The following is a 450586-nucleotide window of genomic DNA, read 5'->3' as shown; positions in this document are numbered from 1 at the left end:
CAGTGGCAGGAGCCGGCGGCGCTGGTGGTGGTGCACGAGCACGACAACGCGCCGCTGTTGCTGGCTCCGGTGCTGCGCGACCTGTACGGCCTGACGCCGGCGGAAACGCGGCTGGCGACCCGGCTCGCCGGTGGCCAGGGCCTGCCCGAAGCCAGCCAGCAGCTGAACATCCGCCATGAAACGGCGCGCACGCAGCTCAAGGCCGTCTTCAACAAGACCGGCACCAACAGCCAGGCCCAGCTCACCCACCTGCTTTCGCGGCTGGGCGCGGCACTGGAAGGGGCCTGAATTCCACCCTCGCGCGGTACGCCGGCCGGCAACACACCGGCAGCCCTGGCACAGCCGCGCGAAGGAAGTACCAAAAGTACGAAAAAGAAGAAAGAAGAAAAACCATGAGCGACACGCCGATGCATGAAACCATCCGCGCGCTGTACGAGGGGATCTTCGACGCCGATGCCTGGCGCCGCAGCCTGGGTGCGCTTTGCCAGGCCAGCGACAGCTCGCATGCGCTGCTGCTGGTGCGCGATACCGTCCACGAACGCGTGCTGGTGAACCAGGTGGTCAATCCCGTGCCCGAAGCGGTGGCCGCCTACAGCGAATACTACGAAACCATCGATCCGGCCCTGCCCTTCGCCCAGCGCATGTCGGTGGGCAGCTGGTATATCGATTCGCGCGAACTGGGTGCGCAGGCGATGCGACACTCGCCTTTCTATGGCGACTTCCTGCACCAGTTCGAGCAATCGTCGGTGATGGCCTGCCTGATCGAGCGCAAGCCGCACTATGAAGTGTTCCTGTCGCTGCAGCGGCCGCTGGGCGGCAACCAGTATTCGCCCGAGGACGCGCGCGCGCTCGACTGGGCGATTCCGCATGTGCGCCACGCCATGGCGCTGCGCGACCGCACGCACCAGGTGTCGGCGCTGGCGCATGCGTCGAGCCAGTTGCTGGAACGGCTGCCGTTTGGGGTGATCGTGTTGCGGGACGATGGCAAGACGCTGCTTGCCAACAGTACGGGAGAGGCGTGGGTGCGGCGGCTGCTGCCAGCGGTGTCGGCGGCGGTGTCGGCGGCGATTTCGGCGGCAAGCGGCCGGGCTGAAGAATGGCGGCTGTCGCGGCCGTTTGCCGAAGCATTGAAGGCCGCGTGCGATCCGGGCAATCCGCAGCCGGCGCAGGCGCTGCGGGCGGTGGATAACGGCGGGCGGCAGGCGCAGATTATCTTGTTGCCCTTGCCGCCGGCGCATCAGCTGTCGATGGACTGGCAGCGGCCCAGCGTGCTGGTGGCGATCCATGAACCGGGAGTCGCGCCGATGACATTGCCGGCCGTGCTGCGGGACTTGTACGGGCTGACGCCGGCGGAAACGCGCTTGGCGCTGCAGCTGTCGACCGGGATGGGGCTGCCCGAGGCTTGCGAGCAGATCGGGATCCGGCGGGAGACCGGCAGGACGCAGTTGAAGGCGATTTTCAACAAGACTGCCACTGGGACGCAGGCCCAGTTGGCGCATTTGCTGACGAGGTTGGGCGTCAGGGCTTAGGGGTTAGGGGTTAGGCCGCAAACCTGTCACCGGCCGCCTGTTTGCCCCCCTCTCCCGCCTGCGGGAGAGGGGCGGGGGTGAGGGCCGGAGCCTCAACGAAGTGAAGCCCCTTATGCAACCTCAGTCGCAACCTCAGTCGATCGAAGCCCCCACCGTCTTCACCACCCCCGCCCACTTCTGCCGGTCGGCCTTGACGGTTGCCTTGAACTGCTCCACCGACTCGATCCGCGGCGTATTGCCGGCATCGACCAGCTTCTGCCGGATCGACGGGGTTTCCAGCGCAACCTTGACCGCGTCGTTGAGCTTGCGTGCGATCTTCGGATCCAGCCCCTTGGGACCGAAGAAGCCGAACCAGATGGTGCTGTTGTAGCCAGCGACGCCGCTCTCGGCAATGGTCGGCACGTCCGGAATCACCGGCACGCGCTTGCTGGTGGTCACGCCCAGCAGCCGCACCTTGCCGGCGCGGTATTGCGGCAGCACGCTCTGCACCTGGTTGAAGATGCAGCAGACCTCGCCCTTGAGCACGGCCTGCAGCGCATCGGGGCCGCCCTTGTACGGTACGTGGGTCATGTCCAGGCCCGCGCGGGCATTGAATTCGGCGAAAGCCAGGTGCGTGCCGGTGCCGTTGCCGGTCGAGGCATAGTTGTACTTGCCTGGATTGGCCTTCACCTTCTCGATGAATTCCTTCACCGTCTTCACGTCGATCACGGCCGGGTTGACGGTCAGCACGTTGGACACTTCGACCAGCGGCGCCACCGGCGTGAAATCGGCTTCGGCGTCGAATGGCAGGTTCTTGTACAGCGCCGGGTTGATGCCGTGCGTCGCCGCGGTGCCAAGCAGCAGCGTATAGCCGTCCGGCTTGGCGTGCGCCACCACCTCGGAGGCAACGTTGCCGCCGGCGCCCGGCCGGTAGTCATAGATGATCGTGGTCTTGAGCGACTTCTGCAGCGATTCCTGCAGCGCGCGGCCCACCATGTCGACGCCGGAGCCGGCGGTGAAACCCATCAGGATGGTCACCGGCTGCGTCGGCCACTCGCCCTGGGCCTGGGCGGGCGCGCTCACGGCAGCGGCGGCGCACAGGGCGGCCATGCCTGCGGCCAGGCGGAAAGCGGAACGGAAGGACAAGCGCGGCAGGCGGAACGAGATGGGCATGGGGGTGGGCATGGGGGCACCGTCAGTAAAGTCAGCACAAGAGGGCTGCCGGGGTCTGGGCCCCGGGCAGCGCCACAAGATAGCAAGGATCCTGCCAAAACCAAACGAACCAGTTCGCTTGAAGGTATGCCCTGGAAGTATATGGTGGGCGCGGCGTGACGCTCAGCGGCGCAGCAGGCCCACCAGGTCGTCGATATCCGGCAATGGCGCACCGGTTCCCGCAGTGCTTTCGTCATCCGCCTCCAGCAAGCCGTCGGCCAGCGCGCGCTTGTCGCGGTGCAGGTCGACGATGCGCTCCTCGATGGTGCCGGCGTTGATCAGCCGGTACACCGTCACGGGGCGCTGCTGGCCGATGCGGTGCGCGCGGCCCATGGCCTGGTCCTCGGCGGCGGGGTTCCACCATGGGTCGGCGATGATCACGTAGTCGGCCGCGGTCAGGTTCAGGCCGAAGCCGCCTGCCTTCAGGCTGATCAGGAAGACATCGCCCTCGCCCGCCTGGAAGGCGGCCACGCGGCGCGTGCGCTCGGCCGCCGGCGTGGCGCCGTCCAGGTACTGCAGCGCGAGCCCGGCGCGCTCCAGGCCCTGGCGCAGCAGCTGCAGGAAATCGACGAACTGGCTGAACACCAGCGTCTTGTGGCCGCTGGCGGCCAGTTCGCTCGCCAGAGCGACGAAGGCGCGCAGCTTGGCGCCCTCTTCCCCCTCCCGCAGCTGGCTGCCGATTTCCGGCGTGGCCAGGCGCGGGTCGCACGCGGCGCGGCGCAGGCGCATGATCTGCGCCAGCACATGGATGCGCGCTTGCGATTGCTGCTGCGCCTGCGCGAGGGCGCGCGCCTTTGCCCCTGCAGGCGCGCCTTGCGTGGCCTTGCGCACCGCCTCCACGCGCGCCAGCGCGGCTTCGGCCTGGGTCTGCGCTTGCCGGCGCAGCGCTTCGTAGTGCGCGGCTTCGACCGCGTCGGGCTCGACGCGGATCACCAGCTCCGTGCGCGGCGGCAGTTCGTCGAGCACCTGGGCCTTGGTCCGGCGCAGCACGAAGGGCGCGATCATGCGGCGCAGGCGCCGGCGGGCCTCGCGCACGCCGCCGCGCTCGATCGGATTGGCAAAATGTTCGTTGAAACGGGCCAGCGAGCCCAGCAAACCCGGGTTGCAGAAGCGCATCACCGACCACAGCTCGGCCAACCGGTTTTCCACCGGCGTGCCGGTCAATGCCATACGGAAATCCGCCTGCAGCTCGAACATCGACTGCGCGCGCCGCGTGACGGCGTTCTTGAATGCCTGCGCTTCGTCAGCGACCACGGTATGCCAGTCGCGCGCGCAGAAATCCTGGCGCGCCTGCTGCAGCAGCGTGTACGAGACGATCACCAGGTCATGTGGGCCTGCCTGAGCCAGCAGCGTATCGCGCGCATTCTCTGCACTCTCTCCATAGACCTGGACATTCAGGGTCGGCGCGAAGCGTCGCGCTTCGGCGGCCCAGTTGCCGCACACCGAGGTGGGCACGATCACCAGCGCGGCGCCGCCGGCCGCGCGCGCCACCAGCACCGCCAGCGCCTGCACGGTCTTGCCCAGGCCCATGTCGTCGGCCAGGCAGGCGCCCAGCCCCGAGGCGGCCAGCGTCATGGCCCAGCGGTAGCCGGCTTCCTGGTAGGGGCGCAGCTCCGCCGCCAGCGTGGCGGGCACGGTGGTTGGCGTGTCGCGCGCCGCGCGCAGGCGGGCGATGCGCTGGCGGAAGTGGGCGTCGGGATCGATGCCCGCGCCGGCCAGCACGTCGTCCAGCCACGGCGTGGCCATCTGCGGCACGCGGATGCCGTCGGGAATGCGTTCGGCCACCGACGCCAGGTCGTGCAACTGGCCGCGCAGCGCGCGGGTCAGCGCCACGAAGACACCCTGCCCCATCGGCACGAAGCGGCCGGCGTGGCTGCCGGTCCAGTCGATCAGCTTGCCCAGCTCCAGCACCAGCCCCTCGGCCACGCGCAGCTCGCCGGCCAGCCGGTACCAGGCGCCACGGCTTTCGATGTGGACGCCGAGCTGCGGCAGGTCGGCGGGCACGATGCGGATTTCCTTGCCGCGCGGCCATTCCACAGCCTGCACCGCGGGCAGGCCGGGCAGCGCCTCCAGCACGGTCAGCGCGTCTTCGGGATCGTCCAGCGTCCAGGTATATTCACCGCCCGGCGGCGACTGCGTGACCAGCACCGGCAGCGCGGCGAAGACCTCGGCCACGCTGGCCAGTTCGGCATCGAGATCGCGCTGCGTGACCAGCGTCTCGCCGCGCACCGCGGCCATCAGGCGTTCCCTGCCCGCGCCCGGCGCGAGCCGGGGCCCGAGCTGGCCCAGCGGCGTGACCACCAGCCGCATCGTGATACCGCGCCCGGCCACGCCGCCGATCGGCGCAACCTCCGCGCGCAGCCGCGCTTCGGCCTCGACCGTGCGCGAGCCGGCAGCCTGGTCGGCGTGGACCTGGAAATGGCCGGCCAGCGCGCGCAGCGTGCGATCGAGCTGGGCCTGGCCATCCTCCGGGATCGCCAGCCCGTCGCCGATCAGCCGCGCGGCGTCGAACTGCGCCGGGGTGAAGCGCAGCACCTTGAGCCGGTGCGGCCCGTCGCGCAGCACCGTGACCTGGCGCAGCGCCTCCGCCTCCTGGCGCGCCGCGGCGGGCAGCAGGGCCTCCATCGCCGGCGCCTCGCGCAGCGGCGGATAGAGGCGCAGCACGAAGCGACCAGCGCTGTGCACGGCCTCCAGCGCGGGCGCGTCCTCGACCACCTCCAGTGTCTGCGCCGGCGCGTGGGCGAGCACCACGGCCGGGTGGCCGACCAGCGCCATGGCGGCGGCGGCGCGGTCCAGCACATAGCGCCGGTTGTGCGAGGCATCGCGCCGGATCGCGCACGCGACGCGCGCGTCCCACGGCTCGAGCCGGTCGTCCTCGGCCACGCGCGCCAGCGGCACCGGCCTGGGCTTGCCCCAGCCACGCGCGCCGCGCACTTGCTCCAACGGCTCGATGGTGGCCACCGCGCCGTCCGGCTCCAGCGTCAGCGCCCACAGCAGGCGGCGGCCGCTCTCGCCGGCGGCGACGGGTTCGGCGCTGGCGAGGGCGCGCAGCGCTTCCAGCGCCTGCTCCCAGCCAGGCTGGCCGGGTTCGGCATGCGGGTCGGAATGTGTGGTCAAAGGCACGACGAAATGGACTGGCGTCGGAAGCAGGCCCTGACGATGCAACCGTCGAGCCGGCAAACGCACGGAAATGAGGATTCTAGTCCGCCGCGGCGCTGGTTTCGTACGCTCTCCCCCCGCCACTCGCGTTGGCACCCATGCCCCCCGGGCTTACAATGTCGTTTTTGCTACTTTCACGGCGCTGGGAGAACAGACATGTCGATGGCGGATCGCGACGGCAAGATTTGGATGGACGGCAAGCTGATCGAATGGCGCGACGCCAAGATCCACGTGCTGACGCATACGCTGCACTACGGCATGGGCGTGTTCGAGGGCGTGCGTGCCTACAAGACGCCCGAAGGCACCGCCATCTTCCGCCTGAAAGAGCACACCCGCCGCCTGTTCAATTCCGCCAAGATCTTCCAGATGGCCATGCCGTTCGACGAGGCCACCCTGGAAGCCGCCACGCGCGAAGTGGTGCGCGCCAACAACCTGGAATCCTGCTACATCCGCCCGATCGTGTGGATCGGCTCGGAAAAGCTGGGCGTGTCGGCCAAGGGCAACACCATCCACGTGGCGATCGCGGCGTGGCCGTGGGGTGCCTACCTGGGCGAGGAAGGCATGGAGCGCGGCATCCGCGTGAAGACTTCGTCGTTCACCCGCCACCACGTCAACGTGTCGCTGGTGCGCGCCAAGGCCAGCGGCTACTACATCAACTCGATCCTCGCCAACCAGGAAGCGACCGGCCTGGGCTATGACGAAGCGCTGCTGCTCGACACCGAGGGCTACGTCAGCGAAGGCTCGGGCGAGAACGTCTTTATCGTGCGCAACGGCGTGATCTACACCCCGGACCTGGCCTCGTGCCTGGACGGCATCACGCGCGACGCCACGCTCACCATCGCGCGCGACCTGGGCATCGAGGTGCGCGAGAAGCGCATCACCCGCGACGAGATGTACTGCGCCGACGAAGCCTTCTTCACCGGCACCGCCGCCGAAGTCACGCCGATCCGCGAGCTGGACGACCGCATCATCGGCGAAGGCCGCCGCGGCCCGGTCACCAAGCAGATCCAGGACGCGTTCTTTGCCGCCGTGGGCGGCACCAACGAAAAGTACAGGAAGTGGCTGACGCTGGTCTGAGCACCGGCCGCCAGCCCTCGTGCCCCGCACCCGCCGCCGTGCGCGCGGGGCACGCCTTGTTTTGACGAACAGCAAGCCTCAATCCCCGCAACACCATGACGCAAACCGCCACCATCATCGAAATCGGCGCCGAAGACATTCCGCTGCACTGCCCCACCGCCAACACCCCGGCCTGGAACTACCACCCGCGCGTGTTCCTGGACGTGGCCGACACCGGCGAAGCCAAGTGCCCGTACTGCGGTACCGTCTACAAGCTCAGGCCGGGCACCGTGCTGAAGGGCCACCACTGATCCGAGCCGCCGGTTTTCGCACGACCCTGACGCTCCGGGCCCCCAGTTGGTGCTCCGGGGCGTTGCTGTTCCCGGCGATTGCGCCGGCGAACCGGCCCTCCGCGCCCCGCCCATGAAGAAAGCCCTCGTCATCGCCCCCAACTGGATCGGCGACGCCCTGATGGCGCAGCCGCTGTTCGCGCTGCTCAAGGCGCGCCATCCGCGCCTGGTCATCGACGCCCTCGCGCCCAAGTGGGTGGCGCCCGTGCTCGCGCGCATGCCCGAGATCGGCCGCGTGTTCCCGTCCGACCTGGCGCACGGCAAGCTGCAGCTGTCGGCGCGGCTGATGTTCGCGCAGCAGCTCAAGAACGAAGGCTACGACCTCGCCTACGTGCTGCCGAATTCGCTCAAGTCGGCGCTGATTCCGTGGCTGGCCGGCATTCCGCTGCGCATCGGCTACCGTGGCGAAGCGCGCTTCGGCATGCTCAACGTGCGCCATGCCAACCCGCCGCGCGACCACCGTCCGCCGATGGTCGAGCACTATGCCCGGCTCGCGCTCAAGCCCGGCGCGCGCTTGCCCGAGAACCTCTCCGAGCCGCGCCTGCGCATCGACCCGGCGCGCGTGGCGGCCACCGCCGAGCGCTTCGGCATCGCCCCGCACACGCGCGTGATCGCGTTCTGCCCGGGCGCCGAGTACGGCCCCGCCAAGCGCTGGCCGGCCGGCCACTTCGCCAAACTGGCGCAGATGCTGCGGCGCTCCTACCCGTACGCGCAGATGATCACGCTGGGCTCGGCCAAGGACGCCGAGATCGCCGCCGAGATCGTCAAGGACGCACCGTTCGTGCGCAACCTGTGCGGCCAGACCTCGCTGGATGATGCCGTCGACCTGCTGGCGCTGTCCGAGGCCGCGGTCTGCAACGATTCCGGCCTGATGCACGTGACCGCGGCGCTGAACCGGCCGCAGGTGGCGGTCTATGGCTCGAGCGATCCGCGCCACACGCCGCCGCTGTCACAGGCTGCGAGTATCATGTGGCTGCAGCTGGAGTGCAGCCCGTGCTTCAAGCGCGAGTGCCCGCTGGGCCACCTGCGTTGCCTGAAAGAGATCGAACCCGAAATGGTCTTCGTTGAGCTGCGCAAGCTGCTGCACCGGCCCTGATACCCTGACACTGCCACCATGCCTCGTTTTGCCCGCCTGTTCGATTCTGCCGAAGACATCGTCGAAGCTTTCCGCGAGGCGCTCAAGCTGCGCGACGCCGAGGGCGCGCTGCGCCTGTGGCTGGATGAGGATTCGATCACCTGCGTGCTGCCCGACGGCCAGCGCATGATCGGCCACGAGCAGCTGCGCCAGGCGTTCTCGCAGCTGCTGGAAGAACAGCCGGTGCTGGTCGACGCGATCGAAACCAGCAGCCACGCATCGATGGCCGTGTCGATCTTCGACGTGACCGAGGCGCTGCGCTTTGGCAGCGACCGGGTCGAGGCCGACCTGTACGTGCACACCACCTATGTGCTGATGCAGAACCACGAAGGCTGGCGCCTGGCGCATGTCCACTGCAGCCCGGCCAACGCCGTGCAGGTGGCCGCGGTGGCTGCGGCACCCGGCCAGGCGCTGCACTGAGCCTTTGCCTGCCAGGCCGCGCGGCCCGGCTGCAACCGAGCAGGACTGCGAGACGGCAACACCGCAAGACTGTATTACCGAGCTGGCATGACGCAGCGCCCCGATCTCCTGACGCACCGTTTGCCTGTCGCCGCCGCGCCGCACGAGCATGGCCACGGCTACGGCGACGGCATCGACATGCCCTGGTGGCTGCGCGGCGGCCATGCCCAGACCATCATCCCCGCCCGCTTCACGCGCCGCCCGCCGCGCGTGGCGTTCCGGCGCGAGCGCTGGGACACGCCTGACGGCGACTTCATCGACCTGGACTGGACCACCCACCCGGTGCAGCCGGACACGCCGCTGGTGGTGATGTTCCACGGGCTGGAGGGCGATTCCGGCAGCCACTATGCGCAGGCACTGATGCATGCGCTGGGCACGCGCGGCTGGCAGGGCGTGGTCCCGCATTTCCGCGGCTGCTCGGGCGAGCTCAACCTGGCGCCCCGCTTCTACCACTCCGGCGACTCGGCCGAGCTGCGCTGGGTGCTGGAACGCGTGCACCGCCGGCACTGCGCCCAGGGCCGCAAGCTGCTGGTGGTCGGCATCTCGCTGGGCGGCAACGCGCTGCTGCGCCTGCTGGGCGAGGACGGCAGCGGTGCCAGCCATGTGCACGCCGCGGCCGCGATCTCGGCGCCGCTGGACCTGGCCGCGGGCGGCGCGGCGCTGTCGGCCGGCTTCAACATGCTCTATACGCGCATGTTCCTGCAGACGCTCAAGCGCAAGTCGCTGGCCAAGCTGCAGCAATTCCCCGGCCTGTTCGACCGCGAGGCGATGCTGGCCAGCCGCGACCTGTACGCCTTCGACAACGTGGTCACGGCGCCGCTGCACGGCTATGCCGATACCGACGACTACTGGCGCCGCGCCGCCAGCAAGCCGGTGCTCGGCGCGATCGCCGTGCCCACGCTGGTGCTCAATGCGCGCAACGATCCGTTCCTGCCCGGGCGGCACCTGCCCGGCCCGGCCGACGTCAGCCCGCAGGTCTGGCTGGAACAGCCGGAGCACGGCGGCCATGTCGGCTTCATGACCCCGCATGAAGGCTGGCGGCGCCATCTGTGGCTGCCCGACAGCCAGTCGGGGGTGGCGTTCGGCGGCCATATCGAATGGCTGCCGGCGCGGATCCTGCGTTTTTTCGACAGCATGATGTAAAGCCGGCGGCGTGCGTGGCGCCTTGCCGGCAGAGGAGACGGAGATGGACGACATCGTCAGGCAAGCCATGGCGCGCTGGCCCAACGTGCCCAATGCGTATGGCTGGCTCGCGCTGGACCGGCGCGGGCAGTGGCGCCTGCGCAATGAATACGCCCAGCAGCACGGCCTGTCCGGCGAGCCGGTGCGCAACGAAGCGCTGGTCGCCTTCATCGAGCGCAACTACCTGTGCGACGAGCGCGGCGCGTGGTATTTCCAGAACGGGCCGCAGAAGGTGTTCGTGGCGCTGGCGTACGCGCCGTGGATCGTGCGGCTGCACCAGGGCGCGCTTTGCACAACCTCGCACCAGCCCTTTGCGCTGCAATCCTGCTACGCGGACGAGCATGGCAACGTGGTGCTGTCGGGGAAGGTCGACGGCGTGGACGGCACGCAGGTGGCGCTGCTGCACGACCATGACCTGGAAACCTTCAGCGGCAGCAGCACCTGGCACGGCGAGGCCTGCGGCACCGAAGTCGGCCTGTTCCACCACGACGGCCACGACCTGCCGATCGAGCCGATCGCGGAGAGCGAAGTGCCGAAGCGCTTCGGCTTCGTGCGCCAGCCGGCGGCCTGACGCCGCCCGGCCCTGGCCGGGCCTGCCTCAGTTCGGTATGCCCTTGCTGTCCTGCTTGTCCTCGCGATACTGGCGCTCCAGCTGGTGCAGGCGGGCGTCAACCTCGGACAGCGTATAGAAGTCGCCGTCACCGGCCTTGCGCGCGATCTGCAGCTGTTCGATCGCAGCCTGGTAGGCACCGTCCATCGCGTACTTCTCGGCCAGCGCCTGGTGCTGCTGCACCCGCTTGCCCTGGCCGGCGTACGCGCGCGCCAGCATCTCCCACCAATCGCTGCGGCTGGTTTCCTGCCGCGTGCGTTCGCGCAGGAAGCGCACTGCCTCGTCATAGCGGCCCGCGCCAACCAGGGTCTCGGCATAGGCGACCGATACCGCATGAGAGAGCGGGAAGGCTTTCATCGAGGCCGTGGCCTGCGCCAGCGCCTCGGGCACGCGGCCCTGCGTGCGCGCCAGCTGGATCGCCATCACGTCCAGCATGGGGCTGCCCGAGCTTGCGCCCGGGATGGTGCCGTACAGCCGCCGCGCCTCGGCCAATTCCTGTTCGGCGGCGGCAGGGCGGCCGAGCCGCTGTTCGGTGAAAGCCAGCCCATAGTGGAGCGCCGGCGCCCGCAGCGACGAGGCACCCGGCAGCTGCGCGCGCAGTGCATTGCGCAAGGCCTGCAGATCGCTCGGCGACGATTCCTGGATCACGCGCGCGCGCATCCGGGCGAACTCGTACTCGGGCGTATTGGGCACCTTGCGCGCGTTGGCGTGGCTCACGCGGTCCTGCATGTCGGCGAGACGCTCCGAAGTCAGCGGGTGGGTGCGCACATAGGACGGCACCGAGCTTTCCGAGATGCCGGACACGCGCTGCAGCCGCGCGAAGAAATCGGGCATGCCCTGCGGGTCGAAGCCCGCCGCGGTCATGATCTGGAAGCCGACACGGTCGGCCTCGCGCTCCGCGCCGCGCGAGAAGGACAGCTGGTTGGCAACGGCGGCGCCCTGCCCGCCCATCGCCAGCGCCGCCGCGGCATCGGGGCTGCGCGTGGCGGCGAGGCCGGCCAGCACCATCGACGCCAGCGCAATCCACATCGACTGGTCTTGCGACGTGATGCCGCGCGCGATATGGCGCTGCATCACGTGGCCGATTTCATGGCCCAGCACCGAGGCCAGTTCCGACTCGGTATCGGACTGCACCAGCAGCCCGGTATGCACGCCGATATAGCCGCCCGGCAGCGCGAAGGCGTTGATGCTGCGGTCGCGCACCGCGAACAGGTCAAAGCCGGTGGCAAAGGTACCGGCGCCGGTCGAGCCCGAGATGTTCTGCCGCCGCGCCGCCTGCACCAGCCGGTAGCCGAGCGCGTTCAGGTAGTCCGACAGCAGCGGATCCGGCACGTACAGCGGATCGCGGCGGATATCGCGCATGATGCGGTCGCCCAGGCGCTTTTCCATGTCGGGCGACAGCGATGCCGTGGACGGGTCGCCCAGGTCAGGCAGCTGCACCCCGCCACTCTCGACCACCGGATTGTTGGTGCGCAGGCCGAACTCGGACTTCTGGCCCGCCTTGATGCTGCGGTTCAGGTTGTCGTAGACCTGGTCGCTCGCCTCGCCGGACAATGATGGCACCGGCTCCGGCGCCCGCATGGACGCGACCGGCCTGGCCGGCGCGGCCGCGGCAGAGGCCGGGGCAGCGGCCGGTGTTCGCGTCGTCGCCTGCGGCCACGCCGGCGACGCCATGCTCAGCGCCAGCAGCGCAGCCAGCGACCGCCGCCATGGCGACCCGGGGCGACCATGATGTGACGCCGAACCGGCAGGCGCGGCATCCGCAGCGGCACAATGGCCGGGCGCGGCAGACCTGCGAAGCGATGGTTGTTTTGGCATGTTGCTATGATAGCGGCCTCCGGTGGCCGTTCCCATCAGACGGTTCTCCTCCCCGCCAAAGGCCCCCTGCACCAAGCCCTGCCATGACCCAGCTCACCCATTTCGATACCGCCGGCCAGGCCCACATGGTCGACGTCGGCGACAAGGCCAGCACGCACCGCGTAGCCGTGGCCACCGGCACCATCACCATGCTGCCCGACACCTTCGCGCTGGTGCGCGACGGCAGTGCCAAGAAGGGCGACGTGCTCGGCATCGCGCGCGTGGCCGCGATCATGGCCACCAAGCGCACCGCCGACCTGATCCCGCTATGCCATCCGATCGGGCTGACCAAGGTCGCGGTCGACTTTGCGCTCGACGAGGCCAGCGCCACCGTCGCCTGCACCGTCCGCACCGAGACCCGCGGCCAGACCGGCGTCGAGATGGAAGCGCTGACCGGAGTGCAGGTGGCGCTGCTGACGATCTACGACATGTGCAAGGCGGTGGACCGGGGGATGGTGATCGGCAACGTGAAGCTGCTGGAAAAGCATGGCGGGAAGTCGGGCGACTGGGTGGCGGCCGCCGGCCAGTGAGCGGCCTGGCTGCAGCGCCCGTGGATCGGCACGCGCCAAACGGCAATCGCGGCACCTAGACTAGACATTGCTCAGGGCAGCCGGGAAACGCGCTTCGCGCCCGCATGGACCCAGCGTCCCCGGCTGGCTCCCATCACCTTGCCAAAGGAGAGACGCAATGCTGACGCAGAAGACAAAGGACATTGTGAAAGCCACCGCGCCGGTATTGGCGGAACACGGCTACGACATTATCAAGTGCTTCTATAAGCGCATGTTCGAAGCGCACCCCGAACTTAAGAATGTGTTCAACATGGCGCATCAGGAACGGGGCGAGCAGCAGCAGGCATTGGCGCGGGCGGTCTACGCGTATGCGGAGAATATCGAAGACCCGAGCAGCCTGATGGCCGTGCTGAACAACATTGCCAACAAGCACGCGAGCCTGGGCGTCAAGCCGGAGCAGTACCCGATCGTCGGCGAGCATCTGCTGGCGGCCATCAAGGAAGTCCTGGGCAGCGCAGCGACCGAGGAAATCATCTCAGCGTGGGCACAAGCCTATGGCAACCTCGCCGATGTCCTGATGGGCATGGAAAGCGCGCTGTATGAAGGTTCGGCCGAACAGACCGGCGGCTGGACCGGGTGGCGGTCCTTTGTGGTCCGCGAGAAGCGCCCCGAGAGCGGCGTGATTACGTCCTTCATTCTCGAACCGGTCGACGGCAAGCCGGTAGCAAACTTCAAACCCGGTCAATACACCAGCATTGCCGTCGACGTGCCCGCGCTAGGCCTGCAGCAAATCCGCCAGTACAGCTTGTCCGATATGCCGAACGGGCGCAGCTATCGGATCTCGGTCAAACGGGAAGGCGGCGGCACCCAGCCTCCTGGCTATGTTTCAAACCTGCTGCACGATCACGTCAATGTCGGCGACGAGGTAAAGCTGGCTACGCCATATGGGAGTTTCCATATCGACGTCAACGCCAAGACGCCCATTGTGCTGATCAGCGGCGGCGTGGGGCTGACACCGATGATCAGCATGCTCAAGACCGCGCTGCAGGCGCCGCCGCGGAAAGTCGTTTTCACCCATGGCGCGCGCAATAGTGCAGTGCATGCCATGCGAGACAAGCTGCGCGAGGCGGCGAAGACCTATGAGAACTTCGAACTGATCGTTTTCTATGACCAGCCCCTGCCTGAGGACGTGCAAGGGCGCGACTACGATTATGCGGGGCTGGTCGACGTCAAGCTGATCGAAAAGTCGATCCTGCTGCCCGACGCCGACTACTACATCTGCGGCCCGATTCCCTTCATGCGCATGCAGCATGATGCACTGAAGAATCTTGGCGTCCATGAAGCGCGCATTCACTACGAGGTGTTTGGTCCGGACCTGTTTGCCGAATAGGCCGGCACGCATGGGCGCATCCGGGAACGACGGACTTGTCATGCCGCGCCGGTTCACGGCGTCCGGCCAGTCTGTCGTTCCTCGGTAATAAAGGTAACGCCACATTTCCACATGCGCCGCCGCAGCGCCTGCGCACGACAATTTGGTATTCAATACGATTGCGGGCCGGCGCATGTCGCGGCCGGCTGCCACTGCCCGCGGCGAGCCTTTCGGCCACGCGGGGGAAAGGTGAATACCATGAACGGGCGCAAGCTCTGCCAGCTGGTACTGGCACTGGCGGCCACGGCCGCAAGCGGCGCCGCCCTTGCCGGGCGAGCCGATTTCCACAATGCCGGCTGGCATGACGCGGACACACGCGGCGGCATGATCAAGACGCGTGTCGGCGTGGGCTTCTATTTCGGCCCCAGCGTCGTGTTCGGCGGCTACCCGTATTACTACCCTGCCTACCCTGCGCCCTATTACTACCCGGCTCCGGCCGTCGCCGTGCCGGCCGAGCCACCTCAATACGTCGAGCAGGGCCCCAACGGGCCGGTGCCAGCCCCGGGGCCCGAGCGGTCTGTACCGCAGGACCAGGGCTGGTGGTATCACTGCAACGAGCCGGAAGGCTACTACCCCTACGTGCAATCGTGCCCGGGCGGCTGGCAGCGAGTGCCGGCCCAGCCGCCGGCCAATTACTGACAGCGTGGAGCACAGCATGCGAGTCCTGACCCGCGCCACGCTTGCCGTGGCGACCCTGACACTCGGCGCCTGCGTCGTGATGCCTTCCGGCCCCAGCGTGATGGCGTTGCCGGGCACCGGCAAGAGCTTCGACCAGTTCCGCGCCGACGACTACAACTGCCGCCAGTTCGCCTTTGGGCAGGTCGGCGGCGTGACTTCCTCGCAGGCGGCCAACAACGCGGCAGTCGGCAGTGCGGTAGTGGGCACCGCGCTGGGCGCTGCGGCTGGTGCAGCCTTTGACGGCGGATCGGGCGCGGCGGTCGGCGCGGGCCTGGGCCTGCTGACAGGCGCCGCGGTAGGCGCGGGCAACGCGCAGTACGCGGGTTACGGCACGCAGCGGCAATACGACGCCGCCTACGTGCAGTGCATGTACGCGAGCGGCAACCGCGTGCCGGTACCGGGGCGGGTGGCCGCTGCGCCGGCTCCTGCGCCGCGGTACTACTATGCGCCGCCCCCGCCGGCCTACTACGTGCCCTACTACTAGGTCAGTTGCGTCCCCACGCGGAGAACCGGCGCGAGCGATCGGTGACCCAGGCGCAGAACGCCTGCGGGCGCTCGCCCTCGGACAACTCGCGGCATGCCTTGGCGATCTCGGCGTATTGCGTCGCTTCATCGCCCAGGTAGTACCAGCGCAACCGCTCCATCCACAGCCGGCCTTGCGCGGCATCGCCGGTCAGCGCGAGCAGCCACGCCGTGCGCGCGATCATCGTGGGAGTCGGCAGCAAGTGCACCGCGGCGATATGCGCGGGCAGCAGTTGCGCTGCGTTCTGCGGCGTGATGACGGCCAGGCCCGCGGCATCGGCCTGCGCATGCTGGCGGAACCAGAAGCGCGGCATCGGCAAGGTGTTGCGGGTTTCGCTGGCCGCGTATTCGCGTGCTTCGGCGCGGCGGTAGTCATGCCACATGGTTGCCAGGATGGCAGCGGCAATCGCAATGCAAGCCACGCTGAGACCCTTCGCCACACTGACCGGGACGCGCCATGGTCCGGCGGCGGCAGGCTCGAGCCAGCCCAGCAGGAAACAGAACGGCAGGAAGAAGTACAGGTAGTGCAGCGGGTATTCGAGCATCGAATGCGCGCAGAGCATCGCCAGCCACGTCAGCATCAGCACCGCTTCACGGCGCTCGCCGTTTTCTGCCTGCCAGAGCCGCGCCCGCACCACGCGCCATAGCCACGCTGCGAGAATCAGCGCGACGCCGAGCGTGCCCGCGACGCCGGTCTTGGCCAGCAGGTCTAGCACAGCGTTATGCGCATGCAGGGACATCTCCACCTTCACGCCGACCTGCGGCAACTGGGTGAATTGCGCCCAGCCGAATTCGCCCCAGCCGACACCGAGCCATGGATGCGCGCGGAACATCGCCAATGCATGCGACCATAGCGCGCCACGTGCGGACATCTGGTCTTCGGCTTCCAGTTGCGCGATGGTGTCGAACAAGCGCCAGTCGAGCAGCTGGCCGGCGGCGCGGATCGCTGGCTGCAGCACCAGCAGCATCACGATCATGGCGGCCGCGGCCACCAGCAGTCCGGTCGTACGCCGCATCGGATCCGTCTCGCGCAGCGTGCCGCGTGCCAGCCAGGCAGCAACCAGCGCGTAGAGCGCGGCAAGACCAACATGCAGCACGCCGGTGCGCGATCCCGATAGCACGATGCCGCTCTCCAGCAGTGCTACCGCTACCAGCCACATCGGGAAACGCAGCCTGCCGCGCGATGCCAGCCAGACTGACGCAACCAGTGCGAGGCCGTGCACGGTGGCCTGGTGATTGGGCTGGTTCAGGTTGCCCCACAGGCGGCGGTTGTCGTCGTAGAAGTAGGTGGACACGAGGCCGAAGGTGCTGCGCTCGAGATGGAAGAGCTGGACCCACTGTGTGACGGTGCCGAGCAGGCCGGCGATCAGGAAGGCGATGGCCAGGGTGTCGCCGGCGTTGAGCGTCTCGGATGCTTGACTGCGGCGGTATGACCATGCGGCGCATGTCACCGCTGCGCCGAGGAACAGGGTCAGGACAGTGAGGGTCGCGCTGCCGGTGATATCGGCGTGGCCGAGGGCGGTGCGCGTCAGGCCGACAGCGGCGAGCCAGCAGAATAGCAAGGCTACCCATGGCAGCGAAATCGCCGCGTCCGTTGCTGGTGTAGTGGGCTTGCGCAGAGCCAGGAACGCGATTAGAGAGATCGCACAGCACGCGGCAGTCCATTCGCCGTAGAACGTCGCAAGTGGCAGCGTGTGCCGGGAGACTAGCAGCGGGAAGACGATTGCTGCGATTAGAGCAGCCGACGGGATGCTTGGCCGGTACGGCGGCATTTAGGCGCCTGTTTGAGGGAAAGGCGCATGATAGCCTGGGGCGTAGGTAAAGAAAAAGCGCCCGAAGGCGCTCTCTTTCAACTCGACCGGCTCGCTTATACACCGGTCTGAGCGCGCGTGCAGGTGCCGCCAGACGTGATCCCGGTCCAAACGATCGCATTCGCATTGCTGACGCCGCGGAGAGTAACGATGCAACCAACTCCCGAACCCAAGTTGGCAGCAGTGGCAGTCAGCTCAATATCAATTTGAGTAGCGGTAGCCACTGTCGTGGCACCATCACCAAAAGTCAAGGTCACCCCAGCCGGCGCAGGCAATGCCGGATAGCCCGTAGCCGTAGTAAGTTCACCAATGCTGTCACAGGTTGTCAGAACACCACCGGATACTTGCGCACACTGGGCAATTGCCTGCTTCAATGGCGCGACTTGCGAAATCGGGCTCGCCCACCGGCTACGCGTCACATAGTCCTGATACTGCGGAATCGCAATCGCCGCCAAAATACCAATGATCGCCACCACGATCATCAGTTCGATCAGCGTAAAGCCCTTCTGGACACGACGGCCCAGTTTCTTCAGTTGTACCCGTTGCATGATTTGACCCCTCGAAGAGATTTTGGTTAAGCGTTGCACGTCTTCGGTTTCGTGACGCGGGGCCTATTCAGCAGTAAGCGTGCCAGCCATATACCCCGTCCGCAGGGGGCAAAAAGCGACAAATTCCGTCACCCGGGAGTGGAAAGCCCCTGCGCATGCGCCAAATTTTGTCACATGGCGGCGCTACCACCTGCCGAAGCGACAAAATGTGCGATCACTCACATGAGTTAGTTGGATATCGCACCGACAGGGACGTCTGCCAAGAGAGCAACAAAAAAGGGCGGCCACCCGGCCGCCCTTGCGATGCAGTACCCCGTCAGGCCGTCTGCGCGGCCCGGCGGCTCAGCAACTTGCCGATGATCACCACCAGGATCGCACCAGCCGCACCAAACACCAGGTGGGCATGCGGCACATGCACTTCAAACCAGGCCGCATCGACCGGATCGCTGACCAGCATCTCGCCAGCCAGGTAGCCCAGCAGCGCCGCACCCAGCACGATGATGACCGGGAAGCGCTCCATCACCTTGAGCAGCAGCGTGCTGCCGAACACGATCAGCGGGATCGACAGGCCCAGGCCGATGATCAGCAGCATCAGCTGGCTGCCTTCGGGGCCCTTCTGCGCGGCGGCGGCCACGGCGACCACGTTGTCGAGCGACATCACCAGGTCGGCGATCAGGATGGTGCGGATGGCGGCCCAGATATTGTCCTTGCCGTCGTGGCCTTCCTCGTCGTCATCGCCGGTCAGCAGTTGCACGCCGATATAGACCAGCAGCACGGCGCCGACGATCTTCAGGTACGGCAGGCTCAGCAGCTTGACCGCGGCCACGGTCAGCACCACGCGCATGATGATGGCGGCGGCGCTGCCCCAGAAGATGGCCTTCTTCTGCTGGGCGGGCGGCAGGTTGCGCGAGGCGAGCGCGATCACCACCGCGTTGTCGCCGGACAGGACGATGTTGGTCAGGATGATCGATCCCAACGCAATCCAGAAAGTGGTGGAAGACAGCAGTTCCACTGGGAGGCTCCTCGAGTTCTATGTGGTGGCGGTTTTATGTACTGGCGCGCCCCGTCATCCGACGGGTGTTCGGATGTCTGAAAGCGCAGGCATGACTGTTTAACCCACGAACCTTTCGATTACATTTCAATCCTGTAATCTTTCGGGGCTTTCACGGCGCCGGGATCACCCGCCGCAAAAACAATGCCCCCGCCGATGGCGGGGGCATCACTAGTCTGTCATTCCCGCCACAGCGGGAACGGCAAGCAGGACCTTACAGCATCGCCTTCAGCAGGCGGCCCATCTCCGACGGGTTCTTGGTCACCTTGATACCGCAGGCTTCCATGATTTCCAGCTTGGCCTGGGCGGTGTCGGCACCGCCCGAGATCAGCGCGCCGGCGTGGCCCATCCGCTTGCCCGGAGGCGCGGTCACGCCAGCGATGAAGCCAACCACCGGCTTCTTCATGTTGTCCTTGATCCAGTTGGCCGCGTTGGCTTCGTCCGGACCGCCGATCTCACCGATCATGACCACGGCGTCCGTTTCCGGATCGTCGTTGAACATCTTCATCACGTCGATGTGCTTCAGGCCGTTGATGGGGTCGCCACCGATGCCGACAGCCGACGACTGGCCCAGGCCCAGCGCGGTCAGCTGGCCCACGGCTTCGTACGTCAGGGTGCCCGAGCGCGACACCACGCCGATGCGGCCCTTCTTGTGGATGTGGCCCGGCATGATGCCGATCTTGATTTCGTCCGGCGTGATCAGGCCCGGGCAGTTCGGCCCCAGCAGCAGGGTCTTCTTGTTCTCGCGGCGCATGCGGTCCTTGACTTCCATCATGTCGCGCACGGGGATGCCTTCGGTAATGCAGACCACCAGGTCCAGGTCGGCGTCAACGGCTTCCCAGATCGCGGCAGCGGCGCCTGCGGGCGGCACGTAGATGACCGACACGGTTGCGCCGGTCTGGGCCTTGGCGTCCTTGACGCTGGCGTAGATGGGAATGCCTTCGAAGTCTTCGCCGGCCTTCTTGGGGTTCACGCCTGCGACGAAGGCGTTCTTGCCGTTGGCGTAGTCGCGGCAGCCACGGGTGTGGAACTGGCCGGTCTTGCCGGTGATGCCCTGGGTGATGACCTTGGTGTCTTTGTTGATCAGAATCGACATGCTGTAATCCTTTGCTTGGCTACGAGCGGCGCGCGCGGGAGCTCAATAGAGCGCCAGCGCACCGCTCGCGTTCGCGTATGGTTGCGTTCGTGCGACGGCTTACTTGCCAGCGGCAGCGGCCACCACCTTCTGGGCGGCTTCTTCCATCGTGTCGGCCGAGATGATGGGCAGGCCCGACTCGGCCAGCATCTTCTTGCCGAGGTCTTCGTTGGTGCCCTTCATGCGCACGACCAGCGGCACCGTCAGGTGCACGGCCTTGGAAGCGGAGATCACGCCTTCGGCGATCACGTCGCAACGCATGATGCCGCCGAAGATGTTGACCAGGATGGCCTGCACGTTCTTGTTGCTCAGCATCAGCTTGAAGGCTTCGGTCACCTTCTCGGTGGTGGCACCGCCGCCCACGTCGAGGAAGTTGGCCGGCTCGCCGCCGAACAGCTTGATGGTGTCCATGGTGGCCATGGCCAGGCCGGCGCCGTTCACCAGGCAGCCGATGTTGCCGTCCAGCGAGATGTAGGCCAGGTCGAACTTCGAGGCTTCGATTTCGTTGGCGTCTTCTTCATCCAGGTCGCGGTAGGCGACGATTTCCGGGTGACGGAACAGCGCGTTCGAGTCGAAGTTGAACTTGGCGTCCAGCGCGATGACCTTGCCGTCGCCGGTCAGGATCAGCGGGTTGATTTCGGCCAGCGAGGCGTCGGTGTCGTAGAACGCCTTGTACAGGCCTTGCAGGGCCTGGCGGGCTTGCGCCACGCTCGCGTCGGGCACGCCGATCTTGCGGGCGATGTCGTCGGCGTCAGCGTCGGTCAGGCCGGTCGACGGCTCGATGATCAGGGTGTGGATCTTTTCCGGGGTGTGGGCAGCGACTTCTTCGATGTCCATGCCGCCTTCGCTCGACGCCATCAGCGCGATCTTCTGCGAAACGCGGTCCACCACCAGCGAAACGTACAGTTCCTTCTTGATGTCGGCGCCTTCTTCGATCAGCAGGCGGTTGACCTTCTTGCCTTCCGGGCCAGTCTGGTGCGTGACCAGCTGCATGCCCAGGATGTTCGACGCATAGGTCTTGACGTCTTCGATGCTCTTGGCAACCTTGACGCCGCCGCCCTTGCCGCGGCCACCCGCATGAATCTGCGCCTTGACAACCCACACCGGGCCGCCGAGCTGTTCTGCGGCCTTCAGGGCCTCGTCAACCGAGAACGCGGGGATGCCGCGCGGAACCGGCACATTGTATTTGCGCAGGATTTCCTTGCCTTGATACTCATGGATATTCATGCGTGTTTCCTTTCGGGTAGGCGTAAAAGGTAGAAGGGAGAAATCTGAAAAAGGAGACGAACTCTCTCGTCTGGTTGGCTGATCCTGAGAATCAGCCGGAAGTGCCGGTTGGCCTGTCGGCCGGGACAGCGTCGTTGCCGTCGTCGTTGGCTTGACCACCGCGGTCGCCATTGGCCACGGCGGGCGCCCGAGGCGCGGTTGCGACGGCAGGTGCGGCCTCGGCCCTTGCCTTGGGCGTCGGCTGGTGACCATACCAGCGCGGGTAAAACTCACGAACCACCTCGCCGTCGAAACGCAGCGCGTGGCAGCCGTGCAACTGATAGGGCGGCTCCGGATTCGGATCGTCCTCGCCGTTGTCGCGGATACTGATGACTTCGCCGGCAAACGCCTGGATCGCGGTGCTGGGCAGCACGCCGGCGGCTTCGGTCAGGTGGGAACAGCCGTTGATGCCGGCCAGGCGCTCGCGCACGGCCTTGCGGAAGCCCTTGCGCAGGTTCAGCCCGATCAGCTTGCGGTAGGCCGGGCCGATGGTGTCGCACTGCGACGGGTACGGCACCCAGTCGGAGCACGCCTCGGCATCCAGCACCGTCATGTCCTCGTTGATCGTGACGCGCAGCCACAGGTCGTGCAGGGGCTGGCCTACCGGGCGGATACGGTCGCCGGCAAGTGCGATGTCGCGGGGCTTGGTGTCGGTCAGGCGCACCTCGACATCCCACAGGCCGTCCTCTCTCTGGTACGCCTCGGCCGTAATGGCACGGCGATGGCGCAAGGAGCGGTTGACGGGCTGGGACAGAGGCATGGCCAGGCTGGAATACTGGGGGCTTGGGAACGGCGGCGCCGGAGCACCGAATAACCCGGGGAGTTTAACATGCCGCGCTGGTTTGCCCGGGAACATCCTTGTGCGGCGACTGTCGCGCCGCATTGTCGGGCAACGGCGCGCCAATGACACCCTGACTGCAGTGCAGGTAATGAACCGACGAATGCGGATACTACCGCACACAGACGCTCAGTCGTCGTCGCCGTACGCTTCGTCAGCGCCCTGGATGATCTTGCTGACCACCGCCCGGGAGAATCCCCGCGCCACCATGAATCGGATCTGCCTGGCACGTGCCTCCGGCGTATCCGGCGGCACGCCGAAACGCTTGCGCCAGACCTCGCGGGCGCGCTCGGTCTCGGTGGCGCGCAGCCTTTCCTGCAGTTCGCCCAGCTGTTCGCTGTCCAGCTTGTGGGTCTTGGCTTCCTGCATCACCCTGGCCGCGCCATAGCGGGCGCCGCGGCGATGGACCAGGCTGTCGGCAAAGCGCTGGTTGGACAGCCAGTTCTCGCGCTCGAGCGCATCGAGCAACTGCTCGAGCTGTTCCGGCGATTCGGCATGGGGCGCCAGCTTGCGCGCCAGCTCGGCGCGGCTGTGCTCGCGGCGCGACAGGTAGCCGACGGCGCGGGCCTTCAGGGACAGGGGGGGACGCGTGGCCATTGAGGTCGTGAAGTTTCCACCGTGGGCCTAAACAAAAAGGCCGGCGCATCGGCGATGCCCCGGCCCTTCCGGTTGCTCCAGCGGCGGGCTGGCGCTCAGTCTTCCAGCACTTCGGCCGGCACGACGTTGGTCGGCGCCACACCCAGCGCGGCACGCACCTTGTTCTCGATCTCTTCGGCGATGTCCGGGTTCTCGCGCAGGTATTCGCGCGCGTTGTCCTTGCCCTGGCCGATCTTGTCGCCGTTGTAGCTGTACCACGCGCCCGACTTCTCGACGATCTTGGCGTCCACGCCCAGGTCGATGATCTCGCCCTGGCGGGAAATGCCCTGGCCGTACAGGATGTCGAAGAAGGCTTCGCGGAACGGCGGCGAGACCTTGTTCTTGACCACCTTGACCTTGGTCTCGTTGCCGATGACGTCGTCGCCCTTCTTGATCGAGCCGATGCGGCGGATATCCAGGCGCACCGAGGCGTAGAACTTCAGCGCATTGCCGCCGGTGGTGGTTTCCGGCGAGCCGAACATCACGCCGATCTTCATGCGGATCTGGTTGATGAAGATTACCAGGCAGTTGGTGCGCTTGATGGTGCCGGTCAGCTTGCGCAGCGCCTGGCTCATCAGGCGGGCCTGCAGGCCGGGCAGCGAGTCGCCCATTTCGCCTTCGATTTCGGCCTTGGGCACCAGCGCCGCCACCGAGTCGATCACGATCAGGTCGATCGAGCCCGAGCGCACCAGCGCGTCGGTGATTTCCAGCGCCTGCTCGCCGGTGTCCGGCTGCGAGATCAGCAGGTCGCCGACGTTCACGCCCAGCTTGCCGGCGTAGCTGACATCCAGCGCGTGCTCGGCGTCGATAAAGGCGCAGGTGCCGCCCAGCTTCTGCATTTCGGCCACGACCTGCAGCGTCAGCGTGGTCTTGCCCGACGATTCCGGACCATAGATCTCGACCACGCGGCCGCGCGGCAGGCCGCCGACGCCAAGCGCGATGTCCAGGCCGAGCGAACCGGTGGAGACCACCTGGATGTCCTTCTCGACCTCGCCGTCGCCCAGGCGCATGATCGAGCCCTTGCCGAACTGCTTCTCGATCTGGGAGAGCGCGGCGGCAAGCGCCTTCTGCTTCTCGGCGCTCACGCCCGCACCTGCCTTCTTGTCGTCCATGGTCGTCCTTGAATCAAATGGTGTATAAATAGGCCGCATGTGGCGCGGCACCGGCTTTTGCCGGCTCCGGCGCCGGCCCGGCTGTCTGCGCGGCCGCCATTCCGGAAGCATCACTCAGGAAGCATCCCGGGCGGCCCCAGCGGAATGTGCGGGTACTGTATAAAAAAACAGTATGCTTGGCAAGCCCCATCGCGCCCATTCCGCGGGCGTCCGGCTATGCCGGCCAGGTGGAGACAACCATGCGTATTCTGATCGCCGAAGATGACGACACGCTGGCCGATGGCCTGACGCGCTCGTTACGTCACTCTGGCTATGCCGTCGACCATGTTGCCGACGGGCTCGGTGCCGACTCCGCCCTGTCGACCCAGACCTTCGACCTGCTGATCCTGGACCTGGGACTGCCGCGCATGTCCGGCCTGGAGGTGCTCAAGCGCCTGCGCGCCCGCGGCGCGATGCTGCCGGTGCTGATCCTGACCGCGGCCGACAGCGTCGACGAACGCGTCAAGGGCCTGGACCTGGGTGCGGACGACTACATGGCCAAGCCGTTCGCGCTGTCCGAACTGGAAGCGCGCGTGCGCGCACTGGTGCGCCGCGGCGCCGGCGGCGGCGCCACGCTGATGCGGCACGGGCCGCTGGCCTTCGACCAGGTCGGCCGCATCGCCTACCTGAACGAACAGATGCTCGACCTGTCGGCGCGCGAGATCGGCCTGCTGGAGATCCTGCTGACGCGCTGCGGCCGGCTGGTGTCCAAGGAACAGCTGGTCGACCACCTGTGCGAGTGGGGCGAGGAAGTCAGCAACAATGCCATCGAGGTCTACGTGCACCGCCTGCGCAAGAAGATCGAGGTGGGCGGCATCCGCATCGCCACGGTTCGCGGCCTGGGTTATTGCCTGGAAAAATTCCAGCCGGCCGTGGCCGCGCAGCATTGACGCCGCCATTGACGCCACCATTGACGCGGCCCGCCCCTTAGCCCCGCCCTTGCAGGCGAGCACGACCGCACCCGAGCGACCACCGTCGAGATGAGCCTGCTGCAACTGCCCTGGCGGCGCGCGCACCGCGCCGTGCCACCACCCTCCCATACCACACCTGGCACGCCTGGCACGCCCGGCACCGACCAGGAACTGGCCGACGCACTGCCTCACCTGGAGGAAAGCACCGCCACGCCCGCGCCGCGCTCGCTGTTCGGCGAGATCCTCGACTGGATGCTGGCGCCACTGCTGCTGCTGTGGCCGATGAGCATCGCGGTAACCTACCTGGTGGCCAAGTCGATCGCCAACGGCCCGTTCGACCGGGCGCTGGAAGCCAGCGCCATCGTGCTATCGCAGCAGCTGCGCGAGGTCAACGGCCGCGTCACGCTGCAGCTGCCGCTGTCGGCGCGCGAGATCCTGCGCGCCGACGAGACCGACAATATCTATTACCAGGTAGTCGGCAAGCGCGGCGAGTACATCGCCGGCGACCACGACCTGCCGCTGCCGTCGGAAGAAGACCAGGGCCACGCCGGCCTGGTGTCGCTGCGCGACGACCGCATCGCCGGCAACGATGTGCGCGTGGCCTACACCTACGTCGACCTGCGCAACGTCAGCGGCAGCCAGCCGGTGCTGGTGCAGGTGGCCGAGACGCTCGACAAGCGCGCGCGCCTGGCCAACGAGATCATCAAGGGCGTGATCCTGCCCCAGTTCGTGATCCTGCCGCTGGCGGTGGTGCTGGTGTGGTTCGGGCTCTCGCGCGGGCTGGCGCCGCTGACCGCGATCCAGCAGCGCATCCGCGCACGCAACCCCGGCGACACCAGTCCCATCGACGAACGCGCCGCACCGCAGGAGATCACGCCGCTGGTGGGATCGTTCAACGACCTGCTGGCGCAGCTGGACCAGTCGGTGCAGACGCAGAAGCGCTTTATCGCCGATGCCGCGCACCAGATGAAGACACCGCTGGCGGGGCTGCGCATGCAGGCCGAGCTGGCGCAGCGCGAGCAGTCGCCGGAAGAGCTGCGGCGCTCGCTGGCACAGATCGCCGGCAGCTCCGAGCGCACCGCGCACCTGGTCACGCAACTGCTGTCGCTGGCGCGTATGGAAAACCTGGCCGGCACCGGCGGCATGGGCGAGCTGGACCTGTGCGCGCTGGCGCGCGAGGTGGTCAAGGACTGGCTGCCGCAGGCCTGGGCGCGCGACATCGACCTGGGGCTGGACGCCGCCGACCACCCGGTCACGGTGCTGGGCAACGGGCTGATGCTGACGGAGATGCTCAACAACCTGCTCGACAATGCCATCCGCTATACGCCGCGCGGCGGGCATGCGACGGTGCGGGTCAGCGCCGATGCCTTCGAGCCGTTTGCCTACCTCGACGTGGAAGACACCGGCCCGGGCATCGCGCCGGCCGATCGCGAACGCGTGATGGAGCGCTTCTACCGCGTGCTCGGCACCAATACCGAAGGCAGCGGGCTGGGCCTGGCCATCGTGCGCGAGATCGTACAGCAGCACGGCGGCGACGTGCAGATTTCAGACCACGTCTACCAGCAATCGCCGCGCCTGGCCGGTGCGCATTTCCGCGTGACATTGCGCCGCCCAACCGAAACTCCGACGTGATGAACGACGTTCCCGCCGCTGACCTCGCCGAAGCCCGCCAGCGCCAGGCCTGGCACCTCAACCTGCGCTGGATCGTTGGGCTGCTGGCGATCTGGTTCGTGGTGACCTTCGGGGTGGCGTGGTTTGCGCGCGAACTGCGCTTCGACTTTTTCGGCTGGCCGTTCTCGTTCTGGGTGGGGGCCCAGGGAGCACTGGTGGTCTACGTGCTGATGGCCGCGCTGTACGCCTGGCGGATGAACCGCGCCGACGAAGCTTCCGACGAAGCTGTCGCACCCGCCCCCCTGCCTTCGCAGGGTGCCTTGCGCGGGCCGGGCTCCGATGTTGCATAGCGATATGCCGGCGCGCCCGCGCGGCAATGCCAGGTGGTGCCGTGTGGCGCCAGAACTGGCTGCACCGCAGCATGCGCGGCCCTTGAAAACGGCTAGCGTATACCCCGACATTTTTGGCACTTGCGCGCCGGAATCTGTCAGAACTCAGTAAGTTTCGCGAACCACAATCCTCTGCAACTCAGGCTCCCGGCCAGCGGCACGGGCCTTTTCCGCGATGTTGCCGCGCCTTGCCCGAGATCCATTCCAGACGGAGGAGACAAGATGGCAAACGTGCAAAACGTTGCGGTACCCGGAGGGGGTGCGCAAAACGCACCGATGACACGCGAGGAGCGCAAGGTGATCCTTGCCTCGTCGCTGGGCACGGTGTTCGAGTGGTACGACTTTTACCTGTACGGCTCGCTGGCAGCGATCATCGCCAAGCAGTTCTTCGCCGGCCTGGATCCGACCTCGGCCTTCATCTTCGCACTGCTCGCCTTTGCCGCCGGCTTTATCGTGCGGCCGTTCGGCGCACTGGTGTTCGGGCGCCTCGGCGACATGATCGGGCGCAAGTACACCTTCCTGGTGACCATCCTGATCATGGGCCTGTCGACCTTCATCGTCGGCCTGCTGCCGGGCTTTGCCACCATCGGCTGGGCGGCCCCGGTGATCCTGATCGCGCTGCGCATGCTGCAGGGCCTGGCGCTCGGCGGCGAGTACGGCGGTGCCGCCACCTACGTGGCCGAGCACGCGCCGCACGGCAAGCGCGGCGCCTACACCTCGTGGATCCAGACCACCGCCACGCTCGGCCTGTTCCTGTCGCTGATCGTGATCCTGCTGTGCCGCGAGCTGACCGGCCCGAACTTTGAAGTCTGGGGCTGGCGCATCCCGTTCCTGCTGTCGATCCTGCTGCTGGGGATGTCGGTGTACATCCGGCTGTCGATGAATGAATCGCCGGCATTCCAGCGCATGAAGGCCGAGGGCAAGACCTCCAAGGCCCCGCTGACCGAGTCCTTCGCGCAGTGGCGCAACCTGAAGATCGTGATCCTGGCCCTGCTCGGCCTGACCGCCGGCCAGGCCGTGGTCTGGTACACCGGCCAGTTCTACGCGCTGTTCTTCCTGACGCAGGTGCTCAAGGTCGATGCCAAGACGGCCAACCTGCTGATCGCCGGCGCCCTGGTGATCGGCACGCCGTTCTTCATCTTCTTCGGCTCGCTGTCGGACAAGATCGGGCGCAAGTGGATCATCATGGCGGGCTGCGCGCTGGCCGTGCTGACCTATTTCCCGCTGTTCAAGGCGCTGACCCACTACGCCAACCCGGCGCTGGAGCGCGCGCAGCAGACCGCTCAGATCGTGGTGACCGCGGATCCGAAGCAGTGCTCGTTCCAGGGCAGCCCGATCGCCCGCGAGATCGACTTCCGCAGCTCGTGCGATATCGCCAAGCGTACCCTGGCCCAGTCGTCCGCCAGCTATGAGGTGGTGGAAGCCCCGGCCGGCACGATGGCGACGGTCAAGATCGGCGACAAGGAAATCAAGGCCTTCGACGCCAAGCTGGCCAATGGCCACAGCTTCGACGACGCCAGCAAGGCGCAGATCGCGGCGTTCAAGAAGGAGGTGAGCGGCGCGATGTCCGCCGCCGGCTACCCGGCCAAGGCCGACCCGGCGCAGATGAACACGATCATGGTGCTGGTGATCCTGGTCATCCTGGTCATCTACGTGACCATGGTCTACGGCCCGATCGCCGCCATGCTGGTGGAGCTGTTCCCGACGCGCATCCGCTATACCTCGATGTCGCTGCCCTACCATATCGGCAACGGCTGGTTCGGCGGCCTGCTGCCCACCATCTCGTTCGCGCTGGTGGCCCAGAACGGCAATATCTACTACGGCCTGTGGTACCCGATCATCATCGCGGCCATCACCTTCGTGATCGGTGCGCTGTTCGTGCGGGAAACCAAGGACGTGGATATCTACGCCCACGACTGAACGGTCGACGGGACGAAACCGTGACCACGACGGCAGGCCGCCCGGCCTGCCGTTTTTTCATGGGTGCTGGTGTCCCGCAAAAAACTTCGCACGGGGGTGTTGACAGTGCCGAAAGCCCCTGTATAATCTCAGTCTTCGTTGGCGAATTAGCTCAGTCGGTTAGAGCGACGGAATCATAATCCGCAGGTCCGGGGTTCGAGTCCCTGATTCGCCACCATCTATTTGAAAAGCCGCGTTCTCGCAAGAGAACGCGGCTTTTTGCTTTGGATTGCCAGGCGCGCTGCCGGCACCTCTCGATGCCGGAAGCGTCACGCCCTACGGCTGCGTCAACAGGAACTCATGCCGGCTGGTATCGAGCCGCGACACGCGGTACTCGATCCGCTCGTCGTGGTAGGACGAGGCCACGCGCAGGATCTTCAGCAACGGACTGCCCACGGCAACGCCCAGCAGCTGGTGGTCATCTTCGTCCGCCAGCGCGGAGCGCAGCCGCTCTTCGGTGCGGATGATATTGATGCCGAAGCTATCCTGGTAGAAGTTGTAGAGCGTATTGGGCCGCTCGCGCAATTGCTTCTCCGTCAGGCCCTTGAAGCGCTCTTCCGGCACGGTGATGGCATCGATCATCATCGGCGTGCCTTCCAGCGACAGGACGTTGGCGAAGCGGAACACGGGTTCACCGACGGCCAGCCCCAGGGCGGCCGCCTCGTCCTTGTCGGCCTTCGCGCGCCGGAACCTGGCCAGGCGTACGGTCGGATATTCGCGATGGCCATCCTGGCGCACGATACGGAAGAAGCGGAAGAAGTGATCCTCCTGCCGGTGCGTGGCGACGAAGGTGCCGCGTCCCTGGTGCCGGATCATAATGCCTTCGGCCACCAGTTCGTCGATCGCCTTGCGCAGCGTGCCGATCGACACGCCAAAGCGCTCGATCAGCTTGCGCTCGGACGGAATGGCTTCTCCCGGCTTCCACTCGCCCTCCGCCAGCGCGGAGAGAATGGCCTGCTTGACGTCCTTGTACAGGACGCCGCCGATCGCACTGGCGGCATCAAATCTGGCACCCACGTTGAAATCCCTGTTCGCTGGCCCGCGCCGCCTTGACGGCTGTGCACAGGCCGATTCATCTAGATAAGCCAGATCATACCGGAGGCCATCTTGTGCCTATCGGCGCTGTCGCGGCCAGCCGGTGCTATTCGGCGCGGATGTGTTTCTCTTCGATCAGCCTTGCCCATCGCGTCACCTCGCCGTTGAAGTATTCGGCGAAGGGGCCGCTGGTCTGCGGCGCCGGGCTGAAGCCGGCCGCCACAATGCGCTCGCGCATCGCGTCGGACTGCAGCATGCGCGCCACCGACGCGGCAACCTTGTCGACGATCGGCCTGGGCGTCCCCGCCGGCATCATCAGGCCGGTCCAGTTCTCGACGATCAGGTCGGGATAGCCCGCCTCGGCCACGGTCGGCACGTCGGGCAGCAGCGGATGCCGTTCACGCGTGGTCACCGCCAGCGCGCGCAGCTTGCCGCCCTTCACATAGGCCAGCGACTCCGGAAAATTGGAGAACACCACATCGATCTGGCCGCCGATCAGGTCGGTCATCGAAGGCGCCCCGCCCTTGTACGGCACATGGGTCAGGTTGGCGCCGGTCAGGCTTTCGAACAGCGCCAGCGTCAGGTGCGGCGGCGTACCGTTGCCGCTGGAGCCGGCATTGAGCTTGCCCTTCTGCGCCGCGGCGTCCAGGTCCTTCAGCGACTTGACCGGAGAACTGGCCGGCACCACCACCAGCATCGGCGACGAGGCGATGCGCGCTACCGGCACCAGGTCTTTCTGCATGCTGAACGGCAGCTTGGGGAACAGCGTCACATTGGAGGCATGCGTCAGCGTGACCGCGAGCCAGGTATAGCCGTCGGCGGGTGCCTTCGCGACCTGGTCGGCGCCGATGTTCGCGTTGCCGCCGGGCTTGTTGTCGACCACCACGGGCCGCTTCCACTCTTCCGCGAGCTGGTGCCCGACCAGCCGCGCCATGATGTCCGTCAGGCCACCGGCCGCGAACGGCACCACGTAGCGGATCGGCTTGCCGGGATAGTCATGGGCGGGCACCGACGCCTGCGCCGTGCCCTGTGCGGCGGCCGGCGCCGAAGCCAGTCCGGTGAGCGTGGATACTGCGGACAACGCGACAAGCGCGCCGGCCCCATACCTGAGCGCGGTGCGAATCAAACCTCGATACATGGTGTGTCTCCGTTTTGTGGTCGCTGGCCCGTTCTTTGCCGGGTCCGGTTTCGTGGTGGGAATCGAATCGAAAACGCTAGGCCTTGCCCTCCTGCACCTCTTCCGCCAGTTCGCCCGCCAGTTCGCGCAGCTCACTTAGCAGGGCCTCGGGGATGTCTATGCCATGGGCCTGCGCGTCGGCCTGCGCGGCATCGCGCCGCGCGCCTGGCAGGCGCGTGCCCTCGTCATCCAGCATTGCCTGCAACAGGGCTTCGACACGTCCGTCATAGGCGTCGGAGCCCGCGAACGCGCCCGGGTCCAGCGCTATGAAGAGCTGGCCGATGCGCGGCCGGTTGCCGGCGTCCGTGAAAAAGGAATCCGCTTCGGCGCCGAAGCTGGCACCTGCCAGCGAGGTCACCAGCAGCTCGACCATCAACGCCAGCATCGCGCCCTTGACGCCGCCGGCGGGCAGCATCGAGCCGCGCAACGCGGCCTGCGCATCGGTCGTCGGCTGGCCGGCTTCGTCCAAAGCCCAACCCAGGGGAATCGGCTTGCCCTGCTTCGCCGCCACCATGATCTTGCCGCGTGCGACTTCGGACAACGACAGGTCGATCACGATCGGCGCGTGGCCCCGGCGCGGAAACACCGCGGCAATGGGATTGGTGCCGAACAGCGGGCGCCGTCCTCCCCAGGCAGGCATTGCTGCGGGCGAGTTGCCCATGGCGATGCCCACCATGCCCGCGCGCGCCACCGGATCGAGCGGCAGCGCGGCCGCGCCGAAGTGGTAGCTATTGGTGACTGCCGCGACACCGACACCGGTCTCATAGGCCCGGCCCATTGCCTCGGCAATCGCCAGGTCGCATGCCGGGAAGGCGAAGCCGCACCCCGCATCGACCAGCGCCGCGCTGGCGCGTGCGCGCCGCACCGTGGGCGTCGCGCGGCCGTCGACACGATCCGCGCGCAGGTGCGCCACATACATGGGTACCCGCGATACACCGTGCGACGCCAGCCCCGCCGCATCGGCACGCACCAGCGCCGCGGCCGTTGCGTCGGCCTGCAGCTGGCTCGCGCCCGCACGCCGAAGCGCGGCGTTGGCGATCCGCTCCACTTGCGTCATCGGCACCCGGGTCATGTCATGTCCTCCAGCGTCTGCCGCACTTGTTGCGCGATCATCATCGATACCCGTGCATTGGCCTCCTGCGTCACGCCGCCGATATGCGGCGTCAGGATCAGGTTGGGCACGTCGGCGAGCACGCTGCCTGCGGGCAAGGGCTCGTGCTCGAAGACGTCAAGCGCGGCGCCACCGAGATGTCCGTCGCGCAGCGCCTGCGCCAGCGCGGCCTCGTCGACCACGCCGCCGCGGGCAGTGTTGATCAGCACCGCGCCACGCTTCATGCCGGCGATCCGCTGCGCGTCGAGCAGGTGCCGCGTGGCGGCGACGAGCGGCACATGCAGGCTGACCGCGTCGGACTGCGCCAGCAGCGTGTCGAGCGCGACACTGCGCACGCCGGTGCGGGCCCATACCGGGTCGTCCGCGGCCAGCATCGGATCGAATGCCGCCACCTGCATGCCGAACGCCTGCGCCAGCGCGGCGGCCTGCCTGCCGATGTCGCCGAAGCCCACCAGCCCCAGCGTCTTGCCCAGTGCCTCCCTGCCCTCCGACAGGCGTGCGCGCGGCCACTGCCCCGCGGCCACTTGCGCGCTGCTGCCGTAGGCGCCGCGCAGCAGCAGCGCCGCGGTGGTGACCACGTACTCGGCCACCGAGCGCGCGTTAGCCCCGGCCGCGGGGATCACGCGGATGCCGCGCTCGCGGCAGGCCTCGACATCGATATTGTCGAGCCCAACCCCGAGCCGCCCGACCACGCGCAGCGACGGCGCACCGGCCAGCAGCGCCGCGTCGACCTGCGTGCGGTTGCGCACGATCAACGCCTGCGCGCCGGGCAGCGCATCGAGCAGTTCGGCGCGGCGGTCGACCCAGCCCGGCTCGTACCGCAGGTCGAAGCCCGCGCGCAGCGCCTGCACCGCGGCATCGTCCATGAACTCGCTGATGCAGATGCGCTTCATCATGCCGACTCGTGGATGCGGGTCAGCACGAACTCGCGGTGGCCGAGCGCCTCAGCCGCGGTCCAGCGCCCGTTGACCGTGGCCAGCATGCACTCGAGCAGCTTGTCGCCGGCCTGGTCCAGCGTCAGCTCGCGCTGCAGCAGGCCCGAGCAATCGACATCCATATGCTCGCTCATCAGCCGCACCGTGCGCGGGTTGGCACACAGCTTGATCACCGGCACGATCGGGTTGCCGATCACGTTGCCCTGCCCGGTCGGGAAGAAATGCACCACATAGCCGGCGGCGGCGCACAGCGTGACCATCTCCGCCGCGGCCGACGACGAATCCATGAACCACAGGCCCGGGTGAGTCGGCTCCTCGGCCTTGTCGAGCACGCCGTCGACCGTGCACTTCTTGCCGATCTTCTGGATATTGCCCAGCGCCTTCTCCTCGATCGTGGTGAGGCCGCCGGCGATATTGCCCTTGGTCGGCTGCGACTCCGACAGGTCCGAGGTCTTCCAGCGGTCGATCATGCCCTGGTAGCGCTCGAACATGGCCATGAACTGGTGGCGTACTTCGTCGTTGGCGCAGCGCGCCGCCACGATATGTTCGCCGCCGGTCAGCTCGGAGGTCTCGCCGAAGACCAGCGTGGTGCCGAGCGGGTGCAGCTTGTCGAAGGCATTGCCGACGGTCGGGTTGGCGCCGCAGCCGGACGTGGTATCCGACTCGCCGCACTTGGTCGACACCCAAAGCTCGCTGATCGGGCATTCCACCCGGTGCAGCGCGGTGGCGTACTGCACGTACTCCTTCGCCGCCTTCGACGCCCGCATGATGGTGTCGTGGTCGCCATGGCCCTCGATGCCGAAGCCGACCACCGGCTTGCCGGTCTTGGCGATGCCGTCGACCACCTTCTTGGTCCAGCCGTCCTCGATGCCGATCACCACCACGGCGGCGACATTGGGGTTGCTGCCCGCGCCGATCAGCGTGCGGAAGTGCAGGTCCAGGTCCGGCCCGAACTGCAGGCGGCCATACGGGTGGGGAATCGCCATGGTGCCCTTGATGGCGACGGCAACCGCCTCGGCGGCGGCGTTGGACAGGTCGTCCAGCGGCAGGATGATGACGTGGTTGCGCACGCCGACGCGGCCGTTGTCGCGGCGGTAGCCCCAGAAGGTGGTGTTTTGATCGATCACGGACATGGCTTGGGTCTCGGGTATGAGTGGGGAGATGAGTGGCGGACGGGGCGTGGCTTACCAGCGCTTGGTCTTGATGTTGTGGACGTGGGCGTGTTCGCCCGCCTTGATCGGCGCCACCACCTTGCCGATGTCGATGCCGTACTTGTAGACGGTGTCATCGGGATCCATGTCGCACAGCGCTACCTTGTGGCCGATGGGGATCGGCTGCAGCGCGGTCACGGTCACGATCTTGTCCTCATCCATGATCCAGGCGTTCAGCCTGGTGCCAGCCTGGATCCCTTCCACCACGGCCACCGCCACGGTGTCCTTGGCGTCGTGCAGCACTACGTGAATCATCGTTGTCTCCTCTGTGGGTCGGTTGTGCGGGTTGTCTGTGAAACCATCTTAGGCAAGCTAAAGATCCATGTCAACTAACTCATATATATCACTTAGTTGAATGTGAATCGGCGCATGAGGGACGCTGGGGACCGCAGCAGATCATTGGCGACCTGCGGCTCGTCTTGCGGCAGTGCTAAGGGGGAGGAGTTGCTGGCGCTGCGACGGCCTGTTCAAGGCCGCCGCCAGGGGCATCGACGTGCCCGGTCAACTAATCAGTCGCCGGCGGTGACGACCTGCCGGGGGGTTACCAGTAGCGTACCCGGCCCGTATCCAGGTGTACGAATTGCTCGCCCTGGTAAAAACCGACACCCCCGCCCTTCAACGTCTTCGCGGCATCGCGCAGGTCACCGAGCGGCACGCCGGCGACGCGGATGTCGATGGCCTTGCCGTCCATGTGGAGGCTGTGCCTGGCGACCCCGCCGCCACGCGAGGTTCGCAGGCGCGAATTTGTGGCCGGACTGCGATAGCCCGAGATGACCTGGAACGGTTCGTTGGTACCGAGTTCTCGGCGCAGCTGGTACAGCAGGTCGAACAGCTGCGGATCGATCACTCCAACCTGGCCCGAATAATGGTCGCGCAGGAAACCATTGAGCGAAGTAAGTGCCTCGGGCACAAAACTGTCGCCCACGGCATAGACGAGCTTGATGCGCTCACCCGTATGAGTGTGGTCAAAGGCCAGCGTGCGCGCATCGGGCAGGCTGGCAAGCGCCTGGCGCGGCGCCAGGGGCATCAGTCCGGCAGCCAGCGCCAGGCCTCCGGTGGTATGTAGAAAGCGGCGGCGTGCCTTGCGCGTCGCATCATTCATGGTACTTCCTCTGCTTGTGCTGGGCGCGCCTCACTGCCTGGCAGCAGCGCGCGCGATGGCTGGCGGCGAGGGGCGCCCGGTGCGTTGCCGCAGCGCCTTGTCCAGCAGTTTGTCGTGACCGTAGATGTCAGGCAGGAAGGATACACGACCATCGGCCCGGGCGATGACCGTGCCATAGGCCAGCACCACCGGCAGCGGTTGCTGCAGCCGCACCGTGTTCGACTTCCCGCGCGCCATCGCCTCGCGGATACGCGCCTCGTTCCAGTCAGGCATATCCTGCAGCACGAACTGAGCCAGTGCCACTGGGGATTCCACGCGGATGCAGCCGTGGCTGAAGTCGCGCCGGTCGCGCTTGAACAGCTGCGGCGTCGGGGTGTGGTGCAGGTAGATGTTTTCGTTGTTGGGGAACATGAACTTGATGTCGCCCAGCGCGTTCATGGGGCCGGGGCGCTGCCGGATGCGCATGCGGCCATTGAGCACGGCTTCCAGGTTGTCCTCGGACAGCGTGGTCACGGCCTTGCCGTCGCCGGTCACGAACTCGAAGCCCTGCTGGTTGAAATACGCCGGATCGCGTTGCAGCCGGGGCACCGTCTCGCGCTTGGCGATCGACGGCGGCACGTTCCAGTACGGGCTGAACTCGATGTAGCGCATATCTTCCTCGAACAACGGCGTGCGCGTGTCCAGCGCCTTGCCGACGATCACCTTCATCTCCAGCTTGATGTCGAGCTTGCCGTCGCGGATCTCGTAGGCGCGCAGCATGAACTCCGGCACGTTGACCACGATCATGCGCGGGCCATCGAGCGGGGTCCAGCGCATCCGCTCCATGGTCAGTTCGATCTGCCGCACCCGGCTGGCCATGGGCAGATTAAGTTGCGCCAGCGTCCCGGTGCCGATCACGCCGTCGGCCTGGAGCCCGTGCCGCGACTGGAACGCTTTGACGCCATTGACGAGTGCGCCTTCATAGCGCGCCGGCGGCTTCGTGCCGGCCGGCAGGTCGCCCAGTGCCACCAGGCGCGCCGTCAGCGCCGCAGTGCCCGCCCACGGCTGCCCCGGCGTCAGCTTGCCCGCGGGCAGCGCCGGCAGCGGCTGCGCCCAGACCGGCAGCGCGGCGATCTCGCGGTAGCGGGCCAATGCCTCGCGCAGCGTGCCATACAGGGGGAAAGTGGGCGCGGCCTGGCGCACCGCGTCCGGCAGGCGGTGTTGCGCGACCGCCTCGCGCAGCACCGTGGCGGCGTCATACGGGCGTTCTTCCTGTGGCGCGAAATCGGCGCGGACCGCACGGGGATTGATACGGCCGCCGTGCAGGTCGGCCAGCATGCGCTCCATCGCGGCGGTCAGCGCGGCGCCAAGACGGGCGGCGGCATCCGTTGCGAGCACCGGCCCGGTGGCCGCCTGGTGCACTGCCTGACGCAGCGCCTCGGCATCGTAGTCGCCCGGATCGAGTCCATCCGCAGCCGCGTTGGACAGCGCGTCGACCGCCTGCCTGGCTTCCGGTACGGGCCTGCCCTGGGCGAACCATAGTGGTCCCTCAGGTGCCGGAGCGGCTTGTGGCGCCGACGCTGGTGGCGCTGGTGGCGCTGGTGGAGTCTGGGTCGTCTGAGGCGCCTGGGCCAGGACCGGGGCTCCGGCGGCGCCCGCCAGCAACAGTGCGGCGAGCGCTAGCTTCATTTTGCCGGGACGGTGGCCGCTGACGTGACGCGCGGCCAGGCAAAGCGCAAGGAGAGCAGCCTTGCCTGCGGCAAGACTGGCGCCGGTCAGGCGCATGGCGGCTGTCGGGAACGAAGGCATCGTGGGGATGGGCTCGTTTCGTGGCACACGCCCACAGTCTACCCGTGTTGGGGAAGCGGCGTCAGGACCGCACAGCGGGCCGCTTCGCGACCGCCAGACCACATCGAACAACGCAAGTCACGGGTCCGGCAAGGTCACCAGGCAAATTCGGCCGATTCACGCAGCTTGCTCGGAAGTTTCACACGGTGGGCGTATCGCCATATTCCTACACTGGGCCCCGTTCACAAGGCAATTCCGATGTCCGGATGCAGCCGCTGCCTTGGAACACTTGCGTGCCACGGCAATCGTGCGGGCACGTCTTCCACAACCAAGAGACCCAACATGAAATTCGCATTTGCACCGGTGGTAATTGCCGCCGGCATCGTCTTCGCGTCGCAATCCGCGCATGCCGCCGACGGCACCATTACCTTCAACGGCAACATCTCCCCCACCTCGTGCGAGATCAATGGCAACGGCACCGGCTCAAAGTCGTTCACCGTCACGCTGCCGACCGTGTCGGCAAAGACGCTGAACACCGCTGGTGCGCGCGCCGGCCGCACCCCCTTCACCATTGCACTGAGCTGCGATGCGGATACCGGCGCGGTCCATACCTACTTCGAACCGGGACCGACCACCGACGCCAGCACCGGCAACCTGGTGATCAACAGCGGCACCGGCACGGCAAGCAATGTGCAGATCGGGCTGCTCAATGCCGACTTCTCCCAGATCAAGGCCGGCTTTGCGGACAGCGCCCAGAACTCGCTGCCCATGCAGCTGACCGGCGGCACGGCCACCCTGTCCTACTTTGCCGAATACGTTGCCACCGGCCAGGCCACCTCGGGCGCGGCCAATTCCAGCGTGATGTACACCATCGCGTATCCGTGACGCCAGCGCGTTCCTGAGATTTCCCTGAAGGGCAAATCCGATTCCGGACCTGGCGCACATGTGGCGCAGTCCGGTGCGTAGGCACGCGCCATGTTGGCGGCGCGTGCCGCCTCGTTTCCCCCTGCTGTGCTTGCCGGTCCTGCCGACGACTGATTCTTCAAGCTCTGTTTTACGGCCTCAACATGCTGTACATATCCCTGCGAAACTTGCTGGCCGCCCCCATAGCCGCGCTGGCGCTGTCGTGCGCGTTGCCCGCCAACGCCTCCGTCATCGTCGGCGGCACGCGCGTGGTCTACCGCGCCGCGGACAAGGAAGTCACGCTAAAACTGACCAACGAAGGGCAATCGCCCGCGCTCACCCAGGCGTGGGTCGATGCCGGGACGGCGACCCCGACGCCGACCTCGATCGAAGTGCCCTTCACGATCACCCCGCCGATCGCGCGCATCGACCCGGGCAAGGGCCAGACGCTACGCATTCTCTATACCGGCGAGCCGCTGCCGCAAGACAAGGAGTCGCTGTTCTGGCTCAACGTGCTTGAAATCCCGCCGAAGCCGTCCGCCGATGAAGCTGGCGTCAACTCGCTGCAAATGGCACTCCGTTCGCGCTTCAAGCTGTTCTTCCGCCCCGCCGGCCTGCCGGGCAGCGCCACGGAGGCGCCGGCTGCGTTGCGCTGGGAACTTGGCAGCCGCGACGGCAAACCCGTGCTGCTGGCGCATAACCCAACGCCATACCATGTGTCGCCGGTCAGCGTCGAGGTCATTGCCGGCGAGCACCTTGCCAAGGCGACAGACCCGGACATGATTGCGCCTGGCGCCACTGCAACCTTCCACCTGGACAGCGAAGTCCGCAACCCTGCCGGCGCCACGGTGCGTGTGCACTGCATCAACGACTTCGGCGGCAGAGACAAATTCGGCGCGCCGCTGAACGCCTCCGGCTCTCGCTAGCCCTCTTCACTCTTCAACCCACGGTCCGTTACGCCCTTCGGCAGCCGCCGGCTGCCGATGCCTGCGTGCGGCCATCGTCGACACGCCGGTCCCATGCTGACACTCTCTCCCCGTCACGTCCCGTTTCGCCTGCGCCCGCTTTATGCCGTGTTGCTGACCTTGTTCGCCAGCAACGCAGGCGCAGCCGGGCAACCCGACGTCGGCCCGATGCCTGTCCGCTCCGCGCAGGACGTGGAGTTCAGCGATACCTTCCTGCAGGGTACGGCGGGCGGCGTTGCGGACCTGAGCCGCTTCAGCAAGGGCAATCCGGCGCTGCCCGGCCACTACCGTGCCGAGTTGTATGTCAACGAAATCTGGCTGGGTCGCGCCGGCGTGGAGCTGCGCCAGTCCGGCGACCCCGCCGCCCCGGCGGTGCCGTGCTTCGATCGCAGCCTGCTGGAGCGCATCGGCGTCGACCTGGCCAGGCTGACGGCCGCCGCATCGCTGGACGGCGACGGCTGCCAGCCGCTGCCAGCGCTGATCGCCGATGCCACCGCGAGCTTCGACAACGGCGAGCAGCGGCTCGACATCAGCGTGCCGCAGGCCGCGATGGTGCGCCGCGCACGTGGTTACGTCAGCCCCGAGAACTGGGACAACGGTGTTCCGGCGGCGCGCTTGCAGTACAACGCCAACGTCTATCACTCCGACGCATCCAGCCTGTCGACCACGCAGGCCTATGTGGGCTTGAACGCCGGCCTCAACCTGGGACCATGGCGCTTCAGCCACCAGGGCAGCCTGAACCACGATGAACGGCAGGGCACGCGCTACCAGAGCGTACTCACCAACCTGCAGCGCGCCATTGCGCCCTGGAAAAGCCAGTTGGTAATCGGCGATGCGTTTACCGACGGCACGCTGTTCGACAGCATCGGCTTTCGCGGCGTGCGCCTGGCCAGCGACGAGCGGATGTATCCCGAATCGCTGCGCGGCTATGCCCCGATCGTGCGCGGTATCGCGCGCAGCAATGCCCGCGTGCAAGTCCGCCAGCAAGGCAACATCCTCTACGAAACCACGGTGGCACCCGGGCCGTTCGAGATCGATGACCTGTACCCCACCGGCTACGGCGGCGACATCGAAGTCGTGGTTACCGAGGCGGACGGCAGCGTGCACGTATCGACGATGCCCTACGCCGCCGCGGTGAACGCCTTGCGCGCCGGCCAGAGCCGCTACAGCGTCACCGCGGGCCAGTACCGCAACACGGTACTGCAAGGCTCGACGCTGCTGCTGCAGGGCACTTACCTGCACGGTTTCAGCAACACCGTTACCGGCTACGGCGGCTTTGTGGCCGCGCAAGGCTATGGGGCAATCGCCGCGGGTGCCGCGCTGAATACCGACCTGGGTGCCTTTGGCGCCGACATTACGCATGCCAGCACGCGGCTGCAGGGTCAACCGGACCGCAGCGGCCAGAGCGTGCGGCTGAGCTACAGCAAGCTGGTTGCACCAACCAATACCAATTTCTCGGTTGCGGCATACCGCTACTCCAGCCGGGGCTACCTCGGCCTCGCCGATGCCATGTCCTGGCTCGCGCTGGACCAGGCGGGACGGCTGCCAAGCCTGCCCACCGCGCGCGGCAAGCTGCAGCTGAGCATCAACCAGGCCCTGCCGGCCGGCTATGGCAACTTCTACCTGACCGGCTCGGTGCAGAGCTACTGGCAGGGCGGCAGCACCGTCAGCCAGTTCCAGGCCGGCTACAACAATACTTACCGCGCCATCGCCTATGGGGTGTCGGCGTCGCGGCAACTGAATGTCGCCACGAGCAAGTGGGACACGCGCGTGATGCTGACCGTCGGCCTGCCGCTGGGCAAGTCGCCACGGGCACCCTACTCGCTGACCAGCGTCCAGCGCGGCTCCGACGGTTCCTTCACGGCACAGGAGACCGTGACCGGCACGCTCGGCAGCGACAATGCCTTCAGCTATGCCCTCAATGCTGGACATACCGGCGGCGGGTCCGGCAGCGCCAACAGTATCGGTGGCAGCGTCTCCTATATCTCGCCGTTTGCGACGATGACCGCCAACGCGTCCAGGAGTACCGCATATACGCAGGCCGGCGCGGGCATTTCCGGCGGCATCGTGGCCTACGCGGATGGCGTGGCGTTCTCGCCGTCCCTTGGCGATACCGTCGCTGTGGTCGAGGCCAAAGACGCCGCAGGCGCGCGCCTGGCCAACGGCGCCGGGCTGCGTGTCGACCCGTGGGGCCATGCCGTGGTCTCGAACCTGGTGCCGTTCGCGCGGAACGAAATCGAGCTCGATCCGCAGGGCCTGCCGCTGGAAGTCACTCTCAAGTCGACGCAGCAGCGGATCGCGCCCACCGCGGGCGCGGTGGTGCGGGTGCGCTTCGAAACCGAGAATCCCGGCCGCGCGGCAATCCTGCGCACGCGCCTGCCGGATGGCGCGCCAGTGCCGTTCGGCGCCGAAGTGTTCAGTGCAGACGGCAAGCCGGTCGGGACCGTGGCGCAGGCAGGCCGCGTGCTAGTACGCGGGCTGGCAACGGACGCCGGCACGCTGACGGCACGGTGGAGCCAGGCCAGTGGCGATGCCTGCACGCTGCACTATGACCTCGGCAAGCCTGGCAACCAGGCGGCGGCAATGGTGGCCAGCGATGCACCGTGCACGCGCTGATGCAGCCGTTCACCACACCAGCTGGTGGCGACGCGCATAGTCGACCATCTCCACCAGCGAGCCGACATTGAGCTTGGCCATGATGTTGGCCTTGTGCGTGCTGACCGTCTTGCTGCTGATCAGCAGCTCCGCGGCAATCGCCTTGTTGGAATGACCGCGCGCCAGGTACTGCAGGATGGTGATTTCGCGATTGCTGAGCCGCGGGATGCCGGAGTCGAGCGCTTCGCCGAGCTGGCGCGCGGCTTCCAGCGTGTACATGGGGAACACCAGGTAGCCGCTCAGCACGCCGCGCGCGGCCTGCAGCACCTCGGGCACGCCGCGATGCTTGACCACGAAGCCGTGCGCGCCGGCGCGCAGCGCCCGCACCGGGGCGGCGGTGGCGTCGGTGCAGGACAGCACCAGCACATGTACCGTGGGAAAGGTTGCCGACACGCGCCGGACGAAATCGACGCCGGGATTGCCGAAATACTCGACATCGACCAGCACCAGCCCGGGGCGGTGATCGCGCACCAGCCGGAACGCATCGCGCACGCCGTCGGCTTCCAGCACTTCGGCGGCCTCCAAGGCCGCCGCCAGTTGACCGGACAGCGTAGTGCGGAACCGGGAAGGCTCGTCGACGATCAACGCGTGTTGCAATTGGAACTCCTTGACAGCTTGGGGGAACTGCCAAGATTAAGGGCCATGCTGCGTGCTGAAGCGCGGAATACTCGCTGCGCGGGAGCAGCAGAATCTGCGCGGCGGCCGGGCAATTCCGCAGGGGTGCACAGCCAGGCGTAGCCGGGCCGGCCTGCGCGTCAGGACCTGGCGGCGTCCAGCACTTCAGTCAGTTTGCGGCTGGCGTCCAGCGCCGCAGGGAAACCGCAGTAGACGGCGCTGTGCACCATCAGTTCGCGCAGTTCCTCGGGCGTGACGCCGTTGGCCAGCGCGCCGCGCAGGTGGCCGGCCAGTTCCTGCGGCCGGTTCAGCGCGATCAGCATCGATACCGTGGCCAGGCTGCGCTGCTTGCGATCCAGCCCTTCGCGGGTCCACACCGTGCCCCATGCAAACTCGGTGACCAGCTGCTGCAGGCTGGTGTCGCCCTGCTGTGCGGCGGCATCGAGCGCGCGCTGCACGTGCGTCGGGCCAAGGACCTCGGTGCGGACTTCGAGGCCGGTGGCGAACGCGGGGGTGGGCGTGTAGTCGGCATTCTGGCTGGGTTCGGCCATGGCATCTGTCTCCGGTATCAGGTGGTGACAGATCTTAGCCGAACCGGCCGCTCACTCCGTGCCGGCGGGCAGGAAGCGCGGCGCCGGCGCCGAGCGTGGCACCTCGCGCTCGCCCTGCCGGAACATCCGGTAGGTGCCGCGCGCCTGGTTGTGCGGATGGCAGGCGGCCTCTTCCAGAGTCAGCACGCGCGCGAAGCAGACATCGGTGCCGCCCAGCAATGCCTCCCAGTGCTTGCTCGGCTGGGCGGCGATGCACGCGGCGATGCGCGCCTTCAGGGCGGGCCACTGGGCGCGGTCGTATTGCGTGGCGGGATCGACGTCGGTCAGTTCCAGCCGTTCGAGCAGTTCGCGGTAGAACTGCGGCTCGAGTGCGCCCAGCGTGATGGCGCGGCCGTCGGCGCAGCGGTAGACGTCATAGAACGGCGAGTCGTGGAACGGGCTGGGCTGGGGTCCGCCGAGCGTGCCGGCGGCCCGCGATACCTGCACCAGCGAGCCGAGCATGGCAACGATGTCGGTGATCGCCGCATCGACCACGCAGCCCTGGCCGCTGGCACGCGCGCTCAGGATGGCGCTGGTCAGGCCGAAGGCCAGCCCGAGCGCGCCGGTGGCGTCGCCCATCACGGTCGGCGGCACCATCGGCAGCGCATCGTCGCGCGCGGCCATCGACAGCAGGCCGGTCAGCGCGATGTAGTTCAGGTCATGACCGGCGCTCTGCGCCAGCGGGCCGCTCTGCCCCCAGCCGGTCATGCGGCCGTACACCAGGCGCGGATTGCGGGCATGGCAGGCCTTGGGGCCCAGGCCGAGCCGCTCCATCGCGCCGGGGCGCAGCCCTTCGATCAGCGCATCGGCGCCTGCCACGAGGTCGAGCGCCGCGGCGACGCCATCGGGCGCCTTCAGGTTCAGCTGCACCACCTGCTTGCCGTGCTCCAGCTCCATCTCCGGCGGCACGGCCTGGCCGCGCAAGATGCGGCGCGCGTCAGGGGCGACCGGGCGGGTCACCAGCGTTACCTCGGCGCCGAGGCCCGCCAGCATGGCCCCGCACAGCGGGCCGGGGCCGATGCCTTCAAATTCCACCACCTTGATGCCGCGCAGGGGCAGCAGCTTGCCATGCTCACTCATTTGCTTGTCTCCGGTTGCCGTGCGCCGGGGTCCGAGGTCGGGATCCGGGCCAGCCTGGCTGGGATATGTAGTGCGCCGCGTCAGTACGGCCTCCTGCCGGCCTGTCACGGCGCTCGCGAGCCATGCTACGCGCCACGGCGCCTGGGCGGCAATGGCCGAAACAGCCAGCCGGGTTGACGGATTTGCCATGCGGCCGGTTATCGCACGCGAGGCCGTGGTGGCATCGTAGTTTTCCGAACCAACTTGATCTAAATCGGGTCACAGCGGGAAACTTGCTGCGATGATGGTTTCAGATGGCGCCGGCGCCCCGCGGCGGCAGCGTCAGGAGGTGTTCTTCAACCTGGCTCGTCCCGACAATCCCCAACGACAGCCCCCAATCCAGGAGATTCCCGTCATGACCAATATCGTGCTCGCCACCGATGGCTCGGCCTTCAGCGATGCCGCGGCGCGCTTTGTTGCCGAAGGCAAGCTGCTGCAGACCGGCTTTACCGTGCATGTCGTGCATGTGGCCCCGGAAGTGAGCGGCCAGGTGCGCGCCTTTGTCAGCAAGGAAACCATCGACGACTGGCACAAGGAGGCCAGTGACAAGGCGATGGCGGGTGTCAGCGAGATCCTCAAGACGGCCGGCGTGCCGTTCGAGCAGCATGCGCTGCACGGTTTTGCGCCGGAACGCATCGTGGCCTATGCGCGTTCGGTGAATGCCGAAGCCATCGTGATGGGCACGCATGGCCGCGGTTCCTTCTTCGATGCGGTGATCGGTTCGGTGGCCGGACGCGTGCTGGCGCAGGCGGATTGCCCGGTGCTGCTGGTCAAGGCGCCGGAAAAGAAGGGGTAACTGAACAAAAGAGCCGGCAGGCTAACGTTTGAGGTGCTCCCAAGCCACCCCGAGCTAGCCTAAGCAAGGTGTTCTCCCTCTCCCGCAAGCGGCAGAGGGGAGTTGCAGCAGCCGTCAAGCGCCCCACAGGGGCGCTTCGTCCATCAGGGCCACCTGTTCGCGCAGTTCAAGAATGCGATCCTGCCAATAGCGCGCGGTGCCGAACCACGGGAACGCGGCCGGGAAGGCAGGGTCGGCCCAGCGGCTGGCCAGCCAGGCGCTGTAGTGCAGCAGGCGCAGGGTGCGCAGCGCCTCCACCAGCCACAGTTCGCGCGTGCGGAATTCGGCGAAGTCCTCATAGCCGGCCACAATGTCGGCCAGCTGGTCCTGCATTGCCGCGCGGTCGCCCTCCAGCAGCATCCAGATGTCCTGGATCGCCGGCGCCATGCGGCTGTCGTCGAAATCCACAAAGTGCGGGCCGGGCGCTCCGAGGCTGCCGCCGCGCGCATCGTCTTCGTCGATCCACAGCACGTTGCCGCGGTGGCAGTCGCCATGCACGCGCAGCAGCGGCACTTCGCCGGCGCGTTCGTAACAGCGGCGCACGCCGTCCAGCGCGAGCTCGGCGACCGACTGCCACGCCGGCAGCAGGTCGACGGGGATGCAGCCGCTGGCCAGCAGCCAGTCGCGCGGGGCAATGCCGAAGGTGTCGATATCCAGCGCGGGCCGGGCCTGGTAAGGCTGTGCCGCGCCGGTGGCGTGGATACGGCCGATAAAGCGGCCGAGCCAGGTCAGCGTGTCCTTGCGGTCGAGCGCGGGCTCACGGCCGCCGCAGCGCGGGAACACCGCAAAGCGAAAGCCGGCGTGGTAGCGCAGCGTGCCGGCATCCGGCGCACCGGCCGGCAAGAACAGCGCCGGCACGGCCGGGATCTCGGCATCGGCCAGCTGCTGCACGAAGGCGTGTTCTTCCAGGATGGCCGCGTCGGTCCAGCGGCCGGGGCGGTAGAACTTGGCGATGACCGGCGCGGCGTCCTCGATGCCGGCCTGCCACACCCGGTTCTCATAGCTGTTGAGTGCCAGCAGCCGCCCGTCGGGGCGCAGGCCGGCGCTTTCGAGCGCGTCCAGCATCCGCTCAGGCGTCAGGCCGGCATAGGGAATACCGGAATCGGCCGGGGCGGTGAACGCTGTCATGGTGTCAGTCGCGGTTGCGGTTGCCGCCGAGCAGTGCGGCCTGCGGCGCCGGGCGGCGGTTGCGCACGGGGGCCGGGGCCGCATCGTGCTGCTGGCGCGCCGGCTGGGCGGCGCGTTGCTGGCCGCGTGCCGGCTCCTGGCTGCCCTGGCGCGGTGCGCCGCCGCGTGCGCCGCCATTGCTGCCACCATTGCCGCCACCATTGCCGCCGGCGTTGCCATTGCCGTTGCCGCCGCCGCGGCGCTGGCCGCCTTCGGCCTGCCGCTGGCGCGGTTGGCCGCCCTGGCCCTGGCGCGGTGCATCGTGGGCCTGGCGCGGCGCGCGCGCGCGTTGTGCCGGCTCGCCGTCGGCGTTGGCCGGGCGTGCCTGGCTGCGGCCGCGGCCCTGCCCTTGCCCCTGCCCCTGCCCGCCGCCGCGTTGCTGGCGGCCCTTCTGGATCGGCTCGGGTGCGATGCTCGGGTCGACTTCAAACCCCGGCAGCACGGTCTGCTCGATCTTGCGCTTGATCAGGCGTTCGATATCGCGCAGCAGCGCATGCTCGTCCACGCAGACCAGCGAGATCGCCTCGCCCTCGGCGCCGGCGCGGCCGGTACGGCCGATGCGGTGCACATAGTCCTCGGGCACGTTGGGCAGGTCGAAGTTGACCACGTGCGGGAGCTGGTCGATATCGATGCCGCGCGCGGCGATATCGGTCGCCACCAGCAGCCGCAGCGTGCCGGCCTTGAACTCGGAGAGCGCGCGCGTGCGCGCCGACTGGCTCTTGTTGCCGTGGATCGCCAGCGCCGACAGGCCGTCCTTGGTCAACTGCTCGGCCAGGCGGTTGGCGCCGTGCTTGGTGCGGGTGAACACCAGCACCTGGTGCCAGTCGTGCTGGCGCACCAGGTGCGCCAGCAATTCGCGCTTGCGTTCGCGGTCGACCGGGTAGACGCGCTGGTCGACGGTCTCGGCGGTGGTGTTGCGCCGCGCCACCTCGATCGAGGCGGGGTTGTTCAGCAGGCGGTCGGCCAGCGCGCGGATATCGTCCGAGAACGTCGCCGAGAACAGCAGGTTCTGGCGCTTGGCCGGCAGCACGTTGAGGATCTTGCGGATATCGTGGATGAAGCCCATGTCGAGCATGCGGTCGGCTTCATCGAGCACCAGCAGCTCTACCTGCGACAGGTCGACGGTGCGCTGGGCCACGTGGTCGAGCAGGCGGCCCGGCGTGGCCACCACGATATCGACGCCGCGCTTGAGCTGCTCGATCTGCGGGTTGATGCCGACGCCGCCGAACATCACCATGGAGCGCAGGCGCAAATACTTACCGTAGTTGCGCACGCTTTCCTCGACCTGCGCGGCCAGTTCGCGAGTGGGCGTCAGCACCAGCGCGCGTACCGGCGGCTTGCCGGCGCGCGGCGCATTGCCGGCGGCTCGGGCCGCGGCGGACTCGGACAGCAGGTGCAGCATCGGCAGGGTGAAGCCGGCGGTCTTGCCGGTGCCGGTCTGGGCGCCGGCGAGCAGGTCACCGCCCTTGAGGACGGCCGGGATCGCCTGCGCCTGGATGGGAGTCGGTGAGGTGTAGCCCTGTTCGGCCACCGCACGCACAATCTTTTCGGACAAGCCGAGTTCGGAGAAAGACATGAATTGCTGCTTCGGCCATCCCTGCGCACGCGGTGCGCGGATCGCGGGATGGCTCGTGTAATCGATGTTCGGTATCGGTAACAGGAGCGGCCGGAAGGCCGGCCCGGCAGGCCAGTGGCCCGCCCGCGGGAAAGGTCGCTAGTGTACCAGTCCGTCGCGAGCCGGTTCTGCACATGCGGCAGCGCCGCATGCGCGACAGCACACATCGGCGCGGCCAGGTGACGCTGCGCTATCATGAACGGCTCCGCAGGCGGCCCGCCCTCAAGGCGCCGCAGTGGCGCCTGCCCATCCTGACTGCCCCGGCCCCCTGCTGCGCCCCGGAGCCCGCCATGCGCTTGCGTTTCCTCGAAGACCAGGAAGTCACCCTGTTTGCGGCCATCCCGGTCGGCATCGTGGCGGCCATTGCGACCACGCTGTTCAAGGAGGCGCTGGAAGGTGCCGGCGTGGTGCTTTTTTCCAGCCATGCCGACGTGGTGGTCGTCTTTGCCGCACTGGCGCTGGGCTGGCGCGTGGTGGTACCCGCGGTGGGCGGTGCGCTGGCCGGCGCGCTGCTGGTCCTTTCCAACCGGCTGGCCAGCAGCCACAGCGGCGCAACCGACTATATGGAAGCGGTGGCAAATGGCAGCGGCCGGCTGCCGGTGCGGATCACGCTGCTGCGGGCCATGTCCTCGTTCTTCTCCATCGTCAGCGGCAGCTCGGTCGGCAAGGAAGGCGCGATGATCCAGCTGGCGGCGCTGTGCGGCTCGCTGTTTCCGACCACCCGGCTGGAGCGCGGCGGCGGCTCGAACATGCGCCGGATGCTGACCGCCTGCGCCGCCGCGGCGGGCCTGGCGACCGTCTATCACACCCCTTTTTCCGCCGCCGTTTTCGTCGCTGAAGTGGTGTTTGGCGCACTGGCAGTGCAGCGGCTGATGCCCCTGTTCCTTGCGTCGGTAGCCGGCGCCATGGTCAGCCAGTGGCATGGCGGACTGCAGCCGCTGTATCCGGGCCTGGTTATCGCGCCGGACCTCCGCCCGCATATCCTGCTGGCGGCAGCCGGACTCGGCGTGGCGGCCGGCATCGTCGGCGCGCTGTTCCTGCGCGCATCTGGGTTCGCCCGCAGCCGCTTCGCCGCGGTGCCGGGCGGGCCGGTGGCGCGGCTGGCGCTGGGCGGCGCGCTGGTGGGAGTGCTGGCGATGGCAGTGCCCGAGGTCGTGGGCAACGGCTACCACACCATCCAGACCATCCTGCAGGAACAGCCGCTGAGCGTGCCGGTGGCCGGGGTGCTGCTGGCCAAGCTGGTGGCCACGGTGATCAGCATGGGCTCCGGCGCGGTCGGCGGGGTGTTCACCCCGTCGCTGTTCGTCGGCGCGGCGCTGGGGCAACTGCTGGCGCTGGCCATGCATGGCGTCGCCGACGGTGCCACGCCGCTGCTGCCGCTGGTCGGCATGAGCGCGTTCCTGGCGGCGACCAGCCAGGCGCCGCTGATGTCGGTGCTGATGGTGTTCGAAATGACGCTGGCGCCGGCATTGCTGCTGCCGTCGATGATCGGCGCGGTGGCGGCGTACTACACGGCATCGCGCTGCCAGACGCTGTCGCTGTACAGCGTGATCGCCGAGCGCGCACAGGCGTCGGCCGCGGCCGAGCACGCCCGCACCATGACGCTGGCGGGGCTGTGCGACCCGACCGCCACCGTGCTCGACCCCAACGCCAGCCTGGCCGAGGCCGCCGACAAATTCGCCGAGACCGGTACCCGCTATCTCTACCTGGTGCAGTTCGACGGGCGCCTGCTGGGCGCACTGTCGATCCACGCCGTGCAACGCGCCCAGCGCGAAGGCTCGCAGCAAGGCGTGCTGGAGCTGGCCGAGCGCGACTTCCCGTCGCTAACGCCCGATTCGCGCCTGCGCGATGCGCTCGAGGTGTTCGCCGAACACGGCATCAACCGGATCCCGCTGGTGCGGGACAGGGTCGACCGTGAGCTGATCGGTACCGTGTCGAAGCAACGTGTGCTGCAAGAGGCATCCTGCCTGTTCTGAATGCCATCTCGCCGGGCCGCCCCGGGGAGGCGCCAAACGAGTAAAATGCCCGGTTGCGCCCGCTCCGGGCCATCCCACCCACGCTTCGCCTTACTTGACGGAGTTTCCCCATGCCAGCAGGTCGTGATATGCGCCGCGAGGCGCCGGAAGTTGCCAGTTCCTTGCGCGGGCGGTTGCCGTGGCTGGCGGGCGTAACGGTGGCGGTGACGGTAACGGCCCTGCTGCTCGGCGCGGCCGCCGCCTCGGCCCAGCCGGTGCGGGTGATCCCTGAAGACGCGTCGGCAGCCAGGCTGGTGCTCGCCGCTCCGTCGGCCTCCGCGCCGCAGACCGCCACGCTGGACGGCAAGACCGTGGGCGTGGCACCGGGCTTGCGCCTGTTCGGGACCGACAACCAGTTGCTGGCCACGGCCGCGGTGGCAGGCCAGAAGCTGCCGGTGCGGTACAAGCTCGACCTCTACGGCCAGTTGCTGACCGCCTGGGTGCTGAGCGAGCCGGAGCAGAAGGCGCTGAAACAGAAATCGTAGTCCCCCGAAAGAGCGCGGCGTGCCCCACGCGACCGCGCGTTGTTGCAACACCCTGATGCCCCCAGGTCAACCACTGAGATCGGCATATGAAGAAAGTTTTCGTCAAGACGTACGGCTGCCAGATGAACGAGTATGACTCGGACAAGATGGTCGACGTCCTCAACGCCAGCCAGGGGCTGGAACCCACCGACAACGTCGAAGATGCCGACGTGATCCTGTTCAACACCTGCTCGGTGCGCGAGAAAGCGCAGGAGAAGGTGTTTTCCGAGCTGGGCCGGATGAAGGCGCTGAAGGCGGTCAAGCCCGACCTGGTGATCGGTGTGGGCGGCTGCGTGGCCAGCCAGGAAGGGGCCAGCATCGTCTCGCGCGCGCCGTACGTCGACGTGGTGTTCGGCCCGCAGACGCTGCACCGCCTGCCCGACCTGATCTCGCGCCGCCAGCGCACCGGCCAGTCGCAGGTGGACATCTCCTTCCCCGAGATCGAGAAGTTCGACCACCTGCCGCCGGCGCGCGTGGAAGGCCCGAGCGCCTTCGTCTCGATCATGGAGGGCTGCTCCAAGTACTGCAGCTACTGCGTGGTGCCCTACACCCGCGGCGAGGAAGTCTCGCGCCCGTTCGAGGACGTGCTGGCCGAAGTGGCCGGCCTGGCCGAGCAAGGCGTGCGCGAAGTCACGCTGCTGGGCCAGAACGTCAACGCCTACCGCGGCAAGATGGGCGACACCACCGAGATCGCCGACTTTGCGCTGCTGATCGAATACGTGGCCGAGATCCCCGGCATCGAGCGCATCCGCTACACCACCAGCCACCCGAAGGAATTCACCTCGCGGCTGGTCGAGCTCTATGGCCGATGCGACAAGCTGGTCAACCACCTGCACCTGCCCGTGCAGCATGCTTCGGACCGCATCCTGATGGCGATGAAGCGCGGCTACAGCGTGCTGGAATACAAGAGCATCATCCGCAAGCTGCGCGCGCTGCGCCCGCAGATGTCGATGTCGTCGGACTTTATCGTCGGCTTCCCCGGCGAGACCGATGCCGACTTCGAGAAGCTGATGGCGATGATCGAGGAGATCGGCTACGACACGTCGTTCTCGTTCATCTTCAGCCCGCGCCCGGGCACGCCCGCGGCCAACCTGCACGACGACACCCCCCACGAGGTCAAGCTGCGCCGGCTGCAGCGCCTGCAGGCCACCATCGAGGAAAACGTGCAGCGCATCAGCCAGGGCATGGTCGGCACGGTGCAGCGCATCCTGGTGGAAGGCCCCGCGCGCAAGGATCCGACCGAGCTGCATGGCCGCACCGAGAACAACCGCGTGGTCAACTTTGCGCTGCCCGGTGTGCCCCAGGCGGGCCGCGACCGGCTGGTCGGCCAGATGGTCGATGTCAGCATCACGCAGGCGTTCCCGCACTCGCTGCGCGGCGAGATCGTGGTGCGCCAGTAATCCTGCAGGCAACCCCACTACATGAAGATCCCTTCCGCAGAATTCGTCGCTCCCAAGGACGACAACGCCCGGCTGCAGAACCTGTGCGGGCCGCTCGACGAGAACCTGCGCCAGATCGAGCAGGCGCTGGATGTGACCATCCAGCGCCGCGGCCACCGCATGACAGTGCGCGGCGCCAATGCGCAGGACGCCACGGCCGCGCTGGAGCGCTTCTACAACCAGGCGCGCACGGCGCTGTCGATCGACGACGTGCAGCTCGGGCTGGTGGAAACGCGCCAGCTCTCCGCGCATGGTGCCTACCTGCCCGGCAACGACAGCGCCGAGGACGAGCGCGAGTACGAAGACGAATCGCCGGTGCTGCACACCCGCCGTACCGGCCTGCAGGGCCGCACCGTGGCGCAGCGCGAGTACCTGCGCAATATCCTGTCGCACGACCTGACCATGGGCATCGGCCCGGCCGGCACCGGCAAGACCTACCTGGCGGTGGCGTGCGCGGTCGACGCACTGGAGCGCGACGCGGTCAAGCGCATCGTGCTGACGCGCCCGGCGGTGGAAGCCGGCGAGCGCCTGGGCTTCCTGCCCGGCGACCTGGCACAGAAGGTCGATCCTTACCTGCGCCCGCTGTATGACGCGCTGTACGACCTGCTCGGCTTCGACCGCACGCAGAAGATGTTCGAGCGCCAGATGATCGAGATCGCGCCGCTGGCCTATATGCGCGGGCGCACGCTGAACCACGCCTTCATCATCCTGGACGAGGCGCAGAACACCACGCCCGAGCAGATGAAGATGTTCCTGACCCGGATCGGCTTCGGCTCCAAGGCGGTGATCACCGGCGACATCACGCAGATCGACCTGCCCAAGGGCCAGAAGAGCGGGCTGGTGGAGGCGCAGCATGTGCTGCGAGACGTGCGCGGCGTCGCCTTTACCCGCTTTTCCAGCATCGATGTGGTGCGCCACCCGCTGGTGGCGCGCATCGTCGATGCCTATGACGAATACCACGCCCAGCACAAGGACGCGTAATTGAAATCCCCGAAAGACCAGAAATCCAAGGCCCCCGGCGTCAGCCTGACCCTGTTCGATGGCGATGGCCGCGCGCGCAAGAGCGCCGCGCATGCGCTGCGCGTGCAGCTGCCGGATGGCCGCAGCCTGACGCTGGACCTGTCGCAGGCCGCCGACGGCGTGGTCGCGCTGCTGGCCGAGCATACCGACACCAACCAGCAGGCCGGCCTGCTGGTGCGCCCGGACAACCATGACTCGCTGTCCGTGGCCGTGACCGCCACGCCGGTCGTGACCACCACCGGCACCCCGGCCACGCCGCCGGCGCTGGAGCTGGAGATCCAGCAGGGCGACGGCATCGGCAGGCAGGACGGCCTGCCGCCGCGCAGGAAGATCGAAACCTGGGTCAAGTCGGCGCTGTATGCCGATGCCGCGCTGACGATCCGCTTCGTCGGCGAGGAGGAAGGCCGGCTGCTCAACCGCACCTACCGCGGCAAGGACTACGCCACCAATGTGCTGACCTTTGCCTATGCGGAGAACGAGGACGACCCGGTGACCGGCGATATCGTGCTGTGCTGCCCGGTGGTCGAGGCCGAGGCGCGCGAGCAGCGCAAGCCGCTGGAAGCGCACTATGCGCACCTGATCGTGCACGGCGTGCTGCATGCCCAGGGCTACGAGCACGAGGAAGACGCCGAAGCCGAGGAAATGGAGGCGATCGAGACCGAGACGCTGCAGGCGCTGGGCTACGCGGATCCCTATCTCGCCGAGCGCACCGGCACCGCGTGATTGGCGGCGCACCGGCGGCACCGGTCATGGTGCCGCCGGCATCACATCCAGCAGCCGCCAACCGCCGGCTGTCACGGGACCGACAGCCTTTTGGTGTATCCTTCAGTCGATCTCCACCACGCGCTCGCCGCGAAATGAACGACCCCTATCCCAGTTCGAAGCCCGCCTACCTGAAGCAGGTCGATCGCCCCAGATCGCTTCTCGAACGCCTGTCAGACCTGATCTCCCCCGAGCCGGACACCCGCGCAGAACTGCTCGAAGTGCTCCAGGACGCGCATGAGCGCAACCTGATCGACGCCGATTCGCTGTCGATGATCGAGGGCGTGTTCCAGGTCTCCGAACTGACCGCAGGCGACATCATGGTGCCGAGCGCGCAGATGGATATGGTCAATATCGTCGACGCGCCGGAGACCTTCATCCCGTTCATGCAGCAGACCGCGCACTCGCGCTTCCCGGTCTACGAAGGCAGCCGTGACAACATCATCGGCATCCTGCTGGCCAAGGACCTGCTGCGCTACTACACCGATCCCGCCTTCGACCTGCGCGAGACGCTGCGCCCGGCGGTATTCATCCCCGAATCCAAGCGCCTGAACATCCTGCTGCGCGAGTTCCGCATCAACCGCAACCATATCGCCATCGTCGTCGACGAATACGGCGGCGTGGCCGGGCTGGTGACGATCGAGGACGTGCTCGAGCAGATCGTCGGCGATATCGAGGATGAATTCGACCTGGACGAAGACCAGGACAATATCCTGCCGATGCCCGACGGCAGCTGGCGCGTGCATGGGCTGACCGAGATCTCCCAGTTCAACGAGGCCTTCGGCACCGGCTTTTCCGACCACGACGTCGACACCGTGGGCGGACTGCTGTCCAACCACGTGGGCCACGTGCCCCACCGCGGCGAGGTCATCACCCTGCCGCCGATCCGCTTCGAAGTGCTGCGCGCCGACGCGCGGCAGGTGCACCTGCTGCAGGTGCGCCGCGAATCCCTGCCTGACAGCGCGAGCGCTGCCGGCGCATGAAGCATCCCGCCCCGATCCCCAACGGCGCCGCTGCTGCCAACGCCGGTGCTGGCAGTGTGCCCGGCGCGCGGTCGCGCGCCGCCGCGATGGCTCGGCTGCTGCTCGCTGGCGTGCTCGGCATTGCCCACACCCAGGCCTTCGCCCCGCACGACTGGTGGTGGCTGCAGATCCTGTCGCTGGCCGGCCTGGCCGCGCTGATGGCCGACGCGCCGCGCGCGCGCATCGCCGCGGCCACCGGCTATGCCTTCGGCCTGGGCTGGTTCCTGTCCGGCATCTGGTGGCTCTATATCAGCATGCACGTCTACGGCGAGATGCCGGCGTGGATGGCGGCGCTGGCAGTGGTGCTGTTCTCGGGCTACCTGGCGCTGTGGCCGGCGCTGGCGGGCGCACTGTGGCACCGGCTGACGGCACGGCTGCGCGCAGGCACATGGGCCGCGGCGCTGCTCGCGCCGCTGGCGTTTGGTGCCGCGTGGGGCCTGTCGGAGTGGCTGCGCGGCGTCGTGTTCACCGGTTTCCCGTGGCTGTCGGGCGGCTATGCCCATACCGACGGGCCGCTTGCCGGCTTTGCGCCGCTGGTCGGCGTCTATGGCATCGGGGCGCTGGCGGCCGCTGTCGCGGCCTTGCTGGCCGGGGCCGTGCGCGGGCTGGGGCACGGTGCGCGCACGCCTGCCGTCGTGTCACTGGCGCTGGCGCTGCTGCTGCCGGCACTTGGCGCAACGCTGTCGCCGCTGGCCTGGACCACGCCAGCCGGCAAGCCGCTGACGGTGCGGCTGCTGCAGGGCAACGTGCCTCAGGACATCAAGTTCGAGGCCGCCGGCATCCAGCGCTCGATCGCGCTCTACCGCGACATGATCACCGCCGAGCCCGCCGACCTGGTGGTGACGCCCGAAACCGCCTTCCCGGTGATCCTGCAGGATCTGCCGGTCGACGTCGCCGTGGCGGTGCGCGACTACGCGCTGCAGAGCGGCACCACGGTGCTGTTCGGCGCGGCCGGCGCCGATTCGCCGGTCGATTTCACCAACAGCGTGTTCGGGCTGGGGCCGCTGACCGAGCGGCTGTACCGCTACAACAAGCACCACCTGGTGCCGTTCGGCGAGTTCATCCCGCTGGGCTTCCGCTGGTTCGTCGACATGATGAAGATGCCGCTGGGCGATTTCCGCCGTGGCGGGCTCGACCAGCCTTCGCTGCCGGTGCGCGGCGTGCGCGTGGCGCCCAATATCTGCTACGAGGATCTGTTCGGCGAGGAGATCGCGCAGACGCTGCGCCAGCAGCCCGCGCCCGCCAACGTGCTGGCCAACCTGACCAACCTGGCCTGGTTCGGCGACACCATCGCGCTGGACCAGCACCTGCAGATCTCGCGCATGCGCGCGCTGGAAACGCGCCGCCCGATGCTGCGCTCGACCAATACCGGCATGACCGCGGTGGTGCGCCCGGACGGCACCGTGCAGGCGCGCCTGCCCACCTTCACGGTCGGCACGCTGGTGGCCGAGGTGCAGGGCATGCAGGGGCTGACCCCATATATCCGCTGGGGGAACGCGCCGGTGCTGGCGCTGTTTGCGCTGCTGCTGGGCACAGCTGCCTGGCGCTCGCGGCGCGCAGGCTGAAGCCCGGCCTGGCGCTGCTGGCGCGCCGGCCTTCCCGCCGCTGATCGCACTGATCGCACTGATCGCACTGATCGCACTGATCGCGATAATCCGCGGCATCCGTGGCGCGCCAGGCGCGCGCCGGCTGCGCTATTTCAGCAGCCCGGTCGCGACCGACACGACGGCCGCGGCGATCATGACCGCGATTGCGACCAGGTAAGGTTTGCGAGAAAGGAGTGTCATGATCCCAAGTCCCCAACGTTAATTTCCTACCGGCAGGACGGCCAAGCCTGCCAACCGCAACGCTCTCAAGCGGGTTGCTTACTCATACTGTATACAAAAACGTTATCGGCTAGCGTTCCCGCAACTTGAAAACAGGGTCGGTATTTTCCCCATGCGTTGCGAAAGCCCGACATCCGCCGGCACCCCCGCGCGCCAGCCGCCACCCCGCCAATGGGGGCGTGCGGCCAAAAAGCCGATAGAATTCAGGGTTTGGCAAAATCCGTATGCGGCGGCCCCGGCACGCGCTGCGCCGCCAGCCCGCCGGGCGGCGCAAGTTCGCCCCAAGCCGACCGATCAGCCACTACCTAGTCTTCATATGCTGACCTTCCAACAAATGATTCTGACCCTGCAGGCCTACTGGGACCGGCAGGGTTGCGCGCTGTTGCAACCCATCGATCTGGAGGTCGGCGCCGGCACTTCCCACGTGCATACCTTCCTGCGCGCGATCGGCCCCGAGCCGTGGCGCGCCGCCTACGTCCAGCCGTCGCGGCGGCCGAAGGACGGCCGCTATGGCGAGAATCCCAACCGCCTGCAGCACTATTACCAGTATCAGGTCGTGCTCAAGCCCGCGCCGGAGAATATCCTCGAGCTGTACCTGGGCTCGCTGGAAGCGCTGGGCCTGGACCTGAAGCAGAACGACATCCGCTTTGTCGAGGACGACTGGGAGAACCCTACGCTGGGCGCGTGGGGCCTGGGCTGGGAAGTCTGGCTCAACGGCATGGAAGTGACCCAGTTCACCTACTTCCAGCAGGTCGGCGGCATCGACTGCAAGCCGATCACGGGCGAGATCACCTACGGCATCGAACGCCTGGCGATGTACCTGCAGAAGGTCGAGAACGTCTACGACCTCATCTGGACCGAATGGGTCGAGAACGGCGAGACGCGCCGCCTCACCTACGGCGACGTGTACCACCAGAACGAGGTCGAGCAGTCGACCTACAACTTCGAGCACAGCAACACCGAAATCCTGTTCCGCCATTTCGCCGAGCACGAGGGCGAGGCCAAGCGGCTGATGGGCAATGCCGAAGGCGCCGAGGGCACCGACGGCAGCCAGGCCGGCACGCGCCTGGCGCTGCCCGCCTATGAGCAGGTGCTGAAGGCAGCGCACACGTTCAACCTGCTGGACGCCCGCGGCGCCATCTCGGTGACCGAGCGCGCCGCCTATATCGGCCGCATCCGCAACCTGTCGCGCCAGGTGGCGCAGGCCTACTACGATTCGCGCGAGGCCCTCGGCTTCCCGATGTGCGGCAACGGCGGAGCCCGGGCATGACGCAACTGGCGCGCAGCGCGCTGTGCTGCGCCTTGGCCATCGCCACGCTGTCTGCCGCCGGCAATGCCGCCGCCGCGCGCGCCGAGGCCGCCCCGGCGCCGCAGGCGCTACTGCTGCCGGCCGAACTCAGCAATGTGTGCGAGGCCGATCCGCAGGCGCTGCAGCTGGCCATGTCGCGCCACTGGCGCCCGTCGCTGAACGCGCTCGACCAGTGGACGCAGCTGGTGCGCTCGTTCGCCTGCGACCTGTCGGGCCAGCGCGACCTGGGCTGGCACCGCGTGCCGCTGCGCGCCTATGAAAGCGCGATCCGCTACCCGCTGACCTGGGTGGAGGTGGAAACCACCAACGGCCGCACCCGGCGCAAGACCAAGACCTATTACTCGGCGGCCCAGCTGCCGCCGAAGATCGATTTCTGGGTGGGCGGGCGCATCGACGAGATCCGCTACGACAAGCGCCTGCGCCGCATCGACGCGCGCTTCCCCGCCGCGGGCAGCCGCGGCGGCAGCAACGGCGCCGCCAGCGCCGCGGCGGCCGCGCAATGCGCCTTCACCACGCTGCAATTCCGGCAACAGAACGGCCTGTGGCTGCTGTCCGGAGTGGAACCTAATCATTCGCCGCGCTGCTGACAGCGGCGCGCGCCACAACCTGTTGGATACGATTCATGTCGCAACCCATGACCGACTCGCTGCTGATCGAACTGTTCACCGAAGAGCTGCCGCCCAAGGCGCTGGCGCGTCTGGGCGACGCCTTCGCGCAGGGCCTGTTCGCCGGCCTGGGCGAGCGCGACCTGCTTGAGCCGGGCGCCACTGTGACGCCGTTCGCCACGCCGCGCCGGCTCGCCGCGCTGGTGTCGGGCGTGCGCCGCAGCGCGCCCGACCGCGAGCAGCGCGAGAAGGTCCTGCCGCTGTCGGTGGCGCTTGGCGCCAACGGCGAGCCCACCCCGCCGCTGGCCAAGAAGCTGGCCGCGCTGGCCAAGTCGGTCGGCGTCGCCGAGATCGACTGGCAGTCGCTGGAGCGCGCCTCGGACGGCAAGGCCGAGGCCTTCTTCTACCGCTACACCGCACGCGGCGCCGAACTGGCCGCCGGGCTGCAGGCCGCGCTGGAGGACACCATTGCCAAGTTGCCCATCCCCAAGGTGATGAGCTACCAGCGCCCTGACGGCAGCACCGTGCATTTCGTGCGCCCGGCGCACAGCCTGATCGCGCTGTTCGGCAGCGAGATCCTGCCGGTGTCGGTGCTGGGCCTGCAGGCCAGCAACGTGACGCAGGGCCACCGCTTCCTGTCGCACGGCACGATCGAGATCGCGCATGCCAACGACTACGCGAAGCAGCTCGAATCGGCCGGCCGCGTGCTGGCCAGCTATGGCGAACGCCGCGAGCGCATGCGTGCCGCGCTGCTGGCCGAGGCCGGCGCCGACCAGGTGATCATGCCCGAGTCGCTGCTCGATGAAGTCAATTCGCTGGTGGAATGGCCGGTGGTCTACGCCTGCCACTTCGAAGAAGCCTTCCTGGCGGTGCCGCAGGAATGCCTGATCCTGACCATGCAGACCAACCAGAAGTACTTTGCGCTGACGGATGCCGACGGCCATCTGCGCAACCGCTTCCTGATCGTGTCGAACCTGGCCACCGAGACGCCGCAGTCGATCATCACCGGCAACGAGCGCGTGGTGCGTCCGCGCCTGGCCGATGCCAAGTTCTTCTTTGACCAGGATCGCAAGAAGACGCTGGCCTCGCGCGTGCCGCAGCTGGCCGGCGTGGTCTACCACAACAAGATCGGCACGCAGCTGGACCGCGTGCAGCGCCTGCAGCAGATCGCCGGCCATGTCGCCGATGCGCTCAACGCCGCCGGCGTGGCCACCGACAAGGCGGCCGCGATGCGCGGCGCGGAGCTGGCCAAGGCCGATCTGCTGACCGACATGGTCGGCGAGTTCCCCGAGCTGCAGGGCACCATGGGCACGTACTACGCGCGCCACGACGACGAAGCCGAGGACGTGGCGCTGGCCTGCTCCGAACACTACCGCCCGCGCTTCGCCGGCGATGCGCTGCCCGAAGGCTCGGTCAGCACCGCCGTCGCGCTGGCCGACAAGCTGGAAACGCTGGTCGGCATCTGGGGCATCGGCCTGCAGCCGACTGGCGAAAAGGACCCGTTCGCGCTGCGCCGCCATGCGCTCGGCATCCTGCGCATGCTGATCGAGAAGCCGCTGGCGCTGTCGGTCACGTCGCTGCTGGCGCTGACGCAGCAGACATTCGCCGGCATTGCCGCGGTCAAGCCGGCGCCGGACGCCATCGCCGACTTCCTGTACGACCGCGTGCGCGGCTACCTGAAGGAAAAGGGCTACACCACCAACGAGGTCGAGGCCGTGGTCAGCCTGCGCCCGGACCAGCTGCACGACGTGCTGGGCCGCATGGAAGCGGTGCGCACCTTCGCCGCGCTGCCCGAGGCCGAGGCCCTGGCCGCCGCCAACAAGCGCATCACCAACATCCTGCGCAAGAACACCGAGCCGGTCGGCGCGGTGAACCCTGCGCTGTTCCAGGAAGAGGCCGAAGGCGCGCTGCACGCGGCGATCGAGAAGGTGCGCCCGGCCGTCGAAGCCGCCTTCGCCAGCGGCGATTTCACCGCCGCGCTGCGCGACCTGGCCCAGCTGCGCGATGCCGTCGACCGCTTCTTCAACGACGTGATGGTGATGGCCGAGGACGCGCAGCTGCGCGCCAACCGCCTGGCGCTGCTGGCCTCGCTGCATGCGCTGGCCAACCGCGTGGCCGACATCTCCAAGCTGGCCGCCTGAGCGCCGCCAGCACGCGATACCGGAGCCGCACATGCCGCAGACGCCCCCCAAGTTTGTCATCCTGGACCGCGACGGGGTGGTCAACCTCGACAGCGACCAGTTCATCAAGTCGCCCGACGAGTGGATCCCCATCGACGGCAGCCTGGAAGCCATCGCCGCGCTGAACCAGGCCGGCTATCGCGTGGTGATCGCCAGCAACCAGTCCGGCATCGGCCGCGGCCTGTTCGAGATGAGCGCGCTCAACGCCATGCACGAGAAGATGTACGCGGCGCTGGCACGCCTGGGCGGGCGCGTCGAGGCCGTGTTCTTCTGCCCGCATACCGCCGCGGACGGCTGCGACTGCCGCAAGCCCAAGTCCGGCATGCTCGAGCAGATCAGCGAGCGTTTCGGCATCGAGCTGCGCGGCGTGCCGATCGTCGGCGATTCGCTGCGCGACCTGGAGGCCGGTGTCGCGGTCGGCTGCGCGCCGCACCTGGTGCGCAGCGGCAAGGGCATGAAGACGCTGGACAAAGGCGGCCTGCCGCCCGGCACGCAGGTGCATGACGACCTGCGCGCCTTTGCGCGCTGGCTGACCGGCAACGACGGCGGCAACGACAGCGGCAACCACAGCGCCACCCGCGAGTCCGCACAATAAGCCATTGCCGACGCTGGCTCCGACCCTCTTTTTTGCGCCCCCACGCATGACGTTTCTCCGTTCCCTGCTGTTTGCGCTGTACCTGCTGGTGCTGACGCCCCCCTACGCCTGCGCCTGCTTCGTAGTGTTTCCCTTCATGAATGCCGACCAGCGCTTCCGCTTCGTGCGCGGCTGGCCGCGGCTGGTGATCTGGGCCGCCCGCGGCATCTGCGGCATCCAGTACCGCATCGAAGGCCATGAGCATATGGATAGCATGCTCGACAAGCCGGTGGTGCTGCTGTCCAAGCACCAGTCGGCGTGGGAGACGGTGGCTTACGTGGCGCTGATGCCCAGGCCGCTTTGCTTCGTGTTCAAGCGCGAGCTGCTGCTGGTGCCTTTCTTCGGCTGGGCGCTGGGCATGCTGAAGATGGTCCATATCAACCGCAGGGAAGGCACCCGCGCCTTCGCCTCGGCCGTGCGCCAGGGCCGCGAGCGGCTCTCCGAAGGCGCCTGGATCATCATGTTCCCGGAAGGCACGCGCACGCCGTCGGGTCTGGAAAAGCCGCGCTACAAGAGCGGCGGCGCGCGCCTGGCGGTCGAGACCGGTGCCTGGGTGCTGCCGATGGCGGTCAACTCGGGCCGGGTGTGGCCGCGCAACAAGTTCCTCAAGTACCCGGGCATGGTGACGATCTCGGTCGGCCCGCCGATCGCCTCGGCCAACAAGACCGCCGACCAGCTCAACCAGGAAGTGGCCGACTGGATCGAGCGCGACATGCGCCGCATCGACGCGGACAGCTACCGCAGCGAAGCACGGGTAGAGCCGGCCGCATGAAGCTGCTGCGCCCCGCCTCCGAAGCCGACGGCGCGCAGCTGGAACTGCCGCTGGCAGAAGCCGCTCCCATAGTCCATGCACCGGCGGCGCCGCTGGTGCCGGAGCAGCCGGCATGGCCGGTACCGCAGCCCAATGCCCGGCTGCTGCACGTGGGCGAGCGCGCGCTGCACTATACGCTCAAGCGCTCGTCGCGGCGCACCATCGGCTTCACCATCGACGACCGCGGCCTGTCGATCACCGCGCCGCGCTGGGTCACGCTGGCCGACATCGAATCGGCCATCCTGGAGAAGCAGCGCTGGATCTTCAACAAGATGGGCGAATGGCGCCACCGCGAGGCACGCCGCGTGCTGCCCACGGTGCAGTGGCGCGACGGCGCCAGCCTGCCCTTCCTGGGCCAGCCGCTGACGCTGTCGCTGGAGTCGCCGATCGGCGCGCTGCTGTTCGATGCCGACAGCCGCGTGCTGCACCTGGCGCTGCCTGCGCACGCCGACGAGCAGCAGATCAAGGACCGCGTGCAGGGCTGGCTGCAGCAGCAGGCGCGCCGGCTGCTGGCCGAGCGGCTCGACGTCTATGCCGGCAAACTGGGCGTGCGCCATACCGGCTTTGCGCTGACTTCGGCGGCCACGCGCTGGGGCAGCTGCACCGCGGACGGCAAGATCCGGCTGAACTGGCGCCTGATGCATTTCCCGCTGTCGATGATCGACTACGTCGCGGCGCACGAACTCGCCCACCTGAAGGAAATGAACCACGGCCCGCGCTTCTGGCAGACCGTGGAATCGATCTTCCCGGAATTCCGCGACGCCCGCGCGCAGCTGCGCGCGCATCCGCCCGAGCTGCTGCCGAGCTTTTAAGCCACGCTTCCAAGCCACTTCCAAGCGGCCGGTGCGTTTCGGCTAAACGCACTAAAATGGCGCCTTCGAATACCTAAAACAGTTGAAGGCCCTCAAATGCGACTCCTCCACACCATGCTGCGCGTCGGCGACATGCAGCGCTCCATCGATTTCTATACCCGCATTCTCGGCATGCAGCTGCTGCGCGAGAGCGACAACCCCGAGTACAAGTACCGCCTGGCCTTCGTCGGCTACGGCCCCGAAAGCGAGACCGCGGTGCTGGAGCTGACCTACAACTACGGCGTCGACCAGTATGACCTGGGCACCGCCTACGGCCATATCGCGCTGGAGACCGACAACGCCGCGGCGGCATGCGAGCGCATCCGCGCGGCCGGCGGCAAGGTCACCCGAGAAGCCGGCCCGGTCAAGGGCGGCACCACCGTGATCGCCTTCGTCGAAGACCCGGACGGCTACAAGATCGAGCTGATCGAGCGCCATTCCACCCGCGACGCCAGCCGCCCGTAACGCGTCCATCGGCCGCGACCGTGGACGCGCAAACCCTGAGCCGCCGGCCGCTGGACGGCATGGCGGTGGGCCTGATGGTGGTGCTGTGCGCCGCCTGGGGCCTGCAACAGGTGGTGATCAAGGTGACCGCGCCGCTGATGGGCGCGGTGCTGCAGGCCGGCGTGCGCTCGGCGGTGGCGGCGTTGCTGGTGTTCGGCTTTGCCGCCTGGCGCGGCACGCCGATCTGGCGCCGCGACGGCACGCTCAACGCGGGCCTGCTGGCGGGGCTGCTGTTCGGCGCCGAGTTCTTCTGCATCTTCGTCGGGCTGGGCCACACCACGGCCTCGCGCATGGCGGTGTTCCTGTACACCGCGCCGATCTTCACCGCGCTGGGGCTGCATTTCGTGGTCCCGGGCGAACGGCTGCACGCCGGGCAATGGCTCGGCGTGGCGCTGGCGTTCGTGGGCATGGCACTGGCGTTCGCCGATGGCATCGCGGCGCCGTCGCCCCATGGCAGCACGCTGCTGGGCGATGCGCTGGGCATTGTGGCCGGGGCGCTGTGGGCCGCCACCACCGTGGTGGTGCGCGCCAGTCCGCTGGCAACCGCGCCGGCCAGCAAGACGCTGCTGTACCAGCTGGCGGTATCGGCGGTGCTGCTGCTGGCGATGGCCATGGCAGCGGGCCAGACCGCGACCGTGCAGATCGACGGCGTGGTGCTGGCGAGCCTGTTCTACCAGTCGGTGCTGATCGCGTTTGCCAGCTACCTGGCGTGGTTCTGGCTGCTGCGGCGCTACCTGGCGTCACGGCTGTCGGTGTTTTCCTTCCTGACGCCGCTGTTCGGGGTGGCTTTCGGCGTGGTGCTGATGCACGACGTGGTGGGGCCGCGCTTTGCGGTGGCGGCGGTGTTGGTGCTGGCGGGGATTGTGCTGGTGAATCGGCGGGCGTAGGCCTCTGGCGCGGCTCGCTCACCATGGGCGCCGAACGTAGCAGCTATCCCTTGTGAACGTTCCCCTCTCCCGCCGCACGGGAGAGGGGAACAAACCGCCGACGTGCGACGGCATGCTGTTCAATCAGCGGCGCGCCTCGAACGAGAACATCCCCAGCGCGTCGCGCACTTCCTCCAGCGTCTGCTGGGTCAGTTCGCGTGCCTTCTGCGTGCCCTGGCGCAGCACATCGAACACATAGTCCGGGTTCTTGGCCAGCTCTTCGCGGCGGGCGCGGATCGGCGCCAGCATGTCCTGCAGGATGCCTTCGATGCGGCGCTTGAGCACCATGTCGCCCAGGCCGCCCTTGCGATAGTGTTCCTTCAGCGCTTCGACTTCCTCGGTGTTCGGGTCGAACGCATCCAGGTACGTGAACACGACGTTGCCCTCGACCTGGCCCGGATCCGACACCTTCAGGTGGTTCGGGTCGGTGTACATGCTGTGCACCGCGGCCTTGATCTGCTCCGGCGACGCGCCCAGCGCGATTGCGTTGCCCATCGACTTGCTCATCTTGGCCTTGCCGTCGACGCCGGGCAGGCGGCCGAACTTGGGGATCAGCGCCTTGCACTCCGGCAGCACGTCCCGGCCGACCTGGTTGTTGATGCGGCGCACGATCTCGTTGGTCTGCTCGATCAGCGGGGCCTGGTCTTCGCCCACCGGCACCACCTGGGCCTTGAAGGCGGTGATGTCCGCGGCCTGCGCGGCCGGGTAGCACAGGAAGCCGGCCGGGATATCGCGGCCGAAGCCGCGCGCCTGGATCTCTTCCTTGATGGTCGGGTTGCGCTCCAGCCGCGATACCGTGACAAAGTTCAGGTACATCAGCGTCAGCTCGGCCAGCGCCGGCAGGTGCGACTGCACGGTGATGGTGGTCTTGGCCGGGTCGATGCCGACCGCCAGGTAGTCCAGCGCCACTTCCAGCACGTTGCGGCGCACCTTGTCGGGATCGTGCGCGTTGTCGGTCATGGCCTGGGTGTCGGCCAGCAGCAGGTATTGCTCATGCGAATCCTGCAGCGCCACGCGGCTCTGCAGCGAGCCGACGAAGTGGCCGAGGTGCAGCGGGCCGGTGGGACGGTCGCCGGTCAGGATCACGGGACGCCGGTTGGTTTGGCTGGTTTGGGCTGTCATGGAACGGTCTTGCACGAAATAAGTCGCGGAAATTCGGAATTCGTTGATCTGGGGCTTCAGGCGGCCTGCCCCGCAGCGCCGCCGCCGAGGCGGCGGGCCAGCTCGACATACTCGCCAACGGGCACTTCCTCGGCGCGGCGGCCAAGGTCGAAGCCCATCGCGTCGAAGTCGACCTGGTCGCGCAGGAACGACAGCGTATTGCGCAGCACCTTGCGCCGCTGCGAAAACGCCGCGGTGACCACGTCGCCGAGCACGGTGATGTCGCAATCGGCATGCGGCGAGCGCAGGCGGCCGTCGTGATGGCGCGGCCACGGGATCATCCGCACCACGGCCGAATCGACCTTGGGCGGCGGGTTGAAACTGCCCGGCGGCACGTCCAGCACATGCTCCATGTAGTAGCGCACCTGCAGCATGATCGACAGCCGGCCGAAGGCCTTGCTGCCGGGCTCGGCCACCATGCGCTCGACCACTTCCTTCTGCAGCATGAAGTGCTGGTCGCGCACCCGGTCGGCGAACTGCATCAGGTGGAACAGCAGCGGGCTGGAAATGTTGTACGGCAGGTTGCCGACGATGCGCAGCGGCCTGCCCGGCACTTCCAGCTTACCGAAGTCGAAGTCCAGCGCGTCGCCGGCATGGACCTGCAGGCGCTCGCCGTAGCGGCGGCGCAGCCGCTCGACCAGGTCGCGGTCGAGCTCGACCACCTGCATCTGCGGGATGCGTTCGAGCAGCGGGCTGGTCAGCGCGCCGAGTCCCGGCCCGATCTCGACCAGCACGTCTTCGGCTTGCGGACTGATGGCATTGACGATGCCGTGGATGATGGTGTCGTCGACCAGGAAGTTCTGCCCGAATCGCTTGCGGGCCACATGGCCCTGGTGCACGTTGGAACGCATGGTTCGATGTTGCAGCATGAGGTCCGGCTTCAGCAAGGCGGCTGCAAGCCAGGATTGGGATGGCCCGGATGGCTGGCGCCGGCGCCATCGGGATGGCGGCCGTTGGCATGGCCGGCCATGGTGACCGCACTGCGGATGGCCTCGATCATGCTGCCATGCTCTGCCTGGCCGGTGCCAGCCAGGTCCAGCGCGGTGCCGTGGTCCACCGAAGTGCGGATGAAGGGCAGCCCCAGCGTGATGTTCACGCCGTGGCCGAAGGTGCCGTATTTCAGCGGCGCCAGCCCCTGGTCATGGTACATCGCCAGCACGCAGTCGGCATCGCGCAGGTGGCGCGGCTGGAACAGCGTGTCGGCCGGGAAGGGGCCGCGCGCATCGATGCCGGCATCCTTGGCCTGCGCCAGCGCGGGCACGATCACGTCGATCTCTTCGCGGCCCATGTGCCCGCTTTCGCCGGCGTGCGGGTTCAGGCCCGTGACCAGGATGCGCGGGCGCGCGATGCCGAAGTAGCGGCGCAGGTCGGCATCGATGATGGTCAGGGTCTGCAACAGCAGCGGGACGGAAAGCGCGTCGGGCACCGCACGCAGCGGCAGGTGGGTGGTCGCCAGCGCCACGCGCAGCATGGCGTGGTCGTGCGCGGGCTGCGGGCCGGCCAGCATCATCACCACGCGCGGCACGCCGGCACTGTCGGCCAGGTATTCGGTGTGGCCGGTGAACGGCACGCCGGCGTCGTTGATGGTGCTCTTCTGCACCGGTGCCGTGACCATGGCCGCAAAGCGCGGCGCGGCGCGGCCATGCGGGCGGCAGCCGGCGATGGCGGCATCGAGCAGCGCCAGCACGTACCGGCCATTGCGCGCGTCCAGCCGGCCCGGTTCGCACGCGACCGCCAGCGGGATATCCTCGATCACCACGTCGCCGTCGGCGATGCGCCGCTCCCAGGCGTGCGTCACGCCCAGCGCCGCGGCGCGATCGGCCAGCAGGCGGGCATCGCCCAGCACATGGAAGCGGTAGTGCCCGCTGCCGCCGTTGTTGCCATGGTTGGCGCCGGCGAGCTGCAGCAACGCCCCGATGGTGATATCGGGGCCGATGCCGGCGGGTTCGCCGGTGGAAATGGCCAGGGATAGCGGGTCAGGCATGTCGGCGTGGGCGAGTCGGCGGCGCGTGCGCGTATCAGCGCTGCCGGTTGATGCGGTACTCGACGTACGCCTGCGAGCGCAGCTGGCGCACCCAGTCATCATACGCGGCCCGCAGCTTCTGTTCGCGGACCTCGGCTCGGGCAAAGTCGCGCTGCTTCTCGGGCGACAGCTCGGTCTCGCGGCGGTTCAGCACCTGGATCAGGTGCACGCCGAACTGCGTGACCACCGGCTCGGAGATCTCGTTCGTGCGCAGGCGGCTCATGGCCTGCTCGAACTCGGGCACCAGCTCGCCCGGCGAAACCCAGCCTAGGTCGCCGCCGTTCTGTGCCGAGCCGTCCTGCGAGAAGCGCTTGGCCGCGTCGGCAAAGTCGCCGCCGTGGGTGATGCGGTCGCGCAGCGTGCTGAGCTGGCGGCGCGCCTCGGCTTCTGGCATGTTGGGGCCGGTGCGGATCAGGATATGGCGCACCTGCGTCTGCGTGATCTTGCCTGCCGCGGCCGTGCCGGATGCCGGGGCGGCGCGCTTGGCCACCAGCTTGACCACATGGAAGCCCGCGGCGCTTTCCACCACCTGGGGCGCCACGGCGCCAGGCTGGAGGTCGACCACCGAGTTGGCGAACAGCGCCGGCAGGCGGCCGATCTCGCGGAAGCCCATGGCGCCGCCCTGCGCGGCTTCCGGGCCTTCCGAATTGGCTTGCGCCAGCTGCGCAAAATCCGCGCCGCCCTGGGCCTGCTTCAGCAGCCCCTCGGCCTTGGCGCGCTGCGCCTGCTTCTGCGCCTCCGAGGCATTCTCGGGCACGCGCACGAGGATCTGCGCCACGTTGTATTCGGTCGGGCCGGTAGCGCCGGCCTGGCCGCCGCGGGCAGCCAGGAAGTTGTCGATCTCGCCGTCGTAGACCTGAACCTTGGAATCGACCTCGCGCTCGCGCAGGCGAATCACCTGGACCTGCTTGCGCAGTTCGTCGCGGTACTTGGTCCAGGTCATGCCGCTGGCTTCCACGCGGCGGCGCAGCTCGGTGGCGTTCATGCGGTTCTGCTGCGCCACCGATTCGATGGCGCGGTCGATCTCCTGGTCGGTCACGCGGATGCCGGCTTCCTGCGCGGCCTGGGTCTGCACGCGTTCCATCACCAGGCGTTCCAGCACCTCGCCGAGCAGGTCCGCGCGCGGCGGGACCGGACGGCCGGCGGCGCGCAGCTGGCCTTCGATCTCGTCGGCGCGGTCGAGCAGCTCGCGGCGCGTGATCACGCTGTTGTTGACCACGGCAACCACCTCGTCGACCAGCTGCGAGCGCTTCTGGTCACCGGGCTGCGGCACGCCGAGCTTGGGCTGGCTCGCCGGCGCGGTGACGTCGGACGACTGCGGCACGAAGATGCCGGTGGCACGTCCCGCGCCCGGCGCCTTCAGCTGCGCGGCGGCCGGCACGGCGATCGCGGCCAGCACGGCCGGCAGCAGCAGGCGGTGCCACGACGTCATAAGAAAGGAAAACACGGCGAATTCTTGACGTTTCATCTTAATCCGTCATTCATAGTGATCGTACTGGGTCGTCGGCACCGGCTTGGCGGACACAGGCTCGTAGCCCGGCACGTTCAGGCGCAGGATGTTCAGCGGATTGGACCCGATCTTGGAAAGGCCACGGAACTCCACCTGCAGGAAGACCCGCCCGGTATAGCCCTGCGTGGTGTTGCGGAAACGCTGGTAGACCACGCGGCCGACCCAGCAATCCGCGGCGTATTCGACGCCGGCCAGCGTATCGACCATCTGGCTCGCGCTCAGGTCGAAGGCAAAGCGGGCGATGGCGTAGGCGCGCCGCGTGATCGGCCACTGGCCCGACAGCTCGAACTGGTCGATCGCGGTGTTGTCGGTCACGGCGGTCGGACGGCGGTAGCGGTAGCCGGCGTTGAAGACCTTGCGCGGCTCGGGGCGGTATGAAAACGCCACGTTGCCGTAGTTGACCCGGTCGGTATCCAGGTTGTACTGCAAGCCCATGTCCAGGTAATAGCCCCGGAACATCTGGATGGTGGTCGCGGCAAGCAGGTCGGATGCGCCGGGCTTGGGGTCCGCCAGCGTGCCATTGAGCTGCACGCGCTGCCCGGTGAAGTCGTAGCGCTGCGCGATGGTGCCGCGGAAGCGCTCGATGCCGGAGTCGGACTCGATCAGGCGCGTGGTCAGGCCACCGGTGATCTTGTTGTTGTCGGCGATGCGGTCGTAGCCGGTGAACGGGTTCTCGCTGAAGATCTGGCCGTAGCCGAAATCGGACTGGACCGTGTCGAACAGCGGGAACAGGCTCTGGTCGCGGAACGGCGTGTACACGTAGAACAGGCGCGGCTCCAGCGTCTGCAGGTAGTTCACGCCGAACAGCCGGCTCATGGTCGGCGCCTCGCGCTCGAACGTCATGCCCGAATCCAGGCTGACGGTGGGCAGCACGCGCGAGAAATTGGTCTGCGCGTTGGGCGTATTGTCCTGCGACTCCATCTGGTACTGGGTCGCGTTGAACGTGACCTTCGGCGTCACGTACCAGCCGGCGCGCACGATCGGGTAGCTGATGCTGGGCTGGATGAACATGCGCTCGCCCTGCGGCTGCTGGAAGCCCGTGGACGTCAGCGGGATGCGGAAGCGGGTGTAGTCGGCCTCCACCTGCACGTCGAAGCCGCCCAGGTCATAGCGGATGTACTTGCCGTTGAGCTGCGGCACGCGCTCGTACGATGGCTCGCTGGGGCGCAGTGTCTGGAACTTCTGCACCCGCGCCATCAGGAAGAAATCCTGCCAGTTGTAGGTGACGCCGCCTTCCTGCACGTACTGGCGCTGCGCGGACTGCGCCACGCTGCGGTTGAAGTCGTCCGGGTACTGGTCGTCCGAGACCCGGTTGACGTTCAGGTAGGCGTTCAGCCCCTTGGCCAGGTTCTGGTTGTGCTGGATCGAGTAGGCCCAGCGGTTCGAGTTGGTCTTCTGGTCGTCAGGCAGGAACTCGGCGCGGATGCGGCCGGAGTAGCCCTGCCCCAGGTAGCGGTACTCGCCGCCCAGCTGCAGGCCCCGCTCCGTCATCAGGCGCGGGTAGATGGTCAGGTCGCGGTTCGGCGCGATGTTGAAGTAGTACGGCATGGTCAGGTCGAAACCCGAGCGCGAGCCGTAACCCATCAACGGCGCCAGGAAGCCGCTGCGGCGATCATCGTTCAACGGAAAACTGAATGCCGGCGCTGCCGCGATCGGCACCCCGAAGAAATTCAGCACGCCGCCATAGGCAACGCCCACCTGGCGGTCGCTGTCGAGGTCAATCTGGTTGGCGCTGAAATACCAGTCCGCATTGTCCGGCGAGCAGGTGGTGTACGACGCCCGCTTGATGGTGCTGCGGTCCTTGTCCAGGAAGTCGATGCGCTCGGCCTTGCCGGCGCCGCCGGTCTGCTGGAAGTAGTAGTCGGGCGACAGCATGTAGCCTTCGTTGGCCTCGACCTTCAGCTTCGCCTCCGGCCCCACTGCCAGCGTGCCGCTGCGCGACAGCCGCACGTTGCCCTCGGCATGGGCCTCGTCCGTATCCTGGTCGTAGCTCAGCTTGTCGCCCTTGACCACGCCGCCGTCGCGACGCAGTTCGGCATGGCCCTCGAGCTCGACGCCGCGCTCGCTGTAGCCGGTCATGCGGTCGCCCTCGATGAACGTCGGCGCGCCGGAATCAGGCTCGCTGGTCTTGGGAGGCTCGGCCAGCCGCGGCACCAGTTCGCCCGAGACCGCGGGCAGCTCGGGCACCTGCGGTGCGGCTTCGAACACCGGCTCGACCTGGTCCAGGTCCGGAATCGCCGAGCCAGACATCTGCGCGTGGGCGCCGGCCGACAGCCCGGCCATGGCCAGCACCAGCGGGCGCAGCCGGCCCGCGTTCAGGCGGCCGGCGCGCCTGGCGCGGGCGGCGGCGCCAGAGGGGGCAGGCGAAAGCAAGGCCTTGTTATTCGGTGTTCGTCGTTGTTCGGTCATTCGCACGGGTTGTCAGTCTCGGCGTGGGCTGCGGCCGCCTGCAAGCCGCCAACCCCTGCCAGAACAGGCTGCGGGGCAACGAAGGCCCCTCCCGGGGGCCGCCCGGCGCCCGGGTCTGGTCGGGTATTATACGGGGCATCCAAACCTGCCCTTGCGGCCGGCTTGCCCCGCTCCACGATATTTTTCCGCGCCCTTCCTGTATGGCAGCTCTTCCCCACGACCCGCGCCTGGACCAGCTCAAGGCCTGGGTGTCCGGCCTTGGCCCGGCATGGTCCGCCGATCCCGACTCCTGCGTGCCCGCATCGGCCGATGCCAGCTTCCGGCGCTATTTCCGCGTGCGCACCGGCAACCCGGCGCACCCGACCGCCATCGTCATGGACGCGCCGCCGGCGCACGAGGACTGCCGCCCCTTCATCCACGTCTGCCAGCTGTTCGGCGCGGCCGGCGTGACCGTGCCGACCGTGCTGGCGCAGGACCTGGCGCAGGGTTTCCTGCTGCTCGCGGACCTGGGCAGCCAGACTTACCTGTCACGGCTGGACGACTCCACCGCCCATGGCATGTATGCCGACGCCGCCGCGGCGCTGGTCCGCATCCAGGCCGCCACCCGCCCCGGCGAACTGCCCGCCTACGACCGCGCGCTGCTGCAGCGCGAGCTCGACCTGTTCCCGCAGTGGTACGTGGCCAAACACCTTGGCGCCACACTTGGCGACGCCCAGCAGGCCGACCTGCGTGAAGTAATGGATACGCTGCTTGCCAACAACCTGGCGCAGCCGCAGGTCTACGTGCACCGCGACTACCACTCGCGCAACCTGATGGTGCTGGACGGCGGCGCCAATCCTGGCGTGCTGGATTTCCAGGACGCGGTGATCGGCCCGATCACCTATGACGCGGTCTCGCTGTGGCGCGACGCCTATATCGAATGGGATGAGGAACAGCAGCTCGACTGGCTGATCCGCTACTGGGAGCGCGCGCGCAAGGCCGGCCTGCCGGTCAATGCCGATTTTGGCGAGTTCTACCGCGATTTCGAATGGATGGGCCTGCAGCGCCACCTGAAGGTGCTGGGCATCTTCGCCCGCCTGTACCACCGCGACGGCAAGGACGGCTACCTCGCCAACCTGCCGCTGGTGCTGAAGTACACCCGCAACGTTGCCGGCCGCTATACCGAGCTGCGCAAGCTGATCCGCCTGCTGGATGCGCTGGAAGGCGCGGCCAGCCCGGCCGGCTATACCTTCTGACGACGTGCCTGACGCCAACGACCCGGCCCGGCCGCACGCCGCCCACGCCAGCGCCGCCATTACCGCCCTCGGCGAATGGCTGGCCGGCGCGCGCGCGCTCGCGCCGATGCTGCTTGGCGTGGTGCCGTTTGGCCTGATCTACGGCGTGCTGGCCGTCGGCGCCGGCATGCCGGCGTGGCTGGCCTGTGCCATGAGCGCGATCGTATTCGGCGGCGCCTCGCAGATGATCCTGACCCAGTTGTGGACCGCCGGCACGCCCGCGGTGGTGATCACGCTGACGGTGGCCATGGTCAACCTGCGCCACGCCCTGTATTCCGCGACGATCGCGCCCACGCTGGCCCACCTGCCGCGCCGCTGGAAGGCGCTGATCGCCTACCTGCTGACCGACGAGGCCTTCGCCGCGATGACGCACCGGCTGGGCGATACCGGCCCGCGCGCGCAATACCGCCACTGGTACTACTTCGGCGGCGGCTTCGCGCTGTGGGCCAGCTGGCAGGTGTCGACGCTGGCCGGCGTGCTGGTCGGCGCCCAGGTGCCGCGCGACTGGCCGCTCGATTTCTTCCTGCCGCTGACGTTCATCGGCATCATCGTGCCCGGTCTCAAGCACCGCTCGCACGTGGCCGCTGCGGTGGCCGCCAGCATACTGGCGGTGGCCTGCTACGGCCTGCCGCACAAGCTCGGGCTGATGGTGGCGGCGCTGGGCGGCATCGCCGCCGGCATGCTGGTACTGGGCCGCGGCAACCGCCCCGGCGCGCGCCGGGCCGGCGCGGCGGATCGGGCCGGCTCGGTCGGCAAGGAGGCCGCATGAATGCGCTGACCTTGCTATGGGTCTTCCTGGCCGCCGGCCTGGCGACCTTCCTGATCCGCCTGTCATTCATTGCCGTGGAAGGCCGCGTGCGGCTGCCGGCGTGGTTCCGGACCGCGCTGCAGTTCGTCCCGGCCGCCATGCTGTCCGCGCTGATCGCCCCCGACCTGCTGATGCAGGGCGGCGAGCTCGCGCTCACCCCTACCAATGCGCGGCTGGTGGCCGGCGTGGTCGCCATCCTGATCGCCGCGCGTACCCGCAGCGTCGGCTGGACCATCGCCGGCGGCATGGCCGCGCTGCTTGCCCTGGAGGCCCTGTTCTGATGAAGGTCATGATCTTCGCCGCCGGCCGCGGCGACCGAATGCGCCCGCTGACCGATACCTGCCCCAAGCCGCTGCTGGCCGTGGGCGGCAAGCCGCTGATCGTCTGGAAGATCGAAGCGCTGGCGCGCGCCGGCCTGCGCGACATCGTCATCAACCATGCGTGGCTGGGCGAGCAGATCGAAGCCGCGCTCGGCGACGGCAGCCGCTTCGGCGTGCGCATCGCGTACTCGCCCGAAACCGAGGCGCTGGAAACCGCCGGCGGCATCGCCAAGGCCCTGCCGCTGCTGTCGCACGACCCGGCCCGCGGCGAGATCTTCCTGGCCGTGTCGGGCGACATCTTCTGCGACTACGACTTCCGCAAGCTCCTGCCCCGCGCCGTCGCGATAGCCGGCGCCGCCGAGCCGCGCATGCACCTGGTCATGGTGCCCAACCCCGCGTTCCATCCGCGTGGCGACTTCGGAATGGACGCGCAAGGGCGGCTATCGCTGGAGGAGCACCCGATCCACGGCGAGCGCCTCACCTTCGGCAATATCGGCCTGTACGATACGCGCCTGTTCGCCGGCATCGCGACTGGCACGCGGGTCGCCATGACACCCTTCTACCGCGCCGCGATCGCCGCCGGCACCGCCAGCGGAGAACGTTTCGACGGGCGCTGGGAAAACGTTGGGACGCCGGCGCAGCTGGCAGAGCTGGACGCCAGTATTGCGCCTGTGCCGGTCGCCTCCGTGGGGCGTTGAATCAGGGGTATGGAAGCGCGCCATGGCAGTGGCGCGACGCGCCTTTTGCAGCACCGCCGCTGCAACGCGCCCGGCGGCGTTAGAATCGGCCTGATCCTCCTCTTCCCCAGGCCACACCATGTCCGCACCCGACAACGCCCTCCTCGCCGCCTGCCGCGAACGCCGCGCCCGTGTGCTGCAGCACCTGCGCGCCGGCGGCGGTGGCGTGGCGATCCTGCCTACGGCGCCGGAAGCGATGCGCAACCGCGACAGCGACTATCCGTACCGCCACGACAGCTATTTCTATTACCTGACCGGCTTCACCGAGCCCGAGGCCGTGCTGGTGCTGGTGGCCGGCGCGCCGGGCGACCCGGCCGATGCCGACCGCAGCATCCTGTTCTGCCGCCCCAAGCACGAGGAGCGCGAGATCTGGGACGGCTTCCGCTACGGCCCCGAAGGGGCGCGCGCCGCGTTCGGCTTCGACGAGGCGCATTCGTTCGAAGAGATCGATGCGACGCTACCGCCGCTGCTGGCCAATCGCGCGCAGGTCGCTTACCCGCTGGCCGAGTCGACCCGCACCGACGTGCAGATGCGCCGCTGGCTCGACGCCGTGCGCATGCAGGGCCGTGCCGGGGTGTCGGCGCCGTCGGTAGCGATCGATATCCGCACGCTGCTTGACGAGATGCGGCTGTTCAAGGACGCGGGCGAGCTGGCCATCATGCGCCGCGCGGGCGAAATCTCCGCCGGCGCCCATGTGCGCGCGATGCACGCCACGCGCCCGGGCCTGCGCGAATACCACCTCGAAGCCGAGCTGCTCTATGAATTCCGCCGCCACGGCGCGCAGAGCGTGGCCTACAACTCGATCGTCGCCGCCGGCCCCAACGCCTGCGTGCTGCACTACCGCGCCGGCCCGGCCGAACTGAAGGATGGCGACCTGTGCCTGATCGACGCCGGCTGCGAGCTCGACGGCTACGCTTCGGACATCACCCGTACCTTCCCGGTGTCGGGGCGCTTTTCGCCCGCGCAGCGCGAGCTGTATGACCTGGTGGTGGCGGCGCAGGAAGCTGCGATCGCCGAAACCCGCGCCGGCGTGCCCTACAACGTGCCGCACGATGCCGCCGTGCGCGTGCTGGCGCAAGGCATGCTCGATACCGGCCTGCTCGACCGCAACAAGGAAGGCACGCTCGACGACGTGCTGGCCAGCGGCAGCTACCGCCGCTTCTACATGCACCGCACCGGGCACTGGCTCGGCATGGACGTGCACGACGTGGGCGAATACCGCGTCGCCAGCCACACCGGCGAAGGCGAGCGCCCGTGGCGGCCGCTGCAGCCGGGCATGGTGCTGACCATCGAGCCCGGCATCTACGTGCGACCGGCGCAGGACGTGCCGGAGCGCTACTGGCATATCGGCATCCGCATCGAGGATGACGCCGTGGTGACCGATCGCGACTGCGAGCTGATCACCCGCGGCGTGCCGGTGCATGCCGACGAGATCGAGGCGCTGATGCGCGATGCCGGAGGCCGGCGATGATCGGTTGGCTGCGCAGACTCTTTCCCGGCCAGGGCAGCACCCAGGCTGCGGCCGCAAAACCGCGCAACCCGTCGGAACCGTTCATCATCAACCTGTTCGACGACCGCGTCGTGGTGCACCGCCCCGATGGGCAGCGCGAGGAAATCGCATGGGATACGCTGGAACGCGTCGTGGTGCGCGTCTCCAACCGCGAACCCTGGGCGGGCGCTGCCTGGCTGATCCTGGTCGGCGCGCCCGACAGCGGCCAGGGCTGTGTGGTCCCGGCCGATGCCGCCAACTATGCCGCGCTGCTCGAGCAATTGCGCGCGCTGCCCGGCTTCAGCCAGCAGAAGCTCGACAATGCGCTGCGCGACGCTGCGGCCGGCAAGTCGCGCACTGACGCGATCTGCTGGAAGCGCGGGGCCGGCGAGACTGGCATCGGCGGCAGCGATGGCACCGGCGGCAATGCAGGAGGCAGTGACGATGCCGGCCGCGCCAGCTGATATCCAGGACATCGCCATCGTCGGCGGCGGCCCGGTGGGACTGGCGCTGGCCTGCCAGCTGCTGCGCACCACCGACTGGCGCATCGCGCTGATCGATGCGGCCACGCCGGCGCGCGCCGCGCGCGACCCGCGCGCGATCGCGCTGTCGCACGGCAGCCGCCAGCTGCTCGAGCAGATCGGCGCGTGGCCCGTGCCCGGCAGCCCGATCGAGCATATCCACGTGTCGCAGCGCGGCCGCTTCGGCCATGTCCGGCTGCACCATGACGACTACGGCGTGCCGGCATTGGGCTATGTGGTCCGCTATGGCGAGCTGTGCGATGTGCTCGAACGCGCCCTCGCGCGCGCCGCGCAGGCTTGCCCCGCCGACCGGCTGCAGCGCGTATTCGAGACCCGCATCGACCAGATCGAGCAGGCGCCATCCGCCGGCACTGGCGACGATCCCGACGGCGGCACGGTGCGGCTGACTGGCACCGCCCATGACGGGCAGGTCGCGCGCTTTACCGCCAGGGTGGCGATACAGGCCGAGGGCGGCCTGTTTCACGAGCAGGCCCGGCACCAGGGCCGCGGCGCGCGCACGCGCGACTACGGGCAGACCGCCGTGATCGCCCATGTGGCCTGCTCGCGGCCGCAGCCGGGCTGGGCCTGGGAGCGCTTTACCGACGAAGGCCCGCTGGCGCTGCTGCCCCACGACGAACATGGCGTTGCCGGCTACGCGCTGGTGTGGTGCTGCCCGCCCGAACAGGCCGCGCGACGGCTGGCGCTGCCCGACGCGGAGTTCGCGCTGGAGCTTGGCCATGCCTTCGGCGACCGCATGGGCTACTTCACGCTGGCGGGCAAGCGCCATGCCTTCCCGCTGGGGCTGAACGCCGCGCCGGTCACGGTCAGCGGCCGCGTCGCTGCGGTCGGCAATGCGGCGCAGACGCTGCACCCGGTGGCGGGCCAGGGCCTCAACCTGGGCCTGCGCGACGCCTTCGCGCTGGCCGATTCGCTGCGTGCCGCCTGCACGCCGCAGGCGCTGCAGGCCTTTGCCAGCCGGCATCGGCTCGACCGCGCGGTCACCATCGGCGTCACCGACCTGCTGCCGCGCCTGTTCGGCGTGCCCTACCCGCTTGCCGCGCATGCCCGCGGGGCGTCGCTGGCGGCACTGGCCTGCCTGCCGCCGCTGCGGCACGCGCTGGCGCGCCACATGATGTTCGGCATGCGCCGCTGAAAACTGGCATCGGGGATCTGTGGCGCGTGCGCCACGCGCCACAGATCCCGCTACAGATTGCGCCATCGATGCTCAATTCTTGGGCAGTCACTCCCGTTTGGCGGTAGAATCTCGGCCTCGCACATGTCCCGATCCATCGCCGGCAGCAGTTTCGGCAGGGGCATGTTTTTCCGTTTCGTCTCTGTTTCGCCCGATCGCCACAAGTGCTCCCGAGCCAGAGCAGGCCATCCCGATCCCGTCGGCGGCGCGCGCGCCGCCAGGGCGGCAGGGCCCCCAGCAGAACCCGCGCTATCGTCGCTCTATCGTGCAGATCGGACCTCACCAACTCCGCAACAACCTGTTTGTCGCCCCCATGGCGGGCGTGACGGACCGGCCGTTCCGCCAGCTGTGCAAGCAGCTCGGCGCCGGCTATGCGGTGTCGGAAATGGTGGCGTCCAACGCACAGCTGTGGAAAAGCGAAAAGACCATGCGCCGCGCCAACCACGCCGGCGAGGTCGAGCCCATCTCCGTGCAGATCGCCGGTGCCGAGCCGTCGATGATGGCCGAGGCGGCGCGCTACAACGTCGACCGGGGCGCGCAGATCATCGATATCAACATGGGCTGCCCGGCCAAGAAGGTGTGCAACGTGGCCGCCGGCTCTGCGCTCCTGCAGAACGAGCCGCTGGTGGTGCGCATCGTCGAGGCGGTGGTCGCCGCCGTCGGCGAGCGCGTGCCGGTCACGCTGAAGATCCGCACCGGGTGGAACCGCGAGAACCGCAATGCGCTGCGCATCGCGCGCATGGTCGAGGACGCGGGCATCAGCATGCTCACCATCCACGGGCGCACCCGCGCCGACCTGTACCACGGCGACGCCGAGTACGAGACCATTGCCGCGGTCAAGGCAGCGATCTCGATTCCGGTGGTCGCCAACGGCGACATCACCACGCCGCAGAAGGCAAAGCAGGTGCTGGCGCTGACCGGCGCGGACGCGATCATGATCGGCCGCGCGGCGCAGGGCCGGCCGTGGCTGTTCCGTGAAATCGAGCACTTCCTGAAGACCGGCGAAATGCTGCCGTCGCCGGAGGTGGCCGAGATCCGCGCGATCATGAACGCGCACCTGGAAGACCACTACGCCTTCTACGGCGAGTTCACCGGCGTGCGCACCGCGCGCAAGCATATTGCCTGGTACACGCGCGGCCTGCGCGGCGCGAACCTGTTCCGGCACCGGATGAACACGCTGGAATCCACCACCGAGCAACTGGCGGCGGTCAACGCCTTCTTCGACGAGCAGGCGCAGTACTCGGACCGGCTGGTGTACGTGGACGACGAGCAGGGCAAACAAGATAAAGACGAAGCGAACAACAACAATAACGGGGAGTTGCTTGCCGCATGAGCCGCAACGCTATCGACCAGTGCATCCGGGATAGCCTGGACACGTATTTTCGCGACCTGGACGGTGAAGAGCCGTCCAATATGTACAACATGGTGCTCGAGGCCGTCGAACGGCCGCTGCTGGAAGCCGTGATGGTGCGCGCCGAGCGCAACCAGTCGCTGGCGGCCGCCTATCTGGGCATCAATCGCAACACGCTGCGCAAGAAGCTGCAGCAGCACGGTTTACTTTGAATTTGAAGCGTTTCCCACAGCCATGATCAAGCAAGCCCTTCTTTCCGTATCCGACAAGACCGGCATCGTCGAATTCGCGCGCGAACTGAACGCGCTCGGCGTGACGCTGCTTTCCACCGGCGGCACCGCCAAGCTGCTGGCCGACAGCGGCCTGCCCGTGACGGAGGTGGCCGACTACACCGGCTTCCCGGAAATGCTCGACGGCCGCGTCAAGACGCTGCACCCGAAGGTCCACGGCGGCATCCTGGCGCGCCGCGACCTGCCCGAGCACATGGCCGCGCTGGCCGAGCACAACATCCCCACGATCGACCTGCTGGTGGTGAACCTGTACCCGTTCCAGCAGACCGTGGCCAAGGATGACTGCACGCTGCCGGACGCGATCGAGAACATCGACATCGGCGGCCCGACCATGCTGCGCTCGGCGGCCAAGAACCACCGCGACGTGACCGTGATCGTCGATCCGGCCGACTACGCCGTGGTGCTCGACGAAATGCGTGCCAACGGCAATGCGGTTGGCTATGACACCAACTTCCGCCTGGCGACCAAGGTGTTCGCGCACACGGCGCAGTACGACGGTGCCATCACCAACTACCTGACCAGCCTGGGTGCCGACAAGTCGCACCAGGCCCGCAGCGCCTACCCGCAGACGCTGAACCTGGCGTTCGACAAGGTCCAGGAAATGCGCTACGGCGAGAACCCGCATCAATCGGCGGCGTTCTACCGGGACCTGAAGGCGGTGGATGGCGCGCTGGCCAACTACGTGCAGCTGCAGGGCAAGGAGCTGTCGTACAACAACATCGCCGACGCCGATGCGGCGTGGGAATGCGTGAAGTCGTTCGATGCGGCCAATGGGGCTGCCTGCGTCATCATCAAGCACGCCAATCCGTGCGGCGTGGCGCTGGGTGCCAACGCGCTGGAAGCGTATGAGAAGGCGTTCAAGACCGATTCGACCTCGGCCTTCGGCGGCATCATCGCTTTCAACGTGGAGCTGGACGAAGCCGCTGCGCAGGCGGTGGCCAAGCAGTTCGTCGAAGTGCTGATCGCGCCGTCGTTCAGCGCCGCCGCGCGCGCAGTGTTCGCGGCCAAGCAGAACGTGCGGCTGCTGGAGATTCCGCTGGGCAAGGGCATCAACCAGTTCGACTTCAAGCGTGTTGGCGGCGGCCTGCTGGTACAGAGCCCGGATGCCAAGAATGTGCAGCCTTCGGAGTTGCGCGTGGTGACGCGCCGTCATCCGACGCCGAAGGAAATGGATGACCTGATGTTTGCGTGGCGGGTGGCGAAGTTCGTCAAGTCCAATGCCATCGTGTTCTGTGGTGGTGGCATGACGCTGGGTGTTGGTGCCGGGCAGATGAGCCGTGTGGATTCGGCTCGGATTGCCAGCATCAAGGCGCAGAATGCCGGGCTGACGCTGGCTGGTTCCGCGGTGGCGTCGGATGCGTTTTTCCCGTTCCGTGATGGGTTGGATGTTGTTGTGGATGCGGGTGCTACCTGCGTGATTCAGCCGGGTGGGTCGGTGCGGGATGATGAGGTGATTGCTGCGGCGGATGAGCGGGGGATTGCGATGGTGCTGACTGGGACGCGGCATTTCAGGCATTAAGCGGTTTTGTTTTGTTTGACGGCTGGAGCTTGTCGCTGTTGGTGACAGGCTGTCGGCCGTTGAAGCTGCTTTGTCGCTGTTGATGACATGCTGTCGGCCGTTGAACCGCCTGGTTCCGCCCTCCTGGGCGGGTCACTTTTTGTCCGAGCGACAAAAAGTAACCAAAAAACGCGTCGCCTGAGCGGCTGGCTATCAATTCATCGGCGTGGGTGGTTCGGGTGGTGGTGATTTCCGTTCGATGGGGGCTGGTGGTTCGAACCTGCTACGCCAGGTGAGTCTGGGATAGTGGCTGCGTCACCCCACTATTGAACGATCCCCATGCCGGGCGTAGGCCGCCTGCTGCCGGCGTCGACGCAGGAACGCCTTCGGCTGCGCTGCGCGCCGGCAGTATCCGGGATTTAGGGCTCGGGCACGGAGTGCGTCGCTGCGTTCGCACAGCGCCGTCGTGAATGACGCCGGGCCCGAAGCCCGGACCAGAACGTGGGCGGCAGCCCTGCCCTGAGGGCCGGCGCGCAGCGCAGCCATAGGCGTACCTACCATGCCGCCTGCAGCAGGGGCCACCCACAGCTCTGGGCTCGTTCAATCACCGCGTCGATCCCGAGCCACCGTGGCGCACCACGGCGTCAGCCAGTCCTGCTCTGCAACGAAGCAAAGCCCCGTACGAAAACCGCCGCATACTACGATAAGAGTGCCCGCCCGCAGGGCCGTAAACGCGCTTTTTGGTTACTTTTTGTCGCTCGGACAAAAAGTGACCCGCCCAGGAGGGCGGAACCAGGCGGTTCAACGGCCGACAGCATGTCACCAACAGCGACCACAGCGCCAAAACCGAACACCAATTCAACCCAATATGCGAATCCTAGGCATCGACCCCGGCCTCCGCACCACCGGCTTTGGCGTGATCGAGAAACAAGGCAACAAGCTTGCCTACATCGCCTCGGGCACGATCAAGAGCAACGGCAACGAGAGCCTGCCGGAACGGCTGAAGACGCTTTACGACGGCATCAGCGAGATCTCCCGCACTTATGCCCCCGACTGCGCCGCGATCGAAAAGGTCTTCGTCAACGTCAACCCGCAATCCACGCTGCTGCTCGGGCAGGCCCGCGGCGCAGCGATCTGCGGGCTGGTCGGCTACGGCCTGCCGGTATTCGAATACACCGCGCTGCAGCTGAAGGTCGCAGTGGTCGGCTACGGCCGCGCCAACAAGGCGCAGGTCCAGGAGATGGTGACCCGCCTGCTGATGCTGCCAGGCCAGCCCGGCAGCGACGCGGCCGATGCGCTGGGCGTGGCCATTTGCCATGCCAACGGCGGCAATACGCTGGGCACACTGGCCGGCATGGCCCCGGAACTGGCGCGCAAAGGCATGCGTGTGCGACGCGGCCGGCTGGTCGGCTGAGCCAGCATCCCGAGTCTCTTACAATCAGGCATTCGTCTTCCCGCAGGAATACTGAATGCCCACCCAGATTGATGTCCTCGTCCGCCCCGTAATGCTTGCCTTGCGGCGCTGGCGGATCCCGGTCACCGCGGCCGCTGCCGGCGCCATGCTGGTCGCCGGCTGTGTCACCGCGCCCCGGCCGAAACCCCATGCGCCGCCGGCGCCGGCCCCGGCAACAGGCACGCCGCAGCAGCCCTCCGCCGCGGAGAAACCGAAGGCGCTGGTCATCGCCCATCGCGGCGCCAGCGCGCTGCGCCCCGAACACACGCTGGCCGCCTACACCAAGGCGATCGAGGACGGCGCCGATGCGATCGAGCCCGACCTCGTCATGACCCGCGACGGCGTACTGGTGGCCCGCCACGAAAACGACATCACCGGCACCACCAATGTCGCCGACGTGGCGCAATTCGCCGACCGCAAGCGCACCAAGGTCATCGACGGCGAGCGCCTGACCGGCTGGTTCACCGAAGACTTCACGCTGGCCGAACTCAAGACGCTGCGCGCGCGCGAGCGCATCCCGCGCCTGCGCCCGGCCAATGCGCGGCTGAACGACCAGTTCGAGATTCCCACCTTCGATGAGATTGTTCGCCTTGCCGAGCAGGCATCGCTTCGCACCGGCAAACCCATCGGCATCTACGCCGAGCTGAAGCATCCGAGCTATTTCCGCGGCATCGGCCTGCCCATGGAAGACAAGCTCGCCGCCGCGGTGCGCGCCCAGCCTTACCTCCGCCAGGCACCGCTGTTCATCCAGTGCTTCGAAGGCGGCAGCTTGCGCGCGCTGCGCCGCACGTTCGGGCATGCGCAGCCCAACGTCAGGCTGGTGCAACTGGTCGGCAACCCGCGCAAGAGTCCCGCCGACTGGAAGCTCGCCGGCGACAACCGCACCTTCGGCGACATGCTGAATACGACTGGCCTGCGGGAGGTGGCGTCCTACGCCGACGGCATCGGCCCGGAGAAAAGCAGCGTCGTGCCGCGCGACGCCCAGGGCGCGCTCGCCGCGCCGACCGCGTTGGTCCGCCAGGCCCATGCCGCCAGCCTGTTCGTCCATCCCTACACGTTCCGCCCGGAGAACAGCTTCCTGCCCAAGGCGCTGCAGACCGGCGGCGACGAGGCCACGCGCAGCCCGTCGGGCATGGTGCGCGAGCTGGAAGCGTTCATCGCGGCCGGCGTCGATGGCTTCTTCACCGACGACCCGGCGCTGGGGCGCCGCGCGGTCGATGCAAATCGCTGAGGCGGCAAGATGGCAGCAATGCGGCCGCGAGGTACACTTGCGGCCGCTTCATCCCCTACCCAACAAGCCCAGACATGATCGGACGCATCGCCGGCACCCTCATCGAGAAGAATCCCCCGCACCTGCTGGTCGACTGCCATGGCGTCGGCTATGAGGTCGACGTACCGATGAGCACCTTCTATAACCTGCCGGCGTCGGGCCAGCCGGTCACGCTGCTGACCCAGCTGATCGTGCGCGAGGACGCGCACCTGCTGTACGGCTTCGGCACGGCGGCCGAGCGCAATACCTTCCGCGAGCTGATCAAGATCAGCGGCATCGGCGCGCGCATGGCGCTGGCGGTACTGTCGGGCATGTCGGTATCCGAGCTGGCGCAGGCGATCACGCTGCAGGAAGCGGGCCGGCTGACGCGCGTGCCGGGCATCGGCAAGAAGACCGCCGAGCGGCTGCTGCTCGAGCTCAAGGGCAAGCTGGGCGCGGAACTGGGGCATGCGCCCGGCGCCGCGGCGGTGCCCGACAGCGCCGTCGATGTGCTCAACGCGCTGCTTGCGCTGGGCTACTCGGAGAAGGAAGCCGCCTCGGCAATCAAGCAGGTGCCGGCTGGCACCGGCGTGTCCGAGGGCATCAAGCTGGCGCTCAAGGCCTTGTCCAAGGGCTGAGGCGTAGAATGGCGGGGTGTTTTCCGGGGTATCCCCCATCAGCGCCATGATCGAGACCGACAAGCTTTCCGCCCCCGCCCGCGTAATTTCCGCCACCCCCGCCTCGTCGCAGGAGGAGGCGTTCGAGCGCGCGCTGCGGCCCAAGCTGCTGGACGAGTACGTCGGCCAGGAAAAGGTGCGCGGGCAGCTCGATATCTTCATGCACGCCGCGCGCAAGCGGCGCGAGGCGCTCGACCACGTGCTGCTGTTCGGCCCGCCGGGGCTGGGCAAGACCACGCTGGCCCATATCATCGCGCGCGAGATGGGCGTGGGCCTGCGCCAAACGTCTGGGCCGGTGCTGGAGCGCCCGGGCGACCTGGCGGCGCTGCTGACCAACCTGGAAGCCAACGACGTGCTTTTCATCGACGAGATCCACCGGCTGTCTCCGGTCGTCGAGGAGATCCTGTACCCGGCGCTGGAGGACTACCAGATCGACATCATGATCGGCGAAGGCCCGGCGGCCCGTTCGGTCAAGCTCGACCTGCAGCCGTTCACGCTGGTGGGCGCCACCACGCGCGCCGGCATGCTGACCAATCCGCTGCGCGACCGCTTCGGCATCGTGGCGCGGCTGGAGTTCTACAACGCCGAGGAACTGGCGCGCATCGTCACGCGTTCGGCGCAGTTGCTGCACGCCAGCATCGATCCGCTGGGCGCGCTGGAGATCGCGCGGCGCGCGCGCGGCACCCCGCGTATCGCCAACCGGCTGCTGCGCCGCGTGCGCGACTATGCCGAGGTCAAGGGCGACGGCACCATCACGCGCGAGATGGCCGATGCCGCGCTGGCCATGCTCGACGTCGACCGCGTCGGCTTCGACCTGATGGACCGCAAATTGCTGGAAGCGGTGCTGCACAAGTTCGGCGGGGGCCCGGTGGGCGTGGACAACCTGGCCGCGGCCATCGGCGAGGAGCGCGACACCATCGAGGACGTGCTCGAGCCCTACCTGATCCAGCAGGGCTACCTGCAGCGCACGCCACGCGGGCGCGTGGCCACGGCGGCAGCCTACCGGCATTTTGGGCTGGCGTCGCCGCAGCCTGGCGGCGGCGAGTTGTTCGACGGGCAGTAAGGCGCGGCGACGGGGCGTCGGCATCAGCCAATTAAACGTTTTAATCTCGCGCCCCAAATTTTTTCGAAGTGGATTGCTGGCCCATGGCCCATTGTCCACAATGGCTTCATCGGCACCTGCCGGTGCCCGCCGATGACCGTCCAGTAGGCAGCCCAAGGTTGCCCCGCGGTTGCGGCGCCATTGTGAACCGGTTTCCGAACCTGCAAGGAATGCCATGAGCCGTCGCCTGCGCCGCTCCGCCTCGTCCCTTCTCGCCGCCACCCTGGCCAGTGCCGCATTGGCGCTGCTGGCTGCCGGGAACGCCAACGCCCAGCGTGCGCAGGGTCCCGTCGGCGTCGCCGAAGAAGCCGTGATCAGCGGCAAGATCATTGATATCGATCCCAACTCCAAGGCGGTGCTGGTGCAAGGCCCGCGCGGCAATGTGGTCGAACTGGTCGCGGGCGACGAAGCGAAGAACTTCGGCCAGGTGCGCAAGGGCGACATCGTCACCGTGACCCGGGGCGCGGCCCTGGTGGCATCGCTGGAGCCGCTCGACAGCAAGACCACGGCCATGGCCGAGCAGGTTGACCGCACCACGCGCGCCGCCGAAGGCGGCAAGCCCGGCATCGCGCGCGAGATCACCACCACGGTCACCGCCGAGATCACCAAGGTCGATCCGGCCAAGCGCCTGGTCACGTTCCGTGGACCGCGCGAGACGCTGCGCACCGTCAAGGTCGAGGATCCCGCCATCGACCTGAACCAGATCAAGCGCGGACAGATGGCCAAGCTCGTCTATCGTGAAGTGGTGGCCATCACGGTCAAGGCACCGGCGGCGGCCGCAGCCAACTAAACACCGTGCCGGGCGCGGTACTTTTCCCCACCAGGAGGTTACCTATGAATCGTCGCCACTTTGTTACCCGGGTTGCCGGCTCGGGCCTGCTCGTTGCCACCGCAATGGCGGCAGGCTGCACCACCACCGGCACCAGCGCCTCGAAAGACCCGGTCGCCAAGAAGCAGGAAATCGATGCCGGGGTGGACGGGGCGTTGAACCGGCTGTTCGCGGCCAACGCCGGCGCACGCGACCTGGCGCAGCGTGCGCAGGGGGTCCTGGTGTTCCCGCGTGTCATCTCGGCCGGCCTGGTGGTAGGCGGCGAATACGGCGAGGGTGCGCTGCGATCGAAGGGTGCGACGGTCGGCTACTACAGCACCACGCAGGCCTCGGTCGGGCTGACTGCCGGCGGGCAGTCCAAGGCCGTCATCATCATGTTCATGACCCCGGAGGCCTACAACAAGTTTGTTGCCAGCAAGGGCTGGACCGCCGGCGCCGATGCCAACGTGGCGGTGGCCAAGGTCGGGGCGGACGGCAGGCTCGACACCCTGACCAGCCAGCAGCCGGTGATTGCCTTCGTGCAGACCAATGCCGGCCTGATGTTCGACGTCTCGGTGAACGGCTCCAAGATCAGCAAGCTGGAGATCTGACGCGGCCACCCGGCTGCGCCGCTGCATCCGAAATTCCCGGCTTCGGCCGGGAATCTTCATTTCAGGCGGCCGCAGCAACGCTTGGACCGGTCCGCGGCAGGCACGACGGAATCCGCGGCCCGCTGGCATAATCGCGCCCAAAATACCGCGCCAGCGCGTCCGACCGGGAGCCCCCATGTCCGCCGTCCCCGCCAGCACGACCCAACCGGGCCGCGTCTACCGCTACTATGACTTCGTCATGGTGGCGTTCGTCACCGTGCTGCTGTGTTCGAACCTGATCGGCGCGGCCAAGGCGGCGCAGGTGACGCTGCCCGTGATCGGCACGGTGACCTTCGGCGCCGGCGTGCTGTTCTTTCCGATTTCGTACATCTTTGGCGACGTGCTGACCGAGGTCTACGGCTATGGCCGTGACCGGCGCGTGGTCTGGGCCGGCTTTGCCGCGCTGGCGTTCGCCACCTTCATGAGCCTGGTGGTGCTAAACATGCCGGTCGCGCCATTCATGGCGGACTATCAGAAGAGCTTGCAGGATGTGTTTGGCAACACCTGGCGCATCGCGCTTGGGTCGCTGATCGCATTCTGCTGCGGCAGTTTCACCAACAGCTATGTGCTGGCCAAGATGAAGCTGTGGACAGGGGGGCGGTGGCTGTGGACGCGCACGATCGGCTCGACCCTGGCGGGCGAACTGGTGGATTCGTCGCTGTTTTACGTGATCGCCTTCTATGGCATCTGGCCGCTGGAGAAGGTAGTCCAGGTCGCCGTGGCGCAGTATGTGCTGAAGACCGGCTGGGAAGTCGTGATGACGCCGGTGACGTACAAGGTGGTTGGGTTCCTGAAGCGGGCGGAGAACGAGGACTACTTCGACCGGCATACCGACTTCACGCCGTTCCGCGTGAGGGTCTGAAGCCCTCTCCCGCCGGGCGGGAGAAGGAACATCCAAAGCTTCAAGGCACTCGCCGGTCCACCTCGTCCAGCGCCAGGTTTTCCAGGTGGCTCACGTCCCCCCACGCCGCCAGCGTCAGGTGCGAGCTGTCACTGCGCAGCCGGTTGACACTGGCATTGAGCAACTCATGCTGGCGCGGCGCTTCCAGCGTCATGCCGGTGGCCTCGCGGTACAGGCAGTCGAGCACGCCACCGTGCGCGACCAGCGCGATGCGCTCGCCGGGATGGCGGCGCGACAGCGCCAGCACGGCGTCGACGGTGCGCTCGTGGAAACCGAGCAGCGATTCGCCCTGCGGCGGCGCGTAGTCCGGCACGCGCGCCTGCCAGCGGGCAAAGTCTTCGGGCAGGTCCTCGGCCACTTCGGCGTAGGTCTTGCCCTGCAGGGTGCCGTAGCTGCGTTCGCGCAGGCGCGCGTCGGGGCGGATCTGCAGCCCGAGCGCTTCGGCGAGCGGCGCAGCGGTTTCCATGGCCCGCGACAGGTCGCTGGAATACACCGCATCGATCGGCTCGCCGGCCAGCGCGGCAGCCAGCGCGCGCGCCTGGGCGCGGCCGGTCTCGTTCAGCGGAATATCGAGCTGGCCTTGCAGCCGGCGCTCCCGGTTCCAGGCCGTTTCGCCATGGCGGATTACGATCAGGTGGGTAAAGGCCAGCGATTGCAGCCCGGAGCTTAGCGACATGCCGATTCCTTCGGTTTCCTTGAAGCCGCCTACTGCGCCAGCTTGGGATTGAGCGTGTAGGTGCCGGTCAGGCTGGCCTGCGCCAGCACGTGGCCCTGGATCGCGTCGCGCACCTGCGCGCCGGTGAAGGTGCCATCCAGCGGCACGCGGTCGATGTCCAGCGCATACAGCGTGAACACGTAGTGGTGCAGCAGCGTGTCGTTCCACGGCGGGCACGGGCCGTCATAGCCGAAATAGTCGCCCTTCATGTCGGCATCGCCGGCGAACCAGCCGGTGTAGTCGTTGATGCCGTGGCGCAGGCCACCCGCGGTGGCGGTGCCGCCGGTGGCCTCGGGACCCGGCTTGCCGCGCGCGATCACGCCATCGCTGTGCGAGGCGGCCGCGATCGAGCTCAGGCCCGGCGGAATGTCGACCAGCACCCAGTGGAAAAAGTCCACGCGCGGCAGCGAGGCCGGCACTTCGCGGCCTTCCTGGTTGACGTCGTCGCCCTTGCTGGGCACGTCGCGGTCATGGCAGATCAGTACGAACGAGCGCGTCTCGACCGGCGCGTCTTCCCAGTGCAGGTCGGGATTGCGGTTGGCCGACAAGGCCACGTGGCTGGCGGCATCGGGCACGCAGAAAGCAAACTCGCCAGGGATCGGCGCGTTGTCGTTGAAGGACTTGCTCCAGAGTTTCATTTGTCTCTCCTGTCTTGATGACGCGCCGGGGCGCGGCAGCTTGGGATCTGTCTTGCGATCTGCGGTCTGGCGCTCGGCATCAGGCCGGCGGCACCCGCAGCCAGAACGTGACCGGCCCGTCGTTGACCAGGCTGACCTGCATCATCGCGCCGAACTCGCCGGTCTGCACCTGCGGATGCGCCGCGCGCGCCATCGCCACGAAATGTTCGTACAACCGCTTGCCGTCTTCCGGCGAGGCCGCGGGCGTGAAGCTGGGCCGCGTGCCGCTGTTGGTGTCGGCCGCCAGCGTGAACTGCGACACCACCAGCAGGCCGCCGGCATTGCCGTTGCCGTCCATGTCCTGCACCGGCAGGTTCATCTTGCCGGCGGCATCCGAAAACACCCGGTACGACAGCATCTTGGCAAGCAGGCGCTCGGCCTGCGCCTCGGTGTCGCCGCGCTCGGCGCAGACCAGTGCCAGCAGGCCGGCGCCGATCTCGCCGGTGGTGCGGCCCTCGACGGTCACGCGGGCCTGCGCGACACGCTGGATCAGCGCAATCATGCCCGCCGCCTCAGGACAGCGTCACGCGCGCGAAGCGGCGCTTGCCGACCTGCACGACGTAGGTGCCGGCGGCGACCCTGGTGGCCTTATCGCTGACCGTGGCACCGTCGATCTTGACACCGCCCTGCTCGATATTGCGGTTGGCCTCGGACGTGGACGGTACCAGGTTGGCCTGCTTGAGCAGCTGCGCGATGCCCAGCGGGGCACCTTCCAGGCTGACCGCGGGGATATCGTCGGGCACGCCGCCGCGGGCGCGGTGGTTGAAGTCTTCCAGCGCCTTCTCGGCATCGGCCTGGCTGTGGAAGCGCGCCACGATCTCCTGCGCCAACAGCACCTTGCAGTCGCGCGGGTTGCGGCCCGCGGCGATTTCCTGCTTCATCAGGTCGATCTCGGCAAGCGGGCGGAACGACAGCAACGTGTAGTACTGCCACATCAGGTCGTCCGAGATGCTCATCAGCTTGCCGAACATGTCGTTGGGCGCCTCGGTCACGCCGACGTAGTTGCCCTTGGACTTGGACATCTTCTCGACGCCGTCCAGGCCCACCAGCAGCGGCATGGTCAGGATGCACTGCGGCTCCTGGCCGTATTCCTTCTGCAGCTCGCGGCCGACCAGCAGGTTGAACTTCTGGTCGGTGCCGCCAAGCTCCAGGTCGGACTTGAGCGCGACCGAGTCATAGCCCTGCATCAGCGGGTAGAGGAACTCATGCACCGAGATCGGAATCCCGGAGCGGAACCGCTTGGTGAAGTCGTCGCGCTCCATCATCCGGGCCACGGTGTACTTGGCGGCCAGCTGGATCATGCCGCGCGCGCCCAGCGGGTCGCACCACTCGCTGTTGTAGCGGATCTCGGTGCGGGCCGGGTCCAGCACCAGGCTGGCCTGGCGGTAGTAGGTCTGCGCGTTGGCCTCGATCTGCTCGCGCGTCAGCGGCGGGCGCGTGCTGTTGCGGCCCGACGGATCGCCGATGGTCGAGGTGAAATCGCCGATCAGGAAGATCACCTGGTGGCCGAGGTCCTGCAGCTGGCGCAGCTTGTTCAGCACCACGGTGTGGCCGATATGGATGTCGGGCGCGGTCGGATCCAGGCCCAGCTTGATGCGCAGCGGCACGCCGGTGGCCTCGCTGCGCGCCAGCTTCTGCGCCCATTCGGATTCGATCAGAAGTTCGTCGCAGCCACGCTTGGAGACCTCCAGGGCGTGCATCACCGACGGCGTCAAGGGGTATTTGGCCGCGGGGCCCGTGGAAACTTCAGTCATGACGTAAGTCTTTGAAATACATGAAATTTTAGGAAAGATTCCGACAGCCGCGAGCAGCGGTTTTTGGTATAATCCGCCTTTCCCGGCGCCAGCGGGAGCCTCCCCTGTGCGCCAACCGTCACCTGCCGCAGCCCTCGAAATGAATCGATGCCGCGATCCGATGCAGGTGACCCGATAAAGTGAACAGCACGCGCCGCACCTCGGGGGAGGAAGGCAGACGAGACACATCGTTGCAGCAGCGGTGCTCAGACCAAGGTTGAATTTTACGTGATGTGGTCAAGACTCCGCGAAGTTTTCGCGCGCGAGCTGGTGGTTCTTGTTGACCCAACCAACCCCCAGCATGCGCGCCGGCGCAAGCAACTCACTGCCTCGGTGGGTGCAATCTTTACGCTCGGCATGGCCGCGGCGATGGGCGTGGCACCGCGCAGCGCCTTCGACGATCCTCTCGCCCCGCGCACCGAGCAGCCCCTGCGCATGCCCGACGTGCGCGAGCAGCTCGACCTGCTGACCGACAGCCAGGCCGTGTACGTGCGCGAAGAGCGCATGCAGCGCGGCGACACCATCGGCAGCCTGCTGCGCCGTCTCGGCGTGGACGATCCCGATGCGCAAGCCTTTATCGTCAAGAACCCCACCGCGCGCGGGCTGTTCAGCCTGAACCCCGGCCAGGCGGTGCAAGCGGAGATCGACGAAAGCAACATGCTGGTGTCGCTGCAGGCCAACCTCGGCGGCGACGCCGCGGCCTCGCGCGAGCTGGTGATCGAGCGCGTGCGCGCGGCCACCGGCAACGGCACCGCCGCCTACAAGGCCAAGGTCCAGCGCGTCGACAACGACGTGCACTACGAGATGGCGTCGGGCGCGATTTCCGGCGCCGGCTTCTTCAAGGCCATGGACGCGGCCAACGTGCCCGACGAGGTCGTGCAGCAGATGCTGTCGATCTTCTCCGGCGTGATCGACTTCCACCACGATATCGCCAGCGGCGACCGCTTCCGCATCATCTATGAAGCCGGCTTCCGCGACGGCACCTTCGTGCGCAACGGCCGCGTGATCGCGATCGAACTGATCAACCGTAACCAGCTGCACCAGGCGCTGTGGTTCTCGCCCGAAGATGGCAAGGATGGCGCCGGCGCCTATTACACGTTCGACGGGCGCAGCATGAAGCGGCCGTTCCTGCGTTCGCCGGTGGAGTTCTCGCGCGTGTCGTCGGGCTTCGGCGGCCGCGAGCATCCGCTGCACCACGACTGGGCCCAGCACAAGGGCGTGGACTTCGCCGCCCCGACCGGCACCAAGGTGCTGGCCACCGGCGATGGCGTGGTCGAATTCGTCGGCCAGCAGAACGGCTACGGCAATATCGTCATCCTGAGCCATGCCAACGGCTACTCGACCTACTACGCGCACCTGTCCGGCTTTGCCGGCATGCGCCAGGGCCAGCCGGTGCGGCAAGGCCAGCTGATCGGCTATGTCGGCTCGACCGGCTGGGCTACCGGGCCGCACCTGCACTATGAGTTCCGCTTCAACGACGTGCCGCAGAACCCGCTGACCATCACGCTGATGGAATCCCCGCCGCTGAGCGGCAAGTCGCGCCAGGAATTCCAGACCTACACCAGCGGGCTGCTCAGCCGCATCAATGCGCTGCGTGCCTACAACGTGCTGACCGCTTCCAACTGACGCGCCGACCGTGACCCCGCCCGAGCCAGGCAGCGAACGCTATATCGGCATCATGTCCGGCACCAGCATGGACGGTGCCGATGCGGTGCTGGTCGATTTCAGCGGCGCGCGGCCGGAAGTACTGGCCGCCGCCAGCGAACCTTTCCCCGAGGCGCTGCGCGCCGCATACGGCGCCCTGCAGCAGCCGGGCGAGAACGAGATCCACCGCGAGGCACTGGCGGCCAATGCGCTGGCCGAGGTCTACGCCGCCTGCGTGGCCACGCTGCTGCGCGAGGCCGGCGTGCCGGCCGCCGCGGTCGCCGCGATCGGCGCGCATGGCCAGACCATCCGGCACCGGCCCGGCCTGTACGACGGCATCGGCTACACGCGCCAGAGCCAGCATCCGGCCCGGTTGGCCGAACTCACCGGCATCGATGTGGTGGCGGATTTCCGCAGCCGCGACGTCGCCGCCGGCGGCCAGGGCGCACCGCTGGTGCCGGCGCTGCATCATGCGCTGTTCGGCAGCGACGTCGAGACTCGTGTCGCCTGCAATATCGGCGGCATTTCCAATATCAGCATCCTGCCTGCCACCGGCGCCGTCAGCGGTTTCGACTGCGGCCCGGGCAATGCGCTGCTCGACTACTGGATCCATCGCCACCGCGAGCTGCCGTTCGACAGCAATGGCGACTGGGCGGCCAGCGGGCGCGTCGACGATGCGCTGCTGGCGCGGTGCCTGGCGGATCCTTACTTCAGCGCGCCGCCGCCCAAGAGCACCGGCCGCGACCTGTTCCATCCCGGCTGGCTCGATATCCAGCTGCAGGCTTTCGGGCACCTCGCGCCTGATGACGTGCAGGCGACGCTGGCGGCGCTGACCGCCGAAGCCATCGCGCGCGATATCCGTACCCATGCGCGTGACGCAAGGCGCCTCGTGGTCTGCGGCGGCGGCGCCCGTAACGCCTTCGTGATGACGCGGCTGGCGCAGGCGCTGCCTGGCGTGGCCATCGAAACCTCGGAACACTATGGCGTGCCGGTCTCTCAGGTGGAAGCCATCGCCTTTGCCTGGCTGGCGCGCCAGTGCACGCTGCGCCTGCCTGGCAACGTGCCAACCGTGACCGGCGCTGCCGGCCAGCGCGTGCTGGGCGCGATCTATCCGCGCTGAACCGCTTCCGCGCCGGCGCCGCCCTCCTCCACATACGTCATGAATGCCTGCGCCAGCGGCGACGGCCGCATGGCCGGCGAGCGCGCCAGCACCACGCGCTGCGGCGTCACCGGCTCGCGTAGCGGCAGGCAGGCGATCGGCATGCCGTCGTAGCTGTGGTCCCCCGCCGGCCGGGTGCAAGACAGCGCCACGCCGTAGCCGTGCGCGACCAGTCCGCGCTGCATCTCGAAGGTCTGCGTGTACTGGTGCAGTGCCGGGTGCAAACCATGCGCCCAGAACAGCGACAGGAAGTACTCGCGAGTCTGCGGGATGTCCTCCAGGATCAGACGCTCGCGGGCAAGGTCGGCCAGGCTCACATCTGCGCTGTGCGCCAGCGCGTGTCCAGCGGGCAGCAGCGCGTAGGGGGGCAGTTGCGCAAGTGTGCAGCGCTCGGTGCGGGCATCCAGCCCGAGGTCGTAGGTCAGCGCCAGTTCCGCCTTGCCGGCCTGCAGCGCGCGGTGCACGGTGGCGAGGTCAGCCTCGAACAGCGTCACCGAGACCCGGGGGTGCCGCTCGCGGAAGCCGGCCAGCAGGCGCGGCACGAAATACGGCCCCAGGTCCTGGAAACACGTCAGCGACAACTGGCCGCTCAGGCCGCGCTCGCCCGCTTCGTCGGTAGTCAGGCCCGCCGCCAGCGCCAATATGTCGCGCGCACGGCCAAGCAGGCGCTGGCCGGCCGGCGTCAGCGCCAGGCCGCGGCTGACCTGGCGCCGGAACAGCGGCTCTCCCAGCGTGTCTTCCAGCTGTGCGATCGCGGTCGATACAGACGGCTGCGACACATGGCGGGCGCGCGCCGCCGCGCTGATGCTGCCGTGCTCGGCGGCGGCGACGAAGTACTCGAGCTGGCGGAAAGAGAAAGGGATCATATTTTCCTATATCACACCATAGGAAATATATGCTTTTCCTATCCATGACGGATGCCGATACTGCGAGCATCGTCAAACGGAGCCCCCGCCATGGAAATTACCCAGGAACAGATCGATACCTACCAGCGCGACGGCGTGCTGGTGCTGCGCGGCGCGTTCGCGGAGTGGATCGAGACCCTGCGCGAAGGCTTCGCGCAGAACCTGGCCGAGCCTGGCCCTTTCGCCATCGAGAACGTACGGCCCGGCGAAGGCGGGCGCTTTTTCGAGGACTACTGCAATTGGCAGCGCATCGCGCCGTTCGATGCTTTTATCCGCCAGTCCGCGGCGGGGTCCATCGCCGGCCGCATCATGCAATCGCAGGCCGTGCAGGTGTTCCACGAACACATCCTGGTGAAGGAGCCTGGCACGGCCAAGCCCACGCCGTGGCACCAGGACCTGCCCTACTACTGCGTCGACGGCACCCAGACCGCGAGCTACTGGATCCCGCTGGATCCCGTCACGCAGGCCAATACGCTGCGCGTGGTGGCCGGCTCGCATCGCTGGCCGCGGCTGGTACGGCCCAGGCGCTGGGCCAGCAACGAAAGCTTCTATGGCGGCCAGGGCAACGATGACAGTGCATTCATGGACATGCCGGATGTCGAGGACGGCAGCCACACGCTGCTTGCGCCCGAACTGGAACCGGGCGATGCGCTGGTATTCGACTTCCGCACCGTGCACGGCGCCGCGGGCAATACCGGCACCGGCCGCCGGCGCGCGTTCTCGGCGCGTTTCCTTGGGGACGACGTGCGCTTCATGCAACGGCCGGGACGTACCTCGCCCCCGTTTCCCGGCATCGGCCAGCAGACCGGCGAGCGCTTGCGCGAGGACTGGTTTCCGGTGGTCTGGCGCGCCGGCCAGTAGTCACGATCCCGAAACAAAAAAACGCACCCGAAGGTGCGTTTTTTTGGGGGCGGAACCGCTCAGACCGAGAACGACGAGCCGCAACCGCAGGTGGTCGAGGCATTCGGGTTCTTGATCACAAACTGGGCGCCGTTGATGTCTTCCTTGTAGTCGATCTCGGCGCCGACCAGGTACTGGTAGCTCATCGAGTCGATCAGCAGGGTGACGCCGTTCTTGACCATGGTGGTGTCGTCTTCGTTGACTTCCTCGTCGAAGGTAAAGCCGTACTGGAAGCCCGAGCAGCCGCCGCCCTGCACGAACACGCGCAGTTTCAGCTCGGCATTGCCCTCTTCCTCGATCAACTGCTTGACCTTGTCGGCGGCGCTGTCGGTAAAGACGAACGGTGCCGGCACGTCCTCGGTAACGGGTGCCTCTGCGACTGCGTTCATGGGGTGTTCTCCTGTTTAGATACGCCTGTATTCTAAGCGCTACTGGAAGATCGTGCCGAACCCCTTTGTTTTCAAGGGTTTCCGGACGTGCGGCAGGCCGCTCAGGCGGCCTTTTCGGTGGGACTGGCTGCGTCTGGCGGAGTTTCGTCGTCCGCAGCATCTGTTTCAGCCGTCTTTTCCGTCACTTCCGTTACGGCACCGCCATCGATCACGTTGGGCAACGCCTTGACTTCACCGGCCGCGCCCTGTGCCAGCGGCACCAGCCTCCCTTCGACCAGTGCTCCCTGGTGCATCTCCAGCGCCGCATAACGCACGTCTCCCAGCACGCGGGCCTGCGGCTGCAACTCCAGCAGGTCGGTCGCTTGCACCGGCCCCTTCACCGTGCCATTCAGCACCAGGTGGCCGACGCTGATCTCGCCTTCGACCATACCCTTCTCGCTGACCACCAGCATGCTTGCCTTGCCCGGCGCCGCGGTGACGTTGCCGCGCACACGCCCATCCAGCCGCAGGCCTCCGGCAAACACCAGGTCGCCGTCGATGGCGGTGTCTGCGCCGATCAGCGTATCGATCGAAAGGCCCTTCTTCTTCGAAAACAACATCGCTCACTCCTCTCTCGTTCGTACCGGGCCGCCGGGCCCGGGGCGCGTCGCCATGACAGACGGCTTGCCGATAGCGACAGGGCGTGATTGTATCCGCGTGCAGCGCATACCCCACAAAAGTCTGGCTCCACCCGCTATTTCGGCAGCCGGATGTGAATCCGCAGGGAACAGGCGAAAAAAAACCGCACGGCCAGCGTGCGGTTTTTCTGGATTTCGCGGCATCCGGCAGGGACCAGGACCGCGAAAACGCATCAGCGCTTCGAGAACTGCTTGCGACGACGCGCCTTGTGGAAGCCGACCTTCTTACGCTCGACTTCACGTGCATCGCGCGTGACGTAGCCAGCCTTCGACAGGGCCGACTTCAGGGTCGCGTCGTAGTCGATCAGGGCGCGGGTGATGCCGTGGCGCACTGCGCCGGCCTGGCCCGTTTCGCCACCACCGGTCACGTTGACCTTGATGTCGAACGTTTCGCCGTGGGCGGTCAGTTCCAGGGGCTGGCGCACGATCATCAGCGAGGTTTCGCGAGCGAAATACTCTTTGATGGGCTTGCCGTTGACGACGATGTCGCCCTTGCCCGACTTGATGAAGACACGAGCCACAGCGCTCTTGCGGCGGCCAGTACCGTAATTCCAGTTACCGATCATGGATTGGCCTCCTTAGATTTCCAGCGCCTTGGGCTGCTGCGCTTCATGCGGATGCTCGGCTTCGGCGTAAACCTTCAGCTTCTTGATCATCGCGTAGCCCAGCGGACCCTTCGGCAGCATGCCCTTCACAGCCTTTTCCAGGGCACGGCCCGGGAAACGCTGCTGCATCTTGCCGAACGTCGTTTCGTAGATACCGCCCGGGTAACCCGAATGGCGATAGTACTTCTTGTCCGTTTCCTTGGTACCCGTGACACGCAGCTTGGCTGCATTGACGATGATGATGTAATCACCCGTGTCGACGTGCGGAGTGAATTCCGGCTTGTGCTTGCCGCGCAGACGGCGTGCCACTTCGCTGGCGACACGGCCGAGGACTTTGTCCGTCGCGTCAATCACGTACCAGTCGCGCTTTACCTCATGAGGCTTGGCGGAAAAGGTCTTCATGATTTTTCCTGACTATTAGTTCGTGCCCGAAATCCGACTCGCGAAGGCTTGTGCTCGCCCCTGCAAGTCTTGTGGCCCGTCCTGGGGACTGGCCGGATGCTGCTTCTCTTTCCCGCGGGCATGACGGAAAAGCCCACGATTATAATGGCGGGTCCCGGGCTGGCACAAGCAAAGACTGGGGTTTTCGTCAAGATCGTTGCCGCAAATCGACTACCCGAGCAGCGTGGGCCACTTCGATAGCAGGGGCGAAAAAAAACCCAAGCTGGTTTAGCTTGGGTTTGAATCCACCAAAGGAGGAGGGTGGAGGAGACACTTGGAGATCGACGGTGGGACCTGCGGGCGGTGCGGAGGGCTTGGCCGGGAGGCTTCGCTTTCGCACTCTGGCGCGCTGTCAGCGCCGTCGTTCAATGATTGAAATTATACATGGGGTTTTCCCGGATGCAAGGGAAATTTGTAGTGCGAAATGCGATTTCGTATTGTGGTAAGAAAAAGCCTCTCCGCACACCCATAAAATCTTCTTAATATTCAAACACTTAAACCAAAAGTGCCAATGTCGTCGAGTTGTCACATTAGAGGAAACCCTCAGATTTCCTAAGGATATCGGCAGCCGGCGGCCGAACTTGACGATGCCATATACTCAGAAATGCAAGATTCGGGGTCACGCGCTTGTGATCGCAATACCACAACAGAAACGACAGGAACGAACAAAATGGAATGCAAAGTAACTTGGATGGGCGTGGACGGCATGAGCTTCGTCGCCCAGACCGGCAGCGGCCATATCGTCGCGATGGACGGCGCTCCCGAGGGCGGTGGCCATAACCTTGCGCCGCGGCCGATGGAAATGGTGCTGGTCGGCACCGGCGGCTGCACGGCCTATGACGTGGTGCTGATCCTCAAGCGCGGCCGCCAGGAGGTGACCGGCTGCAGCGTGCAGCTTCAGGCCGACCGTGCCAGCGAGGACCCCAAGGTCTTCACCCGCATCAACTTCCATTTTGTGGTGACCGGCAAGAATCTCAACCCCGCCACGGTCGAGCGCGCCATCAAGCTGTCGCACGAGAAGTACTGCTCGGCGTCGATCATGCTGGCCAAGACGGCCGAGATCACGCACACGATGGAAATCGTCGAAGGCTGATGGAAGTTGGCCGGCCCGGTGTGCCGCGAAGGCGCCGGGTCATGCCGAAGACTGAAGCAAAGCAGGCCGATAAGCCGGATTCTGTGCGCACCGCCCGCCTTGCGGCCAGCGGCGCGTGACAACCATTCCTCTAGGCCGGCTGTTACCAGCCGGCTCCAGCTCCCTACCCGCAGACTCAGCGGGCCGCTTCATCGCCTGCCTATTTGGGATTGCTCCAGGTGGAGGTTACCGCGTTTCACCCTTGCCGCCGGGCGAACCCGGCGGCAAGACTCGTCTCTGTGGCCCTATTCCGCACGTTGCCGTGGATGGCTGTTAGCCAACACCCTGCCCTGTGGAGTCCGGACTTTCCTCCCCCTGCACCTTGCGGTACAGGCAGCGGTTGCCTGGCCTGCTTTGCGGGCCGCAGTCTAACACCGATTCAATCGGGTTGCCGGCGTAAATCCCGCATGCGCCCGGGCCGGAACACCGTGGTGTCGGCATAGAAATCAGGCGAGGCGTTGTCGTCACACCACCCCGGGATCCCCATGACAGGCAACGGAGCGAAGCAGCGGCCGCCGCGCAGCGTGCCGGCTGCGGCAGCGTCTTGCAGCGACAACGCCACCGCCTTGTCCAGCGCGCCATCCGCCACCAGCGGCAGCGTCCAGGCATGCGCGGTCACGGCTTTGTACGGCCGCACCAGCTTTTCCAGCAGTGCATGGCCGAACGGCACGACCCTGCAGGCGGCGGCCCACGCGTGCCGTTGGTCGACAAAGAGCTGCTGCCAGGCAAACCCTCGCAGCGCTTCGGCATGTTCGTCGTCTTCGCTCAGGAACAGCACCGCGTTCTCGTCGAACAGCGTGGCCGCGTCGCGTACGCCGCCGCGCGCGGTCCGTACACCTTCGCGCGCGATCACCGTGGCCTGGATCTGATTGAGCACGCGCTTGGCCTGGGGGAAATACAGCCAGACCAGGGCATTGAAGAAATCGTGGAGATTGTCGCGCGTCGGGACCTCGCCGGTGGCGTCGATATGCGCTTCGTAGGCGCTGCCCTCGGGCAAGGCCAGTTGCGGGACAAAGCGCAGCGGCAGGCCGCGCGCGTTCTGCAGGCCCATTGCGCCAGACTCTGCATCGAGCAGTGCCCGCAGGTCGGCCCCGCCCTGCACTGCCGCGGCCAGCGCCGCGCCGCGCGGGGCAAAGGGTTGGAACCATGGCCGGGACCAGTCGATCCCGGCCAGCGCGGCGGCGAAGGATTCGCCCGCCGCAGTTGCTCCGGCTGGCAATGCCGCAGCGGTCAGCGCGCTTTCCAGCGCAGTGTTTCACCACCGCGCAGCGGCACCAGCGTGGTGTCGCCGTACGGCAGTTCTGCCGGCAACTGCCAGTCTTCGCGCTCCAGCGTCAGCGTGCCGGTGTTGCGCGGCAGGCCGTAGAAGGCCGGGCCGTTGAAGCTGGCGAAGGCTTCCAGCTTGTCCAGCGCGCCGGCGGCGTCGAAGGCCTCGGCATACAGCTCCATCGCATGCAGCGCGGTGTAGCAGCCGGCGCAGCCGCAGGCGTGCTCCTTCAGGCCGCGCGCGTGCGGCGCGCTGTCGGTGCCGAGGAAGAAGCGCGGGTTGCCGGAGGTGGCGGCCGCGACCAGCGCCTCGCGATGGGTTTCGCGCTTGAGCACCGGCAGGCAGTAATAGTGCGGGCGGATGCCGCCGGTGAAGATCGCGTTGCGGTTATACAGCAGGTGGTGGGCAGTAATGGTGGCGCCGACCGGGCCGCTGGCTTCCAGCACGTACTGGGCGGCGTCCTTGGTGGTGATGTGCTCGAACACTACTTTCAGTTCGGGCATGTCGCGGCGCAGCGGCGTCATCACCTGGTCGATGAACACGGCCTCGCGGTCGAAGATATCGATGGCCGGGTCGGTGACTTCGCCGTGCACTAGCAGCGGCAGGCCTTCGCGCTGCATCGCTTCCAGCGCGGCGTAGCAGCGGCGGATGTCGGTCACGCCGGCGTCGCTGTTGGTGGTGGCGCCCGCCGGGTACAGCTTGACGCCGTGCACGAAGCCGCTGGCCTTGGCCGCGACGATTTCCTCGGGGCTGGTGTTGTCGGTCAGGTACAGCGTCATCAGCGGCTCGAACTGCATGCCGGCCGGCAGCGCCGCCAGGATGCGGGCGCGGTAGGCCTGCGCCTGTTCCACCGTGGTCACGGGGGGCTTCAGGTTCGGCATGATGATCGCGCGCGCGAACTGGCGGGCGGTGTCGGGCAGTACGGCGGCGAGCGCCGCGCCATCGCGCAGGTGCAGGTGCCAGTCGTCCGGGCGGGTGATGGTGAGCTTCTGGGTCATGGCTTGCGTGGGCTCGCCGCGGGGGACGGCGGCGGGCACTTTTTCAGGATCAGAGAATCAGGATGGCGCGGTAATCGTTCACGTTGGTGCGCGTGGGTCCGGTGACAACCAGGTCGCCGATGGCATCGAACAGGCCCCAGGCGTCGTGCAGGTCGAGCTGGCGCTGGCCCGGCAGGCCGGCGGCTTCGGCACGAGCCAGCGTGGTCGGGTCGGCCAGCGCGCCGGCGTTGTCTTCCGAGCCATCGATGCCGTCGGTGTCGGCCGCGATCGCGTGCACGCCGGGCATGCCTGCCAGTTCGACCGCCAGCGACAGCAGAAACTCCGAGCAGCGCCCGCCGCGCGCCTTGCCCGCGCCGCCGCCGGCCGGCAAAGTGACCGTGCACTCACCTCCGGAAATCAGCGCCACGGGCGTGGCGAACGGCGCATTGTACGCGCGAATCTCGCGCACCAGCGCGGCATAGACCCGCGCCACTTCGCTCGCCTCACCCGTCACCGTGTCGCCCAGTACTACCGGCGTGATGCCCCGTTGGCGGAACAGCGCGGCAGCGGCTTCGAGGCTGCCGTGGGCGGTGGCGATCATGGCGTTGTCGACACGATCGAACAAGGGATCGCCAGGCTTGGGCGTCTCCGCCACTTCGCCACGCGCGCCGCGCTCCAGGTGCGACTGCACGCTGGCCGGCACTCGCGCGCCGTAGCGGCGCAGGATCTCCAGCGCGTCGTTGAAGGTGCTGGGATCGGCCACGGTCGGGCCCGAGGCGATCGCACTGGGATCGTCGCCCGCCACGTCCGAGACGATCAGCGTGGTCACCGGCGCCTGGCTGGCCTGCGCCAGCCGACCGCCCTGGATGCGCGAGATGTGCTTGCGCACGATGTTCATGTCGGTGATCGGCGCGCCACAGCGCAGCAATTCCCTGGTGGTCGCCTTCAGGTCGGCCATCGGGATACCCTCGGCCGGCAGCGACAGCAGGCTCGAGCCACCGCCCGAGACCAGGACCAGCAGCCGGTCCTGCGGCGTCAGCGATTGCACCGCGGCCAGGATCTCCGCCGCGGCCTGCTCGCCCGACTCGTCCGGCACCGGGTGGCCGGCCTCGATCACGCGGATATGGCCGGTCGGCATGCCGTGCGCGTAGCGGGTGACCACCAGCCCTTCCAGCGTGGCCTTGCCGGCATAGGCGCGCTCGACCGCCGCGGCCATCGACGCCGCAGCCTTGCCCGCGCCCACCACCAGCGTGCGGCCACCGGCGTGCGGCGGCGGCAGGTGCTGCGCGACGATCTGCAGCGGATCGGCCGCCGCCACGGCGGCGTGGAAGGTCTCGAGCAGCAGTGCGCGGGCGTCCCCCGCGCACGCGGCGCTCACAGCGCCTCCGCGATGGCGCGGCCCAGGTCGGCCGTACCGGCCTTGCCGCCGATATCGCGCGTCAGCGGCGCGTGCTCCGGCCCGGCGGCCAGCACCTTCTCGATCGCGCCCAGCACGGCGGCGCCGGCCTCGTCATGGCCGAGGTGTTCCAGCATCATGGCGCCGCACCAGATCTGGCCGATCGGGTTGGCCACGCCGCGCCCGGCGATGTCCGGGGCCGAGCCGTGCACCGGCTCGAACAGGCTGGGGAAGGCCCGGTCGGGGTTGATATTGCCCGACGGCGCGATGCCGATGGTGCCGGTGCAGGCCGGTCCCAGGTCGGACAGGATGTCGCCGAACAGGTTGCTGGCGACCACCACGTCGAACCAGTCCGGATGCTGGACGAAATGGGCGGTCAGGATGTCGATGTGGTACTTGTCGACCTTCAGGCCGGGGTAGTTCGCAGCCATTGCCTCGACTCGCTCATCCCAGTACGGCATCGTGATCGAGATGCCGTTGGACTTGGTCGCCGATGTCAGGTGCTTTTTAGGCCGCTTCCGGGCCAGCTCGAAGGCAAACTTCAGGATACGGTCGACGCCGGTGCGGCTCATCACCGTTTCCTGCACCACGATCTCGCGCTCGGTGCCGGGGAACATGCGGCCACCGATGCTGGAGTACTCGCCCTCGGTATTCTCGCGCACCACATAGAAATCGATGTCGCCAGGATTGCGGCCCGCGAGCGGGCTCCTGATGCCGGGCATCAGCCGCACCGGGCGCAGGTTGACGTACTGGTCGAACGAGCGGCGGAACTGCAGCAGCGAACCCCACAGCGAGACGTGGTCGGGCACCGCATCGGGCCAGCCGACCGCGCCGAAATAGATGGCGTCGTACTTGACCAGCGTGTCGAACCAGTCGTCAGGCAGCATCTTGCCGTGGCGGGCGTAGTAGTCGCAGCTGGAAAAATCGAAGTGATCCCACTGGAAGTCGATGCCGAAGCGGCGCGCCGCGGCGTCCATCACGCGTATGCCCTCGGGCATGACTTCCGTGCCGATTCCGTCTCCGGGAATCACGGCGATCTTGTATTGGCTCATCGTTCTCGGGATTGCTGGCAGGTATGGTGGCGCCATGGCTGGCGTCATTGGCACCGTACTGGAGCGCCCGCGGGTTGCTTGGCAGCGGCCCGGGCGCGCGGGATAATGTCTGCATTCTATTGCAAAGCGGCAGCCCGCTGCCGACCGGTGCCCCGATATGTGCCAGTTGCTAGGCATGAACTGCGCCACGCCGACCGACGTGACGTTCTCCTTCACCGGCTTCGCCGCCCGCGGCGGCGTGACCGACCACCACGCCGACGGCTTCGGTGTTGCCTTCTTTGAAGACAAGGCCTGCCGCCTGTTCATCGACAACCAGTCCGCCGGCACCTCGCCGGTGGCCGACCTGATCAAGCGCTACCCGATCAAGTCCAAGAACGTCATCTCGCATATCCGCAAGGCGACGCAGGGCACGGTGCTGCTGGAGAACTGCCACCCGTTCATGCGCGAGCTATGGGGCCGGCACTGGATCTTTGCCCACAACGGCGACCTGCTGAACTTTTCCCCGTTCCTGTCGGGCGTGTACCAGCCGGTGGGCGATACCGACAGCGAACTGGCCTTCTGCACGCTGATGCAGGGCCTGCGCAAGCGCTTCCCGGGCTCGCAACCGCCGCTGAATGAACTGGGCCATGCGCTGGCCGACATCACACGCGATATCACGCTGCATGGCGTGTTCAATTTCCTGCTGAGCAACGGCCAGGCCCTGTTTGCCCACTGCTCTACCCGCCTGTACTACATCGTGCGGGAGTGGCCGTTCTCGACCGCGCACCTGATCGATGCGGACCTGTCGATCGATTTTGCCCAGGTAACCACGCCCGACGACCGCGTTGCCGTGATCGCCACCGCCCCGCTGACCGACAACGAGAACTGGACCCAGTTCGCCCCGGGCGAGCTGATCATGTTCGAGCACGGGCGTCCGGTGATGACACTGACCGTGCCGATCCCGCCCGAAGTCCAGGCCAAGAACGCCGCCAATACAGCCTGTACCTGAGCGGCCTGCACCTGAGCCATCCGGCACACAAATGAAAAAGGGACGCCAAGGCGTCCCTTTTTCATATGGCTGACAGTCCGCTCAGTGATGCAGGATCTTCGACAGGAACTGCCGCGCACGATCCGAACGGGCTTCGATATTGCCGAAGAACTCCTCCTTGTCGGCGTCTTCGACGATCTTGCCCTGGTCCATGAAGATCACGCGGTTGGCCACCTTGCGCGCGAAACCCATTTCGTGGGTCACGCACATCATGGTCATGCCTTCCTGCGCCAGCTGCACCATCACGTCCAGCACTTCGTTGACCATCTCGGGGTCCAGCGCCGAGGTAGGTTCGTCGAACAGCATGCAGATCGGATCCATCGACAGCGCGCGCGCGATCGCCACGCGCTGCTGCTGGCCGCCCGACAGCTGGCCGGGGTACTTCTCAGCCTGGCTCTTCAGGCCCACGCGCTCGAGGTACTTCAGGCCCTTGGCCATCGCCTCGTCCTTCGAACGGCCAAGCACCTTCATCTGCGCGATGGTCAGGTTCTCGGTGATCGACAGGTGCGGGAACAGCTCGAAGTTCTGGAACACCATGCCCACGCGCGAACGCAGCTTGGGCAGGTTGGTCTTGGGATTGCCCACCGAGGTACCGTCGACCAGGATGTCGCCCTTCTGGAATGGCTCCAGCGCGTTGACGGTCTTGATCAGCGTGGACTTGCCCGAGCCCGACGGGCCGCACACCACCACCACTTCACCCTTGGCAACCTTGGTGGTGCAGTCGGTCAGCACCTGGAAGGAGCCGTACCACTTGGAAACATTGTTGATTTCGATCATACAGCCACCTTTTTCTGGTAACGCTTGACCAGCAGCGAAGCGGAGAAACAAATGATGAAGTACACCAGGCCGGCAAACAGCAGCAGCTCGACGATACGCCCGTCGCGCTCGCCGATGCCGTAGGCTTGGCCGAAGAAGTCAGCCAGCGCGCTCACGTACACCAGCGACGTATCCTGGAACAGGATGATGCCCTGGGTCAGCAGCAGCGGCACCATGTTGCGGAACGCCTGCGGCAGGATCACAAGCCGCATCGACTGCCCGTAGGTCATGCCCAGCGCCTGCGCCGCGAACATCTGCCCGCGCGACACGCTCTGGATCCCCGCGCGGATGATCTCTGAGTAGTACGCCGCCTCGAACAGCGCGAACGCCACCAGCGCCGAGGTCATGCGCAGGTCGGTCGCTGGCGACAGGTTGAAGATGCCCTGCAGCACCTGCGGGATGATCAGGAAGAACCACAACAGCACCATCACCAGCGGGATGGAGCGGAAGATGGTCACATACCCCTGTGCGAACCAGTTCAGCAGCCGGAATGACGACAGCCGCATCATCGCCAGGATGGTGCCCCAGATGATGCCCACTACCACCGCGGTGACGGTGATCTTGAGCGAGACCATCATGCCCTCGCCCAGCACGTGCAGCGTGCTCGGGTTGATCGAGGTGAAATCGAAGGAATAAGCCATGGCGCCCCCTTACTTGCCGCCGATGAAGCCGGGCACGCGCGTGCGGGCCTCGACCCAGCGCATCAGCAGCATCACCGTGACGTTGATCAGCGCGTACATCAGCGTGACCGCGATGAACGATTCATACGGGCGCGCGGTGTAGTCCACCAGCTGGCGCCCCTGCGCGGCCAGTTCCAGCAGGCCGATGGTCGATGCCACCGCCGAGTTCTTGAAGATATTCAGGAATTCGGAGGTCAGCGGCGGCACGATCACGCGGAACGCCATCGGCAGCAGCACGTGGCGGTACGTCTGCGGCAGCGTGAAGCCCATCGCCAGGCCCGCGTTCTTCTGCCCGCGCGCCAGCGAGTTGATGCCCGAGCGCACCTGCTCGCACACCCGCGCGGCGGTGAAGGTGCCCAGGCACAGCATCGCGGCCAGGAACTGCTGCGCGAAGGGGTTCATCTGCTTGATCGCCTCGCCGCCGGGCAGCAGCTCGGGCATAACGAAATACCAGATGAACAGCTGCACCAGCAGCGGGATGTTGCGGAAGATCTCGACGTAGGTGGCGGCAAAACCCGACAGCCACTTGTTGGGCGCGGTGCGCAGCACGCCAAGCACCGAGCCGATGGCCAGGGCAATGACCCAGGACGAAAGCCCCAGCGCGAGCGTGACCTTGAGACCCGAGATCATCCAGTCCAGGTAGGTCTCGTTCTGGGCGGCCTGTTCGAGGAAAACTCCCCAATGCCAGTTGTAGTTCATGTTGCGTCCTCAAAAAGAAACGGAAGGACATGCCTTCCGTTTCGCACTGCTGTCCCGATCAGATCAGTCCAGCGCCTTGTCGTTCGGCGCCTTGATCAGGGCCTTCATGTCGTCGGACAGCGGGAAGTCCAGGTTCAGGCCCTTGGGCGGAACCGGTTGCATGAACCACTTGGTGTACAGCGTGTTGACCGAACCGTCCTTCATCATGCCGGAGATCACGGTGTCGGACAGCTTCTTGAACTGCGGGTCGTCCTTGCGGATCATGCAGCCATACGACTCGCGCGACTGCGCCTTGCCCACCACGATCCAGTCGGCCGGGTTCTTGGCCTTGGCGCGCTCGCCATACAGCAGCGCGTCGTCCATCATGAATGCCACCGCGCGGCCCGATTCCAGCGTCAGGAACGACTGGCCGTGGTCCTTGGTGCTGATGATGTTCAGGCCCAGCTTCTGGTCGTCGTTCATCTTGCGCAGCAGGCGCTCCGACGTGGTGCCGGCGGTGGTGACGACGTTCTTGCCCTTCAGGTCGGCCCAGTCCTTGATGCCGGCATCCTTCTTCACCATGATGCGCGTGCCGATGATGAAGATGGAGTTGGTGAAGGCGACCTGCTTCTGGCGTTCCAGGTTATTGGTGGTCGAACCGCACTCCATGTCGATGGTGCCGTTCTGCAGCAGCGGGATGCGGTTCTGCGAGGTGATCGGGATTTCCTTGACCTGCAGGTTCGGCAGCTTCAGCTGGTCCTTGATGGCTTCCACGATCTTCATATTGATATCGTAGGAATAGCCGACCTGGCGCACGCCGCCCAGGTTGTAATTAAACGGAATCGACGACTCGCGCACGCCAAGCGTAATCACGCCGGTATCTTTGATCTTCTTCAGCGTGCCCGTCAGTTGTTCGGCTGCCTGGGCCGTTCCGCACATCACGCCGGCGGCAATCATCAGGGAAGCCAACTTGGCAAAATTCATAACATCTCCTTGACCATAGAAGAGAAAGCGGGATTCTAGAGACCAAACCCCCTCTGGTGAAACAGTATTGCGCAGCATCCGCCGCAATACAACTGGGTTTTCTCCTAGAACCCTTATTCAGGGCAATCGGTGCGCACGTCGTCTGGATACGACAACGCGGTCTCCGGCGCTTGCCGGAGACCGCGTCTGGCGGTCATGAACCTTGGGAACCGGATCGGTTGCTGCATCGCACCATGCCAGTGCCACGCGCCTCGTTCCGGTTCACCGGTGCCCTGCGATCAGGGATACAGGCCGCGCATTTCGCGCGCCTGCAGGATCCGCGAGCAGGCCACGATGAACGCCGCGGTGCGCAGCGTTACCTTGTTGTCCTGCGCCACCTGCCAGATTGCGCGGAACGCCTCTTGCATGATTCGTACCAGGCGCTGGTTGATTTCCTCTTCAGTCCAGAAGAACGAGGAGAAATCCTGCACCCATTCGAAGTAGGAAACGGTCACCCCGCCGGCGTTGGCGATCACGTCCGGCGCCACCAGGATATTGCGCTCGCGCAGGATATCGTCGGCTTCCGGGGTGGTCGGGCCGTTGGCGCCCTCGATCACCAGGCGCGCCTTGATCAGCGGCGCGTTCCTGGCGGTGATCTGGCCTTCCAGCGCGGCCGGGATCAGGATGTCGCAGTCGACTTCCCAGAACTGCTCGGTACGCAGGACTTCGCCGCGGAAGCCCTCGATGGTGCCGCTGTGCGCCGCGTACTCCATCATCGCCGGCACGTCCAGGCCGGCCGGGTCGAACAGCGTGGTGCGGTGGTCCTGCACCGCCACCACCTTGGCGCCGGCCTCATGGAACAGCTTGGCGGCCACGGCGCCCACGTTGCCGAAGCCCTGCACGGCGACGCTCGCGCCCTTGATTTCCAGGCCGATATTGCGCGCGGCCTCCGAGCCCACCACGAACACACCGCGGCCGGTCGCCTCGTGGCGGCCCAGCGAGCCGCCCAGCGAGATCGGCTTGCCGGTCACCACGCCGGTGGAGGTGCTGCCCGAGTTCATCGAGTAGGTGTCCATCATCCATGCCATCACCTGGGCGTTGGTGTTGACGTCCGGCGCCGGGATGTCCTTGCTCGGCCCGATGATGATGTTGATTTCGCTGGTGTAGCGGCGCGTCAGGCGCTCCAGCTCGGCGTGCGACAGCGTGCGCGGGTCGACGCGGATGCCGCCCTTGGCACCGCCGTAGGGCACGTTCACCGCGGCGTTCTTCACCGACATCCATGCCGACAGCGCCATCACTTCCGACAGCGTCACGTCCTGGTGGAAACGCACGCCGCCCTTGCCCGGGCCGCGCGACAGGTTGTGCTGTACGCGATAGCCCTCGAAGTGGGCGATGGTGCCATTGTCCAGCTCGATGGGAACGTCGACGACCAGCGCGCGCTTGGGGCGCTTCAGGGTTTCGACCCAGCGTGCCAGCGAGCCCAGGTAGGGCGTGACACGGTCGACTTGCTGCAGGTAGATGCCCCAGGGGCCGAGGTTGTCGGCGTTGAGGTAGGACGGGAGTGCGTGCTTTTGGCCAGCAATGTTGGTCGGTGCTGCGGAGGACATCGGATGATTCCGGGGTGGAGGATGGCCGCAAGCTTAGGCTTGGCGGCCCGCCGGAATCCAATGCCGTTTGCTCATCCGGTTATGCAAGACTCGCATAACCTTTGAGGATGACTTGTCAACGTTGTGTTCCGGTGCGTGTCAGCCTTCCGACAAGGTCGACCACACCTGGTCCACCAGCTGCCGCTTGCGCCGTGCCCCCGCACCGCGCCGCTCGCCGCCGTTCTCCCCGGGTTTCTCGCGATACAAGCGTATCTCCATGTCGATCGACAACGGCAAGCCGCGCGCCGACTCCGCCCGCACCAGCTTGCCCTGCGCCACCTCCTCGCGCACCGCGCTCTCCGGCAGGAACGCCATGCCGTGGCCGGACAGCGCCATGACCTTGAGCGCCTCGGCCATGTCGGTCTCGTAGCATTTGTCGAGCTTGAGCGCTTCGGCGGTATCCGACAGCAGCAGGTCGACCATGCGCCCGAGGAAGGCATTGGGGGTGTAGCTCAGGAACGGCACCGGTTTCTTGTCGGTCCCGGGCAGCCGGAACTGCGGCTTGCCGGCGGCATCCGGCACGCTGTACGGCGACAGCCGCTCGGTACCGAGCACCAGCATGTCGTACCGCGCCGGATCGAGCTGGATGGCCTGGCGCGCATGGTGGTAGACCATCACCAGGTCGCAGCCGCCCTCGACCAGCATCAGCACCGCATCATGGACGTTGAGCGCGCGCAGCCGGCACGGCAGCGTGCCGATCTTGCGTTCCAGCGCCTTGAGCCATTCCGGGAAGAACGTAAGCGACAGCGTATGCGGCACCGCGAACTCCAGCACCTGCGCGTTGGCCGAGCGCTGCCCGCGCATCAGCGCACGGGTTTCGCTGACCTGCGCCAGCATGGCCAGCGCCTGCTCGTAGAACACCTTGCCGGCAGACGTCAGGCTGGTGGGGTAGCTGGAGCGGTCGATCAGTTCGGTCCCGACCCATGCCTCCAGCGACTGGATGCGCCGGGAGAAAGCGGGCTGCGTCACGTGGCGCAGCTCGGCCGAGCGCGAGAAGCTGTGCGTCTCCGCCAGGCTGACGAAGTCTTCAAGCCATTTGATTTCCATGACGCAGGATTATCCACCAGCGGCACGGGCGCCGTCACGTGGCTTCGCCGGCCTGCCGGCGCTACGCTTGCGTCGTTACGCGTCCTGCGTGGCGTCGCCCACGTCCACCGCAAGGGCGTCCGCGCTGCGCTCCGCCTCGCCACCCTTTGCCGCCGCGCGGGCCTGGATGTCCCACATCTCCGCATAGCGGCCGCGCGCGCGCATCAGTTCGGCATGCGTGCCGCGCTCGACCACGCGGCCGTGGTCCATCACCAGGATCTGGTCGGCATGCACCACGGTGGAAAGGCGGTGCGCGATCAGCAGCGTGGTGCGGTTCTGCGCCAGCCGCATCAGCTCGGCCTGGATCGCCTGCTCGGTGCGTGAATCGAGCGCGGAGGTGGCTTCATCGAAGACCAGTACCGGCGGATTCTTCAGCAGCGTGCGCGCGATCGCCACGCGCTGCTTCTCGCCGCCGGACAGCTTCAGGCCGCGCTCGCCTACCGGCGTGTCGTAGCCCTGCGGCAGCTCGCGGATAAAGGCATCGATCTGCGCTGCCTGCGCCGCGGCGATGACTTCCTCGCGCGTCGCATCCGGACGCCCGTAGGCGATGTTGTAATAGATGCTGTCGTTGAACAGCACCGTGTCCTGCGGCACGATGCCGATGGCGCGGCGCAGGCTGTCCTGTGTGATCGCGCGGATGTCCTGGCCGTCAATCTCGATCGCGCCGCTGTTGGCGTCATAGAAGCGGAACAGCAGCCGCGCCAGCGTCGACTTGCCCGAGCCGCTGTGGCCGACCACCGCGGTGGTGGTGCCTGCCGCGATATTGAAATCGACGCCGTCCAGGATCGTGCGGTCCGGCTCGTAGCCGAAGCGCACGTCGCGGAACCGCACCTGCGCGCCGTTGACCGTGAGCGGTTGCGCGCCGGGCGAATCCGCCACTTCCTGGTGCGTGCCCAGCAGCACGAACATCCGGTCCATGTCGGTGGTGGCCTGCTTGATCTCGCGGTAGATCACGCCGAGGAAGTTCAGCGGGATATAAAGCTGGATCATCAGCGTGTTGACCAGCACCAGGTCGCCCAGCGTCAGCTTGCCGTCGACAACGCCCACGGTGGCGCGCCACAGGATCAGGATCAGCCCAGCGGCGATGATGACCTGCTGGCCGAAGTTCAGGAACGACAGCGAATTCTGCGAGCGGATCGCCGCGGCGCGGTAATTGAGCAGGTTCTCGTCGTAGCGCCGGGCTTCGTATTCCTCATTGCCGAAGTACTTGACGGTCTCGAAGTTCAGCAGCGAATCGATCGCCTTCTGGTTGGCGCGCGAATCCAGCTCGTTCATCTTGCGGCGGAAGTGCGTGCGCCATTCCGTCACGACGATGGTGAAGACGATATAGCTGACCAGCGCGCAGCCGGTGATCGCCGCAAACCAGATGTCGTAGTGCAGGATGAAGAAGCCAATCACCAGCCCCATCTCCACCAGCGTGGGCAGGATGCTGTACAGCGAGTACGAGATCAGCGACTGGATGCCGCGCGTGCCGCGCTCGATGTCGCGGCTCATGCCGCCGGTCTGCCGGTCCAGGTGGAAGCGCAGCGACAGCGCATGCAGGTGGCGAAACACCTGCAGCGCGATCTCGCGCACGGCGCTCTGCGTGACCTTGGAAAAGAGGATCTCCCGCAACTCGGTGAACAGCGTCGCCGACAGCCGCAACATGCCGTAGGCGACGATCAGCCCGACCGGCACCACCAGCAGCGCGCGCGGGTCGCCCGCGGTGATATTCATGCTGTCGATCAGGCGCTTCATCAGCACCGGCACGCCCAGGTTGGCCACCTTGGCCGCCACCAGGCACGCGAGCGCCAGCATCACGCGCCACTTGTAGTGCCAGACATAGGGCAGCAGGTTGCGGACAGTCTGCCAGTCGCTGCGGGGGGCGCGCTGGCCGGGGAAGAGCTTGACCGAGGCAGGGTCGGGGGCCTGCTCGGCGGTCGTGGAATAGCGGCGCATACGTTAGAATCCGGGCCAATGCGCGATTGTCGCAGGAATCGCATTGCGCGGCAGGCGAAGGGTTTTTCGCCGCGGCCCGCGCCCCCCTTCAGAAGTCCACCCGCATACCGTCATGAACGCTCCCCATACCGTCCCCGCCCTGCCCGCCGGCAAGAACCCCGCGCTGCGCGTGGTGCCGATGCCTGCCGACGCCAACGTGCACGGCGACGTATTCGGCGGCTGGATCATGGCGCAGGTGGATATTGCGGGGTCGATCCCGGCGGTCGAACGCGCGCAAGGCCGTGTCGCGACCGTGGCGGTCAATTCCTTCCTGTTCAAGCACCCGGTGTTCGTCGGCGACCTGGTGAGTTTCTACGCCGATATCGTCAAGACCGGGCGTACCTCGATCACCGTTGCGGTGGAGGTCTATGCGCAGCGGATGCGGCATAGCAATGAGATCGTCAAGGTGACGGAGGCGACGTTGACGTATGTGGCGACGGATGAGTCGCGGCAGCCGCGGGTGTTGCCGACGGCTTGAAGGCAACGACCGTCGCGGGTTTTCTCCCCTCTCCCGCAAGCGGGAGGGGAGAAAGAATGGGGTAGAGGAAAGTCCCTCGGCCCCTCACTCGAACTTCGTAAAATCCGGCTTCCGCTTCTCAAAGAACGCGCTGAACGCCTCCTTCGCCTCCGGCGCCACCAGCATGCGCCGGAACACCTCGCCCTCGTCGGCCATCTGTTTTTCCACTTCGGCCACCGCGCCCGACTTCATCAAACGCTTGGTCTCGCGCAGCGACGAAGCCGGCAGCGCCGCCAGCTTGCGCGCCTGCTGCAGCGCGAAGTCGTGCAGTTCCGCCACGGGCAGCACGCGCGTCACCAGGCCGATGTCCAGCGCTTCCTGCGCGCTGAAGGCCTCGCCCAGCATCAGCTTCTCCGCGGCGCGCTGGTAGCCGACCAGGCGCGGCAGCAGCAGGCTCGAGGCCGCCTCGGGGCACAGTCCCAGCTGCACGAACGGCAGCGACAGCCTGGCTGTCTCCGACGCATAGACGAAGTCGCAATGCAGCAGCATGGTGGTGCCCACGCCGACCGCCGCGCCGCTGACCGCCGCAACGACAGGCCTGCTGGCATGGCTGATCTGGTACAGGAACTGGAACACCGGCGCCTGTTCCGCGCCCTCGCCTGCAGTCGGCGGGCGTTGCATGAAATCTTCCAGGTCATTGCCGGCGGTAAAGATCTCGGGCTTGCCGCGCAGCAGGATCACGCGCACATTGCGATCGGTCTCGGCCGCACGCAGTGCGTCGGCCAGCGCCTGGTACATCGCCGCGGTGATGGCGTTTTTCTTGTCGATGCGGTCGAACTCGAGCGTCAGGATGCCCTGCTCGATGCGGGTAAGGATGCTCATGATCTCCTCGTTTTTTGGTGGCTGTGGCAATCAGACGCGCTCGAAGATCCCTGCGGCGCCCATGCCCGTGCCGACGCACATGGTTACCATGCCGTACTTCAGGTTATGGCGGCGCAGCGCATGCACCACCGTGGCGGAGCGGATCGCACCGGTGGCACCCAGCGGGTGGCCCAGCGCGATCGCGCCGCCCATGCGGTTGACCCTGGCGGGATCGAGATCCAGGTCGCGCATCACGGCCAGCGATTGCGCGGCGAACGCTTCGTTCAGCTCGATCCAGTCGATCTGGTCCTGCGTCAGGCCCGCCGCCTTCAGCGCGGCCGGGATCGCTTCCTTCGGGCCGATCCCCATGATCTCGGGCGGCACGCCGCGCACCGCGAACGAGACGAAGCGCGCCAGCGGCACCAGGTTGAACTGCTTGAGGATCTTCTCCGAAACCAGGATCAGCGCGCCGGCGCCGTCCGAGGTCTGCGAGCTGTTGCCGGCGGTGACGCTGCCCTTGTTGGCAAACACGGGGCGCAGCTTGCCGAGGCCTTCCAGCGTGGTGTCAGGACGCGGACCTTCGTCGAGCGAGATGGTCCGCGTCTTCACGCTGACCTGGCCGCTGGCGAGGTCGGGGAAGCGCTCGACGAGCTCGATCGGCGTGATCTCGTCCTTGAACTCGCCGGCCTGCTGCGCCGCGATGGCCTTCTGGTGCGAAGCGAGCGAGAACGCATCCTGGTCCTCGCGGCTGACCTTCCACTGCTGCGCCACCTTCTCGGCGGTCAGGCCCATGCCATAGGCAATGCCCACGTTCTCGTCGCGCGTAAAGATGTCCGGCGACATCGACGGCGAGTTGCCCATCATCGGCACCATGCTCATCGACTCGATGCCGGCGGCGATCATCACGTCGGACTCGCCCACGCGGATGCGGTCGGCCGCCATCGCCACGGCGCTCACACCCGAGGCGCAGAAGCGGTTCACGGTGATGCCGCCCACGGTATTGGGCAGGCCCGACAGCAGCGCGCCGATGCGGGCCACGTTCAGGCCCTGCTGCGCTTCAGGAATGGCGCAGCCGACGATGGCGTCCTCGATCAGCTTCGGGTCCAGGTCCGGCACCTGAGCCACCGCGGCCTTCAGGATGGTGGCCAGCAGGTCGTCCGGGCGCGTGTTCTTGAACGCGCCCTTGGGCGCCTTGCCGATCGGCGAGCGGGTGGCCGCAACGATATATGCGTCTTGCAGTTGTTTCATGATGTCGGTTCCTCGCTTGCCTCTTTAGTTGCGCACCGGCTTGCCGGTCTGCAGCATGCCCATGATGCGCTCCTGCGTCTTGCCGGTTCCCAGCAGGTCGATGAAGGCCTTGCGCTCCAGCGTCAGCAGCCAGTCTTCGCTGACCAGCGAGCCGGCCTCGACGTCGCCGCCGCATACCACTTCGGCGATGCGGGAGGCGATCAGGAAGTCATGCGCGGAGATAAAGCCGCCGTCGCGCATATTGACCAGCGACGCCTTGATGGTGGCGATGCCCGAGCGGCCAGCCACCGGGATCAGCGCCGGCAGCGGCGCACGGTAGCCGGCATCGGCCAGTGCGCGCACTTCGTTCTGCGCCACGTGCAGCAGCTCGTGCACGTTGAAGACGATCCTGTCGGACGGCTGCAGGTAGCCCATCTGGCGCGCTTCCAGCGCCGATGCGGAGACCTTGGCCATTGCCGCGCTCTGGAAGCGGCTGGTCAGGAATTGCAGGTAGTTGGTGCTGCCTGCCGCCTGGGCGGCGCGTGCCGCGGCCAGCGCGGCTTCCTTCAGGCCGCCTCCGGCCGGAACCAGGCCCACGCCCACTTCGACCAAACCGACATACGTCTCCAGCGCAGCCACGCGTGCAGCGGAATGCAGCATCAGCTCGCAACCGCCGCCCAGCGCGATGCCGGACGCCGCCGACACCACCGGCACCGACGCGTACTTCACGCGCATCATGCCGTCCTGGAACTTCTTCACGAACGGCTCGATGCCCTTGGCGCCGCCCATCATGAAGGCCGGCATCGCCGCCTCCAGGTTGGCGCCCGCCGAGAACGGGCCGCCCGGCGCGCCGAGTTGCAGCGAAGTCGGCTGCCACACCACCAGGCCCTTGTACTGCGCTTCGGCGAGGTCGATGGCGCGGGTCAGGCCGTCGATCACGTCCGGGCCGATGGTGTTCATCTTGCTCTTGAACGAGACCACCAGCACGTCGTCCTGGCCTTCGCTGACCCAGATGCGCACGGCGTCGTTCTCCTCGACGGTGCGGCCCGCCTTGCGCGGATCGGCGGCGGCATCGCCCTTCAGCGCGGCACGGAACGCCTGGCGCTGGTACACCGGCAGCGTGCTGCGCGCGACGAACGACTGCGTCGCCGGCGACCACGAACCTTCGGCGGCATGCACGCCCTGGCGCTCGGCGACGGGGCCTTCAAAGACCCATGCCGGCAGCGGCGCGGCCGACAGCGCCTTGCCGCTTTCCACGTCTTCCTTCACCCACTCGGCCACCTGCTTCCAGCCGGCCGACTGCCAGTCCTCGAACGGCCCGGAGTTCCAGCCGAAGCCCCAGCGGATCGCCAGGTCGATATCGGCGGCCGAGCCGGCGATCTGCTCCAGGTACACGGCGATGTAGTGGAACACGTCGCGGAACACCGCCCACAGGAACTGCGCCTGCGGGTTGGTCGACTCGCGCAGCAGCCTGATGCGCTCGGCCGGTTCCTTCTTCAGCATGCGCACCACGATCTCGTCGGCCTTCTTGCCCGACTCGACATACTGGCCGGTCTTGGCGTCCAGCACCTTGATGGCCTTGCCTTCCTTCTTGTAGAAGCCGGCGCCGGTCTTCTGGCCCAGCGCGCCAGCATCGACCAGGCCCTTGAGCACGGCCGGCGTCTTGTACACCGGCGCGAACGGGTCGTCGTGCAAATTGTCCTGCATGGTCTTGATCACGTGCGCCATGGTGTCCAGGCCGACCACGTCCGCGGTACGGAAGGTGGCGGACTTGGCGCGGCCCAGCTTGGAGCCGGTCAGGTCGTCGACCACGTCGAACGGAATGCCGAACTTCTCTGCCTCGGCGAACACCGCCAGGATCGAGAAGATGCCGACGCGGTTGGCGATGAAGTTGGGCGTGTCCTTGGCGCGCACCACGCCCTTGCCGAGCGTGGTGGTCAGGAAGGCTTCCAGCTTGTCGAGGATCTCCGGCTGCGTGGTCGCGGTCGGGATCAGCTCGACCAGGTGCATGTAGCGCGGCGGGTTGAAGAAGTGGACGCCGCAGAAGCGCGACTTCAGGTTGTCCGCATTTTCCCCGCCTAACCCGTCGGACAGCGCGGTGATCGACAGGCCCGAGGTGTTGGTGGCGAAAATCGCATGCGAGGCCAGGTGCGGCGCGACCTTCTTGTACAGGTCGTGCTTCCAGTCCATGCGCTCTGCGATCGCCTCGATCACCAGGTCGCACTCCTTGAGCAGCGCGATGTCGTCTTCGTAGTTGGCCGCCTGGATCAGGCCGGCTTCGTCCTTGAGGCCCAGCGGCGCGGGCGACAGCTTCTTCAGGTTCTCGATGGCGCGCAGGGCGATGCCGTTCTTCGTGACCGGGGAAGCGGACGGGGCCCCTCCCCCGTCCTTGTCCTTCGCGGGAAGGTCGAACAGCACCACGGGCACGCGCGCGTTGATCAGGTGGGCGGCGATCTGCGCCCCCATGACGCCGGCACCCAGCACGGCGACTTTCTTGACGATGAAATTGGACATGCTCGCTCCTGGATTAGTGAGCGTTGAGGTGAGAGTGTGTGGCTCTCCGATTGCCGCCGGTTGGCTCCCCTCTCCCGCTTGCGGGAGAGGGGAGAAACCATCAGCGGGAGTCAGCCATGCAGATCAATCAGAACAAATCCGCGTCCAGCGCCATCAGCGAAGCCGACCCCGCGCGCGCCTTGCGGATCTCGCCGGCGGTTTCAGGCAGCAGCTTGGCAAAGTAGAAGCGCGCCGTAGCCAGCTTGGCGGTGTAGAATTTGTCGCCGCTGGCTTCCTTCTCCAGCGCGATCTTGGCCATCCGCGCCCAGAAGTACGAGAACACCAGGTGGCCCACCACGCGCAGGTATGGCACCGCGGCAGCGCCTACCTCGTCGGCGTTGCCCATCGCCTTCATGCCGATTTCCATGGTCAGCTTCTGCACCTTGTCGCCCAGGTCGGCCAGCGGGTTGACGAACTCCTGCATGGCTTCGTTGGTGCCCTCTGCTTCCACGAACTCTTGCACGATCTTGCCGAAGGCCTTCATCTTGGCGCCCATGTCGCCCAGGATCTTGCGGCCCAGCAGGTCCAGCGACTGGATCGTGTTGGTGCCTTCGTAGATCATGTTGATGCGGGCGTCGCGCACGTATTGCTCCATGCCCCATTCGGAGATGTAGCCGTGGCCACCGAACACCTGCATGCCTTCGTTGGTCGAGGTGAAGGCGTTGTCGGTCAGGAAGGCCTTGATCACCGGCGTCAGCAGCGCGACCAGGTCGCCGGCCTGCTTGCGCACGGCTTCGTCCGGGTGCGACAGTTCGCGGTCGATCTGCAGCGCGGTCCAGTAGCTGAAGGCGCGACCGCCTTCGGCGTAGGCGCGCTGGGTCAGCAGCATGCGGCGCACGTCGGGGTGCACGATGATCGGGTCGGCGGCCTTTTCCGGCGCCTTCGGGCCGGTCAGCGCGCGCATCTGCAGGCGGTCCTTGGCGTAGGCGACCGAGTTCTGGTACGCCACCTCGGTCAGGCCCAGGCCCTGCGCGCCCACGCCCAGGCGCGCGGCGTTCATCATCACGAACATGGCGTTCAGGCCCTTGTTGGCCTCGCCCACCAGCCAGCCGCGCGCGCCGTCCAGGTTCATCACGCAGGTGGCGTTGCCGTGGATGCCCATCTTGTGCTCGATCGAGCCGCACTGGATGCCGTTGCGCTCGCCCGGGTTGCCGCTGGCATCGGGGATGAACTTGGGCACCACGAACAGCGAGATGCCCTTGGTGCCGCCGGGCGCGTCCGGCAGGCGGGCCAGCACCAGGTGGATGATGTTTTCGGCCAGGTCGTGCTCGCCGGCGGAGATGAAGATCTTGGTGCCGGTGATCAGATAGGAGCCGTCGGCCTGCGGCTCGGCCCTGGTGCGCAGGATGCCCAGGTCGGTGCCGCAATGCGGCTCGGTCAGGCACATGGTGCCGGTCCAGACGCCGGACACCAGCTTGGGCAGGTAGGCCTGCTGCAACTCCGGCGTGCCGTGCGCATGCAGCGCCTCATAGGCGCCGTGCGACAGGCCCGGGTACATGGTCCACGCCTGGTTGGCCGAGTTCAGCATCTCGTAGACCACGTTGTTGACCACGATCGGCAGGCCCTGGCCACCGAAGGCCGGGTCGCACGCCAGCGCCGGCCAGCCGGCCTCGACGTACTGCTGGTAGGCCTCCTTGAAGCCGGTGGGGGCCTTGACCACGCCGTCGCCGACATAGGTGCAGCCCTCGCGGTCGCCCACCTGGTTGAGCGGGAACACCACGTCCGAGCAGAACTTGCCGGCTTCCTCGATGACCTGGTTGATGGTGTCCGCGTCGATGTCCGCGTGCGGCGGCATCGCCTTGAGTTCGGCTTCGGCGCCGAGCAGTTCATGGAGCACGAACTGCATGTCGCGCAACGGTGCGGTGTACTGGCCCATCAGAGACTCCTTGGAGTTATACGATGCCGCCACGCCGCCCGCCTCGCTTGTCGCGATCCGGTCCGACCCGACGGCCTCAGGTACGGTAAGACTGAATCAGTTTGTTGAGCGCGACCATGGCAAGCTCGGCACTGTCAGGCAGGCGCAGGAAACGGGCGTCATGATGCAAGCCTAGTTCAAGGCTATACATCTCGAACAGCATCAGGCGCGGATCGCAATCCGCGCGCAAATGGCCCTCTTCCTTGGCCTGGTCGATGGCGCGATTCAGCGCTGCCCGCCAGATGGTGACGCTCTTGACCAGCTCGTCACGCACCAGGCTGCCGGTACGGTCGTCGTACTCCACGGCGCCGCTGATGTAGATACACCCAGTCGTCACTTCCTGGATGCGCTTCTCCATCCAGCGCCGCACCATCGACCACAGCCGGGGCAGTCCGCGCGGCTCCTGCAGCGAAGGGTAGAACACCTCCTGCTCGAACCTGCGGTGATACTCCCGCACCACCTCCACCTGCAGGTCTTCGCGCGAACCGAAGTGCGCGAAGACGCCGCTCTTGCTCATCTGCATCCGTTCCGCGAGCAGGCCGATGGTCAGACCCTCAAGCCCGTCGCGGGACGACAGTTCCAGTGCGGCATCCAGAATTGCCACGCGCGTCATTTCACCCTTGCGCATGGGCGCGGGGGAGGCGGCGGCGGATTCGAGACGGGCTGACTGGTGTCGCATGTTATTTCTCCGTTCTGCAAAGGCCCTGCTGCGGCCTGTGCGTATGACCCTGACGTTGCATTTTGTTTGCGGAAGCTGGCGAATTTGCCGCTGCGTACCGCGAATGCACGCAGTCTAAGCCAAAAAAGAACGGTCGTTCAGATTATTCTGGCGCAGCAGTCGACCTTCAAGCTTTTAATTAGACCCGTGTTTCTAAATGGGCCGCAATGCAGCATGCCCGTCACGCAAGGCGACGCAACGGCTCGCAAGCCGTGCGTTGCCGCATGGCAGCAAACGGACAGTGGCAACCGTTTCAGTAGCGCCCCGTGACGCCGGCGATGATCACGCCGAGCCGCAGCAGCATGTACGCGGTCCAGTTCGCCAGCCGGTGCAGCGGCGAGCGCCGTGCATGGGCTTCCGGCATGACGCGCACGCTGCGGTGCGCAATGGCGCTTTCCAGCGCCGTGCGCAGTTCCGCGGCAAAGGCAGCATCATAAACGGCCACGTTGGCTTCGCGCGCCAGCAGCAGGCTGAACGGGTCCATATTGCTCGAACCCACGGTGGCCCACGCTTCGTCGACCACGCCGACCTTGGCGTGCAGGAAGCTCTCTGCGTACTCGTAGATCTCCACGCCGGCTTCCAGCAGGGAGGCATAGAGCGCGTGCGTGGCGTAGTGCTGCAGCCGGTATTCGACCATGCCCTGCAGCAGCAGCCGCACGCGCACGCCGCGCGCGCGGCAGGCCAGCAGCGCGCGGCGCATCTTGTGGCCGGGCAGGAAGTAGGCGTTGGCCAGGATCACATCATGGCGCGCGGCGCCGAGCGCGCGCAGGTATTCGCGCTCGATGGTGCGGCGGTTGCGCAGGTTGTCGCGCAGCAGCAGCGCGGCCCGCACGCCGCCGGTGGGCTCGGCACGGGGTGGCAGGTCGGTCAGCAGCGGGTAGTCGGCCACCGCTGCGGCGCGGCCGCTGCCGTACGTGTCGCGCAGCGCCAGGCGCCACCAGAGCCGTTCGGCGGTCAGCGCGATGCGGTCCACCAGCGGGCCGCTGACCTGCACCGCGAAGTCGTAGCGCGGTCCCAGGTTGGTGCCTTCGAACGGGCCGTGGTTGAGGTCGTCGATGATGTTGATGCCTCCGACGAAGGCCACCTGCCCGTCGATCACCGCCAGCTTGCGGTGCAGCCGGCGCAGGTGGCGCCGGGCCAGCCGGAAGCCGTGCAGCTTGCGGTAGACGCGCAGCTGTACGCCGCCCCCGCTCAGGCGCTCGGCCATGGCGGCGGGCATGTCGCCGGCGCCGAAGCCGTCGACGGTGACGCGAACCGAGACGCCGCGCGCGGCGGCACGTACCAGCGCTTCGCTGACGGCGCGGCCAATGTCGTCGTCGGCATAGATGTAGGTTTCCAGCACTACCTGGAAAGCGGCCTGGTCGATCGCTTCGATCAGCGCGGGAAAGAAGTCCTGGCCGCCGTGCAGCAGGCGCACGGTGTTGCCGCTGGTCGGCTTGCCGCGGCGCCATGTCCAGCGCAGCATGCGATGGCGTTGCCCGTCGGCAGTGTTTTCGGCAGTGCCAGCGGCGGTCACATGCGGCCGCTCGGAGTGGGATATCCGTGACATGCCGAGATTATCGGACAGAATGCTGTCCGGAAGGCGCCCCGTGCACATGTGGGCGGATCTCTGCTATCGTCGTTGCCATCATCGACGCGCCCCCCACGGATCCTGATCGTGAAGGTATTCGGCATCACCGGCTCGTCCGGCAGCGGCAAGACCACGCTGCTCGACCAGCTGATCCCCCGCTTTGTCGCCGCCGGCGTGCGCGTGGCCGGCGTCAAGCACACCCACCACGGCTTCGATCCCGACACGCCGGGCAAGGACTCCTGGCGCATGCGCGAGGCCGGCTGCGCCAACGTGGTGCTGGTCGGCGCGCGCCACCTGACGTTGATGCGACACTATCCCGAGGCAGTGCCTTCGCCGGAGCTGGACGACGCGCTGGCGGTGCTGCCGGCCGACATCGACCTGGTGCTGGTGGAGGGCTACAAGCGCAGCGATTTTCCAAAGCTGGAGGTGTTCCGGCCCGGGCTGGGGCGTGCGCCGCTGTGGGACGAAGTACCGGGGGTGGTGGCGGTGGCTAGTGAAGATGTCGCGGGCACCGCGGCGATGACGTCGTTGCCGGTGCTGGATTTGAACGATCCGGATGCGGTGTTCGCCTTTATCCGCGACTATTCGAGCCGCTAGCTGTTCCCCGACGCGGCCTGCGCGACTGCCTCAGGCAGCCTTGTCCCGCTGCTCGGCCGCCGCTTCCACAGCCTCCTTGTGCGCACGACCCAGTTCCGCCACCAGCGGCACATGGTCCGACCGCTGCGCCCAGTCCCGCCCGGTCAGCGCGTGCGCGCGCTCGATCTCGAAGCCGCGCACGTAGATCCGGTCCAGCTGCCACCACGGCATATGGCTCGGGAACGTATGCAGCCGCGCGCCGCGCGCGTGCGACGCCTCCACCGCATGCAGCGTATTGCAGATCTGCGCATCGAGCCGGTGGTTCCAGTCGTTGAAGTCGCCGGCGATCACCAGCGGCACCCCCTCGGGCACCACGTTGCGCACGCGCTCGACCAGCGCCTCGGCCTGGCGGGCGCGGCTGCGGGCGAACAGGCCGAAATGCACGCAGATCAGGTGGGTCTCGATGCCGTTGATGTCCGCCACCGCATGCAGCAGTCCGCGCTGTTCGAAGCGGTGGTCGGAAATGTCGAGGTTTTCGGACATCAGGATCGGATGGCGCGACAGGATCGCGTTGCCGTGATGGCCGTAGTCATAGACCGCGTTGCGCCCGTAGACCGAATGCGGATACGCATCGGTCGCCAGGTAGTTGAGCTGGGTATGGTCGGGATCGAACAGCGCCGCCGCCACCAGGCGGTCGTTGCGGTCCTGCACTTCCTGCAGGAAGACGATGTCCGCATCCATCGCATGCAGGCCGGCCCGCACGTTCTGGATGCGCGGGCGCCGCGACAGGCCGGTCACCCCCTTGTGGATGTTGTAGGTGACCACGCGCAGTTTCATGGCTGCGCTCCGCATAGCGCCTGCTGCCCGGCGGCACCGGCCGCGCGCCAGGCCAGCTGGCGGATGGCTTCGGCATTGCTGCTGGAGAAGCATTGGGCGGCGGCCTGCTCCCACGGCAGCCACTTGTATTGCAGGTGCTCGCGTGGCGCCAGCGTCACCGGCAACGCTTCATGCACGCGCAGGCCGAACCAGTGCTCGGTATTGCGCGTGACGCCTTCGGCGTAGCGGTGCCGCCACTGCGGGTAGATCTCGTACTGGATCGAATGGCCCCAGTCGGCCAGCAGGTGCTCGCCGGTAATGATGCCGGTTTCCTCCGCCACCTCGCGTGCGGCGGTCAATGCCAGGGGTTCGTCCAGGGTATCGAGGCTGCCGGTCACGGACTGCCAGAACCCCGGGCGATCGGCGCGTTCCAGCAGCAAGACTTGAAGATCTGGCGTGTAGATCACGACCAGCACGGATTCCGGAATCTTGTAGGGCATGGGACTGGGCGAAAGGACAAACCCAAGGATAGCGCAGCCGCGCGCGCTTGCCACGCGAAAGCGCGGTCCCCGGGACCGATGGCCCTGTCTCAGGCAGCGTTGCGCGCGGAGGCGTGGGGCGCCAGGTACGGCTCGGTGCCCTGCCCGGTGCCTTGATGCTGCCAGGTATCGAACACCTGCGGCGAGTCGCCATGGCCCCAGGCGGCACGCAGCTGGTCCATCAGCGGCGCCAGCGACTCGCGGTAGCGCCGCGAGGCAGAGCGGGCGCGCTCGGCCAGCACGTCGGCGCTCAGCCGCGCCTGGGCCTGCAGGTGTACGCGCTCCTGTGCGATGTCCTTCTCACGCTGGCCAAGGGCGTTGTACTTCTGGATCAGGAAGCGCTGGTAGTCGCCGCCATCGACGCCCTGGGCAGCCTGCGCATTGACCTGCTCGAAGCGCAGCACGATGCTGCCGGTTTCCTGCTCGATATGGGCGGCCTCGGCGTCAAGCGCCTGCAGCGCTTCCTGGTGGCGCTGGGCATCGCGGCGCAGCGCCTGCACCTGCGCGGCCTCGTCCTCGAACACGCGCTGGGCCGCCAGGTAGGCCTGCACCGACGGCTGCGGCGCCACCACCAGCAGCGGGTCAGCGCCGCCGGCACGCTGGCCGTCGAGCAGCGCGTCGTCCGCCAGGCGCAGGTTGCCCAGCTCATCGAGCCAGCGCCCGCGTGTCATGACCGCGCCGACGGTGTCCAGCGCCAGCCGGCGCAGCGCTTCGGCACGCTGCATCTCGACCGGTTCGGCCAGCGGCTGCGGCGACGCCGCCTGCACGGCATGAGCGATATCCGGCACGCAGGCGGCCACCGTGGTAGCCACCGATTCGGACATGGCCACCGCCGCGCGGCGCTGGGCGCGGCGCAGCTCGAAGCGGGCCAGCAGCATCATTACCAGCCCGGCCACCAGCCAGGTCACGATGGTTTCCTGGTGAGCCAGCAGGAACTGGCGGATCAGTTCGGTATCCAGGTTCATGTTCACGAATTTCCTCCCGAGCGCCGGGAACCTTCATCGCGGAGGCCCCTCGGCAAATTACGTGTCAAAGAAAGGAGACACGGCCGTCGCGGGCTTCGTTCCTAGCGGTAACAAATCGAAACCAAAGCGCTGCAGGCGGCACCGCGGGCGCGGTATTGCGCAGAAAGCAAAAAAGCCGCGCATCGGCGCGGCTTTCTTTACCCGGGAGGCACAGCAACTCAGGCGTTCGGCTTCGGTTCCGCAGCGCGCAGGCGGATGTGCAGCTCGCGCAGCTGCTTCTCGTCGACCGAGCTCGGGGCCTGGGTCAGCAGGTCCTGGGCGCGCTGGGTCTTGGGGAAGGCGATCACGTCGCGGATCGAGTCGGCGCCGGCCATCATGGTCACGATACGGTCCAGGCCGAAGGCCAGGCCGCCGTGCGGGGGCGCGCCGTACTGCAGCGCGTCCAGCAGGTAGCCGAACTTGGCGCGGGCTTCCTCGTCGTTGATGTTGAGCGCGCGGAACACCTTGCTCTGGATGTCCGAGCGGAAGATACGGACCGAGCCGCCGCCCATTTCCCAGCCGTTCAGCACCATGTCGTAGGCCTTGGCCAGGCACTTGCCCGGGTCGGTCTCCAGGTATTCCAGGTGCTCGTCCTTGGGGCTGGTGAACGGGTGGTGCATGGCGACCCAGCGGGCGTCTTCCTCGTCGTACTCGAACATCGGGAAGTCCACCACCCACAGCGGCTTCCAGGCGTCCTCGAACAGGCCATTGGCCTTGCCGAAGTCGGAGTGGCCGATCTTCAGGCGCAGCGCGCCGATCGAGTCGTTGACCACCTTGGCCTTGTCGGCGCCGAAGAAAATGATGTCGCCGTCCTGGGCGCCGGTGCGCTTCAGGATCTCGGCAATGGCAGCGTCGTGCAGGTTCTTGACGATCGGCGACTGCAGGCCGTCGCGGCCCTTGGCCACTTCGTTGACCTTGATCCAGGCCAGGCCCTTGGCGCCGTAGATGCCGACAAACTGGGTGTAGGCGTCGATCTCGCCACGCGAGATGGCGCCGCCGCCCGGCACGCGCAGGCCGACCACGCGGCCGTTGTCGCTGTTGGCCGGGCCCGAGAACACCTTGAAATCGACGTCCTTCATCACTTCCGTCAGCTCGGTGAATTCCAGCTTGACGCGCAGGTCAGGCTTGTCCGAGCCGAAGCGGGCCATGGCTTCGCGGAACTCCATCACCGGGAACTTGGCGTCCAGGTCGACATCGATGGCGTTCTTGAACACCGTGCGCATCATGTCCTCGAACAGGTCGCGGATCTCCTGCTCGGTCAGGAACGAGGTCTCGCAGTCGATCTGCGTAAATTCAGGCTGGCGATCCGCGCGCAGGTCTTCGTCGCGGAAGCACTTGGTGATCTGGTAGTAGCGGTCGAAGCCCGAGACCATCAGCATCTGCTTGAAGATCTGCGGCGACTGCGGCAGCGCGAAGAAGTGGCCCGGGTTCACGCGCGACGGCACCAGATAGTCGCGCGCGCCTTCGGGCGTGCTCTTGCCCAGCATCGGGGTCTCGATGTCGATGAAGCCCTGGGCGTCCAGGAACTTGCGCACTTCCATCGCCACCTTGTAGCGCAGGCGCAGGTTGTACTGCATCTGCGGGCGGCGCAGGTCCAGCACGCGGTGCGTCAGGCGGGTGGTTTCCGACAGGTTGTCGTCGTCGAGCTGGAACGGGGGCGTGACCGACGGGTTCAGCACGGTCAGCTCGTGGCACAGCACTTCGATCTTGCCCGAGGTCAGGTTGGCGTTCTCGGTGCCGGCCGGGCGCGGACGCACCTTGCCGGTGACGCGAATGCAGAACTCGTTGCGGATCTCTTCCGCGGCCTTGAACATCTCGGGGCGGTCCGGGTCACACACCACCTGCACCAGGCCTTCGCGGTCGCGCAGGTCGATGAAGATCACGCCGCCATGGTCGCGGCGGCGCTGGACCCAGCCGGTCAGGGCCACTTCCTGGCCCGAGAATTGTTCGGTCACCAGACCGCAGTAGTGAGTACGCATGGAGGACATAAGGAGAGATTCCCGGTAAAACGCTGCCGCCCGAAGCAGATCGGGCGGCTCGTATCTGTTTGAATGCTTAAGGATCGGTCGTCTCGACCGCTTCCCCGCTGCTGGCGCGGCTGGCCGGCGGCCGCTGCGGCGGCGGCGCGCTATCGCTCTTGCGGGGCAGCTCGGCCGGCGCCACCACGCCCATCGAGACGATGTACTTGAGCGCGGCATCGACGGTCATGTCGAGTTCGATGGTGTCGGCCTTGGGCATCATCAGGAAGAAGCCCGAAGTCGGATTCGGCGTGGTCGGCACGTAGACGCTGACGTACTCGCCCTGCAGGTGGTTCTGCACGTCGCCGCCGGGGCGGCCGGTCAGGAAGGCGATGGTCCACGAGCCCTCGCGCGGATACTGCACCAGCAGCGCCTTGCGGAAAGCATTGCCCGACGACGACAGCAGCGTGTCCGACACCTGCTTGACGCTGGTGTAGATCGGGCCGACCACGGGGATATGGCCCAGCAGCGCTTCCCACCAGCGCACCAGGCGCTGACCGATGAAGTTATGCGCCAGCAGGCCGACCAGCAGGATGAACAGCAGCGTCAGGATGGCGCCGAGGCCGGTGACGCGCTTGCCGAACATGAGCCGGTCCGGGCGCCAGGCCTCGGGCAGCAGTGCCAGGCTCTGGTCCATCGTGCCGATGATCAGGCTGAGCACCCACAGCGTGATGCCCAGCGGCACCAGCACCAGCAGACCGGTCAGGAACCAGGTCTTGAGGGCGGAAGTCTTCTTGGCGACCACGTGGCGATCCGGATCAGTGGCAGGCGCAGGCGCTGCCGCAACCGCCGGCGGCAGGCGCGGCGGCGGCGGTGGTGCTGGCCGAAGACGATTCGGCGGCGGCCGGGGCGCTGGCCGCTGCCGCGCCGGCAGCCGCACCGCCCGCGGCCGGCGCGCTGGTGCCGCCGCTGCCGCCGCGGAAGTCGGTCACGTACCAGCCCGAGCCCTTGAGCTGGAAGCCGGCCGCGGTCAGCTGCTTCTTGAACGAACCGGCGGCGCCGCACGACGGGCAGTCCGTCAGCGGGGCGTCGCTCATTTTTTGCAGCACATCGCGCCCGTGGCCGCAGGCGTCGCAACGGTAGGCATAGATCGGCATGGTGTCTTTTGGCGAGAAAACTACGGAAATCGGTACAAAGGCGGGCATCGCCGCCGGTGCCGGAGAGCGCGGAAACCCGCGCGCGCCGCCCCGCATGGCGATGCAAAGCCTTGAATTATAAACCGTTCTGTGGCTGGCTGATGACCGGAAATGGAGGGCTATCGGGGCCCTGCCTTGGGAGTGGCGAGGCGCCGGGTCAGGCGATATGCACTTCCTTGACCGGCGCGTGATCCGCGATCCACTGCGGCAGCAGCGAGCCGACCACCATGCCGCTGATCGAGAACATCAGGCCTACCATTTGCGGCGGGACCACCGCATCGGCGAAGGCGACCTCGCAGGTGAGCCACGAGGTCAGGCCCAGCAGGATCGCGGCCAGGCCGCCCTGGCGGGTGGCGTGCTTCCAGAACATGCCGAAGGCCAGCGGCACGAAGGACGACACCAGCGTGACCTTGTAGGCATTTTCGACCATATGGAAGATCGACAGGTGCGAGTTCAGCGCGAACAGCGTCACCAGCGTGGTGAACACCAGCACCACGCTCTGCATCACGCGCAGGAACTGCTTGTCGTCGAGATGGCGAAAGTACGGGCGCAGGATGTTCTCGGCAAAGGTCACCGACGGCGCCAGCAGCGTCGCCGAGGCGCAGCTCTTGATCGCCGACAGCAGCGCGCCGAAGAACATCACCTGGGCGAACATCGGGGCATGCTGCAGGATCAGCTGCGGCAGGATCAGCTGCGAATCGGTGTCGATGTACTTGGCCACCATGCCCGGATCGATCAGCGTGGCCGAATACGCCAGGAACATCGGGATAAAGGCGAAGCAGAAATACAGCACGCCGCCCAGCACCGAGGCGCGCCCGGCGATCTGCTCGGTGCGCGACGAAGTCACCCGCTGGAACACGTCCTGCTGCGGGATCGAGCCCAGCATCATGGTGAACAGCGCCGCGGCAAAGCCGATGATCTGCACGAAATCCAGCGCCGGCAGGAACTCGAACTTGCCCGCCGCGGCCGCGTGCGACACCACCGCCGTGACGCCGCCGGCCTGGCCGCTGACTTCGTAGCCGATATACACCATGCCGATCACGATGATGATCATCTGGATGAAGTCGGTGATCGCCACCGACCACATGCCGCCGAACAGCGTATAGACCAGCACGCTGGCAGCGCCGATCATCATGCCGGCCTCCTGCGACAGCGCGCCGTCCGAGACCGTATAGAACACCAGCCCCAGCGCCTTGATCTGCGCCGCGACCCAGCCCAGGTACGAGACCACGATGCACAGCGTGGTCAGCACCTCGGCCAGCCGGCCGTAGCGGTTGTGGTAGTAGTCGCCGATGGTCAGCAGGTTCATCCGGTACAGCGGCCGGGCGAAGAACAGGCCCACCAGGATCAGGCACAGCGACGAGCCGAACGGGTCAGACACCACCCCCGACAGCCCCTCCTTGAGGAACACGGCCGGGATGCCCAGCACGGTCTCGGAGCCGAACCAGGTGGCGAAGACGGTGGCGGTGACGATGTGGAACGGCAGGCTGCGCCCGGCGACGGCGAAATCGGTGGTGTTGCGTACGCGCAGCGCCGCCCACAGGCCGATGCCGACCGAGATTACCCAGTAGATGATGACGAACCAGATCAGCATGCCGCTGCCTATGCAGAAAGTGCCCTTGTGGCGAAAAACCGAATGCCGGGGCGGCTTGCGTGATACGTCAGGTGCGCCTGCCCGGAGTCCAATTCATCGGTCGGGGCCGCGTGAGGAGCTTCTTGGCGAGTTCCCGGAGCGGGAGCGCGCGGCAGGGCCTGCGGTCGTAGCCGAATCAAAACGCGGATTATAGCGACGGAGACCGGCGCGGGACAAAAAAATTCCCGGGTGGGGCAAATGCGCCACGCGGGTGCATCCGGAGCGCCACAACGGCTGGGAGCGAACGCTCAGCCGCCCAGCCGCCGCCACACCTGCCAGCGCTCCTGCCCCTGGAACACGGGCAGCGGCGCGGCCGAGGGCCGGTCTTCCAGGCGCTCGAAAGCGGTTCCCAGCAGCGCCGCCAGCTCGGCCTCGGGCATCGCGAAGGGCGGTCCGCCGCGGTTCTCGCCCACGTAGAAGTAGCCAGCCAGCAAGCCGCCCGGCGGCAGCAACTCGGCCACGCGGACGGCATAGGCGCCCCGCATCGCCGGCGGCAGCGCGCACAGGAAGGCACGCTCGTAGACCAGCTGGCATGGCGGCTGGGGCGTGAAGGCGAAGAAATCGGCCTGCTGCACCACCGCCCCGGCCGGACCCAGCGCGCGTTTGGCCGAGACCACCGCCTGCGCCGAAAAATCGATTGCCGTCACCGGCCAGCCCTGCTCGAACAGCCACGCTGCCTCCCAGCCGTTGCCGCAGCCCGGCACCAGCGTCGGGCACGGCGCGCGGCCGGCGATGAACTGGCGGAACTCCTCCGGCACGCCGCCTGCGTCCCAGGGCGTGAAGTGCTGCGCGAAGCGCTCGTCCCAGAATGACGGGTCGGCGGCGTTGCGCGTGCTGAACGCCGGGGCGGGCTTGGGCACGTCGGCCATGGGGACTGTCTCCTCGTTTGCCTGCTTACTCTTACTTATATAGCGGGTCGCTTGTCAGTAGCCGCCCCACGCCAGCACGTGCGTCAGCACGATGCCGGCGACAAAGCCGCCGACCAGCAGCAGCGCCGTGCCCAGCAGCCGGTTGGTGCGGCGCTGCTCGGCCACCAGCTGCGCCAGCAGCTTGTCCTGCTCGCCGTTGCCGGCCAGCGCGCGCCGCTCCAGGAACTGGTGCGCCAGCCGCGGGAAGTCCGGCAGCATCTTGGCCCACTGCGGGGCTTCCACCTTGACCCGCTCCCAGGCGCCCTTCCAGCCTACCTGCTCGTACATCCAGCGCTCCAGGAACGGCTTGGCGGTCTTCCACAGGTCCAGGTCCGGATCGAGCTGGCGGCCCAGTCCTTCGATATTGAGCAGCGTCTTCTGCAGCAGCACCAGCTGCGGCTGGATCTCGACATTGAAGCGGCGCGAGGTCTGGAACAGGCGCATCAGCACCATGCCCAGCGAGATTTCCTTCAGCGGCTTGTCGAAGTACGGCTCGCAGCAGGCGCGCACCGCGCTTTCCAGCTCTTCCACGCGGGTCTCGGGCGGGACCCAGCCGGATTCCACGTGCAGCAGCGCCACGCGGTGGTAGTCGCGGCGGAAAAAGGCGATGAAGTTCTGCGCCAGGTAGTTCTTGTCGAACTCAGACAGCGCGCCGACGATGCCGAAGTCCAGCGCGATGTAGCGGCCGAAGGACTCCGGCTGCACCGACACCAGGATGTTGCCCGGGTGCATGTCGGCATGGAAGAAGCCGTCGCGGAACACCTGGGTGAAGAAGATCTCGACGCCCTCCTCGGCCAGCTGGTGCATGTCGACGCCGGCCGCCTTGAGCGATTCGGTGCGCGAGATCGGGATGCCATGCATGCGCTCCATCACGAACACCGAGCTGCTGCACCAGTCCCAGAACACCTCGGGCACCAGCAGCAGGTTGGTGTCGGCAAAGTTGCGGCGCAGCTGGCTGGCGTTGGCCGCCTCGATCATCAGGTCGAGTTCGTCGTGCAGGTATTTGTCGAACTCGGCCACCACCTCGCGGGGCTTCAGGCGCTTGCCGTCGGCCCAGAAGCGCTCCAGCCAGGTGGCCATGTCGCGCATCAGCGCCAGGTCGCTGTCGATCACCGGCAGCATGCCCGGGCGCAGCACCTTCACCGCGACCTCGCGGCCGTGGTTGGGGCCGCCCTTGAGCGTGGCGAAGTGGACTTGCGCGATCGACGCGCTGGCCACCGGCTGGTGCTCGAAGGTGTCGAACAGCTGGGCGATCGGCCGACCCAGCGAGCGCTCGATGATCCTGACCGCCACCGCCGAGTCGAACGGCGGCACCTGGTCCTGCAGCTTGGCCAGCTCGTCGGCAATATCGGGCGGCATCAGGTCGCGGCGCGTCGACAGGACCTGGCCGAATTTGACGAAGATCGGTCCCAGCGCCGTCAGCGCGCGCCGCAGGCGCTCGCCACGCGGCATGTCGAGCTTGCGGCCGATGGTGATGACGCGCACCAGGAAACGGATCTTGCGGTTGCTGAAGCCGGACAGCACCAGCTCGTCCAGGCCGTAGTAAAGGATGACGAAGAGGATCTTGCCAAGGCGCAGGAGGCGGGTCATTCGGGAGTCTTCTCGGGGCCGGGGCGGGCAGTCAGGTTAGCGGTTGGCATGGGGTGGATGCGGCCGGGGCCGGACTCAGCGGTGCGGCGACGGCAGTTGGCCGGGTGCGGCGGGGTTGGCGCGCTCGAGCTTTTCCAGCCGCTTCTCCAGCCGGGCCAGGCTGTCGCGCAGCTGGCCCACGTCGGCGCCGAAGGCATCCAGCGCGGCGTGGCGCACCAGCGTCGGCTGCTCGTCCAGCAGGTAATCCGTAACGTTGTCGACCAGTGCACGGCCGATGCGCGTGGCCTGTTCGTGGACCTGGCGCGCGCCGCCGACCACGCGCTGCGCCACGCTGTCGCTGAGCGGCCCGCCCAGGATGCCGCGCAGCGCGAGGGACAGGTCTTCCTCGGCATCCCAGCGCAGGTTGCGGGCCAGCGCCGACACGGTATTGGCCAGTTCGGCATCGCCTTCGATGCGCACATGGCGCATGGCCGCGGCCTGGCCGCCCTCGGCGACATCGGCGGCAACCAGCGGCCACTGCTGCACCGGCACGCGCAGCGTCACCGCGGGGGCCTCGGCTTCCGGCGCCAGCTCGGTGCCACCGTGCTCGGTCACCTTCAGCGACAGCACGAAGGCGGCTGCATCGAAGCGGATCACGCGCCCGGCAAACGGCGCGAGCTGGTTGCGGGCCCACGGCTCCTGCTCGAGCAGGTGGTTCAGTGCCGAGACTGCTGGAGTGGCCAGGGCGGAAGGCAGAGTGTTCATGGCAGCGCGGGTTGGCTGGCTGGAAGACATGCGGGCATCCGGCGAGGTTGCACGCCAGGCGCCCAAATACAAAAAGGCCCACGCTTTCACGTGGGCCTCCATTCTAAGCTACTCCCCCGGGCGCATCACTCGCCACGGAGGCGCGGCATCACGACTCCTGCTGGATGCCGGCCAGCAGCCAGCCGCCGGTGCCGGTCGCCGGCTTGGCCAGGTTCCAGACCTCGGCGAACGGCTGCGCCGCCTCGCCCGCCTTCTCGCGGATCATGCCGGAGAAGCGCACGCTGGCGATATGCTGCGACGGCGTCGACTCGATGCCGAGCAGCTGGCCTTCCAGCGTGACCACGTCGGTCTTGTTGACCTCGGCGCCGCGCTCGGACAGGTCCATCTTGATCTCGGCGAACATTTCCGGCGTGGTGAATTCGCGGATGTCGTCGAGATTGCCGGCGTCCCAGGCCGCCTGCAGGCGCACGAAGTGGACCTTGGCGTTGCGCAGGAAGTTGTCGGTATCGAAGTCGGCCGGCACGCCCCACGGCTGCGGGGCCACGGCATCAGCTGCCACCGGCGCGGCCGCCGCGCCCGGCATCACCGGGTTGCTGGCCGGCGTGTTCAGCGGCTGGCGCAGCATCGGCTCGGCGCTGCGGCCCAAACCGCCGGCATTGCCGGCACCCGCCGCACCTGCATAAGCCGGCTGCTGGCTGCGCTGGCTGCCACCGCGGAACTTGCGGATCAGCCAGATCACCGCGAAGGCGACGATCGCGATCAGGATCAGGTTGGACAGGAAGCTCAGTGCCGCGCCGCCCAGGCCGAAGTGCGACAGCAGCCAGCCGATACCCAGGCCGGCGGCAATGCCGCCGAGGATGCCGCCCCAGTTACGCTTGGGCGCCGCGGCCGCTGCCGCGCCGGCCGCCCCGGCCGTGGCCGGTGCTGCCTGCTGTGCAGGTTGCTGCGCTTGCTGCGTGGGCGAGGTGGGTTGCGTCTGCTGACGTTGCGTCACCGATTCAGACTGCTTGCCAATGCTGCGCGAGCCGCCCATGCGCTTGGCCTCGGCGTCGAACGCCATCCCGACGGCTAGCGCCGTGACCAGCGACCCCACCAGGAATTTTCCACGAATTGACGACATATGCTGTTATCCCCTGTCAGATTCACCCATTTTAGGGCGAGCATGGCGATTTCAAGTGTTCTTAATACTTCCGCCCGACGTGGAGCGCCACCACTCCGGCCGTCAGATTGAAGTATTCGACATTCTCCAGGCCCGCATGTTCCATTAAGCGTACAAGTGAAACCTGGTCTGGATGCATTCTGATCGATTCCGCGAGATAGCGATAGCTGGGAGCATCCCCTGCCACGCGCTCGCCCAGCCAGGGCAGTACCTTGAAAGAATAGACGTCGTACGCCTTTTCCAGGGGTTTCCACACCTTGGAGAACTCCAGCACCATGACCTTGCCGCCGGGCTTGACCACGCGGCGCATCTCGGCCAGCGCGGCCTCCTTGTGCGTCATGTTGCGCAGGCCGAAGGCCACCGTGACGAGGTCGAAGTAGTTGTCGGGGAACGGGATCTTCTCGGCGTCGCACAGCGCCACCGGCGTGACGATGCCCTTGTTCAGCAGCCGGTCGCGGCCGACGCGCAGCATCGACTCGTTGATGTCGGTCAGCCAGACCTGGCCGGTCGGGCCGGCCTGCCTGGCGAACGCCTTGGCCAGGTCGCCGGTGCCGCCGGCGATGTCCAGGACCTTGTGGCCGGGGCGCACATTGGCCTGGGCGATGGTGAACATCTTCCAAAGCCGGTGCATGCCGCCCGACATCAGGTCGTTCATCACGTCATACTTGCTCGCCACCGAATGGAACACGCCGGCGACCTTGCCGGCCTTTTCCGTTTCGTCGACTTTCTCAAACCCGAAGTGGGTTTCACTCATTTCTCAGACTCCAGGGTGGTCGGGGGCGGCTCAATGGTGGTGGCCGCAACCGTGGCCGCCGGCAGCGCCGGCACCAGGCATGGGGGTATCGCGATCGACGCCGGCGGTTTCCAGGCGCTTCAGGTAGTCCTGCCACAGCGCGTCCTGCTGGTCGCCCAGCCGGTACAGCAGTTCCCACGAATAGATGCCGGTGTCGTGGCCGTCGGTGAAGCGGATCAGGATGGCGTAGTTGCCCACCGGCTCGACGGCATTGACGCCGACGTCGCGCTTGCCGGTCTGCAGGATTTCCTGCCCGGGACCATGGCCCTGCACTTCGGCCGATGGCGAATACACGCGCAGCAGTTCGAACGGCAGCCGGAAGCTGCGGCCGTTGTCGAAGCCGACTTCCAGCACGCGCGATTGCGTGTGGACGGTCAGTGCGGTGGGATGGGGGGTGTCTTTGTCCAGGCCAGCCATGATGATCGCGGCCCGGTTCACGGGCGCTCTGTAGGGGGGGAATCCGGCGCGGCGGCATGAGCGAGCGGCGCCCCAGGCGCCGCCTCGCGCCGCATCACGCTTCGCTTACAACCCGATAGCTTACCCCAGGCTCGCCGGCTTGCGCAGCCCGCGCCGCCTCCTCGTCCTGCGGCACATAGCGCAGGCGCCGGCCATGGAAGGCCGCGACCGTGCTGCGGTGCGCAATGCTGACGATGGCGGCATCCGGCAACGACTCCACCATCAGCCGGTACATCACGCCTTCGGTATCTTCATCGAGCGCGCTGGTGGCTTCGTCCAGGAACAGGTAGTCGGGCTTCTGCAGCAGCGCCCGCGCGAACGCCAGCCGCTGCTGCTCGCCCGGCGACAGCCGCAGCGACCAGTTGTCGAACACGTCGAGCTGGTCGGCCAGCGCCGCCAGCCGCGCCTGGCGCAGCGCCGCCTGCAGGGCTTCCGAGCTGTGCTCGGTACCGGCATCCGGGTAGGCCAGCGCATCGGCAAGGGTGCCGATCGGCAGGTAGCTGCGCTGCGGCAGGAACAGCATGCGCTTGCCCTCGGGCATGGTCACGGTGCCGCTGCCATAGGGCCAGATGCCGGCGAGCGCGCGGAACAGCACGCTCTTGCCGCAGCCGGACGGGCCGCTGACCAGCCAGCGCTCGCCCGGCGCGACCGACAGCGAGAACGGCGCCACCAGCGGACGCTGGCCGACGGCGCTGCCGCGCGCGGCGCGCACCGGCAGCGCCAGCGCGAGGCCGTCGATCACGATGCCCTCCTGCGGCTTGCCGGCATGCTCGACCTCGATGTCACGCGTGCCGCCGGGGGCCATGTCCTGGCGCTCGGCCACGCGGATCGCTTCCTGGAAATCGATCAGGCGGTTGGCTGCGGCCTTCCAGCCCACCAGCGTGGCATAGCTGTCGACGAACCACGACAGCGCCCCCTGCACCTGCCCGAACGCGGAACTGGTCTGCATCAGTCCGCCCAGCGTCATCTTGCCGGCGAAGTAGCGCGGCGCCGCCACCAGGATCGGGAAGATGATGGCGAACTGCGCATAGCCGGAACTGACAAAGGTCAGCCGCCGCGTATAGCGCATCAGCTGGTTCCAGTTGGCGCGGATGCGGTCGAAGCGCGCACGCAGGCCGGCCTGCTCGGTCGGCTCGCCGCGGTACAGCGCCACCGGCTCGCTGTTCTCGCGCAGGCGCACCAGCGTGAAACGGAAATCCGCTTCGTACTGTTCCTGCTGGAAGTTCAGCCCGATCAGCGGGCGCCCTACCAGATGCGCCACCAGCGAGCCGATCACCGCATAGCCGGCCGCGAACCACACCATGTAGCCGGGGATGGTCCATTCCCTGCCGCCCAGCGCAAAGCTGATCGGCCCCGACACCGCCCACAGGATGCCGACGAAGGACAGCAGCGTCACCACCGAGTTGAGCAGCCCCAGCGACAGCGACAGCGCGCCGTCGGTGAACAGGCGCAGGTCGTCGGCAATCCGCTGGTCGGGGTTGTCGGTGGCGCGGGTCTGTTCGATGCGGTAGTAGGCCTGGTGCCCGAGCCAGTGGCCCATGAAGCGGCCGGTCATCCAGGTACGCCAGCGCATCTGCAGCATCATGGTGTAGTACTGGCGCGAGATCGCCGCCACGATGAAGAACGCCGCGATCCACGAGAAGCGCAGCAGCAGCACCTTGAACGAGGCGTAGTCGCGCTGCTCCAGCGCGTTGTAGAACACGCGGTTCCATTCGTTGAGCAGCACGTTGATATAGACGATGCCCAGGTTGAGCACGACCACCAGCGCGAGCAGGCCGAGGCCGGCGACGCGGTCGTCGGATTTCCAGTAGGGCTTGATCAGCGCCCAGGTCGCGGCCATGCGCAGCCGGCTCTGGATCTTGAGGGCTTTGGCCGGGACGGCCGGGCCCGGTACGGTGACGGAAGTGGGGGTCGAGGACATAGCGGCAGCTTTCTGGCCCGCCAGCGGGTTGCATGGCCGGGCATGTTGTTCTCGTGCCGCGGCGCGCGGGCGCGACCGCGGCGGCAACAGCATTCAGACGGTTGCTGGCCGGCGCGGGTTCCGCGCCCGCCTTCAGGCGTCGTCGGCTTCGATCAGCGAAAGTGCCGTACGCAGCGCCGGCAGCCGGCTGGCCAGCTCCTGCACGCGCACGCTGTCCGCCGCGCGCTGCGGCGCCGCCCAGATCGCCTCGGGGAAATGCGTGTCCCAGCGGTAGCGCGGGACGATGTGCCAGTGCAGGTGCGGCACCATATTGCCGAACGCCGCCAGGTTGACCTTGTCGGGCGCCATCACCTCGCGCACCACCCGCTCCACGCGCGCCACCAGCCGCATCAGCCAGGCCTGGTCGGCCTCGTCCAGGTCGGTCAGCTCGGCCACGTGGTCGTTCCAGACGATGCGGCAGAATCCGGGAAAGCGGTCATGCTCGACCAGGATCAGGCGGGCGCGGTCGCCCATCCAGACCAGTTCGCCGCCGTCGGTTTCGCAGAGGGGGCAGTTGGGGCTCTTGATCATGCGGCGCATTACCTTTCGTGCTGCGTGTTTTCTCCCCTCTCCCGCTCGCGGGAGAGGGGAGAAAACCGGTGGCAAAGTCAACGTCGTCAGGCCTTACACCAGCACCCGCTCAATCCCACCCGCATTGGCCTTGGCCACGTACTCAGGCATCCAGTTCTCGCCCAGCAGGTGCTTGGCCATCTCGATCACGATGTAATCCGCCTGCACCGACGCATCTTCCTTGTAGCGCGACAGGCCCTGCAGGCACGACGGGCAGCTGGTCAGGATCTTGACGTCGCCGGTAAAGCCGTCGGCACGCAGCTTGTCGGCGCCCTTGGTCATTTCCTCTTCCTTGCGGAAGCGGACCTGCGTCGAAATGTCAGGACGCGTCACCGCCAGCGTGCCCGACTCGCCGCAGCAGCGCTCGTTCTTCTCGATCTTGCCCAGCCCCGCGTTGCCGCCCATCAGGTCGTTGACCAGCTTGGTCGGGTCCATGGTCTTGATCGGGGTGTGGCAGGGATCGTGGTACATGTAGCGCGTACCGGTCACGCCCTCCAGCTTGACGCCCTTCTCCAGCAGGTACTCGTGGATGTCGATGATGCGGCAGCCGGGGAAGATCTTCTCGAATTCATACCCGGCGAGCTGGTCGTAGCAGGTGCCGCAGCTGACCACCACGGTCTTGATGTCGAGGTAGTTCAGCGTGTTGGCCACGCGGTGGAACAGCACGCGGTTGTCGGTGACGATCTTCTCGGCCTTGTCGTACTGGCCGGTGCCGCGCTGCGGATAGCCGCAGCACAGGTAGCCCGGCGGCAGCACGGTCTGCACGCCGACGTGCCACAGCATCGCCTGCGTCGCCAGGCCGACCTGCGAGAACAGCCGCTCCGAGCCGCAGCCCGGGAAGTAGAACACCGCTTCCGATTCCGGCGTGGTCGCCTTCGGGTCGCGGATGATCGGCACGATCTCGTTGTCTTCGATGTCGAGCAGCGCGCGCGCGGTCTTCTTGGGCAGGTTGCCCGGCATCTTCTTGTTGATGAAGTGGATCACCTGCTCGCGCACCGGCGGCTTGCCCACGGTGGCGGGCGGATGCGCGGTCTGCTTCTTCGCCAGCTTCTTCAGCACCTCGTTGCCCAGGCGCTGCGCCTTGTAGCCCCAGTCGATCATGACCTTGCGGGTCAGGTTGATGGTCTCGGGGTTGGTGGCGTTGAGGAAGAACATGGACGCCGCGGTGCCGGGGTTGAACTTCTTCTGCCCCATCTTGCGCAGCAGGTTGCGCATGTTCATCGAGACGTCGCCGAAGTCGATCTTGACCGGGCACGGCGTCACGCACTTGTGGCACACCGTGCAGTGGTCGGCCACGTCGGAGAACTCGTCCCAGTGCTTGACCGAGATGCCGCGGCGGGTCTGCTCTTCATACAGGAAGGCCTCGACCAGCAGCGAGGTCGCCAGGATCTTGTTGCGCGGGCTGTACAGCAGGTTGGCGCGCGGCACATGCGTGGCGCACACCGGCTTGCACTTGCCGCAGCGCAGGCAGTCCTTGACGCTTTCGGCAATGGCGCCGATGTCGCTCTGCTGCATGATCAGCGACTCATGCCCCATCAGGCCGAACGACGGCGTATAGGCATTGCGCAGGTCGGCGCCCGGCAGCAGCTTGCCCTTGTTGAAGCGGCCCTGCGGGTCGACCTTCTGCTTGTAGGCGCGGAAGTCGCCGATCTCTTCCTCGGTCAGGAACTCCAGCTTGGTGATGCCGATGCCGTGCTCGCCCGAGATCACGCCGTCCAGCGAACGCGCCAGGTCCATGATGCGGGCCACCGCGCGGTGCGCGTCCTGCAGCATGTCGTAGTCGTCGGAGTTGACCGGGATGTTGGTGTGCACGTTGCCGTCGCCGGCATGCATGTGCAGCGCCACGAAGACGCGGCCGCGCAGCACCTGCTTGTGGATCTTCTGGGCTTCGTCCAGGATCGGCTTGAATTCGCCGCCGTTGAAGATCTTGCGCAGCTCGGCGCGGATCTCGTTTTTCCACGACACGCGGATGGTGCGGTCCTGCAGCAGGTGGAACACGCTGGCGTCCGGCTGCTGGTGCAGCCGTGCCTCGAATTCCTGCCCCAGCAGGCCCAGCCCGTGTCCGATCAGCGAGGCCCTGGCCTGCGCCAGCGGCGTGTCGAGGTGATCTTGCAGATAGCGCCAGCGCGCGCGGATCTCGCGCAGCAGCGTCAGCGCGTGCTGCACGCGGTCTTCCAGCAGCTCGGCGCTGGGGATCTCGTTGGCGTCGTCGCTGCGGCCCAGCGGCAGGTTGCCACGCGCGAAGAACGCTTCCAGCGCGTCGACCAGCTGCAGCTTGCTCTTGATCGACAGCTCGATATTGATGCGCTCGATGCCGTCGGTGTACTCGCCCATGCGGTTGAGGGGGATCACCACGTCTTCGTTGATCTTGAAGGCGTTGGTGTGCCTGGCGATCGCGGCGGTGCGCGAGCGGTCGAGCCAGAACTTCTTGCGCGCCTCGGGGCTGACGGCGATAAAGCCTTCGCCGCTCTTGCCGTTGGCCATGCGGATCACTTCCGAGGTGGCGCGCGCCACGGCGTCTTCATCGTCGCCGACGATGTCGCCGATCAGCACCATCTTCGGGAAGGCGTTGCGCTTGCTCTTGGTGGCGTAGCCCACCGCGCGCAGGTAACGCTCGTCCAGGTGCTCCAGGCCGGCCAGGATGGCGCCGCCGGGCTTGCGCGTCTCGGCATCGAGGAAGTCCTTGATCTCGACGATGCTGGGGATGGCGTCGCGCGCCTGGCCGAAGAACTCCAGGCACACGGTGCGGATGAACTTCGGCATGCGATGCAAAATCCAGCGCGCGCTGGTGATGATGCCGTCGCAGCCTTCCTTCTGCACGCCGGGCAGGCCGGCCAGGAACTTGTCGGTGACGTCCTTGCCCAGGCCTTCCTTGCGGAACTTGCGGCCTTCGATGGCGAGCGTCTCGGTGCGCAGCACCTTCTCGCCCGGGGCGCGATTGCCGTCCGACCACTTCAGCTCGAAGGTGGCCACCGGCACGTCGTGGATCTTGCCCAGGTTGTGGTCGAGCCGGGCGATTTCCAGCCAGTTGCCTTCCGGGTCCACCATGCGCCACCAGGCCAGGTTGTCGAGCGCGGTGCCCCACAGCACGGCCTTCTTGCCGCCGGCGTTCATGGCGACATTGCCGCCGATGCAAGACGCGTCGATCGAGGTCGGGTCGACCGCGAACACCAGGCCCGCCTTGTCTGCGGCATCGGCCACGCGGCGCGTCACCACGCCGGCGCCGGAGAAGATGGTCGCCACCTTGTGCGACACGCCCGGCAGGTCGGTCTGCTCGACCGGCCCCAGCTGCTCCAGCTTCTCGGTATTGATCACCGCGCTCATCGGCGTCAGCGGCACGGCGCCGCCGGTATAGCCGGTGCCGCCCCCGCGCGGGATGATGGTCAGGCCGAGCTCGAAGCAGCCCTTGACCAGGCCGGCGATCTCTTCCTCGGTATCCGGCGTCAGCACCACGAACGGGTATTCCACGCGCCAGTCGGTGGCGTCGGTCACGTGCGACACGCGCGACAGGCCATCGAACTTGATGTTGTCCTTCTGCGTGACGCGGCCCAGCACGCGCTGCGCGCGCTTGCGCAGGTCGTAGGCGGCGGCGAACTCGTTCTTGAAGTCCTCGATCGCCTGCTTGGCGAAGGCGACCAGTTGCTCCACGCGGTGCGAACGGTCTTCGGCGGCGGGCTCGGCGTGCTCGGCACGGTCGGCGGCGCGGCGCTTCTCGATCTCGTTCAGGCGGTGGTGCAGCGCGCTGACCAGCATCTGGCGGCGCTTTGGATTTTCCAGCAGGTCGTCCTGCAGGTAGGGATTGCGGCGAACCACCCAGATATCGCCCAGCACCTCGTACAGCATGCGGGCCGAGCGGCCGGTGCGGCGCTCGCTGCGCAGCTCGTCCAGGATGCGCCAGGCCTCTTCGCCCAGCAGGCGGATGACAATCTCGCGGTCCGAGAAGGACGTGTAGTTATAAGGAATTTCACGCAGGCGCGGCGGGGCGTCCTGCGCGGCGAGCTTGGCGTCGAGCACGAGTGGGGCGTTCATGGAGGGGACCGCTTCCTGCTGCGCACGGGGACAGTGCGCGAATCGTTCATTAAAGGGCGATTGTACTGCAAGGCCCGGTTTCGCCGCACCGCAACAAAGCGGAATCCTTGTGGGAACAAGGGATTAGACGCAACCCGGCGCCGAGAACATCACGCAAAATAAGACTTCTAAGGCGCTTTTATCAGAAGAATGACTTGAAAGTTTGCGCAATGTTCTGCCAAAAACTGTCTGGAATCCATAGCAGGCTGGCAGTCATGAACAGGTAGCGCAGGAACTTGCCGACCGCCATCCAGGCCAGGCTGGGCCAGAACGACAGTCGCAGCCACCCGGCCAATGTGCACAATGGATCACCAATGCCCGGCAGCCAGGAAAACAGCAGCGTCGGCGGCCCCAGCCTGCGCATCCAGCGAAAGTACTTGGCATCGAGCTTCGGCTTGGGCGGCTTGCGCGCATGCTCCCGGTGCTCCTCGTGTTCCAGCTCGTGCTCGCGGGCGCGCCGCCGCTTGTGATAGCGCACCAGCGCCAGCTTGGCGTAGTAACCCAGCCACCAGTCGATCGCGCCGCCCACGGTATTGCCGGCGGTGGCGACAATGACCGCCGGCCAGAACATCTCGGGATTGAGCTTGACGTAGCCGAACACGGCCGGCTCCGAGCCCAGCGGCAGCAGCGTGGCCGACACCAGGCTGACCACAAAGATCGCGGGCAGGCCTACCTTGGGCAAGGCGACGGTTTGAAACAGCCAGTCGAAGAAGGCTTCCATGTCGGGGCAGGCGGGGGGGCCGGGCCATTCTAGCAGCGGCCCAGTGGGGCGCCCCCTCCCCCGGATGGGGCGCGGGCAAACCTCATGGCACCTGCCAGGGATTTGTGTTTAACTGTTAGAGCCTGTCGCGGCCAAACGTTCGCCGGCCGTGCCAATGCGCCGGCCGCAGCGTTCGCTGGCGCACCTGGAGCAGTTGCAGCGGCAGCACCAATATCACGAATTAGCCGTCCTATAGCCGTCTTAAGCGGCAGTACCGCGTCGTGGCCAGTCCCGCGCAGTTGCTTTCGGGATCTGGGAATTGGTCATGCGCGTCCACCCCACATGGAGACAAGCATGGCGATTCCGATCCGCCTGACGGTCAACGGCAAGCCCGTTGACGCGCAGGTAGAACCCAATACCCTTCTGGTCCAGTTCCTGCGCGAACAGCTGCGCCTGACCGGCACCCACGTCGGCTGCGACACCGCGCAGTGCGGCGCCTGCACGGTCCACCTGGACGGCCGGGCGGTCAAGTCGTGCAACATCCTGGCGCTGCAGGCGGACGGCGCCACCGTGACCACCATCGAAGGGCTGGCTGGCGACAGTGCCGGCAACGGCCTGCATCCGATGCAGGAAGCGTTCCGCGAATGCCACGGACTGCAATGCGGCTTCTGCACGCCGGGCATGGTGATGAGCGCGACCGCGCTGGTCCAGCAGCATCCCGACGCCGACGCCGCCACCATCCGCGCCCAACTCGAGGGCAACCTGTGCCGCTGCACGGGCTACCACAACATCGTGCGTGCGGTGCAGCAGGGCCAGGCGGCCATGCAGGGCACGGCGGCCAGCGCCGCCAGCGCCGCCAGCGCCGAATAAGGGGGACCCGCCATGAACGCACCCGATAACCAGCGCCTGGTGGGCGCTTCCGTCAAGCGCAAGGAAGATTACCGCTACCTGACCGGCAACGGCCAGTACACCGACGACATCGTGCTGCCGCAGCAGAGCTACGCGTATTTCCTGCGCTCGCCGTATGCGCACGCGCGCATACGTTCGATCGACAAGACCGGGGCGCTGGCCGCGCCCGGCGTGATCGCCGTGCTGACCGGCGACGACCTCGCCGCCGACAAGGTGGGCGGCCTGCCCTGCGGCTGGCTGATCCACAGCATCGACGGCACGCCGATGAAAGAGCCGCCGCACCCGGTGATCGCACAGGGCAAGGTGCGCCACGTGGGCGACCAGGTGGCGCTCGTGATCGCCGAGACGCTGCAGCAGGCGCGCGACGCCGCCGAGAAGATCGACGTCGACTACGAAGAACTGCCCGCAGTGGTCCGCGCCGCCGATGCCGCGTCGGCGTCGACGCTGGTACACGACGACGTGCCGGCCAACACCTGCTACACGTGGGGCCACGGCGACAAGGCCGCCACCGACGCCGCCTTCGCCAAAGCCGCGCACGTGACCACGCTGGAGATCGTCAACAACCGGCTGATCCCCAACGCGATCGAGCCGCGCGCGGTCAACGCCAGCTATACGCGCCAGGACGACAGCTACACCGTCTACGTCGCCAACCAGAACCCGCACGTCGAACGCCTGCTGATGGGCGCGTTCGTGCTGGGATTGCCGGAATCGCGGCTGCGCATCATCGCGCCCGACGTGGGCGGCGGCTTCGGCTCCAAGATCTTCCTGTATCCGGAAGACGTGGCGCTGACGTGGGCCTCGAAGAAGGTCGGCCGCCCCGTCAAGTGGACCGCGGACCGTTCCGAGTCCTTCCTGACCGACGCGCACGGCCGCGACCACGTGACCAAGGCCGAGCTGGCGCTCGATGCCGACGGCAAGTTCCTGGCGATGCGCGTGCATACGGTCGCCAACATGGGCGCGTACCTGTCGACCTTTGCCAGCAGCGTGCCGACCATCCTGTATGCGACGCTGCTGGCCGGCCAGTACTCCACGCCGGCGATCTATGCGGAGGTCAAGGCGGTGTTCACCAACACCGCGCCAGTCGATGCCTACCGCGGCGCCGGGCGGCCCGAAGCGACCTTCGTGGTCGAGAGGCTGGTCGAGACCGCCGCGCACGAGCTGAAGACCGATCCGGCCGAGCTGCGCCGCAAGAACTTCATCCGGCAGTTTCCGTATGCCACCCCGGTGGGGCTGACCTACGACACCGGCGACTACGAGCCCTGCCTGGCGCGTGCGCAGGAACTGGCCGACGTCAAGGGCTTCCCGGCTCGGCGCGATGAAGCGAAGCAGCGCGGCAAGCTGCGTGGCCTGGGCTATTCCTGCTACATCGAAGCGTGCGGCCTCGCACCTTCCAACATCGCCGGCGCGCTTGGCGCGCGCGCGGGCCTGTTCGAAGTCGGCGAGATCCGCGTGCACCCGACCGGCACGGTGACGGTCTTCACCGGCTCGCACAGCCACGGCCAGGGGCACGAGACCACCTTCGCGCAAGTGGTGGCCGACCGCCTCGGGCTGCAGCTCGACCAGGTCGAGATCGTGCACGGCGATACCGGGCGCGTGCCGTTCGGCATGGGCACCTACGGCTCGCGCTCGCTGGCGGTGGGCGGCTCGGCCATCGTCAAGGCGCTCGACAAGATCGAGGCCAAGGCCAAGAAGATCGCCGCGCACCTGCTGGAGGCGTCGGACAACGACATCGAGTTCAGCAATGGCGTGTTCCGCGTGGCGGGTACAGACCGGACCAAGACCTTCGGCGAGGTCGCGCTGAGCGCCTACGTGCCGCACAACTACCCGCTCGACAAGCTGGAGCCGGGCCTGAACGAAAACGCGTTCTACGACCCGACCAACTTCACCTACCCGTCTGGCGCCTATGTGTGCGAGGTCGAAGTCGATCCCGACACGGGCGAGTCGCAGGTGGTCAAGTTCACCGCGGTGGACGACTTCGGCAACATCATTAACCCGATGATCGTCGAAGGCCAGGTGCATGGCGGCATCGGCCAAGGGCTGGGCCAGGCCATGCTGGAGCAGTGCGTCTACGACGAAGACAGCGGCCAGCTGCTGACCGGCTCGTACATGGACTACGCCATGCCGCGCGCCGGCGACCTGCCCGATTTCACCGTCGAGACCGCCAGCGGCACGCCCTGCACGCACAACCCGCTGGGCGTGAAGGGCTGCGGCGAGGCCGGCGCGATCGGCTCGCCGCCGGCGTTTATCAACGCGCTGGTCGATGCGCTGTCGCCGCTGGGCGTGAAGGATGTGCAGATGCCGGCCACGCCGCATCGCGTATGGCAGGCGATCCAGGCCGCGCGGCCTCAGCCCTGATCCATCCACACCGCAAAGGAAACCGACATGTACGCATTCAACTTTGAACGCGCCGCGGATGCCAAGGCGGCGGTGGCCAAGGTCAAGGCCGATTCCGACGCCAAGTTCCTCGGCGGCGGCCAGAGCCTGCTGGCGGCGATGAAGCTGCGGCTGGCATCGCCTTCCACACTGGTCGACGTAACGCGCATTCCCGGCATGGCCGGGATCCGCGTCGACGGCAACGAGATCGTCATCGGCGCCGCTGCGCGCCATGCCGACGTGGCCGAGAACGCCAAGGTGCGCGAGCGCATCCCGGCGCTGGCGGCGCTGGCCGGCGGCATCGGTGACCGGCAGGTGCGCGCGATGGGAACCATCGGCGGCGCGCTGGCGAACGATGATCCGGCTGCGTGCTATCCCGCGGCAGTGCTGGGGCTGGGCGCCACCGTGGTCACCGACCGGCGCAGCATCGCGGCGGATGACTTTTTCAAGGGGCTGTATGAGACCGCGCTGGAGCCGGACGAACTGATCACCGCGGCGCGCTTCCCGATTCCGGATCAGGCGGCATATGTAAAGTTCCGCAATCCGGCATCGCGCTTTGCGCTGGTGGGGGTGATGGTGGCGCGCTCCGGGAATACGGTGCGCGTGGCGGTCACCGGAGCTGCCGACAGCGTGTTCCGGTGCCAGCCGCTGGAACAGGCATTGTCGGCCAGCTTCACCGCGCAGGCGGCGCGTGGGGTGAAGGTCGATGCGGGGACGCTGAATACTGACCTGCATGCGTCGGCGGAGTACCGGGCGCATCTGATTCCGGTGCTGGCGGCAAGGGCGGTGGAGGCGGCGGTGAAGGCGTAGAGTTTCTCCATTGACCGCATGTTGTCTCCCCTCTCCCGCGCGCGGGAGAGGGGTCGGGGGAGAGAGCCGGCGCTTGAATCAGGCGTTGTCGCGGGCGAACCTCCCGCCCTCACCCCCGCCTCTCTCCCACAAGTTGGAGAGAGGAGCAAACCACCGGCGTGCGAGGCACGTCGGCAATATAGATCGCCCCATGCTCCCCACCTCCATCGACGACACCCTCGCCAGACTCGAACACCAGCAATATTTCGCCGACCGCGAAACCGCCACGGTGCTTTACCTCGCCCTGCGCATGCAGCGCCCGCTGTTCCTCGAAGGCGAGCCCGGCGTCGGCAAGACCGCACTGGCGCAAGCCATGGCGGGCGTCCTCGGCACCCGTCTGCTGCGTCTGCAGTGCTATGAGGGACTCGACGCCGCCAGCGCGCTGTACGAATGGGACTACCCGCGCCAGATCATGGCGCTGCGCCTGGCCGAAGCCCGCGGCGAGCGGCCCGAGGCGCAATCGCTGTACCACGACGACTACCTGCTCAAGCGCCCGCTGCTGGAGTCTCTGCTGCCCGATCCCGCCGCACCGGGCTTGCCGCGCGTGCTGCTGATCGACGAGATCGACCGCGCCGACGAACCGTTCGAGGCCTTCCTGCTCGAGGTGCTGTCCGAATTCCAGGTTTCGATCCCCGAAATCGGCGTGATCCGCGCCGAGCGCCCGCCGCTGATCGTGATCACCTCCAACCGCACGCGCGAGGTCCACGACGCGCTCAAGCGCCGCTGCCTGTACCAATGGGTTGGCTATCCGGACCGCGACCGTGAATTGCAGATCGTCGCCGCGCGCGCGCCCGAGGCCGCCGCCGCGCTGCAGGCGCAGGCGATCGACTTCGTGCACCGGCTGCGCGGCATCGACCTGTTCAAGGCGCCTGGCATCGCCGAGGCCATCGACTGGTGCCGCGCGCTGGCGGCGCTGGGCGTGACCGAGCTCGACCCGCAGTCGGTGCGCGACACGCTGGGCGTGCTGCTCAAGTACCAGGACGACCTGGCGCGCGTCGACGGCCCCACCGTGGCAGAACTGCTGGCGGGCGCCGCGCCCGGAGGCTAAGCCGTGCCCATGCTGCACGCCGCGGCGCGCAGCGGCGGTCCGCATGCAGGACTGCCGGTGCTGGCGCGCAACGTCACCCACTTCATGCGCCTGCTGCGCGACGGCGGCTTTGCCCTGTCGCCGGCGCACGCGGTCGATGCACTGGCCGCGCTGCGCCTGCTCGACATCGGCCGGCGCGACGACGTGCGCGCCGCGCTCGCGGCACTGGTGCTATCCGGCCCCGACCAGCGGCCACTTTTTGACGCCGCCTTCGACCTGTTCTGGCGCGACCCCGACTGGGAAGGCAAGCTGCGCGCGCTGCTGCTGCCGCGTGTCGACGCGGGCGCGCCGCCGCCCAGGCGCAGCAACCGCCTTGCCGATGCGCTGGCCGCGCGCCAGCCGGAAATGCCGTCGCGCCCGGCGCAGACCGAGGCGGAACGCATCCACGTGCCGCTGACCTTCTCCGACCAGGAACGCCTGGCGCAGCGCGACTTCGAAACCCTGACCGCGCAGGAATGGCGTGCCCTGCAGCATCTGGTGCGCACCCGCCGCACCCACCTTGCGCTGCAGCGCACGCGCCGGCTGCGCGCCGCCACCTGCGGCACGCACGCCGACCTGCGCGCCAGCGCGCGCCTGGCGGTGCGCCAGCACGGCGAATGGCTGCGCTGGAAATTCCGCAAGCACGCCGAGCGCAAGCCGCCGTTGGTGCTGCTGCTAGACATCTCGGGCTCGATGAGCCAGTACTCGCGCGCGGTGCTGTACTTCTGCCATGCGCTGATTCAGTCACGCGAGCGGCTGTCGGTGTTCCTGTTCGGCACGCGGCTGACCAACATCACCCGCTCGCTGCGCGAACGCGACCCAGACGAAGCCGTCGCCATGATCACAGGCCAGGTGCGCGACTGGGCCGGCGGCACCCGCATCGGTGCCGCGCTGGCGAGCTTCAACCGCCACTGGGCGCGCCGCACGCTGTCCGGCCGCGCCACGGTGCTGCTGGTCACCGACGGGCTCGACCACGAGCATATCGACCTGCTCGGCGACGAAATGGCTCGCTTGCGCCGCTTTGCGCACCGCATCGTCTGGCTCAACCCGCTGCTGCGCTACCCTGGATTCACGCCGCAGGCGCGCGGCGTGCAGGCGATCCTGCCGCATGTCGACGCGCTGCGCCCCGCGCACAACCTGGATAGCTTGCTGGCGCTCGAATCCCTGCTGTCCGACCAGGGCGGCCCCACGCGGGCCAGCGCCCCCAACCCACCAAGAAAGGAAGCCCCGCCATGGAAATGAACCAGAGCCAGCGCCTGCCGATTCCCCAGCAGGTGGCATGGGAAGCGCTCAACGACACGGAGCTGCTCAAGCAATGCATCCCGGGATGTGAGAGTATCGAGCCCGACGGCGACAATGCCTACCTGGTGGCCATGACGGCCGCGGTGGGCCCGGTCAAGGCGCGCTTCAAGGGCCGCATGGCGCTGGAGGAAATCCAGGCTCCGGACAGCTACACCATCCGCTTCGACGGCCAGGGTGGCGCGGCCGGCTTCGGCAAGGGGACCGCCCGCGTGAAGCTGGAACCTGATGGCGACGAGACCGTGCTGACATACGCCGTCGACGCCCATGTGGGGGGCAAGATCGCACAGATCGGCTCGCGGCTGGTGGACGCCGCGGCACGCAAGCTGGCGGATACCTTCTTTGCGCGCTTCACCGAGGCGGTTACACCGGACACCACACAGGAAACGCCAGCGGCCGAGGGCGCCCCCGCCGCAGCCGCGGGCGAAAATGGACAGACAGAGGAACCGAAGCGGAAACGATCATGGACAGCGTGGATCTCGAAGTCCTGAAGAACAGCGTGCACTGGCAGCAACAGGGCCATCGCGTGCTGCTGGTCACGGTAGTGCGCACCTGGGGCTCGTCGCCCCGCCCCGAGGGCGCGATGCTGGCGGTGCGTGATGATGGCCTGGTGGTCGGCTCGGTCTCGGGCGGCTGCATCGAAGACGACATCATCGACCGCGTGCGCCGGCAAGGCATTACGTCAGACCACCCGGAAGCCATCAAGTACGGCATCAGCGCCGAGGAAGCCCACCGCTTCGGGCTGCCGTGCGGCGGCACCATCGAACTGGTCACCGAGCCGCTCAAGCCGGCCAGCGGCATTGCCGAATTGCTCGACGCCGTGGAAAACGGCCGGCTGGTCGCGCGCACGCTCGACATGGCTACGGGCGCGGCCACGCTGGGACCGGCCAGTGCCACCGACGGGCTGGTCTTCGACGGCAGGACGCTGCTGACCATCCACGGCCCGCGCTACCGCATGCTGGTAATCGGCGCGGGGCAGCTGTCGAAATACTTGTGCCAGATCGCCGTGGGGCTGGGCTTCCAGGTCACCGTGTGCGATCCGCGCGAGGAATACACGGAGACCTGGGATATCCCCGGCGTGACCATGGTCCGCACCATGCCGGACGACACGGTGATGGACATGAAACTGGACGAGCGCTGCGCGGTGATTGCGCTGACGCACGATCCCAAGCTGGATGACCTGGCGCTGATGGAAGCGCTGCGCACCAGGGCCTTCTATGTGGGAGCCCTGGGTTCGCGCCGCAACAACCAGGCGCGGCGCGAGCGGCTCAAGGAATTCGATCTGACCGAATTGCAGCTGGCGCGGCTGCATGGGCCGGTTGGCATCTACATTGGCAGCCGTACGCCGCCGGAAATCGCCATCTCGATCCTGGCGGAAGTGGTTGCAGCCAAGAACCATGTGTCGCTGCCGGACATCCTGCAGGTGGAAGGCGCCAAGGCCGCGCGCGAGATGGCTGCCGGCACCGGCAGCAGCTGCGATGTTTCTCCTGATCCGTCGACCTGACGCGTGATAACGGAGCGCCCGCCATGACTGCCGCCCCCAATGCTCCCTTGCTTCGCACCGACCTGCCTACCGGGATTTTGCTGGCCGCGGGTTTTGGCCGGCGCTTCGATGCTGCCGGCAAACGGAACAAGTTGCTGGAAGTATTGCCTGGTGGACGCACTGTCGCCTGGCGCAGTGCGCGTACGCTGGCCGCGGCGTTGCCGGATTCGATTGCGGTGATCCGGCCGGGTAATCCGGCGCTGGCGGAAGAGCTGAGGCGCGGCGGTTGCCGTGTGCTCGAATCGGCCGAGGCCGAGCAAGGCATGGGCGCAGCGCTGCGCGCGGCGGTGGCGGCTACGCCTGAGGCGCGGGGATGGGTGGTTGCGCTTGCCGATATGCCGTGGCTACCGATGGAACTGGTGCGGGCGGTGGCGTTGACGATTACCGCGCCGGAAATCATTGCTGCGCCGTGGCGGGATGGGAAGCGCGGGCATCCTGTCGGCTTTGGGGCTGCCTGGCGCGATGACTTGCTGAGGCTCGATGGGGATGAAGGGGCGCGGGCCTTTCTCAAGGATAAGCCGGTGACGAGGATATTGACGGAGGATGAGGGGGCGTTTCGGGATATTGATACGCCTGGGGATATGGAATGAGTTTACCCCCTGTTCCGCCCCAAAAGGGCGGAACAGGGCACATCAAATATCCACCAGATGCAGGCCGCAGCGGGCAACGTCAGGGGCTGTCAGCAAGAACCCTATCCCACCAACTCCCCACTCCTCACCGCCATAATAAAATCATTCCGATGCAACCCCTTGATCTTCTTGGTCCGCCAGGAAACCGTAGCATGCCCCCATCCAAAACTGATCTCCGGATGATGCCCCTGCTCTTCCGCCAGCTGCCCGACGCGATCAACAAACGCCAATGCCTCGGCAAAGTTGGCAAATGAAAATCGCCTCTCCAACCGAGTAGCCCCATCCACCAGATCCCATCCAGGCGCCTGCGGCAATAACGCCTCAGCCTCATCAGGCGTCAGCGGCGGGACGCCGCCACGACATGGCGTGCATGTTTGCGATGCCAGATCCTCACTCATAGCCCACTCCTAAACAGGCAGGCAGCTAAAACCTCAACCGCCCTCGGTCTCAGCCAGCGCGCGCAAGAATTCACTACTCCACCAGTGCACATCTTGCGCCCGAATCCGCTCCAGCAGCTTCTGGTGCCGCGACTGGCGCTCGGCCAGCGGCATGTGCAATGCCTGCTGGATCGCCTGCGCAGTCGCGCGGGTATCGTAGGGATTCACCAGCAGCGCCTCCTTCAATTGCTCCGCCGCGCCGGCAAATCGCGACAACACCAGCACCCCCGGATCCTCCGGATCCTGCGCGGCAATGAATTCCTTGGCCACCAGGTTCATCCCGTCCCGCAGCGGCGTCACCAACGCCACGCGACTCGCGCGGCACAGCCCAGGCAGCCGCTTGCGCGCGGTAGTGCGATGGATATACCGCACCGGCATCCAGTCCAGTTCGCCGAACTCGCCATTGATCGCGCCAGTCAACTGCTCCATCGCGCTGCGCAGGTCCACATAGGCATCGACCGACTCGCGCGACGGCGCGGCGATCTGCACCAGTGTGGCGCTCATCCGGTTTTCCGGATATTCCGCCAGCAGCCGGTAGAACGCTTTCAGCCGCTGCGGCAGTCCCTTTGAGTAATCGAGCCGGTCGATGCCGAGCAGCAGCCGCCGGCGCGCGTACTGGGCGCACATCATCTCGTAGGTTTCCTGCGCCTCCTCGCCGCGGCCGAGTGTGATGAACTCATCCACGTCGATCCCGATCGGGAACGCCTGCGCCCGCACCGTGCGATGGAAGGCCCGGTAGCGGTGCTCGCCCATCGGCTCGGCCTGCGCCTCGGCCTGCACGTAGCGCGAGAAGTGCTCCACGTCGGCGTGGCTCTGGAAGCCGAGCAGGTCGTACGCGAACAGCGCGCGCATCAGCCACTCATGCTGCGGGATGGCCGCCAGGATCAGCGGCGGCGGCAGCGGCACGTGCAGGAAGAAGCCGATCTTCTGGCCGCAGCCGATCGCGCGCAACTCGGACGCCAGCGGGATCAGGTGGTAGTCGTGGATCCAGATGACGTCGTCGGGCTTGAGCAGCGGCGCCAGCTTGCGCGCGAACAGCTGGTTCACCCGGCGGTAGCCGTTGAGGAAGTTGGAATCGAAGTCGGCGAGGTCGAGCCGGTAGTGGAACACCGGCCACAGCACGCCATTGCTGTAGCCCAGGTAATACGCGTCGTGGTCTTCGCGGCTCAGGTCCACCGTGGCCAGCGTCACGTTGCCGGCCTGCTGCAGGTGCAGTTCGCCTTCACCGGGGGTGCCGCCCTGCGCTGCTTCCAGCGCCTTGCCGCTCCAGCCAAACCACATCCCGCCAGTCTGGCGCAAGGCTTCGGAAAGCGCCACGGCAAGGCCGCCGGCGGCCACGTTGCGCGGATCTGCGACACGGTTGGATACCGCTACAAGTCTCGGCATATGTTGTTTTCTGGATTCCTTTGTTCTTGCCGTGCGAGATGCCGGGAACGCGGGTGCGAGGTCAGATCACCGTGTCCCACGGCGCCGACAGCCGCATCGCGCCATTGATCAGCCCGACCATCGAGTAGGTCTGCGGGAAATTGCCCCACATCTCGCCGGTCACGGGATGGGTGTCCTCGGAGAGCAGGCCGAGCGGGTTGCGCGCGGCGAGCATCGCCTCGAAGATCTCGCGCGCCTCGTCGCGCCGGCCGATGCGCGCCAGCGCGTCGATGCGCCAGAAGGTGCAGATATTGAACGCGGTCTCGGGCTTGCCGAAATCGTCGGGGGCCTCGTAGCGGCGCATATACGGCCCGTCGCACAGCGAAGTCTCCAGCGCCTTCACCGTGGCGATAAAGCGCGGGTCGCGCGGATCGATGAAGTTGACCTCGGCCATCAGCAGCACGCTGGCGTCGAGCTCGCGCCCGCCGAAGCTTTCGGCAAAGGCCTGGCGCGATTCGCTCCAGGCCTCGGCCAGGATCTGTTCCTTCATGCGGTTGGCATGGTCGTGCCAGTACGCCGCGCGTGTCGTGATCTGCAGCTTTTCCGCGACCTTGGCCAGCCGGTCGCATGCAGCCCAGCTCATCAGCGCCGACGAGGTATGCACGCGGGCACGCGTGCGCAGTTCCCACATGCCGGCGTCGGGGGTGCCAAAGACTTTCACCGCCTGCTCGCCCACCTCTTCCAGCCGGCGGAACTCGGCCGGGCCGCCGCGGTGCAGCAGCCGGTGGTCATGGAAGGCCTGCGCCGCGCCCAGCACCACGTTGCCATAGACGTCATGCTGGAAGTGTTCCTGCGCCTGGTTGCCCACGCGCACCGGCCCCATGCCGCGGTAGCCGGGCAGGTGGTCGAGCATGCTTTCGGGCAGCTCGCGTTCCAGGCCGATGCCGTACAGCGGCTGGATATGTCCGTCCTGCGACTGCATCACCACGTTGGAGAGCCAGCGCAGGTAGTCCTCCATGGTGCCGACCTCGGACAGGCTGTTGAGCGCGCGCACCACGAAAAACGCGTCGCGCAGCCAGCAGAAGCGGTAGTCCCAGTTGCGGCCGCTGCCCGGCGCCTCGGGGATGCTGGTGGTCATTGCCGCGACAATGGCGCCGGTCTCTTCGTACAGCGACATCTTCAGCGTGATGGCGGCACGGATCACCGCGTCCTGCCATTCGCGCGGCACCGCCAGCCGGCGGCTCCACAGGCGCCAGTAGGCGGTGGTTTCCTGCTCGAAGTCGCGCGCGATCTCTTCCACGCCATGCGCCAGGGTCTCGTCGGGGCCCAGGATAAAGTTGTGCCCGCGCGTGACCAGGAACGGCGTGTGCGACAGCACGTAGGCCAGCGGCGCATCGGTAGTCATGCGCAGCGTCATCGATTCGCCGATGTAGCGCACGTGGCTGCTGCCGCGCGAGATCTCCGGCGCCTTGCGGCCCCATTCGAAGCGCGGCGCCACCACCACCCGCACGCGCGGCGCGCCGCGCACGGGACGGATGCGCCGGATCAGCGTGGTCGGCCGGAAATAGCGGCCCAGCCGGAAGAAGCGCGGCGCGAAGTCGGTGATCTCAAGGCAGTTGCCGTGCGTGTCGCTCAGCCGCGTGCGCAGCACCGCGGTGTTGGGTTCGTACCACTGGCTGGCGCTGTGGAAGTCCTCGATCTCGATCGAGAAATGGCCGGCGTTCTCGCTCGGGTCAAGCAGTGCGTTGAAGACGGGATCGCCGTCAAAGCGCGGCAGGCACGACCAGACGATGCGCCCGCGGCAATCCACCAGCGCGGAGATTGCGCAGTTGCCGATCATGCCCAGCGAGAGCGAGCCCTCGGCATGCCGGCAGTTGCCGTCCACGGTCTTGTTCACGCCTTCGCTCGGCGGCTTTCCCAGCTCGCTGGGGCTGCTCGTATTGGTCACAGCAATACCTCCCTCAGGATGCTGTCGGATAGGGGTTGTGGCGCGGTGCGCCTTCGCGGCCTGGCTCGGCCTCGTGCGGCACCGCGGCGGGCTGGCCGGCGGCGCGCGCGGATTGATCCAGCGCCCGCGCCGAGCGGTGCAGCCAGCAGCGCAGCGCAGCGGGCCCTTCCACGCAGACGCCGGCCACGGTCTCGCGCCGGCCCACCAGCACGCCCAGCCCGCCGAGCTTGCGCACGGCGGCAAAGCCGGGCTCGTCGGTCATGTCGTCGCCGGCAAACAGCGGCGTGCGGTCGCAGAACGGCGCCGACTTCATGAAGGCGGCGATGGCATCGCCCTTGTCGACGCCGGCGGGCTTGATCTCGACCACCATCTTGCCGGGCAGCGCTTCCAGCCCGACCGCGTGGCGCAATACGTCAGTGACCGCGGCATCGACGAGGCCGGCCAGCTCGGGTGCCTGGCGGTAGTGGATGGCAACGGCGACGGACTTGCGCTCCAGCCGCAACGCCGGGTAGGCGTGCACGAGCGCTTCAAGGTGTGGGATCAACGGCTCGAGGGCCGGCGCGGGTGTCTGGGACACCATGCCGCCGTCGGTGCGGAATTCCGCCCCGTGGATGCCGGCCGCCGGCAACTGCAATGGCTGCAGGAAATGGTCCAGCTCGACGATGGGCCTGCCGGAGATGACGGCGAGCGCGCCGTCCAGCCGCTGGTAGAGCGTACGCAGCGTGCCGACCAGTTCAGGTTCCACCTGCACCAGTTCGGGCCGCGGCGCGAGGTCGGCCAGCGTGCCGTCGAAGTCGAGAAACAGCGCGGTATTGGGTTCGATAAGCGGTAGCTGAGGCATCGCGTTACACCGTAACACGTCGTTTTGACCGGCGTCCACCGGGCGCAGTCCTACATGGCGGGAGCGCAATCGTCAGCCGATGCAAGTCCGGGGCCAGCCCCGGCGCATCGTTCCGGGCCCCGCCGCCAGTGCCTTCCCCACCACTTCAAGGCACGGCCACATCCGTCCCGCGCTAACTTCCGCGGGCGACGGTTGGGCTGCCCCAGTGGGGTGCGCGGCGCCGCCATCCTTTATCATTGACGGTTTCCGCCAGAATTTCCGGTTTTTTTGCGCCGCCCCCGCGGCCCCTGCCCTGACACCATGACCCGCTCGTCCGCCGCCCGCCCCGACTACCTGAAGAAAATCCTGACCGCCAAGGTCTACGACGTGGCGCAGGAAACCGAACTGACCTATGCGCACCAGCTGTCGGCTCGCACCGGCAACTCGGTCTGGTTCAAGCGAGAAGACACCCAGCCGGTGTTCTCGTTCAAGCTGCGCGGCGCGTACAACAAGATGGCCTCGCTCACGGCGGAGGAACTCAAGCGCGGCGTGGTCGCGGCGTCGGCCGGCAACCACGCCCAGGGCGTGGCGCTGTCCGCGGCCCGGCTGCAGTGCAAGGCCATCATCGCCATGCCGGTGACCACGCCGCAGGTAAAGATCGACGCGGTGCGCGAGCGCGGCGGCCAGTGGGTCCAGGTCGAGCTGCACGGCGAGTCCTACAGCGATGCCTACCACCACGCCGCCGAGCTGGAGAAGAAGCACAAGCTGACCTTCATCCACCCGTTCGACGATCCCGAAGTGATCGCGGGCCAGGGCACCATCGCCATGGAAATCCTGCGCCAGCACCCGGGCCCGATCCATGCGGTGTTCGTCGCCATCGGCGGCGGCGGGCTGATCTCCGGCGTCGCCGCCTACATCAAGGCAGTGCGTCCGGAGATCAAGGTGATCGGCGTGCAAACCGTGGACTCGGATGCGATGAAGCGCTCGGTCGATGCCGGCAAGCGCATCGAGCTGAAGGAAGTGGGCCTGTTCTCGGACGGCACCGCGGTCAAGCTGGTCGGCAAGGAAACCTTCCGCATCACGCGCGAGCTGGTCGACGACATCATCCTGGTCGACACCGATGCCATCTGCGCAGGCGTGAAGGACGTGTTCCAGGACACCCGCAGCATCCTGGAGCCGGCCGGCGCGCTGGCGGTGGCGGGCCTGAAGGCGTATGCCGAGCGCGAGAAGCTCAAGGGCCAGCACCTGGTCGCGATCGCCTGCGGCGCCAACATGAACTTTGACCGCCTGCGCTTTGTCGCCGAGCGCGCCGAGGTGGGCGAGGCGCGCGAAGGCGTGTTCGCCGTGACCATCCCCGAGGAGCGCGGCAGCTTCAAGCGCTTCTGCGAGCTGGTCGGCACGCGCAGCGTGACCGAGTTCAACTACCGCATCGCCGACACCAGCATGGCGCATATCTTCGTCGGCGTGCAGATCGCCAGCCGCGCCGAGAACGACAAGATCGCCGCCAGCTTCCGCAAGCATGGCTTCGACACGCTCGACCTGTCCAACGACGAACTGGCCAAGCAGCACATCCGCTACATGGTCGGCGGCCGCTCGGCGCTGGCGCATGACGAACTGCTGTACCGCTTCGAGTTCCCGGAGCGCCCGGGCGCGCTGATGAAGTTCCTGTCGAGCATGAGCCCGAACTGGAACATCAGCCTGTTCCACTACCGCAACCAGGGGGCGGACACCTCCAACATCCTGGTCGGCATCCAGGTGCCGAAGAACGAAAAGCGCGCCTTCCGCGCCTTCCTTTCGACGCTGGGCTACGTACACTGGGACGAAACCGACAACCCGGTGTACAAGCTGTTCCTGTCCTGATTGCTGTCCCGCTTCCTTCCGAGCGCCCCATGAGCCTCCCCGAACACTCGCCGCTGGGCAAGCCCTCGGCCTACAAGACCGAATACGACGCCTCGCTGCTGTTCCCGATCCCGCGCCAGCCCAAGCGCACCGAGATCGGCCTGCCCGAAGGCAAGCCGGTGCCGTTCTTCGGCGTCGACATCTGGAACGCGTACGAACTGTCGTGGCTGAACCTGAAGGGCAAGCCGCAGGTGGCGCTGGCCACCTTCATCATCCCGTCGGACACGCCCAACATCGTCGAGTCCAAGTCGTTCAAGCTGTACCTGAACTCGTTCAACCAGACCAGGATCGCTTCGCCGGAAGCGCTGCAGCAGCTGTTGCACCACGACCTGTCCGAAGCCACCGGCGGCACGGTGCAGGTGCGGCTGGTGACGGAGGCAGATCTTGGCAAGCAACAAATGGGCGAGCTCGACGGCCTGCTGCTGGACCGGCTCGACATCGAGGTCGACCGCTACGAGCCCGCGCCCGAACTGCTGTTCGCCAACCAGGAGGAAACGCCGGTGGAAGAAACGCTGGTGTCGCACCTGCTCAAGTCCAACTGCCTGGTCACCGGGCAGCCCGACTGGGGCAGCGTGCAGATCCGCTACGTCGGCGCGCCGATCAACCAGGAAGCGCTGCTCAAGTACCTGATCTCGTTCCGCAACCACAACGAGTTCCATGAGCAATGCGTCGAGCGGATCTTCATGGACGTGCTGCGGCAATGCAAGCCGGTGAAGCTGGCGGTGTATGCGCGCTACACGCGGCGCGGGGGGCTGGATATCAATCCGTTCCGGACCAACTTCAATACGGCCTGGCCGGACAACAAGCGCAACGCGCGGCAATAAGGCTGGACGGGGAGTCAGAACTCCCCGTGAAACCTCACCCCATAGAACTTCACCGGCCCGCGGTCCCGGTTGTAGCCGGGATTGCGCACGAACTGGAAGTCCGGGCTGATGCTCAGGTATTTCACCGGCTGGAAACTGTAGTAGATCTCCAGGATCTGCTCGGGGCCATAACGCAGCGCACCGTCACCAAGAAAGGCGCCCTGCCCGCCCGCGGCAAGATAGTTGCGATGCTGGCCGCCCAGCATATTGATCGCGACCGCCACGCCCAGCGCATCGCGGGCACGTCCCCATGCATCCCCCTTCATCACGCCGCCACCTGACACCTGCCTGCCGATCTCGGTAAAGGCATAGGTCTCGGTCTTGTCATCCGACAGGCTGGCGCGCGCAAACACTCCCAGCGAATCCGACACCTCCTGCAGCAGCGTCACGCCGACGCCCGTCTTGGCGTGCTCGCGCCGCACCTCGGCCAGGTCCGGCGTGGTGTTGTTGGCGATGCCGAACTGGATCGCATCGCTGAACGCGCCCATGCGCGCCTTGTTGCGGAACAGCAGCAGCCGCGCGGCGCCGGGCCGGCCCGCGAGCTGGTAGCGCTTCTCCAGCTCGATGATGTCGCCGTAGTGCTCGAACATGCGCGTATCGAGCTCCAGCCCGTTCGATTCCAGCGGCTGCAGGAAGCGCCCGATGCGCGCCGACCAGCCGTCGCCGATGTATTCCAGCGACACGCCCCAGGTATAGCCGCGCGCATCGGCCGGATAGTCGAACGCGCCATGCGTCATGAACGACCAGTTCATGAATTGCGTGCGCGGGTCCGAGCCGAACTCGTTCTGGTCGAACACGTCGAGCACGCCGAAGTTGCCCGCGGTCAGCACCACGCGCTGGCGGTCGACGGTGCGTGCGAACTGGTTGAAGTCGGCCTCCAGCGCCTCGCTGCCGCCGCCCATGCCCCAGGTCTGCCGCACGAAGGCGCGCGCGCGGTAGAAGACGGGGCTGGTGCTGGCCGCCTTGCCCAGTTCGCCGTTGGACAGCCCGCCCAGGCCGTGCAGGCCTGAGAACGGCACGCCTTGCGTGGCTTCCGGATTGAAGTGGAATTCCGCACCGCGCCACAGCTTCAGCCCGAGGTCGAGCGTCGCGCTGAAGGAGTAGCTCTTGGCGCGTTCGGTGCCAATGCTGTTCGGGCCCGAATAGGCGGCGTTGAACGCCGGCTTGCGCTGCCAGACGTAGGTGCTCTGGCCGTGGAAGGCGAACGGGCTATCGGCATCCGCGGCGGCGTCGGCGGCAGTTGCCTGCTGCGCCGTGGCCGCCGGCAGGCATGCGCAGCAGGCCAGCGCGGCAAGCGCGCGGCGGAATCTGCGTCGGGCGCGCGGGTACGCGGCGGCAAGTGGCGAAAACAGCATGAACAAAGAGGAGGCGAATGATGTGCCGGCGGCGGCGCGGCGCGGCGCGGCGCCGCGCACGCAGCATAGCCAAGCGCACATGACATGTCCACCGCGGAGCCAGGTGCGGTAATGCCGACGTTGTAACTGGGCTTGAATTAATTAATTCGAAAATTAATATTGTTTTCGACACGGTTCAACACACGCCCATGCCACGCAAACCAGCTACCCCGAATCCGCCCGATCGTCGCACACCCGGTCGCACACCCGGCCGCCCTGCCGCGGGTCAACCCGGCCAGCGCGAGCGCATTCTCGATGCCGCCACCGAACTGTTCTCGCGGCACGGCGTCGCCGGCACGCCGGTCAAGGCCATCGCCGTGAAGGCAGGCGTCACGCCCGCGCTGGTCCACTACTACTTCAGCGACCGCGAGCTGCTGCTCGATGCCGTGATCGAGGAGAAGGTACAGCCGCTGGTCGCACAGTTCTTCGCCACCGGCCCGGAAGTTTCGGAGCCGCTGGCGATGCTGGTCGGCATCGCCACCCGGCTGGTCCGCGCCGCGGCGGATACGCCCTGGTTTCCCGGACTATGGATTCGCGAGGTCGCCAGCGACGACGGCGCGCTGCGCGAACGCGTGCTGAAACGCTTCGCGCTGGAGCGCGGCAGCGCGCTGATGGCGCCGCTGGCCGCGGCGATCGCCAATGGGCAGCTCAACCGCGGGCTGGAGCCCGCGCTGGTGATGCCCTCGCTGGTGGGCCTGACGCTGCTGCCGCTGGCCACCACCCATATCTGGCGCCGGCTGCCGGGTGCCGAAGCGGTCGATACCGACGCGCTGGTGCGCCATGTCTCGGCGCTGCTCACGCACGGGCTGGCCCCCGCGCCGACTGACCGCGCCGGAACCTCGCCCCCACCCGCATCAAAAAAGAAGGGCCGTGCGCCCAGGCATTCCCCGGAGTCCGCTGCATGAACACCGTTGTTTCCCCCCTTCCCCTTCTGGCGCGCGCGCTCCCCATCGCCGCGCTGCTCGGCGCCGCGCTGCTTGCCGCCGGCTGCGGCAAGTCCGGCACCGACACCTGGCAAGGCTATATCGAAGGCGAGTTCGTCAGCGTCGCCTCGCCCTTCGCCGGCCGCCTCGACACGCTTTCCGTGCAGCGCGGCCAGCAGGTGGCGCAGGGCGCGGCGCTGTTCGCGCTCGAATCCGACGACGAACGCGCCGCGCGCCAGCAGGCCGAAGACCAGTTGCGCGCCGCCGAAGCGCAGCTGCAGGACATGAAGACCGGCAAGCGCCCGGTCGAAGTCGACGTGAGCCGCGCCCAGCTGGCGCAGGCGCAGGCCCAGGCGCAACGCAGCGCCGCCGCGCTGCGGCGCGACGAGCGCCAGTTCGAGATCGGCGGCATTGCGCAGGCGCAGCTCGACGAGTCGCGCGCCCAGGCGCGCAGCGATGCGGCGCGCGTGCGCGAGCTGCAGCGCGATATCGACGTGGCACGCTTGCCCGGACGCGACGCGCAACAGGCCGCACAGGCCGCGCAAGTGGCCGCGGCGCGCGCCGCGCTGGCGCAGGCGGACTGGAAGCTGTCGCGCAAGACCGTGGCCGCCACGCAGGCAGGGCTGGTCTACGATACGCCCTACCGCCTCGGCGAATGGGTGCCCGCCGGCAGCCCGGTGGTGCGCATGCTGCCGCCCGGCAACGTCAAGGTGCGTTTCTACGTACCCGAGGCCGTGGTCGGCGCGCTGCGCAACGGGCAGGCCGTGCAGGTGCGCTGCGATGGCTGCGCCGCGCCGGTGGCGGCCAGCATCACCTATGTCGCCAACGAAGCCGAATTCACGCCGCCGGTGATCTACAGCAACGAGACCCGCAACAAGCTGGTGTTCCTGGTGGAAGCACGCCCGTCCGCCGCCGATGCCATCAAGCTGCGGCCCGGCCAGCCCGTCGAGGTGGTGCGGCAATGAACACGGAAACCAGCCACGCTGACAACGGCCGCGCGCAGGAACTTGCCATCGACGTGCGCGGGCTGAACAAGCACTTCGGCGACAAGCACGTGGTCAACGACCTCAGCATGCAGGTCGCGCGCGGCGAGATCTTCGGCTTCCTCGGCCCCAACGGCAGCGGCAAGACTACCTCGATCCGCATGATGTGCGGCCTGCTGACGCCGGATTCGGGCGAAGGCACCTGCCTGGGTTTCGGCATCCTGACCGAATCCGACGAAATCAAGCGCCGAGTCGGCTACATGACGCAGAAGTTCTCGTACTGGGACGACCTGTCGATCCGCGAGAACCTGGACTTCGTCGCGCGCATGTATGGCATGCCGGACCGGCGTGATGCCGTCGACCGCGCGCTCGAAGACCTGGGCCTGGCGACGCGCTCGGCACAGCTGGCGGGATCCTTGTCGGGCGGCTGGAAGCAGCGGCTGGCGCTGGCGGCCTGTCTGCTGCACGAGCCGGAACTGCTGCTGCTCGACGAACCTACCGCCGGTGTCGACCCCAAGGCGCGGCGGGATTTCTGGGAGCATCTGCACCTGCTTGCCGCGCGCGGCATCTCGGTGCTGGTCAGCACGCACTACATGGACGAGGCCGAGCGCTGCCACAAGCTCGCCTATATCGCCTACGGCAAGCTGCTGGCGCAAGGCACCGCCGACGAAGTCGTGGCCAGCCAGCAACTGTCGACGTGGAGCGTGGAAGGCGACGACCTCGCCACGCTGTCGGAGCAATTGCAGGGCGCGCCGGGCGTGGAACAGACCGTGGCATTCGGCACCGCGCTGCACGTCACCGGGCGCGATGCGCAGGCGTTGGCGGGCACGCTGCAGCGCCTGGCCGGACCGGGACGGCGCGTGATACAGGCCCACACCAGCCTGGAAGACGTGTTCATCCACATGATGAGCCGGGCCGATGACAACATGGACACGCGCAAGGCGAAGGAGCCGACATGAACGCCGCCGCAATCCGGAACCCGCGCCAGCCTCGCGCCAACGGCACGCGCTTCTCGGTCCAGCGCTGGTGGAGCATCGTGCTGAAGGAATTCCTGCAGCTGCGCCGCGACCGCGTCACCTTCGGCATGATCGTCGGCCTGCCGATCATGCAGCTGCTGCTGTTCGGCTTTGCCATCAACACCGACCCGCGCCACCTGCCGACCGCGGTGATCGCTGCCGACCAGAGCGAATTCACCCGCACCTTCATTGCCAGCATGCAGAACTCCACCTATTTCAAGGTGGTGGCCACGCTGCCCGACGAGGCCGCCGGCAGAGAGGCGCTGATGAAGGGTGACGTGCAGTTCGTGCTCAGCATCCCGCCCGATTTCACGCGCAAGCTGCTGCGCGGCGAACGCCCCGCGCTGCTGGTGGAGGCCGACGCCACCGATCCCTCGGCCACCGGCCAGGCGATCGCCGCGCTGCCGCAGCTGCCATTCAGGGTCGGCACCCACGACCTGAAAGGCTCGCTGGCGCCGCTGGCGGGCGGCAAGGCGCCGTTCGACGTGCAGGTGCAGCGCCTGTACAACCCCGAGGGCCTGACCCAGTACAACATCATCCCCGGCCTGATGGGCGTGATCCTGTCGATGACCATGGTGATGATGACCGGGCTGGCGATGACGCGCGAACGCGAGCGCGGCACCATGGAAAACCTGCTGGCCATGCCGGTGCAGCCGCTCGAGGTGATGACCGGCAAGATCGTGCCGTACATTTTCATCGGGCTGATCCAGGTGACCATCGTGCTGCTGGCCGCGCGCTGGGTATTCAGCGTGCCTTTCGTCGGCTCGGTGACGGCGGTCTACCTCGCGGCGCTGCTGTTTATCGCGGCCAACCTGACGGTGGGCATCACCCTGTCGTCGCTGGCGCAGAACCAGCTGCAGGCGATGCAGCTGACCTTCTTCTACTTCCTGCCCAACATCCTGCTATCGGGCTTCATGTTCCCGTTTGCGGGCATGCCCGGCTGGGCGCAGGCGATCGGCAACATCCTGCCGATGACGTATTTCAACCGCATGGTGCGCGGCATCCTGCTCAAGGGCAGCGGCTGGGCCGAGCTATGGCCGCAGGTCTGGCCGATGGCGCTGTTCATCGTGGTGGTGATGACGATCGCGGTGCGCTTCTACCGCCGCACGCTGGACTGAAGGATTGCTGCCATGACCCGATTTCTTCCTTTGATGGCCGCTGCCGCGCTGCTGGCCGGCTGTGCCGTCGGCCCCGATTTCCGCCGCCCCGCGCCGACCGATGATGCCGGCTACGTGCCGGGCCCGCAACCGGTTGCCACCGTCGCGGCCGACAGCGGCGATCGCCATCCGCAATCGCACGCGCAGACACTGGCCGCAGGCGCCGACGTGCCGGCGCAATGGTGGACGCTGTTCCATAGCGCCGAGCTGGACGCCACCATCCGCATGGCGCTCGACGCCAGCCCCACGCTGGCCCAGGCGCGCGCGCGGCTGCGCGAGGCGCAGGAAAACCTTGCCGCGCGCACTGGCGCCACGCGCTGGCCCGCGGTTGACGCGCAGCTCAATACCACGCGGCAGCAGGTCAATTTCCAGTCGATGGGCATTTCGACGATCCCCAGCCCGGGACCATTTACGCTGTATGGCGCTACGGTGCAGGTGTCCTATGTACTCGACCTGTTCGGCGGGCAGCGGCGCGAGCTCGAAGGGCTGCAGGCGGCGGTCGACTACCAGCGCTACGAGCTGGAAGCGGCGCGGCTGGCGCTGGCCGCCAACGTCGCCACCGCGGCGATCCGCGAGGCCGGACTGCGCGCGCAACTGGCCGACACGGTGGCGCTGGCCGAAGCCCAGCGGCGCCAGCTCGGCATCGCCGAGGAACGCCTGCGCGCCGGCGGCGTCGCGCGCGTCGACGTGCAGCGCCAGCGCGCACAACTGGCGCAGACGCAGGCGCTGGTGCCGGGCCTGCAGCGCCAGCTGGAAGCGACACGGCACCAGCTCGCGGTCTACACCGGCCAGACTCCGGCAGCCGCCTCCTTGCCCGCATTCACGCTGGACGCGCTGCATCTGCCCGACACGCTGCCGGTCAGCCTGCCGGCCACGCTGGCGCGGCGCCGCCCCGACATCCGCGCGGCCGAAGCGCTGCTGCACCAGGCCAGCGCCGATATCGGCGTGGCCACCGCCAACCTCTATCCGCAGGTCACGCTGAGCGCCAGCGGCGGCAGCCAGGTCACCGCCGCGCGCGACCTGTTCAGCAGCCTCAATGTGTGGAGCCTCGCAGCCGGGCTGGTGCAGCCGGTGTTCCGCGGCGGCGAACTGCAGGCGCGCAAGCGCGCCGCCGAAGCGGCGTACGAGCAGGCACTGGCCGCCTACCGGCAGGCCGTGCTGCAGGGCTTGCAGGACGTGGCTGATTCGCTGCGCGCGCTCGAGGCCGACGCCGCGACGCTGCGCGAGCGCGCCGACAATGCGCGCCAGGCGCGCGACACGCTGACGGTGGTGTCGGAACAGTACCGGCTCGGCGGCGTCAGCCAGCTGGCCGTGCTCGATGCCGAGCGCGAGGCGCGGCAGGCTTCGCTGGACCTGGCGCAGTCGCGCGCCGACCGGCTGGCGGATTCGGCGGCGCTGCTGCAGGCGTTGGGGGGTGGGTGGTGGCAGGAGGAAGAAACGCCGATGGCGGCGGCGCCCCGGTAAGCGCGCCGCCGCCGCACCCGGTCACTTGCGGTCGGTCTGCGAGTACCAGTAAGTGCGCTTGCGCTTGCCGATCCCCGGCGGCGAGATCTTCTGCGCGCCCAGCGACGAGGTATTGTCGCCGCCGCCGGGACCGGTCTGGTTGCCGCCGCCGATCAGCACCGGCACGTTGCTGGTGTTGCCTGCCGCATCCGTGACGGCAACCACCCCGAACACCGGCGACGGCGGCAAGCCACCGTTGTTGAACACGACATGGCGGTCGTCGTTCAGGCCTTTGCCGGTAAGGAACGAAATTGCATAGCCGCGCGCCTTGCCCAGGTCCGGGTAGCACACGCCCGACTTCGGCACGCTTGGCTGATTGGTGCCGAAGTAGGTGTAGCCGGCCACGGTCAGCGGCGCGTTGACCACCTTCTCGCCGGTGCCCAGCACGAGGTAGAAGCCCTTGCCCGCGCTTGTGTCGGCGTATGCGGTCGAAGTCGCGTTGAACAGGTCGGCCTCGGTCAGCGGCGTCCATGTCGACGGCAGCCCGCCGGTGAGCGTCGTGTCCTTCAGCATGTAGAAGCGGTTGCTGACGTTGTAGGCCAGGCCCGGCGTAGTGCTGGTGGTGTACAGCGGATGCTCGCGGTCGCCGCTGCCGATCATCACCGCATCGTAGTTGCCGGTGGTGATGACATCCGGCGGATACATGAACTTGCGCGCATCGTTGGTGCCCTGCGCGCCGCCCAGGGATGCGAATTTATGCAGCGTCCAGGCATCTGACCCGGTGCCGGCCGCCGTCTCGAAGTCCAGCCGCCAGACATTGCCGCCGACGTCGCCGACATAGCCCTTGTCTACCAGCCCGTCACCGTTGCGGTCCACCACGGCCACGTCGGACGGGATCGCGCGGTTCATGCCGGCAGGCGTCGTGCACACCGTGGCGGAAAGACCGGTGCAGTCGGCCAGCCATGCGCGCACCACATCGCCCGTGAAGGCATCGAACACGATCACGCCACGCCCTTGTCCCGAACTGCCGCCACCCTGGGACGGCTCGGCATCCTCGGCGGGATCGTAGCCGGCGCCCATCACCACGAGCGGGTTTGCATACCCCTTGACGCGGATCACGCGCGGCTGCGACCAGGTCTGTCCCAGTTCCGCGATGCTGGTGCTGTCGGCCTTCCACAGGAATTCCGGCGCCATCGGGTCGGTGACGTCCAGCGCGTAGGTCAGGCGCCCGCCGCGGCGCGCGGTCAGGTAGATCACCACACGAGGCTTGGCCGGGTCGCGCAGGTCCTGGAACACCGTCGTGGTGCCATCGAAGAAATAGTCGCGCGGCTTCGCGCCCGCACCGGTGGGCGATCCGCTCAGCTGCACCTCGGGCGTATTGGTGTAGAGACGGCCGAGCTTGCCATAGAACTCCGGTGCAATGAAGCCCCACAGCTCCCCGCCCGGACGTATGCCGCCGATGCCGGTGGTCTGGTTGCCATTGACCGCATGGAAGACGCCGTCGTTGGCGCCATAGAACACCACCACGCCGGTCGTGCCGCCATAGTTGATCACCACCGGGCGCGAATGCAGTACATCGCCATGCACCGAGCCGCGCATGGTAACGCTGCCCCCCGGGCCTTTCTGCAACTCCGCGCCGGCCACCGAACTTTCGCCCAGTGCCCGCACGTCGCGGCCGCGCACCCAATTGATCAGGTTGTTGACGTCGGCGGCCGTGGTATTGAGCGCGGCCTGCCCGCTGGTGCCGGTCAGCCAGCTGTTGGACGTATCGAACGAAGCCAAATTCTTGCCGCTGCATGCCCCCGACGCGCAGGTGTAGAGCTTGCGCCCGCTCTGGTCGGTGGTGAACTGGGCGCGCAGCATTTCGCCGGCGCCACCTTTCTCGACGATTTCGCCATCGCCGCCGACCACACCCGCCACGCCGTCGGCAGAGTCCAGCGCACCGGCAGCGCCGGACGGACTGTTGACCCAGAACCCCTTGGCAGGCCAGCCGCTTACCTGGCTGCCGGTATAGCTGGAACCACTGAACCCCAGCGGCGGCTCGGCGGTCCAGAAACTCTTGGCGCTGGGCGAGATGAAACCCGTGCCGGCATTGCTGATCGCACTCTGCTGGTTGGGGCCGCTGGGGTTGGCGTCCAGCACCACGATCTGGTTCTTGTTGTCGTAGCCAAGCTTGTACTGCTTCAGGTTGCCCATCCAGCGCGGCGCTGCGGTGGCGTCGGGCCGGAACATGCCGATGTAGATCTGGTTCAGGTACGAACCCTGCCCGTTCACGCTGACCGGCAGGCTCACCGAGGAGAACACGTTGTTGACGGCCTGCATCTCGTTGAAGATCTGCAGCAGCGCCTTCACCAGCGCGTCCACGTCGCCCAGGTCAACCACATAGCGCTTGCCGCCGGCATTGTCGGCCATGCTGCGGGTCGACTCGACATAGTCGGGGTTCCTGCCGTCCGTGATGGCGATCGTATAGGTGATGATGTTCTGGTTATTGTCGAGATTGCCGTTCACGTCGGTTTCGTACATGAACCGCGCCCACTCGTCTCCCCAGTTGCTTTCGTACTTGTTGGCCGCCGTGTCGAGCTTGAGCTGGGTCATCTGCTTGGCGCTGGCCCCCGCCGCGGCAAGCGCGTCCTTGGGCTCGGTGCCGGTGTCCTGCGGCTTGCCGTTGTTGACCGCGTTGGCGATGTAGATAACGAAGTTCTTCTGGCACGGGTTGGTGATCGGCGACGTGTACTGCGTACCTGACAAGCCCTTCCTGCCGCCGAAGAATGCCCAGGCTTCCTGCATGCCCCCACCCACCTGGGAATTGTTTGAGTTGTCGGTCTGGCGGTCGATGCTCTTGATGTACTCAAGGAATTGCGCGCCATTGGTGGCGTCCATCAGCGGCAATGTGTATGGCGCCGCCGACGGATAGCGGAATTTGCCGCCGGGGTTGGTGCCCGTGCCGAACATCATCAAGCCCATGTTGATGTTGCCGGCCAGCTGCGGGTTGGTCGCGAGCGTGTTCACCGCGCGGTACAGTGCGCACTGGATCGCGCCGACGTCGGTGCCGGCGTTGTTGGCGCTGACGACATCGACATCGCAGCCACGGATGGTCGTGGCCGCATTCCACGTGGACGCATTGTCCAGCAGCAACAGCACATTGGGCTTGGTACCGGCATTGCTCTGCAGGCCGGTGAACAGGTCGATGTCTTCGGCATGCGCGCCCTGCCATCCGGCCAGGGCAAGCAGGGCTGCGGCGAAGGCGGCAAGGCGCCGATTCCGGCGGGCTGGGCTCGTCATCCGGGTTCCTGTGCGATCAATGGTGAATAGGTGGCAACGCCGGTGCGGTCAGGGGCAGGCCGAGCCGGTCGGCATGCGCACCGCCACGCCCTGATGGACCGTTGCCACGGCGCCGGTGCCGGCGCTGTCATCGACCGTGGCGGCTACGTCCCACTGGGTGGCGTTGCACAGCGAATTGCCCGCGTTGTTGCCGGCCGTGACGATGCCGGTGTTCTGCACGCCGCTGCCGATCATGCACGACACATCGTCGGGATCCTTCAGGTCGAGCTCGACGTTCTTGATGGGATTGCTTGCCATGCATTCCGGCTTCGCCACCTGGGCCACGTAATCGGCCTTGCCATCTCCACTGACATCCACCGGCACGCTGATGGCCGCCGGCGCCTTGGTGAAGTCGTCGGAGATCACCTGCTCGATCGACTGCTGCGCGACGTCGCGCGCTTCGGCGGTGTGCTGCTGGTTGGCCGCGACCTTGACGTTGACCAGGCCCGAATTGACCAGCGCCACGGCGATCAGCAGGAACAGCACCATGAACACCAGCGTCACGACCAGCGTGACGCCCGTCTGCCTGCGGCGCAGTGGCCGGCCGGATAACTTCGTCATTGCTTGCCCTTCGCGGTATCGCATCATTGCTCGCGCAGTCCGGCCACGTTGACCAGCCGCGCCACCTGGGCGTAGACGTGGCGCTTGTAGCCGTCATTGAACGGACCGCTGGCGGCGGCGCGCCCCAGGTCGTAGGTGCGCGTGTCTACCGTGCCGCCAGAGGTGCGCAGCGTGCGCGCCAGCAGGTTTACGCGCACGGTGGTCACGTTGCTCCAGTTGGTTAGCGCATTGGTCCAGTCGTAGCCCGGCACGATTGGGCAGGCGGCGGCATTGTTGGCGCCGGGATCGTCCACGTAGCAGTCGGCGGAGCCGTTGCTGTCCAGGTCCATGCCGTAGGCCACATGCATGTCCTGGATGCCCTGCGCCAGCGAACGCGTCTGGAACGCGCCGTTGACCAGCTCGGCCATCTTCAGCGTGGGGATGCCGTCGCCGCCGTTGGTGCAGCGGTCGCACGGCGCGAGATAGAACGCGCGCACCACCGCTTCGCGCAGCACTGCCGGTACCGCCGCATCGCAAGCCTTGGTGCGCAACGGGAAAGCGGCCGCCGCGCTGGCATCGAAGACAAAGGCAGTGGTGTCGTTCGGGCAGGCCGATACCTGCAGGTAAGGCACGCCCGGCGTCGGGGCCGCGACCGGCGTGGTCGACACGCGCCGCACCACCAGCACCTCGGAAGTGGCGGCAAGGTCGGCCAGGCAGGGCGCAACCACGCCGGCCGCATAGCCTGCCAGAGGCAGTGGGACGGTGCCTCCTGCCGCGAAGCCGAGCGCGGCCGGGTCTGTCGCGCACAGCGCGGGACCGGCCACCGTGGCGCCCCGCGCAATGCTGCCTGCCCCGTAGAACCCCGCAAGTTCCACCTCGCGCCGGATCTGCTCCAGCGCATAGCGGCCGTTCTCCACCTGCTCGGCCGACTTGACGAACTCGGTGCGCGACAAGCTGTTGGCGTAATAGAGACTGGCCAGCGCAGTCAGCATCAGCAGGCCGATGGTGATGCCGATCATCAGCTCCACCAGCGACACGCCGCGCTGGAGCCGGCGGCCTTGTGCGATACGCGGAGGCAGGCGCTTCATGACACGGTCCCCAGCGAGCCAATGCGGATCTGCGTGCTGACCGCGCGACGGTAGGCTTCGTTGCCGTACTGGTTCTGGCCGCAGCCGAGCGCGGGGGCGCCGGTGGCGGCCAGGCCTTGCCAGGCGACGGTGATGCGGTAGACGTTGGCGGCCGCGTCGACGGTGTCGATGCAGCCGCGCGCGCCGATCATGGCGCCGACCGGCTGCGCCGCCACGCCGCTGGCCGCGGCCGTCATCTCGGCGCTGCCCAGCAGCGCGGTGTTCCATGCCTGCAGGTCGCCGTTGGCGGTGGCGTTCTGCGCGGCCGTTCCCAGCGTGCAGGCCGCCGGCGCGGCTGTGCCGGTGCCCAGCCGCACGCCGTTGGCGCCATTGGCATAGCACTGCGCCACCTGGCGGTTGGCATTGATGCGGGCGGCCATGTCCTGCAGCAGCGCGAGCGCCTGCACGCGCTGGTAGGACTCCATCTCGTTCTGGCCCGAGCGCGCCACCAGTCCCGCCGTGCCCAGCAGCGCGGCGAGCAGGATCACCACCGCCACCAGCACTTCGATCAGCAGCAGGCCACGCTGCGCGGTGCGTCGCGGCAGGCGCGCCGGCCGTTGCCCGTGGCGGCGGCCGGCGTGGGGAAGGATGCGGGTCATGTGCAGGCTCCCGTTTCAGAGGCAACGCGGCCGGTCTCGCTGACCTGCACGCACACGCGCAGCGCGACCGTCGTGTCATTGGCGGGAGCGATCTCGAAGCGCATTGCCGCGCCGGCAAGCCGGCCGTCGTTGCCGACCGACAACGCCCCGGCGGCGCTGGGGGTGATGGTGAGGCTGGCGTAGGGCCCGAAGGTGCGCACTGTCTCCGCGCCGGCGCTGACGGCCCAGCCCGCGGTCCAGGCCGCACCGGTGGGCGCCAGCGTCACGGTGGCGTTGCGCTTGACCGCCTCGCTGCGCGCCAGCAGCAGCGCCGAGCTCAGGTCGAGCGAGGCGCTGCGCACGCGCTGCCCCGCCATCAGCGACGCAAACGACGGCGCGGCGGCGAACGCGAGGATCGCCAGCACGGCCAGCGTGCACATCAGTTCGACCAGGGTGAAGCCGCGCAGCGCCCGCGGCTGCGGGCGGCACAGGCGAAGCCGGTAGGTGGCTGCCATGGTCAGTTCCAGCAATCGGTGCCGCCACCGGACGCCGACCTGGCGCCGGCGCTGGTCAGCGTCAGCGTGCCGCAGCCGGTATCGGCGCTCAGCTGGCTGCCCTTGGGCGTGGCCACGATGCTGTAGCCCGGCGGCAGCGCGGCATTGGGAGTCACGGTGACATCGTAGCGCGTGCTCTGCGCGGACGGCACCGACATGCCTAGCGCGCCGAGATTGGCGGCATAGGCGCGGTTGTCGACGAGAAACCGCTCCTGCGCGCCGGAGACTTCGAGCATGAACGACTCGATCGCGGCGCGGTGCGATCGCACCACATGGCGGCTGTAGTTGGGGATGGCGACGGCGGCCAGGATGGCGATGATCGCGACGGCGATCATCAGCTCGACCAGCGTGAAGCCGCGCGCGCGCGCGCCGCGGCCCGGCATGGCGCCCGCCGCGTCTGTTCCTGCCCCGATTTGACCCTTGACCCGAAACGGCGGCGTGACCATGCCGCCGTGTCGCACTGCAGGGCTTCTATGTCCCATGCTCGCGCTCCGTACCAATTATGTTCCGGTTGACCGATTTCCGGAGGTTATGGCGCGGAGTGTAAGTCACCGCCATTCAAGTGGGTAAGGAAATTCTGATGACAGTGCGCCAGCGTTGCGGCAATCCGACAATCGGGGGGCTTGCCAAAAACCCCGGGTACAGCTTTGGCGGTGTCCGGACGTTAACCAGCTTTCGAAGTAACGATGTGACGGCGTGACGACGTGGCAGCGCGTCGTCTGCAAGCGCCGCCGCCCGGCGCTCCGGTGCGCGGCTGTGCAACAATCGTTACAACCACGAACCCGGAGTGCCCATGCCGTCCGACAGCCCCACCCATCCGCCGCAGCCTTCCCAGGCCGGTCCCACGCCGGCGCCGCCCCACGACCTCGACGCGCTGCTGGCGTTGCTGCGCGCCAGCTTCCCGAGCCTGAGCACGCAGTTCCAGAGCGGCGCGCGCTACCTGCTCGACCACCCGCAGGACGTGCCGGTGCTGTCGATGCGCAAGATCGCCGCCAGCGCCGGCGTGCAGCCCGCCACGCTGGTGCGGCTGTCGCAGCACCTCGGCTTCGAGGGCTGGCAGGGCCTGCGCGAACTCTTTGTCGATGCGCTGCGCGGCGGTAGCCAGCCCTATGCGCGCCGCGCGCGCAAGGTGGTGCGCGAAAGCAGCGCCAGCCGCATGCTGGGCGAGATGCTCGACGCGCAGCACCATAACCTCGACCTGATCGCCGCCAACAACGACAAGACGCTGCAGCAGGCGGCGGAACTGTTGTCGCAAGCGCAGAACGTGCACGTGGCGGGCTTCCGCTCGTGCTTCCCGATCGCGTTCACCTTCCACTATGTCTACCGGCTGTTCCGCAGCTCGGTGCAGCTGATCCGCGCCGATGCCGGCACGCTGGAAATGGAGCTGCGCGGCCTGGCGCCCAAGGACGCCGTGGTGGTGGCCAGCTTCGCCCCGTATTCGCAGGAAAGCATCCGCGTGGCGGCGGCCGCGCGCGAGTGCGGCTGCAAGGTGATCGCGTTGACCGACAGCACCGTGGCGCCGATCGCGCTGGCGGCGGACTGCACGCTGCTGTTCTCGGTCGAGAGCCCGTCGTTCTTCCCCTCGATCACGGCCGGCGTGGCCATGGTCGAGGCGCTGGTCGAGCAGTTGCTGGCGCGCAAGGGCAAGGGCGCGATCCGCGCGCTCGAGCAGGCCGAGGGCGAGCTGCACCGCGCCGGGGCCTACGTGCCCGCCGGCCGCGGCTGAGGACGATTATTCGAAGGCCTCGTCGCTGGGGCTGGCGTAGGCCTTCTTCAAAGGCTCGCTCATCTGCAGCTCGAAATTGACCTGCTTGGGCGGCACCGGCGCGGCAAACCACTTGCTGTAGAGCTTGTTGATCTCGCCGCTGCGGATCAGCCCGCCGATGGCGCCGTCGACCACCTGCTTGAAGCCGGGATCGTCCTTGCGCAGCATGAACGCATAGGCCTCGAACGACTGCGGCGTGCCCACCACGGTCCAGTCGGCGGGGTTGGGCGCCAGCGTGCGCGCTCCCGACAGCAGCACGTCGTCCATCATGAACGCGGCCACGCGCCCTGACTGCAGGATCAGGAACGACTCGCCATAGTCCTTGGCGCTCTGGATGGTGATGTTGGCCTGCTTCTCGTCGTTGAGCCGGCGCAGTATGCGCTCCGAGGTGGTGCCGGCATTGGTCACCACCGCCTTGCCCGAGAGGTCGCCGAAGTCGCGCACCGGGCTGCCTTTCTTCACCAGCAGCCGCGTGCCGGCGACGAAGAACGTGGTCGAGAACGCCACCTGCTGCTGGCGCGACTTCAGGTTGGTGGTGACGCCGCATTCCAGGTCGACGGTGCCGTTCTGCACCAGCGAGATCCGGTTCTGCGAAGTCACCGGCACCATGCGCACCTGCAGCGCCGGCAGGCCGGTCTCGCGCTTCACCGCATCGATCACCCGGTCGCAGATGTCCTGCGAGAAGCCGATGACCTTCTGGTTGGCGTCGTAGTACGAGAACGGGATCGACGAGGTGCGATGGCCGATGGAGATCGTGCCTGACGACTTGATCTTGCCGAGGGTCGGGCTGGCGGCGGAATTGGCGACACCGGCGGCGACACCGGCGGCGACACCGGCGGCGACACCGGCGGCATGCGCCGTGCCGGCCGGGCCGCTGCAGAGCACCAGCGCCGCCGCTGCGGCCGATGCAACCGCGGACCGGCGCGGGGTCGGTGAACCGCCGCACGGACGCGTGACTTCTGCTGCTTTCATACAGGCTCTCCTTGGATGCGTGAATAGCTTGGTTGTCGGGGTAGCGGTCAGCGACGCGCCATCGCATCGCCAATGCTAGGCAATCAGCAACAACTGTTCCATCATGGATAACCATGAAACATATGTATTTTTCACCGGCGCGGTGAAACGACCGTTGGCGCCGCGGGCGGATGGGCGCAAACGTGGGGCATCGACGCCCGACGCTTGTGCAGCCGGCGCAGCATGGGAACGAGCAAGGAGGCAGGGAGTCGGGCGCGGGACCGCGCCGGGAGGTGGGTGGCGACGTGGGGCGGACGCCGCGCCTGGCGCGGCCGTCCGCCGTGGAACCGGCTTACCGGGTGCACTTCTCCTGGTACGCCTGCTGCAGCGACTTGCGCGGGCGCTCGCGTTCCAGCTCGGGCACCTGCCGCCCTTGCGCGGTCTCGATGGTCGAGTCGGTGGTGCGGTACTCGCGCTTGGGCGCGGTGGCGATCTGGGCGGCGAGCTCACGGCATTCCGCCGACTCGATGCTGGCCGGCGTCGCGGCCGGGTCGGGGCGGTAGGGCGTGGTGCCCTGCTGGACTGCCTCGTTGATGGCAGCGGCGGCGGCGCCCTGGACGTCCTGCTTCTGCGCCTGGGCGCTGCAGGCCACGACAAGGGTGGCAAGTGCGGCTAGGCGGATCAGGGGGCGCTGGCGGCTCGGCATGGTGGCTCCTCGGATGTATGGCTCGTTGATTGGCAGAAGCCGCCAGCTTAAACGTTCGCGCCCTGTCTGGCACTAGCGGCATCTGCGGCACTTCCGGCATTTGTTGCCGGCCGCGGCAGCCGTTGCGCTAGCGCCCGCGGTGCCCGCCCTCGTCGTCGAGTTGCCAGTCGCGCCGCATCACCACGTAGGTGAAAGACGCGGACCAGCCGATCAGGATCAGGCCCACCAGCGGCTCGATGGTCGCGATCAGCCGGGTCGCGCCGACCGGGTAGAGGTCGCCCAGGCTCTGCGTGGTGAAGGTCTCCAGCGCAAAGTAGGCATAGACCAGCAGTGAGGGCTCGCCGTGGCGGGTGGGCATGCCGGGCGCGGTCGATCCGGCCAGCCAGCCGAGGCCGAGCACATTGTCGGCAAACCAGAAGCCGAACGCGAACACCATCGCCTCCAGGCAGTGGACGAGGATGATGCAGACGATCAGCACGCCAATGTTGACGCGCCCGCTCCAGCGCCGCGGATGCAGCGACGACAGCACGCGCAGCGCCTCGTAGTGGATCCCCACCACGGCCACGGTCAGCACCGCGGCGCACAGCAGGGCCAGCAAAAAATTCTCGGCAGAGTTTTCCATGCGCAACCGGTCGAGTGGCTGGGGCGTCCGGCTTATGGCGGGCAAAAAAGACGCCCTCCAACATAACATCGGAAGGCTCGCGGGAAAACAGCCGCGGAACGCCGCAAGATGTCATGCAGAACCCGGCAAGCCACAGGATTCGTGGCCATGCGGGCCATGCACTATGCTGGAAATCCCACAATCCCAATGCAAGCGGAGGCCGACATGCGTAAATCCATCCCGATCCTGGCGGCGCTGGTGCTGTGCGGCGCCAGCGGCCTGGCACTCGCCCACAACTGCCCCAACGAGATGAAGGCGATCGACGCCAAGCTCTCGACCAAGCCGGCGCTGTCGCCGGAAGATACCGCCAAGGTGGCCAAGCTGCGTGCCGACGGCGCGGCCTATCACAAGGCCGGCAAGCATGACGAAGCGATGAAGTCGCTGCTCGAGGCCAAGAAGATACTTGGCATCTGAAGCGGGGCGCCGCACTAGAAAAAAAAGAGCCGCCGGGCAATCCCGCGCGGCGGCTTTCTCATTGCTGCATGGCCCAGGGCGAGGGCCCTGGCCCAGTCCGGTCAGGAGCCCGACCCGACCTGCTGGATCACGCCATTGGGCGCCACCAGGTAATACTCGGCGCCAACCCCCACCCAGCGCGTGCCCTTGCGCGGCGCCGGCAGGTTGTATTGCTTGTAGTCGTCGATCACATATTGGCGGTCCCTGAACTCGGTCGGCAGGCGGTCGCCCTTCTTCCATTGCTGCACCTGCACATACGGCGAGCTTTGCGGAGCTGGCGGCGGCGCAGACGCCGCGGGTTCCGTCATCGGCCGGGTAGAAGTCTTGCCACCACCCTGCGCCATGGCAAACGGCGCCGCCAGCACGCTTGCCGCCAGCAACAGGGCCGGCATCGCTTTCTTGGTATTCATCGTGATCTCCTTGCGTACGGAAAACCGAACTGCCGGAGGATCCGGACAGCTTCTACCAGATTAGTCACAAAAGCGGGAAACCGTGGCAACCGTGGCCCGGCAGCCACGTCCGCGGTGTTCACAATTGTTTGCCCGGCCGCGGCGGGCGCCATGCGCCGCGGGCCATGGTGGTGGCTAGAATGAGGCCTGACGGAAACACTCAGCAGGCCGCGGCAAGCGCCGCGCCTGCCCGGGCGCCCATGCCCTCCATAATGTTCCCTGGCCATGCCCTTCGGCCGCGCGATGCCGCGACGCATGCGCACCCTCGCCGGAGCTTGCAACCACCCCTGCCAGAGAACGACAAGAACGGGGGACTCTCGTGTTGCAAGACGCTGGTCGATTCCTGGCACTGGTCAATCCCGCCATCGCCATCGCATTCTCGCTGTGCCTCGTGCTGGCCTGGCGCTATGAGCGCAGCCGGCACTACCTGCTGCTGCCGGCTGCCGCGTATTGCATGTACGCGATCGCCATCACCCTGCAGATCGTCTGGCCGCCGCACCCCGGCGGCGGGCAGGCCACGGTGACCGGCCTGCTGTACCTGGGCAGCGGCGTGCTGCTGCTGCGCGGCATGCTGGCGCGCGTCGGTGCGCGGCTCGATACCTGCGCGCAGGTGGCATTGCCGCTCGCGCTGCTCGGCGCGATCGCGTGGTTCGACCTGGTGCAGCCGCGGCTGGTGGCGCGCATCTACATCCTGAACGTCGGCATCGCCATGATCCTGCTGCTGGGCATGCCGGCACTGGCGCGGCTGCGCAGCGGGCGGCTGGCGGACCGCGTGCTGTTCTGGTTCTACCTGCTGTTCGCGCTGCACTTCCTGCCGCGCACCGTGCTGACCGTGGTGCCGGCCGCATCGCACGATCCGGTGGCCTTTATCCAATCTGCCTACTGGCTGTGGCTGCAGGCCACGCTGGCGCTGCTGCTGATGGCACTGGCCCTGGCGTTGCTGGCCGCGGCGGTGCAGGACATCATCGTCGGCCTGCGGCACGAGCGCGACACCGACCCGCTGACGCTGCTGCATACCCGCCGCGGCCTGGCTGCGCTCGCCATGCAGCAGATCCCGCCGCCGCCGGGGCAGCCGCTCAGCCTGCTGGTGTGCGACCTCGACTTCTTCAAGTTCATCAACGACAACTACGGCCACAGCGCCGGCGACGCGGTGCTGGCGCAGTTCGGCCAGATCATTGCCGGCGGCATCCGCCGGCGCGATATCGCGGCGCGGCTGGGCGGCGAAGAGTTCGTCGTGCTGCTGCCCGATACCGCGCCCGACGCCGCGCTGCAACTGGCCGAGCGCCTGCGCCATACGCTCGAACACACGCCGATGACAGTGCTGCCCGGCGTGCACCGCGTGACCGCCAGCTTCGGCGTGGCGACGCTGCGGCCCGGCGAAGACCTGGATACGCTGCTGATGCGCGCCGACCACGTGCTCTACGCGGCCAAGAACCGCGGCCGCAACTGCGTCGCGTGGGAGCGGGACGAAGCCTTGCAGGCGCCCGGCGCCCTTGCGTGAGGCGGGGCTACAGGTAGATCACCGCGAGCGCACGCAGGATCCCGCGCAGGATCCCGATGACGATGACCGGGCGGTCGTCCGCGATCCGGTCCGGATCATGACGACAAGCGTGAATGGCGGTAGCCGGGCACGCAGGCATCCAGGATCAGGCCGAGTTCGCCGATGCGGTCCTGCGTCGCCTGCACTGCCCACGCGGCGCCGGCCTCCAGTTCGCGGCACAGCTCCGCCGCGTCGCGCGCGGCATCGATCTGCGCGAGCGCACCGCGCATGCGATGCGCGTGCGCCTGTACCGCGCCCAGGTCGCCGCTGGCGGCAGCGGCAAGCAAGGCATCGAAATCGGCCTGCACGCTCCGCGCCAGCAGCGCGGCATCGGCATCGCCGCTAATGCGCGGCGACGCCTGAGCGCGCCCCGGCATCAGCGCTTGCAGGCACGCCGCCAGCTCCTGCAGCAACACCGGCTTGACGAGGCAGCGGTCCATGCCGGCGTCGTGGCAGCGACCGGCTTCGCCAGCGCCGGCGTTGGCGGTCAGCGCGACGATGCGCACCGGGTTGCCCGCCGCGCGCAGCCGGCGGCTGAGCGCGTAGCCATCCATGACCGGCATCTGCACATCGGTCAGCACGACGTCGAAGGCGCCTGCCGTGCACGCCGCCAGCCCCTGCGCGCCGTCGCTCGCCAGTTGCACCGCGCAGCCGAGCCGCTCCAGCTGGCCACGCAGCAGTAGCCGGTTGTGCGGATGATCCTCCACGACCAGCACGCGCAGCCCGAGCTGCGGCAGCGCTGGCGCCGCATCGGCACCGGCGGCGGCGGGCGCCGGCCGTGAGGCGGTGACGGGCAGCTGCAGCGCAACGGTAAAGCGGCTGCCCTGGCCCGGCGAGCTGCCGGCGGTGATGTCGCCGCCCATCAGCCGGGCCAGTTTCCTGCAGACGGTCAGCCCGAGCCCGGCGCCGCCGGGTTCGGCCGCGCGCGTGGCATCGCCCTGCGTGAAGGGCTCGAACAGGTGCGGCAGCAGCGCGCCATCGATGCCGGGGCCGGTGTCGGCCACTTCCAGCATCAGCGTGACCTGGTCCGCGGAGGGCTGCGGTTCCTGCCACATGCGCAGCGTGACGCGCCCTTGCGCGGTGAACTTGATTGCATTGCGCAACAGGTTGGCCAGTACCTGCCGCACGCGCAGCGGATCGCCCAGCAGCCACGGCAGGCCCGGCTGCAGGTCGCAGTCCAGGGCCACGCCCTTGTGCATGGCCAACGGCTCCTGCGCGCGCGCCACGGTTTCGGCCAGCGCCACCGGATCGAACGGCACCGCGTCCAGCCTGATCTGGCCGGCTTCGATGCGCGAGAAGTCGAGCAGGTCGTCGAGCATCTGCAGCAACACCCGCGACGACTCGGTAATGGTCGCCACCTGCTGGCGCTGCCCTGCGTCCAGCTCGCTCATCGACAGCAGTTCCAGCGTGCCGAGCATGCCGTACAGCGGCGTGCGGATCTCGTGGCTCATCGCGGCCAGCAGGCGCGCGCCGGCGGTCCGGGCCGCCTCGGCCGGCGCCGGGCCAGCGCTGTCGTCGTTCGTCGTCATGGCATTTGTCCGGGGCTGCATGCCTGCCCGAAGGTGGCGGAGATATGCCAAGCATAGCCACGCGCGGCCGCGGATGCATGGAATTCGCATCGAGCGCTGTCGATGTCGATGTCGATGTCGAACTCCTCCAGCCTTTGCGGCTGGGCATCGACGGCTAAATGCAACTGCGCGCCAGCAAGGCGGCGCGGCAGCGGAAGGCTCAGGTCGTGCCCAGCCGGTCGCGGGTGCGCCGGGCCACATCCTTCATCCACGGGAACGCATCCCAGTAGCGGCGCGCAAACTGTTCGATCTCGTCGCGCTGCTTCAGCGACAGGCCGATCATGTCGAGCCCCTCCAGGAACATGCGGCGATGCCGCGCCGACAGCTCGAACGGGAAGTCGCCGACCGGCGTGCGCACCTGCATCGCTTCGACGTCGATGCGGATCTCATTGGCGCTGTCGGCATCGACCGCGTCCATCAGCCGCTCGATCACCTCGCGCGGCAGCATCACCAGCAGCAGCCGGTTGTTCATCGCGTTCGAGTAGAAGATCTCGCCGAAGCTGGGTGCGATCACCGCGCGGATGCCGAACTGCTGCAGGCCCCATACGGCATGCTCGCGGCTGGAGCCGCAGCCGAAGTTGGCGCCGCCGGCCAGGATGCTGGTGCCGGCGTACTCGGGCCGGTTCAGCACGAATTCCGGGCGCCGCGCGCCGGTGGCGTCGAACCGGTGGTCATAGAGAATGCCATCGGCCAGGCCCGACTTGTCGATGCCGCGCAGGAACTGCTTGGGAATGATCTGGTCGGTGTCGAGGTTCTCGAAACGGATCGCGGCGGCTTTGCCGGCGAGGCAGGAAAGTTCAGGCATGGGACAGCTCCAGCTTGCGGATGTCGGTGATCGCGCCGGTAATGGCGGCCGCGGCCGCCATTACCGGGCTCATCAGGTGGGTGATGGCACCCCGCCCCTGCCGGCCTTCGAAATTGCGGTTGGTGGTGGAGGCGCAGCGCACGCCGTCGGCGAGCACATCGTCGTTCATGGCCAGGCACATCGAGCAGCCGGGCTGGCGCCATTCGAATCCCGCCGCGATGAGGATGTCGGCCAGCCCTTCGCGCTCGGCCTGTGCCTTCACCGCGCCCGATCCCGGCACGACCATCGCACGCACGCCCGCGGCGACGGTCTTGCCGCGCACCACGCTGGCGACCGCGCGCAGGTCTTCGATGCGGCCGTTGGTGCATGAGCCGATGAAGACGTGCTGGATCGGCGTGCCAGCCAGCGTCGCGCCCGGCTGCAGGTGCGTATAGGCCAGCGCGCGCTGGACCGAGCGCTGCTCCGCTTCGTCGATCTGGTCTTCCGGGAACGGGACCTGGCCCGACACCGGCAGCACCTGGTCGGGGCTGGTGCCCCAGGTCACGTGCGGCTCGACCTGGCTGGCGTCGAACATGTATTCCATGTCGAACCGCGCGCCGGCATCGCTGTGAAGCGTCTGCCAGTGCTCCAGCGCGGCCTCGCGCCGGGCGCCGTCGATGTCAGGGGCGCGGCGCAGCACGTAGTCGATGGCGGCCTCGTCCGGCGCGATCAGCGCGCCGCGCGCGGCGGCCTCGACCGTCATGTTGCACAGCGTGAAGCGGGCTTCGATGCTCAGCTCGCGGATGGCCGAGCCGCAGTATTCCACCACGTAGCCGCGCGCACCCTGTGCGCCGATCGCCCCGATGATGCGCAGGATCAGGTCCTTGGCGGTGGTCCCGACCGGCAGCTTGCCGTCCACGCGGATGCGCATGGTTTTTGCCATCCGGTAGACCAGCGTCTGCGTGGCCAGCACGTGCTCGACCTCGGACGTGCCGATGCCGAAGCCCAGCGCGCCGAGCGCACCGTAGGTGGTGGTGTGGCTGTCGCCGCAGATCACCACCATGCCCGGGCGGATCATGCCGTGCTCGGGCGCCACCACGTGCTCGATGCCCTGCAGCGCGTCGTTGGTGTCGAACAGCGGGATCGCGTGCCGCTCGCAGTTGGCGTGCAGGTTGGTGGCCTGCAGCGCCGACGCCGGATTGGCGATCACGCGGATCGCGCCGGGGTGCGTGGGGATGATATGGCTGACCACCGCCACGTTCTGCCCCGGCACCAGCACGCCACGCCCCTGCTCGTGCAGGCCGGCGAAGGCCTGCGGGCTGGTGTATTCGTTCATCAGGTGCAGGTCGCAATACAACAGCACGTTGTCGTCGTCGATCCTGGCGACGGTATGGGAGTCGACCAGCTTCTGGTACAGGGTGCGGGGTGTCATGGCACAAGCCTTGGTAACGGTTTGACGGTCATTCCGCGGTCATTCCGCGGTGATACCGCGCTGCTTGATCAGGTCGGCCCACACGGGCATTTCTTGCTCAAGCCGCTGCCGGGCGGCCGCGGGCGTGCCCGGCGTCGGCTCGAAGCCTTCCTTGAGCATCCGGTCGCGCGTGGCCGGCGTCGCGAGCGCGGCATTCAGCGCGGTGTTCAGCTTGTCGATGACCGGCTTGGGCGTGCCAGTGGGCGCGAACACCATGAACCAGGTCTCGAAGTTGTAGCCGGGCAAGCCGGCCTCCGCCGCGGTCGGCACGTTCGGCAGCTGGGCCGAGCGCTTCGAACCGGTCACGGCCAGCGCCTTGAGCTTGCCGCCCTGCACATGCTGCTGGGCTGCGGACACCACCGGAAAGCTCATGTCGACCTGGCCGGCAATGGTGTCGACCAGCGCCGGGCCGCCGCCGCGATACGGCACGTGCACGATCGACACGTTGGCCACCGACTTGAACAGCTCCGCCGACATATGGAAGGTGCTGCCATTGCCGGCCGAGCCGTAGGTCAGCTTGCCCGGCTGGGCCTTGGCCGCGGCGATCAGCTCCGGCAGCGTCTTGGCCGGGATGTTGTTGTTGACCACCAGCACGTGCTGCGAGCTGGCGACCATGCCGATCGGCGCGAGGTCCTTCAGCGTGTCATACGGCATGCGCGGGAACAGGCCGGGGTTGATGGCCAGCGACACCGTCTGCAGGCCGACGGTGTAGCCATCGGCGGGCGCCTTGGCGACCGCGTCGACGCCGATGTTGCCGCCGGCGCCGGCACGGTTCTCCACCACGATGGTGCCGCCGAGGCTCCTGGCCCAGGCATCGGCGACCAGGCGCGCGGCGATGTCGGCGCTGCCGCCGGGCGCATACGGCACGATCAGGCGGACCGGGCGCTGGGGGTAGGACTGGGCAGCGGCAGTGCCGGCGGTGGCGGCGAAAACCGCGGCACAGGCCAGCAAGGCGGTCAGGTGGACAAGTTTCACGGGCGTCTCCTGTGGGATGAATTGTTGTGGAAACGATCGTATCATTGCCCCGGAGAAACATAATTCAGACTCCGTTACTTCTTTAGTTCCTGCAATTCAGCAATGGATAACTTCTCCGATCTCGCCTTCTTCCAGTGCATCAACAAGCACGGCAGCCTCGCCGCCGCGGCGCAGGAACTGGGCGTGACGCCGCCCGCGGTCAGCAAGCGGCTGGCCGCGCTAGAAGCGCGGCTGGGCGTGCGGCTGCTGCACCGGACCACGCGGCGCATCGGCCTGACGCCGGAGGGCGAAAGCTACCTGGTCGAAGGGGCGCGCATCCTGGCGGAAATGGAGGCGCTGGAGCGCGCCATCGCCGGCAGCAGCAGCACGCCGCACGGCCTGCTGAAGATCGGGGCGACGCTGGGTTTCGGCCGCCGCCATATCGCGCCGGCGCTGTCGGCATTCGCGCGCGCGTTTCCCAGGATCGAGGTCCAGCTGCACCTGAGCGACCGGCCGCTCAACTTGGTGGAGCAGGGCCTGGACGCGCTGATCCATTTCGGCGAGCTGCCCGACGTGCGGCTCACCGCGCGGCTGCTAGCCAACAACCGGCGCCTGCTGTGCGCGGCGCCGTCCTACCTTCAGGCCGCCGGCGAGCCGGCGAATCCACGCGAGCTGGCACGGCACAACTGCATCTTTATCCGCGAGGCCGACGAGACCTTCGGCACCTGGCACCTGCGCAACGGCGCGCAGCAGGAGACGGTCAAGGTGCGCGGCACCATGAGCACCAACGACGGCGAATCGGCGCTGGCGTGGGCGCTCGACGGGCAAGGGCTGCTGGTGCGCTCCGAATGGGACGTGGCCGAGCACCTGCGCAGCGGCGCACTGCGCCGCGTGCTGCCGCAGTGGCAGCTGGCGCCGGCGGACATCTACCTGGTATTCCCGGCGCGCAACCACCGGCCCGACAAGGTGCGGGCGCTGGTGGATTTCATGCTGGAGCGGTTTGCCGGCCACCGCGCCCGCGGGCCGGGCGGCGCGGACAGCGCGTGGTAGCGTGGTAGCGCGCGGTGGCGGGATGACCGGCTGAGAGAACCGCCTTAGCCGGCAAACCGGTAGCCCAGCCCCACTTCGGTCAGCAGGTGGGCCGGCTGCGCCGGGTCCGCTTCGAGCTTGTGCCGCAGGTGCCCCATGTAGACGCGCAGGTACTGGCTGCTTTCCGATTGCGCGGGCCCCCATACCTCGCGCAGCAGCTCGCGGTGCGTCATGACCTTGCCGCGATGCGCGATCAGCACGGCCAGCAGCCGGTACTCGATCGGCGTCAGGTGCACCGCCTGCCCGGCGCGCGTGACCAGTCGGTTGGCAAGGTCGACCTGGACGTCGCCGAACGTGACCTGGCTGGAACCCTGCGCGCTGGCGCGGGCATGCCGGCGCAGCAGCACCCGCAGCCGCGCCACCAGCTCGGCCACGCCGAAGGGCTTGGTCAGGTAGTCGTCGGCCCCCGCATCCAGCGCGCCGACCTTGTCGGCTTCGCCGCTGCGCGCGGACAGCACCAGGATCGGCACGGCGGTCCAGGTGCGCACCTCGCCGATCAGCTTGAGCCCGTCGCCGTCCGGCAGGCCAAGGTCGAGGATGACCAGGTCGGGCTGCCGCGTGCCGGCCTCGATCAGGCCGCGCTTGAGCGACTCGGCCTCGTGCACCGTGCAGCCCTCGGCCTCCAGCGTCAGGCGCACGAAGCGGCGGATATGCGGTTCGTCCTCGACGAGCAGGATCGTGGGCGAAAAATCGAACGGCATCTATGCCTCTCCTTGCCTGGTTGGCGACGGCTCGGGCAGTTCGGCCGGCTCGGGCTCGATCGCCGGCGGGTTGCCGCGCGGCAATGCGATCGTGAAGCGCGCGCCGGTGCCATCGCCAGGGCGCGACTGACCCTGCCGCTGCGCCGGCTCCACCCAGATGCGGCCGCCATGCGCCTGCATGATGGCCTCGCATACGGCCAGGCCCAGCCCGACGCCGGCGGTCGCGGACTCGCGTTCGCCGCGCGTGAATTTCTCGAAGATCTGCCGCTCCCTGCCGCGGGGCACGCCCGGACCGTCGTCCTCGACCACTACCCGGACCTCGTCGCCCGCAGCCATGGCCGACAACCGGATTTCGGTGCCTGGCGGCGTGTACTTGGCGGCATTCTCCAGCAGGTTGCACAGCACGCGGTCGACCAGCACGGCGTCGCACTCCACCAGCGGCACCTGCGACAGGCTGGCCACGACAACGCGGTGGCGCGCCAGCGCCTCGCGCATCGCGGCCAGGCTCGCGCCCACCAGTTCCTCCACCGATTGCCATTCGCGCCGGATGTGGACGTCGCGGCTTTGCAACCTGGCCATGTCGAGCAGGTTGACCACCATGGTCCGCATGCGGCGCGCCTGCTCCAGCATCGCGGCGACAGTCTCCTCCAGCGGCGGGGCCAGCGGCGGCGTGCCGCGCTGCATGGTTTCTGCCATGCCGATCAGGCTGGTCAGCGGCGTGCGCAGGTCATGCGAGACCGCGGCCAGCAGCGAACTGCGCAGGCGTTCCGACTCCATCGACAACAGCGCCTGCTGTGCCACCTCGACGTAATGCAGCCGTTCTATCGCGATCGCGATCAGCGTGCAGAACACATCAGCCTGGCGTCGTAGCGCCGGCTGCGCGAACGCATGCGGCACCGCGGGCTCCACGGCGAGCACGCCGCGGGTGCGCATCGGCGCCTTCAGCGGCAGGTACAGCACGGTGCTGCCCGGCAGCGTGCCGGTGCCGGTGCCCGCGGGCTGGCCATGGTGGAAGACCCATTCGGCGAGCACGCGGTCGATCGAGTCGCTGTGTCCCGCGCTGTGGCCCGCGCTGTGGCCGGCGCTGTTTCCCATGCCGCGCGCCGGGCCGTCATCCGACACCGGTGGCAGCAGCCGCCCGTCCGCCGAGACCAGGAAGAAGGCCGAACTGGCATCGAAGGCGGCGCGCAGGAAGCGGCTGCCGATCGCGACGATCTGCTCGGACTGCAATGCCGCCGACAGCTCGCGCGCCAGCTCGTACAGCGTGCGCGCGTCCTCTTCGCGCTGCACCGCCAGCCGCGCCTGCTCGCGCAGCCCGGCGGTAAGCTGGCCGATCACCAGCCCGACCGACAGCAGCACCAGGAAGGTCAGCAGGTACTGCACGTCGGAGACGGCGAACGACAGCCGTGGCGGCACGAAGAAGAAATCGAACGACGCCACCGCCAGCACCGACGCCAGCGCCGCCGGCCCGCGGCCGTGGCGCAGCGCCACGCCGACCACCGCCACCAGGAACAGCATGACGATGTTGACCACGTCGAACCATGGCAGCGCCAGCGCCGACAGCAGCGTCGCGCCCGCGCACCAGGCCACGGCCCAGGCGTAGTCCTTGCGCCTGGCGCCGTCAGGGCTTGCCGTGGTTTCCGTGTCGTCGGCGGCATGGCGCGGACGCAGATCCGCGCGCGTCATGTCGGCGGCCACGCGGATGATATCGATCTCGGGGCAGCCGCGCGCCAGCGCATCGGCAAAGCTGGCGCGGCGGCCGGGCAGCCAGCCCGGTCCGCTGAAGAACGGCGACAGTGCCAGCCCGAGCAGCGCACGCGCGCGCTCCACCAGCGAGCCGCCGCGGCGCCAGTCCGCCGGCGCGCGGCCGAGCACGACCTTGGTCAGGTTGTGGCGCCGCACGTAGCCCGCAATCGCCTGCACCATGTCGTTGCCGGCCAGCGTCTCGGTCCGTGCGCCAAGCTCCTCGGCAAGGCGCATCGCGGCCTGCAGGCGCAGCCTGGCGGTATCGGATAGCGGCGCCAGCCGGGGCGTCGCTACCGTGACCACGTGCCAGTCGCAATCGAGCTGCCCGGCGAGCCGGCGCGCGCTGCGCACCACCTGCTCGGCATCATCGCCGCTGCCGATGCAGGCGAGCACCGCCTCGCGCGTGCGCCAGACCGCCTGCACGGCTTCGGACTGGCGCCAGGCGCGCACATCGTCGTCGATACGGTCCGCGGTGCGGCGCAGCGCCAGTTCGCGCAGCGCGATCAGGTTGCCCTTGCGGAAGAAGTTGCGCGCCGCGTGCCGCGCCTGCTCGGGCAGGTAGACCTTGCCCTCTTTCAGCCGGCGCAGCAGTTCGTCGGCCGGCAGGTCGACCAGCACGACCTCGTCGGCGCCGTCGAAGACCGTGTCGGGCACGGTCTCCCACACGCGGATGCCGGTGATGCCGCCGACGGCCTCGTTAAGGCTCTCCAGGTGCTGCACGTTGACCGTGGTCCACACATCGATGCCGGCCGCCTGCAGCTCCTGGATGTCCTGCCAGCGCTTCGGATGGCGGCTGCCCGGCGCATTGGAGTGCGCCAGTTCGTCGACCAGCACCAGCGCAGGATGGCGGGCCAGCGCCGCGTCCAGGTCGAATTCGCTGAGCACGCGCTCGCGGTACGGCACCGCCTTCATCGGCAGGCGCTCGATGCCGCCGACCAGCGCTTCGGTTTCCGCGCGGCCGTGGGTCTCGACCACGCCGCTGACGACGTCGACGCCCTGCGCCGCCGCCGCGCGCGCGGCGGTAAGCATGGCAAAGGTCTTGCCGACGCCCGCCGATGCGCCGAAGTAGACCCTAAGCTTGCCGCGCGCAGCCCGAGCCGTTTCGGCCTGCACCTGCCTGAGCAGGGCATCGGGATCGGGGCGTGTGCCGGCGGCGCGGAGTTCGGTATCAGGCATGGGAAAGTTCGCGCCCCATGCTAGCAGAACCGCCTGCCCGACGCGCCGCCACGGCGCATGGCTGGCGCTGCGCGGCAAAAGGGATCGATACGATCTGGAAGATCCCGGTCACGGCTGACATCCTTGAATGGGTCCGGGCAAGCCTACCGGCGTGTCCGTAAAAACCGGGTAGAAAGAAGGCGGACCGGCATAAAAATCCTATAAAAATCGCAGCGCGCACGTCCCGATGCTGATCCGGATCGACTTCGGCGCCATGGGACAGGTCGCCGGCCACTGGCGCGGCATCGGCGTCACGCTGTTCGTCAACTGGCTGGTCAAGCCGTTCTCGATGGCCTTGCTCGGATGGATCTTCGTGCGCCAGCTGTTTTCCGCATGGCTGCCGGCCGACCAGACCGACAGCTACGTGGCGGGACTTATCCTGCTGGCCGCGGCGCCGTGTACCGCGATGGTCTTCGTCTGGTCGCAGTTGTGCAAGGGCGATCCCTATTTCACGCTGTCGCAGGTGGCGGTGAACGACGCCATCATGGTGGTAGCCTTCGCGCCGATCGTCGGACTGCTGTTGGGACTGTCCTCGATCACCGTCCCGTGGGACACGCTCATCATGTCGGTGGCACTCTACATCGTCATTCCGGTGCTGTTCGCGCAGATCATCCGCAAGGCGCTGCTGGCCAGAGGTGAAGCGGCGTACCGCCGCGTGGTGGATGCGCTGGGCCCCGGCTCCATCACGGCGCTGCTTGCCACGCTTGTGCTCCTGTTCGGCTTCCAGGGCAACGCGATCGTCGAGCAACCCCTGATCATCCTGCTGCTTGCGGTACCGATCCTGATCCAGGTGCTGCTGAACTCCGGCCTGGCTTATCTGCTGAACCGCAAGCTCGGCGTTGCCCATTGCGTGGCGGGACCATCGGCGCTCATCGGGGCAAGCAATTTCTTCGAACTGGCCGAGGCCACGGCCATCAGCCTGTTCGGCTTTCAATCCGGCGCGGCACTGGCCACCGTGGTCGGCGTGCTGATCGAGGTGCCCGTCATGCTGTTCGTCGTGGGCGTGGTCAACCGTTCGCGGCGCTGGTACGAATCGCACTGAGTCTCCACTGGCGCACCATCAGTCAGCTACGGACATAAAAAAACCCCGCGCAGAGGCGGGGCTGATCTTTACAGATTTTGGTTAGACAAGGTCAGAACGGAATATCGTCGTCCATATCCTCGAAACCATTCGACGGTGCCTGCTGCGGGCGACGAGCGCCGCCACCACCTTGGCCGCCGCCCTGGCCGCCGCCCTGGCCGCCACGGCCGCCGCCGTAGCCACCGCCGCCGCCCTGCGATTCACGGCTGTAGCCGCCGCCACCACCGCCGCCGCCGCCGCCGTAGCCGCCTTCATCGGCACCGCCGCCGCCACCCTGGCGCGAGCCCAGCATCTGCATCTGGTCGGCAACGATTTCGGTCGAGTACTTGTCCTGGCCGGACTGGTCCTGCCACTTGCGGGTGCGGATGCGGCCTTCGATATAGACCGACGAGCCCTTGCGCAGGTACTGGCCAGCGATTTCGGCCAGCTTGCCGAACATCGAAACGCGGTGCCACTCGGTGGCTTCCTTCATCTCGCCGGACTGCTTGTCCTTGTAGCGATCGGTGGTCGCCAGGCGAAGGTTGGTGACCGCGTCGCCGCTGGGCATGTAGCGGGTTTCGGGGTCGGCGCCGAGATTGCCGACGAGAATGACTTTGTTGACCGAGGCCATGTGAATGTTCTCCAAAAGCCACGCGCTGTGTTGAAAAGCGTGGCAATACGATAAGGCGACAAGGGTGAAGCTGACTGCAAGTGTGATCCGATACTGCGCCGACGGCTAGCGTGGCCGGTTGCCGGGTTCGGCACTGCGCCGTCACTGCGGCGCCGCCAAGGCGCAGCGACATGCAGCAACTAAAGCAACGTAAACGAACATCGCGCCGCCCGGCCGGTGTCGGGTGGCGCGATCATGCTAGGCCATTTTCGGCCCGGAAAGCGTTACGGATTGATGCGATGCCAAGGCAACTTCATGCAGCCGGCGCAGGTGCGGCTTCCTGCCCGCGGGCCGGAGGTGCCTTCATGCTCCAGGCGATTATAAGCCAGAGCAGCAGCACGGCCGCGCAGCCGACGAACACCGCGCTGCGGCCCTCGTGCTTGAGCAGCCAGCCGCCGACGGCGCCGCCCAGGAACAGGCCCAGCGCCTGCGTGGTGTTGTACACGCCGAGCGCCGCGCCGCGCGCGGATGCGGCATAGCGCGACACCAGCGAGGGCTGCATAGCCTCCAGCACGTTGAACGCGACAAAGAACAGCAGCAGCACACCGACGATGGCCCACAGGCCGTGCACCGCTGCGAACAGCAGCTGCACCGCGGTCATCAGCGCCACCGCGCCCAGCAGCACCGGGCGCACGCGGCCGTAGCGCTCGGCCGCCATCATCGGACCCAGCATCAGCACGAACGACACCAGCACCACCGGCAGGTAGACCTTCCAGTGCTGGTCGAGCGGCATGCCGGCATCGGTCAGCATCGCCGGCACCACCATGAACATGGCCACCTGCGATGCATGGAGCGCCAGCACGCCGACGTTCAGCCGCGCCAGGTCGGCATTGAGCAGCACCTTGCGGAACGGCAGCCGCACCGGGTGCGGCGCGGGCGGCGTCGGGACCAGGAACAGCGTCACGCCGATGGCCACCAGCCCCAGCACCGACATCAGGCTGAAGATGCCCGGCATGCCGATGCTGTGCAGCAGCGGCGAGGCGATCACCAGCGACAGCGCAAAGGTCAGGCCGATGCTGCCGCCAACCATCGCCATCGCCTTGGTGCGATGGCGCTCGCGCGTGAGGTCGGCGATGCAGGCGGTGATGGCCGCCGAGATTGCGCCCATGCCCTGCAGCGCGCGGCCGGCGATGATGCCCGTCAGCGTATCGGAGAACGCCGCCACCAGGCCGCCCGCGATAAACAGCAGCAGCCCGGCCACCATCACCGGCTTGCGCCCGATGCGGTCGGACAGCCAGCCCAGCGGGATATGCAGGAAGGCCTGCATCAGGCCATAGATGCCCATGGCCAGGCCGACGCGCTGGGCGTCATGCCCGTCGGGCAGGTTGCGGGCGTATTCGGCAAATACAGGCAGGATCAGGAACAGCCCCAGCATGCGCAGCGCGAAGATGCTGGCCAGCGACACGCTGGCGCGCAGCTCGGTGCGCGTCATGCGTTCGCGGGCGGGGGCCTGGGACGCGCCGGCAGGGCTCGCGTCCGGGGAAGAAGACTGGATCGGCGGCATTGCGATCGTGAGGATCTCTGGAAAGCGGGTCGGCTGGCGGGGCCGGCCGGGTGGCCGTTTTGTGACGGCGTCGGCCGGTATGGCCTCTGGCCGGTGTCCGCCCGCCTTCCGGGTCGCCCTGGAAATGAGGCCGGCGACGGCTCCGCGCCGGGGTTCCCGGCATGCGCCCGTTCTGGGCCGGCTACCCCGGAAACCGAAGTTGGGTATATTAACAGGTTTGCTCCTTCGCGCTTCCCGGGTCACCTGGCCTTGCCAGCGAGCCCCCGGGCGTGTGCCCGGATGCGCTTTCCGCCGTCGCCAGCGGCAGGAAGTGCGAGCCAGCGCACCTGGACACTGGGTTTTGCCTTTCCTTCAGACAGCCTCGGCCAGCCCGGCCCGGGCGGCCTGGCTGGCGACGACTTTTCGGCATATGGAAGAAATCAAGATCCGTGGGGCGCGTACCCACAACCTGAAGAACATCAATCTCGACCTGCCGCGCAACCGGCTGATCGTGATCACCGGCCTGTCGGGCTCGGGCAAGTCTTCGCTCGCCTTCGACACGCTCTATGCCGAGGGCCAGCGCCGCTACGTGGAGTCGCTCTCCGCCTACGCCCGCCAGTTCCTGCAGCTGATGGAAAAGCCGGACGTCGACCTGATCGAAGGCCTGTCGCCGGCGATCTCGATCGAGCAGAAGGCCACGAGCCACAACCCGCGCTCCACCGTCGGCACAGTCACCGAGATCCACGACTACCTGCGCCTGCTGTACGCGCGCGCCGGCACGCCCTACTGCCCAGACCACAACCTGCCGCTGCAGGCGCAGAGCGTGTCGCAGATGGTGGATGCGGCGCTGGCGCTGCCGGAAGACACCAAGCTGATGATCCTGGCGCCGGTGGTGGTCGACCGCAAGGGCGAGCACTCGGACCTGTTCGACAGCATGCAGGCGCAGGGCTTCGTGCGCTTCCGCATCCGCTCGGGCGGCGGCACCGCACATGAGGCCGAGGCCAGAGTCTATGAGGTCGACCAGCTGCCCAAGCTGAAGAAGACGGAGAAGCACAGCATCGACGTGGTGGTCGACCGCGTGAAGGTCCGCGCCGACATCAAGCAGCGCCTGGCCGAATCGTTCGAGACCGCGCTGCGCCTGGCCGACGGCCGCGCGCTGGCGCTGGAGATGGACAGCAACAAGGAGCACACCTTCAGCTCGCGCTTTGCCTGCCCGATCTGCTCGTACTCGCTGCAGGAGCTGGAGCCGCGGCTGTTCTCGTTCAACAACCCGATGGGCGCGTGCCCGAGCTGCGACGGGCTGGGCCAGATCACCTTCTTCGACCCCAGGCGCGTGGTGGCCTTCCCCAACCTGTCGCTGGCCTCGGGCGCGATCAAGGGCTGGGACCGGCGCAACCAGTTCTACTTCCAGATGCTGCAGAGCCTGGCGGCGTTCTACGACTTCGATACCGAGACAGCGTTCGAAGAGCTGCCGGAGAACGTGCAGCAAGTGGTGCTGCACGGCTCGGGCGAACAGGAGATCCCGTTCACCTACATCAACGAGCGCGGCCGCACCACGGTGCGCGAGCATGTGTTCGAAGGGATCATCCCCAACCTGGAGCGCCGCTACCGCGAGACCGATTCCGTCGCCGTGCGCGAGGAACTGGCCAAGTACCAGAACAACCAGCCCTGCCCCGCCTGCCACGGCACGCGGCTGCGCACCGAGGCGCGCCACGTCAAGCTGGGCGAGAACGAGCAGGCGCGCGCGATCTATGAGATCAACGGCTGGCCGCTGCGCGATGCGCTGACCTATTTCCTGACGCTGGACATGCATGGCGCCAAGCGCGAGATCGCCGACAAGATCGTCAAGGAGATCACCGCGCGGCTGAACTTCCTCAACAACGTGGGCCTGGACTACCTGTCGCTGGAGCGCAGCGCCGATACGCTGTCGGGCGGCGAGGCCCAGCGCATCCGGCTGGCGTCGCAGATCGGCTCGGGGCTGACCGGCGTGATGTACGTGCTGGACGAGCCGTCGATCGGCCTGCACCAGCGCGACAACGACCGCCTGATCGGCACGCTCAAGCACCTGCGCGACATCGGCAACTCGGTGCTGGTGGTCGAGCATGACGAGGACATGATCCGCGCCTGCGACTACGTGGTCGATATCGGCCCGGGCGCGGGCGTGCACGGCGGCATGATCGTGGCCGAGGGCACGCCAGGGCAGATTGAGGCTTCGCCGGCATCGCTGACGGGGCAGTACCTGTCCGGACAGCGCCGCATCGAAGTGCCGAAGAAGCGTGCCGCTCCGGACGAAGAGCGGCTGCTGCGCATCGTCAACGCCAGCGGCAACAATCTGCGCAATGTCACCGCCGAAGTGCCGGTGGGCCTGCTCACCTGCATCACGGGTGTGTCCGGCTCGGGCAAGTCGACGCTGATCAACGACACGCTCTACCACGCGGTGGCGCGCCACCTGTATGGCTCGACGCCGGAGCCGGCGCAGCACGACCGCATCGAAGGGCTGGAGCATTTCGACAAGGTCATCAACGTCGACCAGAGCCCGATCGGCCGCACGCCGCGTTCCAACCCGGCCACCTACACCGGCCTGTTCACGCCGATCCGCGAGCTGTTCGCCGGCGTGCCCGCGGCCAAGGAGCGCGGCTACGATCCGGGCCGCTTCTCGTTCAACGTCAAGGGCGGACGCTGCGAGTCATGCCAGGGCGACGGCGTGCTCAAGGTCGAGATGCACTTCCTGCCCGACGTGTACGTGCCCTGCGACGTCTGCCACGGCAAGCGCTACAACCGCGAGACGCTGGAGGTGCTGTACAAGGGCAGGAACATCTCCGAGGTGCTGGACCTGACCGTCGAGCAGGCGCATGAGTTCTTCAGCGCGGTGCCGGTGGTGCGGCGCAAGCTGCAGACGCTGCTGGACGTGGGCCTGGGCTATATCCGGCTGGGGCAGTCGGCGACCACACTGTCGGGCGGCGAGGCGCAGCGCGTCAAGCTGTCGCTGGAGCTGTCCAAGCGCGACACCGGGCGCACGCTCTATATCCTGGACGAGCCCACCACGGGCCTGCACTTCCACGATATCGAGCTGCTGCTCAAGGTCATCCACAAGCTGCGCGACCAGGGCAATACCGTGGTCATCATCGAGCACAACCTGGACGTCATCAAGACCGCCGACTGGCTGATCGACATGGGCCCGGAAGGTGGCGCCGGCGGCGGCCAGGTGATCGCACGCGGCACGCCGGAGGCCGTGGCGAAGAGCAAGGCCAGCTTCACCGGCAAATACCTGGCGCCGCTGCTCGAGCGCGGCTGACCTGCCGGCCAGCCGATAGGCCGCGGCTCAGTCGAGCCCGGCGGCCGGCAGCACGCGCGTGCGCCGCGCCGTGCCGCCCTGCGGCAACTCGATCGCCACGCCGCCACCGCTGTCGGCGCCGTGGCCGGTCAACGCGGTGATCACCACCTGGTGCGTGACCATCAGGTAGGGCCCGCCGTGCGGGTCGAGCCCGTCGATCAGGCGCGACAGCTGCGCGACCTGCGCGTCGCGGCGCTGCGCATCCGCCCCGAAGAACGAATTGAGCAGCGGCTGCACCTGTACCGGCCCCAGGCCGATCAGCCGCGCCGTGTCCTGGCAGCGGCACCAGGCGCTGCTCCAAACCAGCGTCGGCCTGAAGCCGGCCGCCTTCCAGCTCGTTCCCAGCCGCGCCGCCTGCTCGCGTCCGCGCGCGTCGAGGTTGCGCTGGGTGGCGCAATCGGCCAGCCGGAACCCGGGCGGGTCGCCCACGCCCGGCGCGCTGGCATGGCGCAGCACCACCAGGACATTGGGGCGCTGCAGCTCGCTCACCGCGATCTCGCGCTGTGATGCCGGAGCGACCTGCGCAGCGGCAAACGCCGGGACCATGGCGATTACGGCAAGCAAGGAAATCAAGCGGCCAAGGGCAGGCATCGGCTGCTCCGGTGGAGGGTCAACCCCTCCGGTATAGCAGGCGCCGGCTTGCTTTCACCACCTCGCGCCCTACCATGAACCGGACGGCGACATGCATCGCACAGGAGCCCTGACATGGAACTGACGGTCGTACCGGTCACCAAGCCGGAAGCCACCAACTTCATCTTCGGCCAGTCGCATTTCATCAAGACCGTGGAAGACCTGCACGAGGCGCTGGTTGGCACGGTGCCCGGCATCCGCTTCGGGATCGCGTTCTGCGAGGCCTCGGGCAAGCGGCTGGTGCGCTGGTCGGGCACCGACGAGCACCTGATCGACATGGCCTGCGAGAACGCGCGCGCCATCGGCGCGGGGCACAGCTTCCTGATCTTCCTGGGGGACGGTTTTTTCCCGGTGAACGTGCTGGGCGCGGTGCGCGCGGTGCCGGAGGTTTGCCGGATCTACTGCGCGACCGCGAACCCGACGCAGGTGATCGTCGCGCAGACCGATGCCGGCCGCGGCGTGATGGGCGTGATCGACGGCGCCTCGCCGCTGGGGATCGAGACCGAGGCCGATGTGGCGGAGCGCAAGGCCCTGCTGCGCAAGTTCGGCTACAAGATGTAGCCGTGCCGCTCAGTGCTGCGCCGCCTGTACCCGCGTGACGGGCGGCACATCGTCTTCTTTCATCCGGCTGCGGTTCAGCACGCCCGCTTGCTCCAGCACCGGATAGGCCGTCGCGCAGAACAGCGAATTCAGCCGCTTCAGCTCGCTGATCACATCCAGATGCAGCGAACTGGTCTCGACGCTTTCCGCCGTCTGCACCGCCACGCGCTGCAGATGGGTGCGCGCGTACTTGCGCTCCAGCTCGCGGAAGTTGGCCTTCTCCGCCATCAGCGCCTGCGCGCTCTTCAGGTCGCCGTTGAGGAACACCGACAAACCCAGCCGCAGGTTGGCCACCAGGCGTGCATGCATCTCGGCGATTTCCTGCATGCCGGCCTCGGAGAACATCAGGTTGTGGGCGATCTTCTTGTCCTTGGTATCGAGCAGGATGCGCTCGATGATGTCGCCGGCATGCTCCAGGTTGATGGTCAGCGAGATGATCTCGGTCCAGCGCTGGCCGTCGCGCTCGTCCAGCGCTTCGAGGCTGATGCGGGTCAGGTAGAGCTTGATCGCGGTGTAGAGGTCGTCGACCTCGTTGTCGATGCGGCAGGTGGCGGTGGCCAGCTTGGCGTCGTTGGTGCGCATCACGCGCAGCATGTTGTCGAGCATCTGCTCGACGCGGTCGCCGATGCGCAGCACCTCGCGCGCGGCATTGGACAGCGCCAGCGTGGGCGTCGACAGCGCGGCCGGGTCGAGATGGCGCGGCGTGACCTGGCTGTCGCCGGTATTGCGCCCGGGCAGCACCTTCTCGCACAGGCGTGCCAGCGGCGCCGTGGCGCCGAGCAGCAGCACCGCCAGCGTGACATTGAACAGCAGATGGAAATTGACGATCAGCCGCTGCGGATCATGGTCGATCAACGCCAGCAGTTCTTCGGCCTGGCTTAGCAGCGGCAGCGCCACCAGGCACCCCAGCAGGCGCGACAGCAGGTTTCCCAGCGTCACGCGCTTGCCCGGCTGGTTGTTGCCCGAGGTGGTCAGCAGCGCCGAGATGCCCGAGCCCAGGTTGGCGCCCAGCACCAGCGCCAGCGCCACGTGGATCGACACCACGCCGGCCGAGGCCAGCGCGCCGCAGAACAGCACCACGGCCAGGCTGGAATAGCACAGGACGGTCAGGAAGGCGCCGACCAGCATGTCGAGCCCCGAATCGCCGGTCAGCGAGGCGAACAGCACCTTGACCCCGGCGGCCTGCACCACAGGACGCGTGGCAATGGAGATCAGCTCCAGCGCCAGCGTGATCAGCCCCAGGCCGATCAGCACCCGCCCCACGTGGCCCGCCTTGCTGCCCTTCCAGCTCAGATGGCCGATCACGCCGACGAAGATCAGCAGCGGCGACAGCCATGACAGGTCGAGTGAAAACACCTGCACCATCAGCGCGGTGCCGACGTTGGCGCCCAGCATGATCGCCAGCGCCGGCGCCACGGCGATCAGGCCCTGGCCGACGAAGGAACTGACGATGACCGCGGTGGCGTTGCTGCTCTGGACCAGCCCGGTGACGCCGAGCCCGGCAAGGAAGGCGGTGAAGCGGTTGGAGACGCTGGTCGACAGCACGTGGCGCAGGTTGGCGCCGTAGACGCGCAGGATGCCGACCTTGACGATGTTGGTGCCCCATACAAGCAGGGCAACACCCGAGAGCAGATGAAGAAGTACGCCCATTGTGCGCCTCAGCGTGACCGGTGCCGGATTACTGCCGGAGGCGGCCCTGCCCGGTCATCGTGTAGTTGTCAATGGGGCATTATGCGCCCGTCACCGGGCAGCGGCAACGGCACAAGGCGAGGGGTGCGGGCAACCGGCAACACATGCCGCGGCACGTCCGCGGCCGCGCTCAGGGCAGCGCGACCTTGATTCCCAGCCCGACGAAGATCGCCCCCGCGGCGCGGTCGAGCCAGCGCCCCGTGGCCGGACGGCGCCGCAGCCATGCCCCCAGCCAGCCCGCGCACAGGCCGAACAGGGAGAACACCACCGCGGTCTGCAGCATGAAGACCACGCCCAGCAGCAGGAACTGCAGCCCGGGATGCGCGGCATCGGCGCGCACGAACTGCGGCAGGAACACCAGGAAGAACAGCGTCACCTTGGGGTTCATCATGTTGCCGAGCACGCTCTGGCGGAACACGCGGCCCAGCGGCACCGCGTCGACGTCGCCGCCCTGCGCCAGCCCGCCCCTGGCGCGCAGCGCCTGGATGCCGATCCAGATCAGGTAGGCGGCGCCGGCATACTTGATCAGCTGGAACGCCAGCGGCGAAGAGCGCAACACCGCCGCCAGCCCGACCGCCGCGATCACGGTATGGAACAGGCAGCCGACCGAGAAGCCCAGCGCCGCCACCAGCCCCGCGCGCCGCCCCTGCGCCATGCCGCGCGCGAGCACCTGCAGGTTGTCGGGGCCGGGCGCGACGGTGACCGCGACCGAGGTCAGCAGAAACAGCAGCAGGTCTGGCATACGATCTCCGGTCTTTCCGTCAGTGAGGTCCTGTCAGTGAGCGAGTATCAGTGCCCGTCGAAGCGGCACACCGTGAACAGCGGCAGCCCGCCGCCCTGCAGCAGCTTCGAGCCGCCCAGTTCCGGCAGGTCGACAATGGCGGCACCCTCCACTACCGTGGCGCCCAGCCGCTCCAGCAGCTTGCGCCCCGCCATCATGGTGCCGCCGGTGGCGATCAGGTCGTCGACCAGCAGCACGCGGTCGCCGGCCTTGCAGGCATCGGCATGGATCTCGACGGTCGCGCTGCCGTACTCCAGCTCGTATTCCTCGGCCACCGTCTGGAACGGCAGCTTGCCCTTCTTGCGGATCGGCACGAAGCCCAGGTTCAGCTCGTAGGCGACGATCGCGCCCAGGATAAAGCCGCGCGCGTCGATGCCGGCGACGAGGTCCAGCTCGGCGTCCATGTAGCGGTGCACGAAGACATCGATCAGCACGCGCAGCGTCTTGGGGTCCTGCAACAGCGGCGTGATGTCGCGGAACATCACGCCCGGCATGGGCCAGTCCGGCACGGTCCGGATGCGGTCGCGCAGGTAGCCGGTGACGTCGCCGAGGTCGGGGGACTGGATGATGGAATCTGCCATAGGGTCTGGAAAAAAACAGGAGCACAGGAGCACGCCTGGCGCGCCGGTGAAAGATGCCCGCGCCGGCTGCGGTAACGGGCTACCACCCGCTCCGCCGGGCCGGCCAGCACAATGGCCCTGCCGGCTGCCGCCGGACACCCGTAACCATACAGGAGACCGCGATGGCGAAGAAGATACTGATGCTGGTCGGCGACTACGCCGAAGACTACGAGACCATGGTGCCGTTCCAGGCACTGCAGATGGTCGGCCATACCGTCCACGCCGTCTGTCCCGACAAGAAGGCAGGCGCCGCCTGCGCCACGGCGATCCACGACTTCGAGGGCGACCAGACCTACACCGAAAAGCGCGGCCACAATTTCACGCTGAATGCCAGCTTCGCCGAGATCGACCCGGCCGCGTACGACGCGCTGGTGATCCCCGGCGGCCGCGCCCCCGAATACCTGCGCCTGAACGCCCACGTGCTGGAGATCGTGCGCCACTTCGCCCAGGCGGACAAGCCGATCGCCGCGGTCTGCCACGGCGCCCAGCTGCTGGCCGCCGCCGGCGTGCTGGAAGGCAAGGGCTGCTCGGCCTACCCGGCGTGCGCGCCGGAAGTGAAGCTGGCCGGCGGCACCTATGTCGATATCCCGGTCGACCAGGCGCATACCGACGGCAAGCTGGTCACCGCGCCGGCCTGGCCCGCGCACCCGGCGTGGCTGGCGCAGTTCCTTGCGGTGCTGGGCACGCGGATCGTACATTAGAGCCTTCCGCCACGCGGCGCCGCGCCATCGCGGTGCGGCGCCGCATGCACCCGCGCGCCGCTTGCGGCGCAGCACGGAGAGCTTCGATGTGTGAGATCTTTATCCGCGCCAATCCGGCCTCGTACCAGACCCAGGCCCGGTCGCTGCGGCTGCATGGCGTGGCCACCAGCATCCGCCTGGAGAGCCTGTTCTGGGAAGTGCTGGAAGAACTGGCCACGCGCGACGGCATGACCGTCAACCAGCTGATTACACGCCTGCATGACGAGCTGACCGCCCACCGCGGTAGCGAGGCGGTAGCGGGCAACTTCTCTTCTTTCCTGCGGGTGTGCTGCCTGCGCTACCTGAAGCTGCAGGGCGAAGGACGGATTCCGGCGGACCAGTCGGTGCCGATCCGCTCGCTGGACGCGCGCGCGGTACTGAACGACCTGCCGGAGTCCTGGGTGGAAGCGCGCCCACGGCAGGCGTTCTCCCACTGATGCGCGCCCCGCGCGGCGACTAGCCGTTCAGGATCCGCATCTCGGCGGCTTCCAATGCTTCCGGCTGGCCGCGCAGCACGACGATATCGCCCGGTTCCAGCACGGTCTCGGGCTCCGGGTCGAAGGCGCGGATGCCGCGCCGGCGCACCGCCGTTACCTCCACGCCGATCCGCTCCAGCCCGAGCATGCCCAGGCGCCGCCCGACCGCGGTGGACTGCGGCCCCAGCGACACGGAATGCAGCCGCACCGAATCGCGCTCGACCATGTCTTCTTCGTCGTCACGGCCGTGGAAGTAGCCGCGCAGCAGGCTGTAGCGCGCGTCGCGCGCCTCCTGCACGCCGCGCAGCACATGCCGCATCGGCACGCCCAGCAGCACCAGCGCGTGCGAGGCCAGCATCAGGCTGCCCTCGATGATCTCGGGCACCACCTCGGTGGCGCCGGCCTTTTGCAGGACATCCAGCTCCGAATCGTCGACGGTGCGCACGATCACCGGCAGCGCCGGCTCCAGCTCCTGCACGTGGTGCAGCACCTTGAGCGCCGACGGCGTGTTGGCGTAGGTGACGATCAGTGCCGCAGCGCGGTGGATGCCGGCGGCGATCAGCGCCTCGCGCCGGCCGGCGTCGCCGTAGACCACGGTGTCGCCGGCGGCGGCGGCTTCGCGCACGCGGTCGGGGTCCAGGTCGAGCGCGACATAAGTGATGCCCTCGCGCTCCAGCATGTGCGCCAGGTTCTGCCCGCTGCGGCCGAAGCCACAGATGATGGCGTGCTTTTCCGTCTGCAGGCTCTGCGCGGCGATGCGGGTCATGTTCAGCGACTGCATCAGCCATTCGTTGGCGGCAAAGCGCAGCACGATGGCGTCGCTGTACTGGATCAGGAACGGCGCGGCCAGCATCGACAGCAGCATCGAGGCCAGGATCACCTGGATCAGCACCGGGTCGACCAGGTTCAGGCCGTCGATCTGGTTCAGCAGCACGAAACCGAATTCGCCGGCCTGCGCCAGTCCCAGCCCGGTACGGATCGCCACCCCCTGGCGCGAGCCGAACACCCGCGCCAGCACCGCGATCAGCACCAGCTTGAACAGGATCGGTACCAGCAGCAGCGCCAGTACCAGCCACAAGTGGTCCAGCACCACGCGGATATTGAGCAGCATGCCGATGGTGACGAAGAACAGCCCCAGCAGCACGTCGCGGAACGGCTTGATGTCTTCTTCCACCTGGTGCCGGTACGGCGTCTCGGAGATCAGCATGCCGGCCATGAACGCGCCCAGCGCCATCGACAGCCCCAGCCGCTCGGTCAGCGCCGCCATGCCCAGCGTCACCAGCAGCAGGTTCAGCATGAACAGTTCCTGCGACCGGCGCGCCGCCACGATATGGAACCAGCGGCTCATCAGGCGCTGGCCGAGGAAGAAGATCGCGCCCAGCGCCACCACGATCTTGACCGTGGCCAGCCCCAGAGCCATCACCAGGTCGCCGGGATCGCGCGACAGCGCCGGGATCACGATCAGCAGCGGCACCACCGCCAGGTCCTGGAACAGCAGGATGCTGATGATGTTGCGGCCGTGCTCGCTCTCCAGCTCCATGCGCTCGGACAGCATCTTGGAGACGATCGCCGTGGACGACATTGCCAGCGCCCCGCCCAGCGCCACCGAGGCCTGCCACGACAGCGGGAACAGCCAGTTGAAGGCCCAGCTGGCGGGCACCACCGCCAGCATCGACAGCACCACCTGCGAGCCGCCCAGCCCGAACACCAGGCGCTTCATCGACCGCAGCTTGCTCAGGCTGAACTCCAGCCCGATCGAGAACATCAGGAACACCACGCCGAACTCGGCCAGGTACTTGGTCTGCGCGGTATCGCTGGCCAGCCCCAGCGCATGCGGGCCGATCAGGATGCCGACGGCCAGGTAGCCGAGCATCGGCGGCAGCTGCAGCATGCGGAAAGCGACCACGCCGAAGACGGCAGCGGCCAGCAGCACCAGGGTCAGTTCCAGCGGTGAGTGCATCAGGATGGTCGGGTGACCGGCCGGGCGCGCGCCCGACCCGGCACGGGCACCCTGCCGGGGAAACTTGGCAAGCGCGTCGATGCGGCGGGCACGCGGGGGCACATCGAGGCAGCCCCGGGCGACGTCGCATTCGTTGGTATACTTCGACGCCATGATAGCCAATTTCGATGCGGATCGAGCACTCAGGCTCGCCCGCGACACACTCCAGACCGAAGCCGAAGCGGTTTCCGCACTTTCCGGCCGCCTGACCGACGACTTTGCCCGTGCCGTGCAGATGATCCTGCAATGCAGCGGGCGCGTGGTGGTCTCCGGTATCGGCAAGTCCGGCCATATCGGGCGCAAGGTGGCGGCGACGCTCGCTTCCACCGGCACCCCCGCGTTCTTCGTGCATCCGGCCGAGGCCAGCCACGGCGACCTGGGCATGGTCACGCGCGACGACGTGCTGATCGCCTTCTCCAATTCCGGCGAAACCGGCGAGTTGCTGTCGATCATCCCGATCGTCAAGCGCATCGGCGCGCGGCTGATCTCGGTCACCGGCAACCCGGAGTCGAACCTCGCCAAGCTGGCCGACGCGCACCTCGACGCGGGCGTGGAAAAGGAAGCCTGCCCGCTCAACCTGGCGCCAACGGCAAGCACCACCGCCGCGCTGGCGCTGGGCGATGCGCTGGCGGTGGCGGTGCTGGACGCGCGCGGCTTCGGCGAAGAAGACTTCGCCCGCTCGCACCCGGGCGGCGCGCTCGGCCGCAAGCTGCTGACCCATGTGCTCGACGTCATGCGCACCGGCAACGCGGTGCCCGAAGTCCGCGAAAACACCCCGCTGGCCCAGGCGCTGATGGAAATCACGCGCAAGGGCATGGCCATGACCGCTGTGGTCGATCCCGACGGCCGTGCCATCGGCGTCTTCACCGACGGCGACCTGCGCCGCCTGCTGGAAACCCCGCGCGACTGGAAGACCGTTCCCATCGGCGAGGTCATGCACCGCAACCCGCATGTGGTCAACCAGAGCCAGCTGGCCGTCGAGGCGGTGCAGGTCATGGAAGCCAACCGCATCAACCAGTTGCTGGTGGTCGACGACGACGGGCGCCTGGTCGGTGCGCTGCATATCCACGACCTGACCCGCGCCAAGGTCATCTGAACGGGGCGCGAGAAGCACCGACAAGCACACCAACAAGCACACCATGCAGGCACTCATCGCCTCCCTCAGCGGCATCGTCATGCGCCTGCTGCCGCTGCTGCTGATGGCCTTCGTCGCCGGCAGCACCTTCTGGCTGGTGCAGATCAACTCGCCCAAGGAAAGCCAGGACACGCAGGCGACCAAGAAGCACGAGCCGGACTATTTCATGGACCGTTTTTCGGCCACGGAACTGGCGCAGGACGGCAGCACCAAGATCCGCTTCACCGGCGAACGCATGGTCCACTTCGAGGACGACCAGACCTACGAGGTCACGCGCCCCGCGCTGCGCGCCTATGAACCGGACCGTCCGCCGGTGACGGCACGGGCCGACCTTGGCCGCATGAACGCCGAAGGCTCGGTGATCGACCTGTACGGCAACGGCCATGTGCTGCGCCAGCAGGGCGCCGACGCCTCCAAGGATCCGCAGCTGACCGCCGCGTCGAGCTATTTCCAGCTGCTGGTCAATGACGACATCGTCAAGACCGACAAGCCGGTAAAGCTGACGCGCGGACCCTCGGTGATGACCGCGAACGGGCTGATCTTCAACAACGTCACCCGCGAAGTACAATTGCTCGGCAATGTACGCGGCACCATCGTCACCGGGCCGTCTCCGGGCCGTACGCCGGGACGCTGACCCGGCCCGCGCGGCCGGCCGCCGCGCAACGGCAATAACGCTGCGCGCCCTGCCTGCCCCGCAAGACCCGCAAGACCCGCATAACCCGCATAACCCGGCCTAACCCGCACCACCACGCCCTCTAGCCACCGCTGCCAACATGACTGCATCCCTGACGACTTCGTCCCGTCGACACGCCGCCCCGGCCCTGCTCGCCACGGCCATGGCCATCGGCCTGCTGCTGGCCCAGCCCGCGCTGGCCGAGCGCGCGGACCGCGACAAGCCGATGGTGCTCGAGGCCGACAACGCCAGCTACGACGACGTCAAGCAGATCTATACGCTGACCGGCAACGTGGTGCTGACCAAGGGCACGATGATCCTGAAGTCGGATGCGGCCGAGCTGCGCACCGACCCCGAGGGCTACCAGTTCGCGGTGGCCACCGCCAAGGCTGGCAAGCAGGCCTATATCCGGCAGAAGCGCGAGGGCGTCGACGAATACATCGACGGCTGGGGCGACCGCATCGAATACGACGGCAAGCAGGAGCTGTCCAAGCTGATCGGCAACGCGCGCATGGCGCGCCTGCAGGGCGCCAAGATGCTCGACGAGATCCGCGGCGCGGTGCTGACCTACGACAGCCGCAAGGAGTTTTACACCGCTGCCGGCGGCAGCGACAACACCTCGGCCGCCAATCCGTCGGGCCGCGTGCGCGCGGTGCTGTCGCCGCGGCAGAACCCGAATGCGCAGGGTTCGGGCAGCGGCTCGCCGCTGGACCTGAAGCCGGCGCCCGCGCCCGCCAACAAACCCTGACGCCTCGCGGGGACCTATGCCTTGCAAGGACCGCCTCCCCGCCTGAAACGCTGAACGCCAGACTGCCAATGACCGATACCGCCACCATCGCCGAAAAGCCTTCCGTCCAAGCCACGGCCGTCCTCGAAGGCGGCAGCACGCTGGTCGTGCGCCACCTGAAGAAGCGCTATGGCTCGCGCACGGTGGTCAAGGATGTCTCGCTGGACGTGAAGAGCGGCGAAGTGGTTGGCCTGCTCGGCCCCAACGGCGCGGGCAAGACCACCTCGTTCTACATGATCGTGGGGCTGGTGAACCTGGACGAGGGCGATATCGTGCTCGACGGCGACCACATCAGCGGCCTGCCGATCCACGAACGCGCGCGCATGGGCCTGTCTTACCTGCCGCAGGAAGCATCGGTCTTCCGCAAGCTCAACGTCGAGGAAAACATCCGCGCCGTGCTCGAGCTGCAGGTGGAAAACGGCAAGCCGCTGGCCAGGGCCGAGATCGACCGCAGGCTCGACGCGCTGCTCGACGACCTGCAGATCGCGCACCTGCGCAACAACCCGGCGCTGTCGCTGTCGGGCGGCGAACGCCGCCGCGTGGAAATCGCGCGCGCGCTGGCATCGTCGCCGCGCTTCATCCTGCTGGATGAACCGTTCGCCGGCGTGGACCCGATCGCAGTGGGCGAGATCCAGCGCATCGTCAGCTTCCTGAAGGCGCGCAACATCGGCGTGCTGATCACCGACCACAACGTGCGCGAGACGCTTGGCATCTGCGACCACGCGTACATCATCAGCGAAGGCACCGTGCTTGCCGCCGGGCGGCCCGAAGAGATCATCGCCAACGAATCGGTGCGGCGCGTCTACCTGGGCGAAAACTTCCGCATGTGATGTACTGGCCTGCCCGCGGCGGCAGGCCATTGATTCTGCCTGGTTTCACCCCCATCATCTGCATGTGGGACAGCCCACTGCCGGCGTCGATCAAGCCGCGACATCGATAGCAATTTCCGTTCCAACAACGGAAAGATGCGCATAAAATAGGTCGCATGAAACCGTCGCTACAGCTCCGCCTCTCCCAGCACCTGGCACTGACGCCGCAACTGCAGCAGTCGATCAGGCTGTTGCAGCTTTCGACGCTGGAATTGCAGCAGGAAGTCGAACAGGCGCTCACGGAAAACCCCCTGCTCGAACGCGAGAACGACTGGATCGAAAGCCCGCTGCGCGTGGCCGCCGATGGCTCGGTCAACCTGCAGAGCGCGCCCGCGCCGGCACCGGCCGAACCGCAAGGCAACGGCGAGGCGCGCGCCGAGGGCGCGGGCGATGACGACAGCTACGGCGACAGCAACAGCGGCGACGACTATGGCGGCGACTGGAGCCTCGACGATTTCGCGCGCCGCCCGCAAGGCGACGAAGACGAGAAGACGCCGATGCAGCTGCGTGAGGCCGAGCCCACGCTGCGCGAATACCTGATGGAACAGCTCACGCCGCTGAAGATCTCGGTGCGCGACAAGGGCCTGGCCATCTTCCTGATCGAATCGCTCGACGACGACGGCTACCTGAGCGCGACGCTCGAAGAGATCTGCGCCGAACTGCCCGAAGAACTCGAATTCGAGATCGAGGAAGTACAAGCGATGCTGACGCTGCTGCAGAGCTTCGACCCGCCGGGCGTCGGCGCGCGCAACGCGGCCGAGTGCCTGGGCCTGCAATTGCGCCGGCTGCAGCATCCGCAGCGCGAGTTGGCGCTGAACATCGTGCATAACCACCTCGAGCTGCTGGCCGTGCGCGACTACACGCGCCTGAAAAAAGCGCTGCAGGTAGACGAGCCTGCACTCAAGGCCGCGCATGAACTGATCCGCTCGCTGGCACCCTACCCGGGCCACGCATACAGCCGCCCCGAAGCCGACTTCGTCGTGCCCGATGTGTTCGTGCGCAAGAGCGGCAGCGGCTGGATCGCGCAGCTCAATCCGGATGTGATGCCGCGGCTGCGCATCAATGACATGTACGCGCAGATCCTGCGCGGCGCCAAGGGCGAGTCGGGTACCGCAGGCCTGCAGCAGAAACTGCAGGAAGCGCGCTGGCTGATCAAGAATATCCAGCAAAGGTTCGACACGATCCTGCGTGTCTCGCAGGCCATTGTCGAGCGTCAAAAGAACTTTTTCACGCACGGCGAAATCGCCATGCGCCCCTTGGTTTTGCGGGAGATTGCCGATACACTGGGATTACACGAGTCAACCATCTCCCGGGTGACGACCAATAAATACATGGCAACGCCGATGGGTACTTTCGAACTGAAGTACTTCTTCGGCAGCCACGTGTCCACCGAGACCGGTGGCGCGGCTTCATCAACGGCCATCCGCGCCTTGATCAAGCAACTGATAGGAGCCGAAGACCCGAGGAATCCCCTTTCCGACAGTCGCATCGCCGAACTGCTGGGTGAGCAAGGCTTCGTTGTCGCACGACGCACCGTAGCCAAATATCGCGAAGCCCTGAAGATCCCCGCAGTGAATCTCCGCAAGTCTTTGTAGCCGAGCCCACCGCCTGCCTGGTGAGGCTCTTTCAGAAGGAGAAGCGCTATGAACTTCAAGATCAGTGGACACCACCTTGACATCACGCCGCCGTTGCGTGAGTACGTGGAAACGAAGCTGGAGCGAATCGTCAGGCATTTCGATCAGGTCATTGGCGTTAGCGTGCTGCTCTCTGTCGACAATCACAAGGAAAAGGACAGGCGGCAATATGCGGAAATCAATCTACATCTCAGGGGCAAGGACATCTTCGTTGAAGCGCATCATGAAGACCTGTATGCAGCGATCGACGCACTAGTCGACAAGCTGGACCGTCAGGTACTGCGCTACAAGGACCGCGTGCAAGGCCACGACCGCGAAGCGGTCAAGTACCAGATGGCCGCAGCGCAGATGCAGCAATGAGCGTGCCCGGTGGCCCCGCAGAGGGCCGCTGAATCAAAACTGAACAGGCAAGCCGCGCGTAGCGCGGCTTTTTTGCGCCTGCGGCGCTGTGGCGCCTGCGCAAAGGGCCTGTCACCCGTTTGAGACGGAGTGTTCGCAACGGCCGCGGCAGGGTGTATGCTGCGCCATACATGCAGGGCCGCATCCTGCCCGCGCCCGGTTAAGGTGCGGACGCCAACCGGGCGGCGCTGCGCTGCACAATCACAGGGAGGCTGCTGCTCTATAATGGCCGGACGCCTCGGCGTTGCCGGCGACCGGCAGCCCCTGAGCCACACACTGCCCGGCGGAACGGCGGAACCGCCCGCTAACTGAACTCCTGCGCATCGCCCATGAATCGTTTGGCCAAATTGCTGCCACCCGGCAACATCACCCTCGACGTCAGCGTCACCAGCAAGAAGCGTGTGTTCGAGCAGGCCGGGCTCCTCTTCGAGAACAACCATGGCGTGGCGCGCGCCACCGTGACGGACAACCTGTTTGCGCGCGAGTCACTGGGCTCCACCGGACTTGGCGCCGGCGTGGCGATCCCTCACGGCCGCATCAAGGGGCTCAAGCAGCCGCTGGCCGCCTTCATGCGCCTGGCCGAACCGATTCCGTTCGAATCGCCCGACGGCAAGCCGGTATCGCTGCTGATTTTCCTGCTGGTGCCGGAACAGGCCACGCAGCAGCACCTGGAAATCCTGTCCGAGATCGCGCAGCTGCTGTCGGATCGCGACATGCGCGAAGGACTGGCGACGTTGCCCACTTCCGAAGCCGTGCACCAGTTGCTGACCGAATGGCATCCCTGATTCACCGATTGACCTGAACGGGCCGGCACAGACCGGACAGGCACAGCGCCTGGCACACCGCCCCACACGTCATACCCGCATGGAACTCACCGGCGTCACCTCCCAGTCCATCTTCGACGACAACGCAGCCGACCTCAAACTCTCATGGGTCGCCGGCCTGGAAGGTGCGGACCGCGCCTTCGACGTGGAATTCGCCCGCGAAGCCACCTCGGCCGCGGACCTGGTGGGCCACCTGAACCTGATCCACCCCAACCGCATCCAGGTGCTCGGCAAGCCCGAGATCACCTACTACCAGCGGCTGGACGACGATATCCGCAAGCGCCAGATGGGCGAGCTGATCCTGCTGGAGCCGCCTTTCCTGGTGGTGGCCGACGGCATGGAGCCGCCGCCGGACCTGGAGCTGCGCTGTACGCGCTCTTCCACGCCGCTGTTCACCACGCCGGTGTCGTCGGCCGCGGTGATCGACCACCTGCGGCTGTACCTGTCGCGCATTTCCGCGCCGCGCGTGACCATGCACGGAGTGTTCCTCGACATCCTCGGCATGGGCGTGCTGATCATGGGCGAATCGGGCCTGGGCAAGAGCGAACTGGGCCTGGAACTGATTTCGCGCGGCCACGGCCTGGTGGCTGACGACGCGGTCGACTTCGTGCGGCTGGGGCCGGACTTCATCGAGGGGCGTTGCCCGCCGCTGCTGCAGAACCTGCTCGAAGTGCGCGGCCTTGGCCTGCTCGACATCAAGACCATCTTCGGCGAGACCGCGGTGCGGCGGAAGATGAAGATCAAGCTGGTGGTGCAGCTGGTGCGCCGCAACGACGGCGAGTTCGAGCGCCTGCCGCTCGATTCGCAATACCTCGACGTGCTGGGCCTGCCGATCCACATGGTCAAGATCCAGGTGGCGGCCGGCCGCAACCTCGCCGTGCTGGTCGAGGCCGCCGTGCGCAACACCATACTGCGCCTGCGCGGCATCGACACGCTGCGCGATTTCATGGACCGCCAGCGCGCCGCGATGCAGGCCGATGCGGTCTCGCGCGGCCAGGGCCGCCTGCTCTGAGCGGGCTGATTGCCCGCGCACGCGTTTTCAATTGCTTACAACGGCGGCCTCCCCCGCCGTCAACGCCGACGTCCGGTCTGCCGTTTTGTGCTGTAATGGGCATCGAGCCCATTCCAAGGCCGCCACGAGCCCCTGACACCGTGCGGCCGTGATGTTTTCCACACCAAGGAGAGCGAGCATGAAGAAACTGATCGCGATGTGCGCGCTGGTCACCCCGCTGCTGGCATCCGTGGCCTTCGCCCAGTCGGCGTCGGCACCGGCCGCCCCGGCAAAGGACGCCGCCAAGGCGCCCACCGCGCAGCAGGAAAAGATGAAGACCTGCAATACGCAGGCCGGCGACAAGAAGGGCGACGAGCGCAAGGCGTTTATGAAGCAATGCCTGTCGGCCAAGCCGGACGCCACGCCCAAGACCCAGCAGGAAAAGATGGCTGCCTGCAGCAAGGAAGGCAAGGGCAAGAAGGGCGACGAATACAAGGCGTACATGAAGGAGTGCCTGTCGAAGTCGGCCTGAAGCAGGTCTTCTTCCGAAGCAAACCACGGCAATGGCGGACCGCAAGGTTCGCCATCGTTGTTTCCGGGTCCGCAGTCATCCCCCTGTCATGACGCGGCCATCACGTGATGCTATGCTTCAGTTGCTATGCGCATCATCCTCATCACCGGCATTTCCGGTTCCGGCAAGTCCGTCGCACTGAACGTCCTCGAAGATGCGGGGTACTACTGCGTGGACAACCTGCCGGCGCAGTTCATCCCGGAACTGGCCCGCTACCTTTCCAGCCAGGGCTATACGCACCTGGGCATTGCCACCGACATCCGCAGCCGCGAGTCGCTCGACCAGTTGCCCGATACGGTGCGCACGCTCGCCGGCGAGCACCAGGTCGAGGTGCTGTTCCTGACGGCCAGCACGGACGCGCTGGTGCAACGCTACTCCGAGACGCGCCGGCGCCATCCGCTGTCGATCCGCACCGATGGTGGCGTGGCAAGCCCCGGCGGCGAGCCCGCCTTCAACGACACCGCGCTGATGGAAGCGATCGAGATGGAGCGCGAGCTGCTGAGCCCGCTGGCCGAGGCCGCGCACCGCATCGATACCAGCAATGTGCGCACCAATACGCTGCGCAGCTGGATCAAGGAGCTGATCCGCAACGACAGCGAGCGCCTGACGCTGCTGTTCGAATCCTTCGGCTTCAAGCACGGCGTGCCCAGCGACGCCGACATGGTGTTCGACGTGCGCTCGCTGCCCAACCCCTATTACGACCTGGCGCTGCGCCCGCTGACGGGGCGCGACACGCCGGTGATCGATTTCCTGCAGGCGCAGCCGATGGTGCTGGCGATGGCCGAGGATATCCGCGCCTATGTGGAAAAGTGGCTGCCAAGCTTCATCGCCGACAACCGCAGCTACCTGACCGTCGCCATCGGCTGTACCGGCGGGCAGCATCGCTCGGTCTATATTGCGGAAAGGCTCGCCAACTATTTCCGCGCGCATGGTAATGTGCTGGTGAGACACCGAGAGCTCGCGCCGGCGGGCTGACGCCAAGCGCGCGTGCCTGGGGGCACTGGCGGCGTACGGTCCGGCGGCGCGCCGTTGCTGCATTCTGGCATCCCACTGCATCCCCTTATGCACGCTGGCACCGCATGTCTTCCACCGACCTCTACCGCCCCACCTCGTCCGCCGGGTCCGACCCCGAGCCGCAGACGCTAGACAACCTCCCGCTGTTCCCGCTGCACACCGTGCTCTTTCCCGGTGGCCGGCTGCCGTTGCGCGTGTTCGAGGCGCGCTACGTCGACATGGTGCGCAACTGCCTGCGCGACGGCACGCCGTTCGGCGCCTGCCTGATCGAGAGCGGCGAAGAAGTGGCGCGGCCAGGCAAGGCGACCGTGCCGGAGTCCGTGGGCTGCCTGGCCGAAATCGTCGATTGCAACATGGAGCAGCTGGGCGTGCTGCTGATCCGCGCGCGCGGGCGCGAGCGTTTCCAGATCATCAGCCACGAGACCCGCGACGACGGCCTGCTGGTGGCGCGTGCGCAGGTGCTGCCCGCCGACATCATCGACTGCAAGCTCGAGCTGCTGGGCGAATGCCTGGACGCGCTGCGCCGCATCGTGACGCGGCTGCATGCCGAGCAGCCCGACCGGATGCCGTTCGACGAGCCTTACCTGTGGGACGATCCCAGCTGGGTCGCCAACCGGCTGTGCGAACTGCTGCCGGTGCCGCTGAAGGCCAAGCAGATGCTGATGGCGCTGCCTGACGCGGGCATGCGCATCGAGATCGTGCACCGCTACATGCGGCAGAACCACATCGTCTGAGCGGCGCCGCGGCCGGCTTCAGAACAGGCCGCCGCGGGCCTGGTCTTCCAGCAGCCTGCGCACCGGCGCGGGCGTGCCCAGCGCATCGAGATCGTCGAGCGAGAGCCAGCGCTGTGCCGCTTCCGTGGCGCTGTCCTGCGCCATCAGCTCACCTGACCCCACATCGACGCGAATCGCGCGGATCAACAGGCGGAAGTGCGTGAAGACGTGGGTCAGTTCGCCCGCCATCGCGGCGCGCACGGGTGCGCCATAGGCGCGGGCGTAGTCGAGCGCGGCGGCTTCGGCGGCTTCCGTATCGAAGGGCACGGTGTCGACCGGCATCTCGGGCAGGCTCCACAGGCCGCCCCAGATGCCGCTGCCGGGGCGCAGCCGCAACAGCACTTCACGCTCGCGCCGCACCATCAGCATCACCGTGCTGCGCTCGGGGATCGCGGCGCGCGGCTTTGGCGTGGGCAGCACGCCGGTCAACCCTTCGCGGCGCGCCACGCAGTCGGCGGACAGCGGGCACGCGCCGGCATCGGCCAGGCATGCCGGCTTGCCGCGCGAGCAAACCGTCGCGCCGAGGTCCATCAGCCCTTGCGTATAGGCGACCATGTCTTCGGCCTGGCGCGTGCCCGCTGCGGGCAGCGCGATCTCGGCCAGCTGCCACATGCGCGTTTCCACCGCGCGCTCGCCCGGGTGGCCATGGATGCCGAAGCAGCGCGCAAACACGCGCTTGACGTTGCCGTCGAGAATCGGCGAGCGTACGCCGGCGCTGAAGGCAGCGATCGCCGCCGCGGTCGAGCGGCCGATGCCGGGCAGCGTCGCCAGTACCGCGGGATCGGTCGGGAAAACGCCGCCGTGCTCGCTGACCACCTGCATGGCGCAGCGGTGCAGGTTGCGCGCGCGCGAGTAGTAGCCAAGGCCGGCCCAAAGGGCCATCACCTGGTCCGCGGGCGCGGCGGCCAGTGCCTGCACCGTCGGCAATGTAGCGACAAAGCGCTGGAAATACTCGATCACCGCGCTGACCTGGGTCTGCTGCAGCATGATTTCCGACAGCCAGATGCGGTAGGCGTCGCGCGTGTTCTGCCACGGCAGGTCGTGCCGGCCGTGGCAGCGTTGCCAGTTGACGACCCGTGCGCCGAAATCGGGGGGCACCTGGATGTCGTCGGGGATGGGTGCGGTGGCTCGGGGGGCGGACTTGCGGGGCATGGGGTACGGCTTGTGGTGTGGGGCTGGTGTTGGGCCAGCAGCGTGCGAACGTGTCAAAAAAAGCGCCGCTGTACGCGGCGCTACATGATATACCGGCCCTGAAATACGCCTACCGCCAGCCGCTTCCCGTCACGCCACCGCCAGGCTCGCCTGCTCCGCCACGCCCGCCGGCCGCAGCAGGCGTTGCGCAAACCCCTCGATCTTGCCGCTGCGCTCATCCAGCCCGTTCAGCACCTCCTCGAGCTCCGCGATACGGCTTTCCAGCGTATCGGTCGCTTCGTGGATGCGCTCGATCGAATCGACGCGCCGGCGCAACTGCTTCTGGTGCTCGCGCACCTGCGCCTCGAGCGGCGTCATCACCGATTTGAGCCACACCTCGATATCGCGATTCAGGTCGCGGAAGTTCTCCAGCACGCGGCTGGCCATGGTGCTGAATGCGTTCTGCACCAGTTGCGGCCGCGAGCGCGTCAGCATGCTGACCGTGCCGAAGTGCGCATGCACCAGCCGCAGCGTTTCCTGCAGCTCGGCCACGTAGCGCTCGGCGGTGAACTGCATCGGCGTGGGCAGCGTGAAGCCATGCTCGGCATTGAAGCGCCGGTACATGCTTTCGATCAGCTGGTGCAACTGCCCGATCTTGTTGTCGGCATCGGTCACCAGCGCGGTGAGCTGGGCGAACAGCGCATCCATGTCCTCGCGCAGGCCGCGCGAGAAGAAGCGCTCCTTCATCTGCTCGCGCGCGGTCCGCATGGTCCGGCGCACGTCGCGCAGCTGCAGGCTCTTGATGATGTCGGCGCTGTGGCGGCCGAACACCAGCCGCAGAGCCTGGAACTTGCTGATGCTCTGCTCGAACTCTTCCTTCTCGCCCTGCACGCGCATCAGCATGTGCTTGACCATCGCGTGGTTCTTGCCGCGCAGCCCGCGCAGCTCGAACAGTTGCTCGACGATATCGCGGCGGCGGCTCTGCAGCAGCTGCTGCGCGGCCCGCGCCATGTCCTGCGCCTGGCGGTGGACCTGATCGGAGACGATGTCGCGCCGCCGCGGGATCAGCTGGTCGGACAGCACATGCTCGAACTCCGGCAAGCCGCTGCGCGCCAGCAGCGCGTCGTCGTGCGTGACCTTTGCCACCAGGCCCTTCTGTGCCGACACGGGATAGACACGCGCCTGCTCGATGCCCAGCACCTGCGCCGTGCTCGAGACCTGCCGCCCGATCTCGCCGGCGATCTCGGCCGGCTGGCGCAGCGGGTCCCACAGCCCGTCGATCTTGTTGAGCACGGCCAGGCAGCCGCGCCGGTGGCCGGCGTCCACGTGGGTGCGCCACAGTTCCAGGTCGCTCTTGGTCACGCCGGCATCGGCGGCCAGCACGAACACCACCACGTGCGCGTCAGGGATCAGGCGCAGCGTCAGCTCGGGCTCGGTGCCGATCGCGTTCAGCCCCGGCGTGTCCAGGATGACCAGCCCCTGGCGCAGCAGCGGATGCGGGAAATTGATCACCGCATGGCGCCAGCGGGATATCTCGACCATGCCCTCGGCATCGACCGCGTAGGCGGCGTCGGGGTCGCTCTCATGGTAGAGGCCCAGCGCCTCGGCTTGCTGCGGCGGCACGCGCACGGTCTGGACCACGTGCTGGAAGGCTTCGAGCATGCCCTCGGGCGAGGACGGATCCAGCGGCACCGTATGCCAGTGTGCCGACGGGCCGGCCTCGAGAAAATCCGCGGTCGAAGCGTCCTGGAGCCTGGTCTCGATCGGCAGCAGCCGGATGCAAGGCGGCTCGGCCTCGTCGTAGCGCAGCTCGGTCGGGCACATCGTGGTGCGGCCCGCCGACGACGGCAGGATGCGGCGCCCGTAGTCGGCGAAGAAGATCGCATTGATCAGTTCGCTCTTGCCGCGCGAGAACTCCGCAATGAAGGCGACCTTGAGCCGGTCGCTGCGCAGCACGTTCTGGATGCGCTGCACGCGGTCGTCGGCCTGCGCGTCGTACAGGTCGTGCTGCTGCAGCCACGACTGGAATTCGGCCAGGGACTGGAGGACCCCCGTTCTCCAGGCGCCGTATTGTTCGAATTGGTGGGCGAGCGTTGTCATGGAGCTGTTCGGCTGACTCGGTTTTTGCCTCGGGGCCGCCGCCGGCGGAGGCGTGCCCGTGTTCCCGCACTGCCGGCCCGCCGCGACCCGGGCGAGCCAATCTGTTCCATTTTTGTAACTTTTTATAACTGCGCACACGATACAGGTTTCCACGGCGGTTTTGTGGAATTCGCGTCCCTTGTGAATGGCGTGCGGGCAGAGTGTTGCGCCGAGCCATCGACAATCGCCGCCGGCGCGCATTGTGCGCCACACGGCGCATCGTAATGGCGGCCACCGGTCAGTGCCGGCTCAGTGCTGGTTCAGTGCTGGCAGTTGGGGCAGTAGAAGGTGGAACGCTGGCCCTGCACGATCTGGCGCACGGGCGTGGCGCAGACCCGGCACGGCTGGCCGGCCCGGTCGTAGACAAAGCAATCGAGCTGGAAGTAGCCGCTGGCGCCGTCGCTGCCGACGAAATCGCGCAGCGTGCTGCCGCCGCGCTCGATCGCCTGCGCCAGGGTCTCGCGCACGGCCTGCGCCAGCCGGTCGCAACGCGCACGGCTGAGGCGGCCAGCCGGCGTGGTCGGGCGGATGCCGGCGCGGAACAGGCTTTCCGAAGCGTAGATGTTGCCGACCCCGACGACGATGCCGCCGGCCAGCAACACCGTCTTGATGGCGGCACTGCGGCCGCGCGTGTGGCGGTGCAGCCAGGCGCCGTCGAAGGCAGCATCGAAGGGCTCGATGCCGAGCGTGCGCAGCAGCGGGTGGGATGGCAGTTCGTGCTCGGGCAGCGTGGTCCACAGCACCGCGCCGAAGCGGCGCGGATCGCGAAAGCGCAGCACCAGCCGGCCCCCGGCGCCCTCCGCCGCCACTACACCCTCTGCACCAACGGCCAGCACCATGTCCAGGTGGTCGTGGGCGCCGGGTGGCGGCGCCTGCGGCAACACCCTGAGCGTGCCGGTCATGCCGAGATGCACCAGCAGCCAGCCGGCCGGTTCGGCGGGATCGTCGCTGACACACTCGAGCAGCAGGTATTTGCCGCGGCGTTCGATCCGGCGCACCACGCGCTGCGCCAGGCGGGCTTCGAGGTCCGGCTCGACCGGCCAGCGCAACCCGCGGTGGCGCACCGTCACCGCTTCAATGCGCCGTCCCACCACATGCGGCAGCAAGCCGCGCCGGGTCACTTCGACCTCGGGCAATTCAGGCATCGAACCTCTCCGTTGGTTAGCGCTCCAAACTCCTGCCGGCCTTGCTGGCCATGGGCCGGCGCGCCAAGCAGCGCATTGTAGCGGCAGGCTACAATGCCTTTATCCATTCCTTCGCCAGCGCGCGCCCGGAGCACTCGATACATGTCGGACCTGAAGTTGGACCTGACGCCGGACCTGATGCCGGACGCCACATTGCAAGCCTCCCAGTGCGGCATCCCCGTGCACGAGGGCGCATTTTCGCGCACGGCGGGCGCCGCGGGAGCCTTTGCCAGAACCCGCCGCCACGCACGTGCGCTGGGCGCCGCGGCACTGCTCGCGCTGGCCGGCGCCGCGCATGCGGCACCTCCGGCCGGCGACGTGCCGCTGCCGCAGCTTGCGCAGATGCCGCAGCTTGCGCAGATGCAGATCGCCGCCTCCGATGACGCGCGCCCCGCCAGCAGCACCGCCAAGCCGGCACGCAGCCCGCTGCCGTCGCTGGAACTGACCGACGACATCGTCTATATGGTGCTGGCGGCCGAGATTTCCATGCAGCGCGGCCTGGTCGGGCCGGCCTACCGCACCTACCTCGAACTGGCGCGGCAGACCCGCGACCCGCGCTTCGCGCAGCGCGCCACCGAGATCGCCTTCAACGCGCGCATCCCGCAGCAGGCGTTGGATGCGGCCCGGCTGTGGCGTGAAATCTCGCCCAATTCGCCCGCCGCCGCGCAGGTCCTGTCGACGCTGCTGGTGCTGAACGGACGCTGGGACGATGCCCGCCCGCTGCTGCAGCAGCAGCTCGCCGCCGTACCCGCCAGCCACCGCGGCGACGCCATCCTGCAGATGCAGCAGCAGCTGTCGCGCACCAGCGATCCCGCCGGCGCGGCCACGTTGCTGCAGGAACTGACGCGCAACGATACGAAACTGCCGGAAACCCACCTGGCGCTGGCGCGCGCGCGCGAAATCGCCGGCGACGTGCCGGGCGCGATCGCCGCGCTGGACCAGGCACTGAAGCTGCGCCCGGGCTTTGAGGCCGCCGCGCTGATGGCCGCCGAGCTGCGCGCCGAAAAGGAGCCCGACGAAGCCGTCGCCATCCTGAAGCGCTTCCTTGACAAGTCGCCCGAATCGGTCAACGGCCATATCACGCTGGCGCGCCTGTACCTGCTGCGCAACGACATGCAGGCGGCACGGCAGGAGTTCGAGACCTTGCGCAAGGTGGCGCCCGCCGATCCGCGCGTGCCACTGGCGCTGGGGCTTACGAGCCTGCAGGCCAAGAACTACAGCGAAGCCGAGCAATACCTGCAGGAGTATCTGCAGCTGGTCGAGAAGCAACCCACGGCCAATCCCGACATCGCCTACCAGTACCTGGCGCAGATTGCCGAAGAACGTAAGGACTATGCCGGCGCGATCCAGTGGCTGGACCGCATCGAGGACATCCGCCTGGCGCCCGCGGCCACCGCCAAGCGCGCGCAGCTGCTGGCACGCCTGGGCAAGCTCGACGATGCGCAGGCACTGTTCGGCGAGATGCTTGCCGATGCCGAGGAAATCCCCGACCCGGGCCAGCGCGCGCAGCGCGTCATGGCGATCCGCCAGGCCGAGGTGGCCACGCTGATGGAGACCAAGGCTTACGACCGAGCACGCAAGCTGCTCGACGACCGCGTCGCCGCCGAGCCCGACAACGCCGACTGGATCTACGAGCTGGCCATGCTCGACGAGCGCCAGAAGCGCTACGACAGCATGGAAAAGGGCCTGCGCCGCGTGATCGCGCTGCAGCCGCAGCAGAAGCAGGGCTACAACGCGCTCGGCTACTCGCTCGCCGACCGCAACGAACGCCTGCCCGAAGCGCGCAGCCTGCTGGAACGCGCCTCCGAGCTGGGCCCGGACGATCCCTACATCATGGACAGCCTGGCCTGGGTCAAATTCCGCATGGGCGAGCTGCGCCCCGCAGCGGACCTGCTGCGCAACGCCTACTCCAAGGCGCCCGAGGCCGAGATCGGCGCGCACCTGGGCGAGGTGCTGTGGCAGCTCGGCGAGCACGAGGAAGCGCGCAAGACCTGGACCGAGGCCATGCGCATCGATCCCGAGAACGAAACCCTGGTCGATACGCTGCGCAGGTACAAGTTCGACGTGCAGCTGGCCAAGTAACCAACCTCCTGATCCCGTGCCCCCGCTTGCCGCGCGCTTGCGTTGCCAGGCGCGGCACGGGATTTCCGTCAGTCCGGCGGCCGCCGCCGCGCGCCGCCGCTCCACGACCATGCCCATGAATCGAACCAGACGCCTGGCACTGCTTTGCCTGGGCGCCCCATTGCTGCTGCAGGCGTGCGCCAGCGTGGCACCGTCGCGCGGCTTCGATGCCGGCGAATCCAGCGCAAGCCGGCAATACACCGGCCGCTTCTCGGCCAACTACCAGCGCTACGGCCGCGACGAAGGCGTGACCGGCAGCTTCCGCTGGGAAGAGCAAGGCCGCAACGTGCGGCTCGACCTGGTCTCGCCGCTGGGCCAGACGCTGGCAGTGGTCACCGCCACGCCGTCCGGCGCCACGCTGGACCTGCCCAACCAGCCGCCGCGCAACGCGCCCGAGGTCGACACGCTGATGGAAGACGCGCTCGGCTTCGCGCTGCCGGTGGCCGGCATGCGCGACTGGCTGCATGGCCGCGCCGCGCAGGGATCGCCCGCGCGCGCCACGCGCGACGAGCAGGGGCGCCTGTCGACGCTGGCGCAGAACGGCTGGACCGTGCGCTACGTCGCGTGGCAGGACACGCAGCCCGCAAGCACCGCCGCGGCGCTGCCGCGCCGCATCGACCTCGCGCGCGACTCCGGCAGCAATCCGCTGTCGGTGCGGCTCGTCATCGATCCCCAGACGCCATGACCCCTGACCGGACCCCGGCACTGCCGCCACCCGAACTGCGCGACTGTCCCGCGCCCGCGAAACTCAACCTGTTCCTGCACGTGACCGGGCGCCGCGCCGACGGCTACCACACGCTGCAGACCGTGTTCCAGCTGGTCGACTGGAGCGACACGCTGCATTTCCGCCGGCGCGACGATGGCATCGTGGCGCGCATCACCGACGTGCCCGGCGTGCCCGCCGACAGCGACCTGGTCGTGCGCGCCGCGCGCGCGTTGCAGGCTGCCACGGGCACCCCCTTCGGCGCCGACATCGAGATCGACAAGGTGCTGCCGATGGGCGGCGGCATCGGCGGCGGCTCGTCGGATGCCGCGACCACGCTGCTGGCGCTGAACCACCTCTGGGGCCTGGGCCTGTCGCGCGAGGAGCTGATGCGCATCGGCCTGGCGCTGGGTGCGGACGTGCCGGTGTTTGTGTTCGGCCAGAACGCATTCGCCGAGGGCGTGGGCGAGCAGCTGACCGCGGTGGAGCTGCCCGAAAGCTGGTTCGTGGTCATCCATCCGAAACAGCATGTGCCGACGTCTGAAATTTTTTCGGACCAGCGCTTGACAAGGGATACGCCCATCTCCATAATTGCGGTCTTCGCTGCTCGCACAAACAAATTCGATTTCGGTCGCAACGACCTGGAACCGATAGCAACAGCGAAGTTCGGCGAAGTCGCCCGAGCCCTGGAATGGCTGAAGCAATACAATCAGCATGCCAGGATGACCGGATCCGGAGCCTGCGTGTTTGCGCGTTTTCCTGACGCAAAGACAGCGCAGCAGGTTTTGGAAAGGTTGCCTCCCGAATGGGATGGCAGGTGTGTGAGGAGTCTGGCACATCACCCGCTCGCAGCGCTCGCATAGCAAGTTATCGTTCGGCGCGGTACGGTAGTTTGGTACCACGAAGAACGGCCCGGTTGTGTAGGGGAGTCGCCAAGTTGGTCAAGGCACCGGATTTTGATTCCGGCATTCGAAGGTTCGAATCCTTCTTCCCCTGCCATTACTTCCTATAGTGTCCTAACGGAACACGATATCTTCCAAGTCACCGGCTTCGCCGGTGACACCAAGCTCCCCCAGCAGCAAGACAGGTGCCCCGAATGAGCAGCGACGGCTTGATGGTATTTACCGGCAACGCCAACCCCAAACTCGCGGAGGCTGTCGTACAGCACCTCGGCATTCCGCTAGGCAAGGCCCAGGTTGGCCGTTTCTCCGACGGTGAAGTCCAGGTTGAAATCCAGGAAAACGTTCGCGGCAAGCACGTCATCGTGCTGCAGTCCACCTGCGCGCCGACCAACGACAACCTGATGGAACTGATGGTGATGGTCGACGCGCTCAAGCGCGCCTCGGCACGCAGCATCACCGCCGCCATGCCCTACTTCGGCTATGCCCGCCAGGACCGCCGCCCGCGTTCGGCGCGCGTGGCAATCTCGGCCAAGGTCGTGGCCAACATGCTGGAAGTCGCCGGCGTCGAGCGCGTGCTGACGATGGACCTGCATGCCGACCAGATCCAGGGCTTCTTCGATATCCCCGTGGACAACATCTACGCATCGCCGGTACTGCTGGGCGACCTGCGCGAGAAGAACTATGGCGACCTGCTGGTGGTCTCGCCTGACGTCGGCGGCGTGGTCCGTGCGCGTGCGCTGGCCAAGGAACTGAACTGCGACCTGGCGATCATCGACAAGCGCCGTCCCAAGGCCAACGTGGCCGAGGTGATGAACATCATCGGTGAAGTCGAAGGCCGCAACTGCGTCATCATGGATGACATGATCGACACCGGCGGCACGCTGTGCAAGGCCGCCCAGGTGTTGAAGGAACGTGGCGCGCTGAAGGTGTTTGCGTACTGTACGCACCCGGTGCTGTCCGGCGGCGCCGCTGCCCGCATCGCCGATTCGTCGCTGGACGAAGTGGTGGTGTGCGACACCATCCCGCTGTCGGAAGAAGCGGCCAAGTGCGGCAAGATCCGCCAGCTCTCGACCGCCCCGCTGCTGGCCGAGACCTTTACCCGCATCGTCAAGGGCGACTCGATCATGTCGCTGTTTGCGGGTTCCTGATAGAATTTAATGCTTTGCTGCGTTGGCAGCCGTTTTGCGGCGGCCAGCGTGACTTGATCGGCGCTGATTCTGTTTTTCACGCCGCAACGAGGCTGTCTGGTCGCGGACGGCCTTCTTTACTTTTGGAGTCATCATGAAAGTTGTCGCTTTCGAGCGTAGCGTACAGGGTACGGGTGCGAGCCGCCGCCTGCGCAATTCGGGCAAGACCCCCGGCATCATCTACGGCGGCGCCGCCGAGCCGAAGATGATCGAACTGGATCACAACGCGCTGTGGCACGCCCTGAAGAAGGAAGCGTTCCACTCGTCGATCCTGGACCTGGAAGTCGCTGGCAAGTCGGAAAAGGCCCTGCTGCGCGCATTCCAGATGCACCCGTTCAAGCCGCTGGTGCTGCACGTCGATTTCCAGCGCGTGTCGGCCAACGACAAGATCCACGTCAAGGTGCCCCTGCACTTCATGAACCAGGAAACCGCTCCTGGCGTGAAGCTGGGCCACGGCCTGGTCAACCACATCGTCAACGACCTGGAAGTATCGTGCCTGCCGGCCGACCTGCCCGAGTTCATCGAAGTGGACGTCGGCGCGATGGAACTGGGCCAGACCCTGCACCTGGCCGACCTGAAGCTGCCGAAGGGCGTGACCGTCATCACCCACGGTGACGAGAACCCCGCCATCGCCAGCATCTCGCTGCCGGCTGGCGCCGCTTCGGCCGCCGAAGGCGCTGCCGAGGGCGAAGGCGAAACGCCGGCTGCCTGAGCTGCTGCTGCAGCGGGCGCGGCTTCCGGGCCGCGCCACTGAGAAAACCGCCGCCCTTCGCGGCGGTTTTTTTTCGACCCCGCCGAACCGGCACCTGGCTGGATTTTCGGTATCCTTGGCGCCTGTGGCGCAGTCCTGCGCGCCAACGACTCAGTCAATCGCATGATCAAGCTCATCGTCGGCCTCGGCAATCCCGGTGCGGAATACGAGGCCACCCGGCACAACGCCGGCTTCTGGCTGGTGGACCAGCTTGCCCGCATGGGCGGCGCCACGCTGCGCGTGGAAGGCCGCTTTCACGGGCTGGCCGCGCGCGCGCGGCTGTGGGACCAGGACATCTGGCTGCTCAAGCCCTCGACCTTCATGAACCGCTCGGGGCTGGCCGTGGTCTCGCTGGCACGCTTCTACAAGATCCTGCCCGACGAGATCGTCGTCGCCCATGACGAGATGGACCTGCCGTCCGGCACCGTCAAGCTCAAGCGTGGCGGCGGCGCGGGCGGCCACAATGGCCTCAAGGACATCTCGGCCCACCTGACCACGCAAGACTACTGGCGGCTGCGCATCGGCGTTGGCCATCCGCGCAATGCGCCTGGCGGCGCCGGCGCTGGCCGCGAGGACGTAGTCAACTTCGTGCTCAAGCCGCCGCGCAAAGAGGAGCAGGAGGCGATCGAGGCGGCCATCGACCGCAGCATCGATCCGCTGGGGCTGCTGGCGCGCGGCGATGCCGAACGCGCGATGGCGCAGCTGCACACCACTCGCTGAAGGTGGGCAGCGCAGGCACATTCCTGCGACATCCATGTGACACGGGCCGCACACGCGGCCCGTTTGTCGTTGGCGCGCTGCAACTCTTATGTTGCAGACAAGCTGTCATCAAACTTCCATGGGCAGTCCCTACATTGCGGGGTTTCCACCGCGCCGGCATCATATCGTAGCCGGCGCGCATGACAAACCCGCAAGAGAGGAAAGCCCATGTCGTACCTGACCGATGAAGCGCGCGCCGCCGGCCGTGCTGCCAAGCCTGACGTTGACGTGCCCGGCCAGCGGCTGGAAGACATCGTTGCGGCCAACCCGGCCCGCCGCCGCGTGCTGCGCGGCGGCGTGGGCCTGTCGCTGTTCTCCGCCTTCGGCAGCGGCCTGCTGGCCGCCTGCGGTGGTGGCGACGATCCTGCGCCGGCGCCCGCACCTGCCCCCGCTCCGGCGCCGGCCCCCGGTCCGGCACCTGGCGCGGTCACGCCGAGCTATGAGGTCACCTTCGAGCCGGTCGCCAAGTCGACCGCCGACGCGGTGGTCGTGCCGAACGGCTACAGCGTCGACGTGCTATTTTCCGCCGGCGACCCGGTCGAGGCCGGCGCCACCGGCTATGCCGGCGCGTTCCAGTCGTCGGCCGAAACCGAGCGCCAGGCCGGCGGCAACCACGACGGCATGCACTTCTTCGCGCTGTCGGGTGTCGATCCGCAGAAGGGCGGCCTGCTCGCCATCAACCACGAACTGCCGGACTACAACATCCTGTTCGCCGGCGGCACCTACAGCGCAGGCACCGCCACGCCGGAGCAGAAGCGCATCGCGCTGTCGGCGGTCGGCATCTCGGTGATCGAGGTCGAACTGGCTGCCAGCGGCAAGTGGCAGGTCAAGCGCGACTCGATCTACAACAAGCGCTACACCGGCAACACGCTGTACCGCGTGGGTGGTCCGGCCGCTCCGGTGGTGGGCCCGACCGTGGTTGGCATGCTGAACAACTGCTCAAGCGGGTACACGCCCTGGGGCACCTACCTGACCTGCGAAGAAAGCACGGACAACTACCTGGATCCGATCCAGGACGAGAAGGGCTACGGCTGGGTCGTCGAGATCGACCCGTACGGCACGCTGGGCGCGCCGGCCAAGCGCACCGCGATGGGCCGCTTCGACCATGAGAACGTTGCCTTCATGACCGACACCGGCAACAACGTGGCCTTCTACATGGGCGACGACGGCACGCCGGGCTGCATCTACAAGTTCATCCCGAGCAAGGCGTTCGACCCCAACGATCGCGCCGCCAACGCCAACCTGCTGGACAGCGGCACGCTGTACGTGGCGAAGTTCAACGCCGACGGCAGCGGGCAGTGGATCGAGCTGACGCAAGGCAAGAACGGCCTGACCGTCGGCGCCTCGGATCCGGGCAACTGGACCCAGTTCGCCACCGCACCGGCACCGACCACGGTCGACTTCGCCACGCAGGCCGACGTGCTGGTCAACACCAAGGCGGCCGCGCGCGTGGCCGGCGGCACGCTGATGGACCGCCCGGAATGGATCACGGTCGGCCTGGACAAGACCGTCTACTGCACGCTGACCAACAACAGCGGCCGCCAGCAAACCGACGCCGCCAACCCGCGCGTGCAGAACCTGCACGGCCACATCGTCCAGTGGAAGGAAGCCGGCGACTCGCCGCTGGCCACCACCTTCACCTGGAGCATCCTGCTGCAGGCCGGCGACCCGTCGCTGGCCACGGACAACCTGAAGGGCAACATCAACGGCGATACCTTCTCGAGCCCGGACGGCCTGCGCGTGGACCCGAAGGGCCGCCTGTGGGTGCAGACCGACTCCAGCACCAGCTCGACCTACACCAACACCTTCGGCAACAACAGCATGTACTACATCTCGCCGACGGGGCAGTCGAAGCGCTTCCTGGTGGGACCGAAGGGTTGCGAGATCACCGGCATCGCCTACACGCCGGACCTGACCACCTGCTTCATCAACATCCAGCACCCGACCGGCCAGTGGCCGGACGCCGCCAAGCCGCCGCGCTCGTCGACCATCGTCGTGCGCCGCACGGATGGCAAGCCGATGGGTGCGTGACCGCGTTGTACCGTGTAGTGTCGTAGTACCGTAGTAACTGGGGAAAAGTTAAGCCCCCGCCACCTTGCGGTGACGGGGGCTTTTTTTACCTCTGAGTGCAGTGCGACTTGGTGCGGCGTGGTGCGAAGCGATGCGGGCCGACGGCCAGCCGATCAGGCAGCGTGCTTGGCCGCGGTCAGCAGCCGGTAGCGCTGCATCAGCACCTCTTGCGACTCCACCCGGTTCGGATCCTTGGGGATGCAGGCGACCGGGCAGACCTGCTGGCATTGCGGCTCGTCGAAGTGTCCTACGCACTCGGTGCACTTGTTGGGGTCGATTTCATAGATCTCGGGCCCCATCGAAATGGCTTCGTTCGGGCACTCGGGTTCACAAACGTCGCAGTTGATGCAGTCGTCGGTGATCATCAGCGCCATGGTGTTTCCTTCCTGCGGACACGCCCGCGCCCGACTGGCCGCGGTCTGACGTGTCTGAAGCCGTATTTTATTCCGGTTTGGCGATTTTCTCTTGCAGCCAGCGCTCCACCGACGGGAACACGAACTTGCTGACATCGCCGCCCAGCACCGCGATCTCGCGCACGAAGGTGCCGGAGATGAACTGGTACTGGTCCGACGGGGTCAGGAACATGGTTTCCACGTCGGGCAGCAGGTAGCGGTTCATGCCCGCCATCTGGAATTCGTACTCGAAGTCGGACACCGCGCGCAGGCCGCGCACTATCACGCGCGCATTGTTCTTGCGCACGAAGTCCTTGAGCAGCCCGGCGAATCCTTCCACGCGGACGTTGGGATAGTGCCCGAGCACTTCGCGGGCAATGCCGATGCGCTCGTCGAGCGAAAAGAACGGGCGCTTGTTGGGGCTGTGCGCCACGCCGACCACCAGTTCGTCGAAGATGTTCGACGCACGGCGGACCAGATCCTCGTGTCCCCGGGTCATTGGATCGAAGGTGCCGGGATAGACCGCGATGACCATACTTCCTCCTTGATCTGCCCGCTGCCGGCCGTTGTGGCCGCCTCGTTCGCCGGCCGGACCGGCGCGGGTGCTGCGTCGCGAGCGTTGTGACAGCGGCGTAGTGTAACCCTAAATGCGCCACTTGGAAGGCGGGCGGCACACCGTTTTGCGGCACTGCACCCAAGAATCCGTTCCGCAATCGGGAAGGTGCCCTTAGCGCATGGCGAAACTGGAGCTTCGCGCAATCCCGGAGCAGGCCGTCAACCGGCGCCGTTGCCGTGCTGTGGGTGCTGGCGGTGCTGCAGCAGATGGAAATGCACCGCGCCGGCGCGCGCATGGCGCACGATCTCAAGCGATGCCGGGACCGGGGCGTCGACGCCGGTCAGCACATGGTCGGTTTCGACATAGACGGCGCCACCGGGCCGCAGCAGCCGCGCGGCATGCTCCAGCGACGGGCCGATCCAGTCCTCGGCAAAGGGCGGGTCCAGGAACACCACGTCGAAGCTGCCGTCGGGCAACTGCGCCGCGACCGTAAAGGCATCGCCCTGCACGACGCGCACCTGGCTGGCATCGAGCCGGTACTGGTTGTCGCGCAGCTGCCTGGCTGCGCGCGGGTTGAATTCCACCAGCGTTACTGCAGCCGCGCCGCGGGAGGCGGCTTCGAAGCCGAGCGCGCCGGAGCCGGCGAACAGGTCCAGGCAGGCTAGCCCCGACAGGTCCTGGCCGAGCCAGTTGAACAGGGTTTCGCGCACGCGGTCGGGCGTCGGACGCAAACCCTGAGCGTCCGGCACCGGCAGCAGCGTACGCTTCCAGCGCCCGCCGATGATGCGGACCTGGGACGGCGCCTGGCGCGGCACCGGGCGCGGAGGGGCTGCGGGAGAACGTCCGCCGGCGGCAGCGGCCGGCGCGGAAGAAGGAGTACGCCCGCCGGGAGCGGGCGAAGGCAATCGGGAACGCGAATTCATCCCGTGATTGTAGAGCCTGCGGGACGGTTCGCCGCAGCCACGCGTGAGGCCGCGCGCATAGGCGGACCCGCGCGTTGAGGCGCCTGCATCACTTCCGCGATGCGGTCGGCGCGCTTCCCACCGGGCCGCCGACGATCACCGTGGCCATGCCGTCCGGGCGCACATGGCGCTGGAAGGCCGCCCTGACCTGCTCGCGGGTGACCTTGCCGACCTGCGCGGTCCAGGTGTCAAGATAGTCCAGCGGCAGTCCGTACCAGCCGATATTGGCAACGTTCGTCAGCAGCTTGCGGTTGTTGTCGATGCGCAGCGGGAAGCCGTTGATCAGGTTGTCCTTGGCCGCGCGCAGTTCCTTGTCGGTCGGCCCTTCCGCGACAAAGCGCGCCAGCACCTGGCGCACCAATGCCAGCGCTTCATCGGTCTGCGCCTTCTTGGTCTGCAGGCTGATGCCGAACGGCCCCGGCTGTTTCGACGGCGCGAAATAGCTGTCGACACCGTAGGTCAGTCCGCGCTTCTCGCGCACCTCGTCGGTCAGGCGCGAACTGAAACCGCCGCCGCCAAGCACGTAGTTGCCCACCAGCAGCGCGAAGTAGTCAGGGTCGCCGCGCGCGATCGACGGCTGGCCGATGGCCACGCTCGATTGCTGCGCCGGATGCGGCAGGCGCTGCTCGCTGGCCGGGATGTTGAGCTTGACCTGCGGCAGCGCCGGGGCGGCACTGCCCTGCGGCAGCCCGCTCGTAAGCCGCTCGGCAAGGGCTTCGGCCTGCTTGCGGTCGATGGCGCCGATCAGCGTCACCACCGCGCGCTGCGCGCCGTAGTTGTCGCGCCAGAATCTGGCGATGTCATCGCGCGTGATCGACTGCACGCTCTCCGGCGTAGCCGCGATGCCGTAGGGATGGTCCGGGTACATGGCCCTGGACAGCGCCTTGTCGGCAATCACCCCCGGCTTGGTGTCGGCCTCGCGGATGGCGGTGATCAGGCGCTGCTTCTCGCGCCCGACCACGGCGTCCGGGTAGGTCGGCGCCTTGATCAGCTGCGCGGCCAGCGCCACCGACTGGTCCAGCTCGAGTTGCGCGGTCAGCGTGCGCAGCCCGATGCCGCCGCGGTCGCCGCCCGCCGCGCCGCCGAAAGCCGCTCCGGTATCGGCAAAGGCGTCGGCAATCTGCGCCTCGTCACGGGCCGGCTGGCCGTCCTGCGCGCCCGCGCCCTTGTCCAGCAGCGCCGCCGTCAGCGTCGCCAGGCCGGCCTTGCCGGGCGGGTCATAGCGGCTGCCGGCATCGAAGTCGATATTGACGTCGAGCATCGGGATCGACGGGCTGTGGACAAAGTACACGCGCGCGCCGGTGGATGCGGTCCAGTGCTCGATCGGGATCGCGGCCTGGGCCAGCTGCGCGGCCAGCAGCATGGCGGCGCCGAGCGCCGCGCCGGCCAGCATGCGCAGCGTGCGGGGCCGCGCATTGAATGAAGTGGCGGACTGGGACATGGTCGTTCCTCAGTGGCGCAGGCCCGACGGGGCCTGGGTCTTGGGCTTGTTCGGATCGATCGGCTGCGGCACCAGCGTGGCCACGGTCAGGTTATCGTCGTTGAAATACTTCGAGGCGACTGCCTGCACCTGCGCCGGCGTGACGGCCTTGATCTTGTCGAGCATACGGTCGATCTGGCGCCACGAGAGATCAGAAATCTCGGATACGCCGATCTCCATGCCTTGCCCGAACACCGAATCGCGCTTGTAGATCTGCCCGGCCACCACCTGCGCCTTGACCCGCTTGAGCTCTTCCGGCGAGACCCCTTCCTTGGCAATGCGCTGGATCTCGGCGCGCAGGGCGCGCTCGATCTCGTCGGTGCTGTGGCCGGCCGCGGGCGTGCCGTCGAGGACGAACAGCGACTCGCCGCGGTTGATGCTGTCGTAGCCGACGTTGACGTCGTCGGCCAGGCGCTGCTCGCGCACCAGTTCGCGCGTCAGGCGGGCATTGTCGTAGCCGTTGAGCACGGCCGCCAGGACTTCCAGCGCGTACGGGTCGACGTCCTTCTCGACATCGCGCAGCCGCGGCACCTTGTATGCCATCACCATGTACGGGTTCTCGGCCGGTGCCTTGACCCAGATGCGCTTGATGCCCTTCTGCTCCGGCTCTTCCTGGTCCTTGCGCAGCGGCAGCGTGCGCGGCTTGAGCTTGCCGTAGTAGCGCTGGGCGAGCGCGCGCACTTCCTCGGCCTTGACGTCGCCGGTGACGATCACCATCGCGTTGTTCGGCACGTACCACTGGCGGTACCAGTCCTTGACGTCCTCGACCCGCATATTGACCAGGTCGTCCATCCAGCCGATCACCGGATGGCGATACGCCGCCGCGGTATAGACGGTGGCGAGCAGTTGCTCATAGACGGTGCCGCGCGACGAGTCGTCGGTGCGCAGGCGGCGCTCTTCCATCACCACCTTCATCTCGCGGTCGAACTCGTCCTTTTTGATGATGAGGTTGGCCATGCGGTCGGCCTCCAGCTCCATCATCTTCGGCAGGTACTGCTTGCCGATCTGCTGGTAGTACATGGTGAAGTCGCGGTTGGTCAGGGCGTTCTCGCGCCCGCCCAGTGCCGCCACCTGCTTGGAGAACTCGCCCACGCCGACCTTGGGCGTGCCCTTGAACATCATGTGCTCGAGCATGTGGGCCACGCCCGTGGTGCCGCTGACCTCGTCGATGCCGCCGACGCGGTACCAGATCTGGTGCGCCACCGTGGGCGCCCGGTGGTCTTCCTTGACGATCAGCCGCAGGCCGTTGGAGAGCCGGTATTCGGTGGTGCCATGCGCGGTGGCGCCGGCGGGCGCGGTCTGCGCGGAAGGCATCGGCGATCCGACCACGCCTTGGGCGCCGGCCGGCAATGACCAGGGGAGCAGGCCGAGCAGCAACGCCGGGACGATGCGCCGCGCCAGGCGCGCGGCGCCGGCTGGAAGTGCTGAGGACGTAGGCTGGGAATGCCGTTGGATGCGTGCTTGGGCACCTTCGGCGCCCGCCGCGGTCAGGACAGCGCAATGGTTCATGCGACCCCGTCTGCTAGAATTTTGCCGATCGATCCGCGCGGGCGGCATGCGCGCGCGGATCAGCCATGTAGCGAACTGATGTAGCGAACTATACGCAATCGCCGGCCGGGACCACAACGGGTTCTCCCCGACCTTCGCGATGTCAGCGTAAGCCCTTGATTATTAACCGGTCGCCTGCCGGCAGTGTGCCACCAGGGTAGCGGCCCCGGTATTGACTCCATTCCCCAATGTTTAGTTTCTGGAAGAAGCGCAAGGCCGAGCCCGCGTCCGTCGAAACGCCAGCGCCGGCACCCGCGCCGCTGGAGGCGCCCGCGCCCACCCCCACGCCTGCCCCGGCCCCTACCCCGGCTCCGGTCCCGACGCCGACACCAGTCCCCGCCCAGGTGCCGCCCCCGGCGCCGGCCCCCGTGGCCGTGTCCCAGGCCGCGCCCGAGGCCGCCACCATCGAAACGCTTGAACTGGTCCCCCCGCCCGCCACCAGCGCCGAAGCCCGGCAAGGATGGATGCAGCGGCTGCGTACCGGCCTGTCCAAGACCAGCCGCAACATCGGCACGCTGTTCGTCGGCGTCAAGGTCGACGAGGCGCTGTTCGAGGAGCTGGAGACCGCGCTGCTGATGGCCGACGCGGGCGTGGAAGCCACCGAATATCTGCTCGCCGAGCTGCGCAAGCGGGTCAGGTCCGAGCGCATCGAATCGGCCGAAGGCGTCAAGGCCGCGCTCAAGACGCTTCTGACCGACCTGCTGCGCCCGCTGGAAAAGACCATGGCGCTGGGCCGCGAACAGCCGCTGGTGATGATGATCGCGGGCGTCAACGGCGCCGGCAAGACCACCAGCATCGGCAAGCTGTGCAAGCACTTCCAGCGCTTCGACCAGAAGGTGCTGCTGGCCGCCGGCGATACCTTCCGCGCCGCCGCGCGCGAACAGCTGACGATCTGGGGCGAGCGCAACAACGTCACGGTGGTGGCGCAGGAAAGCGGCGACCCCGCCGCGGTGATCTTCGACGCGGTGAACGCGGCCAAGGCGCGCGGCATCGACATCGTGATGGCCGATACCGCCGGCCGCCTGCCGACGCAGCTGCACCTGATGGAAGAGCTGAAGAAGGTCAAGCGCGTCATCAGCAAGGCCATGCCGACCGCGCCGCATGAGGTGCTGCTGGTGATCGACGCCAATACCGGCCAGAACGCGCTGCAGCAAACCCGCGCCTTCGACGATGCGCTGGGGCTGACCGGCCTGGTCGTGACCAAGCTGGACGGGACAGCCAAGGGCGGCATCCTGGCGGCGATCGCACGCCAGCGCCCGGTGCCGGTGTACTTCATCGGCGTGGGCGAGAAGGTGGAGGATCTGCAGCCGTTCAAGGCGGAGGAATTCGCCGAAGCGCTTCTGGGATAAGCATCCAGAACAACGCCGATGCCAACGGTTTTGGGTGCTCCCAAGCCGCCCGTGCTAGCCTTAGCAAGGTGTTCTCCCTCTCCCCTCATGGGGAGAGGGTTGGGGTGAGGGGTGGTCTAGCAAGGAACCACGTGAAGCGAGGCCAGCGGTTTGAACCCACAGGCGTCAGCCGTTGAGACCCTCCAGTCCTCACCCCTGCCCCTCTCCCGCAAGCGGGAGAGGGGAGCAAACCCTCAGCACATCAAAGCAACACGCTCACTCCGCGTCCGGCTGCGCCTTCGGCTCCGCCTTCTGGAACGCCTCCATCGCCATGCACGCTTCGTAGATCCTCGCGATCGCCGGATAGCGGCTCACGTCGACATTGAAGCGCTGCGCATTGAACACCTGCGGCACCAGGCAGATATCGGCCAGCGTCGGCGTATCGCCAAGGCAGAAGCGCCCCGCCTTGCCGCCGCGCGCCAGGTTGGCCTGCAGCGACTCGAAGCCCAGCTCGATCCAGTGGCGGTACCACGCGTCCTTGACCTCGTCGGTCACACCCACCTTGTGCTTCAGGTACTTGAGCACGCGCAGGTTGTTCAGCGGATGGATCTCGCACGCGATTTCCTGCGCCAGCCCGCGCACATAGGCGCGGTCCAGCGCCGTGCCGGGTAGCAGCTTCGGCTCGGGATGGACTTCGTCCAGGTATTCGACGATGGCCAGCGATTGCTGCAGCACGTTGCCGTCGTCGGCCAGCGCCGGCACCAGGCCGTCAGGGTTCACCGCGCGGAATTCGGGCTTGAGCTGCTGGCCGCCGTCCTTGAGCAGGTGCACCGGCACGTATTCGTACGGCAGCCCCTTCAGTTCCAGCGCGATGCGCACGCGGAACGAGGCTGAGCTGCGGAAGTAGCTGTAGAGCTTGAGCATCGGATCAGACTACCTTGATGGTGAGGTCGCCCACGCCGCCGACGTGGCATTGCATGACATCGTCCTTGACCACCGGGCCCACGCCTTCAGGCGTACCGCTGAAGATCAGGTCGCCCGGCTGCAACTCGAACAGCCTGGACAGGTACGACACCATCTCCGGCACCGACCAGATCAGGTCCGACAGGTCGCCGCGCTGCTTCTCCACGCCGTTGACCGACAGCGTCACTTCGCCCTTCTGCGGATGGCCGATGGCCGAGACCGGCACGATCGGGCCGATCGGCGCCGACTTGTCGAAGGCCTTGCCGGTTTCCCAGGGGCGGCCGGTTTTCTTGGACTCGTTCTGCAGGTCGCGGCGGGTCATGTCCAGGCCCACGGCGTAGCCGAACACGTGCTGCGCGGCGCTTTCCACCGGGATGTCGCGCCCGCCCGTGCCGATCGCCACCACCAGCTCCACTTCATAGTGGCAGTTGCTGGTGCCCGGCGGGTACGGGAACGCCCCTTCGGTGCCGTCGGCGACGTAGCTGACCGCGTCGGCCGGCTTGCAGAAGAAGAACGGCGGTTCGCGGTCGGGGTCCGAGCCCATTTCGCGGGCATGGGCAGCATAGTTGCGGCCGACGCAGTACACGCGGCGGACCGGGAAGCTAGCGTCGCTGCCACGCACCGGCACCCCAACGGGGGCCGGCGGGGCGAACACGAATTCGGTCATGCATCTCTCCAGATTTTTTCTGATCGGTCCCGCAGCCGGGATGCGAGGGTGTGCATCGCGGCGTCGCCAGCAGACGCCCCCGGCGCGGCAGGGCCACAGGATACACCGCGCGCGGTGGGCTGCGTACGACGGCATACAATGAATCCAGGCGGGCCCGCGACCACTCTGCACCACGGCAGTGCGGCGTGGACCGCCGAACCCGGCGCGAATCTTGCATGGCGCACTGCAACAGAATCAAGCCATGACCCGACGCCATCCGCCCCCATCGCCATCGACGCCTGCCCCCGCCGCCGGTCGGGCGCTGCGTATCCTGCTGGTGCGCGATCCCCTTGACGGTAACCCACTCAACGTCGAGACCATCCGCAACGGACTGGTCAGCGCGGGCTTCAGCGAGATCCAGATCGTCGATGCCGACTTGCGGCTGCCGGACGTGATCACCGCGACCCAGCCCGACATGCTGATCATCGCCTCGGAATCGGCCGCGCGCGACACCATCGAGCACGTCTGCGTCTCGACCCAGCATGCGCCGCGCCCCATTGTGCTGTTCACCGACAACGACGACAGCCAGCGCATCAAGGCCGCGCTGTCGGCGGGCATCACCGCCTATATCGTCGACGGCCTGCGCGCCGAGCGCGTCAAGACGGTGCTCGACGTCGCCTATGCCCGCTTCGAGCTGGACCAGCAACTGCGCGCCGAACTCGACGCCACCCGCCTCAAGCTGGCCGAGCGCAAGGTGGTCGAGCGCGCCAAGGGCCTGCTGATGCAGGCGCGCGGCATCACCGAGGACGAGGCCTACAAGCGCCTGCGCAGCATGGCGATGGAGCGCGGCCTGAAGCTGGTCGATGCAGCCCAGCGCGTGATCGACGTCATGGGCTGAACGCCCGCCTGCCGGCCGCGGGGCGCCACAGCCCGCGGCTGGTGCAATGCACGATACTGGCGCTGCCCCAAAGCGAATCCTTCGCGCCCCGCCGTCCTCGGCTCTGCCCCGGGATGCGGCAGCGCAGCCGGCGCACGCACCGCGTTCGCTCATTTCATCCCGAAGCATCACTCCGCCGGCACGGTTCCGCCCCGAAATGTTGCACCGCACAGGCTGGCACACGCCTTGCGATATGCAGGCATCGGCCAACGGCGGCCGATCACAATTTAGGCGGACCCAGCCAACGCAGGCTGCGTCACGCCATGGACAACGGCGTCCCTGCACCGTACCCGTCTTCTGGCGAAGCCGGCACGGACGGGGACGCTTTTTTCTTGGAGTTTCGCAATGCCCTCTCGCCTCAGGATTGCCAAGCCGCTGCACGCGGCGGTGAACGCCTCCGAAGCCGCCTCGGCGGCCGCAGCCGACGCGGTGCCGGCCAGCAGCGGCCGCCGCCGCGCGCTGGCGACCATCGCCGGCGCCAGCGTGATGACGCTGGTCGATCCGCTGGTGCGCGCCGGGGCGTGGGCGGCGGGCTCCGACGCCCCCGAGAAGACCGACGTGCGCATCGGCTTCATCCCGCTGACCGACTGCGCCTCGGTGGTGATGGCGTCCACGCTCGGCCTCGACAAGAAGTACGGGATCAAGATCACGCCGACCAAGGAAGCCTCGTGGGCCGGCGTGCGCGACAAGCTGGTCAACGGCGAGCTCGACGCCGCGCACGTGCTGTACGGCCTGATCTACGGCGTGCAGCTCGGCATCGGCGGCCCCAGGAAAGACATGGCGGTCCTGATGAACCTGAACTACAACGGCCAGGCCATCACGCTGTCGTCCAAGCTGGCCGAGAAAGGCGTGCGCGACGGTGCCAGCCTGAAGGCGCTGATGATGAAGGAAAAGCGCGACTACACCTTCGCGCAGACCTTCCCCACCGGCACGCACGCGATGTGGCTGTACTACTGGCTCGCGGCCAACGGCATCAACCCGATGCAGGACGCCAAGGCCATCACCGTGCCGCCGCCGCAGATGGTGGCCAACATGCGCGTGGGCAACATGGACGGCTTCTGCGTGGGCGAGCCCTGGGGCGCGCGCGCCATCGCCGACAAGATCGGCTTTACCGCCGAGACCACCCAGTCGATCTGGAAGAACCATCCGGAGAAGACGCTCGGCACCACCGCGGAATTCGTGCAGAAGTACCCCAACACCGCGCGCGCGATGGTGGCTGCGGTGCTGGAAGCGTCCAAGTTCATCGACGCTTCGGCCTCGAACCGCCGCAAGACCGCCGAGACCATCGCCGCCAAGTCCTACGTCAACACCGACATGGACATCATCCTGGACCGCATGCTTGGCCGCTACAGCAACGGCCTGGGCAAGACCTGGGACGATCCCGATGCCATGAAGTTCTACCAGGGCAGCGCCAACTACCCGTTCCTGTCCGATGGCATGTGGTTCCTGACCCAGCACAAGCGCTGGGGCCTGCTCAAGGAGCACCCCGACTACCTGGCCGTGGCGAAGCAGGTCAACCGCATCGACATCTTCAGGCAGGCCGCCACCGCGGCGCAGGTGCCGCTGCCCAAGGGCGACTTCCGTACCGCAAAGCTGATCGACGGCGTGGTCTGGGATGCCACCAAGGACCCGAAGGCGTATGCCGACGGCTTCAAGATCAAGGCCGGCGCGCAGAACGCTTGACCACAGGCCGCCACCACCCCACCGATCCGCAGCGCCCCTGGATAAAGGAGCCCGATGTGAATGCCATCGCCCACACCGCGCCTGAAGGCGCCAATGCTGCCAATGTCGCCGCCACCGACACCGACATCAAGGAACGCGCACGGCGGCGCGAGCTGGAAATCGCCGCGCAGGAACGGCGCGCACAACGCCACGCACAACGCCAAGACCTGCTCGGCGCGCTGGTGCTCAAGGCCGTGCCGCCGATCCTGGGCTTTGCCGTGTTCGTGATGGCCTGGCACGGCATCGCCACACTGATCCCGGCGATTCCGACGCCGGGTGCAACGTGGAACGCGGCGGTGCCGCTGTTCTCCGACCCGTTCTACCGCAACGGCCCCAACGATCAGGGCATCGGCTGGAATGTGCTGGCGTCGCTGGCGCGCGTGGCCGCGGGCTTCGGCCTGGCCGCCGTGATCGGCATTCCGGCGGGCTTCCTGATCGGGCGCTTTGCATTCCTGAACGCGATGGCGTCGCCCGTGATCAGCCTGCTGCGGCCGGTCTCGCCGCTGGCGTGGCTGCCGATCGGGCTGCTGCTGTTCAAGGCTGCCAACCCGGCGGCGATCTGGGCCATCTTCATCTGCTCGATCTGGCCGATGGTGATCAACACCGCGGTAGGCGTCACGCGCGTGCCGCAGGACTACCTGAACGTGGCGCGCGTGCTTGACCTGTCGGAATGGAAGGTGTTCACGCGGGTGCTGTTTCCCGCGGTGCTGCCCTACATGCTGACCGGCGTGCGGCTGTCGATCGGCACGGCGTGGCTGGTGATCGTCGCGGCCGAGATGCTGACCGGCGGCACCGGCATCGGCTTCTGGCTGTGGGACGAGTGGAACAACCTGAAGGTCGAGCACATCGTGATCGCGATCTTCGTGATCGGCATCATCGGACTGATGCTCGAGCATGCATTGCTGGCACTGGCACGGCGCTTCAGCTACGGCGCCAACTAAAAGCGAGGGAGAGACGCCATGGACAAGTTCGTCAGCATCGAGAACGTCGGACAGACCTTCAAGACGCGCAAAGGGCCGTTCGTCGCCCTGCGCGACATCAACCTTCAGATCGCCGAGGGCGAGTTCATTACGCTGATCGGCCACTCCGGCTGTGGCAAGTCCACGCTGCTGAACCTGATCGCGGGGCTGGCCACGCCGACCACCGGCGCGCTGATCTGCGCCGGGCGCGAGATCGCCGGACCCGGGCCGGAGCGCGCCGTGGTGTTCCAGAACCATTCGCTGCTGCCGTGGCTGACCTGCTTCGAGAACGTCTACCTGGGCGTGGAGCGTGTGTTCGGTGCCAGCGAAGGCAAGGCTGAACTGAAGACGCGCACGCACGAGACGCTGGCACTCGTGGGCCTGACGCACGCCGAGGGCAAGTATCCGCACGAGATCTCCGGCGGCATGAAGCAGCGCGTCGGCATTGCCCGCGCGCTGGCGATGGCGCCCAAGGTGCTGCTGATGGACGAACCCTTCGGCGCGCTCGATGCCCTGACCCGCGCACACCTGCAGGACGAACTGATCAAGATCGTGGCGCGCACGCGCAGCACGGTGGTGATGGTCACGCACGATGTCGACGAGGCCGTGCTGCTCGCCGACCGCATCGTGATGATGACCAACGGCCCGGCCGCCACCATCGGCGAGATCCTCAGGGTGGACCTGCCGCGCCCGCGCGACCGCGTGGCGCTGGCCGACGACAAGGACTACCACGCCTGCCGTACCGCGGTGCTGGACTTTCTCTACCGCAAGCAGCGCAATCCCGCGCTCCAGGAAGCAGCCTGAGCGTGCTCCCCGCCGTCGCGCTCGTCCGTGGCAACGGGCGGCGATGGGCGCGACGGCGCTGCTCCGCTATCATGAACCCAGAACAGACTCCTCCCCCAAGCCGCCATGACCACGCCAGCCAACCCGTTTTCCGCCGCCCGCTATATCAAGGAAGTCGGCCGTGGCGTCAACGGCGCGCGCGCGCTGCCGCGCGACGACGCCAAGACCCTGTTCGACGCGATGCTGGCTGGGCGCGTGTCCGACCTGGAGCTGGGCGCGATCCTGATGGCCTACCGCATCAAGGGCGAGGCCCCGCACGAACTGGCCGGCATGCTCGAGGCCGCCCATGCGCACTGCCAGCCGCTGCCCGCGCCGCCCGAGCGCCAGGTGGTAGTGATCCCCAGCTACAACGGCGCACGCAAGCAGCCAAACCTGGTGCCGCTGCTGGCGCTGCTGCTGGCTCGCGACGGCATCCCCGTACTGGTGCACGGGACGCGCGTCTTCAATGACCGCATCACCAGCATGACCCTGTTCGAGGCGCTGGGCATTCCCCTGTGCGCCAGCACGGCCGAAGCCTCGGCACGGCTGCGCGAGACCGGCGGCGACGGCCCGCTGGCGGTGCTGCCGGTCGATGTGCTGTCGCCGGGCCTGTCGCAGCTGCTGGAGCGGCGCACCGTGATCGGCTTGCGCAACTCGTCGCATACCGTGGCCAAGATGCTGCAGCCGGTGGGCGAGCACGCGCCGGCTGAAGGCTTGCGGCTGTATAGCTATACCCACCCGGAATACCGCGAGACGCTGACCGACTATTTCTCTCACGAGCCGGCCAACGTGCTGCTGGCACGCGGCACCGAAGGCGAAGTGGTGGCCGATGCGCGCCGCAGCGGCCGCATCGACTGGCTGCATGAAGGGCACCAGCAGACGCTGGTCGATCCCTCCGGCGGATCGCTGGCCGAAGTGCCGGATCTGCCGCCCGGCAATGATGCCGGCCTGACCGCGGCATGGATCCGGCGCGTGCTCGATGGCGCCGTGCCGGTGCCGGCGCCAATCGCCACGCAGGTCGAAGCCATCCGCGAGTGCCTGAAGCTCGGCACCCGCGTCACCTGGGCCAGTCCGGTCTAAACGCGCGGTCTGAGCGCGGTCTGAGCCCGGACCGCCCGGTTCAGGGCTTGCGCGCCGGCAGCGGGATGCGCTCGCGCTCGTCGCCCGGCACGCGCGGAAACTGGTCGTCCTCCCAGCGTCTGGCAGCGGACTCGATGGCTTCCTTGCTGCTGGCCACGAAATTCCAGTAGATGAAGCGGCGGCCGTCGGTCGGGTCGCCTCCCAGCAGCATCACGCGCGAAGGCGCCGTCGCCATCAGCAGCGCCGGCTGCCCGGGCGTCAGCACCACCATGTGCTCGGCCGGCAGCGGCTCGCCGTCCAGCGACACCGCGCCGTCCACCGGGTAGATGCCGCGCTCGGCATGGTCGGCGGGGATCTCCACGCTCGCGCCCGCATCCAGCTCGATCGCCACGTACAGGGTGCGGCTGAAGACCTTGACCGGCGAAGTCTTGCCGAAGGCATCGCCGGCGATCACCACCATGCGCACCCCCGGCCGCTCGATGCGCGGCAGCGTTGCAGCGGGATGGTGGAAGAAGGACGGTTCGTCGGTCTCGTGCGACTGCGGCAATGCCACCCATGTCTGGATGCCGTGCAGGCGCGCGCCGTCGGCGCGCGCGGAATCGGGCGAGCGCTCCGAATGGACGATGCCGTGGCCGGCAGTCATCCAGTTGACGTCGCCCGGCCGGATCGCCTGCTCGCTGCCGAGACTGTCGCGGTGAATGATCTCGCCTTCGAACAGGTATGTGACGGTCGCCAGCCCGATATGCGGATGCGGGCGCACATCGGCACCCTCGCCCGGCGGCATCTGCACCGGCCCCATATGGTCGAAGAAGATAAATGGCCCGACCGTCTGGGTCGCAGCGGCCGGCAGCAGGCGGCGCACGGTGAAATCGCCCAGGTCGCGCACATGCGGTTTCAACAAGTGTTCGATAGCAGACATAGCTCCTCCGGAGTATGAGAGATCGGCAAGCGTGCCAGCTTGCCGCCGCTTGCGTCGAGTGTAGCCGCTGGCGCAACAAATCATTCCACTGGCATGCAGAACCGGCGGGCACACATTCGCTCTAACACGAGTGTACCCAGCCACGAGTATCCCCGAAGCCGCTTCATAGCGTTATTGCTATTCTATGCGGTGAGTCAATCGACGGGAACTATCAAGACCGTTGGGACTCCAATTAGCACTCACCCGGATGGAGTGCTAAGATGTGTTGCAGTGCCGCCGCCGTTCCCACAAGGACGTGCGGGACATGACCCGGCAACCCAACCGCCGGATGCGAAAGGAGCGATTGAGTGAACGCAGTCTTGTCTGCCGAACAAACCCTGACGACTAGCCGTCTGCCGACGGCGCCCCGTAGCGGGAGCAGCTTTGCGCTGACCTTCCCGGCGACCGTGGGCAATCTCGACAGCTATATCCAGGCTGTCCACCGAATTCCGTTGCTGACCGCGGAGGAAGAGCAGCGCCTGGCGCGCGATCTCCGCGATAACGATTCCGTCGATGCCGCCCGCCAGCTGGTGATGTCCCACCTGCGACTGGTGGTGTCGATCGCCCGCCAGTACCTGGGCTATGGCCTGCCGCACGCCGACCTGATCCAGGAAGGCAATATCGGCCTGATGAAGGCCGTGAAGCGCTTCGATCCCGAGCAGGGCGTACGCCTGGTCTCGTATGCGATGCACTGGATCAAGGCCGAGATCCACGAGTACGTGCTGAAGAACTGGCGCATGGTCAAGGTGGCAACCACCAAGGCCCAGCGCAAGCTGTTCTTCAACCTGCGCAGCCACAAGCAGGGTTCGCACACGTTCACGCCGGAGCAGGTCGAGGCCGTGGCGCGCGAGCTGAACGTGAAGCCGGAAGAAGTAATGGAGATGGAAACCCGCCTGTCGGGCGGCGACCTCGCGCTGGAAGGCCAGGTCGACGACGGCGAAGAGGAATTCGCCCCCATCGCCTACCTGGCTGACAACCACAACGAACCCACGCGCGTGCTGGAAGCCAAGCGCCAGGACCGCATGCAGGTCGAAGGCCTGGAAGAAGCGCTGGGCCGGCTGGACGAGCGCAGCCGCCGGATCATCGAGGCGCGCTGGCTGAACGTGGCCGACGACGGCTCGGGCGGCGCCACGCTGCATGAGCTGGCCGCCGAGTTCGGCGTCTCGGCGGAGCGCATCCGCCAGATCGAAGCCGCGGCGATGAAGAAGATGAAAGGGGCGCTGCAGGCATTTGCCTGATGCCGGGCACCCATGCAAAAAGCCGGTCCAAGTGGACCGGCTTTTTTTTGCCTGCGATCGCAGCGGTGCGACGTTATGCCGCACCGTCAGGCGTCAGGAAAGCAGCTGCTTCAGGTCGTGCGCGATCGGCTCCGGCCCCTGGCCGTGGCGGATGAACAGCCGCAGCCGGCCTTCCGGATCGAATACATAGCTGCCCGCCGAGTGATCCACCGTGTAGTTGTTGGGCGAGCTGCCCGGCACCTTGGCGTAGAACACCTTGAAGTCCTTGGCCAGCTTCTGCAGCGCGGCGTCGTCGGCCGGGCGCAGGCCCAGGAAGCGCGGGTCGAATGCTGGGACGTACTGCGCCAGCAGCGCCTGCGTGTCGCGCTCCGGATCGACCGTGACGAACAGCACCTGGACGCGGTCGGCATCGGGGCCCAGCTGCTCCATCACCGCCTTGAGCTCGGCCATGGTGGTCGGGCATACGTCGGGGCAATGGGTATAGCCGAAGAACATCACCACCGCCTTGCCCTTGAAGTCGGCAATGGTGCGGACTTTGCCATTGTGGTCGGGCAGCGAGAAATCCTTGCCGAAATCCGCCGCGCCGCTGATATCGACATTGCGGAACGACGCCTTCTGCTGGCCGCAGGCTGCCAGCGCCAGCGCGAGCGCGGCAACCAGGGAAAAGCGGCGGAAGGCTGAGAACAGGCCGGAAGCGGGTCTGGGCATGCGCGAAAGCTTGTGTGGAACGATCAGCAATGGAAAGGTCGGCGAAAGCACCCAGTATCGCCGATGGCGCCGCCGCGCTGCGCCGGCCGCGACAAGATGACGCAGCCCGCAGCGTGGCAAGGCCGGTCAGACCTGCGGCACGAACTTGAAGTAATGGTCGACCAGCAGCGCCGCGAACAGCAGCGACAGGTACAGGATCGAGAAGCGGAAGGTGCGCTGCGCCAGCTCGTCCGAGTAATTGCGGTACATCTTCCAGGCATAGGCCAGGAAGCCGCCGCCCAGCGCCAGCGCGGCCACCAGGTAGATGTAGCCGCTCATGCCGTAGACGAACGGCAGCAGCGTCGCCGCGATCATGATCAGCGTGTACAGCAGGATATGCAGCAGCGTGTAGCGCTCGCCGTGGGTGACCGGCAGCATCGGCAGGCCCGACTTGGCATAGTCGGCGCGCCGGTACAGCGCCAGCGCCCAGAAGTGCGGCGGCGTCCACGTAAAGATGATCAGCACCAGGAACCAGGCCTCGGCCGGCACTTCGCCGGCGACGGCGGCCCAGCCCAGCGCCGGCGGCATAGCGCCGGACAGCCCGCCGATGACGATGTTCTGCGGCGTGGCCGGCTTGAGCAGGATGGTGTAGACCACCGCATAGCCCAGGAAGGTGGCGAAGGTCAGCCACATCGTCAGGTCGTTGGCGAACTCGTGCAGCATCCACATGCCAGCGCCGCCAAGGATGGCGGAGAACACCAGCGTCTGCGGGGTGGTGATCTCGCCGGTGGCGGACGGGCGCCAGGCGGTGCGGCGCATCAGCGCATCGATCTTCTGCTCGACCAGGCAATTGATGGCAAAGGCGGCGCCGGCAAGCAGCCAGATGCCTGCGGCACCGCCGATCAGCACGCGCCACGGCACCATGCCGGGCGTGGCCAGGAACATGCCGATGATGGCGCAGAAGACTGCCAGCTGCGTCACGCGCGGCTTGGTCAGGGCGGCATATTGCCGGGCCAGGTGCCGTATCCGGCTCAGCTTGCCCAGTGAATGAGGGTGTGTAGCGGTAACCACGGAAGGGGTCTTGTCTTTCATGTGGCGCGGGCGGCGTTCGGCATGGCTTTGGGGGCGCCGGCGGCCCGGGTCGCGAGCCCTATATTGTAGTGGAGGCGGACCAGCAGCAGCAGGAGCACCGCCGCGCCGCCGTTGTGGGCGACCGCCGCCACCAGGGGCCAGTCGAACACGATATTGGACATCCCGGTGGCCAGTTGCAGCACCAGCATGCCGAGCAGCCAGCCTGCCTGCCGGTGCAGCCCGTCGAGCCGGCGCGCACGCAAGCCGAACCACGCCAGGTAGCCCAGCACCACGAATGCAAAGCCCCGGTGCACCCACTGGATCGCAACCAGCGCAGCGTGCGGGATGTAGTCGCCAGCGGCCGTCATGCCAAGCTGGCGCCACAGCGTGAAGCCGTGCCGGAAGTCCATCTCGGGCACCAGCTGGCCGTTGCACAGCGGGAAATCCGTGCAGGCGAGCACCGCGTAGTTGGTGCTGACCCAGCCGCCCAGGAAAATCTGGATCACCAGCAGCAGCAAGCCGATGCGAACCGGCCAGTGCAGCCGCGCCGCCTCGGGTACGACCGGGTGCGGCGGGTCGCTGCGCGAGCCCAGCTGGATCAGCGCGGCCAGCAGTGCCATGCCCAGCATCAGGTGCGTGACCACGATGATCGGCTGCAGCTTCATGGTCACGGTGAACGCGCCGAATGCGCCCTGCACGCACACCAGCACCAGCACGCCGGTGGCGAACCATGGCGATTGCTTCAGCTCGCGGCGCTTGACCCATGCCAGCACCATCAGCGCGATGATCAGCACGCCCACCGCCATGGCGAAGTAGCGATGGATCATCTCGATCCACGCCTTCATCAGCGTCACCGGACCGCTGGGCAGCGCGGTCTCGGCCGCCCGGATCGGCTCCATCGCGGCATGCGGGTTGGAGTGTCCATAGCAGCCCGGCCAGTCCGGGCAGCCCAGGCCGGAGTCGGTCAGCCGCGTGAAGCTGCCGAACATGATCAGGTCCAGCGTCAGGAAGGCGGTGATCCAGACCAGCTTGCGGTATTTGTTGCGATCGCCCTTGACCAGCACGTAGCTGAGCGGCAGCAGTGCGATCAGGACGCCGATGACGGCCAGTTGCAGCAGCATGCCCTTCCCCTTAACCGATGCGCGAGACCTTGAGCAGCTTCTTCAGGTCGCCGCTCAGCTTCTTGGGGTCCGGATCCTGCGGGAAGCGCATCATCAGGTTGCCGAGCGGATCCACCAGGAAGATGGTGTCCTCGGCACGCTTGCCCGGCTCGGCCGGCAGCCATTGCTGCGCCACCTGGTGGTCGATGCGCAGGAAGCGCACGCCGGCGTAGGGCTCGTTGTAGGCGGTGCTCAGGCGCTCGTCGATCTTGCCGTCATCGGTGATCAGCCACACCGGCACGATGCGCTCGCGGTCCTGGCCTTGCCCGGCGCGGATCTGGCGGATGGTGAAGAGCTTCTTTGCGCAGGCCTCGTCGCACGCGGACGGATCCGCCGTCACCAGCAGCCACTTGCCGCGGTACTGCTCCAGCGGCACGGCGTTGCCTTGCTCGTCGGTGACGCGCACCGGCGGCATCGGCCGTTGTGGATCGACCAGCGCGCCGTAGTTGGTGGCGCCGCCCCTGGGCTTGATGACGTAGTAGGTGAAATAGGAGGCGATCACCGGCGAGGCGCACACCAGCAACAGCATCAGCATCTGCAGGCGGCCACGGCGCGTGCGCGCGTCGATGCGGGGATCCTGCGGCGAGGCCGACATCGCGGGAGGCCCGACGGGTGCCGGGGCGGAGTCTTGCTGTGACATGGGAGTACGTCTGTCCTTTTTCATCTGCAGTCAGGCCCGTCCGGGAACCTGCCCCGGTCGTGCTGCCATCCGTTCATGCGTTGTTGCGGGCCGCGGACGATACCGCGCGCCGGCGCGTGCGCCAGCCCAGCACCGCCACCAATACCACCGTCAGCGCAGCCAGGCCGAACCACTGGAAGGCATAGCCATAGTGCCGGTCCGCGCCCGCATCGGCCGGCGCCCAGTCGCGAGCGAGGCCGTCGCCGGTATCGCTGCGCTGCGCGACCACCAGCGGCTGCAGCGCCAGCCCGGTTTCGGCGGCGTAGTCGGCGATTTCCAGGTTCTGGCGGATCTTGCTGCCGGCCTCGGCGCTGGCCGCCTGGCCCAGGCCATAGACCCGCGGCACGGCCGCCAGTGCCGTGCCTTCGATGGTCACCTCGCCGTCGGGCGTCGGAAAGGGCGCGATCCGGGTGCGGTCCTGCGCATCGCGCGGCAGCCAGCCGCGCAGCACCAGCACCGCCCGCGTGGCGCCGGCACCGTCCTGTGCCGGACTAATCACCAGCGGCGTGACCACCAGGAAGCCGGCACGGCTGTCGCCGCTGCGCCCGCCGGCGCCGTGGGGGCGATTATCCAGCAATACGGTGCGGGCCGTGTCGAACCGCCCCGTGACCCGCACCCTTCGATCCGTCACAACTTGTGACAGCGGCGCGGTGCCCAGTTCCACCGGCGGCTGTGCCGCCAGTGCCTGCAGCCGCGCGGCGCGCGCCTCTTTCTCGTGCGCGCGGTTGAGCTGCCAGTTGCCAAGCGCAGCGGTCACGGCAATCACCACCAGCGCGGCGGCCAGCGGCAGCACGCCGAGTAGGCGGCCTGCCTTCATTGCGCCGACATGCCCGGCGGCATGCATGCGGGGCCGGTGCGATAATGTGCCGCACCGTCATCCATCGCGGCCACTACTACGAGACTGCGGCAAGCTCCGCTGCCAACCCGCCCCGCCATGCGCTTCGTCATCATCGTCGCCTTCATCCTGATCATCGCCAGCCTGGCCTCCGCCCTGTTCTTCATGATGCGCGACCGCGGCAAGACGCCCAACATGATGCGCTCGCTGATGCTGCGCGTGGGTTTTTCGGTGGCGCTGTTCCTGTTCATCCTGTTCTCGAGCTGGATGGGCTGGATCCATAGCACGGGCATCCGCATGGCGCCCTGACGGACCGCATGGCTTGAGGCCAATGCAAACGACAAACGCCGCAGGCTGCCGGGCCTCCTGCGGCGTTTCTCCTTTGCGTTGGCGCCGGCACCCCGCTGCGGGGCGGCCGGCGGGTATGGCAGCTTACAGCCAGTACACCACGACGTAGAGCAACAGCCACACCACGTCAACGAAGTGCCAGTACCAGGCGGCGCCTTCGAAGGCAAAGTGGTGATCCGGCGTGAAGTGGCCCTTGAGCACGCGGCCCAGCACCACCGCCAGCATGATCGCGCCCATGGTCACGTGGAAACCGTGGAAGCCGGTCAGCAGGAAGAAGGTCGAACCGTAGATGCCCGAGGTCAGCTTCAGGTTCAGGTCCTGGTAGGCGTGCATGTACTCGTACACCTGCAGGCACATGAAGATCGCGCCCAGCAGGATGGTCAGCACCATGCCCTGGATCAGCTGGTTGCGCTTGCCGGCCAGCAGCGCGTGGTGCGCCCAGGTCAGCGTCACGCCCGACATCAGCAGCAGCGCGGTGTTGATGGTCGGGATCGGCCACGGGCCCATGGTCTGGAACGATTCCACCACGCCGGCCGGCCCCAGGTTGGGCCACACCGCGGCGAAGTCGGGCCACAGGATCTTGTTGTTCAGGTCGCCCAGCCACGGCATGGCGATGGCGCGGGCATAGAACAGCGCGCCGAAGAACGCCGCGAAGAACATCACCTCGGAGAAGATGAACCAGCCCATCGACCAGCGGAACGAGATGTCGATGTTCTTGCCGTACATCCCGCCTTCGGATTCGCTGATGGCGTCGCCGAACCAGCTCTTGAGCACGAACAGGAACCACAGCAGGCCGAAGACGCACAGGTACGGCGCCCAGGATTGCCCGTTCACCCAACCGGCGGCTCCGGCACCTGTCATCAGCAGGCCGAAGCTTGCCGTGATCGGGTGGCGCGACGGGCCCGGTACGAAGTAGTACGGAGCGTTTGCGCGATTCGCACTCATTCTTTTATCTCCAGCTCAGAGTCTTTGATTCAGTATTCGTTATCCGTGCCGGTTTTCCCGGGGCCGCCCGCCTCCTGTGGACGGCCCCGTCGGCGCGGTTGTTTTTCTGCGACTGCCTTGTTGTCTACCCTTCCTGCCTTGCTACCCTGCCGCCTGGCTGACCACCATCCGGACGATGACGACCAGCACCGCGATAAACACTGCCGCGGCGATCAGCCCGGCGATGACCACATGCACCGGGTTCAGCCGCGCCATGTCGCGCTCGTGCTCCGCGCCCTTGCGCAGGCCGATAAACGACCACAGCACCGCGCGCATGGTCTGCGCGAAGGACATCTTCCGTTTGGCGGCGTCCTTGAGTTCGTCCATCGCGCCCCCTTAGCTGCCCTTGCCCGCCGGCGCCGTCGCCGGTGTCGACAATTGGCCTTCGGGAGCCTGCGCCACCGGTGTGCCCACCTCGAAGAAGGTGTACGACAGCGTAATGCTCTTCACATCCCTGGGCAGCGCGGGGTCGATCACGAACACCACCGGCATCTCGCGCGCCTCGTTCGCCTTGAGCGTCTGCTGCTTGAAGCAGAAGCACTCCAGCTTCTTGAAATACTGGGTCGCCTGCTTGGGGGCGTAGCTCGGGATGGCCTGCGCGGAAATATCGCGCGACTGCCCGTTGGCCACCTCGTAGACGATGGTCATCATCTCGCCCGGATGCACTTCCATGCTGTTCTTCACCGGACGGAAGGCAAAGGGCCCGCGCGCGTTGGAGTCGAACTCCACCGTGACCGTGCGGCTCTTGTCGACCTGCGTGTTCTTCACCGAACCGCCATGCAGCTCGCGCGTGGTCACCACGTTGATGCCGGTGATGTCGCAGATCTTCTTGTACAGCGGAACCAGCGCATAGCCGAAGCCGAACATCACGGCGACGATCACCACCAATCGCACCATCATGCCGCGGTTGAAGCGCTTGTCGGCTTCCCGCGCTTCCTGCGCTTCCCTGCCCTGCTGGTCGACGCTCATCTCGCTACCCTGCCACCTCAGCCAAGGAACACCATCTTGGCGAAGAACCCCAAAAAGAAAACCACCACGATCGACAGCAGGATCAGGCCAAGGCGCCGGTTGGCGGCCTTCGGGTCCGGGTGTGATGGGTTTTTGTCTGGAGCCTGCATGTTGTGTGACTGGCTGGCGTGGTGGCGGACATTGCCGCCACCACGCCTGGTTACGCTGGCCGCTTAGCGAACCTGCGGGGGCACTTCAAAGGTGTGGAACGGCGCCGGCGACGGCACGGTCCATTCCAGTCCTTCGGCGCCTTCCCACGGCTTGTCCGCGGCCTTCTCGCCGCCACGGTACGACGGCAGCACCACGAAGAAGAGGAAATACACCTGCATCAGGCCGAAGCCGAGCGCGCCGATCGACGCAATCGCGTTGAAGTCGGTGAACTGGGTCGGGTAGTCGGCATAGCGGCGCGGCATGCCGGCCAGGCCCAGGAAGTGCATCGGGAAGAAGGTCACGTTGAAGAAGATCAGCGAGCCCCAGAAGTGGACCTTGCCGCGGGCTTCGTTGTACATGAACCCGCTCCACTTCGGCCCCCAGTAGTAGAAGCCCGCGAACAGCGCGAACAGCGAGCCGGCCACCAGCACATAGTGGAAGTGCGCCACGATGAAGTAGGTGTCCTGCAGCTGGATGTCGATCGGCGCCACCGCCGGCATCAGGCCGGTAAAGCCGCCGATGGTGAACACGAAGATAAAGCCGATCGAGAACAGCATCGGGGTCTCGAAGGTCATCGAGCCGCGCCACATCGTCGCGATCCAGTTGAAGATCTTCACGGCGGTGGGCACCGCGATCAGCATGGTCGCGTACATGAAGAACAGCTGGCCGGTCACCGGCATGCCGGTCGTGAACATGTGGTGGGCCCACACGATGAACGACAGGATGGCGATCGAGGCGGTGGCGTACACCATCGAGCTGTAGCCGAACAGGCGCTTGCGGGCAAACGCCGGCACCACCTGCGAGATGATCCCGAATGCCGGCAGGATCATGATGTACACCTCGGGGTGGCCGAAGAACCAGAAGATGTGCTGGTACATCACCGGGTCGCCGCCGCCGGCGGCCGAGAAGAAGCTCGTGCCGAAGTGGCGGTCGGTCAGCACCATGGTGATGGCGCCGGCCAGCACGGGCATCACGGCGATCAGCAGGTAGGCGGTAATCAGCCAGGTCCAGCAGAACATCGGCATCTTCATCAGCGTCATGCCGGGGGCACGCATGTTGAGGATGGTCACGATGATATTGATCGAGCCCATGATCGACGACGCGCCCATGATGTGCATCGCGAAGATGGCCATGTCCATGCCCGCGCCCATCTGCACCGACAGCGGCGCGTACAGGGTCCAGCCGGCGGCGGTGGCGCCGCCCGGGGCGAAGAACGAGCCGGCCAGCAGCAGCGCGGCCGGAGGCATCAGCCAGAAGCTGAAGTTGTTCATGCGCGCGAACGCCATGTCGGACGCGCCGATCTGCAGCGGGATCATCCAGTTGGCGAAGCCGACGAAGGCCGGCATGATCGCGCCGAACACCATCACCAGGCCGTGCATGGTGGTGAACTGGTTGAACAGCTCGGGGCGGAAGAACTGCAGGCCCGGCTCGAACAGCTCCAGGCGGATCAGCAGCGCCAGCAGGCCGCCCGACAGCAGCATGATGAACGAGAACAGCAGGTACAGCGTGCCGATGTCCTTGTGGTTGGTGGCGAACAGCCAGCGGCGCCAGCCATGCGGGTGATCGTGCGCGTGGTCGTCATGCGCATGATCGTGCGGATGGGCGAGTGCGTCCGGGGTAGCAGTACTCATCGCAAATGCTCCTCTAATCCTGTTCTGTCTTCAGCGGGTCAGCCTGCAACGCGGTTGCCCGCGAGGCTGGCCTGCTTGGCGCCGGGCTTGGCGTCGGCCTTGGGGGCTTCGCCGCCGGCCGCGCCGCCGCCTTCGGGGAACTTGCCCGCGCGGGCACCCACGAAGTCGCTCGGCTGGATCACTTCACCCGTCTTGTTGCTCCAGGCGTTGCGCGTATAGGTCATGACCGCCGCCAGCTCGGTGTCCGACAGCTGCTTCCACGACGGCATGCCGCCCTTGCCTTCCAGCAGGATGTGCATCTGGCCGGCCTTCGGGCCATTGACCATCTTGGAGCCGTCCAGCGCCGGGAAGGCGCCGCCGCCCTTGCCGTTGGGCTGGTGGCAGACCGCGCAGTTGGCGGCGTAGACCTTCTCGCCACGCACCTTGGATTCGTCCAGCGTCCAGGTCTTGTTGGGATCGTCGGCCTTGGCCATCAGCTCTTTTTTCTTGCCGTCGACCCACTTGGTGTAGTCGGCATCGGAAACCACGCGCACCACGATCGGCATGAAGGCGTGTTCCTTGCCGCACAGCTCGGCGCACTGGCCGCGGTACACGCCGATCTTCTCGGCCTTGAACCAGGTGTCGCGCACGAAGCCGGGGATCGCATCCTGCTTGACGCCGAAGGCCGGGATCATCCAGGCGTGGATCACGTCGTTGGCGGTGGTGACGATGCGGATCTTCTTGTTGACCGGCACGACCAGCTCGTTGTCCACCTCCATCAGGTAGGTGTTGCCCTTGGGCTGCTCGTTGTTGATCTGCTCGCGCGGGGTGGTCAGGGTCGACACGAAGGAGATGCCCTCGCCTTCGCCCTTCAGGTAGTCATAGCCCCACTTCCACTGGTAGCCGGTGGCCTTGATGGTGATGTCGGAGTTGGTGGTGTCCTTCATCGCGACCACGGTCTTGGTGGCCGGCAGCGCCATCGCGATCACGATCAGGAACGGGACGATGGTCCAGACCACCTCGACCGTGATGCTCTCGTGGAAGGAAGCGGGCTTGGAGCCCTTGGCCTTGCGGTGCGTGAAGATGGAATAGAACATCACGGCGAACACCGCGACGAAGATCACCGTGCAGATGATCAGCATCATCCAGTTCAGCCAGTGAATCTGTTCGGCGATCTTGGTAACGGGCTCGGTCAGGTTGAGCTGGCGCACGGCGGGGCCGCCGGGCATGTCGCTGACCGCGAACGCCGCGTGGCTGGCAAGCAGGGACGCACCTGCCAGACAAGCTGCGGATGCCTTCTTCCACATTTTCATTTGTTATCTACCCAATTTACAGATTCAAATCTGTCCCCGCCGCCGCCCCTGCCCCCTCTCAGAGGTGGCGCAAGGCCGCTGCGAGCTCCTGCGCGAACTTGCGCCGCCGGTACGGGTCCACGTAACACCCCACCTGTACCTCACGCCCGCCCGAGCGCAGCGTCACCAGCGCGCGGAGCGATTCACCCAGTTCGACCCGCACCCAGCGCGGGTTGAATTCGTGGCGCGTCACCTGCGTGCCGCTGGCTGTCTCCACGACCAGCATGCCGTCGGTAATGCTGACGCGCTCATAGTCTGTCGCATGGCGCGCATACACAAGCAGGGCGATCCCCAGCCCGGCCAACTCGATGCTGGCAAACGGCAGCACGAGCCAGGACCCTTGCCACGCGAAAAACAGCGCGATGGCAAGCGAGACAGTGAGGATCGAGAGGTAAAACCAGCCGACCTGGCGTGGACTCAGCGAGCAATTCCGCTTCATCAGCCAGTCGTGGGGCGCGGGGAGAGGTCCGTCGTGATTTCCGCCGGAGTCACCACCTGCCGTCTGGAATGCGATACCCAAGTCTTGCATCGCCAACCACTCTGCATCGGATGCACACCCGGGACGATGGCGCCCGGGCTGCACAGTGCAGGTGCAAAACCAGGACGTTCTTGTGCCAGGGGACCACTGCGACAAACTGGCGCATTATAGGGCGCTTCCCATACACGGACAAGGGCGGTCCTTGACCATGGCGCTTGCGCGCCGCTCTATTCTGTGCATGGGAAATAGCCCGGGATGCCGCGCCAGCCCTCGCTCTGCGGCAATCTGTCGCACGCGCAAGTTAACTCTGTTTTAACCTGCCCGACGCGGCTTTGCACGCCCGATCTGGTCCAGCGGCACCACGGCGCGGCCCTGGTCGTCGAGCGCCTGGCCACCGCGCGCCGGCAGCTTCCACGCATGGCCGTAGACGATCTCGAAGGTCAGCGGGATCACCCCGTCGGCGTTGCGGCGCCGCTCCAGCGCCTGCGTCAGGGCCTGGTACCAGCGCCGGCCGCGCAGGCCTTGCGGCAGCGCGCCGGCCGGGCCGCGCAGGCCGCCGAAGGCCTGCACCTCGCGCAGCAGCGTGGCGGGCGACTCGTAGGTCACGGTCAGCGTTTCCATGTCCATCACCGGCGTGGACCAGCCGCCGTGGACCAGCATGTCGCCAATGTCGTGCATGTCGACAAAACGCAACGTATGGGGCGCGCCGTCGACTTCGGCGAAGGCCGCGCGCAGCTCGCCAAGGGTGTCGGGGCCGAACAGCGAGAACAGCACCAGCCCTTCGTCGCGCGTCACACGGTGCCATTCCGGGAACACGCGGTGCGGCTCCGGATGCCAGTGCAGCGCCAGGTTGGACCACAGCAGGTCGAAGCTCGCGGGCGCAAACGGCAGTGTGGCAAGATCGCCCTGGACCAGGTCGAACAGCGGCCGCTTGCCCAGCATGCGGCCGAGCCAGCCCGGGCGGCGCTGCGGGTCGCGCTGGCCGGCTTCGGCCAGCATCGCCCCGGAGATGTCGAGGCCGGCAATCTGCGCATCCGGGAAGCGGGCGCGCAGCGCCGCCAGCCCCTGGCCATGGCCGCAGCCGATGTCCAGCGCACGCCGCGGCGCCAGCCGGATCACCTCCATGCGCTCCTGCATGCGGCGGCCGATCTCGCCCAGCAGGAAGTCCAGCTGGCCGAAATGGCGGCTGCGCCGGTCGAAGGCGAGCCGGGTCAGGCGCGCGGGCGGCAGGAAGGCATCGTTACCAGCGGAGCTATCGGGGAGATCGGCGGCATGCAGGGACACGGACAGGCAGGGCAGCAAGAAAACCAGGAACCGGCGCGCGCGCCGGACGAACGCGGCCGCCGCGCCCGATGGGCCGCGGCCGGACGGCAAGTATACGCGCGCGCCGCGATGGGCGCCGGGAAGGCTCTCGGCGCCGCCTGGCGGGCCGCTGTGCCCGCGCTGCTGCCAAGCGCCTGCGCGCTATGCGGCAGCGTGCAGCGGGATGTGGTGTGCGCACCCTGCGCGGCCGACCTGCTGCGGCCGGTACGGCGCTGCGCCGTTTGCGCGCTGGCGCTGGGCCGCCATAGCGGCTGCGCGGCCTGCGCCGCCATGCCGCCGGCGTTCGACCATGCCTGCACGCTGGGTGACTACGCCAGCCCGCAGGACAGCCTGGTGCTGTCGCTCAAGTTCGGCCACGCGCTACCGCTGGCCGACTGGCTGGCGGGCCGCCTGGCTGCCGCGCTGCCGGCGGCCTGGGCGGCGCAGCGGCTGGCGCCGCCCGACCTGCTCGCCCCCATCCCGCTGGCGCCGCAACGGCTGGCCGTGCGCGGCTTCAACCAGGCCTGGGAAATCGCCCGCCCGCTGGCGCGCCGGCTCGGCCTGCGCGCCGACCCCGTGCTGCTGCGGCGCCGGCGCGATACCGGCAGCCAGCGCGCGCTGGACCTGGCCGCGCGGCAGGTGAACCTGCGCGATGCGTTCCTGCTGACGCGGCCCGCGCGGCTGGATGGGCTGCATGTGGCGCTGGTGGACGACGTGATGACTTCCGGCGCGACGCTGCATGAGGCGGCGCTTGCGCTCAAGGCGCACGGCGCGGCACGCGTCAGCGTGATCGTCGCGCTGCGTACGCCCTAGCCCGGATGACAGCGCCCGGTGCGCGCGTTAAGCTGCGCACCGTTCTCAAGAAGCTCCGCATCATGTTCAACGTCGTCCTGGTCGAACCCGAGATCCCGCCCAATACCGGCAATGTGATCCGCCTGTGCGCCAACACCGGCGCGCAGCTGCACCTGGTGAAACCGCTGGGATTCCCGCTGGAAGACGCGCGCATGCGCCGCGCCGGGCTGGACTACCACGAGTACGCGACCATGCGCGTGCATGAAAGCTGGGACGCGCTGATGGCCAGCGAGCAACCCGATCCCGCGCGCATGTTCGCGCTGACCACGCGCGGCTCGACACCGTTCGGACAGGTGGAATTCAGGCCGGGGGACTGGTTTGTGTTTGGCTCGGAAACGCGCGGGCTGTCGCCGGAGCGGCGCGAGTGGTTCCCACCGGCGCAGCGCATCCGGCTGCCGATGCGGCCGGACAACCGCAGTCTCAATCTGTCGAATACGGTGGCGGTGGTGGTGTTCGAGGCGTGGCGGCAGAACGGGTTCGCGGGCGGTAGCTAGGCGCCCTGTCCTGCTACTCCGGCTGCACGCCCGCAGCGCGGATGACCTTGTCCCAGCGCGCCTTCTCGCTGACCATCGTCTGCCGCAGCGACGCCGGCGCGGTCCCGGCCGGCACGAAATACTGCGCCCGCATCTTGTCGCGCACGTCGGCGCTGCCGATGATCGCCACCAGTTCACGATATAGACGATCGATCACCGCCTGCGGCGTACCGGCGGGCGCCAGCACGGCCTGCCACGAGATCGCCTCGAAGCCCGGATAGCCCGATTCCGCCACCGTCGGCACCGAGGGCAGCACCGCGGTGCGGCCGGTGGTCGTCACCGCCAGCACGCGCAGCTTGGCCGCATTGACCTGCGGCATCGCGATGGCCGGCACCATGAAGCCGGCCTGCACCTGCCCGCCCACCATCGCCGTCGTGACCTGCGGGAAGCCGGGATACGGCACGTGCTGCAGGTCGATCCCGGCCATGGCCTTGAGCTGCTCCATCGCCAGGTGCGACGCGCTGCCGTTGCCGGGCGAGCCATAGTTCAGCGCGCCCGGTTTCGACCTGGCCAGCGCGACAAATTCACGCAGGCTATGCACCGGCAGCCGCGCGTCGACCACCAGCACATTGGGCGAGGTAGCCACCAGCGTCACCGGGGCGAGCTGGCGGAACGGGTCGTAGTTGAGGTTGCGCGACAGCGTGGGCGCGGTGACCAGCGGTCCGTTGATGGTGAACAGCAGGGTATAGCCGTCCGGCGTGGCACGCGCCACCATGCCGGTCCCGATATTGCCGCCGGCGCCGGGCCGGTTGTCGATCACCACCGGCTGGCCCAGCGCGACAGCCAGCTTCTCGGTGACGATGCGGGCGATCAGGTCGGGCGATGAGCCCGGCGGGAACGGCACCACCATGCGGATGGGGTGCGCGGGCCACGGTTGCGCCAGCACGCCGGCAGACGCGCAGGCAGCGCACGCGGCGGCAAGCGCGATCAGCGCGTGTCGGCGGGTAGGCATGCGGAAAATATCTTCAGGAGCATTGGAGCGCGCGCGACGTCATTCATCGCGCGCATCGCGCTGGAGCAACTGCGCGACCGCATCGGCGGCACTCAGGCCATCGAACAGCACGGCGCACACCGCGCGCGCGATCGGCATCTCGACGCCGTGGGCGGCGGCCAGCTCGGCCACGGCCTGCGCGCAGCGCACGCCCTCGGCGACGTGGCCCAGGCCGGCCAGGACCTGGTCCAGGCTCTGCCCGGCGGCCAGTTGCTGCCCGACCTTGCGATTGCGCGACAGGTCGCCGGTCGCGGTCAGGATCAGGTCGCCCACGCCGGCCAGCCCCATGAAGGTCTCGACCCGTCCGCCCAGCGCCAGCCCCAGCCGCGTCATCTCGGCCAGCCCGCGCGTCACCAGCGCGGCCCGCGCGTTCAGGCCGAGGCCAAGCCCGTCGCTGGCCCCGGTGGCGATCGCCAGCACATTCTTGACCGCGCCGCCGACCTCGACGCCGGTCAGGTCGTCGCTGCCGTAGATGCGCATGGCGTGGTGGTGGAAGGCCCGCTGCGCCCGCTCCGCCAGCGATGGCACGCTGCCCGCCACCGTCAGCGCGCACGGCAGGCCCTGCGCGACTTCGCGCGCGAAGCTGGGACCGGTCAGCACGCCATAGTCGAAGCCTTCGGTGCGGCCGGCGGCGTCCAGTTCGGCGCGCACCATCTGGTGCGGCAGCAGGTGCGTGCCGGCCTCGAAACCCTTGCACAGCCACAGCATCGACACCGGCCGCGCGCTGCGCGTGGCCAGCCGGCGCGTCATTTCGCGCAGCCCGGAGACCGGCGTGGCCACCACCACGATGCCGTCCGGGTCGTCCGCGGCATGGGCCACCGCTTGCTCGAAATCGGCTTGCACCGCCAGCCGCCCGGACAGCTTCACGCCAGGCAGGTAGGCCGCGTTTTCACGCGTGGCGGCGATGGCCGCCAGTTGCGCGGCATCGCGTCCCCACAGCACCACGTCATTGGTGGCCGCGGCATGGCTGGCGAGGGCAGTGCCCCAGGCACCGGCACCGAGAAAGGTCAGTTTCATGGCAGCTCGATCGGAGAGATGATCGGAGAGATATCAGGCGCTGGAACATGCGCACAAACAAAACGGGGCCGCAGCCCCGTTCCGTAGCATGGCGCGGCAGGCCGCTCGCTTAGTGGCGAGCCTGGCTGCCGTCGGGCATCACGATGCCGCTGTTGCCGCCTTCGGCCGCCTGGGCTTCCTGCATGGCCGCCTGCAGGCGTTGCTCGTACAGCGCCTGGAAATTGATTTCCGACAGGTGGATGGCCTGGAAGCCGGCGCGGGTGATCACGTCGGCGATATTGCCGCGCAGGTACGGGTACAGGATGGTCGGGCAGGCAATGCCCAGCAGCGGGTCCAGCTGCTCCACCGGCACGTTGCGGATATCGAAAATGCCGGCCTGGTGCGCTTCCACAAGGAATGCCACCTTGTCCTGCACCTTGGTCGTCACGGTGCCGGTCACGACCACCTCGAAGATGCCTTCCTGCAGCTGCGAAGCGCCGACGTTGACCTGCACTTCCACCGACGGGGCTTCCGATTCCAGGAAGATGCCGGGCGAATTGGGCTGCTCCAGCGACATGTCCTTCAGGTAGACGCGCTGGATGTTGAAGAAGGGTTGATCGTCCTGCTGGGTGTTTTGCTGGTCGCTCATGAAAGGCTTCCGGGAGGATGGGCGTTGGGCGCGGCGGCGGCAGCGCCCGCGAGGCGCAAGGACTGGCCGGTGCCCGGTTGGAAAAGTGGAAAGCGCATATGGTACATGACGCGGGTGGCGATTTCACCCGCGCCGGCGCCCGGCCGGCCAGGAATCAGAGAGTTCTGACCGGCAACGCGATCAGGCCGCCAGCAGCGACACCAGGCCGCCCTTGCGGTCCAGCGCCGAAAGGTCGTCGAAGCCGCCCACATGGGTCTCGTCGATGTAGATCTGCGGCACGGTACGGCGCCCGGTGCGCGACATCATCTCTTCGCGCTTGCCCGGTTCGCGGTCGATCAGGATCTTCTCGATCGTCTCGACCCCGCGGGACTTGAGCAGGCGCTCGGCCATGTTGCAATACGGGCACACCATGGTGCTGTACATGACGACGCGGGCCATGCGGGTTCTCCTTCAATACGAATGCGGCGCGCCTGGCGAACCGGGCGCACTGTGATGGATGCGGCGGAATTGCCTGCGGGATCCGGGGCTTGCTTAGCCGGGCTTACTTGACCAGCGGCAGACCTGCCTGCTGCCAGGCGGCGATGCCGCCCTCGAGCGCATAGATCTCACTGTAACCGGCTTCCTTCAGCGCTGCCTGGGCCTTGCCCGAGCGCTGGCCATTCTGGCATACCACGATGATGGGGGCCGTCTTGTCCTTTGCAAGACCCGCTGCGCGCGACGCCAGGTCGGCCAGCGGGGCGCTCTTGGCCTGCGGCAGGTGGCCCTTGGCATACTCGGCGGGCTCGCGGATGTCGACCACGACGGCGCCACGCTTGTTGATCAGCTGCGTGGCGGCGGCCGTATTGACGGACTTGGCGCCGGTGCTGCGCGAGATCGCAGGCCAGGCCAGCAGGCCGCCGGAGACCACGGCCAGGGCGATCAGGGCGAGGTTGTTGTAGTCGGCAAAGAAATTCACGTTGGCTTTCCGGTAGGTTGGGTCGGCGGCATTATAAAATACGCGGTTTGGCGTCCGGGCCCCTGCCGCAGCGGGCCACCCGTCATTGTCGCCTGTCCGAGACATGGGACGCCCATGGAGAACTTCGGCGCACTTCGGACCAGGTGACGGCGCGGACGCACGCAGGTTACCTACTCTCTGGAAGCAGCAGCATGTACAAGCTCGTCCTTATCCGCCACGGCGAATCCACCTGGAACCTTGAAAACCGCTTCACCGGCTGGGTCGACGTCGACCTGACCGAAACCGGCGCCGCCCAGGCCCGCCAGTCCGGCAAGCTGCTCAAGGAAGCCGGCTTCGACTTCGACATCGCTTACACCTCGGTGCTCAAGCGCGCCATCCGCACCCTGTGGCACGTGCAGGACGAAATGGACCTGATGTGGATCCCGGTGCGCAACGAATGGCGCCTGAACGAACGCCACTACGGCGCGCTCGCCGGGCTGAACAAGGCCGAGACCGCCGCCAAGTTCGGCGACGAGCAGGTGCTGGTGTGGCGCCGCAGCTATGACACGCCGCCCCCGGCGCTGGAGCCGGCCGATCCGCGTGCCTCGTTCGACGATCCGCGCTACGCCAATGTGCCGCGCAACGAGATCCCGCTGACCGAGTGCCTGAAGGACACGGTTGCCCGCGTGATGCCGCTGTGGAACGAATCGATCGCTCCCGACATCAAATCCGGCAAGCGTGTGGTCATTGCCGCGCACGGCAACAGCATCCGCGCGCTGGTGAAGTACCTGGACCAGATTTCGGATGACGATATCGTTGGACTCAACATCCCCAACGGCACCCCGCTCGTGTACGAGCTGGACGCCGACCTGCGCCCGATCCGCCACTACTACCTGGGCGACCAGGAAGCCATCGCCGCCTCGCTGGCGGCCGTGGCCAACCAGGGCAAGGCGCGCTGACGCCCGCCCGGGCAGCCGTGCCGGCGCTGGTGCGCCGATGTGCGGCCGCCCACCCTGAACCGGGACGTGGCAGGTCCGTTTCCCCGCACGCCCTTATACTGTCGGACACAGGCGCCCCGCTAACCCGGTCTCCCCGGCGCCGGGCGCCCGCAGCCGGCATAATCCCCATACGTACAATCCGTACACGTTCAGGCAGCCCTCATGCGCAAGACGCTCAAGAACATCAGTCTAGTTTCTGTCGGCCTCGTCGCCGGCGTGCTCGCCACGCTGCAGATCTCGGCGACCGCACAGAACTCATCGGGCCCCCTGCCGCTGGACCAGTTGCGGCTGATGGCCGATATCTTCGGGCAGATCAAGCGCGAATACGTCGAGCCGGTCGATGACAAGAAGCTGCTGACCGAGGCCATCAAGGGCATGGTCGCCAGCCTCGACCCGCATTCGTCCTACCTGGACGAGAAGGATTTCAAGGAACTGCAGGAAGGCACCCGCGGCCGCTTTGCCGGCCTCGGCATCGAGATCTCGCAGGAAGAAGGCCTGGTCAAGGTGATTAACCCGATCGAGGACACGCCCGCGTTCCGCGCCGGCATCCAGCCGGGCGACCTGATCACCCGCATCGACGACAAGCCGGTGCGCGGCCTGCCGCTGGAGCAGGCGGTCAAGCGCATGCGCGGCGAGCCGGGCACCAAGGTCACGCTGACCATCTACCGCAAGAGCGAGGAACGTACCTTCCCGGTCTCGATCACGCGCGCCGAGATCCGCGTGCAGTCGGTCAAGGCCAAGATGCTCGACAACAATATCGGCTGGGTGCGCCTGACCAGTTTCCAGGAACGTACCGTTGCCGACCTGTCGCGCAAGCTGGCCGAACTGGCGCAGAAGAACCCCAACATGAAGGGCCTGGTGCTGGACCTGCGCAACAACGGCGGCGGCGTGCTGCAGGGCGCGGTCGGCGTGGCCGCGGCCTTCCTGCCGGAAGACTCCACCGTGGTCTCGACCAACGGCCAGGTGCCCGATGCCAAGCGTACCTACAAGGCGTCGTACAACAACTACCGCCTGTCGTCGCTGGAAGACGATCCGCTCAAGAGCCTGCCCGCGCTGTACAAGAAGATCCCGATGGTGGTGCTGACCAACGCCTACTCGGCCTCGGCTTCCGAGATCGTCGCGGGCGCGCTGCAGGATCACCACCGCGCCCAGATCATGGGCAAGACCACGTTCGGCAAGGGCTCGGTGCAGACCGTGCGGCCGCTGACCAACGACACCGGCATCAAGCTGACCATCGCGTACTACTACACGCCGAGCGGCAAGTCGATCCAGGCCAAGGGCATCCGCCCGGATATCCCGGTCGACCAGAACCCCGAGGGCGATCCGGACGACGCGCTGATCACGCGCGAGATCGACACCGAACGCCACCTGCACAACAAGCAGGAATCGGAAGAGCCGGAAATGACCGAGCGCGAGCAGCGCCGCGTCGAGGAACTGCGCCGCCTGGAAGAAGAGAACGCGAAGAAGTCGCCGGAAGAGCGCGAGAAGGAACGCCGCAAGAAGCCGGTTGAATTCGGCTCCGCCGACGACTTCATGCTGCAGCAGGCGATCGCGCAGCTCAACGGCCAGCCGGTCAAGCGTTCCAAGTCAAAGCTGGAAACCAACCCGCCGGCTGACAACGGCAAGGCGGCGAAGCCGAAGGGCGGCGCCAAGCCGGCCGCCAAACCCGCTGCTCCGGCCCCGGGCAAGCAGCCACCGGCGAGCGCGCCGATCGGCGAGCCGCTGGGGACGCCGACCGGCAAGGCGCCCTAAGGGGGGTTCCTCCCCTCTCCCGCTGAGGGGGAGAGGGAGAACACCTTGCTTAGGCTAGCTCGGGCGGCTTGGGAGCACCCAACACCGCGCTCCTCTTCTGCCTTGTTCCGGATTTCATCATGAGCGACGACGGCCTCAACGACGAACAGCTGCTGCGCTACTCCCGGCACATCCTGCTGGACGAACTCGGCATCGAAGGCCAGCGGCGCCTGCTGGCCGGCCACGCGCTGGTGATCGGCGCCGGCGGCCTGGGCGCCGCCGCGCTGCCCTTCCTGGCCTCGGCCGGCGTGGGCCGCATCACCATCGTCGACAACGACGAGGTCGACCTGACCAACCTGCAGCGCCAGATCATCCATACCACCGCCAACGTCGGCAGGCCCAAGGTCGACTCGGCGCGCGAAGGCATGCTGCGCATCAACCCGGGGCTGGACATTGTCACGGTGCCGGCGCGCGTGGGCGATGCGGAGCTGGAACAGCTGGTCGCCTCGGCCAGCGTGGTGCTGGACTGCTGCGACAACTTTGCCACGCGCCAGGCGGTCAACCGCGCCTGCGTGCACCACAACGTGCCGCTGGTGTCGGGGGCGGCGCTGCGCTTCGACGGCCAGATCAGCGTGTTCGACCGGCGCCAGCCCGAAGCGCCCTGCTACGCCTGCCTGTTCCCGCCGGCAGAGCCCGCGCCCGAAGTGGCCTGCGCCACCATGGGCGTGTTCGCGCCGCTGGTCGGCATGGTCGGCACGGTGCAGGCGGCCGAGGCACTCAAGCTGCTGGCCGGCGTGGGCGAGAGCCTGGCGGGACGGCTGCTGATGGTCAACGCGCTGACGATGGAATGGACCACAATGCGGCTGGCGCGCACGCCGGATTGCCCGGTGTGCGGCGGGCACTGATCGCGCGAATGGGGCTGCCGCTCAGTCTTGCGGCGCCGCGTGCGCGAGCAGCCAGTCGGTGACCGCGGCGCGGTCGCCGCGGAACACGATGCGCGGCTCGCGCTGCGCGCGCTGGTAGGCATACATGGGATCGTAGTAGTCGCGCAGCAGGATCTCGATCCAGCCGCGGTGCAGCGCCACGTCGCCTGACCCGGCCTGCCGCGCCAGCGCCTGCTCCAGCAACGCCGACAACTTGCCGTAGCGCTCACCCCCGAGCCGCGGCGCGATCGCCTCCATGGCTTCGCGCAGGCGGGCGGAATAGGCGTCGAAACCCATGCCGTCGCCATGCCCGGCGACGAATTCCGCCGCCAGGTCCTGCACGTAGTCGCGCAGCACGCGCTCCACGCGTTCCTCGAAAGACGCCTCCAGCCACACCAGCGGACTGGCCTGCATGCGCTGCGCCAGCGCCTGCGGCACATCGCGGCTGCCGATAAAGCGGCCCTCGTCTTCCACCACCAGCGCGCGGAAGCGGGCCTCGATACGGCGCAGCACATCGATCGCCAGCGCGTTCTCGAAGTCCACCTGCGGCGGCTGCGCCTGCGCGCGCCGGCCAAAGGCCGAGCCGCGGTGCCGCGCATGGCCCTCGAGATCGAGCGCGGCCGGCACGTCGGCCAGCACGTCGGTCTTGCCGCTGCCGGTCATGCCGCCCAGCACCAGCCACTGCTGTCCCGCCGCCGCCTCGTCGAGGGTCGCGATCAGGAAGGCGCGCATCGCCTTGTAGCCGCCCGTCACGCGCGGATAGTTGATGCCCGCGTCATGCAGCCATTGCTGCACCAGCTGCGAGCGCAGCCCGCCGCGGAAGCAATACAGGTAGCCGTCCGGATGCGCACGGGCAAAGTCCGACCAGCCGGCGATGCGCGCCGACTTGAGTTCGCCCGACACCAGCTGGTGCCCGAGCTCGATCGCGGCCTCCTGCCCTTTCTGCGCGTAGCACAGGCCGACGGCGTGCCGCTCGGCATCATCCATCAGCGGCAGGTTGACCGCGCCCGGAAAGGCGCCGCGCGCGAACTCCAGCGGCGCCCGCACGTCCAGCATCGGCACGCCGCTGAGAAACAGGCTGCGGAAGTCCGCGGTATCAGCACGCATGTCAGCCGGCCTCACACGACCTCGACGGCCAGCGCCGCACGCGCCACCATTTCGCCGATCGGCGTCAGCGACAGGCCGAGGCGCTGGCATTCGGCTGCGAACTCCGCTTCGCCGGCCAGCTCGACCGCCACCAGCAGCCCGCCACTGGTCTGCGGATCGCACAGCACCGCGCGCTGCGCCTCCGTCAGCGGCGTGATGCGGTGGCCGTAGCTGTCGAAATTGCGCTGCGTGCCGCCCGGCACGCAGCCCTGGCCGATGTAGTCGACCACGTCGTCGAGCACCGGCACCGCTGCGTAGTCCAGCCGCGCGGTCAGGCCGCTGCCGTCGGCCATCTCGACCAGGTGGCCGAGCAACCCGAAGCCGGTCACGTCGGTCATCGCGCGCACGCCAGGGAGGCGCCCGAAGGCGCTGCCGGGACGGTTCAGCACGCACATCCAGTCGCGCGCGAGATTGCGGTTGTCGGCCCGCAGCAGGCCCTTTTTCTCGGCCGTGGTCAGCACGCCGATGCCCAGCGGCTTGGTCAGGTACAGGCGGCAGCCAGGCGTGGCGGTGTCGTTGCGCTTCATGTGGGCGCGCTCCACGATGCCGGTAACGGCCAGCCCGAAGATCGGCTCCGGCGCATCGATCGAATGCCCGCCGGCAAGGGGAATGCCGGCGTCGTCGCAGGCGCGGCGCCCGCCCGCCACCACCTCGCGCGCTACCTCGGGCGGCAGCACGTTGACCGGCCAGCCGAGGATGGCGATGGCCATCAGCGGGTCGCCGCCCATTGCATAGATGTCGCTGATCGCATTGGTGGCGGCGATGCGCCCGAAGTCGAACGGGTCGTCGACGATGGGCATGAAAAAGTCCGTCGTCGACACGACGCCCCTGCCGCTATCCGTGCCATCGAGCGCATACACCGCTGCATCGTCGCGCGAGGCGTTGCCGACCCACAGCCGCGGATCGAGATGCTGCGCGCCGCTGCCGGCGAGGATCACATCGAGCACTTTCGGGGAGATCTTGCAGCCGCAGCCAGCGCCGTGGCTGTACTGGGTCAGGCGGATGGGACCGGTGGTCATGGTGGGCTCCGTCGCAGCGCGCCGGCCGGGGAGGAGCCACTACCCGGCCAGGCACGCCTGGATGAAGAAAGGAATTGGAATGAGAAGGGTTACTGCCTACAGCCGAACAACGTGGCAGCGCCGGGTGGCGCCGCGCGGTGGGGCTGGCCGCCCTTGCAGCATACTGCAGCGGCGGCCCGGCCTGTGGGACGGACGGCTTACTGCTCGCCCGGCTCCATCTGCGACTGCAGGTAGTTCTGCAGGCCGACCTTGTCGATCAGGTCCAGCTGCGTTTCCAGGTATTCGATGTGTTCCTCGGTGTCGGTGAGGATATCGACCAGGATTTCGCGGCTGACGTAGTCGCCGACCGATTCGCAGTAGGCGATGCCTTCCTTGACGGTCTGGTGCGCGGTATGCTCCAGCTTCAGGTCGCACTTGAGCATTTCGGGCGTGTCTTCGCCCAGCAGCAGCTTGTGCAGGTCCTGCAGGTTGGGCAGGCCGTCCAGCATCAGGATGCGTTCGATCAGGCGGTCGGCATGCTTCATTTCGCCGATCGACTCCTTGTACTCGACGTCACCGAGCTTTTTCAGGCCCCAGTGGCGATACATGCGAGCGTGGAGGAAATACTGGTTGATCGCGGTCAGCTCGTTCTTGAGCTGGGCGTTCAGATGCTGGATGACCTTCTTGTCACCTTTCATTGGCGGCTCCTGTTGCATCGGGCCCGCGCAAAAACACGAAGCGGCGCCATTGGCGCCGCGTGCAGTCGGTGAGAATAGAAATGCGCAAAACGCGCCGTGAACTGACTTTCAGTTCACATGGGCGCGTTCAGGCAACCAGCGCCTTGCGCCGGTCGTTCGCGACTGCCGGGTCCCGAGTGTCCATTATGGTACATGGGCCCGACACGGAACAGGAAGAAATCTCCACAACCTGGATGCTGGCGAGAGAGGCCTTGGTGACGTTGCGCACCGCTGCAACGCCTTCCTGCAACACTTGCTGCGCGCAGTCGCGGCAGCGTCCGCAGCACGTGCCGACGCCAAGCGTCTCGGCCAGTTCGTCGAGGGTCTCGACGCCCAGGTGAGCGGCACCGTGGATCTCACGATCGGTGATCTGGTTGCAGATGCAGACGTACACAAGTCCCTCCGTTGGGGCGCGTGGCACCGGCATGCCACTGCGAATGAACGTCAGAATATCAGAGATCGAAAATGATAACAATTCCCATTAGCGACGTGGGAACGTCTCTTCACATCGGGTGGTAAAACTGCCTTAGGCGCGATAAGAAGGCGGCGAAAGCGGCACTCATTAACAGGCTCAAGTGTCTTTCCTGCCGCCTCGGAGGCTCGGAAAACCCTGACGTTGTCAGGGTCTGGCGATCTGGCTCAGCGCGGCCGCGAGGTCCTCGGGGTCATAGGCATTGAGCACCTCGTCGACCAGCGGCTCCAGGTGCTCGCAATTGGCGTGCAGGATCTCCTGCTTGACCCGCAGCAGCTGCGCCGGGTGCATCGAGAACTCGCGCAGGCCCATGCCCAGCAGCAGCCGCGTCATGGAAGGATCGCCCGCCATTTCACCGCACACTGCCACCGGCACGCCGGCGCGGTTGGCCTCGCGGATGGTGCGCGCCACCAGTTGCAGCACGGCCGGGTGCAGCGGATCGAACAGGTGCGCCACGGCATTGTCGGCGCGGTCGATCGCCAGCGTGTACTGGATCAGGTCGTTAGTGCCGATGGACAGGAAATCCATCTTGCGCAGGAACAGCGGCAGCAGCAGCACCGCCGCCGGGATCTCGATCATGGCGCCGACCTTCATGCCGGGATCGTACGGCTCGCCGCGCTCGTCCAGCTGGCGCTTGGCCTTGGCGATCAGCGCCAGGGTCTGGTCGATCTCGCTGGCGTGCGCCAGCATCGGTACCAGCAGCCGCACCGGACCGAAGGCCGAAGCGCGCAGCAGCGCCCGCAGCTGGGTCAGGAACATGGTCGGCTCCGACAACGACCAGCGGATCGCGCGCAGCCCCAGCGCCGGGTTCAGCGCCGTCTCGAAGTCATCGCCCCGCCCGTCGCCGCGGCCATCGCGTCCGTCGCGGCCGTCTAGCGGCTTGTCCGCGCCGATATCGATGGTGCGGATGGTCACCGGCAGCCCGTGCATGGCATCCACCGCGGCGCGGTAGGCCTGGAACTGCTCGTCCTCGTCCGGCAAATCGCCACGCCGGTTCATGAACAGGAACTCGGACCGGAACAGGCCGACGCCCACCGCACCCGCAGACAGCGCCGCGCCGGCGTCCTCGGCCATCTCGATATTGGCCAGCAGCTCGATCTCGAGCCCGTCCAGCGTCACCGCCGGGGTATGGCGCAGCCGCTGCAGGCGCTTCTTCTCCAGCGCGCGCTCGCTCTGCCGGTGGCGGTATTCCTCCAGGATGATGGCGGTCGGGTCGACGATCACCAGCCCGGCATCGCCATCGATGATGATCCAGTCGTCCTGCCGGATCAGCTCGCTCGCGCACTGCACCCCAACCGCGGCCGGGATATCCAGGCTGCGCGCGACGATGGCGGTGTGCGAGGTGCGCCCGCCCAGGTCGGTGACAAAGCCGTGGAACACGGTGTGGCGGAACTGCAGCATGTCGGCCGGGGCAATGTCGTGGGCCACCACGATCACGCCCGGCGCCGGCTCGCCGTCCGCCGCCAGCGCCGGCACCGGCGCGGGCACCAGCACGGGGGCGCCGGCCAGCGCCTTCAGGATGCGCTCGACCACCTGCTGGATATCGGCCTTGCGCTCGCGCAGGTATTCGTCCTCGATCTCGTCGAACTGGCGCATCAGTTCTTCGAGCCGCGTGGTGAGTGCCCACTCGGCGTTGTAGCGGCGGCCCCGGATCAGCGCCTCGGGCTCGCGCGCCAGCGCCTCGTCGTCGAGGATCATCGCGTGCACGTCGAGGAAGGCGCCCATCTCCTCGGGCGCGTCGCGCGGCAGGTCGCGCTTGAGCGCCGCCAGTTCCGCGCGCACCGCCGCGCGCGCGGCGCGCAGCCGTTCGACTTCGGCATCGAGCTGGTCTTCATCGACCAGGTAGTGCGACACGTCCAGCGCCGCGGGCGCGAGCAGGTGCGCGCGCCCGATGGCGACGCCGCGCGAGACCGGGATGCCGTGCAGGGCGAAAGGCATGTACCGCTCCGTCAGGAACGTTTAAGAATTCGAAGTTGCGGGACCGGGGCCGCCGGCCTCACTCTCCCTCACCAAACCGGTTGGCGATCAGCGCCAGCAACGCGTCCATCGCTTCCTGCTCGTCGGGTCCGTCGGTCTCGAGGGTCACGGTGGAGCCGATGCCGGCCGCCAGCATCATCACGCCCATGATGCTCTTGGCATCGACCTGGCGCCCGTTGCGGGACATCTTGACCTGGCTGACGAAGCTGCCTGCGAGCTGGGTCAGCTTGGCGGACGCGCGTGCATGCAGTCCGAGCTTATTGATGATGGTGGTGTCCCTCTGCAGCATATTTGTCGGGATGGTTGGCGGTTTGGTTCTGTACGGTGGTGGTGCCGACCTGCAGCACGCCCTGCGAGCCGCCCGCCAGCGCCTTGTTGGCAAGCTGGTCGAGCTTTTCGTTGCGGTAGCAGATGGCGCGCACGAGCATGGGCAGGTTGACGCCGGCCAGCACGCGCACGCGGCCCTGCTCGGCCAGGCGCGCGGCGATATTGGCCGGGGTCGCGCCGAAGATATCGGTCAGGACCAGGGCGCCGTTGTCTTCGCAGACGGCAGCCAGGCGGCGCCTGGCCTCGGCCAGCACCGCGGCGGGGTCCGCGTCGGGAAGGACGTCGATGGCTTCCAGCCCTTGCGGCTGGCCGCAATAGACGTGGGCGGCGCAATCGCGCAGGGCCGAAGCCAGCGGGGTGTGCGCGATGATCAGGATGCCTGCCATGATGGTGAATCCGTTGGATTGCCCAGATTGTAGCAGGCGGCCCCCCGCGCTCCCGCTGCCAGCCGGGATGGTTCCGGTCAGCTGCCGGCCGCGCCCACGGCGTGTTCCAGCGCGTCGATGAACATCGCCGCGACGTGGAACCCGGTCTGCTGGGTGATTTCCTGGAAGCAGGTCGGACTCGTCACATTGACTTCCGTCAGGTAGTCGCCGATCACGTCCAGGCCCACCAGCAGCAGGCCCTGCTCCCACAGCCCCGGCGCCAGCGACTCGGCGATCTCGCGGTCGCGCTGGCTCAGCTCCTGGGCGCGGCCGCTGCCGCCGGCGGCCAGGTTGCCGCGCACTTCGCCGGCCATCGGCACGCGCGCCAGCGAATACGGCACCGGCACGCCGCCGATCAGCAGGATGCGCTTGTCGCCGTCCTTGATCGCCGGGATATAGCGCTGCACCATCAGGGTGCGGGCGCCGTCCTGGCCCAGCGTCTCGACGATGGCGGCCAGGTTCATGCCGTCAGAGCCCACCCGGAACACGCCCATGCCGCCCATGCCGTCGAGCGGCTTGACGATGATGTCGCGGTGCTCGGCATGGAAGTCGCGGATGCGCGCCAGGTCGCGCGTGACCAGCGTCGGCGTGATGAATTCCGGATGCTGGGCGATCGCCAGCTTCTCGGAATGGTCGCGGATCGCACGCGGCTTGTTGAACACGCGCGCGCCCTGCTGCTCGGCCAGCTCCAGCAGCCAGGTGCTGGTGACGTATTCCATGTCGAACGGCGGATCCTTGCGCATCAGCACCGCGTCGAAGGCCGACAGCGGTTCCAGCGCGCTGTTGCCTTTGCGGTACCAGGCCTTGTCGTCATCCGTCAGGTGCAGGCGCGTCGCCAGCGTCTCGACGGTGCTGCCAGACAGGCACAGCTGCGGCTGCAGGCACCAGTACAGCTCGTGGCCGCGCGCGGCGGCCTCGGTCATCATGGCGTAGGTGGAGTCCTTGTAGGTCTTGAAGGTCTCCAGCGGATCGGTGATGAAGAGGATGCGCATCAGTCAGGACTCGTCAGGGCTCGTCACAGGATCGGGTTCGGGTCAGTCTTTTCGAGTTCGATCGACGCCGCCAGCAGCGCCAGCCGCGCCACCACGCCGTACATATAGAAGCGGTTCGGCACCGCAGCGCCCGGCTTGGCATGGCTGTCGGGGATGCCGTTGGGGGCAAACGCCAGCGGCACGAAATGCATGCCCGGGGCGTTCAGGTTTTCATCGTTGCCGCGGCCCGTGTGCACGCGGTAGAAGCCGCCGACCACGTAGCGGTCGATCATGTAGACCACCGGTTCGGCCACCGCCTCGTTGACCTTCTCGAAGGTGTGCACGCCTTCCTGGATGATGACGTCGCTGACCTCGAGGCCTTCCTTGACGACGCTCATCTTGTTGCGCTCTTTCCGGTTCAGGCCCTTGACCTCGGACGGGTCGCGCACGGTCATGATGCCCATGCCGTAGGTGCCGGCATCGGCCTTGACCACCACGTACGGCGTTTCCTTGATGCCGTACTCTCGGTACTTCTTGGCGACCTTCTTCAGCACACCCTCGACCGCGTCGGCCAGCTCTTCCTCGCCCACGCGCTCGTGGAAATTCACCCCGGTGCAGCGGGCAAAATACGGGTTGACCATCCACTGGTCGATGTCGATCAGCTTCGCGAATTTCTTGGCCACCTCGTCATAGGCGGCAAAGTGGCTGGTCTTGCGGCGGGTCGACCAGCCGGCATGCAGCGGCGGCAGCAGGTACTGCTCGTTGATGTTTTCCAGGATCGGCGGGATCCCGGCCGACAGGTCATTGTTCAGCAGGATCGAACACGGATCGAAGTCCTTCAGCCCCAGCCGGCGGCCCTTGGTGCCCAGGCGCGCCAGCGGCTCGACCACCAGGGTCTGGCCGTCGGGCAGCTCGATCGGGGTCGGCTCGGTGATTTCCTCGGACAGCGAGCCCAGGCGCACATTCAGCCCCGCCTGGCGCATGATCAGCGACAGCCGCGCCACGTTCTGCAGGTAGAACATGTTGCGCGTGTGACGTTCCGGAATCAGCAGCAGGTTCTTGGCATCGGGGCAGATCTTCTCGATCGCCGCCATCGCCGCCTGCACGGCCAGCGGCAGCATTTCCGGGGCCAGGTTGTTGAAGCCGCCCGGAAACAGGTTGGTGTCGACCGGCGCGAGCTTGAAGCCGGCGTTGCGCAGGTCCACCGAACAATAGAACGGAGGCGTATGTTCCTGCCATTCCAGCCTGAACCAGCGCTCGATCGACGGGGTGGCGTCCAGGATCTTCTTCTCGAGTTCGAGCAGAGGACCGTTCAGCGCGGTGATGAGATGCGGGACCATATCCATCCTATAGATCGTCTTTATCGTTCGCCCCGATTGTAGAGGAACGGCCAAACAGGCGCTGGCACACTCCTGATAAGGATATGCAGGCCATGGCATGAGGGATAACGATATGGGGATGCCGCGCGGGATATAAAGGGCGCTGGCGCAGCGGACAAAAAAAAGCGCGGCATCGCCGCGCCTTTAAATGGCCTGACAGATACGGGGAGCGTTCTGCAGGTGGAGGAAACTGCCTCACTGGCAATGTATGTGCCCCGCACATTAAAGACAATTGAAGCTTTTTAAGATCGGATTTAAGCACTTTGCGAAAAGCCCACGGGCGTGCCGGGGAGATCGGCCGCCAGCCCGCATCAGCATTGGACTGGCGGCTTTTGCGAGTTTTCTCCGGCCAGCCGCCCAGCGAGCCGGTGTGGCGTTGTGTGCGGTGCTAATGCCTGCTTGATAAGACAAATCGGCATAGGGGGCAGCCCATCGGGCTGCATCCCCTGCCACACCACCCGGCATGCGGGTCCGCACCGGGCGGTTCGAGAGGTTGAGGTCAGACGAGACGGGGCAGTCCCAGACTATCGAAGTAGGCAGTGGTCAGCACCCGATGAATCGCCGATAGGCTGTTGTGCCACCAGCGACGGCTTAACGCCGCCACCGACTGCGCCACCGGTAGTGAGGCCCCCAGGCGAAGCAGTTCGCGGTGGATAGTCTTGCCCCTGCGCCACTGTTTGAGCTGCAAGGCCCGAAGCCGCCGCCTTATCCAGCTGTCCAACTCACGCCAGATTCTGGAGGTCTGCGCCAGCCCGAAGTAGGCTTTCCAGCCCAGCAGGTAAGGGCGCAACTGATCGACTACGGCTTGGAGGCTGCGCCCACCATTGCGCCGCGTCAGTACCCTGACACGCTGTTTGAACGCCGCCATTGGCTTAGCAGCCACCACACGTTTGATCACACCGTCCCGGGCTTGCCATAGGCCATACCCAAGGAACTTGCGACCAAATACCGGCGCCACGGCGCTTTTGGCTTCGTTAACTTTCAGCTTGAGGCGGTCATAGAGCCTTCGTAGCAGAGCCATCACCCGCTCGCCAGCGCGACGACTGCCAACGTAGACGTTGCAGTCATCGGCATACCGCGCGAAGCAGTGACCCCGCCACTCTAACTCCTTGTCCACCTCATCTAGCAAGACGTTGGCCAGCAGCGGCGACAGGGGACCACCTTGCGGCGTTCCCTGATGCCGTTCCATGACCACCCCGCCATCCATGATTCCCGCGTTCAGGTAGGCTCGTATCAGCCGGATGATCCCGGCGTCGGCGATGCGTTGCCTTAGGCGGTCGATCAGAATGTCGTGGTTGACCCGGTCGAAGAACTTCTCCAAGTCCACGTCCACCACCACATGACGGCCCGACTGCACGAACGACTGAGCGGCTAACACCGCATCATGTGCCCGCCGTCCAGGCCGAAACCCGTAGCTATGCTTGCTGAAGGTCGGGTCAAGCAGCGGTTGCAGGACTTGCAACAGCGCCTGCTGGATCAGCCGATCCGTCACCGTCGGGATGCCAAGCTCGCGCTCGCCACCTTCCGCCTTCGGGATCGTCACCCGTCGTACCGGACTGGGCCGGTACGTCCCCCGCAGCAGTTCCTCACGGATACGAGGCCACTCGGACGCCAGTTTGCGCGACGTCTGGTCAATGTCCAGCCCGTCCACACCCGCCGACCCCTTGTTCGCCCGCACCCGTTTGAACGCCTGCCGCAAGTTCTCGCGCGTCAGCGCCGCTTCCAGCAGCGCCGACCCTGTGCCGTCCGTTTCATGCCGCGGGATTTCGGCTTCGCCGCGACACACTCCATCCGGGGCTTCACCCCTGGCTTCGGTGTCCCGCCCCGCTCGCGCGGGCTTCTGGCGCCTGGCCTCCAACATCGTCATGGCTTCTGACACTTCCTCTCGTTCGGCCCTTCGCCAATAGCTCCAACCTTGCCGGTCTGTCCTCTGGCTACTACGGCCTCTGCTGACTCCTCACTCCGGCTCGACGCCGTTACCCTTTCGGGATCGAGGTGAGGTCTCCCCAGGTAAGAACGCACTCCTTCATCGCACAGCCGCCACATTTACGCTGCCTCGCCTTGATCACAAGAGCTTCGCGGTTTCTCGCCCGCTCGCCCTGCTCAGCCGCGCCTTCTATGTGGTTCTTGTTCATCGGCTCACGATTTACGCTCCACGCTTCCTCCCCACGCTCGGTCGCCCTCACGCAGTTGCGCTTCGCTTCGTTCGCTGTGATCAGCTTACGGTGGGACTTGCACCCACAAGAGTGCGCCCATGCTGGGCGCACGAAAAAAGCCCGGCACGCGGCCGGGCAAAGCTCCTGAGAGACGATTCCCAATCAGCTCTCCAGCACAACACCTTGGCGATCAGCCTTCATACGCGGTCTCGCCGTGCGAGGTGATATCCAGGCCCTCGCGCTCTTCATCTTCCGGCACCCGCAGGCCGATCAGCATGTCCACCAGCTTGTAGGCCACGAAGGAAACGATGCCCGACCACACCACCGTGGTCAGCACGCCCTCGAACTGGACCCACAGCTGGCCGGCGATCGAATAGTCTTCCGCCACCTTGTTGGCCACGTAGTCGTAGATGCCGGTGCCGCCCAGGCTAGGCGCGGCGAACACGCCGGTCAGCAGCGCGCCCACGATGCCGCCCACGCCGTGCACGCCGAACACGTCCAGCGAGTCATCCATGCCCAGCATGCGCTTCAGGCCGGTCACACCCCACAGGCACAGCAGGCCAGCCACCAGGCCCATCACGATCGAGCCCATCGGGCCGACGAAGCCGGCTGCCGGGGTGATCGCCACCAGGCCGGCCACCGCGCCCGAGGCACCGCCCAGCATCGACGGCTTGCCCTTGCCGATCCACTCGCCGAAGGTCCACGCCAGCACCGCGGCGCAGGTCGCCAGCAGCGTGTTGACGAAAGCCAGCGCGGCACCGGCGCTCGCTTCCAGGCCCGAGCCGGCGTTGAAGCCGAACCAGCCGAACCACAGCAGCGAGGCACCGACCATGGTGAAGGTCAGGCTGTGCGGACGGATCGCCTCGCGGCCGAAGCCGATGCGCTTGCCGAACAGATACGCGCCCACCAGGCCCGCCACGGCGGCGTTGATGTGCACCACGGTGCCGCCCGCGTAGTCGAGCGCGCCCTTCTGGAACAGCCAGCCCGACTTGGCGGTCGCGGCAGCGCCGGCGGCAGCGTCGGTGTAGGCGTCAGGACCCGGCCAGAACCAGACCATGTGCGCCATCGGGATGTAGGAGAAGGTGAACCACAGCACCACGAACACCAGCACGGCCGAGAACTTGGCGCGCTCGGCGAAGGCGCCGATGATCAGGCCGCAGGTGATGCAGGCGAAGGCGCACTGGAAGGCGAAGAAGCCCAGCTCCGGGATCACCACGCCCTTGCTGAAGGTGGCCGCCATGGCTTCCACCGTGAGGCCCTTCATGAAGAGCCGGTCGGTGCCGCCGAAGAAGGCGTTGCCCTCGGTGAAGGCGAAGCTGTAGCCGTAGATCGCCCACAGCAGCGCCACCAGCGAGAAGATCACCAGGCACTGCATCAGCACCGACAGCATGTTCTTGGAACGCACCAGGCCGCCGTAGAACAGCGCCAGGCCCGGCAGCGTCATCAGGATGACGAAGGCGGTGGCCACCAGCAGCCAGGCCACGTCGCCCTTGTTGGGCTGCGGCGCCGCCGGTGCGGCGGCGGCTTCGGCGGCAGCGGCCGGGGCCGCCGCCGCGGGGGCGGCAGCGGGCGCGGGTGCCGCTGCAGCGGCGGCGGGCGCGGGGGCGGCGGCCGAGGCGGCCGGGGCCGAAGCCTCCGCCGCCGGCTTGTCCTGTGCGGCGGCCGGCGCGGACATGCCCACTCCCGCCGTGCCGATGGCCAGCGCCATTGCGCCGGCCGTCAGGAATCGCTTGATCCAGGTCTTCATGTGATTAGCCTCTGTCTCTATGCTGTCTTGGGTCACAGGGCATCGCCGCCGGTCTCGCCGGTGCGAATGCGGATGACCTGCTCGATCGGTGCCACGAAGATCTTGCCGTCGCCGATCTTGCCGGTGCGGGCAGATTTCTCGACCGCCTCGATGGCTCGCTCGACCACGTCGTCGGGCACCGCCACCTCGATCTTCACCTTGGGCAGGAAGTCGACGATGTACTCGGCGCCGCGGTACAGCTCGGTATGGCCCTTCTGGCGGCCGAAGCCTTTCACTTCGGTGACGGTGATGCCGGACACGCCCACGTCCGACAGCGCTTCGCGCACTTCGTCGAGCTTGAACGGCTTGATGACTGCGATGATGAGTTTCATCCGGGTTCTCCTTGGGGCAGGCTCGCTTCAGCCTGCCCGGCCTGCAGCGGTGATTAGAAAGTCTTGGTGAGCGAGGCCCAGGCCGCCGCCTTGCCCAGGTAGCGGCCGCGGTTGGCGCTGGTGTACACCGACTCCTTGGCATTGGTGTCGACGTAGGCCACCGCCAGCGAGAAGCCCTTGCCGAGATCCTTGGTCAGGCCGATTTTCCAGTCGGTGTACGACGCGTCGCTGAAGTGCGCCACGCCCTGGTAGCCCACGTGCGCATTCAGCGTCAGGTCCCAGAAGTTCAGCGGCACGTTGGCCGTCAGGTCGACGTAGTAGCTGTTCTTGCTGTCGTTGAAGCCAAACAGGTTGGTCACCGAATGGGAGTACTTCAGGAATACCGGACCCCAGCCGATGCCGGCGTACAGCTCGGTCGTATAGGGACGCGGGTTGTTGTAGCCGCCCGGGTAGTAGTAGGTCAGCACGCCCAGGTCGTAGTTGAATTCGAGGTCGGACACCTTGAAGGTGTTCTTGAAGCCACCGTAGAAATCCATTTCCACCGGTGCCGACACCGAGGGGTTGGCGTCCTCGAGCCAGCTGATGCTCGAGTTCCAGTTGCCCACGTAGAAGCCGCTCGAATGGGCGTAGTCGAAGCCGCCCTGGATGGCCGGGCGCAGGTTGGTCTGGCTGATGCCGCGATAGCGGTAGTCAGAGACCAGCGACACGTTGGCCGTAAAGGTATGCGGCGATGCCGGCTCGGCAGCGGCGGCGGCGGCGGGCGCTGCTGCCGCGTCGGTGCTTTGGGCATACGCGGTGGCGGCGGCGCCGGACAGGACGACCGCGCTGACTGCAAGGGCCAACTTCTTCATGAATTTCTTCTCCTTTTCCCGGGATGGCTCGGATTTCGTTTGTTGGATTTTGGTGAGGCAGGCGCGATCACTACTGCAACTGCCGTGCCAGCCGCTGCGAAATCGGTGAACCGAAACCCCATCCTGGCCGCGCCGGTGACCCAAGCCGCGCTTCAATCTGCCTTGCGACAAAGCCTGATCGGGTGAAAAGGTGTGAAGGCAGGCACGCCGGAGCTTTCCCCCACGTGCCGCACCGGCGATAATTGAGACCTGACGGTGGCAGCGTGCGCCCGCACCAGGGAATTCCGCCCGCATTCAGGGCGCCCAAAACCAGTGCGAAAGCGCGCGATACGCCAGATGCCTACCGGGATTGGCACCAGTTAGGTGCGCAAAGGAGAAACCATGAAACCGACCGATCTCTTCAACGACCTGCAGAACAAGGTCAGCGAGGCGCTGCGCAATTCGCCGGCAAGGGACATCGAGAAGAATGTGCGCAGCATGATGACGCAGGGCTTCGCCCGGCTCGACCTGGTCACCCGCGAGGAATTCGACGTGCAATCGCAGGTGCTGGCCCGTACCCGCGCCCGGCTGGAAGAGCTGGAAGCCCGCGTGGCCGAACTCGAGCGCCGCGCCGGCATCCCGCCCGGCGCCGGTGCGGTGGACTCCACCGGAGGCGCGTGAGACCGCCAGTCCGCGCTGACCACACCAGCCTGCCTGAAGGCCGCCAATCCTGGCGGCCTTTTTCGTTAACGATTCGATGACATGGAGGGCCTGACATGAGTCTTGCCGTCCTGCGCAGCCGCGCGCTGACCGGCATCGCCGCGCCCCCGGTGCGCGTGGAAACGCACCTGGCCAACGGCCTGCCGGTGTTCACCATCGTCGGCCTGGCCGACACCGGCGTGCGCGAGAGCCGCGAGCGCGTGCGCGCCGCCATCCTCAACAGCGGCTACGAATTTCCCAACCGGCGCATCACCGTCAACCTGGCCCCGGCCGACCTGCCCAAGGAATCGGGGCGCTTCGACCTGGCCATCGCGCTGGGCATCCTCGCCGCCAGTGGCCAGATCCCGTCCGAGGCGCTCGACGCCCACGAATTCGCCGCCGAGCTGTCGTTGTCGGGCGAGCTGCGGCCGGTGCGCGGCGCGCTGGCCATGGCGATGTGCCTGGCGCAGGACAACGCCGCATGCCACGCGGCCGGCGCCGCCCCACGCGCTTTCCTGGTGGCCCGCGACAATGGCCCCGAAGCGGCATTGATCGAAGACCTGGCCGTCCACGCCGCAGCCACGCTGCGCGAGGTATGCGAGCACCTCGGTGGCCAGCCGGACGCGCGCCTGCCGCGCGCCGCCCCCGCCGCGCTGCCGAAGTCGAGCGCCAGCGGACCCGACATGCGCGACGTGCGCGGCCAGGCGCAGGCGCGCCGGGCCATGGAAGTCGCCGCCGCGGGACAGCATTCGGCCTTGCTGGTGGGCCCGCCAGGCACTGGCAAGTCGATGCTGGCGCAACGGCTGCCGGGCCTGCTGCCGCCGATGTCGCTGCAGGAGGCGCTGGAATCCGCGGCGGTCATGAGCCTGACGCCGGGCGGCTTCCGCACCGAACTGTGGGGCCGGCGCCCCTGCCGCGCGCCGCACCACACCGCGTCGGGCCCGGCCATGGTCGGCGGCGGCGGCAACCCGCGGCCGGGCGAGATCTCGCTGGCGCACCACGGGGTCCTGTTCCTGGATGAATTGCCCGAATTCGACCGCCGGGTGCTCGAAGTCCTGCGCGAGCCGCTGGAGTCCGGTCGCATCACCATCGCGCGCGCCAATGGGCACGCCGACTTTCCCGCGTGCTTCCAGTTCGTGGCGGCGATGAACCCGTGCCCGTGCGGCTACCTCGGGCATCCCGACCGGCCATGCCGCTGCACCCCCGACCAGGTGCGCCGCTACCAGTCGCGCATTTCCGGGCCGATGCTCGACCGGATCGACCTGCAGATCGAAGTGCCCGCCCAGGACCAGGGCGAGATGCTCGACGGCCCGCCGGGCGAGCCCAGCGCCGCGGTGCGCGAGCGCGTGCTGGCGGCGCGGGCGCTGCAGCTGTCGCGGCAAGGCAAGCCCAACAGCGAACTGGGCGGCCGCGAGATCGAGCAGCACTGCGTGCTGGAGCCGCAGGCACAGGCGCTGCTGCGCGGCGCGATGACGCGGCTGGCGTGGTCGGCGCGCTCGTACTTCCGCGTGCTGAAGGTGGCGCGCACGGTTGCCGACCTCGATCGCGCCGAGGTGCTGACCGCCAGCCACGTGGGCGAGGCGATCCAGTACCGGCGGGCGCTGCGGATGGCCGGCTAGCGCCAGCCGCGGCGAAGCGGCGGGGACAGCCTCGATCCGGACGACCGGCGCGCCGGTCCGCAGTTGGCGGTGGCGGCGGCGGTCAGGCTTCCTCCGACCACTGCACGCCCTCGCGCGCCATGAACGCCGAAGACGCCGCCGGCCCCCAGGTGCCGGCGGTGTAGGGCCGCGGGCCTTCGTCCTGGTGCCGCCAGGCTTCCAGGATCGGATCGACCCAGGTCCACGCGGCCTGCAGCTCGTCGCGTCGCACGAACAGCGCCAGCCGGCCCCGGATCACGTCGAGCAACAGCCGCTCGTAGGCTTCGGCGCGGCGCGTGGTGAAGGCCGAGTCCAGGTTCAGCGCCAGGCTCAGCGGCTTGAGCTTCATGCCTTCGCCCGGCTGCTTGACCATCAGCATCAGCCGCACCGACTCTTCCGGCTGCAGCCGGATCACCATGCGGTTGGCGCGCAGCGTGCTGCCGGGATCGAAGATCGAGTGCGGCACCCCGGCAAACTGGATCACCACCTCGGTCACCCGTTCCTGCATGCGCTTGCCGGTGCGCAGGTAGAACGGCACCTTGTTCCAGCGCCAGGTACCCAGCTCCGCGCGCATCGCGACGAAGGTCTCGGTGCGGCTGTCCGCCGGGATGCCGTCTTCCTGCAGGTAGCCGGGCACCAGCTCGCCGCCGATGGCGCCCGCGGTGTACTGGCCGCGCACCGTGTTGCGGCGCACGTCCTCGGGCGACATCGGGCGCAATGAGCGCAACACCTTGAGCTTCTCGTCGCGCACGGCGTCCGAGTTCAGCGATGCGGGCGGCTCCATGGCCAGGATGCTGACCAGTTGCAGCAGGTGGTTCTGGATCATGTCGCGCATGGCGCCGGCCTCGTCGTAGAAGCCGCCGCGCGAGCCCACGCCGACCGTCTCGGCCACGGTGATCTGCACGCTGCACACGAACGGCGTGCGCCACAGCGGCTCGAAAATCGAATTGCCGAAGCGCAGCGCCATCAGGTTCTGCACCGTCTCCTTGCCGAGGTAGTGGTCGATCCGGTAGGTGCGGTCTTCGCTGAAGTAGCGCGTCACTACCTCGCTGATGGCAATGGCCGAGGCGAGGTCGACCCCCAGCGGCTTCTCCAGCACCAGCCGGGTGTCGTCGGCAATCAGGCCGTGCCCGGCCAGGTTGTCGCAGGTCTGGGCGAACAGGCCCGGCGGCATCGCCATGTAGTAGATGCGCAGCGCTTCGCTGCGCAGCGCCTTCCCCAGCGTCTCGTAGTGGCCGGGCTGCGAGGCATCGACCCGGACGAAGTCGAGCCGCTGCAGGAACGCGCGCCACTTGTCGGGATCGAGGTAGCGCGCATCGACGAACGGCTGCGCGCGCTCGTCGGCAAAACGCGCGAAGGCTGCGGCATCCCATTCATGGCGGCCCACGCCGATGATGCGCGTGCCCTCGGGCAGGTTGCCGTCGCAATGGCACATGTACAGCGAGGGCAGCAGCTTGCGGGCCGACAGGTCGCCGGTGCCGCCGAAGATCACAAGATCCACCGGCCGTGGATCGGGCGTGCCGAAGGAGGAAGCTGAAAACGCGGAACGGGCGGTAGGCATGGCGGGCTCCTTGCTTGCCGGGAACACCGGCGCGATGTGGGTCGGGCAGCGCGAGCCCGGCCGGCACGCGCGGCAAGCCGCATGAACCATGCCAGTGAGCACGCTGGCCCCCACCCCGGCGCAGGCACAGGCGCGGGTCACAGGCGCGGGTCACAGCGCGCCCGGCACGATGCCGCGGCATGGACCGCCATACTTTGCGCCCCCAGCGTGACAGGCGAACCATGCCGGGCGCCGCGCCGCAGCGACGAAAGGGAGGAAGGCCTAAAGCGGCCCCGGCGGGCCGCGGCGATCCCTACGCGCGTTTTCCGATTGGCGTCGCCACCGGCGGCTCGACCGGCGGCGGCACCGGATCTTCTTCCGGCGGCAATGGCAAGTCGGGAGGCACGCCCGGCGGCGACGGTTCTTCCACCGGAGGCACGGTGTGGCGCGGCAGCATGCGCGCGCCGGCGCGGGGAATCGGCGAGGCTGGCATTTGGGGCTCTCCGTGGCCGGGGGGTTCCCCTCATTGAAGCAAACCCCGAGGGTTGGCGCCAGTGCCGGCGCTCAGGCGTGCTGCCGGCGCACGAAGAACAGCGCCGCGCCAACCGCCATCAGCACGCTGCCGAAGAAGCGGTTCTGCCAGCGCACCGCGCGCGCGTTGCGGAACAGGCCCTGCATGCGCGAGGCCAGCAGCGCGTAGCCGTGCATCACCACCAGGTCGACGCAGCACATGGTCAGCGCCAGGATGGCCAGCTGCGGCGCCAGCGGGTGGTTCGGGTCGATAAACTGCGGTAGCACCGCGACCATGAAGATGATGCCCTTGGGATTGGTCACGTTGGTCAGCAGCCCGGTGGCGAAGCGCCGGCGTGGGCTCATCACGGCCACGCGGGCGGGACCCTCGCTGGCGCCTTCGCTGCTTTGCACCTTCGCGCGCCACTGCTGCAAGCCCAGGTAAATCAGATACAGCGCGCCCACGGTCTTCACCACCATGAAGGCCTGCTCCGAGGCCAGCAGCAGCGCGCCCAGCCCGCCGCCGGCCACCAGCAGCACGATTACCAACCCCGTCTGCAGGCCGAAGATCGTGGTGGTGGTCTTGCGCAGGCCATACGACAGGCCGTGGCTCATCGACAGCACCGCCCCCGATCCCGGCGACACCGCAATCACCCAGCACGCCGCGAAATAAGCCAGCCACACTTCCCAACGCATTTCGATTCTCCTAGACGACAACTGCCCGACAACTGCCGCCGCCGCACTGACGCGGCCCGGCGCAAACCCTGTATTCCTGCGGCGTCCTGCGGGACCTCAGAACGGGTGGAAGCCGCCGAGGAACTGCTCCACCTGCTCGGCCTGGCGCTGGTCGCGCGCGGCGTCGCCGGACTCCAGCACCACCGCCTGGTAGGCGCGCGCGCCCACCGCCACCAGCCGCGCGGTCAGCCGCCGCGGCGACTGGTCCTGCGGCGACACGCCGCTGGCCTGCACTTCCACGCCGGCCAGCGGCCGCCCCGGCTTGTCGGCGGTCGTGATCGTGACCGGGCGCGTACGCGCCGGCTCGCCCGACGACGTGCCCAGGTTGGCCAGCAGGCCCGCCTGCATCGCCGCCAGCGCCTCGCGCCGCAGCGCTTCGTCGTCGGCAGGCAGCGTGACCACGCCCACGGCGAATAGCGTGTCGTCGACGCGCGCCGCCTCCATCGTCATCGGCAGCTTGCGGCCGGCGATGGTGACGTCGCGCGCGGCGCTGCTGGGCTTGCCGGGGTAGAGCGCGGCATAGGCGCCCTCGCCGGACTGGATCGTGCGCCAGTCATAGCGGGGCGAACAGGCGCAGAGGGCCAGCGCCGCGCATACGGCGGCGCGGCGCAGCATGGGACTGCGGGCCAGGGCGGCCAGGCTCGACGACTGGGGCGAAAGAGGACGCATGGGGAAGCGTGTGGCGGACAGCGCGCGCAGGCCATGGAGCGGCTCTGGCGGCCGCCGTCGCCTGCGGGCGGAAACCGGTATTATCGCGGAAGTGGCGCCCCGGTGCATGGTGCGCCGCCTGACAGTGTTTCCCGACCGCATGCCTGTTCCCGCCCTGCCCCGCCTCGCCGTACCAGCCCGGTCCGCGCTGCTCCGACTAGCGCAACTGGCGCGACTGGCCGCCTGCACGCTGCTGGCAACGGCCGCCGGCGCGGCGCTGGCCGCGGGCACGGCGCACCTGCCTGCCGCCACCGACCTGGCCGCGCATGGCGCCGAGGCCGCGCAACGTGGCGAGCCGCTGGTGCTGCTGGTGTCTATGCCAGGATGCGGCTATTGCGACGCGGTGCGCCGCAACTACCTCGGCCTGCAGGCCGCCGCCGGCGAGATCGCGGTGCGCGAGCTCGACCTGACCGCCGCCACGCCGCTGCGCGATGCCGACGGCAGCATGACCACCGCGCGCGACTGGGCGCGGGCGCACCAGGTGCGGGTGGCGCCGACGGTGCTGTTCCTCGATCGCCAGGGCCGCGCCGCCGCCAGTCCGCTGCGCGGCATGCAGCCCGATTTCTACGGCGCCTACCTGGAGCAGGCGCTGGACCAGGCACGCGCCGCCATCGCCACACGGCGCTGAACCGCGCGGTGGCGCCGGCATTGCGACAGATTGACGCAAGCAGACCGCGCGCAACACCGCGGCGCCCGCGGCATTAGAATGTGTCGTTGCCCGAAGAGAATTCGCCTTCCTCCGCCTCCCATGACCACTTCCACTTCCGCCAAGTCCTCCCGCAAGCCCTGGCCCATCGTCGCCGCAGTCGTCGTACTGGCGCTGCTGGGCTGGTTCGGCTACCGCGCGCTGGCGCCCTCCAACGCCGCGCCGGCCGCCACGTTCACGCTGCTGTCGGGCGAGAAGGTCAGCACCGCCGACCTGAAGGGCAAGGTCTACCTGGTCAATTTCTGGGCCACCAGCTGCGCCACCTGCGTCAAGGAAATGCCCGACATGGTCAAGACCTACGAGCAGTTCAAGGGCAAGGGGCTGGAGTTCGTCGCCGTGGCGATGAACTATGACCCGCCGATGTACGTGATGAACTACGCCAAGACGCGCGGGCTGCCGTTCAAGGTCGCGATGGATTCGGACGGGTCCGCCGCCAGGGCCTTCGGCAATGTGCAGCTGACGCCGACCACCTTCGTGGTCGACAAGGACGGACGCATCCTCAAGCGTTATGTCGGCGAGCCCGAGTGGGATGCGCTGCACAAGCTGCTGGACGGCGCGCTGGCAAAGTCTGCGTAACGCTGTCACCCGCCGCCGCCCGCAACATTCAGGAAAAGGTGCTCATCGAGCACCTTTTTTATTGGTTCGTGCCCCATCCCGCGCAAAGCGGCTTGCACTGCCGGGCTGTATGGATATACAGTTAGCGCCAGCTTTTTTTGCCCGCCCCATTCCTCTTTCCTGCCTGTGTCACTCGACCTTGCCCCCGCCGCGGACCTCGAATCCGCCCTTGCCCCCGATGCGGCCGACGCAGGCCCCGCCTACCTGTCCAGGCTCAACCCGGAGCAGCGCGCCGCGGTCGAGCACGGCAGCGACGGGCCGCTGCTGATCATCGCCGGCGCGGGCTCGGGCAAGACCAACACGCTGGCGCACCGGGTCGCGCACCTGGTGCTGGGCGGCGCCGATCCGCGCCGCATCCTGCTGCTGACCTTCTCGCGCCGCGCCGCCGCCGAAATGGGCCGGCGCGTCGAGCGCATCGTCGACCAGGCGCTGGGCACGCAGACCGGCGCGGGCCGCGCGGCGCTGCAGTGGTCGGGCACCTTCCACGCCATCGGCGCGCGCCTGCTGCGCGAGTACGCCGAGACGCTGGGCCTGTCGCCCGCCTTCACCATCAGCGACCGCGGCGATGCGGCCGACCTGATGCACGTGGTGCGCCACGACCTGGGCCTGTCCGAGACCGCGAGCCGCTTTCCCAAAAAAGAGACCTGCCTGTCGATCTACTCGCGCGTGGTCAACACGCAGGCGCCGCTGGCGGACGTGCTCAAGCAGCAGTTCCCGCGCTACGCGATGTGGGCCGATGCGCTGCGCACGCTGTTTGCCGGCTATGTCGAGGCCAAGCAGAAGCAGCACGTGCTCGACTACGACGACCTGCTGCTGTACTGGGCGCAGGCCATGGCAGAGCCGGCCATCGCGCAGGACATCGGCGCGCGCTTCGACCACGTCCTGGTCGACGAATACCAGGACACCAACGCACTGCAGGCGTCGATCCTGCTGGCCATGCGGCCCGATGGCCGCGGCCTGACCGTGGTCGGCGACGATGCGCAGTCGATCTACGCGTTCCGCGGTGCGACCGTGCGCAATATCCTCGATTTCCCGCAGCAGTTCACGCCGCCCGCGCAGCAGGTGACGCTGTCGCAGAACTACCGCTCGACGCAGCCGATCCTGCAGGCCGCCAACGCCGTGATCGGACTGGCGGCCGAGCGCTATACCAAGGATCTCTGGTCCGAGCGGCTGTCGGCCGAGAAGCCCGGCATCATCGTCGTCAACGACGAGGCCGACCAGGCGCGCTACGTGGTCGAGCAGGTGCTGGCGCGGCGCGAGGCCGGCCTGGCGCTGATGGCGCAGGCGGTGCTGTTCCGCGCCGCCGACCACAGCGCGCAGGTGGAGATCGAGCTGGCGCGGCGCAATATCCCGTTCGTGAAGTTCGGCGGGCTCAAGTTCCTGGAATCGACGCACGTGAAAGACGTGCTGGCCGTGGTGCGCTGGCTGGAAAACCCGCGCGACCGCATGGCAGGCTTCCGCACGCTGCAGCTGCTGCCGGGCATCGGCCCCAAGACCGCGGCACGTGTGCTCGACGCGCTGGCGCTGGCCACCGAGCCGCTGTTCTCGCTGCAGGAATTCGAGCCGCCGCCGGCCGCTGCCCCCGCGTGGGCCGACCTGCTGACGCTGGCGCGCGCGCTGATGGCGCCGGCCTCGCCGTGGCCGTCGGAGTTCGAGCAGGTGCTGGCCTGGTACACGCCGCACCTCGAACGCCTGCACGACGACGCCGCCGCGCGCCAGGCCGACCTGCAGCAGCTGGAACGCATCGCCGCCACCTACGGCGCGCGCGAGCGCTTCCTGACCGAGCTGACGCTGGACCCGCCCAGTGCGTCGAGCGATGAATCCGGCGTGCCGTCGCGCGACGAGGACTACCTGATCCTGTCGACCATCCACTCGGCCAAGGGGCAGGAGTGGAAGGCAGTATATGTGCTCAATGCCGTCGATGGCTGCATGCCGAGCGACCTGGCGACGGGAACGACCGAAGAGATCGAGGAAGAACGGCGGCTGCTGTATGTGGCGATGACGCGCGCCAAGGACCATCTGGACGTCGTCGTGCCGCAGCGCTTCTACGTGCACCAGCAGGTGGGCTTTGGCGACCGGCATGTGTATGCGTCGCGCACGCGGTTCATCCCGAATCGCGTGATGCCGAATTTCCACAGCCGGGCATGGCCGCCGCCGCCGATGCCGGGCGAGGGGAAGGCAAAGCCGGCGCTGGCGCCGGTGGACCTGGCCAGCCGGATGCGGAATATGTGGCGGTAGTCTCGTCGCGCCGTTTTTCTCCCCTCTCCCGCGCGCGGGATAGGGGAGAAAACAAGCGGCGCGCTAGGGCTGTCGCCGCTTCCGGATCGCAGCGTTACCCCACCTTCTCCAGCAGCAACCCCTTCAGGTACTCCCCTTCCGGGAACGCCGCCAGCATCGGGTGATCGGTGCCGGCCGACAGCCTGCGCAGGATGCGCGCATCCGCCCGCGCATCGGTCATTGCGCCCGCCACGATCTTCTGGAACAGCTCCATGCTGATCGCGCCCGAGCACGAGTACGTGAACAGCAAACCGCCTGGCCGCAGCAGCTGCGTGCCGACCAGGTTGATCTCCTTGTACGCACGCGCGGCACGGTCGATATGCTGCGCCGACGGCGCGAACTTGGGCGGGTCCAGCACGATCAGGTCGAACTGACGCCCTTCGGCGCGGAACTCGCGCAGCGTCTTGAACACGTCAGCGTCGAGCCAGGTCGCGCGCTCCGGATCGAACCCGTTCAGGGTGACGTTGCCCGCGGCAATCTTCAGCGCCTCGCCCGACGAATCGATCGACGTCACCGACTTGGCCCCGCCGCGCAGCGCGGCCAGCGAGAAACCGCCTGTATAGCAGAAGCAGTTCAGCACCTCGCGCCCTTCGGCCAGGTCGCCCACCAGCTTGCGGTTGTCGCGCTGGTCGACGTAGAAGCCGGTCTTGTGACCGTTGCGCACGTCGACGTAATAGCGCACGCCATGCTCGGTCACCGACAGCGCCGGATCGGGCTCCGCGCCGGCCAGCACGCCGGTCACCAGCTCCAGCCCCTCGCGCTGGCGCACGGCGGCGTCGGAGCGTTCATAGACGTTGGGGCAGCCAGTCTCCTTGACCAGCGCCTGCACGATCGCGGTCTTCCAGTGCTCCACGCCGGCCGCATTGAACTGGCACACCAGCTGGCCCGTTTCCCCACTGCCGTAGTAGTCGACGATCAGCCCCGGCAGCCGGTCCGATTCGCCGAAGATCAGGCGCACCGCATCGCTGTCCTTCACCCACTGGCGCCGGTAGGCGATGGCCGCGGCCACGCGGCGCTTGAACAGCGCGTGGTCGACCGGCTCGTTTTCGTCGAAGGTCCACACGCGCGCACGGATCTGCGATTCGGGGCTATAGGCGGCCTTGGCCAGGAAGCGGCCGTCGGCGGCGCGCACGGTCACGGTCGAGCCCGGCTCGCAGCGGCCTTCGGTGGTGGCGATGCCGGTGGCATAGATCCACGGGTGGCGGCGTAGCAGCGATTTTTCCTTGCCGGGTTTCAGGGTGATGGTGTTCATGTCGGTATGGGGAGGATGCGTGCCGCAGCCGCGGTGTTTGGCTCCCTGCGGTGCGGCTCCCCTCTCCCGCCTGCGGGAGAGGGGTTGGGGGAGAGGGCGGGAGTGTCAACAAAGTGACGGGCGTCGGCATTGCCAGCGCCTGCCCTCTCCCCCGGCCCCTCTCCCGCGCGCGGGAGGGGGGAGCAAACAATCAGGAAAGATACGTCAGCGGTTACAGCACCACCTTCACCATCGGATGCGAAGTCAGCGCCCGGTACAGGTCGTCCAGCTGCTCGCGGCTGGTCACCCACACCGTCACGGTGAGTCCGAGATAGTTGCCCTTGCTCGAGGGCCGCATCTCCATCTTGCCCGCATGGAAGTCCGGATCGAACTCCTGCACCAGCGTGACGATGGCCTCGGCAAAGCCGTCCTGCATCGAGCCCATCACCTTGATCGGGAAATGGCTCGGGTATTCGATCAGCGACTGCTCCGGCGGGATATCGCCGGGCTTGTTGCCGCTGCCCTGGTTGTCGGAAGTCATGTCGTTTTCTCCGGCGCGGCCCGGCAAATCTCCAGGCCGCGCGTGCCAATCACTTGCGCTTGAACCACAGGCGGATGGTGTCCCACAGGCGGCCGAAGAAACCGGCCTCGGGCACTTCTTCCAGCGCCACCACGGGGAACTCGGCCACCTTGTTGGCGCCGTCCATCAGCTTGACCATGCCCACCTGCTGGCCCGCCGCGATCGGCGCGATCATCAGTTCCTGGCGCTCCAGCACCGGCTTCAGGCGACCGCCGGTGCCCTTGGGCACGGTGACGAAGGTCTCGTGCTGCACGCCGATCTTGACCGTGCCGGCCTTGCCCTTGTAGATCTCGGGCGTGGCCAGCACCTGCCCCTTGTCGTACAGGCGCAGCGTGTCGAAGAACTGGAAGCCGTAGTTGAGGATCTTCAGGCTTTCCTGCGTGCGCACCTGTTCGGTGGTGGTGCCGATCACGATCGAGATCAGGCGGCGCTGGCCGTTGGGCACGTTGGCCAGCGGACGCTGGGCCGACGAGATCAGGCAATAGCCGGCGGACTTGGTGTGGCCGGTCTTGACGCCGTCCACGGTCGGGTCGATGTACAGCAGGCGGTTGCGGTTGGGCTGCCTGATCTTGTTATAGGTGAACTCCTTCTGCGAGTACATGGCGTAGTACTCGGGGAAGTCCTTGATCAGGTGCGTGGTCAGCGTCGCCAGGTCCACCGCGGTGGTGTAGTGGTTCGGGTCGGGAATGCCGTCGGTGTTGGTGAAGTGGGTGCTCTTCATGCCCATGCGCTGGGCCTCGCGGTTCATCATCGCGACGAAGCCCTCTTCCGAGCCGCCCACTGCCTCGGCCAGCGCCAGCGCGGCGTCGTTGCCCGACTGCACGATCAGGCCCAGCAGCAGGTCCTGCACGCTGACCGGCTTGTTGGGCTCGATGAACATGCGTGACTCGTCGCTTTTGACCTTGAGCACGAGGTTGGTCGGCACCACGGTCTGTTCCAGCGTCAGGCGCTTTTCCTTGAGTGCCTCGAACGCCAGGTAGGCGGTCATCAGCTTGGTCAGCGAGGCCGGCTCGATGCGCTGGTCGGCATTCTGCGAGGCCAGCGCCTGGCCGCTGGTCACGTCATACAGCATCCACGACTTGGCGGCGACCTGCGGCATCGGCACGCCCTGCGCAAGGACGGCGGCGGGCGCGGCGGCCAGCGTGGCCGTGGCGACGGCAGCGACGATGGCGGCGGGTGCAAAGGCGGAGGAAAGGCGCGTCGTGGCTCTATTCAGCATTGTTTCTGTTTCCGACAAGAAAGGGATCGTGCGGGACGGGATGGCGCGGTGACGAAGCTGCGCCGCTCACCGGTCCCACGCGTTGACGACGAGCTGCTTGATCAGGTGCAGCTTGCGGTGAAAGAAATGGTCGGCGCCGGGGATGACGATCACCGGCAGCTCCTGCGGGCGCGCCCAGTCGAATACGCTGGCGAGCGGCACGGTGTCATCCTGCTCGCCGTGTATGACGATGGTGTCGGCGGGCACCTCGGCCACCTGCCAGCGGCTCGCTGCGGTGCCGACCAGCACCAGGCGCTGCGCCGGCGTGCCGGCCTCGGCCAGGCGCCGGGCCACGTGCGTGCTGACAAAGCTGCCGAAGGAGAAGCCGCCCAGCGCCAGCGGCAGCGTCGCGGCCTGCGCCGACCACGCGGTCTGCTCGCGCATCCAGGCGACGACTGCCAGCAGGTCGTCCTGCTCGCCGACGCCATTGTCATGCTCGCCGGCGGTCGCGCCGACGCCGCGGAAGTTGGGGCGCACGGTGGCATAGCCCAGCTGCACGAAAGCGCGCGCCAGCGTCTGCGCGACCTTGTTGTCCTTGGTGCCGCCGAACAGCGGATGCGGGTGGGCAACCAGCGCCAGGCCCCGTGGCTCGCCTTGCGGCAGGTCCACCGAAACGTCGATCGCGCCGACGGGGCCGGCGATGGAAAGTACCTGGGTATGCGCGTTCATAGGACGGTCAGGGCAATCAGGAGGCAATCAGGAGGCGGTCAGGATGGCGCTTCAGGATGGTGATACGCCGGCTGGCTCTACCCGGAAATCCCGGGGCAAGAAATGAAAAAACCGTCCGGCGTGCGGGCGGCGGGGTCTGGCATCGGCGCTGCGGCATCGGCAGCGCCTTGGGCTTCGTTCCCGTTCAGCGGTCCACCATCAGCCGCTCGACCGGCTTGCCGTTGAGCAGGTGGCTGTCGATGATTTCATCGATGTCGTGCTCGTCCACATACGTGTACCAAATTGCCTCGGGGTAGACCACCAGCACCGGCCCGAGTTCACACCGGTTCAGGCAGCCCGCCTTGTTGATGCGCACGCGGCCTTCGCCGCCGGCGATGCCGAGTTCCTTGCAGCGCCTCTTGGCGTATTCCTGCATGGCCTTGGCGTTGAAATTGGCGCAGCAGTTCTCGCCGGCCTCGCGCTGGTTCAGGCAGAAGAAGACGTGGTGCTGGTAGTAGCTGCTCATGCGATGCGGTGACAAGGAGGGCGGGCCCGCGCGGCGGCACGACCGCGGGACGTTGAACGGAAGCTCGGAATTATACGGCGTCACGGCGGCACGCCCGCGCCTTCCGGCACCCGCGCAACGCCATTGACCGCGCATGCCGGCCGCGCAGGTGGCGCCTCGGCCACCTTTGCCCGCGCCGGCATTCCGAATCCCCGGAAGCCGGGATTCCGGATTTCCGGAATCCCGGAGGCCCCGCGTCTTGGCAAGACCCGCGTTTCCTTGTGAATCAATCACTTAACGATACCGGTTGGACTGGCATGCCGGTTGCAAATTCCCGTCCCTGAACGCGCCGCAACCGTGACGGCGCGCGCCCGCGGCGCCATCGCCCCGGGTACGGTCAACACCGAGGACGACACCATGAAGAAACCCTTCTACAAGATCCTGTATGTGCAGGTGCTGTTCGCCATCCTGGTCGGCATCCTGCTGGGCCACTACTGGCCCGATACGGGCGTGGCCATGAAGCCGCTGGGCGATGGCTTCATCAAGCTGATCAAGATGATCATCGGCCCGATCATCTTCTGTACCGTGGTGACCGGCATGGCCGGCATGAGCGACATGAAGAAGGTCGGCCGCGTCGGCGGCAAGGCGCTGCTCTACTTTGAAGTGGTGTCGACCTTCGCGCTGCTGATCGGCCTGGGCGCCGCGCACCTGCTCAAGCCGGGCGTGGGCTTCAACATCGACCCGTCGACGCTGGACACCAAGGCGATCGCGCAATACGTGTCGAAGGCGCACGGCCAGAGCACGGTCGAGTTCTTCATGCACATCATCCCGGAAACGGTCTTCAGCGCCTTCGCCAACGGCGACATCCTGCAGATCCTGCTGGTGTCGCTGTTCTTCGGCGCCGCGCTGGCCACGCTCGGCGAACGCGCCCGCTTCGTGGTGCAGCTGATCGAGCAGGTCTCCAAGGTGTTCTTCCACATCGTGCACGTGATCACCAAGGTGGCCCCGATCGGCGCCTTCGGCGCGATGGCGTTCACCATCGGCAAGTACGGCCTGGGTTCGCTGGTGCCGCTGCTCAAGCTGATCGGCACCTTCTACTTCACGGCCATCATCTTCGTGCTGGTGGTGCTGGGCACGATCGCGCGCATGACCGGCTTCAGCATCGTGCGCTTTATCTCGTACATCAAGGAAGAGCTGCTGATCGTGCTTGGCACCAGCTCGTCCGAGGCCGCGCTGCCGCACATGATGGAGAAGCTGGAGAAGCTGGGCTGCTCCAAGTCGGTGGTGGGCCTGGTGGTGCCTACCGGCTATTCGTTCAACCTGGACGGCACCAACATCTACATGACGATGGCGGTGATCTTCATCGCGCAGGCGACCGGCATCGAACTGACGTGGATGCAGCAGCTGACCATCCTGGCGGTGGCGATGATCACCTCCAAGGGCGCCAGCGGCGTGACCGGATCGGGCTTCATCACGCTGGCCGCGACGCTGGCGGTGGTGCCGACCATCCCGGTGGCCGGCATGGTGCTGATCCTGGGCATCGACCGCTTCATGAGCGAGTGCCGCGCGCTGACCAACATCATCGGCAACGGCGTGGCCACGGTGGTGGTGTCGGCGTGGGAACGCGAGCTTGACCGCAAGCGCCTGGCGCAGGTGCTGCAGGGCGGCGGCGATGCCGGCGATCTGGCCCAGGCCGGCCAGGGCGCCCGCTAAGTACACCGCTGCGCGGGCGGCTGCATCGGCGTCTGCCCCGGCCGCCCGCCAGCGGGTATCATCGGCACGACAGCCCTTGCGCGCGCCGATGCCCCATTCCGACGATTTCCTAGCCGTGCATGATCCTGCCGCCACCCGCGCGGTGCATGCGCCGGACACCGGCAGCAGCCGGTGGTGGGTCTTCGCCGCCGCACTGGCGGCCGGGCTGCTGCTGTTGTGCGGGCTGACCTGGCTGGTGTCGTTCCAGCGCGGCCTGGCCGCGCTGCAGCAGAGCACCGCGACGCGTGCCGACCGCTACGCCGCCACCCTCGAAAGCACCCTCGACCGCTACGAATTCCTGCCCGCGCTGGTGTCGCTGCACCCCTTCGTGCGCGGGCTGCTCGAATCCCCAAACGACCCGACGCGCGTCGCCGCCGCCAACCAGTACCTGGAAGAGGTCAACCGGCGCGCACATGCTTCGGCCACGTACGTGATCGCGGCCAACGGCATCGCGCTGGCCGCCAGCAACCATGGCCAGCCCGGCAGCTTCGTCGGCACCGACTACCGCTTCCGTCCCTACTTCCAGATCGCCGCGGGCGGCAGGATGGGCCGCTTCTACGCCATCGGCATCACCAGCGACGAACCCGGCTATTACCTCGCGCAACCGGTGGAATCCAATGGCAAGGTCGTCGGCGTCACCGTGGTCAAGCTCAACCTGGAGTGGTTCCAGCGTGCCGGCAGCGGCGCCGAGCCGCTGATGGTCAGCGACGACCACGGCGTGATCTTCCTGTCATCGGTGCCGGCCTGGCAGTACCGCACGCTGCAACCGCTGCCGCCGGCATTGCAGGCCGAGATGGAAAACACGCGCCAGTACCACGGCCGCGCCGTCACGCCGCTGCCGCTGGAGCCGCTCGACTCGCTCGTCACGCGCTGGCTCGCGCAGACCACGCTGGGCGCCAACGCGCGGCTGGTGCGCGTGCGTGACGACTCGCCCGCCGCCCGCACCACTTTTACCCCCGACGCCACCGCGCGCGCCGACCGCTACCTCGAACTGGGCCGCACCGTGGGCCCGGCCGACTGGACCATGCAGGTGATGGCGCCGCTGGAGCCGGTGCTGGCCAACGCGCGCAACGCCACCGTGGCCGCGGCGCTGGCCTATGCCTGCATCTGCCTGCTGCTGGTCAACTGGCGCCAGCGCCGCCAGCGCGCGCGCGACGTGCAGTACAGCCGCCGGCTGCTGGAAGCGGCCTACGACGAACTGGAGCGCCGCGTGGAAGCGCGTACCGCCGACCTGATGGCGATCAACGAGAAGCTCGAGGAACAGGTTGCCGAGCGCACCCGCGCCGAAAGCGAGCTGCGCGCGGCGCAGGACGAACTGGTGCAAGCCAGCAAGCTGGCCGCGCTGGGACAGATGGCGGCCGGCATCACGCACGAGCTGAACCAGCCGCTGGCGGCGCTGCGCACCTTCTCGGACAACACCCGCGTGCTGCTGGAGCGCGGCCAGCTGGCCGCGGCAGAAGGCAACCTGGCTGCCATCGCCGACCTGACCGAGCGCATGGGCAAGATCACCAGCCAGCTCAAGCTGTTCGCCGGCAAGGCGCGCCCGGTGCGGCGGCCGGTGGTGGTGCGCACGGCGCTCGACCACGTGCTGGCGCTGCTGGCGCCGCGGCTGGGTGCGGTGAAGGTCAACGTGGCCGGCCTCGACGAACAGCCCGGCCTGTCCGTGCGTGCCGACGAACTCAAGCTTGAGCAGGTGCTGCTGAACCTGATCGGCAATGCGCTCGACGCCATCGCCTCGGCGGCGCCCGCGCAAGGCCGCATCGACATCGAGGTGCAGACCAATGCCGGCACCAACGGCGGCACCAACAGCGGCACCATCACCCTCGCCGTGCGCGACAACGGCACCGGCATCGCGCCGGAAGCGCTGCCGCGCCTGTTCGAGCCCTTCTTCACCACCAAGGAAACCGGGCAGGGCCTGGGGCTGGGGCTGGCGATCTCGTCATCGATCGTGCGCGAGTTCGGCGGCCAGCTCAGCGTGGCCAACATGCCCGGCGGCGGCGCGCAATTCACGCTGGTGCTGGCAGGCGCGCCGGCCAGCTCCGGCGCGAACGAGGCGCTGCCGGTTTCCACTCCCCAATGAGCATTGCCATGCAAGACGGTCTGCGTGTCCTGTTTGTCGAAGACGAGCCGCTGGTGCGGCAGGCTACCGCGCAAAGCCTGGAGCTTGCGGGCTTTACCGTGCTGGCGCTGCCTTCGGCAGAAGCCGCCATGCCGCATCTGCATGCGGGCTTTCCCGGCGTCGTGGTGACCGACGTGCGCTTGCCCGGCGCCAGCGGGCTTGACCTGCTGCAGCACTGCCGCAATGCGGCGCCAGGCGTGCCGATGGTGCTGGTGACGGGGCATGGCGATATCACGATGGCCGTGCAGGCGATGCGTGAAGGCGCCTATGACTTTATCGAGAAGCCGTTCGGAGCCGACCGGCTGACCGACACCGTCCGTCGCGCACTCGAGCGGCGCGCGCTCGAACTGGAGAACCAGGCGTTGCGGCGCGAGCTGGCTGGTCCCGCGGCCGGTACGCGGATCATCGGGCGTTCGCCGGCGATCGAGCAGGTGCGGGCTCTGGTTGCCAACGTGGCCCCGACCGACGTGCCGGTGATGATCAACGGCGAGACCGGCACCGGCAAGGAGCTGGTGGCACGCAGCCTGCATGCGCTGTCCGGCCGCGCCGAGGGGCCTTTTATCGCGCTGAACTGCGGGGCGGTGCCTGAGGCCATCTTCGAGAGCGAGATGTTCGGACATGAAGCTGGTGCCTTCACCGGCGCAGGCAAGCGACGTATCGGCAAGCTGGAGCATGCTTCGGGCGGCACGCTCTTCCTCGACGAGATCGAGAGCATGCCGCTGGCGCTGCAGGTCAAGCTGTTGCGGGTGCTGCAGGAAGGAACGCTGGAGCGGCTGGGGTCGAATGCGTCGGTGAAGATCGATGTGCGGATCGTGGCGGCGGCCAAGGGGGATATGGATGCGCTGGTGGCGCAAGGTTCGTTTCGTGAGGACCTCTATTACCGGCTGAATGTGGTCACGATTGCACTGCCTCCGCTGCGGGAACGGCGCGAGGATATCGTGGCGTTGTTCGAGCATTTCATGCTGGTGGCGGCGGTACGTTATCAGCGGCCGGCGCCGATTTTGTCGGAGGCGCAGCGGCAGGGGCTGCAGCAGCGGCCTTGGCCTGGGAATGTGCGGGAGTTGCGGAATGCGGCGGACCGGCTGGTGCTGGGGGTGCCTGAGGGCGGGCAAGCGGGTGCGCATGCGGCGACTGCGGACGAGACCGCGCCGCTGCGGGAGAGGATGGAGCGGTATGAGCGGGCGGTGATTGCCGATGCGCTGGCGCGGACGGGGGGTGCTGTCAGTCAGGCTGCTGATTTGCTGCAGGTTGGCAAGGCTACGCTGTATGACAAGATCAAGCGGTATGGGCTTTGATGTTGGCTTGTCATTGGCTGTTCACCTTGTTGCCATGTGGGCGTCACATTGGTTTTCTATGCTTCGTGGGCGGTTGTGGCATTGGCAGGTGCCCTGCCGGCTGTATCAGTCTTCGTGGTAATTGATGGCCCCGCGGTTTATGCGGGGCGTTTTTTTGTGGGCTTATTAGGTGCATGTCGCTGTTGATGACATGCTGTCGGCGGTTGAACCGCCTGGTTCCGCCCTCCTGGGCGGGTCACTTTTTGTCCGAGCGACAAAAAGTAACCAAAAAGCGCGTTTACGGCCCTGCGGGCGGCCACTCTTATTGTAGTATGCGGCGGTTTTCGTACGGGGCTTTGCTTCGTTGCAGGGCAGGACTGCCTGACGCCCTGGTGCGCCACGATGGCTCGGGATAGCAGCGATGTTTGAACGAGCCCAGAGCTGGGCGTGGCCCCTGCTGCGGGCGGCATGGTAGGAACGCCTTCGGCTGCGCTGCGCGCCGGCCCTAAGGGCAAGGCCGCCGCCCCACGTCCTCGCCCGGGCTTCGGGCCCGGCGTCATTCACGACGGCGCTGTGCGAGCGCAGCGACGCACTCCGTGCCCAAGCCCCCGACCTACGATACTGAGCGCGCGCAGCGCAGCCGTAGGCGTCCCCGCGTTGACGCCGGCAGCAGGCGGCCTACGCCCGGCATGGGGATCGTCCAATAGTGGGTCGACGCAGCCACTATCCCAAACTCACCTGGCGTAGCAGGTTTGAGCCACCAGCCACATCGAACGGAAATCACCACCGCCCGACCCACCCACGCCGCCAAATTGATAGCCAGCCGCTCAGGCGACGCGTTTTTTGGTTACTTTTTGTCGCTCGGACAAAAAGTGACCCGCCCAGCAGGGCGGAACCAGGCGGTTCAACGGCCACAGCATGTCATCAACAGCGACAGCGGACGCTTAAACAGCCGCCAGCATGTCACCAACAGCAAGCCACCGCCCCCAATAACGCCAACGACTTCACAACCACCCCACATTCCCCTCACCCAGCAGGACAACACTGGAGAACCCTTCATCCAGAAGCACCTCCAAAGATGCCATCCTTCGACTACGACCTAGTAGTATCCGGCGCCAGCTTCGCCGGCGCAGCCTGCGCCCTGGCGGCCGCCCGCGCCGGCCTGCGCGTCCTGGTCCTCGAACGCAAACCCGACCCCGGCGAAAAACTCCACACCACCGGCATCCTCGTCAAGGAAGCCATCGAACAAACCTGGCTGGGCCGCGCCCCCGCCGACTGCATACACCGCGTTGAACGCGTGCGACTCTATTCTCCACGCTTGCGCAGCCTCGACCTGGCCGCCCCAGGCTACTACTTCCACACCACCGATACCCCCAACCTGATGCGCTGGCTGGCCAACGAGCTGGTGCGCCACGGCGCCACGCTGCGCCTGGGCCAGTCGTTCGTCCGCGCTACGCCACGCCATGGCGGCTGGCACGTGACCGGCGTCGGCACCACCCGCTACCTGGTCGGTGCCGACGGCGCCAAATCGCGCGTGGCGCAATGCGCAGGTCTCGGCCGCACCCACGATTTCCTGTATGGCATCGAATACGAATTCCCGGGAATATCCCTGCCCGATCCCGTCATGCTCCATTGCTTCATCACCCGCCGCTTCGCGCCCGGCTACATAGGCTGGATCGCACAGAATCCCACCGGCGTCCAGGCCGGCCTGGCGCTGCGCTACTTGCCCCGTCACGGCCGCGCTCCCGACCTCGACGGCCTGCTCGCCCATGTACGCGCCCGCGCCGGACTGCCTGAACTGACGCAGCCCGCCGCCACGCGCGCCGGCCTGATCCCGTGCGGCGGTCCCGCCATGCCACTCGCGCGCGACGGCGTGATCCTGACCGGCGACGCGGCCGGCATCGTCTCGCCGCTGACCGCCGGCGGCATCCACTACGCCTTCGCCCATGGCGAATCCGTTGGCAAAGCCATCGCCGAACACCTGCTGCACAACGGCCCGGCGCCGGAAGCCGTCGCCACCGGCAGCGCGCCACGCTTTCGCGGCAAGCGCGCGCTGCGCTGGATGTTCGACCGCTTCCAGTGCGACTGGCCCTTCGACCTGATGCTGTATTCACCGCCGCTGCGCTGGGCCGCCGAGCAGATCTACTTCCACAAGCGCGGCGGCGACCAGGCCGCGCCGCCGCCGCGCACCGTGCCCAGCCTCTGACGTGGACTAGAATGCCGGGCATGGGACAACCGCGCATCCTGGTGGTGGAAGACGAGCAAGCCATCGCCGATACCATCCTCTACGCCCTGCGCACCGATGGCATGCAGGCCGAGCACTGCACGCTGGGCAGCGCCGCGCTGGCGCGGATGCGCGCCGATGCGGCCGACCTGGTGATCCTGGACGTGGGCCTGCCCGATGTGAACGGCTTCGAGGTCTGCCGCACGCTGCGCACGTTCTGCGATGCGCCGGTGATCTTCCTGACCGCGCGCCACGAGGAGATCGACCGCATCGTCGGTCTGGAAATCGGCGCCGACGACTACGTGGTCAAGCCGTTCTCGCCGCGCGAGCTGGCCGCGCGCGTGCGCGCCATCCTGCGCCGCGCGCGCGGCGTGGCCGCACCCGCTGCCGCCGATTCCGGCTTCACCCACGACGCCGACGGCGCACGGCTGGCCTACCGCGGCCGCTGGCTGGACCTGACCCGCTACGAATACCTGCTGCTGGCACTGCTGGTGGCACACCCGGGCCGCATCTACACCCGCGCCCAGCTGATGGAACTGGTCTGGCAAGACGCGCTCGACACGAGCGACCGCACCGTCGACACCCATGTCAAGACGCTGCGCGCCAAGCTGCGCGACGCCACTCCGCAAGGCGAAGGCGCGGAGCGCATCCGCACGCACCGCGGCATGGGCTATTCGCTCGATCCCGTGCAGGCCTGAGCGCGCATGCGGATCGGCCTGCGCATCTTCTTTGGCTTCTTCTTCATCGTCGGCCTGGCGACGGTGCTGACGCTGCGCGTGTTCGTGCAGGAGGTCAAGCCCGGCGTGCGGCAGGCGATGGAAGACACGCTGATCGACACCGCCCACGTGCTGGCCGCGCTGGCCGCTGACGACATGAAGGCCGGCCACATCGCCGACGGCGACTTCGCGCGGCGCATGGCGGCGCTGCGCCAGGCGCCGGTCAATGCCGACGTATGGGGCCTGCACAAGGACAGCATCGGCTACCGCGTCTATGTCACCGACGCCGGCGGCATCGTCCGCTACGACTCCACCGGCACCGACGTGGGCCGCGACTACTCGCGCTGGAACGATGTCTACCTGACGCTGCGCGGCCAGTACGGCGCGCGCAGCACGCGCAGCGATCCGGAGGACGAGGCCAGCACCGTGATGTACGTGGCCGCTCCCATCCGCGACGGGGACCGCATCGTCGGCGCGCTCACCGTGGCCAAGCCCAATGCCGCGATGGCGCCCTTCATCGCGCGCAGCCAGCACCGCATCCTGCTGTACGGCGGGCTGCTGATCGGGACCGCGTGCGTGATCGGCCTGGCCTGCACGCTGTGGCTGGTGCATGGCCTGCGCCGGTTGCGCGGCTATGCGCGCGCGGTGGCCGCCGGCGAGCGCGCCGAGATGCCGCTGCACGGCACCAGCGAGCTGGCCGAACTGGGCCGCGCGGTGCAGGGCATGCGCGAGCGGCTGGAAGACAAGCAGTATGTCGAGCACTACATCCACACGCTGGCGCACGAGATGAAGAGCCCGCTGGCGGCGATCGGCGGCGCCGCCGAGCTGCTGCAGGAAGACATGCCGGCAACGGACCGCGAGCGCTTCGTCGCCAATATCCGCGCGCAGTCGGGCCGGCTGGAAACCATGATCCGCAAGCTGCTGGCGCTGGCGGAGGTGGAACAACGGCAACGGCTGGAAACCCGCGAGCCGGTGCGATTGGGCGAGCTGCTGGCCCAGCTGTGCGCCGAGCTGGAACCGCGCGCGCGGCAGCGCGGCGTGGTGCTGCGGCTGGAGTCGCCGCCGGGTCCCGACGTGGCGGCGGGCGACCCGTTCCTGCTGCGCCAGGCCGTCGCCAACCTGCTGGAAAACGCCATCGACTTCGCCCCCCGGGACAGCGCCATCGCGGTAGCGCTGGAACGGCGCGGCGCGCAGCTGGCGATCACCGTGGCCGATCATGGCCCCGGCATCCCCGAATACGCCCTGCCGCGCGTGTTCGAGCGCTTCTACTCGCTGCCGCGCCCGCAGGGCGCCGACAAGAGCACCGGCCTGGGCCTGTGCTTTGCGCGCGAGGTGGCGGCGCTGCATCATGGCAGCGTGATGCTGGCCAACCGGCCGGGCGGCGGCGCGCTGGCCGAACTGACGCTGCCCGCCGGCTGACCCGCGTGCCATGGCGCGCAGGATCGGCATAGACTTGGGCTTCTAGCGACGCACGCCAGAAACTCCCTATAATCGAACGACCGTTCATTTAGGGCACGACCAGCGTGCCCACCAGTGGTTCAGGAGACACCATGCCCGCCGCCAAGCAACTGCCCCAGGCCCTGCAGAACCTGGCCCTGCCCGTGATTGCCTCGCCCATGTTCATCGTCAGCTATCCCGAGTTGGTGCTGGCGCAGTGCAAGGCCGGCATCGTCGGTTCGTTCCCCGCGCTCAATGCGCGCCCGGCGGAGCTGCTCGACGAGTGGCTGACGCAGATCGAGCAGGAGCTGGCCGCCTTCAGGGCCGCCAACCCCGGCGCGCCGGTGGGACCGGTCGCGGTCAACCAGATCGTGCACGGGTCCAACGCGCGGCTCGAGCATGACATCAAGGTCTGCGTCGAGCACAAGGTGCCGATCTTCATCACCTCGCTGCGCGCGCCCCCCAAGGAGCTGATCGACGCGGTGCATAGCTACGGCGGCATCGTGCTGCACGACGTCATCAGCCTGCGCCATGCCGAAAAGGCGATCGAATCCGGTGTCGACGGCCTGATCCTGGTCGCGGCCGGCGCCGGCGGCCATGCCGGCATGCTGTCGCCGTTCGCGCTGGTGGGCGAGGTGCGCAAGATCTTCGATGGCCCGATCGCGCTGTCGGGCTCGATCGCCACCGGCGAGGCAGTACTCGCGGCGCAGGCCATGGGCGCCGACTTCGCCTACGTGGGCACGCGCTTCATCGCCTCGCAGGAGGCGCACGCGGCCGAGACGTACAAGCGGTCGATCACCAGCTCGGCCGCCGCCGATATCGTCTACACCAACCTGTTCACCGGCGTGCACGGCAACTACATCCGCGAGAGCATCAGCAACGCGGGCCTGGACCCTGACAACCTGCCGGTGGCCGACAAGACCAAGATGGACTTCTCCAGCGGCAGCTCCAAGGCCAAGGCATGGAAGGACATCTGGGGCGCCGGCCAGGGCGTGGGCCAGATCCACGACATCCCCAGCGCCGGCGAAATCGTCGCGCGCATGAAAGCGGAGTACGATGCGGCCAAGGCGCGACTCGGGATTTCGCGCTGACCGATCCATCACCGGGGCCGCTTAGCGGCCCTTTGTTCGACCATTGCCCCCTTCCGCCCCAGACCTTTCGCCCGATCCTGAAGCCGTGCTGAGCCACCGCCAGCGCGTGCTGCGCGCCGTCTGGGTGGCGCTGGGCGGGCTCTTCCTGCTGCTGGGCGTGATCGGGATCTTCCTGCCGGTGCTGCCGACCACGCCGTTCGTGCTGCTGGCCGCGGCGTGCTTCGCGCGCGGTTCGCAGCGCTTCCACGGCTGGCTGATGGGGCATCCGCGCTTCGGGCCGCTGGTCAACGACTGGCAGCGGTATCGGAGCATTCCGTTCAAGGCGAAGTGCCTGGCGCTGTCGATGATGTGGGTGTCGATGGGGACCACCGCATGGCTGCTGCGCGGGCGGCCGGTGGCGTCGGCGGCGTTGCTGGCTTGTGCGGTGGGGGTGAGTGTGTGGATGATCCGGTTGCCGACGCGGCCGGAGGAGGGGGGGGAGTCTTGAGGCTTTCCGGCCCGTCGACGCCCTTCACTTCGTTGAGGCTCCGGCCCTCACCCCCACCCCTCACCCGGCTAGCCCTTCACTCATACCGCCGCGCATCCTCAATCACCTTCCCGTCCTGCGGCAACGACCCCGCCGCCACGAACGCCACCTCCCCGCGCAATCGCATCACCTCGCGCAGCGACTCGGCCACCGCGCGCTGCAGTTCCGCATCCTCGCGCGCTGCCTCGCAGCGCAACGTCATCACGTCCGCGCCGGGATCGCCGGTCACCACCAGCCGCGCGGCGCGGATTTCCGGATGGCGGCGCAATACGTCGGCCACCTGCCCCGGATGCACGAACATGCCCTTGACCTTGGTCGCCTGGTCCGCGCGTCCCAGCCAGCCCTTGAGCCGGATATTGGTGCGCCCGCACGGGCTCGGCCGCTGCGAGGACTCCGCCACCACCGCCGACAGGTCGCCGGTGCCGAAGCGGATCAGCGGATAGTCGCCGTTGCCCAGCACCGTCACCACCACCTCGCCGGTCTCGCCTTCAGGCATGGGCCGCGTGCCGCCCGGCTCGACGATCTCGACCAGCACGCCCTCGTCCACCACCCAGCCGTCGCCGCCCTCGGTCTCGTAGGCGATCAGCCCGAGATCCGCGCTGCCGTACATCTGCTGAACGCGCACCCCGCGTTGCTGGAACCACGCGCGCAATGACGGCGGCAGCGCCTCGCCGGAGACCAGCGCCTTCGTCAGGCTGGTGCAGGGAAGTCCCATCTCGTCGCCCCGTTCCAGCAGCAGCTTCAGGAACGATGGCGTGCCAGCGTAGGCCGCAGGCTGCAGGCTGGCCAGCGCCTGCACCTGCGACTCGGTCTGGCCGACGCCCGCCGGGAACACGCAGCAGCCCAGCTTGTGCGCGCCGGTCTCCATCATCATGCCGGCCGGCGTGAAGTGGTAGGAAAAGGTGTTGTAGACCAGGTCGCCGGCACGGAAGCCCGCGGCGTGCATGGCGCGCGCCGTGCGCCACCAGTCGGCGTCGTGGCCGTCGGGCTCGTGGATCGGGCCCGGTGACTGGAACACATGGCGCAGCCTGCCCAGCGGCGCCGCATTGAGGCCGCCCAGCGGCGGCAGCGCGCGCTGGCGTGCGGTCAGGTCGGACTTGCGCGTCACCGGCAACGCCGCCAGCGCCTCGCGCGAGGTCAGCGAGCGCGGGTCCACGTCGCGCAGCAGTTCGGCGAAATACGGCGCATTGTCGCGCGCGTGGGCCACCTGTCGTGCCAGGGCGGCAAGAAGCGCCTGCTCGCGGACTGCCGGCGCGCGGGTTTCGAGCGAATCGAAGTATTCGGGCATGGTGCTGTTGCGTCAGGGAAGGATGCGGATTGCCGCCGCGCCGGTGGCAGCCCGCCACGGCGCGTCGGCAAAGCCAGGGATAAACCGCGCGGCGCTATGCCAGCCAGCGCTTGCGCCGGCGATAGCTCTTCACGTCGCGGAAGGACTTGCGCGCGCCACCATCCGCGTCGTTGGCGGCCACGCCCAAGTAGAACTCCTTCACGTCCTCGTTGGTGCGCAGCGACTCGGCGTCGCCGTCCATCACCACGCGGCCGTTTTCCAGGATGTAGCCGTAGTCGGCATAGCGCAGCGCCACCATGGTGTTCTGCTCGGCCAGCAGGAAGCTGACCTTCTCGCGCGAATTCAGGTCGCGCACGATCTCGAAGATCTCCTCGACGATCTGCGGCGCCAGGCCCATCGACGGCTCATCGAGCAGGATCATCGCGGGCTTGGCCATCATGGCCCGGCCGATCGCGCACATCTGCTGCTCGCCGCCCGAGGTATAGCCCGCCTGCGACTTGCGGCGCGTCTTCAGGCGCGGGAAGTAGTTGTAGATCTTCTCCAGCTCGTCGCGCGTCTGCGAGCGCGACAGGCCGCGCGTATACGCGCCGGTGAGCAGGTTTTCCTCGATGGTCAGGTGCGCGAAGCAGTGGCGCCCTTCCATCACCTGGATCACGCCGCGGCGCACCAGGTCGTTGGGGGTGAGCTGGTCGACGCGGTCGCCGCGATACTCGATGGTGCCCTTGGTGACGTCGCCGCGCTCGGCGTGCAGCAGGTTGGAGATCGCCTTCAGCGTGGTGGTCTTGCCCGCGCCGTTGGCGCCGAGCAGCGCCACGATCTTGCCTTCCGGCACTTCGAGCGAAACGCCCTTGAGCACCAGGATCACGTGATCGTAGATGACTTCGATGTTGTTGATGGACAGGAGGCTCATGGTGCGGCTCGGGTTGGTGTTGCGGTAGCTCCGGATTTCACATCCGTGTCGGCTTGCTCCCCTCTCCCTTTGGGAGAGGGGAGCATGCCTTCAGGTTAAAGGGACATCAAGACTTCGAGCACCCCGGCGTAATCCCCTTCTCCTTCGCGTACTGCGCCGCCGTGGCCTTGAACAGCGGGTGGATCAGTCCCTTGTTGCCCTCGATCCAGTCCGACACCACCACCCACTTGCTGCCGTCCCATTGCTGGATCTTCACCTTGCCCGAACCCTCGTGGTTTTCGCAGCTGGTCTTGATCTCGGGCAGCAGGCCGGTGGCACCCAGTTGCTGCAGGCGCGCGTTGGTCAGGTTCAGGTTCTCGAACGCCCAGCGCATCTGCTCGCCGGTCATGGGCTTGCCCTTGCCGAACTTGGCCTGCGCCACGCGCACCGCTTCCACCGTCACCACCGCCGCGGAAACGCCGCGGTTGTACAGCACCGAACCGATCTTGCTCTTGTCCTGCATGTTGCCCTTGCCGGCGCCGTACACGACCTTCTCGATATCGCTGATCAGCGGCACGCTCTTGCCCGCGACGTTCCAGGTCGCGCTCATGTAGCCCTTGGAGGCATCGCCCGCCGGCACCGTGTCTTCCTCGGAGCCCGCCCACCACGAGCCGATCATCTTCTCGCGCGAGAAGCCCACCTTCTGCGCGGCCTTCAGCGCGGTCTGGTTCATCACGCCCCAGCCCCAGAAGATCACGTAGTCGGGATTCTCCTGGCGGATCTTCAGCCACTGCGCGCCCTGCTCGTTGCCCGGGTGCGCCACCGGGATCTCGACGAGGTTGAACTTGTTGAGCCTGGCCTCGGCCTGCAGCGCCACGATCGGCTCCTTGCCATAGGCCGAGTCGTGGTACAGGTAGACGATCTTCTTGCCGGCCAGCGAGCCTCCGCTCTTGCTCGCCAGGTACTTGACGATGGCCGAGACCTGCATCTGGTACGTGGTCACCAGCGGGAACGCATACGGGAACACCGAGCCATCCACGGCGTCGGTGCGGCCATAGCCCATCATCACCAGCGGCACCTTGTCGGCGGCGGTCTTGTCGACCAGCGCGTAGGAAATGCCGGTGGACATGGCGTGGTACGCGGTGCCCTTGGTGGTCGCGTTCTTGGCCTTCAGGCGTTCATAGCACTCCACGCCCTTGGCGTTGTTGTACTCGGTCTCGCACTCTTCCCAGCTCAGCTTGACGCCGTTGACGCCGCCGTCCTTCAGGTTGACGTAGTTGAGGTAGTCGATGAAGCCGCCATACCACGACTGACCGTTGGCGCCATATGGCCCCACGCGATAGCTCGGCAGCGCGACGAACTGCTCGTTGCTTTGCGCCAGTGCCGGCACCGCCGGCGCCAGCAGTGCAGCCGCGGCGCTGACCACCAGGGCGGCGCGTTGCACGTTACGGATCAGGTTGGTCATGACAGTCTCCTTCGCCCTCGGTGGGGCGTTTCGTTATGCGTAGGCTTCAGTACTTCACTCAGGACCTGCGTTCAGACAATAAGACCCCGCTCCGTCAGTGCGGGAACGGCCACAGCCTCAGCTTCTCCTTGGCGATCTGCCACAGCCGGGCCAGCCCGTGCGGCTCCACGATCAGGAAGAAGATGATCAGCCCGCCGAATACCATCAGCTGGATGTGCGACACGGTGGCGTTGGTAAAGGGAAGGTGCAGCAGCGACGCCAGCGGCGGCAGCACGTTGTCCAGGAAGATCGGCAGCAGCAGGATGAACGCCGCGCCCAGGAACGAGCCCAGGATGCTGCCCACGCCGCCGATGATGATCATGAACAGCACGCGGAACGACAGGTCCAGCGAGAAGCCGTCCGGCTCGACCGAGCCCAGGTAGCAGAACGCATACAGCGCGCCGGCCACGCCGCAGTAGAACGAGCTGACCGCGAACGCCATCAGCTTGGTGCGCATCAGCGGGATGCCGATCACCTCCGCCGCCACGTCCATGTCGCGCACCGACATCCAGGCGCGGCCCGTCGCCGAGCGCACCAGGTTCTTGGCCACCAGCGCCAGCACGGTGACGATGGCTAGCACGAACAGGTACTTCTTCACCGGCGTATCGATGGCGATGCCGAATAGGTCCAGCCGCTGCGCCGTAATCACGCCCGACGAGCTGTTGTTGGAGAACCAGGGGAACTTGGTCAGCGCCCACACCACGAAGAACTGCGCCGCCAGCGTCGCCACCGCCAGGTAGAACCCCTTGATGCGCAGCGACGGCAGGCCGAACGCCACGCCCACCAGCGCCGCCGACAGCCCGGCCAGCAGGAACGACAGCAGCACCGGAATGCCTTCGATGCGCAACTGGAAGTTGTAGGCCGCGTAGGCCCCCACCGCCATGAAGGCCGCGGTGCCGAGCGACAGCTGCCCGGCATAGCCGGTCAGGATATTGAGCCCCAGCGCCGCCAGCGAAAAGATCAGGAACGGGATCAGGATGGCCGAGAACCAGTATTCCGATCCAACGAACGGGATCGCCACGAAGGCCACGGCCATCAGCACGGCAAAGCCGATGCGGTCCTGGCGGATCGGGAAGATCTGGCTGTCGGCAACGTAGCTGGTCTTGAACTGGCCGGCTTCACGATAAAACATGGCAAGTCTCCTGTGCGAAGTCGGTCAGACGCGGTCGATATGTTTCTCGCCGAACAGCCCTTCGGGCCGCACCAGCAGGAACAACAAGGCAAAGACATACGGGAACCACCCTTCGATGCCGCCGAAATTGCCGCCGAACACCGACTGGAACACCGGCGGGATGTAGATCTCGGCCAGCTTCTCCGACGCGCCGATGATCAGCCCGCCGACGATGGCACCGGGCACCGAGGTGAAGCCACCCAGGATCAGCACCGGCAGCGCCTTCAGCGCGGTCAGCGTCAGCGCGAACTGCACGCCATTGCGCGAGCCCCACAGCATGCCCGCCACCAGCGCGACGAAGCCGGCCACGCCCCACACGATCGCCCAGATGTTCTGCAGCGGGATGCCCAGCGACAGCGCGGCCTGGTGGTCGTCCGCCACCGCGCGCAGCGCGCGGCCGACCTTGGTGTACTGGAAGAACAGCGCCAGCGATCCCACCAGCAGGCCGGCAATGGCGGCTGCCGCGAGGTCGAACTTGGAGATGACGATGTTGAAAGTGGTCAGGATCGATTCGATCGGCTCGTCGACGATGCCCAGGTTGATCGGGCGCACTTCATTGCCGAACAGGAGCGGCCCCAGCCCTTCCAGGAAGAACGACAGCCCGATGGTCGCCATGAACAGCGTGATCGGCGGCTGGTTGACCAGCTTGCGCAGCACGAAGCGCTCGGTGCTCATGCCGACCAGGATCATCACGACAAAGGCGCCGATTACCGCCGCCCACATCGGCATGCCCTTGTCCATCAGCCCCACCACCGCCAGCGCGGCAAAGTAGACCATCGCGCCCTGCGCGAAGTTGAACACGCCCGAGGCCTTGTAGATCAGCACGAAGCCGAGCGCCACCAGCGAGTACATCAGGCCGGACAGCAGGCCGCCAAGCAGGATTTCAAAGAAGAACGTCATGGTGGAAAACCCCTCAGTGCGATGTGCCCAGGTACGCCTTGATCACGTCCGGATTGCCCTTGACCTCCTCGGGCGTGCCGTCGCCGATCTTCTTGCCGTAGTCGAGCACCACCACGCGGTCGGAGATATCCATTACCACGCCCATGTCGTGCTCGATCAGCACGATGGTGGTGCCGAACTGCCGGTTCACATCGAGGATGAAGCGGCACATGTCCTGCTTCTCTTCCACGTTCATGCCGGCCATCGGTTCGTCGAGCAGCAGCATCGACGGCTCGGCGGCCAGCGCGCGCGCCAGCTCCACGCGCTTCTGCAGGCCATACGGCAGGCGTCCCACCGGGGTCTTGCGGATCGACTGGATCTCCAGGAAGTCGATCACCTCCTCCACCTTCTGGCGGTGGCGCATCTCTTCATTGCGTGCCGGCCCCCACCACAGCGCATGCGCGAACAGCCCGGTGCGGAACTGCGTGTTGCGCCCGGTCATGATGTTGTCCAGCACCGTCATGCCCTTGAACAGCGCGATGTTCTGGAACGTGCGCGCGATGCCCTGCCGCGCGGCGGCGGTCGGGTGCATCTGCTTGCGCTCCTCGCCGCGGAACACGATGCGCCCCTGCTGCGGGTGGTACACACCGTTGATCACGTTCAGCATCGAACTCTTGCCGGCGCCGTTGGGGCCGATGATGGCGCGGATCTCGTGCTCGCAGACATCGAACGAGATATCGGTCAGCGCCTTCACGCCGCCGAACGACAGCGAGATATGCTGCAGGTCCAGGATCACCTCGCCGCCGGTGCGGGCGTGCTCGCCGGTGCGCTGCGCGTGCTGCGTGCCGGGTTGCGCGCCGCTGTCGTCCGCCAGTCCCGCCGGGGACAGCGGGCCCGCGGGCGCCATCGCGCCGCTGCCGCCGGCCGCACTTGCGTCGGTACGTGCGGTGCCGGTCCATTCCGGCTTGCCGCCGCCTTGCCAGGCCACTTGCGTCATGTTGATGCCTCCGCCCTATGCTCTTATGCCGCGCGCGCCGCCGTGGGCAGCCGCTTCGCATCGACCAGCTTCAGCGTGGCCGACACGCTGCCCTCGCGCCCGTCTTCGAACTTGACGCGCGTCTCGATGAACTGCTCGGACTTGCCCGCATAGAGCGCATCCACCAGCACGCCGTATTTCTCGGCGATGTAGCCGCGGCGCACCTTGCGCGTGCGCGTCAGCTCGTCGTCGTCGGGGTCCAGTTCCTTGTGCAGGATCAGGAAGCGCGCGACCTGCGAGCCGGCCAGCATGGGATCGTTGGCAAGGTCGGCATTCACCTGGTTCACGCATTCGCCGATCATCTCGATCACGTCCGGCTGCGCGGCCAGGTCGACATAGCCCGCATACGGCAGGTGGCGGCGCTCGGCCCAGTTGCCCACTGCCTCGAAATCGATGTTGATGAAGGCGCAGACCTGGTCGCGGCCATTGCCGAAGGCCACGGCTTCCTTGATGTACGGGAAGAACTTGAGCTTGTTCTCGATGTACTTGGGCGCGAACATCGCGCCGTCGGCCAGCTTGCCCACGTCCTTGGCGCGGTCGATGATCTTCAGGTGGCCGTCGGCGTCGATCACGCCGGCATCGCCGGTCATGAAGTAGCCCTCGTCGTTGATGGCCTCGCGCGTGGCGTCGTCGCGCTTGTAGTAGGACTTGAGCAGGCCCACGCCGCGCACCAGCACCTCGCCGTTATCGGCGATGCGGATCTCCATGCCCGGCGCGGCCGGCCCCACGGAATCGAACTTGACCTGCCCGTCGGGCTGCAGGCAGACGTAGGCGCAGGTTTCGGTCTGGCCGTAGAACTGCTTCAGGTTCACGCCGATGGAGCGGTAGAAGCGGAACAGGTCCGGCCCGATGGCCTCGCCGGCGGTATAGCCCACACGGATGCGGCTCATGCCGAGCACGTTGCGCAGCGGACCGTAGACCAGCGCTTCGCCCAGCGCATAGCGCGCGCGCTCCATGACGGACACCGGGCGCCCGTCGAGGATATCGGCGCCGCAGCGGCGCGCCACGTCCATGGCCCAGTGGAACAGCTTGCGCTTGATCCAGCCCGCATCTTCCATGCGGATCATCACCTGCGTCAGCAGGCCTTCATAGATGCGCGGCGGTGCGAAGTAATAGGTCGGGCCGATCTCGCGCAGGTCGGTCATCACGGTCTCGCGCGATTCCGGGCAATTTACCGTGAAGCCCGCCACCATCGCCTGCGCGTAGGAGAACAGGTTGTCGCCCACCCACGCCATCGGCAGGTACGACAGCACGTCGTCCTTCGCGGTCAGGCCGTCGAACGCGCAGCCGTTGCGCGCCGAGCCGATCAGGCCCGCGTGCGAGTGGCACACGCCCTTGGGCTTGCCGGTGGTGCCGGAGGTGTAGAGGATGATCGCGGTGTCGTCAGGCTGGCCCGCGGCAATCGCTTCGTCATAGAAGCCCGGATGCGCCTGGTCGTATTCGCGGCCCAGCTCCTGCAGCCGCTCGTACGACATCAGCGAGGGATGCTCGTAGTCGCGCAGGCCGCGCGGGTCTTCGTAAATGACATGGCGCACGGTGCGGCCGGACTCGGCCAGCTGCGCCTCGACCTCCAGCAGCTTGTCGACCTGCTCCTGGTCCTCGACGATGGCGAAATCGATCTCCGCATCGTTGAGCACGTACACCATCTCATTGGCGATGGCGTCCTGGTACAGCGGCACCGGCACGCCGCCCAGCGCCTGCGCCGCGGTCATGGCCCAGTACAGGCGGGGGCGGTTGTCGCCCACCACCGCCAGGTTCATGCCGCGCCTGAATCCGAGCGCGGCCAGACCACATGCCAGCGCCCTCACCTGCTGTGCCGCCTGGGCCCAGCTGTATGTCTGCCAGATGCCGAGATCCTTCTCGCGATAGGCCGGATGCTCCGGCCGCTGCTGGGCGTGTGCCAGCAGCCATCGCGGGAAGGTCGTCGCCGACGATTCCTGCATCGCTGTCTCCTGTCCCTCCGGCGTGGGGGTCCACGCCCGGTGTCAAGCGCCGGTCCGGTCGTTATACTTGGCTTGCTTTGCCCGGCGGCATCTGCCGCATCGCATCAAGCCCGTCTGTGCCTGGTCTGGAGGGGCCGGGGGAAGCGCCTTCTGCCTTCCCGGCGTGCCCTCTCTGGCACCCGCGGTTCCGTTGTGATCGTACGATAGCCCATGCCAACCACCCGGGTTGTCACGCCGGTGACAATTCCGGGTTAATCCCTACCGGAGCTTCTGCAGGCCATGCTGAACGATTTTGTCGACCGCTGCGTGTGGGCAGCAGACCTGAGCCCCGAGCAGCGCGAACGCGTGCGCCGCGCGATGTGCGTGCATGAATACAGCCAGGGCGATTACGTCTGCCACAAGGGCGACAGGGCCGAGCACTGGATGGGCGTGCTGGAGGGCATCGTCAAGATCACCACGGTCTCGCCCTCGGGCAAGTCGGTGACCTTTACCGGCGTGCCCACCGGCGGCTGGTTCGGCGAAGGCGCGGTGCTCAAGTCGGAGATCCGCAAGTACGACGTGATGGCGCTGCGCCGCTCGACCATCGCCTTCCTGCCGCTCGAGACTTTTCAGTGGCTGCTGGACACCAGCCTGCCGTTCACGCGCTTCCTGTTGACGCAGCTCAACGAGCGCCTGGGCCAGTTCATCGCCGCGGTGGAATACGAACGCTCGCTCGATATCGATTCACGCGTGGCGCGCGCGGTGTCGTCGCTGTTCAACGAGCACCTGTACCCTGGCATCGGCAAGACGCTGGAAATCTCGCAGGAAGAGATCGGCCTGCTCGCCGGCATCTCGCGCCAGCGCGCCAACCAGGCGCTCAAGGTGCTGGAGCAACAGAAGCTGGTGCGGGTGGACTACGGCGTGATCGAAGTGCTGGACCTGGACGGGTTGCGGCAGTACGGGGAGTAGCAGTGGCCACGGTCATCGACGCGGCCACGCTGCAGGCCTATCGCGAAACGCACTATCGCGTGCTGGGCGGCACGCCGATGACCTTGCGGGTAGACCAGGCCAGTGCGCCGCTGGCAACGCTGCACCAGGCGCTTGGCGTAGCGTGCAGCGGCTTCATTACGGCGGCCAACCCCTTCAGCCAGCGTTGCGACGACAACGCCAACGCGGCGCGCCAGCAGGCGCTGGCGCAGGACTTGGCGCAAATGGGATTGCGTGCGATCGAGGCCGCCGGCGAGCATCCCGCCAACGGCTGGCCGGCCGAGCCCAGCTTCCTGGTGCCGGGCCTGTCGCTTGAGGGGGCGCGCTCGCTGGGCGGGAAATACGGGCAGAACGCGGTGGTGTGGAGCGGCGCCGACGCGGTGCCGCGGCTGGTGCTGCTGCGCTGAGCGGCGGCACCTCACCCCCGCGGGCGCTCAGTGGCGATGGCCGTGATGGCCATGACCGTGGCCGTGGCCGTGGCCGTGGCCGTGCCCATGGCGGTGGCCATGACCGTGGCGATGATGGCGGTGCCCATGCCACTCATGTCGCCCATACCAGCGGCGCCCGTCCCAGTAGCGGTCGCCATGCCAGCCGTGATAGCGCGGCGCATAGACCACCGGCGGCGGCGGCGCCACGTAGACCGGCGCAGGAGCAACATAGACCGGCGCGCCGATCTGCACGCCGACATCGACATGGGCCATGGCGGAACGGGCGGCAAGCAGCGACATCGCGCCCGCCAGCAGGGCGGCAACAAGAACCGGAGGCAGCATTGGATGTTTTGTCGTAATTGGAATGGGTGCACTGTACCCGGCATTCCTGTTACTGGATGCGGCGGAGTGTTTCCATTTATAACGAGGTGTAAGCGGGATTTGGCCAAGAGGTGGCCGATCCGGGCATGACAAGGGGCCGCACGCGGCGGCCCCACGGTGGTACGGCCAGCGTCACGCCAATACGGCGCAACGCGTCAGGTGCAGTAAATGCCGCCTGAATTACTTGCTGTAGACGTAGACACCGCGGCCGGTCTTGCGGCCCAGGTAGCCGGCGGCCACCATCTCGCGCATCAGCATCGCCGGACGGTACTTCGGATCGGCGAATTCGGTGTACAGCACTTCCATCACGGCCAGCATGGTGTCCAGGCCGATCATGTCGGCCAGCGCCAGCGGGCCGATCGGGTGGTTGCAGCCCAGCTTCATGCCTTCGTCGATCTCTTCGGGCGAGGCCAGGCCTTCGCCCAGCACGCAGAAGGCTTCATTGATCATCGGGCACAGGATGCGGTTGACGACGAAGCCCGGGCTGTTCTTGACCGTGATCGGGTACTTGCCCAGTTCCTTCGCCAGCGCTTCCACGGCGGCGTGGGTGGCGTCGCTGGTCTGCAGGCCGCGGATCAGTTCGACCAGCGCCATCACCGGCACCGGGTTGAAGAAGTGCATGCCGATAAAGCGGTCGGCGCGCGAGGTCACCGCGGCCAGCTTGGTGATCGAGATCGACGAGGTGTTGGACGCGATGATCACGTTCTCGCCGACGATGCCGTCGATCTGCCTGAGGATCTTGACCTTCAGGTCGTAGTTCTCGGTGGCGGCCTCGATCACGATGTCGGTGGCCTTGAGGTCGTCATATGACGTGCTGCCCTGGATGCGCGCCAGCGCGTCGGCCTTTTGCGCCTCGGTCAGCTTTTCCTTCTTGATCAGCCGGTCCAGGCTGCCCGCCACGGTGGCCACGCCCTTCTGCACGGCGGCGTCGCTGATGTCGACCATCACCACCTTCAGGCCGACCACTGCGCAGGCCTGGGCGATGCCATTGCCCATGGTGCCGGCACCGACGATACCTACTGTCCTGATTGCCATCTTCTCTTCCTCTGTTTGCTGGTTGCTTATCGATGTTTGCGTCAGTCGGCCTGCCTGGCCAGCGCGGCGATGATGCGCTCGGCATGCGCCTTGAGCACTTCCGGCTCCTGCATGTCGCGCGCATGGCCGCGCAGCGCCTGGTCGTTGTAGCGCGGCACGATATGGAAATGGATATGCGGCACGGTCTGGCCCGCCGCTGCGCCGTTGAACTGGCCGATCGAGATGCCGTCGGGGCTGAAGGCGGCGCGCACCGCGCGCGCCACGCGCTGCGTGGCCACGATGGCCGCCTGCGCGGCCTGCTCGGACAGGTCGAAGAGATTGACCGCCGCCTCCTTGGGCACCACCAGCGTATGGCCGTCGGCCTGCGGCATGATGTCCATGAAAGCGATGCTGTCGTCGTCCTCGTACACCTTGATGCATGGCATCTCGCCGCGCAGGATCTTGGCAAAGATATTGTTCGGGTTGTACTGGCTGTCCATGGTCTCGTATTGCGGTTGTCTCGGGATTTGGTTGCCGCCGGCGCCATGTTGCGGTTAGCTGCGGCGCAGCATTCGAGTGTAACGCAGGGCGGCCCTGCACTGCGGCCGCCCTGCGCGATTACCGGTCACTGAGCCGGGTACTACGTGAATCCGGGTCTACATATTGCGCCGGTATTGCCCGCCGACCTCAAACAGCGCGTGCGTGATCTGCCCCAGCGAGCAGACCCGCACCGCGTCCATCAGCACCGCGAACACGTTCTGGTTGTCGATCACCGCCTGGCGCAGCCGCTGCAGCATCGCCGGCGCCTCGCCGGCATGGCCCTGCTGGAACGCGTGCAGGCGGTCCAGCTGGCTCTGCTTCTCGGCCTCGCTGGAGCGCGCCAGCTCCAGCTTCTGCGGGACCGGGTCGCCATCCGGATTGCGGAAGGTATTCACGCCGATGAGCGGCAGCGTGCCGTCGTGCTTAAGCTGCTCGTAGTAGAGCGATTCTTCCTGGATCTTGCCGCGCTGGTAGCCGGTCTCCATCGCGCCCAGCACGCCGCCGCGCTCGGCGATGCGCTCGAATTCCTGCAGCACCGCTTCTTCCACCAGGTCGGTCAGTTCCTCGATCAGGAAGCTGCCCTGGTTGGGGTTCTCGCACTTGGCCACGCCCCACTCGCGATTGATGATCAGCTGGATCGCCAGCGCGCGGCGCACCGATTCGCCGGTAGGCGTGGTGATGGCCTCGTCGTAGGCGTTGGTGTGCAGCGAATTGCAGTTGTCGTAGATCGCGATCAGCGCCTGCAGCGTGGTGCGGATATCGTTGAAATCGATCTCCTGCGCGTGCAGCGAGCGGCCCGAGGTCTGGATGTGGTACTTGAGCTTCTGGCTGCGCTCGTTGGCGCCGTACTTGTCGCGCATCGTCACCGCCCAGATGCGGCGCGCGACGCGGCCGAGCACGCTGTACTCCGGGTCCATGCCGTTGGAGAAGAAGAACGACAGGTTGGGCGCGAAGTCGTCGATGTGCATGCCGCGCGCCAGGTAGGCTTCCACGTAGGTGAAGCCGTTGGCGAGCGTGAAGGCGAGCTGCGAGATCGGGTTCGCGCCGGCCTCGGCGATGTGGTAGCCGGAGATCGACACCGAGTAGAAGTTGCGCACCTGGTGGTGCACAAAGTACTCCTGGATATCGCCCATTACCTTGAGCGAGAACTCGGTGGAGAAGATGCAGGTGTTCTGGCCCTGGTCTTCCTTGAGGATGTCGGCCTGCACCGTGCCGCGCACGTTCTGCAGCACCCAGGCGCGGATCTTGGCCTCTTCGTCGGCGGTCGGCTCGCGCTGGTTGTCGGCGCGGAACTTGTCGAGCTGCTGGTCGATGGCGGTGTTCATGAACATCGCCAGGATGGTCGGCGCAGGGCCGTTGATGGTCATCGACACCGACGTCGACGGACTGGTCAGGTCGAAGCCGTCGTACAGCACCTTCAAATCGTCGAGCGTGGCGATCGACACGCCCGAGTTGCCGACCTTGCCGTAGATGTCCGGGCGCACGTGCGGGTCTTCGCCGTACAGCGTGACCGAGTCGAACGCGGTCGACAGGCGCTTGGCCTCCATGCCCTCGGACACCAGCTTGAAGCGACGGTTGGTGCGGAAGGCATCGCCCTCGCCGGCGAACATGCGCGTCGGGTCTTCGTTCTCGCGCTTGAAGGCGAACACGCCGGCGGTGTAAGGGAAGCTGCCGGGCACGTTCTCGCGCATCAGCCACTTCAGCACCTCGCCTTCGTCCTCGAAGCGCGGCAGCACCACCTTACGCACCTTGGTGCCTGACAGCGTCGTCGTGACCAGGCCGGTGCGGATTTCCCTGTCGCGGATCTTCACCACGTATTCGTCGCCGCTGTAGGCCTCGCGCATCTGCGGCCACATCGCCAGCAGCTTGCGCTCGACCTGGCCTAGCGCGCTGTCGCGTTGGGCGGCGAGTGCATCGAGTGCAGCGCCATCGCCCTGCGCGGCCTGCAGCATGCGGCTGGATTCGCGCAACTGCTGGCGCTCGCGCGCGATGCGGCTTTGCTCTGCCACGCGGCGGTGGTAGGCGCGCAAGGTATCTGCCAGCTCGGCGAGATAGCGGCTGCGTGCCGGCGGCACGATCACGTTCTGGCCAGTGGAGATGCGCCCCCACAGCTCGGGCAGGGAACCGGGCCGCAACTTCAGGCCGCGCTCGGCCAGTGCCGCGCGCAATCCCTGGTACAGCATGGTCACGCCATCGTCATTGAAGCGCGATGCCTGCGTGCCGTAGACCGGCATGTCCTCGGCCTTGCCATGCCATTGCTCGCGGTTGCGCTGCACCTGCTTGGCCACGTCGCGCCACGCATCCTGCGCGCCCTTGCGGTCGAACTTGTTGATGGCGACGAAGTCGGCAAAGTCCAGCATGTCGATCTTCTCGAGCTGGCTGGCAGCGCCGAACTCGGGCGTCATCACGTACAGCGACAGGTCCACGTGCGGCACGATCGCGGCGTCGCCCTGCCCAATGCCCGAGGTCTCAACGATCACCAGGTCGAAGCCCGCCACCTTGCATGCGGCGATGACGTCCGGCAATGCCTGCGAGATCTCCGAGCCCGCCTCGCGCGTGGCCAGCGAGCGCATGAAGATGTTCGGATGGTTGATCGCATTCATGCGGATCCGGTCGCCCAGCAGCGCGCCGCCGGACTTGCGGCGCGACGGGTCGATCGAGATCACGGCGATCGACAACGCATCCTGCTGGTCGAGGCGAAAGCGGCGGATCAGTTCGTCGGTCAGCGACGACTTGCCGGCGCCGCCAGTGCCGGTGATACCGAGGACGGGAATCGAAGCCTGCTTCGCCTGCGCGTGCATCGCCTGCACCAGCGCGGCATCGGCCTTGCCGTTTTCCAGCGCGGTAATCAGCTGCGCCAGCGCGCGGCGGTCGCCGCCTGCAACCGGATCGAGCGAAGTGGGCGCGTAGCGCGACAGGTCGATGTCGCAGCGCTGCACCATGTCGGCAATCATGCCGGCCAGGCCCATGCGTTGCCCGTCTTCCGGGCTGTAGATGCGCGCCACGCCGTAGGCCTGCAGTTCGCGGATCTCGTCCGGCACGATCACGCCGCCACCGCCGCCGAAAACCTGCACATGCGCGCCGCCCTTTTCGCGCAGCAGGTCGACCATGTACTGGAAGTACTCGACGTGGCCGCCCTGGTAGCTGGAAATGGCAATGCCCTGCGCGTCTTCCTGCAAGGCCGCCGTGACCACCTCCTCGACCGAGCGGTTGTGGCCCAGGTGGATCACCTCGCAGCCGTGCGACTGCAGGATGCGGCGCATGATGTTGATCGAGGCGTCATGGCCGTCGAACAGCGACGCCGCCGTGACAAAGCGCACCTTGTTGGCCGGACCGCGGCCCTGCTCCGCCGGCTTGGGCTGCGGCGCACCGCGGCGCACATCATGCACATCGGAAAGGTCGGTCATTGTCTCCACCGTCTCTGGGTGTTGGCTGCCACCGCGAGGTCCGCCCGGGGTGCTGGTCTGCGCCGGCTTGGCGGGAAGTGCGCGGGCTGGCCCCGGGGTTGGGGCTGGTCGATTATATGACGTTGACGTAAACGTCAATCAATGAGGCGGAACCCCAACGGCGCGGGCAGCGGTGCTTATAGAGTAGGTGGCCGCGGCGCAGAGCAGGCAAACAAAAGGCCACCTCGCGGTGGCCCTCCCTGGGTACTTCGCCAGCAATGCAAGAGATCACCGGCACAACGCCCATATCCGGGGGCATTCCCCGAACGCATCCGTGCTGTGCTCCTCGACCCGATGGCGCAGCGCGTGCAGCCACGCCGCCATCCGCCGCATCGACCACGGTGCCGGCGTCTGGGCCAGCGTGAAGCGTGCTTCCGGGCCATCGCCCGACAGCCATACGCGATAGCCTTCCGGCAGCGCCAGTTCCTGGCCGGGCTCGAGCCAGATATCGTTGGGATTGCCTTCCACCGTCACCCACAGCTTGCCCGCCGCCGCGCAGACGGTCTGCCCGTAACCGGCGCGCCAGCTCACTGGCTGTCCGGGCTCGTCCAGTTCGAAAGTCCGTAGTTCGCGCATGATGCTCTCCTGATCAGCCTGGCGGAACCGATATCTCCGCCACGCTTCCATTATTCGCATCCCTCACTACAATCCCATGTACAGTTGTGAACAGTTTTCGATGAACTGTTCAGTAGTTTTCCCTGACAGTTGCACTGACAGTTGCATATCCCGGTTTCCCCCGGCTGCCTGCCTATGAAACTCATATTAGATGCTTCCACCGGGATTCCACTGACCGATCAGATCGTCAATGGCGTGAAGTCGTGGATCGGCAACCGCGAGGCCCGGCCGGGGGCAAAACTGCCCTCGATCCGCCAGCTGGCGGCGGAAAACGGCATCAGCCGCTTCCCCGTGATCGAGGCCTATGACCGGCTGGTGTCGCAGGGGCTGCTGGATTCGCGGCAGGGGTCGGGCTTCTACGTGGCGGACAGCCCGCTCGCGGGGCGCTCGGAGCGCGGCTGGTCGGACCCCAGCCTGGCGGAGGATCTTTCCGACCACATCCTGGAGCAGTTCAACCACCCCAGCAGCACGCTGAAGCTGGCCGGCGGCTTCGTGCCCGAGACCTGGCGCGACGTGGAAGGGCTGCAGCAGGCGATCCGCGCGATCTCGCGCACCGAGATCGACAGCGTGATCCACTACGCCACGCCGCTGGGCCATCCCGAACTGCGCAGGCAGGTGCTGCTGCGCGTGCGCCAGCTCGGCATCGCGGCGGAACTGCCGCAGGTGCTGATCACCACCGGTGCCAGCCAGGCGCTGGACCTGGTGGTGCGCCACCTGCTCAAGCCGGGCGATACGGTGTTCGTGGAGGACCCCGGCTACTACAACCTGTTCGGCCTGCTGCGGCTGCATGGCGTGCAGCTGGTGGGCGTGCCGCACACGCCCCACGGCCCGGACCCCGACGCGTGCGAGGCGCTGCTGCGCCAGCACAAGCCCAAGCTGTTCTTCACCAACAGCGTGCTGCAGAACCCCACCGGCTCGACGCTGGCGCCGCCGGTCGCGTTCCGGCTGCTGGAGCTGGCGCGCCGGCACGGCTTCCGCTTTGTCGAGGACGACATCTTCTCGGACTTCCAGACGCACTTCACCGACCGGCTGGCCACGCTGGACCAGCTCGAGCACGTGATCTACATCGGCGGGTTTTCCAAGACGGTGTCGGCGTCGCTGCGGATCGGCTACGTGGTGGCCGACAAGGCGCTGGTCAAGGACCTCGTCGACGTCAAGGTGCTGACCAGCGTCGCCGGCTCGCACTTCGCGGAAGCGGTCACGGCGGCGCTGCTGGAGCGCGGCGGCTATCGCAAATACATCGAGCGGCTGCGCCTGCGCGTGCGCGAGGCGTCGGCCAACGCGGTGCGGCAGCTGACCGGCTGCGGCTGGGAAGTGTTCTGCGAACCGAGCGGCGGCAACTTCCTGTGGGCGCGGCCACCTTTCATCGAGGATTCGCGCGACCTGGTGGCGCTGGGCGAGGAATTCGGCGTGACGCTGGCGCCGGGCAATTATTTCCGGCCCGGCGGCGAGGCCTCGGCCTGGATCCGCATCAACGCCGCCTATGCCAACGAGCCGCGCGCGGTGGCCTTCATGAAGGCCGCGGCGGAGCGCCGCCCGCGCTGACGCCTAGCCGCCGTGGTTATGCAGCACGGCGTTGCGCCGCGCGTAGGCGAAGTAGATCACCAGCCCCAGCGCCAGCCACACCAGGAAGGCAATCCAGGTCAGTGCCTGCAGGTGCGCCATCAGGAACAGGCAGAAGCCGACCGACAGCAGCGGCACCACCGGCACGCCCGGGCAGCGGAACGCGCGCGGCAGGTCGGGACGGGTCTTGCGCAGCACCAGCACCGCCACCGAGATCAGCGTAAAGGCCGCCAGCGTGCCGATATTGATCAGCTCGGCCAGCACGTTCAGCGGCACGAAGCCGGCAATCGCGGCAAAGATCAGGCCCACGGTCCAGGTGGCGAAGTAAGGCGTCGCATGCACGGGATGCACCGACGACAGCCGCTCCGGCAACAGCCCGTCGCGCGACATGGCGAAGATCACGCGGGTCTGGCCGTAGGTCATCACCAGGATCACCGTGGTCATGCCCAGGATCGCGCCCAGGTCGACAAAGCCCGCGACCCAGTTTTGCCCCGCGTATTGCAGCGCCAGCGACACCGGGTGGTCGACGCCGGCAAACTTGGCGAACGGCACGATGCCGGTCATGATCGCCGCCACCACGACATACAGCACCGTGCATACGGCCAGCGAGCCGACGATGCCGATCGGCAGGTCGCGGCGCGGGTTGCGCACTTCTTCGGCCGCAGAAGTCACCGCATCGAAGCCGATAAAGGCGAAGAACACCAGCGCCGCCGCATTGAAGATGCCGCTGAAGCCGAACGGCGCAAACGGCTCCCAGTTGGCCGGCTGCACGTGCCAGACGCCGACCGCGATAAACAGCACCACCACGCCGATCTTCACGGCCACCATCAGGTTGTTCACGCGCGTGGATTCGCGCACGCCGTAAGACACGACCCAGGTGATGGCCAGCATGATCAGGCAGGCCGGGAGGTTGATCAGGGTCTCCACGCCCGGCACCGAGCCCGGCGCGGCGGTCAGCGCCGCCGGCAGCTTCAGCCCGAAGCCCGCCATCAGCGACTGGAAATAGCCCGACCAGCCCACCGATACGGCCGAGGTGGCCAGCCCGTATTCCAGCAGCAGGTCCCACCCGATCATCCACGCGACGATCTCGCCAAGCGTGGCATAGCTGTAGGTATAGATCGATCCCGATACCGGGATGGCCGAGGCAAACTCCGCGTAGCACAACGCGGCAAAGCCGCACGCCAGCGCGGCAATGACGAAGGACACGGTCAGCGCCGGCCCCGCGGTCAGCGCGCCGGTGCCGGTCAGCACGAAAATCCCGGTGCCGATGATGGCGCCGATTCCCATCATCACCAGGTCGACCGGACCCAGCACCTTCCTCAAGCCGTCATCGCGCGCGACGGCCAGCATCGCGTCGATGTCCTTGGTGCGGAACAAACTCATTCAGACTCCTGCAGCAGTGGCCGGCGCGCCTGCTTCTGCATTGGCGGCGGCCCGGAAAAAGCGCGCTAGTTTACGCCTGCCGCACTGCGCGGACGTCACTTTCGGCGCCAGCGCCCCAGCGGGCACGACGTCGGAATGATAGAGAACGCGCGATCGCCCGGTGCTGACCGGCCTCAGCCGGCCTGAGCCGGCCTGAGCCGGCATCAGCCGCCGCACCCGGGCGCGGCAAGAATGCCGTCCACGCGAGCCAGCGCGGCGGAGAGCGGGTCCAGCATCAGCATGGCGGTGCCGGCGAGCGCCAGCACCACGAACAGGAGAATCCGGGCCTGCCGCGTGCACGGCATCGTGCAGGCCGCCGCCAGTGGCGCCAGCGTGGCGGACGCCAGCAGAAGTTTCAGCAACATGATGCCGATTCAACGGCTCGGTGCCACAGCCTGCGCCCGGCCAGTCGCCACCACCGGCAACGCCCCCGCCCGGCGCAGCCCGAACCACGAACATGCCGCCGAACACAGCGTGATCCCGACCAGCGCGACGATGGCGTGCCGGTAGCTGCGCGTGGCATCGAACGACCACGCGCCCAGCTGCACCGTCAGGAAGGCGCCCAACTGGTGGCCCAGGAACAGCAGCCCGAATACCTTGCCCTTGATCCGGCTGCCATAGCGCTCGAAGCAGAACATCGAGGTCAGGATCACCGTGCCCAGGTAGCTTGCGCCAAAGCCCATTGCAAAGGGCAGCACGCCAAGGCCCGGCACCAGCAGCAGCACCATCGACAGCGAGCGCAGTGCATAGAACCCCGCCAGCAGGCGATGCTTGTCCCACCGCAACGCCAGCGCGCCGGAGACAATGCCGCTGGCCAGCTCCAGCACGCCCAGCGTGCTCAGCGCGGTGCCCATCGCCAGCCGTGGCACGCCTTGTCCCTGCCAGTGCGCCACCAGGTGCACGTCGATGAAGGCCATGGTCGCTCCACAACCGAAGAAGCCCGCCGCCAGCGCATAGAAGACCGGGTCGCGCCGGACCACCGCCCATGCCGAGACCTCCGCCGCCTGCGGCGCCGGCGCGGCTCGCGGCTCCCGGCGCGAGGCCAGCCACAGCGCGCCAGCCACCGGCAGCGCGAACACCACCCCCGCCGCGCCGAAGGCCGTGGTCCATCCCGCCCGCGGCTGCAGCCAGATCCACAGCGGCGACAGCACGATGAATCCGATCGCGGTACCGTTCGTCACGACCGCATAGGCCAGTCCCTTCCTGCGCTCCTCGAACAGGCGATCGACCAGGATGCCCATCGGCACAAAGGTCATCGCCGCCAGGCCGAACGCGCCCGCCAGCCCGAACGCCAGCACGAAGAATGCGAGCGACTGGTGCCACCACGCCACGCTGCCCAGCGCCAGCCCCGCGGCCAATGCTCCCGTCGCGGCCGTGCGCAGCGGCCCGACCCGATCGCTTAGTGCGCCGACCACCGGCGACATCAGTCCCGTCGCCAGCATGAACACGCTGCCGGACCAGGCGAACTGCGCGCGGCCCTGGCCGAAGTGGGCAGCGAGGTCGACGAAATACACCTGGTACAGGCCCTTCACCGCGGTCGAGACGAACATCGCGGCAAAGCCGATGGCGACCAGCGCGAGGGTGATCGCGGGGATGCGGGTGCGGGTCATGGCGGTTCCTGTGTCGGGCGGGCTTGCCGACATGCTAAGCAACGCCATCCTGCCGCCACGGCAAGGTCGTGGACCAAAAAAGCAAATTTTCAGCCATGGCTGTTGCAGCGCCGCCGGATCGCGCGAGAATGGCGGCATCGGACCGTTCGCCCTTTCCTTGCCGCCATGACCACCGCCTATCTGCTGGTGCTGCCCAATGTCCACATGCTCGACCTCGGCGGCCCGCTCCAGATCTTTTCCTGCGTAGCGGAACTGGGCCTTGCACCGCTGCGGGTGCGCTGCGCGGGACCGCATTCGAGCGTCACGTCGTTCCAGGGACCGGCGTTGGGCAGGTCGAACGGCTGCCTGCGCGACTGGAACCGGGCGATGTGGTGCTGGCGATCGGCAGCAAACTTCTGGACACACTGACCACTTCCGCGGCGTGGCGTGATACGGCGGCCTGGCTCAGGGAAACGTTTGCCGACGGCAGGAACGCGGGCGTGCAGGTCGCCGCCGTCTGCACCGGCGCTTTCCTGCTGGGCGCCGCGGGCCTGCTCGACGGCCGCCTGTGCACCACCCACCATGGACATACCCGCCGCCTGCGCGCGCGGCATCCAGCCGCGTCGGTCATCGACAACCGGGTCTTCGTTCGCGATGGCAATGTATGGACGTCGGCCGGCGTTGCCTCCGGCATCGATCTCGCGCTGCGGCTGGTCGCCGACGCTTACGGCGATGACGCCGCCATCGCCGTCGCGCGCGACAACGTCGTGCCCTTCCGCCGCTTCAGCGGCGATCCGCAGCTGGCGCCGCAGTTCCGCGCGCGTTCGCATGGCAACGCACTGGTGCATGCGGTGCAGGACGCGATCACGCGCGAGCTCCATGCCAATGTCGCCGACCCGCGCTTCGCCGACCGCTTTGCCATCAGCGTGCGGCACCTGTCCCGCATCTTCCATGAGGAAACCGGCCTGACGCCCAAGCAATACCAGCTCACGCTGCGCATGGCACGCGCGCGCAAGCTGCTTGCGTCATCAAGCCTGGCCGTGGAGGAAATCGCGCTGAAGAGCGGCTTCGCCAGCGTGCAGGCCTTTCGTGCCTGCTGGAACAAGACTGAGTCAGCCACGCCGAGGGCGTACAGACAGGCGCGTGCCGGCACGCAATAGCCGACAGACACAAGCCCCGTACGAAAACCCCGGCTCACTACGATAAGAGTGGCCGCCCGCAGGGCCGTAAGTCAAACCAACCCTTACTTAGCCACCGGCATCGTAAATTCAGCCCCCTTGGCAATGGCATCCGGCCACCGCTGCATCACGCTCTTGTAGCGCGTATAGAACCGCACGCCTTCTTCGCCGTAGGCATGATGGTCGCCGAACAGCGAACGTTTCCATCCACCAAATGAATGCCAGGCCATAGGAACAGGGATGGGAACATTAATCCCGACCATACCAATCTGGATTTGCCGCGCAAACGCCCGTGCAATCCCGCCGTCGCTGGTGTAGCACGACACGCCGTTGCCAAACTCATGCGCATTGATCAACGCCACCGCCTCGGCAAAATCATGCACCCGCACTACCGACAAGACCGGTCCAAAAATCTCTTCCTTGTAGATGGTCATGTCGGGCTTCACATGATCGAACAACGTGCCACCGACGTAGAAGCCGTTTTCATGCCCTTCGACCTTGTGCCCCCGCCCATCGGTCACCAGCGTCGCGCCTTCTTCCACGCCCCTGGCGATATACCCCTCGACCTTGGCCTTGTGCGCCCTGGTCACCAGTGGACCCATTTCGGCGTCTGACTCCATCCCGTTACGGATCTTCAGCGCACGCGCCCGCTCCGCCAGCCGCGGCACCAGCTTGTCAGCAACGTCCCCCACCGCCACGGCAACGGAGATCGCCATGCAGCGCTCGCCCGCCGAGCCATAGGCCGCACCAATCAGCGCATCGACCGCCTGGTCCAGGTCCGCATCCGGCATCACCACCAGGTGGTTCTTGGCCCCGCCCAGCGCCTGCACCCGCTTGCCATGCCTGGTCCCTTCCGTATAGATGTACTCGGCAATCGGCGTCGAGCCAACGAACGACAAGGCCTGCACATCCGGATGCGCCAGCAGCGCATCGACTGCTTCCTTGTCCCCCTGCACGACGTTGAACACGCCATCGGGCAACCCGGCCTGCCGCAGCAGGTCGGCAATCAGCAAGCTGGGCGAAGGATCGCGCTCCGACGGCTTCAGCACGAACGTATTGCCGCATGCCAGCGCCACCGGGAACATCCACATCGGCACCATCACCGGGAAGTTGAACGGCGTGATCCCCGCCACCACGCCCAGCGGCTGGCGCAGGTTCCAGTTGTCGATGCCGCCACCGATGTTGTCGGTGAAGTCCGTCTTGAGCAGGTTGGGAATGCCGCAGCCAAACTCCACCACCTCGATGCCGCGCGTGACTTCGCCCCTGGCATCGGAGAACACCTTGCCATGCTCGCGCGTGATCAGCGCGGCCAGGTCGTCATGGTGCTGGTCGAGCAGCTCCTTGAACTTGAACAGGATGCGCGCGCGGCGCAGCGGCGGCGTCTCGGCCCATGCCGGAAACGCGGCCTTGGCGGCAGCCACCGCATCGGCAACGTCCTGTGCGGTGCCAAGTGCCACGCGCGCCGCAACTTCGCCGGTGGCGGGATTGAATACGTCAGCCAGGCGCTGGCCGCCGGCGCGGCGCACGGCACCGCCGATGTAATGATGGATTTCGGCCAGTTGCCGGTTTTCTGCAATGCTCACTTGGGATTCCTTCGATGGCCACGGCGCGCGCCGTGGCTTGCAATCAGGGAGAGAGAGGGAGAGAGCCGGCCCCGAAGGGCCGGCGGCAATGCGAGGCGGCGTGCGCCGCTTATTTGATGTCCTGCAGCGCTTTCTTCACCGTATCGAACAGTTCGCCGATCTGCGCTTCCGAGATGATCAGCGGCGGCGAGAACGCCAGGATGTCGCCGGTGTAGCGCACCAGCACGCCCAGCTCCAGGCACTTGAGGAAGGCCTCGTAGGCCCGCGCGCCGGGCTGGCCCGGACGCGGCTCCAGCTCGATCCCGGCCACCATGCCGAAGTTGCGGATGTCCTTCACGTGTGGCGCGCCGCGCACGCTGTGCACCGCCGCCTCGAACACCGGCGACAGCTCGGCCGCGCGGCCGAACAGGTTCTCGCGCTGGTACAGGTCGAGCGTGGCCACGGCAGCGGCGGCGGCCAGCGGGTGGCCGGAGTAGGTGTAGCCATGCAGCAGCTCGATCGTGCCCGGCGCGGCAGCATTGACTACGGCATCGTGCACTTCGCGGCGCACCGCCACGGCGCCCATCGGCACCGCCGCGTTGTTGATCGCCTTGGCCATGGTGATCAGGTCCGGCGTCACGTTGAAGCGCTCGGCTGCGGTGGCCGCGCCGAGGCGGCCGAAGGCGGTGATCACTTCATCGAAAATCAGCAGGATGCCGTGCTTGCTGGTGATCTCGCGCAGTTTTTCCAGGTAGCCGAGCGGCGGCACCAGCACGCCGGCGGAGCCGGCCAGCGGCTCGACGATCACGGCGGCGACGTTGGCCGGGTCATGCAGCGCAAGGATGCGCTCCAGCTCGTCGGCGAGATGCGCGCCCCATTGCGGCTGGCCCCTGGAGAAGGCGGCCTCGGCGATGTTGAGCGTAGCCGGCAGGTGATCCGTGCCCGGCATCAGGTTGGCCGAGTAGGCCTTGCGGTTCGGGCCGATGCCGCCCACCGCCATGCCGCCAAAGCCAACGCCGTGGTAGCCGCGCTCGCGGCCGATAAAGCGGGTGCGCTGGCCTTCGCCGCGCGCGCGGTGGTACGCCAGCGCGATCTTCAGCGCGGTGTCGACCGACTCCGAACCCGAGTTGGTGAAGAAGATGCGGTCCAGTCCCTGCGGCATGACCGCGGCCACTTTGGTGGCGGCCTCGAACGACAGCGGGTGGCCCATCTGGAACGGCGGCGCATAGTCCAGCGTTGCCGCCTGGCGCGCGACGGCGTCGGCGATTTCCTTGCGGCAGTGGCCCGCGGCCACGCACCAGAGGCCGGCGCAACCATCCAGGATCTGGCGGCCGTCGTGGGTGGTGTAGTACATGCCGCTTGCCGACGCGAGCAGGCGCGGCGCCGCCTTGTACTGGCGGTTGGCGGTGAAGGGCATCCACAGGGCATCGAGATCGGGAATCACGGTCTTGGCGGCGTCCATACGTCCTCCTCGGGGCAATTGGGCGGGTCGGTTGGCTGGTGCCGTTCCGGCCCGCTGAGAGTGGCGGGCACTGAAGCAGGCACGGAAACGGCGGCAATGACGGCCACTCTACCGGCGGCGTCTGGCCGACAAAATATACAGTACGGACAGCACCGCCTTACCGTACAGTTTGATCACGCCAAACCGTACAGGCAAGCAGCCGCGGCGCCCGCCGCGACCGCCACCGTGCCACGCAGCGTTTGCCGGCACCGTGCGGCATCCCACGCTGCACTGCGGCAATTTTCGCTACTTGGAATGGGCCTGCGCGCGTCGCCCCTGTGCGGCCGTTAAACTGTACAGGTTCGCGCCTACCGAGGTGCCTAGTGCAACGCTTCCGATGCTGACCCTGAACCTGACCCGCAGCCGCCGCGGCGGCGAAACCCTGACTGAGCAGATCGTCGCCGGCATCGCCGCGCTGGTGGAGCAGCGCGCGCTGCGCGCCGGTGCCACGCTGCCGTCGGTACGCCGCTTTGCCCAGCACCACCAGGTCAGCACCTTCACCGTGGCCGAGGCCTACGGGCGGCTGACCGCACTGGGCTACCTGGCCGCGCGGCCGGGCTCCGGCTACACCGTGGCGCACCGTCACGCGCCCACCGGCAGCGCCCGTGCGCCGCAATGGGAAGCGCCGGGGCTGAACGCGGCCTGGCTGCTGTCGGATGTGTTCGCCGATCATTCCGTGCCGATCAAGGCCGGCGCCGGCTGGCTCCCGGGGGACTGGCTCAACGAGGAAGGCCTGCACCAGGCTATGCGCGCCTCGGCCCGGGTGCCTGCGGCGCAGTTGTCTGGCTACGGCCATCCGTATGGTTTCGCGCCGCTACGCGAGCATATCGCCACCGGCCTCGGCCAGTACGGCATCCCGCTGCAGGCGCAGCAGGTGGTGCTGACGCAGGGCGCGACCCAGGCGCTGGACCTGGTGGTGCGCACGCTGCTGCGCGGCGGCGACACCGTGCTGGTGGAATCGCCCTGCTACTGCAACCTGCTGCAGATCCTGCGGCTGGCGGGGCTGCGCGTCATCGGCGTGCCGCGTTCGGCGGCCGGGCTCGACACCGATGCGCTCGACGACGCGATCCGCGCCCACGCCCCGCGCGCCCTCTTCGTCAACACCGTGCTGCAGAACCCGACCGGCGCCAGCCTCAGCAGCATGAACGCCTTCCGCGTGCTGCAGCTCGCCGAGCAGCACCGGCTGCTGGTGGTGGAAGACGATATCTACCGCGAGCTGGCGCCGGCTGGCTCGCCGATGCTGGCGGCCATGGACGGGTTGTCGCAGGTGGTCTACGTCAATGGCTTTTCCAAGACCATCACGCCGTCGCTGCGCGTGGGCTACCTTGCCGCCAGCCCGGACCTGGCCAAGGCTTTCGCGCGGACCAAGATGGCGGTCGGGCTGACCTCGTCCGAAGTGACCGAGCGCCTGGTCTACTCGGTGCTGACCAGCGGCCACTACGGTCGCCACGTGGCCGCGCTGGCCGAGCGGCTGCGCGCGCAGCAGGACCTGGTGACGGAAAAGATGGAGGCGCACGGCCTGGAGGTGCTGCTGCGCCCCGAAGGCGGAATGTTCGCCTGGGCGCGGCTGTGCGAAGACACCCAGCAGCGGCTGCAGGCGAGCCGGCGCGGCGAGCCGCTGAGCGGCAACCAGCTGGCCACGCTGGCGCTGGAGCACGGCATCTGGCTGGCGCCGGGCTCGTACTTCGAGCCGGACGAGACCGACTCGCCGTGGATCCGCTTCAACGTGGCCACCGGCGACGCGCCGCAGCTGTGGCAGTTCTTTGACAGCCTGGCACAGGCGCCGCGTGCCGCGGCCGCCTGATACCCTGATACCCGGCTACTTCAGAAGCGGTAATGTGGTTCGTGGCGGGAGCGCGGGCCGGCGCCGTTCCCAGGGCGCTGCCTCAACTCCAGAGGCGTTCGACGACCAGGCCTGCGGTGGCGCAGATGCCCACCCAGGTCACCAGTGCGATAGCGATAAAGCGATATGTCATCTCGGGGGCGACAATAAAGTCGTTGCGGGAATATGAATTCTTCGCAAAATCATACATCCATTCATGAATGTATGTAAGCGGCAATCGTATTTCCCTGAGATGGTCTGGGGGCTTTTCGTAACGTGGGAACACGAAAAAGCGCCTATTGCGGCATGCAACAGGCGCTGATGCGGCAAGATGCCGCGGGTCGGAGGGGTAACCGGGGACCTTCAGCCGCGCAGGAACGGCAGCACTTCCTCCAGCAGGCGCTCCGGCATCTCTTCGGCAATGTAGTGGCCGCACGGCAGCGCATGCCCGCGCACGCGCCGCGCCGCCTTGCGCCATTCGTCCAGCGGCCGGAAACATTGCCCGACGGCGCCCTGCTCGCCCCACAGCGCCAGCATCTCGCACTCGACCATGCGGCCCGCGGCAAGGTCGGCGCGGTCATGCTCGAGGTCGATGGTGGCACTGGCGCGGTAGTCCTCGCACAGCCCGTGGGCGGCGCCGGGCAGGTTCAGGCAGCGCAGGTACTCGGCCATGGCGGCATCGGTGAACGGCGCCAGCCCGGCGCTGCGGGCACCCATGGTCTGGCGCAGGTAGAGCGCGGGATCCGCTTCGATCAGCGTTTCCGGGAATGGCGCCGGCCGGATCAGGAAGAACCAGTGCCAGTAGGCGCGGGCAAAGGCCTCGCTGGTCTGCGCGTACATCGCCAGCGTGGGGGCGATATCCAGCGTCACCAGCCGCGTCACCGCCTGTGGATGATCGAGCACCAGCCGGTGCGCCACGCGCGCGCCGCGGTCGTGCGCCAGCACGCTGAACCGTTCGAAGCCGAGCGCGCGCATCAGCGTGAGCTGGTCGGCGGCCATGGTGCGCTTGCTGTAGTTGGCGTGGTCCGGCAAACCCGCGGGCTTGCCGCTGTCGCCATAGCCGCGCAGGTCTGCGGCCACCACGGTGAAATGCCGCGCCAGTTCGGGCGCCACCTTGTGCCAGATCGCATGGGTCTGCGGGTGGCCATGCAGCAACAGCAAGGCAGGCCCCTGGCCGCCGGCCACCGCGTGGATGGCAACGTCGCCGCAATCGATCCGGTGCGGCGTGAATCCTTCGAACATCGTCTGTCTCCATGGCTGGCGGGCGGCCGTCTGCATCCGTGCGGGCTAGTGTAATCACTAAGCGGTGCGACAGGATTTCCTGCGACGACACTCATTCGGTCGACAAATTCATGAATCTATCGCTGCCGGCCCGCCCCTGCCACCGGCAGGGATGCCGCCGGCCGCACCGCGGCGCTCTGCTACCCTTGCTGCATCCATATTGACTTCCAGCACACAGCAAGATCCGACCATGCATACCCATGACCTGTCCGCATGGACCCACAGCCATACCTTCGACGGTGGCAACCGCAACGCCGAGCGCGGCACGCGCCTGGTGATGATGATCACCGCCGTCGTGATGGTGGTGGAAATCGCCGCCGGCCTCTGGTTCAACTCGATGGCGCTGCTGGCCGACGGCTGGCACATGAGCTCGCACGCGCTGGCCATCGGCCTGTCCGCCTTTGCCTACGCGGCCGCGCGCCGCTACGCCAGCGACTGGCGCTTTGCCTTTGGCGCATGGAAGATCGAAGTGCTGGCCGCCTTTGCCAGTGCCGTGTTCCTGCTCTGCATTGCGGCGCTGATGGCGGCGGGTTCGGTCGAGCGGTTGTTCAGCCCGCAGGAAATTCATTACCGCGAGGCGATGATCGTGACCGCGCTGGGGCTGCTGGTCAACCTCGGCTGCGCGCTGATCCTGGGCGGACATGCTCATGGGCACGGTCATGACCATGGACATGACCACGGGCATCACCATCATGGGCATGACCACGACCATGGCCACGGCCACGGCCACCACCACGACATCAACTTGCGCGCGGCCTACGTCCACGTGCTGGCCGATGCGGCCACCTCGGTGCTGGCCATCGTGGCGCTGGCCGGCGGCTGGTGGCTGGGCTGGGCCTGGCTCGACCCGGTGATGGGCCTGGTGGGCGCGGCGCTGGTCGGCAAGTGGGCGATCGGCCTGCTGCGCCAGAGCGGCACCGTGCTGCTGGACCGCGAGATGGACCACCCGGTGGTCGAAGAAGTGCGCGAGGTGCTGGCCGGGCTAGACCGCGACGGCCGCCCTGGCGACGAAGGCACCGGCGTGACCGACCTGCATGTCTGGCGCGTCGGCCGCCAGCATTTTGCCTGCATCGTCTGCCTGGTCACGCATGACGCCACGCTGACGCCGCTGCGCGTGCGCCAGGCGCTGTCCGTGCATGAGGAGCTGGTGCACGTGACCGTCGAGATCAGCCGCTGCGAGGGCACGCACTGAAGCACCCGCGGAACCAAGCACGCGGAAAGCGCGCGCCACGCTGGGGGCGTGCGGTCAGCCCAGCTCGCACCACATGCACAGCGGCGGCGTATCGGTGTGCCGCTGGAATTCGCCGGACGACAGCACCTCCTGCGGCAGTTTCGATGCCGGCACCAGCGTAAAGCCGTAGCGCGCGAAATAGCTCGGGCAACTCGATGCCAGCAGCACCGCGCGCTGCAGGCCATTCGAGCGCGCGCGCATCAGCGCGGCGCGCACCACATGCGTCGCCACGCCCTGGTCGCGGTGCTCGGGCAATACCGCCACCGAGCGGATCACCACGGTCTGGCCGAACGGCTCGCCGGCGGCGCAGCCGATGATCCTCGATTCGAGGATGGCCACATGGAAGTGCTCCAGCACGCGGAACACATCGTCGGTCGGCAGGCCGCAGCGCTCTAGCAGCGCCCCCACCGCTGGCGCGTCCGAGGGCATCGCCGCCCGGATTCGCAGGTCTTTCATCATCAGGAGCCTCTTTTCTTCACATCACTTGGCGACGGGAACACCATGGAAGCCCGGCATGGTCGCACCGCCATCCTGGCGGCGCTCTGTGCGCACAGGCCGGTCTGGCCTGACCGCCCAACACTAACCGATTCGATCGCTTTGTACTATCAGGGAAGAACAGGGCAAACCGGTGTCGGAAATTGGCCCGCCGCATTACGCACAGGGCAATGGCGGCAACGTGGCGCAGGCGCACCCCATCGCGGGCATAACGCGGCGCAGGTGTGAAGAAGGAATGGCGCTACAGGAGAGGAAAACTGGAGGCGGGGATCCGGAATCGAACCGTCGTACACGGCTTTGCAGGCCGTTGCATCACCACTCTGCCACCCCGCCGTGGATGGCGCGCCATGCCGGCGCGTCGTGCTGCGGGCCGCAGTGTAGCGGGAAATGGAAAAGTCTGCAGGGCGCTGCGCGGACGGCAGCGCCGGCACCGGCGCCAGTCAGTCGCCGATCTCGCCAATGGCCGACTGGACGTAGTTCTGCAGGCCAACCTTGCCGATCAGCTCGATTTGCGACTCGAGCCAGTCGATATGCGATTCGGTGGCTTCCAGGATATCGACCACCACCTCGCGCGAAACATAATCGCCGATCGACTCCAGATACTTGATCGCATCCTTGCAACTGGCCTGTGAAACCTGTTCCAGCTTCAGGTCGCAGCCGAGCATTTCTTCGGTGTTTTCGCCGAGCAGCAATTTGTCGAGGTCCTGCAGGTTGGGCAAGCCATCGAGCAGCAGGATGCGCTCGATCAGCTTGTCGGCATGCTTCATTTCCTCGATCGATTCTTCGTACTCGTGCTTGCCCAAAGCATTGAGACCCCAATGCCGGTACATGCGCGCATGCAGGAAATACTGGTTGATGGCGGTCAGCTCATGCCGGAGCTGGCCGTTGAGCATCTGAATCGCTTTCTTGTCGCTTTTCATGACAGCACCACCGACCCCTCGATTCGGGTGGATCAATTTTCATTATCGTGGCCAGCGCGCCGCTGCAGACAATATTGCGCCGTGCCTTTCATGGTAGCCCGGCAAAGGGGGACATCAAGCAAATTCGGCTGTTATTGGCCGATTATCCGGCGCTATTGCATATGAGAATGGCAATGGTTTCCATTCGGTTTTCGTTAGCGCATGAAAAGCCGCATCCGGCGCATCCGGCATTAATACGCCGGCCTTCCGGACAATACTGGTGAATAAAAAAAACGGGCGCACACGGCATCTTGCCGCGGCGCCCGCCATGGCAGGAACCGGAAGGAAATCAGTCGAGCCGCGCGCCCGAATCCGCGACCAGCGTCTTCAGCACCGGCCAGTCGCGCGCATACAGCGCCTGCGCCTCTGCCGGCGAGCTGCCTACCGTGCGCAGCCCCAGCGCGACCATGCGCGCCTGCATGTCGGGGGTCTGCAGGATCGCCTTCACCTCGCTTTCGAGCCTGGCCAGGATAGGCGCCGGCACGCCGACCGGGGCCACCAGCCCGATCCAGCCTACCGTCTTGAACGCGCTGTCCTGCATGCCCAGCTCGGCAAAGGTCGGCATCGCGGGCAGCGCGCTGCTGCGCTGCGTGCCGGTAACGGCCAGCGCCTTGAGCTTGCCGCTCTCGATATACGGCCTGGCCGTCAGGATGCTGGCAAAGCCGAACTGCACCTGGCCGCCGAGCAGGTCCTGCAGCATCGGTGCCTCGCCCTTGTAGGGCACGTGGGTGGCGTTGCCGCGGGTGAGCTTGCTGAGGTAGGCGCCGCTCAGGTGCGACAGCGAGCCCACGCCCCATGAGGCATAGGTAGCCTTGCCGGCCTGGGCGCGGGCATAGTCGCCCAGCTCGCGCGGCGTGCGTGCCGGCACCGACGGGTGCGCCACCAGCACCAGCTGCGCGTCGGCCAGCACGCTGATCATGGTCAGGTCCTTGCGCGGGTCGTACGGCAGCTTCTCGAACAGGAACTGGTTGGTGAGCACCGACTGCGTCAGCGTCATCAGCAGCGTGTAGCCGTCCGGCGCCGCCTTGGCCACGGCATCAGTGCCGATGATGCCGGACGCGCCGGCCTTGTTCTCCACGACCACCGGCTGGCCCAGCCGCTTGCTGAGCTTCTCGCCCATCGCGCGGGCGATGGTGTCGGTGCCGCCGCCGGCCACGTAGGGCACCACCAGGCGGATCGGCTTGGCCGGATAGGTCTGTGCCACGGCCGGCAGGCCGAGGCTGAGCGAAAGCCCGCTGATTGCGAGCGCGAGCCATGCGCGTCGTTTCATGTCGTCTCCAGATCGTCTTTATGGTTTTGGAGAACAACGGTAGCGGGCTTGAGAAAATACGTCCAATGCAATATTTTTCAGATTTCCATGCATAGAAGGTTAAGTTGATGGGCCTGCGCCAGCTGCATCACTTCGTCACCCTGGTCGAACAAGGCAGCTTCGCGCGCGCGGCCGCGGCGCTGCACCTGTCGCAACCGGCACTGACGCGCAGCATCCAGGCGCTGGAGGCCGACCTCGGCACACTGGTCGACCGCAGCTACGGCAAGGTTCGTCCCACCGCCGCCGGCACGCTGGTGCTGGAACGCGCGCGCCGGATGCTGCGCGAAAGCCGCGAACTGCGCCGCGACCTGCAACTGCTGGACGAAGTGGAGATCGGCGAGGTCCGCGCCGGCTTCGGACCGTTCGCGGCATCGTTCCTGCTCGACCCGGTACTGGAAGCGCTGGTACGGCGCTATCCGCGCCTGCGCATCGACGTGGAGACCGCCGACACCACCACCATGCTGCGCGCGCTGGAAGCCGAGCGCCTCGATGTCTTCGTCGGCGAAAGCCGCAGCCTGGCCCAGTTCGGCCACTTGCAGATCGAGCGCCTGCCCGCGCTGGAGACCGGCTTCTTCGTGCGCGCCGCGCACCCGCTGGCGCATCAAGGCGATATCAGCCTTGCCAGCCTGCGCGACTATCCCGTGGCCGGTCCGCGGCTGCCGGCCCATATCCGGCAGTTCTTCCGAGAGGCGATGCAGGCCGCCGGCAGCGGCGCGGCCGATGACGACAGCACCGGCCTGCTTACCGCCACCTGCAATGACATGCACGCGCTGCGCGCGCTGATGCTGTCCGGCGATGCCGTCGCGCTGGTGCCGGTGGCGATGATGGCCGACGCGTGCGCGCAAGGCACGGCCGTGCCGCTGCAGATGCGCCCGCGCCACGACCTGCGCGCGCAGTACGGGATCGTGTCGCTGGCCGGGCATACGCCGTCGCCGGCAACGCGCGCATTCGTGGCCCAGGTGCACGCGGCACTGGCGGACTACCCGGCGGCAGAGTCTGGCGCCGTACCGGTTCACTAGAAATTCTCAGGGCAGCCGGGAAAAAATCTTCAGATCGCGAGCCGGACCGGCATGCTATGTTGGCCGCGGGTCACACCTTCCACCGAGGTCGCTCCGGAGGCTCACGCATGCCAACCAAGACCGCCAGGCGGCTGCTCGCTACCCTGGCTCCAGCCCTGCCGCTGCTGGGCGCGGCAACCAGTGCCGGCGCTACCGAAGGCGCGCTCGGCCGGCCCGTCACCGGGACCAGCGTCACGCCCAATGCCGGCATCGTCTCGCCCGAACCCATCCTGGCGGTCAACCTCGGCGAGATCTACCTAGACGGATCGGTCGGCGGCAGCCGCAGCGTGCCGATTGGCGGCAAGGCAGCGCTGGATGTCGACGGCAAGGTCGCCTTCACGCTGGCAACCGTGATGAAGGTCTGGGACACCGGGCCCGGCGCGTGGAACTTTGCCTCCAGCTTCACGCTGCCTTACGTGTGGACCAAGGTCACGGCCAATGCCGGCATCGGCGGCGTCAGCGCCAGCACCCAGGACACCGCGTCGAACCTGTTCGACATCTATTTCACGCCGCTGATCGCCGGCTACCACTTCTCCAAGACCGAACACGTGGCGCTGAGCCTGAACATCTGGGCGCCGACCGGCAAGTACGATCCCAACGCACTGGCCAATCCCAGCCTGAACAACTGGACCTTTATCCCGCAGGTGGCCTACACCCGGCTGTTCCCCGAGCACGGGCTCGAATTCGATGCGGTGGCCGGGCTCCAGTTCTACACGCGCAACAACGCCACCGATTACCAGAACGCGCCGCTGTTCACGCTCGACACGATGCTGCTCAAGCGCTTCGCCAACGGCGCCGGCGTGGGCCTGATCGCCGGCACCACGCAGCAGCTGGGCGACGACAGCGGTCCGCTGGCCGACCGCCTCAACGGCTTCCGCGGCCATGACTGGGCGCTCGGGCCGATCGTCACCTACGACACCAAGATCGGCGCGAAAAGCCACCTGTCGATGAGCCTGCGCTGGGTGCCGACCATTGCCAGCAAGAACCGGCTCGACAGCACCAGCACGTTCATGGGGACGGCGGCGATCGTGTTCTGAGCGGACCCAAAAGCAAAGAGGCCCGGAAGGGCCTCTTTGCTTTTTTGATGACATTGCGCTGCGGCTTCCTTACTCCACCGTCACCGACTTCGCCAGGTTGCGCGGCTTGTCCACGTCGGTCCCGCGAGCGCATGCCGTGTGATACGCGAGCAGCTGCAGCGGCACCACGTGCAGGATCGGCGACAGGTCGCCATAGTGCTCGGGCATGCGGATCACCTGGATGCCGTCCGACGACTGGATCTGCGTATCGCTGTCGGCGAACACATAGAGGCGGCCGCCGCGCGCGCGCACTTCCTGGATGTTGGACTTCAGCTTTTCCAGCAGCGCATCGTTGGGCGCGACCGTGACCACCGGCATCGCTTCGGTCACCAGCGCCAGCGGGCCGTGCTTCAGTTCGCCGGCCGGATACGCCTCGGCGTGGATGTACGAGATTTCCTTGAGCTTGAGCGCGCCTTCGAGTGCGATCGGGTAGTGCAGGCCGCGGCCCAGGAACAGCGCGTTCTCGCGGCGCGCAAAGTCTTCGGACCAGGCGATGATCTGCGGCTCCAGCGCCAGCACGCCGTGCAGCGCGGCCGGCAGGTGGCGCAGGTTGGCCAGGTCCCTGGCCTCGGCTTCCTCGGTCAGCAGGCCGCGCACCTTGGCCAGCGCCAGCGTCAGCATGTACAGCGCGGCCAGCTGCGTGGTGAAGGCCTTGGTCGAGGCCACGCCGATCTCGGTGCCGGCACGGGTCAGGAAGCGCAGTTCGGTCTCGCGCACCATGGCGCTGGTGGCAACGTTGCAGATCGACAGCGTATGCACGTGGCCGAGCGCGCGCGCGTGGCGCAGCGCGGCCATGGTGTCGGCGGTTTCGCCGGATTGCGAGATCACCACCACCAGCGCGCGCGGATTGGGCACGGTGTCGCGATAGCGGTATTCGCTGGCGACCTCGACCTGTGTCGGGATCTTGGCGATGCTTTCGAGCCAGTACTTGGCTGTGCAGCCGGAATAGTAGCTGGTGCCGCAGGCCAGGATCAGCACGCTGTCGATGCCGGCGAAGACCTCGGCGGCGTTGTCGCCGAACAGCGCCGGCGTGATGCTTTCCACGCCCTCCAGCGTGTCGCCCAGCGCGCGCGGCTGCTCGAAGATTTCCTTCTGCATGAAGTGGCGGTACGGCCCCAGCTCGACGGATGCGGCATGGGCCTCGACCAGGCGCGCTTCACGCTCGACCGCGTGGTCCTGCGCGTCATGGATGACGACGCCGTCGAGCGAGATCTCGACCACATCGCCCTCTTCGAGGTAGATGATGCGGTTCGCGGTGCCGGCCACGGCGAGCGCGTCGGACGCGAGGAAGGCCTCGTTCTCGCCCAGCGCCACCACCAGCGGCGAGCCGGCGCGGGCGCCGACCACCACGCCGGGCTGGTCCTTGGCGAACACGGCGATGGCATAGGCGCCGTGCAGGCGCTTGGTAACGGCGCGCACCGAGGCAAACAGGTCGCCGCGGGTGGCGCTGCTGGGATAGGTGTAGGCCTGGTGGATCAGGTGCGCGACGACTTCGGTGTCAGTCTGCGACTCGAAGCCGTAGCCGACCGCGCGCAGTTCCTCGCGCAGCGGCTCATAGTTCTCGATGATGCCGTTATGCACCAGCGCGATGGTCTCGCCCGACAGGTGCGGGTGGGCGTTGACGGTATCGGGCTTGCCATGGGTGGCCCAGCGCGTATGCGCCACGCCGGTGAAGCCGGACAGGCCCGAAGCCTGCGTCTGCGCATCCAGGTCGGCCACGCGCGACACGGTGCGCGCGCGCTCGACCGCATCGTCGCGCACGACGGCGACGCCGCACGAGTCATAGCCGCGGTATTCCAGGCGGCGCAGCCCCTCGATCAGGACCGGAACGATATTGCGCGTCGAAACCGCGCCGACGATGCCACACATGCTGAACCCCCGTTGCTGGCGCCCACTGCGGCGCCCTGTCCAATCAATCGCGCCGCCCGTCCCGGGCCGGCGCTTTCCTTGGCCGCTCACGCGGCGGCCTGGCGATTACTTCTTCGGCTGCCTGACCGGACGCTGCCATGCGTCGACGGTCAACTGCTTGGCGCGCGACAGCGTCAGCTTATCCGCAGGCGCTTCCTTGGTCAGCGTGGTGCCTGCACCCAGCGTGGCGCCGCGGCGTACCGTCACCGGCGCGACCAGCTGCGTATCGGAGCCGATAAAGACGTCGTCCTCGATCACCGTGCGGTGCTTGTTGACACCGTCATAGTTGCAGGTGATCGTGCCGGCGCCAATATTGACGCGCGAACCCACTGTGGCGTCTCCAACATAGGCCAGGTGATTGGCCTTGCTGTGCGCTGCCACCTGGGCATTCTTGACCTCGACGAAGTTGCCGATATGGACATCTTCGCCCAGTTCGGTGCCCGGACGCAGCCGCGCGTACGGCCCGATGCGCCCGGCAGGACCGATCCTGGCGCTGTCGACATGGCAGAACGGGTGCAACTGCGCGCCGGCACCCACGGTGCTGTTGCGGATCACGCAATGGGCGCCGATGCTGGCGCCGTCTTCCAGGTGCACGCGGCCTTCGAACACGCAGCCGACATCGATGGTGACATCGCGCCCGCAGGTCAGCTCGCCACGCACATCGATGCGCGCCGGATCCAGCAGCGTCACGCCGGCTTCGAGCAGGCGGCGCGCCTGGTTGCCCTGGTGGATGCGTTCGACTTCAGCGAGCTGCAGCTTGCTGTTGACCCCGAGCGTCTCCCAGATCGCCGCCGGCTGCGCCGAGACGATCTCGACACCTTCCCTGGCGGCGCGCTCGACCGTGTCGGTCAGGTAGTACTCGCCCTGGGCATTGTCGTTGCCGAGTGTTGACAGCCAGCGCCTGAGGTGGCCCGTCGGGCACACGATAATGCCGGTGTTGATTTCGCGGATGGCCTTGACGGCCTCGCTGGCATCCTTTTGCTCGACGATGCGGACGATGCTGCCCGCCGCGTCGCGTACGATACGTCCATAGCCGGTCGGATCGGGCATTTCGACCGTCAGCACGCCGAAGCGCTCCGAGCCTGCCTCGGCCACCAGTGCCTTGAGCGTGGCTGCGGTTGTGAGCGGCACGTCACCGTACAGAACCAATGTCGGCTGGCTGTCGTCCAACAATGGAAGTGCCTGCATCACCGCATGGCCCGTGCCCAGCTGCTGGGCCTGTTCGGCGAAGGCGACATCGTAGGCGGCGACCGCCTCGCGCACATGCGCGGCGCCGTGGCCGACCACTACGACCAGCCGCGACGGCGACAGCGCGCGAGCCGTATCCAGGACGTGCGCCAGCATGGGCCGCCCGGCAACCGGGTGCAGTACCTTGGGCAAATCGGAAACCATTCGCTTGCCCATGCCCGCGGCGAGAATGACGATATTCACAAGGAGACCCCTAAGTGAGTGTGTCCGAAAATATTCTGAAAAGCGCCAACCGGGTGATTCGCGGTCTTCGCCGCCCAGCTTGGCTGCAGGTCCGGGCCCGGTCGGTGCGGAATCCCGCAAACCCTTGCCAGTCTTGGGCTGGCGGCGATCGAAGCGGCCCGGCTGCAATGCGCGCCGATTTTAACATGGCGATTTCTGCGCAACCCGGCGCTGTTTCCGAATTTCACAATCGGTGGGCGCGGCGGATTTTGGTGATTTTCAGCGCCGCGGCGCTGTGCGCATGCAACGCGATGAAACTCGGGTACCAGCAGGGTGACCGGCTGGCCTACTGGTGGATCGACAATTATGTCGATGTGACCTCGGCCCAGGAGCCGCTCACGCGCGAGGCCATCGCGCGCTTCTTCGCCTGGCACCGCAAGTCCCAGCTGCCCGAGATCTCGGGCCTGCTGCAGCAGGCCAAGGCCGAGGTCCGCCAGCCGGTGACGCCGGCCATGGTCGAGCACTTCCAGGACGCCTCGCAGCAGCTGGCGCGCCGCTCGTACGAGCAGGCCATGCCCGACATGGCCGACTTTCTGCTGACGCTGACGCCCGACCAGATCGCCCGCATGGAGAAGAAATTCGCCGAGGGCAACGCCAAATACCGCAAGAAATTCCTGAACCCCAACCCGGCCGAGCGGGTCGACGCCCGTTTCGACAAGGTGATGGACTATGCGCGGCTGGTCTATGGCGATTTCTCCGGCGAGCAGGAAAAGCAGATCCGTGCGGCGGTGCTGCCGGTGGTCGAGAACGCCGAGTCGCGCTACGCCGAGCGGGTGGCGCGCCAGCAGGAATGGCTCAAGATGGTGCGCTACGTGCAGGCCACGCAGCCGTCCAAGCCGCAGGTGACGGACCTGCTGCGGCGCTTCCGCGATTACTGGCAGAACCCGCCGGGCAAGCATGCCGTGAGCCACGATGCCAGTACCAGCGCCGGCATTGCGCTGACCGTGGCGATCGCCAACATGACCACGCCGAAGCAGAAGGCACATGCGCAGGACCGGTTCCAGAGGTGGATCGACGATACCAACGCGCTGATGCGGGAGAAGGCGAACGCCCCGGTGCAGTCGGCGGCGACGAACTGAGCTTTGGCAGCACACATGCAAAATGCCCGCTCGCAGCGGACCGCTCGCGCGGGCATTGTTGCCATGTGGTGGCGGTTGGCGGCGTTACTGCGGCGCGCCGGCCTGCTCCGCCCCGGGCGCGGACACCGGCGGGCGCTCGAAGCGCACGAACTCCATCCGGTTCTCTTCCATGCTGCCCGCGAACACCAGCGGCTGCTGCTGGAATGTGGTCTCACCGAACAGCGAAGCCTCGTCCACCTTGGCCAGCCCGGTAGCCAGCCCCGTGAACGGGAACAGCTCGGTATCGGCCAGGTGAGAGGGCACCACGTTGCGCAGCGCCGAGAAGATATTGTCGATACGGCCCGGGTTCTGCCGCTCCCACTCCTGCAGCATCTCGCTGACCTTCTTGCGCTGCAGGTTCTCCTGCGAGCCGCACAGGTTGCACGGGATGATCGGGAACTCCATCGCGCGTGCGTACGATGCAATGTCCTTCTCCGAGCAGTACGCCAGCGGGCGGATCACGATATGCGCGCCATCGTCGGTGGCCAGCTTGGGCGGCATGGCCTTCATCTTGCCGCCGAAGAACATGTTCAGGAAGAAGGTGTTGACGATGTCGTCGCGGTGGTGGCCCAGCGCGATCTTGTTGGCGCCCAGCTCCTTGGCGGTGCGGTAGATCACGCCGCGGCGCAGGCGCGAGCACAGCGAGCAGGTGGTCTTGCCCTCGGGCACCTTCTCCTTGACGATCGAGTAGGTATCGGCCTCGACGATCAGGTATTCCACCCCCACCGACTTCAGGTATTCGGGCAGCACGTGCTCCGGGAAACCCGGCTGCTTCTGGTCCAGGTTCATCGCGATCAGCCTGAACTTGATGGGCGCGCGCTTCTGCAGCGCCATCAGGACGGACAGCATGGTGTACGAGTCCTTGCCGCCACTCATGCAGACGAGCACGGTGTCGCCGTCCTCGATCATGCCGAAGTCGCCGATGGCCTTGCCGGTTTGCGATTGCAGCCTCGTCTCGAGGCGGTAGAAATTGTTCGAGTGGCTCATGGAGCATCCTGTTGCATGGCGCCTGCCGGATGGAATGGCCGGCAGCGCGCGAAGGGGCAACATTTTACTTCAGGCGCCCGCGCGCCGCAGGCGCCGGGCAGCCGCAGATAACGCAGCTGCCGGCTCAAGCGCCCTGCTTGATGTGGAACACCTCGACGCCGACGGAATCGCAGTCCGGGTACACGTCGGGCTTCTCGGTCGACACGCGCACGGCGCGCACCTTGGGATGCTTCAGCATGGCGCGCGCGACGTCGTCGCACAGCGTTTCCTGCAGGTGGACGTGGCCCTGCGCCATGCGCTCGGCCACGGTGTTGCGCATGAAGTCGTAGTCGACTACTTCGTCGAGCTTGTCGGCGTGCGGGGTGCATTCTTCCAGCGGCACGAACAGGTCGATATTGATCAGCACGCGCTGCTCGCCCTTCTTCTCGAACTCATGCACGCCGATATTGATCTGCACTTCATAGTTGCGCAGGAACATGCGTCGGCAGTCCTGCAGGCTGGGGTGGGAAAGAGCGGCGAGCATGGTCATGGCTGGGAGAAAAGACTAGAAAGGGAACGCCGCGCCGGGGGGCGCGGCACATCAGGGTACGGCTTGCCGGCGTGCCTGGCGTACAGGCGCCAGCTTACTCGGTCAGGAACATCACGTCGCGCGCCAGCGGCATCAGGTGCTGGCCGCCGTCCACGTACAGCGTGGTGCCGGTGACGGCGCGCGCCTGTGCGAGGTAGGCCACCGCCTGGGCGATATCCTCGGGCGTCGACGACTGGCCCAGCGGCGTCACGCGATGCGCGCGGCGGAAGCTCTGCTCCGACTGCTCGCCCGACACCAGCGTGATGCCCGGCGCCACGCCAACCACGCGGATGCGCGGCGCCAGCGCCTGCGCCAGCTGCACCGTGGCGGTCTGCAGCGCGGCCTTGGACAGCGTGTATGACAGGAAATCGGGATTCAGGTTGTCCAGCTTCTGGTCGAGCAGGTTGATCACCACGCCGCGCGGTTCGGCGGCCTTGTCCTTGTCGCCATCCGCGGCGGCGGCCAGCGCCTTGTGCAGCTCGCGCGCCAGCAGCAACGGCGCCGCCACATTGGTGCGCATATGCGTATCGAGCGACGCATAGGAGAAGCTGGTCGCCACGTCGTACTGGAACAGCGAGGCGTTGTTGACGAGGCAGGTCGGCAGGCCCAGCGCGGCAATGCAGTCCGCGATCAGGCGGCCGGTGGCGGCTTCGTCGGCGAGATCGGCACGCAGCACCGCGGCACGGCGGCCGAGCCCGCGGATCCTGGTCGCCAGCGCTTCGGCCTCGTCCACCGAGCGGTGGCAGTGCACGGCCACGTCCCAGCCCTGCGTGGCCAGTTCCAGCGCAATGGCGCGGCCCAGGCGGCGCGCGCCGCCGGTGACGAGGGCGACGCCGCGGGCGGCGGACTGGGCCGTGGCGGCAGCGGCTGCAGGCTGGGCGGCAGCGGGTGCCGAGGTATCGGATGCGGGCATTGCTACAATCGCGGGATGCAGAAAGCCGCTAGTTTACCCCTTCCCCCCGCCGACGCGCAGGCCGCGTCCGATACCCTTACAGCCCGTATTGGCGAATCGATCGATGCGGCCGGCGGCTGGATCGGCTTTGACCGCTATATGGCGCTGGCGCTGTATGCGCCCGGCCTGGGCTACTACAGCGGCGGCTCGGCCAAGTTCGGGCGCGATGCCCGCGACGGCAGCGACTTCATCACCGCGCCGGAACTGAGCCCGTTCTTCGCGCGCACGCTGGCGCGCCAGTTCGCGCCGCTGATCGCGCAGGGCCTGCCACACATGATGGAATTCGGCGCCGGCACCGGCCGCCTGGCCGCTGACCTGCTGCTGGAGCTGGAGCAGGAAGGCCAGTTGCCACAGGAATACGCGATCGTCGAACTGTCCGGTGAGCTGCGCGCGCGCCAGCAGGAAACGCTGGCGCAGCGCGCCCCGCACCTGGCCGCGCGCGTGCGCTGGCTGGATGCGCTGCCCGACAGCTTCGAGGGCGTCATCGTCGGCAACGAAGTGCTCGATGCAATGCCGGTGCAGCTCTACGCACGCACCGGCGGCCGCTGGCACGAGCGCGGCGTGACGCGCAGCGGCGTGGCGGGCACCGAACCCGGCGCGGCCGCCGCGTTCCGCTTCGAGGACCGCGTGCTCGCCGATGCCGACGTGCCGGCGATGCTCCACGACATCCCCGGCGACCACGATGTCGTCACCGAAACCCACGCCGAGGCCGAAGGCTTCATGCGTGCCGTCGGCGCGATGCTGGCGCGCGGCACCGCCTTCTTCATCGACTACGGCTTCCCCGCCGCCGAGTACTACCATCCGCAGCGCGCCGGCGGCACGCTGATGTGCCACTACCGGCATCACGCGCACCCGGACCCGTTCCTCTACCCGGGCCTGCAGGACATCACCACGCACGTCAATTTCAGCGGCATCGCCGCCGCCGCGGTGGAAACCGGGCTGACGGTGTCGGGCTTTGCCTCGCAGGCGCGCTTCCTGATGAACGCCGGCATCACCGAGCTGCTGATGGCGCTTGACCCGTCCGATGCGCGCGCCTTCCTGCCGCAGGCCAACGCCGTGCAGAAGCTGTTGTCCGAAGCGGAAATGGGCGAGCTGTTCAAGGTCATCGCGCTGACGCGGGGCCTGGACGACGGCACGGACCAGAGCGAGCCGCTGGCCGGCTTCGCCCGCGGCGACCGCTGCCATACCTTGTAAGCCATCGCGAACGCCATGCTGCGCTGGACCCTCACTATCTTCCTGAGCGTGATCATCCTGTCCGCGGCGCTGCCGTGGCTGCAGAAGTTCGGGCTGGGACGGCTGCCCGGGGACGTGCGCTTCCGCGTGTTCGGGCGGGAATTCGTGCTGCCGTTTGCATCGACGATCCTGCTGTCGCTGGTGGCGCTGGTGATCGGCAAGCTGCTCTAGTCCCTCTAGTCCACCAGGCTCACTTGATCGCCCCGACGGTAAATCCCGCAACGGTGATGAAGGTCGGGGCGTAGACGAACTCCTGCATCGCCAGCGTCATGCTGAAGATGACCACGGTCAGGATACCGCTCGACGACACCGGCACCACCACCGTCAGGAAGGCGCCGAAGCGGCTCAGCCCGTCCATCATGGCGGCTTCCTCGATATCGCGCCGATCGCCGGCGAGGCCGCCGCGGCAGGCGTGGCCTGCAATACCGCCTGCGCCACCGGCGACCACATCTTCCAGGCGATCATCGACGAGGCGGACGCCCGGCAATGCGACCTGATCGTGATGGCCTCGCACGGGCGGCGGGGGGTGCAGGCGCTGGTGATCGGCAGCGAGACGCAAAAGGTGCTCACGCACACTAAGATCCCGGTGCTCGTCTACCGCTAGCAGAGAGCCGCGTTCAGCCCCCGATGCGCGCTGCCACCGCCGCCACGCGCGCCTCGTGGATGCGGTCGCGGATCTGGTCGACCGCATCGCCGCAGGCGCGGGCGATGGCGCCAGCATCGACTGCCGTTGCCGCCTCCAGCGCCGCTGCCAGCCGCGGCGCCTGCGGGTATGTGCCCGCTTCGAAGCCCTTGCGTCCGCGCATGTCGGCCTCGCACGCCTGCAATACTCCGGCAAATCTCGCCGGCTTGCGCAGCGCATCGCAGCGCTCGAGCAGGCGCATCACCGCGGCGGCGCTGATCTCCAGCGAACGATGGATATTGCCATGCTCGCGCGCCACCACCAGCGCCAGGTCGCGGCAGTCGTTGGGCACGCGCAGCCGCGCGCAGACCTCTTCCAGCAGCTTGACGCTGCGCATCTCGTGGCCGACGTGGCGCGGCAGCACGTCCTCGGGCGTGGTGCCCTTGCCCAGGTCGTGCACCAGCGCGGCAAAACGCACCGGCAACGGCGCGCCCATCGCCGCGGCGGTATCGATCACCATCATCACGTGCACGCCGGTATCGACCTCGGGATGGTAGTCGGCGCGCTGCGGCACGCCCCACAGGCAGTCAAGCTCGGGCAGCAGCCGCGCCAGCGCGCCGCAGTCGCGCAGCACCTCGAACATTCGTGACGGATGCGCTTCCATCAGGCCGCGCGCCAGTTCCTGCCAGACGCGCTCGGGCACCAGCGCATCGACCTCGCCGGCCGCCACCATCTCGCGCATCAGGCGCTGGGTCTCGGCGGCGACGGTGAACTCGTGGAAGCGCGCGGCAAAGCGCGCCAGCCGCAGGATGCGGACCGGGTCCTCGGCGAAGGCATCCGAGACATGGCGGAACAGGCGGGCCTGCAGGTCGCGCTGGCCGCCATGCGGGTCGATCACCGGGCCGACGAGGTTGCCATCGGCATCGACCTCGCGCGCCATCGCATTGATGGTCAGGTCGCGCCGGACCAGGTCGTCTTCCAGCGTGACATCGGGCTCGCAGTAGAAGGCAAAACCCTTGTATCCCATCGCTGTCTTGCGCTCGGTGCGCGCCAGCGCGTATTCCTCGTGGGTGCGCGGATGCAGGAAGACCGGGAAATCCTTGCCGACGGGGCGATAGCCCGCGGCTACCATCTCGTGCGGGGTCGCGCCGACGACTACGTAGTCGCGGTCCTGGCTGGGCTTGCCCAGCAGTTCGTCGCGGATCGCGCCGCCGACGGCATACACCTGCATCGTTGTGGCCTCTTCTCTGGTGCCGGCGCGCCGGCGCCGGCGGTATCGCTCAGTCTCAGTGGTTGACGATGATCGCGTCGGGCCGCTCGGGCGACAGGCGGTAAGGCTCGTCGTCGGCCAGGAAATCGCGCTCCTCGCGCGCGGCGGCGATCCACTCCTGCATGGTCGGCAGCGCCAGCATGAAGTCGGCATAGGCCTTGGCGTCTTCCGGCAGGTGGATGCCGTAAGTGGCGAAGCGGCTCACCACCGGCGCAAAGAAGGCGTCGGCCACGGTGAACTCGCCGAACAGGAACGGGCCGCGCGCGCCATGCTGCTGGCGCAACCCGCTCCAGATCGCGGCGATACGGTCGACGTCGCGCTGCACCGCCACGTTCCAGCCGCGTCCGGGCAGCACCGCGGTCACGTTCATCGGCAACTGGCTGCGCAGGTTGGTGAAGCCGGAATGCATCTCGGCGCAGATTGCGCGCGCCACCGCACGCTCGGCACGGTCGGCGGGCCACAGCGTCTTTTCCGGGAAACGCTCGGCCACGTATTCGGCGATCGCCAGCGAGTCCCACACCGTGACGTCGCCGTCGACCAGCGCCGGTACCTTGCCGGCCGGCGAATAACGCGCGATCTCGGCCGCGAAGCTGCCGGTGAACAGGCGCACCTGTACCTCTTCGAATTCGATGCCGGCCTGGCGCATCAGCAGCCAGGGGCGCAGCGACCAGGAGGAGTAATTCTTGTTGCCGATGACGAGCTTCATCGTAGGTCCTTGGGGGGAGGCGAAGGGAGACGGCGGCGGCGCGCCGGACCGGTCATTTTGCCAGCGCGCCCGCCTGCCTCAAAGTGAATTGCTCTCGCAACCGATCCGAAAATGGGTCACATAGGCCACCCGCGGCCCTGACCCGCCCGCCCTTCAGCGGTGCACGCTGGCGCGCATCGAGGTCAGCGCGGCATCGCGATTGCGCCCCGCCAGCGCGTCGGTCATCACGGATTCCAGGCTGGCCGGATGCAGGTCCAGCTCCGGCGCGACCGGATGCTCGAGCACGTTGTCCAGCTGCATCGAGTCGAGGTTGTCGCGCGACAGCAGCGGATCGCCCGGCATGTGTTCCATGATGGTCGCCTGCACCCGCGCCAGCGCATCCGGCAGCGCGATCACCGGGCGCGGATGGCCGGATGCGCGGCCGGCGAAGCGCACCAGCTCCTCCAGCGTATAGACCTGCGGGCCGCCCAGCTCATAGCCGCGGCCGATGGTGGCAGGGTTGACCATGGCATTGAGGAAGGCCTGCACCACGTCCTGCACGAACACTGGCTGGAAGCGCGCCTGTGCGCACGCCAGCGGCACCACCGGCGCCATCTGTTGCATCTGCGCGAACAGGTTGAGGAAATGGTCGTCGGGGCCGAACACCACCGACGGCCGCAGGATGGTCCAGTCCAGCCCGCTGGCGCGCACGATGCGCTCGCCGTCGCCCTTGCTGCGCAGGTACATCGACGGCCCCTGGCTGTCGGCGCCAAGCGCACTCATATGCAACAGCCGGCGCACGCCGGTGGACAGGCACGAGGCCACGATCTGCCGCACCATTTCCACATGAGCGCTGGCAAAGGCCTCGCCGTAGGGATCGGCACGCTCGCCGTGCAGCACACCCACCAGGTTGACGACGATGCCGTCGACCCCGAGCGAGCCGATGGCGTCGTCGAGCGCGGCATTGTCGGCCAGCCCCAGTTCGACTACCTCGACGCGCGGCAGCAGCAACAGGTGCTGCGCGTGCTCGACGTTGCGGGTGCCGACCACGATGCGGTCGGGGGCGATCGGCGAATCGGGATTGCTGCCGGGTTCCAGCGGCGCACCCGAGGCAGAAGCGGCGCCGGCCAGGCGCGAGACAAGGTGGCTGCCGATAAAGCCGGCGCCACCGATGACGAGGACGTTGCTGGTCTGCATGATGCCTCCGTGCAAAGTGGACTGCACGTCGCGGCGCATTGCGCAAGCCAGGCCGCCGCGACGCGCCCGGCGCGGCACACCAGCGGCCCGTCCCGTCGGGTGCCCGTCAGGGCAGGCTGGTCGTGGTCACCGGCGACGGCGCGACCGTCCCCAGGCGCGATTTCAGCGACTGCGGCCGGCCACTCATCAATGCAGCATAGTACGTAGCGTTGGAAAGCACATTCTTCACATAGCCGCGCGTTTCATTGAACGGGATGGTCTCTGCAAAGATCGCGCCTTCCACGGGCCGCGCCAGCGTGCTGCGCCAGGCCTTGGGCCGGCCCGGACCGGCGTTGTATGCCGCCGACGCCAGCGCCCAGGAACTGTCCAGGTCGGTCAGCACCATGTTCAGGTAATTGGTGCCGAGCAGGATGTTGATGTTGGGATCGCCCATCATCTGCGGCGAGAAGTCGTTCATGCCGATCTTGCGCGCCACGTACTTGGCCGTCGCCGGCATCACCTGCATCAGGCCGTGCGCGCCGGCGGACGAGCGCGCGTTCATCAGGAAGCGCGATTCCTGCCGGATCAGGCCGTAGACCCACGCCATGTCGAGGCCGACATCGTCGGTCGCGCGCTGCATGATGTCGCGGTACGGCATCAGGAAGCGCAGCTCGAAGTCATGCTCGTTGCGGGTGCGGTCAGCGGTATTGACGGTGCGGTCGAGCAGTTCGAGACGGCGCGCGTACTCCGCCGCGCCGAGCAGCTCGCGGTCGTTCATGCCGCGCAATTCCCAGTTCCATTCGCGGTTGCCCTCGAAGCGCATGTTCATCGCGTAGAACTTCTGCGCGCGCTGGAAGCCGGCGCGCGCGCGCATGGCATTGGCTTCGGCATCGCCGACGGCGGTGCGCGCCGGTAGCGTGATGCGGTTGCCCAGTTCTTCGCTGGCGAGCTGGCCATAGAAGTTGAACTGGCCGGCGATCTGCTGGAAGTTCTGCTGCGCCTCGGTGTCGCGGCCTTCGGCCTTGAGCGCGCGGCCGTACCAGTAGAGCCACGCCGGGTCCTTGGCGCGCAGCTCGGGACGCATCAGCTCGACTGCCTGGCGCACCTGCTTCCAGTCGCCCTGGCGCAGCGCGGCGCGCACGCGCCATTCCTGGGAGTCGTCGGACAACCACTGGTTGCCGCCCAGGTCCATCTGGCGGCGGTAGTAGTTGGCCGCTTCCGGCATCAGCTTCTTGCCCGCGAACTGGCCGATCACGCCCCAGGCGGCGCCCTGCTCGTCGCGCGACAGCGTGCCCTGGACGGTACCCAGGTAGGCGACGGCCTGGTTGGGATCGGTGCGCGCCATCTTGACGATGGTGGCGAGCGCGTCGCCGTCGACGCGTGCATCGGGCAGCAGCGCGGCGATCTTGCCGGCCAGCGTGAGGTAGTTCTGCTCCAGCGCCAGCCGCGCGTGGAAGGCCACATCGCTGCGCTGGATCTGCTGGCTTTGCACCAGGTAGCCGATCAGGTCGACGCAACCTTCGCCGAAATAGCGCGGATCGCTCAGCGCCTGGCGCGACTCGGCGGCAACGTTCTGGCCCTTGAGCGCGCGCGACAGCAGCGCATAGCATTCGACCTGGGTGTCGTCCTTGAGTGCGAACTGCGGATACTCGGCATCGAAGCTGGCCCAGTCGCGCTTCTTGCCCAGCACCAGCAGCCAGTCGTTGCGCATGCGGTCGGCGATGGCCTGGCCCTTGTAGCGCTGCAGGAAGGCGCGCACCTGGTCGTCGGGCGCGTCGATGCGCGCCAGGCCGCTGGCGTCGAACATCTGCGGCTTGATGCGGAAGTACTCGACGTACGACGGGATCGGGTAGTCGACCAGCGTGGCCGAGATCGCGTAGGCGCGCTCTACGTCATTCTTGCGCGCCGCTTCGCGCAGCGCGGCGAAGGCCTCGTCCGGATCGCTCGGGATCACCGCCGGCTGCTGCTGGCGCACGGGCGCCTGCGGGCGCTTCTGCGCATGGACCGGCGTGACAAGCAGTGCACATGCCATGGCGATCCAGGCGGCCCGCCCTGCACGCTGCAGATATACTCCCTTCAGCATTCTTTGCTTCCTTGTCGATGACGGCGGCGCCGGTGCCGCCATGCAAGGCAAGGGCCGCAGCAGCTTCCGCCGTCCGTGTTGGTTCGGACGCGGGCATTATCCCACGCCATGTCCTCAAGTTCCGCCACCTCGGCTGCAAGCTCGCCTGCGAATTCTCAAACCGACCCCGCCGAGGACCGCCGCGCGCAGCGCGCGCGCCTGCTGTCCTTGCGTGCCGCCCTGCCCGCGCGCGACGATGCCGATGCGCGCATCGCCGCCGCGTTGTCCGAGCTGCTGGCGGGCCTGGCCGTGCGCTGCCTTGGCTTCTACTGGCCGATCCAGCAGGAGTTCGACGCGCGCGGCGCGGTCGCGCAATGGCTCGCGGCAGTGCCCGCGCGCCAGGCGGCGCTGCCGGCGGTAAGCCGGCCCGGCGCGCCGCTGGACTTCCATCGCTGGGACCCGGACACGCCGATGACCAGGGGCCACTATGGCATCCCGGTCCCCGACGGCACCGAGGCCGTGACGCCCGACGCGCTGGTCATTCCCTGTGTCGGCTTCAGCCCGGACAAGTTCCGCCTGGGCTACGGCGGCGGCTTCTACGACCGCACGCTGGCGGCAATGGCGCAGCGGCCCGTGGCGATCGGCATCGGCTATGAAGCGTGCCGCATTGCACTGCCCGCGCAGCCGCATGACGTGGCGATGGACTGGATCGTTACCGAAGCGGGGGCGTTCTAGCCCGATAGGGTGACAGCAGCGTGCGGGCAACGGCCGGTTTCAGCCGGCCTGCACCAGCTCGTCCACCAGCGCGCGCATGCAGCGCCAGTGCGAGCCTTCCCAGAACACCCGCCGGCACTGGTCGCAGGTGACGAAGCTGCGGTGGCGCTCGAGCACGCCGTCTGGCACCCGCCCGGCCGCGGCGGCCGCTTCCAGCGCGTGCAGCGGCACGTTGCAGTCCAGGCACAGCGAGAACGGCCGCGCGCTGCGCGCCAGGTCGAGCCGCGCGAAGATCTCGCGCACCTGCTGGCGCGGCTTGAGCGCCCGCACATAGCAGCCGTGCGTGATGCCGCGGCGCTTGAGCAGTTCACGGTCGCGCGTCAGCACGATGCGGCCTTCGTCGACCGCAATGCGCTCGATCTCGCTGTCCTCGAAGTGGTTGTCGTAGAGGGTGTCGAAGCCGGTCATGCGCAGCAGGTGCGCCAGTCCGCCCAGATGCGCGTCGGCAACGAAATGCGTCGCGCGCAGCGGATGTTCGCGCACGCGCAGCAGCGGCGTGACGTCGAGGCGTTCGAACTTGGGATAGACCGAGACCCGGTCGCCGTCCCGCAGCTGGCGCTCGAAACCGGAGGATTCGCCGTTGACCAGGATCAGCTCGACTTCGGTGTGCGGCACGCCCAGCGCCTCGATCATGTGCTTGACGGTCGCGGCGCGCGCGCACGCGCAGGGCAGGTCACGCCGGCGCTGGTCCGGCGCGAGGAAGTCGTTCAGTTCCTCGTAGAAGCGGAAGGTGGCGGTGACCATGGGGCGAGTATGGCACCGATTTGCCGTGTTAGTACGCTGGTGGCACCACGGACGCATGCAGCAGGCTCCCCTCTCCCCATGAGGGGAGAGGGAGAACACCTTGCCTGGCAAGATCGAGCCGCTTTGGAGCACCCAAAACCGCTCTCTTCTTCAGCGGGTTCCTTACAGCTTCAGCCGCTGCCAGATCGCCTTGGTCGCGGCGGCCGCGTTGAGCGTGTAGAAATGCAGCCCCGGCACGCCCGCGGCGAGCAGCCGCTCGCACAGCGCGGTGACCACGTCCAGCCCGAAGGCGCGGATCGATTCTCGGTCGTCGCCGAAGCTCTCCAGCCGCTTGGCCACCCAGCGCGGCACTTCGGCGCCGCACATCTCGGAGAATCGCATCAGCTGCGAGTAGTTGGTGATCGGCATGATGCCCGGCACGATCGGCACTTCCACGCCCTGCGCGCGCACGTCGTCGACAAAGCGGAAGTACGCGTCGGCGTTGTAGAAGTACTGCGTGATCGCCGAGTCGGCACCGGCCTTGACCTTGCGCACGAAGTTGTCGAGGTCATGGCGCGGCGACTTCGCCTGCGGGTGGTACTCCGGGTACGCTGCGACTTCGATATTGAACCAGTCGCCGGTCTCGGCACGGATGAACTCCACCAGCTCGTTGGCGTAGCGGAACTCGCCGATCTCGCCCATGCCCGACGGCATGTCCCCGCGCAGCGCGACGATATGGCGGATGCCGCCTTCGCGGTACTGCTGCAGGATTGCGCGGATGCTCTCGCGCGACGAGCCCACGCACGACAGGTGCGGCGCGGCCTCGATGCCTTCGCGCTGGATCTCCAGCACGGCGTCGAGCGTGCCCTGCTGGGTGGTGCCGCCGGCGCCGAACGTCACCGAGATGTACTTGGGCTTGAGCGGAGCCAGCTGCGCGCGCGTGTTGCGCAGCTTTTCCAGGCCCTCCGCCGTCTTGGGCGGGAAGAATTCAAAGCTGAAGTAGCGGTCTTGCATGATGGTGGCGCGTCGCGTTGGCGCGGCGCGCGAAATAAGGTCAGTCGTCGCGGTTGCCCAGCAGCAGGCTGGACAGCAGCCACGAGATCACGCTGTACAGGATGGAGCCCAGCAAGGCCGCCCAGAAGCCGCCGACCGTGAAGCCCGACAGCAGGTTGCCGACAAACAGGAACAGCAGCGCGTTGATGACGAAGATAAACAGCCCCAGCGTCAGCAGCGTGACCGGCAGCGTCAGGATCACCAGGATCGGACGGATCAGCGTGTTGACCAGGCCCAGCACCAGCGCCGCCAGCATCGCCGAGCCGAAGCTCTTGATGTGGATCGACGGGATGATGTACGGCAGCACGAACAGCGCAACGGCGTTGATGATCCAGACGACCAGTAGTCTCATGACGGCTCCTTGGTTGGCTCAATGGCGGGATTGCTCCCTCTCCCGCAAGCGGAAGAGGGGAGTTGCTACCTCACTGCGCGCATCAATAGCGGTAGTGATCCGCCTTGTACGGGCCTTCCTTCCTCACGCCGATATAAGCGGCCTGCTGCTCGGTCAGCTCGGTCAGCTGCGCGTTCAGCTTGCGCAGCTGCAGGCGCGCGACCTTCTCGTCCAGGTGCTTGGGCAGCGTGTAGACGCCGACCGGGTACTTGCCGCTGTCGCGTTCCTGCCAGAGCTCGATCTGGGCGATGGTCTGGTTGGCGAACGAGCTGCTCATCACGTACGACGGGTGGCCGGTGGCGCAGCCCAGGTTCACCAGGCGGCCCTTGGCCAGGATGATCAGCTTCTTCCCGTCCGGGAACTTCACGTGGTCGACCTGCGGCTTGATCTCGTCCCACTCGTACTTCTCGATCGAGGCGATGTCGATCTCGTTGTCGAAGTGGCCGATGTTGCAGACGATGGCCTGGTCCTTCATCTTGGCCATGTGCTCATGCGTAATGACGTGGTAGTTGCCGGTGCAGGTGACGAAGATATCGCCATGCTCGGCGGCGTAGTCCATGGTCACCACGCGATAGCCTTCCATCGCGGCCTGCAGCGCGCAGATCGGGTCGATCTCGGTGACCCACACCTGCGCCGACAGCGCGCGCAGCGCCTGTGCGCTGCCCTTGCCCACGTCGCCGTAGCCGGCCACGATGGCGATCTTGCCGGCGATCATCACGTCCGTGGCGCGCTTGATGCCGTCGACCAGCGATTCGCGGCAGCCGTACAGGTTGTCGAACTTGCTCTTGGTGACGGAGTCGTTGACGTTGATCGCCGGAAAGCGCAGCTCGCCCTTCTGGGCCATCTGGTACAGGCGATGCACGCCGGTGGTGGTTTCCTCGGTCACGCCGCGGATGGCTGCCAGGTTGCGGCTGTACCAGCTCGGGTCCTTCGCCAGCTTTTCCTTGATCGCGGCGAACAGGTAGGTTTCTTCCTCGCTGCCCGGGTTGGCGATCAGCGACTGGTCCTTCTCGGCGCGCGCGCCCAGGTGCAGCAGCAGCGTGGCATCACCGCCGTCGTCGAGGATCATGTTCGGGGTGCCACCGTCGGCCCAGTCGAAGATGCGGTGCGTGAAGTCCCAGTATTCCTTCAGCGATTCGCCCTTGAAGGCGAACACCGGCGTGCCGCCCGCGGCGATGGCGGCGGCGGCGTGGTCCTGCGTCGAGAAGATGTTGCACGAGGCCCAGCGCACGTCGGCGCCCAGCGCCTGGAGCGTCTCGATCAGCACGGCGGTCTGGATCGTCATATGCAGCGAGCCGGCGATGCGCGCGCCCTTGAGCGGCTGCGCGGCGGCGAATTCGTCGCGGATCGCCATCAGGCCGGGCATTTCGGTCTCGGCAATGGCGATTTCCTTGCGGCCCCAGCCGGCCAGGTTGATATCGGCGACGAGGTAGTCTTGCTTCAGGTCGGTCACGGCGTTCATCTTTCACTCCGGTGAAGAGTGGCACGCAGGTGACGAGATCGGGAAATCGGGCGGCGGCATGGCAGCGGGCACATGCGCAGCGGGCGGATAGGTCGACTCGCCTCCGTGCGAAACCACGGATCAGCGAGCGCCGTTGAAGACAGTCCGAGCCTGGCGGATGCATGGGGTAGCACTTTTGCCTACCGCATCCGTTGCAACGCTCCTCGGAGTGGCGGTATTGTAGCGTGCCCGGCCGCCTTGCGCACCGGCCCTCCTTGATTTCCTCACAGATGATCCCAACGCCACCCCGCACCCTGACCATCGCCGGCTCCGACTCCGGCGGCGGCGCCGGCATCCAGGCCGACCTGAAGACTTTCTCCGCGCTGGGCTGCTTCGGCATGAGCGCGATCACTGCGATCACCGCGCAGAACACGCTTGGCGTGACCGGCGTGCATGCGATCCCGGCCGACATGGTGGCGGCGCAGATCGACGCGGTGGCCGGCGATATCGGCGTGGACGCGGCCAAGACCGGCATGCTGGGCACCGCCGCCATCGTCGAGGCCGTGGCCGCGGCGGCGGACCGGCATGGCATCCGCAAGCTGGTGGTGGACCCGGTGATGATCTCGACCTCGGGCGCGACGCTGTCCGACGACGCCACCACGCAGGCCATGGTGCGGCTGCTGTTCCCGCGCGCGCTGCTGGTCACGCCCAACCTGCCCGAGGCCTCCTACCTGCTGGGCCGCAGGATTGCGCGCCGCGCCGACATGGAACAGGCCGCCGCCGACCTGATCGCGATGGGCTGCCCGGCCGTGCTGCTCAAGGGCGGCCACCTGGAAGACGATGGCGCGGCCGGCATTGCCGGCGGGCTGGACGACCTGCTGATGCTCGAGGACGGCACTGTGCGCGTGTTCACGCATCCACGCGTCGATACCCGCAACCTGCACGGCACCGGCTGCACGCTGGCAGCGGCCATCGCATCGCAGCTGGCGCGTGGCGATGCGCTGGAAGATGCCGCGGGCAAGGCGCTGGACTATGTGGCGCAGGCCATCGCGGCCGGCGCGGGACTGCGGCTTGGCAGCGGCAACGGCCCGCTGAACCACGCCTTCGCGCCGCGCGCGCTGGGTTGAGCGCCAGATGCAGAGGCTCACCCATATCGATCTGCGCAGCGATCCCGACGCCGCCTTCTACCTCAAGCATGAAGTCGTCGACGTTGCATTCGCCACCGAGGCTGGCGAGCTGGTCAGCCGCGAAGGCCCCAACCGCTACCAGCCCGGCGATGCGCTGATCACCAGCCGCACCGGCGACCGCTGGTGCGTGTCGCGCGACCGCTTCGACCCCAAGTACGACGCCATCCCGCCGCTGGTGCACGGCCAGGACGGCGCCTATCGCAACAAGCCGATCCCGGTGCTGGCGCGCGAGATGCACGAGGCCTTCAGCATCGAACGCAGCGCCGGCGGCGACGTGCTGCACGGCAAGCCGGGCGACTGGCTGATGCAATACGCGCCCGGCGACTATGGCATCACCGAGCGCGCGAGGTTCGAACAGGTGTACCGGCCGCTGCAGGACTGAGCGGCCGGGTTTTTCGGGCAGGTTCAGGCAGGGATCAGTTGCCGCCGCTGGACAGCGGCACCAACTTGAACGCCGCCCGCGCCACGCACACCACGGTGCCGGCCGCATCCTTCACTTCGCCTTCGCAGAAGGCGATGCGCGCGCCGCGGCGCAGGCAGCGCGCTTCCAGCGTCAGCTCGCCGCGCGCGGCGGCAAGGAAGTGGGTCGACATGTCGATGGTGATCACGCCCGTTTCCGTGGGCGCATGCGAGCGCGCCGCCCCGCTGAGCGTGAAGTCCAGCGTCGCCATCAGCGTGCCGCCGTGCACGTCGCCGCGGCTGTTCACCAGCTGCGGGTGCGCCGGCAGGCGCGTGCGGCAGTAGCCCTCCTCGATCACCTCCGGCTGCAGGCCGAAATAGCGCATCAGCGGGACATCGATGCCGAAATAGGGCTTCTCAGGCGTGCCGGGAGCGGCGGGAATGATCTCGGGGAGCTGGGTCGACATGGTGCGCGATGCGGGATGGCTGGCGGGGAATGCTGCCCGACATCATAGCGGCGGGGTCCGCTTCGGTTCCCGCGGCTGGGCGAATGTCGCACAAATCTTGGCGACGCGATGCCCCTCACCAGGTGCGGTGTGCTCCCCTCTATCAAGGAGAGGGGAGCACACCGCCGGACACACTCTGCACGTGATCGCGCGCTCAGCCGGTCGGGAACAGGCTGACGAGATGCGCCACCGCGGCCGGCACGTCGTCGGCCTCGGTAACGGCGCGCACCACTGCGGCACTGCCGACACCCACGGCGAGCACTTCGCGCATATTCGTGGCATTGACGCCGCCGATGCCGACCAGCGACGGGATCACCGGCTGCATCAGCTTTGCATATGCGCGGAAACGGCCCATGCCTTGCGGCTGGGTCGGCATCACCTTGGTCGTGGTCGGGAAGATCGCGCCCAGCGCCAGGTAGCTCGGACGGATCGCCGCGACGCGCAGCATCTCGGCGTAACCGTGCGTGGATATGCCCAGCCGCAGCCCGGACGCACGGATCGCGTCGAGGTCGGCGTCGTCGAGGTCTTCCTGGCCGAGGTGGATGCCGTAGATGCCGCTCTGCGCGCCATTGGCGGCGTGGTAGTCGATCGCCGCCTGCCAGTGGTCGTTGATGAACAGGCGCGACGACGAGCCCTGCATGGCCCTGGCCGCGCGCGCGATCTCGGCGCGCACCGCGGCGGGATCGTCGGACTTGAAGCGCAACTGCACCGTCGGCACGTTCAGCGGCGCCAGGCGCTCGATCCATTCCGCGCTCGGCACGACCACGTACAGGCCCAGCGCGGGGCACGGCGCGAACGGCTCGACGGCCTGCTCCGGCGCCACCAGCGCGACATGGCGCACGTGCGGGAAACGCGCGAAATCCGTCGGCCAGTCGGCCGAGCCCGGCGCCCAGGCGCGCGCCAGCGCCAGCGCATCATGCGCGGGGAAATGCAGCGACAGGCTCGCCAGCAGTACCGCGACGAACGCTGCCGAATGCGGCTGGTCGCTGTCCGCGGCAACCGAGAACACCCAGGTGCCCATCGGCGAGCGCACCGTGTCGATCCACCGGCCGCCCTCGCGGTCGGTCTCGATCAGCGTGGCGCCGCTGGCGGCGACGCGCGCAATGGCTTCTTCGGTGGCTTCGCCGTCGGACAGCAGCACATCGTGCGCGCCGGGATGCTCAGGCGCGTCTTCCAGGCGCCAGGCCTGCCACGGCTTGTCGTCGATGCCGAAGGTCTCGCCATAATGCTCCAGCACTGCCGCACGCAGCGGACCGTCGCTGGGAACGTGGACGGGGCGGCGGGTCATGCGCGCTGCTCCCGCTGCTCCGCCTCCGCATGCCAGAACGGCATGCCGACCACCGGCGTGCTGGCCTGCGCCACCTCGCGCTCGGGCATCGGGCCGGCCAGGTACGCGGTGCGGCCCGCTTCCACGGCCTGCGCGAACGCGCGCGCCATGTTGACGGGGTAGGCGGCCTGCGCCACCGCGGTGTTGAGCAGCACGCCGTCGTAGCCCCACTCCAGCACCTGCGCCGCGTGCGACGGCAGGCCCAGGCCGGCATCGACGATCAGCGGCGTATCCGGCAGGCGCTCGCGCAGCACGCGCATCGCATGCGGATTCACCGCGCCCCGGCCGGTGCCGATCGGCGCGGCCCACGGCATCAGCGCCTGGCAGCCGACGTCGAGCAGCCGGCGGCACAGCACCAGGTCCTCGGTACAGTAGGGCAGCACCTTGAAGCCTTCCTTGATCAGGGTCTCGGCCACAGCGGGCAGGTTGAGCGTGTCGGGCTGCAGCGTGTAGTCGTCGCCGATCAGTTCGAGCTTGATCCACGGTGTCTCGAATACTTCGCGCGCCATCATCGCGGTGGTGATGACCTCCTGCGCGGTGAAGCAGCCGGCGGTGTTGGGCAGCACCGGCACGTTCAGCGCCTTGAGCATCTGCCAGAACGCCTGGCCGCCCTCGCCGTCGCCCACCGCGCCCTGGCGGCGCAGCGCGACGGTGATCATGGCCGGCGCGCAGGCCTGCACGGCCGCTTCAAGCGTGGCCGGCGACGGATAGCGCGCGGTGCCCAGCAGCAGGCGCGAGCCGAACGACTCGCCATACAGCACGAACGGGTCGCGCAGGGTTTCGGAAGGTTCGAATGTCATGGGGTCAGCCTCCCGTCACGGGTTGCACGAGGTCGATGCGGTCGCCGGCCGCAAGAGGGGTGTTGGCATGCGCGGCGCGCGGCACGAACTGGCCGTTGACCGCCGCGGCAAAAGGGGGCGCGATCTTCGCCACGACCACCGCATCCGCCAGTGTGGCGGATTCGGCAAGGGCGAGAGGTCGGCCGTTGAGCAGGATTTCCATGTCAGTCTTGCGTTAGTGCAGCAGCCCGGTGCGCGCGTGCAGCGTTGCGGCCGGCGCTTCCGTCACTGCCTCGATCATGCCGGGCCAGCGCAGCGCGGCAGGCACTGCATGGGCGGCAGGATCGCCCTTGAGCAACGCGCCCACGACCGCGCACGCGGCCTCGGTCACCGCCGGCGCGATCAGGAAGCCGTGGCGGTACAGGCCGTTGACGCGCACCACGCGCGCCTGCTGGTCGACGCGGATCGCCGGCAGGTGGTCGGGCCGCGTGGGGCGGCGCTGCACGTTCAGTTCCAGCACGCGCGCCTCGCCGAAAGCGGGATGCAGCGAATGCGCCGCCGACAGCAGCTCCAGCGCGGAACGCACGCTCATCGGCGAATCGTCCTCGCTTTCCAGTTCGGTCGCGCCGATCACGTACAGGTCGTTGGGCTTGGGAGCAATATAGATCGGGTAGCGCGGATGCAGCAGCCGCACCGGCCGGTGCAGCTTCACGTCGGGCGCATGCACGCGCACCACTTCGCCGCGCAGCCCGCGCAGTCCGGGCGCGCTGCCGCCGGGCTGCGACGGCCACGCCGCGCGCGCGCCCAGGCCGCGGCAATCCAGCACCACGTCGGCGCGGATGCCCAGCGCCGGCAGCGTGTCGGCTTCTACCTCGCCGGCTTCCCAGACACAATGCACGCCCTCGCTGACCGCGCACGACAGCAGCGCGCGCAGCACGCCGCGGTTGTCGAGCTGGCCCTCGCCGGCCAGCAGCAGCCCCTGCGGGAAGCGGCCCGCCAGCGCCGGCTCGACTTCGCCCACGCCCTTGCCGTCCAGCGCCCGCAGCCGCTGCGACACCAGCTCGGGCGGCGCCACCGCGCGCATGCGGCTGGTGAACAGCGACATCTCGCCGCGGTCGCGCGCATGCCAGACCACCAGCGTGCCGTCCTCCTGGAAGAACACCGGCTCCGGCAACTCGGCCAGCCACGCCCGCCACAGGTCGACGCTGGCGATGCCCAGATCGACGATGCGGCGCTCGGCGATGGCCGATTCCGCCAGCGGCGCCAGCATGGCCGCGGCCACGTAGGCGGCCGAACCCGCGCCGTCCGGCCCGGCGCGCTCCACCAGCGCCACGCGGGCGCCGCTGCGCACCAGTTGCCAGGCAGCCAGGCGGCCGGCAAGTCCGGCCCCAAGGATGGCGACGTCAAACGACTGTACTGCTGTCATGAGGGATGTTGTGCCGGCGCATGGGCATGCGGGCATGCCGCCGCGCCGGCCTCCTTGTTGTCTGTGCCGCCGCGCGGGGCGCTGCGCGGCGGCGGAACATGCGCGGGCATGGTTGCGAGGCCATGCCCGTACTGCCGTTGCCTTACGAGTAGATCTTGCTGCCCTTCTTCAGGAACTCGATCGACTTTTCTTCCATGCCCTGCTGCGCTTCCTTGGGCAGCGATGCCGCGTAGTCGCGCACTTCCTGCGTGATCTTCATCGAGCAGAACTTCGGCCCGCACATCGAGCAGAAGTGGGCGATCTTGGCGCCTTCTGCCGGCAGCGTGGCGTCGTGGTACGAACGCGCGCGTTCCGGGTCCAGGCCGAGGTTGAACTGGTCTTCCCAGCGGAACTCGAAGCGTGCCTTGGACAGCGCGTTGTCGCGCAGCTGTGCGCCCGGCCAGCCCTTGGCAAGATCCGCGGCGTGGGCAGCGATCTTGTAGGTGATGATGCCTTCGCGCACGTCTTCCTTGTCCGGCAGGCCCAGGTGCTCCTTGGGCGTGACGTAGCACAGCATGGCCGTGCCCATCCAGCCGATATTGGCCGCGCCAATGCCGCTGGTGATGTGGTCGTAGCCGGGGGCGATGTCGGTCACCAGCGGTCCAAGGGTGTAGAACGGCGCCTCGTAGCAATGCTTGAGTTCTTCGTCCATATTGGCCTGGATGCGCTGCAGCGGCACGTGGCCCGGGCCTTCGATCATCACCTGCACGTCGTGCTTCCACGCCTTGGCGGTCAGCTCGCCCAGCGTGCGCAGCTCGCCGAACTGGGCATCGTCGTTGGAGTCGGCGATGCAGCCCGGACGCAGGCCGTCGCCGAGGCTGAACGACACGTCGTACGCCTTCATGATCTCGCAGATCTCGTCGAAGTGCGTGTACAGGAAGTTTTCCTTGTGGTGCGCCAGGCACCACTTGGCCATGATCGAACCGCCACGCGAGACGATGCCGGTGACGCGGTCGGCGGTCAGCGGCACGTAGCGCAGCAGCACGCCGGCGTGGATGGTGAAGTAGTCCACGCCCTGCTCGGCCTGCTCGATCAGCGTGTCGCGGAACATCTCCCAGGTCAGGTCCTCGGCGATGCCGCCGGTCTTGTCCAGCGCCTGGTAGATCGGCACCGTGCCGATGGGCACCGGCGAGTTGCGCAGGATCCACTCACGGGTTTCGTGGATGTGCTTGCCGGTCGACAGGTCCATGATGGTGTCTGCGCCCCAGCGGATCGACCACACCATCTTTTCCACTTCCTCGGCCAGCGACGAGGTCACGGCGGAGTTACCCAGGTTGCCGTTGATCTTGACGCGGAAATTGCGCCCGATCGCCATCGGCTCCAGCTCGGTGTGGTTGATGTTGGCGGGAATGATCGCGCGGCCCGAGGCGATCTCCTGGCGCACGAATTCCGGCGTGATGTCTTCCGGACGCAGCGGCAGGCCGGCGCCCAGCGCGTTGCCGGGGTGCTGGCGCAGCAGCGCCTTGTATTCGGGCTTGTCGTACAGCGCCTGCAGGTTCAGCGATTCGCGCAGCGCCACGTACTCCATTTCAGGCGTGATGATGCCCTTGCGCGCATAGTGCATCTGCGACACATTGGCACCGGCCTTGGCGCGGCGCGGGTTGGTCAGCTGGGCAAAGCGCAGGTGCGCGGTGGCCGGGTCGTTGGCGCGGTCGCGGCCGTATTCCGACGACAGGCCGGGAAGCACTTCGGTGTCGCCGCGCTCTTCGATCCACTTGGCGCGCACCGCCGGCAGGCCGGCCTTCAGGTCGATATGCACGTCCGGGTCGCTGTACGGGCCCGAGGTGTCGTACACCGGGATCGGCGGGTTGGGCATCTCGCCCTTCTCGGTGCGCGTGGAGGTCTGCAGGATCGTGCGCAGCGGCACGCGGATATCCGGGCGGCTGCCGGTCAGGTAGGTCTTGCTGGAAGCCGGGTAGGCAAATTTCTGGTCGAGGTCGCTCTCGAGCGATTCGAAGGAAGCAGCGGGGGCAGTACGGGCCATGGGTGTCGTCCTCTCTTGCGGGGTGGACGAAACCAGGAGCCCTGTGAGCGCTGCCGGCGGCGTGGTGGCCTGGGCGGCGAGTCCCGGAGGGACTAGAGGCTTGGTCTTGCTGAAACTTCCCACGCCGGTACTAACCGGATCGGGTTCGAAGGGACTCTCTCAGCCGCACGGCCCATCCGTACGGCACCCCTGTTTCATCCAACGGGGTGAATTTAAGCACAGAGCACCGGTGGGCGCCAGTGCCAGTTCCCCGTCGTTTGTGGTGCCACACCTGTGCGCATAGGTATCGAATCGCGCATGGTGCAGCGCAAAAACAGGCATCAAGCGGCCGAGCATGCACTCAAACGCGTGTCAGGTGCTCTACCATGCAAAGCAAACGGCAAGCATCGAACCGATCCAGGAGACCTCCCAAAATGACCGACGCCGCCACGCATCGTGTCTTCAACCAGGTGCCGGACCTTGCGCACTACAACCTCTTCGGCTGCGATCCCATCGTCCGCGCCGCGCTGGAGCGGCTTGGCGGCGGCTGGCATGCCGAGGCGCTGGGGCAGTTCGGCGCGCGGCTGGGCGAGCCGGAAGTGCAGCAATGGGCCGCCGACGCCAACCGCCATACGCCCGAGCTGCACACGCACAGCCGCACCGGCGAGCGCATCGATTCCGTGGAATTCCACCCAAGCTGGCACGCACTGCTGTCGCTGCTGCGCAGCCAGCAATTGCAGGCCCTGCCCTTCGCGCTGCCGCGCGCGGGCGTGTGGAGCGCGCGCACCGCGGGCTACTTCCTGCAGGCGCAGGTTGAGTCCGGCTCGCTGTGCCCGCCCACCATGACCCTCGCCAGCATTCCGGTGCTGCGCAAGGAAACCGCGCTGTTCGCCGAGCTGGAGCCGCGCCTGTATGCGAGCGAGCATGATGCGCGCGACCTGCCCTGGCGCGAGAAGACCGCGATCATGATCGGCATGGGCATGACGGAGAAACAGGGCGGCTCGGACGTGCGCGCCAACACCACCGTGGCGCGCGCCGTGCGTGGCGAAGGCCGCGGCGCGGAATACGCGCTGACCGGGCACAAGTGGTTCTTCTCGGCGCCGATGTGCGACGCGCACCTGGTGGTGGCGCGCATGGGCGCCGAAGACGGCCCGCTGTCGTGCTTCTTCGTGCCGCGCTTCCGCGACGACGGCAGCAAGAACCCGATCCAGATCCAGCGCCTGAAGGACAAGCTCGGCAACCGCTCCAACTCCAGCAGCGAGGTCGAGTTCCGCGACGCGACCGGCATCCTGATCGGCGAGGAAGGACGCGGCATCCCCACCATCATCGAGATGGCGACCAATACGCGGCTCGACTGCGTGATCGGCAGCTCGGCCATCCTGCGCGCGGCCTTCGTGCAGGCGCTGCACCATACGCGCCACCGCAGCGCCTTCGGCCGCCTGCTGGCCGACCAGCCGCTGATGCGCAATGTGCTGGCGGACCTGGCGCTGGAATCCGAAGCGGCCTCGCTGCTGATGATGGAACTGGGCCACGCCTTCGAGCACGCCGAGGGCGACAACCCCGACCCGCTCGCCGCCGCGTGGAAGCGGGTGGTCACGCCCGCGGCCAAGTTCTGGATCTGCAAGCGCGCCATCGAGGCCACCGGCGAGGCGATGGAAGTCTGGGGCGGCAACGGCTACGTCGAAGAAAGCCCGATGGCGCGGCTGTACCGCGAAGCGCCGGTCAACTCGATCTGGGAAGGCTCGGGCAACATCATGTGCCTGGACGTGCTGCGCGCGATCCAGCGCAACCCCGACGACGGCGCGCGCCTGCTGCAGGACCTGCAGCGCCGCGCCGGCGGCCATCCAGCGGTGCGCGCCGAGCTGGCATCGCTGCAGGCGCTGCTGCGCGAAGCGCCGGAGCACCTGGAGGCCAACGCGCGCCGCTTTGCGCAGGGGCTGGTGCTGACCACGCAGGCGGCGCTGATGCTGGCGCATGCCGATGCGGAGAATGCGGAGCTGTTTGTCGCCAGCCGGCTTGGACGCCAGCATGGACGCGTGTTCGGCACGCTGGATGCGGAGGCCGAATTGCTGAAGCGCGTGGCATCGCGCGGCTTCGAAGGCTAGCCGCGCAGACCCGGCGCTTGCGTCACGCCTCCATCGACTCCAGCACGCGCAGCATCACCCGCGGCGCGTAGCGGATCAGGTCATGCGCGCGTTCGCCGATCATGATCGCGGGCGCGTTGATGTTGCCACCGACCAGCGTCGGCATGACCGAGGCATCGACCACGCGCAGCCCTTCCACGCCGCGCACGCGCAACTGCGGGTCGACCACCGCCAGCGCGTCCATGCCCATGCGGCAGGTGCCCACGGGGTGATAGATGGTGTCGGCACGTGCGCGGATCATCTCGCGCACGTCGGCATCGTCGCTGCCGTCGGCGCGCAGGTGCGCGGAGTACAGCTCGCGCCCGCCGTAGCTGGCCAGCTGCGGCTGCGCGAAGATCCGGCGCACGATGCGCACGCCGGCAACCATGTCGTCGAGGTCGCGCACATCGTTGAGGTAGCGCGGGTCGATCAGCGGCGCCTCGCGGATATCGGCCGATGCCAGCCGCACCTCGCCGCGGCTGCGCGGACGCAGCACGCATACGTGGCAGGAGTAGCCGTGGCCGAAGTTGAGCCGGCGCATGTGGTTGTCGGCCATGCCGACGACGAAATGCAGCTGCAGGTCGGGCTCGGCCAGTTCGGGGCGGCTGCGTATGAAGCCGCCGGCCTCGGCGAAGTTGCTCGACAGCATGCCGGTGCGTTCGCGCCGGTAGCGCAGCATTTCCGACAGCAGGGTCATGAAGCCGCTGAACGACACGCCGAACAACTCGGGCGCCGCCACGCGCTTGTGCAGGATGATGTCGAGATGGTCCTGCAGGTTGGCGCCCACGCCGGGCAGGTCGTGGACCACGTCGATGCCAAGCTCGCGCAGCTGCGCCGCCGGTCCCACGCCGGACACCAGCAGCAATTGCGGCGAGCCGAAGGTGCCGGCGCAAACGATCACGTCGCGCCGTGTGCGCAGAAGTTGCTGGCGGCCGTCGCGCGCGACCAGCACGCCGGCCGCATGGCGGCCCTCGAAGACGATGCGCAGGGCCTGTGTGCCGGTCAGCACCTGCAGCCGCGCGCGCCCGCCGTTGCAGGCCTTGTCGCGCGTGTTGCCGCCGTGCAGGTAGGCGCGCGCCGCGTTCCAGCGCTCGCCCGCATGCTGCGTGACCTGGTACCAGCCCACGCCCTCCTGCTCTTCGCCGTTGAAGTCATCGTTGCGCAGGTAGCCCGCCTGCTGCGCGGCCTCGATAAAGCGCTCGGCGAAGGGATTTGGCGTGCGCAGGTCCGATACATGGAGCGGGCCGCTGCCGCCATGCAGCGGATCGTCGTCGCTGCCGGCCAGGCGCTCATTGCATTCCGCACGGCGGAAATACGGCAGCACGTCGTCCCATGACCAGCCGTCGCAGCCTGCGGCGGCCCAGTCGTCGTAGTCGGCGGGCCGTCCGCGCGTGTAGATCATCGCGTTGATCGACGAGCAGCCGCCCAGGCCGCGTCCGCGCGGCTGGTAGCCCCGCCGGCCATTCAGTCCCGGCTGCGGCACGGTCTCGTAGGCATAGTTGCGTGCGCTGGCGCGCGGCAGCATGGCGGCGCACGCGGCGGGTGTGCGTACCAGCACATGGTGGTCGTGCTGGCCGGCCTCGACCAGGGCAATGGTGTCGTCCCCGCTGTCGGCCAGCCTTCCGGCCAGCGCACAGCCCGCCGATCCCGCGCCGACGATGACGTAGTCGTAGGTGGTTTCCATCTGTCTCCCCGCATGTCCGCAGGCGGCGAGAGTCAGCCGGGCCAGCGGATGGCAAGCCGTGAAATTCAGTGTAGGCGCTAGCCTGAGCGGGGGTGAAGGGTTGCGGCGTGCCGGCGTTGGTGGTCCGGGCGGGCGGTTGTCATGCCGATGGAGGAACAGGCATCAATGGCCCTGGCTGGCCTTCAAGTGATGCGCGCGGCAGCCGGCGCGCCATCCCGATGCCCCGGGGTGTTGCAACCGACTGCGCGTCTGGCCTGCGGGTCAGGACACCAGCATCGGCCGCCCGAGCATGCGCGACAGCACGGCCTCGGGCGAGTGGGTGTGGTCGGAGATCGCCTGCGGCTCAAGATAGATGGTCTGCTCCATCATCGCGCGCCCGCGCATGGCGGCGTGCAGCAACTGGTCGCTGAAGACAATCCAGGTCGAACCGGGCGGGAAATGGAATTCCTGCTGGGGCACGTCGCGCTGGTAGTCCAGGTCGGCCTTGGCCAGGTCGTGGAGCTGCAGCATGCGGTGGTCGTATTCCGAGCGCTTGCGCTTGGTGATATGCAGCAGCTTCATCAGCGCCGCCTGTCCCGGCCACATGCCGTGTGTCTTCGGCACGAACTTCTGCGCGAAATCACCGAATGGCTCGCCCACGCGCCACACGCGCGGCGCGGCCGGGTCGATGTTATGGAACACGCGCAGCAGGCGCTTGCCCAGCATCGGGTTGGAGGGGAAGGAATCGACGTGCAGGCGGGTGTCGTCCTTGCGCCAGCTGACCGGGCGGCCGGCGATCTCGCTGGGACGCAGCGAGGTGCCGGCGCGGGTCATGTGGGGAATGTATTCGGGGAACAGCGTGCGGATCAGCGACTCGCTGTTGTCGGCATAGCGGCGGATCAGCGTGTAGAGGTCGGACAGGTCCTGCTGGGTGCCCTGCGCGCCGCGCACCGCGGTGTCGTTGGCGCGGAGGTTGATGTTCTTGGATTTGCCGTCGGAATAACGGGCGTCGAGGAAGCGTTCCTCGCCGGGTTCGAAGTGGAATCTCAGGTTGGGGAAATACAGCACCGCGCCCTGCTCCAGCTCGCGGCGAAGGGTGGCGCGTTCCTCGGGGGTGACCTGGGGGGCCCAGTTGGTGTAGGGCTGTGGGCGGATCAGGTCGAGGCTGCCTCCCGACGCGGAGCGGTTCGGCGCGGTGGCATTGGAAATGGCTGGTGCTGCGGGCATGGCAGTCCTCTGGGGACGGGACCCCCGTGAAGGAATTTTGTGGTGGTTGGGATTTTACTACCTGGGTGTTTGGGTGGCGATTGGGGCGCAGGGGGCGGGGGCTTTCTGGCCTGGTGACATGCTGTTGGCTGTTTTAGCGTCTGCTGTCGCTGTTGATGACATGCTGTCGGCTGTTGAACCGCCTGCGATGATTGAACGAGCCCAGAGCTGGGCGTGGCCCCTGCTGCTCGCGTCAACGCGGGGACGCCTACGGCTGCGCTGCGCGCCGGCCCTAAGGTGGCAGGGCTGCGCCCACGTCCTGATCCGGGCTTCGGGCCCGGCGTCCTTCACGACCGCGCTGTGCGAGCGCAGCGATGCACTCCGTGCCCAAGCCCCCGACCTACGATACTGAGCGCGCGCAGCGCAGCCGTAGGCGTCCCCGCGTTGACGCCGGCAGCAGGCGGCCTACGCCCGGCATGGGGATCGTCCAATAGTGGGTCGACGCAGCCACTATCCCAAACTCACCTGGCGTAGCAGGTTTGAGCCACCAGCCACATCGAACGGAAATCACCACCGCCCGACCCACCCACGCCGCCAAATTGATAGCCAGCCGCTCAGGCGACGCGTTTTTTGGTTACTTTTTGTCGCTCGGACAAAAAGTGACCCGCCCAGCAGGGCGGAACCAGGCGGTTCAACGGCCGACAGCATGTCATCAACGGCGACCCACCACCAAAAACAAAAAACCCCACCGTCCCTTGCGGGCCAGCGGGGCTTGCCGAAGTCAGAAGTGCAGGAGTCCAGGATCCGGACTCCGAAGACCCACTTACAGTCCAGCAGCAGCGCGCAAGGCAGCCGCCTTATCCGTAGCCTCCCAAGAGAACTCCGGCTCTTCACGCCCAAAGTGGCCGTAAGCCGCAGTCTTCTCATAAATCGGACGCAGCAGATCCAGCATCTGCACAATACCCTTCGGCCGCAGGTCAAAATGCTCCTGCACCAGTTCCGCAATCTTGGCGTCCGGAATCTTGCCGGTACCTTCGGTGTACACCGTCACATTGATCGGCCGCGCCACGCCGATGGCATAGCTCACCTGTACCTGGCACTGGCGCGCCAGCCCCGAGGCCACCACGTTCTTGGCCACATAACGCGCCGCATAGGCAGCCGAGCGATCCACCTTGGACGGGTCCTTGCCCGAAAACGCACCGCCACCGTGCGGCGAAGCGCCACCATAGGTATCGACAATGATCTTGCGCCCGGTCAGGCCGCAGTCGCCCTGCGGGCCGCCGATCACGAAACGCCCGGTCGGGTTCACCAGATACGTGGTTTCTTTCAGCATCTCGGCCGGCAGCACCGGCTTGATGATCTCTTCGATCACGGCTTCTCGGATCTGCGCCTGCGTAATATCCGGCGAATGCTGCGTCGACAGCACTACGGTATCGACGCTGTGCGGCTTGCCGTCGACATAACGCACCGTCACCTGCGACTTGGCGTCCGGACGCAGCCAGGGCAGGCGGCCGTCACGGCGCAGCAGCGACTGGCGCTCGACCAGGCGGTGCGCGTAGTAAATCGGGAACGGCATCAGCTCCGGCGTCTCATCGCAGGCGTAGCCGAACATCAGGCCCTGGTCGCCGGCCCCCTGGTTCAGGTAGTCGTCCGAGGCGCGGTCCACGCCCTGGGCGATGTCCGGCGACTGCTTGTCATAGGCCACCAGCACGGCGCAGCCCTTGTAGTCGATGCCATATTCGGTGTTGTCGTAGCCGATGCGCTTGATCGTGTCGCGCGCGATCTGGATGTAGTCGACGTTGGCGGTCGTGGTGATTTCCCCTGCCAGCACCACCAGGCCGGTGTTGCAAAGCGTCTCGGCGGCCACACGCGCATACTTGTCCTGCGCCAGGATGGCGTCGAGGACGGCGTCGGAAATCTGGTCGGCGACCTTGTCGGGATGGCCTTCGGAAACCGATTCCGAAGTAAAAAGGAAGTCGTTTGCCACGAACTTATTCTCCAGGTTGGCTATTGCGTGCCACCCGGTCGGGTTCATGGCGGCGACGCTTTAGCGGTATTTAAAACAGCCCGGTTTGAGCTGCATCGCCCCGCAAGTTGTCAGTTAACTCGGCGATACACGCTATTATACGCGCCTGCCGGGCTCGTTGCAGCGCGCCAAAGGCGCCGACGCAACACGCTGCCGCCACGGCATGCCGTTTGCCCGGATTTACGGCAAGCCGGCGTGGAACTGAATTCCGCGCCGGGGAAAAAATGCGCCGGATTTGACCTGTTTGCAGCCCGGACTGCAATCCACGCCCGATGACCTTTCTTTTCTGGCTGATCTCCCGTTTCCCACTGCGCTTGCTGCAGGCCGCAGGCGGCGCGCTCGGACTGCTGGCAGCACGGCTGCCCGGCCGCTACGGCCAGCGCCTGAATGAAAATTTCCGCCTGGCGTTTCCCGACGCCACGCAGGCGATGATCGATGAAGCCGCCCGCTCGGCCGGTCGCATGATGATCGAGATGCCCTATTTCTGGAGCCGCAAGAAGATCGGCGCACGGCTGCTTGGCTTCGACGACTACATGTGGCCGGAACTGGAAAAGCTGCAGGCCCGAGGCAAGGGCCTCATCATCCTGACGCCGCATCTGGGTTGCTTTGAAGTGCTGCCGCAGTCCCACGCGCTGGTGCGCCCGGTCACCGCGCTGTTCAAGCCGCCACACCAGCCCTGGCTGCGCGACTGGATCGAAAAGATGCGCACCCGGCCCAATATGCACATGGCGCCCGCCACGCCGCGCGGCGTGCGCATGCTGGTCAAGGCGCTCAAGCGCGGCCAGGCGGTGGGGATCCTGCCGGACCAGGTACCCAGCGGCGGCGAGGGTAACTGGGCGCCGTTCTTCGGCAAGCCGGCCTACACCATGGCGCTGGTGCACCGGCTGCAGCAGCTGACCGGCGCGCCGGTGGTCGCGGTCTTTGCGGAACGGCTGCCGAAAGGCGCGGGCTATCGCGCCCACCTGCATGTGCTCAATGAGGGCGGCATGCTGCCGGACGACCCGGCCGAAGCGGCCGCGGTGATCAACCAGGCCGTCGAGATCCTGGTGAGGCAGTGTCCCACCCAGTACCTGTGGGGATACAGCCGCTACAAGGGGCCCGCCGCCGCCCCCAGCCGCAGCACCGAGCCGACCACTGACCAATCGATTTCATGAGCCGCGTGTTCACCTGGCTCGGCATCGGCCTGCTCACGGTGCTGGGCAAACTTCCATATCCGTTCGTTGCCCGCTTCGGCGAAGCGCTGGGCAGCCTGCTCTACCTGATTCCCAGCGCACGCCGCCGCGTGGTGCAGGCCAACCTGCGCCTGTGCTTCCCGGACAAGACCGAGGCCGAGATCGACGAATTGTCGCGCCAGAGCTTCCGCACCGTGTTCCGCAGCTTTGCCGAGCGCGGCATCTTCTGGACCGGCAGCGAGGCGCAGATGCGCCGCTGGGTGCAGATCGACGACCAGGCCGACCTGGTGTCGCTGGACGGCACGCCGCATATCCTGGTCACGCTGCACCTGTCGGGCGTGGAGGCCGGTGCGATCCGGCTGACCATCCACCTGCGCGAGCATGTGGGGCGTTCCGGCGCATCGCTGTACACCAGGCAGAAGAATGATTTGTTCGATGGCTTCCTCAAGCACGCGCGCGGCCGCTTCGGCGCCAACATGATTTCGCGCAACGACAGCGCACGCGACATCCTGCGCTGCCTGAAGAAGGGCGAAGCGCTGCAGCTGATCGCCGACATGGACTTCGGCGAACGCGATTCGGAATTCGTGCCGTTCTTCGGCGTGCAGGCGCTGACGCTGACATCGGTGTCGCGGCTGGCGCGCCTGACCGGCGCCAAGGTTGTGCCGATCTACACCGAGATGCTGCCCGACTACCAGGGCTACGTGCTGCGCATCCTGCCTGCCTGGGACAACTACCCCGGCGAAAGCGTCACCGACGACACGCGCCGCATGAATGCCTTCTTCGAGGACTGCATCCGCCCGCGCGTGCCTGAGTATTACTGGGTGCACAAGCGCTTCAAGCACCGCCTGCTGGGCGAACCCGAGATCTATTGAGCGTCCGCCGAGGGCGGCAGCAACTTGCGCGAGCCGCGGCTACAATCCCCACCATGAAACTCCAGTTCACCAAGATGCATGGCGCCGGCAACGACTTTGTCGTGCTCGACGGCATCCACCAGCAGATCGACCTGACGCCCGCGCAATGGCGCGCGCTCGCCAGCCGGCATTTCGGCGTGGGCGCCGACCAGATGCTGGTGGTCGAAAAACCGTCGCGCGGCGATGTCGACTTCCGCTATCGCATCTTCAATGCCGACGGCAGCGAGGTCGAGCACTGCGGCAACGGCGCGCGCTGCTTCGTGCGTTTTGTCAGCGACAAGGGCATGACCGACAAGCGCTCGGTGCGCGTGGAGGTGATGAAGGGCGTGATCACGCTGACGCTGCAGGACGACGGCCAGGTCACCGTGGACATGGGCGCGCCCGAGCTGGAACCGGCCCAGGTGCCGTTCCGTGCCGAGGGGCTGCCGACCCGGGCTGAAGGCGTGGATACGGTCTACGGCCTGGAGGTCAACGGCCGCACCGCGTGGATCTCGGCGGTGTCGATGGGCAACCCGCATGCGGTGCAGGTGGTGGACGACGTCGAGGACTTCCCCGTGCTGCAGGACGGGCCGGTGATCGAGCAGCACGCCACCTTCCCCAACCGCGTCAATGCCGGCTTCATGCAGGTGCAGGACCGCAACACCATTCGCCTGCGCGTCTACGAGCGCGGCGCCGGCGAGACGCTGGCCTGCGGCACCGGCGCCTGCGCAGCGGTGGTCGCCGGCATCCGGCGCGGCCTGCTGGACTCGCCGGTCAAGGTGCATACGCATGGCGGCGACCTGACCATTGCCTGGGACGGCGGCACCGAACCGGTGCGCATGACCGGCCCGGCGACCACGGTGTTCGAAGGCACCATTGACCTGGCGGCCCTGCCGGCCTGACCATAGGGGCAGCGCGCCCCACGACACAGCCCGCATTGTTTCCGGCCCAGGCGGGGCGCCCATTCCCTGATCTTGCAGGTCATACCGATGGAGCGCCCATGCCGCTGGACGATTTCCGCATCACGACGGGCAAGCGATTCCGCCTTGCCGATTTCCCTCCCGGCAGCAAGCCGCTGTCGCGCGGCGGCAAGGCCGAGGACCTGGCCCTGATTGCCGAACTGAGCGAGGGCCTGGACGCTAAGCAGGACATCTTCTACGCCGAACACCGCCGCAAGCTGCTGGTCGTGCTGCAGGGCATGGACACCAGCGGCAAGGACGGCACCGTGCGCGGCGTGTTCCGCAGCTTCGATCCTCTGGGCATCCGCGTGGTCGGCTTCAAGGCGCCCACGCCCAATGAACTGGCGCGCGACTACCTGTGGCGCATTCACCTGCAGGTGCCCAGGGCCGGCGAGATCGTGGTGTTCAACCGCAGCCACTATGAAGACGTGCTGGTCACGCGCGTGCACGGCTGGATCGACAATGCCGAAACCGAACGGCGCTTCCGCCAGATCCGGGATTTCGAGGCAATGCTGACCGAGACCGGCACCACCATCGTCAAATGCTTCCTGCATATTTCGCGCGACGAGCAGAAGGCGCGGCTGGAGGCGCGGCTGGCAGACCCGGAAAAACACTGGAAATTCGACACCACCGACCTCGCCGAGCGCAAGCACTGGAAGGCCTACATGGATGCGTACGAGGCCGCGATCATGGCGACCAGCACGCAGGAATGCCCGTGGTACGTGGTGCCGGCCGATTCCAAGACGCACCGCAACCTGATGGTGGCGGAGATCCTGACGCGGGTGTTCGAAGACCTGAAGCCCGCCTACCCGCCGACCAAGCCGGAACTGGCGAACATCAAGGTCGAATAGCGCCCCGGTGCAGACGGCTGGCCGCCCGGCTCAGCCACCTCAGCCGCCTCAGCCACCATTCCCGCGATGCACGTCGTGCGTGACGAACGGGTGCTCGCGGCTGGGCATCGCCAGCCAGTGCGGATGGCGCAGCGTCTGGCGGATATCGTCCAGGCCGCTGGTCCAGTGCTCGTTCATGGTCAGCAGGCCGAACTGGTAGTCCTTGGCCATGTTCTCAAACGATTTGTCGCGGTAGATCAGCTGGATCACGTTACGGCGCGCGTCGCAGGCCTGTTCGGCGGCGCGGCGGTACCACTCGCTGTTGCGCTTGGATTGCGGCACCAGCGCCATCACCTCGTTGAGCATGCGGCGCATGTTCTGCTGCTCGCGCATGTAGTCCGTAATGGCGCGGGTGCGGCTGGAATAGCGGATCTCCTTCTCGCGCTCGGCAACATCGATCAGGTCATGCGGCAGCTTGCCGCGCGCGCTCCACAGGTCGACCTGGAAGATCAGCGCGTCGCGCCGCGGCTGCGCGGTCAGCACCTCGGCCAGCGGGGTGTTGGACACGAGACCGCCGTCCCAGTAGTACTCGCCGTCGATCTCCACCGCCGGGAAACCCGGCGGCAGCGCACCCGAGGCCATGAAATGCTCGGGGCAGAGCTTGTCGCGGGTGTTGTCGAAATAGGCGAAATTGCCCGTGCGCACATTGACCGCGCCCACCGAGACCCGCATCAGCTCGGGGCGATGGTTGATCAGGTCGAAGTCAGCGAAGCGCTCCAGCGTGGCCTTCAGCGGCGAGGTGTCGTAGAAACTGGCGCGGCCGGGTTCGGCATAGCGCATCATCAGCTCCACCCAGCTGCGCGGCTGGAAGAAGCCGCGCTGGCCTTCGACCATGGCGCGCGTGGCATGCAGGCCGTCGAACCAGACGCGCAGCGGCTCGGGCCAGCTCTCGGCGCCGTCGGTCAGCCAGGTGGGCGACAGGCTGGGCAGCCACGGCTGCGCGCAGATGTGTTCCCAGAACGCGCGCAGCTGTTCGATGCGGCGCTCGGGCGGATTGCCGGCAATCACCGCGGCATTGAGCGCGCCGATGGAAATACCGGCGACCCAGTTCGGGTAGATCCCGCCTTCGGCCAGGCCCTGGTACACGCCGGCCTGGTAGGCACCGAGCGCGCCACCGCCCTGCAGCACCAGTGCGCGCACGGCATAGGCTTCATGCGCGGGCCTGTCGGGCGCCTTGGCGTCCTGGCGCACCGGCTTGCGCGGACGCACCTGCGCGCCGCGCTCGGCCAGCGAATCGCCGTTGCCGTTGGTCTTGGCTGTTTCGCTTTCCGCTTCCTTCGCTGCCGCCGCTGCCGGCTGCCGCCCTGCCCGTTCCTGCCGCTCTTTCGCCGCCACGCACGCCCCCTGCCGATTGGATTTTCCGCCTGCCCTGGATCGTTGCAGCGCCCGGCGCATCCGCGCGCGGGCGCAAGGCTTCGTCAGACGCCGTAGCGCTGCCGATACGCCGACACGGCCTCGCGCGAAGCAGCCAGCGACTGGTCCTGCGACGCGTCGAGATAGGCCAGCAGGTCCTTCAGGCTGGCGATCGCGATCACGGGGATGCCGAATTCGCGCTGCACGTCCTGCACGGCCGAATGCGTGCCAACCTGGTCGGCGGTCCCGCTCTTTTCCATGCGGTCCAGCGCGATCAGCACGGCGGCCGGCTCGGCGCCGGCGGCGCGGATCAGGTTGACCGATTCACGCACCGAGGTGCCGGCGGAAATGACGTCGTCGACGATGACGACCTTGCCCTGCAGTTTGGCGCCAACCAGCGTGCCGCCTTCGCCATGGTCCTTGGCTTCCTTGCGGTTGTAGGCGAAGCCGACGTCACGTCCCATGCCGGCCAGCGCCACCGCCGTCGCCGAGGCCAGCGTGATGCCCTTGTAGGCCGGCCCGAACAGCACGTCGAACTGCACGCCCGAGGCCAGCAGGGTTTTCGCATAAAATTGCGCCACCTCGCCGAGCATCGCGCCCTGGTTGAACAGCCCGGCATTGAAGAAGTAGGGCGACTTGCGGCCGGCCTTGGTGACAAATTCACCAAACGACAGGACGCCGGCGTCGAGCGCAAAGCGGATAAAGGTCTGGCTCAGGTCGGTGCCCTGCATGCCCTCGGGCAAGGCGGCCGGCGTGTTCTGCTGCGTCATCATTTCTCTCTGAATTCAAAATTTCCCCGAATGTTACGGATTATCAGCGCCAACCTCAACGGCATCCGCTCCGCGTCCAAGAAGGGCTTTTTCGACTGGATGGGCAAGCAGGACGCGGACATGGTCTGCGTGCAGGAACTGAAGGCACAGGCCGCAGACATGACCGAAGCGTTCCTGGCGCCACACGGTTACCACGGCTACTTCCACTATGCGGAGAAGAAGGGCTACAGCGGCGTGGGCCTGTACACGCGGCACAAGCCTGAGCGGATCATCACCGGTTTCGGCAACGCCGAGTTCGACGGCGAAGGCCGCTATGTGGAAGTGCAGTATCCGCACCTTGCGGTGATCTCGGTGTACGTGCCTTCCGGTTCCAGCGGCGAGGAACGCCAGCTGGCCAAGTTCCGCTTCATGGAGGCTTTCCTGCCCCACCTGCTGCAGCTGAAGGCCAGCGGGCGCGAGATCGTTCTGTGCGGCGACGTCAACATCGCGCACAAGGAAATCGATATCAAGAACTGGAAGGGCAACCTGAAAAACTCGGGCTTCCTGCCGGAAGAACGCGCCTGGATCGGCGAGTTGTTCGACGTCCATGGCTACGTCGATGTGTTCCGCAAGCTCGATCCTCGCCCGGACCAGTACACGTGGTGGAGCAACCGCGGCCAGGCATACGCCAAGAACGTGGGGTGGCGCATCGATTACCACCTGGCAACGCCGAAGATCGCCGACACGGCGCAGCTGTGCTCGATCTACAAGGACGAGAAGTTCAGCGACCACGCGCCGTTGTCGATCGATTACGACTATCCGCTCTGAGCTATGTAGTCAGGCCGCCCGGACTTCTTCTAGAAGTTCCGGGTGGCGGTCAAGGAGTTTCAGCAGCTTGACGAGCGCCAGCGGGGGCAGCATCCGGCCGGTCTCGTAGCGCAAGCCGCGAACTGTGCCAAACCGCAAGAATCCAATCGGTACAAACCCCTGCGACCGGCCCCCATCCCCGCTACAATGCAGGTTCGCCCCTGCGCCCGGCAGGAGATACTTCGCATTCACGCGCGCATTCACGCGTATTTCCCCCGCATTTCATAGAGCGAGTCCGCCATGGTTTTCAAAGTGTTCGTCGATGGTCAGGAAGGCACGACCGGTCTCCGGCTGCTTGACTATCTTTCCGGTCGTTCCGACGTGGAACTGCTGCGCATTGCCGATGACAAGCGCAAGGACCCGGCCGAGCGAGCACGCTTCCTGAACACCGCCGACGTCGCCTTCCTGTGCCTGCCCGACGTGGCCTCGCGCGAGGCGGTGTCGCTGGTGACCAACCCGAATACCTGCGTGATCGACGCCAGCACGGCGTTCCGTACCGCCGACAACTGGGCCTATGGCCTGCCGGAACTGGTGCGCGGCCAGCGCGAGAAGATCCGTGCCAGCAAGCGCATCGCCGTGCCGGGCTGCCACGCCAGCGCCTTCGTGCTGGCGGTGCGGCCGCTGGTCGATGCCGGCGTGCTGCCGCGCGACTACCCGGTGACGGCGTTCTCGCTGACCGGCTACAGCGGCGGCGGCAAGAAGATGATTGCCGACTTTGAAGCCGGCGGTAACCCGAAGCTGCACAGCCCGCGCCCGTACGCGCTGGCGCTGCAGCACAAACACCTGCCCGAGATGCGCGTGCAGGGCGGCCTGTCGTCGGACCCGATCTTCAACCCGATCGTCGGCAACTTCCTGAAGGGCCTGGCGGTGACGGTGCCGGTGTTCGGCGAGCGCCTGGCGCGCAAGGTGAGCCCGGAGCAGATCGTCGACATCTACCGCAAGCACTATGAAGGCGAGCAGTTCGTGCGCGTGATGCCGTACAACAGCGAGGACAACCTCGACGACGGTTTCTTCGACGTGCAGGCCAACAACGACACCAACCGTGTCGACCTGTTCGTGTTCGGCACCCCCGAGCGCCTGAACCTGGTCGCGCGCCTGGACAACCTGGGCAAGGGTGCGGCCGGCGCGGCGGTGCAATGCATGAACGTGCATGTCGGTGCCGACGAGGCCACGGGGCTGCAGGCCTGATACGGCTGCTTCCTGGACACAACAAAAAAGCCGGCACTGCCGGCTTTTTTTACTGGCCGGAAACCGGCGCGGCCTACACGCGCTGCAGCGCCCGCAACGCATCCACCAGCCCGGCCCCCTGGAATGCGCGCTCGCGCCCAAGATCCGTGGCCGCGTCGCACAGGATGGCCTTGACGGTCTCGGGCTGGCCCATCAGCTCATTGTTGCGCGACAGCAGCAGCGCGGCCACGCCGGACACATGCGGCGCGGCCATGCTGGTGCCATCCATCGACGCCAGCGTGCCGCCGGGCACGGTGGAGGTAATCTTCTCCCCGGGTGCCACGAGGTCGGGCTTGATGCGGCCATCGCCGGTGGGACCGTGGCTGGAGAAATAAGAGATGCCGTACCGGTAGGGATCGGTACGATGGGTCGCTCCCACCGTGATCACGGTGCGCGCATTGCCAGGATCGGTAATGGTCTGGCCGCGAAAGCCCGCGCCCATGTGCGCGGCCGCATATTGCTCGTCATAGCCATAGTTGCCGGCCGCCGCCACCACGATCACGCCGTTGGCCACCAGCCGGTCGCATTCGACGCACACCGGCGTGCTGCCGCAGGCGTAGGTGCGCACGTCATGGCGCAGCGCCACGCTGAGGTTGACGCCGTGCACATATTGCCGGTCGCGGCTCTGGTTGAGCCAGCGCACATATTGCAGCGCGCCCAGGATGCCGAACTCATCGCCCCTGCCCTGCGCATCGAAAATGCGCAGGTCGAGCAGCTCGATACGCGGGCAGATGCCGCTGACATCGCCGCTTTCGGCAAGCTCGGGCGGCAGCGGCATGGGCTCCGGCCGCGCCAGGTAGGCCGAAGACGGCCAGCCGGCGCCGATGATGCCGGCCACGTGCGTGCCGTGGCTGCCGCCCGGCGGCACGTATTGCGCCAGGTCTTCCTGGCTGATTTCCAGCAAAGGCTCGATCACGGACCAGTCGATGATGCGGCCGTTGGCGAGGTCGTCGGCGATCGCCGCAATGCGCTCCCTGAGCTCGGCCTCGCCGGGGCCGCGCTTGCCCTTGGGCATGGGCGGCAGGCGGCCGCTGGTGATCGCCGACAGGCGGGTGAAATCCAGCGTCCTGACCACGCGCGACAGACGCGGTGCGATCAGGCCGTCGCTGACCGGCAGCGCTCCCTCCAGCCTGGCGGGATCGAAGAACGCCGGATGGCGCGCATCGATGCCGGAGTCGATCACCGCCCAGCGCACGCCCTGCCCGCCGGTATCGAACACGCGGATCGCCGCATCCGCCTTCACGGTCTTGCGCGACGAAAACACCGCGTGCTCTGCCGGCCGGTTGACCGAGATGCGCCACAGCGGCGCCACTGCGGCCACCTTCGCCGCATCCGCGGCATCGGCATCCGGCGGCGCCGCATGGTCGTCCTGCAGGCAGGCCCATAGCGTTTCAAGCACCTGCCGGCTCGCCTGCCCGATGCGCCGGGTCAGGCCGCCGGGCGGGAAGCTGTCGTCGTCCAGTCCCAGCAAGGTCAGGGCAACATACTGCGCGGCGACATTGACCAGCCGTCCCAGCGCCTGGCCGGCCGGCGCCGGGATGCCGCCGAAGCGCGTCCGGGAAGCGGTGTAGCCGATGTCCTTGAACCTCGCAATGGCTGTCTCGCTGGACACATGGGCCAGCACCGACTCGCCCAGCCAGCGCACGAAGGCGTCGCCGGTGAGGCTGCGCTCGAGCGCGTGGCGCGCGGCGGTTGACCAGCTGGCGCTGGCCATCGGCAGCCGTACCTCCCGGTGCCACCATGCCGTCAGCGGCAGCAGCCTGAGCATGTCGAAGAAATCGATCTGCGCGAGCAGGTGCGATTCATTTGCCGCCAGGAAGCGCTGGCCTGCCGCCGCCGGCTCGGCCAGCGCCGGCAGGCGGCGCAGCACCGCGGTGCGCAGGGCGGCAATGCCCGCGGCGTGGTGCGGGGTCAGCAACAGCCCGCGCGGCACCTCGAACGATTCTCCCGACGCATACAGCAGCCAGACTTCGGAGCTGACCGGCAGGTCGCTGGTGAAGCGGTCGGGCTCGGCCTCGCTGCCCGCGAAGATCAGCATATAGGCGGCCCGTTGCTCCGACGGGCTCATGCGGTTCAGGCTCATGCGGGTTCCCCTGCGGTTGTCGCATTGTCCTTCGATCCGGTGGCCGCCCTGGTTGCCGGCGCCAGGCGCCGCAAGCAGCGGCTAGCGCTTCAGCGGCTTGCTTCTGTCGTCGTCGCCCGCGTCGACCGGCGCATCGCCCAGTCCCGCCATATTGGCGCGGTACGGTGGCAGCCTGTCGACCGGGGTGTTGATCGCGCGTGCGTAGAGTGGCAGCACCTCGGGCATGTGCTTTTCCAGGTCGGCAATGCGGCTGCGCCCGGACGGGTGCGTCGACAAAAAATCAGTGCCCGACTGCGACACTTTGCCCATCTTCTGCCACAGCGACACCGCGGCGCGCGGATCGAAGCCGGCGCGCGCGGCGATATCCATGCCGATCAGGTCGGCCTCGGTCTCGTCGGCTCGCGAGAAGCGCAGTGTCAGCAGGTGCGCCCCGGTGCCGAGCGCCATGTTGCCCAGGTTGCCGAAGCCGAACAGCTGCGAAATGACGTTGGCGCCGAGGTTGGTGATCTCGGACTTGGCGGCGCGCTCGCGCGCATGCTCCTGCAGCGCGTGCGCGATCTCGTGCCCCATCACCATCGCGACCTCGTCGTCGGTCAGCTTGAGCTGGTCAAGCAGGCCGGTGTAGACGGCGATCTTGCCACCCGGCATGCAGAACGCGTTGACCTGCTTCGAGCCGATCAGGTTGATCTCCCACGGCCAGTTGCGCGCGCGCTCGTTCCAGCGCACGGTCTGCGGCAGAAGCCGCTTGCCGATCGCGCGCAGGCGCCTGAGCTGCGGGTTGTCGTCGCCGGCCAGCGCGCGCTTGGCGATGGCTTCCTGCTTGAGCTGCTCGTACTCCTGCGCGGCCTGCTGCTCGATCGCCTCGGCGGGCACGATATTGCGCACCGCCGAGCCGCCGCGCTGGATGCTGATGCCTCCGGATTCGGTTTCCTGCGCCTGGGCGGGCATGCCGGACCAGGCCAGCAACGCCGCCGCCAGCGCGAGCGCGCGGACGAGCCGGACACGAATCGGACGCTGGACACATTGCTGGGGGCGGAGCATTTGCGGTTCCTCGGGCGCAGTGGAGGGATCGTGGCGGCGGACCGGTGCGATCCCTGGCAACGCTGCCGCAGCACAAGTGGCGGGGCGGCGAACAGGTGATGCAATAATACACGGCGCCCGCGCAGCCGCGCGGCGCTCCACCCCCCGCGCATCCATGACTTTCCAGGCCTATCTCGATATCTTCCGCAACCGCCGCATCGGCGCCATGCTGACCCTGGGCTTTGCCTCCGGGCTGCCGCTGGCGCTCACCTCCGGCACGCTGCAGGCCTGGATGACGGTCGAGGGCCTGGATATCAAGACCATCGGCTTCTTCTCGCTGGTGGGCCAGGCCTATATCTTCAAGTTCCTGTGGGCACCGCTGATGGACCGCTACACGCCGCCGCTGCTGGGCCGGCGCCGCGGCTGGCTGCTGCTGACGCAGCTGGGGCTGGTGGCGGGCATCGCCGCAATGGCGTTCTGCCCGCCGCGCGAGGCGCTGTGGACGCTGGCGGCGCTGGCTACGCTGGTGGCCTTCCTGTCGGCCTCGCAGGACATTGTCTTCGATGCCTACAGCACCGACGTGCTGCGTCCGGCCGAGCGCGGGGCCGGCGCGGCGGTGAAGGTGCTGGGCTACCGGCTGGCGATGCTGGTCTCGGGCGGCCTGGCGCTGTGGCTGGCCGACCGCGTGCTCGGCTGGCAGCAGACCTACCTGCTGATGGCGGCGCTGATGGCCGTGGGCATCCTGACCCTGCTGTGGGCGCCCGAGCCCGACGTGCCCGCGCGCGCGCCGCGCTCGCTGGAAGAGGCGGTGCTCGGCCCGCTGCGCGATTTCTTCGCGCGGCCCGGCGCATGGTGGCTGCTGCTGCTGATCGTGCTGTACAAGCTGGGCGACGCCTTTGCCGGCAGCCTGTCGACCACCTTCCTGATCCGCGGCGTGGGTTTCTCGGCCGGCGAGGTTGGCATCGTCAACAAGACACTGGGACTGGCCGCCACCATCATCGGCGCGCTGTTCGGCGGCACGCTGATGGTGCGGCTGGGGCTGTACCGTTCGCTGATGGTGTTCGGTGTGCTGCAGGCGGTATCGAACCTGGGCTACTGGATACTCGCCGTGACGCCGCCGCACCTGTGGACCATGGGCGCGACCATCGCGGTGGAAAACCTGTGCGGCGGCATGGGCACCGCGGCCTTCGTGGCGCTGCTGATGACGCTGTGCAACCGCTCGTTCTCGGCCACGCAGTATGCGCTGCTGTCGGCGCTGGCGTCGGTGGGCCGGGTCTATGTCGGGCCGACCTCCGGCTACATGGTCGAGGCCTGGGGCTGGGCGCCGTTCTACCTCGGCACCGTGGCGGTGGCGCTGCCCGGCGTGATGCTGCTCTGGGCAATGCGCAACACCGTGCACCGCTACGAAACCCAGGCGCGCGAAGCGATCGCCTGAGCCCCTCCCTGCTTGTTCCTTGCTTATTCCTTGTAGTAGACGATCTGGTGCGAGCTGGCCAGCAGCTGGCCAGCCGGGCTCCATAGCTGCGCGCGCTGGTCGAAGTACCCCTGCTGGAAGACCTGCGCCTGCGCGCTGGCCAGCACGTGGCGGTCGCCCAGCGCCGCCAGCGTGGGCGCATCGGCGTGGAAATACGTGGTCATCGACACCGTGCCGGCCGGCACGAAGCCCGCGCGCTTGAGGAAGATGCGCGGGTAGAAGCTGTCCGCCCATGACGCCACCGCGGCGAAGTCCGGCGTGCGCGCCGGCGCGTCGCGCAGCCAGAACTGGGTCAGGCTGTCGGGGTGCTCGGTGCCGGCCTCGGCGGTCGGCTTGGCGCCGCGCACCGGGCGCATGTCATAGGACTTGAGCCAGCGCACCGGCGCAAAGCCGCCCATCGCCGGCAGCGTGTCGGCGTCCGGCACCTCGGGCATCACCGCCTCGCCGCAGGCCCAGGTCTCGCGGCGCACCGCGAACACGGCGGTGGCGGTGGTGGCCACGGCATCGCCCTGGCGCAGCGTCAGGTTCCAGTGCTGGGTCGAGCGGTTGGTCCGCACCGGCAGCGCCTCGATCTCGAACGGGCCTTCGGCGATCGGGCCGGCAAAGTTGACCGACAGCGCGATCGGGTCGCCCAGCCGTTGCGGATGCAGCAGCGCCGCCTGCAGCAGCGTGGCGGCGGTGATGCCGCCAAACGGGCCGATCATGTTCCAGTAGGCCGGCGTGGTGCGGCCCAGGAAACGATTTTCGCCGGCGGCCTCCAGGGCGATGGCGTCGTCGAACGCATGCAGCGCGATGGGGGCGGAGGCGGACAGGGCGGCAGCGGTAGCAGTCATGGCAAGGGCGCAAATAGAACGATCGTTCGATAGCTGCCTACACTAACCGTAGTCAGGAGTTCGGTCAACCGTCCCCGCATGCAAGCGCTCCAGAAGGCGCATCAGCCTTGTGCCCGGCGCCGCCACACCACGCTCCAGCCGAGCTGGTTGGCGATCACACCCAGCAGCACCAGCAGCATGCCCGCGACCTGTAGCGGCCCGAGCACGACGCCGAACACCATCACGTCGATGACGATCGCCACCAGCGGATAGACGAACGACAGCGTGGCGATCGACACCACGCTCAGCCGCTGGAAGGCGCCGTACAGCAGGGTGTACATGACGCCGGTATGGATCAGCCCCAGCGCCAGCAGCGCGGCCCAGGTGCCGGTCTGATAGCTGCCGGCCGCGGGATGCGCCAGCGGTGCCAGCATCACCACGCCCAGCACCATCTGCAGGCCCGCAATCTGCCCGGGCGGAATCGCCTGCAGCCGGCGCGTGGCCATGGTCGTGACCGCATACAGCAGTGCCGCCAGCAGCGCCAGGCCGATCCCGGCCAGCGTCGCGGCGCCGGTGCCGCCGTGCTCCAGCCCGGTGATCAGCATCACGCCGGCAAAGGCCAGCACCAGCCACGGCAGCCTGGCGAACGGGAACGGCTCGCGCTGCATCGCCGAGGTCAGCAACAGCAGGAAGAACGGCTGGGTGTGGTAGACCACGGTCGCAATCGCAATGCCGCTGCAAGCATAGGCCGAGAATAGGGCCAGCCAGTTGAGCACCAGCGTGACGCCGCCCAGCGCCAGCCACCCCAGCTGCGCGCGGCTCATGCGCACCCAGCCGCGCTGCAGCGTCAGTGTGCCCAGCAGCGCGGCGCCGCCGAAGATGCAGCGGAAGAACACCACGTCCAGCGGCGGCTGCCCGCTGGTGACGACGAACCAGCCGATGGTGCCTGACAGCACCATGGCCGCGACCATGCGCCAGGCACCGCCTGGCATGGATTGAGGAGAAGGCATGGGGCACTCCGGGCATGCAATGGCGGCATTGTTGCAGCATGCCATCCACTCAACAATCCCGCTGAAGCTCAATTAGTATTTGAGTTGCGATCAAGGATTGGAGACTGGGCATGTCGGATACACCACTCAATGCGATGGCCGTCTTCGCCCGCGTGGTCGAATGCGGCAGCTTCTCCGCTGCGGCGCAGGATCTCGGCATGACGCCTTCGGGCGTCAGCCGGCACGTGTCGCGGCTGGAAGCGACGCTCGGCGCCAGCCTGCTGCAGCGGACCACGCGCGCCTTCGCGCTGACCGAGCTGGGCCAGTCGGTCTACGCCGCCTGCGCACGCATGACCGCCGCCGCGCGCGAGGTCACCGCGCTGGCCGGCGAGCACGGCGGCACGCCCCATGGCGTGCTGCGCGTCAGCGCGCCGGTCGCGTTCGGGCAGGCCTGGCTGGCGCCGCGCCTGCCGGCGCTGCTGCAGAAATACCCCGCGCTGGACCTGCAGCTGACCCTGGCCGACCGCATGGTCGACCTGGTCGAGGAGGGCCTCGACGTGGCGGTGCGCATCGCGCGCGAACTGGCGCCGGGCCTGGCGGCGCGGCCGCTGCGCGAAGTGCGCTACCGGCTGGTGGCCTCGCCGCGCTACCTGGCGGGGCACGGCACGCCCGCCGCGCCGGCCGAGTTGCCGGCGGCGCGCTGCCTGTACCTGGGCTACGGCAATTTCGGCGAGCGCTGGACGCTGCGCCACCAGGCCGGCGGCGAGGCCGTGGTGGTGCGCATCCCGCCGCGGCTGACGCTGAACAACAGCCTGGCGATCATGACGATGGTGGAAGGCGACGCCGGCATCGGGCTGGTGCCGGATTTCTCGCTGGGCAGCGCGCTGGACGAGGGCCGCGTCGTCGCCGTGCTGCCGGACTGGGACATCCTCGAGCCCTACATCGGCACGGCCTACGCGGTGTACACCCCGACGCGGCACGTGCCGCCCAAGGTGCGCGCCTTTGTCGACCACCTCGCCGCCACCGCGACCGGCCTGCCGGCCTGATCAGTCCTTGCCCAGCGCCCGCCGCAACTATCAGGGACAGTGCGGGAGGGCCAAGCCTGTCAGGCCGCGCAGACCCGGTACACCGCCAGGCTGCCGCGCCAGTTGACGCCCCAGTTAACGGTAATGCCCTCGTGCATCACCACGCGGTCGATGACGCGCAAGCCGACCGTGGGCGCCAGCTCCTCGAAATCGCTGATGGTCAGCACGCGCACGTTGGGCGTGTTGTACCACTGGTAAGGCAGCGATTCCGACACCGGCATGCGCCCGCGGAACACCGACAGCCGGTGCGGCCAGTAGCCGAAGTTCGGGAACGACACGATGCACTCGCGCCCCACCCGCAACGTGTCGCGCAGCACCTGTGCGGTGTTGTGGATGGTCTGCAGCGTCTGCGACAGGATCACCGTGTCGAAGCTCTTGTCCTCGAACAGTGCCAGCCCGCCTTCCAGGTTCTGCTGGATGACATGCACGCCCTTCTGCGCGCACGCCAGCACGCCTTCATCGCGGATCTCGATGCCGTACGCCTGCACGTCGAGCTCGTCCTGCAGCACGCGCAGCAGGCTGCCGTCGCCGCAGCCCAGGTCGAGCACGGTGGAGTTGGGTTCGATCCAGCGCGCGATCGCGCGGAAGTCGGGGCGCAGCGCCAGGATATTGGGATTGGCCAGGGCGTTCATGCGCCGATCTCCTCTGCGATGCGGTCGTAGTAGGCGCGCATCAGGTTGTGGTAGCGCGGGTCGTCGAGCAGGAAGGCATCGTGGCCGTGCGGCGCGTCGATCTCGGCGTACGAGACCGGGCGCTTGTTGTCCAGCAGCGCCTTGACCAGCTCGCGGCTGCGGCTGGGCGCGAAGCGCCAGTCGGTGCTGAAGCTGGCCACCAGGAAGCTCGCCTGCGTCTGCGCGATGGCGCGGGTCAGGTCGCCGCCATAGGCCAGCGCCGGGTCGAAGTAGTCCAGCGCGCGCGTGATCAGCAGGTAGGTGTTGGCGTCGAAGTACTCGGCGAACTTGTCGCCCTGGTAGCGCAGGTAGCTTTCCACCTGGAACTCGACATCGAACGAGAAGCGGATGTCTTCCGCCTTCAGCTCGCGGCCAAACTTCTCCGCCATGTCCTCGTCCGACAGGTAGGTGATATGGCCGATCATGCGCGCCACGCGCAGCCCGCGCTTGGGCTTGACGCCATGCGCGTAGTAGTTGCCGCCGTGGAAGTCCGGATCCGACAGGATGGCGCTGCGCGCCACCTCGTTGAAGGCGATGTTCTGCGCCGACAGCTTGGGCGTGGACGCGACCACGATGCAGTGGCGCAGACGGTCCGGGTACATCAGGCTCCAGGCCAGCGCCTGCATGCCGCCGAGGCTGCCGCCCATGACCGCGGCGAACTGCGTGATGCCGAACGCGTCGGCCACGCGCGCCTGCGCGTTGACCCAGTCCTCCACCGTCACCACCGGGAACGTCGCGCCATAAGGCAGGCCGGTCGCGGGATTCACGCTCATCGGCCCGGTCGAGCCGAAGCACGAGCCCAGGTTGTTGACGCCGATGACGAAGAAGCGGTTGGTGTCGAGCGGCTTGCCCGGGCCCACCATGTTGTCCCACCAGCCCAGGTCGCGCGGGTTGTCGGCGTAGACGCCGGCGACATGGTGCGAGGCATTGAGCGCGTGGCACACCAGCACCGCGTTGGAGCGCGCCGCGTTGAGCGTGCCGTAGGTCTCGACCATCAGGTCGTAGCCGGCGAGGGACGTGCCGTTGCGCAGCTTCAGCGGCTCGGCGAAGTGCATGCGCTGCGGCGTAACCACGCCGACCGAATCGGTCGACAGCGGGGCGAGTGCGCTGGGCGCAGACGGCAAGGCGACATCAGTCATGGAATCCGGGCCCGCGGCGAACGGGCATAAAAAAACCCGACCGGCATTTGCGTGTGAAGCATCGCAGCCAAGTCGGGATTCACTGGATTCCTTGCGGGATTCCGCGTGCCGGCGATCATTGTCGTGGTGACATGGGGCGCCGACCCAACCTCTTTAGCCGCATTTATAGTGGCAGCCCGGACCGGGGTCCCTTGGTCCCTTGGTCCCTTGGTCCCGTAGCTGCCGCGCGCCCGCAAGCCAGTCATCAAATCGGCGCGACCGGGCAATTATAGAGCAATCGGCCCGGCGTGTCGGTTTCAGCCCAGCAGCACCCGCAGATGCGCCTCGGCATGGTCCGACGGCGACTTGCGGAAACCGCTCTTGGCATAGCGGTGCCACTGGCCCTGCACCGTTGCCATGATCAGCGCGGCGCGCGCCGGGATGTCGGCATCCGCGGGGAATTCGGCCTGCGTCACTGCCACCTTCAGGCACTGGCGCAGCGAGGCCTCGATGCGGTCCACCACCTGGTTGATGCGTTCCTGCAGCCGCTCGTGCTCGCCCACCAGCGCCTCGCCGGTCAGCACGCGCGTCATGCCCGGGTTCTTCTCGGCAAACGACAGCAGCATGCGCACGATCGCCTGCGCCTGGCGCAGGCCGTGCTCTTCCTTGTCGGCAATCTGGTTGATCAGGCCGAAGACGGTCTGCTCGATAAAGCCGATCAGGCCCTCGTACATCTGCGCCTTGCTGGCGAAGTGGCGATACAGCGCCGCCTCGGACACGCTCAGGCGCGCGGCCAGCGCGGCGGTGGTGATCTTTTCCCCGCGCGGATGCTCGAGCATGGTCGCCAGCGTCTGCAGGATCTGGATGCGGCGCTCGCCCGGCCGCGGGCGCTTGCGCGCCGGCGCGGCAGGCGCCGCGGGCGTGTCCGCGGGTGTGTCCATCTCGTCGGCTCCGCCTGCAATGACTGCCTCCGGCTGGTCCCCGTTGCTTTGCGTCATGACCCGTTTCTCCGCATTCGTCGTTGGAGTTGATGCATCGATTGTACTTTTATGTCCACATAGGCCGGCCGGTTCGGCACGCGGGCCCGCACGCGAGGCGCGTTGCCGGACTGCGCCTGCGGTGCCTGCGGAACCTGTGATTCCGCGGCCACCAGCGTGACCGAATGCTCCTGCGCGGCGTGGCCGGCGCGGCGGTCTTCTTCCGCCTCGAGCGTCGAGCGGACCGCCGCATCGCGCCGGCTGCCATCGTCTTGCGCCGAATTGGGCGCGCCAGGCACGTCATGCGGGCGCGACGGCGCCATGGTGCGCAGGTAGCCGGTCACCCAGGCGGTGCGGATGCCGGTGCCGGCATAGCGCTTGAGGTGCGACACGGTGTCCTCCACCAGCACCGCGCGATGCGGCGCCACGCGCGCCTGCACCAGCAGGCGCCGCAGCATGCGGCGGTCCGGCTTGGGCCGCAGGTGGCCATGCACCCACATCTGCTCGATCGCCACCACGCGCTCGAAGCAATGGCCGATGCCGGCGATGTCCAGCACAGCGCGCGCATAGTCCTGCGGGGCGTTGGTGACCAGGAGCTTGCGCCCCGGCAGGCGCCGCAGGTGCGCCGCCAGCCCGCGCTGCACGCGCACCATCCCGGCCAGCGCCGGGAATTCATGCGCCGCGCGCAGGAAGTCGGCGGGATCGACGCCATGGTGGCGGATCATGCCGAGCAGCGTCGCGCCGTAGCGCTGCCAGTAGTCCACCCGCACGCGGCTGGCGGTGGCCTCGTCGCAACCGAGCACGCGCGCCACGTAGGCGGTCATCAGCCGGTTGATCGCCGGGAAGATCGCGTGCGAGGCATCGTGCAGCGTGTTGTCGAGGTCGAACAGCCAGACCGTGCGCCCCGAGTTGTCCCCGGCGGGACGGCGGCGCAGGCGAGCGCGGACACGGCGCGGAGGAGGAAGACTGGTAGGCACGCCGGGCGACTCTGGAGATGATGGGATGCCGGGGCAGCCGGTTGTGGCCCGCCCCGGCGGTGCCGCTCAGTGCGAGCGGATCATGGTGCCGAACGCCTGCTCGGTCAGGATTTCCAGCAGCAGCGAATGCTCGATGCGGCCGTCGACAATGTGCACCGAATGCACGCCGCTCTTGGCTGCGTCCAGCGCCGACGAGATCTTCGGCAGCATGCCGCCCGAGATGGTGCCGTCGGCGAACAGCTCCTCGATCTCGCGCGCGGTCAGGTCGGTCAGCAGGTTGCCCTTTTTGTCCATCACGCCCGGGATGTTGGTCATCATCACCAGCTTCTCGGCCTTCAGGATCTCGGCCATCTTGCCGGCGACCACGTCAGCGTTGATGTTGTAGGCCTGGCCGTCGTCGGAGAAGCCGATCGGCGAGATGACCGGGATGAAGGCGTCATCCTGCAGCGCCTTGACCACGGCCGGGTTGATCGCCTCGATATCGCCCACGTAGCCGATATCGATGAAGGCGCCCGGGTTCTCGCGGTCGGGCATCTGCAGGCGCTTGGCGCGGATCAGGCCGCCGTCCTTGCCGGTCAGGCCCACGGCCTGGCCGCCGTACTGGTTGATCAGCATCACGATGTCCTGCTGGACTTCGCCGCCGAGCACCCACTCGACCACTTCCATGGTCTCTTCGTCGGTGACGCGCATGCCTTGCACGAAGGTGCCGACCTTGCCGACCTTCTTCAGCGCCTCATCGATCTGCGGGCCGCCGCCGTGCACCACCACCGGGTTCATGCCGACCAGCTTCAGCAGGATCACGTCGCGCGCGAAGCCGTGCTTGAGCTTTTCTTCGGTCATGGCATTGCCGCCGTACTTCACCACGATGGTCTTGCCGTGGAACTTGCGGATATACGGCAGCGCCTCGGCGAGGATCTCGGCTTTCAGTGCGGGAGCGATGGCGGCCACCGCAGTCGCGGCAGGCCCGGGGTTGTCGGCGTTCATGGGGGACATCCGTGAGATTCAACAGGTATGATGGCTAACAGCCGCGTAGCCGGCGGAAAACGCAACAGCGCGCAACAGGGATCGCCCGAAAGTGCGCCATCCGGCTATGGCAGGCGCCGATTTTACAAGAAACCGCGCGGGGCGCGAGTCCCGCGGCCCGGGCAGGTCCGGCCATCCGCCCCGCAAGCGCCGCACGGGGCACCACGGCGGCCCGCCGGCGTTCCGTTCGCGCAACAGCACAGCTTCTTTCGCGGCCTTTGCCGTTTGTCTTGCGCTTCGCCGTACCAGTTCCCGCCGTATCAGTTCCCGCACCATGACCGATCCCGCCACCGTCCTGACCGGCCAGCTTCGCCCCGTCGAGCATTGCAGCCAATGCGGCGCCGGCTTCGTCTGCGGCTACGTGGCTGGGCTGCGCGAGTGCTGGTGCGCCAGCCAGCCGCTGCTGCCGGCACGGCGCATCGTGCCCGGCCAGCACTGCCTGTGCCCCAGCTGCCTGGCGGCGCGCCAGCGCGGCGATCAGGCGCCGGAGCCCGCCGAGGGCTGAACCGCGGGCACAGGGCCGGACGACGCGCCGGCGCTGCTCCACTGCATCGCCAGCATCCCCACCACGATCAGCGTGGCGCCCGCCAGCCGCGCCGGCGTCATGGCCCGCACTGCGAATCCGGCCAGGCCGAACTGGTCGACGGCCAGCGCGGCCAGCACCTGCCCCGCCACCACCGCGGCAATAAAGCCGGCCGCGCCGAGCTTCGGCGCCATCACCAGGGCGGCCGAGATATAGAACACCCCCAGCACCCCGCCAATCCACGTCCACGCCGGCGCGCGCGCCAGCACCGATGCCGCGGGCAGCGGCACGCGCAGCAGCCATAGCAGGGGCAGCAGCGCCGCCAGGCTGACCAGCAGCGACACCAGCGTCGCCCCCAGCGGATGTCCCAGCGTACGCGCCAGCGTGGCGTTGGCGCCCGCCTGGAACGGGATCACGGCGCCCGCCAGCACGGCGGTGGCAAGGGGCAACACTAGGGGCAACAGCAAGGAAATCGGGAAAGAATTCGGCAACTGGATGCCTGACATGTCACGCTCCGTAGGGCAAACTGCGATGCCTGACAGTTTGAAATATCGCAAAGCGAATTCCCAATTCTGCTTTCATACGTTTAATATTCGCCGAATGAATAGCCTACGCGGAATCGACCTCAACCTGCTGGTGGTGCTTGAAGCACTGCTCGCCGAGCGCCACATCTCACGCGCCGCGCTGCGCCTGCACCTGAGCCAGCCGGCGGTCAGCCATGCGCTGGGGCGGCTGCGGCAGCTGCTCGACGATCCCATCCTGGTACGCGGCAAGGGCGGCCTGGTGCTGAGCGCACGCGCCCATGAACTGTCCGGCCCGCTGGCCGAAGCGCTGTCGCAGGTGCGCATCCTGCTGGGGCCGAGCGGCTTCCAGCCCGCCACCGCGCGCCGCAGCTTCCGCCTCGCGATGTCCGACTACGGTGCGCTGGTGGTGCTGCCGCGGCTGCTGCGCGCCTTGCGCAAGGCCGCGCCCAATATCGACCTGGTGGTGTCGCAGGCCAGCCGCGAGGGCATGACGGCGCAGGTGGCCGATGGCGAGATAGACATGGCGCTGGGCGTGTTCAGCTACCAGCCCGAAGGCGTGCAGTCGGCCGAATTGTTCCGGGAAAGCTATGCCTGCGCGGTGGACGCGGCCACGGTGCGCGACACCGGCCGGCTCGACCAGGTGGCCTACCTGGCGCGCTCGCATGTGCTGGTGGCCACCCACAGCGAACGCATGGACGCGATCGACGCCGCGGTCGCCAGGCTGGGCGGGCGGCGCAAGATCGCCTGCGTGGTGCCGCACTGGAGCGTGGCGCCGGCGCTGATCGGCGGGACCAACCTGGTGCTGACCACGGCGCGGCGCAGCCTGTCGGCGCTGGAGGAAGACTCGCGCTACGCCATCTTCGAGCCGCCGTTTGCGCTGGAAGACTTCACCTTCAGCATGATCTGGCACGAGCGCACCGAAGCCGATCCGGCCCACGCCTGGCTGCGCGAGCGCGTGCTGGCGGCGGCGGCCAGTCAGGAATCGGAAGAGCCGATCAGCTTGCGCGGCTGACGCCGCCGCGCCGGCTTGGCGGCACCCGGCACCGGCGGCTGCGGCCGGGCGTCACGGCGCCTTGCCGGCGGTTCGGGGGATGCAGGCCGTGCGGGCGGCGTGCCCCCGCGGAACACCAGTTTCTGACGCGTGCCGTGCTGCTTGTTGGCCATGATGGCTGGCGGCCAGGGCCAGGCCTGGCTTCTGCTGATCAGTGCATGTGATCGCCGTGGCCGGCGTGGCCGCCGCCCGGCACCATGTCGCGCACTTCGGCGTTGACCTTCTGCTCGGTCACCTTGCCGCCCTGCTCGATCTTCAGCGTGATGGGCACGGTGTCGCCCTTCTTGAGCTGGCTCTTCAGGCCCATCAGCATCACATGGTAGCCGCCCGGCTTCAGCTCTACGTCCTTCATCTTGGGCAGGTCGAGCGACTTGACCTGCCGCATGCGCATCACGTTGTTTTCCATCTTCATCTCGTGGATCTCGGCCTCGCCCACCGGCGACGAGACACCCACCAGCTTCGCGTTCTCGTGCGCATGCAGCACCATGAACGCGCCCGAAGCGGCCTGCGTCGGCACCGTGCCGCGCACCCAGGCGTTGCTGACGTCGACCTGGGCCAGCGCGGCCCCGGACGCCAGCGCCGTGGCCAGTGCGGCAATCGATGCGGCCAGCGTGGCCGCGCGGAATTTGGCTTGCATCGTTGTCTCTCCTGAAAGCAGAGATTAGAACATGGCACCGCGCGCCGCGTGCAGGCATGCCAGGGCATGCGGGCCGGCCAAAGCCGGCTAGTCTGGCAGCCGCGGCGGCGCGCCGCCAATGCGGCAAGGTGTCGCACGCGCCGGCACCTTCCGGCCGCATTGATACACTCGCGCCATGACCACCGCCGCAGCCGTGTCCCCCTCATCCCCCTCATCCCGCTTGCCTGACCTGCCCTTCCTGTCGCCCTTGCCGGCCGCCAGCTCGCCGCGCCACGGCCAGGTGACGCTGCGGCGGCTGTTCTGGCTGCGCTGGGCGCTGCTGTCGGGGCAGGCGCTGACGCTGCTGGCCTGCGACCCGATCGCCGGCATCCGGCTGCCGTATGGGCCGCTGATGGTGGTGCTCGGGCTCCAGGCGCTGTTCAACCTGATCACGGCGCTGCGCCTGCGCCAGCACACGCGGCGCAACACGGCGCCCGGCGAAGCCGAACTGATGGGGCAGCTGCTGGTGGACCTGACCGCGCTGTCGGCGATCCTGTTCTACACCGGCGGCGCGACCAATCCCTTCGTGTCGTTCTACCTGCCGGGCCTCGCCATCGCCGCGGCCATCCTGCCGTGGCGGCAGGTGCTCGCGCTGGCGGTCTATGCGCTCGCCTGCTACACGGTGCTGCTGTTCGAATACGTGCCGCTGGACCTGCACAACCCCGACAACGCGGTGAACTACCACCTGGCGGGCATGTGGCTGAACTTCGTCGCCAGCGCGGTGATGATCGCGATGTTCGTCGCGCGCCTGTCGGGCGTGCTGCGCCAGCGCGAGGCGCAGCTGAACCTGGCGCGCGAGCAGCTGCTGCGCGAGGCGCGCGTGGAAGACCTCAACGGCCAGGCCGCCGCGGTGGCGCATGAGATCGGCACGCCGCTGGCGACGCTGGCGGTGATCGCCGGCGAGCTGCGCGCCGATGCCTCCGACGCGGCGCTGGGCGCCACGCCGATCCGCAGCTACCTGCCCGACCTGCAGACCGTCGAGCAGCAGCTGGCGCTGTGCCGCACCACGCTGGCGCGGCTGCGCGAGGACTCGGCCACGCTGGCGCCGCAGCGCCTGGACGCCTGGCTGCCGGCCTTTGCCGAGCGCTGGCAGCTGCGCCATCCCAACGCCAGCCTGCAGGCAAGCGCCACGCCGGGCGCCGGCGCGCAGCCGGTGGAGACCGCGCGCGTCGGCCAGATCCTGACCATCCTGCTCGACAACGCCGCGCGCGCCCAGCAGAACGCCGGCCGCTCCAGCCGGCCGCTGCAGCTGGAAATCGCCATGGAGCCGGGACACGTGGCGCCGTGGCTGTCGTTCCGCGTCGCCGACCATGGCGACGGCATTCCCGAGGCACTGCGCGGCCAGCTCGGCGAAATGCCGGTGGCCAGCCAGCACGGCGGCCAGGGCATCGGCCTGTACCTGGCGCAGAGTGGCGCGCGCCAGATGGGCGGCGAGCTGGGCTGGCGCGACCGCTCCGGCGGCGGCACCGTGGCCGAGCTGCGGCTGCCCGCACTGTCTACGCTATCGGCGCCGCGTGCGCGCAGCGCATCCTGAACCCACGCGCGACTCCTGACCATGACCGACACCTTCCAACCGGTTCCCGAAGCCACCGCGCCGGCGGGCACTTCGTTCCTCGTCATCGACGACGACGAAGTCTTTGCCGGCACGCTGGCACGCGCGCTCATGCGCCGCGGCTACGCCGTGCAAGTGGCCCATGACGGCCGCACCGCGCTGGCGCTGGCGGGCCGAACCGACTTTGCCTACGTCACGCTCGACCTGCACCTTGAGCCGCCGCCCGAGGCCGGCAGCACCGCGCCGGCCGAATCCGGCCTGCAGCTGGTCGCGCCGCTGCGCCAGGCGCTGCCGGACGCGCGCATCCTGATCCTGACCGGCTATGCCAGCATCGCCACCGCGGTGGCGGCGGTCAAGCAAGGCGCGGACGAGTACCTGGCCAAGCCGGCCAATGTCGATTCGATCCTGACTGCGCTGATGGCGGGGGTGTCGGAAGACGCGGCGCAGGCCGCGCTGGAAGAGCCGGTGCCGCTGTCGGTGGCGCGGCTCGAGTGGGAACATATCCAGCGCGTGCTGGCCGAGCATGGCGGCAATATCTCCGCCACGGCGCGGGCGCTGAACATGCACCGGCGTACCTTGCAGCGCAAGCTGGGGAAGCGGCCGGTGTCGCGGTAGAAGGGTAGGGAAACCGGATTGCGGCTGCCGCGCTTACAGGCGCAGCTGCACGTGTTCCCAGTCCAGCCCTTCGCTGGACTCGGCAGTATCGCCCTGCGCGACGATGCGCATGGCATCGCCCGCATGCCGGTCCGACAGCGAGAACAGCGCGCCGGCTTCAAGCGCCAGCGTGGCGGCCGCGGCCTTGGCGGCGCCGCGCGCGCTGGCCTGTGCAGCAGGTGTGGCCGGTTTGGCCTGCGTGACTTCGGCTGCCTGCACGGCAGGCACGGCGGGACGGATGCAAAGGAATGCCGTGGCCGCGGCCAGTGCGGCCAGCAAGCCTCCGGTGGCAAGCACCACGCGGCGGGTCTTGTAGTTGACCATTGGTTTCTCCTGGCAGTGGTTTGAGTGGGATGCGGTGGCTCCCGCACCGGTCAATCGACCGTCAAGGTGCGCAAGGGTCTCATTGCCGCGCGCGGGTGCGCCAGTGTGCTTACCAATGCTTACGATGCTTACCGCGATGTGGCAGGCGGATACGTACTGACAACAAATTCCAGCCGCGACCCGACAAATCGGCATAGGGGGCAGCCCATCGGGCTGCATCCCCTGCCACACCACCCGGCATGCGGGTCCGCACCGGGCGGTTCGAGAGGTTGAGGTCAGACGAGACGGGGCAGTCCCAGACTATCGAAGTAGGCAGTGGTCAGCACCCGATGAATCGCCGATAGGCTGTTGTGCCACCAGCGACGGCTTAACGCCGCCACCGACTGCGCCACCGGTAGTGAGGCCCCCAGGCGAAGCAGTTCGCGGTGGATAGTCTTGCCCCTGCGCCACTGTTTGAGCTGCAAGGCCCGAAGCCGCCGCCTTATCCAGCTGTCCAACTCACGCCAGATTCTGGAGGTCTGCGCCAGCCCGAAGTAGGCTTTCCAGCCCAGCAGGTAAGGGCGCAACTGATCGACTACGGCTTGGAGGCTGCGCCCACCATTGCGCCGCGTCAGTACCCTGACACGCTGTTTGAACGCCGCCATTGGCTTAGCAGCCACCACACGTTTGATCACACCGTCCCGGGCTTGCCATAGGCCATACCCAAGGAACTTGCGACCAAATACCGGCGCCACGGCGCTTTTGGCTTCGTTAACTTTCAGCTTGAGGCGGTCATAGAGCCTTCGTAGCAGAGCCATCACCCGCTCGCCAGCGCGACGACTGCCAACGTAGACGTTGCAGTCATCGGCATACCGCGCGAAGCAGTGACCCCGCCACTCTAACTCCTTGTCCACCTCATCTAGCAAGACGTTGGCCAGCAGCGGCGACAGGGGACCACCTTGCGGCGTTCCCTGATGCCGTTCCATGACCACCCCGCCATCCATGATTCCCGCGTTCAGGTAGGCTCGTATCAGCCGGATGATCCCGGCGTCGGCGATGCGTTGCCTTAGGCGGTCGATCAGAATGTCGTGGTTGACCCGGTCGAAGAACTTCTCCAAGTCCACGTCCACCACCACATGACGGCCCGACTGCACGAACGACTGAGCGGCTAACACCGCATCATGTGCCCGCCGTCCAGGCCGAAACCCGTAGCTATGCTTGCTGAAGGTCGGGTCAAGCAGCGGTTGCAGGACTTGCAACAGCGCCTGCTGGATCAGCCGATCCGTCACCGTCGGGATGCCAAGCTCGCGCTCGCCACCTTCCGCCTTCGGGATCGTCACCCGTCGTACCGGACTGGGCCGGTACGTCCCCCGCAGCAGTTCCTCACGGATACGAGGCCACTCGGACGCCAGTTTGCGCGACGTCTGGTCAATGTCCAGCCCGTCCACACCCGCCGACCCCTTGTTCGCCCGCACCCGTTTGAACGCCTGCCGCAAGTTCTCGCGCGTCAGCGCCGCTTCCAGCAGCGCCGACCCTGTGCCGTCCGTTTCATGCCGCGGGATTTCGGCTTCGCCGCGACACACTCCATCCGGGGCTTCACCCCTGGCTTCGGTGTCCCGCCCCGCTCGCGCGGGCTTCTGGCGCCTGGCCTCCAACATCGTCATGGCTTCTGACACTTCCTCTCGTTCGGCCCTTCGCCAATAGCTCCAACCTTGCCGGTCTGTCCTCTGGCTACTACGGCCTCTGCTGACTCCTCACTCCGGCTCGACGCCGTTACCCTTTCGGGATCGAGGTGAGGTCTCCCCAGGTAAGAACGCACTCCTTCATCGCACAGCCGCCACATTTACGCTGCCTCGCCTTGATCACAAGAGCTTCGCGGTTTCTCGCCCGCTCGCCCTGCTCAGCCGCGCCTTCTATGTGGTTCTTGTTCATCGGCTCACGATTTACGCTCCACGCTTCCTCCCCACGCTCGGTCGCCCTCACGCAGTTGCGCTTCGCTTCGTTCGCTGTGATCAGCTTACGGTGGGACTTGCACCCACAAGAGTGCGCCCATGCTGGGCGCACAAAAAAAGGGCGCATCGTGATGCGCCCTTCTTGTTCCGGCCCTGCGTGCCCGCTTACAGCACGTAGCGCGACAAGTCTTCGTTGCCGGCCAGGTCGCCGAGGCGCTGGTCGACATAGGCCGCGTCGATCGTCACGGTCTCGCCCGACGACTTGGTGGCGTGGAAGGACAGGTCCTCCAGCAGCCGCTCCATCACCGTGTACAGACGGCGCGCACCGATGTTCTCGACCTTCTCGTTGACCGAGAACGCGATCTCGGCAAGTCGGCGGATGCCGTCCGGCGCGAACACCAGGTTGACCTCTTCGGTGTTCAGCAACGCCTGGTACTGCTTGGTCAGGCTGGCATCGGTCTGCGTCAGGATGGCCTCGAAGTCCTGCACCGACAGCGACTCCAGTTCCACGCGGATCGGAAAGCGGCCCTGCAGTTCGGGGATCAGGTCGCTCGGCTTGGACAGATGGAACGCGCCCGAGGCAATGAACAGGATATGGTCGGTCTTGATCATGCCGTACTTGGTGTTCACCGTGGTGCCTTCCACCAGCGGCAGCAGGTCGCGCTGCACGCCCTGGCGCGACACCTCGCCGCCGCCGATTTCGCTGCGGCTGGCGATCTTGTCGATCTCGTCCAGGAATACGATGCCGTTCTGCTCCACGTTGGCGATGGCCTTGTGCTTGAGCTCCTCGTCATTGACCAGCTTGGCGGCCTCTTCGTCGACCAGCAGCTTGAAGGCTTCCTTCACCTTCATCTTGCGGCGCGCCTTCTTGCCCTGGCCCAGGCCGGCGAACATCGAGCGGATCTGCTCGGTCATGTCCTCCATGCCCGGCGGGCCCATGATGTCCATGCTCGGCACGCCGGCGGCGAGTTCCAGCTCGATTTCCTTGTCGTCCAGCTGGCCCTCGCGCAGCTTCTTGCGGAACACCTGGCGCGTGTTGGAATCCTTCTCTTCCGGCTGCGAGAAGCCGATATCGCGCGGCGGCGGCAGCAGGACGTCGAGCAGGCGGTCCTCGGCCGCGTCCTCGGCCTTGGTGCGCACCTTCTTCATCTCGGATTCGCGCGTCTGCTTGATCGCCATCTCGGCGAGGTCGCGCACGATGGTGTCGACGTCGCGGCCGACATAGCCCACCTCGGTGAACTTGGTCGCTTCAATCTTGATGAACGGCGCGTCGGCCAGCTTGGCCAGGCGGCGGGCGATCTCGGTCTTGCCGACGCCGGTCGGGCCGATCATCAGGATGTTCTTGGGCGTGATTTCCTGGCGCAGCGGCTCGGCCACCTGCTGGCGGCGCCAGCGGTTGCGCAGCGCCACCGCCACGGCCTTCTTGGCCTTGTCCTGGCCGATGATGTGCTTGTCGAGTTCGGAAACGATTTCCGACGGGGTCATGGTGTGCGACATGGTATCCGTTCAGTAGGGCGCGCGTTGCCGCCTTCGCTTATTCCAGCGTCTCGATGACGAAGTTGGTATTGGTGTAGATGCAGAGCTCGCCGGCGATGGTCAGCGCTTTCTCGACCACGTCCTTCGGCGCCATCTCGGTGTTCTCCATCAGCGCCTTCGCGGCCGACTGCGCGTACGCGCCGCCCGAGCCGATCGCGGCGATGCCGCCCTCGGGGTCGAGCACGTCGCCGTTGCCGGTGATGACCAGCGTGGTGTCGCGGTCGGCGGTGATCAGCATGGCTTCCAGCCGGCGCAGCGCGCGGTCCGAACGCCAGTCCTTGGCCAGGTCGACCGCGGCGCGGGTCAGGTTGCCCTGGTACTTTTCCAGCTTGGCTTCGAAGCGGTCGAGCAGCGAGAAAGCATCGGCCGTGCTGCCGGCAAACCCGACCAGCACCTTGCCGTTGTAGATGCGGCGCACCTTGCGTGCGGTGCCCTTCATCACGATATTGCCGAGAGTGACCTGGCCATCACCGCCAAGTGCGACCTGGTTGCCGCGGCGAACGCTGACGATGGTAGTGCCGTGATACTGTTCCATGGTGGCTTCCGTGAATATGTCACGACCGTAGTTGGCGACGCCCCCGGCCGTTTCAAGCCCTTTCGTGCGCCGGGCCACACAGGCGGCGCGCCGCGCGGGCGTCTGACCACTATAGGACGCCGGGCGCGGGCCTGCCGCTGCACCTCGTGCGCCTCCCCCCAGATGCAAAAAGGGCCATGCGTTGCCGCATGGCCCTTCCATGGCGCCCGGCGCATCACTTCAAGCGATGCGCCCTGGCAATCCGATCAGTCCGCTCAGTCGGCTCAGTCGGCATATACGCCGGCCTTCTTGATCACCGGGGTCCACTTGTTGATTTCGGCGGTCAGGTTGGTGCGCAGCGATTCCGGCGTGGCGCGCTGTGCCGGCACCGCTTCGGCGCCCAGCTCGGCCATCTTGGCGCGGAACGCCGGGTCGGCCACGGCCTTCTGCAGGGCGGCCGACAGCTTGTCGATCACCGGCTTGGGCGTGCCCTTGGGCGCGTACATGGCGTGCCAGACCTTCACTTCCACGTTAGGCATGCCCTGTTCGGCTGCCGTCGGGACGTCCTTGAACGCCTCCACGCGACGCGCCTGCATGGCTGCGTACGGCTTGACCGAGTGGGCCTTCAGGTGGCCGGCCAGGTTGGTGGTCTGGTCGCACAGCAGGTTGACCTGGCCGCCCAGGATATCCGTCAGCGCCGGCGCCGCGCCCTTGTACGGCACGGTGGTCAGCTCGGTCTGGATCGCGCTCTGGAACAGCAGGCCGCACAGGTGCGAGGCCGAGCCGATGCCGGCGTTGGCCAGCGACAGCTTGGCGGCGTTGGCCTTGATGTACGGCAGCAGTTCCTTGAAGCTGTTCGGCGGCAGCTGCTTGTTGCCGACCAGGATCATCGGCACGTCGGCGATTTCACCGACCATCTCGAAGTCCTTCAGCGGATCGAAGCCCAGGTTGCGGTACAGCGCCGGGGCCGTGGCCATGCCGATATGGTGGATCAGCACGGTGTGGCCGTCGTTCTTGGCCTGGACCACCTTCTTGGCACCGATGGTGCCACCGGCGCCGCCCAGGTTTTCGATCACGATGGTCGCGCCCAGGTGCTTGGACATGATCGCGGTCAGTTCGCGCGAGAGCTTGTCGGTCGGGCCGCCCGCCGAGAACGGCACCACGGCCGAAATGGGCTTGCCGCCCGGGAATTCCTGCGCGTACGCGCCTGCCGCCACGCCCATCGCGCTGACTGCCAGCGCGGCCGCGATCGTCTTTGCCACTCGTTTCATGCTCTCTTCTCCTGGTTCCTTCAATACCCGTCTTGCAATGCATTGCCGCCGGCTTGGCCCCTGCTCGTGCGGGGGCGCTCTGGCGCGGTCTCACTAGCCGCGCTTGGACCATGACCGGCTGGCGCCGCTGCCCCTGCGGTAAACCGCAAGGGCGGGGGATGATGTTAGCAACTCCAGACAATGCGCAGGTATAGGGGCTAACCCGCCTGCAATCCGCGGCATATGGCGGGAAATCCGGAAAACAGGCAGGGATCGGCCGCAAAGGCACGCTTTTGCGACATGTGGCGCTGCTCAACGGAAAAAACCGAGCATTTCCTCAAGTAGCGGTTCGGGGGCTTCTTCCGGGAGGTAGTGCCCGCACGGCAGCGCCTTGCCGCTGACATCGGCGGCTACCTCCTGCCACAGCCCGAGCGGCTCGAAGCAGCGCGCCACCACACCGTGCTCGCCCCACAGCACGCGCAGTGGCAGCGCCAGCCGGCGTCCGGCCTCGCGGTCGGCGCGGTCGTGCTCAAGGTCGATGGTGGCGGCGGCGCGGTAGTCCTCGCACATGGCGTGCACCCGCGCCGGGTCGCGCATGGCCGCCACGTAGGCGGCCATCGCGTCCGGGGCGAACGGGCTCGGGCCGGCGTGGCGCAGGCCGACCAGCTTCTGCAGGTAGAACTCGGGCTCGGCGTTGATCAGCGTCTCGGGGAACGGCGCGGGCTGGATCAGGAAGAACCAGTGCCAGTAGGCCGCGGCAAAGGCCATGCTGGTGCGCTCGTACATGGCCAGCGTGGGCGCGATGTCGAGCAGCATGGCACGGCTCACGGTTTCGGGGTGGTCGGCGCAGAGCCGGTGCGCCACGCGCGCGCCGCGGTCGTGGCCGCACAGCGCAAAGCGCGTGAAACCGAACTTCGCCATCAGCCCGACCTGGTCCTGCGCCATGGCGCGCTTGCTGTAGTGCTCATGCCCGGCGTTGCCCGGCGGCGCCGAACTGCTGCCGTAGCCGCGCAGGTCGGTGGCGATCACGGTGAAGTGGTCGGCCAGCGTTGGCGCCACCCGGTGCCAGATCAGGTGGCTTTGCGGATGGCCGTGCAACAGCAGCAGCGGCGGGCCGGAGCCGCCCTGCACGCCGGCGATCTCGACCTCGCCGATGCGGTGCCGGAAGGGCTCGAAATTAGGGAACAGCAGCGCGCTGGCGTCGTTCAGCATGGCTTGTCTCCGCTCCTGGGTCGCTTGTCGATCATAGGCGCAAACCCCGCCCTCGGCGCCGCCCGTGACTACCGGGGACTACCGGGCGCATCCACGGACCGTTGCAACTGAATTGCATCAACCGTGGGCCTATGGTTAAATCGGCCCATGACCCGCATTAGCCCGGACGGGCCGGCCCCTGGACCGGCGCCCGCCATCCTTGAAGCCGCCCACGAGCGCCTGCGCCAACTGGGCGCGCGCGTGACGCAGCCGCGGCTGTGCATCCTGGCCTGCCTGATCGGCAGCGACGAAGCGCTGACCCACCAGGCCGTGATCGACCACCTGCCCGAGCAGGGCGAGACCATCGACCGCGTCACCGTGTACCGCGTGCTGGACTGGCTGGTGGAGCAAGGCGTGGCGCAGAAGCGCGCCGGCAACGACCGCGTGTTCCGCTTCAGCCTGGTCGAGCACGAGGCCGCGCGCGCGCAGGAACACCGCCAGCACAGCCATTTCCACTGCACCCGCTGCGACCGCACTTTCTGCCTGGACGACGCCAGCGCCCCGGCCCAGCCGGCCGCGCCGCGCGTGCCCAGCGGCTTTGCCATCGAACATGTCGAACTGACCGTGAACGGCGTCTGCGCCGAGTGCGGCAAGCGTACGCCCGCCGCCCACTGACCGGCACTCTCATTTCCCGGAGAACAACAAATGTCCAAACTGACCCCGGTCACGATCCTGACCGGCTTCCTCGGCAGCGGCAAGACCACCCTGCTCAAGCGCATCCTGAACGAGCAGCACGGCATGAAGATCGCCGTGATCGAGAACGAGTTCGGCGAGGAAAACATCGACAACGAGATCCTGGTGCAGGACGGCCGCGAACAGATCGTGCAGATGAGCAACGGCTGCATCTGCTGCACCATCCGCGGTGACCTGGTGCAGGCGCTGTCAGAACTGCTGACGCGCCGCGACGCCGGCGAGATCGACTTCGACCGCGTGGTGATCGAGACCACCGGCGTGGCCAACCCGGGCCCGGTGGCGCAGACCTTCTTCATGGACGAGGAAATCGCCTCGCGCTACCTGCTCGACGCGGTGATCACGCTGGTCGATGCCAAGCACGCGCACCTGCAGCTGGACAAGCAGGAAGAGGCGCAGCGCCAGGTGGGCTTTGCCGATGCCATCTTCATCACCAAGTCCGACCTGGTCAGCGAGGGCGACGTGGCCGAGCTGCGCCACCGCCTGCTGCACATGAACCCGCGCGCGCCGATCCGCCCCGCCCATTTCGGCGAGACGCCGATCGACACCATCTTCGACCTGCGCGGCTTCAACCTGAACGAGAAGCTGGAGCTTGACCCAGAATTCCTGCGCGCCGACGAGCATGACCACGATCATGACCACGAGCACGGCGAGCATTGCGGCACCGACTGCGGCCATGACCACGACCACCACCATGGCCACGGGCACGACCACCACCATCACCACCACCATACCGACCGCATCGCGTCGTTCGTCTTCCGCAGCGAAAAGCCCTTCCACTACGGCAAGCTGGAGGAATTCCTGTCGGGGATCCTGGCGGTGTACGGGGAGAAACTGCTGCGCTACAAGGGCGTACTATATATGGAGGGCGTGGACCGGAAAGTCGTGTTCCAGGGCGTCCACCAGTTGATGGGCAGCGATATCGGCGCCAAGTGGGAAGACGAGACGCCGGGCACCAAGATGGTATTTATCGGCGTGGACCTGCCGCGGGACGCCATCCTCAAGGGCCTGGAGAACTGCCTGGCCTGAGTGCACGGACCGCCGCATGCGCGGTCCCTACCTTCGGACACCGTTCACGGCCACCCCCGTTCGGGGTACCGGGGAAATACCGAAGTGCTGGCTGGCTTTCCCCCGTATCTCGGAAAAATTTGTTCAAGTACAATAGGCCGGATTTGATACCGGTGGCGCACCTTTTTTCCGCCGCCGGTATGGTCCGCTGAACAGGCGGGCCGCAGGGCGGCGGTCGTCGTCAGCATGAGGCAGGCCGCCGGGCAGGTGCGGTCGCAGTGCTTCGTGCGGAGACCGCCTTTCCGCTAGGGGTACCTCGGCGCGCGCCGTCACTGACTGACGCGAGAGAGAGGTGTCCCATGACAGCCGCAACGAAGACGAAAGAAAGCCGCAGCAAGACAGGTAGTGCAGCGGCAGAGACGCTCAAGGCGCAGCCTGTGAAGGCCGCGCCCGCTCCCCGCGGCAGTACGGCGAACGCCGAAGCGGGCGCAACGAAGGGAGGCCCGCGAAGCAGCAAGACTGCAGCCAGCCAGAGTGAAACGACCGTGGCGCGCAAGCGCACGGACAGCGAATCCGAGCGGACCCAGACGCCGCCGGCCGCCTCAACAAGAGAATCAGCAGCAACCATGAGCAGCAACAAACTTCTGACTGAAGCTGAAATCCTGAAGATGAGCGACAAGGATTACATGAACGAGGCGCAGCTCGCCTTCTTCAAGAATCGCCTTGAGCAGCTGCGTGACGAAATCCTGAAGAACGCTGACCAGACCACGGAACACCTGCGCGAAACCGTCATCGTGCCGGATCCGGCTGACCGCGCCACCATCGAGGAAGAGCATGCGCTGGAACTGCGCACGCGCGACCGCGAGCGCAAGCTGCTGAAGAAGGTCGAGCAGTCGCTGCAGCGCATCGAGTCCGGCGACTACGGCTGGTGCGAGGAAACCGGCGAGCCGATCGGCGTTCCGCGCCTGCTGGCCCGGCCCACCGCGACGCTGTCGCTGGAAGCCCAGCAGCGCCGCGAACTGCGCCAGAAGCTGTTCGGGGACTGAAGCCCAGCAACTGAGCCGGCCTGCCTGGCCGGCGCAGCCGCGACACGACGGCCCGGTTTATCCGGGCCGTTTGCATTGGTGGTCAAGCGCGGGGCACCGCTGCACTTGTCGTGGCCCGGCCACGGCCTACCATGATGAGAATCGTCCCGCTGTCGCCGGCCGGGGCTTTCTGGTAAATTCGCAACTTTGTTGCAACAACCGGGTGCGCGCCTGTTTGCGGCCCCTGCTTGCAGTCCCTGCTTGCAATCCCTGCTTGCGCCGCCGGTTCGCCACCTTTCCGCTCTCCTGCCATGGCTGATCGCCTGCCTGTCACCGTGCTGTCCGGCTTTACCGGCGCCGGCAAGACCACGCTGCTGAACCACCTGCTTGCGCAAGGCGCCGGCGGGCGCGTGGCCGTGCTGGTCTGCGGCGCGCAGGATGGCCAGACGCTGGCGCCGCTACCGCCCGGCTGCGAGGCCACCGTGCTGCCGGATGCCGGCACGCTGATGGCCGAAGCCGCGCGGCTGGCCGCGCAAGGGCGCTTCGATGCGCTGCTGGTCGAGGCCGATGGCCGGGACGACCCGCTCGCCATCGCCGAGGGCTTCCTGTTCGAGGCCGAGCACGGCGCCGGCCCCGATGCCGCGCTGCAGCCCGACACGCTGGTAACAGTGGTCGACGCGGCCACCTTCCTCGCCGACCTCAACGAAGCCGATTTCCTGGCCGACCGCGGCCTGGCGCAGGGCCCGGAAGACGACCGCACCGTCGCGGAAGTGCTGGCCGCGCAGGTCGAGTTCTGCGACGTCATCGTGCTGAACAAGGCCGACCTCGCCAGTGCCGGCGAGCTGGCGCGGCTGCGCGCGGTGCTGCATGCGCTGAACCCGCGCGCCGAGATCGTCGAGGCCAGCTTCGGCAGCGTGCCGCCGCAGCGGGTGTCCGGCACCGGCCGCTTTGACTTCGCCGCCGCCGCGGATGCTCCCGGCTGGCTGGCTGCCCTGCAGGGCACGGCGCCGGAGCCGGACAGCGGCGTGTCGACGCTGGTGTACCGGCGCCGCCGCCCGTTCCATCCACAGCGCTTTGCCGACCTGATCCATACCGAATGGCTGCGCGAACAAGGCAGCGTGCTGCGCTCCAAGGGCCTGTTCTGGCTGGCCAGCCGCATGGACACCGCCGGCGACTGGAACCAGGCCGGCGGCGTATGCCGCCACGGCGGCGCCGGCGCCTGGTGGTCTGCGCTGGACCCGGCCGAGTGGCCGACCGATGACGCCGACCGTGCCGGGATCGAGGCCGACATGCAGGTCGACGGCGCGCCGGCACCGTTTGGCGACCGCCGCCAGGAGCTGGTGCTGATCGGCTTGGACCTGGACGCTGCCGCGCTGGCGGCGCGGCTCGATGCCTGCCTGCTGGACGATGCCGAGATGGCGGCAGGCACGCAGGCGTGGGCGGACTACGCAGATCCGTTCCCGGCGTGGGTCGACGAGCTGGACGAGGACCACGAACACGACCACGGCCACGATCATGACCATGGCGACGATTGCGGCTGCGGCGCGCCGCACCATCCCCATGCGCACTGACTGGTTCACCCGCCTGCGCGCGCACGGCCCGGGCTTGTGGCTCGCGCTGTGGCTGGCGCTATGCCTGCTGCTGGCGCAGCATGCCGGGCTGACCCACCGCATCGTGCACGGCGGGCTGCCGGGGACCAGCGCAGCCGCGTCGGTCACGTCGGTCACGCCGGCCGAGGCCGACGCGACCAACGCCGATACCGATTCCCATCCACTGGCGCAGAAATTCAGCGGCCACTCCTGCGTGCTGTTCGACGGCGCCACGGTGGCCGACACGCTGTGCGGCAAGCTGCCGCTGCCGCGGCTCGCCTTCGGCAAGCCGGTCAAGCCTGCCAACCTCGCCTGGCGCTGGCCCGACCTGCCCGCCGCCCACCCCTTCCATTCGCGCGCGCCACCGGCGCCGGCCATCGCCCTCGCCTGATCCGGGACGCGGCCATCGCCGCGTGCCTGGCTTTCGAATTTTCCTGAGCTGAACGCCTGCCGCCCGCCTGGTGCGGCCGTCCCATACGGGGCGGCTCGCGCCACGCCACGCCATGCAGCCGTGCCCAGCCCGGGGCTGATTGCCACTGCTTCGTTACGCGCGCCATGTCCAAACAGAACTGCACGAAAAACAGCGCCCCTTGCCTGACCCCGCTCGCGGCCATTGCCGCCTCCCTGACCGCCTCGCTCGCTGCCCTGGCAGCGCCCGCGCACGCGCAGACCGCCACGCCTGCGGCCACCGCCGAAACCGCTCCTGCCACCGCCACTGCTACCGGCACGCTGCGCGAAGTCGTCGTCACCGCCAACCCGCTCGGCAGCGAACTGAACGACATGGTCGCGCCGGTCTCGACGCTGGGCGGCGACGCGCTGGCCGTGCGCCAGGCCAGCACGCTGGGCGAGACGCTCGACAAGCTGCCCGGCGTGTCATCGACGTACTTCGGCCCCAATGCCAGCCGCCCGGTGATCCGTGGCCTGGACGGCGACCGCATCAAGGTGCTGCAGAACGGCGGCAGCACCGTCGACGCTTCGACCCTGTCCTATGACCACGCGGTGGCGCTGGATCCGCTGGTGGCCGAGCGCATCGAGGTGGTGCGCGGCCCGGCCGCACTGATGTACGGCGGCAATGCCATTGGCGGCGTGGTCAACGTGATCGACAACCGCATCCCCAAGGAGCCGATCGAAGGCGTAGGCGGCGCCGTGGATGCCAGCGGCACCATCGGCGGCGACCAGGCCCGCAATGCCAGCGCGCTGATCGAGGCCGGCAACGGCCAGTTCGCGGTCCATGCCGACGCGTTCGCGCGCAAGACCAGCGACCTGCGCATCCCCGGCTACGCCCGCAGCGACCGCCTGCGCGCCGCCGAGCCCCTGCCCGAGGGTGAAAGCGAGGCCTACGGCCGCCTGCCCAACACCAGCGCCGATCAGCAGGGGGGCTCGCTGGGCGGCTCCTACACCTGGGCCGATGGCTTTGTCGGCGCCAACTACAGCGCCTACCGCAATGACTACGGCACGCCCGCCGAGGACGACGTGCGGCTGAAGATGAAGCAGGACCGCTTCGCGCTGGAAGGCGAGGCGCGCAACCTGGCCGGCACCACCGGCGGCTGGATCGAATCGGTCAAGGGCAAGTTCGGGTACACCGACTATGAGCACAAGGAGATCGAGGGCGGCGAGACCGGCACGATCTTCAAGAACCGCGGCTGGGACGCGCGCTTCGAGGCCAGGCACGCGAAGATCGGCAACATGACGGGGGTGATCGGCACGCAGTTCGGGCATACCGACTTCTCGGCGCTGGGCGAAGAAGCGTTCGTGCCGAGCACCAATACCGACAACGCCGCGCTGTTCCTGTTCGAGGAACTGCCGCTGACCGCGTCGGGCGACCTCAAGCTCAACTTCGGCGGCCGGCTCGACCACAGCAGCATCAAGGCCAGCGCCAACGGCAACGACCGCTTTGCCGACGCCAACCGCAGCTTCAACGCCACCAGCGCCTCGGCCGGCCTGCTGTACAAGGTCAACCCGGCGTGGTCGCTGACCAGCAACCTGTCCTACACGGAACGCGCGCCGACCTTCTACGAGCTGTACGCCAACGGCCCGCACGTGGCCACCGGCTCGTGGGAGCTGGGCGACCCCAACGCCAACAAGGAGCGCGCCACCTCGATCGACCTGGGCGTGCGCTTCAAGTCGGGGGCGCACAGCGCGGGCGTGTCGGGCTACTACAGCCGCTTTGCCAATTACCTGGCGCTGTCGGCCACGGGCCGCGCGCGCGACGAGGCCGGCGACGTGGTCGCCCCGGGCAGCCCGGATTCGCTACCGGAGTTCCAGTACCTGGGGGTGCCGGCCACGCTGTACGGCTTCGAGGCCGAGGGCAAGACACGGCTGCTGCAGAAGATGCTGACCACCAGCGACACGCTGGATTTCGAGGCGCGCGCCGACTACGTGCGTGGCGAGAACCGCGACACCGGCGAGCCGCTGCCGCGGCTGGCACCGCTGCGCCTGGGCGGTGCGCTGGTGTATGGCGCGGGGCCGTGGGGCGCGCGCGTGGATGTCACGTACGCGGCCAAGCAGACGCGCGTGCCGAGCAACGACACACCGACCGATGCATATACGCTGCTAAGCCTGGCGTTGACCTACAAGTTCAAGGTGGCCGGGACGCAGACGCTGGTGTACCTGCGCGGGGATAACCTTACCAACCAGGATGCGCGCAATGCGACGTCGATCCTGCGGGATATCGCGCCGCTGGCTGGCAGGAGTGTGAAGGTGGGGTTCAGGACGTCGTTTTGAGGCCGCGTGGCGGCTTAGCGGCTGGCGCGACTTCGTTGAGACCCCGGTCCTATCCCCCGGCCCCTCTCCCGCAAGCGGGAGAGGGGCCGGGGAGAGGGCTGGCGCTTCCCATCGCGCAAGCCCTGCAACCACCTCAATCCCGATTCACCACCCACTCCCCCTCCACCGCCAACGCGCCCGCTCCCACCAGCGCCCGCACCGTCTGCGCGGAAATCCCGGCCATCTCCTGCCCCGGCATGAACCGGTCGCGAATCCGCACCATCAACGGCGCCTCCGCCATCCACCGCGCCAGCTCCGCCTGCGCCATCCGCTGCTGCTCCAGCAGCTTGAACTTCACCAGCACCTTGACCGCGTGGCTGGCATTGCGCGCGGGATCGGCGCTGAGGTGACGCAGCCGCGCGGTCGCGCGCTCGACCGCGGCATCGACGTCGGTAAACATGGGCCCGTGACCGGGAATCACCAGCCGCGCATCGAGCTCCGCGATGCGCGCCAGCACGGCCGCCTGCTCGGTGAAGCCGCTCTCGCCATCCAGCTCGGGAAAGATCACGCCGAAGCCGTTCTCCCACAACGCATCGCCGGAAATCAGGATGCGCGGCCCCGGTGCGAACAGCATCACCGCATGCGGGTCATGGCCTGGCGCGGCCACCACCTGCCAGTCGATGCCGCCCAGCGTCACCGCATCGCCATCGTGCAGCACGCTGTCGAAGCCGAAGCGGTCGCACTGCTGTCCGGTGGCACGGTAGGTGAGCGCCTCGGTATCCCACGCGGCCACGGCCGCGGCTTCGGCTGCGGGAATCGCGGTACGCGGCTGCCAGCGTGCCTGCAGCGCGGCATTGCCGCCGCAATGGTCCGAATGCAGGTGGGTGTTGAGGATGCGCACCAGCGGCCGTCCCTGCAGCGCGGAAGCGACCAGCGCCACGGTCTGGGGCGCATGCGTGACGTAGCCGGTGTCCACCAGCGCGGTCTCGTCGCCATCGACGAACAGGATGTTGTTGGCCGACAGCCAGCCGCGCTCGAACACGCGCATGGTGTCGGGCAATGCGGGCAACGCGGGCATCGATGCTTCGCTCAAGGGGGTGTCTCCTCGCCCGCCAGCCAGGCGGCGCGCCGGGGCAGTTGCGCCCAGATGCGGCGCTTGTCTTCGTCGCTGGCCGATGACCAGCCGGCGATCTCTTCGATGGTGCGCAGGCAGCCCTCGCAGTAGCCGCTGGCGGCGTCCATGCGGCAGACGTTGCGGCACGGCGAGGGCACCGGCGATTCCAGCCGGGCGGCCTGCGCGGCAAGCTCCGCGGCCAATGCCGCAAGCGTGGCTGCCGCGCGCGCTTCAGGCATGTTTGTGCTGCCGCGCCGCCTTGGCCGCCACCTTCTCGTTGAAGCGACCCGCGTCGATCATGTGGCGCTCGTGCACGCCCTCGGAAATCTTGTCCTCGCCATCCCAGGCGCTCAGTTCGAAGCGCAGGCGGCGGCCGTCCACCTCGACCAGCTGGCCCTTGACCGTCACCGTCATGCCCGGCGGCGTCGGCGCCAGGTGCGAGAAGCTGACCAGCGTGCCGAGCGACTGCTCGCGCGGCCAGTCCAGGTGCTTGCGCAGCATCTGCAGGCAGGCGCATTCCATGATGCCGACCAGGTAGCCGGTGGCCAGCACGTCGGGCATCTCCGGGCAGCAGGGAATATCGTCGTACAGGCGCGGCACGGTGGCCTTGGGCGGCACCGTGTATTGCCAGCTGAAGGTCAGCCCCGGACGTAGCTCGGGGCTCATGCCGGCGCTCCGGCGGCCACGTCGGCAACCTCCGCGCCGGTCATCTGCTGCAGCTGCTGCGGCGTCAGGTTGAACACCGCATGCGGATGGCCGGCGGCGGCCCACAGGCTGTCGTAGCGGAACAGGTCCTGGTCGAGCAGCATCACCGGCGCGACCGCATGGCCGATCGGGCAGACGCCGCCGATGGCATAGCCGGTCTTCTCGCGCACGAAGCGCGCATCGGCCTTGCCCAGCGCACCAACGCGGGCGGCCACCTTGGCCTCGTCGACGCGGTTGCTGCCGCTGGCGATCACGAGCACCGGCGCATCGTCCTCGACGCGGCGGAAGATGATCGACTTGGCGATCTCCGCCACGCTGCAGCCCAGCCCCGCCGCGGCTTCGGCGGAGGTCTTGCCGGTGGCGGGCAGCATCACCACCGGGCGGTCGTGGCCGAGTCCGGCCAGCAGGTCCGCCACGCGCTGCGCGGATTCGGGCAGCGCTTCGTTACTTGCCGTCATGGGTTCTCCTTGTTTCTGGACTCAGGCGCAGGCCGGCGCCGCATCGCTGGCGGCGGCCCACTTGGTCAGCAGCGCCCGGCCCACGCGCGAGCTGTTGGCGCGGCCGATCGCCTGCGAGATGTAGTCGCCGGTGCGCACCACCGCTTCCAGGTCGATGCCGGTATGGATGCCCATGCCGTGCAGCATGTACAGCACGTCTTCGGTGGCCACGTTGCCGGTCGCGCCCTTGGCATACGGGCAGCCGCCCAGCCCGGCGACCGAGGCGTGGAAGATCGCGATGCCCACTTCCAGGCTGGCCAGGATATTGGACAGCGCCTGGCCGTAGGTATCGTGGAAATGCCCCGAGAGCCGGTCCAGCGCGAACTCCGCGGCGGCGGCGCGCATCACTTCCTGCACGCGCACCGGCGTGCCCACGCCGATGGTGTCGGCGATATCGATCTCGTCGCAGCCCAGCTCGCGCATGCGGCGCACCACGTCGACCACGGCGCTGACCGGGACCTCGCCCTGGTACGGGCAGCCCAGCGCGCACGAGATGCTGCCGCGCAGGCGCACACCCTTCTCTTTTGCCGCGGCGGCGACCGGTTCGAAGCGCCGGATCGACTCGGCGATCGAGCAGTTGATGTTCTTCTGCGAGAACGCCTCGCTGGCGGCGCCGAAGATCACCACCTCGTCGGCGCCGGCGGCAATGGCGCCCTCGAAGCCCTTCATGTTCGGCGTCAGCACCGAGTACAGCGTGCCGGGCCGGCGCTGGATGCGGGCCATCACATCCGCGCCATCGGCCATCTGCGGCACCCACTTGGGCGAGACGAACGAGGCGGCCTCGATATTGACGAAGCCGGCGTCGGTCAGCTGGTTGACCAGCGCGACCTTGACGTCGGTCGGCACCATGGCCTTTTCATTCTGCAGGCCGTCGCGCGGGCCGACTTCGACGATCTTCACGTAGTTCGGGATGGTCATGGCCGTCTCCTGTCTGTTCTTCGCTGTCTGTTCTTCGTTGTGGGGTGCCGCGGCGCTCAGTACCCGCGCTGCAGGTCGACCACGCCGGCAATCGGCTGGCCCGCGCGCAGCGCGCGGATCTTGCCGGCGATCTGGGCGATGCTGTCCTCGCGCAGGGTCAGCGCCGAAATATGCGGCGTCACCGTGATGCGCGGCTCCTGCCAGAACGGATGATCCGCCGGCAGCGGCTCGGTGCGGAACACGTCGAGCGTGGCGCCCGCAACCTGGCCCGACTGCACTGCGGCCAGCAGGTCTTCCTCGACCAGGTGCTGGCCACGCGCCACGTTGATCACATAGGCGCCCTGCGCCAGCCGCGCGAACAGGCCGGTGTTCAGGATGCTCTCGGTTTGCGGGGTCAGCGGCAGCACATTGACCAGCACGCGCAGGCCGTCCAGGAACGGCGCCTGGCCCGCATCGCCATAGAAGCCGCTGACGCCTTCGATCGCGCGCGCGGTGCGGCTCCAGCCGCGCACCGGGAAGCCGAAGCTGGCCAGCGTGCGGGCGATATGGGTGCCGAGCGTGCCCACGCCCATCACGCCGATGGTGAAGTCGGCGCGGCGATGCGGCTTGAGGAATTTCCAGTTGCCGGCGCGTTCCTGCGCCTCGTAGGCGTCGAGCTTGCGGAAATAGCGCAGCACGGCGGCGGTGACGTACTCGGCCATCTGCGCGGCCATGCCGGCATCGTCCAGCCGCACGATCGGCACGCCTGCGGGCAGCGCATCGGGTGCCTCGTCGCGCAGCCGCAGGATGCCGTCGACGCCGGCGCCGAGGTTGAAGACCGCCTTCAGGTCGGTGCGGCCGCGCAGCATTTCCACCGGCGGGCGCCAGACCACGGCGTAGTCGGCTGGCTCGCCCCGGCTGCCCTCCCAGGTCACGCATTCGGCTTCGGGCAGGGCTTCGGCAAAGCCTTCGACCCACGGCTCATAGCGGCCGTCGGGGACGTACAACTGCAACTTCATCTTGTCTCCAGGGGATATTGCGGGGCGCGCATCGACTGTCATTCCCGCGCAGGCGGGAACGACGGGTGAGCAGATACCCAGAAGGCTATTTTGGCAGAGGAATGCGATCCGGGTCAGGCTTCGGGCCGGACCCGGACCGTACGCGCCCCTTACTTGCCCTCGAACGCCAGCAGCTGCGCCCCTTCGGCCACCTGCTCGCCGACACGATAGAGCACTTCGCTGACCACGCCGTCGGCCGGCGCGCTGATGGTGTGCTCCATCTTCATTGCTTCCATCACCAGCAGCGGCGTGCCGCGCGTGACCGTGCTGCCGGGCTCGACCATCACCGCGATGACCTTGCCCGGCATCGGCGCGGTCAGCTTGCCGCCCTCGCCTTCGGCCTCGCCGGCGTGGGCCAGCGGGTCGAGCCACGCCAGCGCGACATGCCGCCCGCCATAGAACACATGGAAGGTCTCGCGGTCGCAGTGCACCTGCCCATGCGCACGGCGGGTGCCGAGGTTGACGCGCAGGTCGTCGGCCTGGCAGGTGCTGGCGAAGGGCGCGGCCTGGTCGGCATAGATCAGCGTGCTGCCGCGCGCATTGGTGTTCAGCGTCACGTCGAGCACATGGTCGCCGTAGCCGAAGCGCAGCTGGCGCGAAACGCCGCCATTGAGCCGCCATGCCCCGCCGTGGGTCCACGGCGAGTGCGGATCGGCGGCGTCGATGCGCAATTCGCGCGCCTCGCGGTCCAGCAGCGCGGCGACCGCCAGCGCGATGATCTCCATGCCGACCGGGGCCGGCGGCGGGAACAGGGTCTTCTCGTTGCGATCGATCAGCCCCGTGTCCAGATCAGCAGTGCGGAACGCTTCGGACTTGACCAGCCGCTGCAGGAACGCCACGTTGGTCGACAGTCCGACCACGTGATACGCCGCCAGCGCCTGCCGCATCCGCGCCAGCGCCTCGTCCCGGTCCTTGCCCCAGACGATCAGCTTGGCGATCATCGGGTCGTAGTACGGGCTGATGGTGTCGCCCTCGCGCACGCCGGCATCGATGCGGATGCCCGCCGGGCCATGGGCGTCCTCGCCGCGCATGAACTGCACCGCCGGCGGCGTGCGCAGGAAGCGCAGCGTGCCGGTGGAGGGCAGGAACTGCTTGTCGGGGTTCTCGGCGTAGATGCGCGCCTCCAGCGCGTGGCCGTCGATGCGCAGTTGCTGCTGCGTCAGCGGCAGCGGCTCGCCGGCGGCGACGCGCAGTTGCCATTCGACCAGGTCCTGTCCGGTGATCATCTCGGTGACCGGATGCTCGACCTGCAGGCGCGTGTTCATCTCCATGAAGTAGAAGGAGCCGTCCTCGCCGTTGGAATAATCGGCGATGAATTCCACGGTGCCGGCGCCGACATAGCCCACCGCCTTGGCCGCGGCGACTGCCGCTTCGCCCATGGCGCGGCGGCGTTCTTCGGTCATGCCCGGCGCGGGCGCCTCTTCCAGCACCTTCTGGTGCCGGCGCTGCACCGAGCAGTCGCGCTCGAACAGGTAGACGCAGTTGCCGTGGGTGTCGGCAAATACCTGGATCTCGATATGGCGCGGGCGCGTCAGGTACTTCTCGACCAGCACCTTGTCGTCGCCGAAGCTGGCGCTGGCCTCGCGCTTGACCGACGCCAGCGCGGCCTCGAAGCCATCGCCCGACTCGACCACGCGCATGCCCTTGCCGCCGCCGCCCGCGCTGGCCTTGAGCAGCACCGGGTAGCCGATGCGATCGGCCTCGCGGCGCAGCAGCGCCGGGTCCTGGTCTTCGCCGTGGTAGCCGGGCACCAGCGGCACCGACGCCTTTTCCATCAGCTGCTTGGCCGCGCTCTTGCTGCCCATCGCGTGGATCGCGGAGGCCGGCGGGCCGATAAAGACCAGCCCCGCCGCGGCGCAGGCCTCGGCGAAGGCTTCGTTCTCGGACAGGAAGCCGTAGCCCGGGTGGATCGCCTGGGCGCCGGTCTCCTTCGCCATCTCGATGATGTGGTCGGCGCGCAGGTAGCTGTCGCGCGCGGCGGCGCCGCCGATATGGACGGCCTCGTCGCAGAAGGCGACGTGGCGGGCATCGGCGTCGGCATCCGAGTACACCGCGACGGTGCGGATGCCGAGCCGGCGGCAGGTGGCGGCCACGCGGCAGGCGATCTCGCCGCGGTTGGCAATCAGGATCTTGCTGAACATGGCTCCCTCCTTGTTATGCCGTTATCGGCATCTTACGGCGGGGAGGTGTCCAATGGGTTAATTCCGCGTCGCTATCTCACGTAACCTTGCCGCGAGACCATCCCGCTCAACTACCCCGCGTAACCCTCCGCGCGGATGTCGAGCCGGGCCAGCAGGGCGCGGTCGCGATCTGCCTGCGGGTTGCCGGTGGTCAGCAGCTTTTCGCCGTAGAAGATGGAATTGGCGCCGGCCATGAAGCACAGCGCCTGCAGCGCCTCGTCCATGGCTTCCCGGCCGGCCGACAGGCGCACCATCGCTCCGGGCATGGTGATGCGGGCCACCGCGATGGTGCGGACGAATTCGAACGGGTCCAGCGCCTCGGTGCCGGCCAGCGGCGTGCCTTCGACCTGGACCAGGTTGTTGATGGGCACCGACTCCGGGTACGGGTCCATGTTGGCCAGCTGCGCGATCAGGCCGGCGCGCGCCTCGCGCGATTCGCCCATGCCGACGATGCCGCCGCAGCAGACGTTGATGCCGGCGTCGCGCACATGGCCGATGGTGTCGAGCCGGTCCTGGTAGGTGCGCGTGGTGATGATCTTGCCGTAGAACTCGGGCGAGGTATCCAGGTTGTGGTTGTAGTAGTCCAGCCCGGCTTCCTTTAGCTGCTGCGCCTGCTCGGCCTTGAGCATGCCCAGCGTGACGCAGGTCTCCAGGCCCATCGCCTTGACCTCGCGCACCATGTCCATCACCGGCTCGAGGTGGCGGTCCTTGGGGCTGCGCCAGGCGGCGCCCATGCAGAAACGCGTGGCGCCGTTGGCCTTGGCGGCGCGCGCGGCGTCGAGCACCTCGTCCAGCGCCATCAGTTTCTCGGCCTTGACGCCGGCGTCGTGGTGCGCGCTTTGCGGGCAGTAGCCGCAATCCTCTTCGCAGCCGCCGGTCTTGATCGACAGCAGCGTCGAGAGCTGCACGGTGTTGGCGTCGAAATTCTCGCGATGCACCTGCTGGGCGCGGAACAGCAAGTCGTTGAACGGCAGCGCGAACAGCGCGGCAACGTCGTCGACGCGCCATTTGGCGTCGTCGGGCAATGCATGCTGGCGGGCAATCTGGCGCAGCGATTCGGCGGAGATGGTGGTAACGGTGTGGGCTTGGGTCATGTTGTTTTCAGTCGGATTGTGGTTCAGGCGGCGAGGCCGGCGGCCTCGGCCCGGGATCTGGCGGTGGCGGCGAACAGCGGCGCGAGGTCGAGGCGCCCTGCTGAGGCGGCGGGGTCGAGTTGCCACGGCAGCTCGCCCAGGCACGGCGCGTCCAGCGATGCATGCAGCGTGGCGATGTTCTCGTCGGCGAGCAGCAGGTCGGGGTCGACGCGGTTGGCGATCCAGCCGGCCAGCACCAGGCCGCGCGCGCGGATCGCTTCGGCGGTCAGCACGGCGTGGTTGAGGCAGCCGAGGCGGATGCCGACCACCATCACCACCGGCAGGCCCAGCATCACGGCCAGGTCGGCGGTGCTCCAGCGCACCGCGCCGGCATCCAGCGGGACGTGGAAGCCGCCCACGCCCTCCACCACCACAGCGTCGGCCTGCCGGCGCAGCGCGTCGAAGGCAGCGCGGATCGGTGCGCGGGTGATGCGCACCCCTTCCCGCGCCGCGGCCAGATGCGGCGAGCACGGTGTGCGCAGCAGGAACGGACAGGTATGGCCGAGCGGCACCGTCACCGAACTGGCGGCGCGCAGCTGCGCCACGTCGTCGTTGTGCCAGTGGCCATCGCGCCATTCGCTGCCGCTGGCGACGGGCTTCATGCCCGCGCTGCGGTAGCCGGCGCCCTTCAACGCATGCAGCAGCGTGGCGCTGGCGTGGGTCTTGCCGACGCCGGTATCAGTACCGGTGACGAAGGAGGCGAAATTGCGCGGCGCGGTCATGCAGCCTCCTTGCGCGGCATCGCCTCGGACAGCGCGTCGAGCAGCCGTTGCACATCGGCCTCGTCGTGCGCGGCGCACAGCGTGATGCGCAGCCGCGCGGTGCCTTCCGGCACGGTCGGCGGCCGGATCGCGCCGACGCGGATGCCGCCGGCTTCCAGCGCCGCCGACAGCGCCAGCGACGCGGCGTTATCGCCGATGATCAGCGGCTGGATCGCGGTCTGGCTCTCGCCCAGCGACCAACCCGCGCTGGCCGCCAGCCGCGCCAGGCCTTCGCGCAGCCGCGCGATGCAGCGCGCCAGTTGCGCGCGGCGTTGCCGGCCTTCCTCGCCTTCGATGATCGCCAGGCTGGCCAGCAGCGCATGCGCTACCGCCGGCGGCGCGGCCGTGGTGTAGATGTATGGCCGCGCGGTGTTGACCAGGTGCTCGATCACGGTCTCGTGCGCGGCGACGAACGCGCCCGCCACGCCGGCGGCCTTGCCGAGCGTGCCGATGTAGATAAAGCGCTCGGACGACAGCCCCAGCGCTTCCAGCACGCCGTGGCCCTGCTCGCCCAGCACGCCGAAGCCATGCGCGTCATCGACGATGATCCACGCGTCGTAGCGCTCCGCCAGTGCCAGCAGCTCGCGCAGCGGCGCGACGTTGCCGTCCATGCTGAACACGCTGTCGGTGACGATCAGCTTGCGCTCGCTGGTGCTCGCCGCCAGCAGCGCTTCCAGCGCGACGGTGTCGCAATGCGGGTAGCGCTGCACGTCGGCGCGCGCCAGCCGGGCGCCGTCGATCAGCGAGGCATGGTTGAGCGATTCGCAGAACAGCGTCGCGCCCGCCGTGCCCAGCGCGGTCAGCACCGCCATGTTGGCCATGTAGCCGGTGCAGAAATACAGCGTCTGCGCATGCGGGATTTGCGGCGCGAACCAGCGTGCCAGTTCCTCCTCCAGCTGCGCATGCGCCAGCGAATGGCCGCTGACCAAGTGCGAAGCGCCGCTGCCGGCGCCGTAGCGGTGCGCGCCTTCCGCCAGCGCGGCGATCACCTTCGGGTGGTTGGCCAGTCCGAGGTAATCGTTGCTGCAGAAAGTCAGCAGCGGCTGTGGCTGCGCATCGGCGGCACCCACGGCCTGGTGCGGCGCGCACGCGGTATGGGCGATGCGGCGGCGGCGCGTCAGCGCCAGTTGCTGGCGCTGTGCGGCGGCCTGTTTCAGTTGTTCAAGCAGCATGGCGGACCTCCGCGCCGGTGGTGACATCGTCGAGCGTGGCCAGCAATTGCTGGCCCAGCCAGCTTGCCTGCGCGGCATCGAAGACATAGGGCGGCAGCACGTACAGCGTGTTGCCGATGGGGCGCACCAACAGCTCGCGCGCGCGCGCGGCATGGTGGAAGCGCGATGAGAAATCGGCGCCGGCCACGTCGTCGCGCACATCGGCGGCCCAGACCAGGCCGCGCTGGCGCACGTGCTGCAGGCGCGCGTCGGCGGCCAGCGGCGCCATCGCGTCGGCCAGCCAGCGGGCGCGCTCGCGGTTCTGCCCGATCACGTTGTCCTGCTCGAACAGGTCGAGCGTGGCCAGCGCGGCGCGGCAGGCGAGCGGGTTGCCGGTGTATGAGTGCGAATGCAGGAAGCTGCGCGCCAGTTCGTCGGCAACAAAGGCGCGCTGGATTTCCGGGCGCGACAGCACCAGCGACAGCGGCAGGTAGCCGCCGCTGATGCCCTTGGACAGGCACAGGAAATCGGGCCACGCATGCGCGGGCAGCGGCGTCTCGGCCGCGGCTTCGCCGCGCGACTGCTCCCATGCGAAGAAGGTCCCGGTGCGGCCGCAGCCGACCGCGATCTCGTCGGCGATCAGGTGGATCCGGTAGCGATCGCACAGCGCGCGCGCGCCGTCGAGGTAGGACGGGTCATGCATCGCCATGCCGGCGGCGCCCTGCACCAGCGGCTCGACGATCAGCGCGGCGATCTGGCCGGCGCGCTCGCGCAGCAGCGTTTCCAGCTCCGCCAGCGCGCGCGCGGCCACGTCGGCGGCCGATTCGCCGCGCAAGGCCTGGCGCGCGTCGGGCGACATCACCACGTGGGCGCGGCGGATCAGCGAGTCGTAGGCGTCGCGGAAGATCTCCACGTCGGTCACCGCGAGCGCGCCCACGGTCTCGCCGTGGTAGCCGTTGCGCAGGCAGACGAACTCCCGCTTGGCCGGCAGTCCGGTGTTGCGCCAGTAGTGGAAGCTCATCTTCAGCGCGATCTCGACCGCCGAGGCGCCATCCGAGGCGTAGAACACATTGCCGAGCGCGCCGCCGCTCAGCGCGGACAGGCGCTCGGCCAGCTCCACCGCGGGTGCATGCGTGCAGCCGGCGAGCATCACATGCTCGAGCGTCTCCAGCTGGCTCGCCAGCGCGGCGTTGATGCGCGGGTTGGCGTGGCCGAACAGGTTGACCCACCACGAGCTGGTGGCGTCGAAATAGCGGCGGCTGTCGGCATCGAACAGCCACGGGCCTTCGCCGCGCACGATCGCCAGCGGCAGGGCGTCGTCATCGGGGCGCAGGCGGGTGCAGGGGTGCCAGACCGCGTTGCGGCTGCGCTGGCCCAGCGACTGCGCGCCGCCTGGGGAAAGGGACAGGTGATCCAAGGTAGCCCTCCTTTGTTGACCGCCCGGGTGTCTGGCGCTGCCGGCTGGACCGGGTACGCGACGTTGGCGGACGGGTTGGGAGGGTCATGTTAGGGATGTCTCCTTGGGGTTGGCAATGTTGCCGAATTTCTTGATTTGGGGGTGATTTGGCAGGAATTGGGGGATGTTATCGGGATGAAGCACCAGTCTTGCGCTTAGCGTGCCGCGATCTCCACGCAAAATTCGGCGAGCTTTTTTTCGGAGCTGCAAGCTTCCGGTGTGCTGCAACGTGGCGTCCCTCTCCCGCACGCGGGAGAGGGGCGCAAACACTCGGTTGGATTAAAGCCTCAGGCCGGCCGCCACGACGGCGACCGCTTTTCCAGGAACGACCGCACCCCTTCCTTCCCTTCCTCCGACGCGCGGATCTTCGCGATCCGGTCAGCCGTATCCGCCAGCAGGTCGTCATCGATCATCCGCCCCGCGATTTCCTGCACCAGGCGCTTGCTCTCGCGCACGGCGTTCGGGCTGTTGCCGACCAGCGCGGCCGCCAGCTCGGCCACCTTGGCGTCGAGCGCTTCGGCCGGAACCACCGCGTGCACGAAGCCGAGCCGCAGCGCCTCGGCCGAGTCGAAGCGCTCGGCGGTGATGAAGTAGCGGCGCGCCGCCTGCTCGCCCATGGCGCGGATCACGTAGGGGCTGATGGTGGCGGGCAGCAGCCCCAGGCGCGCCTCGGACAGGCAGAAATGCGCGTGCTCGGCGGCAACCGCGATATCGCACGCGGCAACCAGCCCCATGCCGCCGGCATAGGTGTCGCCCTGGATGCGCGCGATCACCGGGCGCGGGCACGACCACACCGTATGCAGCATCTGCGCCAGCGTCAGCGCATCGGCACGGTTCTGGTCATCGGAGTAGCCGGCCATCTTCTTCATCCAGTTCAGGTCGGCGCCTGCGCAGAAGGCCGGGCCATTGCCGGCCAGCACGATGGCGCGCACCTCGTCCATGTCGCCGAGCGCGCGGAAGGCGCCGGTGACTTCGGCGATCACGGTCTCGTTGAAGGCATTGCGCACGTCGGGCCGGTTCAGCGTCACGGTGGCGACGTGGTTGGCGATATTGACGGTGAGGGTGGTGAATTCCATGGTTCGCTCCGTTGGCGGATGTCTGAATGATTGGCGGATGCGGCTCAGGAGCCGGTCTCGAACGGCAGGCCGAGCGAGTGGAAAAATGCGGCGACCTCGGGCAGCCACAGCGGGATGCCTTCGCGCGCGCTGAACAGCCGGTGCGAGTCGTTGCCGAAGTCGCCCACGTCGACCAGCCAGGCCCTGGCCGCTTCTCCCTTGGCCTGCGCCTTGTATGCGTTGAACATGCGGCCGGGCAATGGCACCGGCCAGTAGCTGTCATTGTCGCCGTACACCCACAGCGACGGGTAGCGCGCGGAGCTGCCATAGCTCGCGAAGGCGTCGACCAGCCGGTCTTCCCAGTCCGCGCAATTCAGGTTGCGCAGCCCGCCGGCAAAGTTGACCACGCCACGCACGCCGGGATAGCCGATGGTGCTGAAGGCCATCGTGGTCAGCCCGCCGTGCGACTGCCCGATCACCACGATGCGCTCCATGTCGATATAGGGCAGCGTGGCCATGTAGTCGAGCGCGGCCACCACGTCGTCGGCCTGCATCATGCCGTTGGCCTCGATGTCGCAGCTGCCGCCCACGTAGGCGCCGCCCGAGCGCGCAAAACCCTGCCGCATCGGCAGCACCACCGCGTAGCCGCGGCGCAGGAACTCGGCGCTCTGCGCCGCGAAGCGCGCGCGCCCCTGCATGAAAGGCCGGCCCGGCGCCTTGCCGTGGTTGATCACCACCAGCGGGAACGGCCCTTCTCCCGGCGGCTTGAACACCGTCGCTTCCAGGTCGATGCGCGACGGTATCGCGGCCTTGGGCAGCATCACCACCTGCTCGGTGAAACGCATGCGCGGCGTGGCCTGCCCGGTGCCGGCCCCGGTCTGCGCCGGCGCCGGCAGCGCCGGCAGCAAGGCCAGCACCGTGGCAAGGCAGGAAAGCAGACGGGTCACGCAACGCATGGAAGTAGCAGCCAAAAAACCGATGAAACCGATGAAGCCATGAAACCAGTAAAGCAGACAGCGACGATGCCGTGACGGCGCTACATGCGGAACACGCCGAATTTCATGTCCTCGATCGGCGCGTTCAGGCTGGCCGACAGGCCCAGCCCCAGCACCGTGCGCGTCTGCGCGGGATCGATCACGCCGTCGTCCCACAGCCGCGCGCTGGCGTAGTACGGGTGGCCCTGGTGCTCGTACTGGTCGCGGATCGGCTGCTTGAACGCATCCTCTTCCTCCGCGCTCCACTTGCCGCCTTTCGCTTCGATACCATCGCGGCGCACCGTCGCCAGCACGCTCGCCGCCTGCTCGCCGCCCATCACCGAGATGCGCGCATTCGGCCACATCCATAAAAAGCGCGGCGAATAGGCACGCCCGCACATGCCGTAGTTGCCGGCCCCGAACGAGCCGCCGACGATCACCGTGAACTTGGGCACCTGCGCCGTCGCCACCGCGGTCACCATCTTGGCGCCATTGCGGGCGATGCCTTCGTTCTCGTACTTGCGCCCCACCATGAAGCCGGTGATGTTCTGCAGGAACACCAGCGGGATCTTGCGCTGGCAGCACAGCTCGATAAAGTGCGCGCCCTTCAGCGCCGACTCCGAGAACAGGATGCCGTTGTTGGCGACGATGCCGACCGGGTAGCCCCAGATGCGCGCAAAGCCGCACACCAGCGTGGTGCCGTAGCGCGCCTTGAATTCGTCGAACTCGGAGCCGTCGACGATGCGCGCGATTACCTCGCGCACGTCATAGGGCTTGCGCGTGTCGGTGGGGATCACGCCATACAGTTCTTCCACCGCGTACAGCGGCTCGACCGGCTCGTGCAGGCGGATCTGGTCCGGCTTGCGCCGGTTCAGGTGCTGCACGATATTGCGCGCCAGGCTCAGCGCGTGGTGGTCGTTCTGCGCGAAGTAGTCGGCCACGCCGGACAGGCGCGTATGCACGTCGGCGCCGCCCAGGTCCTCGGCGCTCACCTCCTCGCCGGTGGCGGCCTTCACCAGCGGCGGGCCGCCCAGGAAGATAGTGCCCTGGTTCTTGACGATGATCGACTCGTCGCTCATCGCCGGCACGTACGCGCCGCCGGCGGTGCACGAGCCCATCACCACCGCGATCTGCGGGATGCCCTGCTTGGACAGGTTGGCCTGGTTGTAGAAGATGCGGCCGAAGTGGTCGCGGTCGGGGAACACGTCGTCCTGGTTGGGCAGGTTGGCGCCGCCGGAATCGACCAGGTAGATGCACGGCAGGTTGTTCTGCTCGGCGATCTCCTGCGCGCGCACATGCTTCTTGACCGTCATCGGATAATACGTGCCGCCCTTGACGGTGGCGTCGTTGCAGACGATCACGCACTCCTGCCCGGCCACGCGGCCGATACCGGTGATGATGCCCGCGCCCGGCGCGGCATCGTCATACATGTCGTAGGCGGCAAGCTGCGACAGCTCCAGGAACGGCGTGCCCGGGTCGAGCAGTTGCTGCACGCGGTCGCGCGGCAGCAGCTTGCCGCGCGACAGGTGCTTGTTGCGCGCATCGTCACCGCCGCCCTGCGCCAGCTTTGCGACCTTCGCCTTGAGGTCGGCCACCAGTTCCCGCATCGCGTCGGCATTGGCCTTGAACGATTCCGAGCGGGCGTTCAGTTTGGTTTCCAGCGTGGGCATCGTATCGTCTCGTTGCTAGGGTCTTGGTGGGGATCCGTCCAGCCTGCGCTGCATGCGAGGGATGGAGGCCGGCCTATGTGGCGATGCTCATGGCGCTTCCCCGATCATGTCGCCATCCACATAGAGCCAGCGCGGGGTCTCGCCGGGCGCGCGCGGCTCGTGCACGAAGCGGCTGCGCTCATGCAGCCGCCAGGCGCGCCCGCCGACCTTGTAGCGCGCGACGAACTCCACTTCGGCATGGGTGTCGTCCTGCTGCGCGTGCGCCTTCACCGACAACCCGAGCCAGCGCGTGGCGGTGTCTGGCGCAAGGTCCGCCGGACAGGTAGACGGATGCCACGTCTGGCGCAGCCAGTCAGTGTCGTTCAGCACATAGGCGCTGTAGCGCGAGCGCATCAGCGCTTCCGCGTTGGGCGGCAGCGCCTCGCCGCGATGGAAGCGGCCGCAGCACGCAGCATAGTCGGCGCCGCCGCATGGGCACGGCACCGGACCGGCCTTGGGCGGGCGGCGCGCAGTCATCCCACCAGCTCCGGCAGCTCGCGCATGTCGGTGAAGAGCGTGTGTGCACCGGCTTCGCGCAGCGACGCGGCGTCGTTGCGCGCGGCGTAGCCGAACACCGTCATGCCCGCGGCCACGCCGGCGGTGACGCCGGTGGGGCTGTCTTCGATCACGGCGCACCGCGCCGGCTCGACGCCCATGGTGCGCGCCGCCAGCAGGTACACGTCGGGCGCGGGCTTGCTGCGCGCCACTTCGGTGGCGGAGAAGATATGCTCGCGCTCATCCTGCTGGAACAGCTCGACCAGCCCGGTCTTGGTCAGCTGCAGCTTGACCTTGATGCGGTCCGCGCCCGACGCCACGCACACCGGCATGCCGGTGGCGGCGATCTTGCCGATGGCGTCGCGCACATGCGCCACGGCCGCCACTTCGGCCTCGAGCACCGCGTTGCGGCGCGCCAGCCAGGTCGACAGCCAGTTCTCGGGCAGCGGCGCGCCGCGCATGCGTTCGATCATGCCCAGTTCCTCGCGCACGGCGCGGCCGAGGAACAGGCGCGTGGAGTCTTCCAGCGAGATCCCGATGCCGAGTTCGTTCAGCATCTGGTTGAGCACGCGGTTGACGATGGGCTCGCTGTCGACGAGCACGCCGTCGCAGTCGAAGATCACGCAATCGAAACGGCCGGAATGGCCCTGGGTTACTGCGGTCATGCGGGTTTCTTTTCCTTGTTGTCCAGGCGGTCGTGCCGCCTGTTGCCGGGGGCGCCGGCGGCACATGGCATCATCGTACGCTTTTTAAGCCCGGGTCAGGCCAGCGCGCGCGCAATCAGGATCTTCTGGATATCGCTGGTGCCCTCGTAGATCTGGCACACGCGCACGTCGCGGTAGATGCGCTCGACCGGGAAGTCGCTGACATAGCCATAGCCGCCGAACACCTGGATCGCGTCCGAGCAGACCCGCTCCGCTATCTCGCTGGCAAAGAGCTTGGCCATCGCCGCTTCCTTCAGGCACGGGCGGCCGGCGTCGCGCAGCGCCGCCGCGTGCCACACCATCTGGCGCGCGACGTCGATGCGCGTGGCCATCTCGGCCAGGCGGAACTGCACCGCCTGGTGCTGGAACAGGGGCTGGCCGAAACTCTCGCGTTCCCTGGCGTACGCCAGCGCCGCTTCAAACGCGGCGCGCGCCATGCCGATGCTCTGCGAGGCGATGCCGATGCGCCCGCCCTCCAGCCCCGACAGCGCCATCTTGTAGCCGCCGCCCTCGTCGCCCAGCAGGTTGGCCGCCGGCACGCGGCAGTCCTCGAACAGGATCTGCGCAGTGTCCGACGAATGCTGGCCGAGCTTGTCTTCCAGACGCGCCACAACATAGCCGGGCGTGGAAGTCGGCACGATAAACGCGCTGATGCCGCGCTTGCCGGCGGCCTTGTCGGTCACCGCCAGCACGATCGCCACGTCGGCGTTCTTGCCGCTGGTGATGAACTGCTTGACGCCGTTGAGCACGTAGTCGTCGCCGTCACGAACCGCCGTGGTGCGCAGCGCCGAGGCATCGGAGCCGACGTGCGGCTCGGTCAGGCAGAACGCGCCGAGCATCTCGCCGCGCGCCAGCGGCACCAGCCACTGCTGCTTCTGCGCCTCGCTGGCGAATGACATCAGCATGCTGCACACCGGGCAGTTGTTGACGCTGATGACGGTGGAGGTGCCGCCGTCGCCGGCCGCGATCTCTTCCAGGATCAGCGCAAGCGACAGGTAGTCCAGGCCAGCGCCGCCGTATTCTTCCGGCACGGCCACGCCATAGGCGCCCAGCGTGGCCAGTTCGCGATGCACGTCCTTGGGAAAGGTCTTGTCGCGGTCCCACTGCGCGGCCTGCGGCGCGATCACCTCCTGCGCGAACTGGCGCACGGCGTCGCGGATCATTTCCTGTTCGGGGGTCAGCAGCATATCGATGGTCGGTTGGTCGTGCGCGCCGCGATCACCAGGGGATCGGCGTGCCGTCGTAGTTGTGGAAAGTGCCGTTGTCGCGCCGCTTGACGCCGGCCAGCACCTGGCGCATGCCCTTGACGCTCTGCTGCACGGTCAGGTCGGCTTCCTGGCCGCCCATGTCAGTCTTGACCCAACCGGGGTGCAGCGCCACGCAGGTGGCATGGCGCGCGTCGAGCGAGACCGCGCGCAGCGCTGCGTTGGCGCCGGCCTTGCTGACGCGGTACAGCCAGCTGCCGTTGTGCTCCATGCCGCCGATGCTGCCCATGCGCGAGGACAGCACCGCCAGCACGCCGCCGTGGCCGGACTGTCCGGCCTCGACATAGGGCAGCACCAGCGGCAGCGCCATCATCGGGCCGAGCACGTTGACGTGCATCACCCGGTCGAAGTCCTGCGGCGTCACCGGCTGCGCGCCTTCGGTGCGCGGGCCCAGCACGCCGGCGTTGTAGATCGCCACGTCGAGCGCTTCGCCGTCGAGCTTCCAGCCCAGCCCGGCGACAGCGCCGGGATCCGACAGGTCTACCTGATGGGCTTCGGCGCCAAGCGCCTGCAGCGCGCCCACGCCTTCCAGCGTGCGTGCCGCCGCGATGACGCGCCAGCCGTCGGCGCGGTACTGGCGGACGAATTCAAGGCCGATGCCGCGGGAGGCACCGAGGATCAGGACGGTTGGCAAGGGTTGCTCCTTGGTCTGGTACCGACGGGTTCAGCAAACTGCCTCTGCATGGCTCCCCTCTCCCGCATGCGGGAGATGGGAGAAAACAAGCGGGAAGCGAAAGCCCTTACAGGATCTCAATCCCCACCGCCGTTGCCTCACCACCACCAATACACAAGCTCGCCACCCCACGCTTGCCGCCGGTCTTGCGCAGCGCGCCGATCAGCGTGGTCATGATGCGCGCGCCCGAGGCCCCGATCGGATGCCCCAGCGCACACGCGCCGCCGTGGATATTGACCTTGTCGCGCGGGATCTTCAGATCGTGCATCGCCGCCATCGGCACCACGGCGAAGGCCTCGTTGATCTCGAACAGGTCGACGCTGTCGGTGTTCCAGTCCAGCTTGCGGTACAGCTTGGCGATGGCTTCCACCGGCGCGGTGGTGAACCAGCCCGGCGCCTGCGCATGCGTGGTGTGGCCCAGCATGCGGGCGATCGGCTGCAGGCCCAGCTTTTTCGCCGTGGAAGCACGCATCATCACCAGCGCCGAGGCACCGTCGTTGATCGACGACGACGATGCGGCGGTGATGGTGCCGTCCTTGGCAAAGGCGGGCTTCAGCGACGGGATCTTGTCGAGCTTGATGCGGCGCGGGCCTTCGTCGGTGTCGATCACCGTGTCGCCGCCCTTGCCCGATACCGTCACCGGCGCGATTTCCCAGCGGAAGTCGCCCTTCTCGGTGGCCTGCTGCGCGCGGCGCACGCTTTCCATCGCGAATTCGTCCTGCTGCTGGCGCGTGAAGCCATACTTGGCGGCGCAGTCCTCGCCGAAGGTGCCCATGGCGCGGCCCTTGTCATACGCGTCTTCCAGGCCGTCCAGCATCATGTGGTCGTAGATCATGCCGTGGCCGATGCGATAGCCGCCGCGGCCCTTCGGGATCAGGTACGGCGCGTTGGTCATGCTTTCCATGCCGCCGGCGACCGCGACATCGAACGAGCCGGCGATCAGGCCGTCATAGACGGTCATCGCCGCGCGCATGCCCGAGCCGCACATCTTGTTGACGGTGGTGCAGCCCACGGCCAGCGGCAGGCCCGCGCCCAGCGCGGCCTGGCGTGCCGGCGCCTGGCCCTGGCCGGCGGGCAGCACGCAGCCGAACACCACTTCTTCCACCTGCTCCGGCTTCAGGCCGGCGCGCTCTACCGCCGCGCGGATGGCGGCGGCGCCGAGCTGCGGCGCGGTCACGCTGGCAAATTCGCCCTGGAACGCAGCCATAGGCGTGCGGGCGGCTGAAACGATGACGATCTCTTCCATGTCGGGTCTCCTGGATCGGTATGGTTGCGTTAGTGGTGCCTGGTGCAGGACCAGCGCGTCAGCGGATTGACGCCTGCGGCGGATCGCCGTACTGGCGGTAGGCCACGGCCAGTTGCTCGCGCAGCTCGTCGTTGTTGCTGGCGGCCATGCCCAGGTCGCGCAGCAGGCCGTCGGACACGCCGTAGATCCAGCCGTGCACCGTGACGGCCTGGCCGCGGTCCCAGGCGTCCTGGATCACCGTGGTCTGGCAGATATTGCTGACCTGCTCGATCACGTTCAGTTCGCACAGCCGGGTATGCGCGTCTTCCTCGCGCAGCACGGTGCCGAGGTAGGCCTCATGCTTGTCGGCCACGTCGCGCACATGGCGCAGCCAGTTGTCGGCCAGGCCGATGCGCTCGCGCTTGAGCGCGACCTTGACGCCGCCACAGCCGTAGTGGCCCACCACCGTGATATGGCGTACCTTGAGCACTTCCACGGCGAACTGGATCACCGACAGCGCGTTCAGGTCGCTGTGCGCGATCACGTTGGCGATATTGCGGTGGACGAACACCTCGCCCGGGGCCAGTCCCAGGATCTGGTTGGCCGGCACGCGCGAATCGGAGCAGCCGATCCACAGGTATTCCGGCGCCTGCTGGTTGGCCAGGCGGGTGAAGAAGGTTGGATCTTCCGCGTTGACGCGGTCCACCCAGTCACGGTTGTTGCGGAACAGCTGGGCGATGGCGTCATTCATGCGACTCTCCTTGCAGGGTCGGCGGCAGGCAGTTCAGAGACAGCGCCGTAGCGGTTGATGAATCGCTCGGCAGGGTGATAGGCAAAAAAGTCATGGACATGTCCGGCCAGCAGCCGGTCCTTGTGACCCTGCCACATGGCAGGGTCGAAAAAATCCGCGTGGTGCCGCAGGAACGCCGCGCGCACGCGCGCATCGCCCAGCAGGAACGTGCGGAATGTCTCGGGAAAAATATCGTGCGGACGCACCGTGTACCAGACCTCGCCCGACATCTCCTCTTCCTCGTTGCGCGGTTGCGGCACGTTGCGGATATTGCAATCGGTCAGGTACTCGATCTCGTCGTAATCGTAGAACACCACGCGCCCGTGCCGCGTGACGCCGAAGTTCTTGTACAGCATGTCGCCCGGGAAGATATTGGCGGCCATCAGTTCCTTGATGGCGTTGCCGTATTCCAGCACGCCGTGCTCGACCTGCGCGTCGGTGCCTTCCTGCAGGTAGATGTTCAGCGGCGTCATGCGGCGTTCGATATAGACGTGGCGCACCACGATTTCCTCGCCGCCGTGCTTGTCGCGCTGGTATTCGATCATCGACGGCGCGTGCTGCTCGAACTCGCGCACCAGCGCTTCATCGAAGCGCGACAGCGGGAAGGCCACGTCGGAGTACTCCAGCGTATCGGCCATGCGGCCGACGCGATCGTGCTGCTTGACCAGCTGGTACTTCGACTTCACCAGTTCGCGCGTGGTTTCCTTGGGCGCCGGGAAGAAGTCCTTGATGACCTTGAACACGTACGGGTACGACGGCAGCGTGAACACCAGCATCACCAGCCCGCGGATGCCGGGCGCGACGATGAACTTGTCCGACGAATGCTGCAGGTGATGCAGGAAATCGCGGTAGAACAGGTTCTTGCCCTGCTTCTGCAAACCCAGCGACGTGTAGATCTCCGCGCGCGGCTTGCGCGGCATGATGTCGCGCAGGAAGGTCACGTAGGCCGACGGGATCTCCATGTCGACCATGAAGTAGGAATGCGTGAACGAGAACAGGATCAGCAGCTGTTCTTTCTTCAGCAGCACCGAGTCCAGCACCAGCTTGCCCGACGGGCCGTGCACGATCGGGATCGCCAGCGGGAAGGTGCGGTCGCCGTTCAGGATGCGGCCGATGATGAAGGCCGACTTGTTGCGGTAGAACAGCGACGACAGCGTATGGATCTGGAAATTCGGCGCGGTGCGGAAGTCGCCGAAATGCTCGCCGACGGCGCGCACCACGTAGCCGATATCGCGCGCCAGGTCTTCGAACGGGCGCTCGAGCTGGAAGTTGTGCACGATGCGCTCGAAACACGCCGCCATGCCCTCGCGGCTGCCCGGATAGTAGGCGCGGAAGGTCGGCCGCGTCGGCGATTCCTCGTTCTCGATGTACTCGGTCGAGATCGCCGGGCGCACGAAGATGAAATCGTTGTTGAAGTACGAGCGGTGCAGGATGCGCGTGCAGACCGAGTTGAAGAAGGTCTCGGCCAGTTCGGGCTGGTGGTGGTTGGTCAGCAGCCCGATGTAGTGCAGCTTGATCTGCTGCCAGATCTCGTCGTCGATGTTCTCGGCGTCGTACTCGTCTTCCAGAATGATGCTCGATTCGCGCACGCGCTCGTTATAGAAGGCGATGCGGTCGCGCTGGATCTGCTGCAGCCCGTGCCAGTCGCCGGCCTCGAACTTGAGCTTGGCCTGGTGGCTGACCTCGCGGAACAGCCGGTAGTGCTTGTCGAACCCGTCGAGCATCGTTCTCGCCACATCGAAGGCAATCTGCGAAGAGAGCAGTTTGGGGAAGTGGGACATGGGTCGACGGGGGGCGACTGCGTGACGGTCTTGCGACGGGTAGTGAGATTGTAAATGGGTTCCGGGGGAGCGCTGCGGATGTCCGGGGGCGCCGGAGGTGAATCCGGCGCCCCTCCCGGCATGCCGTTACATCGTTTCCGCGAACAGCTCGCGGCCGATCAGCATGCGGCGGATCTCAGAGGTGCCGGCGCCGATCTCGTACAGCTTGGCGTCGCGCCACAGGCGCCCGGCCGGGTATTCGTTGATATAGCCGTTGCCGCCCAGGATCTGCACGGTCTCGCCCGCCATCCAGGTGGCCTTCTCGGCCGTGTACAGGATCACCGCGGCGCAGTCCTTGCGCACCTGGCGCACGTGGTCGCTGCCGAGCGCGTCCAGGTTCTTGCCGACCGTGTACAGGTAGCTGCGCGCCGCCTGCAGCGTGGTGTACATGTCGGCCACCTTGCCCTGGATCAGCTGGAATTCGCCGATGCTCTGGCCGAACTGCTTGCGGTCGTGGATATACGGCGTCACCACGTCCATGCACGCCTGCATGATGCCGACCGGGCCGCCCGACAGCACGGCGCGCTCGTAGTCCAGCCCGCTCATCAGCACCCTGGCGCCGCTGTTCTCGGCGCCGAGGATGTTCTCGGCCGGCACCTCCACGTCCTCGAACACCAGCTCGCCGGTGTGCGAGCCGCGCATACCCAGCTTGTCCAGCTTCTGCGCCACGGAGAAGCCCTTCATGCCCTTCTCGACGATAAAGGCGGTCATGCCGCGCGCGCCCAGCTCGGGCTCGGTCTTGGCGTAAACCACCAGCACGTCGCAGTCCGGGCCGTTGGTGATCCACATCTTGGTGCCGTTGAGCACGTAGCGGTCGCCTTTCAGTTCCGCGCGCAGCTTCATGCTGACCACGTCGGAGCCGGCGTTGGGCTCGCTCATCGCCAGCGCGCCGATCCATTCGCCCGACACCAGCTTGGGCAGGTACTTCGCCTTCTGCGCGGCCGTGCCGTTGCGGTGGATCTGGTTCACGCACAGGTTCGAGTGCGCGCCGTACGACAGGCCCACCGACGCCGAGGCGCGGCTGATCTCTTCCATCGCGATCATGTGCGCCAGGTAGCCCATGTTGGCGCCGCCGTATTCCTCGGCCACGGTGATGCCGAGCACGCCGAGGTCGCCCATCTTCTTCCAGGCGTCCATCGGGAACTGGTCGGTGCGGTCGATCTCCCCCGCGCGCGGGGCCAGTTCGGCCTGGGCCCAGGTACGCACGGAATCGCGCAGCATCTCGATGTCTTCGCCGAGGTCGAATTTCAGGCCGGGCAGTTCGGTCATGTCGGTCTCCTGTTTGGATTCGCTTTGTATTCGTGCTTCAGACGTGATCCAGGGTCTTGACCACGCACAGCGTCATCAGCATGGTGGCCACCTGCTTGCGGCGGCCCTGCTGCGCCGCCTGTTCGACGTAGACCTCGCCCTGCGCCACGATCAGTGTGCGCCCGGGCTTCAGCACCCGGCCCACCGCGACCAGGCGTTCGCCTTGCGCGGGGGACAGCAGGTTGATCTTGTATTCGGCGGTCAGGCCCGCCTCGCCCTCGCCCACCATCGACAGCGCGGCATAGCCGCAGGCGCTGTCGGCCAGCGCGCCAACTACGCCGCCGTGGAAGAAACCGTGCTGCTGGGTCACTCCATCGGACCACGGCATCGCGATCTCGACTTCGCCGCGCTCCACCCGCTGCAGCGTAGCGCCAAAGCTGGTCATCAGCCCCTGGCGCGAGAAACTGGTGGCGATGGCATCGGCGCGCGCGGCGGACAGCGCGTCAGGTTCGGCACTTTCGGCAGCAAGGGCACTGGCGTTGGCAGGCGTCATGGCTGGGTTCCGGTGTGGAGCGTTGGAGTATTCTATTTACGTTTACGTAAACGTCAATCCAAATCGGCACGGAAGCCGTGCCAGGTGATGCATCAGGCCGATCGCTTCCGGGCCGGGGCATCGCCGCCCTCCGTGGCCGCGGGCTTGCCGCCGGTCTGGGCGGCCAGCAAGTCCCGGCAATGGCGCTCGTGCTGGTCGATCTCGGCGAGTTGCGCCTGCAGGTCTTCCATCTGCCGTTCCAGCGCGCCGCGGTGGGCGGCAAGCGCGTGCAGGAAGCGTTCGAGCTGCGGTGCGGTGTCGCGCGGCGACTCGTAGAGGTCCAGGATCTCGCGGATCTCATTGAGAGTGAGCCCTAACCGCTTGCCGCGCAACGTCAGCTTCAGCCGGGTCCGCTCGCGGCTGTTGTAGACCCGCTTGCGGCCGCCCGGGCCTTCGCGCTCCGGCGACAGCAGGCCCTGGTCTTCGTAGAAGCGGATGGCGCGGGGCGTGACATCGAACTCGCGGGCGAGGTCGGTGATGGTGTAGGTTGCGGAGGCTGGAGGTTGCGTGACTGCCATGGGTGCGCCCAGTAAAGTGAACGGTCGTTCGTTGCGAAGTCAAGTTTTCGCTTAAGATGGAGACGAACCGCCAGAGTTGACGTTTACGTTAGCGTCAACCCTGGCGACTGGCAACTGGCGCGAACCGGAACGTTACGCCAGCGCGCCCCGCAACGAGAAAGCCTGCCTGCCCCCGCCCGGCACAAGGCTTCGAACAAGAGACTCCTCATGAACGCACTCGAACACCAGCTCCAATACCCGTTCGGCGACACCATGCCCGATCCCGGCACCAAGCAGGAAGTCGCCCCCGGCGTCTACTGGCTGCGCATGCCGCTGCCGTTCGCGCTCGACCATATCAACCTGTGGCTGCTGCGCGACCGCCTGGACGGGCGCGACGGCTGGACCATCATCGACTGCGGCATTACCAACGACACCATCAAGGCGCATTGGGAAACCATCTTCGCCAACGAGCTGGAAGGGCTGCCGGTGGTGCGCGTGCTGGTGACCCACAGCCACCCCGACCATGTCGGCCTGGCGCACTGGCTGTGCAAGCGCTTCGGCGTGCGGCTGTGGATGAGCCTGGGCGACTACATGAGCGCGCGCGTGATGGGCACCGGCACCGGTGCCGGCTCCAGCGCGGGCGGCGACGCGGCCGCCGCGCACTTCGCGCGGCATGGCCTGACCGATCCCGACAGCCAGGAAAAGCTGCGCGCGCGCAAGACCTACTACCCGTCGCTGGTGCCCGACCTGCCGGCGCAATACCGCCGCCTGATGGAAGGCGACACGGTGCGGATCGGCACAGACGCGGCCACCTCGGGCTGGCGCGTGATAACGGGCTTCGGCCATTCGCCCGAGCACGTGGCGCTGTACAACGAAGCGACCAACGTGCTGGTGTCCGGCGACATGGTGCTGCCGCGCATCTCGACCAACGTCAGCGTGTTCGACATGGAGCCGGAAGGCAATTCGCTGCAGCTCTACCTGGACTCGCTTACCCGCTACGAGCCGCTGCCGCAGGACGTGCTGATCCTGCCGTCGCACGGCCGCCCGTTCCGCAACCTGCATACCCGCATCATGCAGCTGCGCGAGCACCATGCCGACCGCCTCGCCGAAACGCTGGAAGCCTGCCGCGAGAAGCCGTGCTGCGCACACGATATCGTCAGCGTGATCTTCAAGCGCCAGTTCGACATCCACCAGATGACCTTCGCCATGGGCGAATCGCTGGCGCACCTGCATTGCCTGTGGCACCGCGGCGAGCTGGTGCGGCAACTGGATGACGACGGCGTGTACCGCTTCCGCGCCGCCTGATCGCGCAAGTCAGTTGGCGGCCGCCAGGGCCGCCAGGTAGCGCACGCCGTCCACCGCGCGGCTGCCGTACCACGACAGCATCTCGCCGTCGACCAGCAGCACCGGCTTGCCGAGCTGGCGCTCGAGCGCGTCGGCGTGGTCTTCGGCGAAGCGATAGGGTTCGGTCGACAGCAGCACCAGGTCGAGCTCGCGCACCAGCGCATCGCTCCAGCGGAAGGTGGGATAGCGTTCGCCGGGCGCGTTGGGGCGGCTGCAATCGCCGCCCGCGCACGCCTGCACGGCGCCTGCGCCGCCTGGCCAGGTCTGCCAGTTGGCCAGCGCCAGCATGCGGCTGATATAGGTGTCGCGCGACACCGTCATCCACGGGTCCTGCCAGATCGCGTAGAGCACGCGGCGCGCCGGCCAGGCACGCGCGCGGATGGCATCCAGCTCGGCCTGCAAGGCCGCGCACAGCGATTCGGCCTCGGTATGACGGCCAAAAATGCCGCCCAGCAGCCGGTACAGCGGCAAGTTATCTTCCGGCGCGCACGGATGCGTGACGATCACGTTGGGCACGAAGGCGCGGATCTCGTCGACGGTCTCGCGCCGGTTCTCGTCGATATTGACCACCACATGCGTGGGCGCCAGCTCGCGCAGCCGCGCCACCCTGACGTCCTTGGTGCCGCCGACCTTGGGCACCGCGCGCACGGCCGGTTCCGGGTGGATGCAGAAGCCGGTGCGCGCCACCATCTGCGATTCCAGCCCGAGCGCGAACAGCAGTTCTGTCACCGATGGCACCAGCGAGGCAATGCGCACCTCGCCGCTTGCGGCGGCGTGCTGCTCTCCAATGGCATCGGTCCACATCGTCAGGGCTCCTTGCTTTCCCCGCGCCGCGGCTTGCGCGGCGCGCCGGTCGCCACCATGTCGTACAGCCAGCGCGGCATCACGTGCATCAGCCCCGCCACCACGCCCATCTGCCACGGGATCACGCGGAAGCGCCGGCCGGCGGCGATCACGCGCGCGGCCTTGCGCGCGAACACGTCGGCATCGGTCAGGAACGGCATCCGGTACGGGTTCTTCGCGGTCATCGGCGTGCGGATATAGCCCGGCGCGATCGTGACCACGCGGATGCCAAGCGGGCGCTGCTCCAGCCGCAGGCTCTCCAGCAGCTTGATCACAGCCGACTTCGACGCGCTGTATGCACCGGCGCCCGGCAGCCCGCGCACGCCGGCGACGCTGGCGATGCCGACCAGCGTGCCGCGCCGGCCACCGGGCCCGGGCTCGCGCTGCTGCATCGCGTGCAGGAAAGGCTGGAACGTGGTCAGCACGCCGAACCAGTTGGTGTCCATCACCTGCCGGAAGGCGTCGAGGTCCTCGCGTTCGCTGGCGACGGTGCCGACCGAGACGCCGGCATTGGCGATCACCACGTCGGGGCAGCCGAAATGGCCGAGAAAGTCTTCCGCCGCGCGCGCCATCGCATCGGCATCGCGCACATCGGCGCCGTAGACGCGCACCGCGCCCGGGTTAGGCAGCGTCGCCACGAATTCGCGCAGCGCGTCTTCGCGCCGGGCCACCAGGCCGAGGATGGCGCCCTGCGACGCGTATTCGCGCGCCAGCGCCTGGCCGAGTCCGCTGGAGGCGCCGGTGAGGAAGACTTTGAGGGGACGCATGGATGGAAGAAGGCTGTCCGAAATGAAAAACGGCTGGTACAGGATACCAGCCGTTCGGCAAACCACCGGCCTGTTCAAGGCCGCCAGTCGGATTTACATCTTCTTCGCCTTCACCTGCTCCACCAGGTAATCCATGGCCTGGATCGCGCCCTGCTTGTTGCCGGTGATCGACGGCGAGGTCACGTACTTGCCCTGCACCACCACGGTCGGCACGCCGTCGATCTTGTAGGCGTCGGCGATCTTGTTGGCGCGCTGGGCGTTGGTGGTCACCGTGAACGAGTTATACGCGTCCAGGAAAGCCTTGCGGTCGACACCGTTCTTGGCCATGAAGTCGGCGATCTCGTTGCTGTCGAGCAGGCGCTTGCGCTCGACGTGGATGGCGTTGAAGACCTTCATGTTCATGGCGTCGAGCTTGCCGATGGCTTCGAGCGCATAGAAGATCTTGGTGTGCGGCAGCAGGTCGTCGCGGAAGGCGACCGGCACGCGCTTGAACACGACATTGCCGCCCTGCTTCTTGACCCAGGCTTCCAGGTCGGGCTCGAAGTCGAAGCAGTGCGGGCAGCCGTACCAGAAGAACTCGGTGACCTCGATCTTGCCCGGCGTGACCGGCTGCGGCGCCTTCAGGACCTGGTATTCCTTGCCCTCGGTGGGCGCAGCCTGGGACGGCGCGGACATCAGCAGGCCGCCCACGGCGGCGAACATGGCGAACAGTGCGGCGAGTTTCTTCATCTTGGTGCGGCCTTGCGGTTGGGTCGATGAGCGTATGACCGCGGCGGCGGCGTCCGGTTCAGCCCGGGCGCCGCCGCCGCAGTGACAAGGGTGTTGCGTTGGTTACGGCGTATTTATGACGCTTTCGTGGCCGGGTGCGCCCCGCCCAGGCGCATAACGCCCGAGCCGGGGTTCCCGCTGACCATTACTGCTTGGTGAAGCGGATCACGGACGCCTCGAAGCCCTGCGACTGCAGCCGCTCGCGCGTCTTGTTCATGTCTTCGATGCGATTGTATGGGCCCATGCGCACGCGGTACATCTTTACGCCGTTGACGTCGCGCTCGGTGATGCGGGCCTCGAAGCCCTGCATCGCCAGGTTGGCTTTCTGGCGGTCGGCGTCGTCGGCCGAGCGGAACGCGCCCACCTGCAGCAGGTAGCCGACCTTGTTGGCGTCGGCCTGGGCGATCTCGGCGATCGGGTCGGACACCGGCTTTTCCGCCGGCTTGGTGGCGACAGGCTTGTCGGCGGGTTTTTCGGCCGGCTTCTCGACGGGCTTCTCCGCCGGGCGGGTGACCGCCACCGGCGGCTCGCCGTTCTGGCGGCCGTTCTGGTGACCGTTCTGCTGGCTTGGCTGGCTCGGCTGGGTGCCCGGCCTGGGTTCTGGCTCGGGCGCCTGGCCCACCGGCTTGGCCGGCGTCTTGCTCCACAGCGGCTTGTTCGGGTCGCTCGGCCCCTGGTCGGCGGGCTGCGCCGGCGGCGGCAGCTGGCTGGCGACGTTGCCCGGCTCGCTCGGCCGCGGCGCGCTCTTCTGCTGGAACGGCGTCGGCGACTTGGTGATGTAGAGGGCGACCACCACGGCGATGGCCAGCCCGACGATCAGCCCGAGCACAAGGCCCAGGAACGTCCCGCCGCGCTGCTGGCTGCGGCGGGCCTTGCGCGCATCGCGCTTGCGTTGCTGTTGCATGAAGTCCTCTTAGGTGATGCCGGGATTATAGGGCCACCTCCGGGCAGCCCTGTGGGTCCCACCGGGCGCCCCGCTGGGCGCCCACCGGGCGTCCGGCTGAACGCCCGTCGATTACATGCGGCGCGGCGCCGAGACGCCGATCACCGCCAGGCCGTTGCGCAGCACCTGGCGTGTCGCGGCCAGCAGCGCCAGCCGGGCGCGCTTGACCGCCTCGTCGTCGACCAGCACGCGGTCGGCATTGTAGAAGGCGTGGAAATCGCCGGCCAGGTCGCGCAGGTAGAAGGCAACCGCATGCGGCGCCAGTTCGGAGGCAGCGTCCGACAGCATGTCGGGGAACTCGGCCAGGCGGCGGGCCAGCGCCTGCGCCTGGGCGCCGGCCTCGGGGCCGGTCACGGCCGACAGGTCGGCGCCGGCCAGCTCGGCCAGGCGGCTCTCCCAGTCGGCGCCGCCCCACGACTCGAAGATCGAGCAGATGCGGGCGTGGGCGTACTGCACGTAGTACACCGGGTTCTCGTCGTTCTGCTTGAGCGCCAGGTCGACGTCGAACACGAACTCGGTATCGGCCTTGCGCGACAGCAGGAAGAAGCGCACCGCGTCGCGGCCGCGCGTGAAGTGCGCCGGCCAGTCGGCCACGCCCTGCTCCAGGCAGCTGCGGATGGTCTCGCAGGTGTCATCCTGGCCGTTGGACCATTCGATCAGGTCGCGCACCGTGACGTACGAGCCGGCGCGCTTGGAGATCTTGACCTCCTCGCCGTTCTTCATCACGGTGACCATCTTGTGCAGCACGTAGTCGGGGTAGCCCTTGGGAATCCCCATGTCCAGGCCCTGCAGGCCGGCGCGCACGCGCGCGATGGTGCCGTGGTGGTCGCTGCCCTGCACGTTGATGACCTTGGTGAAGCCGCGCTCCCACTTGGTGGTGTGGTAGGCCACGTCCGGCACGAAGTACGTGTAGGTGCCGTCGGTCTTCTTCATGACGCGGTCCTTGTCGTCGCCGTCGTCGGTGGTGCGCAGCCACAGCGCGCCTTCGCTCTCGTAGGTCTTGCCCTTGGCGACCAGCGACTGCACCGAGGCCTCGACGCGGCCATCGCTGTACAGCGACGACTCCAGGTAGTAGCGGTCGAACTTGACGCCGAAGGCCTGCAGGTCGATGTCCTGCTCGTTGCGCAGGTAGGTCACGGCGAACTTGCGGATCGAATCGATATCCTCGACGTTGCCCGACGCGGTCACCGGCTCGCCGTCGGAGGCGCTGACGGTCTTGCCGGCGAGGAAATCGGCGGCGATGTCGGCGATGTAGTCGCCGTTGTAGGCCGACTCGGGCCAGCTGGCGTCGCCCGGCTTCAGGCCGCGCGCGCGCGCCTGCACCGACAGCGCCAGGGTCTGGATCTGTACGCCGGCATCGTTGTAGTAGAACTCGCGGTGCACATGGAAGCCCTGCCACGACAGCAGGTTGGCGAGCGCGTCGCCCAGCGCCGCCTGGCGCCCGTGGCCCACGTGCAGCGGGCCGGTCGGGTTGGCCGAGACGAACTCGACCAGTACCTGGCCCTGCACGCCGCGCTCGCGCGCGCCGTAGTGGTCGCCCTCGGCCAGCACCGCGCGCAGCACGTCGGCCTTGGCGGCTGCGGTCAGGCGCAGGTTGATGAAGCCGGGACCGGCGATCTCCATGGCCTCGACCAGGCCCTGCGCGCGCGCATCGGCCTGCACTGCGGCGACGATGCGCTGCGCCAGCTCGCGCGGATTGCTCTTGAGCGCGCGCGCCACCTGCATGGCGATGTTGCAGGCAAGGTCGCCATGGGCGGCCGCCTTGGGCCGCTCGAAAGTGACGGCGGGCAGGGTGGCATCGGCCGGGGCGAGCACGCGCACGGCATCGGTGAACGCGGCGGCGAGATTGGAGGTCTGAACAGGCAGCATGGATGTCGGAAGCCCTGTGGGCAAGTATTCAGGCGCCGCGTAAATGCGGCACCAACTGCGGCACCAACGTGCGGCACCAACGCCCGAAGCGGCATGTGACGGCAAAGGTACGCCGCACCGCTCAACAGGCATTGAAACAGGCATTGGAATCGGGAACGCGGAATTTTATCAGGTGCTATGCTGACATCATGCGCGAAGATGGCCCCGGGCCACAATCCATGCGGCTTCCCGCCCCCGGGAAGGCCGTCCCCTGCATGTCCGGAAAAGGAAACCACACCATGCTGATCACCTTCAAATCCCACGCTGCGCAAGACCTGATCATGATGAAGGATCTGGCCATCACGCTGCTGGGCATCATCGGCAAGCATCTCGGGGAACGGGGGGTGATCACCGTCGAAGAACTGCCCCGCGCGATCCAGAAGCTGGAAGCGGCAGTGACCGACGCGCGCCGCGACCATCCCGCCGGCACGGCCGTGGAAGGCAAGTCGGGAGTCGATGAAGACGAGGAAGAGCCGCTGCACCTGGGGCAGCGCGCCTATCCCTTCCTGGACATGCTGCGCGCCTCGCAGCGGGAAGGGACCAACGTCCTGTGGGGGGTGTAGCCCGAAGGCAAGGCAGCCCCGGGCGCGCCGCCGCACGCGCGGCGCGCACAAAAAAACGCCCGGCACCGAGTTGGGTTGCCGGGCTTCCGGACGAGGGCGCCGGAAAGGGGGGAATGCTTTTCAGGGGCCCCGCCGCGCGGGGCCCGGTGCCGCCAGTCCTACTCCTCTTCGTGGTGGCGGCCGTTGGCCAGCAGAACACCGAGCAGCGCACCGATGGCAGCGGCAATCGCCACCGCCTTGAGCGGCGAATCGACGACCCGCTGGCGCGAGTGTTCGACCGCTCCGTCCATCCGTTCGCGGGCGCGCATCATGCCGTCGGTGGTCTGCTCGCGCAGCCGGTGCGCCATCTCGCTGGCACGGTCGCGCAGCCGCTGGCCGGCACGCAGGCTCTCGGCCGAGCCTTCCCGCGCCAGCACTTCGATGGTGTGCTCCAGCTGGGCGATCAGCGCCTTGACCTCGCCGGAAACCGGCGCAGCGGCCTCGCGCGAATCGCGCGCTGCGTGCTTGAGATGGCGGATGGCGCTGTCGGCACTGTCGGACAAGTGGTTCAGTTCCTTCCGGACTTTGGGGTTCTGGGTCAGCATAGGGTCTCCTCAGGTTGCGATCGGCACAGGAGCCGGCGCGTGGCCGGCGCTATCGCCTGCGGACCAGTCCCATCACCGCGGCCACCAGTGCCACGACCAGGAAGATGAAGAACAGGATCTTGGCGATTTCCACGGCGCCGGCAGCGATACCGCCGAAGCCGAAGATCGCCGCGATCAGGGCGATGACGAAAAATACGAGTGCATAGTGCAGCATGGCTAGGCTCCCGAAGATGGCTGACCGGGCCGGCACTGGCCCGGAGCCCAAGTGAAGACTTGCGCCACAAGGTGCAAGCTCATAGCCTCATCGTAGGAAGCCAGCCGCCGCGCCAATACCGACAGCGAGCCGATTCCGCTGTCAGCCGAGTCCTACAGCATGGCAGTAAGGGCGCGGCACGCCCGACGCATCAAGGTTGACCCATGCGGATCGATGTGATCCCATGAGCGCTCCCTGGCGCCGCACGGGCAGGCAGCGCACCCCAACCACAGGAAAGATGCCCCCATGTTCAAGCAGTCATTTCTTCCTCACACGCTGTTGCTCGCGGGCGGCATCGTGCTGACGCTGGCGGTGCTGGTGGCGTCGGAAACCGGCAATATCCGCCTGCGCGAAAGCTACACCGACGTAATCCGCTCGCAGCGCGTGCAGACCGAGCTGGCCGCGCTCAACGGCGAGCTGGTCAACGCCGAGGCTGGCCAGCGCGGCTTCCTGCTGACCGGCAAGGAAAGCTACCTCGAGCCCTACTACAAGGGGCTGCCGCGCATCGCCGAGCTGATGGCGCAGATCCGCGCGGACTATGCCAACGACCCGGAGGGGCTGAAGATGTTCGGCGACACCTCCAAGCTGATCAACAGCAAGCTCAACGAGATGGCGCTGACGCTGGTCTATGGCAAGCGCGACCTGGAAGTGGCGCTGGACCTGGTCCGCACCGACTACGGCAAGCAGACCATGGACAACGCGCGCCGCGGGCTCGACCAGCTGCAGGCGCGCGAGGCGGGCTCGGTCTCGCACCGGCTGGAAGGCGCCGAGAACGATGTGCAGCTGTCGCGCTACGGCATCGGCCTGCTGACCGCGATCAACATCATCCTGCTGCTCGCGGTCGGCGTGGGCCACGCCAAGCGCCTGTCCATGGCCGAGGCGGTGCGCGCGCAGCTGGAAGAGGAAAGCGCCAAGCTCGACCGCAAGGTGCGCGCGCGCACGCGCCAGCTGTCTGCGCTGGCGGCTCACCTTCAGCGCGTTACCGAAGACGAGAAAACCCGGCTGGCGCGCGAGCTGCACGACGAGCTGGGTGCGATCCTGACCGCCATCAAGCTCGACCTGCACTGGGTGCGCCGCCAGATCCAGCAGGCGCATCCGCAAGGCGCCGAGCGCCTGACGCGGGTGATGCTGCACGTCGACCAGGGCATCCAGATCAAGCGCCGCCTGATCGAGGACCTGCGCCCCACCGTGCTGCTCAACCTCGGCCTGCGCGCCGCGGTGTGCCAGCTGGTGGAGGAAGTCGGCGCGCGCAACAGCTGGGAAACCGAAGTCAGCGTGCCCGAGGACCTGCCGGCGCTGCGCGACGAAGCGGCAATCGCGCTGTACCGGATCGTGCAGGAATCGCTGACCAATGCCAGCAAGTACTCGGAAGCCAGGCGCGTCGAGGTCTGCCTGGCGTGCCGCGGCGAGCTGCTGACGCTGACCGTGCGCGACGACGGCAAAGGCCTGCCGCCCGACTTCGACGCCGGCAGCATCGCCGGCCACCACGGCCTGCTCGGCATGGAGCAGCGCGTCACCGCGCTGGGCGGCAGCATGAAGATCGACTCGTCGGCGCACGCGGGCGTTCGCATCCACATCGAGGTGCCGCTGACGGCATCCGTGCTGGCGCCGGCGGAAGAGCCGGAAGGCGAAGAGCCTGCACGCGCCTGATGGGTGCTGCCTGAAGGATAGCCAGGAGGATCAGGACGCCGCCGCCGCGTGCTCCTCGATCACGCGGAACACCTGCTCCAGCTCGAGCGACTTGTCGAAGAAATAATCGGCACCCGCCTCGGCGCACTGTCTGCGGTACATCTGCACCTCGGCGTGGTTGGTATAGACGATGCGCACGGTGTCCGTGCCTTTGCGCTGCATCGCGCGCAGCACATTGATGCCGTTGCCCTGGCGCAGCTGCAGGTCGACGATGGCGACGTCGTACTTGCCGGCATCGAGCAGGCGCACGGCCATGGCCTCGGTGTCGGCCCAGTCCACGTTCTCGATGAACGGGAAATCCTTCAGGTATTCGAGCAGCATGCCTCGCAGGACCGCCGAGTCTTCGATCAGCAGTATGCTCAGCGCCCGGTAGGAAGTGTTCGAAGCCTGCTCCGACATGTTCTGGTTTGCAGGCCCGGTCCGGTGCGATCCGCCGCAGGCCGCAATGCGGCCCGCGGCCCGCCGCTACTCGACCAGGCCGTTCTTGATGGCGTAGTAAGTCAGGTCAGCGTTGGTCTTCATGCCCATTTTCTCCAGGATGCGGGAACGATAGGTACTGACGGTCTTGACGCTGAGAAACAATTCGTCGGCGATCACCGACACCGACTGCCCGCGCGAGAGCTTGCAGAAGATCTGGAACTCGCGCTCGGACAGCATCTGGTGCACCGGCTGCTCGGTCGGCTTGTCGAGCCCGCCGATCAGCAGGTCGGCCACCGTGGCGCTGACATAGCGGCGTCCCTGCGCCACCGTGCGGATGGCCTTGACCAGATCGTCGGGGGCGCTTTCCTTGGTCAGGTAGCCTGAAGCACCGGCACGGATCAGGTTGATGGCGTACTGGTCTTCCGGGTAGGTCGACAGGATCAGCACTGGCAGTTCAGGCTTGCGTTGCCGGATCAGCTTGAGCACATCGATGCCGTTGCGGTCTGGCATCGAGATATCCAGCACCAGCACATCGTATTCGGCGTCACGCAGCCGAGCCATGACTTCGTCGCCGCTGCCGGCTTCGCCAGTCACCTGGATGTCGGGCTCGTCGGAAATGAACTGTCGCAGCCCGGCACGCACAATCTCGTGATCGTCAGCGATCAGGACGCGGATCATGAGGGGCTCCACGGGGTTGAACGGACCGGCACATTGCCCGGTGCAGTCGGGTGCAGGCGGAACCGCTTGCGTTGCTGTCATTGTAGTGCCGGCCGGGCGCTGGGGCTGTCGGTGTCAGGCTGACATGATGCACGGCCACAACGCGTAGAGCGCACATGGAGGGGCCCGCGGGTCAACGGCAGGACGCATGGCGTACAAAAGCAAAGCGGGACGGCCTGGAGTCCGTCCCGCTTTGCTGCGGCGCGTCAGGCCCTGAGAATCAGGGCATCAGAGCCTGCGCGCCTGTGCCGGCTGGCGGCGAGCTTACTGCACCTTCGCGCCGGCCTCGGCGCCCACGCTGGCGTCTGCCTTGGACTTCTTGGCCGACTTGGTGGTGTTCTTGCCGTGCTTGGCCTTGCTGCCGGCTTCGGCCTTGGCATCGGCCGACGTGCTGGCGCCCTTCTCGACCGCCGCACCGGCGGTGGACAGGCCCTTGTCAGCCGCGGAGCCCGCTGCCGACACGCCCTTGTCGGTTGCCGCACCCGCGGTCGACAGGCCCTTCTCGGCGGCGCTGGTGACGCCGGTGGCGGCGCTGCCCGCGGTATTCAACGCACCCTGCGTGGCGGCCGAGGGCGAGGGCGCGGTCACCGATGCGCCGACGTCGGCCTTCGCGCCGGCGCCCACACCAGTACCTTGTGCCATGGCCAGCGAGGAAGCGGCGGCGATCGACAGGGCGGACAGGGAGAGCAGCAGTTTCTTCATGGACAGACTCCTTTCAGGATGCCCCGCGGCGAAACATTCGTCGCGGTGTTCACGCGCTGGTGTTTGCGTGAATCGAGCCCTCAGTCTAGGGATCGCACCTGCACCGGTCTGTGAGGGATTGAAAGGCTCTGTAAGGAGTTGTGAGGCGTCGGATACGCCGCTGCAACCAGGCCGGGAAGCCGTTGCACGGGGAAATTCCCTGTGACATCAACGGGCTGGCGGCAGGATCGCGCGGCCGTGGCCGGCGCCCTGCCGTCGCACCCCGTTACAGGTTGGGCGCGAGCGCGCGCTCCAGCGTGGCGCGTTCTTCATGGCGGCGCGCCACCATGTCGTCGAGCTGGTCCTGGCCGATCTTGCCGATGGTGAAGTAGGTCGACTCGGGATGCGCCAGGTAGAAGCCGCTCACCGAAGCGGCCGGCGTCATTGCCAGAGACTCGGTGATGCCCATGCCGATCTCGGCCGCGTCGAGGAACTCGAACATCGGGCCCTTGACGGTGTGCTCCGGGCAGGCCGGATAGCCGGGCGCGGGACGGATGCCGCGGTAGGACTCGGCGATCAGCTGCTCGTTGCTCAGCTGCTCGGCCGCGTCGTAGCCCCACAGGTCCTTGCGCACGCGCTCGTGCAGGCATTCGGCGAAGGCTTCGGCCAGGCGGTCGGCCAGCGCCTTCAGCATGATCGCGCTGTAGTCGTCGTGGTCGGCCTCGAACTGGGCTTCCTTCTTGTCGACGCCGAGGCCCGCGGTGACGGCAAACATGCCCACGTAGTCGGCGATGCCGCTGTCCTTCGGGGCGACAAAGTCCGCCAGGCAGCGGTTGGGGCGGCGCACGCCATCGACCACCGGGCGCTCGCTCTGCTGGCGCACGTTGTGCCAGGTCAGCGCGACCTTGCTGCGGGTCTCGTCGGTGTAGATCTCGATATCGTCGTCGTTGACGGTGTTGGCCGGCAGCAGCGCGATCACGCCGTTGGCCGTCAGCCAGCGGCCCTGGATCAGGCGCGACAGCATGGCCTTGCCGTCCGAGAACACCTTGCGCGCCGACTCGCCGACGATCTCGTCGTTGAGGATATCGGGGAATTTGCCGGCGAGGTCCCAGGTCTGGAAGAACGGGCCCCAGTCGATGTAGTTGGCCAGTTCCGCCAGGTCGTAGTTGCGGAACACGCGGCGGCCGACGAACTTGGGCCTGGGCGGCACGTAGCCGCTCCAGTCGATCGGCGTCTTGTTGGCGCGCGCCTGCGCCAGCGTCACCATCGGCGTGGCCTTCTTGCTGGCGTGCTGGGTGCGGATGCGGTCGTAGTCGGCCTTCAGTTCGTCCAGGTACTTCGCCGCCCCTTCATCGGACAGCAGGCTCGACGCCACGCTGACCGAACGCGAGGCGTCAGGCACGTACACCACCGGCCCTTCGTAGTTGGGCGCGATCTTGACCGCGGTATGCACGCGCGAGGTGGTGGCGCCGCCGATCAGCAGCGGGATCTTCTTCACGCGGAAGTAGTCGTCGCGCTGCATCTCCGATGCGACGTAGGCCATTTCTTCCAGCGACGGCGTGATCAGCCCCGACAGGCCGACGATGTCCGCGCCCTCGACCTTGGCCTTGGCCAAGATCTCGTTGCACGGGACCATCACGCCCATGTTGACGACCTCGAAGTTATTGCACTGAAGCACCACCGACACGATGTTCTTGCCGATGTCATGCACGTCGCCCTTCACAGTGGCGATCACGATCTTGCCGCGCGCGCGCACATCGCCGCCGGCCTCGGCCAGCAGGCGCTTTTCTTCCTCGATGAAGGGCAGCAGGTGCGCCACCGCCTGCTTCATCACGCGCGCGCTCTTGACCACCTGCGGCAGGAACATCTTGCCGGCGCCGAACAGGTCGCCGACGATGTTCATGCCGTCCATCAGCGGGCCCTCGATCACCTCGATCGGGCGGCCGCCGCGCGCGGCGACCTGCTGCCGGACTTCCTCGGTGTCTTCGACGATGAAGGTGGTGATGCCATGCACCAGCGCATGCGCCAGGCGTTCGCCCACGGGCACCGGCTGCTCGGGCGTGCCGCGCCAGGCCAGGTTTTCTTCCTTCTTCGCGCCGCCGCCCTTGTAGCGGTCGGCGATTTCCAGCAGGCGATCGGTGGAATCCTCGCGGCGATTGAGCACCACATCTTCCACGCGCTCGCGCAACTCGGGATCGAGCTGGTCATACACGCCGAGCTGGCCGGCGTTGACGATGCCCATGTCCATGCCCGCGCCGATCGCGTGGTACAGGAACACGGTGTGGATCGCCTCGCGCACCACGTCGTTGCCGCGGAACGAGAACGACACGTTGGACACGCCGCCGCTCACCTTGGCGTATGGCAGGTTCTGCTTGATCCAGCGCGTGGCTTCGATGAAGTCCACGGCGTAGTTGTTGTGTTCCTCGATGCCGGTCGCGACCGCGAAGATATTCGGGTCGAAGATGATGTCTTCCGGCGGGAAGCCGACTTCATTGACCAGGATGTCGTAGCTGCGCTTGCAGATCTCGGTCTTGCGCTCGAAGGTATCGGCTTGGCCCTTCTCGTCGAAGGCCATCACCACGCTGGCCGCGCCGTAGCGGCGAATCAGTTCGGCGTGGTGGCGGAACTGTTCCTCGCCTTCCTTCAGCGAGATCGAGTTCACCACCGGCTTGCCCTGCACGCACTGCAGGCCGGCCTCGATCACGTCCCACTTGGACGAGTCGATCATGATCGGCACACGCGCAATGTCCGGCTCTGAGGCGATCAGGTTCAGGAAGCGAACCATCGCGGCCTTCGAGTCCAGCATGGCCTCGTCCATGTTGATGTCGATGATCTGCGCGCCGTTCTCGACCTGCTGGCGGGCCACCGCCAGCGCCTCGTCGAACTGGCCGTTCAGGATCATGCGCGCGAAGGCCTTGGAGCCGGTCACGTTGGTGCGCTCGCCGACGTTGACGAACAGCGTGTCGTCGTCGATGGTGAAGGGCTCGAGGCCGGACAGGCGCATCGGGCGCGGGGGCAGTTTGTTCTCGCTCATGTTCTCGGGCTCCGGCTCAGGCGGCGTCGCGGTACTGGCCGGGCCAGGTGCGGGGTTTCTTGTCGGCCACGCGCTGGGCAATGGCGGCGATGTGCTCGGGGGTGGTGCCGCAGCAGCCGCCCACCAGGTTCACCAGCCCGGAAGCGGCGAATTCCTCGACCAGCGAAGACGTGACTTCCGGCGTTTCGTCGAAGCCCGTATCGCTCATCGGGTTCGGCAAACCCGCGTTCGGGTAGCACGACACCGCGGCGTCGCACACCTTGGCCAGCTCGGCGATATACGGGCGCATCAGCGTGGCGCCCAGCGCGCAGTTCAGCCCGAAGGTGACCGGCCTGGCGTGGCGCAGGCTGTTCCAGAATGCTTCCACGGTCTGGCCCGACAGGATCCGGCCCGAGGCATCGGTCACGGTGCCGGAGATCATCACCGGCACGCGTTCGCCGGTGTCCTCGAACAGCTGGTCGATGGCGAACAGCGCGGCCTTGGCATTGAGCGTATCGAAGATGGTCTCGACCAGGAACACGTCGGCGCCGCCTTCGAGCAGCGCCTTGCCCTGCTCGTAGTAGGACTGGCGCAGTTCCTCGAAGCTGACGTTGCGCGCGCCGGGGTCGTTCACGTCGGGCGAGATGCTGGCGGTCTTGGGCGTCGGGCCGAAGGCGCCGGCGACGAAGCGCGGCTTGTCGGGCGTACTGTACTTGTCGCAAGCGGCGCGCGCCAGGCGCGCGGCCTCGACGTTCATCTCGTACGCCAGATCCGCCATCTTGTAGTCTTCCTGCGCCACGCGCGTGGCGCCGAAGGTATTGGTCTCGATCAGGTCGGCGCCGGCGGCCAGGTACTGCTCGTGGATCTCGCTGATGACCTGCGGGCGCGTCAGCAGCAGCAGTTCGTTATTGCCCTTCACGTCCACCTTGTGTTCGGCGAAGCGCTCGCCGCGGTAGTCGGCCTCGGTCAGCTTGTAGCGCTGGATCATGGTGCCCATGGCGCCATCCAGGATCAGGATGCGTTCTTGCAGCAGCCGGGGCAGCTCGGCAGCCCGGGTGTAGGGGCGCGGTGCGGCCGCGCGGGATTCAGGGGCACTCATGGCGGGGAACTCTGGAAAGGCGGCCGGCGCGATCGTGGATCGGCGGCGGGCGCTGCTGGGGCCGATGCTGGCCAAGAGCAGCGATTTTATCAGGTGTATCAAGGCCTTGCGGTTGCCTGTCGGGCCGATGGCGGCCTACACTGAGAGGCGCAACCGTCACCATTCCGGCCATTCCGCGTCCTTTGCGCGCCCCTTGTCCCCGCCGACCATGCAACACCTGTCCCCCGCCGACGCCAGCGACCTGCTGGCGCAATCGCCCGACACGCTCTTCATCGACTGCCGCAGCGAGATGGAATACCTGTTCGTCGGCCATCCCAAGGGTGCGCACAACGTCCCCTGGAACGACGGCCCCGACTGGGAGGTCAACCCGCATTTCGTGCAGATGGTGAAGAAGCTGGCCGGGCATGTGTCGGCGCGGCCGGTGCTGCTGATCTGCCGCAGCGGCAACCGTTCGGCGGCGGCGGCGCGGGCGCTGGAGGGCGCGGGCTTTGCCAACGTCTACAACGTGCTGCACGGTTTCGAGGGGGATCTCGACGGGCAGCGCCACCGCAATACGCTCAACGGCTGGCGCCACGACGGCCTGCCGTGGGAGCAGTACTGAACCGCCGCCCAATAAAAACGCCCGCCGGGGCGGGCGCGATGGCATTGCCGCCGGCCGTGGCCGGCGGCAATGGAAAGCCGCTCAATGCATGACCAGCGGATGCGTCATCACGTTGTCGAACTTGGCGAGGAAGTCATCGACCTCTTCCACTGATGGCTCGCTTTCGATCAGGCGCTTGACGTCGGCGCGGAAGCTTTCAGCCAGGTGCCCGCCGAGGAAAATCTCGCGCTTCAGGTTCTTGTCGACGATTTCATAGCCGCCAAATTCGAGCGGCGCTTGCTCGACATCCGCACCGAACTCGACGATGCAGTAATTGTCGCTGTTGTAGATCATTTGCATGGCACACCTCCTGGGCGTCATGGTTGGGCGGCTTGCCCTTGTGATTCTTGCCTCGTCGATGTTGCCGTGAGGGGGCGCCGCGGCTTTACCTCCAAACTTGGGGTGACCCGCGCGAAATCAAGGCTTGGCAGGATTTAGCCGGTCACTGCGTTGCCACGTCATTGCTGCCTACATAGATTGGGCATCGCCCTTTGCAACAAGTTTCTTGAGCCTGGCGCATCAGTGTGTTGTCTGTCACGGAACGTCGCACTGGCCGCCGCACGCCGCATTGCCGAGGAACGCGTCCAGTGCCGCGTGGAAGCGTTCGGGCTGCTCCACATGCACCAGGTGCGCCGCCTGCGGCATCACTTCCAGCCGGGCGCCTCGGATGGCGGCCGCAATGCTCTGCGCCATTGCCACGGTCGCGCCCTGATCGTTCTCTCCTGCTACTACCAGCGTAGGACAATGGATACGGGAAAGCGCGCCGGCGAGATCGAAAGCCATGATCGCCTCGGCCACGCCCACATAGCCGCGCACCGGCGTGGCCACCAGCATGGCGTGGATGCGCGCCACCGCATCGGGATGGGCGGCGCGGAAGGCCGGCGTCAGCCAGCGCTCCAGCGTGGCATGGGCCAGGCCGGCCATGCCGTGCGCCTCGGCCTGGCCGATGCGGTTGTGCCACATCGGGTGCGCTTCCATCGGGGTCTGGCTGTTGGTGGCCACCAGCGCCAGCGACAGCAGCCGCTCCGGATGGCGCAACCCCAGCGTCTGCCCGATCATGCCGCCGACCGAAATGCCGCAGAAGTGGGCCTGGGGGATTTCCAGCGCGTCCATCACCGCGATCACATCGTCCGCCAGCCGGGTCATGGTGTAAGGGCCCAGCGGCGCCTCGCTGCCGCCATGCCCGCGCAGGTCGGGGCGCACCACGCGGTAGCGCGATGCCAGGTGGGCGGCGGTCTGGTCCCACAGCGCATGGCTGGCGGCCAGCGCATGGGCCAGGATCACCCACGGTCCGTCGGTGCCGTCGATGCGCACGTAAAGCTCGGCGCCGTCGGCATGGACGCGGTGCGTTTCGGCGGGTGGCGTGGCAACTGTCATGGCGGGGCTCCTGTCAGTAAGAATGCGCCAAACGCGGCGGCGTTGACCCGGGCGAGACGCTTTTTAACGATTGTTGACATTCGCCCGCTGGTTACCGGTGGTGATCGACCCCGGCGAACGGCCCGTGGCTATTGCCCGCCGTTGCCGCGGTACACCAGTTCGATCTGGGTGCCGTCGGGCTCGGTCTGCCGCAGCCGCACCGGCATCCAGCCCAGCGATTGCGCAAGCCACAACTCGACCCGGCGACGGTCATTGGCGCGGCGCGGCAGCCGCACGAAGTGCTTCGCACGTACCATGCCATTGCCCGTATCGAAATCCTCTTCTCCAACATACTGCACTTGCATCGGTTCCACATCGCGCGTATCGGCAACCTGGAACGTTTCCGTCACACCGGGGGTGACATAGCGTTGCGGATTGCCACGCACCAGGCCGACCAGCTGCAGGAACACGCTGAAGCGATCCTGGGCCCCGGGCGGGAATGGCGACTGCGCGCCGTTGCGCAGCGTGGCGATGCCGGCGGCGGTGTCAAAGCGCGATGACTCGGCCTTGTTGCGCCGGTGCTCTTCGTAGCGTTCCGGCAACAGTCCCTGCTCGGACAGCGCACCGTTGCTCTGGAACGCGAAGCGGAACCACAGCACGCGCGTTTCCACCGCGAGCCGGTAGCGGCGGCCGTCGTGCTCCCAGCGGATCAGGCCATCGGGGTTCTGCACGCCGTTGACAAAGCTGGCGTAGTGGTACGTGGCGGGCGGCGGCGCGCTGTAGACGACGCCGTCGACGCCGCCCTGCGGACCGCCGGAAGGCGCCGGCGCGGGCGCGGCAGGTGCTGTTGGCGCCGCTCCGGTGCCGCCTGGACCGGTTGCCATCTCGGCCGGGCCTTGCGGGCTGGTCGCCAAAGGCGGGGCTGGCGGCTCAGGCTCGGGCGCCGGGACCGGCGCCGCGGCTTTCGGGCGCGGCTGTGGCGCGGGGCGCGGCCTCGGCTGGGCCGGTGGCCTGGGCGGCGGCAGCAGGACCGCCTCCAGCGTGGGTGTGTTGCTGGTGTCGAACGGGATCAGCGGCCCCGGCATGCGCAGGAATCCCACCACCGCCAGCACGTGCACAAGTACCACCAGCGCAACCACGATCACCCAGCGCCGACGGCGCCAGACGGGGGTATCCGCGCCCGGGCGGGCGCGAGGACTAGGGCTGGCCGGTTTCTCCGGCCGGGGGGACGGCACCAAGGTAGCCGAGTTCCGATGAGAGCTGTTGGGCGATATCGCGTACGCGACGATCCATCGTACCGCCCCATTCTGCATCGAACAGGCTCTGCGCGCCCAGTACGATTAACCCCATGGCGAGGTGGCCGTTGGCATCGAACACCGGCATAGAGAATGCATTGATGCCCGGCAGCACGCCGCCGAGCGTGCGCGCGGCGCCGTGCGCGCGGACTTCGGCGCAGATCGCGTCGTATTCGGACAGCGACGCCGGCATGTCCGGCACCGCGCCATTGCCGCGCGCGCCCAGCTCGCGCTCGATCAGCGGCAGGGTCTGCTTGCGCGGCAGGTAGGCGCCGTAGAGACGGCCGGTGGCGGAATTGAGCATTGGCATCACGTCGCCCAGGCGCAGGCTCACGGTGACGGGGTGGCTGGATTCCTCCCAGTGCACGATAGTCGGGCCGTGGTTGCCCCATACGGCGATGCCGGCGGTCAGGTCCATCTCGTCGCGCAGCTGCGACAGGATCGGCCGCGCCTTCTTGACCGGATCGAGCCGGTTGAGGCCGGCCAGCCCCAGCTGCAGCGCGAACGGGCCCAGGTCGTAGCGGCCGCTGACGGGGTCCTGCGCCACCGTGCCCAGCCGCATGAAGCTGACCAGGTAGCGGTGCGCCTTGGCCGGGTTCATGCCGGCGGCGGCGGCGAGGTCGCGCAGCATCATCGCGCGCGGCGACGCCGCGAGGGCCTGGAGCAGCTTGAAGCCCACTTCGATGGACTGGATGCCGGAGCGCAGCTTGGCGTCGTCTTCTTCGTTTTCAGCAATGCGTGACATGGCCGGCGGCAGGGGGGCAGAGGGAATTGGGACCAGGAAATCGGCGCCCGGAGACCCGGGCAAGTTCGTAGGTAAATTTACTATAGCGAAATCGATTTACCAATTTTTAAGCCATCGGTAGACTTCCTTCGCAACAGACCCGGCGGCGCGCGTGTCGATGCCCGCCAAGCCGGGCCCCTTTTTAACACGGAGACTACCGATGCGCCCCCTGCGTCCCTTCCCTGGGCGTCGCCATGCCCATTTCATGCTCGCCGCCATGGCTGCCGCCGGCGCCCTGTTCACCGCCAGCGCGCCCGCGCATGCCGATGACTGGCCCGCCCAGCCGATCCGCTGGGTCGTGCCCTACCCGGCCGGCGGCGGCACCGATGTGGTGGCGCGCACCGTGGCCCAGGCGATCACGCCGGGGCTGGGCAAGCAGGTGGTGATCGACAACCGCCCGGGCGCCGCCACCATCGTCGGCGCCGATGCTGTCGCCCACGCCAAGCCCGATGGCTACACCGTGCTGACCGCCGACACCGCCACGCTCGCGGCCAATCCGTCGCTGTACAAGAAGCTGCCGTACAACCCCGACAAGGACTTCGTTTATATCGGCCAGCTGGCGCGCTTCCCGCTGGTGCTGGTGGCCACTCCCAAGTTCCCGGCGCGCACCCTGCAGGAAGCCATCGAATACGCGCGGAAGAACCCCGGCAAGGTCAACTTCGCCTCGCCCGGCGCGGGCAGCCCCCACCACCTGGCCATGGAGCTGTTCATGGACCAGGCCAGGGTCAAGATGACGCACGTGCCCTACAAGGGCGCGGCACCGGCGGTGCAGGACCTGCTCGCCGGCCAGGTCGACCTGATGTTCCTTGACCTGGCCTCGGGCCAGCAGAACGTGAGCGCCGGCAAGCTGCGCGCGCTGGGCGTGGCCACGCCGAAGCGGCTGGCGGTGCTGCCAGGCGTGCCGACCGTGGCCGAAGGCGGCGTGAGCAACTTCGAGGCCTACGCCTGGCAAGGCCTGGTGGCGCCGGCGGGCACGCCCAAGGCGGTGGTCACGCGGCTGAACGCCGAGCTGGTCAAGGCGCTGAAGACGCCCGAGGTGCAGAAGAAGCTGGAAGGCGTGGGGGTCGAGGCGGTGTCGGGCACGCCCGAGGAATTCGCTGCCTACGCGCGCGCCGAAGCCGAGCGCTGGGGCAAGCTGATCAAGGCCAAGGGCATCACGGTCGACTAAGCCATCCGCTGGGGCGCGCAGCGTGGCGCGGTAGACTAGCGGGCGCTGCGTCCGCCGCGCGGGCGCCCCGCTCTCTACCGCATCGCATCCCATGAAACTCGCAACCCTGAAGGACGGTTCGCGCGACGGCCAGCTGGCGGTCGTGTCGCGCGACCTGAAGCAAGCCCACTTCGCCACCGACATCGCCGGCAAGCTGCAGACCGCGCTGGACGACTGGCATTTCTACGCGCCGCAGCTGCAGGACCTGTACGACGCGCTCAACACCGGCCGCGCGCGCCATCCGTTCGCGTTCAACCCCAGGGACTGCATGGCGCCGCTGCCGCGCGCCTACCAGTGGGCCGACGGCTCGGCCTACGTCAACCACGTCGAACTGGTGCGCAAGGCGCGCGGCGCCGAAATGCCGCCCGAGTTCTGGACCGACCCGCTGATGTACCAGGGCGGCTCGGACGACTTCCTCGGCCCGCACGATGACATCGTGTGCGCCAGCGAAGCCTTCGGCATCGACTTCGAGGCCGAGGTCGCGGTCATCACCGGCGACGTGAAGATGGGTGCCACGCCCGAACAGGCCGGCGAAGCCATCCGCCTGGTGCTGCTGGCCAACGACGTCTCGTTGCGCAACCTGATCCCCGCGGAACTGGGCAAGGGCTTCGGCTTCTTCCAGAGCAAGCCGGCGACCGCCTTCTCTCCGGTCGCCGTCACGCCCGACGAGCTGGGCGAGGCCTGGCGCGAGCGCAAGGTGCACCTGCCGATGACGGTGCACTGGAACAGCAGGAAGGTCGGCCAGCCCGACTGCGGCACCGACATGGTGTTCGACTTCGGCCAGCTGATCGCGCATATCTGCAAGACCCGCAACGTGCGCGCCGGCAGCATCGTCGGCTCGGGCACGATCTCCAACGTCGACCGCAAGAAGGGCTACTGCTGCATCGCCGAGAAGCGCATGCTCGAGACCATCGACGACGGCAAGCCCGCCACCGAGTTCATGAAGTTCGGCGACGCGGTCAAGATCGAGATGTTCGACGCGCAGGGGCATTCGGTGTTCGGGGCGATCGACCAGCTGGTGGCCGCGCCCTGAGCCGGCAACTGAGCCGGCCGCGCCTGTCGGCAAGGGTGCGCCGGATGTGCATATAATTGACCGACCGATCGGTTGGTAAATCCACGATGCACCCGGCGCGGCCGCGCGCCACTCACCTGACAGGCCCCCCATGACTGCCCCGAACGAC

At 67.5% G+C, this 450586-nt stretch carries 423 protein-coding genes, 3 tRNA genes, 1 other RNA gene, 3 pseudogenes and 2 riboswitches (2 of these 432 only partly in view); of the genes and pseudogenes, 172 read left to right on the top strand and 258 right to left on the bottom strand.

The annotated features are described in order from the left end of the window. Both E0W60_RS13445 and E0W60_RS13440 read left to right on the top strand, forming a co-directional pair. On the top strand, positions 1–288 hold the final stretch of the coding sequence (locus tag E0W60_RS13445; protein ID WP_135704542.1) for a helix-turn-helix transcriptional regulator. The gene continues 819 nt to the left of window position 1, outside the view; the window shows 288 of its 1107 coding nt (coding positions 820–1107); its start codon lies beyond the left edge, outside the window; it ends in the stop codon at positions 286–288. A gap of 104 nt (positions 289–392) precedes the next feature. Beyond that, positions 393–1529, top strand: coding sequence for a helix-turn-helix transcriptional regulator (locus E0W60_RS13440; RefSeq protein WP_133093813.1), 1137 nt, complete (start codon positions 393–395; stop codon positions 1527–1529). A 132-nt stretch (positions 1530–1661) separates the two neighbouring features. On the opposite strand, the gene E0W60_RS13435 is transcribed toward E0W60_RS13440, so the two are convergent. Both E0W60_RS13435 and E0W60_RS13430 read right to left on the bottom strand, forming a co-directional pair. Beyond that, positions 1662–2681 (bottom strand): Bug family tripartite tricarboxylate transporter substrate binding protein, encoded by a 1020-nt coding sequence (locus E0W60_RS13435; protein WP_133094212.1) that lies wholly within the window; start codon positions 2679–2681, stop codon positions 1662–1664. A gap of 162 nt (positions 2682–2843) precedes the next feature. Beyond that, positions 2844–5843 carry a DEAD/DEAH box helicase gene (locus tag E0W60_RS13430; RefSeq protein ID WP_240745923.1) on the bottom strand — a complete coding sequence of 1000 codons (3000 nt, stop codon included), beginning with the start codon at positions 5841–5843 and terminating at the stop codon, positions 2844–2846. 192 nt (positions 5844–6035) lie between these two features. Here E0W60_RS13430 and E0W60_RS13425 point away from each other — a divergent pair, with 192 nt between their 5' ends. From E0W60_RS13425 to E0W60_RS13400, 6 genes are all read left to right on the top strand, one after another. Then, the gene (locus tag E0W60_RS13425) at positions 6036–6956 is read left to right on the top strand and encodes a branched-chain amino acid transaminase (protein ID WP_135704539.1); all 921 of its coding nucleotides are present in this window, start codon (positions 6036–6038) and stop codon (positions 6954–6956) included. 95 nt (positions 6957–7051) lie between these two features. Continuing rightward, positions 7052–7246 carry a zinc-finger domain-containing protein gene (locus tag E0W60_RS13420; protein WP_133093810.1) on the top strand — a complete coding sequence of 65 codons (195 nt, stop codon included), beginning with the start codon at positions 7052–7054 and terminating at the stop codon, positions 7244–7246. A gap of 112 nt (positions 7247–7358) precedes the next feature. Next, positions 7359–8381 (top strand): lipopolysaccharide heptosyltransferase II, encoded by a 1023-nt coding sequence (gene waaF / locus E0W60_RS13415; protein WP_135704537.1) that lies wholly within the window; start codon positions 7359–7361, stop codon positions 8379–8381. Positions 8382–8399: 18 nt separating this feature from the next. Continuing rightward, the gene (locus E0W60_RS13410) at positions 8400–8840 is read left to right on the top strand and encodes a YybH family protein (RefSeq protein WP_133093808.1); all 441 of its coding nucleotides are present in this window, start codon (positions 8400–8402) and stop codon (positions 8838–8840) included. Between the two features lie 87 nt (positions 8841–8927). Beyond that, positions 8928–10022: a YheT family hydrolase gene (locus E0W60_RS13405; protein ID WP_133093807.1), complete on the top strand. Its 1095-nt coding sequence runs from the start codon at positions 8928–8930 to the stop codon at positions 10020–10022. 43 nt (positions 10023–10065) lie between these two features. After that, on the top strand, positions 10066–10632 hold the full coding sequence (locus E0W60_RS13400; protein ID WP_135704535.1) for a DUF2946 family protein: 567 nt from the start codon (positions 10066–10068) through the stop codon (positions 10630–10632). A gap of 27 nt (positions 10633–10659) precedes the next feature. On the opposite strand, the gene E0W60_RS13395 is transcribed toward E0W60_RS13400, so the two are convergent. After that, the gene (locus tag E0W60_RS13395) at positions 10660–12252 is read right to left on the bottom strand and encodes a M48 family metalloprotease (protein ID WP_240745977.1); all 1593 of its coding nucleotides are present in this window, start codon (positions 12250–12252) and stop codon (positions 10660–10662) included. On the opposite strand from E0W60_RS13395, the gene E0W60_RS37515 reads away from it, so the two are divergent. From E0W60_RS37515 to E0W60_RS13375, 5 genes are all read left to right on the top strand, one after another. After that, on the top strand, positions 12251–12403 hold the full coding sequence (locus E0W60_RS37515; RefSeq protein WP_240746013.1) for a hypothetical protein: 153 nt from the start codon (positions 12251–12253) through the stop codon (positions 12401–12403). The two genes, E0W60_RS13395 and E0W60_RS37515, sit on opposite strands and share 2 nt — an antisense overlap. 169 nt (positions 12404–12572) lie before the next feature. Continuing rightward, entirely contained in the window at positions 12573–13058 is a 486-nt protein-coding gene (moaC, locus tag E0W60_RS13390) for a cyclic pyranopterin monophosphate synthase MoaC (RefSeq protein WP_135704531.1), read from the top strand. A gap of 157 nt (positions 13059–13215) precedes the next feature. After that, on the top strand, positions 13216–14427 hold the full coding sequence (hmpA, locus tag E0W60_RS13385) for an NO-inducible flavohemoprotein (protein ID WP_135706211.1): 1212 nt from the start codon (positions 13216–13218) through the stop codon (positions 14425–14427). A 237-nt stretch (positions 14428–14664) separates the two neighbouring features. Continuing rightward, complete coding sequence (locus tag E0W60_RS13380) at positions 14665–15105, top strand: hypothetical protein (protein ID WP_133093789.1); 441 nt, start codon at positions 14665–14667, stop codon at positions 15103–15105. Positions 15106–15121: 16 nt separating this feature from the next. Further along, on the top strand, positions 15122–15628 hold the full coding sequence (locus E0W60_RS13375) for a hypothetical protein (protein ID WP_135704529.1): 507 nt from the start codon (positions 15122–15124) through the stop codon (positions 15626–15628). 1 nt (position 15629) lies between these two features. Here the strand turns inward: E0W60_RS13375 and E0W60_RS13370 are convergent, their stop codons facing one another. The 8 genes from E0W60_RS13370 to recA all read right to left on the bottom strand — a co-directional run bounded on the left by E0W60_RS13370 (position 15630) and on the right by recA (position 24063). Next, on the bottom strand, positions 15630–17438 hold the full coding sequence (locus E0W60_RS13370) for a PglL family O-oligosaccharyltransferase (protein WP_135704527.1): 1809 nt from the start codon (positions 17436–17438) through the stop codon (positions 15630–15632). Positions 17439–17533: 95 nt separating this feature from the next. Then, entirely contained in the window at positions 17534–18025 is a 492-nt protein-coding gene (locus E0W60_RS13365) for a pilin (RefSeq protein WP_135704526.1), read from the bottom strand. 316 nt (positions 18026–18341) lie between these two features. After that, complete coding sequence (locus E0W60_RS13360) at positions 18342–19037, bottom strand: TerC family protein (protein WP_135704523.1); 696 nt, start codon at positions 19035–19037, stop codon at positions 18342–18344. Between the two features lie 253 nt (positions 19038–19290). After that, positions 19291–20172 (bottom strand): succinate--CoA ligase subunit alpha, encoded by an 882-nt coding sequence (gene sucD, locus E0W60_RS13355; protein ID WP_062796940.1) that lies wholly within the window; start codon positions 20170–20172, stop codon positions 19291–19293. Positions 20173–20271: 99 nt separating this feature from the next. Next, the gene (sucC, locus tag E0W60_RS13350) at positions 20272–21438 is read right to left on the bottom strand and encodes an ADP-forming succinate--CoA ligase subunit beta (protein ID WP_135704521.1); all 1167 of its coding nucleotides are present in this window, start codon (positions 21436–21438) and stop codon (positions 20272–20274) included. A gap of 91 nt (positions 21439–21529) precedes the next feature. Further along, positions 21530–22237 (bottom strand): DUF2889 domain-containing protein, encoded by a 708-nt coding sequence (locus E0W60_RS13345; protein ID WP_135704519.1) that lies wholly within the window; start codon positions 22235–22237, stop codon positions 21530–21532. Positions 22238–22444: 207 nt separating this feature from the next. Next, positions 22445–22912 (bottom strand): recombination regulator RecX, encoded by a 468-nt coding sequence (recX, locus tag E0W60_RS13340; protein WP_133093782.1) that lies wholly within the window; start codon positions 22910–22912, stop codon positions 22445–22447. 95 nt (positions 22913–23007) lie between these two features. Then, entirely contained in the window at positions 23008–24063 is a 1056-nt protein-coding gene (gene recA / locus E0W60_RS13335) for a recombinase RecA (protein ID WP_133093781.1), read from the bottom strand. Positions 24064–24302: 239 nt separating this feature from the next. Here recA and E0W60_RS13330 point away from each other — a divergent pair, with 239 nt between their 5' ends. From E0W60_RS13330 to E0W60_RS13310, 5 genes are all read left to right on the top strand, one after another. Then, entirely contained in the window at positions 24303–24992 is a 690-nt protein-coding gene (locus tag E0W60_RS13330) for a response regulator transcription factor (RefSeq protein WP_116317177.1), read from the top strand. Positions 24993–25082: 90 nt separating this feature from the next. Continuing rightward, positions 25083–26645, top strand: coding sequence for a sensor histidine kinase (locus E0W60_RS13325; RefSeq protein ID WP_135704517.1), 1563 nt, complete (start codon positions 25083–25085; stop codon positions 26643–26645). Beyond that, positions 26645–26974 (top strand): DUF4212 domain-containing protein, encoded by a 330-nt coding sequence (locus tag E0W60_RS13320; RefSeq protein ID WP_135704515.1) that lies wholly within the window; start codon positions 26645–26647, stop codon positions 26972–26974. Before E0W60_RS13325 ends, E0W60_RS13320 begins: the two co-directional genes overlap by 1 nt. 261 nt (positions 26975–27235) lie before the next feature. Beyond that, a complete protein-coding gene (locus E0W60_RS13315; RefSeq protein ID WP_135704513.1) occupies positions 27236–28933 on the top strand; it encodes an MFS transporter in 1698 nt (565 codons plus the stop codon). Between the two features lie 140 nt (positions 28934–29073). Continuing rightward, positions 29074–29150: transfer RNA gene (locus tag E0W60_RS13310), tRNA-Met, on the top strand. A gap of 98 nt (positions 29151–29248) precedes the next feature. Here the strand turns inward: E0W60_RS13310 and E0W60_RS13305 are convergent. The 8 genes from E0W60_RS13305 to E0W60_RS13270 all read right to left on the bottom strand — a co-directional run bounded on the left by E0W60_RS13305 (position 29249) and on the right by E0W60_RS13270 (position 37331). Beyond that, positions 29249–29989 (bottom strand): GntR family transcriptional regulator, encoded by a 741-nt coding sequence (locus E0W60_RS13305; RefSeq protein ID WP_135704512.1) that lies wholly within the window; start codon positions 29987–29989, stop codon positions 29249–29251. Between the two features lie 124 nt (positions 29990–30113). Next, the gene (locus tag E0W60_RS13300; RefSeq protein WP_135704510.1) at positions 30114–31145 is read right to left on the bottom strand and encodes a Bug family tripartite tricarboxylate transporter substrate binding protein; all 1032 of its coding nucleotides are present in this window, start codon (positions 31143–31145) and stop codon (positions 30114–30116) included. Positions 31146–31221: 76 nt separating this feature from the next. Next, positions 31222–32256 (bottom strand): Ldh family oxidoreductase, encoded by a 1035-nt coding sequence (locus tag E0W60_RS13295; RefSeq protein WP_135704508.1) that lies wholly within the window; start codon positions 32254–32256, stop codon positions 31222–31224. After that, a complete protein-coding gene (locus E0W60_RS13290) occupies positions 32253–33188 on the bottom strand; it encodes a hydroxyacid dehydrogenase (protein WP_135706210.1) in 936 nt (311 codons plus the stop codon). The genes E0W60_RS13295 and E0W60_RS13290 overlap by 4 nt, the downstream gene beginning before the upstream one ends. Next, positions 33188–34363: a UxaA family hydrolase gene (locus E0W60_RS13285; RefSeq protein WP_135704506.1), complete on the bottom strand. Its 1176-nt coding sequence runs from the start codon at positions 34361–34363 to the stop codon at positions 33188–33190. Before E0W60_RS13285 ends, E0W60_RS13290 begins: the two co-directional genes overlap by 1 nt. Before the next feature lie 51 nt (positions 34364–34414). Further along, on the bottom strand, positions 34415–34696 hold the full coding sequence (locus tag E0W60_RS13280; protein WP_133093774.1) for a UxaA family hydrolase: 282 nt from the start codon (positions 34694–34696) through the stop codon (positions 34415–34417). Positions 34697–34982: 286 nt separating this feature from the next. Continuing rightward, positions 34983–35543 carry a YcbK family protein gene (locus E0W60_RS13275; RefSeq protein ID WP_135704504.1) on the bottom strand — a complete coding sequence of 187 codons (561 nt, stop codon included), beginning with the start codon at positions 35541–35543 and terminating at the stop codon, positions 34983–34985. Between the two features lie 30 nt (positions 35544–35573). Beyond that, the gene (locus E0W60_RS13270; RefSeq protein ID WP_240745922.1) at positions 35574–37331 is read right to left on the bottom strand and encodes a L,D-transpeptidase family protein; all 1758 of its coding nucleotides are present in this window, start codon (positions 37329–37331) and stop codon (positions 35574–35576) included. Between the two features lie 321 nt (positions 37332–37652). Here E0W60_RS13270 and E0W60_RS13265 point away from each other — a divergent pair, with 321 nt between their 5' ends. The 3 genes from E0W60_RS13265 (at position 37653) to E0W60_RS13255 (ending at position 41794) form a co-directional block, all read left to right on the top strand. Continuing rightward, complete coding sequence (locus E0W60_RS13265) at positions 37653–38195, top strand: fimbrial protein (RefSeq protein ID WP_135704502.1); 543 nt, start codon at positions 37653–37655, stop codon at positions 38193–38195. A gap of 182 nt (positions 38196–38377) precedes the next feature. Next, a complete protein-coding gene (locus E0W60_RS13260; RefSeq protein WP_346769559.1) occupies positions 38378–39139 on the top strand; it encodes a fimbria/pilus periplasmic chaperone in 762 nt (253 codons plus the stop codon). 207 nt (positions 39140–39346) lie between these two features. Next, entirely contained in the window at positions 39347–41794 is a 2448-nt protein-coding gene (locus E0W60_RS13255; RefSeq protein ID WP_346769558.1) for a fimbria/pilus outer membrane usher protein, read from the top strand. A 9-nt stretch (positions 41795–41803) separates the two neighbouring features. On the opposite strand, the gene E0W60_RS13250 is transcribed toward E0W60_RS13255, so the two are convergent. From E0W60_RS13250 to E0W60_RS13240, 3 genes are all read right to left on the bottom strand, one after another. Further along, on the bottom strand, positions 41804–42430 hold the full coding sequence (locus tag E0W60_RS13250; protein WP_133093769.1) for a response regulator transcription factor: 627 nt from the start codon (positions 42428–42430) through the stop codon (positions 41804–41806). A 158-nt stretch (positions 42431–42588) separates the two neighbouring features. Continuing rightward, positions 42589–42999: a carboxymuconolactone decarboxylase family protein gene (locus tag E0W60_RS13245; protein WP_135704498.1), complete on the bottom strand. Its 411-nt coding sequence runs from the start codon at positions 42997–42999 to the stop codon at positions 42589–42591. Between the two features lie 51 nt (positions 43000–43050). Beyond that, positions 43051–44118: a CaiB/BaiF CoA transferase family protein gene (locus tag E0W60_RS13240; RefSeq protein WP_135704496.1), complete on the bottom strand. Its 1068-nt coding sequence runs from the start codon at positions 44116–44118 to the stop codon at positions 43051–43053. Positions 44119–44512: 394 nt separating this feature from the next. Between E0W60_RS13240 and E0W60_RS13235 the strand changes: the two genes are divergently transcribed. Then, positions 44513–44953, top strand: a complete 441-nt coding sequence (locus E0W60_RS13235) for a universal stress protein (RefSeq protein WP_135704494.1) — start codon at positions 44513–44515, stop codon at positions 44951–44953. 114 nt (positions 44954–45067) lie between these two features. On the opposite strand, the gene E0W60_RS13230 is transcribed toward E0W60_RS13235, so the two are convergent. Together E0W60_RS13230 and E0W60_RS13225 are read right to left on the bottom strand one after the other, a co-directional pair. Next, positions 45068–46120: a serine/threonine protein kinase gene (locus E0W60_RS13230; RefSeq protein WP_135704492.1), complete on the bottom strand. Its 1053-nt coding sequence runs from the start codon at positions 46118–46120 to the stop codon at positions 45068–45070. A 4-nt stretch (positions 46121–46124) separates the two neighbouring features. Next, positions 46125–47735 (bottom strand): DEAD/DEAH box helicase, encoded by a 1611-nt coding sequence (locus E0W60_RS13225; RefSeq protein WP_135704490.1) that lies wholly within the window; start codon positions 47733–47735, stop codon positions 46125–46127. Between the two features lie 329 nt (positions 47736–48064). Between E0W60_RS13225 and E0W60_RS13220 the strand changes: the two genes are divergently transcribed. The 15 genes from E0W60_RS13220 to E0W60_RS13150 all read left to right on the top strand — a co-directional run bounded on the left by E0W60_RS13220 (position 48065) and on the right by E0W60_RS13150 (position 64163). Continuing rightward, on the top strand, positions 48065–49750 hold the full coding sequence (locus tag E0W60_RS13220; protein ID WP_135704488.1) for a ClcB-like voltage-gated chloride channel protein: 1686 nt from the start codon (positions 48065–48067) through the stop codon (positions 49748–49750). Between the two features lie 110 nt (positions 49751–49860). Further along, positions 49861–50274, top strand: coding sequence for a hypothetical protein (locus tag E0W60_RS13215; protein ID WP_135704486.1), 414 nt, complete (start codon positions 49861–49863; stop codon positions 50272–50274). 86 nt (positions 50275–50360) lie between these two features. Next, a complete protein-coding gene (gene miaB, locus E0W60_RS13210) occupies positions 50361–51713 on the top strand; it encodes a tRNA (N6-isopentenyl adenosine(37)-C2)-methylthiotransferase MiaB (protein WP_133093761.1) in 1353 nt (450 codons plus the stop codon). 21 nt (positions 51714–51734) lie between these two features. Beyond that, positions 51735–52733 carry a PhoH family protein gene (locus E0W60_RS13205; RefSeq protein WP_133093760.1) on the top strand — a complete coding sequence of 333 codons (999 nt, stop codon included), beginning with the start codon at positions 51735–51737 and terminating at the stop codon, positions 52731–52733. Beyond that, positions 52734–53495 (top strand): rRNA maturation RNase YbeY, encoded by a 762-nt coding sequence (gene ybeY / locus E0W60_RS13200; protein WP_135704484.1) that lies wholly within the window; start codon positions 52734–52736, stop codon positions 53493–53495. Between the two features lie 134 nt (positions 53496–53629). Further along, positions 53630–54517 (top strand): HlyC/CorC family transporter, encoded by an 888-nt coding sequence (locus E0W60_RS13195; protein ID WP_135704482.1) that lies wholly within the window; start codon positions 53630–53632, stop codon positions 54515–54517. Next, positions 54514–56121 (top strand): apolipoprotein N-acyltransferase, encoded by a 1608-nt coding sequence (lnt, locus tag E0W60_RS13190; RefSeq protein ID WP_133093757.1) that lies wholly within the window; start codon positions 54514–54516, stop codon positions 56119–56121. The genes E0W60_RS13195 and lnt overlap by 4 nt, the downstream gene beginning before the upstream one ends. A gap of 577 nt (positions 56122–56698) precedes the next feature. Beyond that, complete coding sequence (gene glyQ, locus E0W60_RS13185) at positions 56699–57652, top strand: glycine--tRNA ligase subunit alpha (RefSeq protein WP_135704480.1); 954 nt, start codon at positions 56699–56701, stop codon at positions 57650–57652. Continuing rightward, entirely contained in the window at positions 57649–58278 is a 630-nt protein-coding gene (locus E0W60_RS13180) for a hypothetical protein (RefSeq protein WP_133093755.1), read from the top strand. Before glyQ ends, E0W60_RS13180 begins: the two co-directional genes overlap by 4 nt. Positions 58279–58313: 35 nt before the next feature. Next, complete coding sequence (gene glyS / locus E0W60_RS13175) at positions 58314–60437, top strand: glycine--tRNA ligase subunit beta (RefSeq protein WP_133093754.1); 2124 nt, start codon at positions 58314–58316, stop codon at positions 60435–60437. A 31-nt stretch (positions 60438–60468) separates the two neighbouring features. Then, positions 60469–61071, top strand: a complete 603-nt coding sequence (gmhB, locus tag E0W60_RS13170) for a D-glycero-beta-D-manno-heptose 1,7-bisphosphate 7-phosphatase (RefSeq protein ID WP_133093753.1) — start codon at positions 60469–60471, stop codon at positions 61069–61071. A 46-nt stretch (positions 61072–61117) separates the two neighbouring features. Next, positions 61118–61882, top strand: coding sequence for a lysophospholipid acyltransferase family protein (locus tag E0W60_RS13165; protein WP_135704478.1), 765 nt, complete (start codon positions 61118–61120; stop codon positions 61880–61882). Next, positions 61879–62733: a M48 family metallopeptidase gene (locus tag E0W60_RS13160; protein WP_133093751.1), complete on the top strand. Its 855-nt coding sequence runs from the start codon at positions 61879–61881 to the stop codon at positions 62731–62733. Before E0W60_RS13165 ends, E0W60_RS13160 begins: the two co-directional genes overlap by 4 nt. 96 nt (positions 62734–62829) lie before the next feature. Next, on the top strand, positions 62830–63237 hold the full coding sequence (gloA, locus tag E0W60_RS13155) for a lactoylglutathione lyase (RefSeq protein ID WP_029048797.1): 408 nt from the start codon (positions 62830–62832) through the stop codon (positions 63235–63237). Positions 63238–63296: 59 nt separating this feature from the next. Beyond that, positions 63297–64163 (top strand): DMT family transporter, encoded by an 867-nt coding sequence (locus E0W60_RS13150; protein ID WP_195430696.1) that lies wholly within the window; start codon positions 63297–63299, stop codon positions 64161–64163. A 123-nt stretch (positions 64164–64286) separates the two neighbouring features. On the opposite strand, the gene trpS is transcribed toward E0W60_RS13150, so the two are convergent. From trpS to E0W60_RS13125, 5 genes are read right to left on the bottom strand one after another with little or no spacing between them, the layout of a single operon-like run. After that, a complete protein-coding gene (gene trpS, locus E0W60_RS13145) occupies positions 64287–65324 on the bottom strand; it encodes a tryptophan--tRNA ligase (RefSeq protein WP_133093748.1) in 1038 nt (345 codons plus the stop codon). A 56-nt stretch (positions 65325–65380) separates the two neighbouring features. Then, on the bottom strand, positions 65381–66214 hold the full coding sequence (rsmA, locus tag E0W60_RS13140) for a 16S rRNA (adenine(1518)-N(6)/adenine(1519)-N(6))-dimethyltransferase RsmA (RefSeq protein WP_133094207.1): 834 nt from the start codon (positions 66212–66214) through the stop codon (positions 65381–65383). 29 nt (positions 66215–66243) lie between these two features. Then, positions 66244–67347, bottom strand: coding sequence for a 4-hydroxythreonine-4-phosphate dehydrogenase PdxA (gene pdxA, locus E0W60_RS13135; protein ID WP_135704476.1), 1104 nt, complete (start codon positions 67345–67347; stop codon positions 66244–66246). Positions 67348–67381: 34 nt separating this feature from the next. After that, on the bottom strand, positions 67382–68854 hold the full coding sequence (locus E0W60_RS13130; RefSeq protein WP_133093746.1) for a peptidylprolyl isomerase: 1473 nt from the start codon (positions 68852–68854) through the stop codon (positions 67382–67384). A gap of 9 nt (positions 68855–68863) precedes the next feature. Beyond that, positions 68864–71305, bottom strand: coding sequence for an LPS-assembly protein LptD (locus tag E0W60_RS13125; RefSeq protein ID WP_135704474.1), 2442 nt, complete (start codon positions 71303–71305; stop codon positions 68864–68866). 200 nt (positions 71306–71505) lie between these two features. On the opposite strand from E0W60_RS13125, the gene E0W60_RS13120 reads away from it, so the two are divergent. The 17 genes from E0W60_RS13120 to E0W60_RS13040 all read left to right on the top strand — a co-directional run bounded on the left by E0W60_RS13120 (position 71506) and on the right by E0W60_RS13040 (position 87586). Further along, positions 71506–72540: an aminoglycoside phosphotransferase family protein gene (locus E0W60_RS13120; protein ID WP_135704472.1), complete on the top strand. Its 1035-nt coding sequence runs from the start codon at positions 71506–71508 to the stop codon at positions 72538–72540. A gap of 106 nt (positions 72541–72646) precedes the next feature. Beyond that, positions 72647–73348, top strand: a complete 702-nt coding sequence (locus E0W60_RS13115) for an AzlC family ABC transporter permease (protein WP_240745976.1) — start codon at positions 72647–72649, stop codon at positions 73346–73348. Continuing rightward, positions 73345–73668 (top strand): AzlD domain-containing protein, encoded by a 324-nt coding sequence (locus tag E0W60_RS13110; RefSeq protein WP_133093742.1) that lies wholly within the window; start codon positions 73345–73347, stop codon positions 73666–73668. Before E0W60_RS13115 ends, E0W60_RS13110 begins: the two co-directional genes overlap by 4 nt. Next, the gene (gene murU, locus E0W60_RS13105) at positions 73668–74405 is read left to right on the top strand and encodes an N-acetylmuramate alpha-1-phosphate uridylyltransferase MurU (protein WP_135704470.1); all 738 of its coding nucleotides are present in this window, start codon (positions 73668–73670) and stop codon (positions 74403–74405) included. Before E0W60_RS13110 ends, murU begins: the two co-directional genes overlap by 1 nt. A 118-nt stretch (positions 74406–74523) precedes the next feature. Then, complete coding sequence (locus E0W60_RS13100; RefSeq protein ID WP_135704468.1) at positions 74524–75915, top strand: aminopeptidase P N-terminal domain-containing protein; 1392 nt, start codon at positions 74524–74526, stop codon at positions 75913–75915. Continuing rightward, the gene (locus E0W60_RS13095) at positions 75912–76397 is read left to right on the top strand and encodes a hypothetical protein (protein ID WP_135704466.1); all 486 of its coding nucleotides are present in this window, start codon (positions 75912–75914) and stop codon (positions 76395–76397) included. The genes E0W60_RS13100 and E0W60_RS13095 overlap by 4 nt, the downstream gene beginning before the upstream one ends. Further along, positions 76378–77607 carry a UbiH/UbiF/VisC/COQ6 family ubiquinone biosynthesis hydroxylase gene (locus E0W60_RS13090; RefSeq protein ID WP_195430599.1) on the top strand — a complete coding sequence of 410 codons (1230 nt, stop codon included), beginning with the start codon at positions 76378–76380 and terminating at the stop codon, positions 77605–77607. Before E0W60_RS13095 ends, E0W60_RS13090 begins: the two co-directional genes overlap by 20 nt. A 304-nt stretch (positions 77608–77911) precedes the next feature. Next, positions 77912–78979 (top strand): tRNA dihydrouridine synthase DusB, encoded by a 1068-nt coding sequence (dusB, locus tag E0W60_RS13085; RefSeq protein ID WP_133093738.1) that lies wholly within the window; start codon positions 77912–77914, stop codon positions 78977–78979. After that, positions 78976–79209 carry a Fis family transcriptional regulator gene (locus E0W60_RS13080; RefSeq protein ID WP_019447044.1) on the top strand — a complete coding sequence of 78 codons (234 nt, stop codon included), beginning with the start codon at positions 78976–78978 and terminating at the stop codon, positions 79207–79209. The genes dusB and E0W60_RS13080 overlap by 4 nt, the downstream gene beginning before the upstream one ends. A gap of 22 nt (positions 79210–79231) precedes the next feature. Continuing rightward, positions 79232–80806, top strand: coding sequence for a bifunctional phosphoribosylaminoimidazolecarboxamide formyltransferase/IMP cyclohydrolase (gene purH / locus E0W60_RS13075; RefSeq protein WP_063236800.1), 1575 nt, complete (start codon positions 79232–79234; stop codon positions 80804–80806). Between the two features lie 847 nt (positions 80807–81653). Beyond that, positions 81654–82199: a crossover junction endodeoxyribonuclease RuvC gene (gene ruvC / locus E0W60_RS13070; protein WP_133093737.1), complete on the top strand. Its 546-nt coding sequence runs from the start codon at positions 81654–81656 to the stop codon at positions 82197–82199. A gap of 91 nt (positions 82200–82290) precedes the next feature. Continuing rightward, positions 82291–83469, top strand: a complete 1179-nt coding sequence (locus E0W60_RS13065) for a glycerophosphodiester phosphodiesterase (RefSeq protein WP_135706207.1) — start codon at positions 82291–82293, stop codon at positions 83467–83469. A 74-nt stretch (positions 83470–83543) separates the two neighbouring features. Further along, positions 83544–84125: a Holliday junction branch migration protein RuvA gene (ruvA, locus tag E0W60_RS13060; RefSeq protein ID WP_133093736.1), complete on the top strand. Its 582-nt coding sequence runs from the start codon at positions 83544–83546 to the stop codon at positions 84123–84125. Between the two features lie 46 nt (positions 84126–84171). Continuing rightward, a complete protein-coding gene (gene ruvB / locus E0W60_RS13055; protein ID WP_133093735.1) occupies positions 84172–85227 on the top strand; it encodes a Holliday junction branch migration DNA helicase RuvB in 1056 nt (351 codons plus the stop codon). 214 nt (positions 85228–85441) lie between these two features. Beyond that, on the top strand, positions 85442–86056 hold the full coding sequence (locus E0W60_RS13050; RefSeq protein WP_240745920.1) for a hypothetical protein: 615 nt from the start codon (positions 85442–85444) through the stop codon (positions 86054–86056). A gap of 44 nt (positions 86057–86100) precedes the next feature. Then, on the top strand, positions 86101–86685 hold the full coding sequence (locus E0W60_RS13045) for a BPSL1445 family SYLF domain-containing lipoprotein (RefSeq protein WP_133093734.1): 585 nt from the start codon (positions 86101–86103) through the stop codon (positions 86683–86685). A 175-nt stretch (positions 86686–86860) separates the two neighbouring features. Continuing rightward, positions 86861–87586 carry a queuosine precursor transporter gene (locus tag E0W60_RS13040; RefSeq protein WP_133093733.1) on the top strand — a complete coding sequence of 242 codons (726 nt, stop codon included), beginning with the start codon at positions 86861–86863 and terminating at the stop codon, positions 87584–87586. 40 nt (positions 87587–87626) lie between these two features. Here E0W60_RS13040 and E0W60_RS13035 read toward each other — a convergent pair whose 3' ends face one another. The 4 genes from E0W60_RS13035 to tyrS all read right to left on the bottom strand — a co-directional run bounded on the left by E0W60_RS13035 (position 87627) and on the right by tyrS (position 90771). After that, the gene (locus tag E0W60_RS13035) at positions 87627–88301 is read right to left on the bottom strand and encodes a histidine phosphatase family protein (RefSeq protein WP_133093732.1); all 675 of its coding nucleotides are present in this window, start codon (positions 88299–88301) and stop codon (positions 87627–87629) included. Positions 88302–88330: 29 nt separating this feature from the next. After that, positions 88331–88978 (bottom strand): YbhB/YbcL family Raf kinase inhibitor-like protein, encoded by a 648-nt coding sequence (locus tag E0W60_RS13030; protein WP_135704462.1) that lies wholly within the window; start codon positions 88976–88978, stop codon positions 88331–88333. Positions 88979–89057: 79 nt separating this feature from the next. Further along, a complete protein-coding gene (gene dtd, locus E0W60_RS13025) occupies positions 89058–89519 on the bottom strand; it encodes a D-aminoacyl-tRNA deacylase (protein ID WP_135704460.1) in 462 nt (153 codons plus the stop codon). 10 nt (positions 89520–89529) lie between these two features. Continuing rightward, positions 89530–90771: a tyrosine--tRNA ligase gene (tyrS, locus tag E0W60_RS13020; RefSeq protein WP_133093729.1), complete on the bottom strand. Its 1242-nt coding sequence runs from the start codon at positions 90769–90771 to the stop codon at positions 89530–89532. A gap of 270 nt (positions 90772–91041) precedes the next feature. Here tyrS and E0W60_RS13015 point away from each other — a divergent pair, with 270 nt between their 5' ends. Both E0W60_RS13015 and E0W60_RS13010 read left to right on the top strand, forming a co-directional pair. Continuing rightward, complete coding sequence (locus E0W60_RS13015; RefSeq protein WP_133093728.1) at positions 91042–92436, top strand: M23 family metallopeptidase; 1395 nt, start codon at positions 91042–91044, stop codon at positions 92434–92436. A 52-nt stretch (positions 92437–92488) separates the two neighbouring features. Further along, entirely contained in the window at positions 92489–93574 is a 1086-nt protein-coding gene (locus tag E0W60_RS13010) for an anhydro-N-acetylmuramic acid kinase (protein WP_218959691.1), read from the top strand. Here E0W60_RS13010 and E0W60_RS13005 read toward each other — a convergent pair. Continuing rightward, positions 93562–94479: a LysR family transcriptional regulator gene (locus E0W60_RS13005; RefSeq protein ID WP_135704456.1), complete on the bottom strand. Its 918-nt coding sequence runs from the start codon at positions 94477–94479 to the stop codon at positions 93562–93564. The genes E0W60_RS13010 and E0W60_RS13005 overlap by 13 nt on opposite strands. A gap of 90 nt (positions 94480–94569) precedes the next feature. On the opposite strand from E0W60_RS13005, the gene E0W60_RS13000 reads away from it, so the two are divergent. Further along, positions 94570–95379 (top strand): phytanoyl-CoA dioxygenase family protein, encoded by an 810-nt coding sequence (locus E0W60_RS13000; RefSeq protein WP_135704454.1) that lies wholly within the window; start codon positions 94570–94572, stop codon positions 95377–95379. 59 nt (positions 95380–95438) lie between these two features. Here E0W60_RS13000 and erpA read toward each other — a convergent pair whose 3' ends face one another. The 4 genes from erpA to rplM form a co-directional block, all read right to left on the bottom strand. Further along, positions 95439–95807 carry an iron-sulfur cluster insertion protein ErpA gene (erpA, locus tag E0W60_RS12995; RefSeq protein ID WP_010813904.1) on the bottom strand — a complete coding sequence of 123 codons (369 nt, stop codon included), beginning with the start codon at positions 95805–95807 and terminating at the stop codon, positions 95439–95441. A 101-nt stretch (positions 95808–95908) separates the two neighbouring features. Beyond that, positions 95909–96406: a bactofilin family protein gene (locus E0W60_RS12990; RefSeq protein ID WP_133093724.1), complete on the bottom strand. Its 498-nt coding sequence runs from the start codon at positions 96404–96406 to the stop codon at positions 95909–95911. 251 nt (positions 96407–96657) lie between these two features. Next, positions 96658–97050: a 30S ribosomal protein S9 gene (rpsI, locus tag E0W60_RS12985; protein ID WP_018312775.1), complete on the bottom strand. Its 393-nt coding sequence runs from the start codon at positions 97048–97050 to the stop codon at positions 96658–96660. Between the two features lie 12 nt (positions 97051–97062). Continuing rightward, on the bottom strand, positions 97063–97491 hold the full coding sequence (rplM, locus tag E0W60_RS12980; protein ID WP_010813907.1) for a 50S ribosomal protein L13: 429 nt from the start codon (positions 97489–97491) through the stop codon (positions 97063–97065). 709 nt (positions 97492–98200) lie between these two features. On the opposite strand from rplM, the gene E0W60_RS12975 reads away from it, so the two are divergent. After that, the gene (locus E0W60_RS12975) at positions 98201–98623 is read left to right on the top strand and encodes an OsmC family protein (RefSeq protein WP_133093723.1); all 423 of its coding nucleotides are present in this window, start codon (positions 98201–98203) and stop codon (positions 98621–98623) included. 54 nt (positions 98624–98677) lie between these two features. Here the strand turns inward: E0W60_RS12975 and rnpB are convergent. The 5 genes from rnpB to E0W60_RS12950 all read right to left on the bottom strand — a co-directional run bounded on the left by rnpB (position 98678) and on the right by E0W60_RS12950 (position 103354). Continuing rightward, positions 98678–99018, bottom strand: an RNA gene (rnpB, locus tag E0W60_RS12970) — RNase P RNA component class A. 23 nt (positions 99019–99041) lie between these two features. Continuing rightward, on the bottom strand, positions 99042–99881 hold the full coding sequence (locus E0W60_RS12965; RefSeq protein WP_135704452.1) for a DUF3025 domain-containing protein: 840 nt from the start codon (positions 99879–99881) through the stop codon (positions 99042–99044). A gap of 11 nt (positions 99882–99892) precedes the next feature. After that, a complete protein-coding gene (gene pyrC / locus E0W60_RS12960; RefSeq protein ID WP_135704451.1) occupies positions 99893–100927 on the bottom strand; it encodes a dihydroorotase in 1035 nt (344 codons plus the stop codon). A gap of 49 nt (positions 100928–100976) precedes the next feature. Continuing rightward, positions 100977–102284, bottom strand: coding sequence for a glycerate kinase type-2 family protein (locus E0W60_RS12955; protein ID WP_135704449.1), 1308 nt, complete (start codon positions 102282–102284; stop codon positions 100977–100979). Beyond that, positions 102281–103354 carry a tartrate dehydrogenase gene (locus tag E0W60_RS12950; RefSeq protein WP_135704447.1) on the bottom strand — a complete coding sequence of 358 codons (1074 nt, stop codon included), beginning with the start codon at positions 103352–103354 and terminating at the stop codon, positions 102281–102283. Before E0W60_RS12950 ends, E0W60_RS12955 begins: the two co-directional genes overlap by 4 nt. A gap of 157 nt (positions 103355–103511) precedes the next feature. Between E0W60_RS12950 and E0W60_RS12945 the strand changes: the two genes are divergently transcribed. Next, positions 103512–104342, top strand: a complete 831-nt coding sequence (locus tag E0W60_RS12945) for a class II glutamine amidotransferase (protein WP_135704445.1) — start codon at positions 103512–103514, stop codon at positions 104340–104342. An 81-nt stretch (positions 104343–104423) separates the two neighbouring features. Here E0W60_RS12945 and E0W60_RS12940 read toward each other — a convergent pair whose 3' ends face one another. The 7 genes from E0W60_RS12940 to E0W60_RS12910 form a co-directional block, all read right to left on the bottom strand. Beyond that, positions 104424–105158, bottom strand: a complete 735-nt coding sequence (locus E0W60_RS12940; RefSeq protein ID WP_135704443.1) for an amino acid ABC transporter ATP-binding protein — start codon at positions 105156–105158, stop codon at positions 104424–104426. Then, complete coding sequence (gltK, locus tag E0W60_RS12935) at positions 105155–105838, bottom strand: glutamate/aspartate ABC transporter permease GltK (RefSeq protein ID WP_133093718.1); 684 nt, start codon at positions 105836–105838, stop codon at positions 105155–105157. The genes E0W60_RS12940 and gltK overlap by 4 nt, the downstream gene beginning before the upstream one ends. 9 nt (positions 105839–105847) lie before the next feature. Beyond that, positions 105848–106576, bottom strand: a complete 729-nt coding sequence (locus tag E0W60_RS12930; protein WP_133093717.1) for an amino acid ABC transporter permease — start codon at positions 106574–106576, stop codon at positions 105848–105850. Between the two features lie 63 nt (positions 106577–106639). Further along, entirely contained in the window at positions 106640–107539 is a 900-nt protein-coding gene (locus E0W60_RS12925) for a glutamate/aspartate ABC transporter substrate-binding protein (protein WP_133093716.1), read from the bottom strand. Between the two features lie 278 nt (positions 107540–107817). Beyond that, complete coding sequence (locus E0W60_RS12920; RefSeq protein WP_133093715.1) at positions 107818–109125, bottom strand: Glu/Leu/Phe/Val family dehydrogenase; 1308 nt, start codon at positions 109123–109125, stop codon at positions 107818–107820. A gap of 138 nt (positions 109126–109263) precedes the next feature. Next, a complete protein-coding gene (locus E0W60_RS12915; protein WP_133093714.1) occupies positions 109264–110211 on the bottom strand; it encodes a LysR substrate-binding domain-containing protein in 948 nt (315 codons plus the stop codon). Positions 110212–110286: 75 nt separating this feature from the next. Then, positions 110287–112188 (bottom strand): ABCB family ABC transporter ATP-binding protein/permease, encoded by a 1902-nt coding sequence (locus E0W60_RS12910; protein WP_135704441.1) that lies wholly within the window; start codon positions 112186–112188, stop codon positions 110287–110289. A gap of 112 nt (positions 112189–112300) precedes the next feature. On the opposite strand from E0W60_RS12910, the gene E0W60_RS12905 reads away from it, so the two are divergent. After that, positions 112301–112705 carry an acyl-CoA thioesterase gene (locus E0W60_RS12905; protein ID WP_025583457.1) on the top strand — a complete coding sequence of 135 codons (405 nt, stop codon included), beginning with the start codon at positions 112301–112303 and terminating at the stop codon, positions 112703–112705. A gap of 84 nt (positions 112706–112789) precedes the next feature. Here E0W60_RS12905 and E0W60_RS12900 read toward each other — a convergent pair whose 3' ends face one another. The 6 genes from E0W60_RS12900 to clsB form a co-directional block, all read right to left on the bottom strand. Continuing rightward, positions 112790–113566: an enoyl-CoA hydratase gene (locus E0W60_RS12900; RefSeq protein WP_135704439.1), complete on the bottom strand. Its 777-nt coding sequence runs from the start codon at positions 113564–113566 to the stop codon at positions 112790–112792. A 30-nt stretch (positions 113567–113596) separates the two neighbouring features. Further along, positions 113597–114796 carry an acetyl-CoA C-acyltransferase gene (locus tag E0W60_RS12895; protein WP_135704437.1) on the bottom strand — a complete coding sequence of 400 codons (1200 nt, stop codon included), beginning with the start codon at positions 114794–114796 and terminating at the stop codon, positions 113597–113599. Positions 114797–114817: 21 nt separating this feature from the next. Beyond that, on the bottom strand, positions 114818–117286 hold the full coding sequence (locus tag E0W60_RS12890) for a 3-hydroxyacyl-CoA dehydrogenase/enoyl-CoA hydratase family protein (protein WP_135704435.1): 2469 nt from the start codon (positions 117284–117286) through the stop codon (positions 114818–114820). Between the two features lie 127 nt (positions 117287–117413). Then, the gene (locus E0W60_RS12885) at positions 117414–119201 is read right to left on the bottom strand and encodes an acyl-CoA dehydrogenase C-terminal domain-containing protein (protein WP_133093708.1); all 1788 of its coding nucleotides are present in this window, start codon (positions 119199–119201) and stop codon (positions 117414–117416) included. A gap of 76 nt (positions 119202–119277) precedes the next feature. Further along, entirely contained in the window at positions 119278–119868 is a 591-nt protein-coding gene (locus tag E0W60_RS12880) for a TetR/AcrR family transcriptional regulator (protein ID WP_063236773.1), read from the bottom strand. A gap of 343 nt (positions 119869–120211) precedes the next feature. Further along, positions 120212–121507: a cardiolipin synthase ClsB gene (gene clsB, locus E0W60_RS12875; RefSeq protein ID WP_431189899.1), complete on the bottom strand. Its 1296-nt coding sequence runs from the start codon at positions 121505–121507 to the stop codon at positions 120212–120214. A gap of 108 nt (positions 121508–121615) precedes the next feature. Between clsB and mobB the strand changes: the two genes are divergently transcribed. Further along, positions 121616–122125 carry a molybdopterin-guanine dinucleotide biosynthesis protein B gene (mobB, locus tag E0W60_RS12870; RefSeq protein WP_135704430.1) on the top strand — a complete coding sequence of 170 codons (510 nt, stop codon included), beginning with the start codon at positions 121616–121618 and terminating at the stop codon, positions 122123–122125. A 30-nt stretch (positions 122126–122155) separates the two neighbouring features. Here the strand turns inward: mobB and E0W60_RS12865 are convergent, their stop codons facing one another. The 17 genes from E0W60_RS12865 to E0W60_RS12785 form a co-directional block, all read right to left on the bottom strand. Continuing rightward, a complete protein-coding gene (locus tag E0W60_RS12865; RefSeq protein WP_133093705.1) occupies positions 122156–122941 on the bottom strand; it encodes an endonuclease/exonuclease/phosphatase family protein in 786 nt (261 codons plus the stop codon). Beyond that, positions 122938–123420: a dihydroneopterin triphosphate diphosphatase gene (gene nudB, locus E0W60_RS12860; protein ID WP_133093704.1), complete on the bottom strand. Its 483-nt coding sequence runs from the start codon at positions 123418–123420 to the stop codon at positions 122938–122940. Before nudB ends, E0W60_RS12865 begins: the two co-directional genes overlap by 4 nt. Before the next feature lie 89 nt (positions 123421–123509). Continuing rightward, on the bottom strand, positions 123510–124424 hold the full coding sequence (locus E0W60_RS12855) for a hypothetical protein (RefSeq protein WP_133093703.1): 915 nt from the start codon (positions 124422–124424) through the stop codon (positions 123510–123512). A 218-nt stretch (positions 124425–124642) separates the two neighbouring features. Then, on the bottom strand, positions 124643–126451 hold the full coding sequence (aspS, locus tag E0W60_RS12850) for an aspartate--tRNA ligase (protein WP_133093702.1): 1809 nt from the start codon (positions 126449–126451) through the stop codon (positions 124643–124645). A 67-nt stretch (positions 126452–126518) separates the two neighbouring features. Then, complete coding sequence (locus E0W60_RS12845) at positions 126519–127226, bottom strand: DUF502 domain-containing protein (RefSeq protein ID WP_133093701.1); 708 nt, start codon at positions 127224–127226, stop codon at positions 126519–126521. A 13-nt stretch (positions 127227–127239) separates the two neighbouring features. Beyond that, positions 127240–127578, bottom strand: a complete 339-nt coding sequence (locus E0W60_RS12840) for an FmdB family zinc ribbon protein (RefSeq protein WP_135704428.1) — start codon at positions 127576–127578, stop codon at positions 127240–127242. Positions 127579–127774: 196 nt separating this feature from the next. Then, positions 127775–129211: a sodium:solute symporter family protein gene (locus tag E0W60_RS12835; protein ID WP_135704426.1), complete on the bottom strand. Its 1437-nt coding sequence runs from the start codon at positions 129209–129211 to the stop codon at positions 127775–127777. A gap of 287 nt (positions 129212–129498) precedes the next feature. After that, positions 129499–130119: a methyltransferase domain-containing protein gene (locus tag E0W60_RS12830; RefSeq protein WP_135704424.1), complete on the bottom strand. Its 621-nt coding sequence runs from the start codon at positions 130117–130119 to the stop codon at positions 129499–129501. Between the two features lie 54 nt (positions 130120–130173). Further along, the gene (gene ubiB / locus E0W60_RS12825) at positions 130174–131748 is read right to left on the bottom strand and encodes a ubiquinone biosynthesis regulatory protein kinase UbiB (protein WP_133093698.1); all 1575 of its coding nucleotides are present in this window, start codon (positions 131746–131748) and stop codon (positions 130174–130176) included. Between the two features lie 75 nt (positions 131749–131823). Further along, positions 131824–132492: a ubiquinone biosynthesis accessory factor UbiJ gene (locus tag E0W60_RS12820; RefSeq protein WP_135704422.1), complete on the bottom strand. Its 669-nt coding sequence runs from the start codon at positions 132490–132492 to the stop codon at positions 131824–131826. A gap of 148 nt (positions 132493–132640) precedes the next feature. After that, on the bottom strand, positions 132641–133612 hold the full coding sequence (locus tag E0W60_RS12815) for a Tim44 domain-containing protein (protein WP_133093696.1): 972 nt from the start codon (positions 133610–133612) through the stop codon (positions 132641–132643). Positions 133613–133673: 61 nt separating this feature from the next. Next, positions 133674–134405, bottom strand: coding sequence for a bifunctional demethylmenaquinone methyltransferase/2-methoxy-6-polyprenyl-1,4-benzoquinol methylase UbiE (gene ubiE / locus E0W60_RS12810; protein WP_133093695.1), 732 nt, complete (start codon positions 134403–134405; stop codon positions 133674–133676). Between the two features lie 30 nt (positions 134406–134435). Then, complete coding sequence (locus E0W60_RS12805; RefSeq protein WP_133094203.1) at positions 134436–134861, bottom strand: gamma-butyrobetaine hydroxylase-like domain-containing protein; 426 nt, start codon at positions 134859–134861, stop codon at positions 134436–134438. 94 nt (positions 134862–134955) lie between these two features. Continuing rightward, positions 134956–136821, bottom strand: coding sequence for an ABC transporter ATP-binding protein/permease (locus E0W60_RS12800; RefSeq protein WP_133093694.1), 1866 nt, complete (start codon positions 136819–136821; stop codon positions 134956–134958). 132 nt (positions 136822–136953) lie between these two features. Next, entirely contained in the window at positions 136954–137391 is a 438-nt protein-coding gene (locus E0W60_RS12795; RefSeq protein WP_135704420.1) for an HIT family protein, read from the bottom strand. Positions 137392–137484: 93 nt separating this feature from the next. After that, on the bottom strand, positions 137485–141459 hold the full coding sequence (locus E0W60_RS12790) for a DUF3683 domain-containing protein (protein WP_133093692.1): 3975 nt from the start codon (positions 141457–141459) through the stop codon (positions 137485–137487). Between the two features lie 181 nt (positions 141460–141640). Then, positions 141641–142219, bottom strand: a complete 579-nt coding sequence (locus E0W60_RS12785) for a YqaA family protein (RefSeq protein ID WP_133093691.1) — start codon at positions 142217–142219, stop codon at positions 141641–141643. Between the two features lie 333 nt (positions 142220–142552). Here E0W60_RS12785 and E0W60_RS12780 point away from each other — a divergent pair, with 333 nt between their 5' ends. The 8 genes from E0W60_RS12780 (at position 142553) to E0W60_RS12745 (ending at position 150827) form a co-directional block, all read left to right on the top strand. Further along, positions 142553–143068, top strand: coding sequence for a (2Fe-2S)-binding protein (locus E0W60_RS12780; RefSeq protein WP_135704418.1), 516 nt, complete (start codon positions 142553–142555; stop codon positions 143066–143068). 12 nt (positions 143069–143080) lie between these two features. Then, entirely contained in the window at positions 143081–145462 is a 2382-nt protein-coding gene (locus tag E0W60_RS12775) for a xanthine dehydrogenase family protein molybdopterin-binding subunit (protein ID WP_135704416.1), read from the top strand. A 27-nt stretch (positions 145463–145489) separates the two neighbouring features. Then, a complete protein-coding gene (locus tag E0W60_RS12770; RefSeq protein ID WP_135704415.1) occupies positions 145490–146290 on the top strand; it encodes an FAD binding domain-containing protein in 801 nt (266 codons plus the stop codon). A gap of 190 nt (positions 146291–146480) precedes the next feature. After that, complete coding sequence (locus E0W60_RS12765) at positions 146481–147377, top strand: AAA family ATPase (RefSeq protein WP_133093687.1); 897 nt, start codon at positions 146481–146483, stop codon at positions 147375–147377. A 9-nt stretch (positions 147378–147386) separates the two neighbouring features. Then, positions 147387–148637: a vWA domain-containing protein gene (locus E0W60_RS12760; RefSeq protein WP_135706206.1), complete on the top strand. Its 1251-nt coding sequence runs from the start codon at positions 147387–147389 to the stop codon at positions 148635–148637. Next, on the top strand, positions 148628–149185 hold the full coding sequence (locus tag E0W60_RS12755) for a CoxG family protein (protein ID WP_133093686.1): 558 nt from the start codon (positions 148628–148630) through the stop codon (positions 149183–149185). Before E0W60_RS12760 ends, E0W60_RS12755 begins: the two co-directional genes overlap by 10 nt. Then, a complete protein-coding gene (locus tag E0W60_RS12750; RefSeq protein ID WP_135704413.1) occupies positions 149158–150198 on the top strand; it encodes an XdhC family protein in 1041 nt (346 codons plus the stop codon). Before E0W60_RS12755 ends, E0W60_RS12750 begins: the two co-directional genes overlap by 28 nt. Before the next feature lie 23 nt (positions 150199–150221). Then, complete coding sequence (locus E0W60_RS12745) at positions 150222–150827, top strand: nucleotidyltransferase family protein (protein WP_133093684.1); 606 nt, start codon at positions 150222–150224, stop codon at positions 150825–150827. A gap of 101 nt (positions 150828–150928) precedes the next feature. Here E0W60_RS12745 and E0W60_RS12740 read toward each other — a convergent pair whose 3' ends face one another. The 4 genes from E0W60_RS12740 to otsB form a co-directional block, all read right to left on the bottom strand. Further along, a complete protein-coding gene (locus E0W60_RS12740; protein WP_084254411.1) occupies positions 150929–151264 on the bottom strand; it encodes a 4a-hydroxytetrahydrobiopterin dehydratase in 336 nt (111 codons plus the stop codon). A 33-nt stretch (positions 151265–151297) separates the two neighbouring features. Beyond that, positions 151298–152689, bottom strand: a complete 1392-nt coding sequence (otsA, locus tag E0W60_RS12735) for an alpha,alpha-trehalose-phosphate synthase (UDP-forming) (RefSeq protein WP_135704411.1) — start codon at positions 152687–152689, stop codon at positions 151298–151300. 61 nt (positions 152690–152750) lie between these two features. Further along, a complete protein-coding gene (locus E0W60_RS12730) occupies positions 152751–154616 on the bottom strand; it encodes a glycoside hydrolase family 15 protein (protein ID WP_135704409.1) in 1866 nt (621 codons plus the stop codon). Between the two features lie 13 nt (positions 154617–154629). Further along, positions 154630–155457 carry a trehalose-phosphatase gene (gene otsB / locus E0W60_RS12725; RefSeq protein ID WP_135704407.1) on the bottom strand — a complete coding sequence of 276 codons (828 nt, stop codon included), beginning with the start codon at positions 155455–155457 and terminating at the stop codon, positions 154630–154632. A gap of 300 nt (positions 155458–155757) precedes the next feature. On the opposite strand from otsB, the gene ilvA reads away from it, so the two are divergent. Beyond that, positions 155758–157296, top strand: a complete 1539-nt coding sequence (ilvA, locus tag E0W60_RS12720; protein ID WP_135704405.1) for a threonine ammonia-lyase, biosynthetic — start codon at positions 155758–155760, stop codon at positions 157294–157296. A 29-nt stretch (positions 157297–157325) separates the two neighbouring features. Next, a complete protein-coding gene (queF, locus tag E0W60_RS12715) occupies positions 157326–158159 on the top strand; it encodes an NADPH-dependent 7-cyano-7-deazaguanine reductase QueF (RefSeq protein WP_133093679.1) in 834 nt (277 codons plus the stop codon). 14 nt (positions 158160–158173) lie between these two features. Here queF and E0W60_RS12710 read toward each other — a convergent pair whose 3' ends face one another. Continuing rightward, positions 158174–159553, bottom strand: a complete 1380-nt coding sequence (locus E0W60_RS12710; RefSeq protein ID WP_135706205.1) for a carbohydrate porin — start codon at positions 159551–159553, stop codon at positions 158174–158176. A gap of 188 nt (positions 159554–159741) precedes the next feature. Between E0W60_RS12710 and E0W60_RS12705 the strand changes: the two genes are divergently transcribed. From E0W60_RS12705 to E0W60_RS12685, 5 genes are read left to right on the top strand one after another with little or no spacing between them, the layout of a single operon-like run. Beyond that, complete coding sequence (locus E0W60_RS12705) at positions 159742–160497, top strand: TetR/AcrR family transcriptional regulator (protein WP_135704403.1); 756 nt, start codon at positions 159742–159744, stop codon at positions 160495–160497. After that, the gene (locus tag E0W60_RS12700; protein WP_135704401.1) at positions 160494–161480 is read left to right on the top strand and encodes an HlyD family secretion protein; all 987 of its coding nucleotides are present in this window, start codon (positions 160494–160496) and stop codon (positions 161478–161480) included. The genes E0W60_RS12705 and E0W60_RS12700 overlap by 4 nt, the downstream gene beginning before the upstream one ends. After that, positions 161477–162457 (top strand): ABC transporter ATP-binding protein, encoded by a 981-nt coding sequence (locus tag E0W60_RS12695; protein ID WP_135704399.1) that lies wholly within the window; start codon positions 161477–161479, stop codon positions 162455–162457. Before E0W60_RS12700 ends, E0W60_RS12695 begins: the two co-directional genes overlap by 4 nt. Next, positions 162454–163632 carry an ABC transporter permease gene (locus tag E0W60_RS12690; protein ID WP_133093674.1) on the top strand — a complete coding sequence of 393 codons (1179 nt, stop codon included), beginning with the start codon at positions 162454–162456 and terminating at the stop codon, positions 163630–163632. Before E0W60_RS12695 ends, E0W60_RS12690 begins: the two co-directional genes overlap by 4 nt. A gap of 12 nt (positions 163633–163644) precedes the next feature. Next, positions 163645–165135, top strand: coding sequence for an efflux transporter outer membrane subunit (locus E0W60_RS12685; protein WP_135704397.1), 1491 nt, complete (start codon positions 163645–163647; stop codon positions 165133–165135). 21 nt (positions 165136–165156) lie between these two features. Here the strand turns inward: E0W60_RS12685 and E0W60_RS12680 are convergent, their stop codons facing one another. Genes E0W60_RS12680 through E0W60_RS12655 form a run of 6 tightly spaced genes read right to left on the bottom strand, consistent with a single transcriptional unit; the run spans position 165157 to position 171716 of the window. Next, on the bottom strand, positions 165157–168396 hold the full coding sequence (locus E0W60_RS12680; protein WP_135704395.1) for a pilus assembly protein: 3240 nt from the start codon (positions 168394–168396) through the stop codon (positions 165157–165159). A gap of 48 nt (positions 168397–168444) precedes the next feature. Next, the gene (locus tag E0W60_RS12675) at positions 168445–168996 is read right to left on the bottom strand and encodes a pilus assembly PilX family protein (RefSeq protein ID WP_135704393.1); all 552 of its coding nucleotides are present in this window, start codon (positions 168994–168996) and stop codon (positions 168445–168447) included. A gap of 23 nt (positions 168997–169019) precedes the next feature. After that, positions 169020–170063: a PilW family protein gene (locus tag E0W60_RS12670; protein WP_135704392.1), complete on the bottom strand. Its 1044-nt coding sequence runs from the start codon at positions 170061–170063 to the stop codon at positions 169020–169022. Then, entirely contained in the window at positions 170060–170701 is a 642-nt protein-coding gene (locus E0W60_RS12665; RefSeq protein WP_135704390.1) for a type IV pilus modification PilV family protein, read from the bottom strand. The genes E0W60_RS12670 and E0W60_RS12665 overlap by 4 nt, the downstream gene beginning before the upstream one ends. Continuing rightward, positions 170698–171195 carry a GspH/FimT family pseudopilin gene (locus tag E0W60_RS12660; protein ID WP_135704388.1) on the bottom strand — a complete coding sequence of 166 codons (498 nt, stop codon included), beginning with the start codon at positions 171193–171195 and terminating at the stop codon, positions 170698–170700. The genes E0W60_RS12665 and E0W60_RS12660 overlap by 4 nt, the downstream gene beginning before the upstream one ends. Before the next feature lie 2 nt (positions 171196–171197). Further along, on the bottom strand, positions 171198–171716 hold the full coding sequence (locus E0W60_RS12655; protein WP_135704387.1) for a type IV pilin protein: 519 nt from the start codon (positions 171714–171716) through the stop codon (positions 171198–171200). A gap of 311 nt (positions 171717–172027) precedes the next feature. Between E0W60_RS12655 and E0W60_RS12650 the strand changes: the two genes are divergently transcribed. Continuing rightward, positions 172028–172960 (top strand): MurR/RpiR family transcriptional regulator, encoded by a 933-nt coding sequence (locus tag E0W60_RS12650; RefSeq protein ID WP_133093666.1) that lies wholly within the window; start codon positions 172028–172030, stop codon positions 172958–172960. A gap of 6 nt (positions 172961–172966) precedes the next feature. On the opposite strand, the gene E0W60_RS12645 is transcribed toward E0W60_RS12650, so the two are convergent. The 3 genes from E0W60_RS12645 to E0W60_RS12635 form a co-directional block, all read right to left on the bottom strand. Continuing rightward, positions 172967–173971 (bottom strand): transporter substrate-binding domain-containing protein, encoded by a 1005-nt coding sequence (locus tag E0W60_RS12645; protein WP_240745919.1) that lies wholly within the window; start codon positions 173969–173971, stop codon positions 172967–172969. 331 nt (positions 173972–174302) lie between these two features. Beyond that, a complete protein-coding gene (locus tag E0W60_RS12640) occupies positions 174303–174656 on the bottom strand; it encodes a hypothetical protein (protein WP_135704385.1) in 354 nt (117 codons plus the stop codon). Positions 174657–174783: 127 nt separating this feature from the next. Continuing rightward, on the bottom strand, positions 174784–175278 hold the full coding sequence (locus tag E0W60_RS12635) for a two pore domain potassium channel family protein (RefSeq protein WP_133093664.1): 495 nt from the start codon (positions 175276–175278) through the stop codon (positions 174784–174786). Between the two features lie 204 nt (positions 175279–175482). Between E0W60_RS12635 and E0W60_RS12630 the strand changes: the two genes are divergently transcribed. Next, complete coding sequence (locus E0W60_RS12630; RefSeq protein ID WP_195430533.1) at positions 175483–175731, top strand: hypothetical protein; 249 nt, start codon at positions 175483–175485, stop codon at positions 175729–175731. A gap of 101 nt (positions 175732–175832) precedes the next feature. Here the strand turns inward: E0W60_RS12630 and E0W60_RS12625 are convergent, their stop codons facing one another. Continuing rightward, positions 175833–176180 (bottom strand): RcnB family protein, encoded by a 348-nt coding sequence (locus E0W60_RS12625; protein WP_133093663.1) that lies wholly within the window; start codon positions 176178–176180, stop codon positions 175833–175835. A 358-nt stretch (positions 176181–176538) separates the two neighbouring features. On the opposite strand from E0W60_RS12625, the gene E0W60_RS12620 reads away from it, so the two are divergent. Then, positions 176539–177720, top strand: a complete 1182-nt coding sequence (locus E0W60_RS12620; RefSeq protein WP_135704384.1) for a GGDEF domain-containing protein — start codon at positions 176539–176541, stop codon at positions 177718–177720. Positions 177721–177815: 95 nt separating this feature from the next. Here the strand turns inward: E0W60_RS12620 and E0W60_RS12615 are convergent, their stop codons facing one another. The 4 genes from E0W60_RS12615 to E0W60_RS12600 all read right to left on the bottom strand — a co-directional run bounded on the left by E0W60_RS12615 (position 177816) and on the right by E0W60_RS12600 (position 182557). Further along, positions 177816–179288, bottom strand: coding sequence for an ATP-binding protein (locus E0W60_RS12615; protein ID WP_167884581.1), 1473 nt, complete (start codon positions 179286–179288; stop codon positions 177816–177818). 199 nt (positions 179289–179487) lie between these two features. Then, a complete protein-coding gene (leuD, locus tag E0W60_RS12610) occupies positions 179488–180132 on the bottom strand; it encodes a 3-isopropylmalate dehydratase small subunit (protein WP_135704380.1) in 645 nt (214 codons plus the stop codon). After that, entirely contained in the window at positions 180125–181543 is a 1419-nt protein-coding gene (leuC, locus tag E0W60_RS12605) for a 3-isopropylmalate dehydratase large subunit (RefSeq protein WP_135704378.1), read from the bottom strand. Before leuC ends, leuD begins: the two co-directional genes overlap by 8 nt. 39 nt (positions 181544–181582) lie before the next feature. Then, on the bottom strand, positions 181583–182557 hold the full coding sequence (locus tag E0W60_RS12600; RefSeq protein ID WP_133093658.1) for a tripartite tricarboxylate transporter substrate binding protein: 975 nt from the start codon (positions 182555–182557) through the stop codon (positions 181583–181585). Positions 182558–182659: 102 nt separating this feature from the next. On the opposite strand from E0W60_RS12600, the gene E0W60_RS12595 reads away from it, so the two are divergent. Next, positions 182660–183586: a LysR family transcriptional regulator gene (locus tag E0W60_RS12595; protein ID WP_133093657.1), complete on the top strand. Its 927-nt coding sequence runs from the start codon at positions 182660–182662 to the stop codon at positions 183584–183586. Positions 183587–183630: 44 nt separating this feature from the next. Here the strand turns inward: E0W60_RS12595 and kdpE are convergent, their stop codons facing one another. Together kdpE and E0W60_RS12585 are read right to left on the bottom strand one after the other, a co-directional pair. Beyond that, a complete protein-coding gene (kdpE, locus tag E0W60_RS12590; protein ID WP_133093656.1) occupies positions 183631–184326 on the bottom strand; it encodes a two-component system response regulator KdpE in 696 nt (231 codons plus the stop codon). Beyond that, on the bottom strand, positions 184327–187248 hold the full coding sequence (locus E0W60_RS12585) for a sensor histidine kinase (RefSeq protein ID WP_135704376.1): 2922 nt from the start codon (positions 187246–187248) through the stop codon (positions 184327–184329). A gap of 220 nt (positions 187249–187468) precedes the next feature. On the opposite strand from E0W60_RS12585, the pseudogene arsB reads away from it, so the two are divergent. Then, positions 187469–188329, top strand: a pseudogene (gene arsB, locus E0W60_RS12580) (ACR3 family arsenite efflux transporter); the annotation flags it as partial. Positions 188330–188420: 91 nt separating this feature from the next. Here arsB and E0W60_RS12575 read toward each other — a convergent pair. Continuing rightward, positions 188421–188978: a single-stranded DNA-binding protein gene (locus tag E0W60_RS12575; protein WP_135704374.1), complete on the bottom strand. Its 558-nt coding sequence runs from the start codon at positions 188976–188978 to the stop codon at positions 188421–188423. Positions 188979–189270: 292 nt separating this feature from the next. Beyond that, positions 189271–190521 (bottom strand): MFS transporter, encoded by a 1251-nt coding sequence (locus tag E0W60_RS12570; RefSeq protein WP_135704372.1) that lies wholly within the window; start codon positions 190519–190521, stop codon positions 189271–189273. A gap of 409 nt (positions 190522–190930) precedes the next feature. On the opposite strand from E0W60_RS12570, the gene uvrA reads away from it, so the two are divergent. Beyond that, entirely contained in the window at positions 190931–193795 is a 2865-nt protein-coding gene (gene uvrA, locus E0W60_RS12565; protein WP_133093652.1) for an excinuclease ABC subunit UvrA, read from the top strand. Positions 193796–193822: 27 nt separating this feature from the next. Here the strand turns inward: uvrA and E0W60_RS12560 are convergent, their stop codons facing one another. Continuing rightward, positions 193823–194425: a histidine phosphatase family protein gene (locus tag E0W60_RS12560; protein WP_135704371.1), complete on the bottom strand. Its 603-nt coding sequence runs from the start codon at positions 194423–194425 to the stop codon at positions 193823–193825. A 114-nt stretch (positions 194426–194539) separates the two neighbouring features. On the opposite strand from E0W60_RS12560, the gene E0W60_RS12555 reads away from it, so the two are divergent. Continuing rightward, positions 194540–195025: an adenosine-specific kinase gene (locus E0W60_RS12555; protein WP_133093650.1), complete on the top strand. Its 486-nt coding sequence runs from the start codon at positions 194540–194542 to the stop codon at positions 195023–195025. Between the two features lie 9 nt (positions 195026–195034). Here the strand turns inward: E0W60_RS12555 and E0W60_RS12550 are convergent, their stop codons facing one another. The 3 genes from E0W60_RS12550 to E0W60_RS12540 form a co-directional block, all read right to left on the bottom strand. Beyond that, positions 195035–196714 carry a Na/Pi cotransporter family protein gene (locus tag E0W60_RS12550; RefSeq protein WP_135704369.1) on the bottom strand — a complete coding sequence of 560 codons (1680 nt, stop codon included), beginning with the start codon at positions 196712–196714 and terminating at the stop codon, positions 195035–195037. A 169-nt stretch (positions 196715–196883) separates the two neighbouring features. After that, positions 196884–197495 carry a LysE family translocator gene (locus E0W60_RS12545; protein ID WP_133093648.1) on the bottom strand — a complete coding sequence of 204 codons (612 nt, stop codon included), beginning with the start codon at positions 197493–197495 and terminating at the stop codon, positions 196884–196886. Between the two features lie 47 nt (positions 197496–197542). Further along, the gene (locus E0W60_RS12540; RefSeq protein ID WP_133093647.1) at positions 197543–198115 is read right to left on the bottom strand and encodes an adenine phosphoribosyltransferase; all 573 of its coding nucleotides are present in this window, start codon (positions 198113–198115) and stop codon (positions 197543–197545) included. A gap of 161 nt (positions 198116–198276) precedes the next feature. On the opposite strand from E0W60_RS12540, the gene E0W60_RS12535 reads away from it, so the two are divergent. Together E0W60_RS12535 and E0W60_RS12530 are read left to right on the top strand one after the other, a co-directional pair. After that, positions 198277–198855, top strand: a complete 579-nt coding sequence (locus E0W60_RS12535) for a DJ-1/PfpI family protein (protein WP_135704368.1) — start codon at positions 198277–198279, stop codon at positions 198853–198855. An 86-nt stretch (positions 198856–198941) separates the two neighbouring features. Beyond that, on the top strand, positions 198942–199331 hold the full coding sequence (locus E0W60_RS12530; RefSeq protein WP_133093646.1) for a ribbon-helix-helix domain-containing protein: 390 nt from the start codon (positions 198942–198944) through the stop codon (positions 199329–199331). Between the two features lie 19 nt (positions 199332–199350). Here the strand turns inward: E0W60_RS12530 and E0W60_RS12525 are convergent, their stop codons facing one another. Continuing rightward, positions 199351–201330, bottom strand: coding sequence for a monovalent cation:proton antiporter family protein (locus E0W60_RS12525; RefSeq protein ID WP_133094198.1), 1980 nt, complete (start codon positions 201328–201330; stop codon positions 199351–199353). 151 nt (positions 201331–201481) lie between these two features. Between E0W60_RS12525 and E0W60_RS12520 the strand changes: the two genes are divergently transcribed. The 11 genes from E0W60_RS12520 to E0W60_RS12470 all read left to right on the top strand — a co-directional run bounded on the left by E0W60_RS12520 (position 201482) and on the right by E0W60_RS12470 (position 211000). Then, complete coding sequence (locus E0W60_RS12520; protein ID WP_135704366.1) at positions 201482–202465, top strand: KpsF/GutQ family sugar-phosphate isomerase; 984 nt, start codon at positions 201482–201484, stop codon at positions 202463–202465. A 43-nt stretch (positions 202466–202508) separates the two neighbouring features. Continuing rightward, the gene (lptC, locus tag E0W60_RS12515; RefSeq protein WP_135704364.1) at positions 202509–203138 is read left to right on the top strand and encodes an LPS export ABC transporter periplasmic protein LptC; all 630 of its coding nucleotides are present in this window, start codon (positions 202509–202511) and stop codon (positions 203136–203138) included. A gap of 139 nt (positions 203139–203277) precedes the next feature. Beyond that, the gene (lptA, locus tag E0W60_RS12510) at positions 203278–203925 is read left to right on the top strand and encodes a lipopolysaccharide transport periplasmic protein LptA (RefSeq protein ID WP_133093643.1); all 648 of its coding nucleotides are present in this window, start codon (positions 203278–203280) and stop codon (positions 203923–203925) included. Positions 203926–203993: 68 nt separating this feature from the next. Next, a complete protein-coding gene (lptB, locus tag E0W60_RS12505) occupies positions 203994–204794 on the top strand; it encodes an LPS export ABC transporter ATP-binding protein (RefSeq protein ID WP_133093642.1) in 801 nt (266 codons plus the stop codon). A gap of 155 nt (positions 204795–204949) precedes the next feature. Continuing rightward, positions 204950–206428 (top strand): RNA polymerase factor sigma-54, encoded by a 1479-nt coding sequence (locus tag E0W60_RS12500; RefSeq protein WP_133093641.1) that lies wholly within the window; start codon positions 204950–204952, stop codon positions 206426–206428. A gap of 48 nt (positions 206429–206476) precedes the next feature. Further along, positions 206477–206827: a ribosome hibernation-promoting factor, HPF/YfiA family gene (gene hpf, locus E0W60_RS12495; RefSeq protein ID WP_029046778.1), complete on the top strand. Its 351-nt coding sequence runs from the start codon at positions 206477–206479 to the stop codon at positions 206825–206827. Positions 206828–207195: 368 nt separating this feature from the next. Next, a complete protein-coding gene (gene ptsN, locus E0W60_RS12490; RefSeq protein WP_029046777.1) occupies positions 207196–207651 on the top strand; it encodes a PTS IIA-like nitrogen regulatory protein PtsN in 456 nt (151 codons plus the stop codon). A gap of 79 nt (positions 207652–207730) precedes the next feature. Then, entirely contained in the window at positions 207731–208702 is a 972-nt protein-coding gene (gene hprK / locus E0W60_RS12485; protein ID WP_063236682.1) for an HPr(Ser) kinase/phosphatase, read from the top strand. 178 nt (positions 208703–208880) lie between these two features. Beyond that, the gene (locus E0W60_RS12480; protein WP_133093640.1) at positions 208881–209213 is read left to right on the top strand and encodes a PsiF family protein; all 333 of its coding nucleotides are present in this window, start codon (positions 208881–208883) and stop codon (positions 209211–209213) included. Between the two features lie 126 nt (positions 209214–209339). Next, complete coding sequence (gene rapZ, locus E0W60_RS12475) at positions 209340–210227, top strand: RNase adapter RapZ (RefSeq protein WP_135704362.1); 888 nt, start codon at positions 209340–209342, stop codon at positions 210225–210227. Between the two features lie 104 nt (positions 210228–210331). After that, positions 210332–211000, top strand: a complete 669-nt coding sequence (locus E0W60_RS12470) for an LON peptidase substrate-binding domain-containing protein (protein WP_133093638.1) — start codon at positions 210332–210334, stop codon at positions 210998–211000. An 18-nt stretch (positions 211001–211018) separates the two neighbouring features. Here E0W60_RS12470 and mutY read toward each other — a convergent pair whose 3' ends face one another. The 3 genes from mutY to mutM form a co-directional block, all read right to left on the bottom strand. Continuing rightward, entirely contained in the window at positions 211019–212191 is a 1173-nt protein-coding gene (mutY, locus tag E0W60_RS12465; RefSeq protein WP_135704361.1) for an A/G-specific adenine glycosylase, read from the bottom strand. A 129-nt stretch (positions 212192–212320) separates the two neighbouring features. Further along, entirely contained in the window at positions 212321–214270 is a 1950-nt protein-coding gene (locus tag E0W60_RS12460; RefSeq protein ID WP_133093636.1) for a dynamin family protein, read from the bottom strand. 299 nt (positions 214271–214569) lie between these two features. Beyond that, positions 214570–215454 (bottom strand): bifunctional DNA-formamidopyrimidine glycosylase/DNA-(apurinic or apyrimidinic site) lyase, encoded by an 885-nt coding sequence (gene mutM / locus E0W60_RS12455; protein ID WP_135704359.1) that lies wholly within the window; start codon positions 215452–215454, stop codon positions 214570–214572. A 141-nt stretch (positions 215455–215595) separates the two neighbouring features. Between mutM and E0W60_RS12450 the strand changes: the two genes are divergently transcribed. The 8 genes from E0W60_RS12450 to E0W60_RS12415 all read left to right on the top strand — a co-directional run bounded on the left by E0W60_RS12450 (position 215596) and on the right by E0W60_RS12415 (position 223947). Then, on the top strand, positions 215596–217575 hold the full coding sequence (locus E0W60_RS12450; RefSeq protein WP_135704357.1) for a tetratricopeptide repeat protein: 1980 nt from the start codon (positions 215596–215598) through the stop codon (positions 217573–217575). Positions 217576–217690: 115 nt separating this feature from the next. Continuing rightward, positions 217691–218299, top strand: coding sequence for a lipoprotein insertase outer membrane protein LolB (lolB, locus tag E0W60_RS12445; protein WP_133093633.1), 609 nt, complete (start codon positions 217691–217693; stop codon positions 218297–218299). Continuing rightward, positions 218296–219180: a 4-(cytidine 5'-diphospho)-2-C-methyl-D-erythritol kinase gene (ispE, locus tag E0W60_RS12440; RefSeq protein ID WP_135704355.1), complete on the top strand. Its 885-nt coding sequence runs from the start codon at positions 218296–218298 to the stop codon at positions 219178–219180. Before lolB ends, ispE begins: the two co-directional genes overlap by 4 nt. A 59-nt stretch (positions 219181–219239) precedes the next feature. Next, positions 219240–219316, top strand: a tRNA-Gln gene (locus E0W60_RS12435). 97 nt (positions 219317–219413) lie between these two features. Then, on the top strand, positions 219414–220367 hold the full coding sequence (locus E0W60_RS12430) for a ribose-phosphate pyrophosphokinase (protein ID WP_133093631.1): 954 nt from the start codon (positions 219414–219416) through the stop codon (positions 220365–220367). A 133-nt stretch (positions 220368–220500) separates the two neighbouring features. Further along, a complete protein-coding gene (locus tag E0W60_RS12425) occupies positions 220501–221118 on the top strand; it encodes a 50S ribosomal protein L25/general stress protein Ctc (protein WP_133093630.1) in 618 nt (205 codons plus the stop codon). Between the two features lie 162 nt (positions 221119–221280). Beyond that, positions 221281–221877 (top strand): aminoacyl-tRNA hydrolase, encoded by a 597-nt coding sequence (pth, locus tag E0W60_RS12420; RefSeq protein ID WP_135704353.1) that lies wholly within the window; start codon positions 221281–221283, stop codon positions 221875–221877. A 207-nt stretch (positions 221878–222084) separates the two neighbouring features. Then, a complete protein-coding gene (locus E0W60_RS12415; RefSeq protein ID WP_135704352.1) occupies positions 222085–223947 on the top strand; it encodes a PhoX family protein in 1863 nt (620 codons plus the stop codon). A 152-nt stretch (positions 223948–224099) separates the two neighbouring features. Here the strand turns inward: E0W60_RS12415 and E0W60_RS12410 are convergent, their stop codons facing one another. The 5 genes from E0W60_RS12410 to E0W60_RS12390 all read right to left on the bottom strand — a co-directional run bounded on the left by E0W60_RS12410 (position 224100) and on the right by E0W60_RS12390 (position 228885). Further along, positions 224100–224360, bottom strand: a complete 261-nt coding sequence (locus tag E0W60_RS12410) for a YfhL family 4Fe-4S dicluster ferredoxin (protein ID WP_029046762.1) — start codon at positions 224358–224360, stop codon at positions 224100–224102. 67 nt (positions 224361–224427) lie between these two features. After that, complete coding sequence (gene coaD / locus E0W60_RS12405) at positions 224428–224913, bottom strand: pantetheine-phosphate adenylyltransferase (protein WP_029046761.1); 486 nt, start codon at positions 224911–224913, stop codon at positions 224428–224430. 239 nt (positions 224914–225152) lie between these two features. Then, positions 225153–225857, bottom strand: a complete 705-nt coding sequence (rsmD, locus tag E0W60_RS12400) for a 16S rRNA (guanine(966)-N(2))-methyltransferase RsmD (protein WP_205751646.1) — start codon at positions 225855–225857, stop codon at positions 225153–225155. An 88-nt stretch (positions 225858–225945) separates the two neighbouring features. After that, positions 225946–227337 carry a M16 family metallopeptidase gene (locus E0W60_RS12395; protein ID WP_135704350.1) on the bottom strand — a complete coding sequence of 464 codons (1392 nt, stop codon included), beginning with the start codon at positions 227335–227337 and terminating at the stop codon, positions 225946–225948. A 9-nt stretch (positions 227338–227346) separates the two neighbouring features. Further along, entirely contained in the window at positions 227347–228885 is a 1539-nt protein-coding gene (locus tag E0W60_RS12390) for a M16 family metallopeptidase (RefSeq protein WP_135704349.1), read from the bottom strand. A gap of 227 nt (positions 228886–229112) precedes the next feature. On the opposite strand from E0W60_RS12390, the gene ftsY reads away from it, so the two are divergent. Beyond that, complete coding sequence (gene ftsY, locus E0W60_RS12385) at positions 229113–230273, top strand: signal recognition particle-docking protein FtsY (RefSeq protein WP_135704347.1); 1161 nt, start codon at positions 229113–229115, stop codon at positions 230271–230273. A 255-nt stretch (positions 230274–230528) separates the two neighbouring features. Here the strand turns inward: ftsY and maiA are convergent, their stop codons facing one another. Both maiA and E0W60_RS12375 read right to left on the bottom strand, forming a co-directional pair. Continuing rightward, positions 230529–231176: a maleylacetoacetate isomerase gene (gene maiA, locus E0W60_RS12380; protein WP_133093623.1), complete on the bottom strand. Its 648-nt coding sequence runs from the start codon at positions 231174–231176 to the stop codon at positions 230529–230531. A 4-nt stretch (positions 231177–231180) separates the two neighbouring features. After that, a complete protein-coding gene (locus tag E0W60_RS12375; RefSeq protein WP_133093622.1) occupies positions 231181–231882 on the bottom strand; it encodes a fumarylacetoacetate hydrolase family protein in 702 nt (233 codons plus the stop codon). A gap of 241 nt (positions 231883–232123) precedes the next feature. Between E0W60_RS12375 and E0W60_RS12370 the strand changes: the two genes are divergently transcribed. From E0W60_RS12370 to ybiB, 5 genes are all read left to right on the top strand, one after another. Continuing rightward, complete coding sequence (locus tag E0W60_RS12370; RefSeq protein ID WP_133093621.1) at positions 232124–232759, top strand: ANTAR domain-containing response regulator; 636 nt, start codon at positions 232124–232126, stop codon at positions 232757–232759. Positions 232760–233143: 384 nt separating this feature from the next. Beyond that, positions 233144–234481: a CmpA/NrtA family ABC transporter substrate-binding protein gene (locus E0W60_RS12365; RefSeq protein WP_135704345.1), complete on the top strand. Its 1338-nt coding sequence runs from the start codon at positions 233144–233146 to the stop codon at positions 234479–234481. Between the two features lie 56 nt (positions 234482–234537). Further along, the gene (ntrB, locus tag E0W60_RS12360; protein ID WP_133093619.1) at positions 234538–235461 is read left to right on the top strand and encodes a nitrate ABC transporter permease; all 924 of its coding nucleotides are present in this window, start codon (positions 234538–234540) and stop codon (positions 235459–235461) included. 18 nt (positions 235462–235479) lie between these two features. Then, entirely contained in the window at positions 235480–236283 is an 804-nt protein-coding gene (locus E0W60_RS12355) for an ABC transporter ATP-binding protein (protein ID WP_133093618.1), read from the top strand. A 105-nt stretch (positions 236284–236388) separates the two neighbouring features. Then, positions 236389–237381 (top strand): DNA-binding protein YbiB, encoded by a 993-nt coding sequence (gene ybiB, locus E0W60_RS12350; protein WP_135704343.1) that lies wholly within the window; start codon positions 236389–236391, stop codon positions 237379–237381. 40 nt (positions 237382–237421) lie between these two features. Here ybiB and E0W60_RS12345 read toward each other — a convergent pair whose 3' ends face one another. Continuing rightward, complete coding sequence (locus E0W60_RS12345) at positions 237422–238300, bottom strand: pirin family protein (RefSeq protein ID WP_133093616.1); 879 nt, start codon at positions 238298–238300, stop codon at positions 237422–237424. 347 nt (positions 238301–238647) lie between these two features. On the opposite strand from E0W60_RS12345, the gene rpoH reads away from it, so the two are divergent. Next, entirely contained in the window at positions 238648–239577 is a 930-nt protein-coding gene (gene rpoH, locus E0W60_RS12340; protein WP_133093615.1) for an RNA polymerase sigma factor RpoH, read from the top strand. A 93-nt stretch (positions 239578–239670) separates the two neighbouring features. Here rpoH and E0W60_RS12335 read toward each other — a convergent pair whose 3' ends face one another. The 5 genes from E0W60_RS12335 to E0W60_RS12315 form a co-directional block, all read right to left on the bottom strand. Beyond that, complete coding sequence (locus tag E0W60_RS12335) at positions 239671–240285, bottom strand: SCO family protein (RefSeq protein WP_133093614.1); 615 nt, start codon at positions 240283–240285, stop codon at positions 239671–239673. Between the two features lie 126 nt (positions 240286–240411). Next, positions 240412–241356 carry a heme o synthase gene (cyoE, locus tag E0W60_RS12330; RefSeq protein WP_133093613.1) on the bottom strand — a complete coding sequence of 315 codons (945 nt, stop codon included), beginning with the start codon at positions 241354–241356 and terminating at the stop codon, positions 240412–240414. Further along, entirely contained in the window at positions 241353–242456 is a 1104-nt protein-coding gene (locus E0W60_RS12325; RefSeq protein WP_135704341.1) for a COX15/CtaA family protein, read from the bottom strand. Before E0W60_RS12325 ends, cyoE begins: the two co-directional genes overlap by 4 nt. 10 nt (positions 242457–242466) lie before the next feature. Next, positions 242467–243135: an SCO family protein gene (locus tag E0W60_RS12320; protein ID WP_135704339.1), complete on the bottom strand. Its 669-nt coding sequence runs from the start codon at positions 243133–243135 to the stop codon at positions 242467–242469. 73 nt (positions 243136–243208) lie between these two features. Continuing rightward, on the bottom strand, positions 243209–243991 hold the full coding sequence (locus E0W60_RS12315; RefSeq protein WP_135704337.1) for an SURF1 family protein: 783 nt from the start codon (positions 243989–243991) through the stop codon (positions 243209–243211). Positions 243992–244108: 117 nt separating this feature from the next. Here E0W60_RS12315 and E0W60_RS12310 point away from each other — a divergent pair, with 117 nt between their 5' ends. Further along, complete coding sequence (locus E0W60_RS12310; RefSeq protein WP_029046742.1) at positions 244109–244318, top strand: twin transmembrane helix small protein; 210 nt, start codon at positions 244109–244111, stop codon at positions 244316–244318. 123 nt (positions 244319–244441) lie between these two features. Here E0W60_RS12310 and E0W60_RS12305 read toward each other — a convergent pair whose 3' ends face one another. The 8 genes from E0W60_RS12305 to E0W60_RS12275 form a co-directional block, all read right to left on the bottom strand. Then, positions 244442–245302 carry a cytochrome c oxidase subunit 3 gene (locus tag E0W60_RS12305; protein WP_133093609.1) on the bottom strand — a complete coding sequence of 287 codons (861 nt, stop codon included), beginning with the start codon at positions 245300–245302 and terminating at the stop codon, positions 244442–244444. Positions 245303–245443: 141 nt separating this feature from the next. Then, entirely contained in the window at positions 245444–245668 is a 225-nt protein-coding gene (locus tag E0W60_RS12300) for a DUF2970 domain-containing protein (RefSeq protein WP_133093608.1), read from the bottom strand. 9 nt (positions 245669–245677) lie between these two features. After that, on the bottom strand, positions 245678–246310 hold the full coding sequence (locus tag E0W60_RS12295; RefSeq protein ID WP_135704335.1) for a cytochrome c oxidase assembly protein: 633 nt from the start codon (positions 246308–246310) through the stop codon (positions 245678–245680). A 17-nt stretch (positions 246311–246327) separates the two neighbouring features. Then, positions 246328–246459: a cytochrome oxidase small assembly protein gene (locus E0W60_RS37510; protein WP_209756341.1), complete on the bottom strand. Its 132-nt coding sequence runs from the start codon at positions 246457–246459 to the stop codon at positions 246328–246330. A gap of 63 nt (positions 246460–246522) precedes the next feature. Next, positions 246523–248130, bottom strand: a complete 1608-nt coding sequence (gene ctaD, locus E0W60_RS12290) for a cytochrome c oxidase subunit I (protein WP_135704334.1) — start codon at positions 248128–248130, stop codon at positions 246523–246525. A gap of 38 nt (positions 248131–248168) precedes the next feature. Beyond that, positions 248169–249422, bottom strand: a complete 1254-nt coding sequence (gene coxB / locus E0W60_RS12285; RefSeq protein ID WP_133093605.1) for a cytochrome c oxidase subunit II — start codon at positions 249420–249422, stop codon at positions 248169–248171. 58 nt (positions 249423–249480) lie between these two features. Next, positions 249481–249990: a DUF2244 domain-containing protein gene (locus E0W60_RS12280; RefSeq protein ID WP_133094196.1), complete on the bottom strand. Its 510-nt coding sequence runs from the start codon at positions 249988–249990 to the stop codon at positions 249481–249483. Positions 249991–250251: 261 nt separating this feature from the next. After that, a complete protein-coding gene (locus E0W60_RS12275) occupies positions 250252–251223 on the bottom strand; it encodes a methyltransferase domain-containing protein (RefSeq protein ID WP_240745918.1) in 972 nt (323 codons plus the stop codon). On the opposite strand from E0W60_RS12275, the gene E0W60_RS12270 reads away from it, so the two are divergent. Both E0W60_RS12270 and trmL read left to right on the top strand, forming a co-directional pair. After that, the gene (locus tag E0W60_RS12270) at positions 251212–252054 is read left to right on the top strand and encodes a ComF family protein (protein ID WP_135704330.1); all 843 of its coding nucleotides are present in this window, start codon (positions 251212–251214) and stop codon (positions 252052–252054) included. The genes E0W60_RS12275 and E0W60_RS12270 overlap by 12 nt on opposite strands. 62 nt (positions 252055–252116) lie before the next feature. Further along, entirely contained in the window at positions 252117–252587 is a 471-nt protein-coding gene (trmL, locus tag E0W60_RS12265) for a tRNA (uridine(34)/cytosine(34)/5-carboxymethylaminomethyluridine(34)-2'-O)-methyltransferase TrmL (protein WP_116317803.1), read from the top strand. A 13-nt stretch (positions 252588–252600) separates the two neighbouring features. Here trmL and E0W60_RS12260 read toward each other — a convergent pair whose 3' ends face one another. The 5 genes from E0W60_RS12260 to E0W60_RS12240 all read right to left on the bottom strand — a co-directional run bounded on the left by E0W60_RS12260 (position 252601) and on the right by E0W60_RS12240 (position 256217). After that, positions 252601–253578 (bottom strand): Bug family tripartite tricarboxylate transporter substrate binding protein, encoded by a 978-nt coding sequence (locus tag E0W60_RS12260; protein WP_135704328.1) that lies wholly within the window; start codon positions 253576–253578, stop codon positions 252601–252603. A 39-nt stretch (positions 253579–253617) separates the two neighbouring features. After that, a complete protein-coding gene (locus E0W60_RS12255) occupies positions 253618–254634 on the bottom strand; it encodes an NAD(P)H-dependent glycerol-3-phosphate dehydrogenase (protein WP_135704327.1) in 1017 nt (338 codons plus the stop codon). A 109-nt stretch (positions 254635–254743) separates the two neighbouring features. Then, positions 254744–255262 carry a protein-export chaperone SecB gene (secB, locus tag E0W60_RS12250; RefSeq protein WP_029046730.1) on the bottom strand — a complete coding sequence of 173 codons (519 nt, stop codon included), beginning with the start codon at positions 255260–255262 and terminating at the stop codon, positions 254744–254746. A gap of 180 nt (positions 255263–255442) precedes the next feature. Further along, entirely contained in the window at positions 255443–255700 is a 258-nt protein-coding gene (grxC, locus tag E0W60_RS12245) for a glutaredoxin 3 (RefSeq protein ID WP_133093599.1), read from the bottom strand. A gap of 103 nt (positions 255701–255803) precedes the next feature. Then, on the bottom strand, positions 255804–256217 hold the full coding sequence (locus tag E0W60_RS12240) for a rhodanese-like domain-containing protein (protein WP_133093598.1): 414 nt from the start codon (positions 256215–256217) through the stop codon (positions 255804–255806). A 191-nt stretch (positions 256218–256408) separates the two neighbouring features. Between E0W60_RS12240 and gpmA the strand changes: the two genes are divergently transcribed. From gpmA to E0W60_RS12225, 3 genes are all read left to right on the top strand, one after another. Then, entirely contained in the window at positions 256409–257155 is a 747-nt protein-coding gene (gene gpmA / locus E0W60_RS12235; protein ID WP_133093597.1) for a 2,3-diphosphoglycerate-dependent phosphoglycerate mutase, read from the top strand. A gap of 201 nt (positions 257156–257356) precedes the next feature. Further along, entirely contained in the window at positions 257357–258946 is a 1590-nt protein-coding gene (locus E0W60_RS12230) for a S41 family peptidase (protein WP_133093596.1), read from the top strand. 119 nt (positions 258947–259065) lie between these two features. Then, positions 259066–259830 carry a HesA/MoeB/ThiF family protein gene (locus E0W60_RS12225; protein WP_133093595.1) on the top strand — a complete coding sequence of 255 codons (765 nt, stop codon included), beginning with the start codon at positions 259066–259068 and terminating at the stop codon, positions 259828–259830. A gap of 21 nt (positions 259831–259851) precedes the next feature. Here E0W60_RS12225 and mnmH read toward each other — a convergent pair whose 3' ends face one another. From mnmH to E0W60_RS12155, 13 genes are all read right to left on the bottom strand, one after another. Then, on the bottom strand, positions 259852–260955 hold the full coding sequence (gene mnmH, locus E0W60_RS12220; protein ID WP_135704325.1) for a tRNA 2-selenouridine(34) synthase MnmH: 1104 nt from the start codon (positions 260953–260955) through the stop codon (positions 259852–259854). Positions 260956–260966: 11 nt separating this feature from the next. Beyond that, positions 260967–262013, bottom strand: coding sequence for a selenide, water dikinase SelD (gene selD, locus E0W60_RS12215; RefSeq protein WP_133093593.1), 1047 nt, complete (start codon positions 262011–262013; stop codon positions 260967–260969). A 197-nt stretch (positions 262014–262210) separates the two neighbouring features. After that, on the bottom strand, positions 262211–262690 hold the full coding sequence (gene bfr / locus E0W60_RS12210; RefSeq protein WP_133093592.1) for a bacterioferritin: 480 nt from the start codon (positions 262688–262690) through the stop codon (positions 262211–262213). A 127-nt stretch (positions 262691–262817) separates the two neighbouring features. After that, on the bottom strand, positions 262818–263123 hold the full coding sequence (locus E0W60_RS12205; protein WP_165971445.1) for a (2Fe-2S)-binding protein: 306 nt from the start codon (positions 263121–263123) through the stop codon (positions 262818–262820). Positions 263124–263348: 225 nt separating this feature from the next. Then, positions 263349–265139, bottom strand: a complete 1791-nt coding sequence (gene ptsP, locus E0W60_RS12200; protein ID WP_135704323.1) for a phosphoenolpyruvate--protein phosphotransferase — start codon at positions 265137–265139, stop codon at positions 263349–263351. Between the two features lie 58 nt (positions 265140–265197). After that, on the bottom strand, positions 265198–265467 hold the full coding sequence (locus E0W60_RS12195) for an HPr family phosphocarrier protein (RefSeq protein ID WP_029046719.1): 270 nt from the start codon (positions 265465–265467) through the stop codon (positions 265198–265200). Beyond that, positions 265436–265891: a PTS sugar transporter subunit IIA gene (locus E0W60_RS12190; RefSeq protein ID WP_133093589.1), complete on the bottom strand. Its 456-nt coding sequence runs from the start codon at positions 265889–265891 to the stop codon at positions 265436–265438. The genes E0W60_RS12195 and E0W60_RS12190 overlap by 32 nt, the downstream gene beginning before the upstream one ends. 77 nt (positions 265892–265968) lie before the next feature. Further along, positions 265969–266922, bottom strand: coding sequence for a glutathione synthase (gene gshB, locus E0W60_RS12185; protein WP_133093588.1), 954 nt, complete (start codon positions 266920–266922; stop codon positions 265969–265971). A gap of 23 nt (positions 266923–266945) precedes the next feature. Beyond that, the gene (gene gshA / locus E0W60_RS12180; RefSeq protein ID WP_133093587.1) at positions 266946–268241 is read right to left on the bottom strand and encodes a glutamate--cysteine ligase; all 1296 of its coding nucleotides are present in this window, start codon (positions 268239–268241) and stop codon (positions 266946–266948) included. Between the two features lie 538 nt (positions 268242–268779). Continuing rightward, positions 268780–270147, bottom strand: a complete 1368-nt coding sequence (ltrA, locus tag E0W60_RS12175; RefSeq protein WP_135702721.1) for a group II intron reverse transcriptase/maturase — start codon at positions 270145–270147, stop codon at positions 268780–268782. A gap of 479 nt (positions 270148–270626) precedes the next feature. After that, complete coding sequence (locus tag E0W60_RS12165; protein ID WP_135704321.1) at positions 270627–272183, bottom strand: ammonium transporter; 1557 nt, start codon at positions 272181–272183, stop codon at positions 270627–270629. 32 nt (positions 272184–272215) lie between these two features. Beyond that, positions 272216–272554: a P-II family nitrogen regulator gene (locus tag E0W60_RS12160; RefSeq protein WP_010814843.1), complete on the bottom strand. Its 339-nt coding sequence runs from the start codon at positions 272552–272554 to the stop codon at positions 272216–272218. A gap of 53 nt (positions 272555–272607) precedes the next feature. Continuing rightward, on the bottom strand, positions 272608–273405 hold the full coding sequence (locus tag E0W60_RS12155) for a TorF family putative porin (protein WP_135704320.1): 798 nt from the start codon (positions 273403–273405) through the stop codon (positions 272608–272610). 381 nt (positions 273406–273786) lie between these two features. On the opposite strand from E0W60_RS12155, the gene E0W60_RS12150 reads away from it, so the two are divergent. Both E0W60_RS12150 and E0W60_RS12145 read left to right on the top strand, forming a co-directional pair. After that, entirely contained in the window at positions 273787–274065 is a 279-nt protein-coding gene (locus E0W60_RS12150) for an accessory factor UbiK family protein (protein WP_133093584.1), read from the top strand. Positions 274066–274160: 95 nt separating this feature from the next. Continuing rightward, positions 274161–275702 carry a YifB family Mg chelatase-like AAA ATPase gene (locus tag E0W60_RS12145; RefSeq protein WP_135704318.1) on the top strand — a complete coding sequence of 514 codons (1542 nt, stop codon included), beginning with the start codon at positions 274161–274163 and terminating at the stop codon, positions 275700–275702. 82 nt (positions 275703–275784) lie between these two features. Here E0W60_RS12145 and zwf read toward each other — a convergent pair whose 3' ends face one another. The 4 genes from zwf to E0W60_RS12125 form a co-directional block, all read right to left on the bottom strand. Beyond that, entirely contained in the window at positions 275785–277281 is a 1497-nt protein-coding gene (gene zwf, locus E0W60_RS12140) for a glucose-6-phosphate dehydrogenase (protein WP_135704316.1), read from the bottom strand. 292 nt (positions 277282–277573) lie between these two features. Then, positions 277574–277753 carry a hypothetical protein gene (locus tag E0W60_RS12135; RefSeq protein WP_133093581.1) on the bottom strand — a complete coding sequence of 60 codons (180 nt, stop codon included), beginning with the start codon at positions 277751–277753 and terminating at the stop codon, positions 277574–277576. Positions 277754–277824: 71 nt separating this feature from the next. Further along, positions 277825–278466: a LysE family transporter gene (locus E0W60_RS12130; RefSeq protein WP_063236625.1), complete on the bottom strand. Its 642-nt coding sequence runs from the start codon at positions 278464–278466 to the stop codon at positions 277825–277827. 96 nt (positions 278467–278562) lie between these two features. Beyond that, the gene (locus E0W60_RS12125; RefSeq protein WP_135704314.1) at positions 278563–279174 is read right to left on the bottom strand and encodes a hypothetical protein; all 612 of its coding nucleotides are present in this window, start codon (positions 279172–279174) and stop codon (positions 278563–278565) included. A gap of 139 nt (positions 279175–279313) precedes the next feature. On the opposite strand from E0W60_RS12125, the gene E0W60_RS12120 reads away from it, so the two are divergent. The 3 genes from E0W60_RS12120 to E0W60_RS12110 all read left to right on the top strand — a co-directional run bounded on the left by E0W60_RS12120 (position 279314) and on the right by E0W60_RS12110 (position 282772). Next, positions 279314–279841, top strand: a complete 528-nt coding sequence (locus E0W60_RS12120) for a thioredoxin fold domain-containing protein (RefSeq protein ID WP_135706202.1) — start codon at positions 279314–279316, stop codon at positions 279839–279841. Positions 279842–279961: 120 nt separating this feature from the next. After that, positions 279962–280495, top strand: coding sequence for a TlpA disulfide reductase family protein (locus E0W60_RS12115; RefSeq protein WP_133093579.1), 534 nt, complete (start codon positions 279962–279964; stop codon positions 280493–280495). A gap of 165 nt (positions 280496–280660) precedes the next feature. Continuing rightward, positions 280661–282772, top strand: coding sequence for an ATP-dependent helicase (locus E0W60_RS12110; RefSeq protein ID WP_135704312.1), 2112 nt, complete (start codon positions 280661–280663; stop codon positions 282770–282772). A gap of 94 nt (positions 282773–282866) precedes the next feature. Here E0W60_RS12110 and E0W60_RS12105 read toward each other — a convergent pair whose 3' ends face one another. The 5 genes from E0W60_RS12105 to E0W60_RS12085 form a co-directional block, all read right to left on the bottom strand. Next, positions 282867–284063, bottom strand: coding sequence for a class I SAM-dependent rRNA methyltransferase (locus tag E0W60_RS12105; RefSeq protein ID WP_135704310.1), 1197 nt, complete (start codon positions 284061–284063; stop codon positions 282867–282869). A 211-nt stretch (positions 284064–284274) separates the two neighbouring features. Continuing rightward, positions 284275–284583, bottom strand: a complete 309-nt coding sequence (locus E0W60_RS12100; RefSeq protein WP_133093576.1) for an HP0495 family protein — start codon at positions 284581–284583, stop codon at positions 284275–284277. Positions 284584–284632: 49 nt separating this feature from the next. Continuing rightward, positions 284633–285841 carry a D-alanyl-D-alanine carboxypeptidase family protein gene (locus tag E0W60_RS12095; protein ID WP_133093575.1) on the bottom strand — a complete coding sequence of 403 codons (1209 nt, stop codon included), beginning with the start codon at positions 285839–285841 and terminating at the stop codon, positions 284633–284635. A 66-nt stretch (positions 285842–285907) separates the two neighbouring features. Then, entirely contained in the window at positions 285908–286549 is a 642-nt protein-coding gene (locus tag E0W60_RS12090; protein WP_133093574.1) for an alpha/beta hydrolase, read from the bottom strand. A gap of 184 nt (positions 286550–286733) precedes the next feature. Next, the gene (locus tag E0W60_RS12085) at positions 286734–287054 is read right to left on the bottom strand and encodes a (2Fe-2S) ferredoxin domain-containing protein (RefSeq protein WP_135704308.1); all 321 of its coding nucleotides are present in this window, start codon (positions 287052–287054) and stop codon (positions 286734–286736) included. A gap of 396 nt (positions 287055–287450) precedes the next feature. Here E0W60_RS12085 and E0W60_RS12080 point away from each other — a divergent pair, with 396 nt between their 5' ends. The 8 genes from E0W60_RS12080 to E0W60_RS12045 all read left to right on the top strand — a co-directional run bounded on the left by E0W60_RS12080 (position 287451) and on the right by E0W60_RS12045 (position 298133). Then, positions 287451–288746 carry a dicarboxylate/amino acid:cation symporter gene (locus tag E0W60_RS12080; protein ID WP_133094194.1) on the top strand — a complete coding sequence of 432 codons (1296 nt, stop codon included), beginning with the start codon at positions 287451–287453 and terminating at the stop codon, positions 288744–288746. A gap of 88 nt (positions 288747–288834) precedes the next feature. Further along, on the top strand, positions 288835–290865 hold the full coding sequence (locus E0W60_RS12075) for a sensor histidine kinase (RefSeq protein ID WP_133093572.1): 2031 nt from the start codon (positions 288835–288837) through the stop codon (positions 290863–290865). An 8-nt stretch (positions 290866–290873) separates the two neighbouring features. Next, positions 290874–292199: a sigma-54-dependent transcriptional regulator gene (locus tag E0W60_RS12070; RefSeq protein WP_135704306.1), complete on the top strand. Its 1326-nt coding sequence runs from the start codon at positions 290874–290876 to the stop codon at positions 292197–292199. Between the two features lie 1057 nt (positions 292200–293256). Further along, positions 293257–294384, top strand: coding sequence for an NAD(P)/FAD-dependent oxidoreductase (locus tag E0W60_RS12065; protein ID WP_135704304.1), 1128 nt, complete (start codon positions 293257–293259; stop codon positions 294382–294384). Positions 294385–294395: 11 nt separating this feature from the next. Then, entirely contained in the window at positions 294396–295100 is a 705-nt protein-coding gene (gene creB / locus E0W60_RS12060) for a two-component system response regulator CreB (RefSeq protein ID WP_276609602.1), read from the top strand. 6 nt (positions 295101–295106) lie between these two features. Beyond that, positions 295107–296537, top strand: a complete 1431-nt coding sequence (creC, locus tag E0W60_RS12055; protein WP_135704302.1) for a two-component system sensor histidine kinase CreC — start codon at positions 295107–295109, stop codon at positions 296535–296537. 131 nt (positions 296538–296668) lie between these two features. Beyond that, positions 296669–297646: an NAD(P)H-dependent flavin oxidoreductase gene (locus tag E0W60_RS12050; protein ID WP_135704300.1), complete on the top strand. Its 978-nt coding sequence runs from the start codon at positions 296669–296671 to the stop codon at positions 297644–297646. An 85-nt stretch (positions 297647–297731) separates the two neighbouring features. Then, positions 297732–298133 carry a YbaN family protein gene (locus E0W60_RS12045; RefSeq protein ID WP_240745917.1) on the top strand — a complete coding sequence of 134 codons (402 nt, stop codon included), beginning with the start codon at positions 297732–297734 and terminating at the stop codon, positions 298131–298133. A gap of 76 nt (positions 298134–298209) precedes the next feature. Here the strand turns inward: E0W60_RS12045 and E0W60_RS12040 are convergent, their stop codons facing one another. The 7 genes from E0W60_RS12040 to E0W60_RS12010 form a co-directional block, all read right to left on the bottom strand. Next, positions 298210–299460, bottom strand: a complete 1251-nt coding sequence (locus E0W60_RS12040; protein WP_135704298.1) for a phenylacetate--CoA ligase family protein — start codon at positions 299458–299460, stop codon at positions 298210–298212. 94 nt (positions 299461–299554) lie between these two features. After that, positions 299555–300370, bottom strand: a complete 816-nt coding sequence (locus E0W60_RS12035) for an ABC transporter ATP-binding protein (protein ID WP_029046690.1) — start codon at positions 300368–300370, stop codon at positions 299555–299557. A gap of 106 nt (positions 300371–300476) precedes the next feature. After that, positions 300477–301814, bottom strand: a complete 1338-nt coding sequence (locus E0W60_RS12030) for an ABC transporter substrate-binding protein (RefSeq protein WP_133093563.1) — start codon at positions 301812–301814, stop codon at positions 300477–300479. A gap of 94 nt (positions 301815–301908) precedes the next feature. Beyond that, positions 301909–302985, bottom strand: a complete 1077-nt coding sequence (locus E0W60_RS12025; protein WP_133093562.1) for a branched-chain amino acid ABC transporter permease — start codon at positions 302983–302985, stop codon at positions 301909–301911. Between the two features lie 24 nt (positions 302986–303009). Beyond that, positions 303010–303924: a branched-chain amino acid ABC transporter permease gene (locus tag E0W60_RS12020; RefSeq protein ID WP_133093561.1), complete on the bottom strand. Its 915-nt coding sequence runs from the start codon at positions 303922–303924 to the stop codon at positions 303010–303012. A 13-nt stretch (positions 303925–303937) separates the two neighbouring features. Further along, positions 303938–304900 carry an ABC transporter ATP-binding protein gene (locus tag E0W60_RS12015; RefSeq protein WP_133093560.1) on the bottom strand — a complete coding sequence of 321 codons (963 nt, stop codon included), beginning with the start codon at positions 304898–304900 and terminating at the stop codon, positions 303938–303940. 23 nt (positions 304901–304923) lie between these two features. Then, positions 304924–306882 carry an AMP-dependent synthetase/ligase gene (locus E0W60_RS12010; RefSeq protein WP_135704296.1) on the bottom strand — a complete coding sequence of 653 codons (1959 nt, stop codon included), beginning with the start codon at positions 306880–306882 and terminating at the stop codon, positions 304924–304926. A gap of 279 nt (positions 306883–307161) precedes the next feature. On the opposite strand from E0W60_RS12010, the gene E0W60_RS12005 reads away from it, so the two are divergent. Together E0W60_RS12005 and E0W60_RS12000 are read left to right on the top strand one after the other, a co-directional pair. After that, positions 307162–307830, top strand: coding sequence for a Crp/Fnr family transcriptional regulator (locus tag E0W60_RS12005; protein ID WP_133093558.1), 669 nt, complete (start codon positions 307162–307164; stop codon positions 307828–307830). Between the two features lie 2 nt (positions 307831–307832). Continuing rightward, positions 307833–308255 carry a DUF3293 domain-containing protein gene (locus tag E0W60_RS12000; protein ID WP_135704294.1) on the top strand — a complete coding sequence of 141 codons (423 nt, stop codon included), beginning with the start codon at positions 307833–307835 and terminating at the stop codon, positions 308253–308255. Between the two features lie 27 nt (positions 308256–308282). Here the strand turns inward: E0W60_RS12000 and E0W60_RS11995 are convergent, their stop codons facing one another. The 5 genes from E0W60_RS11995 to E0W60_RS11975 form a co-directional block, all read right to left on the bottom strand. After that, positions 308283–308618 (bottom strand): hypothetical protein, encoded by a 336-nt coding sequence (locus tag E0W60_RS11995; RefSeq protein WP_135704292.1) that lies wholly within the window; start codon positions 308616–308618, stop codon positions 308283–308285. 219 nt (positions 308619–308837) lie between these two features. Then, complete coding sequence (locus tag E0W60_RS11990) at positions 308838–309722, bottom strand: 3-hydroxybutyryl-CoA dehydrogenase (RefSeq protein ID WP_240745974.1); 885 nt, start codon at positions 309720–309722, stop codon at positions 308838–308840. A gap of 11 nt (positions 309723–309733) precedes the next feature. Next, positions 309734–310171, bottom strand: a complete 438-nt coding sequence (locus tag E0W60_RS11985; protein WP_135704289.1) for an HIT family protein — start codon at positions 310169–310171, stop codon at positions 309734–309736. 156 nt (positions 310172–310327) lie between these two features. Then, complete coding sequence (gene icmF / locus E0W60_RS11980) at positions 310328–313618, bottom strand: fused isobutyryl-CoA mutase/GTPase IcmF (RefSeq protein WP_135704287.1); 3291 nt, start codon at positions 313616–313618, stop codon at positions 310328–310330. A gap of 267 nt (positions 313619–313885) precedes the next feature. Next, positions 313886–314233, bottom strand: coding sequence for a DUF2917 domain-containing protein (locus E0W60_RS11975; protein ID WP_133093552.1), 348 nt, complete (start codon positions 314231–314233; stop codon positions 313886–313888). A 174-nt stretch (positions 314234–314407) separates the two neighbouring features. On the opposite strand from E0W60_RS11975, the gene E0W60_RS11970 reads away from it, so the two are divergent. Continuing rightward, complete coding sequence (locus E0W60_RS11970; protein ID WP_135704285.1) at positions 314408–315817, top strand: PLP-dependent aminotransferase family protein; 1410 nt, start codon at positions 314408–314410, stop codon at positions 315815–315817. A gap of 3 nt (positions 315818–315820) precedes the next feature. Here the strand turns inward: E0W60_RS11970 and E0W60_RS11965 are convergent, their stop codons facing one another. From E0W60_RS11965 to E0W60_RS11955, 3 genes are all read right to left on the bottom strand, one after another. Next, entirely contained in the window at positions 315821–317218 is a 1398-nt protein-coding gene (locus tag E0W60_RS11965; protein ID WP_135704283.1) for an amino acid permease, read from the bottom strand. Between the two features lie 203 nt (positions 317219–317421). Beyond that, positions 317422–317622 carry a hypothetical protein gene (locus tag E0W60_RS11960; protein ID WP_133093549.1) on the bottom strand — a complete coding sequence of 67 codons (201 nt, stop codon included), beginning with the start codon at positions 317620–317622 and terminating at the stop codon, positions 317422–317424. Positions 317623–317631: 9 nt separating this feature from the next. After that, positions 317632–318867: an MFS transporter gene (locus E0W60_RS11955; protein WP_135704281.1), complete on the bottom strand. Its 1236-nt coding sequence runs from the start codon at positions 318865–318867 to the stop codon at positions 317632–317634. Between the two features lie 165 nt (positions 318868–319032). Between E0W60_RS11955 and E0W60_RS38185 the strand changes: the two genes are divergently transcribed. Further along, positions 319033–319275, top strand: a complete 243-nt coding sequence (locus tag E0W60_RS38185) for a hypothetical protein (RefSeq protein WP_346769557.1) — start codon at positions 319033–319035, stop codon at positions 319273–319275. A gap of 71 nt (positions 319276–319346) precedes the next feature. Continuing rightward, complete coding sequence (locus E0W60_RS11950; protein ID WP_346769556.1) at positions 319347–320006, top strand: GlxA family transcriptional regulator; 660 nt, start codon at positions 319347–319349, stop codon at positions 320004–320006. An 83-nt stretch (positions 320007–320089) separates the two neighbouring features. Here E0W60_RS11950 and E0W60_RS11945 read toward each other — a convergent pair whose 3' ends face one another. Both E0W60_RS11945 and E0W60_RS11940 read right to left on the bottom strand, forming a co-directional pair. Continuing rightward, complete coding sequence (locus E0W60_RS11945; RefSeq protein ID WP_135704279.1) at positions 320090–321607, bottom strand: CoA-acylating methylmalonate-semialdehyde dehydrogenase; 1518 nt, start codon at positions 321605–321607, stop codon at positions 320090–320092. 109 nt (positions 321608–321716) lie between these two features. Next, complete coding sequence (locus tag E0W60_RS11940) at positions 321717–323048, bottom strand: aspartate aminotransferase family protein (protein WP_133098197.1); 1332 nt, start codon at positions 323046–323048, stop codon at positions 321717–321719. A 376-nt stretch (positions 323049–323424) separates the two neighbouring features. On the opposite strand from E0W60_RS11940, the gene E0W60_RS11935 reads away from it, so the two are divergent. Beyond that, positions 323425–324891, top strand: coding sequence for a PLP-dependent aminotransferase family protein (locus E0W60_RS11935; protein ID WP_135704277.1), 1467 nt, complete (start codon positions 323425–323427; stop codon positions 324889–324891). An 82-nt stretch (positions 324892–324973) separates the two neighbouring features. Here the strand turns inward: E0W60_RS11935 and E0W60_RS11930 are convergent, their stop codons facing one another. Both E0W60_RS11930 and E0W60_RS11925 read right to left on the bottom strand, forming a co-directional pair. Further along, positions 324974–325195: a hypothetical protein gene (locus tag E0W60_RS11930; RefSeq protein WP_135704276.1), complete on the bottom strand. Its 222-nt coding sequence runs from the start codon at positions 325193–325195 to the stop codon at positions 324974–324976. Positions 325196–325272: 77 nt separating this feature from the next. Continuing rightward, positions 325273–326151, bottom strand: a complete 879-nt coding sequence (locus tag E0W60_RS11925; RefSeq protein WP_135704274.1) for an alpha/beta fold hydrolase — start codon at positions 326149–326151, stop codon at positions 325273–325275. Positions 326152–326380: 229 nt separating this feature from the next. Between E0W60_RS11925 and dmeF the strand changes: the two genes are divergently transcribed. Then, entirely contained in the window at positions 326381–327382 is a 1002-nt protein-coding gene (gene dmeF / locus E0W60_RS11920; protein ID WP_135704272.1) for a CDF family Co(II)/Ni(II) efflux transporter DmeF, read from the top strand. Positions 327383–327436: 54 nt separating this feature from the next. Here dmeF and E0W60_RS11915 read toward each other — a convergent pair whose 3' ends face one another. From E0W60_RS11915 to E0W60_RS11900, 4 genes are all read right to left on the bottom strand, one after another. Continuing rightward, a complete protein-coding gene (locus E0W60_RS11915; RefSeq protein WP_135704270.1) occupies positions 327437–327880 on the bottom strand; it encodes a GNAT family N-acetyltransferase in 444 nt (147 codons plus the stop codon). A gap of 294 nt (positions 327881–328174) precedes the next feature. Beyond that, a tRNA-Cys gene (locus E0W60_RS11910) sits at positions 328175–328249 on the bottom strand. A gap of 107 nt (positions 328250–328356) precedes the next feature. Then, complete coding sequence (bfr, locus tag E0W60_RS11905) at positions 328357–328836, bottom strand: bacterioferritin (protein ID WP_133098191.1); 480 nt, start codon at positions 328834–328836, stop codon at positions 328357–328359. A gap of 328 nt (positions 328837–329164) precedes the next feature. Next, a complete protein-coding gene (locus tag E0W60_RS11900) occupies positions 329165–330145 on the bottom strand; it encodes a Bug family tripartite tricarboxylate transporter substrate binding protein (RefSeq protein WP_135704268.1) in 981 nt (326 codons plus the stop codon). A 107-nt stretch (positions 330146–330252) separates the two neighbouring features. Here E0W60_RS11900 and E0W60_RS11895 point away from each other — a divergent pair, with 107 nt between their 5' ends. Both E0W60_RS11895 and E0W60_RS11890 read left to right on the top strand, forming a co-directional pair. Next, positions 330253–331203 (top strand): LysR family transcriptional regulator, encoded by a 951-nt coding sequence (locus E0W60_RS11895; RefSeq protein ID WP_135704266.1) that lies wholly within the window; start codon positions 330253–330255, stop codon positions 331201–331203. A 107-nt stretch (positions 331204–331310) separates the two neighbouring features. Continuing rightward, entirely contained in the window at positions 331311–332279 is a 969-nt protein-coding gene (locus E0W60_RS11890) for a SphA family protein (protein ID WP_135704265.1), read from the top strand. A gap of 69 nt (positions 332280–332348) precedes the next feature. Here E0W60_RS11890 and glmS read toward each other — a convergent pair whose 3' ends face one another. Together glmS and glmU are read right to left on the bottom strand one after the other, a co-directional pair. Continuing rightward, the gene (gene glmS / locus E0W60_RS11885; RefSeq protein ID WP_135704263.1) at positions 332349–334187 is read right to left on the bottom strand and encodes a glutamine--fructose-6-phosphate transaminase (isomerizing); all 1839 of its coding nucleotides are present in this window, start codon (positions 334185–334187) and stop codon (positions 332349–332351) included. 105 nt (positions 334188–334292) lie between these two features. Next, entirely contained in the window at positions 334293–335657 is a 1365-nt protein-coding gene (glmU, locus tag E0W60_RS11880) for a bifunctional UDP-N-acetylglucosamine diphosphorylase/glucosamine-1-phosphate N-acetyltransferase GlmU (RefSeq protein WP_135704262.1), read from the bottom strand. 290 nt (positions 335658–335947) lie between these two features. On the opposite strand from glmU, the gene E0W60_RS11875 reads away from it, so the two are divergent. Further along, positions 335948–336775, top strand: a complete 828-nt coding sequence (locus E0W60_RS11875; protein WP_135704260.1) for a DUF6279 family lipoprotein — start codon at positions 335948–335950, stop codon at positions 336773–336775. 84 nt (positions 336776–336859) lie between these two features. On the opposite strand, the gene ttcA is transcribed toward E0W60_RS11875, so the two are convergent. From ttcA to E0W60_RS11860, 3 genes are all read right to left on the bottom strand, one after another. Next, complete coding sequence (gene ttcA / locus E0W60_RS11870; RefSeq protein ID WP_133098184.1) at positions 336860–337801, bottom strand: tRNA 2-thiocytidine(32) synthetase TtcA; 942 nt, start codon at positions 337799–337801, stop codon at positions 336860–336862. Positions 337802–337925: 124 nt separating this feature from the next. Further along, on the bottom strand, positions 337926–338330 hold the full coding sequence (locus tag E0W60_RS11865) for a dihydroneopterin aldolase (RefSeq protein ID WP_133098183.1): 405 nt from the start codon (positions 338328–338330) through the stop codon (positions 337926–337928). A gap of 94 nt (positions 338331–338424) precedes the next feature. Next, positions 338425–339282: an SDR family oxidoreductase gene (locus E0W60_RS11860; RefSeq protein ID WP_133098182.1), complete on the bottom strand. Its 858-nt coding sequence runs from the start codon at positions 339280–339282 to the stop codon at positions 338425–338427. A 15-nt stretch (positions 339283–339297) separates the two neighbouring features. Between E0W60_RS11860 and E0W60_RS11855 the strand changes: the two genes are divergently transcribed. Beyond that, positions 339298–340515: a class I SAM-dependent methyltransferase gene (locus E0W60_RS11855; protein ID WP_135704258.1), complete on the top strand. Its 1218-nt coding sequence runs from the start codon at positions 339298–339300 to the stop codon at positions 340513–340515. Positions 340516–340530: 15 nt separating this feature from the next. Beyond that, entirely contained in the window at positions 340531–340725 is a 195-nt protein-coding gene (locus E0W60_RS11850; RefSeq protein ID WP_133098180.1) for a DUF2905 domain-containing protein, read from the top strand. A gap of 19 nt (positions 340726–340744) precedes the next feature. Here E0W60_RS11850 and E0W60_RS37505 read toward each other — a convergent pair whose 3' ends face one another. Further along, the gene (locus E0W60_RS37505) at positions 340745–341002 is read right to left on the bottom strand and encodes an ABC transporter permease subunit (protein WP_240745972.1); all 258 of its coding nucleotides are present in this window, start codon (positions 341000–341002) and stop codon (positions 340745–340747) included. Here E0W60_RS37505 and E0W60_RS11845 point away from each other — a divergent pair. Further along, a pseudogene (locus tag E0W60_RS11845) lies at positions 340889–341158 on the top strand (universal stress protein); the annotation flags it as partial. The gene E0W60_RS37505 and the pseudogene E0W60_RS11845 sit on opposite strands and share 114 nt — an antisense overlap. A gap of 13 nt (positions 341159–341171) precedes the next feature. Here the strand turns inward: E0W60_RS11845 and E0W60_RS11840 are convergent. The 4 genes from E0W60_RS11840 to E0W60_RS11825 form a co-directional block, all read right to left on the bottom strand. Further along, positions 341172–342407 carry a multifunctional CCA addition/repair protein gene (locus E0W60_RS11840; RefSeq protein ID WP_135704254.1) on the bottom strand — a complete coding sequence of 412 codons (1236 nt, stop codon included), beginning with the start codon at positions 342405–342407 and terminating at the stop codon, positions 341172–341174. 55 nt (positions 342408–342462) lie between these two features. Continuing rightward, positions 342463–343152, bottom strand: a complete 690-nt coding sequence (locus E0W60_RS11835; RefSeq protein WP_133098178.1) for a glutathione S-transferase family protein — start codon at positions 343150–343152, stop codon at positions 342463–342465. Between the two features lie 153 nt (positions 343153–343305). Continuing rightward, on the bottom strand, positions 343306–344328 hold the full coding sequence (locus tag E0W60_RS11830) for a complex I NDUFA9 subunit family protein (protein ID WP_133098177.1): 1023 nt from the start codon (positions 344326–344328) through the stop codon (positions 343306–343308). 106 nt (positions 344329–344434) lie between these two features. Further along, positions 344435–346390 carry a lytic transglycosylase domain-containing protein gene (locus tag E0W60_RS11825; protein ID WP_135704251.1) on the bottom strand — a complete coding sequence of 652 codons (1956 nt, stop codon included), beginning with the start codon at positions 346388–346390 and terminating at the stop codon, positions 344435–344437. A gap of 108 nt (positions 346391–346498) precedes the next feature. On the opposite strand from E0W60_RS11825, the gene E0W60_RS11820 reads away from it, so the two are divergent. Then, entirely contained in the window at positions 346499–347104 is a 606-nt protein-coding gene (locus E0W60_RS11820; protein WP_135704249.1) for a 5-formyltetrahydrofolate cyclo-ligase, read from the top strand. 39 nt (positions 347105–347143) lie between these two features. On the opposite strand, the gene E0W60_RS11815 is transcribed toward E0W60_RS11820, so the two are convergent. The 4 genes from E0W60_RS11815 to ahcY all read right to left on the bottom strand — a co-directional run bounded on the left by E0W60_RS11815 (position 347144) and on the right by ahcY (position 350772). Next, the gene (locus tag E0W60_RS11815) at positions 347144–347887 is read right to left on the bottom strand and encodes a Mut7-C RNAse domain-containing protein (RefSeq protein ID WP_135704247.1); all 744 of its coding nucleotides are present in this window, start codon (positions 347885–347887) and stop codon (positions 347144–347146) included. A 162-nt stretch (positions 347888–348049) separates the two neighbouring features. Further along, positions 348050–348880: a methylenetetrahydrofolate reductase [NAD(P)H] gene (metF, locus tag E0W60_RS11810; protein ID WP_133098173.1), complete on the bottom strand. Its 831-nt coding sequence runs from the start codon at positions 348878–348880 to the stop codon at positions 348050–348052. Positions 348881–348920: 40 nt separating this feature from the next. Continuing rightward, positions 348921–349271: a phage holin family protein gene (locus E0W60_RS11805; RefSeq protein WP_133098172.1), complete on the bottom strand. Its 351-nt coding sequence runs from the start codon at positions 349269–349271 to the stop codon at positions 348921–348923. A gap of 82 nt (positions 349272–349353) precedes the next feature. Beyond that, a complete protein-coding gene (gene ahcY, locus E0W60_RS11800; RefSeq protein WP_135704245.1) occupies positions 349354–350772 on the bottom strand; it encodes an adenosylhomocysteinase in 1419 nt (472 codons plus the stop codon). Positions 350773–350890: 118 nt separating this feature from the next. Continuing rightward, positions 350891–350983: riboswitch (S-adenosyl-L-homocysteine riboswitch) on the bottom strand. A gap of 58 nt (positions 350984–351041) precedes the next feature. On the opposite strand from ahcY, the gene thiD reads away from it, so the two are divergent. Both thiD and E0W60_RS11790 read left to right on the top strand, forming a co-directional pair. Further along, positions 351042–351878 (top strand): bifunctional hydroxymethylpyrimidine kinase/phosphomethylpyrimidine kinase, encoded by an 837-nt coding sequence (gene thiD / locus E0W60_RS11795; protein ID WP_167884580.1) that lies wholly within the window; start codon positions 351042–351044, stop codon positions 351876–351878. A 7-nt stretch (positions 351879–351885) separates the two neighbouring features. After that, a complete protein-coding gene (locus E0W60_RS11790; protein ID WP_133098169.1) occupies positions 351886–352320 on the top strand; it encodes a PGDYG domain-containing protein in 435 nt (144 codons plus the stop codon). 34 nt (positions 352321–352354) lie between these two features. On the opposite strand, the gene E0W60_RS11785 is transcribed toward E0W60_RS11790, so the two are convergent. The 6 genes from E0W60_RS11785 to thiC form a co-directional block, all read right to left on the bottom strand. Continuing rightward, positions 352355–352804: a PaaI family thioesterase gene (locus E0W60_RS11785; protein ID WP_063241153.1), complete on the bottom strand. Its 450-nt coding sequence runs from the start codon at positions 352802–352804 to the stop codon at positions 352355–352357. A gap of 193 nt (positions 352805–352997) precedes the next feature. Continuing rightward, complete coding sequence (locus E0W60_RS11780; RefSeq protein ID WP_133098168.1) at positions 352998–354131, bottom strand: thiamine phosphate synthase; 1134 nt, start codon at positions 354129–354131, stop codon at positions 352998–353000. Next, positions 354128–354970: a thiazole synthase gene (locus E0W60_RS11775; protein ID WP_133098167.1), complete on the bottom strand. Its 843-nt coding sequence runs from the start codon at positions 354968–354970 to the stop codon at positions 354128–354130. The genes E0W60_RS11780 and E0W60_RS11775 overlap by 4 nt, the downstream gene beginning before the upstream one ends. Positions 354971–354974: 4 nt before the next feature. After that, positions 354975–355172, bottom strand: coding sequence for a sulfur carrier protein ThiS (gene thiS / locus E0W60_RS11770; protein WP_029047356.1), 198 nt, complete (start codon positions 355170–355172; stop codon positions 354975–354977). 12 nt (positions 355173–355184) lie between these two features. Beyond that, positions 355185–356375: an FAD-dependent oxidoreductase gene (locus E0W60_RS11765; protein ID WP_133098166.1), complete on the bottom strand. Its 1191-nt coding sequence runs from the start codon at positions 356373–356375 to the stop codon at positions 355185–355187. Positions 356376–356517: 142 nt separating this feature from the next. Beyond that, complete coding sequence (gene thiC, locus E0W60_RS11760; protein WP_133098165.1) at positions 356518–358398, bottom strand: phosphomethylpyrimidine synthase ThiC; 1881 nt, start codon at positions 358396–358398, stop codon at positions 356518–356520. 99 nt (positions 358399–358497) lie between these two features. After that, positions 358498–358599, bottom strand: a riboswitch (TPP riboswitch). Positions 358600–358811: 212 nt separating this feature from the next. On the opposite strand from thiC, the gene E0W60_RS11755 reads away from it, so the two are divergent. Next, entirely contained in the window at positions 358812–360482 is a 1671-nt protein-coding gene (locus E0W60_RS11755) for an acyl-CoA dehydrogenase family protein (RefSeq protein WP_135704241.1), read from the top strand. A 22-nt stretch (positions 360483–360504) separates the two neighbouring features. Here the strand turns inward: E0W60_RS11755 and E0W60_RS11750 are convergent, their stop codons facing one another. The 3 genes from E0W60_RS11750 to metK all read right to left on the bottom strand — a co-directional run bounded on the left by E0W60_RS11750 (position 360505) and on the right by metK (position 365356). Beyond that, positions 360505–362184, bottom strand: coding sequence for a GMC family oxidoreductase (locus tag E0W60_RS11750; RefSeq protein WP_135704239.1), 1680 nt, complete (start codon positions 362182–362184; stop codon positions 360505–360507). Between the two features lie 261 nt (positions 362185–362445). Further along, positions 362446–363390, bottom strand: a complete 945-nt coding sequence (locus tag E0W60_RS11745) for a Kdo hydroxylase family protein (protein WP_135704237.1) — start codon at positions 363388–363390, stop codon at positions 362446–362448. A gap of 802 nt (positions 363391–364192) precedes the next feature. Further along, positions 364193–365356 carry a methionine adenosyltransferase gene (metK, locus tag E0W60_RS11740; protein WP_133098160.1) on the bottom strand — a complete coding sequence of 388 codons (1164 nt, stop codon included), beginning with the start codon at positions 365354–365356 and terminating at the stop codon, positions 364193–364195. A gap of 311 nt (positions 365357–365667) precedes the next feature. On the opposite strand from metK, the gene E0W60_RS11735 reads away from it, so the two are divergent. From E0W60_RS11735 to E0W60_RS11720, 4 genes are all read left to right on the top strand, one after another. Further along, on the top strand, positions 365668–366549 hold the full coding sequence (locus E0W60_RS11735; protein WP_135704235.1) for a lysophospholipid acyltransferase family protein: 882 nt from the start codon (positions 365668–365670) through the stop codon (positions 366547–366549). Next, the gene (locus tag E0W60_RS11730) at positions 366546–367439 is read left to right on the top strand and encodes a lipid A biosynthesis lauroyl acyltransferase (protein WP_135704233.1); all 894 of its coding nucleotides are present in this window, start codon (positions 366546–366548) and stop codon (positions 367437–367439) included. Before E0W60_RS11735 ends, E0W60_RS11730 begins: the two co-directional genes overlap by 4 nt. 53 nt (positions 367440–367492) lie before the next feature. After that, positions 367493–368359, top strand: coding sequence for a diaminopimelate epimerase (gene dapF, locus E0W60_RS11725; protein ID WP_135704231.1), 867 nt, complete (start codon positions 367493–367495; stop codon positions 368357–368359). Between the two features lie 98 nt (positions 368360–368457). After that, the gene (locus E0W60_RS11720) at positions 368458–369267 is read left to right on the top strand and encodes a polyphosphate kinase 2 family protein (protein WP_133098156.1); all 810 of its coding nucleotides are present in this window, start codon (positions 368458–368460) and stop codon (positions 369265–369267) included. A gap of 48 nt (positions 369268–369315) precedes the next feature. On the opposite strand, the gene E0W60_RS11715 is transcribed toward E0W60_RS11720, so the two are convergent. Together E0W60_RS11715 and pyrE are read right to left on the bottom strand one after the other, a co-directional pair. Continuing rightward, the gene (locus E0W60_RS11715; RefSeq protein ID WP_135704230.1) at positions 369316–370641 is read right to left on the bottom strand and encodes a patatin-like phospholipase family protein; all 1326 of its coding nucleotides are present in this window, start codon (positions 370639–370641) and stop codon (positions 369316–369318) included. 83 nt (positions 370642–370724) lie between these two features. Then, on the bottom strand, positions 370725–371429 hold the full coding sequence (gene pyrE / locus E0W60_RS11710) for an orotate phosphoribosyltransferase (RefSeq protein WP_431189917.1): 705 nt from the start codon (positions 371427–371429) through the stop codon (positions 370725–370727). Positions 371430–371459: 30 nt separating this feature from the next. On the opposite strand from pyrE, the gene E0W60_RS11705 reads away from it, so the two are divergent. Continuing rightward, a complete protein-coding gene (locus E0W60_RS11705) occupies positions 371460–372236 on the top strand; it encodes an exodeoxyribonuclease III (protein WP_135704226.1) in 777 nt (258 codons plus the stop codon). Positions 372237–372245: 9 nt separating this feature from the next. Here E0W60_RS11705 and E0W60_RS11700 read toward each other — a convergent pair. Continuing rightward, positions 372246–372347 (bottom strand): annotated as a pseudogene (locus E0W60_RS11700) (type II toxin-antitoxin system MqsA family antitoxin); the annotation flags it as partial. Positions 372348–372515: 168 nt separating this feature from the next. Between E0W60_RS11700 and argC the strand changes: the two are divergent. Continuing rightward, positions 372516–373463 carry an N-acetyl-gamma-glutamyl-phosphate reductase gene (gene argC / locus E0W60_RS11695; protein ID WP_135704224.1) on the top strand — a complete coding sequence of 316 codons (948 nt, stop codon included), beginning with the start codon at positions 372516–372518 and terminating at the stop codon, positions 373461–373463. 73 nt (positions 373464–373536) lie between these two features. Here the strand turns inward: argC and E0W60_RS11690 are convergent, their stop codons facing one another. Beyond that, positions 373537–375585 carry a S8 family peptidase gene (locus E0W60_RS11690; RefSeq protein ID WP_135704222.1) on the bottom strand — a complete coding sequence of 683 codons (2049 nt, stop codon included), beginning with the start codon at positions 375583–375585 and terminating at the stop codon, positions 373537–373539. An 81-nt stretch (positions 375586–375666) separates the two neighbouring features. Continuing rightward, complete coding sequence (locus E0W60_RS11685; RefSeq protein ID WP_133098148.1) at positions 375667–376626, bottom strand: M48 family metallopeptidase; 960 nt, start codon at positions 376624–376626, stop codon at positions 375667–375669. Positions 376627–376780: 154 nt separating this feature from the next. Here E0W60_RS11685 and E0W60_RS11680 point away from each other — a divergent pair, with 154 nt between their 5' ends. Beyond that, positions 376781–378040 carry a muropeptide transporter gene (locus E0W60_RS11680; protein WP_133098147.1) on the top strand — a complete coding sequence of 420 codons (1260 nt, stop codon included), beginning with the start codon at positions 376781–376783 and terminating at the stop codon, positions 378038–378040. 23 nt (positions 378041–378063) lie between these two features. Here E0W60_RS11680 and E0W60_RS11675 read toward each other — a convergent pair whose 3' ends face one another. Further along, positions 378064–378912, bottom strand: coding sequence for an acyl-CoA thioesterase (locus E0W60_RS11675; RefSeq protein ID WP_135704220.1), 849 nt, complete (start codon positions 378910–378912; stop codon positions 378064–378066). 101 nt (positions 378913–379013) lie between these two features. Next, entirely contained in the window at positions 379014–379901 is an 888-nt protein-coding gene (locus E0W60_RS11670; protein WP_135704219.1) for a DMT family transporter, read from the bottom strand. Positions 379902–380011: 110 nt separating this feature from the next. On the opposite strand from E0W60_RS11670, the gene E0W60_RS11665 reads away from it, so the two are divergent. Further along, positions 380012–380926: a LysR family transcriptional regulator gene (locus E0W60_RS11665; protein ID WP_135704218.1), complete on the top strand. Its 915-nt coding sequence runs from the start codon at positions 380012–380014 to the stop codon at positions 380924–380926. 59 nt (positions 380927–380985) lie between these two features. Here E0W60_RS11665 and metW read toward each other — a convergent pair whose 3' ends face one another. The 5 genes from metW to argB all read right to left on the bottom strand — a co-directional run bounded on the left by metW (position 380986) and on the right by argB (position 385692). Next, complete coding sequence (metW, locus tag E0W60_RS11660; RefSeq protein WP_063241126.1) at positions 380986–381597, bottom strand: methionine biosynthesis protein MetW; 612 nt, start codon at positions 381595–381597, stop codon at positions 380986–380988. After that, positions 381594–382775, bottom strand: coding sequence for a homoserine O-succinyltransferase MetX (gene metX, locus E0W60_RS11655; RefSeq protein ID WP_133098143.1), 1182 nt, complete (start codon positions 382773–382775; stop codon positions 381594–381596). Before metX ends, metW begins: the two co-directional genes overlap by 4 nt. Before the next feature lie 296 nt (positions 382776–383071). Further along, complete coding sequence (slmA, locus tag E0W60_RS11650) at positions 383072–383752, bottom strand: nucleoid occlusion factor SlmA (RefSeq protein WP_195428588.1); 681 nt, start codon at positions 383750–383752, stop codon at positions 383072–383074. After that, positions 383749–384708: a pyrimidine 5'-nucleotidase gene (locus E0W60_RS11645; protein WP_135704216.1), complete on the bottom strand. Its 960-nt coding sequence runs from the start codon at positions 384706–384708 to the stop codon at positions 383749–383751. Before E0W60_RS11645 ends, slmA begins: the two co-directional genes overlap by 4 nt. 66 nt (positions 384709–384774) lie before the next feature. After that, entirely contained in the window at positions 384775–385692 is a 918-nt protein-coding gene (argB, locus tag E0W60_RS11640) for an acetylglutamate kinase (protein WP_084254770.1), read from the bottom strand. Between the two features lie 313 nt (positions 385693–386005). On the opposite strand from argB, the gene E0W60_RS11635 reads away from it, so the two are divergent. Continuing rightward, a complete protein-coding gene (locus E0W60_RS11635) occupies positions 386006–386236 on the top strand; it encodes a cysteine-rich CWC family protein (protein ID WP_135704214.1) in 231 nt (76 codons plus the stop codon). Here E0W60_RS11635 and E0W60_RS11630 read toward each other — a convergent pair. Beyond that, positions 386209–386760 (bottom strand): DMT family transporter, encoded by a 552-nt coding sequence (locus E0W60_RS11630; RefSeq protein ID WP_135704212.1) that lies wholly within the window; start codon positions 386758–386760, stop codon positions 386209–386211. The genes E0W60_RS11635 and E0W60_RS11630 overlap by 28 nt on opposite strands. Before the next feature lie 94 nt (positions 386761–386854). Here E0W60_RS11630 and E0W60_RS11625 point away from each other — a divergent pair, with 94 nt between their 5' ends. Beyond that, on the top strand, positions 386855–387790 hold the full coding sequence (locus tag E0W60_RS11625; protein WP_135704210.1) for a LysR family transcriptional regulator: 936 nt from the start codon (positions 386855–386857) through the stop codon (positions 387788–387790). A 190-nt stretch (positions 387791–387980) separates the two neighbouring features. Here E0W60_RS11625 and E0W60_RS11620 read toward each other — a convergent pair whose 3' ends face one another. Beyond that, a complete protein-coding gene (locus E0W60_RS11620; RefSeq protein WP_133098138.1) occupies positions 387981–388466 on the bottom strand; it encodes a copper chaperone PCu(A)C in 486 nt (161 codons plus the stop codon). A 175-nt stretch (positions 388467–388641) separates the two neighbouring features. Here E0W60_RS11620 and E0W60_RS11615 point away from each other — a divergent pair, with 175 nt between their 5' ends. Further along, the gene (locus tag E0W60_RS11615) at positions 388642–390039 is read left to right on the top strand and encodes an ATP-binding protein (RefSeq protein WP_135704208.1); all 1398 of its coding nucleotides are present in this window, start codon (positions 388642–388644) and stop codon (positions 390037–390039) included. 21 nt (positions 390040–390060) lie between these two features. Then, complete coding sequence (locus E0W60_RS11610) at positions 390061–390672, top strand: response regulator transcription factor (protein WP_133098136.1); 612 nt, start codon at positions 390061–390063, stop codon at positions 390670–390672. Between the two features lie 33 nt (positions 390673–390705). Here the strand turns inward: E0W60_RS11610 and E0W60_RS11605 are convergent, their stop codons facing one another. The 6 genes from E0W60_RS11605 to E0W60_RS11575 all read right to left on the bottom strand — a co-directional run bounded on the left by E0W60_RS11605 (position 390706) and on the right by E0W60_RS11575 (position 397478). Further along, complete coding sequence (locus E0W60_RS11605) at positions 390706–391035, bottom strand: hypothetical protein (protein WP_133098135.1); 330 nt, start codon at positions 391033–391035, stop codon at positions 390706–390708. Positions 391036–391310: 275 nt separating this feature from the next. After that, positions 391311–392678, bottom strand: a complete 1368-nt coding sequence (gene ltrA, locus E0W60_RS11600) for a group II intron reverse transcriptase/maturase (protein ID WP_135702721.1) — start codon at positions 392676–392678, stop codon at positions 391311–391313. Between the two features lie 453 nt (positions 392679–393131). Next, positions 393132–394463 carry an ATP-dependent protease ATPase subunit HslU gene (hslU, locus tag E0W60_RS11590; protein ID WP_133098134.1) on the bottom strand — a complete coding sequence of 444 codons (1332 nt, stop codon included), beginning with the start codon at positions 394461–394463 and terminating at the stop codon, positions 393132–393134. A 37-nt stretch (positions 394464–394500) separates the two neighbouring features. Further along, entirely contained in the window at positions 394501–395037 is a 537-nt protein-coding gene (gene hslV / locus E0W60_RS11585; protein WP_012351483.1) for an ATP-dependent protease subunit HslV, read from the bottom strand. Positions 395038–395300: 263 nt separating this feature from the next. Further along, on the bottom strand, positions 395301–396287 hold the full coding sequence (locus E0W60_RS11580; protein ID WP_135704206.1) for a tripartite tricarboxylate transporter substrate-binding protein: 987 nt from the start codon (positions 396285–396287) through the stop codon (positions 395301–395303). 291 nt (positions 396288–396578) lie between these two features. Then, on the bottom strand, positions 396579–397478 hold the full coding sequence (locus E0W60_RS11575) for an alpha/beta fold hydrolase (protein ID WP_133098132.1): 900 nt from the start codon (positions 397476–397478) through the stop codon (positions 396579–396581). Between the two features lie 147 nt (positions 397479–397625). Here E0W60_RS11575 and E0W60_RS11570 point away from each other — a divergent pair, with 147 nt between their 5' ends. The 6 genes from E0W60_RS11570 to E0W60_RS11545 all read left to right on the top strand — a co-directional run bounded on the left by E0W60_RS11570 (position 397626) and on the right by E0W60_RS11545 (position 404553). Then, positions 397626–398132: a Fur family transcriptional regulator gene (locus E0W60_RS11570; protein WP_133098131.1), complete on the top strand. Its 507-nt coding sequence runs from the start codon at positions 397626–397628 to the stop codon at positions 398130–398132. Between the two features lie 30 nt (positions 398133–398162). Further along, entirely contained in the window at positions 398163–399236 is a 1074-nt protein-coding gene (locus E0W60_RS11565; RefSeq protein WP_135704204.1) for a CobW family GTP-binding protein, read from the top strand. Between the two features lie 338 nt (positions 399237–399574). Next, complete coding sequence (dksA, locus tag E0W60_RS38325) at positions 399575–400261, top strand: RNA polymerase-binding protein DksA (RefSeq protein ID WP_239477827.1); 687 nt, start codon at positions 399575–399577, stop codon at positions 400259–400261. A 290-nt stretch (positions 400262–400551) separates the two neighbouring features. Continuing rightward, positions 400552–401811, top strand: coding sequence for a CobW family GTP-binding protein (locus E0W60_RS11555; RefSeq protein ID WP_133098129.1), 1260 nt, complete (start codon positions 400552–400554; stop codon positions 401809–401811). After that, positions 401756–402220, top strand: a complete 465-nt coding sequence (locus tag E0W60_RS11550; RefSeq protein ID WP_135704202.1) for a hypothetical protein — start codon at positions 401756–401758, stop codon at positions 402218–402220. Before E0W60_RS11555 ends, E0W60_RS11550 begins: the two co-directional genes overlap by 56 nt. Before the next feature lie 164 nt (positions 402221–402384). Beyond that, the gene (locus E0W60_RS11545) at positions 402385–404553 is read left to right on the top strand and encodes a TonB-dependent receptor (protein WP_135704200.1); all 2169 of its coding nucleotides are present in this window, start codon (positions 402385–402387) and stop codon (positions 404551–404553) included. A gap of 133 nt (positions 404554–404686) precedes the next feature. Here the strand turns inward: E0W60_RS11545 and E0W60_RS11540 are convergent, their stop codons facing one another. The 24 genes from E0W60_RS11540 to E0W60_RS11425 all read right to left on the bottom strand — a co-directional run bounded on the left by E0W60_RS11540 (position 404687) and on the right by E0W60_RS11425 (position 428552). After that, complete coding sequence (locus E0W60_RS11540) at positions 404687–405610, bottom strand: MBL fold metallo-hydrolase (RefSeq protein WP_133098202.1); 924 nt, start codon at positions 405608–405610, stop codon at positions 404687–404689. Positions 405611–405621: 11 nt separating this feature from the next. Beyond that, on the bottom strand, positions 405622–405885 hold the full coding sequence (locus E0W60_RS11535) for a DUF1289 domain-containing protein (RefSeq protein WP_133098126.1): 264 nt from the start codon (positions 405883–405885) through the stop codon (positions 405622–405624). After that, complete coding sequence (locus E0W60_RS11530) at positions 405878–406312, bottom strand: thioesterase family protein (RefSeq protein WP_133098125.1); 435 nt, start codon at positions 406310–406312, stop codon at positions 405878–405880. The genes E0W60_RS11535 and E0W60_RS11530 overlap by 8 nt, the downstream gene beginning before the upstream one ends. Then, positions 406309–406809 carry a YbaK/EbsC family protein gene (locus tag E0W60_RS11525; protein WP_029047310.1) on the bottom strand — a complete coding sequence of 167 codons (501 nt, stop codon included), beginning with the start codon at positions 406807–406809 and terminating at the stop codon, positions 406309–406311. The genes E0W60_RS11530 and E0W60_RS11525 overlap by 4 nt, the downstream gene beginning before the upstream one ends. Before the next feature lie 21 nt (positions 406810–406830). Then, the gene (locus E0W60_RS11520) at positions 406831–407766 is read right to left on the bottom strand and encodes a hydroxymethylglutaryl-CoA lyase (protein WP_133098124.1); all 936 of its coding nucleotides are present in this window, start codon (positions 407764–407766) and stop codon (positions 406831–406833) included. A gap of 56 nt (positions 407767–407822) precedes the next feature. Beyond that, positions 407823–408764: a 2-hydroxyacid dehydrogenase gene (locus tag E0W60_RS11515; protein ID WP_133098123.1), complete on the bottom strand. Its 942-nt coding sequence runs from the start codon at positions 408762–408764 to the stop codon at positions 407823–407825. 149 nt (positions 408765–408913) lie between these two features. Beyond that, complete coding sequence (locus tag E0W60_RS11510; RefSeq protein WP_135704198.1) at positions 408914–410944, bottom strand: acetyl/propionyl/methylcrotonyl-CoA carboxylase subunit alpha; 2031 nt, start codon at positions 410942–410944, stop codon at positions 408914–408916. Between the two features lie 110 nt (positions 410945–411054). Beyond that, complete coding sequence (gene bioB, locus E0W60_RS11505; protein ID WP_135704195.1) at positions 411055–412077, bottom strand: biotin synthase BioB; 1023 nt, start codon at positions 412075–412077, stop codon at positions 411055–411057. A gap of 23 nt (positions 412078–412100) precedes the next feature. After that, a complete protein-coding gene (gene bioD / locus E0W60_RS11500) occupies positions 412101–412838 on the bottom strand; it encodes a dethiobiotin synthase (RefSeq protein ID WP_135704193.1) in 738 nt (245 codons plus the stop codon). Then, the gene (gene bioF, locus E0W60_RS11495) at positions 412835–414049 is read right to left on the bottom strand and encodes an 8-amino-7-oxononanoate synthase (protein WP_135704191.1); all 1215 of its coding nucleotides are present in this window, start codon (positions 414047–414049) and stop codon (positions 412835–412837) included. Before bioF ends, bioD begins: the two co-directional genes overlap by 4 nt. After that, a complete protein-coding gene (gene bioA / locus E0W60_RS11490; protein ID WP_135704190.1) occupies positions 414039–415445 on the bottom strand; it encodes an adenosylmethionine--8-amino-7-oxononanoate transaminase in 1407 nt (468 codons plus the stop codon). The genes bioF and bioA overlap by 11 nt, the downstream gene beginning before the upstream one ends. 326 nt (positions 415446–415771) lie before the next feature. Further along, positions 415772–416560, bottom strand: coding sequence for an enoyl-CoA hydratase/isomerase family protein (locus tag E0W60_RS11485; RefSeq protein ID WP_133098114.1), 789 nt, complete (start codon positions 416558–416560; stop codon positions 415772–415774). Between the two features lie 44 nt (positions 416561–416604). After that, a complete protein-coding gene (locus E0W60_RS11480; protein ID WP_133098113.1) occupies positions 416605–417495 on the bottom strand; it encodes a dienelactone hydrolase family protein in 891 nt (296 codons plus the stop codon). Positions 417496–417575: 80 nt separating this feature from the next. Continuing rightward, positions 417576–419183, bottom strand: coding sequence for a carboxyl transferase domain-containing protein (locus tag E0W60_RS11475; RefSeq protein ID WP_135704163.1), 1608 nt, complete (start codon positions 419181–419183; stop codon positions 417576–417578). 87 nt (positions 419184–419270) lie between these two features. Beyond that, complete coding sequence (locus tag E0W60_RS11470; RefSeq protein WP_133098511.1) at positions 419271–419699, bottom strand: YchJ family protein; 429 nt, start codon at positions 419697–419699, stop codon at positions 419271–419273. Further along, positions 419696–420382 carry an HAD family hydrolase gene (locus E0W60_RS11465; RefSeq protein WP_133098510.1) on the bottom strand — a complete coding sequence of 229 codons (687 nt, stop codon included), beginning with the start codon at positions 420380–420382 and terminating at the stop codon, positions 419696–419698. Before E0W60_RS11465 ends, E0W60_RS11470 begins: the two co-directional genes overlap by 4 nt. Before the next feature lie 95 nt (positions 420383–420477). Further along, the gene (locus E0W60_RS11460) at positions 420478–421608 is read right to left on the bottom strand and encodes an acyl-CoA dehydrogenase family protein (protein ID WP_135704161.1); all 1131 of its coding nucleotides are present in this window, start codon (positions 421606–421608) and stop codon (positions 420478–420480) included. A 31-nt stretch (positions 421609–421639) separates the two neighbouring features. Continuing rightward, positions 421640–422320 carry an SDR family oxidoreductase gene (locus tag E0W60_RS11455; RefSeq protein ID WP_133098508.1) on the bottom strand — a complete coding sequence of 227 codons (681 nt, stop codon included), beginning with the start codon at positions 422318–422320 and terminating at the stop codon, positions 421640–421642. 106 nt (positions 422321–422426) lie between these two features. After that, positions 422427–423605: an acetyl-CoA C-acetyltransferase gene (locus E0W60_RS11450; protein ID WP_133098507.1), complete on the bottom strand. Its 1179-nt coding sequence runs from the start codon at positions 423603–423605 to the stop codon at positions 422427–422429. Between the two features lie 58 nt (positions 423606–423663). Next, complete coding sequence (gene can, locus E0W60_RS11445; protein ID WP_135704159.1) at positions 423664–424335, bottom strand: carbonate dehydratase; 672 nt, start codon at positions 424333–424335, stop codon at positions 423664–423666. Next, on the bottom strand, positions 424332–426155 hold the full coding sequence (aceK, locus tag E0W60_RS11440; protein ID WP_133098505.1) for a bifunctional isocitrate dehydrogenase kinase/phosphatase: 1824 nt from the start codon (positions 426153–426155) through the stop codon (positions 424332–424334). Before aceK ends, can begins: the two co-directional genes overlap by 4 nt. A 126-nt stretch (positions 426156–426281) precedes the next feature. Further along, positions 426282–427463 (bottom strand): isovaleryl-CoA dehydrogenase, encoded by a 1182-nt coding sequence (locus E0W60_RS11435; RefSeq protein WP_135704157.1) that lies wholly within the window; start codon positions 427461–427463, stop codon positions 426282–426284. Between the two features lie 37 nt (positions 427464–427500). Then, positions 427501–427995, bottom strand: coding sequence for a PaaI family thioesterase (locus E0W60_RS11430; RefSeq protein ID WP_135704156.1), 495 nt, complete (start codon positions 427993–427995; stop codon positions 427501–427503). Positions 427996–428087: 92 nt separating this feature from the next. Further along, complete coding sequence (locus E0W60_RS11425) at positions 428088–428552, bottom strand: MerR family transcriptional regulator (protein ID WP_133095012.1); 465 nt, start codon at positions 428550–428552, stop codon at positions 428088–428090. A 207-nt stretch (positions 428553–428759) separates the two neighbouring features. Between E0W60_RS11425 and E0W60_RS11420 the strand changes: the two genes are divergently transcribed. Next, positions 428760–429836, top strand: coding sequence for an MBL fold metallo-hydrolase (locus E0W60_RS11420; RefSeq protein WP_133095011.1), 1077 nt, complete (start codon positions 428760–428762; stop codon positions 429834–429836). A 9-nt stretch (positions 429837–429845) separates the two neighbouring features. Here E0W60_RS11420 and E0W60_RS11415 read toward each other — a convergent pair whose 3' ends face one another. The 5 genes from E0W60_RS11415 to argS form a co-directional block, all read right to left on the bottom strand. Further along, positions 429846–430679, bottom strand: a complete 834-nt coding sequence (locus tag E0W60_RS11415; RefSeq protein WP_135704155.1) for a helical backbone metal receptor — start codon at positions 430677–430679, stop codon at positions 429846–429848. Positions 430680–430681: 2 nt separating this feature from the next. After that, entirely contained in the window at positions 430682–431485 is an 804-nt protein-coding gene (locus E0W60_RS11410) for an SDR family oxidoreductase (protein WP_133095009.1), read from the bottom strand. Positions 431486–431578: 93 nt separating this feature from the next. After that, positions 431579–432214, bottom strand: coding sequence for a thiol:disulfide interchange protein DsbA/DsbL (locus tag E0W60_RS11405; protein ID WP_133095008.1), 636 nt, complete (start codon positions 432212–432214; stop codon positions 431579–431581). A 184-nt stretch (positions 432215–432398) separates the two neighbouring features. Beyond that, positions 432399–433157: an SPOR domain-containing protein gene (locus E0W60_RS11400; protein ID WP_135704153.1), complete on the bottom strand. Its 759-nt coding sequence runs from the start codon at positions 433155–433157 to the stop codon at positions 432399–432401. A gap of 111 nt (positions 433158–433268) precedes the next feature. Beyond that, positions 433269–435065, bottom strand: coding sequence for an arginine--tRNA ligase (argS, locus tag E0W60_RS11395; protein WP_135704151.1), 1797 nt, complete (start codon positions 435063–435065; stop codon positions 433269–433271). Positions 435066–435343: 278 nt separating this feature from the next. Between argS and E0W60_RS11390 the strand changes: the two genes are divergently transcribed. After that, positions 435344–435667, top strand: a complete 324-nt coding sequence (locus E0W60_RS11390) for a DUF1840 domain-containing protein (RefSeq protein ID WP_063239886.1) — start codon at positions 435344–435346, stop codon at positions 435665–435667. Positions 435668–435825: 158 nt separating this feature from the next. On the opposite strand, the gene E0W60_RS11385 is transcribed toward E0W60_RS11390, so the two are convergent. Then, complete coding sequence (locus E0W60_RS11385) at positions 435826–436251, bottom strand: DUF883 family protein (RefSeq protein WP_135704148.1); 426 nt, start codon at positions 436249–436251, stop codon at positions 435826–435828. Positions 436252–436300: 49 nt separating this feature from the next. Beyond that, a complete protein-coding gene (locus tag E0W60_RS11380; protein WP_029047756.1) occupies positions 436301–436465 on the bottom strand; it encodes a DUF1328 domain-containing protein in 165 nt (54 codons plus the stop codon). Between the two features lie 285 nt (positions 436466–436750). Between E0W60_RS11380 and E0W60_RS11375 the strand changes: the two genes are divergently transcribed. Further along, positions 436751–438154 (top strand): sensor histidine kinase, encoded by a 1404-nt coding sequence (locus E0W60_RS11375; RefSeq protein WP_133095004.1) that lies wholly within the window; start codon positions 436751–436753, stop codon positions 438152–438154. Positions 438155–438184: 30 nt separating this feature from the next. Here the strand turns inward: E0W60_RS11375 and E0W60_RS11370 are convergent, their stop codons facing one another. The 5 genes from E0W60_RS11370 to E0W60_RS11350 form a co-directional block, all read right to left on the bottom strand. After that, positions 438185–438592 (bottom strand): response regulator, encoded by a 408-nt coding sequence (locus E0W60_RS11370; RefSeq protein WP_135704146.1) that lies wholly within the window; start codon positions 438590–438592, stop codon positions 438185–438187. 66 nt (positions 438593–438658) lie between these two features. Continuing rightward, positions 438659–439291, bottom strand: coding sequence for a response regulator (locus E0W60_RS11365; protein WP_133095002.1), 633 nt, complete (start codon positions 439289–439291; stop codon positions 438659–438661). A 303-nt stretch (positions 439292–439594) separates the two neighbouring features. After that, a complete protein-coding gene (locus tag E0W60_RS11360; RefSeq protein WP_135704144.1) occupies positions 439595–440032 on the bottom strand; it encodes a hypothetical protein in 438 nt (145 codons plus the stop codon). 265 nt (positions 440033–440297) lie between these two features. Then, positions 440298–443045: a methionine synthase gene (gene metH / locus E0W60_RS11355; RefSeq protein WP_135704141.1), complete on the bottom strand. Its 2748-nt coding sequence runs from the start codon at positions 443043–443045 to the stop codon at positions 440298–440300. Between the two features lie 16 nt (positions 443046–443061). Further along, positions 443062–444123, bottom strand: a complete 1062-nt coding sequence (locus E0W60_RS11350; protein WP_135704140.1) for a homocysteine S-methyltransferase family protein — start codon at positions 444121–444123, stop codon at positions 443062–443064. A gap of 208 nt (positions 444124–444331) precedes the next feature. Here E0W60_RS11350 and E0W60_RS11345 point away from each other — a divergent pair, with 208 nt between their 5' ends. Beyond that, entirely contained in the window at positions 444332–444724 is a 393-nt protein-coding gene (locus tag E0W60_RS11345; RefSeq protein ID WP_133094998.1) for a rhodanese-like domain-containing protein, read from the top strand. A gap of 81 nt (positions 444725–444805) precedes the next feature. On the opposite strand, the gene E0W60_RS11340 is transcribed toward E0W60_RS11345, so the two are convergent. From E0W60_RS11340 to E0W60_RS11325, 4 genes are all read right to left on the bottom strand, one after another. Then, positions 444806–445063, bottom strand: a complete 258-nt coding sequence (locus tag E0W60_RS11340; RefSeq protein ID WP_133094997.1) for a BTH_I0359 family protein — start codon at positions 445061–445063, stop codon at positions 444806–444808. Between the two features lie 234 nt (positions 445064–445297). After that, positions 445298–446140, bottom strand: a complete 843-nt coding sequence (locus E0W60_RS11335; protein WP_135704138.1) for an alpha/beta fold hydrolase — start codon at positions 446138–446140, stop codon at positions 445298–445300. Between the two features lie 128 nt (positions 446141–446268). Continuing rightward, a complete protein-coding gene (locus E0W60_RS11330) occupies positions 446269–447258 on the bottom strand; it encodes a DUF3108 domain-containing protein (protein ID WP_240746011.1) in 990 nt (329 codons plus the stop codon). A gap of 58 nt (positions 447259–447316) precedes the next feature. Continuing rightward, a complete protein-coding gene (locus E0W60_RS11325; RefSeq protein ID WP_195427779.1) occupies positions 447317–448150 on the bottom strand; it encodes an IclR family transcriptional regulator in 834 nt (277 codons plus the stop codon). A gap of 253 nt (positions 448151–448403) precedes the next feature. Here E0W60_RS11325 and E0W60_RS11320 point away from each other — a divergent pair, with 253 nt between their 5' ends. From E0W60_RS11320 to E0W60_RS11310, 3 genes are all read left to right on the top strand, one after another. Beyond that, positions 448404–449366 carry a Bug family tripartite tricarboxylate transporter substrate binding protein gene (locus E0W60_RS11320; protein ID WP_240746010.1) on the top strand — a complete coding sequence of 321 codons (963 nt, stop codon included), beginning with the start codon at positions 448404–448406 and terminating at the stop codon, positions 449364–449366. Positions 449367–449457: 91 nt separating this feature from the next. Further along, positions 449458–450438 (top strand): fumarylacetoacetate hydrolase family protein, encoded by a 981-nt coding sequence (locus E0W60_RS11315; RefSeq protein ID WP_135704134.1) that lies wholly within the window; start codon positions 449458–449460, stop codon positions 450436–450438. 130 nt (positions 450439–450568) lie between these two features. Beyond that, on the top strand, positions 450569–450586 hold the 5' portion of the coding sequence (locus E0W60_RS11310; RefSeq protein WP_135704132.1) for an enoyl-CoA hydratase/isomerase family protein. Its footprint extends 819 nt past the window's final position; only the first 18 of its 837 coding nucleotides appear in the window; it begins with the start codon at positions 450569–450571; its stop codon lies beyond the right edge, outside the window.

The sequence above is a fragment of the Cupriavidus oxalaticus genome (genome assembly GCF_004768545.1).
Lineage (GTDB): Bacteria > Pseudomonadota > Gammaproteobacteria > Burkholderiales > Burkholderiaceae > Cupriavidus > Cupriavidus oxalaticus_A.
The sequence above is the reverse complement of the archived record's forward strand: the minus strand, read 5'-3'. Positions and strand labels throughout refer to the sequence as shown.

Excerpts from the sequence above, each read along its gene's own strand:
- E0W60_RS12480 (WP_133093640.1), top strand. The coding sequence starts at position 208,881 with ATGAAGAAACTGATCGCGATGTGCGCGCTGGTCACCCCGCTGCTGGCA.
- E0W60_RS12080 (WP_133094194.1), top strand. The coding sequence starts at position 287,451 with ATGAAGAAACCCTTCTACAAGATCCTGTATGTGCAGGTGCTGTTCGCC.
- E0W60_RS11410 (WP_133095009.1), bottom strand. The coding sequence starts at position 431,485 with ATGCGTCCCCTCAAAGTCTTCCTCACCGGCGCCTCCAGCGGACTCGGC.
- E0W60_RS13435 (WP_133094212.1), bottom strand. The coding sequence starts at position 2,681 with ATGCCCATCTCGTTCCGCCTGCCGCGCTTGTCCTTCCGTTCCGCTTTC.
- E0W60_RS12855 (WP_133093703.1), bottom strand. The coding sequence starts at position 124,424 with ATGAACCTGGATACCGAACTGATCCGCCAGTTCCTGCTGGCTCACCAG.
- ubiB (WP_133093698.1), bottom strand. The coding sequence starts at position 131,748 with ATGACCCGCCTCCTGCGCCTTGGCAAGATCCTCTTCGTCATCCTTTAC.
- E0W60_RS12425 (WP_133093630.1), top strand. The coding sequence starts at position 220,501 with ATGAAAGTTGTCGCTTTCGAGCGTAGCGTACAGGGTACGGGTGCGAGC.
- E0W60_RS11415 (WP_135704155.1), bottom strand. The coding sequence starts at position 430,679 with ATGTGGACCGATGCCATTGGAGAGCAGCACGCCGCCGCAAGCGGCGAG.
- E0W60_RS11840 (WP_135704254.1), bottom strand. The coding sequence starts at position 342,407 with ATGCAGGTGTATGCCGTCGGCGGCGCGATCCGCGACGAACTGCTGGGC.
- E0W60_RS12675 (WP_135704393.1), bottom strand. The coding sequence starts at position 168,996 with ATGACGAAGTTATCCGGCCGGCCACTGCGCCGCAGGCAGACGGGCGTC.
- E0W60_RS13195 (WP_135704482.1), top strand. The coding sequence starts at position 53,630 with ATGAACGACCCCTATCCCAGTTCGAAGCCCGCCTACCTGAAGCAGGTC.
- E0W60_RS12225 (WP_133093595.1), top strand. The coding sequence starts at position 259,066 with ATGAGCGACGACGGCCTCAACGACGAACAGCTGCTGCGCTACTCCCGG.
- otsA (WP_135704411.1), bottom strand. The coding sequence starts at position 152,689 with ATGCCGAGACTTGTAGCGGTATCCAACCGTGTCGCAGATCCGCGCAAC.
- argB (WP_084254770.1), bottom strand. The coding sequence starts at position 385,692 with ATGAACGCCGACAACCCCGGGCCTGCCGCGACTGCGGTGGCCGCCATC.
- E0W60_RS13040 (WP_133093733.1), top strand. The coding sequence starts at position 86,861 with ATGTCCGCCGTCCCCGCCAGCACGACCCAACCGGGCCGCGTCTACCGC.
- mutY (WP_135704361.1), bottom strand. The coding sequence starts at position 212,191 with ATGCCCCGCAAGTCCGCCCCCCGAGCCACCGCACCCATCCCCGACGAC.
- E0W60_RS13365 (WP_135704526.1), bottom strand. The coding sequence starts at position 18,025 with ATGCAACGGGTACAACTGAAGAAACTGGGCCGTCGTGTCCAGAAGGGC.
- E0W60_RS11545 (WP_135704200.1), top strand. The coding sequence starts at position 402,385 with ATGTCCAAACAGAACTGCACGAAAAACAGCGCCCCTTGCCTGACCCCG.
- E0W60_RS12090 (WP_133093574.1), bottom strand. The coding sequence starts at position 286,549 with ATGAACGCGCATACCCAGGTACTTTCCATCGCCGGCCCCGTCGGCGCG.
- E0W60_RS13005 (WP_135704456.1), bottom strand. The coding sequence starts at position 94,479 with ATGATCCCTTTCTCTTTCCGCCAGCTCGAGTACTTCGTCGCCGCCGCC.
- hmpA (WP_135706211.1), top strand. The coding sequence starts at position 13,216 with ATGCTGACGCAGAAGACAAAGGACATTGTGAAAGCCACCGCGCCGGTA.
- rplM (WP_010813907.1), bottom strand. The coding sequence starts at position 97,491 with ATGAAGACCTTTTCCGCCAAGCCTCATGAGGTAAAGCGCGACTGGTAC.
- pth (WP_135704353.1), top strand. The coding sequence starts at position 221,281 with ATGATCAAGCTCATCGTCGGCCTCGGCAATCCCGGTGCGGAATACGAG.
- E0W60_RS12805 (WP_133094203.1), bottom strand. The coding sequence starts at position 134,861 with ATGGCTGGCCTGGACAAAGACACCCCCCATCCCACCGCACTGACCGTC.
- moaC (WP_135704531.1), top strand. The coding sequence starts at position 12,573 with ATGACCCAGCTCACCCATTTCGATACCGCCGGCCAGGCCCACATGGTC.
- pdxA (WP_135704476.1), bottom strand. The coding sequence starts at position 67,347 with ATGCCTGACCCGCTATCCCTGGCCATTTCCACCGGCGAACCCGCCGGC.
- E0W60_RS12900 (WP_135704439.1), bottom strand. The coding sequence starts at position 113,566 with ATGAGCATCCTTACCCGCATCGAGCAGGGCATCCTGACGCTCGAGTTC.
- E0W60_RS12255 (WP_135704327.1), bottom strand. The coding sequence starts at position 254,634 with ATGAAACTGACCTTTCTCGGTGCCGGTGCCTGGGGCACTGCCCTCGCC.
- E0W60_RS13150 (WP_195430696.1), top strand. The coding sequence starts at position 63,297 with ATGGCGGTGGGCCTGATGGTGGTGCTGTGCGCCGCCTGGGGCCTGCAA.
- E0W60_RS11405 (WP_133095008.1), bottom strand. The coding sequence starts at position 432,214 with ATGAAGAAACTCGCCGCACTGTTCGCCATGTTCGCCGCCGTGGGCGGC.
- E0W60_RS13320 (WP_135704515.1), top strand. The coding sequence starts at position 26,645 with ATGAACGACGTTCCCGCCGCTGACCTCGCCGAAGCCCGCCAGCGCCAG.
- E0W60_RS12780 (WP_135704418.1), top strand. The coding sequence starts at position 142,553 with ATGGCGATTCCGATCCGCCTGACGGTCAACGGCAAGCCCGTTGACGCG.
- E0W60_RS11680 (WP_133098147.1), top strand. The coding sequence starts at position 376,781 with ATGACTTTCCAGGCCTATCTCGATATCTTCCGCAACCGCCGCATCGGC.
- E0W60_RS13395 (WP_240745977.1), bottom strand. The coding sequence starts at position 12,252 with ATGCGGGCGCCGGAGCCGGTGCCATCATTGTCCGGCGAGGCGAGCGAC.
- E0W60_RS12750 (WP_135704413.1), top strand. The coding sequence starts at position 149,158 with ATGGACAGCGTGGATCTCGAAGTCCTGAAGAACAGCGTGCACTGGCAG.
- E0W60_RS13065 (WP_135706207.1), top strand. The coding sequence starts at position 82,291 with ATGCTTGCCTTGCGGCGCTGGCGGATCCCGGTCACCGCGGCCGCTGCC.
- murU (WP_135704470.1), top strand. The coding sequence starts at position 73,668 with ATGAAGGTCATGATCTTCGCCGCCGGCCGCGGCGACCGAATGCGCCCG.
- E0W60_RS11480 (WP_133098113.1), bottom strand. The coding sequence starts at position 417,495 with ATGCGTTGCGTGACCCGTCTGCTTTCCTGCCTTGCCACGGTGCTGGCC.
- E0W60_RS11670 (WP_135704219.1), bottom strand. The coding sequence starts at position 379,901 with ATGCCTTCTCCTCAATCCATGCCAGGCGGTGCCTGGCGCATGGTCGCG.
- E0W60_RS12085 (WP_135704308.1), bottom strand. The coding sequence starts at position 287,054 with ATGAGCAGCTACTACCAGCACCACGTCTTCTTCTGCCTGAACCAGCGC.
- E0W60_RS13225 (WP_135704490.1), bottom strand. The coding sequence starts at position 47,735 with ATGTCTTTCTCCGAACTCGGCTTGTCCGAAAAGATTGTGCGTGCGGTG.
- ruvA (WP_133093736.1), top strand. The coding sequence starts at position 83,544 with ATGATCGGACGCATCGCCGGCACCCTCATCGAGAAGAATCCCCCGCAC.
- E0W60_RS12585 (WP_135704376.1), bottom strand. The coding sequence starts at position 187,248 with ATGCCTGATACCGAACTCCGCGCCGCCGGCACACGCCCCGATCCCGAT.
- dmeF (WP_135704272.1), top strand. The coding sequence starts at position 326,381 with ATGCATACCCATGACCTGTCCGCATGGACCCACAGCCATACCTTCGAC.
- E0W60_RS11765 (WP_133098166.1), bottom strand. The coding sequence starts at position 356,375 with ATGACAGCAGTACAGTCGTTTGACGTCGCCATCCTTGGGGCCGGACTT.
- gmhB (WP_133093753.1), top strand. The coding sequence starts at position 60,469 with ATGCCGCAGACGCCCCCCAAGTTTGTCATCCTGGACCGCGACGGGGTG.
- E0W60_RS12190 (WP_133093589.1), bottom strand. The coding sequence starts at position 265,891 with ATGGCAGGCATCCTGATCATCGCGCACACCCCGCTGGCTTCGGCCCTG.
- E0W60_RS12905 (WP_025583457.1), top strand. The coding sequence starts at position 112,301 with ATGAACGCTCCCCATACCGTCCCCGCCCTGCCCGCCGGCAAGAACCCC.
- E0W60_RS13400 (WP_135704535.1), top strand. The coding sequence starts at position 10,066 with ATGGACGACATCGTCAGGCAAGCCATGGCGCGCTGGCCCAACGTGCCC.
- dksA (WP_239477827.1), top strand. The coding sequence starts at position 399,575 with ATGACAGCCGCAACGAAGACGAAAGAAAGCCGCAGCAAGACAGGTAGT.
- gshB (WP_133093588.1), bottom strand. The coding sequence starts at position 266,922 with ATGCGCATCCTCTTCATCACCGATCCGCTGGAGACCTTCAAGACCTAC.
- E0W60_RS12745 (WP_133093684.1), top strand. The coding sequence starts at position 150,222 with ATGACTGCCGCCCCCAATGCTCCCTTGCTTCGCACCGACCTGCCTACC.
- E0W60_RS12930 (WP_133093717.1), bottom strand. The coding sequence starts at position 106,576 with ATGAACTACAACTGGCATTGGGGAGTTTTCCTCGAACAGGCCGCCCAG.
- E0W60_RS12155 (WP_135704320.1), bottom strand. The coding sequence starts at position 273,405 with ATGAAGAAGTTGGCCCTTGCAGTCAGCGCGGTCGTCCTGTCCGGCGCC.
- E0W60_RS12925 (WP_133093716.1), bottom strand. The coding sequence starts at position 107,539 with ATGAATTTTGCCAAGTTGGCTTCCCTGATGATTGCCGCCGGCGTGATG.
- E0W60_RS11830 (WP_133098177.1), bottom strand. The coding sequence starts at position 344,328 with ATGCAGACCAGCAACGTCCTCGTCATCGGTGGCGCCGGCTTTATCGGC.
- E0W60_RS11535 (WP_133098126.1), bottom strand. The coding sequence starts at position 405,885 with ATGCCTGAAGCGCGCGCGGCAGCCACGCTTGCGGCATTGGCCGCGGAG.
- E0W60_RS13000 (WP_135704454.1), top strand. The coding sequence starts at position 94,570 with ATGGAAATTACCCAGGAACAGATCGATACCTACCAGCGCGACGGCGTG.
- rapZ (WP_135704362.1), top strand. The coding sequence starts at position 209,340 with ATGCGCATCATCCTCATCACCGGCATTTCCGGTTCCGGCAAGTCCGTC.
- E0W60_RS12130 (WP_063236625.1), bottom strand. The coding sequence starts at position 278,466 with ATGCGTTGGGAAGTGTGGCTGGCTTATTTCGCGGCGTGCTGGGTGATT.
- E0W60_RS12705 (WP_135704403.1), top strand. The coding sequence starts at position 159,742 with ATGCCACGCAAACCAGCTACCCCGAATCCGCCCGATCGTCGCACACCC.
- E0W60_RS11635 (WP_135704214.1), top strand. The coding sequence starts at position 386,006 with ATGACCGATCCCGCCACCGTCCTGACCGGCCAGCTTCGCCCCGTCGAG.
- E0W60_RS13125 (WP_135704474.1), bottom strand. The coding sequence starts at position 71,305 with ATGACCGAACAACGACGAACACCGAATAACAAGGCCTTGCTTTCGCCT.
- E0W60_RS12760 (WP_135706206.1), top strand. The coding sequence starts at position 147,387 with ATGCTGCACGCCGCGGCGCGCAGCGGCGGTCCGCATGCAGGACTGCCG.
- E0W60_RS12070 (WP_135704306.1), top strand. The coding sequence starts at position 290,874 with ATGCAAGACGGTCTGCGTGTCCTGTTTGTCGAAGACGAGCCGCTGGTG.
- E0W60_RS11720 (WP_133098156.1), top strand. The coding sequence starts at position 368,458 with ATGCCGCTGGACGATTTCCGCATCACGACGGGCAAGCGATTCCGCCTT.
- E0W60_RS12460 (WP_133093636.1), bottom strand. The coding sequence starts at position 214,270 with ATGACAACGCTCGCCCACCAATTCGAACAATACGGCGCCTGGAGAACG.
- E0W60_RS12840 (WP_135704428.1), bottom strand. The coding sequence starts at position 127,578 with ATGCCGATCTATGCCTACCGTTGCGACGCCTGCGGCCACGGGCGCGAT.
- E0W60_RS12325 (WP_135704341.1), bottom strand. The coding sequence starts at position 242,456 with ATGCTGCTGCAACTGGCCGTCATCGGCGTCCTGATCGCACTGCTGCCG.
- E0W60_RS12665 (WP_135704390.1), bottom strand. The coding sequence starts at position 170,701 with ATGACCCGCATCCTTCCCCACGCCGGCCGCCGCCACGGGCAACGGCCG.
- E0W60_RS13375 (WP_135704529.1), top strand. The coding sequence starts at position 15,122 with ATGCGAGTCCTGACCCGCGCCACGCTTGCCGTGGCGACCCTGACACTC.
- E0W60_RS12120 (WP_135706202.1), top strand. The coding sequence starts at position 279,314 with ATGCCTGTTCCCGCCCTGCCCCGCCTCGCCGTACCAGCCCGGTCCGCG.
- E0W60_RS13120 (WP_135704472.1), top strand. The coding sequence starts at position 71,506 with ATGGCAGCTCTTCCCCACGACCCGCGCCTGGACCAGCTCAAGGCCTGG.
- E0W60_RS12280 (WP_133094196.1), bottom strand. The coding sequence starts at position 249,990 with ATGCAAGACTTGGGTATCGCATTCCAGACGGCAGGTGGTGACTCCGGC.
- E0W60_RS12655 (WP_135704387.1), bottom strand. The coding sequence starts at position 171,716 with ATGGGACATAGAAGCCCTGCAGTGCGACACGGCGGCATGGTCACGCCG.
- E0W60_RS11875 (WP_135704260.1), top strand. The coding sequence starts at position 335,948 with ATGAAACTCGGGTACCAGCAGGGTGACCGGCTGGCCTACTGGTGGATC.
- E0W60_RS12105 (WP_135704310.1), bottom strand. The coding sequence starts at position 284,063 with ATGAACACCATCACCCTGAAACCCGGCAAGGAAAAATCGCTGCTACGC.
- E0W60_RS12595 (WP_133093657.1), top strand. The coding sequence starts at position 182,660 with ATGGATAACTTCTCCGATCTCGCCTTCTTCCAGTGCATCAACAAGCAC.
- E0W60_RS13440 (WP_133093813.1), top strand. The coding sequence starts at position 393 with ATGAGCGACACGCCGATGCATGAAACCATCCGCGCGCTGTACGAGGGG.
- argS (WP_135704151.1), bottom strand. The coding sequence starts at position 435,065 with ATGCTGCCTGTTCAGACCTCCAATCTCGCCGCCGCGTTCACCGATGCC.
- E0W60_RS11955 (WP_135704281.1), bottom strand. The coding sequence starts at position 318,867 with ATGACCCGCACCCGCATCCCCGCGATCACCCTCGCGCTGGTCGCCATC.
- creB (WP_276609602.1), top strand. The coding sequence starts at position 294,396 with ATGCCGGGCATGGGACAACCGCGCATCCTGGTGGTGGAAGACGAGCAA.
- E0W60_RS12945 (WP_135704445.1), top strand. The coding sequence starts at position 103,512 with ATGTGCCAGTTGCTAGGCATGAACTGCGCCACGCCGACCGACGTGACG.
- E0W60_RS11530 (WP_133098125.1), bottom strand. The coding sequence starts at position 406,312 with ATGAGCCCCGAGCTACGTCCGGGGCTGACCTTCAGCTGGCAATACACG.
- E0W60_RS11555 (WP_133098129.1), top strand. The coding sequence starts at position 400,552 with ATGGCTGATCGCCTGCCTGTCACCGTGCTGTCCGGCTTTACCGGCGCC.
- E0W60_RS11615 (WP_135704208.1), top strand. The coding sequence starts at position 388,642 with ATGACCACCGCCGCAGCCGTGTCCCCCTCATCCCCCTCATCCCGCTTG.
- gshA (WP_133093587.1), bottom strand. The coding sequence starts at position 268,241 with ATGGTCCCGCATCTCATCACCGCGCTGAACGGTCCTCTGCTCGAACTC.
- E0W60_RS11430 (WP_135704156.1), bottom strand. The coding sequence starts at position 427,995 with ATGACGCCTGCCAACGCCAGTGCCCTTGCTGCCGAAAGTGCCGAACCT.
- E0W60_RS12700 (WP_135704401.1), top strand. The coding sequence starts at position 160,494 with ATGAACACCGTTGTTTCCCCCCTTCCCCTTCTGGCGCGCGCGCTCCCC.
- pyrE (WP_431189917.1), bottom strand. The coding sequence starts at position 371,429 with ATGACGCAGCAGAACACGCCGGCCGCCTTGCCCGAGGGCATGCAGGGC.
- mutM (WP_135704359.1), bottom strand. The coding sequence starts at position 215,454 with ATGCCTGAATTGCCCGAGGTCGAAGTGACCCGGCGCGGCTTGCTGCCG.
- can (WP_135704159.1), bottom strand. The coding sequence starts at position 424,335 with ATGAATGACGCCATCGCCCAGCTGTTCCGCAACAACCGTGACTGGGTG.
- ilvA (WP_135704405.1), top strand. The coding sequence starts at position 155,758 with ATGACCCGCTCGTCCGCCGCCCGCCCCGACTACCTGAAGAAAATCCTG.
- E0W60_RS11360 (WP_135704144.1), bottom strand. The coding sequence starts at position 440,032 with ATGAAGAAACTGCTGCTCTCCCTGTCCGCCCTGTCGATCGCCGCCGCT.
- hprK (WP_063236682.1), top strand. The coding sequence starts at position 207,731 with ATGGAACTCACCGGCGTCACCTCCCAGTCCATCTTCGACGACAACGCA.
- ltrA (WP_135702721.1), bottom strand. The coding sequence starts at position 392,678 with ATGACGATGTTGGAGGCCAGGCGCCAGAAGCCCGCGCGAGCGGGGCGG.
- E0W60_RS12910 (WP_135704441.1), bottom strand. The coding sequence starts at position 112,188 with ATGCGCCGCTATTCCACGACCGCCGAGCAGGCCCCCGACCCTGCCTCG.
- E0W60_RS11705 (WP_135704226.1), top strand. The coding sequence starts at position 371,460 with ATGTTACGGATTATCAGCGCCAACCTCAACGGCATCCGCTCCGCGTCC.
- sucD (WP_062796940.1), bottom strand. The coding sequence starts at position 20,172 with ATGTCGATTCTGATCAACAAAGACACCAAGGTCATCACCCAGGGCATC.
- E0W60_RS11510 (WP_135704198.1), bottom strand. The coding sequence starts at position 410,944 with ATGTTCAGCAAGATCCTGATTGCCAACCGCGGCGAGATCGCCTGCCGC.
- E0W60_RS11475 (WP_135704163.1), bottom strand. The coding sequence starts at position 419,183 with ATGCCCACGCTGGAAACCAAACTGAACGCCCGCTCGGAATCGTTCAAG.
- metW (WP_063241126.1), bottom strand. The coding sequence starts at position 381,597 with ATGAACGCCCTGGCCAATCCCAATATCCTGGCGCTGCGCCCCGACTTC.
- hslV (WP_012351483.1), bottom strand. The coding sequence starts at position 395,037 with ATGGAACAGTATCACGGCACTACCATCGTCAGCGTTCGCCGCGGCAAC.
- E0W60_RS11380 (WP_029047756.1), bottom strand. The coding sequence starts at position 436,465 with ATGCTGCACTATGCACTCGTATTTTTCGTCATCGCCCTGATCGCGGCG.
- E0W60_RS13290 (WP_135706210.1), bottom strand. The coding sequence starts at position 33,188 with ATGAAGCGCATCTGCATCAGCGAGTTCATGGACGATGCCGCGGTGCAG.
- E0W60_RS12315 (WP_135704337.1), bottom strand. The coding sequence starts at position 243,991 with ATGAAGGCAGGCCGCCTACTCGGCGTGCTGCCGCTGGCCGCCGCGCTG.
- E0W60_RS11400 (WP_135704153.1), bottom strand. The coding sequence starts at position 433,157 with ATGCAACAGCAACGCAAGCGCGATGCGCGCAAGGCCCGCCGCAGCCAG.
- E0W60_RS11550 (WP_135704202.1), top strand. The coding sequence starts at position 401,756 with ATGACCATGGCGACGATTGCGGCTGCGGCGCGCCGCACCATCCCCATG.
- E0W60_RS12260 (WP_135704328.1), bottom strand. The coding sequence starts at position 253,578 with ATGCCTACCCGCCGACACGCGCTGATCGCGCTTGCCGCCGCGTGCGCT.
- metH (WP_135704141.1), bottom strand. The coding sequence starts at position 443,045 with ATGAGCGAGAACAAACTGCCCCCGCGCCCGATGCGCCTGTCCGGCCTC.
- E0W60_RS11775 (WP_133098167.1), bottom strand. The coding sequence starts at position 354,970 with ATGACATTCGAACCTTCCGAAACCCTGCGCGACCCGTTCGTGCTGTAT.
- E0W60_RS11570 (WP_133098131.1), top strand. The coding sequence starts at position 397,626 with ATGACCCGCATTAGCCCGGACGGGCCGGCCCCTGGACCGGCGCCCGCC.
- glmS (WP_135704263.1), bottom strand. The coding sequence starts at position 334,187 with ATGTGTGGCATCGTCGGCGCGGTTTCGACGCGCAATATCGTTCCGGTC.
- E0W60_RS11315 (WP_135704134.1), top strand. The coding sequence starts at position 449,458 with ATGAAACTCGCAACCCTGAAGGACGGTTCGCGCGACGGCCAGCTGGCG.
- E0W60_RS13160 (WP_133093751.1), top strand. The coding sequence starts at position 61,879 with ATGAAGCTGCTGCGCCCCGCCTCCGAAGCCGACGGCGCGCAGCTGGAA.
- E0W60_RS13080 (WP_019447044.1), top strand. The coding sequence starts at position 78,976 with ATGAGCCGCAACGCTATCGACCAGTGCATCCGGGATAGCCTGGACACG.
- E0W60_RS11995 (WP_135704292.1), bottom strand. The coding sequence starts at position 308,618 with ATGCTGCCTCCGGTTCTTGTTGCCGCCCTGCTGGCGGGCGCGATGTCG.
- E0W60_RS12800 (WP_133093694.1), bottom strand. The coding sequence starts at position 136,821 with ATGTCCTCGACCCCCACTTCCGTCACCGTACCGGGCCCGGCCGTCCCG.
- argC (WP_135704224.1), top strand. The coding sequence starts at position 372,516 with ATGGTTTTCAAAGTGTTCGTCGATGGTCAGGAAGGCACGACCGGTCTC.
- E0W60_RS12450 (WP_135704357.1), top strand. The coding sequence starts at position 215,596 with ATGTCGGACCTGAAGTTGGACCTGACGCCGGACCTGATGCCGGACGCC.
- E0W60_RS13090 (WP_195430599.1), top strand. The coding sequence starts at position 76,378 with ATGCCGGCCGCGCCAGCTGATATCCAGGACATCGCCATCGTCGGCGGC.
- E0W60_RS12150 (WP_133093584.1), top strand. The coding sequence starts at position 273,787 with ATGAAACCGACCGATCTCTTCAACGACCTGCAGAACAAGGTCAGCGAG.
- E0W60_RS13315 (WP_135704513.1), top strand. The coding sequence starts at position 27,236 with ATGGCAAACGTGCAAAACGTTGCGGTACCCGGAGGGGGTGCGCAAAAC.
- E0W60_RS12865 (WP_133093705.1), bottom strand. The coding sequence starts at position 122,941 with ATGAAACTGCGCGTGGTCACCTACAACATCCACAAGGGGGTGACCGGC.
- E0W60_RS12395 (WP_135704350.1), bottom strand. The coding sequence starts at position 227,337 with ATGTCCCAGTCCGCCACTTCATTCAATGCGCGGCCCCGCACGCTGCGC.
- E0W60_RS13300 (WP_135704510.1), bottom strand. The coding sequence starts at position 31,145 with ATGTATCGAGGTTTGATTCGCACCGCGCTCAGGTATGGGGCCGGCGCG.
- E0W60_RS12040 (WP_135704298.1), bottom strand. The coding sequence starts at position 299,460 with ATGCCCGAATACTTCGATTCGCTCGAAACCCGCGCGCCGGCAGTCCGC.
- E0W60_RS11435 (WP_135704157.1), bottom strand. The coding sequence starts at position 427,463 with ATGACCGAACTGCCCGGCCTGAAATTCGACCTCGGCGAAGACATCGAG.
- E0W60_RS12550 (WP_135704369.1), bottom strand. The coding sequence starts at position 196,714 with ATGGGCGTACTTCTTCATCTGCTCTCGGGTGTTGCCCTGCTTGTATGG.
- E0W60_RS13260 (WP_346769559.1), top strand. The coding sequence starts at position 38,378 with ATGCTGTACATATCCCTGCGAAACTTGCTGGCCGCCCCCATAGCCGCG.
- bfr (WP_133098191.1), bottom strand. The coding sequence starts at position 328,836 with ATGAAAAGCGACAAGAAAGCGATTCAGATGCTCAACGGCCAGCTCCGG.
- E0W60_RS11685 (WP_133098148.1), bottom strand. The coding sequence starts at position 376,626 with ATGCTCCGCCCCCAGCAATGTGTCCAGCGTCCGATTCGTGTCCGGCTC.
- E0W60_RS11890 (WP_135704265.1), top strand. The coding sequence starts at position 331,311 with ATGCCAACCAAGACCGCCAGGCGGCTGCTCGCTACCCTGGCTCCAGCC.
- coxB (WP_133093605.1), bottom strand. The coding sequence starts at position 249,422 with ATGAAAATGTGGAAGAAGGCATCCGCAGCTTGTCTGGCAGGTGCGTCC.
- E0W60_RS11665 (WP_135704218.1), top strand. The coding sequence starts at position 380,012 with ATGTCGGATACACCACTCAATGCGATGGCCGTCTTCGCCCGCGTGGTC.
- E0W60_RS11335 (WP_135704138.1), bottom strand. The coding sequence starts at position 446,140 with ATGACAGTTGCCACGCCACCCGCCGAAACGCACCGCGTCCATGCCGAC.
- E0W60_RS12525 (WP_133094198.1), bottom strand. The coding sequence starts at position 201,330 with ATGCACTCACCGCTGGAACTGACCCTGGTGCTGCTGGCCGCTGCCGTC.
- E0W60_RS12660 (WP_135704388.1), bottom strand. The coding sequence starts at position 171,195 with ATGGCAGCCACCTACCGGCTTCGCCTGTGCCGCCCGCAGCCGCGGGCG.
- E0W60_RS12740 (WP_084254411.1), bottom strand. The coding sequence starts at position 151,264 with ATGAGTGAGGATCTGGCATCGCAAACATGCACGCCATGTCGTGGCGGC.
- E0W60_RS12115 (WP_133093579.1), top strand. The coding sequence starts at position 279,962 with ATGACCACTTCCACTTCCGCCAAGTCCTCCCGCAAGCCCTGGCCCATC.
- E0W60_RS13215 (WP_135704486.1), top strand. The coding sequence starts at position 49,861 with ATGCCAGCAGGTCGTGATATGCGCCGCGAGGCGCCGGAAGTTGCCAGT.
- E0W60_RS12790 (WP_133093692.1), bottom strand. The coding sequence starts at position 141,459 with ATGAACGCCCCACTCGTGCTCGACGCCAAGCTCGCCGCGCAGGACGCC.
- E0W60_RS11690 (WP_135704222.1), bottom strand. The coding sequence starts at position 375,585 with ATGAGCCTGAACCGCATGAGCCCGTCGGAGCAACGGGCCGCCTATATG.
- E0W60_RS11375 (WP_133095004.1), top strand. The coding sequence starts at position 436,751 with ATGTTCAAGCAGTCATTTCTTCCTCACACGCTGTTGCTCGCGGGCGGC.
- E0W60_RS12575 (WP_135704374.1), bottom strand. The coding sequence starts at position 188,978 with ATGGCCTCGGTCAACAAAGTCATTCTCGTCGGCAATCTCGGCGCCGAC.
- coaD (WP_029046761.1), bottom strand. The coding sequence starts at position 224,913 with ATGGTCATCGCGGTCTATCCCGGCACCTTCGATCCAATGACCCGGGGA.
- hpf (WP_029046778.1), top strand. The coding sequence starts at position 206,477 with ATGAACTTCAAGATCAGTGGACACCACCTTGACATCACGCCGCCGTTG.
- E0W60_RS13370 (WP_135704527.1), bottom strand. The coding sequence starts at position 17,438 with ATGCCGCCGTACCGGCCAAGCATCCCGTCGGCTGCTCTAATCGCAGCA.
- E0W60_RS12135 (WP_133093581.1), bottom strand. The coding sequence starts at position 277,753 with ATGCCAGCCTCGCCGATTCCCCGCGCCGGCGCGCGCATGCTGCCGCGC.
- E0W60_RS12270 (WP_135704330.1), top strand. The coding sequence starts at position 251,212 with ATGCAGGGACACGGACAGGCAGGGCAGCAAGAAAACCAGGAACCGGCG.
- E0W60_RS12795 (WP_135704420.1), bottom strand. The coding sequence starts at position 137,391 with ATGATCAAGAGCCCCAACTGCCCCCTCTGCGAAACCGACGGCGGCGAA.
- E0W60_RS13115 (WP_240745976.1), top strand. The coding sequence starts at position 72,647 with ATGCTGCTTGGCGTGGTGCCGTTTGGCCTGATCTACGGCGTGCTGGCC.
- E0W60_RS12570 (WP_135704372.1), bottom strand. The coding sequence starts at position 190,521 with ATGCCGCCGATCCAGTCTTCTTCCCCGGACGCGAGCCCTGCCGGCGCG.
- E0W60_RS11865 (WP_133098183.1), bottom strand. The coding sequence starts at position 338,330 with ATGACCATGCTCGCCGCTCTTTCCCACCCCAGCCTGCAGGACTGCCGA.
- E0W60_RS12785 (WP_133093691.1), bottom strand. The coding sequence starts at position 142,219 with ATGGAAGCCTTCTTCGACTGGCTGTTTCAAACCGTCGCCTTGCCCAAG.
- aceK (WP_133098505.1), bottom strand. The coding sequence starts at position 426,155 with ATGTCCCACTTCCCCAAACTGCTCTCTTCGCAGATTGCCTTCGATGTG.
- E0W60_RS11340 (WP_133094997.1), bottom strand. The coding sequence starts at position 445,063 with ATGCAAATGATCTACAACAGCGACAATTACTGCATCGTCGAGTTCGGT.
- E0W60_RS11815 (WP_135704247.1), bottom strand. The coding sequence starts at position 347,887 with ATGGTCACCGCCACCTTCCGCTTCTACGAGGAACTGAACGACTTCCTC.
- bioF (WP_135704191.1), bottom strand. The coding sequence starts at position 414,049 with ATGCTGCTTGAACAACTGAAACAGGCCGCCGCACAGCGCCAGCAACTG.
- E0W60_RS13280 (WP_133093774.1), bottom strand. The coding sequence starts at position 34,696 with ATGATTCACGTAGTGCTGCACGACGCCAAGGACACCGTGGCGGTGGCC.
- ptsN (WP_029046777.1), top strand. The coding sequence starts at position 207,196 with ATGAATCGTTTGGCCAAATTGCTGCCACCCGGCAACATCACCCTCGAC.
- E0W60_RS13275 (WP_135704504.1), bottom strand. The coding sequence starts at position 35,543 with ATGAATGATGCGACGCGCAAGGCACGCCGCCGCTTTCTACATACCACC.
- ahcY (WP_135704245.1), bottom strand. The coding sequence starts at position 350,772 with ATGAACGCCGTGACCGACCTGAAGCAAGACTACCTCGTCGCCGATATC.
- queF (WP_133093679.1), top strand. The coding sequence starts at position 157,326 with ATGAGCCTCCCCGAACACTCGCCGCTGGGCAAGCCCTCGGCCTACAAG.
- gloA (WP_029048797.1), top strand. The coding sequence starts at position 62,830 with ATGCGACTCCTCCACACCATGCTGCGCGTCGGCGACATGCAGCGCTCC.
- E0W60_RS11320 (WP_240746010.1), top strand. The coding sequence starts at position 448,404 with ATGCTCGCCGCCATGGCTGCCGCCGGCGCCCTGTTCACCGCCAGCGCG.
- E0W60_RS11780 (WP_133098168.1), bottom strand. The coding sequence starts at position 354,131 with ATGACCCGCCGCCCCGTCCACGTTCCCAGCGACGGTCCGCTGCGTGCG.
- metX (WP_133098143.1), bottom strand. The coding sequence starts at position 382,775 with ATGACTGATGTCGCCTTGCCGTCTGCGCCCAGCGCACTCGCCCCGCTG.
- thiC (WP_133098165.1), bottom strand. The coding sequence starts at position 358,398 with ATGGCCCGTACTGCCCCCGCTGCTTCCTTCGAATCGCTCGAGAGCGAC.
- lptA (WP_133093643.1), top strand. The coding sequence starts at position 203,278 with ATGACTGCATCCCTGACGACTTCGTCCCGTCGACACGCCGCCCCGGCC.
- E0W60_RS12920 (WP_133093715.1), bottom strand. The coding sequence starts at position 109,125 with ATGTCCTCCGCAGCACCGACCAACATTGCTGGCCAAAAGCACGCACTC.
- lptB (WP_133093642.1), top strand. The coding sequence starts at position 203,994 with ATGACCGATACCGCCACCATCGCCGAAAAGCCTTCCGTCCAAGCCACG.
- otsB (WP_135704407.1), bottom strand. The coding sequence starts at position 155,457 with ATGCCTCAGCTACCGCTTATCGAACCCAATACCGCGCTGTTTCTCGAC.
- E0W60_RS13110 (WP_133093742.1), top strand. The coding sequence starts at position 73,345 with ATGAATGCGCTGACCTTGCTATGGGTCTTCCTGGCCGCCGGCCTGGCG.
- glyQ (WP_135704480.1), top strand. The coding sequence starts at position 56,699 with ATGCTGACCTTCCAACAAATGATTCTGACCCTGCAGGCCTACTGGGAC.
- E0W60_RS11385 (WP_135704148.1), bottom strand. The coding sequence starts at position 436,251 with ATGCTGACCCAGAACCCCAAAGTCCGGAAGGAACTGAACCACTTGTCC.
- E0W60_RS13180 (WP_133093755.1), top strand. The coding sequence starts at position 57,649 with ATGACGCAACTGGCGCGCAGCGCGCTGTGCTGCGCCTTGGCCATCGCC.
- erpA (WP_010813904.1), bottom strand. The coding sequence starts at position 95,807 with ATGAACGCAGTCGCAGAGGCACCCGTTACCGAGGACGTGCCGGCACCG.
- E0W60_RS11820 (WP_135704249.1), top strand. The coding sequence starts at position 346,499 with ATGTCCTCAAGTTCCGCCACCTCGGCTGCAAGCTCGCCTGCGAATTCT.
- lnt (WP_133093757.1), top strand. The coding sequence starts at position 54,514 with ATGAAGCATCCCGCCCCGATCCCCAACGGCGCCGCTGCTGCCAACGCC.
- waaF (WP_135704537.1), top strand. The coding sequence starts at position 7,359 with ATGAAGAAAGCCCTCGTCATCGCCCCCAACTGGATCGGCGACGCCCTG.
- E0W60_RS11915 (WP_135704270.1), bottom strand. The coding sequence starts at position 327,880 with ATGATGAAAGACCTGCGAATCCGGGCGGCGATGCCCTCGGACGCGCCA.
- E0W60_RS37515 (WP_240746013.1), top strand. The coding sequence starts at position 12,251 with ATGGACGCGACCGGCCTGGCCGGCGCGGCCGCGGCAGAGGCCGGGGCA.
- E0W60_RS12835 (WP_135704426.1), bottom strand. The coding sequence starts at position 129,211 with ATGCTGATCTGGTTCGTCATCATCTACTGGGTAATCTCGGTCGGCATC.
- E0W60_RS11370 (WP_135704146.1), bottom strand. The coding sequence starts at position 438,592 with ATGTCGGAGCAGGCTTCGAACACTTCCTACCGGGCGCTGAGCATACTG.
- E0W60_RS12160 (WP_010814843.1), bottom strand. The coding sequence starts at position 272,554 with ATGAAACTCATCATCGCAGTCATCAAGCCGTTCAAGCTCGACGAAGTG.
- E0W60_RS12430 (WP_133093631.1), top strand. The coding sequence starts at position 219,414 with ATGAGCAGCGACGGCTTGATGGTATTTACCGGCAACGCCAACCCCAAA.
- E0W60_RS11940 (WP_133098197.1), bottom strand. The coding sequence starts at position 323,048 with ATGGACGCCGCCAAGACCGTGATTCCCGATCTCGATGCCCTGTGGATG.
- E0W60_RS11835 (WP_133098178.1), bottom strand. The coding sequence starts at position 343,152 with ATGAAGCTCGTCATCGGCAACAAGAATTACTCCTCCTGGTCGCTGCGC.
- leuC (WP_135704378.1), bottom strand. The coding sequence starts at position 181,543 with ATGACACCCCGCACCCTGTACCAGAAGCTGGTCGACTCCCATACCGTC.
- E0W60_RS12030 (WP_133093563.1), bottom strand. The coding sequence starts at position 301,814 with ATGACCAACCTGATCCGTAACGTGCAACGCGCCGCCCTGGTGGTCAGC.
- E0W60_RS13030 (WP_135704462.1), bottom strand. The coding sequence starts at position 88,978 with ATGAAACTCTGGAGCAAGTCCTTCAACGACAACGCGCCGATCCCTGGC.
- E0W60_RS12415 (WP_135704352.1), top strand. The coding sequence starts at position 222,085 with ATGTCGTACCTGACCGATGAAGCGCGCGCCGCCGGCCGTGCTGCCAAG.
- E0W60_RS12075 (WP_133093572.1), top strand. The coding sequence starts at position 288,835 with ATGCCCCATTCCGACGATTTCCTAGCCGTGCATGATCCTGCCGCCACC.
- E0W60_RS12640 (WP_135704385.1), bottom strand. The coding sequence starts at position 174,656 with ATGCCGAGCCGCCAGCGCCCCCTGATCCGCCTAGCCGCACTTGCCACC.
- E0W60_RS12320 (WP_135704339.1), bottom strand. The coding sequence starts at position 243,135 with ATGTCACAGCAAGACTCCGCCCCGGCACCCGTCGGGCCTCCCGCGATG.
- E0W60_RS13240 (WP_135704496.1), bottom strand. The coding sequence starts at position 44,118 with ATGAGTGAGCATGGCAAGCTGCTGCCCCTGCGCGGCATCAAGGTGGTG.
- E0W60_RS12100 (WP_133093576.1), bottom strand. The coding sequence starts at position 284,583 with ATGACTTCCGACAACCAGGGCAGCGGCAACAAGCCCGGCGATATCCCG.
- recA (WP_133093781.1), bottom strand. The coding sequence starts at position 24,063 with ATGGACGACAAGAAGGCAGGTGCGGGCGTGAGCGCCGAGAAGCAGAAG.
- E0W60_RS37510 (WP_209756341.1), bottom strand. The coding sequence starts at position 246,459 with ATGCAGGCTCCAGACAAAAACCCATCACACCCGGACCCGAAGGCCGCC.
- pyrC (WP_135704451.1), bottom strand. The coding sequence starts at position 100,927 with ATGACCCAGAAGCTCACCATCACCCGCCCGGACGACTGGCACCTGCAC.
- ctaD (WP_135704334.1), bottom strand. The coding sequence starts at position 248,130 with ATGAGTACTGCTACCCCGGACGCACTCGCCCATCCGCACGATCATGCG.
- trpS (WP_133093748.1), bottom strand. The coding sequence starts at position 65,324 with ATGACAGCCCAAACCAGCCAAACCAACCGGCGTCCCGTGATCCTGACC.
- E0W60_RS12010 (WP_135704296.1), bottom strand. The coding sequence starts at position 306,882 with ATGCAGGAATCGTCGGCGACGACCTTCCCGCGATGGCTGCTGGCACAC.
- E0W60_RS12500 (WP_133093641.1), top strand. The coding sequence starts at position 204,950 with ATGAAACCGTCGCTACAGCTCCGCCTCTCCCAGCACCTGGCACTGACG.
- E0W60_RS11675 (WP_135704220.1), bottom strand. The coding sequence starts at position 378,912 with ATGACTGCTACCGCTGCCGCCCTGTCCGCCTCCGCCCCCATCGCGCTG.
- E0W60_RS12695 (WP_135704399.1), top strand. The coding sequence starts at position 161,477 with ATGAACACGGAAACCAGCCACGCTGACAACGGCCGCGCGCAGGAACTT.
- E0W60_RS11985 (WP_135704289.1), bottom strand. The coding sequence starts at position 310,171 with ATGGACAGCCAGTACAACCCGAACAATATCTTTGCCAAGATCCTGCGC.
- E0W60_RS12145 (WP_135704318.1), top strand. The coding sequence starts at position 274,161 with ATGAGTCTTGCCGTCCTGCGCAGCCGCGCGCTGACCGGCATCGCCGCG.
- E0W60_RS13405 (WP_133093807.1), top strand. The coding sequence starts at position 8,928 with ATGACGCAGCGCCCCGATCTCCTGACGCACCGTTTGCCTGTCGCCGCC.
- E0W60_RS12635 (WP_133093664.1), bottom strand. The coding sequence starts at position 175,278 with ATGGAAAACTCTGCCGAGAATTTTTTGCTGGCCCTGCTGTGCGCCGCG.
- E0W60_RS12020 (WP_133093561.1), bottom strand. The coding sequence starts at position 303,924 with ATGACGTTCTTCTTTGAAATCCTGCTTGGCGGCCTGCTGTCCGGCCTG.
- bioD (WP_135704193.1), bottom strand. The coding sequence starts at position 412,838 with ATGACCGCGCCGCGCAATTTCGCCTCCTTCGTCACCGGTACTGATACC.
- recX (WP_133093782.1), bottom strand. The coding sequence starts at position 22,912 with ATGGCCACGCGTCCCCCCCTGTCCCTGAAGGCCCGCGCCGTCGGCTAC.
- icmF (WP_135704287.1), bottom strand. The coding sequence starts at position 313,618 with ATGACCGACCTTTCCGATGTGCATGATGTGCGCCGCGGTGCGCCGCAG.
- E0W60_RS11350 (WP_135704140.1), bottom strand. The coding sequence starts at position 444,123 with ATGAGTGCCCCTGAATCCCGCGCGGCCGCACCGCGCCCCTACACCCGG.
- E0W60_RS12530 (WP_133093646.1), top strand. The coding sequence starts at position 198,942 with ATGTGTGAGATCTTTATCCGCGCCAATCCGGCCTCGTACCAGACCCAG.
- ispE (WP_135704355.1), top strand. The coding sequence starts at position 218,296 with ATGACCCCTGACCGGACCCCGGCACTGCCGCCACCCGAACTGCGCGAC.
- E0W60_RS13100 (WP_135704468.1), top strand. The coding sequence starts at position 74,524 with ATGTCCGCACCCGACAACGCCCTCCTCGCCGCCTGCCGCGAACGCCGC.
- E0W60_RS11965 (WP_135704283.1), bottom strand. The coding sequence starts at position 317,218 with ATGAGTTTGTTCCGCACCAAGGACATCGACGCGATGCTGGCCGTCGCG.
- ptsP (WP_135704323.1), bottom strand. The coding sequence starts at position 265,139 with ATGCCTTTCGCCCTGCACGGCATCCCGGTCTCGCGCGGCGTCGCCATC.
- E0W60_RS11855 (WP_135704258.1), top strand. The coding sequence starts at position 339,298 with ATGCAGAAAGCCGCTAGTTTACCCCTTCCCCCCGCCGACGCGCAGGCC.
- E0W60_RS12410 (WP_029046762.1), bottom strand. The coding sequence starts at position 224,360 with ATGGCGCTGATGATCACCGACGACTGCATCAACTGCGACGTTTGTGAA.
- E0W60_RS11785 (WP_063241153.1), bottom strand. The coding sequence starts at position 352,804 with ATGTCGACCCAGCTCCCCGAGATCATTCCCGCCGCTCCCGGCACGCCT.
- E0W60_RS13095 (WP_135704466.1), top strand. The coding sequence starts at position 75,912 with ATGATCGGTTGGCTGCGCAGACTCTTTCCCGGCCAGGGCAGCACCCAG.
- E0W60_RS12065 (WP_135704304.1), top strand. The coding sequence starts at position 293,257 with ATGCCATCCTTCGACTACGACCTAGTAGTATCCGGCGCCAGCTTCGCC.
- E0W60_RS11610 (WP_133098136.1), top strand. The coding sequence starts at position 390,061 with ATGACCGACACCTTCCAACCGGTTCCCGAAGCCACCGCGCCGGCGGGC.
- dtd (WP_135704460.1), bottom strand. The coding sequence starts at position 89,519 with ATGATTGCGCTGATCCAGCGTGTCGCGCAGGCCCGCGTGACCGTCGAG.
- E0W60_RS13045 (WP_133093734.1), top strand. The coding sequence starts at position 86,101 with ATGAATCGTCGCCACTTTGTTACCCGGGTTGCCGGCTCGGGCCTGCTC.
- E0W60_RS12520 (WP_135704366.1), top strand. The coding sequence starts at position 201,482 with ATGATAGCCAATTTCGATGCGGATCGAGCACTCAGGCTCGCCCGCGAC.
- E0W60_RS11970 (WP_135704285.1), top strand. The coding sequence starts at position 314,408 with ATGAAACTCATATTAGATGCTTCCACCGGGATTCCACTGACCGATCAG.
- E0W60_RS11735 (WP_135704235.1), top strand. The coding sequence starts at position 365,668 with ATGACCTTTCTTTTCTGGCTGATCTCCCGTTTCCCACTGCGCTTGCTG.
- E0W60_RS12345 (WP_133093616.1), bottom strand. The coding sequence starts at position 238,300 with ATGTCTGCTATCGAACACTTGTTGAAACCGCATGTGCGCGACCTGGGC.
- E0W60_RS12470 (WP_133093638.1), top strand. The coding sequence starts at position 210,332 with ATGTCTTCCACCGACCTCTACCGCCCCACCTCGTCCGCCGGGTCCGAC.
- E0W60_RS12625 (WP_133093663.1), bottom strand. The coding sequence starts at position 176,180 with ATGAATACCAAGAAAGCGATGCCGGCCCTGTTGCTGGCGGCAAGCGTG.
- E0W60_RS12645 (WP_240745919.1), bottom strand. The coding sequence starts at position 173,971 with ATGAAAGCAGCAGAAGTCACGCGTCCGTGCGGCGGTTCACCGACCCCG.
- E0W60_RS13265 (WP_135704502.1), top strand. The coding sequence starts at position 37,653 with ATGAAATTCGCATTTGCACCGGTGGTAATTGCCGCCGGCATCGTCTTC.
- leuD (WP_135704380.1), bottom strand. The coding sequence starts at position 180,132 with ATGCCTGAACTTTCCTGCCTCGCCGGCAAAGCCGCCGCGATCCGTTTC.
- gltK (WP_133093718.1), bottom strand. The coding sequence starts at position 105,838 with ATGGCTTATTCCTTCGATTTCACCTCGATCAACCCGAGCACGCTGCAC.
- bioB (WP_135704195.1), bottom strand. The coding sequence starts at position 412,077 with ATGACCCAAGCCCACACCGTTACCACCATCTCCGCCGAATCGCTGCGC.
- E0W60_RS11750 (WP_135704239.1), bottom strand. The coding sequence starts at position 362,184 with ATGGAAACCACCTACGACTACGTCATCGTCGGCGCGGGATCGGCGGGC.
- E0W60_RS11450 (WP_133098507.1), bottom strand. The coding sequence starts at position 423,605 with ATGGAAGAGATCGTCATCGTTTCAGCCGCCCGCACGCCTATGGCTGCG.
- E0W60_RS13410 (WP_133093808.1), top strand. The coding sequence starts at position 8,400 with ATGCCTCGTTTTGCCCGCCTGTTCGATTCTGCCGAAGACATCGTCGAA.
- metF (WP_133098173.1), bottom strand. The coding sequence starts at position 348,880 with ATGCAAGACCGCTACTTCAGCTTTGAATTCTTCCCGCCCAAGACGGCG.
- E0W60_RS12975 (WP_133093723.1), top strand. The coding sequence starts at position 98,201 with ATGGAATGCAAAGTAACTTGGATGGGCGTGGACGGCATGAGCTTCGTC.
- E0W60_RS13235 (WP_135704494.1), top strand. The coding sequence starts at position 44,513 with ATGACCAATATCGTGCTCGCCACCGATGGCTCGGCCTTCAGCGATGCC.
- E0W60_RS13295 (WP_135704508.1), bottom strand. The coding sequence starts at position 32,256 with ATGACCCGGGTGCCGATGACGCAAGTGGAGCGGATCGCCAACGCCGCG.
- E0W60_RS11605 (WP_133098135.1), bottom strand. The coding sequence starts at position 391,035 with ATGGTCAACTACAAGACCCGCCGCGTGGTGCTTGCCACCGGAGGCTTG.
- E0W60_RS13330 (WP_116317177.1), top strand. The coding sequence starts at position 24,303 with ATGCGTATTCTGATCGCCGAAGATGACGACACGCTGGCCGATGGCCTG.
- bfr (WP_133093592.1), bottom strand. The coding sequence starts at position 262,690 with ATGAAAGGTGACAAGAAGGTCATCCAGCATCTGAACGCCCAGCTCAAG.
- E0W60_RS12690 (WP_133093674.1), top strand. The coding sequence starts at position 162,454 with ATGAACGCCGCCGCAATCCGGAACCCGCGCCAGCCTCGCGCCAACGGC.
- E0W60_RS12015 (WP_133093560.1), bottom strand. The coding sequence starts at position 304,900 with ATGACGCAAGTGGCCTGGCAAGGCGGCGGCAAGCCGGAATGGACCGGC.
- E0W60_RS11790 (WP_133098169.1), top strand. The coding sequence starts at position 351,886 with ATGCAGAGGCTCACCCATATCGATCTGCGCAGCGATCCCGACGCCGCC.
- sucC (WP_135704521.1), bottom strand. The coding sequence starts at position 21,438 with ATGAATATCCATGAGTATCAAGGCAAGGAAATCCTGCGCAAATACAAT.
- E0W60_RS12950 (WP_135704447.1), bottom strand. The coding sequence starts at position 103,354 with ATGAGCCAATACAAGATCGCCGTGATTCCCGGAGACGGAATCGGCACG.
- E0W60_RS11465 (WP_133098510.1), bottom strand. The coding sequence starts at position 420,382 with ATGACCGCAGTAACCCAGGGCCATTCCGGCCGTTTCGATTGCGTGATC.
- E0W60_RS12355 (WP_133093618.1), top strand. The coding sequence starts at position 235,480 with ATGGACAAGTTCGTCAGCATCGAGAACGTCGGACAGACCTTCAAGACG.
- rpsI (WP_018312775.1), bottom strand. The coding sequence starts at position 97,050 with ATGATCGGTAACTGGAATTACGGTACTGGCCGCCGCAAGAGCGCTGTG.
- E0W60_RS11730 (WP_135704233.1), top strand. The coding sequence starts at position 366,546 with ATGAGCCGCGTGTTCACCTGGCTCGGCATCGGCCTGCTCACGGTGCTG.
- E0W60_RS11580 (WP_135704206.1), bottom strand. The coding sequence starts at position 396,287 with ATGAAACGAGTGGCAAAGACGATCGCGGCCGCGCTGGCAGTCAGCGCG.
- E0W60_RS12025 (WP_133093562.1), bottom strand. The coding sequence starts at position 302,985 with ATGTTTTATCGTGAAGCCGGCCAGTTCAAGACCAGCTACGTTGCCGAC.
- E0W60_RS12775 (WP_135704416.1), top strand. The coding sequence starts at position 143,081 with ATGAACGCACCCGATAACCAGCGCCTGGTGGGCGCTTCCGTCAAGCGC.
- E0W60_RS13420 (WP_133093810.1), top strand. The coding sequence starts at position 7,052 with ATGACGCAAACCGCCACCATCATCGAAATCGGCGCCGAAGACATTCCG.
- E0W60_RS11825 (WP_135704251.1), bottom strand. The coding sequence starts at position 346,390 with ATGCTGAAGGGAGTATATCTGCAGCGTGCAGGGCGGGCCGCCTGGATC.
- E0W60_RS13425 (WP_135704539.1), top strand. The coding sequence starts at position 6,036 with ATGTCGATGGCGGATCGCGACGGCAAGATTTGGATGGACGGCAAGCTG.
- dapF (WP_135704231.1), top strand. The coding sequence starts at position 367,493 with ATGAAACTCCAGTTCACCAAGATGCATGGCGCCGGCAACGACTTTGTC.
- E0W60_RS13130 (WP_133093746.1), bottom strand. The coding sequence starts at position 68,854 with ATGAAACGTCAAGAATTCGCCGTGTTTTCCTTTCTTATGACGTCGTGG.
- rsmA (WP_133094207.1), bottom strand. The coding sequence starts at position 66,214 with ATGCGTTCCAACGTGCACCAGGGCCATGTGGCCCGCAAGCGATTCGGG.
- E0W60_RS12125 (WP_135704314.1), bottom strand. The coding sequence starts at position 279,174 with ATGCGTCCTCTTTCGCCCCAGTCGTCGAGCCTGGCCGCCCTGGCCCGC.
- E0W60_RS12545 (WP_133093648.1), bottom strand. The coding sequence starts at position 197,495 with ATGCCAGACCTGCTGCTGTTTCTGCTGACCTCGGTCGCGGTCACCGTC.
- E0W60_RS11515 (WP_133098123.1), bottom strand. The coding sequence starts at position 408,764 with ATGAAGTTGCAGTTGTACGTCCCCGACGGCCGCTATGAGCCGTGGGTC.
- E0W60_RS11960 (WP_133093549.1), bottom strand. The coding sequence starts at position 317,622 with ATGTTGCTGAAACTTCTGCTGGCGTCCGCCACGCTGGCGCCACTGGCG.
- E0W60_RS12535 (WP_135704368.1), top strand. The coding sequence starts at position 198,277 with ATGGCGAAGAAGATACTGATGCTGGTCGGCGACTACGCCGAAGACTAC.
- creC (WP_135704302.1), top strand. The coding sequence starts at position 295,107 with ATGCGGATCGGCCTGCGCATCTTCTTTGGCTTCTTCTTCATCGTCGGC.
- E0W60_RS12890 (WP_135704435.1), bottom strand. The coding sequence starts at position 117,286 with ATGTCCAATTTCATCGTCAAGAAAGTCGCCGTGCTGGGTGCCGGCGTC.
- E0W60_RS12765 (WP_133093687.1), top strand. The coding sequence starts at position 146,481 with ATGCTCCCCACCTCCATCGACGACACCCTCGCCAGACTCGAACACCAG.
- E0W60_RS11935 (WP_135704277.1), top strand. The coding sequence starts at position 323,425 with ATGCTGACCCTGAACCTGACCCGCAGCCGCCGCGGCGGCGAAACCCTG.
- E0W60_RS12990 (WP_133093724.1), bottom strand. The coding sequence starts at position 96,406 with ATGTTGTTTTCGAAGAAGAAGGGCCTTTCGATCGATACGCTGATCGGC.
- miaB (WP_133093761.1), top strand. The coding sequence starts at position 50,361 with ATGAAGAAAGTTTTCGTCAAGACGTACGGCTGCCAGATGAACGAGTAT.
- E0W60_RS12830 (WP_135704424.1), bottom strand. The coding sequence starts at position 130,119 with ATGGCCGACGTGCCCAAGCCCGCCCCGGCGTTCAGCACGCGCAACGCC.
- E0W60_RS13255 (WP_346769558.1), top strand. The coding sequence starts at position 39,347 with ATGCCTGTCCGCTCCGCGCAGGACGTGGAGTTCAGCGATACCTTCCTG.
- E0W60_RS13345 (WP_135704519.1), bottom strand. The coding sequence starts at position 22,237 with ATGCCTCTGTCCCAGCCCGTCAACCGCTCCTTGCGCCATCGCCGTGCC.
- E0W60_RS12815 (WP_133093696.1), bottom strand. The coding sequence starts at position 133,612 with ATGTCGTCAATTCGTGGAAAATTCCTGGTGGGGTCGCTGGTCACGGCG.
- E0W60_RS12685 (WP_135704397.1), top strand. The coding sequence starts at position 163,645 with ATGACCCGATTTCTTCCTTTGATGGCCGCTGCCGCGCTGCTGGCCGGC.
- E0W60_RS12940 (WP_135704443.1), bottom strand. The coding sequence starts at position 105,158 with ATGATCGAAATCAACAATGTTTCCAAGTGGTACGGCTCCTTCCAGGTG.
- E0W60_RS11850 (WP_133098180.1), top strand. The coding sequence starts at position 340,531 with ATGCTGCGCTGGACCCTCACTATCTTCCTGAGCGTGATCATCCTGTCC.
- E0W60_RS11745 (WP_135704237.1), bottom strand. The coding sequence starts at position 363,390 with ATGCCCGCAGCACCAGCCATTTCCAATGCCACCGCGCCGAACCGCTCC.
- E0W60_RS12310 (WP_029046742.1), top strand. The coding sequence starts at position 244,109 with ATGCGCTTCGTCATCATCGTCGCCTTCATCCTGATCATCGCCAGCCTG.
- nudB (WP_133093704.1), bottom strand. The coding sequence starts at position 123,420 with ATGCCCTACAAGATTCCGGAATCCGTGCTGGTCGTGATCTACACGCCA.
- ltrA (WP_135702721.1), bottom strand. The coding sequence starts at position 270,147 with ATGACGATGTTGGAGGCCAGGCGCCAGAAGCCCGCGCGAGCGGGGCGG.
- zwf (WP_135704316.1), bottom strand. The coding sequence starts at position 277,281 with ATGCCTACCGCCCGTTCCGCGTTTTCAGCTTCCTCCTTCGGCACGCCC.
- E0W60_RS11520 (WP_133098124.1), bottom strand. The coding sequence starts at position 407,766 with ATGACCATCCCGAACTACGTGAAGATCGTCGAAGTCGGCCCGCGCGAC.
- E0W60_RS13205 (WP_133093760.1), top strand. The coding sequence starts at position 51,735 with ATGAAGATCCCTTCCGCAGAATTCGTCGCTCCCAAGGACGACAACGCC.
- rsmD (WP_205751646.1), bottom strand. The coding sequence starts at position 225,857 with ATGAATTCGCGTTCCCGATTGCCTTCGCCCGCTCCCGGCGGGCGTACT.
- E0W60_RS11895 (WP_135704266.1), top strand. The coding sequence starts at position 330,253 with ATGGGCCTGCGCCAGCTGCATCACTTCGTCACCCTGGTCGAACAAGGC.
- E0W60_RS11860 (WP_133098182.1), bottom strand. The coding sequence starts at position 339,282 with ATGCCCGCATCCGATACCTCGGCACCCGCTGCCGCCCAGCCTGCAGCC.
- E0W60_RS12375 (WP_133093622.1), bottom strand. The coding sequence starts at position 231,882 with ATGACCGAATTCGTGTTCGCCCCGCCGGCCCCCGTTGGGGTGCCGGTG.
- E0W60_RS11460 (WP_135704161.1), bottom strand. The coding sequence starts at position 421,608 with ATGCTGCTGACCCCCGAACAGGAAATGATCCGCGACGCCGTGCGCCAG.
- E0W60_RS11575 (WP_133098132.1), bottom strand. The coding sequence starts at position 397,478 with ATGCTGAACGACGCCAGCGCGCTGCTGTTCCCTAATTTCGAGCCCTTC.
- E0W60_RS11420 (WP_133095011.1), top strand. The coding sequence starts at position 428,760 with ATGAACGCACTCGAACACCAGCTCCAATACCCGTTCGGCGACACCATG.
- selD (WP_133093593.1), bottom strand. The coding sequence starts at position 262,013 with ATGACCACCGGTCCCATCCGCCTGACCCAGTACAGCCACGGCGCTGGC.
- E0W60_RS13050 (WP_240745920.1), top strand. The coding sequence starts at position 85,442 with ATGAGCCGTCGCCTGCGCCGCTCCGCCTCGTCCCTTCTCGCCGCCACC.
- E0W60_RS12630 (WP_195430533.1), top strand. The coding sequence starts at position 175,483 with ATGCGTAAATCCATCCCGATCCTGGCGGCGCTGGTGCTGTGCGGCGCC.
- E0W60_RS12680 (WP_135704395.1), bottom strand. The coding sequence starts at position 168,396 with ATGACGAGCCCAGCCCGCCGGAATCGGCGCCTTGCCGCCTTCGCCGCA.
- E0W60_RS12095 (WP_133093575.1), bottom strand. The coding sequence starts at position 285,841 with ATGCTGAATAGAGCCACGACGCGCCTTTCCTCCGCCTTTGCACCCGCC.
- tyrS (WP_133093729.1), bottom strand. The coding sequence starts at position 90,771 with ATGACTGAAGTTTCCACGGGCCCCGCGGCCAAATACCCCTTGACGCCG.
- ftsY (WP_135704347.1), top strand. The coding sequence starts at position 229,113 with ATGTTTAGTTTCTGGAAGAAGCGCAAGGCCGAGCCCGCGTCCGTCGAA.
- cyoE (WP_133093613.1), bottom strand. The coding sequence starts at position 241,356 with ATGAAAGACAAGACCCCTTCCGTGGTTACCGCTACACACCCTCATTCA.
- E0W60_RS12915 (WP_133093714.1), bottom strand. The coding sequence starts at position 110,211 with ATGGAAATCAAATGGCTTGAAGACTTCGTCAGCCTGGCGGAGACGCAC.
- kdpE (WP_133093656.1), bottom strand. The coding sequence starts at position 184,326 with ATGCCGTTCGATTTTTCGCCCACGATCCTGCTCGTCGAGGACGAACCG.
- E0W60_RS13015 (WP_133093728.1), top strand. The coding sequence starts at position 91,042 with ATGTGGTCAAGACTCCGCGAAGTTTTCGCGCGCGAGCTGGTGGTTCTT.
- E0W60_RS12335 (WP_133093614.1), bottom strand. The coding sequence starts at position 240,285 with ATGCCCAGACCCGCTTCCGGCCTGTTCTCAGCCTTCCGCCGCTTTTCC.
- E0W60_RS12710 (WP_135706205.1), bottom strand. The coding sequence starts at position 159,553 with ATGCTGTTTTCGCCACTTGCCGCCGCGTACCCGCGCGCCCGACGCAGA.
- purH (WP_063236800.1), top strand. The coding sequence starts at position 79,232 with ATGATCAAGCAAGCCCTTCTTTCCGTATCCGACAAGACCGGCATCGTC.
- E0W60_RS11470 (WP_133098511.1), bottom strand. The coding sequence starts at position 419,699 with ATGACTGCGCGCCGCCCGCCCAAGGCCGGTCCGGTGCCGTGCCCATGC.
- gpmA (WP_133093597.1), top strand. The coding sequence starts at position 256,409 with ATGTACAAGCTCGTCCTTATCCGCCACGGCGAATCCACCTGGAACCTT.
- E0W60_RS12770 (WP_135704415.1), top strand. The coding sequence starts at position 145,490 with ATGTACGCATTCAACTTTGAACGCGCCGCGGATGCCAAGGCGGCGGTG.
- slmA (WP_195428588.1), bottom strand. The coding sequence starts at position 383,752 with ATGACGCAAAGCAACGGGGACCAGCCGGAGGCAGTCATTGCAGGCGGA.
- E0W60_RS12540 (WP_133093647.1), bottom strand. The coding sequence starts at position 198,115 with ATGGCAGATTCCATCATCCAGTCCCCCGACCTCGGCGACGTCACCGGC.
- E0W60_RS12295 (WP_135704335.1), bottom strand. The coding sequence starts at position 246,310 with ATGAGCGTCGACCAGCAGGGCAGGGAAGCGCAGGAAGCGCGGGAAGCC.
- E0W60_RS13165 (WP_135704478.1), top strand. The coding sequence starts at position 61,118 with ATGACGTTTCTCCGTTCCCTGCTGTTTGCGCTGTACCTGCTGGTGCTG.
- E0W60_RS12555 (WP_133093650.1), top strand. The coding sequence starts at position 194,540 with ATGGAACTGACGGTCGTACCGGTCACCAAGCCGGAAGCCACCAACTTC.
- E0W60_RS11625 (WP_135704210.1), top strand. The coding sequence starts at position 386,855 with ATGAATAGCCTACGCGGAATCGACCTCAACCTGCTGGTGGTGCTTGAA.
- E0W60_RS12035 (WP_029046690.1), bottom strand. The coding sequence starts at position 300,370 with ATGAGCCTCCTGTCCATCAACAACATCGAAGTCATCTACGATCACGTG.
- ruvB (WP_133093735.1), top strand. The coding sequence starts at position 84,172 with ATGATCGAGACCGACAAGCTTTCCGCCCCCGCCCGCGTAATTTCCGCC.
- E0W60_RS12650 (WP_133093666.1), top strand. The coding sequence starts at position 172,028 with ATGCCGTCCGACAGCCCCACCCATCCGCCGCAGCCTTCCCAGGCCGGT.
- E0W60_RS12670 (WP_135704392.1), bottom strand. The coding sequence starts at position 170,063 with ATGAAGCGCCTGCCTCCGCGTATCGCACAAGGCCGCCGGCTCCAGCGC.
- aspS (WP_133093702.1), bottom strand. The coding sequence starts at position 126,451 with ATGTCCTCCATGCGTACTCACTACTGCGGTCTGGTGACCGAACAATTC.
- E0W60_RS13245 (WP_135704498.1), bottom strand. The coding sequence starts at position 42,999 with ATGGCCGAACCCAGCCAGAATGCCGACTACACGCCCACCCCCGCGTTC.
- trmL (WP_116317803.1), top strand. The coding sequence starts at position 252,117 with ATGTTCAACGTCGTCCTGGTCGAACCCGAGATCCCGCCCAATACCGGC.
- E0W60_RS12820 (WP_135704422.1), bottom strand. The coding sequence starts at position 132,492 with ATGAACACTCTGCCTTCCGCCCTGGCCACTCCAGCAGTCTCGGCACTG.
- E0W60_RS11485 (WP_133098114.1), bottom strand. The coding sequence starts at position 416,560 with ATGGAATTCACCACCCTCACCGTCAATATCGCCAACCACGTCGCCACC.
- E0W60_RS12195 (WP_029046719.1), bottom strand. The coding sequence starts at position 265,467 with ATGCTGCAGAGGGACACCACCATCATCAATAAGCTCGGACTGCATGCA.
- E0W60_RS11345 (WP_133094998.1), top strand. The coding sequence starts at position 444,332 with ATGCAACACCTGTCCCCCGCCGACGCCAGCGACCTGCTGGCGCAATCG.
- E0W60_RS12560 (WP_135704371.1), bottom strand. The coding sequence starts at position 194,425 with ATGCCTGCCCTTGGCCGCTTGATTTCCTTGCTTGCCGTAATCGCCATG.
- E0W60_RS11900 (WP_135704268.1), bottom strand. The coding sequence starts at position 330,145 with ATGAAACGACGCGCATGGCTCGCGCTCGCAATCAGCGGGCTTTCGCTC.
- E0W60_RS13325 (WP_135704517.1), top strand. The coding sequence starts at position 25,083 with ATGAGCCTGCTGCAACTGCCCTGGCGGCGCGCGCACCGCGCCGTGCCA.
- E0W60_RS12165 (WP_135704321.1), bottom strand. The coding sequence starts at position 272,183 with ATGAAGACCTGGATCAAGCGATTCCTGACGGCCGGCGCAATGGCGCTG.
- E0W60_RS13270 (WP_240745922.1), bottom strand. The coding sequence starts at position 37,331 with ATGCCTTCGTTCCCGACAGCCGCCATGCGCCTGACCGGCGCCAGTCTT.
- secB (WP_029046730.1), bottom strand. The coding sequence starts at position 255,262 with ATGAGCGACCAGCAAAACACCCAGCAGGACGATCAACCCTTCTTCAAC.
- E0W60_RS12880 (WP_063236773.1), bottom strand. The coding sequence starts at position 119,868 with ATGCGCAAGGGTGAAATGACGCGCGTGGCAATTCTGGATGCCGCACTG.
- thiD (WP_167884580.1), top strand. The coding sequence starts at position 351,042 with ATGATCCCAACGCCACCCCGCACCCTGACCATCGCCGGCTCCGACTCC.
- lolB (WP_133093633.1), top strand. The coding sequence starts at position 217,691 with ATGAATCGAACCAGACGCCTGGCACTGCTTTGCCTGGGCGCCCCATTG.
- E0W60_RS11540 (WP_133098202.1), bottom strand. The coding sequence starts at position 405,610 with ATGCCCGCGTTGCCCGCATTGCCCGACACCATGCGCGTGTTCGAGCGC.
- E0W60_RS12390 (WP_135704349.1), bottom strand. The coding sequence starts at position 228,885 with ATGAACCATTGCGCTGTCCTGACCGCGGCGGGCGCCGAAGGTGCCCAA.
- E0W60_RS11975 (WP_133093552.1), bottom strand. The coding sequence starts at position 314,233 with ATGCGCGAACTACGGACTTTCGAACTGGACGAGCCCGGACAGCCAGTG.
- ttcA (WP_133098184.1), bottom strand. The coding sequence starts at position 337,801 with ATGAGCCACTCGAACAATTTCTACCGCCTCGAGACGAGGCTGCAATCG.
- E0W60_RS12050 (WP_135704300.1), top strand. The coding sequence starts at position 296,669 with ATGCCCGCCGCCAAGCAACTGCCCCAGGCCCTGCAGAACCTGGCCCTG.
- E0W60_RS12755 (WP_133093686.1), top strand. The coding sequence starts at position 148,628 with ATGGAAATGAACCAGAGCCAGCGCCTGCCGATTCCCCAGCAGGTGGCA.
- glyS (WP_133093754.1), top strand. The coding sequence starts at position 58,314 with ATGTCGCAACCCATGACCGACTCGCTGCTGATCGAACTGTTCACCGAA.
- E0W60_RS13220 (WP_135704488.1), top strand. The coding sequence starts at position 48,065 with ATGCGCTTGCGTTTCCTCGAAGACCAGGAAGTCACCCTGTTTGCGGCC.
- grxC (WP_133093599.1), bottom strand. The coding sequence starts at position 255,700 with ATGGCCCGCGTCGTCATGTACAGCACCATGGTGTGCCCGTATTGCAAC.
- E0W60_RS12885 (WP_133093708.1), bottom strand. The coding sequence starts at position 119,201 with ATGGGCCAGTACACCGCACCGTTGCGCGACATGCAGTTCGTGCTCCAT.
- E0W60_RS11925 (WP_135704274.1), bottom strand. The coding sequence starts at position 326,151 with ATGTTCGAAGGATTCACGCCGCACCGGATCGATTGCGGCGACGTTGCC.
- E0W60_RS11630 (WP_135704212.1), bottom strand. The coding sequence starts at position 386,760 with ATGTCAGGCATCCAGTTGCCGAATTCTTTCCCGATTTCCTTGCTGTTG.
- E0W60_RS11525 (WP_029047310.1), bottom strand. The coding sequence starts at position 406,809 with ATGACGGCAAGTAACGAAGCGCTGCCCGAATCCGCGCAGCGCGTGGCG.
- uvrA (WP_133093652.1), top strand. The coding sequence starts at position 190,931 with ATGGAAGAAATCAAGATCCGTGGGGCGCGTACCCACAACCTGAAGAAC.
- mnmH (WP_135704325.1), bottom strand. The coding sequence starts at position 260,955 with ATGCGTGCTGATACCGCGGACTTCCGCAGCCTGTTTCTCAGCGGCGTG.
- E0W60_RS12230 (WP_133093596.1), top strand. The coding sequence starts at position 257,357 with ATGCGCAAGACGCTCAAGAACATCAGTCTAGTTTCTGTCGGCCTCGTC.
- E0W60_RS11565 (WP_135704204.1), top strand. The coding sequence starts at position 398,163 with ATGTCCAAACTGACCCCGGTCACGATCCTGACCGGCTTCCTCGGCAGC.
- ybiB (WP_135704343.1), top strand. The coding sequence starts at position 236,389 with ATGACCACGCCAGCCAACCCGTTTTCCGCCGCCCGCTATATCAAGGAA.
- thiS (WP_029047356.1), bottom strand. The coding sequence starts at position 355,172 with ATGGAAATCCTGCTCAACGGCCGACCTCTCGCCCTTGCCGAATCCGCC.
- E0W60_RS13010 (WP_218959691.1), top strand. The coding sequence starts at position 92,489 with ATGTCCGGCACCAGCATGGACGGTGCCGATGCGGTGCTGGTCGATTTC.
- ubiE (WP_133093695.1), bottom strand. The coding sequence starts at position 134,405 with ATGAGTGAAACCCACTTCGGGTTTGAGAAAGTCGACGAAACGGAAAAG.
- E0W60_RS11365 (WP_133095002.1), bottom strand. The coding sequence starts at position 439,291 with ATGATCCGCGTCCTGATCGCTGACGATCACGAGATTGTGCGTGCCGGG.
- E0W60_RS12300 (WP_133093608.1), bottom strand. The coding sequence starts at position 245,668 with ATGGACGAACTCAAGGACGCCGCCAAACGGAAGATGTCCTTCGCGCAG.
- E0W60_RS13035 (WP_133093732.1), bottom strand. The coding sequence starts at position 88,301 with ATGTCGCTAAGCTCCGGGCTGCAATCGCTGGCCTTTACCCACCTGATC.
- maiA (WP_133093623.1), bottom strand. The coding sequence starts at position 231,176 with ATGCTCAAGCTCTACAGCTACTTCCGCAGCTCAGCCTCGTTCCGCGTG.
- E0W60_RS13230 (WP_135704492.1), bottom strand. The coding sequence starts at position 46,120 with ATGACAGCGTTCACCGCCCCGGCCGATTCCGGTATTCCCTATGCCGGC.
- E0W60_RS12370 (WP_133093621.1), top strand. The coding sequence starts at position 232,124 with ATGACCCGACGCCATCCGCCCCCATCGCCATCGACGCCTGCCCCCGCC.
- E0W60_RS13380 (WP_133093789.1), top strand. The coding sequence starts at position 14,665 with ATGAACGGGCGCAAGCTCTGCCAGCTGGTACTGGCACTGGCGGCCACG.
- E0W60_RS11620 (WP_133098138.1), bottom strand. The coding sequence starts at position 388,466 with ATGCAAGCCAAATTCCGCGCGGCCACGCTGGCCGCATCGATTGCCGCA.
- E0W60_RS12365 (WP_135704345.1), top strand. The coding sequence starts at position 233,144 with ATGCCCTCTCGCCTCAGGATTGCCAAGCCGCTGCACGCGGCGGTGAAC.
- E0W60_RS11390 (WP_063239886.1), top strand. The coding sequence starts at position 435,344 with ATGCTGATCACCTTCAAATCCCACGCTGCGCAAGACCTGATCATGATG.
- lptC (WP_135704364.1), top strand. The coding sequence starts at position 202,509 with ATGCAGGCACTCATCGCCTCCCTCAGCGGCATCGTCATGCGCCTGCTG.
- ruvC (WP_133093737.1), top strand. The coding sequence starts at position 81,654 with ATGCGAATCCTAGGCATCGACCCCGGCCTCCGCACCACCGGCTTTGGC.
- hslU (WP_133098134.1), bottom strand. The coding sequence starts at position 394,463 with ATGTCGCACACCATGACCCCGTCGGAAATCGTTTCCGAACTCGACAAG.
- clsB (WP_431189899.1), bottom strand. The coding sequence starts at position 121,507 with ATGTCACGGATATCCCACTCCGAGCGGCCGCATGTGACCGCCGCTGGC.
- E0W60_RS38185 (WP_346769557.1), top strand. The coding sequence starts at position 319,033 with ATGACCACCGCCTATCTGCTGGTGCTGCCCAATGTCCACATGCTCGAC.
- E0W60_RS13285 (WP_135704506.1), bottom strand. The coding sequence starts at position 34,363 with ATGTCCGTGATCGATCAAAACACCACCTTCTGGGGCTACCGCCGCGAC.
- E0W60_RS11755 (WP_135704241.1), top strand. The coding sequence starts at position 358,812 with ATGACCGACGCCGCCACGCATCGTGTCTTCAACCAGGTGCCGGACCTT.
- E0W60_RS12305 (WP_133093609.1), bottom strand. The coding sequence starts at position 245,302 with ATGAGTGCGAATCGCGCAAACGCTCCGTACTACTTCGTACCGGGCCCG.
- E0W60_RS11425 (WP_133095012.1), bottom strand. The coding sequence starts at position 428,552 with ATGGCAGTCACGCAACCTCCAGCCTCCGCAACCTACACCATCACCGAC.
- E0W60_RS12005 (WP_133093558.1), top strand. The coding sequence starts at position 307,162 with ATGCTGAACGATTTTGTCGACCGCTGCGTGTGGGCAGCAGACCTGAGC.
- E0W60_RS12615 (WP_167884581.1), bottom strand. The coding sequence starts at position 179,288 with ATGACGACGAACGACGACAGCGCTGGCCCGGCGCCGGCCGAGGCGGCC.
- E0W60_RS11805 (WP_133098172.1), bottom strand. The coding sequence starts at position 349,271 with ATGAGACTACTGGTCGTCTGGATCATCAACGCCGTTGCGCTGTTCGTG.